This is a genomic window from Streptomyces daghestanicus, from assembly GCF_020521275.1.
Classification (GTDB): domain Bacteria; phylum Actinomycetota; class Actinomycetes; order Streptomycetales; family Streptomycetaceae; genus Streptomyces; species Streptomyces griseoviridis.
In genome coordinates, this window is the sequence record NZ_BNDX01000018.1 from 115,344 (window position 1) to 576,716 (window position 461,373).

Genomic DNA, 461,373 nt, shown 5'->3' on the forward strand with positions numbered 1-461,373 from the left:
CCTGGCGGTCGGCTGGTCGTTCGCCGTCGCGGGACTGGTGGCCTGGCGGCTGCGGCCCGCCAACCCCACCGGGCGGCTCATGCTCGCCGAGGGCATCACCTGGTTCGTCGGCAACCTCCAGGGTTCCGGGCAGCCCGTGGTGTTCGCGCTCGGCGCCTGGGGCGAGGCCCTCAACCTCGCCGTGCTGGCCCACCTGCTGCTGGTCTACCCCGAGGGAGTGCCCGGCGGCCCGGCCGAGCGAGGGGTGATCCGCACCGGGTACGGGCTGGTCGCCGTGGGCGGACTGGTCCGCACCCTCGCCTACGACCCGGCCGTGGAAGGGGCCGGCGCCAGCTATCTGGCCTGCGGCCGGTGCGGGCCCAACGCGCTGCTCCTCGTCCACGACCACCGGCTCTTCGCGGCGGTCGACCTGACGTACCGGTGGGCCGGGGTCGCGCTCACCGTCGCGGTGGTCCTGTCCCTGGTACGGCGGTGGCGGACGAGCGGGCCCGCCCGGCGCCGCGTGCTGCTGCCGGCCTGGGTGGCCGTCGCCCTGGCCGTGGCCTTCGTGGGCTGGGAGATCCTCCATGTGCTGGCCCCGGACACCCTCGCCGGCGCCGGCACCTACCTGACCGTACCCTCCGATCTCAGCCAGATCGCCGTGCCCGTCGCCTTCCTGACCGGTCTGCTGCGGATGCGGCTGCGGCGGGCCTCGGTGGGCGGGCTGGTGATCGCGGCCGGCAATGACCCCACGCCCCAGCGGCTCCAGGAGGAACTGCGCCGGGCGCTCGGTGACCCGACGCTCCGGCTGGGACTGCGCTCGGGGAGCGAGGGGCGGCACGGCCCCGTCTTCACCGACCCGGCCGGCGCCGTCCTGCGGATCGCGTCCGGCGCGGTCACCACCGGCACCGCCGCCCGGGCCGCCGGCGGAGCGGCGGACCCCCTCCCCACGACCGCCGCTGCGACCGCCCCCACGACCCCCGTCCCCGCGACGGCCGTCCCCCACGGGACGGGACGGCGGGGGCAGGCCGTGACCGTCGTGCGCGACGGGCGCGAGACCCCGGAGGCGGTACTCGTCCACGACAGCGCGCTGCACAGCGATCCGGAGCTGATGCGAGCGGTGAGCGCGGCGCTGCGGCTGTGCCTGCGCGACAGCCGCCTGCGCGGGGAGAACGACGCCCTCGCCACCCGTGCCCTGGAGAGCCGCCGGCGGCTGCTGCGCGCGGCCGACGAGGAACGGCGGCGGCTGGAACGCGACCTCCACGACGGCGCCCAGGCCAGACTCGTGTTCGCGCTGATGGGGCTGGCCCGGCTCCGCGCCCGGCTCGCCGGCGGCGACGCGGCCCTGCGCTCGGACGTGGCCGAGACGGAACGCACCCTGCGCGAGGCACTGGAGGAACTGCGCGACCTGGCCCACGGCATCCACCCGGCGGTCCTGGCCCGCTCCGGGCTGGGGCCCGCTGTCACCGCCCTGGCCGAGCGCTGTCCCGTACCGGTCGTGGTGGCGGCCGGACCCGAACGCTACCCCGCACTCGTGGAGAGCACGGCGTACTTCGTGGTGTGCGAGGCGGTGGGGAACGCGACGCGGCACGCCTCCCCCCGGGCCGTCGGGGTGACGGTCCGCCCGGACCGCGGCCGGCTGGTCGTCGAGGTGAGCGACGACGGCACCGGCGGCGCCGATCCCGGAGGCGGCGGCCTGCGCGGCCTCGCCGACCGGGTGGGCGCGCTCGGCGGCACCCTGGAGGTCTCCAGCGCGCCCGGGGCCGGAACCCGGATACGGGCGGAGCTGCCGTGCGGGTGATCGTCGCCGAGGACTCCGCGCTGCTGCGCCAGGGACTGGCCCGCCTGCTGGACGACTTCGGCGTCGAGGTGGCCGCCCAACTGCCGGACGCCGACAGCCTCCTGGAGCAGGTCGTGGCGCATCGCCCCGACGCCGTGCTGCTCGACATCCGGATGCCGCCGACCCACACCGACGAGGGGCTGCGCGCGGCGCACGCCGTCAGGGCCCGCTGCCCCGGGACCGGTGTGCTGCTGTTGTCGCAGTACGCCGAGACCGGTGACCCGGTGCGCGCGCTGGCCCGTGACCCGCGCGGCTTCGGCTACCTCCTGAAGGACCGGGTCGCGGACGCGGAGGAACTCCTGGACGCCTTGCGGCGGGTGGCCGCGGGCGGCTCGGCGGTGGACCCCCGGATCGTGGAGCGACTGATGAACCGGCCCCGGCCCGGGGACTCGCTCGACGCGCTCACCCCGCGCGAGCGGGAGGTGCTCGGGCTGATGGCCGAGGGCCGCTCCAACGAGGCCATCGCCCGCCGCCTGCGGGTCAGCGGCAAGACGCTGGAGACCCATGTGCGCAGCGTGTTCGGCAAGCTCTGCCTGGAACCCGCGCCCGACGACCACCGCCGCGTCCTGGCGGTGCTGGCCTGGCTGCGCGTCTGACCCGCCCGCCGGCAGGACGCCACGGCCTCTCAGGGCCAGCCCTGATGTGACGGCCGGAACGGCTCCGTACGTTGTGGGGCACCGGGTGACCGCGACGGGGGGCGGTCACCCGGGCCTCACCCACCGGCCCCCGCAGAGCCGCATCGAGGAAGAGGAGAACACCGTGCGCATCAGGTATCTCGCCGCCGCACTGGGCACCGCCGGGGCGATCGGCACCAGCCTGCTCGTCGGAGCACCGACCGCGTCCGCGGACGGCAGCGTGTGCAACCCGGGCTGCGAGGCCGCCGTCGACTTCCAGTCGTACGGAGAGGTCTTCGTGGTCCACGACTACGCCTCCAACGGCGTCGGCACCATCGGGCAGTTCGACATCAAGTCCGGTGGCGTGTGGTACCCGTACGACGACGTCGTCAACGCCAAGGGGTACGACGCCGCCCCGGTGACCGTCGACTACGAGATCGCCGAGGGCACCGCCGTCCGCTACCGCGCCTGCCAGCACAACAGCTCCAAGGGCGCGTTCGACTGCGGCGGATGGCACACCGACACCGCGTGACACCGCTCGCCGCCGGCGGCCGGGCGGCCCGCCTCCACGCGTCGCCCGGCCGCCGGCCCGCGTCCGGAGAAACCACTCAGGCGGTTCGTCCCGGTCCCCGGACACGCCATGGCCACCTGCCAGGATTGCTCCTACTATCAGTGCCGCCCGGCGGGAAGCCGGGCGGCTCGACGCTAGGCGGTCCTGGTGGGTCTTCGGCATCTGCGGCTGATCGCAGTGAACATCGACGGTGTGCTGCTCAACGACACCTTCAGCCCGGTCATTCACCGGTTCGTGGTGAAACGCGGCGGCACCTACACGGCCGAGCTGGAGCGAGCGGTGTTCTCGCAGCCCCGGATGCGGGCCGCGACCGTCCTGGCGGAGCCGGGGGAGCGGCCCGAGGACGTGATCGAGGCCTACTTCCGGGAGCGCGAGCAGTATCTCGCGGAAGAACCGGTACGGCTCCTCGACGGAGCCGGCGCCCTGCTGGCGCGGCTGCGCGCCACCGGGGCGTCCGTCGTCTGCTACGGAGGGCTCGCCCGCGCCCACTTCGACCGGCACCTGGCCGCCTACGGGGACTGCTTCGACGAACCCGGGTACGTGTGCACCGACTCCTTCAGGCCCGGCGTACGGGAGATCGCCGAGGACGTCTTCGGGCTCCGCTGCGACCAGGTCCTCTTCCTGGACGACGTGGCACGGGTGGCCGAGGCGGCACGGTCGCGGGGCGCGGCCTTCATCGGGCATCCCACGGCCTACCCGCACGGTTTCCAGCGCGCGTTGATGCGCGAGGCCGGCGTGCGGCACGTGGTCGGCTCGCTCGACGAGGTGGACGAGCGCCTGCTGCGCCTGGTCGACTCCGAGGCCGCCGAAGGCCGTTCCTGGCCGCCGGCGGGCTGAAGAGTGCCCGTTCCGTGACCGTATGGTCCGGCACCGAACTGGTAAGATACCTCACGGACGGTTTGTTCTTTCTCGGGGCGCCGCACTCGAGCGGATCGATGTGGTTCGGGGAAATGAGGGGCCGATGGCACAGCAGGAGCGGGCGATCAGGACCCGGCGCGCGGTACTGATGGCCGCCGCGGAGGTCTTCGCCAAGCAGGGGTACACCGCGGCGACGGTCGCGGACATCCTCAAGGCCGCCGGCGTGACGAAGGGCGCCCTGTACTTCCACTTCGACTCCAAGGAGGCGCTGGCCCAAGGCGTCCTGGAGGCCCAGGGGCTGCTGGAGCTGCCCGAACAGGACACCAAGCTCCAGGAAATGATCGACGTCGCCATGACGGTGGCCCACCGGCTGGTCTTCGACCCCGTGGTGCAGGCGGGTGCCCGGCTGTCCGCCGACCCCATCGGGCGCAGGCACTACGGCAGCGCCTGGCCGATGTGGGTCGACGTCCTCACGGAGATCGTCACCGTGGCCAGGCAGCGAGGGGAGACACTCCCGCACGTGGTGCCGCGGGAGATCGCCGAGCTGGTGGTCAGCGCCTTCAACGGGGTGCAGCTCTACGCCCAGCTCGAAACCGACTTCCAGGACATAGAGCGCCGGGTCTCCGTCCTGCTGAAACACCTGCTGCCGTCGATCGCCCTGCCCTCGGTGCTGCTGCACCTGGACATCGCGCCGGACCGGGGCAGCCGGGTGCTCGCGGGTCTCGGACCCGCGCCGGACGTGACCGGCGGCAGCCTCACGGACGACCCGGCACTCGTGGCCGGGTAGCACGGCGACCGGCGCGACCCGTGTTCACAGGGGCACCGGGGCCGCCGTGACGGTGGCCCGGAAGACCTGGCCGCCGTCCTGACGTCCGGTCACGAGCACCCGCTCCCTCCCCTCCGCCGCGCCGCCGGGCAGCGCGCATGCCTCGATCGCGCACTCGCGGTCCAGCTCCACGTAGCGGCTGAACTCGCCGGTGAGGCCCACGGGCAGGCACGGGCGGCGCAGAAAGGCCGTCGTCGCCTGACGGGCCGCCTCCAGGAGCACCATGCCCGGCACATGATCCACCGGGTGGTCGAAGAGGGCGGGATGCGTGGTGTCCGCCCGCAGCCGCCACCTGCCCGCCGCGGGCGACGGGGACAGGACGACGTCCGCGGCCGAGACGCGGCCCACCTCCCGCGGCGGCGCGGGACTGGGCAGCGGGAGCGGGACGGGAGCGCCGGCACCGGCCCTGGCCGCCGCGCGCAGGCGCCGGTAGACCGCCGGAGAGGTACAGGTGAAGGTGGCCCCGCCGCGCGCCGCCACCTCGCCGTCACGGCGTATCACCATGTCGTAGTGGGCCCCCGCGACCTGCGCGCCCCGTCGCCTGACGTCCTCGCACGCGACATCGATGTCCAGGGAGGCCGGCGCCCCGCCGACCCGCAGCGCCTCGGGCACGACGTCCGCCGAGAGGTCCCACATCAGGAACTGGTGCTCCAGTGGCACCCCCAGCTCCGCGTGGGCCAGCAGCAGGCCGGCCTGACGGACCGTCTCCGTGATCAGCAGGGGATCGTGACAGCCGCCCACGGACACGTGAAAGCCGTGCTGCCGGGGCAGTTGCGCGGTCACGGTGAACCGGGCGTCGTCCACGCGGTCCCAGCCGGTCAGCAGGACCTCGGCGACGCTGGCACGGTGCACCAACTCCCTCGGGACCGTGGTGGTCAGGGCCGGCCGGCGCGGTGCGCCGAGTCCGGCCGGCGCTGCGGAGCCGTCCTCGCTGTACGGGGCCCCCGACATCACTTTCCCGACACGGAACGCGCTCGCAGACATGTCTGATCTCCCTGAGTCGTCGTGGGTGGGACGCGCGGCGGCAGTTCTGACAAGCGAAGATACATACCACCCGGTTTAACTTCTACGGTGGTGGACCTTCCCCGCCGGAGGATCCGAGACGGCGCCGCGGTTCCCGGCCCCGGTCCTCACCTCCCGCCGTCACAGGCCGACGCCACCCGAGGCGTCCAGGCACTGACCGGTGATCCACCGCGCGTCGTCCGAGGCGAGGAAGGCCACGATGTCGGCGATGTCGGCGGCCTCGCCCATCCGCGAGAACACCGAGAGGGCGGCGTGTGCGGCCTCGCCCTCGGGGGTGGCCCAGCGCCGGGCGTTCATGTCCGTCTTGACGAAGCCCGGTGCGACCGCGTTCACGGTGATGCGACGCCGGCCGAGATCCTTGGCCAGCGCGCGGGTCATGGCCTCGGCGGCCGCCTTGGCCATGGAGTAGGCGATGGACTCGGGAAGCGCCACCCTGGTCGCGGCGGAACTGATGGTGACGATCCGTCCGCCGTCGCGCAGCCGTCCCAGTCCGTGCTGGACGAGGAAGAGCGGTGCCCTGGCGTGTACGGCGATCAGCTCGTCGAAGTCCTCCGACCGCACGTCGGCCACGGAACCCCGCCTGTTGAAGCCCGCGTTGTTGACCAGGATGTCGAGGCACGGCTCCTCGCCCCGCTCGGCCAGCGCCGCGTCGAAGCGCTCGTACAGCCGCCGCGCGTCGTCGGGCACGCCGAGCGGGGCGCGCACGAGAACGGCCCGCCCGCCGTTCCCGGTGATCGACGCGACGGTCTCGCGGGCCGCGGCCTCGTCGGCCCGGTAGTGGACGGCGACCAGCGCGCCGTCCGCCGCCAGGCGGCGGGCGATGCCCCGGCCGATGCCCCGTCCCGCGCCCGTGACCAGAGCCGTCCTGCCCGTGAGGGCACCCATGTCATCTCTCCCTCGCGCCGCCGCGCCGGGCCGCCTGGGGCCGACGTGTCGCGTTGATCGTACGCGTGCCGCACGAGGTGGCCCGGTGGGGCGGGGCACCCTCGGTACCGTCCTCTCCACCGGGTCACGAGCCGTTCTCAAGCGCCGGTACGGCGTGGGCCGCGCGGGCCGCGTACCGGCAGGCGGTGCCGACGACGACAGGGGCGGGGCCGTCGATGGAGAGGGACGATGTGTGCCTCGCTGCCACCCGTACCTTCAAACCGCATGAGCGGTTTGCTAATCTTCCCCTGCTTCTCACGCGTGAACTCGCGACGCCCGAACCGTGCGTGGGGTGTGTGCGGGCGGCGGCGTGCCCGGCCCCGCCGCGCCCCGCGGGCACGGCACCCCCGCAGTGATCCGCTCATCGATGGGGCGAGCCGGCCGGGCCCCCGGCTGCGGCCGTGGGTCCGGCCGGCCGGCTCCCGACACCAGGAGTCAGCCGATGGTCAAACAGGAACGCGCGGCACGTACCAGATGGCTGCTGATCCAGGCCGCCGCCGAGGCGTTCGTGCAGAAGGGCTTCACGCGCGCCTCGATCGCCGCCATCAGCCGGCAGGCCGGGGTGAGCAACGGCGCGCTGCACTTCCACTTCGAGACCAAGGACGCGCTCGCCGACGCCGTGGAGCAGAGTGCCGCCGCGGCCCTGCGCCGGATGCTGCCGGACGGGGAGTCGGGCGACGGCGCGCTGCAGCGGCTGGTCGACGCCTCGCACCGCTTGATGAACGGGCTCGACCGGGACGTGGTCGTACGCGCCGGGTTCGCGTTGTCCGGCTCCCCGGCGCGCAGGCGGGCCGGGCTCGGCCTGCGCGGGCAGTGGCAGGACTGGGTCGAGAGCGTCCTCCGGGACGCCGCGGCGGACGGGTCCCTGGCGGACGGGGTGTCACCCGCCGACGCGGCCACGGTCGTGGTCGCGGCGACGGTGGGTTTCGAGGTGCTGGGCACGGGAAGCCGTACCTGGATCGCGCGGGAACGACTCACCCGCTTCTGGGAGTTGGTGCTGCCCCGCCTGTCGCGGCCGGGCGTCCTGCGGGAGTTGGACATCCGCGGGGCCGACCCGCAGGGCGACCGGAGGGGAAAGCGCCTGCCGTAAACAGCCGATCCGGTCTTGTTCGTGCTCTGTTCGCATGGTGGAGTAAGCGCTTCCGTGCGGTTTTTGCCCGAGTGGGCCGACGAAATCACCGTCGAACGGGCGCGTGCAGTGGCGGATCGCACCTTTCCGCTTCAAGGAACGGGCAGGTCAAGGAAGTTCCGCCGGGAACGGGCCGGCGATCGGCGCCGTCGGAACCCCATGAAAAAACCAGTCACGCGGTTTTCCATTGACAGACCGTTCGTGCTGTCTTTTAATCGGCTGTGAGCCGACATCGCTCGGGTGACCGAACTCGTCCGGGACCAGGACCAGGACGGTCACATTTCCGTGCCGGGCGACGGGTGCCGGCGGGTGCGACGCGTTCCGACCGTGGCGTCAACAGGGGAGACAGCGTGGACATCGGTGTACTGGGCGTGCTGGCGGTGCGGGAGAACGGTCTTTCGATCACACCGACCGCCCCCAAACCTAGGCAGGTGCTCGCTCTGCTGGCACTGCACGCGGACCGGGTGGTGCCGGTGTCCGTCCTGACCGAGGAGCTGTGGGCCGGCACGCCGCCCCGCAGCGCGCGCACCACGCTCCAGACGTACGTCCTGCAGATCCGCGAACTGATCGCGAAGGCTCTGAAGCACGGCGGCAGGCCCGAGGCGGCACCGGGCGCCGAGCGGTGCAGCCCCAAGGACGTCCTGGTCACCTCGCCGGGCGGATACATGCTGAACACGGGCGGCGGCTCGCACGACGTCAGGGAGTTCGACCGGCTCGTCGGCACCGGGTACCGGGCCATGGACGCCGAGGACTACCCGCGCGCGGCGCAGCAGTTGCGGACGGCCCTGGACCTGTGGTCGGGCCCCGCGCTGACCGACGTACAGGCCGGGTCGCAGCTGGAGACGGAGATCCGCCGCCTGGAGGAGAGCCGGCTGTGCGCGCTCGACCAGCGCATCGAGGCCGACCTGCGCCTGGGCCGGCACCGCGAACTGCTCCCCGAGCTGACGGTGCTGGCCAGCCGCCACCCCACCCACGAGAACCTGCACGCCCAGTTCATGATCGCCCTGCACCGCTCCGGACGGCGGGGCGAGGCGCTGGAGACCTACCAGCGCCTGCGCGGCACTCTCGTACGGGAACTGGGCCTGGAGCCCTCCGCCCACCTGCGCAGGCTGCAGCACTCCATCCTCATGGCCGGGCCCGAGGAACCCGCCCGGCACGGCGACTCGGGCGTACGACTGGCCCACACCGGCTGACGGACCGCAGGCCCCGCAGCAGCGCGCACCACCCCTCGCACCACCCCTCGGACCACCCCTGTGCCGCCCCGCCGCCCGTGGCGGGGCGAACCATCGAGAAGGAGCGGGCGTGAGCAACTGGGACGCCGAAGTCGCCGTCGTCGGCCTGGGCGCCTGGGGCGCGTGCGCGCTGTGGCGCATGGCCGACCGGGGCCTGGACGTCCTGGGCGTCGAGCAGTTCGAGCCCGGGCACCCCCTCGGTTCCTCGCACGGCGGCTCCCGGATGTTCCGCGTCACCTGCCTGGAACACCCCGGCCTCGTCCCGCTCGCCCGGCGCTCCCTGGAGCTGTGGCACGAACTCGCCGACGCCGCCGGCCGCCCCCTCTTCGACAACCGGGGCGGTCTGCTCATCGGCCCCGAGGACGGCCGGATCGTCGGCGGGACCCTGCGCGCGGCCCGGCGGCACGGCATCACCGTGCACCGGCTCTCCCACGGTGAGCTGACCGAGCGGTACGGCCAGCACGCCGCCCTCGGCCCCCAGGACATCGCCGTGTGGGAACCGTCCGCCGGCATCCTGCGCCCCGAGGAGTCCGTACGCGCCGCGGTCCGCCTCGCCCGCTCCGCCGGCGCGCCCGTGCTCACCGGCACCCGGGTCCACGCGGTGGACCTGGTGCCCGGGGGCGTGGAACTGCGCACCGCCGCCCGCACCCTGCGCGTGCGCCAGGCCGTCGTCACCGTCGGCTCCTGGCTCGACGGCCTGGTTCCCGGCCTGCCGCTGACCACCCTGCGCATGCCCATCACCTGGTTCCGCTCCGGCACCGGGGACGACCGGTACACGCTCGACCGGTTCCCGGTGTTCATGCGCGACCTGCCAGGCGGTCAGGTCCTGTGGGGCAACGGCAGCGAAGGCCCCCACCCGGTCAAACTCGGCCTGGAGATCCACGGCCGCCCCGGCCGGCCGCTCGACCCGCGCACCGACGACCGCTCCGTCGTCGCCGAGGACTGGACCGACCTCGCGGCCGTGCTGGACACCCGCCTGCCCGGTCTCGAGCCGGCCCCCGCGAAGGTCTCGGTGTGCATGCTGACCGCCACCCCCGACGGGCAGTTCGTCCTGGGCCGCCCCGGCGGCGACCCCCGGCTGGTGCTGGCCGGCGGCTGCAACGCCCACGGCTTCAAGCACGCCACCGGCATCGGCGAGGCGCTGGGCGACCTCGTCACCGGCGGGACCCCCCGGATGCCCCTGGACTTCGCCTCACCCGACCGGGCGGCCCTGCGCTGACACCGTCGGGTGAATCCGCCGCGATCCTCACTCTCCGGAGTGAACACGGTGCGCGCGGCAGGTGGGAAGCGGACATGATCGCGGGATCAGTCCACGCCCCCGTACGGCAGCGCGGCGCGTTCCCGAGCGCCGCCCGACGGGGCCACCGCGCCACGAGGGGAACCCCGTCTTGCCCACCGAGCGATCCGGCGCCGGGGCGGATGCCCCGGCACGTCCCGGCGATCCGTCCCCCGCCTGCGTAACGACCGTGGTCCCGGTCCCGGGCGACGGCCCCTACGCCGTCGCCGTCGCCGCCGACGGGGCGCTGTGGGTGACGCTCGCCCGTTCCGGTGAGCTCGCCCGGATCAAGGACGGGGAACCGGCACGGCGCCACCCGGCCGGCGGCGTCTCGGCCCGGCCCACCGTCGTCGCACCGGGGCCCGGCGCGCGGACCATGTGGGTCACCCAGTTCCTGGGCGACGCGATCACGGGCATCGACACCGTCGACGGCCGCACCGTGCGGGTGCCGCTGGACCGCGGCGCGGGACCCTTCGGCATCGCCGCCGGACCGGACGGCGCGATGTGGTTCACCGAGCTGACCGCGGACCGGGTCGGACGGCTCCCGCACCCCGGACCCGCCCTGGACGGCCGTCCCCCGGCGGTCGAGACGTTCCCGCTGCCGGTGCGGGCCGCCGGAGCCGCCGGCATCACGGCGGGCGCCGACGGCGCCATGTGGTTCGCCCTCAGCCAGGCCGACGCCATCGGACGCGTCGGCACCGACGGCTCCGTCCGCCTCCACCGGCTGCCCACCCCCGGGGCCCGGCCGGTGGACATCACCGCGGCGCCCGACGGCACCCTGTGGTTCACCGAGAACGGCGTCGGCCGCATCGGCCGCATCGCCGGCGACGGACAGGTGGACGAGGTGGCGCTGCCCGGCGGCGCCGCCACCCGGCCGCACGGCGTCGCCGCCGCGGCCGACGGCGGCTGCTGGTTCACCGCGTGGGGAACCCGCCGGATCGGCCGCGTCACCCCGGCCGGGCGGGTACGGACGTACGAGCTGCCCCCCGGTGTCAGCGAGCCGCACGGGATCGTCACGGCCGGGACGGACACCGTCTGGACGGCGACGGAGAGCGGGGAACTGGTGCGGCTGACGCCGCGCTGAGCGGGGCGGGACCCGCGGCCCCGCCCCGGGCCGTCAGGACGACGGCGAGACGAGGGGCTCGCGCCGCGCCACGACGGCCGCCCAGCCGCAGGCCAGCAGCGCGGCGGCGGCGCACACCGCCAGGGCCGCGCCGAAGCCGTGCCCCGAGTCGCCCAGCGAGAGGCCCGTCAGGGCGAGGCCCACCGCGCCGCCGAGCTGCTGGCTGGAGTTGACCAGCGAGGCGATGACACCGGAGGTCCGCTCGTCGGCGTCCCGCGCCGCGGCCGACGCCGCGGCCGGCAGCCCGGCCCCCACCCCGATCGCGAACAGCAGGATGCCTGGCAGCAGCCCGGCGTAGCCGAACTCCCGGGAGGCGGCCCAGGACAGCAGCAGCGCGCCCGCCGCGGTGCCCGCGCACGCCACGGTCAGCACCCGGCCGGCCGTGAACCGCACCGTGGCGCGCTCACCGGCCTTGACCCCGGTCAGCGACCCCAGGGCGAACGGCACATAACCGAGCCCGGCCTCCAGCGGCGTGAACCCCAGCCCGTTCTGCAGGTACAGCGTCAGCACCAGGAACCCCTGGAACGTCGCCGCGGACAGCAGCACGGCCGCCACCAGCGCCCGCGCCCGCACGGGAGAGGCGAAGACCCCCTTGGTGACCAGCGGGTTGGCCGAACGGCGCTGGTCGACGGCGAACGCGGCGAGCAGCGCCAGCGACAGCACGGCACACGCCGCGGCCACGGCCGGCCGGCCGCCGTCGCCGCCGAACGACAGCAGCGCGTACACCAGGAGCGCGAGACCGCAGGTGAGCAGGGCGGCACCGCCCCAGTTGAGCGCCTGGTCGCCGTGCGGGCGGTGGACGCCGCGCAGCAGCCTGGGCAGGAGCACCAGGGCCAGCGCCGCGACCGGCAGGTTGATGAAGAAGACCCAGCGCCACGACCAGTACTCGGTGATGACACCCGAGAGGATCAGACCGGCCAGCGCACCGGTCACCGCCGTGGCGCCCCACACCGCGAACGCCTTGGCCCGCGCCGCCGGTTCGGTGAACACCAGCGTCAGCAGCCCCAGGACGGCCGGCGCCACCAGGGCCGCGCCCAGGCCCTGGAGCGCGCGGGCGCCGATCAGCTGCCAGGGCTCGGCGGCCAGGCCGCTCAGCAAGGAGGCCAGCGCGAACACCGCGGTGCCCGCGGCGAAGGTGCGCACCAGGCTGTAGCGGTCACCTAGCCGGCCGCCCAGGACGAGGAAACCGCCGAAGGCCAGCATGTAGGTGTTCACCACCCACACCAAGGACGGTCCGGAGAAGCCGAGTTCCCGCTGAATGGTGGGCAGGGCGATGTTGACGACGTTGTCGTCCAGGGTCAGCAGGAGCTGGGTGAGGCAGAGGATGGCCAGGACCACGCGCGGGTGCGAGGTGGTCGTCCGGGGCGCTTCCTGCGACGTGCTCGTCATGGGTTCAGCGGTCCTCTCGTGACGGACAGAAGTCGAAAGGGGGCGTTGCGGCGTACGCGCGGTCCGCAAGGGGGACGGGCGCGACGGGGCGACGGCTCACGGGAGGAGGCCGGGCTAAGTGCATCGGGGTGGAAGCTCGCTTCGCAAGGTGTGGCGGCGGCGGAGGCCCGGTGGTCCGGTCGTCCGCCGGCCCCCGCGGAACGCTGCGTTCGGCCGACGCAGAACGTTCCGTAGTGTTTCATATCGCCCTCAGCGCGGTCCAGCGCTCCCGGCACCTCCCTGATGGTCCGTCAGCTCCGGGAGGCGGGCGTGGTCGATCTTGCCGTTCGCCGTGACCGGCAGGGCGTCGGTGAGCACGATGCGCTGCGGCACCATGTAGGCCGGTACGGCGTTGCGCAGCGCGTCCCGCAGTTCGTCCCGGACCACCGCCGCGTCGCGGGCCAGCGCCTCGGGAGCCAGCGCGGCGTGGGCCACGAGCCGGGCCCGGCCGTCGGCCGCGCGGTCCACCGACGCCACCGCGCGCCGGACCGCCGGCAGCCGGTCGAGCACCGACTCGATCTCGCCCAGCTCGATCCGGTGCCCCCTGATCTTCACCTGGCGGTCCTTGCGCCCCAGGAACTCGATGGCGCCGTCGGTCCGCCACAGGCCCAGGTCGCCCGTACGGTACAGCCGTTCGCCGAGTGCGGGGTGGACCGGGAACCGGGCAGCGGTCTGCTCCTCGTCGCCGGCGTACCCGCGGGCCAGGCCCTGTCCGGCGATGTGCAGTTCCCCCGCGCAGCCGACCGGCACCGGACGGCCCTCGTCGTCGAGGATGTGGAAGGACTGCCCGCGCAGCGGACGGCCGTAGGGGATGCTCCGCCAGTGGTCCGGTACGGTCCCCACCGGTTGGCAGATCGACCAGATCGCGGCCTCCGTCGCGCCGCCGGCGCTGATCACCCGCACGCCGGGCACCAGCGCCCGCAGCCGGTCCGGCAGGGTCACCGGGATCCAGTCGCCCGACAGCAGGACGCAGCGCAGCGACGCCAGTTGCCGCGCCGCGCCGCCGGGGTCGGACTCGGCCAGGTCCAGCAGCATCTGCATCAGGGCGGGTGCCGTGTTCCACAAGGTGACCCGGTGCCGCTCCACGAGGTCGAGCCAGTGCTGCGGGTCCCGCTCGCCGTCCGGTTCGGGCAGGACCAGCGCCCCGCCCGCGCCGAGGACCCCGAAGATGTCGTACACGGACAGGTCGAAGCTGAGCGCCGAGAGACCCAGCACCCGGTCGCGGGGGCCGACGCCCAGACGGTCGGTGATGTCGTCCACGGTGACGCGGGCGGCGGCGTGGTCCACGACCACGCCCTTCGGCTCCCCCGTCGAACCGGAGGTGAAGATGACGTACGCGGGGGAGTCGGGGGCCGCACCGGTGTCCGGCGACGGCTCGCCGGGCACCCGCGCGGCCTCGGCGGGGTCCGGCTCCGGGTCCGGGCCGATCGGCACCTCGGTGACCTCCGGTGGCAGTCCGGGCCGGACACCGGGTGCCACGACGGCGTACGCGATGTCCGCCCTGCGGCAGACGGCTGCGATCCGCGGTCCCGGCCACGCCGGGTCCACCGGCACGTACACCGCGCCCTGCCGGGCGACCGCGAGCACCGCCGCGATCTGGTCGAACCCCTTGGGCAGCGTGACGGCGACCGTGCTGCCCGCCCGTACCCCCGCCCGGTGCAGGAGCCGTGCGATCCCCCCGGCCCGGTCCGCCAGCGCCCCGTGCGACAGCGAGCCGGACGCCCCCAGCAGCGCGGGCGCGTCCGGTGCACGGCGGGCGGCGGCCCGCGCCGGGGCGTCGAGCTGCGGCCCGGCCGCGGGGAACGGGCGTGCGGTGAGCGGTTCCCGGAAGGCGAAGGTGGGGTCCCAGCCGAGGTCCGTCCGCAGCCAGGCGTCCGCCGTGCCGGACAGTGCCGCCAGCAGCGTCGCGTACGCCGTGCCGAGGCCGCGGGTCAGCGGGTCGCCGCCCTGCTCCGGTACCGCGCCCCGCCGCTCCCACCGGGCGTACGGTCCGGGGCCCGACGGGTCGACGACGAGGAGGTACTCCAGCCGGTCCTCCCCGGCGCGCGGCAGCGGCGCGCCCAGCCCGAGGCGGACGACGGGGCCGGCGGCGGGCGGGGCGACGGCCCGCAGGTCCCGGGCGTAGGCGGCGAAGCCCGACCAGTGCAGCGGGTCGGGTCCCGGCAACCGGACGGTGCCCGGGGCGTCCGTCCCCCCGACGGTCAGCTCCAGGGGGGCCGTGCCGCAGGACCAGCGCGCCAGGGTGAGCGTGGCCGCCGCCGCCAGGGCCTGTGCCAGGGCCAGTCCGTGGTCGCGGGCGCGGGCGGTGAGGCGGTCCACGAGAACGGCGTCGAGCGGCACGAGGTGCACGCCGGGCGGGTCCGGGTCCGCTCCGGGGCGGTGCGCCGGCGGCGTCCGGAGCGTGCGGCGGTCCACCAGACGGGCGACCGCGCGCGCCGAACCCCCGTCGAGCAGCCGCCGCAGCGGGACGTCGACGCCGTCGGCCGCGCGCAGCCGGTCCCGCAGCAGCACCGCCGTCCACGGTTGCAGCCCGAGTGCCGTCAGGGGCAGGTCGGGATCGATCCGCCGGGTGTCCACGCCGAGCACGGCGGCCAGGTGGCCGGTCACCACGCCGGCGGGGAAGGGGGACGTCACCATGCCTCCTGAGCGATGAGTTCGCGGTGACCGGGGCGGTGCGGCTCCGGTGCCGGGGACGTGCGGGCCGCTCGCGCGGCGTGCCGGTCGCGCTCCTTGACGATCCGGTCGACCATGCCGGTCAGGGCGGTGCCCCCGCCGACCTCCACGAAGTGCGGCGGGCTGTCCTCGTCGAGGCCGATCAGGTACTCCACCGACTCCGTCCAGCGCACCGGGTGGTCGATCTGCTCGGTCAGGGCGGCGGCCAGCTCCGCCGGCCGGTGCGGGCGGGCCGTCCGGTTGGCGATGACGGGGCACCGCGGCGGACCGAAGGGCGTGGCCCGCAGCAGGGGGCCCAGCTCCCGTGCGGCGGGGCTCATGTGGGGGGAGTGGAACGGGCCGCTGACCGGCAGCCGGCGCGCCAGCTTCGCCCCCGCGTCCGTCAGGATCAGCTCCATCATCTCCAGGTCCTCGCGCGGCCCCGCCAGCACCATCTGGTCGGGGGCGTTGAGGTTGGCCAGGTGCACGGCCGCGAACCCGGAGCGGTGCAGCAGGAAACGGAGCGTGGACTCCCGCAGACCGACGACCACGCTCATGCCGCCGCCGGTCACGGCCGCCATCGCCGCGGCGCGCGCCGCCACCAGGCGCAGTCCCTCGGCGAAGCCGAGCACCCCGGCCGCGACCAGGGCGTTGTACTCGCCGAGGCTGTGGCCGAGGACCGCGTCGGGGTGTTCGCCCCGGTCCGCCAGCGCGTGGTGCGCCAGCGCGTTGACGACGTAGACGGCGGGCTGGGTGTAGCGCGTGTCGTTCAGTTGGCCGTCCCGGCCGCCGGTCAGGCAGAGGTCGCGGATCGAGTAGCCGAGCACCTCGTCGGCCTCGGCGGTGAGGTCCGGGTAGCGGTCGAACAGCCCCTCTCCCATGCCCCGTCGCTGGCTGCCCTGCCCGGCGAACATGTGGACCGTGGTCATGTCGTCTCCTCCCTTCCCGCGACCCGGGCGGCCAGCAGCTCGCCGAGGGCGGGCGCGTGGCGGTGCGAGAGCAGGCTGATGTGGTTGCCGGGGATCTCCTCCACCGTGACGAGCGGACAGTGCTCCGCCCAGCCCATCGCGGGCCGCGCGTAGTAGGTGTCCGAGGCGTCGAAGGCGCTGCCCCGGCCGAAATCCGTCTCCGCGGCCCGCAGGACGAGCAGCGGACCCGGATAGGGGCCCGGCCGGTACGACTCGACCGCGCCGAGTGTCTCGCGCAGCAGCGCGAACGGGTCGGCACCCGTGGTGCCCATCCAGTCGGCCACCGAGGCGAGTTCGTCGAGGTACTCGTCGGGTGCCAGCTCGGCCGCGTCGGGACCGCCGGAGCCGGGGGCGCGGGACGCCGCCCCGGCGCGGGTCCGCTCGTACGCCTCGACCTGCCGCAGGAAGCTCCCGTCGGCCGTGGTGTCGGTCCGCTGCCCGGTCGGCGCCGCCGCGTCCAGCATCACCACGAGGTCGGGCGCCCGCCCCTCGGCGCGCAGGGCCCGCGCCAGCTCGTAGGCGATGGCCCCGCCCCCGGAGAACCCGCCGAGGACGACCCGCTCGCCGGGTGCCGGCGGCGGCACGGCCCGCGCGTAGGCCCGGGCGAGTTCCTCGACGGTACGGGCCGGGGGCTCACCGGTCAGGACCGTACGCACGTCCTGGACGCCGACCAGGCGGGCCGGGCCGGGGAAGTGGGCGGCCAGCGCGCCGTAGCAGGCGACCTGACCGCCCGGCGGGTGCACCAGGTACACCGTCACCGGTGTGCCGTCGGCGTCCGGACCGGGTTCGCGCAGCGGAACGAGCGGGTCCACGGCGTCCGGCGCGTCCGGCGCCTCCGGTGGCCCGTCGCCCCGCACGTCGTCCGCGCGGCGTCCGGCCAGGAACGCGGCCAGTTCCCCGGCCACCGGGTGCCGTACCAGGTCGCCCAGGGTGAGGGGCGGGGCGCCGAGATCCGCCAGGGCCCGCAGCAACCGGACCGAGAGCAGCGAGTGGCCGCCCAGTTCGTAGAAGTGGTCGCCCGGGGCCACCTCCCCGACGCCGAGCACCTCGCGGAAGGCGTCCCGTACCAGGCCGGCGTCGCGCGCCGACGGCGGCCAGGCCACGGGCCGGTCCGCGGGCCGGGCGAGGACCCCGCCCGTGCCGCGCGGGGCGAGCCCGGGCAGGTCCTCGTCCCCGATGCGGCCGACCAGGTCCCGCACGGTCAGGCCGTCCGGGTCGTCGGCCAGCCGGCGCAGCGAACGGTCCCACAGCTCGGCGAGCCGGTCCGCGTCCCCCTTCTCGACGCGGCCCGGGTCCGGCACGAACACCGTCACCAGCGCTCCGGCGGCACGGTGCACGACGGCGGTCACGGCGTAGCCGGTGCGCGCCCCGGTGGCCGTGGGCACCTCCACCTCGCAGCCGGCCGCCGCGAGCCGCTCCCCGACATCGCCCAGTGAGGCCGGGTAGTTCTCCACCACCAGGAGACTGTCGAAGAGCGGTTCACGGCCCGGCAGCCCGGCCCATCCGTGGATCTGGCCGGTGCTCACCCATTCGAAGTCCTGCAGGTCGAGCGTCGCCTCCCGGGCCCGCTCGACCAGGTCGGCGACGCGGTCGTCCGGGTCCACGGCCAGGTCCAGCGGCAGGGTGGTGGCGAGCATGCCGGGGATGCCGCGTACCCCGTCGGGGCCGTTCGCGCGGCCGGACAGCGTCACTCCGAGCCGGGCCCGGCCCGTGCCGCCGCCCCCGGCGCAGCGCCACAGCAGGGCGGCCCACACGGCCTGCAGCACATTGCTCTCGGTGGCGGCGTGCCGGGCCGCCCACACCCGCAGCGCGTCGGCGGCGTCTCCGGGCAGTTCGGTACGGACCTCCGCGGCCGGGGCCGGCGCGGCCGGTGCGGTGACCGGCCGGAGCACCCCGGGCAGGACGGCCGCGCGAGGACCGGCGAGCCTCTCCGACCAGTAGGCGCGGGCCCGGTCCTCGTCCCGGCCGGCCACCCAGGCGGCGTGGTCGCGGGCATCGGGCCGCCGCGGCCGGGCCGCCGCCGGGTCGGTGCCGTCCAGGTATGCCTCGTAGAGCTGCCCGAGGAGCAGGGCGACGCTCCAGCCGTCGAGCAGCGCGTGGTGGAACGTCAGCAGGACGCGGTGGCCGTCCGCCTCCCGCCGTACCGTCACCCGCAGCAGGGGCTCGCCGGCCGTGCCGAAGCCCCGGTCGCGTTCGGCCCGCACGACCTCCTCCCACGGGGTGCTGTCCGGACCGTCCGCCGTGAGCCAGGTGAGCGGCGGCCGGTCCTCGGGCGGGGCCGTGAGGCACGGGGGCGTGCCGTCCGCCACCCGGGCGCGCAGGACGATGTGACGACGCGCCAGCACCCGCCAGGCGCGGGCGAACCGCTCCCGGTCGAAGGCCCCCCGCCACCACCAGTGGAACTGCTCCACGTGCCGTCCGGCCGCCGCCGCGAGGGCCTCCGCCACCACGCCGTACTGCTGGGGGGTGAGCGGCCAGCTCACGGCGCCGGACGTGCCGGTGCCGTCCGCCGTGCCACCGCCGGGGCAGGCCAGTTCGGTCAGGGCGACGCGCACCTGGGTGCTCAGGGAGCGCACACTGCCGGCGTCGAGGCCGTCGGCCGCCGCGGGGCTCCACACCACGCCCACCCGCAGCCGCCCGTCGCGGACCACCGCGTACACCTCCACCGGATACGGCCGCCGCGCCCGCGGCGAACGGTCCCCGGGCGGCGGCGCGGCCGGTGCGAACCGGTCCGAGACCGCCAGCCGGTCGGTCTGCCCCAGGTAGTTGAACGAGACGAGGGCCGGCGGCACCGCGGCCAGCTCCTCACGCAGGTCCGCGTCCGGGGAGAGGTGACGGTAGGCCAGGAAACCCGCGTGGCCGGCGGGGGCGGCGAGCGCACCGGCGGCCTCGCGCAGGAACTCCTCGGCCCCGGCCTGCCGCGGGCCGCTGACGACCACCGGATCGACAGAGGTCAGCCAGCCCACGGTACGGGACAGGTCGGCCCCCGCACACGCCCGCGGACCGGGCCCGGCCGCGCTGTCGAGGCGGCCGTGCGTCTCCACGTCCAGGGTGACCAGACGGCAGCCCCGCCACCGGGCGAGGGCGAGCGCCACCGCGCCGGTGAGGACCGTGTGCACCGGCAGGCCGAGCCGCCGGGGCACGTCGGTCAGCAGCAGCTTCGTCGGGTCCGCGGCCAGGACGAACTCCTCGTGCCGCCCCTCCTCCTCGCGGCCCGGCGGCAGGGACGCGAGGAGACCGTCGCACTCGTGCCGGACCTCGGCCACCGCCCGCCAGTAGGCGGCACCCTCGGGATCGGCGGCGGCGCGGGCGAGGAGGGCGGCCCAGGCGCGCTCCCCGGTCGGCTCGGGCGGCAGGCGGGGCAGTTCGCCCTCCCGCAGCGCGCCGAGCGCCGTGTCCAGGTCGGACAGGACGATCCCCCAGGAGACGGCGTCCATCACCAGGTGGTGCGCGGTCAGGCGCAGGATGTCCTCACACGCCGGTTCGTCGGACTCCGCATCGCCGGAGCCGGCTTCGCCGGAGTCGGGGGAGGCCGTGGCGCCGCGGACCAGCAGGGCGCCGAAGACCCGGCCCGCCTCCGGGTCGAGGCCGCGCTGCACGTCCCGCCAGCGCCGCTCGGCCTCGCCGTCGTCCCCGCCGGCGTCGACGACCGTGAGCAGGTCGCGTACCGCTCGGCCGGAGGGCGCCGGCGCGGGCCGTACCCGGTGGTCCGCGCCGGCGATGGCGATCCGGCAGGTGAGAGCCGGGTGGGCGGCGAGGACGCACTGAAGGGCCAGCCGTACGAGGAGCGGGTCGGCCGGCTGCCGCAGCCGTACGGCGGCCGACAGGTTCCAGTGCCGGCGTTCCGGCCCTGCGACGCGCTCGAAGAACCACGACTGGACCGGTGACGGGCCGGGGACGGCGGGCGCGGCGCCCGTCCGGGGCGGTACGGGCGCCGGGGCGTCCCCGCCGTCGTCCGGGGGTGGCGGCGCGGACGCCCGGCCGGTGAGCAGGCGGGCCAGCGCGCCCGGTGTGGGGTCGCGGAAGACGTCGCGGGCCGACAGCGAGAACCCGGCCCCGCGCAACCGGGTCACCAACTGCACGGCGAGGATGGAGTCGCCGCCCGCGGCGAAGAAGTTCGGCCCGTCCGGGCCGGCGTCCGCCCCCTCGCCCCCCTCGTCCGTGGAGAGTCCCGGCAGCAGGGCGGCCCACGCCTCCCGGCACGCCGCCAGCGCCCTCGCGTCCACGGGGGCGGGGACGCCGGATCCGGACCGGTCCTGACCGGCGCCGCCGGAGGCCCGGGCGGGGGTGGCCGTGCCCGTCACGGAAGCCGCTCCGTGCGGCCGGGCCGCACCCGGCGCCTCGCGCAGCGCCCGGCCGAGGACCTCGGCGACCGGAGCGTCGGGGGCTGCCGCCAGCGCCCCGGCCACCGCGGCCACCTCGGCGGCGCAGCGCTCCGCCGACGGCCGGTCGAACCGTTCCCGGTCGTACTTGAGCAGGCCCCGGATCTCACCGTCGCGTTCCACCAGGGTCAGGTTGACGTGCCCCACGCCCGGCTGCTGGATCTCCTCCACGATCGCGGCCGTGAGGCCGGGGGCGATGTCGCCCGCCGGGTCCGCCTGCTCGTGCAGGAAGGCGAACGGGCAGGTGAACGGGGAGCCGTCCTCCGGGTCGAAGCCGTCGTCCAGGAGTTCCGCGATGCGGGGGAAGGGCAGGTCGCAGTGGTCGAGACCGGCGGTGAGTTCGGCGCGTACGGCACGGACGTATCCGGCGGCCGTCGTCGTGCCGCCGTCGTCGCCCGCGGGGAGCGGGGAGCGGACCGGTATCAGGTTGGTGAGGTAGCCGACGGTCCGGTCGAAGCGCGCGTCGTGCCGGATGGCGACCGGGGTGCCCACGGCCAGCCGCCGCCCGGGATCGTGCCGGCCGAGGGTCAGCAGGTAGGCGGCGAGCAGCACGGCGAACACGCTGGAGCGGCTCCGCGCGGCGAACGACCGCAACGCCGCCGTCTCCCCGGTGCCGAACCGGACGGGGACGCTCGCCGACGCCCGGGTCCGCCGGGTGGTCCCGGGCCGGTCGAAGGGGAGCAGCGGTGCTCCCGTCACCCCGGACATCCGTTCGCGCCAGAAGCCGGTCAGCCGCTCCTGGTCCTGTGCGGCGCGTTCGGCGCGCAGGGCGGCGTAGTCGGCGAACGACGGCCCTGCGGGCCCCGGGGCCCCAGGATCGTCCGGCGCCCGGTACAGCGCCCACAGGTCCTGCAGCACCACCACCGACGAATGCCCGTCGAAGACCAGGTGGTGCACGACGAGGAGCAGGTGGTGGTGGTCCGGGGCGTGCGCGAACAGCACGGCGCGCAGCAGGCCCCGCTCGGGGTCCAGGGGCCGTGCCGCCTCGCGCGCCGGGGCCGCCCGGTACGACTCGGGCGGCGCGTCCGCATCGCCGGCCGCCTCCCGCACCTCCAGGCGCGGTGGGGCGGGCGCGGCCACGAGGACCGGGCCGTCCGGCCGGGCCGCGACCCGGGTGGCCAGCACGGGGTGACGGGCCGTCAGCGCGTCGAAGGCCCGTGACAGGCGGGGCACGTCGAGTGGCCCGCGCAGTTCGACCGCGACCGGGATGTCGTACAGCCCGGTGCCGGGGTCGAGCCGGTGCAGGAACAGCAGACCGCGCTGCTCCGGTGTCAGGGGGATCTCCGAGGGCTGCTCCGGCCGTTCCGGGGCGGTGGTCGCGGGGCCCGGCCCCGGGGAGGTGTCCCCGCCCCGGCGCAGCAGGGACTTCAGCCGCTCCCGCTTGGCCTCGACGGTCTCGTCCGGGGTGCCGTCCGTGCGGGTGCTCGTGGGTGCGCTCATGACTCCTCGGCAGGTCGGAGGGCGGCGGTGTGCCGGGCCAGCAGGGCGTCGAGGACGGACTCGTCGAGTGCGTCGATCTCGTCCTCGGACAGGGCGAAGGCGTCCTGCGGAACGGACCGCGGCGCGGCGGGCGGGAACGCGGCCGCGGCGAGCGCGCCGAGCACCGGCCGCTCGTACAGTTCCGTCAGGGACGGGGCACGGCCGCCGGCGGCGGAGATCGCGTGCACGATCCGCACCAGGCGCAGGCTGTCCACGCCCAGGGTGAGCAGATCGGTGCCCTCGGTGAGGCGGGCGGCGGGCAGGCCGGTCTCGCGCGCCACGATGCCGGCCAGGCGGAGCAGGGGGTCACGGGGCGCGGGTTCCGCCGGAGGCACGTCCCGGGGGGTGAGGTCCCCGGCGGTGGTGCTCCGGGCGGGGGCGTCCTGGGCGGGGGCGTCGCGGGCACCGGTTTCCCGGGAGCCGGCGTCCTGCGCGGCGGTGTCCTGGGCGTCGGCGGGCAGGACCGGTTCCGGGGCCGGTCCCGGAACCGTGGGCGTGGGGCCGCTGGCCGCGTCCGGGGGTGCGGGAGCCTCCTGTCCCCGTGGGGCGACCGGGGCGGTGTCGACGGGGGTCGGGGGCAGCGCGGCCCGGGGTACGCCCCCAGGCGCGGGCGGCCACGGGGCGTCCGCGCCGTCGAGCCACCCGGACGGCAGGTCGGGCTCCCGGTCCTCGGGGACCCCGGCACCGGTCACCACGACGCCGCCGCCCTGGCGCGACACCCGCTCCGCGAGGGCGCGCAGCGCCGGTACGGCGCCGTCCCCGGTGACCACCACCGCCGCCCGGCAGCGCCGGTCGCGGCGCCCGCCGCGCAGCGCCGCCGCGACGGTGTGCAGCGGCGGCGCCTCCCGCTCCAGGTGGTCGGCGAGGCGGCCGGCGTACGCGGCCAGAGCGGCCGGGGAGCCGGCGCTCAGCGGCAGCGTCACGGGTCCGGCGGGCACCGGGCCGCACGCCCGGACCGGCGGTGCCTCCAGCACCACACTGGCGTAGCCGCCCGTGCCCGCGAAGCTGTTGAGCAGGACCCGGCGCCGCGCGGGCCAGGGCTCCACGGCCCCGACGACCCGCACCCGGCCGTCACCACCGGGGGACGAGGCGTCGGGCGGCAGCGGGGTCGGCAGCAGCCGGTCCTGCCGGAACTGCGCCAGCACCTTCGCCAGCTGCCCGAAGGCGGAGGCCGCTTCCATGTGGCCGAGCACGCCCTTGACGGAGCCCACCGGGACCGGCTGCGGCCGGTCGCCGAGCACCCGCCCGAGCACCTCCAGCTCCAGGGCGTCCGCGACGGCGGCGCCGGTCGCCGACGACTCGACGTACCCGATGTCGTCCGCGGTGACGCCCGCGTCGTCGAGGGCCGCGCGCATGGTCTCCTCCTGGCGCCGGGGGCTCGGCATGCCGTACCCCCGGGTGGTCCCCGCGTGCCGGCAGGAGCCGCCCCGCAGGACCGCGTGCACGGGGTCGCCGTCCGCGAGCGCCCGCTCCAGCGGCTTCAGGAGCACCGCGCCGACGCCCTCCCCCAGGATCCAGCCGTCGGACCGGCCCGACAGCGGACGGGAGCCGGCCGACGCGGCGAGCAGTCCCGTCTCGGCCAGGAACTCGAGGTGCGCACCGTCCAGGACGAGGTTCACGGCCGCCGCCACGGCCGTGGTGCACTGACCGCCGCGCAGGGCCCGCAGCGCCGCGTCGACCGCCGCGAGCCCCGAGGCGCAGCCCGCGTCGACCACCAGGCTCGTCCCGTGGAAGTCGAAGGCGTGCGAGACGCGGTGCGCCAGCCCGGTCATCGTCGGCACGGCGCGCGGCGCGGTGCCGCCCCCGCGCCGTCCGTGGTCGTGCCACATGGCCCCGGTGAACACCCCGACGGGGCCCGCCGCGGACAGCGTCTCGGGGCGTGTCCCGGCGTTCTCCAGACAGCCCCGCACCACGGCGAGCAGCAGGTGTTCCTGCGGATCGACGGCGGCGGCCTCCTGCGGCGGGATGCCCCACTCGTCCGGCTCCCAGGCGGAGACATCGGGCAGATAGGCGCCCACGGTGGCACCGCCGCGCGCGGCACGCGGGGCGGGGGAGGGCGCGCGGCCGGGGGGCGGCGGGCCGATCGCGGTGCCGCCCTCGGCGAGCAGCCGCCCGAGCCCGGCGACGCTGTCGGCGGGGTCCGCGCCCGGCAGCAGCCCGGCGAACCCGATCACCGCGACCGCGCCCGGGGGCACCTCACCCGCAGCGGACGCCGCCGAGCAGGGTGACGGCGCGGTGCCCGTCGGCGAGACGTCCGACGCCGGCGGGGGGGACGGCGAGACGCCCGACGCCGGGAGGGCCGGCGGAGAGATGCCCGACGCAGGAAGGACCGCCGTCGACGTGGCCGGTGTCGCCGTGGCGGGTTCCGGCGCGGCCGGGGAGTCCGGCAGGGCGCCGCCCCACAGCGAGACCACCAGGTCCTGGCCGTCGTCCAGCGCGAAGTGCTCCCGCACCGCGGTGAAGTCCATGTCGCCGATGGGGCACAGGCCCAGCCCCAGTCCGCTCGCGCGTTCCATGGCCGCCTGGCACATGTGCCCCGCCTCCACCGCGGTGTACCGGGTGCCGAGGGCCCGGCCGTAGGCCGGTTCGATGGCGCGGGGCGTGGAGACCAGGAAGAGACCGAAGGCGGCGCCCGTGAACAGCGGCCGGTTGTACCGGACCTGGCTGCGCTCGTCGAGCACGGCGCCCTCGGTGACGGGGACCAGGGCGCGCTCCGCCGGGTCCAGGTAATAGACGCCGGGTCCGAGGCCGGTGACCCGGCCCGGCTTCACGTACACGTACACCTGGACCGGGTAGAAGCCGCCCGCCGACGGGTAGGGCCGCCGGGTCCCGTGCCCCGGGCCCGGCTGGGTGAACGAGCGGGCCAGCAGCGACAGCCCGCGGAAGGACAGCGGCGCCGGGTCGAACTCCCGGACCGAGCCCCCGCACCCGCCGGCCGGCCCGTCGTCCGCCGGCAGGTCGAGGGCGACCCTGGGCCGGTCCTCGGGGAACCGGCGCAACGAGCGCCGTTCCGCCTTGAAGGCGGCCTTCGCCTCCGGGTCGAAGGCGATCCGCACGTCCGCGGCGTCCCGGGGCCCTGCCGGGCCGCCCCGCGCGCCGGCGCCGTCGGCGGCACCGGCGCCGGCGGGCGCGGCGGCCAGCCCCTCGGCCACGCCCCGGGCGGTCGGGCGGGTCACCAGGAGGTCGACCGGCACCCGGGTGCCGTGGCGCCGCTCGATCTCCCGGGCCAGCCGGATCATGGTGAAGGAGGTGGCGCCGAGCGCGAACAGGTCGTCGTCCGGGCCGACCGCCGTCCCGTCCAGCAGCGAGGCGGCGAGCTGGGCGACGGCCTCGGCGTCCGGCGCGCAGGCCGCCGCCGGCCCCGGGCGGTCCCGCGGCGCGGGCGCGGCGGCGGTGCGCCCCGGCGCGTCGAGCAGCCGGCCGGCCGCCGCCCGGTCGAGCTTGCCGTTCGGGGTCAGGGGCAGCGCGTCGGTGAACACCGTCCGGGACGGAAGGAGCGGCGCGGGCAGCGTACGCGCCAGCTCCGCCCGCAGCCGGGCCACCGGGACGGGGCCCCCGTCCCCGGCCACGCACACCGCCGCGAGCTGCGGCTCGTCACCCGGTCCCCGCCACGGCAGGACCCGGGCCTGGGCGATCCCCGGCACCGCCAGCAGCGCCGCCTCGACCTCGCCCGCCTCCACCCGCAGCCCGCGGATCTTGAACTGGTCGTCCTGGCGTCCCAGATAGCGCAGCAGGCCGTCGGGGCCGACCCGGCCCAGGTCGCCCGTGCGGTACAGCCGGCCGCCCCCGTCCTCCGCGAACGGCGACGGCACGAAACGCAGGGCCTGCTCCTCGGGGCGCCGGTGGTAGCCGAGCCCCACCGCGGGTCCGCCGACGCAGATCTCCCCGGGCTCACCGGCGGCGACGGGGCTGAGCCGGGCGTCCAGGAGCCGGATGACGGTGTTGTCGATGGGCCGGCCCAGCGGGACGTCGGTGCCGGACCAGCCGGGGGGCACCGCCCAGTGCGTGACGTCGATGGCGGCTTCCGTGGGCCCGTACAGGTTGTGCAGCTCCGCACCGGGCAGCACCCGCCCGAAGGCGTGCGCGGTGGCGGCCGGCAGGGCCTCGCCGCTGGCCAGCACCAGGCGCAGCGAACCGGCCCGCGCGGCCTCCGGCTCGGCCAGGAACAGCGCGAGCATCGACGGGACGAAATGGGCGACCGTCACCCCGCTCTCCCGGAACCAGCGGGCCAGGTAGGCGGGCGACCGGTGCCCCTCGGGCCGCGCCACCACCACGGCGGCCCCGGCGAGCAGCGGCCAGAAGAACTCCCAGACCGACACGTCGAAGCCGTACGGCGTCTTCTGCGCGACCCGGTCGCCGGGCCGGAGCCGGAACGTCTCCTGAGCCCAGTTCAGCCGGTTGGAGACGGCCCGGTGGGCGTTGGGACAGCCCTTGGGGCGGCCCGTGGTGCCCGACGTGTAGATCATGTACGCCGGGTCCGCGGGCGTGGCCCCGGACTCCAGCGGGCCGTCGTCGAGGTGCCGGTAGGCGGCGCCGGACGGGTCGACGGCCACCACCGGAGCGGTGCTCCCCTCCAGGCCGGTCCGACATCGCTCGTCGGTGAGGACGAGGACCGGTTCGCAGTCCTCCGCCAGCAACCGGGTACGGGCCGGCGGGTGGGCGGGGTCGAGCGGGACGTACGCCGCACCGGCCCGTACCACCGCCAGCAGCGCCGTCACCAGGGCCGCGGAGCGGTCCATGCGCACCGCGACCCGGGTGCCCGGTCCGGCGCCGGACGCCCGCAGGAACCGGGCGAGCCGGGCGCTGCGGGCGCCGAGTTCGCGGTAGGTCAGCTCCTCGTCCTCGAAGCGCACCGCGAGGCGGTCGGCGTGGGCCGCCAGGGCGCGTTCGAGGCGGTCGGCGAGCGTCAGCTCCGGGCGGAAGTCCCGCGCCGGACCCCGCAGCGCGGCCTGGACGGCACCACCGGCCGGTGCGCCGGCCGGACCCGGAGCCGGACGGGTGTCCGCGCCGGCCGGGTCCGGGACCGGACGCGTCTCCGCGCCGGCCAGGTCCCGTACGACGGCCGCGTAGTCGGCGAACAGGGCGTCGAGCAGGCCGTCGGGCAGGACGCCCGCGCGGGCGTCCCACTGGCAGACCAGGGTGTCGCCGACGAACATCGGCACGTGGTCGACGGCCACCCCCGAGGTCCTCGACTGGCTGTGGCGCAGCTCCACCCCAGGGATGCCGTCGGGCTGTTCGGCCGGCAGCCGGGTGAAGACCACCGGGAACGGCGGGACGGCGCCCGGCCGGGTCCGGGCGCGCGCCGCGGCCAGGCCGTCCGCCACCGCCGAGCGCTCCAGGTCGACGCGGAGCCGCGCGTCCACCGCCCGCACCCGCGCCCCGAACTCCGCCGGCAGCGAGTCGTCCACGACGAGCCAGCTCAGCCGGGTGAAGTCCGTGACCAGTTCCCCGGCACCCGGCGGGTTCTCCGGCCGGTCCCAGGAGACCACCACGACGGTGAACGGCTCGCCCGGAGCGCAGGCCCGGCGCCAGACGTCGCAGTAGACGGTGAGCAGGACGATGTCCGGGGCCACCCCCCACTCGTCCGCCCGGGCCCGCAGCGCCCGCCACCCCGGCACGTCCAGCCGCCGGTGCTCGCTGCCCGCCGTCGCCGGCGCCACCGCGCGGCGGGCGGGCCCCGGGCCGTCCGGCACGCGGGCGAGCACCTCGTCCCACACGGCGCGCGCCGCGTCGGCGGCGGGGCCCTGCCGGGCCCGTTCGCGAGCCCGGAGGAAGGGGCCGAACGGCGGGGGCGCCGCGGGGAGCACCCGCTCGGGCGGCTCCCCGGCGTGCAGCCGGAACAGCTGGTGGAACAGCGTCGCCACCGCACGCGCGTCCGCCACCAGGGCGTCGAACAGGACGTGCAGGACGACGGAACCGTCGGGCAGCGCACTGGTCTCCAACCGCCACAGCGGGCCCTCGTCGAGCGGCAGGGAGGTCGCGGCGAGCCGGCCGCGCCGCTCGGTCTCGGCCCGCTCCGCCCCGGCCGGTGACAGGTGCGTCAGGTCGTGGTGCGGGATGCGCGGGGCCGCGGGGTCCGCGGGGGCGGGGTCCACCGACAGCGTCCCGTCCTCGCCGATGCGTGCCCGCAGCGCCGGATGCCGCCGGACGAGGAGCCGCCACGCGTCGCCGAGGCGCCGCAGGTCGGGCGAGGTGAGCCGGAACTCCTGGTGCACCCGGGTCTCCCCGGCGACGCCGGGCGTCGTCAGGCGGCCCACCAGGTACGCGGTCTGCATGGCCGTCAGGGGCAGTCTCGTCCGGGCGTCCTCCGGTTCCTCGGCGGCCCCGGCCTCCGGCGCGGGCCGGGGCTCGAACAGGGCGGCCGGGTCCGGCAGGCCGGCCGCCTCGTCCGGGGCGAGGTCCGCCAGGGTGCCGAGCGCCGTGGACCAGGCGGAGAGGAGCCGGTCGGCGAGGTCAGGGCCGATCGCCTCCTCGTCGTGGTCGAGGACGACGTGCAGTTCGCCCGCCCGTTCGTGCACGATGCACTCCAGCCACACCCCGGGGGTGCGGGTCCGGCCGGCCTCCGTGCGCGCGGCGGACGCCCAGACGTCGTCCCCGGCGCCATGTGCCGTCCCCGCGGTCCCGAGACCGTTCCCGAGGGTGCCGAGCATGCTGGTGAAGACGTACGGTGGCGCCCCCGGTCCGTCGCCGTCGCGCGCGGCCCGTTCCCGCAGCGCGCGCACCCCGCTGACCGCGCCGTGCTCCAGGTCGGCCCACAACTGGTCGCGGACCGCGCCGCTGAGCACCGCGAGGGAAGCGGTCGGCGGCGGTGCGAGGAACACCGACGTGGACACGAACGGACCGACGACGCGGGGGACGTCCGGGTGCACGGGCAGCCGGTTGTACGTGGTGATGACCAGCGGCAGCGGCCCGGCGCCGTCCGGCGGCAGCAGCCGGTGCAGCAGACTTCCGTACAGGGTCAGCAGCAGCGCCGAGGGGGTCACCCGCAGTGCCGCCGCGTGCCCGGTGACGCGCCGCCAGCGGTCGGCGGGGAGCCGCAGCGTCAGCCGGCGCCGCGCGGCGCCCGCCGCCGCGGGTCCCCGGACGCCGCGGGTGCCCGCCGCGCCGGGGTGTCCGCCGCCCGCGCGCGGGGCCGGCCGCATCCGCACCCCGGACAGCTTGTCCCGCCAGTAGGCCAGGGCGGCCTCGGTGCGCGCCGGGTTCTCGCGGGCGCGCACCGCCTCGACGTAGTCGCGGAAACCGAGAGCGGGCGGGGGCGGGACCGGTCCGCCCCGGTACAGCGCGTACCAGCGGTGCAGCAGCAGGGACACGCTCGGGCCGTCCACCACCAGTTCGTCGAGCGCGAGATGGACCCGTGCGCGGCCACCGGGCAGCAGGGCGACCGCCATGACGAACAGCGGCCCGTCGTACGGGTCGAGGGGCGTCCCGTGGCAGCGTTCGCGCAGTCGCTCCAGCGCGGCGTCGCGGTCGTCGGGACCCGCGGCGCGCAGGTCCGTGACGGGCAGCCGGTGGCGCGGTACGCGGGGCCGCACGGCCTGCCGGCCGTCGGGCAGGATGACGGCGCGCAGCATCCCGGTCTCGGCGACGACCGCGTTCCAGGCGTCCTCCAGCGCCGTCGGGTCGACGTCCGCGACGTCGAACTCCACGTAGACCCGGGCCGCCGATCCGGCCTCCCAGAAACGGCCCACGCAGTAGGCCTCCTGCATGTCCGTGAGCGGGAAGGCGTCCGGTGGCGACGCCGTGCCCGCCGGGGCGGAGGCCACGCTGTCGGTTCGGGTCGGCTGCACTGCGGCTCCTTCAGGAGTGGTTGCGGGGGTGGGCGCGGGGCAGGCCGGCGGCAGTGGCGCCGATCCGCTCGGCGAGCGCGGTGAGCGGGGCGTCGCCGCCGAGCAGGTCGAGCGGCAGCTCCACCCCGAACTCCTCCTCGGCCGCGAAACGCAGACTCATCAGGTTCAGCGAGTCCATGCCCAGCCCGGTCAGGGAGTGCCCGGGGTCGACGCCGGCCTCCGGGTCCGGGACCCGGGGCCGGACGAGCGCGACGAGACGCGCGAGCACGTCGTCGTACCCGGAGTGCGGTCGCGCGGCGGGAAGCGCGGCGCGCTCGCCGCCCCCGGTGCCGGGCGCACTGTCCGCCGCGCCGCCGACCGCCCCGTCCGACGCGCCGGCCGCCGGGCCGGCCGGGCGGGCGCCGGCGCCGGCGCCCGGTGGTGCGGCGGTGTACGGCCGTCCCCCGTCCTGGTCCGCGCGCGCCTCATGGACGGCGGGGACGCGCGGACCGCCGGTGAGCGGGCCGGTGTCCGGGGCCGGGGGACCGCCGGGCGTCGCGCCGGGGTCCGGGGCCGTGGCCTCCACCCAGATCCGCCGGCGCAGGAAGACCGGCGGCGGCAGCGGCACGATCCGGCCGCCGGGCGCCAGTTCGCTCCAGCGCACCGGCACCCCCTGGGTCCACAGCCGGCCGACCCGGCCGTACTCCCCGGCGGCCCACAACGCGGTCAGGTACGACCGCAGCGCCTCGTCGTCCACGAAGGACTCGGTGTCGGCCGGGTGGGTCCGTACGTCGTTGATGTGCACCCCCGCGGGCAGTGCGGCACCGGGGGCCGCGCCGCAGGCCGCGACGGCGGCGAGGGTACGGGCCAGCTCCGCCGTCGTGCGGGCGGTGCAGGCCAGCCGGCAGGGCTGCTCGGCACGCCCGCTGCGCAAGGTGTATGCCAGGTCGCCGAGGTCGGTGCCGGGCCCCGGGCCGCCGGCGTCGTCCAGCCAGGCCCCGAGCCGTCCGGCGGACGCGGCCAGGTGTGCCGCGCTGGGGGCCCGCAGCAGGACCAGCACCGGTGCCAGCGCCGCGCCGCCGCCCGGCCCGCCCGCCCGTTTCCCCGCGCCGTGCAGCGCCGGGTCGTACGCCTCCAGCACGGCATGCGCGTTCACCCCTCCGGCGCCGAAGGAACTGACCCCGGCCCGGCGCGGCACCGCACTCCCGCCCGGCCGGTCCGGCGCGGGCCAGGCGGCGTGCCCGGTCGTCAGGGCGAACGGCCCCGCGGAGAGGTCGAGCGCGGGATTGACCTCGTCGGCGTGCAGGGTCGGCAGCAGCTCGCCGTGGCGCAGTTGCAGCACCACCTTGGTCAGCGCGGCCAGACCGGCCACGGACTCGCCGTGCCCGATCTGCGACTTGACCGAGCCGAGCGCCACGGGGGCGACGGTGCCCGCCGCCGCGGAACGGCCGCCGAACACCCGGGTGAGCGCGGTGACTTCGATCGGGTCGCCCAGTTCGGTCCCGGTGCCGTGCGCCTCGATCAGGCCGACCGTCGCGGGATCCACCCCGGCCCGGGAGAGCGCCCGCCGGATGACCCGCTCCTGCGCCTGCGGGCTGGGCGCGGTGTAGCCGTGGCCGCGTCCGGCGTGGCCGACGGCGGTGCCGCGGACCACCGCGTACACCTGGTCACCGTCGGCGAGGGCCCGCTCCAGGGGTTTGACGACCACGGCGCCGACTCCCTCGCCCGGGCCGAAACCGGTGCCCCCGCGTCCGAACGAGCGGCACCGGCCGTCCGGCGAGAGGAACCCGAACTCCTTGAGCAGCAGCAGCCGTGACGGGTGGAGGTAGAGATTGACGCCCGCCACGAGCGCCGCGCCGCACTCGCCCCGCTCGATGGCCTGCGCCGCGAGGTGGAGGGCCGTCAGGGAGGACGAGCAGGCGGTGTCCACGGGCTGGCTGGGCCCCCGCAGGTCCAGCAGGTAGGAGATCCGGTTGGCGGTGCTCCAGTAGTGCCCGGCGGGGACGGTGCGGTTGCCCCGGGCCCAGGTCTCGATCCCCACCTTCTGGTAGTCGCTGGAGGTGACGCCGACGAACACCCCGACGCTCCGGGGTTCCCCGGTGTCGTCGCACAGGGCGTCCAGCCGTTCCCCGAGCGCCCCGGCGTCCTCCAGGGCCTCCACGGCCGTCTCCAGCAGCAGCCGTTCCTGCGGGTCCACCAGGGCCGACTCGTACGGACTCAGCCCGAAGAAATCCGCGTCGAAGTGGTCCACACCGGTCAGGAAGTGGCCCCGTACGTCATCGACGGCCGAACCCGGGCGCCAACGGTCACGGGGGACCGGGCCGGAGGTGTCGCGGCCCTCGCGCAGGTTGGCGAGGAACGCGGTGAGGTCGGGCGCGCCGGGATAGCGGCCGCTCATGCCGACGACGGCCAGAGCGTCCGCCGGCCGCCGTTCGCCGGGGGCGGTGCGGAGGCCGGGCGTCGGGTCCTCCCGGAGGGTGGGGGCCCGGTCCTCCCGGGGAATGGGGGCCCGGTCCGCCCCGGTGACGGGCACGGTGGCCCGGTGTGGTGGGGCGGTGGCCGCTGCGGGGGACGCCGGAGCGGGGTGCCCGGACGGCCGATGGTTCGGTGCTGGTGCTGGTGCTGGTGCTGGTGCTGGTGCTGGTGCTGGTGCTGGTGCCTCGCCGGTCCGGGGCGCGAGCAGCGCGGCCAGGTCGGCCAGCGAGGCCGCGGCGAAGATCTCCGGGGCGGAGACCCGCGCGACGGCCGCGGTGAGGGCGTCGGCGAGCGCCCGCAGCGTCAGCGAGTCGAAACCGAGGTCGCGCAGCGCGGCCCCCATGCGCACCGTGTGCGGGGGCATCCCGGTCACCTCCGAGACGACCCGGCGCACCCGGCCGGGCACGTCCCCGCCGTCCGGGTCCGCGGACGCGACCGGCGCGACCGGCGCGGCCGGCGCGACCGGCGCGGGTGCGGCGGGCGGGGGGACCGGGGAGACCGGGGGGACCGGGGGGAACACCTGGGCGGGGGAGCGCTCGTGCTCCCCGCGGGCGCCGTCCGGCTCCGGTCCCGTGGCGTCGAGTACGCGGAAGGCGCCGAGCGTCGCTTCCCACGGGTCCCGCCGCCCGTGGTGCACCGCCACGACCGGGGGCGCGTCCGGCAGGGTCAGGAGCGCTTCCAGCACGGCCAGTCCGGTCGCCGTGGGGAGGGGCTCGGCGCCGGTGCGCTCGCGCATGGTGGCGAGCACCGCGTCCGGTACCGACATCCCGCCGTCCCGCCACAACGGCCACCCCACGGACAGGGTGCGCCCGGAGCGTTCGCCCCGGGCCACGGCCACCCGGCGCCCCTCGGCGAAACCGTCGAGGAAGCCGTTGCCGCTCGCGTAGTCCGACTGACCGAGGTTGCCCACGGTGCCCGACACCGACGCGTACAGCACGAAGAGGTCCAGCGCGACGTCCGCGGTCGCCGCGTCCAGGGCCCGGACACCGTCGGCCTTCGGCCCGATCACCTCGTCGGCGTCCTCGGGTCGCTTGCGGACGAGATAGGCGTCGCGCAGCACACCGGCGGCGTGGAACACCCCGTGCAGGGCTCCCTCGGTGGCCAGCACGTCCGTGACCAGGGCCCGTACGGCCGCCGTGTCGGTGACGTCCACCGGTGCGTAGCGCGCCGACGCGCCGAGGCCGGCGAGGGCGGCACGGTCGCTGTCCGCGAGGGCCTCCGGCGGGCGCCGGCCGCACAGCACCACCCGGGCGCCGTACCGTTCGACGAGGTGACGGGCCGTCAGCAGGCCGAGCCCGCCGAGCCCGCCGGTGATCAGGTGGACGCCACCGGGGCGGATCGGGGCGTCCGGGCCGGCCGTCGCGCCCGGCGCGTCGATCCGGCGCAGCAGACGGCTGAGCCGGCGGCCCGCCCGCAGGTCCACGATCCGGCCCGACCCGGCGTCGGGACCCGCGCACTCCCGGGCCAGCGGGACCGCGCAGCCCACGTCGAGACGGTCCACCAGGACGACCCGGCCGGTCAGACGCGGATTCTCGTGCGCGAGGCTCTGCGCGAAACCGGCGGCGGCCAGGGCCGTCGACGGGTCCTCGGCGGCCACCACCAGGTGCAGCGACCGCTTCCACAGCCCGGTGAGCATCTCGCGGACCGGACCGAACAGCGGAGCCCAGCAGGGCTGCGGGGCGTCGGCGGGCAGCGGCACCAGGACGGTCAGCCGTTCGCCGGGCCCGTGGGCCGACAGTTCCGCCACCACCCGGGGCGGCTCGCCGCCGGGCCCCACCGGCCGCACCGCCCCGGGCCACACCGGGGCGAGGGCCGCGAGCAGCCCGCCCGGCGTCCCGGGGGAGCGGACGTCCTCCCGTGCGGTCATCGCGTCCGTGACGACCAGCAGCGGTCCCGGCGCGTCGTCGGGCTCCGGTGGCGGTTCGGGCCGCCAGCGGGGCACGTAGAGGCTGACGCCGTCCAGCGACGGAGCGGGCGTGCCCGCGGCCGGGGGAGCGGCGAGGGCCCGCGCGCCGGGGACCGGACGGACCGGATCGCCTGCCGCCGTACCGCCTGCCGTCGTGCCGCCTGCCGCCGTACCACTCCCCGTGCCGGTGCCGGCGGCGGTTCCCGTGTCCTCCTCCACCCAGTAGCGCCGCGCGGACGGCACCGAACCGGGCAGCGCGACCGTCCGGCCGAGGCCCGGCGGGAACACCCGGTGCCAGTCGACGGGGTGCTGGAGGGTGTAGAGCCGGCCGAGGGCCAGCAGGTCGTCACGGGCGGCCGGGCCGGGAGAGGCCAGGCGCGCGTAGAGCCGCTCCGGCGACGGCTCCGGAACCGGCCCGGGGTGGCCGCCGGGCCCGTCCGGTGCCGGGACCGTCCACGGTCCCGCCGTCCGCCCGTCGGCGAACGCGGCCAGCGCGGCGGCCAGTTCGCGCCGGTCCTCGGCGACCACGGCCAGCCGCCGGTCCCGGTGGACCCGGCCGTGGGCGAGCGTACGGGCCACGTCGTGCACCGTCACGTCCGAGTCGGCGGCCGGGCCGGCCAGCCAGTCGGCGAGCGCGTGGGCCTCGGCGGTGAGCAGTTCCGGGCCGCGTGCCGAGAGCACGACCAGCGCCGGTCCCGTCCCGCCGCCGGGACCGCGCGGCGGCGGCGCCTCCACCACGACGTGCGCGTTGGTCCCGCTCAGTCCGAACGAGCTGACGGCCGCCCGCCACGGCCGCCCCGTCACGGGGGGCAGGGCCACGGGCCCGCCGGCCGGCCGGAACGGCCCCTGGCCGAACGGGATGCGCGGGTTGGGTTCGGTGAAATGCGGGGTGGGCGGGACCCGCCCGGAGACGACCACCTCCATCGCCTTGAACAGCCCGGCCAGCCCCGCCGCCGCCGAACTGTGCCCCACATTGGCCTTCACCGATCCCACCGGAATGTGCCCGGCGGCCGGCGTGACACCGGCGAAGGCGTCGTTGAGCGCGGAGATCTCCAGGGGATCGCCCAGGGGGGTGCCGGTGCCGTGGCACTCGACGTAGTCGATCGTCGACGGGTCGATCCCGAACCGGCGGTAGGTGTCCCGGACGAGTGCCGTCTGGGCGCGGGGAGAGGGCGCGGTCAGCCCGTTGCTCGCGCCGTCGTGATTGATGCCGGAGGCACGGATCACCAATTGGACGGGGTCACCGTCGGCCAGCGCCCGGCGCAGCGGCTTCAGGAGGACCGCGGCACTGCCCTCACCGGGCACGAAGCCGTCCGCCGCCGCGTCGAAGGGGCGGCACCGGCCGGTCGGGGACAGCATCCCCGCCTTGCTCATGTAGATGTACGGCAACTCGGTGGTGTAGAGGGTGACTCCGCCCGCCAGCATCATGTCGGCCTCGCCCAGCCACAGGGCCTGGCACGCCTGGTGCAGGGCGACGAGGGAACTGGAACACGCGGTGTCCACGGCGGCGACGGGCCCGGCGAGGTCGAGCAGGTAGGCGACCCGGGCCGCGAGGATCGACTGGGAGTTGCCCTGCATCACCTGCGGCAGCCGGGAGTGCGGGCTGGAGCGCTCGATCCGGTGGGCGTAGTCGTTGAGCATCACGCCCGCGTACACGCCGCAGCGCGTCCCGGCCAGGTCCGGCGGCGCGTAACCCGCGTTCTCCACCGCTCGCCAGCACTCCTGGAGGAACAACCGGGCCTGCGGGTCGGTCAGTTCGGCCTCGCGCGGGGTCATCCGGAACAGTTCCGCGTCGAAGCCGGCGGCGTCCTCCAGCATGCCGCCCCAGCGGGAGAGCGACCGGGCGGGCGCGGCCGGGTCCGGGTCGTACCAGCGCTGGACGGGCCAGCGGTCCGGCGGCACCTCGCCGACGGTGTCCAGGCCCTCGCGGACCACGCGCCGGAACGCGTCGAGCCCGTCGGCGCCGGGGAACCTGGCACCGCACCCGATGACGGCGATCGGCTCCGGCGTCCCGCGCGCCTCGTCACCGGGGGCCTGGCCGGCGGGCCCGGGGGAGGAAGGGGGCCGCCGAGGTGCGGTCCCCGGTGCGGGCGGGGCCGCCCGTGCGGCGGCCAGCAGGGCCAGGACCTCGCGTTTCGACAGTTCGCCGGCGGCGAACCGGCCCAGGATCTCCCGTGTGCCCGTACCGGACGGCTCGCTCATACCGGACGGCTCCCTCTCGTCGTCGTGGGTCATCGGCTCGCCTCCAGCAGCGAGACGGCTTCCTCCAGGCCGATGCCGCCGCTCGCCAGCGCGTCGAGCACGGCGTCGGGCGACTCCGCCCCGGTGTCCGGCGCGGGCGGGGCCGAGGCGGCGAGGTGCCGGGCGAGCCGGTCGGCGGTGGTGTGCTCGTAGAGGTCCCGCACCTCAAGGGTGAGACCGAGCCGTTCGCGCAGGGCCACGGCCAGTTCCTCCGTCAGCAGCGAGTCGAGGCCCATCTCCTCGAAGGGGCGGTCGGCGCCGATCGCGGCGGGATCCTCGTAGAGCACCTCGCCGAGGATGTCCAGGAGTGTCCGCCTGATCCGGTCGACGCCGGGACCGGGGTCGGGCTCCTCGCGCGAGACCGAGACCGGAACCGGTTCCGGGGCGGGCGTGGACACCGGTGGCCGCCCGGCGGGTGGGGCGGGCGTCGGCACGGGTGGCCCGGTGGGCGGCGCGGGCGTCGGCACCGGTGGCCCGGTGGGCGGCGCGGGTGTCGGGACCGGTGGCCCGGTGGGCGGCGTCGGAGAGGCGGGCGGCGTGTCCGGGGCCGGTCGCGGGGCGCGTCCGAAGTCCCGCAGGTCGCCCCGCACCCAGGCCCCGGCGTCCGTGCCCTCCCGCGGGCCCGCCGCGTCGTCCGGCCGCTGGAGCTGGTTGTCGTACCAGCAGCGGATGCGTTCGAACGGGTAGTGCGGCAGCGTGACCCGGCGGCCCCGCCCCGCCGCGCCGCACAGCTCCGCCAGATCGGCCCGGCCACCGCCCAGCCACGCCTCGGCCGCCGGGTCCTGCTCCCCGGCACCGGCGGCACCGCCCCCCGACTCGATCCGGGCGAGCCCGGCCAGCAGCTCCTCCTCGTCGCGGTGGCGGACCGCGGCCCGCGTGCCCAGCTGCGCCCGGCCGACGGCCAGCGTGTACGTCACGTCGGCGCGGGCCGGCGCGGTGCCCTCGGCCCGCGCCCGCACCAGGTACCGGCGGAGCCGGCCGGCCAGTTCGGCGAGGGCGGCCGGGGTGCGGGCCGACAGGAACGCCACCAGCGGCCGGCCGTCGTCGGCCGGCGCGGGACCGCGCCGCGGACCCTCCTCGACGACGACATGGGCGTTGCTCCCGCCCGCGCCGAACGAGCTGATCCCCGCCCGCAGCGGCGCCGGGCCGCCCGCCCGCGCCGGTTCCCAGGCGGCGACCCGCCGCTGCACCGTGAACGGGGTCGCCGCGAAGTCGATCTCCGGGTTGGGCGGGTCCGCGTGCAGCGAGGGCACCAGCGTCCGGTGCCGGAACTGGAGCAGGACCTTGGCGAACGCGGCCATGCCCGCCGCCGACTCCAGGTGTCCGATGTTCGACTTCACCGATCCGATCGGACAGTGCGGGTCCCGGCCCCCCGGGTCCGCCCCGGCGACGCGGCCGTCCCGGCCGAACGCCGAGGCCAGGCCGCGTATCTCCAGCGGGTCACCGAGCGCGGTGCCCGTGCCGTGCGCCTCCACGTAGTCGAGGTCCCACGCGGTCAGGCCGGCGTCGGCGAGCGCCCGGCCCACCAGGTTGGCCTGGGCGCGCGGATTGGGCACGGTGTAGCCGTTGGTGCGGCCGCCGTGGTTCACGGCACTGCCGCGGATCACCGCGTGGATCTGGTCACCGTCCCGCAGGGCCGCCGCGAGCGGTTTGAGGACGACGGCCGCCACCCCCTCGCCGGGCACATAGCCGTCGCCGCCGGCACCGAAGCTGCGGCACCGGCCGTCGCTGGACAGGAACCGCCCCTGACTGAGCATCAGGTACTTGTTCGGGTGGACCGTCACGTTGACGGCCCCCGCCAGGGCGACCGCGCAGTCGCCCGCGCGCAGCGCCCGGCACGCCGTGTGCAGCGAGCTGAGCCCCGACGAACAGGCCGTGTCCAGGGCGATGCTCGGACCCTCGAAACCGAAGAAGTACGACACCCGGTTGGCGATGCACCAGAAGGCGCTGTTGGCGTGCACCGGATTGCCGCGCAACCGCTCCTCGCCCTCGTGCACCTGGTACTCGCTGTACATGGCGCCGACGTACACGCCGACGTCCCGGGGGCGGCGCGGGTCGTCGTCCGGCGCGAGGGCGGACGGGGTGTACCCGGCGTCCTCCATCGCCGCCCAGCAGCTCTCCAGGAAGAGCCGGGCCTGCGGGTCGACGGTGCCGGCCTCCCGCGCCGAGATGTTGAACAGGGGGGCGTCGAACCGGTCGATGCCGTCCAGGAAACCGCCCCACTTCGCGTACGACGTGTTCGGCCGGTCCCGCTCGGGACGGAAGAACCCTTCGAGCGGCCAGCGGTCCGCCGGTATCTCGGTGACGCAGTCACGGCCGTCCAGGAGGTTGCGCCAGAACTCCTCCAGGCCGTCGGCCTGCGGGAAGCGGCCCGCGATGCCGATGACGGCGACGGCTCCGTCGTCCCCCGCGGCCGGGTCGTGCTCCGTGCCGTCACCCCGTGCGGGGACCGGGACGGGGACCAGGATCTGGACCGGGGGGCCGGCGGGGACGTCGGCCGAGGGCGGTGCCTGCTCGTCCGGGCCGGGCGCGGCGGCGTGCTCCAGCCGGCTCTCCGGGACTTCGGCGCGCAGGTGGGCGACGATCTCCGCGGCGCTGCGGCATTCGAAGAGCAGCGTGCGCGGCAGCCGGCCGAACCGCTCGGAGAGCCGCTCCACGGCGCGGATACCGGTCAGGGAGTCGATCCCGAGGTCGTCGAAGAGCGTGTCCGCCGCCACCGCCCGCAGCGGATGGCCCGTCACCTCGGCCAGCACCCCACGGACGACGGCGAGCAGCGGGTCCTCCGGGGCGGTGCCGTCACCGGTGGCGCTCCGGACCGGCGGCGGTCCGGCGGCGGTGCCGTCTCCGCCGTCGACGCCGTCATGATCGGCGCCGGTGACGGCGCCGGTGTGGGCGTCCGGGCCGGGCAGGAGCGACGCGGGCGGGCCGGCCGGGTCGCCGTAGAACACCAGCGGGCACACCGGTCCGTCCGGGTCGGCGCGCAGCAGCGTCTCCAGGACGTCGAGGCCGGTCCGCGCCGGCAGCGGTACGGCTCCCGTCGGGGCGAGCAGCTCGGCCGGGTCGCCCGGCATCTCCATGCCTCCGTCGGCCCAGTACGGCCAGGCGACGGAGAGCGTGCGGCCGGTGCGGGTACCGGCCCGTACGGCGGCGGCCCGGTCCACGGCGATCCGGTCCATCGCCGCGTTGGCGAAGGCGTAGTCGGCCTGTCCCTCGCTGCCCAGCGCGGCGGAGACCGACGAGTACGCCACGAAGAAGTCCAGGTCGAACCCGGCCGTCGCGGCGTCGAGCGCGGCCGTGCCCCGCACCTTGGGCCCGGCCACGGCCACCGCCGCCGCAGGGTCCTTGGTCAGCAGGAAGCCGTCGCGCAGGACACCCGCGCAGTGGAACACACCGTGCGGCGGGCGGCCCTCGGCCGTCAGCCGGGCCGCGACCGCCGCGAGGGCGGCGGCGTCGGTGGTGTCCGCGACCAGGTGCTCCACCGATCCGCCGGTACGGGCGGCGAGCGCGCGCAGCCGCTCCCACGCGGGGTCGCCGGAGGTCCGGTCCCGGCGGCCGGTGAGGAGCACCTCGGCCCGGTACGAGGTGAGCAGGTGCTCGGCGAGCAGCGCCGCGAGCCGTCCGTGCCCGTTGATCCAGTACCGTCCCCGTTCGCGCAGTCCGGGGCCGCCGCCGGCGCGCGGGGCGGCGGGCCGGAGGACCGGGGTGCGGCGTCCGCCGCCGGCGTCGACGAGCACATGGCGGGTGCCGGGCGCGGGCGTGCCGGCCTCGGCGGCGAGGACGGCGGCCGTCCGGTCGTCCGGGAACCCGTCGGGCAGTCCCACCGCGCACAGGTCGAAGCGCGGGTTCTCCCGGGCGAGGGAGCGGCCGAGCGCGGCGAGGCCGGCGCCGAGGGCCCCGTGCCCCGGGTCACCGGCCGGGTAGGGGACGCGGATCACGGCCCCGGTACGGGCCAGGGGCCGCAGCAGTTCGCGGAGCAGGGCCACGGCGTCGCGCAGCCGTTCCACGGCGGTGTCCGGGCCGCCGCCGGCCGCGGCGCAGGCGCCCAGCCAGACGACGACCGGGCGGCCCGGGGAGGAAGCACCGCCGGCCACCGCCGCGATCCGGCGGCCGGCCTGCGCGGCGTCGCCCTCCGGCAGGCCGGTGGCGGGGCCGAGGTGCCGGGTCACCGCGTCCCGCAGCGAGGGACCGCCGCCGAGCACGACCAGTGGCCCCGGCGCCACCGGGGGGCCGGACCGCCGCGCGGGCGGCAGCGGTACGTCGGTCGGGGCCAGCACCCGTACGGCGGGACCGCCGGCCGGTGGCTCCCCGCCCGCCGGCACGGTGGGCCGCAGCGCGAGCCCCGTCAGCTCGGCGCGCGTCCCGCCGTCCGGGTCGTACAGGGTGAGGTCGAACTTGCGGACGCGTGCGCCGCCGCCCGCCAGCCGCCGCGGCCTGGCGTGCACGACCACCTCGGCCGGCAACGGCCCGTACACGTCGAGGCGTTCCACGGCGAACGGCAGGTAGCGCTCGCTCGCACCGCCGCCGTGCGCGAGGAAGCCCATCACGGTCTGCAGGGCGCCGTCCAGCAGGGCCGGCGGCAGCGCCGTCCCGGCCGTCCCGCCCGCCGCCTCCGACGAGACGCGCGCCACGACGTCCCGCTCGCCGTAGGAGAAGTCGGTGACGACCTGGTACAGCGGGCCGTAGTGCACCGAATGCCGGGCGAACAGCGCGTACAGGTCGGCCGGCGCCAGCGAGGACGGGCACCTCTCCCGGAGCGCGGCGAGGACGGCGGCCGGGGGCGGCGCGGGTGCCGCCGCCGGGTCCGTCGGTGCCGGCACGCGGGCGGTCACGTGGACGCGGCTCTCCGGCGTGCCGGCGCCGGCGGCCGGCGGCGCGGAGGTCACGGTGACGGTCAGCGCGGTCTCGTCGCCGCTCACCTCGGCCCGCAGCACCAGCGGCCCGCCGGCCTCGGCCGGCTGCCGGAAGGTGAGGTCCTCCAGCCGCCGCGGCGGCGCGCCGGCCGCCGCGGCGGACACGGCCCGGACGAACTCCATGAAGGCGGCGGCGGGCAGGACCGGCCGGCCGGCCACCACGTGGTCGGCCAGCAGCGGTTCGCCCGGGTCGAGATCCCGCTCGAAGGAGATCCCGCGCAGGGTGGAGGTGTTGCGGTCCACCATGCCGCGGGGGCCGTCCGCGCGGCGCCCGGCGGGACCGTCCCGGCCGTCCCGGGGCGCTCCCAGGGGCCAGCTGCGGCTGTGGTCGAAGGGGTAACCGGGCAGCCGCGCCCGCCGCGGCCGGCCGGCCCGCGGGCCGGTGACCGGTACGTCGTCGGTCTCGCCGGCCTCCCAGGCCCGCGCCGCGCGCTCCACGGCGGTGGCCGGCTCGTCCGCGGCACCGCCCGCCGCGCGCTCGCGCAGGACCCGTGCCGCATCCGCCGGGTCCCGGGCCACCACGGCCAGCCGGCAGGGCAGCCGGCTGCGGCCCTCGCGGAGCGTGCGGGCCACCGCGTCGAGGGAGTCGGTGTGGTCCGGGCTCTCCAGGTGCCCGGCGAGCCGCTCCGCGGACGCCCGCAGCGCCTGCGGGGTCCGTGCCGACAGGACCAGGGGCACCGGCCCGGCGGCGGGTTCCGGGTCCCGCGCCGGAACCGGGGGTGCCTGTTCGAGGACGACGTGCGCGTTGGTGCCGCCGATGCCGAAGGAGCTGACGGCCGCCCGCCGGGGCCCCCGCGGCACCGGCCAGGGCTGGGGCGTCCGCGGCACGAAGAAGCGGCTCGTGGCCAGGCCGAGCAGGGGGTTGGGGGTCTCGTAGCCGTGCTGGGGCGGCACGATGCCCTGTTCGAGGGCGAGGACGCACTTGAGGAGTCCGGCGAGGCCGGCGGCCGTGTTCAGGTGCCCCACCACCGACTTGGCGGACCCCAGGGCGCAGGGGGCCGGATCCGGGCCGTCGCCGTACGCCTCGCGGAGGGCGGAGAACTCCACCGGGTCACCGAGGGGGGTGCCCGTGCCGTGGGCCTCCACGAGGCCCACCGTGCCGGGTGCCACCGCTCCGACGGCGAGGGCCTCGCTGAGGGCGGCGGCCTGCCCCCTGGGGGAGGGCGCCTGGTAGTCCTGGCGGTCCGCGCCGTCGTTGTTGACGGCGGTGCCACGGACGACGGCCCGCACCGGATCGCCGTCCCGCAGCGCGTCGGCGAGCCGGCGCAGCACCACCGCACCGCCGCCGTTGCCGAAGACCGTGCCGTCGGCCCGTGCGTCGAAGGGGCGGCAGACACCGCTGGGGGACAGGATCATGCCGGGGGAGGACGGGTAGCCCGCCTGCGGGAGGTGCAGCGACACCGCGCCCACCAGGGCCGTGTCGCACTCCTCGCCCAGCAGGCTCTCCACGGCCAGGTGGACACCGACCAGCGAACTGGAGCACGCCGTCTGCACGGTGAGCGCCGGCCCGGTCAGGCCCAGGCGGTGGGCGATCCGGGTCGCGGTGAAGTCACGGTCGGCCGAGGAGAAGCGGGCCATGCCCGCCGCGTCGAGGTCCGTGATGCCCACCGGCGGCAGCGTCGGCCGGGCGGAGGAGGTGAACACCCCGGTGGTGCCCGGGGTGTCGCCGGGAGCCAGCCCGGCGTCCTCCAGGGCGGACCACGCCAGTTCGAGGAGGAGCCGCTGCTGCGGATCGAGCCATTCGGCCTGCCGCGGGTTGAAACCGAACAGCTCCGCGTCGAAGCGGTCCGCGTCGGACAGGGCGCAGCCCGCGGGGACGAACCCGGGGCGCTCCAGGTGCTCGGGTTCATGGCCGAGGGCGAGCAGTTCCTCGCGCCCGTGGCTCCGCACCGCCGTCTCCCCCCGGACCAACAGGTCCCAGTAGGCGGCGGGCGAGGACAGCGGACCGAAGCGGCACGACGCCCCCACGACCGCGACCGCGGTGGGGTCGTCCACGGCCGGTGACGTCTCCTGCTGAACGAAGGACATGGTCATCCTGCTTCCGTGACTGCGCTGCGAAAGGACCGCCTGCGGGCCCGGCGGAGTGCCTGCGGGGACGGCTGCTGAGCGGTGGACGGACGGACGGGGGTTTCCCGCGCCCCGGCCGTGTCCCCGTCCGCGCCCGGAAGCGCGCCGGGACCTGCGCCGGGGGCGGCCCCCTCCGGGACCGGCGCCGGTGCGGTGCCCGGTCCCGGCGGTGCGGTGCCCGGTCGCGGCGGTGCGGTGCCCGGTCGCGGGACGGCGGTGTGCGCCGGGGCCAGGCGTTCCGCCAGGAGGGCTGCCTGGGCGGCCGGCGTGGGGTGGGAGAACAGGTCGCCCATCTCCAGGCGGGCGGCCGGGAACCGGGCCGAGAGCCGGGCGAAGAGGGTGCCCAGGAGGACCGAGTTGCCCCCCGCCGCGAAGAACGTCAGGTCCGGGTCCACCTCGGTCACGCCGAGCAGCCGCCGCCACTCCCGCGCGATCTGCCCTCCGGTGTCCTCCGGGCCGTCCCCGGCACCGGCGGCAGACGCGTCCCCGGTGCCGTGCGCGGACGCGTGCCCGGCACCGGTGGACGGCGTCTTCCCCGGGTTCTCCCCGGAGCCGTCCCCGGCCGGGGACGGCGCGCGGCCGGCCGGTCCGGAGGCCAGTTCGGAGGCCAGTTCTGAGGCCAGGGCGGCCCGGTCCGTCTTGCCGTTGGGCGTACGGGGCAGTGCCGCCCGCACCACGTACTCCTGGGGCCGCATCCACTCGGGCAGGCGGCGCGCCACGAACCCGGCCAGGTCCGCCGGGTCCGGGTCCGCACCGCCAGCCCGGGGCACCACGACCGCCACCAGGCGCGCGGCGGCGCCGCTGCCCCGGACCAGGACCACGGCACGTCCGGTCCCCGGGTGCTCGCCGAGGACCGTCTCGACCTCGCCCAGTTCCAGGCGGTGGCCGCGGATCTTCACCTGGGTGTCCGCGCGGCCCACGAAGCACAGGACGCCGTCGGACGAACGCCTGACGAGGTCGCCGGTACGGAACCACCGTCCGCCGAGCCCCGGAGACAGCGGGTGCCCGGTGAACCGTCGCGCGGTCTGCTCCGGTCGTCCCCAGTACCCGAGGGCGACCGCGGGACCGCCGATCCACAGCTCACCGGTCTCGCCGTCCGCCGCGACCGCCGTCCGGCCGTCCGGCCCCGGCACGGTGACGACGAGGGCGGTGGCGCCCACCGGCTCGCCGAGGACCACCGGCCCCTCGGCGGACAGCCGGGCCGCGGTGGACCAGATGGTGGCCTCGGTCGGCCCGTACACGTTCCACAGCGAGCCCACCCGGGCGGCCAGTTCGCGGGCGAGCGGCGGCGGCAGCGGTTCGCCGCCGCACAGGGCGGTGAGCCCCGGCCGTCCCGGCCAGCCGCTGTCCAGGAGCAGTTGCCAGCCACTGGGTGTGGCCTGCAGCACCGTGATCTCCTCGGCCGCCAGCACCCGGTCCAGCCGGGAGGCGTCCCGCACGGTGTCCCGGTCGGCCACCACGACCCGGCCGCCGCCGCAGGCCAGGGGGAGGAAGAGTTCCAGCACCGAGATGTCGAAGCTCGCCGTGGTGACCGCCAGCAGCCGGTCCCGCGCCCCCCAGCCCAGCAGCGTCCGGAACGCGTCCAGCGTGTGCAGGACACTGCGGTGGCTGACGGCCACTCCCTTGGGCCGCCCGGTGCTGCCGGAGGTGAACATGAGGTACGCGGGGGCGCCGGGGTCGGCGGGACCGTCGCCGCCCGGACCCGCACCGGCGTCCGCCGGCTCGTCGGAGGACTCCTCGTCGGTGAGCTCGTCGAGCAGCACGGTGCGCGTCCCGGTGTCCGCCAGGTGCCCGGCTTCGGACCGCTCGGTCACCGCGACCGAACACCCCGCGTCCGCCAGCACGGTCCGGATGCGCTCGGCCGGATAGGACGCGTCGAGCGGGACGTACGGGCACCCGGCCCGCAGGACCCCCAGCAGCGCCACCGGCAGCCGGGCGCTGCGGCCCACGAGGACGGCGACCGGCTCGCCCGGCCGTGCCCCGGCCGCGCGCACCGCCCGGGCCAGCGCCGCGGTACGCCGGTCCGCCTCGGCGTAGGTCAGGGTGCCGCCCGACGTGTCGCGTACCGCCACCGCGTCCGGACATCGCCGTACCAGGGCGCGGAAGCGTCCCGGCACCGTCAGCGCGCCGGGCCGCAGCAGATCGCCGGCCGGAGCGTCGAGGTCGTCGGCGAGCGCCGCGGCCAGCACGAACCAGGTGTCCACGAACGCGTCGAGCTCCGCGGAGGTCAGCGCCGTGCGGCGGTGGTTGGCGAGGATCTCCACGCCGTCGGCCGTGTCGGTCAGCTCCAGTCCCAGGTCCCAGTGGCCGCCCTGACCCCGGATGAAGACCCGCTCCGCCAGCGGGCCGGGGCCGGCGCCGGGCGGGCGCGGCCAGTTCTGGTAGGCGAAGGTCAGGGTGGGCACCGCCGGATCGCCGCCGGCCTCCCGGCACAGCCCGGCGGCGGCCGGGTAGGGCAGGTCGGCCAGCGCCAGCGCCGAACGGACCTCGTCGTGCAGCTCCGTGAGCCAGTGGCGCAGCGAACCCCCGGGGTCGGGCCGGAGACGGACGGCCACGGAGTTCACGAAGTGCCCGACGGTCCGGTCGTACTCGGGACCCGGCCGTCCGTAGGTGGGCACCGCGACGAGGAAGGAGGCCCGGCCGGTCACGGTGGCGACGGTGAGGGCGTAGGCGGCGAGCTGGACGGTGAAGTCGCTCACCCCGGCCCCGGCGGCGGCGGCGCGCAGGCGGTCGCGCAGCGCGCCGGGCATACGGTACTCACGGTGTCCGGCCGCCCAGGGGTCCGCGGCGGGCGTACCGCCGGGGAAGCGCGGGGCGGGAGGCACCGTACTCAGCCGTTCGCGCCAGGCCCGCGCCGCCTCCGCGCGGTGCGCGGTGTCCCTCTCCTCCAGGGAGAGGAACCGGCCGAACGAGTCGGCGTCCGCGGGCGGCTCCGGTACGGCGCCGGACGCCGCCGGACGCTCCAGCAGCGCGCCCAGGTCCTGCGTGAGCAGCTCCACCGACCGGCCGTCCGCGACCAGGTGGTGCACCGTCAGCTGGAGCACGTCGCGCCCCGAGCCGTCGTCCCACAGCACGGCGCGCACGGCGGGCCCGGTCTCCAGCGGCAGCCGCCGGGCCGCCTCGTCGCGCAGCGCGTCGAAGAGGTCCTCCGGGGGGACGCCGCGGAGGTTCCACACCCCGGCGGGCACCGGCCGGCGCCCCGGTCCGCCGGTGCCCGCCGGCAGCAGCCGGAGGGACCCGTCCTCGGGGCCGATCCGCCGGGTCAGGGCCGGATGGCGGGTGAGCAGTGCGGCCACGGCCGCCGCGGCGTCGTCCCGGTCCTGGCCCGCCGGAAGGCGCCAGGCCACCGACAGGTTGTACGGGGCGTGGGGCTGTGCCGCGTACTCCGCGGTCCACAGCGGCATCTGGCGCTCCGTCACCGGCCAGTGGTCCGGGGCACCGCGGTCCGGCGCCGTACGGTCCGCCGTGCCGAGGTCCGCCCTCTCGTGGTCCGCCGTCCCCGGCCGGGTGGGCGGTCGCGCGGGGGCGGCGGCCCGTGCCAGGGCGTCGCCGTGGGAGGCCAGCAGACCCTCGGCGAGTTCGGCGATGCTGTCGTGGTCGTACAGCGTGCTGCGCGGCAGCCGGCCGAGGGAGTTCTCCAGGGTCCGGCCGAGCCGGGTCAGGGCGATGGAGTCCACGCCGAGCGCGGTCAGTCCGGCGTCCGGCGCGAGATCGTCCACGGGCAGGCCGGTCACCGCGTGGACCTGCTCGGTCAGCCACCGGATCGCGGCGGCGCGCGGGTCCTCGGCGCCCCGGGGCGCGGCACCGGCCGGGGCGGTTCCCGGTGGGTCGGTGCGGGCCGGGGCGACCTCGGCCGTGGGCGCGACCGGCGGTTCGGTGCGGGCCGGGGCGGTGTCCCGTGGCCCGGCGGCACGGCGCGGAGCGGGGACGGGGTCCGGGGCGGGGGCGGTGGTGCGGGCGCCGGTCGCCCGGGCCCAGCGGGCGAGGTCACCGTGGGCGAGGACGGCGTGCGCCGCCGTCGCGCCGGGCGCGAGCAGCCGCCACAGCTCCTCGGCGGCCTCCGTGACGGGCAGGGGCTCCAGCCCGTAGGCGTCGCGCAGGAAGTCGAGCGTCGCGGCGGGCGGGCGCATCCCGCCGCCGGTCAGCGCCGGCCAGCCCACGGCCAGGGTGCGCCCCGCCCTGGTCCCGGCCGCCACCCGCAGGGCCCTGGCCTCGGCGAAGCCGTCGAGGAAGCCGTTGGCGAAGGCGTAGTCCGACTGCCCCTGGTTGCCGACGTGGACGGCCACCGACGACGCCAGGACGAAGAAGTCCAGCGGGTGCCGGACCAGCGCGGCGTCCAGCGCCGTGGCGCCCAGCAGTTTCACCCGGCATACCTCGTCCACCGCCTCGGCCGTCTTGGTGCGCAGGAACCCGTCACGCAGCACCCCCGCCAGACACACGACGCCGTTGAGCCGCAGGCCACGGGAGTCCAGTTCGGCGGCGAGAGCGGACACCGCGCCGGGATCGGTGACGTCGCACGGCACGGGCACGATCCGGTCGTCCGGCCCCGTGCCGGGCGCGCCGGCCGGCGGCGTGACCGGGGTGCGCCGCCCGGTGACCACCACGCGGGCCCGCGGCGCACGGCGGAGGATCGACGCGGTGACGGCCCGGCCGAGGCCGCCCGTACCGCCCACGACGAGATAGCAGCCGTCGGGCCGCAGCTCCAACGGGTCCCGCGCCCGCGGTGATCGCTCCAGCGCGGCGGCCAGGCGGGCGCCGCCGGACGTCAGGCGCACCCACGGGGGAGGCGCGGACCGGGCGAGTTCGGCGCGTACCGAGGCCGCCGCGTCCCCGGGCGATTGCGCGCACCACGGACGGTCCACCGAGACCAGCCCGATGCCGAAGCGGCCCGTCTCGCCCGCGGCCGTGCGCACCAGACCGTGCAGCGCGTGCCGCGCCGCCGGCGCCGCCCCGGGTCCGGCACACGTCACCAGGCGAACCTGCGCGCCCGGCGGCCGGCGGCCGGCGACGAGCGCGCGCAGCGCCGCGAAGACGGGCAGGGCCACCCCGGCGGCGAACCGCTCGTACGCGTCGCGGGCGTCCTGCGGACTGTCCCACAGCCCGTCGCCGTCGGGCGCGAGTTCCTCCTCGTCCAGGAGCAGGACGACGTCCGCGTCGTCGTCCAGCCGGGCGAGGGCCGCGTCGAGGGCGGCGCGGGCGGCCCCGGGGTCGGCGGGAGGAAAGGCGTCCCAGGGCAGGGCCGCGCCGGCCAGGGCCGTCAGGGCATTGCCGAGGGGACCCCGGCCGCCGATGACCAGCAGCCCCCGGCCGGACGCCGCGGGCGGCTCGGCCACCGGGGACCACCCCAGGGCGTACGCGGCGGTGCGGTCGTCGTCCCCGGACCGGCCGGGCGGGCCCCCCGGGCCGTCCGGCGCGGGGACGCGGACGGGGCGCGGGGCGGCGGCCGGGGGCCGGTCCAGCGGGTCCGCCCGCAGCAGGAACCCCTCGACGTCCGCGACCGGGGCACCGGTGGGGTCGACCAGCCGCAGATCCAGGACGTGCGTGCCGCGCGGGCCGCCGGCGCGCGCCGGACGCACATGGACGTACACCGGTCCGACGGCGGGGCGGTGGACCCTGAACCGGTCGACGGACAGGGGCCGCAGCCGTTCCGCCGGCGGCTGCCCGTCCGGAGCCATCACCGCGTAGCCGGCCGCCTGGAACGCGCCGTCCAGCACGGCCGGGTGCAGCACCGGCCGCCCGGCGGGCCCGGCCGGGCCGTCGGCGTCGATCCGGGCCAGGACCTCGGCACCGCGGCGGATCACGTCGGTGACGCGGCGGTAGCCGGGACCGTAGGCGAAACCATGGGCGGCCAGGACCCGGTAGAAGGCGTCGGCGGAACCGGCGCCGGCGCCGGCCAGCGCGGCGTCCAGCCGCTCCGGGAGGTAGGCGAGCAGACCGGCGAACGGACCGGTGTCCGTGCCGTCCGGCGGTCCCTGGGCGACGGAGCCGCGCACCACGGCGGTGTCCGCGCAGCGGACGACGAAGGGGAGCCGGCCCCCGGGCGCGGGCCCGCCGGCCTCCGGCCCGTCCCCGAACACCACGTCGGCGTCCCCGTCGGCGCCCCGCCAGGGGCTGACGAAGGTGACGTCCTCGACGGCGACGGCGTACGGATCGGTCCCCCGGGCCAGCAGCGACTCGCACACGGACTCCAGGGCCAGCGCGGCGGGCACCAGCGGGGCGCCGTCGACCACGTGATCCGTCACCCACGGGTGTCCGTCGGGCAGTCCGACCCGCACCGTGTCACCGGCCGGCGCGGCGGCCACCACGGGCAGCAGCCGGCCGGTCCGCAACGGCAGCGCGGCGGTCTCCAACGCCCCGGCCGGGGGCCCCGCCACCCGGTGCCGCCGCCCCGCGAACGGGGTGGTGGGCAGGGCGACCTTCCGGTACGGGGCGGGCTCCTCGGCGTGCCAGGCGCTCGCCCCCGACGTCACCCAGGCACGGGCCAGGCGCGCCGCCGCCGGGCCCGCCCCGCCCGGTTCACCCGCGTCCCCGGACCCGTCCGCGCCCGGCGCCGGCGACGGGGCGTCACCGTCCGCGACGACCAGGGCGGGATGGCGTTCCCCGGCCGCCAGCGCCCGCAGCGCGGCGCGGGCCGTGCCGATGTCGTCGGGTCCCGCGCAGAGCACCGCGGCCCGGCACGGCCACTCGTCACGCCCCTCGCGCAGGGTGCCGGCCACGTCGGCCAGGGACACCGGGCCCGTCAGCGTCTCGCCGGTGGCGTCGAGCAGGGCGGCCAGGCGGTCCGCGACGCGGGCGAGCCGCCCGGGGTCGGGGGCGCCCAGCGGGACGACGAGCGGCCCCGGGGCCGGGGCGGGCGCGGGCCGGTGACCGGTGAACTCCTCGACCACCACGTGCGCGTTGGACCCGCCCGCGCCGAAGGAGCTGACGGCCGCGCGCCGTACGTCCGGGACGCCCTCGCCGGCGCTCCACCGCTCCGCGTCGTGCTGCACCCGCAGCGGGCCGCCGGCCAGTTCGAGACGGGGGTTCTCCGGACGGGCGTGCAGGCTCGGTACCAGCCGCCGGTGCCGCAGTTGCAGGATGGCCTTGGTCAGCCCGGCCACGCCGGCCACCGCCTCGCCGTGCCCGATGTTCGACTTCACCGAGCCGATCCGCACGGAACCGGGCCGCACCGCGGGATCGGTCCCGAACGCCCGCGCCAGGGCGCGCACTTCGATCGGGTCGCCCAGTTCCGTGCCGGTGCCGTGCGCCTCGACGTAGCCGATGTCGTGCGGGAGCAGCCCCGCGCGGTCGAGCGCCAGGCCGATCAGGTCGGCCTGCGCGACCGGGCTCGGCACGGTGTAACCGCCGCCCTGGCCGCCGTGGTTGACCGCGCTGCCGGTGATGACCGCGTACACGGTGTCCCCGTCCGCGAGCGCCCGCTCCAGCGGCTTGAGGAGCACGGCCCCGGCGCCCTCACCGGGCACGAAGCCGTCACCCCCGGCGCCGAACGCCCGGTTCAGCGGCCCGCGCGAGGTCATCCCGACCGAGGCGAGCGCGGCGAACCGGTCCGGGTGGGTGAACAGGTGCACGCCCCCGGCGAGGGCCAGGTCGGCGTCCCCGGCGGCCAGCGCCTGGCAGGCCAGGTGGACGGCGGTCAGGGAGGAGGAGCACATGGTGTCCACGGCCAGGCTCGGCCCGCTGAGGTCGAAGGCGTAGGAGACGCGGTTGGCGACGGAGGAGTAGGCGGTGATGCCGTACTCGGCGTTGTCCGCGCCCGCCAGGCGGGCGTCGCGCTGCGCCAGCAGACCGCTGTGCGAGGTGACGCCCACGTACACGCCCACGCGGTCCGCCGACACCCGCTGGGAGAGCCGGGACCGGGAGTACCCGGCCGACTCGAACGCCTCCCACGCCGTCTCCAGGAACTGCCGCTCCTGGGGGTCGAGCACGGCGGCGTCGCGGGGCGGGATGCGGAACAGTTCCGCGTCGAACCGGTCCCAGTCGTCGAGGAAGCAGCCCCATCGGGTCGTGTTCGGGTCCAGGACGTGGGCCGTCCGCCAGTCCCACCGGTCGGCGGGGACCTCGCGGACGGCCGTACGCCCCTCGGACAGCAGCCGCCACAGACCGTCCACGTCGGACGCGCCGGGGTAGCGGCCCGCGAGGCCGACGACCGCCACGGGCGGCTGCGCCGCCGCACCGCGGGGAGCGGCCGGGACCGGGCGCGGGCGGGGCGGCGGGGCGGCGGGCGGTTCGGCGCGGGGCGCGCTCCGCACGGCCGGGCGCTCGTCCGCGCCGTCCGCGCCGCCCGCGCCGCCCGCGCCGCCCGCGCCGCCCGCGCCGCCCGCGCCGTCCGCTCCGGGGGCGGACGCGAGACGGCCGGCCAGCGCGCCGATCGTGCCGTACTCGTGGAGGGTGGTGCCGGGCAGGGGCCCGAAGACGCCGCTGAGGGCCGTCGTCAGCTCCACGTGCAGCAGCGAGTCCACCCCCAGTTCCCGCCACGGCAGGTCGGCGGGCAGGGGCCGGTTGCCGGGCAGCACGTCCCGCACCACGGAACGGATGCGTTCCTCCAGCGTGGCCCGTGCCGTCCGCCCGTCCCGTCCGGTCGCCGTCTCGGCCTGCTCCGGCACGTGCGCTCCCTCCCCTTCGCCCCGCGCGCGGGGGTCCGCGCGGTCGTCGTGGTCGTCGGTGGCCGCCGGCGGCGTGCGGCGCGCGGCGGCACCGGCGGTGACGGCGCCCACCGCGTCGGGCCGGAAGGCGTCCAGTGCCCGGGGCCGCCCGCCGAGCACGAGCGCGTACGGGTGCGGCGAGCGCACGCACCGCTCCAGTGCCGCGCAGGCGTCGGCGGCGTCGAAGGTCTCCAGCCCGGGGTGGGCCGCCCGCACCGGCCCGGTGTAGCGCCGCGCGAGCCCGGTGTCCCGCCACAGGCCCCACGCCACCGCCCGGGTGGGTGTCTCCGGCCCGTCCAGGGCGGCGGCGACCCGGTCGAGGCAGGCGTTGGCGGCGGCGTACACGAGTCCGCCCTGGCTGCCGAAGGTGCCGAGGAACGACGAGAACAGCACCAGGGCCGTCCCCGGGTGACGGGCCCGCGCCCGGTGCAGCGGCCCGATGGCGGCGAGCTTCGCGTCGCGCAGCGGGTCCAGTGCCTCGTCGGTGAGCTGGGACAGCAGCGCGTCGTGCGCCGCCCCGGCCGCGTGCAGGACGGCGTCGGGCGGCCCGTACCGCTCCGCGCAGCGCGCGAACGCCGTGGCCACGTCGGCCTCGTCCCGGACGTCGCCCCGCACGTAGTGGGCGTCCCCGCCGGAGTCCCGGACGTCCCGGAGCAGCGAGCGCACGGTGGCGTCGGGCGCGGAGCGGCCCACCAGGACCAGCCGGGCGGCCCGCCGGGCGGCGAGGTCACGGGCGACCGCGCCGCCCGCGCCGCCCGCGCCGCCGAACACGATCAGCACGGGTGACCGGTCCGGCCACAGGGCGTCCCCGGCCGTGGCGGACGGGGTGTCGGGGGCCGGGACGAGGCACTCCACGCGCCGTTCCCCGTCGGTGGCGCCGAGCGACACGAGCGGCGCCCGGACACCGCACGGCTCGGCCAGGACCGCCGCGAGCGGGGGCGCTCCGGCGGCCCCCGGACCGGTCAGGTCGACGGCGGCCACCGACAGCAGCGGGGACTCCAGCGGCAGCGAACGCACCGCGCCGAGCAGCGCTCCCTGCAACGCGGCGCCCTCGGCGGCCCGGCCGCCGGGCGCGGCCAGGCCGGTGGTGACGAGCGTCAGCGCCGCGGCCGACCCGCGCGCGTCCAGCGCCGCGGCCGTCCGCACCACGGTGCGCAGCCAGCGGTGCAGCCGGGCGCTGCCCGAGGCGTCGAGGTCCCAGCGGGCCCCGCCCACGACGAACAGCACCCGCACCGGGACCGGCCCGTCCGGCAGCTCCGGAGGCTCCTCGTCGTACCCGACCAGCCGGGGGGCGGGCAGCGCACGGTCCGCCCAGGAACGGGCGAGATCCCCGGTCCCGTGGTCGTGGAACAGCAGCGTGACGGCGGCCCCGGACCGTTCCGTGTCCGGCCGCGCCCCGACCGCCGGGGCGTGCACCCAGCGCGGCACGTGGACCGAAGGGGCGGCGGCGCGGGACGCGGAGGCGGCCGGTGCGTCGTCCCGTTCCCAGGGCGGTGCGAACCGGCGGCGGTCGAAGGGATGCCCCGGCAGCGGTACGCGCCGCGGCGGACGGCCCGGACCCGGCCAGTGCGCCGCCCAGTCGACGTCCTGCCCCGCCGGCCACCGTGCGGCGGGGCCGTCCGGGTCGCCGGCGCCGTCGAGCGCGGGGTGGGGCGTCCCGGCCGCGACCGCCCGCAGCGCGGCGCGCAGCTCGCCGGGGCAGCGCGCCGTCACCGCCGTCCGCACCGGCAGCGCCGCACGGCCCGTCTGGAGGGTCCAGGCCCAGGCCCCGAGGTCGACCGGCCGGCCCCCGGCGGTGGCCCGGTCGAGGTGGTCCAGCAGGGTCCGGGCCAGGACCGGCAGGGCCCGCGGCGTGGCCACCGACAGCGGCAGGACGTACGGCACGTCCTCCGCGACCGGCGCTCCCGGCTCCGCTCCGTACGTCTTCCGGTACTCCTCTCCGCACTCCTCCAGCACGACGTGGGCGTTGGACCCGCCGATGCCGAACGAGCTGACGGCGGCCCGCCGCGGTGTCCCTCCCGAGGGCCACGGCACGGTCCGCCCGGCGACGGTGAGCGCGCTGTCCGAGAGGTCGACGGCGGGGTTGAGCCGGGTGAAGTGCGGGGTGCCCGGGATCGTCCCGTGCCGCATGGCCAGCAGGACCTTCACCACCCCGGCGAGCCCGGCGGCGGCCTCCAGGTGCCCGATGTTGGCCTTCACCGAGCCCACCGGCAGCGTCCCGCCGGGCCCGGCCGCGGTACCGGTGCCGACGGCCGCGCGCAGCGCCTCCAGCTCGATCGGGTCGCCGAGCGGGGTGCCGGTGCCGTGCGCCTCCACGTACCCGAGGTCCCGGCCGCTCAGCCCGGCCCGGTCCAGCGCGTCCCGGATCAGCCGGGTCTGCGCCCGGGGATTGGGGGCGGTGGGGCCGCTGGCCCGGCCGCCGTGGTTGGCGCCGGCCCCCCGCACGACGGCGCGCAGCGGGTCCCCGTCCGCCAGCGCCCGGTGCCGGGACCTGAGCACCAGCCAGGCCGCGCCCTCACCCCGTACGTAGCCGTCGGCGCCCGCGTCGAAGGCGCGGCTCAGGCCCTGCGGGGACAACATGCCGGCCTGCTGGAACGCGGCCTGGTTGAAGCCGTTGCCGAGCAGGTTCACCCCGCCGACCAGAGCGGTGTCGCACTCGCCGCGCTCGATCGCGCTCACCGCCAGCACCAGCGCGGTGAGCGACGCGGAGCAGGCGGTGTCCACCGTGATGCTGGGACCCGTCAGGTCGTAGTGGTACGAGATCCGGTTGGCCAGGAAGGTGGGGAGCGTGCCGAGCGTGGCGTATCCGTCGGCGGCGCCCGCGGCGACCGTGCGCTCCCGGAAGTCGTAGCTGGACGCGCCCACGAAGACGCCGGTGCGGGTGCCGGCCAGCCGGGCGGGCGGCAGGCCGGCGTCCTCCAGGGCGTGCCGGCTCAGTTCGAGCAGGACCCGCTGCTGCGGGTCCATCGACCGTGCCTGGCGCGGCGCTATGCCGAAGAACTCGGAGTCGAACGCGTCCGGTTCGGCGAGCAGCCCGGCGCGGTGCGTGCCGCGCGCGGCGTCCCCGCCCGGGACGGGGCCCAGACGCCCGGCCGGCACCTCGGTGACGGTGCACTCCTCCCGTACGAGGAGGTCCCAGAAGGCGTCGGGTCCCTCCGCGCCGGGGAAGCGGCACGCCAGGCCGACGACGACGGCCGCCCGGTCGTCCTCGGCGGGGCGCGGCGTCGTGAGGCCGCTGGCGGCGGCGGGGGAGCGGGCCGGCTCGCCGACGGCCGACGCCAGCGAACGCAGGGTCGGGTGGTGCCAGACGGCGGTCTCCGGGAGGCGGCAGCCGAAGGTCTCGTTGGCGAGCGCGACCAGGTGCACGGCGCCTTGGGAGGTCAGGCCGTGCTCGCCGAGCGGGGCGTCCGGCGCCGGGGCGTGCCCCATCACCTGTCCGGCCAGGGCGGTCAGGCGTGCGAGGACCCCGTCGTCCGGGCCCGCGGACCCGGCCGGCCCGGACGACGGGGGAGCGGGGGTGGCGGGCAGGGGCTCCGGCCGTTCCGCGCCCGTCTCCCCGACCCGGTGCCGTACGGCGTCCAGGAAGCGTGCCGCCTCCCTGCCGTTGAGGACGCCGTGGTCGTAGGCCAGGGTCAGCAGGCGCCGGCCGTCCGCCCCGGACGGCGCGCCGAGCAGCAGGGTGCCGACGGCCGGGGGCACCACGACGGGCGTGGCGTGCAGGGCGCCGTCGTCGTCGAGCGCCGACACCAGCAGCGTGGCGGTGCCGTCCACCGTGGACCGCCCGGCCCGCGCCGCGTCGATGCCCTCCACCCATCGCCGGGCGAAGGCGGCGAAGTCGTCGTCATCGGCGCGCGGCAGGCCCGCCACCAGCAGGTCGGCGTCGTCCGTGGCGACCGCCAGCCCGAGCGTCACGTCGTGGAAGACCCGCAGCGTGTCGCGGCCCACGCGGCGGGCCCGCAGCCGGGGGTGGGTCCGCGCGGTGAGCGCCGCCAGGCGGGCCAGCGCCTGGAAGTCGCTGACGAACCCGACGTCCGTCCCGGCGCGCAACCGCGCCGCAGCCCGCCGCAGGGCCGCCGCGTCCAGGGCCACCGTGACGGTTCCGGCCGTCACTTCGGCACGCGACCGGTCCAGCGCCCGGTTCAGCCGGACCTGCGGGGCCGACAGGGGCACGTCGTCGTAACCGGGGCCGTCCGCGGGCGCGGTCGTCCCCTCATGGCCGGGACCGGCCGCGGGCGCGGTCGTCCCCTCATGGCCGGGACCGGCCGCGGGCGCGGCCGTCGCCGCCAGGTGGCGGTCGATGTCGGCGGGGGTGAGCATCGAGCCCCGGCGCGGTATCCGGGACAGCTCCCGCGGGCCGAGGCCGCGCAGCCGGGCGTGCTTGCGTGCCAGCGGCGACATGCGCAGGTCCGCGGGCGGGGCCCCGGCGTCCGGCGTGTCCGGCTCGGCCGGCGTGTCCCGCTCGCCCGGTACGGCGTCCGTGGGGGCGTCAGGAGCGGGGCCGTCCGGAAGGGGGCTGCCCGGTTCGGGACCGTCCGGGGCGGGCTCGGCCGTGGCGTCCCGCTCGGGACCGGGCTCCGGCACCCGGGGAGCCGGGCCGTCGGCCTGGACCAGAGCCATCGGCGTACCGGTGGCGACCACGTCGCCCTCCGCGACCAGCCACCGCGTCAACCGCCCGCTGAACGGGGCGTCGACGTCCACGGTGACCTTGTCCGTCTCGCACTCGTACAGCGGCTCGCCCTCGGTGACGCGCTCGCCGGCCGCCCGGTAACACCTCAGCAGCCGTGCCTCGGCGACGTCCTCCGACAACCGTGGAAGACGCACGGCCGAGGCGGCGCCCGTACAGTCGCCGGCCGGGTCCTCCCGGTTGCCGTCCGTCGTGCCCGCTCCCATAAGGCCTCCTCGCCGGGTACCGCCGCTGCCCGGTCCACTATGGGCGCCGCACCTGATGCGGCCATGACGGTCACCTGACGGGTCCGCCACGGCCCCGCTCGCCGTCACCGCCGGGTGAGCAGACTCACCGGGGACGAGCCGGGACGGCTCACCGGACGGTCCGCGACGATGCACGACGATGGACAGGGAGAGACATGGCAGCCAGCGCCACGCGCCACCCGTACCCCTTCGACCGAGCGGTCCCCACCGCGATCCCACCGCTGTACGAGGAGCTCCGCGAGACCGAGCGTGTCGCCGCGATCACCATGGCGACCGGTGACCCCGGCTTCCTGGTGACCCGTTACGAGGACGTCCGGTTCGTGCTGTCCGACCCGAGGTTCAGCGTCCGCCAGGACCTCCCCGGGGCGCCGCGCCTGACCGAGATGACCTTCGAGAGCGTCATGACGACGGACCCGCCCGTCCACACCCGGCTGCGGCGGCTGCTCTCCCGTGACTTCACGGCGCGGCGGATCGAGCGGATGCGCCCGCGCCTCGAGGAGATCGCCGAGGGTCTGCTCGACGAGATGGAGAAGAAGGGAGCGCCGGCCGACATCGTGGAGTCACTCGCCGTGCCGTTCCCCATCACCGTCATCTGCGAGTTGCTCGGGGTGCCCATGGTGGACGTCGCCCGCTTCCGCGGCTGGGCCGACACCATGGTCTCGCTGACCGGCTACTCCATGGAGGACTGGACCGCCGCCCGTGACGCCCTGGAAAGCTACTTGGACGGGCTCGTCGCCGCCAAGCGCGAGAACCCCGGCGCCGACCTGCTCAGCGCCCTGGTCGCCACGGCGGCCGAGGACAACGAGCTGACCGACCACGACGTCCGCTCCCTCTCGCTGATCCTGCTGCTCGCCGGTTACGAACCGGCCTCGAACCAGCTCGGCAGCAGCGTGCTGACGCTGCTCCGCTTCCCCGACCGCCTCGCGGAACTCCGCCGTGACCCGGGTCTGCTGCCGTCGGCGGTGGAGGAACTGATGCGGTACGCCCCCGCCGGCGACGGCGCCCTGTTCCGCGTCACCCTGGAGGACGTCACCATCGGGGACACCCACATCCCCGCCAACAGCGCGGTCCTCGCCTCGACCCAGGCCGCCAACTGGGACCCGCGCCGCTTCGACGACCCCACCGGGCTCAGGCTGGACCGGCCGGACAACCAGCACACCGCGCTGGGCCACGGCATCCACTTCTGCCTCGGCGCGGCACTGGCCCGGGTGGAACTCCAGGTGGCCATCGGTGCGCTGCTGCGCCGCTTCCCGCGGCTGGCCCTCGCCACCGACGAGTCGGGGCTTCGCTGGTCGAGTCCCGGTTCGATGCTCAGCGGGTTCGCCGAGATCCCCGTCACCTGGTGAGCCGCGGCGGCGCCGCCCCGCCGTACCCCGGTGGCATCCCGCTCGTCGCCCCGGCCGGTCCACCGGCCGGCGGTGTCCACCGGTACCCCGGTGGGTCCACGGCGGCGTCGGGCCGCGGTCCGCACCGCCCACCGGCGGGTGCGGACCGCGGCCCCGTGTCAGGCGTCGGGTGCGGCGGCCGGTGACGTACCGGCCGCCTGCGCGCGGCGCAGCACCCCGTCCCGCAGGTCCACCGGCTCGCCGCGGAACCGCGAGCGCAGCCGGCGGTCGTGCGAGACGATCACCACGGCGCCCGGGAACAGCGCCAGCGCGTCCTCCAGTTCCTCCAGCAGGGTCAGCGCCAGGTGGTTGGTGGGCTCGTCGAGCAGCAGCAGGTCCGCGGGTTCCACCACGAGGCGGGCCAGGACCAGCCGGCGCTGCTGCCCCACCGACAGCTCACCCACGGGCACGTGGAACGTGTCCGGGTCGAACAGGCCGAGCGAGGCGAGCTGTTCACGGTGTTCCTCCTCCGTGCCCGCCCGGCCCTCGGCGAACGCCGCCAGCAGCGGCTGCTGCGGCTTGCCGACGCTCACCTCCTGCGGCAGGTAGCTGATGCGGCCCTGCCGGACCACCTCTCCCTCGTCGGGCTCCAGGACGCCCGCGATGACGTCGAGCAGGGTCGTCTTCCCCGCGCCGTTGGGCCCCTGGACGAGCAGCCGGCTGTCCTGGCCGATGCTGAGCGAGCCGACCCGCAGCCGGTCGCCCACCACCACGTCCGTCAGCGTCACCAGGGGCGTCTCGAACGTCCGGCCGGTGCCCGCCAGTCCGGCGGTGAACCGCAGCGGGTCGGGCGGCCGGGGGACCGGGTCCTCCTCCAGCCGGCGCAGCCGTTCCAGGGCGTTGCGGACCCGGCTGCCGACCTGGCGTTCCGCCCGCAGCCCGTGGTTGAAGTACTGGAGCTTGTTGGAGTGGAAGCGGTTGGCGTAGCCCACCCGGTGGGCGGTGGTCACGCTGCGCACCCGCTGGAACTCCATGTCGTCCAGCCAGTTCTGGTACGCCTCCTCCCACCGCCTGCGGGCCGCCGCCTTCTCCTCCAGGTACCCCGCGTAGCCGTTGCCGTAGCGGTTGACGGTGTGCCGGTCGCCGTCGACCTCCAGGATGGTCTCGGTGACCCGCTCCAGGAAGACCCGGTCGTGGGAGACCGCGACGACCGTGCCGGGGAAGTCCCGCAGCCGGTTCTCCAGCCAGGCCATGGCCCGGTCGTCGAGGTGGTTGGAGGGCTCGTCGAGCAGCAGCAGGCCGGGCTCGGTGGCCAGCATGCAGGCGAGCGCGAGACGGCTCTGCTCGCCGCCCGACAACGCGCCGAGCGGACGGTCGAACGGGATGTGGCCGATGCCGAGTTCGTCGAGCATGGCCGCCGCACGGGCGTCGGCCGTGTAACCGCCGCGGGCCTCGAAGCGGTGGAGCAGCTCGCCGTAGGCGTCGAGTTCGGCGCGGGTCGCGGTGGCCATGCCGGACTCCAGGGAGCGCAGCCGGGCCTCCGTCTCGCGCAGGTCGGCCAGGGCCCAGTCCACCGCGTCGCGCACGGTGTAGTGGGCGGGCAGGTCGAGGGTCTGCCCCAGCAGCCCGACGCCGCCCTCGGTGTCGAGGGTGACCGTCCCCTCGTCGGGCTGCTCGACGCCCGCCATCAGACGCAGCAGGGTGGTCTTGCCGGCCCCGTTCTCACCGACGACGCCGACGGTGTCGCCGGGACGGATGCTGAAGGAGACCTGGTCGAGCACGGGGTGGTCGCCGAACACCTTGGAGACGTGGGAAAGCGTGAGTTGAGAAGGCATACGTAGAGATTTCCTCCGGAGACGGGTACGCCACAGCCCGGCCCTGGCCGCCGAGCGGCTCCGGCGCGGTGGACGCGCCTGCGGGCGAGGGGCTGTGGGGGACTGGGACATCCCGCCGACCGGTCAGAAGATCATGCCTTTCAGTGTAGCGGCCGGCTCCGCCGAGCGACAGCGGTTCGCCGTCGGGCGGGTCGGCGGCCGGCCCGTCGCGGGACCGGCCGCCGGTCGTGGTGGACGTCACAGGTGCAGCGCCAGGGTGCCGGGGCGGGTCACCGCCCGGGCCACGAGATCGAGGAAGCCTGCCGCGGTGGCCCCGTCGCAGACCCGGTGGTCGAAGGTCAGCGACAGCGGGGCGGTGCTGCGGGGCACCACGGTGTCCCCGTCCACCCAGGGCCTGCGCGCGATGCGGCCCACTCCGAGCATGGCCGTCTCCGGGTGGTTGATGAGGGGGACGGCGCCGTCCGTGCCCAGGACGCCGTGGTTGTTGAGCGTGAAGCAGCCACCGGTCAGTTCGTGCGGGGCGAGGGTGCCGTCCCGGGCGCCCGCGGTCAGCCGGGCGATCTCCTCGCCGAGCTGGGCGGTGGTGAGCCGGGCGGCGTCGTGCACCACGGGGACGACCACGCCGTGGTCGGTACGGGTGGCGATGCCGAGCCCGATCGACCGCGGCGGCCGGACGCCCACGGCCGTGCCGTCCGCGTCGTGGACCACGCGGGAGCCCAGCGCGGGGTAGCGCCCGAGGGCGGCCACGCACATCCGGGCGATGAGCGTGAGGACACCGACGCGCGGACCGGACGGCGTGTCGGCGGCGTCCCGGCACAGGTCGAGCAGCCCGGTGGCGTCCGCCTCCAGCCAGCAGGTCGCGGCCGGGATCTCCCGGTGGCTGTCCGTCACCTTCCTGGCGGCCGCCCGGCCGGCACCGGGCCAGAGGAGCACGTCGTCCTCCGGCCGGACCCCGGAGAGGAAGGCGGCCGGGGCCCGAGGGGCGGGTCCGGTGGGCGGGGCGTGGGCGGCAGGGGCGGCGGGCGGGCCGCCGTCCGGGCCGGACCCGTGCGCCGCCCCGGCGAGCGCCTCGACGGCCCTGAGCACGTCCGAGCGCCCCACGAGTCCGGCGGGGCCCGTGCCGGACACCGTCCGCAGGTCGATGCCGTGGTCGCGGGCGAGGCGCCGCACCAGCGGCGACACGACCGGCACCGGCCCACCGCGAGCCCCGGCCGGGGCGGGGGTAGGAGACGGGGCCGGCCCCGCGGCGGGGGCGGCGCCCCGGCTGCCGTAGCCGACGAGCACCGGTTCCCGCTCGGCGGGGTCCTCCCAGACCGGTGCCGCCGAGGAGGCTTCCGCCGCGCCCGGCATCACCGGCTCCGGCCGGGGACCGGCACCGGAGGCGTCGTCCTCCGCGATCACCACCAGGGGCGCCCCCACCGGCAGTTCCTCGCCGGCCACGCCCCGGCACTCCAGGACCTCGCCCGCGTACGGGCTCGGGATCTCGACCCGGGTCTTGGCCGTCTCCACCTCCACCAGGGGCTGGTCCACACCGACGCGGTCGCCCCGCCGGACCAGCCAGCGGACGACCTCCGCCCCGGTGAGGCCCTCGCCGAGGTCGGGCAGCGGGAACTCCCGCCGCACGGCGCTCACCCCTGCTCCCACTGGAGCCGTGCCACCGCGTCCAGCACCCGTTCCGCGCCGGGCAGGTGATGGTGCTCCAGCAGCGGTGGCGGATAGGGCACGTCGAACCCGGTCACCCGCAGCACCGGCGCCGCCAGGTGGTGGAAGCAGCGTTCGGTCACCCGGGCGGCGATCTCCGCGCCCGGCCCGCCGAAACCGGACGACTCGTGGACGACGACCGCGCGGCCGGTGCGCCGCACCGAGGCGCACACCGTCTCGTCGTCGAACGGCACCAGCGACCGCAGGTCGACGACCTCCAGGTCCCAGCCGTCGGCCCGGACCGCCTCCTCGGCGGCGGCCATGCACACCGGCAGGGACGGCCCGTAGGTGAGGAGCGTGGCGTCGCGGCCCGGACGCCGCACCACCGCGCGGCCGATCGGCGGGACGGCGTCCGGCGCCGCGGGCGACCAGGCGTCCTTCGACCAGTACAGGCGCTTGGGTTCGAGGAAGACCACCGGGTCGTCGGAGGCGATGGCGGCGCGCAGCAGCCCGTACGCGTCGGCGACGGTCGCGGGCGTGACGACGTGGAGCCCCGGAGTCGCCATGTAGTACGCCTCGGACGAGTCGCTGTGGTGCTCGACGCCGCCGATGCCGCCGCCGTAGGGCATCCGCACGACCAAGGGCAGCGGCAGCGCGCCCCGGGTCCGGTTCCGCATCTTCGCCACATGGCTGACCACCTGCTCGAACGCCGGGTAGGCGAACGCGTCGAACTGCATCTCCACGACCGGGCGCAGCCCGTACATGGCCATGCCGACGGCGGTCCCGAGGATGCCGGCCTCGGCGAGCGGCGTGTCGGTGCAGCGGTCCTCGCCGAACTCCGCCGCCAGCCCGTCGGTGACCCGGAACACCCCGCCGAGCGCGCCCACGTCCTCGCCGAGCACATGGACCGAGGCGTCGGCGCTCATCGCGTCCCGCAGCGCCTGGTTGAGGGCCCGGGCCATCGGGGTGGCGGCCGGGCGGGGGAGCGGTGCGGAGTTCTCCGCGGTGCCCGGCGGGGCCCCGGTGTCCTTGAGCGTGGTCATGCCGGGACCTCCCGGGGTGCGGCCGCCGCCCCGGCCCGAGCGGCCGCGGCCTGCTCACGCAACTGGGCGGTCGGACGGGCGTACACGTGCGTGAACAGGTCCTCCGGGCTGCCGGGGGGCGGCGTGTCGGGGAACGCGGCACGCTGCTCGGCGGCCGTGCGCTCGGCGGCCCCGGCCGCGGCGGCGGCGGTCTCCTCGTCGAGCAGCCCGGCGGCCCGCAGATGGTCCTCGGCCAGTCCCACCGGGTCGTGCGCGCGCCAGGCCGTGCGCTCGGCGTCCGAGCGGTAGCGGCGCGGGTCGTCGGCGTTGGTGTGCGGATCGATCCGGTAGGTCACCGCCTCCACCAGGACCGGCCCGGCGCCGCCCCGCGCCCGCGCCACGGCATCGCCGACCACCTGGTGGGCCGCGAGGACGTCGTTGCCGTCGACCAGGCGGCCGGCGACCCCGTACCCCACCGCCTTGTGGGCGATGCTCGGCGCCGCGTTCTGGCGGGCCAGCGGCACGGAGATGGCGAACTGGTTGTTCTGCACCAGGAAGACGACCGGCGCGCGCAGCACCCCGGCGAAGGTGAGCGCCTCGTGGAAGTCGCCCTCGCTGGTGCCGCCGTCACCGACCAGGGCGAGCGCGACCACGTCGTCGCCCCGCAGCCGGGCCGCGTGCGCCAGGCCCACCGCGTGCGGCAGATGAGTGGCCAGCGGAGTGCACAGCGGCGCCGTCCGCCACCGCCGCGGGTCCCAGCCGCCGTGCTCGCCACCGCGCAGCAGGGCCAGGGCCTGGGCGGCGGGCACGCCCCTGAGGTGGACCGCGAGCGTGTCACGGTAGGTGGGGAACAGCCAGTCCCCGGGCCGCAGGACGGCCGCGGCCACCGCCTGGCACGCCTCCTGGCCCGTCGAGGACGGATAGACCGCCAGACGCCCCTGGCGGGCGAGCGCGGTGGCCTGCTCGTTGAAGCGCCTGCCGCGTACGAGCGACCGGTGCAGCAGCCGGGCCGTCTCCGGGTCGGCGCCGGCCGCGGCCGGGGTGCCGATCACCCGCACCGGCGCGGTGTCCGGGAGCAGCGGCGCGGGATCGCGCAGCGGTCCCGCCGCACCGGGCCGCCAGGCCGCCGGGGCCGCCGCGTCGCGCGCCGTGCCGCTCTGCTCGATGCCGGGCATCTCACAGCCCCCGGTGCGCCGTGGGCAGCGGTCGGGCGGCCGGGGCGACGCCCCCGTGCCGCGTCCTCGCCGGTGCGGTGCGCATTCCCCGCTCCGGGAATTGCGGAGCGGCCGGCCTCGTGGATTCCGCGGCAGGCGGTCCATAAAAACGTCCGAGTGGTTCGCCCAGCGCTTTCCGCGTATTCCTCAGCATGGTCCTCACCCCATTGTGTCCGGTCACTTGCGGTGGCCGACGGGACGCCCGTGGGAAGCACGGGAAGACCGCGGCGTGGGAAACCTGATCGGCCGGAACGGAGCGGCGTGCCGACCGTCGGCGGAGGTCAGAAAAGGCCGCCGCGGCTGCCGCCCCGTCATTTCGGAGACTAGCAGCCGGTTCATGCCGGGAAAGAGCCGCAAATGGTGTGCCCGGCGGCGCCCCCGGCCCCGGTGACGTTTCGTCAGCAGTCCGTCAGCGAGGGGTCAGATCCCTTTGTAAAGCTACGGGCGACCGCAATTCTGGGAACGGCGCGGAGGCTGGTGCGCACCGCCGGGGCACGCGACGTGAGGAGACGTAGTGACGCGTACGGGACTGACGGACGTGCTTCCGCTGTCGCCGCTTCAGAACGGCCTGCTGTTCCACGCCCTGTACGACGAGCGGGCCGCGGACGTGTACGTCGTCCAGTTCGTCCTCGACCTGCGCGGCCCGCTGGACGCCGGACGGCTGCGGGGCGCCGTCGAGGCCCTGCTGCGCCGCCACCCCAACCTGCGGGCCGGTTTCTGGCAGGAGGGCATGAAGCGCGCCGTCCAGGTCATCCCGCGGTCCGTGCGCCTGCCCTGGACGGAGCACGACGCCACCGGGGTGCCGGCGGACCAGCGGCCCGCCGCCCTGGAGCGGGTGCTCGCCGCGGACCGGGCCCACCGCTTCGACCCGGCACGTCCGCCGCTGACCCGGTGCACCCTGGTCGCCTTCGGACCCGAGGAGCACCGGCTCGTCCTCAGCCACCACCACCTGCTCGTCGACGGCTGGTCCATGCCCCTGCTGCTCGCCGACCTGTTCGCGCTGTACGACAACGGCGGCGACGAGACGGCGCTGCCCCCGCCGGCCCCGTTCCGCGACCAACTGGCCTGGCTCGGCGCCCGGGACACCGCCGGCGACACCCGGGCCTGGCGGGCGGAGCTGGCCGGACTGGAACAGCCGACCACGGTGACCCGGGCCCCCGCCCCGGCCACCCCGGCGCCCGGACCGGACCCCGCCGCCACCTCGGCCCAGCGGCAGGAGTACGTCGAACTCGACGAGACGGCGACCGCGGCGCTCGCTGCCCGGGGACGGCACCACCGCCTCACCCTCAACACCCTCGTCCAGGGAGCCTGGGCCCTGCTGCTCGGCGCGCTCACCGGCAGCGACGACGTCACGTTCGGCGCCGTCGTCTCCGGCCGGCCGCCCGAGGTCGAGCGGTCCGAGGCCATGGTGGGGCTGTTCATCAACACCGTCCCGGTACGCGTCCGCCTCGACCCCGGCCGGACCCTCGCCGGCAACCTCCGCCGGCTCCAGGACGCCCAGGCCAGGCTCACGGACCACCAGTACGCCGACCTCCCCGCCATCCAGCGCGCGGCCGGGCTCCCCGAACTCTTCGACACCCTCGTCGTCTTCGAGAACTACCCGCTCGAAGCCGACGCCCTCGACCTGGCCGCGGCCGGTGTCCGGCTGCACGGCCTCGACGTGCGGGACGCCACGCACTACCCGCTCAGCCTGGTCGCCATCCCCGGACCACGGCTGCGCCTGCGCGTCGAGCACGACCCCGGCCGGTGCGCCCCCGAGGTGTCCCGCGGCCTCGCCGCGCGCCTGGAACGCCTCCTGCGCACCATGGCCCGGGACCTCGACATCCCCACCGCCCGCGTGGAACTGCTCTCCGCCGGGGAACGCGCCACCGTGCTGCCCACGCCGCACACCACCGAACGGCCCTTCCCCCGCGAGCCGCTGCCCCGGCTCCTGGACCGCCAGGCCGCGCTCACCCCGGACGCCACCGCGGTCGTCGACGGTGACGTCCGGCTGACGTACCGCGAACTCGCCTCCCGCTCCAACCGCCTGGCCCGGCTGCTCGTCCGGCGCGGCGCGGGCCCCGAGGACCTCGTGACCCTCGCCCTGCCCCGCGGCGCCGACCAGGTCGTCGCCTTCGTCGCCGTACTGAAGTCCGGCGCGGCCTACACCCCCATCGACACCTCCTACCCGCCCGAGCGGGTCCGCTTCCTCCTCGCGGACGCCGCACCGGCGGCCGTCGTGACCACCACCGCCGAGGCCCGCCTGCTGCCCCCGGACACCGACCCGGTCGTCCTGGACGGCCCCGCGTGCGCCCGGGAACTGGCCGCCCTGCCGGACACCGGCCTCACCGACGCCGACCGGCTGCGTCCGCTGACCACCGGGCACCCCGTCTACGCGCTGTACACCTCCGGCTCCACCGGCCGCCCCAAGGGGGTCGTCATGCACGCGGAGCCGCTGCTCAACCTGATGGCCTGGTACACCGGCGCGATACCCGGCCCGGTCGGCTCGGTCGTCTCCCAGTTCTCCACCCTCGCCTTCGACCCCGCCCCGCTGGAGATGCTCTGCGCCCTCACCCAGGGGCAGACCGTCACCGTGGCGAGCGACCTCGCCCGCCACGACCCGCAGGAACTGCTGCACTGGCTGGAGCGGGACGGCGCCCGCCACCTCTACACCACCCACACCGTGCTGGAGGCGCTCGCCGACGCGGCCGCCACCGGGGACCGCGACCTCCCCGCGCTCCTGGAGGTCGTCCAGGCGGGAGAGGCCCTGACCCCCGGCGAGGACCTCAAGCGGCTCTTCCGCGGGCACCCCGGCCGCCGGCTGCACAACCTCTACGGGCCCACCGAGACGCACGTGGTGACCGCCGCCGTCCTGACCGGCGACCCCGACGACTGGCCCGCCGAGGTGCCCATCGGCACGCCCGTGCCCAACACCCGGCTGTACGTGCTCGACGCGTGGCTGCGCCCCTCGCCCCCCGGCGTCGCGGGTGAGCTGTACGTCGGCGGGGTGATGCCCGCCCGGGGCTATCTGCGCCGCCCCGCCCTGACTGCGGCCCGGTTCGTCGCCGACCCCTTCGGCCCGCCGGGCGCCCGGCTGTACCGCACCGGCGACCTGGTACGGCTGCGCCCCGACGGCGCCCTGGACTTCCTCGGACGCGCCGACGACCAGGTGAAGATCGGCGGCCAGCGGGTCGAACCCGGGGAGACCCGCGCCGCCCTGGAACGCCTGACGGGTGTCGCCCAGGCCGTCGTCCTCGTCCGCGAGGACACCCCCGGTGCCAAACGGCTGGTCGCCTACGCCGTTCCCGCGCCGGGCCACACCCCCGACCCGGCGGCGCTCCGGGACGAACTGGCCCGCACCCTGCCCACCGCGCTGGTCCCCGCGGTCTGCGTCGTCCTCGGCGAACTGCCGCGCAACGCCAACGGCAAGATCGACCGGCAGGCGCTGCCCGCCCCCGACGTCACCGGCCACGGCGGCGGGCCCGCGCCCCGCGACCCCCGCGAGGCCCTGCTCGTCCAGCTCTTCGAGGAGGTGGTCGGCGTCCACGGCGTGGGGGTGGACGACGACTTCTTCGCCCTCGGCGGTGACAGCATCATGTCGATGCAGCTCGCCGGGCGGGCCCGCAAGGCCGGCCTGGCGATCTCCCCGCGCGACGTCTTCGAGCGGCGCACCGCGGCCCGGCTCGCCGCCGCCGCCCCGGCCGGCGACGACACCGGCGCGCGGCCGGCCGGAGCACGCACGGAAGCCGCGGGCCCCTTCCCGGTGACACCGATCATGCACTGGTTCCGTACCCTCGACGGCCCCGCCGACGGCTTCAGCCAGTCCGTGGTCCTGCGGGTCCCGGCCGCCCTGGACGAGCCCCGGCTCGCCACGCTGCTGCAGAGCCTCGTGGACCGGCACGACGCGCTCCGGCTGCGTGTGACGACCCGCCCCGACGGCACCTGGGCCCCGGAGATCCTGCCGGCCGGCTCGGTGGACGCCGCGCGGCGCGTCCGCCGGGTCGACGTCCGGGGGCTCGACGCCCAGGCACTGCGCGAGGTGCTGGAGAAGGAGGGCGCCGCGGCCGACCGGCTGCTGCGCCCCGCCCTGGGCGACGTGCTGCGCGCGGTGTGGTGCGACGCCGGCGACCGGCCCGGCCGACTGCTGCTGACGGCCCATCACTTCGCCGTCGACGGGGTCTCCTGGCGGGTCCTCCTCGCCGACCTCGCCGCCGCCTGGCCGGCCGTCGCCGCCGGACGCCCGCCCGAGCCGGAGCCCGTCGCCACCCCCCTGCGGCAGTGGGCGCACCGGCTCCAGGAACTCGCCCGGCACCCGGACCAGCGCGCGCACGAGCCGTTCTGGCGCCGCGTGACCCGGCCCGCGGAACCACTGCCGTCCCTGGTGCCGCCGGACCCCCGGCGCGATGTCGCGGGCACCGCCCGGCTCGTCACCGCCGAACTGCCCGCCGACCTCACCCGGGCGCTGCTGACCTCGGTGCCGGCGGCGTTCCACGCGGGCATGAACGACATCCTGCTGACCGCCCTCACTGCCGCGGTCACCGACTGGCGCCGGGCCCGCGGTTCGTACGCGACCGACCTGCTCGTCGACATCGAGGGCCACGGCCGGGACACGGCCGGCGACGACCTGGACCTGTCCCGCACCGTCGGCTGGCTGACCTGCCTGTACCCGGTGCGCCTGGACATCGGCCACGTCGACCACCGGGAGCTGCGGACGGGCGGCCCCGCGCTCGGCCGCGCCGTCAAACGCGTCAAGGAGCAACTGCGCGCCGTACCGGACCAGGGCCTCGGCCACGGCCTGCTGCGCTACCTGAACGAGGACACCGCGCCCCGGCTCGCCGGCGGGGCCCGCGCGGAGCTGCTCTTCAACTACCTCGGGCGCTTCCCGGAACCGGTGGACGCCGACTGGTCGCCCGCGCCCGAGGCACCCCCGCTGGGCGGCGGCGTCGACCCCGGCCTGCCGTTCGGCCGGTCGCTCACCCTCAACGCGTTCACCCGGGACCACGCCGACGGGCCGCGGCTCACGGCCCTGTGGTCGTGGCCCGGCGCGCTGTGGACGCCGGCCGACATCGAGGAACTGGCCGAGGGCTGGTCCACGGTGCTCCGGGCGCTGGTGCGGCACACCGGCGCCCGGGGCGCGGGCGGCCGCACCCCTTCCGACCTGCCGATGGTGGAACTGAGCCAGACGGACATCGACCTGCTAGAGAGCGAACTGGGCGAGGAAGACGAGGCAACGCAGTGACCAGGTCCCGGATCGACGACGTACTGCCGCTCTCCCCCCTCCAGGAGGGGCTGCTGTTCCTCTCCCGGTACGACGACAGCGGCAGCGACGACGTCTACGTCGTGCAGTTCCGCTTCGACATCGACGGCCCCCTGGACGGCGGCCGGATGCGGACGGCCGCCGAGGCCCTGCTCGAACGCCACCCCAACCTGCGGGCCGGTTTCCGCCAGCAGCGCCGCGAGGGACGCCCCGTCCAGGTCGTGCCCCGCACGGTCCGCCTCCCATGGGACGAGGTCGACCTGTCCGGCCTGCCCGACGCCGAACGCGCCGCGGAGACGGACCGGCTGCTCACGGCCGACCGGGCACGCCGGTTCGACCTCGCGCGCCCGCCGCTCATGCGGTTCACGCTGCTCCGCCTGGGCCCGCGCACCCACCGCCTGGTCTTCACCCACCACCACCTGCTCCTCGACGGCTGGTCGATGGGCCTGCTCATCAAAGAGCTGTTCACCCTGTACGAGCGGCCCGCCGACCGGCACAGGCTGCCCGCCCCCGTCCCCTACCGCGACTACCTCGGCTGGCTGGCCCGGCAGGACGACACCGCCGCCCGGCGGGCCTGGAGCGACGCGCTCGCCGGCGTCGAGGAGCCGACGCTCGTCGCGGGCCAGGAACGAGGACGCGCCACCGGAGCCCCCGCCGAACTCGTCACCGACCTGTCCGAGGAGCTGACCGCGGCCCTCATCGCCCGCGGCCGGTCCGCCCGCCTCACCCTCAACACCCTGGTCCAGGGCGCGTGGGGGCTCCTCGTCGGCGGACTCACCGGACGGCACGACGTCACCTTCGCCGAGATCGTCTCCGGCCGCCCGGCCGACCTGTCCGGTGCCGAGACGATGATCGGCATGTTCGCCAACGCCCTGCCGGTACGGATGACCGTCGCGCCCGGGGAGTCCCTGACCACCGCGCTGCGCCGGCTCCAGGACGCGCGCGGCGCGCTCATGCCCCACCAGCACCTCGGGCTCAGCACCATCCAGAGCCTCGTCGAGCCCGCCGAACTCTTCGACACGATGGTGATCTTCGAGAACTACCCCCTCGACCCGGACACCCTCCAGGTCACCGCCGGGGACATCAGGCTCACCGAGGTCAGCGAACACGCCGCCACGCACTACCCGCTGTGCCTGATGGTGCTGCCCGGCGCCCGGCTGCGCCTGCGGCTGAGCTACCGCACCGACCTGTACGACCGGGACACCGTCGCCCGGCTCACCGAGCGGCTCACCGCGCTCCTCGAACTCCTCGCCCACGACCCGGACCGCCCGGCCGCGACGGTCGACGTGCTGTCCGCCGCCGAACGCTGGGACCTGCTGGTCACCCGCAACGACACCGCCCGCCCCGTGCCCGGCGCCGCCGTACCGCAGCTGTTCGCCGCGCAGGTCCGCGACCACCCCGGCGCCGTCGCCGTCCGGGCCGGCGGGCGGGAGCTGACCTACGCCGCGCTGGACCGCCGGTCCGCCCTGCTGGCCGGCCGGCTCGCCGCGCTGGGCGCCGGACCCGAGCAGCGGGTCGCGGTCATGGCCGAGCGCACCGCGGACCTGCCGGCCACCCTGCTCGCCGTCCTGCGGACCGGGGCGGCCTACGCCCCCCTCGACCCGCTCCACCCGGCCGAGCGCGTCGCCCAGGTCCTCGACGACGTCCGCCCGGTGTGCGTGGTGACCGACGGCACCGCCGCCGTGCCGCTGCCGGCCGGCGTGCCCGTGCTGCGGCTCGCGGACCTGCCCGCGGACGCGGAGACCGGCGACGGCGGCGCCCCGGCCGCCGTGCCCCACCCCGACCAGGCCGCGTACGTCATCCACACCTCCGGTTCGACGGGCCGTCCCAAGGGAGTCGTCGTCCCGCACGGGGCGCTGGCCAACCACCTCGCCGACATGCGGGAACGGGTGCCGCTGGGCCCCGGCGACCGGCTGCTCGCCGTCACCACCGTGTCCTTCGACATCGCGGCCCTGGAGATCTTCCTGCCGCTGACCCGCGGTGCCACCGTCGTCCTCGCCGACCAGGACACCGTCCTCGACCCGGCCGCCCTCGCCGGGACGATCACCACGTGCGGCGCCACCGTCATGCAGGCGACTCCGACGCTGTGGCGCACCCTGGCGGACGGCCACACCGACGCGCTGCGCGGCCTGCGCGTCCTCACCGGCGGCGAACCCCTCCCGGGCGACCTGGCGGCGGCCCTGACCGGCGCCGCCGCCGAGGTGATCAACCTCTACGGGCCCACCGAGACCACCATCTGGTCGACGGCCGCGTCCCTCGCCCCCGGCGACCCCGTCACCATCGGCCGGCCGATGGCGAACACGCGGGTGTATGTGCTGGACGGTGCGTTGCGGCCGGTGCCGGTGGGGGTGCGGGGGGATCTGTATGTGGCGGGTGCGGGTCTGGCTCGTGGGTACGGGGGTCGTCCGGGTCTGACGGCGGAGCGGTTCGTGGCGGACCCGTTCGGTGGTGCGGGGGAGCGGATGTACCGCACGGGTGATGTGGCGGTGTGGCGGGCGGACGGGGTGCTGGAGTTCGCGGGGCGGGTGGACGGGCAGGTGAAGATCCGTGGTTTCCGGGTGGAGACCGGCGAGATCGAAGCCGCCCTGCGCACCCACCCGCAGGTCGCCGAGGCCGCCGTCGTCGCCCGCACCGACCGGGACGGCGCCCGGCGCCTGGATGGCTACGTCGTCCCCGCCGCGGCCGGCGGCGACAGCGCGTCCGCAGCGCGCGAACAGGACCGCGAGCGCGCCTGGCGCGACGTGTACGACACGCTCTACCGGGACCGGGAGGGCGAGCCGTACGCGGCCTGGACCAGCGCCTACGACGGTGCTCCCCTTCCGGTGGCGGAGATGGACGAGTGGCGGGCGGGCGCGGTGGAGCGCGTGCGCGCGCTCGGTCCGGGCCGGGTGCTGGAGATCGGGGTGGGCAACGGGCTGCTGCTGCGGGAGCTGGCCGGGGACGCGGAGTGCTACTGGGGCACGGACCTGTCGGGTGCGGCGATCGAGGGGCTGCGGCGCGCGGTCGCCGGTGAGCCGTGGGCGGACCGGGTGGAGCTGCGGGTGGCGTCGGCGCTGGAGACGGAGTCGCTGCCGGAGGGCTTCTTCGACACGGTGGTGCTGAACTCGGTGGTGCAGTACTTCCCCGGTGCCCGGTACGCGGTGGAGGTGCTGCGCAAGGCGGTGCGGCTGCTCGCGCCCGGCGGCCGGATCTTCGTCGGCGACGTACGCGACCTGCGCCACCACCGCACCCTGCGCACCGCCGTGGAACTGGAGCGCGCCGCCCGCACCGGGGAGAACGCCGACGCCGAGACCGTACGGGCCGCGGTCGCCCGGGGCGTCGCCGCGGAACGGGAACTCCTCTTCGCCCCCGCCTTCTTCGCCGCCCTGCGCCACGCCGTGCCCGCCCTCGACGCCGTCGACGTGCGCGTCAAGAGCGGGACGCACCACAACGAACTCACCCGCCACCGCTACGACGTCGTCCTGCACACGGCCACCGACGCCACCCCCAGGTCGGCGGAGCTGCCCGCCCTGGTCTGGGGCACCGACGTCACCGGCACCGACGGGCTCGCCGCCCTGCTGGACGCCGGCACCCCGCTGCGGGTCACCGCCCTGCCCAACGCCCGACTCGCCGGCGAACTCGCCGCCGAACGCCTGCTCGGCGAGGGCGCGGACCCCCGTACCGCCCACGCCGCCCTGTCCCGGCCGGCGGAACCGGACGCGCCCGACCCCGCCGCACTGGCGGCACTGGCCGAACGGCACGGGTACCGCCTCGGCCTCGGCTGGTCGGCCACCGGCCCCGCCGCGAGCCTGGACGCCGTGTTCACGCCCGCGACCGAGGACCCGGCCCCCCTCTACGCCGACCTGTGCCCCCCGGCCCCCGCCGGCGCGGACCCGACCGGGGCCGCCCTCACCAACGACCCGCTGCGCTCCGCCGGCGACCCCGCCCTGGCCCAGGAACTGCGCCCCTACCTCCGCGAGCGCCTGCCGGAGTACATGGTGCCCGCCACCCTCACCCTCCTGGACGCCCTGCCGCGCACCGCCAACGGCAAGCTCGACCGGCGCTCCCTGCCGGACGCCGGACCCCTGGCCCGCTCCGGCCGGGCCGCCCGGACCCCGCAGGAGGAGATCATGTGCTCCCTCTTCGCGGACGTCCTCGGCCTGTCCCGGGTGAACCCGACCGACAACTTCTTCGACCTCGGCGGGCACTCCCTGCTCGGTACCCGGCTGATCAACCGCGTCCGCTCCACCCTCGGCGTGGACCTGCCGATCCGCCGCCTCTTCCAGCACCCCAGCCCGGCCGGGCTCGCCGCGCTCCTGCACGACGCGGAGGCGGCCGGCCGGCCGGCGCTGCGGCCCAGGGAGCGCGACGGGGAACCGCCCCTGTCGTTCGCGCAGAGCCGGCTGTGGTTCATCAACCAGATGGAGGGCCCGAGCCCCACGTACCACATCCCGCTCGGCCTGCGGATCACCGGCGCCCTGGACGTGGACGCGCTGCGCGCCGCCCTGGACGACGTCATGGACCGCCACGAGAGCCTGCGCACCGTCTTCCCCGCCCCCGGCGGACGCCCCGCCCAGCGCATCCTCGACCCCGCCCCGCCCTGCCCCCTGCGCATCACGCACGTACCCGCCGGGGACCTCGACGAAGCCGTCGCCGACGCCGTCCGCGCCCCCTTCGATCTGGCCACCGAACCCCCGCTCCGCGCCGACCTGTTCCCCTGCGGCGAACAGCAGGCCCTCCTCGTCCTGACGTTGCATCACATCGCGGGGGACGGGTGGTCGCTGGGTCCGCTGGGGCGGGATCTGGCGGTGGCGTACGAGGCGCGGTGCCGTGGGGAGGCGCCGGGGTGGGCGGCGTTGCCGGTGCAGTACGCGGACTACGCGGTGTGGCAGCGTGAGCTGCTGGGCGAGGAGTCGGACGGCGGCAGCGAGATGGCGCGTCAGCTGGGGTTCTGGCGGGAGCGGCTGGCCGGGTTGCCGGATCAGCTGGAGATCCCGACGGACCGGCCTCGTCCGGCGGTGTTCACGCACCGGGGCGGGAGTGTGGCGTTCCGGCTGGAGCCGGAGCTGCACGCGGGTCTGGTGTCGTTGGCGCGGGAGTCGTCGGCGACGTTGTTCATGGTGGTGCAGGCGGGTCTGGTGGCGTTGCTGTCGCGGCTGGGTGCGGGCAGTGATGTGGCGGTGGGTTCGCCGGTGGCGGGGCGTACGGACGAGGCGCTGGACGATCTGGTCGGGTTCTTCGTGAACACGCTGGTGCTGCGGACGGATGTGTCGGGTGATCCGTCGTTCCGTGAGCTGCTGGGGCGGGTGCGGGAGGGGGACCTGGCGGCGTACGCGCATCAGGACGTGCCGTTCGAGCGGCTGGTGGAGGAGCTGAACCCGCAGCGGTCCCTCTCCCGCAACCCCCTCGTCCAGGTCATGCTCGCCCTCCAGAACACCGCCGAGGCCGCGTTCCGGCTGCCGGGCCTCACCATCGAACCCGAGCGCATCCGCCCCGAGGTCTCCCGCTTCGACCTGGCCGTCTTCCTCACCGAGGCGCACACCGCGCACGGCGACCCCGACGGCGTGTGGGGCCTGGTGGAGTACAGCGGCGACCTGTTCGAGCAGGAGACCGTACAGCGGTTCACCGACCGGCTCCTCCTGCTCCTGCGCGCCTGCGTCGACGACGCCGAACAGCGCGTCGGCGCCGTCGACCTGCTGGAACCGGGCGAACGCCACCGCGTGCTGCACGAGTGGAACGCCACCGCACGACCCGACGCCCCGGCCCCCACCACCCTCACCGCCCGCTTCGCACGGCTCGCCGAGCGGACCCCCGGGGCACCCGCCGTCTCCGCCGGCGACACCACCCTCACCTACGCCGAACTCGACCGGCGCTCCACCCGCCTCGCCCGCCACCTGCGCGACCGCGGCGTCCGCGAGGAGACCCCGGTCGCCATGCTCACCGAACGCGGCGTCCACCTCGCCGTCGGTGTCCTCGGCGTCCTCAAGGCCGGCGGCGCCTACGTGCCCCTGAACGCCGACCATCCGCCGGCCCGCAAGGCCCTCGTCCTCGCCCGGACCGGCACTCCGGTCCTGCTCACCGACCGCGCCCTGAAGGACGAGGCGGCCGGGTACGGCCTCCCGGTGACCGTCCTCGACGACCCGCTGCCGGACACCGGGGAGCTGACCGGCCCGCCGCCCGTCACCGACCCCGGCCGGCTGGCCGCCATCATGTACACCTCCGGCTCCACCGGCGAACCCAAGGGCGTCGCCCTCACCCACGGCGGCATCGAGTGCCTGCGCCACGACCGCTGCTGGGAGCCCGGCAGCACCGACCGGGTGCTGCTGCACTCCGCCCACGCCTGGGACGCCTTCAACATGGAGTTCTGGCTGCCGCTGATGTCCGGCGGCCACGTGGTGATGGCTCCGCCCGGACGGCTCGACCTGCGGGTCCTGGAACGGCTCGTCACCCGCTGGGACATCACCGGGCTGCTGCTGCCCACCGGTGTCTTCAACGCCGTCGCCGACGACCGCACCGACTGGCTGAGCGGCCTGACCGCGCTGTGGACCGGCGGGGACGTGCTCTCCCCGGCGGCGGCGGCCCGGCTCGCCGCCGACTGCCCCGACACCGTCGTCCTCAACGGCTACGGCCCCACCGAGACGACCGTCTACGCCACCCGGCACACCTTCCGCGGCACGTGCGACCCCGGCCTGCCCGTCCCCATCGGCCTGCCGCTGGACGACATGCGGCTGTACGTCCTCGACGACCGCCTCTCCCCGGTCCCCACGGGCGTGCCCGGCGAGCTGTACATCGCCGGCGCCGGCATGGCCCGCGGCTACTTCCGGGCACCCGCCGAGACCGCCGCCCGGTTCGTCGCCGACCCCTTCGGCCCGCCCGGCGGGCGGCTGTACCGCACCGGCGACGTGGTCCGCAGGGACCGCGACGGCCGGCTGCACTTCGTCGGCCGCGCCGACTCCCAGGTGAAACTGCGCGGACTGCGGGTGGAACTCGGCGAGGTCGAAGCCGCCCTGCGCAGCCACCCCCAGGTCGCCCAGGCCGTCGCCCTCGTCCGCGAGGACCGGCCGGGGGAGCGGCAGCTCGTCGCCTACGTGGTGCCGGGGGACGACACCGACCGCGACCGGGACGGCGAGGCCGAACAGGTCGCGGAGTGGCACGACGTCTACCAGGAGGTCTACCAGGACGCCGCCACGGCCGAGTTCGGCGCCAACTTCACCGGTTGGACCAGCAGTTACGACTCCCGGCCCATTCCGCTGCCCCAGATGCGGGAGTGGCGCGCGGCCGCAGTGGACCGCATCCGCGAACTGAACCCCCGCCGGGTCCTGGAGATCGGCGTCGGCAGCGGGCTGATCCTGTCCCAGCTCGCCGACGACTGCGAGAGCTACTGGGCCACGGACTTCTCCGCCGCCGCGGTCGAGGCGCTGCGCGTCCAGCTCGAAGCGCGGCCCGGCACCCGGTCCCGGGTCCAGCTGCGCGTCCAGCCCGCCGACGTCACCGACGGCCTGCCCGAAGGCCACTTCGACACCGTCGTCGTCAACTCCGTCGTCCCCTACTTCCCGCACGGCGCCTACCTCGTCGACGTCATCGCCGGAGCGCTGCGCCTGCTCGCCCCCGGCGGCCACCTCTTCATCGGCGACGTCCGCAACCACCGGCTGCTGCGCTGCTTCAGCGCGGCGGTGCGCCTGCACCAGGCCGACGACACGGCCGACCCGGCCGACGTGATCCGCGGCGTCGACCAGGGCGTACTCCTGGAGACCGAACTCCTCGCCGACCCCGAGTTCTTCCCCGCGCTGCGCACCCGGCTGCCGGACATCGAGGCCGTCGACGTCCGCGTCAAGCGGGGCGCGCACCACAACGAACTGAGCCGGCACCGCTACGACGTGGTGCTCCGCAAACGCGGCGGCCCCGCCACCCCGGCCGCCCGCCCCGGCACGACCGTGTCCTGGCCCCGCGACCTCGGCGGACCCGACGCCCTGGCCCGCCTCCTGGGCGACGGCCCCGCCGCCCTGCGCGTCGAGGACGTGCCCAACGCCCGGCTGGCCGCGGAGACGACCGCCCTGCGGCTGCTCGACGGGGCCGGCGACGTCGACGCCGCCCGGCTCGCGGTGCGCGACGGCACCGGGGTACCGGACGCCGTCGACCCAGAGGAACTCCACGCCCTCGGCGAACGGTTCGGCTACCGCACCGCGGTGACCTGGTCCGCCACCTCCTCGGAAGGCGCCCTCGACGTGCTGTTCACGAAGGCGCCCCCCGTCGGCCCGGTGATCGACGACCTGTACCGCCCCACCGCGAACGAGGCCGCCGACCCCCTGGCGTTCACCAACAGCCCCCGCCGCGCCTCACTGGCCGGCACCCTCGTCGGCACCCTCCGCGACCACCTCCGCGACCGGCTGCCCGCACCCACCGTCCCGGCGGCGTTCGTGGTGCTGGAGCGGTTGCCGCTGACGGTGAACGGGAAGCTGGACCGGGCGGCGCTGCCGGTGCCGGAGTTCTCGGGCGGGGGGCGTGGCCGGGTGGCGCGTTCGCCGCGTGAGGAGATCCTGTGCGGTCTGTTCGCCGAGGTGCTGGGTGTGGCGTCGGTGGCGGCGGACGACGACTTCTTCGAGGCGGGCGGTCACTCGCTGCTGGCGACGCGGCTGGTGAGCCGGGTGCGTTCGGTGTTCGGGGTGGAGCTGGCGGTGCGGTCGCTGTTCGACGCTCCGACGCCGGCGGGGCTGGTGCGTCACCTGGACGCCGCGGGCGCCGCCCGCACCCCCCTGCGCCCCGCCGGACGCCCCGAGCGGATACCCCTGTCACCCGCCCAGTGGCGCCTGTGGTTCCTCAGCCAGGTCGAGGGCGCGGGACCCACGTACAACATCCCCTACGCCCTGCGGCTGTCCGGCCGCCTCGACGAGGACGCGCTGCGCGTGGCCCTGGACGACGTCGTGGCCCGCCACGAGAGCCTGCGCACCGTCTTCCCCGACCAGGGCGGCACGCCGTACCAGCGGATCGTTCCCGCCGACCGGGCACGCGTACCGCTCACCGTGGCGCAGACCACCGAGGACGACCTGCCGGCCGCGCTCACCGAGGCGGGACGCACCGGCTTCGACCTCGCCCGCGACCTGCCGCTCCGCGCCCACCTGCTGCGCACCTCGCCCACCGAGTGCGTCCTGCTGCTCAACCTGCACCACATCGCCGGTGACGGCTGGTCCATGGCCCCCCTCGCCCGCGACCTGATGACGGCCTACGAGGCGCGGTGCCGTGGGGAGGCGCCGGGGTGGGCGCCGCTGCCGGTGCAGTACGCCGACTACGCGCTGTGGCAGCGCGAGCTGCTGGGCGAGGAAGGGGACGGCGACAGCGAGCTGGCACGCCAGCTCGACCACTGGCGCGAGAACCTGGCCGCACTGCCCGCCGAGATCACCCTGCCCACCGACCGCCCCCGGCCCGCCGTCGCCGGGTACGATGGCGCCCTCGTCCGCTTCCGGCTGGAGCCGGAGCTGCACGCGGGTCTGGTGTCGTTGGCGCGGGAGTCGTCGGCGACGTTGTTCATGGTGGTGCAGGCGGGTCTGGTGGCGTTGCTGTCGCGGCTGGGTGCGGGCAGTGATGTGGCGGTGGGTTCGCCGGTGGCGGGGCGTACGGACGAGGCGCTGGACGATCTGGTCGGGTTCTTCGTGAACACGCTGGTGCTGCGGACGGATGTGTCGGGTGATCCGTCGTTCCGTGAGCTGCTGGGGCGGGTGCGGGAGGGGGACCTGGCGGCGTACGCGCATCAGGACGTGCCGTTCGAGCGGCTGGTGGAGGAGCTGAACCCGCAGCGGTCCCTCTCCCGCAACCCCCTCGTCCAGGTCATGCTCGCCCTCCAGAACATGCCGCGCGCCGAAGCGGCCCTGCCCGGACTGCGCGTGCGGCCCGAACCCCTCGACATGGGCATCTCCAAGTTCGACCTCTCCTTCCACCTCCGGGAGAGCCGCGGCGCCGACGGCGCGGAGGGCGGCATCGACGGCGTCCTCGAATACAGCACCGACCTGTTCGACCACGACACCGTCCGAGCCCTCGCCGACCGGCTGACCGCACTGCTGCGGCAGCTGGTCGCCCGCCCCGAACAGCCCCTGAGCGCCGCCGAACTGCTCACGCCCGCCGAACGCGCCCGGCTGGCCCGGTGGAACGACACCGCCGCGCCTCCCGTCGCCGAGACCCTGCCCCGGCTCTTCGAGGACCGGGTACGCCGCGCCCCCGACGCGCCGGCCGTGCGCCACGCGGGCACCGACACCGGCTACGCCGACCTCAACGCCCGCGCCAACCGGCTCGCCCGGCACCTGGTCCGGGCGGGCGTCGGCACCGAGGACCTCATCGGGATCGCCCTGCCGCGCACCCCCGAGCTTCTCGTCGCCGTATGGGCCGTGCTCAAGGCCGGCGCCGCCTACGTCCCGCTGGACCCGGGGTACCCGGCGCAACGTCTGACCCTCATGCTCGACGACGCGGCCCCCGCGTACGTCCTGACCACCCTCGACGGCGCGACCGCCCTGCCGGACGCGGCCCGCTGCCTCGCCCTGGACGACCCCGGCGTCCGCGCCCGCGTGGCCGCCGAGGACCCCGGCGACCTGACCGACACCGACCGGCTGCGCCCGCTGCGCCCCGGCCACGCGGCCTACGCGATCTTCACCTCGGGCTCCACCGGCCGGCCCAAGGCCGTGGTCGTCCCGCACCGGAACGTGGCCGACCTCGCGGCCTGGGCGGCGGGGGAGTTGGGCGCCGGCGCCCTGGCCTCCGTCACCGCCTCCACCTCCCTGAACTTCGACGTCTCCGTCTTCGAGCTGTTCTGCCCCCTGCTGAACGGCGGGCGCGTCGACCTCGTGGACGACGTCCTGGCCCTCGCCGGGGACCCGAGCGAGACCACGAGCGGTGACACGGACGGCGGTACGGACGGCGGCGGGCTGCTCAGCACGGTCCCCTCCGCCCTGGCCGCCCTGCTCTCCGGACCCGGCCTGCGGACCCGACCGCACACCCTGCTCTACGCGGGCGAGGCCCTGCCCGCCGCCCTCGTCCGCGACACCCACCGGGCCCTGCCCGGCTGCCGGGTCCTCAACGTCTACGGCCCGACCGAGGCCACCGTGTACGCCACCCGGGCGGAACTGTCACCCGACGAGGACCGCCCGCCCGCCATCGGCGGCCCGCTGCGCAACGTCACCGCGCACGTCCTCGACGACCGGCTGCGCCCCCTTCCCCCGGGATCGGCGGGCGAACTGTACCTGGCGGGCGAACTCCACCTGGCCCGCGGCTATCTGCGCCGCCCCGCCCTGACGGCCGAGCGCTTCGTGGCCGACCCCTACGGGCCGCCCGGCAGCCGCATGTACCGCACCGGCGACCTCGTCCGCAGGCGGGCCGACGGCAGCATCGAGTACCTCGGCCGCCAGGACGACCAGGTCAAGATCCGCGGCTTCCGCGTCGAGCCCCGCGAGATCGAGACCGTCCTCACTGCCCTGCCCGACGTCCGGGAGGCCGTCGTCACCGCCGTGCCCGACCCGGCCGGCGAACGGCGCCTCGTCGCCTACGCGGTGCTCCGCGCCGACGCCGCCGTCACCCCCGACACCCTGCGCGCCCACGCCGCACAGGCCCTGCCGGGGCACCTCGTCCCGGCGGCGTTCGTGGTGCTGGAGCGGTTGCCGCTGACGGTGAACGGGAAGCTGGACCGGGCGGCGCTGCCGGTGCCGGAGCTGTCGGGCGGGGGGCGTGGCCGGGTGGCGCGTTCGCCGCGTGAGGAGATCCTGTGCGGTCTGTTCGCCGAGGTGCTGGGTGTGGCGTCGGTGGCGGCGGACGACGACTTCTTCGAGGCGGGCGGTCACTCGCTGCTGGCGACGCGGCTGGTGAGCCGGGTGCGTTCGGTGTTCGGGGTGGAGCTGGCGGTGCGGTCGCTGTTCGACGCTCCGACGCCGGCGGGGCTGGTGCGTCACCTGGACGCCGCGGGCGCCGCCCGCACCCCCCTGCGCCCCGCCGACCGGACCGGCGCGCTGCCGCTCTCCTTCGCCCAGCACCGGCTGTGGTTCCTCGACCAGATGGAGGGCCCGAGCCCCACCTACAACATCCCGCTCGCCCTGCGCCTCGCGGGACCCGTCGACGCCGGAGCCCTGCGGGCCGCCCTGCGGGACGTCGTCGTCCGCCACGAGGTGCTGCGCACCGTCTTCCCCGAGAGCGACGGCGTCGCGGTCCAGCGGGTCCTCGCCCCGGAGACGGTGTCGCCCGAGCTGACCGTGCGGACCGTCACGGAGGCCGGCCTCGACGCCGCCCTCGCCGACGCCGCCCGGCACGCCTTCGACCTGTCCGGCGAACTGCCCCTGCGGGCCGACCTCTTCGTCCTCGGAGAGCAACGGCACGTCCTGCTGCTGACGTTGCATCACATCGCGGGGGACGGGTGGTCGCTGGGTCCGCTGGGGCGGGATCTGGCGGTGGCGTACGAGGCGCGGTGCCGTGGGGAGGCGCCGGGGTGGGCGGCGTTGCCGGTGCAGTACGCGGACTACGCGGTGTGGCAGCGTGAGCTGCTGGGCGAGGAGTCGGACGGCGGCAGCGAGATGGCGCGTCAGCTGGGGTTCTGGCGGGAGCGGCTGGCCGGGTTGCCGGATCAGCTGGAGATCCCGACGGACCGGCCTCGTCCGGCGGTGTTCACGCACCGGGGCGGGAGTGTGGCGTTCCGGCTGGAGCCGGAGCTGCACGCGGGTCTGGTGTCGTTGGCGCGGGAGTCGTCGGCGACGTTGTTCATGGTGGTGCAGGCGGGTCTGGTGGCGTTGCTGTCGCGGCTGGGTGCGGGCAGTGATGTGGCGGTGGGTTCGCCGGTGGCGGGGCGTACGGACGAGGCGCTGGACGATCTGGTCGGGTTCTTCGTGAACACGCTGGTGCTGCGGACGGATGTGTCGGGTGATCCGTCGTTCCGTGAGCTGCTGGGGCGGGTGCGGGAGGGGGACCTGGCGGCGTACGCGCATCAGGACGTGCCGTTCGAGCGGCTGGTGGAGGAGCTGAACCCGCAGCGGTCCCTCTCCCGCAACCCCCTCGTCCAGGTCGTCCTGGCGCTCCAGAACACCCCGGACGCCGACTTCCGGCTCTCCGAGGCCCGCGCCGAGTACATCCCGCTGACCGCGGGCGCCTCCCGCTTCGACCTCTCCCTGTTCTGCTTCGAACGCGGGGACGGCACCGGCGGCCTGGACATGCTGGCGGAGTTCAGCACCGACCTGTTCGACCGCGAGAGCGTCGTCGTGCTCCTCGAACGCCTGGCCAGGCTGCTGCGCTCCGCGGTCACCGACCCGGGCGTGCCCGTCTCGGCCCTCGACCTGCTCGCCGAGGAGGAACACCACCGGCTCGTCACCGGCTGGAACGCCACCGCGCTCCCGCGCGGCACCACCCCGGACAGCCTCCAGGCGGCCTTCCGCGCCCAGGCCGCGGCCACCCCCGACGCCGTCGCCGTCCGCGCGGACGGGCAGAGCCTGACGTACCGCGAACTCGACGAACGGGCCAACCGGCTGGCGCACCGGATCATCGCACTCGGCGCCCGGCCGCAGACCGCCGTCGCCGTGCTCCAGGAACGCTCCGCCGACCTGGTGGTGTCCCTGCTCGCCGTCGTCAAGGCGGGCTGCGTCTACGTGCCCCTGCACACCGGCTACCCCGTGTCCTGGATGCGGATGGCGCTGGCCCGCACCGGGGCCCGGCTCCTGCTCACCGACCGCGCCATGCGCGAACGGGACCTGCGGCACGACGGCCCGGTCGTGGTCGTCGACGAGGACGACCTCACCGGCCTGCCGACCGGTGACCCGCTCGTCGCGGGCGGGCCCGACGACCTGGCGTACACCATGTTCACCTCGGGCTCCACCGGCGAGCCGAAGGGCGTCGAGATCACCCACCGGGACGTCCTGGACCTCGCGCACGACCCGGTGTGGCACGGCCCGCGCGAGGACACCGCCCGCGCCTGCGCCAACCCGCGGTGCCCGGCCGAACGGGTCCTCATGCACTCCCCGTACGCCTTCGACCCGGCCACCTTCGAACTGTGGGCGCCCCTGCTCAACGGCCACCGCGTGGTCGTCGCCCCGGCCGGCGAACTCGACCTCGCCACCCTCGAAGGCGTCATGACCGACGAGCGGGTGACCGGAGTGCTCTACACCGCCGGCCTGTTCCGGCTGATCGCCGAGGAACGGCCGGAGAGCTTCGCCGGGGTGCGCGAGGTGTGGACCGGCGGGGACGTGGTGTCGCCGGCCGCCGTCCAGCGGGTCCTGGACACCTGCCCCGGCACCGCGGTCACCGCCATCTACGGCCCGACCGAGATCACCCTGTGCGCCACCCGGTACCCCATGCGCCACCCGCACCGCGTCGAGACCACCGTCCCGCTGGGCCGGCCGATGGCGAACACGCGGGTGTATGTGCTGGACGGTGCGTTGCGGCCGGTGCCGGTGGGGGTGCGGGGGGATCTGTATGTGGCGGGTGCGGGTCTGGCTCGTGGGTACGGGGGTCGTCCGGGTCTGACGGCGGAGCGGTTCGTGGCGGACCCGTTCGGTGGTGCGGGGGAGCGGATGTACCGCACGGGTGATGTGGCGGTGTGGCGGGCGGACGGGGTGCTGGAGTTCGCGGGGCGGGTGGACGGGCAGGTGAAGATCCGTGGTTTCCGGGTGGAGACCGGCGAGATCGAAGCCGCCCTCGTCCGCCATCCCGAACTCGCCCAGGCCACCGTCACCGTCCGGGAGGACCGCCCCGGCGACCGCGCACTGGTCGCCTACCTCGTCCCCGCCGACGGGACCGGACCCACCGCCCGCGACCTGCCCACCGAGGCCGAGGGCGTCCAGGAGTGGAAGGGCATCTACGACGACCTCTACCGGGACCGGGAGGGCGAGCCGTACGCCGGCTGGAACAGCAGCTACGACGGTGCTCCCCTTCCGGTGGCGGAGATGGACGAGTGGCGGGCGGGCGCGGTGGAGCGCGTGCGCGCGCTCGGTCCGGGCCGGGTGCTGGAGATCGGGGTGGGCAACGGGCTGCTGCTGCGGGAGCTGGCCGGGGACGCGGAGTGCTACTGGGGCACGGACCTGTCGGGTGCGGCGATCGAGGGGCTGCGGCGCGCGGTCGCCGGTGAGCCGTGGGCGGACCGGGTGGAGCTGCGGGCGGCGTCGGCGCTGGAGACGGAGTCGCTGCCGGAGGGCTTCTTCGACACGGTGGTGCTGAACTCGGTGGTGCAGTACTTCCCCGGTGCCCGGTACGCGGTGGAGGTGCTGCGCAAGGCGGTGCGGCTGCTCGCGCCCGGCGGCCGGATCTTCGTCGGCGACGTACGCGACCTGCGCCACCACCGCACCTTCGCGGCGGCCGTCGCCCTGCACGACGCCGACGCCACCGCCGACCTCGCGGCACTGCGCACGGCCGTCGAACGCGAGGTCATGCTGGAGAACGAACTCCTGCTGTCCCCCGACTTCTTCGCCGGACTCCCCGCCGAGATCCCCGCCGTCGAGGCGGCCGACATCGGCCTCAAACGCTCCGCGCACCACAACGAACTGAGCTGCTACCGCTACGACGTCGTGCTGCGCACCGCCCCGGCCGCCGACGCCGACGCGCCGCAGCCGCCCGTCCTGCGCTGGGGCCGGGACATCACCGGCCTCGACCGGCTCGCCGACGCCCTCGGCGACGGCACCGGCCTGCGCATCGTCCGGGTGCCCGACGCCCGGACCGCCGCGCACCGGGCCGCCGTCACCGCCCTCGACAACGGCAGCGACCCCGAGGTGGTCCTCGCCCGGCTGCGCGGCCCGGCCCCCGCCGGACTGCCCGGCCCCGAGGACTTCCACCGGGCCGCGGCACGCCTCGGACACCGCGCCGCCCTGATACCGGCACCGGGCGAACCGGGCGCGTACGACGTCCTGCTGCTGCCGGGCACGGCGGACCACGCCCCGCTGGGCCGGTACCGGGCCCCGGCGGAGGCCGCGGCGCTGCCGCTGTGGGCGCACGCCGGCGACCCGCGCCGGGCCGACGACCACGCCGCGCTCGTCGCCCGGGTCCGCGCCGACCTCGCCGAGCGCCTCCCCGAGTACATGGTCCCCGGCTTCTTCGCGGTCCTCGACCGGCTGCCGCTGACCCCCAACGGCAAGGTCGACCACCGGGCGCTGCCCGCGGTGGGCCGGCGCACCACGGCTCCCGGACGCCCCCCGCGCTCCCCGCAGGAAGAAGTGCTGTGCGCCCTGTTCGCCGAGGTGCTCGGCGTGCCGTCGGTCGGCGTCGACGACGACTTCTTCGCCCTGGGCGGGCACTCGCTGCTGGCCGCCCGGCTCATCAACCGGGTCCGTGCCACCCTCGGCACCGAACTGGCCGTACGCGCCCTGTTCGAGACGCCGACGGTGGCCGGACTCGCCGACCGGCTGGGCGTGTCCGACGGGTCCGACGCCTTCGACGTGATGCTGCCGCTGCGCCGCGGCGGCGACCGGGCACCGCTGTTCTGCCTGCACCCCGCCGGCGGCGTCAGCTGGGTGTACTCGGGTCTGCTGCGCTGGCTCGACCCCGGCAGGCCGGTCTACGGCATCCAGGCCCGCGGCCTGACCCGGCCGGGCACCACCCCGGCCACCATCGCCGAACTCGCCGCCGAGTACGCCGACGAGATCCGGGCCGTGCAGCCGGCCGGGCCCTACCACCTGCTCGGCTGGTCGCTCGGCGGGCTCCTCGCCCACGCGGTCGCCGCCACCCTGGAGGCGCGGGGCCAGAAGGTCGCCACCCTCGCGCTGATGGACGCCTACCCCGACATCGAACGGCCCGCCGGCGGACAGGACCCGGCGGAACTGACCCGGGGCATCCACCAGGTGCTGCTCACCGAGGCGGGCGTCGACCCGGCCCGCGCCCAGGGCCGGGACCTGGACCGCGCCGAGGTCGTCGCCCTGCTGAAGGAGGGCGGCACCGCCCTGGCCGGACTGATGGACGAGGACCGCGTCGAGGCGTTCACCGACGTCTTCGTGCACTGCAGCCGCATGATGTTCGATCCTCCCCTCGGAGCCGTCCGCAGCGACGTGCTGTTCTTCGCGGCCACCCGCGGCGCCGTCGACGGCGCCCCCGGCGCCGACCGCTGGCGCCGCTACACCACGGGCACGCTCACCGTGCACGAGGTGGCCTGCTCCCACGCCCAGATGGTCGAGCCGGAACACATCCGGACCATCGGCACCGTACTCGCCGCCCACCTCGACTCCGCCGGCTGACCGCCCGCTCACCCCGCCCGCCGACCGACCTCCCCCCGATCCCGAACCGTGCGCCCGGCCCGCCGGCGTGACCCCAGGAGAGAACCGTGACCAACCCGTTCGAAGATTCCGAAGGCCGCTTCCTCGTCCTCGTCAACGACGAGGGCCAGCACTCCCTGTGGCCGGTCTTCGCCGACGTGCCCGAGGGCTGGACCGTCGCCCACGGCGAGGACACCCGGCAGGCCGCCCTGGACTGGATCGAGAACCACTGGACCGACATGCGGCCCAAGAGCCTGGCCGCCCGCCTCGACGGCGCGGCGGCGGGGGCCGCGGCCGGCGAGGGAGCGGCGGCGTCGTGACGGCACCCCGCGCTGTGCCCCCGCCCTCCCCGCCGTCCCCGGACCACGACGCGCGCCGCCTCGGGGCCCGCCTCGACACGCTCCGCCGCCACCTGGACCGGCTGCCCCGCAAGGCCGTCCGCTCGCCGGCCGAACAGAGCACGGCACGCACGCTCCTCGCGGACGGCCGGGCCGCGCGCGAGGAGTTCCTGGCCCGCCACGCGCCCGCCGTCTACGCCCGGCTCACCGACGACCTGCGCAGCCCGCTGCGGGTGGCCGGGCTGCTCGCCGCCGCCGCCGCACACTACCCGGGCCTGGTCCCCGGCGAGGCGGAGCTGGCCGAGGAGAGCGGCCGGGCGCAGCGCGACAAGGAGGGCTGGGAGATCGACCAGGGCCTCTTCGTCGGCCGGGTCCTGGACGACCCGGTCAGCGGCCGTCACCTCCTGCACGCCATGGCCCGGCCCCGTGAGCGGGCCGAGCGGCTGCTCGACGAGTTCCGCCAGCAGGACACCGTCGACCTCGGCCCCGTGGCGGTGCACCACAAGAACGGCGTCGGCTACGTCGTCTTCCAGAACCACCGCTACCTCAACGCCGAGGACGACGCCTCCAACCAGGCGCTGGAGATCGCCGTGGACCTCGTCCTGCTGGACGACCGCGTCGACGTGGGCGTCCTGCGCGGCGGTGTCGCCACCCACCCCAAGTGGGCCGGGCGGCGCGTGTTCGGAGCCGGCATCAATCTCACCCACCTGCGCCAGGGCCGTATCTCCCTGGTCGACTTCTTCCTCGACCGGGAAATGGGCGCGGTGAACAAGATGTACCGCGGACACCCGGGCGACTTCACCGGGGAACCCGAGCCGCGCAGCCTGCGCGAGAAGCCGTGGATCGCCGCCGTGGACTCCTTCGCCATCGGCGGGGGCTGCCAGTTCCTGCTCGTGATGGACCACGTCGTCGCGGAGCACGGCTCCTACGTCAACCTGCCGGCCGGACGCGAGGGCATCATCCCCGGCTGTGGCGTGATGCGGCTGCCCCGCTTCGTCGGCGAGGCCATCGCCCGGCAGGCCGTCCTCTTCAGCCGGGACATCCCGGTCGACAGCCCCGAGGGGCGGATGGTCGTCGCCGACACCGTGCCGGCGGGGGAGATGGAGGCGGCGGTGGACCGGGCGGTGGAGGGGCTGCGCGCCACCGGCATGTCCAGCGTCCTGGCCAACCGCAGGGCCATGCGCATCGGCGGCGAACCGCTGGACACCTTCCGCACCTACATGGCCAACTACGCGCGCGAACAGGCTTACTGCGCCTACAGCCAGGCCGTCTTCGACAACCTGGACCGCAACTGGGGCCGCTGACCGGCGCCCCGGAGCGACCGAGCGCCCCCGGCCCCCCTTCCGAAGGGGGGCCGGGGGCGCTCGGCGTCCCGCCGTCCGGTGCGGTCAGGCGCCCGGCCGGCCGGCCACGCCCCAGCGGGCCGGCGGCAGCCCCTGGAGCACCACCCAGGTCTGCTCCCGGGCGTCCTCGCCCAGGACCCGGGCCACGGCGTCGGTGAGTTCCGCGATCAGCTCCGTCTCCGTGGCGGCGTCCTTGAGCCGGCTCTCGAACAGTTTGACCTCGATCAGTGGCATGGGCGGTGAGCGTCCTTCCGTGTGGTCGTCGTGCGGTGCGGCAGGGGTGCGGTTCAGGCGGCCACCACCGACGCGAGGGCGTCGTCCAGCGCCCACACGAGGTGGTCGACCTGTTCGTCGCTCAGGCCGGGGTGGCAGGGCAGGTTGACGTGCTCCTCGAACCAGAGGCGCTCGGCCACCGGGCACTCCCCGGCACGGTGGCCGCGGGCCCGCCACTCGGGCAGCAGATGCATGGGGAAGTACCGCAGGGCGATCTGCACACCGCGCTCGTCGAGCCCCCGCACCAGCTTCTCCCGCACCTCCGGCCCGGCGGAGACGAAGAACGTGTACAGGTGGTAGGCGTGTTCGACACCGGGGCCCGGACGCGGGACCCGGCACTGCGGGAAGCGGGCGAGGACCTCGTCGAGCCGGGCCGCGACGGCCCGCCGGCGGGCCACCAGGGCGTCCATGCGGTCCAGTTGCACCGTGCCGACCGCGCACGCCGCCTCCGACAGGGTGGCGTTGGTGCCGTGCCGCAGCACCGACGTGCACTCCTTGGCGTACGCCGACGAGGAGTACATCATCCAGGGCAGCAGCCCCGGCGCGCCGGCCGCCTCCGCGGACCGGTACTGCCCGTCGGCCTCGTTGGACCGCAGCCGGTCCACCCGTTCCGCCCAGTCGTCCCGGCCGACGGTGATCATGCCGCCCTCGCCGAGGGTGGTGATGTTCTTCGACGCGTGGAAACTGAAGCAGCCGATGTCGGCCAGCGAACCGGGGACCCGGTCCCGGTAGCGGCTGCCCAGCGCGTGCGCGCAGTCCTCGATCACCGTGATGCCCCGCGGCCGGGTCAGCGCCATGACCCGGTCCATGTCGGCGGGCCAGCCGCCGTAGTGCACCAGCACCACGGCCCGGGTGCGGTCGGTGATCAGCTCCTCCAGCCGGGCGGGGTCCACGTTGAGCGAGACCGGGTCGATGTCGCAGAACCGCACCGTGGCCGGTGAGGAGAGCAGGGGCTGCACGCTCGCCTGGAACGTCTGCGGGGTGGCGACGACCTCGTCGCCCTCCGCCAGATCGAGCAGGTGCACGGCCAGCTCCAGCGCCACCGTGCCGCTGGTCACCGACAGCGCGTGACGCGCACCCGTGTGCCGGGCGAACCGCCGCTCGAACTCCAGGCGCCGCTCGCCCGAGGACAGCGGTGCCGACGAGGTGACCAGTCCGGACAGGGCGGCGGCCTCGGCGTCACCCAGCACACTGCCCCGGTGGGCGGCGGGCACGGCGTAGCGCGACGCCGGCCGCGCCCGCGGCGGGCTCTGTGCCGCCGGCGGCGTGACCGAGGAAAGGGTCCGGGAGGCGGACGGGCGCTGTGACACCGCTCAGCCCTCCGACCCGCCGGTCCGGGCGCGCAACCGCTTCTTGTCCACCTTGCCCAGGCCCGTCAGGGGAAAGGAGTCCATCAGCACGAGGCGCTCGGGCAGTTTGAAGTCGGCGACGCCGCGCCCGGTGAGGAACGCCTTCAGTTCGGCCAGCGTCGGCGGCTCGCCCTCCGGGATGACACACACGCAGACCCGCTCGCCGAGCAGCGGGTCGGGCACCGGGACCACCGCGGCCTGCTGCACCCGCTCGTGGGCGCCGACATGGCGCTCCACCTCGGTGGCCGACACCTTGTCACCGCCGCGGATGATGACGTCCTTGACCCGCCCCTCGACCACGACGTCGCCCCGCTCGGTCAGCCGGACCAGGTCGCCGGTGCGGTAGAAGCCGTCCTCGTCGAAGGCCGTGGCGTTGTGCTCGTCGGCCCGGTAGTAGCCGCGCAGGGTGTACGGGCCGCGGGTGAGCAGCTCGCCCGCGGTGCCGGGCGGCACCTGACGCCCCTGCGGGTCCACCACGCGCAGCTCGTCCTCGGGCGAGATCGGGCTGCCCTGGACCGTGGTCGTCCGCTCGGTGTCGTAGTCCTCGCGGGTCAGGCACAGCAGTCCCTCCGCCATGCCGAACACCTGCTGCAGGGAGCAGCCGAAGGCCGGCTCGACGCGCCGCGCCACCTCGGGGTGGAGCTTGGCGCTGCCGATCTGCAGGGTCCGCAGCGAGGACAGGTCCCGGTCGATCCACTCCACGCCGTCCAGCCACAGATGGGCGATGGTGGGAACGACGGAGGTCAGGGTGACGCCCTCCCGCTCGATCAGCTCGAAGCACTCCTCGGGACCGGTGCCGGTGGCCAGCACGACGGTACCGCCGGCCGCCAGGACCCCGATCACACCCGGGCAGCCCCAGGTGAAGTTGAACGGCAGCGGCAGCACCGCCAGATACACGCAGTCCCGGTCCACCGCGCAGATCTCCGCGGCGGCCCGGACCTGGTACAGGTAGTCGTCGTGGGTGCGCGGGATCAGCTTCGGCAGCGCCGTGGTGCCGCCGGACAGCAGGAAGAAGGCCACGTCCCCCGCGCCGGGCCCGTCCTCCTCCAGGGCCGGCGCGACCTCGCCGTCCGGCGCGCCGAGCGCCTCGAACGAGGTGAACGGGCCGGGATCGCCGACCACGAACACCTCGCGCAGCGACGGGACCGCCGCCTTCACCTCGCCGGCCAGCGGCCGGTAGTCGAAGCCGTGGTACCGGTCGGCGACGACATAGGCGACCGCCTCCGCGTGGCCGCAGAGGTGGACGACCTCGCTGCGGCGGTGGGCGGGCAGCGCGTGCACCGGCAGCGCCCCGACGCGGTAGAGCGCGAAGCTGAGCGCCACGAACTCCACGAGGTTGGGCAGCTGGACCACGACCCGGTCGTCGCGGCCGATGCCGCGCGCCCGCAGGCCACGTGCCAGCCGGTCGACCCAGGCGTCCAGTTCACCGTAGGTCAGCCGGCGGTCCCCGCCCACCAGGGCCACCCGGTCCCGGTGGCGGCCGGCCCAGTCGCGCAGCTCACCGCCGAGCGTTCGCCCCTGCCACAGGCCGAGCTTCCGGTACCTCTCGGCCGTCTCCTGCGGCCAGTCGACGCATCCCTCAAGCACATCGGCTCCTTCGACGACGGATCAGGTGTGTTCCCGCACCGCGGCGGCACACCGACGGAATTCCGGATTCGGGCGGATGGGACGAAGACCGGTGCAGGAACGCCGGGAAAGGAATGCCGAATTCACGGGAATCGTCATCCTTTCCCCTTCTTCAATTGTTCTGCTACGGTGCCGGGCATGAACAAAACCATTCCGCAGACACCCGAGGAACTCCGAGAAGTACTGGCCGGACTCATCGGCGTGGAGCCGGCCGACATACGGGACGACAGCGTTCTGTTCGAGCTGGGTCTGGACTCGGTCACGGCGCTCATGCTCATCAACTCCTGGCGTCGCGCCGGACTGTCCTCACCGTCGCAGGAGTTCATCGACGCGCCGACGGTCGGGCACTGGTGGAACCTGATCGCCACGTCCTGAACCGCGCCGTCGGCCGGATATCCTCCCCGACGCTTCCGACACTATGGTCTGCGGAACTTCCTGGCAATTGTTCTGGCGCCCCGCTGACGAACCGCTGACGTACTGACGGCGGAATTCATCCGCAGTGGCGGGTCCGGTCGGTTCGTCATTGCGGCCGAGCATCCTGTCTCCTAGACCTGGAAACAGGTTGCATCATGCGCGTGAGCGCTCGATCGGAAGGCGGAGATGCGGCGATGGAATTCGGTGTGAACTTCTTTCCCGTGGTCGACCCGGCGGAGAGGAGCGCCACGGAGTGCTACGACCTCGTCCTCGAACTCGGGGAACTGGCCGACGAACTGGGCTACGAACACGTACAGACCGTGGAGCACTACTTCTCCCCCTACGGCGGCTACTGCCCCGACCCCGTCACCCTCCTCACCGCGCTGGCGGCCCGCACCCGCCGGGTCCGCATCGTCACGGGCGCCGTGATCCCGGCCTTCACCCACCCCGTCAAACTCGCGGGCAAACTGGCCATGCTCGACCACCTCTCCCACGGGCGTCTGGACGTCGGCTTCGGCCGCGGCTTCCTGCCCACCGAGTTCGCCGCCTTCCAGGTGCCGATGGAGGAGAGCCGGGCCCGCTTCGCCGAGGGCGTCGAGGCGTGCCGGCGGCTGTGGACCGAGGAGGACGTGGTCTTCGAGGGGCGGTTCCACCGCTTCGGGCCGGTCACGCTGCTGCCCCGCCCCTACCAGCGCCCCCACCCGCCCGTCTTCGTCGCCTCCGCCACCAGCGCCGACTCCTGCGCCGCCGCGGGCACCGCCGGCCACCACCTGCAGGTCGTGCCGTCGGTCACCAGCGCCGAACAGCTCCGGGGAATGCTCGCCGCCTACCGTGCGGCGTGGACGCGGGCGGGGCACGCCCCCGGCGGCCACCGCATCCAGATCAAGTACACCGTCTACCTGGCCGAGCGGCACGCCGAGGCGGTGGAGTGGGCGGAGCGCTGGGAGCGCGGCTACGTCGCCCACATGGCCCGCGCGGTGGCCCCGCTGGCGGGCGGCGCGGGCGCCGACTACCCCGGTTACGAGAAGTTCGCCGAGAAGGCGGCCGGCTACGACTTCGCCACCGCCCTGAAGGCGGACAAGGTGCTGGCCGGTGACCCCGACGCGGTACGCGAGCAGATCGCCCGGATACGCGACACCTTCGGCACCGACATCGACCTGAGCCTGCAGTTCAGCCCGGGCGCCCTCAGCCGCGACCGCGCCGCCACCGCCATGCGGCTGTTCGCGCGCGAGGTGATGCCGGCCTTCGGGCGGGCGGGGGACACCGCCGTCTCATGACCGCGGGCGTGCGGGCGCGCCGGCCAGGGCCGCCCGCACCTCCTGCTCGACCAGGGAGGGTATCTCCCCGCCGCGGGAGGCGAAGTAGAAGTGCCCGCCCTCGAAGACACGGCAGCCCCGGAAGCGTTCGCCGTACTCCGCCCACCCCGCCAGCTCCGCGGGCGACGCCCAGGGGTCCCGTGCCGCGCCGAACACCGTGAACGGCACCGGCACGTCCAGGTCGCGGTCCACGGCGGGCCGCCAGTTCTCCACCAGGCCGAAGTCCGCGCGGATCACCGGCTCCAGCAGCCCCCACAGCTCCGGGTCGTCCAGCACGTGCTGGGGCGTGCCGCCCATGCGGGCCAGCTCGGCACGCAACTGCCCCGACGACAGCCGGTGCAGGGCGGTGGGCCGCTCGGCCACCGCGCGCGGGCAGCCCCGCCCCGAGAGCCCCAGCCAGACCGGCACCGGCAGCCGGGCCGCCGCCAGCGCCAGGGTCAGCTCGTGCGCCACCAGGGCGCCCATGCTGTGCCCGAAGAACGCGAACGGCCGGTCGAGCCGGAGCAGCAGCTCGTCGAGGAACGTCCGCACCAGTGTCTCCGTGTCCTCCACCGGCGTCTCGTCCGCCAGCATGCCGCGCCCCGGGGCGTCCGTCAGGCAGATCTCCCAGTCCGGCGGGAAGTACCGGGCCCAGTCCCGGAAGGCGAGGTGGGACCCGCCGGCGTGGTGGAACAGGAACAGCCGGGCCCGCGGGCGCGGCACCGGCCTGGCCGGGAAGACCGCCCCGCTCCCTGTCTCCGGACGCGTCACCACTGCGCCATCGCCTCCCTCACCGGCCCTGACGGGCCCTCGACTCCGACGGTGGGACGTGCGTCCCGTCCGGCCAGTGTGCGCACCCGCCCCTGACGACCGGCTGACGACGGCCTGACCCGGCGGGCCGTCACCCGCCCCCCGGACGAACCGTCAGACACTCGTCAGCGGTCCGCCAGAGCCGGCGGCGACGATGGCCCGCGAGGCGCCCTCCCGCCCCGCACGGCGGGTCGGGCGCCCGGACCCGTTCCGGCGATCCAGGGGGCATTCCCGGTGCTCGAAGAGACAGCGCACACGACCGGTCGGACCCCGCTCGGGGCCGCGCAGCGCGGCATCTGGTACGCCCAGCGGCTCGACCCGGGCAATCCGCTGCACAGCGGCGCGGCCTGCCTCGACATCCGCGGCCCCCTCGACACCGGCATGCTCGCCGAGGCGGTCCGGCGGGCCGTCGCGGACACCGACGCGCTGCACCTGGTCTTCACCGAGGGCACCGGCCCGGACCACCCGGACGAGGGCCCGCGCCAGCACCTCGACCCGGCCGCCCGCCCCCGGGTGCGGCTGCCCGACGGCCCGGCCGACGAGGACACCGCGCTGCGCCGGATGCGCGCGGAACTCGCCGCCGCCGCCGAACCGCCGCACGGCGCGCTGTCCGCCCAGGAGATCTTCCGCCTGGGCCAGGACCGGCACCTGTGGTACTACCGGGCGCACCACCTGCTGCTGGACGGCACGGGCCTGTGGCTGTTCCAGCGGCGCGCGGACACCGTGCTGCGCGCCCTGCGGGACGGCGCCCCCGTGCCCGACGACCCGGCCGCGCCGCTGTCCCGGCTCTGGCAGGAGGAGGCCGCCTACCGGGAATCCGGGTACTACGCCGCCGACCGCGCCCACTGGCAGCGGGTCATGGGCGACCGGCCCGCCCCCGTGTCCCTGGCCGGGACACCCGCCGTCGCCTCGCACGCCTTCCTGCGCGCCACGGGCCGGGTCCCCGCCGGACCGGCCGACGCCCTGGAGGAACTCGCCGCCCGGCAGGGCAGCGGACGCCCCGCCGCGATCATCGCCGCCGTCGCCGCGCTGGTCCACCGCGTCACCGGCGCCACCGACGTCGTCCTCGGCCTCGCGGTCAACGCCCGGCTCACCCCGGCCGCCCGCCGCACCCCCGCCATGACCGCCAACGTCGTACCGCTCCGGCTCACCGTGCGCCCCGGCCTCACGGTCGCCGAACTCGTCGCGCGCAGCGCCCACGCCCTGCGCGACGCCCTGCGCCACCAGCGCTACCCGCAGGAGGAACTCCGCCGTGACCTGGGCGCCCTCGGAGCGCGCCGCCCCCTGTACGGGCCCACGGTCAACCTCCTGCGCGCCCCCGGACCGACCTTCGGCGGACTGCCCGCCCGGCTGCGCTTCCTGTCCAACGGCCCCGTCGACGACCTCAAGTTCACCTGCTACGACGCCGGCACCGGCGCCCTGCCCGTCGACCTCGACGGGAACCCGGAGCGCTACACGCGACAGGACCTCGACGGCCACCTCGAACGGTTCACCAGGCTGCTGGCCGAGTTCACCGAGGACCCCGGCCGCCCGCTGGCCCGGCTGGACGTCCGTACCCGGGCCGAACGCCGCACCCACCGGCCGGCACCGCCGGCCCCCGGGGCGGCCCCGCCCGCGGCGGCCCCCGGCCCGACCCTGCCCGCGCTGTTCGAACGGCAGGCGGCCGAGACACCCGAGCGCACCGCCGTCACCGCCGGCGACGCCCGTCTCACCTACCGGCAACTGGACCGGCGCGCCAACCGCCTCGCCCGCCTGCTGCGCGCCCACGGCGCCCGCCAGGGCCGCCTGGTGGCCCTCGCCCTGCCCCGCACGGCCGATCTCCCGGTCGCCGTCCTCGCGGTGCTGAAGACCGGCGCCGCCTACCTGCCGCTCGACCCCGGCTATCCCGCCGACCGGCTCGCCCTGATGGTCGAGGACGCCCGGCCCGCGGTCCTGCTCACCGACGCCGCCACCTGCGCCGCGGGCGGGCTGCCCGAGGGCCTGCCCCGCGTCGCGCTCGGCACACCCCCCGCCGACGCCGCCCTGCGGGCCCTGCCCGACGGCCCGCTGACCGCCACCGAACAGCCGGCGCCGCGCCCGGACGACACCGCCTACGTCATCTACACCTCGGGCTCGACGGGCCGCCCCAAAGGCGTGCCGGTCCCGCACCACAACGTCGTACGGCTGTTCCGGACCGCCCGGCCCGTCGTCGGCTTCGGCCCCGACGACGTATGGACCCTGCTGCACTCCTACGCCTTCGACTTCTCCGTCTGGGAGATCTGGGGCCCCCTGCTGCACGGCGGCCGTCTCGTCGTCGTGCCCCACGACACCGTGCGCACCCCCGCCCGGCTGCTGCGCCTGCTCGGCCGCGAGGGCGTCACCGTCCTCAGCCAGACCCCGAGCGCCTTCCAGCAGCTGGTCCTCGCCGACGCCGAGCACCACGACGACGGTCACCTCCCGGCCCTGCGCCGCGTCGTCCTCGGCGGCGAGGCGCTGGACCCGGGCATGCTGCGCGACTGGTACGCACGCCACCCCGACGACGCCCCGCTCGTGATCAACATGTACGGCATCACCGAGACGACGGTGCACGTCACGCACCGCCCCCTGGACCGCGGCACCGCCCGCACCGCCACCGGCAGCCCCATCGGCCGGCCGCTCGCCGACCTCGGCCTGTACCTGCTGGACTCCGCCCTGCGCCCCGCCGTACCCGGCACGACCGGCGAGCTGTACGTCGCCGGCGAGGGCCTCGCCCGCGGCTACCTCGGACGGCCCGCCCTGACGGCCGGCCGGTTCGTGGCCGACCCCTACGGGCCGCCCGGCACCCGCATGTACCGCACCGGCGACCTGGCCCGGTACAACGCCGACGGCGAACTGGAGCACCTGGGCCGCGCCGACGGCCAGGTGCAACTGCGGGGTTTCCGCATCGAGACGGCCGAGATCGACGCCGAGCTCACCCGGCTGCCCGAGGTGTCCGCCGCGGCCACCGTCCTGCGCGACGCCGGCGGCCGGCTGGTCAGCTACGTGGTGCCCGCCCCCGGGGCGGACCCGGAACCCGCGGCCCTGCGGGCCCGGCTCGCGGAGCGGCTGCCGCCCCAGTCGGTCCCGGGCGCGGTCGTGGTCCTGCCCGCGCTGCCGCTCACGCCCAACGGCAAACTGGACCGCGACGCGCTGCCCGAACCCGCCGTCCGGGCCGCCGGCCGCCGCCCGCAGGGGCCGGACGAGACACGGCTGTGCGGGCTGTTCGCGGAGATCCTCGGCCACGGTCCGGTCGGTGCCGACGACGACTTCTTCGACCTCGGCGGGCACTCCCTGCTGGCGACCCGCTTGGTGAGCCGCGTCCGGGCGGTCTTCGGCACCGAACTCGGCGTCGGCGCCGTCTTCGACGCGCCCACCCCGGCCCGGCTCGCCGCCCTGCTCACCCCCTCCGTCGGCACCCCGCGCACCACCGGGCCGGACGCCGCCGACGCCGGCCCCGACGCCGGCCCGCGCCCGGCGGCCGACGCCGGCGGGCCGGACCCCGACGGCACACCGGGACACCTCCCGCTCTCCGCCGCGCAGCGGCGCATGTGGGCGATGCACCGGCTGCACGGCCCCACCGCCACCTACAACCTGCCGTGCGCCGTCGACCTGAGCGGGCCGCTGGACGGCACGGCGCTGCGCGCGGCCCTGCTCGATGTCGTACGGCGCCACGACATCCTGCGCACCCGCTACCCCGACACCGGCGGCGAGCCCGTCCAGGAAGTCCTGGCACCGGAGGCGACCGGACCGGTGGACCTGCTCGTCCGCACCACCACCGACGCGGCCCTGGCCACCGCGCTGACCGAGGCCGCCCGTCAGCCGTTCGACCTCACCGCCCGGCCGCCGCTGCGCGCCCACCTGTTCGGCCTCCCCCACGCCCCGGACGGCCGGCCCCGGCACACCCTGCTCCTCGTCCTGCACCACATCGCCGGCGACGGCTGGTCCCTCGGGCCCCTGCTGCGCGACCTCGCGCACGCCTACACCGCACGGGCCGCCGGACGCGCCCCCGAGTGGCGGCGGCCCGCACCCCGCCACACCGACCACGTCCACCGCGAGTGGCACGGCGCGCCCGCCGCCGGGTCCCTGGAGTTCTGGCGCCGCGCCCTCGACGGCGCACCTGAGCAGACCCCGCTGCCCACCGACCGCCCGCGCCCCGCCGTCGCCGGCACCGACGGCGGCAGTGTCCCGCTGGAGATCGACCCCGCCCTGCACGCGCGGCTGCGCACCCTCGCCCGGCGCCACCACGCCACCGTCTTCATGGTGCTGCACGCCGCCCTCGCCGGGCTGCTCACCGCCTCCGGCGCCGGCACCGACATCGTCGTCGGCACCCCGACCTCGGGCCGCGGCGGGCCCGAACTCGACGACGCCGTCGGCTTCTTCGTCAACCCGGTACCGCTGCGCGTGGACACCGGCGGCCGTCCGCCGTTCCGGGAACTCCTCGACCGGGTCCGCCGCGCCGACCTCGCCGCCTACGACCATCAGGACGTCGCCTTCGACCGGATCGTGGACGCCGTAGCCCCGCAGCGCTCCCTCGCCCGCCACCCGCTGTTCCAGGTGGTGCTGTCCTTCCAGGACTTCGAGCCCCGGCTCGACCTGCCCGGCCTGGAGACCGCTCCGCGCCCCGTCCACCTCGCGGCGGCCAAGTTCGACCTCACCCTCAACCTCGTGGAACGGCACGCCGCCGACGGCACGGCCGCCGGCATCACCGGGGACGTCGAATACGCCACCGCCCTGTTCGACGAGGCCACCGCCCGCGCCCTGGGCGCCCGGCTGCTCACCGTCCTGCGGGCCGTCTGCGACGACCCCGCCCGCTCCGTCGCCGGCCTCGACCTGCTTTCGGCGGAGGAGAAGCGGGCCGCGCTGACCGCCTGGAACCCGGCCGGCGAACCCCCGGCCCACCCCCACCTGCCGGCACTGTTCGCCGCCCGCGCCGCCGCCCGCCCGCACGCCCCCGCCCTGGAGGCGGACGGCACGGTCCTCGACTACGCGGAACTGGAGGCCCGTACCAACCGGATCGCCCGGCTGCTGCTCCGGCACGGCGTGCGCGGCGGCACGGTGCTGCCGATCGCCCTGCCCCGCTCGGCCGCCATGGCCACCGTCTGGCTCGCCGTCCTCAAGACGGGTGCCGCCGCGCTGCCCGTCGACCCGTCCTACCCCGCCGAACGCCTCCGCCACCTCCTCGACGCGGCCGGCCCCGGGACACCCGTGGTCACCTCCGCCGAGCACGCGCCCGCCCTGCCGCCCCGCCCGCGGGACGCCATCGTCCTCGACGCGCCGCACGTGCGCGACGCGCTGGGCGCCCTGCCGGACACGCCCGTCACCGACACCGAACGGGGCCGGCCCCTCCACCCCGGCGACCCCGCCTACGTCATCCACACCTCCGGTTCCACCGGCCGCCCCAAGGGCGTCGTCGTCCCGCACGCCGGTGTCCCCGCGCTCGCCGCCGCGCAGGCCGAGCGCTTCGCCGTCACGGAGGACAGCCGGGTGCTCCAGTTCGCCTCACCCAGCTTCGACGCGTCGGTGATGGAGTACCTGATGGCCTTCGGCACCGGCGCCACCCTCGTCGTACCGCCGCCCGGCCCGCTCGTCGGCGAGGACCTCGCGCGGCTGCTCGCCGACGCGCGCGTCACCCACGCCCTGATCCCGCCGACCGCGCTCACCGGGGTCCCGCCCGAGTCACTGCCCGCCCTGCGCACCCTGGTCGTGGGCGGCGAGGCATGCCCGCCCGCCCTCGTCGCGCAGTGGGCACCGGGCCGGCGCATGGTCAACGCCTACGGCCCCACCGAGACCACCGCCTGCGCCACCACCAGCGCCCCCCTGGCCCCCGGCGGCCCCGTACCCATCGGCACCCCGGTCGCGGGGCTGCGCGTGCACGTCCTCGACGACGCGCTGCGCCTCGCCCCGGTGGGCGTGCCCGGCGAGCTGTACATCGCGGGCCCCGGAGTCGCCCACGGCTACCTGGGCCGGCCCGGCGCGACCGCCGAACGGTTCGTGCCCGACCCCTGGGGCCCGCCCGGCAGCCGGGCCTTCCGCACCGGCGACCGGGCCCGCCGCCGCGCCGACGGCACCCTGGAGTACCTCGGCCGGGCGGACGACCAGGTGAAGATCCGGGGGTTCCGCATCGAACCCGGCGAGATCGCCACGGCGCTCACCACCCACCCCGCCGTACGGCGCTGCGCCGTCGTCGTGCGCGAGGACCGGCCCGGCGACCGCCGGCTCGTCGCCTACGTCGTCCCCGCCGCGGCCGACGCGGGCCATCCGGAGCTGCGGCGCCACCTGGCGGCCCTGCTCCCCGCCCACATGGTGCCGGCGGCCTTCGTCACCCTGGACCGGCTGCCCGTCACCCCCCAGGGCAAGCTGGACCGCGCCGCGCTCCCCGCCCCCGACCCGGCCCCGGCCGTGTCCGCCAGGACCGCCCGGCCGGGTGCCGAACGGACCGTGTGCGAGGCGCTCGCGGAGATCCTCGGCCTCCAGGCCGCCGGCCCCGACGACGACTTCTTCGAACTGGGCGGCGACAGCATCATCGCCATCCGGCTCGTCAGCCGGCTGCGCGCCCACGGGCTCTCCCTCACCACGCGCGACGTGTTCGAACGGCGCACCGCCGCGGCCCTCGCGGAGCGCGCCGCCGTCCCCGCGCCCGCGCCGCGGCCCGTGCGCCGCGCGGCACACGGCGACAGCTTCCCGGCGCCACCCCTCGCGCACTGGCTCGACGGCCTGGGCGCCCCCGCCGACCGGTTCAGCCAGACCATGACCGTCACCACCCCGCCGATCCGCGACGCGGCCCTGCTGCACCGGGCGCTGCGGCACGTCCTCGACGCCCACCCGGCCCTGCGCACCACCCTGCTCAGCGGCGCGGCCGACGACCCGGCCACGGCACGTCTGCTGCTGCGCACCGCGCCCCCCGGAACGCCGGACACCACCGCGCTGCTGCGGCGGGTGCCGGTGACCGGCGCCGTACCCGACGACGTGCACGCCGCCGCCGTCGACCGGGCCAGGGGCGAACTCGCCCCCCGGCAGGGCCGGATGGTGCGCGCGGTCTGGTTCGACGCCGGGGACCGGGACGGACGGCTGGCCCTGGTCGTCCACCACCTCGCCGTCGACGCCGTCTCCTGGGGCACCCTCCTGCCCGACCTGCGCGCGGCCTACGAGGCGGCGGCCACCGGCAGCGCCCCGCCCCCGCACCCGGCCGCCCACCCCTACGCGGCCTGGGCGTCCGGCCTCGCCGAGGCGGCGGCCGACCAGCGCACGGTCCGCGAACTCCCGTACTGGTCCACGGTGCTGTCGGGCCCGCACGTCCGTCCCGGCACGGGCGATCCGGACCCGGCGCGCGACACGTACGGCTCCCTGCGCCACCTCACCACCGAACTGCCCGAGCCGGTCACCCGGGCGCTGCTCACGGAGGTGCCCGCCGCCTTCCACTGCCGCGTCCTCGAACCGCTGCTGACCGCCTTCGGCATCGCCCTGGCCCACGGCACGCCCGGACGGGACGGGAAGGCCGCCGCCGACGTCCTGCTGGACCTGGAACGGCACGGACGGGACGACCCGGCGGCGGTACCCGGCCTGGAGACGGGGGTCGGCTGGTTCACCACCGTCCACCCGCTGCGCCTGCCGCTGGCCGGGACCGACACGGAGGAGGCCCTCGCCGGCGGCCCGGCGCTCGGCCACGCCGTCAAACAGGTCAAGGAGACGCTGCGGGCGGTCCCCGGCCACGGCACCGGCTACGGTCTGCTGCGCCACCTCAACGACCGCACCGCGCCCGTCCTCGGGGACCTCGGCCACCCGCCGGCCGCCTTCAACTACCTGGGCCGGCTGCGGACCGAGGGCGCCCGGTGGAGCGCCGTCCCGGACGAACGGGACCTGGCGGGGGCGGGCGCCGACCCCGCCATGCCGGCCGGGCACGTCCTGGAGGTCGACGCGGTGACCCTGGACGGGCCCGAAGGACCCCGCCTGCGGGCCGTGTTCCGCTGGCCGCGCGCGCTCCTCGCCCCCGGCACCGCCGCCGGGATCAGCACGGCGTGGACCCGCGCCCTCACCGCCCTCGTCGACCATGTGCGGCGGCCGGACGCCGGCGGCTGGACGCCGTCCGACCTCCCGCTGGTCGACCTCGACCAGAGCGACATCGAAGCCCTGGAGGCCGCCTGGCGCGACCGCTGACGGCCACCCGGCGGGCCGGATCACGCGACCGTCAGAGAGACGTGAGCCCATCGTCATGGCCCCCGCATACAGTCCACAGCAGCACGCGGCGCCGCCGGACAGCGGCGTGGAATCCGGCAAGGGAATGGGAGACGCGCATGGCAACCCACGACATCGCGGCGCAGCACCTGGCGGACGGCATCGCGGCCAGCGGCCCGGCTCCGGACCTGGCGGCCGCCGCCGCCTTCCTGGAGATGGGCGACCGCCTCGGCGTGGTCGCCCACCTCGACCCGGACCGCACGCTGGAGACCGCCGAGGTCGCCGCCGCCCTCGACCTGCCCGAACCGGCGCTCGTGCGCTACCTCGACGCGGTGGAGTCCGCCGGCCTGGTGATCCGGGAGGGCGAGGGCCGCTACCGTGCCTGCCCGGACTTCGACACCATCCGCCACCAGGCCGGCTACATCTCCTGGACCATGAACGCCAACCGGCCGTTCATCGAGAACGCCCGCGACTTCTTCACCGACTGGGACAAGGCCGCCCGCACCCATGTCCGCGACTACCGCGAAGTGGCCGTCAGCTCCCAGTGGATGGGCTCGCACGCCTTCTACCCCACCGCCCTCGCCACCATCATCGACGCCGCGCCCCGCAAGGTCGTCGACCTCGGCGCCGGCACCTGCCGGCTGCTCATCGAGGTGCTCGGCGCGGTCCCCGGCTCCACCGGCGTCGGGCTCGACTTCGCGGCCGACGCCTGCCGCGCCGCCGAACAGGCCGTTGCCCAGGCCGGGATGACCGACCGGCTCACCGTGGTCGAGCGCACCATCCAGTCCGTCGCCACCGACCCCGGCGTCCTCGAAGGCGCCGACGTCATCCACGCCGGCTTCGTCTTCCACGACATGCTGCCCGAGGAGGAGGACGTCTGCGACCAGGTGCTCGCCAACTGCCGCGAGTCGCTGGCGCCCGGTGGCTTCCTCGCCATCACCGACGCGGTGCCGTACCTGCGCAACGACCGCGAACGCCGGTTCAGCGCCGCCGTGTCCTACTACCACGGCGAGTTCATGCGCCGCAGGCTGCAGAGCGAGGAGGAGTGGGTGGAGCGGCTGCGCGGCGCCGGTTTCTCCGACGTACGCGCCCTCACCCTGGCGTTCCCCACCGGCCGCCTCTTCCTCGCCCACCGCTGATGACCCGGCCGACCGCCGCGCGCCCGGCCGACGGACCCGCGCCCGCCCCCGGCCCCGCGGCGCCGGTCGTGGAACCGCGTCCGCACCCGGACCCCACGCCCGCCGCCCGGCGCCGTGCGCTGCTCGCCGAGCCGCCCTTCGGGGAGGTCTTCACCGACCACATGGTCACGGCCCGCTGGACCCCGGACGACGGCTGGGGCCGGGCGGTCCTGGAACCTTTCGCGCCGCTGCGGATGAGCCCGGCGGCGGTCGGCCTGCACTACGGGCAGAGCGTCTTCGAAGGGTTCAAGGCCTACCGCCGGGGCCCGGACCGGGCGGTGGTCTTCCGCCCCGCCGACCACGGACGCCGGCTCGCGGCCTCCGCCCGGCGGATGGCCGTCCCCGCGCTGCCCACCGACCTGTTCACGGCCGCCACCGAGGCGCTCGTCCGCGCGGACCTGGACTGGATACCCGAGGGCGACGACCGGAGCCTCTACCTGCGCCCGGTGGTCTTCGCCGACGAGCCGCACCTGGCCCTGCGGCCGGCCCGCTCCTACCTGTTCCTGCTCCTGGCGTTCCCCACCGGGAACTTCTTCACCGGCGGACAGCGCGCCGTGACCGTGGCGGTCAGCGAGGAGTACGTGCGGGCCGCACCGGGCGGCACCGGCGCGGCCAAGTGCGGCGGCAACTACGCCGGGAGCTACCTCGCCCAGGAGGAGGCGGCCCGGCGCGGCGCCGACCAGGTGGTGTGGCTGGACGCCGTGGAGCGCCGGTACGTCGAGGAACTCGGCGGCATGAACCTGTTCTTCGTGCACGGCGAGGGCGACCGGGCCGAACTCGTCACCCCGCCGCTCACCGGCACCATCCTGCCCGGCGTCACCCGGGACACCCTCATCACGCTCGCCCGCGACCGGGGCATGCGGGTCAGCGAGGCCCCGGTGTCGCTGGCGGACTGGCGGGAGGGCTGCGCCCGGGGCCGGATCACCGAGGTGTTCGCGTGCGGCACCGCGGCCCGCGTCACCTCCGTGGGCAAGGTCCTCACGGGCGACGGCGCGTGGACCGTGGGGGAGGGCGTGCCGGGGCCGGTCGCCGGGCGGCTGTCCGCGCTCCTCGCCGCCGTGCACCGGGGCGAGGAACCCGACCCGCACCACTGGTGCCATGTCGTGGACCGGTCCGCCCCGGGCGGGCGGGCCGGCCGGGAACGGGGTTGACGGGCGGCCCCGCCGAGTGGAAGGCTTGTCCCATGATCTACTGAGTCGCGGGCGCTGCCCCTCTCCTCGGCAGGCCCCGATCCCTGCCCCCGCCGTCAGCCGTGGGACGTGACGTTCCCGCGACGGCGCCCGGCAGTCGGGCCCTCTCCCACTCACCACCGCATACGCGGCGGTCCGTTCCGCGCGTCCGGGCACGAGCCCGCGCCGCGGGACACCGGCGCGCGCCCCGGGCGTGCCCGGCAAGGGGGAGCCGCAGGAGACGGGCGGTCAGGTTGCTGTGTGCGTTCGACACCCCGACCCCGCTCAGGAGATCACCCATGTCCCAGCAGTCGTCAGCGTCAGCCCCGCTGTCGCCGGCACCTCCCCAGCGCGACCCCCGCCGCTGGTGGATCCTCGCCGTCCTCTGTTCGTCCCTGTTCGTGATCGTGCTGGACAACACGATCCTGAACGTCGCCATCCCCTCCATCACCGAGCAGCTCGACGCGAGCACCGCCCAGATCCAGTGGACGATCAACGCCTACACACTGGTGCTGTCCGGTCTGCTCATCACCGCCGGCGGACTGTCCGACCGGCTCGGCCGCAAACGGGCGCTGCTGCTCGGCCTGCTGGTCTTCGGAGTGGGCTCCGCGATCGGCGCGTTCGCCGGCTCGCCCGAGGTGCTGATCGGTGCCCGCGCCCTCATGGGCGTCGGCGCGGCCTTCCTGATGCCCGGCACCCTGGCCGTGCTCGTGCGCACCTTCGACAACGAGGAACGCCCGAAGGCCATCGGCATCTGGGCGGCCGTCTCCTCCGTCGGCATGGCCCTCGGACCCGTGCTCGGCGGGTTCCTCCTCGACCACTTCTGGTGGGGCGTCACCTTCCTGATCAACGTGCCGGTCGCGGTGGTCGGCCTGATCGCCATGGGCGCGCTGCTGCGCGAGTCCAAGGACCCGGCCAACGCCCGGCCCGACCTGATCGGCGCCCTGCTGTGCACCGTGTCGGTGGTCGCGCTGGTGTGGGCGGTCATCTCCGTGCCCGGCCAGGGCTGGCTCGACCCCGAGACCCTCGGGGCCGGGCTGCTCGGACTGGCCGGCGCGACGGTCTTCGTCCGCTGGGAGCTGCGGGCGCCGGACCCGATGCTGGACATGACGATGTTCAAGAACCCCAAGTTCCGCGGCGCCGTCTTCGGTGGCATCCTCAGCGCCTTCGGCATGGCCGGTTCGCTGTTCCTGCTCACCCAGGATCTGCAGTTCCTGCGCGGGTACGCCCCGCTGGAGGCGGGTGCCCAGCTCACCCCGATGGCCGTGGGCGTCCTGATCAGCAGCATCCTGATCAGCCCCCGGGTGGTGAAGAAGCTGGGCATCGGCAAGGGCGTGGCGCTCGGCGTGACCTGCTCGGCGGCCGGTCTGCTCACGGTCGCGCTGGCGCCCGACGACGGGTACCTGGTCCTCGCGGCCGGGCTGCTGCTGCTCGGCGGCGGCGCGGGCATCTCCGGGCCGCTGGTCGCCAACGCGCTGATGAGTTCCATCCCGCCTGAGCGGGCCAGCACCGGGTCGGGCGTCAACAACACCCTCCAGGAACTGGGCAGCGGGCTCGGCGTCGGCGTCCTCGGCGCGGTCCTGGTCGCCGCCTTCTCGCAGAACCTGCCCGGCGGTCTCGGCGGAGCCGCCGCCGAGTCCTTCCCCGCCGCGGTGGCCGCCGCGGGTGACGACAGCGGGCTGCTCGCCCAGGTGCGGGACTCCTTCGCCGACTCCCTGACGGTCAGTCAGCTCATCGGTGCCGCGGCGGTCCTCCTCGGCGGCTGGCTCGCCGGCGCGCTGCTGCTGCGCGCCGACCGCGCCGACCGCGCGCGGGCCGCGGCGCGGGAGGCCGAAGCGGCCGTGTCCGGTTCCGGCCGGGCGGACGGCGCCGCGGACGACCGCCCGGTCTAGGCTCCGACGTCCGGATCACGCCGCGGACGCGGGGCCGGACGGGCGAGGCGAGAAGCGGTTGGGAGTGGCCTTCCGGACGGCGCGTCGCGGGAGGCCGCCGGCGCGCCACGCGCCCCGGGTCAGTCGTGCTGCAGTACGGCGGCCCGGCGCTGCGCCCCGACGGCCGCGGGCACCGGCGACGGGGGTTCCGCGGCCTTCAGGGCCTCTTCCAACTGGTCCGACAGATGGCGGACCGTCGACACCAGCGCCTGCTGCTGGGTCGTCAGCTTCTGTACCAGTGAACGCAACTGGCGCAGTTCACCACCGAGCGCCGCCGGGTCCGTCTGACCGCCCGCGCCGCCCGCGCCGCCCGGGGCGGGCACCGGCGTGCCGCCCGGCGCCCGTACGGGCCGCTGGGGCGGCACGGCGGGCTGCCGCCGCACCGGGGGAACCGGTGGCACGGCCGGAGCCGGTGACTGCGGAACGGACCGCAGGGCGACCCGCTGCGGCCCGCCGCCCTCGGTGGCGGTGGCCGCCTGCGGATCGAGCAGCTCGGGGGCGTGCGACAGGATCTGCTGCATACGCTTGCTGAGCGCCGGCACCGGATTGATGCCCAGGGCGTCCGCCAGGTGCCGGCGGGCCCGTTCGTACACCCCGAGAGCCTGCGCCTGGTGGCCGGAACGGTAGAGCGCCACCATGAGCTGGTCGTAGAAACGTTCCCGCAGCGGGTGGCTGATGGTCAGCTCCTCCAGCTCCGCGATGACGTTCTGATGCATCCGGGCGCGCAGTGACACGTCGTACAGCAGCTCCAGCGCGCTGAACCGGGACTCCTCCAGCATCGTCGCGCCGGCCGCGCAGATGGGGCCGCGGCTGCCCTGGAGCGCGGTCCCGCGCCACAGCCGCAGCGCGCTCCGCAGGGTCTTCTCGGCGAGTACCGGGTCCTTGTCGGCACATCTGCGCGCCCGGTCCACGGTCTGCATGAACAGCTCGCTGTCGATCTGCTCGGGGTCGGCGCGCAGCCCGTAGCCGGAGTCGCGGGTGATCAGCCGCTGCTGCGGCTGGCCGCCCTCCTGGTCGACCCGGTCCATGAGCCGGCGCAGGCGGTAGACCTGCGCCTGGAGCGCGTTGGCCGACCTCGGGGTGAGTTCGCCCCAGACCTCCTCCCCGAGCTTCTCGGTGGAGACGATCGATCCGTATTTCACGATCAGCGCGCCGAGGAGGGTGCGCTGCTTGTGGCTGTTGAGCGGTACACGACGCTGATGGACGTTGTCGTACAACTCGGTGGGACCCAGGACTCTGAACTTCACAGCCTTCTCCAAGAGATACGAGAACGGTTTTCCAGCGGTCTTCGTGAGGTATCTCGAACAGGCCTTCCCGAGGGATATCGAACTGCCGTCCAGTGGCTTCCCCTCCGGCCGAGTAAACGGAGTCGCCCCTGCGATGTCAACGCCACCCGGAAGGCGGACGGTCGGCCCTCGCGGCGCCGGTCAGGAACGGCTAGAGGACGGCCTGAGGAATGAGGCAGAAGGGTTTACCGGCGCCGGAGGGCCGCCTGACGGAATGCGGTGCCGTACGCCCTTGAGTCACTGTCGAGTCCTTCTCCAGCGCGAGCTGTCATGCTCGAAGGTCACGCCTGTCCGACCCCGGCCCGGTGCCGGGCCGCACTTCCCCCGGAAGGAACCGCATGACCTCTCCCGAACGCCCCTTCGGCCTCGCCGACGCGCTCGACGCCTCCGACGAGTCCCAGGACACCGGGCTGCGCCACGTGCGGGGCCTGTCCGCGCAGCCGGGGGAGGGGGCCGCCGCCGCGGAGCAGCGGACGGCGGGGCCCGAGCGCGTCGTCCTCGTGGGTGCCTGGACGTCCGGCACGCTCGCCGAGGCCGAGAGCTCCATGGCCGAGCTGGCGGCCCTCGCGGAGGCGGCGGGCGGTCTGGTGCTCGACGGTGTCATCCAGCGCCGCGACAAGCCCGACCCGGCCACCTTCATCGGTTCCGGAAAGGCGCAGGAACTGCGGGAACTCGTCGAGGAGTGGGCGGCGGACACCGTGGTCTGCGACGGTGAGCTGAGCCCGGCCCAGCTGGTCCGCCTCGAGGAGGTCGTCAAGGCGAAGATCGTCGACCGGACCGCGCTGATCCTGGACATCTTCGCCCAGCGCGCCACCTCCAAGGAGGGCAAGGCGCAGGTCGAGCTGGCCCAGCTCCAGTACATGCTGCCCCGGTTGCGCGGCTGGGGGCAGTCGCTGTCCCGGCAGATGGGCGGCGGCGGAGGAGCGGGCGGGGGCATGGCCACCCGCGGCCCCGGTGAGACGAAGATCGAGACCGACCGGCGGCGGCTGCGGGAGAAGATCTCCAAACTCCGCCGCGAACTCGACGAGATGAAGACCGGGCGCGACGTCAAGCGCATGGAGCGCAGGCGCAACAAGGTGCCCTCGGTCGCGCTGGCCGGCTACACCAACGCGGGGAAGTCCTCGCTGCTCAACCGCCTGACCGGCGCGGACGTGTACGTCAGGAACGCGCTGTTCGCCACGCTCGATCCCACCGTGCGCCGCGGCCAGACCAGCGGCGGCCGTACCTACACCCTCGCCGACACCGTGGGTTTCGTCCGGCATCTGCCGCACCAGCTCGTGGACGCCTTCCGGTCCACCCTGGAGGAGGTCGCCGAGGCGGATCTCATCCTGCACGTCGTGGACGGTACGCATCCCGACCCGGAGGCGCAGATCGAAGCGGTCCGGGCGGTGATCGGGGAGATCGGCGGTGCGGGCGTCCAGGAGATCGTGGTCGTCAACAAGGCGGACGCGGCGCCCCCCGAGGTGCTGAGCCGCCTCCTGGAGGCCGAACCGGGCGCGGTCGCGGTCTCGGCGCGCACCGGGCAGGGCTGCGACGCCCTGCTGGCCCGCGTCGAGGAAGCCCTGCCGCAGCCGGACGTCGAGGTGGAGGTACTCATCCCCTACACCCAGGGCCACCTGGTGTCCCGCGTCCACGAAGAGGGCGAGATCCTCACGGAGGACCACGACGAGAACGGCACGCGCCTCAGGGCGAACGTGGACGCGCGGCTCGCGGCGGAACTGGCCGCCTATACGACCCTGTCCTGACCCCTGCCTGTCCGGGGCCGTCCGTCCTCCGACGGGCGGCCCCTTCGGGTGCGCTCGGGAAAAGCCGTCCCGGCGTCCGGTGAATTCCCGGTGCGCCTCTTTCCGTCCGTCCTTGAGCGGCTTTCGAGCGGCCGTGCACCACGCCGGTTGTGGCGGGGACCGGGCGCCTTCTACGGTGATAGCGCAGAACCCGGTTCGGGAGATCCGCCGCGGCGATGTGCGTACACCGCTGCCGGACCCCGTCCCTTTTCCCGCACCCGGCCGCCGGAACGCGGCCGCGCCGGCCCCTGTCGCCCTGTGTCGAACAAGGGAGCGCGAGCAGTCCAGAATCCGTTCCGGTATGCGCCGATGTGCCGCCGGGCCGCTCCACCGTTTCGGCCCGGACGGCCCGGACCCCTTTCTCCCCCGAGGAAAGGCCCCACCATGTCTGTGTCCGCGCCCCTGCTCGACGCGAAGGTGCGTTACGGCCGGGACGGATGGCTGCCGTTGCCCCACACGCTCAGCGATCCGGACGTCAGGAAACTCCGGCAGCGCATCGAGGGGATCAGCCGGGAGCAGCGCCCCGAAGTGGTCCTCGAAGAAGGGTCGTCGGCCGTACGGGCCTTGCACGGCTGCCACGACTTCGACGAGGTCTGCGCCCGGCTCGTCCGCCTGCCCGCCCTCGTCGGCCTCGCCGAACAGCTCCTCGGCGGCCCGGTGTACGTCTACCAGTTCAAGGTCAACATGAAGCAGGCGCACGAGGGCGCCGCCTGGCCGTGGCATCAGGACTTCGCGTTCTGGCACCACGAGGACGGGATGGGCGCCCCCGACGCGGTCAACATCGCCATCTTCCTCGACGACGTCACCGACGAGAACGGTCCGCTCGAAGTCATACCCGGCAGCCAGCACGCCGGGATCGTCGAGGACACCGCCCGGCCGGGCCGCGAGCGCAGCCACGACTGGCGCCACCACGTCTCGGCCAAGCTGGAGTACGTCGTACCGGACGAGATCGCCGGCCGGCTGGCGGGCACCTTCGGGGTGCGGCGCCTCACCGGACCCGCCGGCACGGCCGTGGCCTTCCACCCCAGCATCATCCACTCCTCCTCCAACAACACCTCCGCACAGCGCCGTTGCGTGCTGCTCATCACCTACAACCGCGTCACCAACACCCCGGCGCACCCGGTCAGGCCGCCGTTCCTGGTCAGCAGGGACAGCACTCCGGTGGTCCCGGTGGACGCCGACCGGCTCTGAAACCGCCGCCGCCCCGGGCACCATCGTGCCGGGCCGGGGCGGCGTGACGCGCCGCGCGGCGCGGTGCGGTGCGGTGTCAGCTCCGGACGGCGGCGAGGGACGCCGGTTCCAGCGTCATCCGCGCGCCCTGCCAGCGCCGGCGCAGCCGCCGGTCGTGGCTGACGACGACGAGGGTGCCGTCGTAGCCGAGCAGCGCGGCCTCCAGTTCCTCGACGAGCGCGGGGGAGAGGTGGTTGGTGGGTTCGTCCAGGAGCAGGACGTCCCACGGCCGGCTGAGCAGCCGGGCCAGGGCGAGCCGCTGGCGCTGCCCGGTGGACAGGCGGCCCACCGGTACCGAGAGCTGGTCGCGGTCGAACAGGCCCAGGGCGAGCAGCCGGTCGGCGTGCTCGGCGGGCTCTGTGGAACTGCCGCGGGCGAAGGCGGCGAGCACCGTGTCGCCCGGCCGGCCGGGGCGGGGCTCCTGGGGGAGGTGGCCGATCCGGCCGCGGCGTACGACCCGGCCCTCGCTCGGCGCCAGGTCCCCGGCCAGCACCTGGAGCAGGGTGCTCTTGCCGCCTCCGTTCGGCCCGGTGACCAGCAGCCGTTCCCCCGCCGGCATCTGGAGGCCGACCGGGGCGAGCCGGCCGGTGACCGCGACGTCCTCGGCCTGGAGCAGGACGCCCCGCAGCGGGCCGGACCGCAGCACGGGAGCGAAGCGCAGCGGCTCCGGCGGCGGCGGGACGGGGCTCGCCAGGAGGCGGCGCAGCCGTTCCTCGGCCTGCCGCACCCGGCTGGCGAGCGACTGCTGCACGCGCCCCGCCGCACGGTCGTAAGCCATCTTGTTGCCGTCCTTGATGGCGCGTCCCGGGGCCACCCGGCGGGCCGTGGTCGCGGCGGCCTCCCGGTAGCGGTCCACGTCGGCCTGCCACCGCTGGTGCGCCTGGGCCCACCGCTGCCGGGCCGCCGCCTTCTCGGCGAGGTAGCCGGCGTAGCCGTTGCCGTACCGGACGACGCGGTGCCGGTCGGCGTCCACCTCCACCAGGGTGGTGGCGACGCGCTCCAGGAAGTCCCGGTCGTGGGAGACCGCCACCGTGGTGCCGCGACGGCCGCGGAGGTGGTCCTCCAGCCAGCCGAGGGCCTGCTCGTCGAGGTGGTTGGTCGGCTCGTCCAGCAGCAGCACTTCGGGGGAGGCCGCCAGCAGGGCGGCCAGGCGCAGCCGGACCTGCTCACCACCGGAGAGGCCGCCCACCGTGCGGTCCCGGTCCAGCCGGCCCAGGCCCAGGCCGTGCAGGGCGCGCTCGACGCGGGCATCGGCCTCGTAACCGCCACGCAGCTCGAACACGGTCGCCAGTTCGCCGTACTCGCTCATCCCCGATTCGTCGCCGGCGGCCATGGCGGCCTCCAGGGCGCGCAGCCGCCGTTCGATCGCCCGGAGGTCGCCGAGGGCCCGGTCGACGATCTCCTGGACGGTGGCACCGGGGGGCAGGTGTCCGTCCTGCGCGAGGTATCCGACACCGCCCTCCGCGTGGACGACGACCTCGCCCTGGTCGGGCCGGTCGCGCCCGGCGAGCAGGCGCAGCAGTGTGGTCTTGCCCGAGCCGTTCTCGCCGACGATGCCGGTGCGCTCGCCCACGGCGAACGTACAGGTGACGGCGTCGAGGACGAGGCGGCCGTCAAAGGACTTGGTGACGTCCGAAACGGTGATCTGCGTAGACATACATGCACTCCGAAGCATTCGAGAACGAGGCGGCCGGCATCGGCTGCGGGACCGGGTGAACGCTTCGGAAGAGCATCGGCGACCTCACTAGTGCGACAACAGTTGCATTAACATGGTGACATGGTGTCGTCCCCGAGAGCAACCGGATCTTCGGTCGTACCCCGTCCGGGCGGCCGTACCGGCCGGATCCGCAGGCAGGTGCTCGACGCCGTCCGCGCGGAACTGGTCGAGCACGGCTACGACGCCCTGACCGTCGACACCGTCGCCGCCCGTGCGGGCGTGCACCGCACCACCGTCTACCGGCGCTGGCGGGACGTCGGCGGTCTGCTCGCGGACGTGTTCGACACCGCGGGCGACGACACGTGGCGGCCTCCGGACACCGGTTCCCTCCTCGGCGATCTGCTGGCCCTGAACGACGAGGTCCTGGCGGCGCTGACCGAGCGGCCGCCCGCCACCATGGCGCTGATCGCGGCGTCCTTCCGTTCCGAGGAGGCGGCCCGCGCCCTCGGCCGTTTCTGGGAGGACCGGTACGCCCGCTGCGAGCCGGTCGTACGGCGAGCCGTGGCGCGCGGCGAGGTGCCCGCCGGCACGCGCGCGCGGCCCCTGCTGATCAGTGCCACCGCGCCGCTCTACCACCGGCTGGTCCTGATGCGCGTGCCCGCCGAACCCGGCCTGGCCGCCCTCGCGGCCAGGAGCGCCGTCCTCGCCGCGTCCGCCGGCGCGTTCACCGCCCCGGAACCCGGCGACACCTGAGCACGCCCCGAAGGGGCGGGCACCGGCGCGGGACGAGGGGACCGTCACGTCGTCCCCGCTCGACCACCGGCACCCCGGCCGGGGAACGACGGATGGCAGAGTCCTTTTCCCTTCACCCGGGGTGTGCGGGTTTTCGCTCGTGCGTACGCGGACGGGCCGGCGTGGGCAGAACACATCCGTCAGAGTCCGGAGCCGCAGGCCGGGACGGTCGGGAACCGCGCGCCCCCGCTCCGCCAGAAGCGCGCGCACCTCTCCGATCGCCCGGTGACGGTGGAACGGTCGACACCGAACAGCAGCCCCGGCACCGAGCGCGGCGGGTCGTGCCGCGTCGCCGAGGGGGTGGTCGACGACATCAGCCAACGGGGTCAGGCACCTGTTCGCCGCCCGCGACCTGGGCAAGGAAGAACCCCACGGCCACACCAAGTCGAGGAAGCACCGGACCGAGTTCCTGGAATTCCGCTGTCACCCGCGCGGTCTCCAGCCGCCCGGGATCCGCATCGCGTTCGTGCTCGACGACTTCTCCCCGGACCTGACCACGAAGAGGGACAGCCGCGTCGGCGACTGGGCCGCGGCGAACAGCGTCGGACTCGCCTGCACGCCGACCGACAGCTCCTGGCTCAACCGCGTCGAGGCCCGGTTCACCGCCCTGCGCCACTTCACCCTGGGCGGCACCGACCACACCACTCACAAAGAACAGGGCAGCATGATCCGCCGCCACATCATCCGGCGGGACCAGCACACTGCCGACGAACGCCTCCGCGCGGTCGTGGCCGAGGCCGACGTCGCCCGAATCGGAGTGTTCCCGACGACTGTGTCACCGGCCGCATCGATCCCCGCGCCGTTCGCCGCTCGTCAGGGCAGGCGGGCGTGCTCGGCTCGGCTGGCAGCGATCCGCTCACGCGCGAGCGTACGGGCCCGCTCGGTGTCGCCGCCGGTGAGCCGGGCGAGGATCGTGGCGAGCGGCCTGATCCGGCCCCAGCCGCCCCAGTGGCCCTCGGGGATCTCGGTGGGGAACACCCAGATCCGGCTGGCGTCACGCGGCCAGGCGCCGTGCTCCGCGTCGAGGATCGCCTCGGTGACCTCGGCGATGACGCTCGCGCGCTTCCGCTCGTCGAGCTGGCCTTCGGGCACCGACGGGACGACCTTGTAGCGAGGCGCGTCCGCGGGTTCTCCGCCGACGTAGATGGCGGCCGGTCTGTGCAGCCAGAGCCAGGAGACGGAACGGCTCACCGGGTCGGCGGGGTCGAATCCCTCGTTGCGGACGAGGATCTCGGTGATGCGGTTCAGCAGCGTCGCCTCGGCGTCCGGCTGGAGCGCGCCGTCGGGAATGTACACGTCGAGCATGGGCATGGCCGATCTCCTTAGTGAGTTTAATTCTTCAACTCAGGGGGGAGCCTACGAGGGCTAAGTACAGCTTGTAAACCCAGGCGGGTACACTCGTCCCATGGAGATGCGGCGAATCGACCCGGTGAACTGCTCGGTGGCGCGCGCCCTCTCGGTGGTGGGGGAGCGCTGGTCGCTGCTGATCGTCCGTGAAGCGCTGGACGGTGCGCGCCGGTTCGGAGAGTTCCACTCCCGCCTCGGGATCGCCAGGAATCTGCTGGCGACTCGGCTCGAGACCTTGGTGACCGCGGGAGTGATGCGCCGCGTGCCCTATCAGGAGCCCGGGGACCGGCAGCGCTTCGCCTACGAGCTCACCGAGCAGGGCCGGGCGTTGCGGCCCACCCTCGTGGCGCTTCTTGAATGGGGCGACACGTACCTCGCCGACCCGCAGGGCCCGTCGGTCATCGTCCGGCACCGGCCCGTCGACGAGGGGAGCTCCTGCGACGAGCCGGTCAAGGTCGTCCTCGAGTGCGCTGCGGGGCACAGCCACCTTGCCCCGGAAGACGTCTGCCGCACGCCCGGGCCGGGTGCGCGCCTCGTGGAAAGCTCCTGAGATCCCGGGATCGACAGCAGTCCTCAGACCGTGTCCTACGTGGTGAGGCGGATGAGTCGCTTGTTGCAGCACAGAGCGGCGGCGAGACCGAGAAAAGCCGGGTGGTTGCGGGGATCGCGTTCGTAGCGGGGGCTGAGTCGGCGGTAGCCGGACAGCCACGTCATGGTGCGCTCGACGACCCAGCGGCGTCCTGATCGTTCGCCGGACTCGGTGCCTTTGCGGGCGACGCGGACGCCGATGCGCTTGCCGCGGAGCCATCTGCGCAGGTCGGCTCGGTCGTAGGCTGCGTCCGCGCGCAGGCGCTGGGGCTTGAAGTACCGGCCGCGGTGGGGGCCGTGTCCCGTTTGGTGACCCTCCACCATCGGCTTCAGCCCTTCGCTGTCGTGGGTGTTGCCGGCCGAGACGCCGGCGAGGAGAGGCTGACCGGCAGGAGCCCGTCACTCCCGGACCGCACCAGCCCCACCCCCACGAGCTGCGGTGGATGAAGCAATCCCCTTGCCGGCCGTACCGGCCCACCGCCGACCGTACCGGCCGCTCTCCGGCCGTCGTTCCCGAACGGTCCTCGGCCGACGGTCCCTCACTCGCACCTGAAACAATGACGATCAGTCACAGCGGGGCGGCGCGACCGGTTGCGCACCGTTCTTGCCGCGGCTGGGGAGGACGGTGCTCGGCGACGGTGTGGCTGAGGGCGGCGATGCCGTCGGAAGACGGGCTGAGGATACGGAGTGCTGCTGTTCATGCGGTTTCGAAAGAGCGCTGTCGTCGCGGTTGTGTGTGCCTTGGTCGCTGGTGTCTCGGGGGACCGTGCCGGCACCTCCGCGCCCGCAGGGGGACCTGTGGAGGACCTCCTGAACGGCAGGGACTGGGCTCACTTCGCCGGCGGGAAGCCTACGCGCACAGGGATACGGGTCACACCCCTCGACCGGCGCATCACACGCCAGGACGGTACCGGCGGACAGCCGAACCCACCGGTGAACCTGCGCGGTCCCCACATGGCGTTCCGAGGGGATGTCCGGATCGAAGCCGGCCTGCGGCGCACGGATGACACGGATGCCTACCTGCATCTGTACGGTGAAACGCCGGTCATCTACGACGAATGGCGCTACGAACGGCGCGGTGTGCGCATCGGCGTGGTCGGCGGGAGGCTCCGGATCGACCGCTGGGACGGGGACTCCGACAGCCCTGCGATGACCCGGACCTTCGGGAGCGGCCTGGGACTCGAAGTCCGCCTCGCTGTCGAAGTCCGCGCCAACAGGCTTGTGCTGGAGGCCGACGGCGAGGTCGTGGGAACCGTTCCCGCGCGGGACGTCTTCGGCAGTGGCCGCATCTGGTTCGGCGCGGACGCGGGAGCGCGCGGAAAGGGCTGGACCCTCAGCGGTCTCCACGCGCGGTCACTGGGACGGGGCCGGATGTCCGTCGTGGACGCGCCTGGCCTGCGAGTGCCCCGGTCCAGCGACGCGATGCGTGATCTGGCGGCGGTTCTCCCACGCCCGATTCGCATGGGAACCGCCGTGGCCGCGGGCCCCTTGCTGACTGACAGCGCCTACCGCAGGACGGCGGGTGAGGAGTTCTCCATGCTTACGCCGGAGAACGACTTCAAGCCGCAGTTCGTCCAGCCTCGACGCGGCGTGTTCGCGTTCGCGGAAGGCGATACCTTGGTGGACTTCGCCGAGGCCAACAGGATGAAGGTGCACGGCCACACCCTCGTCTGGTTCGAAGCACTGCCCGCATGGATGCGTGCCGAGATGGCGGACGAGCAACGCAGACGCGTCATGGTGGAGCACATACGCGCGGTAGCGGGTCACTTCCGGGGGAAGGTGGCGGAATGGGACGTGGTGAACGAGCCCATGTCCGACGAGGATGAGGACTACGTCAACGGCAACCGGGGCGTGCGGCCACAGTTGTGGTTCGACGCGATGGGCGAGCAGTACATCGACATCGCCTTCCACGCTGCCCGCGAGGCCGACCCGCACGCGGTGCTGTACCTCAACGAGTACGGGGTGGAGGAGGACGGTCCACGCTGGGATGCCCTCTACGCGCTGCTGATCCGGTTGAAGGAGCGGGGCGTTCCGATCGATGGCGTCGGTTTCCAGGACCACGAATACGCCGCCGGCGACCGTACCGACCCCGAGGTCTTCCGACGCAAGGTCAGGGCTTTGGCCGGGCTCGGTCTGAAGGCCCGGGTCTCGGAGGCGGACGTCCTCGTCGACGAGGACGAAGAGGACATCCAGGCCCGCCAGCTGGCGGGGAAACTCGCAGTCTGCGGCGAAGAACCCAACTGCACCTCGTTCTCGACCTGGGGTTTCACCGACAAGTACGGCTCCACGGCTGACCTGCGACACTATCCCCCGAGTCCAGGAAACGCTCTTCCCTGGGACGCGGCGTACGAGGTGAAACCCGCCTACTGGGCACTGCGTGACGTTCTGGACGACGCCCGCCGCTCAGGTACTGGACAGGTACGGCGAACACCGCGAACGACCAGTGGGACCGTTTCGTCCTGATTCCGCAGATCGCGGGGCTGGGGGTGGGGCTGGTGTGCTCCGGGAGTGACGGACTCCTGCCGGTCAGCATCATGGTCACTGCGGGGTGATCGCCGGTCACCCCTGGACCGGTGTTCGCGAGGACGAGGCGGGGCCCGCAGGAGGGTGGTCGCGTGACGGGCGTTCATACGGACCTCGGTCAGGATGTGCCAGGACGTGAGGTGGGCGGACCCGTGCTCGCCGGCGGCGCGTCCGCGGCTGATCAGCCGGTTCGCTTCCTTCTCGGCATCGGTGAGTCGGTGGTTCCGGGTGGCCTCGCGGCCGGTGATGATCACGGGGTCGTCGTCGCGCTGGTCGTCCAGGCCGGCGAAGCCGAGGTCGGCCAGGGCGCCGGGGCCGGCCTCGCGGAGATGCGCGGTGATCTCGTCGTGGCGGGCGGCGGTGATCTCGCTGGACCGGCTGGGCCGGGCGGAGGAGATACCGGCCGGCTCCGCGCGCAACAGCTCCGCGCGTTCCTCCGGCTCAGGCCGCTGCCGCACCGGCCGCCATCGACCGCGACGCCGCGCTGCCAGCCGTGCACGGCCAAGGCCCGGCACCAGGATGTGTGTGTGCGGTGCGGCCGGCTGCGCCGGGTCAACAACCGCACCGCGGACGGGGAACCCCTGTGTGCGACCTGCGGCACCCCACCTTCACCGTGCGACGGTTGCGGGAAGACCTACCGGATCTCCGCGCTCCTTCTGACGGGCGACGGTCGTGCCGGACCTGCTGGACCAAACACCCCGGCGCGAAGAAGCCCTGCGTACACAGTGGAGTTGTCGCCCGCCTCTTCCATCGGAGCATGTGCCCGAACTGCGCGCGCGACCGGAGTCCGCGCGAAGTCCTCGCCGGCCTCGACGGTCAGGTGCGGCCCGAACTCCAGGGCGTCGTCGACACGCTCCGCGCGCTCGATGCCCGCACCGTCCCGCGGTGGGTGCACAAGACGCCGGCCCGCCGTGTTGGCTTCCGGGCGCTGGCGACCGCGACGGGCCCGGTGACACACCAGAGCCTGGACGCCGTGGCCGACGGACACGTGGCCGACCATCTGCGCGCACTCCTCGTCCCGCACGGCGTCCTGGTGGTCCGAGACGAACATCTCGCCCGGATCGAGCAGTGGCTGCCGAAGGTGCTGGGCCGTCTTCCCGACGCGGCGGAGCGGCGGAGCGTGGAGCGGTGGGCACGCCGGCAGCCGCTGCGCCGCCTGCACCGACAGGCTGAGCACACCAGCTCTGGGCAAGCCTGCGGGATCCGGCAGGAGATCCGCGCCGTCGTCCGTCTATTGGAATGGTTGCCCGAACAGGGCGGCAACCTCGCCGCGTGCACGCAGGACCACGTCGACGCCTATCTCGCCACGGGTACGGCCGGGCGCCCGCAGCCCCGGGCCTTTTGCACTGGACCAGCCGCAACCAGCACACCCGAGCCCTGACGGGCCCCCTGCTGCACCAGCTCGCTCGCCGCCGACATCATCGCCGCCGACACACGCTGGCGACTGGTGCACCGGCTCGTGAAGGAACCCGACGTCGCGGTCCGCGACCGCACGGCCGGACTGCTCCTGCTGCTGTTCGCACAACCCCCGTCCCGGATCTGCGCAGTCAGCCGCGACGACGTCCTCGACGACGGCACCACGCCGCGGCTGCGCCTGGGCGCACACCCGGCAGAGATCCCGCCGCCGCTGGACGGGATGCTCCGCGAATTGGTGCGCTACCCGGGCGGCAAGGCCCCTCGCCTCGAACCCGGCCCGAGCCGCTGGCTGTTCCCCGGTTCCCGGGCCGGTCGCCCGATGGAACCGGTCAGCCTGTCGCGCGGACTCAAGGCGCTCGGCATCCGGCCCCGGCCCACCCGAAACGCCTCGCTCATGGACCTGGCCGTCGAGCTTCCCGCGTTCGTCTTCAGCCGTCTGCTCGCCTTCTGCGAGCAGACCGCCGCGAACTGGATGGCCGAGAGCGGCGGCGACGAGGCCCGCTAGACCGCCCACCGGGCCCGAGGGGCGGACCGCGTCTGATACACCCCCGGTTCTGCCACTAAGGGGCGGGGCACATGGTGTGGGCGGAAGTCCCTACAACAGGGCGCCGCCGGACACCTCAAGGCGCTGGGCGGTGACCCATCGCAGGTCCTCGGAGGCGAGCGCGGCAATAGCGTCGCCGATCTCCTGCGGTTCACCGACACGGCCGAGCGCGGTCTGCGCGCCCAAGCCCTCGCGCATCTGCGCGTCGTCCCGCATGGCGCCGCCGTTGAAGTCGGTGGCGGTCGGCCCTGGCGCGATGGTGTTTACGCGGATCTTGCGCGCCCCCAGCTCCACGGCCAGGGTCCGGCCAAGGACCTCGACCGCCGCCTTGGAGGCCGAGTACACCGAGGTGCCGGCACTGGTGTGGCGGCTGAGGGAGGAGGAGACGTTGATGATCCGCCCCCCGTCGGCCAGCACGGGCGCAAGCGCCTGGATGAGGAAGAACGTGCCACGCACATTGGTGTCCATCACCCTGTCGAAGTCGTCGACCGTGACCGCTTCCAACGGTCCGAACAGCCCGATCCCGGCATTGTTGACCAGCACATCCAGCCGGGTCGCGTCCCAGCGCTCCAGTTGCGCGGTCAGGTGGGAAACGAAGGCGGGAAAGGAGGCCACGTCGCTGATGTCCAGCCGCAGCGCGGCAGCCGTGGCGCCGGCGTTCTGAGCGGCTTTGACCGTCTCCTCGGCCTCCTGCGCGTCGCCGCGGTAGGTCACGATGACGCGCAGCCCGTGCCGGGCCAGAGCCTGGGCCGTAGCTCGGCCCAGCCCGCGATTGCCGCCGGTCACCAATGCGATCTTGCCTGACTCCATGAGTGCTTCTCCCTGCGGGAACTGAACGACGCAGGCGGGGGAGTGCTCCCGCCGACCGGATGCGAGTCGATCGACTCGCCTCTCTGACCACGTAAACATCTGCACAGTGGCGAGTCAAGTGACTCGCCTCGTCACGGGTCATACTGGTTCCATGACCGCAGGGCTCTCCGCGCACCACCAACGACTCGCTCAGCGCAAGCGCGAGGCGATCACCGCAGCGGCCACGAAGCTGTTCCTGGAACGGGGCTATGACGGGACCTCGCTGGCGAAGATCGCGCAGGAAGCGGTCGTCTCGAAGTCCACGCTGTTCAAGCAGTTCCCCACCAAGGCGGCCCTCTTCGAGGCCATCGTCACCGAGTACTGGAAGGGCGGTCCGGACCCGGCGGCGCCCGCGACGCAGCCCGGTGACCTGGGCGCCGGCTTGAGCGCGATCGGCCGCCAGTACGCCGACCTGATCGGCCGGCCCGCGATGGCGGCCCTCTTCCGCATCGTCATCGCCGAACTGCCGCGCTTCCCGGAACTGGGACGGGCTCAGTTCGAGCTGGGCAAGCTGCCCTACTTCATCTCCGTCCAGCGTTACCTGGAGGCCCAGCACGCCGCGGGCACTGCGGTGGTACCTGACGCGGAGAGCGCCACCAACCAGTTCCTCGGCATGATCGCCAACTACGTCCTGTGGCCGCGGATGCTGCTCGCCGACTGGAGCCCCGCACCTGCCGACGTCGACCACGCCGTCGACGAGGCGGTCACGACGATGCTCGCCCGCTACGGCCGCAGCACCGCCGACCCGCAGCACTCCTGAGGGCTCCGGCGCCGCCGCGGGCGCGGACGGCATGCCCCCCCGGAACACCGCTGGAGCACCCAGCGCACCGACCGCATCGAGCTGGAAACCGCGGTGACCCCGCTGGGCTGGGAGAGTCCGCTGCGGCTCGCGGAGGACTGGGCGACGGTCGATCGACCTCCTGTCCGGCGGCCGGTTCAACCCTGCGTGAGCACCGGCGCGCCGATGCACTGCGAGCGGGTCGAGGACGCCCCGGAGCGCTGTGCGACCCGGTACGGGGACGAGTACGACGCCGCGCTCTCCCGCGCCGCCGACCGGCCCCTGGCAGCCGTGCGGGCGTTCTTCGACGTCACCCTGGACCGCATCGCGGACCCCGGGCTGCCCGACGGATGCCTGGTGGCCCAGACCGTCATGGCGACCCGTCATGGCGACCCCGTGCTGAGCCCGGGAGTCGCCGCGCGCACGGGAGGCGATCGGCCTGCGGCACACCCGGCTGCACACCGCACGGGAGGCCGGCCGGCTGCGCGACGGGACGGCCGAGTCCTTCGCGACCCACCTCGCGGCCGTGAACCAGTCCCTCGCCGTCATGAGCAGAGCCGGCACGAGCGCGGACCAGCTGCGCGCCGTCGTCGACGTGGCCCTCGACGCCCTCGCGCGGGCCCTCGGCGCGAGCGACACGGACGCCTGATCCGCAGCAGCCCCCCGAGCAGGACCGAGGGCCGGTCTCGGATGACCGGCTGGGCATCGGCGGCGGCTCAGTCCTTGCTCAGTTCCCAGAACCGGAAGACCGTGGACAGGTCGAGGCAGTAGAACACGCCGTCCCGGACGTCCCTCCGTACGACCGCGTACTGCTTCGCCTGCCACAGCGGCAGCACGGGCACTTCCTCGGCGACGATCCGCTGCAGCTCGCCGAAGTCCGCCTCCGCGTTCAGACGGTTGCTGTCCTCGGCCGTCCGCGGGAGCAGCCTGTCGGTGATCTCCCTGTTCCGGTAGCCGTTCCCCAGCACGTTGCCGTCGCCGAAGAAGGGCGCCGTGAAGTTGTCGGGGTCGGGGTAGTCGGGCACCCAACCCTTCACGTACACGCCGTACTTGCCGTCCTCGATGTCCTTCTCATACTGCTCGTACTCCACCGATCTCATGTCGGCGTCGAACAGGCCGCTGGCATTGAGCTGGGCGGCGATCTCCGTCAGTTCCTCGTCGGTGGCCGGGCCATAGCGGGACGGGGTCGACCAGAGGGTCAGCCGGACCTTGTCCGTGATCCCGGCTTCGCGCAGTACGGCGGCCGCCTTCTCCTTGGACGGAACGGCGCCGTAGCGGTCGAAGAAGGCGGTGGTGTGCCCGATGATGCCGGCCGGAACCATGGAGTACAGCGGGACGGTGGTGTCCTCGTAGACGCTGCTGATGAGTTCCTCGCGGTCGACGAGATGGGCGATCGCCTGCCGGACGGCGAGCTGCCCGGCCACGGGGTCGGCCAGGTTGAACACCAGGTGCTGTACTTCGGCGCTGCTGCCCTCGACGACGTCGGCGCCCGCGCTGCCGTTCTGCCGGTCGATGTCCGCGATGTCCTGTGCGGTCAGTCCCCGGTAGGCGATGTCCACCTCGCCCTTGAGCAGAGCCGCCTTGAGGGCTTCCCGGTCGCCGTGGAAGAAGCGGAGCACGACGCCCGAGTTCTTCGGCTCGGCGGTCCCCCGGTACCGGGGGTTCACCGAGAAGACCGCCTCGTCGTCGTCGAACCGCTCCAGGACGTAGGGCCCGGAGCCGACCGCTCCGCCGTCGGCGCGCAGGCGGTCATGCTCGTACGCCGCACGGCTGACGATGGACCCGGCTCCGGAAGCTATCTTGCTGGGGAACGTGGCGTCGGGGGCCTTGAGGCGGAAGACCACGGTTCTGTCGTCGGGCGTCTCGACCCGGTCGAGGGTGTTCAGCATGACAGCGGGGCCGGCTGGATCGTCGATGCCGAGGACGCGGTCGAAGGAGAACTTGACGTCCTGGGCGGTCACCTCGTCCCCGTTGCTGAAGCGGAGCCCTTCGCGCAGCACACAGCGGTACGTCCGGGCCTCGCTGTCGGTGAACACGCACCGCTCGGCCGCTTCGGGCCGCGGTTCGGTGCCGCCCTTGGGGAAACTGAGCAGGGACTGGAACACGTTGTTGAACAGCATCCAGGACCCGGGGTCGTAGCCGGAGGCGGGGTCCGTGGCCAGCACGTCGTCGGACATCCCGACCACGATGCGCGAGCCCTCGTCCGCCGATCCGGTCACGAACCCGCATCCGGCGAGGAGGCTCATGGCGAGTCCGAGGGGGGCGAGCCTGACCGGCCACGCTCTGCGTCTGATCACTGCACGTGCCTTGTCCTGTGGGTGACGGAAGTGTTCGCCGGGTCCGTCGCGGCTCGCCCATGGAGGCGCCGGGCTCGATGAGAGGCCCGCGCGGGGGCTGCCCCGCCCGAGGCACGGCGCGCGTATCGAGCTGCTCGTCGGTCGAACGGCAGCAATGTACTCCCGGGTAACGTCGGGGACGGAAGAACGGCGTTCCGCTGCCCGATGTGACGGCCGCTGTGCCCGGACCACCACGTACGGCGTGCGGCCCCGCCCCAGGTCCACCGGGTGTGGTCTGGCGCCGCGCGCTCCGGATTCACTGGTCGGTGTCGACGTCCTGGACGCGGCAGCCTGAGACCTCGCCGATCCGGGCGGCGGTGCGCGCGGCGAAGACGACGACGTCTCCCCACCCGCGGTACTGGTCGTGGGAGGCGGCCACGAGCACGAGCACGTCGGCCAGCTGGACGGGGGCGTCTGGGTCGGTCAGGGCCAGCGCCCGCGGATCACGGAGTCCGTCCTCGCCCTGCTTGTGGAGCTTCTGCCAGCCGGTCACGCGGCCGGGTTCACGCTGATGATGCCGTCCCGGACGGCCTGTTCCATGACGCGGACCAGGACGGCGATCGTGTTCTTGACCGTTGGGCGGCTGTGCTCGTCGACGATCCGGTTCTGCACGGCGCGGTCGACGACACCGTTGATGATCAACCGGACGGCGAGGTGCCCCAGAGGCGGGAACCACACGCTTCCGCCACCCCGCGAGGCAGGGGTCCAGCGTCTTCAGCCCCAGGCCGCGCGGCGCGAGATTCAGCCCGTGGACATGTCAAGTATCGCAGCGACCTCAGAGGTGTCCGTAAGTACGCGCTCAACGCTACGGCGCCTGCGCGACGAATCGATATCGGTGCGGGTCCGGTCAGGGTGCTACTGCGGTTCCACGGCCAAGATGGCTCCTTGAGGCTGGCCTGAGTCTGATCGCGGCAGCGGCTCGCGCTCTGCTCTGGCCGAATTCCGAATGTCCTTGGCACCCGCCCTGCGCCACCGTCAAGAGCCATCGGACGAGCTACAGCCATGGTCAGGAGAATCGCCGGTATGGCTAACCGGCGATCTGCCACTGTGCAGCCCCGCTGCTTCGGCCACTCAGATTCCTGGGACTGTGGGTGCCTCCTCCTTTGAGGTCTTTGAGGCAGGGGAACGAGGGGCCCGGGTCAGCTGGCCCGTGGGGGTGCGTGGCCCATCTTCCGGTCGGGCGCCTTCGCTCCTGACTACCGTCCAGACCATCCGAGTGATGGTGATCACGGACGTCCTTCGGGGGTGCTGCGTAGGCTTGGGTCGTCGTCACGATGGGGTCCGCAAGAGGGGGCGAAGCGCTCCGTGGTCTGACGACGCGCCAGAAAAGTCGGCAAGTGGTCAGCGTGAGTCCTGGAAAACTCGGGGAAAGCTACCCGAGCGTGCGACTCGTTGTAGGGTGTGGAAACAGCCCTTGACCTGCAAAAACGCAGGCAGGGAGCCTATTTGTGGGAGTGCCCCGATGATGCGTACCATGTTCAAGTCCAAGATCCACCGCGCCACCGTCACCCAGGCCGACCTGCACTACGTGGGATCGGTCACCATCGACGCCGACCTGCTGGACGCCGCCGATCTGCTGCCCGGTGAGCTGGTGCACATCGTGGACATCACCAACGGGGCCCGGCTGGAGACCTACGTCATCGAGGGCGAGCGCGGCTCCGGCGTCGTGGGGATCAACGGCGCCGCCGCTCATCTCGTCCACCCCGGCGACCTGGTGATCATCATCAGTTACGCTCAGGTCACCGACGCCGAGGCGCGGGCGCTGAAGCCGCAGGTCGTGCACGTGGACCGCGACAACCGCATCGTCGCCCTCGGCGCGGACCCCTCCGAGCCGGTACCGGGCTCGGACCAGGAGCGCAGCCCGCAGGCCGTGTCGGCCTGACGCGGCGACGACGGCGGAATCCGGCGGGCACGCCGGGCACGCCGGGAACAGGAGCAGCCGTGAGCGACATCGAGATCCGTGACGACCGGGCGGCGGGCCGCCTGGAGGCGGTGGCGGACGGCGAGGTCGTCGGCCGGATCGAGTACTTCGTGCTCGACGGCCCCGGCGACGCCCTCGTCCCGGTGCACACCATCGTCGAGCCGGCCCACGAGGGCAAGGGCATCGCGGGCTCGCTGGCCCGCGAGCTGTACGCCACCGCGCGGCGCGAGGGCGTCACCGTCGCCCCGCTGTGCCCGTACGTCGTCAAGTGGGCCGAGCGCCACCCCGACGAGGCCCCGGCCGCCGACCCGGCCCTGCTGCGCGCGGCGAAGGACTGGCTGCGGGCGCACCCCGGACGGTTCTGACCGGCGGGCGGGACCCGGGCGCGCCCTCCCCGCCGGGAGGCCGCCCGGGTCCCGCGCCTCCCCCGGGGAAGTGAGTGGCCGCGCGGCCCCCGGGTAGGCGGGGGAGTAGGCCAGAGCCCACGCAGACCCAACGGCCGGAGGACATCCGCCATGACGAACCCCTACCCGGACCCCGTCCCACCGGGCCCGACGCCGGGCCCGGACCCCGAGCCCCCGCAGCCCTACCCGGACCCGGTGCCGCCCCCCGAGCCGCCGCCCGGCCCCGCTCCCGGCCCGCAGCCGGTGCCGCCGGGCCCGGCTCCCCAGCCGCCGGGCCCGCACCCCGGCCCGCCCGAGCCCTCGCCGTCCCCGATCCCGCCGGGGCCCGAACCCGTGCCGGACCCCGAGCCGGGCCCGCCGCTGCGCTGACGCCCGTGGCGACGGCGCCCGCGCCGGGGTGGCCGGCTAGCCGGCCCGCCCGCGCCGGGGTGGCCGGCTAGCCGGCCACCTCCGACCGGTCCCCGCCCCACAGCGTGTGGAACGAGCCGTCCCGGTCGGTGCGCCGGTAGGTGTGCGCCCCGAAGAAGTCCCGCTGGCCCTGGGTGAGGGCGGCGGGCAGCCGCTCGGCACGCAGGGCGTCGTAGTAGGCGAGGGCGGCGGCGAAACCGGGCGTCGGCACACCCTGCCGGACCGCCGCGACCAGCACCTCGCGCCAGTCGTCCTGCGCGTCGGCGATCTCCCGCGCGAACGTCTCGTCCGACAGCAGGCTCGGCAGGTCCGGCCGGGCGTCGTACGCGGCGCGGATGCGGTCCAGGAAGGCCGCCCGGATGATGCAGCCGCCGCGCCAGATCGCCGACACCGCGCCCAGGTCGATGTCCCAGCCGTACTCCTCGCTGCCCGCGGCGATCTCGTGGAAGCCCTGCGTGTACGACACGATCTTCGACGCGTACAGCGCCTGCTCCACCCGGTCCGCGAAGGCGGCCGCCTCCGCCTCCGGCAGCGGCGCCGCCTTCGGGCCGGACAGCGAGCGCGAGGCGTCCCGCAGCGCCGCGTGACCGGAGAGCGAGCGGGCGAAGACCGCCTCGGCGATGCCCGAGACCGGGACGCCGAGGTCGAGGGCGATCTGGACCGTCCAGCGGCCGGTGCCCTTCTGCTCCGCCTGGTCCAGCACCACGTCCACGAACGGCTTCCCCGTCACCTCGTCCACGTGCGACAGCACCTCGGCGGTGATCTCGATCAGGTACGAGTCGAGGCGGCCGGTGTTCCAGGTGCGGAAGATCTCCGCGATCCGGTCCGGGGCGTACCCGGCGACGTCCCGCAGCAGCTGGTACGCCTCGCCGATCAGCTGCATGTCGGCGTACTCGATGCCGTTGTGCACCATCTTCACGAAGTGGCCGGCGCCGTCCGGACCGACGTGCGTCACACAGGGCGCGCCGTCCGCCGCCTTCGCCGAGATCTTCTCCAGCATCGGCCCCAGCGACTCGTACGACTCCACCGGCCCGCCCGGCATGATGCTGGGCCCGTTCAGCGCGCCCTCCTCGCCGCCCGAGACGCCCATGCCGACGAAGTGGATGCCCTGCTCGCGCAGCTCGCGCTCACGGCGCCGGGTGTCCGCGAAGTGCGCGTTGCCACCGTCGATGATCATGTCGCCCGGTTCCAGGAGCGGGGCGAACTCGCGGATCACCGCGTCCGTGGGATCACCGGCCTTGACCATGATCACCAGGCGCCGGGGGCGTTCCAGCGCCGCCACGAAATCCTCGGCGGTCTCGGTGGCGATGAAGTCGCCCTCGCCGCCGAACTCCTCCACCAGCGTGCGGGTCCTGGACGCCGTCCGGTTGTGCAGGGCGACCGTGTAGCCGTTGCGGGCGAAGTTGCGGGCGAGGTTGCGGCCCATGACCGCGAGACCCGTGACGCCGATCTGCGCTGTACTGCTCATGTGCGTTGGCTCCTAGTGACCTGGATGTCTGTGGTGCGGGTCGTGCTCGCCGGCCTGCGGCCGCCCTGCCCATCCTGACGTGCCGGAACGCCCGCCGCACGTGCACGGCGGCGCGTACACCGGTACGCGCGGCAGGCCCCCCGCGGTTCGGCGGGCGGTTGCCTCATCCGGCCAACAAGCGCCGCTTCCACGCCATTCCGGCGCGCCGGCGGACCGACGGCCGTATTGTCATGGCCGGTTCGCAGTGCTTACCTTTGCCGCTCCTGACCCAGTGTCGAGGGGGACCCCCATGGCCGTACGCGGCCGGCACCGCCGGTATCAGCCGAACAGGATCAACCGCGCCTCCCTGACCGTCACCGCGGGCGGAGCCGGCATGGCGCTCCCGCTCATCGGCGCCGGTCCCGTGCACGCGGCCGATCTGGAGACCTGGGAGAAGGTGGCCGCCTGCGAGTCCACCGGCAACTGGGACATCAACACCGGCAACGGTTTCTACGGCGGTCTGCAGTTCACCCAGTCCACCTGGGAGGCGTACGGCGGCACGCGGTACGCGCCGCGCGCGGACCTGGCGACCAGGGACCAGCAGATCGCCGTGGCGGAGAAGGTCCTGGACGGGCAGGGACCCGGCGCCTGGCCGGTCTGCTCGACGCGGGCCGGACTGACCCGGGGCGGCGGCACCCCCGACATCCATCCGTCCGGCGCCAGGGGCGGGAGCGTCCGGGAGAGCGGGTCCGGGCGGGACCGCGAGGCCGCCAGCGGCGCCGACGTCACCCCGCAGAGCACCCCGCAGTCCCGGGCAGGCCGGTCCCGGATGTACACCGTGATCTCCGGTGACACCCTGTCCGGCATCGCGGACGCCAAGCGAGTCGACGGCGGCTGGCAGCGGCTCTACGAGGCCAACCGCGACGAGGTCGGCGCCGACCCCGACCTCATCCTGCCGGGCCAGCGGCTGAGCCTGACCGGCCGGACCTCCGGTACCGAGGCCGGGAGCAGGAGCGGCAGCCCGGAGAAGACGGCGGGCCGGAGCACCGACAGAGCCGAGCGCAAGGCCGCCGCGGCCGAACCGAAGAAGCAGGAACCGAAGAAACAGCGGCCGAAGAAGCAGGAGACCAAGAAGCAGGAAGCGAAGAAGCCGCAGAAGTCCTCCTCCGACAGCGGCGGGAGCAAGGCGGCCACCGGGCACTCCCTGGTGGCCCCGGTCGACGCCGCCACGGGGACGCCCTACCACCAGACGGGCTCCTCCTGGTCGCAGGGGTACCACACAGGCGTCGACTTCCCCGTGCCCACCGGCACGTCGGTGAAGTCGGTCGCCGCGGGACGCGTGGTCAGCGCCGGCTGGGCCGGGTCGTTCGGCTACCAGGTGGTCGTCCGGCACGCCGACGGCCGGTACAGCCAGTACGCCCACCTGTCCGCGATCTCCGTCCGGGAGGGGCAGGGCGTGAGCGCCGGGCAGCGCATCGGCCGGTCCGGTTCCACCGGCAACAGCACGGGCCCGCACCTGCACTTCGAGGTGCGGACGGGGCCGGGCTTCGGCACGGACGTCGACCCGGTGGCCTATCTGCGGGCCGGCGGCGTCAGGATCTGATCCGGGCCCGGCACCGGACCGCCGGATGCGGGCGCGAAGTACCCGCAGGCGGCGGCCAGGGCGGCGGAAGCGGCGGACGGCACGGCGGAAGCGGCGGACGGCACGGCGTCCGCCGCGCGGACACCGTCTTCCGTGAGCGCGCCCGCCCCCGCGCGTATGCCCTCTTCCGCGAGGGCCTCGTCCCCGTGCGCGCCGCCGCGGTGCGGGTGAGCGCCGCCGGTGTCCTCAGGGGCGGGGTCCGACGGCGCGGGCGGGTCCAGCCGATCCGGGTCCCGGCCGCCGGCGCACCGAGTCCCCTGCGACGGCACCTGCCCGGCCCCGGCCGGCCCCCGGGAGCCGGCCGGCCCGGAGGACGGCACGTGCCTCCCCGGCCCCGTACCGGCCTCGGGAGCCGGACCGGCCGTCCGCGCCAGCCGTTCCGTGGTCAGCAGGATCAGCCCGCCCGCCGCCACGACGCCGCAGCCGAGGGCGAGCACGGTGCCGAGCGTGCCGTGGCGGAAGGTCTCGCCGAACATCGTGATGCCGACCGCCGCGGCCACTACCGGGTTCACCACCGTCAGCGTGGCCAGCGGGGCCGCGAGGCCCGCGCCCCGGTAGGACGCCTGGGACAGCAGCATGCCCGCCGTGGCGAGGACGCCGATCACGGCCAGGGACGGCAGGTCGCCGGCCAAGACGCCACCGGTCCAGTCGACCGCGACCGTCTTGGTGAACACCGAGGAGATGCCGAAGGCGATCCCGGACGCGGTCGCCAGCAGCATGCTGCGCACCGCCGGATGCCGGTGCACGGCACGGGCGGCGGCCATCAGTGTCACGACCGCCCCCGCGGTCACCACCGCGACCGCCGTGCGCTGCGCGGTGTCCAGGGACCGGGCGTCCGCCGAGCCGACCAGCGACAGCAGGCCCGCCAGTCCGACCGTCGCCATGACCGCGCCGCGCCAGGCCGTCGCCCCCGCCCGGCGCCCCACGAACAGCGCCGCCATGGGCAGGGCGAAGACGATGGTCAGGGCGCCCAGCGGCTGCACCAGGCTCAGCGGGCCGTAGGCGAGGGCGACCACGTGCAGCAGGGCGCCGAGTCCGTTCAGCGCCACCGCCGCCCACCAGCCGGCCCGGCGCAGCGGCGCGTACGGCCGGTCGGGGCAGGTCAGCGCGACCTGCTCCTGGACGATGGCCCCGGCCGCGTAGGCCACCGCCGACACCAGCGACAGCAGGACGGACAACGCGAGAGCGCTCATCGGCGGCTCCTTCGCGGGAGGCGGCGGCCCGGCCGGGGCGGTCCGGCCCGGCGCGGCGAACGGTCGGCTCTCATGTCCAACACCTTGCCGCGCCCGTGCCTTCCCGTCGTCAGCCCTGAGCACTCTTCGGGTCATACTGCCGATGGAGTACGGCCGCGCCCCGGTCCTCCCCAGGGTGGGTGCCGCGGCGCCGGCGGCACCGGCCCGGAAGGCCGCCGATCGGACCCCTCCGCACCCTTTCCTCCGCGCCCCCGCTGGGTGACCATGAGGGGAACAGCCGCCGAGACAGGAGGTTCCGGGTGCGTGTGGGACTGCTGACCCGCGAGTACCCGCCCGACGTCTACGGCGGCGCGGGCGTCCACGTCGAGTTCCTCGCCCGGGAGCTGGCCGCCCTGGTCGACCTGGACGTGCACTGCTGGGGCGAGGCGTCCGGCGCCGACGGCGCCGGGGTGTCGCGCCACCGCTCCTGGCCCGCGCTGGACGGCGCCAACGAGGCGCTGCGCACCCTCTCGGTCGACCTCGCCATGGCCGACGCCCTCACCGGCCGCGACCTGGTCCACTCCCACACCTGGTACGCCAACCTCGGCGGCCACCTCGCCAAGCTGCTGCACGGCGTCCCGCACGTGGTGACCGCGCACTCCCTGGAGCCGCTGCGCCCCTGGAAGGCCGAGCGGCTCGGCGGCGGGTACGCGGTGTCGAGCTGGACCGAGCGCACCGCGATCGAGGCGGCAGACGCGGTGATCGCCGTTTCCGGCGCGATGCGCGACGACATCCTCGCCTGCTACCCGGCGCTGCCCGCCGACCGGGTGCACGTCGTGCACAACGGCATCGACACCCGGCTGTACCGCCCCGACCCGGCCACCGACGTCCTGGACCGGATCGGCCTGGACCGCTCCCGCCCGTACGTCCTCTTCGTCGGCCGCATCACCCGGCAGAAGGGCGTCCCCCATCTGCTGCGCGCGGTACGGGACATCGACCCGTCCGCACAGGTGGTGCTCTGCGCCGGCGCGCCCGACACCCCGGAGATCGACCGGGAGTTCCGCGACCTCCACCGGGAACTGAGCCGGGCCCGGGAGGGCGTGCACTGGCTCCCGCAGATGCTGCCCCGCGCCGAGGTGGTCCAACTCCTCACCCATGCCGCCGTGTTCGTCTGCCCCTCGGTGTACGAGCCGCTCGGCATCGTCAACCTGGAGGCGATGGCCTGCGGCACCCCCGTGGTCGCCTCTCGCACCGGCGGCATCCCCGAGGTCGTGGCGGACGGCGAAACCGGGGTACTCGTCGAGGTGGACGACGACTTCGAGGCAGGACTCGCCCGCGCGCTGGACGCGGTCATCGGTGACCCGGCCGCCGGCCGGCGGATGGGCGAGGCCGGACGGGAGCGGGCGGTGGCCGAGTTCGGCTGGGACGCGGTCGCCCGCCGCACGGTCCGGCTCTACGAGGACGTCCTGGCACAGGTGTGACGGAGCACAACTGGCGTAGAGGGTGGGAGGGGTGCGGCCATGCGTCGTGGAGGACCTTCGGTGCTCGGCATCGTCCTGGCGGGTGGTGAGGGCAAGCGGCTGATGCCGCTGACCGCGGACCGCGCCAAACCGGCGGTGACGTTCGGCGGCACCTACCGCCTGGTCGACTTCGTGCTCTCCAACCTGGTCAACGGCGACATCCTGCGGATCTGCGTGCTCACCCAGTACAAGTCGCACTCGCTGGACCGGCACGTCACCACCACCTGGCGGATGTCCAGCCTGCTCGGCAACTACGTCACCCCGGTCCCCGCGCAGCAGCGCCTCGGCCCGCGCTGGTACCTGGGCAGCGCCGACGCCATCCTCCAGTCGCTGAACCTGGTGTACGACGAACAACCGGAATACGTCGCGGTGTTCGGCGCCGACCACGTGTACCGCATGGACCCGCGCCAGATGCTCGCCCAGCACATCGAGTCCGGCGCCGGCGTCACCGTGGCGGGCATCCGGGTGCCGCGCACCGAGTCGGCGTCGTTCGGCGTGATCACCCCGGCATCCGACGGGCAGCGGGTCGAGAGCTTCCTGGAGAAGCCCGCCGACCCGCCCGGTCTGGTGGACGACCCCGCCTGCGTCTTCGCCTCGATGGGCAACTACATCTTCACCACCAAGGCCCTGATCGAGGCGCTGCACCGGGACGCCGAGGACGGGGACTCGGCGCACGACATGGGCGGTTCGATCCTGCCCCAGCTCACCGACCGGGGCGAGGCCGGCCTCTACGACTTCAGCGACAACCACGTGCCCGGCGAGACCAGCCGCGACCAGGGGTACTGGCGGGACGTGGGCACACTCGACGCCTACTACGACGCCCACATGGACCTGATCGCCGAGCGCCCCGCCTTCAACCTCTACAACCGGCAGTGGCCGGTCTACACCTCCTCCGGGCAGCTCTCGCCGGCCCGGTTCAACGCCGGTGGCATCGCCAGCGAGTCGATCGTCAGCGCGGGCTGCCTGATCCGGGGACAGGTCACCCGGTCCGTGCTGTCGCCGGGAGTCGTGGTCGACCCGGGGGCGGTGGTCCAGGGCTCGGTGCTGCACGACAACGTGCACATCGGGCGGGGCGCGGTGGTGCGCGGGGCGGTGCTGGACAAGAACGTGCAGGTGCCGCCGGGCGCGACGATCGGCGTCAATCCCGAGCGGGACGCCGAGTTGTACACGGTCTCCGAGGGCGGGGTCATCGCCCTCGGCAAGGGCCAGCGTGTGCCGTAGGACCCCACGGCCCCGGCCGGGCGGTCCCGTGTACCGCCCGGCCGGTCCCCTCCTGGCACCGGCGGTGTGCCAGGAAGGACGAGTGCCACACGATGCCGTTGTCATGTCCCTGGACGCCAAACGGAATCCATGTTGTCATGCATCTGCCGTTACATCGATGTAATGACGCGTCGGTGTGACGACCGCCCCCGCCCTCCTCGAAGGAGAGGATTCGTGCGCATCAGACGACTCAGAGACCGACTGGCCCTGCTGCTGGCCGCCGCGCTCGGCATCGGCGGGCTTGCCGCCGTACCCGCGGGCGCGGCCGGCGACGACCCCGTGGAGGTCCACGGACTCAAGGGCGAGTACTACACCCAGTCCGCCCCCGGCGCCTTCGACTTCCACGAGCTGAAGGCCACCGGCTTCGACCCGCAGATCGACTTCGACAACCTGGAGTCCCGGCTGAAGTCCGCCACCGGGCAGTCGGACGACGTCAGCGTCCGCTGGACCGGCCGGCTGGTCCCCGAGGAGACCGGCCCGCACACCTTCTCGGTCATCGGCGACAACGGCTTCCGCCTCTGGATCGGCGGACAGCTCGCCATCGACCACTGGGTCGACGACTGGGACCGCGAACAGACCGCCCCGCCCGTCGACCTGACGGCCGGGCAGTCCTACGACATCAAGCTGGAGTACTTCGAGCACTACGGCGGCTCCAACCTGCACCTGCGCTGGACCGAGCCCGGCGGCGCCAAGGAGGCCGTCCCGCAGTCGGCGTTCCGCCTGCCCGCGGGGTACGGCTACGACGGCGCGACCTCCGCCACGGTGCTGGCCACCGGCCGCACCCTGAAGCTCGGCTTCCCGCAGCCGCTCGCCGCGCCCCCGGCGGGGCTCGCCGGCCACCTCTCGGCGGTCATCGGCGGCGCCACCTGGCCGCTCGGCGAGGCGAAGGCCGACCCCGCCGACCCCAACGCCCTGCTCGTCGCCCTCGGCGAACCGGTCGTCGGCAACAAGACCGGCACCGCGCCCGGCATCGCCGACGTCCGCTACGACGGCGAGGGCGGTCTGACGACGGCCGACGGCAACGTTGTCAACGCGTTCTGGACGAGCGGCTCCAACCACTCCACCTACGAGCTGCGCACCGACTGGGCCGACGAGGTCGGGCCGGACAACGCGCTCCCCGAGTACCCGCGTCCGCAGCTCACCCGCGACGACTGGCGCAGCCTCAACGGCAGCTGGCAGTTCGCCGCCGCCGAGGCCGGCGAGCAGCCGCCGGTCGGCAGGAGCCTCAAGGAGCGCATCCTCGTCCCGTACCCGGTGGAGTCCCAGCTCTCCGGCATCGAACGGCACGAGGACCGCATGTGGTACCGCCGCACCTTCACCGTCCCCGAGGACTGGAAGGTCGGCTCGCGGCAGCGCCTGAACCTCAACTTCGGCGCGGTGGACTGGCAGTCCGAGGTCTACGTCAACGGCGTCAAGGTCGCCGGCCACAAGGGCGGCTACGACAAGTTCAGCGCGGACGTCACCGACGCGCTCAGGCCCGGCCGCACCCAGGAACTGATCGTCGGCGTCTACGACCCGACCGACGCGGCCGGCGGCGAGAACCCGCCGCTGGGCAAGCAGCGCCTGGACCCGAGCGGCATCTGGTACACGCCGTCCTCCGGCATCTGGCAGTCGGTGTGGATGGAACCGGTCGCCGCCGACCACGTCGGCAACCTCAAGCTCACCCCGGACGTCGACGCCTCCACGCTCACCGTCGAGCCGCAGGGCGTCCGCGCCGGCCTGAAGGTCACGGCCACCGCCTACGCGGGCAAGCGCCAGGTCGCCACGGTCACCGGCCGCACCGGCGCACCGCTCACCCTGAAGATCAAGAACCCGCGCCTGTGGTCGCCGGACGACCCGTTCCTCTACGACCTGAAGGTCACCGTCGGCAAGGACCGCGTCGGCAGCTACTTCGGTATGCGCGCGGTCTCCGTGGAGAAGGTGGACGGAACCCCGCGCACCCTGCTCAACGGCGAGCCGGTCTTCCTGATGGCCACCCTCGACCAGGGCTTCTGGCCGGACGGCCTGCACACCGCCCCGACCGACGAGGCCCTCGCGTACGACCTGAGGATGCACAAGGAGATGGGCTTCAACTCGGTCCGCAAGCACATCAAGGTGGAGCCGGACCGCTGGTTCTACTGGGCGGACAGGCTGGGCCTGCTGGTCTGGCAGGACATGCCGGCGATGACGGCGGGCGTCAACCCCTCCACCGCGGCCCGCGCCGAGTACGAACGCGAGATGAAGGAGATCATCGACGAGCACATCAGCAGCCCGTCGGTGATCATGTGGGTCACCTTCAACGAGGGCTGGGGCCAGTACGACATCGGCCGGATCGCCGAGCAGGCCAAGTCCTGGGACCCGACCCGGCTGGTCAACAACCAGTCCGGGCTGAACCTCGGGGCCGACGGCGGTGCCGGCGACATCATGGACGAGCACGGTTACCCGTCCCCGGCCCTCCCGCCGTCGCCGGACGGTGAACGGGCCCTGGTCAGCGGCGAGTACGGCGGCCTGGGACTGGCGGTGCCCGGTCACGCCTGGTCCGTCCAGCAGAGCTACGTCGACGTGGACCCGGCGACGTACACCGACGACTACCTCACCAAGCTCGCCGAGGTGCACGCGCTGGCCTGCGAGGGCGGGAACGGGGCCGTCTACACGCAGATCACGGACGTCGAAGGCGAGCTGAACGGACTGCTGACGTACGACCGGAAGGTCGTCAAGCCGGACGTGCAGCGCCTGAAGGCGGCGCATGAGCGACTGATCGCGGACATCTCGCGGGCGACCCCCGCGGGCTGTGCCTGACGGAGTGACGAAACGCCGGGTGCGGGTCCCCGCCCAGGGGCGCGGGGAACCGCGTGACCAGCCATGGCGGACCCGCACCCGGCACCCGCGCGAAGCCCCCTGGAGGCACCCCCGCATGAGATGGACCCACCGGCTGCGCGGCGCGGCGGCCGCCGCCGTCGTCGCGCTGCTCGGCGGCGCGCTCGCCGCCCCCACGGCACAGGCGGCCACCGGGCCCGACGGCCCGCTGACCGGCCTCGTCAACCCCTTCATCGGCACCGAGAACGAAGGCAACACCTACCCGGGGGCCGCCGTGCCCTTCGGCATGGTGCAGTTCTCCCCGGACACCGGGCACAACGTCGGCTACGACTACTCGAACGACCGCGTCCGCGGCTTCTCCCTCGTCCACCTCTCCGGCGTCGGCTGCGGCCTCGGCGGTGACCTGCCGGTGCTGCCCACCACCGGTGACGTCACCGAGACGGACTACACGAAGTACGCGGCGCGGTTCAGCCACGACGACGAGGCGGCGAGCCCCGGCTACTACCGGGTCGGCCTGGACTCCGGCATCGACGCCGAGCTGACCGCGACCGCGCGCACCGGCGTGCAGCGCTACACCTTCCCGGCCACCGACAAGGCCAACGTGCTGCTCAACGCGGGCCAGTCGCTGCACCGGACGGCCGCCACCGAGGTGGAGGTCCTGGACAGCCGTACCGTGCGCACCGCCATCACCGGCAGCGGTTTCTGCCAGGACACCGAGCCGTACACCGTCTACACGGTCACCCGGTTCGACCGCCCCTTCACCGCGTACGGCACCTGGGACGGTGCCACCGTCACCGCCGGCGCGCGGACCGGCGAGGACGGCGCCTACCTGCGTTTCGACACGACGAAGGACCGCACGGTCGAGGCGACCACGGCCCTGTCCTACGTCGACGCGAGCGGCGCCGCCCGCAACCTGCGCGCCGAGGGCGGCCGTTCCTTCGACGCCGTACGGAAGGCGGCCGACCGCACCTGGGAGGACCGTCTCGACGACGTCCGCGTCCGGGGCGGCGACGACACCCTGCGCCGCACCTTCTACTCGTCCCTGTACCGGTCCTTCCTCGCGCCCAACATCGGCAGCGACGTGGACGGCCGCTACACCGGCTGGGACCAGGAGATCCACCGGGCGAAGGGTTTCACGTACTACCAGAACTGGTCGCTGTGGGACACCTACCGCACCCAGTCCCAGCTCCTCTCCCTGCTCGCGCCCCGCGAGGCCCGCGACATGGCGATCTCCGTGCTGAAGATCGACGAGGAGAGCGGCTGGCTGCCCAAGTGGGGCTACGGCACCGTCGAGACCAACATCATGACCGGCGACCCGGTCACCCCCTTCCTCACCAACGCCTACCAGCAGGGCCTGCTCACGGGGTACGAGGAACGGGCGTACCGGGCGCTGAGGAAGAACGCCGACGGGGTGCCGCCCGCCGACTCCCCGGCGGTCGGCCGGGAGGCCAACCGCGAGTACCTGGCCGAGGGCTACGCGCCCTATCTCAAGGGCCGCCCGCACGCCAAGCCCGGTGACTCCGACTACGACCACGGCGCCTCCGCCACCCTGGAGTACGCCCTGTCCGACGCGATGCTCGCCCGGATGGCCGCCGACCTCGGCCACGACGCGGACGCCGCCCGGTACGCCGAGCGCGCGCAGAACTACCGCGCCGTCTTCGACCCCGCCACCGGCTTCTTCCGTGCCCGCGACGCCGCCGGCGCCTTCACCGGCCCCGCCGACCCGGCGCGGAGCGAGGGCTTCCACGAGGGCACCAGCTGGCAGTACCAGTGGCTCGTCCCGCAGGACCTGCCCGGCATGATCGGCCTCATCGGCGGCACCGCCGCGGCGAACGAGCGCCTCGACTCCTTCTTCGCCTACGACCGGCTCCTCGCCGACCCGGCGGGCACCGCCCGCGAGGTCTGGGTCAACGGGCCGTACGACTACTACAACGCCGACAAGTACAACCCGCAGAACGAGCCGGACCTCATCGCCCCGTACACGTACCTGTCCACCGGGCAGCCCTGGAAGACCACCGACGTGGTGCACGCCGCGCTGACCCTGTTCACGGACACCCCGACCGGCATGACCGGCAACGACGACCTCGGCACGATGTCCGCCTGGAACGTCCTGTCGTCGATCGGGATCTTCCCGATCCAGCCCGGCTACGACACCTGGGGCCTGTCCACGCCCGTCTTCGACCGGGTCGACCTGACCCTCGACCGCCGCTACTACCCGCGCGGCGCCCTGACCGTCACCGCCCCCGGCACCTCGGACACCGACCGGTACGTCCAGTCCGCCCGCACGGACGGAAAGGCGTACGACCGGACCTATCTGACGACCGACGCGCTGCGCTCGGTGCGCTCGCTCGGGTTCACGGTCGGCCCGCAGCCGTCCGGGTGGGGAACGTCACCGCAGGCGGCGCCGCCCGCCCTGAAGTGACCGCAGTCGCCCCATGAGTCCCGCCCCTCTCCCAGGGGCGGGACGTCATCCTCTGTTAACTGTGCGTAGCTTGATCGTACTTGACCGTAATCGACAAAGGGCGATTGACTGCTTGTCTCTCACCGTCAGCGACACCACCCGTCAGCGACATCGCGAGGCAAGCCCTTGACTTCCGACCTGCTCGCCCCCCTCGACCTGGCGTTCTGGAACATCGAGACCGCCGAGCACCCCATGCACCTGGGGGCGCTCGGCGTCTTCGCGGCCCGCTCACCGGCCGCGGGCGCCCACGCGGCGGACCTGCTCGCCGCGCGCGCGGCGGGTGTGCCCGGACTGCGGATGCGCATCCGGGACGTGTGGCAGCCGCCGCTCGCCCTGCGCCGGCCCTTCGCCTTCGGCGGCGCCGCCCGCGAGCAGGCCCCGGACTTCGACCCCCTCGACCACGTCCGGCTGCACGCCCCGGCCGGCGACTTCCACACCGTCGCGGGCCGGCTGATGCAGCGCCCGCTGGTGCGGGCGCGGCCGCCGTGGGAGGCGCACGTGCTGCCGGGGGAGGACGGGACCTCCTTCGCCGTGCTGTTCAAGTTCCACCACGCCCTCGCCGACGGGCTGCGGGCGCTGGGACTGGCCGCGGCCGTCCTCGACCCGATGGACCTGCCCGCCCCCCGGCCGCGCCCGGTGCCGCCCCGGCGCGGCCCGCTCCCGGACGTGCGCGCCCTGCCCGGGCGGCTGCGCGGCGCCCTCTCCGACGCCGGGCGCGCCCTGGACATCGGCGCCTCCGTCGCCCTGTCCACCCTCGACGCGCGCTCCTCGGACGCGCTGACCGCCGCCTCCTCCGGTACCCGCCGCACCACCGGCGTCAGCCTCGACCTCGACGACGTGCACCGCATCCGCAAGGCCGGGGGCGGCACCGTCAACGACGTCCTCATCGCGGTCGTCGCCGGGGCGCTGCGCCGCTGGCTGGACGAGCGGGGCGACGGCACCGAGGGCGTGGCCCCCCGCGCGCTGATCCCCGTCTCCCAGCGCCGGCCGCGCACCGCGCACCCGCAGGGCAACCGGCTCTCCGGCTATCTGACCCGGCTCCCGGTCTGCGACGCCGACCCGCTCTCCCGGCTGTCCACCGTCCGCGCCGCCATGGACCGCAACAAGGACGCCGGGCCCGCCCGGGGCGCCGGAGCGGTCGCGCTGCTCGCCGACCACGTCCCGGCGCTCGGCCACCGGCTCGGCGGCCCGCTGGTCGGCCAGGCGGCCCGGCTCTGGTTCGACATCCTGGTCACCAGCGTGCCCCTGCCCAGCCTGGGTCTCCGGCTCGGCGGCCATCCGCTGACCGAGATCTGCCCCTTCGCGCCGCTGGCCCGGGGCCACGCGCTGGCGGTCGCGGTCTCCACCTACCGGGGGCGGGTGCACTACGGGCTGGTCGCGGACGCGGCGGCCGTCCCGGACCTGGACCGGCTGGCCGGCGCGGTGACGGAGGAGGTGACGGCCCTCCTCGCGGCCTGCGGCGCCTGAACGGCCGGTGACGGTGCCGCCGGCCCCCCGGCGGCTCCCCGGTCCGGGCGGTTTGGCGGCCGGGCCCGGCACTCGCGTAAAATCCGGCGTTCGACAGCGGACGCGTCCCGGAAGCGCCGCGCGGGTGATCAGGGAACGGCAGCGGCGATGACGGTGACACAGGACGGTTCGGCGGCCACGGGCGAGGCGGACGAGCCCGCGTACGGCCCCGGGATCGACCCCGAGCGGCTCGCGGTCTGCCTGAGTGTGCTGGAGGAACTCGACCGGCTCGACGTCGACCACCCCGACGCGGTCCTCGTGCGCCGCGCCACCTCGCACATCTACCGGACGGTCAAGCAGCGCCGCCGCCAGGAGCGCCGCGCCGCCAAGACCGCCCACGACCGGGCCGTCACCGAGGCCACCGCCACCGGCTCCGCCGAGCGCATCGACGACGAGACCGAGGGCATCCTGCCCTCCTCCCGCACGGAGGAGGGCAGCATCGCGGGGATACTCCAGCGCCCCCGCTCCTGCTACGTCTGCAAGCAGCGCTACGTCGAGGTCGACTACTTCTACCACCAGCTCTGCCCGTCCTGCGCCGCCGAGAACCGGATGCGCCGCGACGCCCGCGCCGACCTCACCGGCAAGCGCGCCCTGCTCACCGGCGGCCGGGCCAAGATCGGCATGTACATCGCGCTCAGGCTGCTGCGCGACGGCGCCCACACCACGATCACCACCCGGTTCCCCAAGGACGCCATCCGCCGCTTCAAGGCCATGGACGACTCCGGGGACTGGCTGCACCGCCTGGAGGTCGTCGGCATCGACCTGCGCGACCCCGCCCAGGCCGTCGCCCTCGCCGACCAGGTCGCCGAGCAGGGCCCGCTGGACATCCTGATCAACAACGCCACGCAGACCGTCCGCCGGCTGCCCTCGGCCTACGCCGCCCTGGTCGAGGGCGAGAGCGCCCCGCTGCCCGCCGGCGAACTGCCCGCCCACCACGTCATCGGCGCCTTCGGCTCCGGCTCGGTCGACGGGCTGGCCGCGCTGCCGGCCGGCATCAGCGGACTCGACGCCCAGCAGGTCGCCGATCTCGCGCTGGTCGCCGGGAACGCCAGCGTCGCCCGGCACCTCGACGGCTCCGCCATCGACGCGGGCGGCCTGCTCCCCGACGTCGTCGACAGCAACACCTGGGTGCAGAGCATCGACCAGATCTCCCCGGTGGAACTGCTGGAGACCCAGCTGTGCAACTACACGGCACCGTTCATCCTGATCAGCAAGTTGCGCCCGGCGATGGCCGACGCCGCCCGCAAGGCGCCCTCCAGGCGGTCCTACGTCGTCAACGTCTCGGCGATGGAGGGCGTGTTCGCCCGCGGCTACAAGGGCGCCGGGCACCCGAACACCAACGCCGCCAAGGCGGCCATGAACATGGTGACGCGGACCAGCGCCCAGGAGATGTTCCAGACCGACGGCATCCTGATGACCTCCGTCGACACCGGCTGGATCACCGACGAACGTCCCCACTACGACAAGCTGCGCCTCGCCGAGGAGGGCTTCCACGCCCCGCTCGACCTGGTGGACGGCGCGGCCCGGGTGTACGACCCGATCGTGCGTGGCGAGGCGGGCGAGGACCTGTACGGCGTCTTCATGAAGGACTACGCGCCCGGCAAGTGGTGACCGCGCGCCGCCCGGTCGCCCGCGCCCGGGCGGGAGTTGCGCGCCGCCACCAGCTCCAGCACCGTGCGCCAGTCCTCCAGCACCCCGGCGTCGAAGACGGCGGTGCGGCCCTCCTCCTCGGCCTCGCGCAGCCGGCGCAGACCGTCGTCGGCCGGGGCGTGGGCGGGGGCCCGGCGCGCGACGAGACAGGCGACCCGCTCCCCGAGCAGCGGGCGTACGGCGTCGGCGGTGCGCTCGGCCCGGCCCTCCGGGTCGCCGGGCCACAGCAGCCCGCCCACCGCCGTCACCAACCCGGCGACCTGCAGCTCCTTGTCGGCGGGGCGGGTGCGGCGCAGCAGCGCGGCGGTCCGCAGCGCGCGACCGTGGCCGTCGGCCGGGCCACCGCCGGGAACGGCGGCCTCCCGGCAGGCGTACAGCAGGCCCATCAGCTCCCCGACGCTGCGCAGCTCCACGCGTCCGTCCTCCCGCGATCTCCCCGCGTTCCGGCCCCTTGCGCACGGCAGCAGACCATGGCCACCTTGCGGCCGGGCCAACGCCACCTGAACTGCCACGGCGATGTGTGACCGCCGGTCCGCCGAACGGGTGAGTCCCTTTTGTGAACAACAGGTGACGAACCGGTGCATGCCGGGCTCAACTGCGCGCGGGGCGAAGCATGATGATTACCAGGAGTTTGCAGCCCCATAGAGCGGGCCCCCGCTCATCTGGTTAGTCTGGAGCGGATGAACGGCAGCACGGGCCCGCCCACACCCATGGTCCGTCCCGAGTGACCGGCGCCACCGCGACCGAACTGTTCTTGACCGAGACCCGAGCGGGCGTCAGGAGCCGGACAGCAGACTGACCGGCGAGGCCCGAGGGTGACCCGACACATAAGGAGTGCGCGGTGACACCGGAAACGACGAAGTACGAACAACGCCCCCAGGAACGCACCGGGCCGGCGGGCCGCCGGCCCGGCGAGATCGGCAGCCTCGACGTGTGGGCCCGGTCGGCCCCGATCCGGCTGGCGGGCTACGAGGACGACCTCGCCGAGCCGCACATCCTGCCCAGCGTGGACTGACCCGGGCCGCCGCCCCCGGCTGCGCCGCCCCGGCATGGGCGTGCGAGACTCGCGCCCATGCCGATCAGGGAAGCCACGGCCGCCGACTGGCCGTCCATCTGGCCGTTCTGGCACCGCGTCGTCGCCGCCGGCGAGACCTACACCTGGGACCCGGACACCTCCGAGGAGGACGCCCGGCGGCTCTGGACGGACCCCGCCAAGCGGGTCTTCGTCACCGAGGACGAGACCGGCGCCGTCGTCGCCTCCGCCTATCTCACCCCCAACTACGGCGGACCCGCCGCCGGAATCGCCAACGCCGGCTTCATGGTCGACCCGGACCGGGCCGGGCGGGGCATCGGCCGCGCCCTCGCCGAGCACGTACTGGCCGAGGCCAAGGCGGACGGTTACCGGGGGATGGTGTTCAACGCGGTCGTGGAGACCAACCCGGCCGTGAGGCTCTGGACGTCCCTCGGCTTCACCGTCCTCGGCACCGTGCCGGAGGCGTTCGCCCACCCCCGGCACGGCCTGGTCGGCCTGCACGTCATGTACCGCGCCCTGTGAGCGGCCGGACCGCGGCTCAGGCGGGCGTCCTCTGTCGCGCCGCCGCGGCGGCCGTCGCCGCATCCCGGGCCGCCTTGGTGCGTGGCCCGAACACCGCGAGGACGACCGCGCCCACCAGCCAGGAACCGGCGATGAACACGAACACGCTCTGATAGCCCTGGCTGGTGTAGAGGGCCGCGACGACCAGCGGCCCGGCCGCGTTGGAGAGCCGGCCCAGGCCGTAGGAGACGCCCGTGCCCAGCGAGCGGCTGCGGGTGTCGAACAACTCGGGCGAGTAGGCGTAGCCGAGGGCGGTGTACCCGCGCTCGAAGAGGTTCACCAGGAACCCGAAGACGATGATGAACACCGGGTCGAAGGTGAGCCCGTAGAACAGGCCGCAGACCGCGATCACCGTGCCGAAGGCGACCAGGCACCACTTGCGCTCGAACCGGTCGGTGACCAGGGCCGCCAGATACGAGCCGAGCGGGGCGCCGACCGTGGTGAGGGCGACGTAGAAGACGGAGTCCTCGACGCTGAAGCCCTCCTTGGCGAGCAGGGTCGGGGCCCAGCTGGAGTAGCCGAAGAAGCCGATGGTCTGGGTGACCCAGACGACCGTGAGCAGCAGCGTGGGCAGCAGGTACTTCTTCTGCAGCAGCAGCTTGAGCGGGGCCTTGGTGACCGGGGCCTCCTCCACCGGCGGGGCCGGCTCGGGCAGCGGGCCCTTCTCCGCGACGACGGCCGTCTCGATCTCGGTCAGCACCCGCTCGGCCTCCGCGAGCCTGCCCCGGCTCTCCAGCCAGCGCGGCGACTCCTTGAGGTGGCGGGTGAAGAGGACCAGCAGCATGCCCAGCGAGCCCCACAGGAACACCAGGCGCCAGGACCAGTCGCTGAGCGGCACCACCGCGCTGGCGATCAGGCTGGTGACGGGGGTGCCGCAGATGCCGATGACGATGGCGTACGCCTGGTACCGGCCGCGGACGGCGGAGGGGTACATCTCGGCGACGTAGATGACCGCCACGACCGTCATCGCGGACAGGCCCGCCGAGGTCAGCACGCGGAAGACGCCGAGCGAGAGCAGGTTCCAGGAGAAGACCGAGAGGAAGGAGAAGAACCCGAAGAACAGCGTCGTCTGCATCAGGGCGCGTTTGCGGCCGAGGCGGTCGGCGAGGTTCGAGGCGACGATCGAGCCGAGGAACATGCCGACGAACGACAGGGAGGTCACGTACGCGACCTGGTCGACGGTGACGCCCCAGATCTTGATGAGCTTGGGCGCGGTGACCGCGAAGCTGTTGATGTCGGCGAACTCGAAGAAGTACGCGAACGCGACCGCCAGCAGGGTCGTCTTGTGGAACCGGGAGACCGGCAGTCTGTCCAGCCGGTTGAGAGCGTTGACGCGGTGCATGCGAGGTGCCCTTGCGGTGAGTGGGGACGGGTGTGCTCAGACGGCCTCTCCGGGCCAGTACAGGCGCATCGGGTTGGCGACCAGCAGCTTGTGCCGCTGCTCGGCGGTGGGGGCGATGTGCGGGATGTGGTCGACCAGCAGCCCGTCGTCGGGCATGTGGTCCTTGAGGTTGGGGTGCGGCCAGTCGGTGCCCCACAGCACGCGGTCAGGGAACTCCTCCACGGTGCGGCGGCCGAACGGCACCACGTCGGCGTAGGCGTTCCGCTCGCCGTCCAGCGCGGCCGGGCCGGTGACGGTCAGGCGCTCCGGGCAGCTCACCTTGACCCACACGTCGCCCCGGTCCACGAACCGCAGGAAGCGGGAGAACTCCGGCCCGTCCACCGGCTCGGTCACGTCCGGGCGGCCCAGGTGGTCGATGACCAGCGGGGTGGGCAGCGAGGAGAAGAAGTCCTCCAGGTCGGGCAGGTCGGCGGCCTCGAAGTACAGCACGATGTGCCAGCCCAGCGGGGCGATCTTCGCCGCGATGGCGCGCAGGTCCTCCTCGGGGGAGGTGTCGACCAGCCGGCGCACGAAGTTGAAGCGGACGCCCCGCACCCCGGCCTCGTCCAGCTCCCGCAGCTCGGCGGCGGTGACGCCGGGGCGGACGGTGGCGATGCCGCGGGCCCGGCCCCCGGCGGCGCGGACGGCGTCCACCATGGCCGAGTTGTCCGCGCCGTGGCAGGTGGCCTGCACGATGACGTTCCGGGAGACGCCCAGGTGGTCGCGGAGCGCGAACAGGTCCTCCTTGCCGCCGTCGCAGGGCGTGTACTTCCGCTCCGGCGCGAAGGGGAACCGCGCCTGCGGTCCGAAGACGTGGCAGTGCGCGTCGACGGCACCGTCGGGCAGCCGGAACTCCGGCACGGAAGGGCCGGCGTACCAGTCGAGCCAGCCTGGGGTCTTGGGGGCGAGGTCGGACATGTCGGGCGTTCCTTTCGCGAGCGGGTCCCGGGGTGGCGGCCGGTGCGGGAGGCTCGGTGCGAAGCTCCCGGCGGGGCCGGTGGCCCGGGGATCGTTCGGGTGGGGGCGGGGCCGGCCGCGGGGGCGGGGAGCCGCGGGGCCGCGGGCCGGCCGTGCCGGGGGGAGGCGGCGGCCGGCGACGCGCGGGGAACAGGGAGGTCTCGCAGGCCGGCGGGCGGGTCCGGAGTTCAGCGGCCCTGGCGCTTGAGCAGGGCGTCGAGGCGAGGGTAGACGGTGCGCGCGTTGTGTTCCTGGATCGCCGACCGGTGCTCCGCGGGGAGTGCGGCGGCCTCGACGTAGCGCCGGGTGTCGTCGAAGTGGAAGCCGGTGCACGGGTCGATGTCGCGGACCGCGCCGATCATCTCCGAGGCGAACAGGATGTTCTTCGGCGGTACGACGTCCAGGAGCAGGTCGATGCCGGGCTGGTGGTACACACAGGTGTCGAAGAAGACGTTGTTCAGCACGTGTTCCGCCAGTTCCGGCTTGCCCAGTGCCATGGCCAGACCGCGGAACCGGCCCCAGTGGTAGGGGACCGCGCCGCCGCCGTGCGGGATGACCAGCCTCAGGGTGGGGAAGTCCGTGAAGAGGTCGCCCTGCACGAGCTGCATGAACGTGGTGGTGTCGGCGTTGAGGTAGTGCGCCCCGGTGGTGTGGAAGGCGGGGTTCACGCTGGTGCTGACGTGCACCATGGCCGGGATGTCGTACTCGGCCATCTTCTCGTAGACGGGGTACCACGAGCGGTCGGTGAGCGGCGGCGCGGTCCAGTGGCCGCCGGACGGGTCGGGGTTCAGGTTCAGCGCGACCGCGCCGTACTCCTCGACGCAGCGGGTCAGCTCGGGGAGGCAGGTGGCCGGATCGACGCCGGGGGACTGCGGCAGCATCGCCGCCATCGCGAACCGCTCCGGGTAGAGGCTGCTGACCCGGAAGCACAGCTCGTTGCAGATCGACGCCCACGCGGCGGAGGTCTTGAAGTCGCCGACGTGATGTGCCATGAAGGAGGCCCGCGGGGAGAAGACCGTCAGGTCGATGCCGCGCTCGTCCATCAGCCGGAGCTGGTTCGACTCGATGCTCTCCCGCAGCTCGTCGTCACCGATCTCCAGGTCGGCGCGGGACGGCGCGGACGCGGGGTCGTCGAGTCCGGCGATCTGCCGGTCGCGCCAGGCCGCCAGCGCCGGGGGAGCGGTGGTGTAGTGGCCGTGGCAATCGATGATCATGGCTGTTCCTGACTGCTGTGAGGGGTCGCCCCGGGTCGGTGACGGGGCGCGGACCAGGTTCAACGTAACGGCCGACGAAATTGTTGACAATATGTTCCGGGAAAGTTTCCGGGCAGCCGGTCGGGAACGGGCGGGGGAGGACGGGAAGGCGCCGCGGGCGCGCGCGGTTCGGGCGCCGCCCGGCCGGGGAGCTGATCCTCGTCCGTCGCCGCACCGTCCGGTGACCGCCCGACCCCTCCGGGAGCCTCGTATGCATGACGACCGCAGCCTGGTCGAAGCCCGCCTCCGGCGCGTCCTCGACGAACGCGTCCGCCCCGCCGTGTACCCCGAGTCCGTGCCGCTGGAGGCGGCCGTCTGGCACGCCCCCGGCGAGCCCGTGCCGGTCGCCGAGGGCCTGGCCGCCGGGTACGGGCCCGTCGCGGTGGGCGCCCGCTGGGGCGCCCCGTGGGGGACGAGCTGGTTCCGCGTCACCGGCACGGTCCCCGAGGCGTGGGCCGGCCGGACCGTCGAGGCCCTCCTCGACCTCGGCTTCGACGACGGCATGCCCGGCTTCCAGTGCGAGGGCCTGGTGTACCGGCCCGACGGCACCCCGGTGAAGGGCCTCAACCCCGCCAACCAGTGGGTCCGCGTCGGCGCCCCCGCCGAGGGCGGCGAGCCGGTGCTGCTGTACGTCGAGGCCGCCGCCAACCCCGTGATCCTGGGCCGCCGCGGCTTCGCGCCGACCCCGCTGGGCGACCGGGACACCGCGGGCGGCGACCCGCTCTACACCCTGGGCCGCATGGACCTCGCCGTCTTCGACGCGACCGTGTGGCACCTCGTGCGCGACCTGGAGGTGCTCGGCGAGCTGATGGCCGAGCTGCCCGCCGACTCCCCGCGCCGGTACGACATCCTGCGCGCGGTGGACCGCGCCCTGGACGCCGTCGACCTCCAGGACGTGGGCGGCACGGCGGCCCGCGCCCGCGAGCCGCTCGCCGGCGTCCTCGCCGCCCCCGCCGTACCCTCCGCCCACCGGATCACCGCCGTCGGCCACGCCCACATCGACTCGGCGTGGCTGTGGCCGCTGCGGGAGACCGTCCGCAAGGTCGCCCGGACCGCCGCCAACATGACCGCCCTCCTCGACGACGAACCCGACTTCGTCTTCGCCATGTCCCAGGCCCAGCAGTGGGCGTGGGTCCGCGACCACCGGCCCGAGGTGTGGGCGCGGGTGAAGAAGGCCGTGGCGGACGGCCGGTTCGTGCCGGCCGGCGGCATGTGGGTGGAGTCGGACACCAACATGCCCGGCTCGGAGGCGATGGCCCGGCAGTTCGTGCACGGCAAGCGGTTCTTCCTGGACGAGTTCGGCATCGAGAACGACGAGGCGTGGCTGCCGGACACCTTCGGCTTCGCCGCCGGGCTGCCCCAGATCATCGCGGCGGCCGGGTCGAAGTACCTGCTGACGCAGAAGATCTCCTGGTCGCAGACGAACGGCTTCCCGCACCACACCTTCCGCTGGGAGGGCATCGACGGCACCCGGATCTTCACCCACTTCCCGCCCGTCGACACCTACAACTGCGCCATGACGGGCCGCGAGATCGCCCACGCCGTCCGCAACTTCAAGGACAAGGGCCGCGCCCGGCACTCCCTCGCGCCGACCGGTTTCGGAGACGGGGGCGGCGGTACCACCCGCGAGATGGTGGCCCGCGCCGCCCGGCTCCGCGACCTCGAAGGCTCGGCCACGGTGACCTGGCAGACCCCGAAGCAGTTCTTCGAGCAGGCCGCCGCCGACTACCCGGAACCGCCCGTCTGGGTCGGCGAGCTGTACCTCGAACTGCACCGCGCCACCCTCACCAGCCAGGCCGGCACCAAGCAGGGCAACCGGCGCAGCGAACACCTGCTGCGGGAGGCCGAGCTGTGGGCGGCGACGGCCGCCGTGCGCACCGGCTTCCCCTACCCGTACGAGGAGCTGGACCGGCTCTGGAAGACCGTCCTGCTGCACCAGTTCCACGACATCCTGCCCGGTTCCTCCATCGCCTGGGTGCACCGCGAGGCACGGGCCGTCTACGCGCGCGTCGCCGAGGAGCTGACCGGCGTCATCGAGGCCGCCCAGCGCGCCCTGGCCGGCGACGGCGGCACTCCGCTCCTGTTCAACGCCGCCCCGCACGCCCGCGCCGGCGTCCCGGCGGGCGGCGCCGCCACCCCCGCCCCCGCCGGGCACGCGACAGTGCTCGGCACGCGCGAGGGCGGCGGATTCGTCCTGGACAACGGGCTGCTGCGGGCCGTGATCGACGAACGCGGGCTGATCGTCTCCCTGTACGACATCGAGGCCGGCCGCGAGACGGTCGCGCCCGGCGCCGCCGCGGGCCTCCTCCAGCTCCACCCCGACCTGCCGAACAAGTGGGACGCCTGGGACGTCGACGCGTTCTATCGCAACACCGGCACCGACCTGAGCGGGGCCGACTCGGTGACGGCCGGGGAGGACGGCGCCTCGGTGCGCGTCGTGCGCTCCTTCGGCTCCTCGCGCGCCACCCAGGTGCTCACCCTGGCCCCCGGCGAACGGCGGCTGGAGGTGGAGACCGAGGTCGACTGGCACGAGACGGAGAAGTTCCTCAAACTCGCCTTCCCGCTGGACCTGCACGCCGACCGGTACGCCGCCGAGACCCAGTTCGGACACGTCCACCGCCCCACCCACACCAACACCTCCTGGGACGCGGCCCGGTTCGAGGCGTGCAACCACCGCTTCGTCCATCTGGCGGAGCCCGGCTGGGGCGTGGCGGTCGTCAACGACTCGACGTACGGCCATGACGTCACCCGGACCGTCCGGACCGGCGCGGACGCCGGGACCACCACCACCGTCCGGGTGTCGCTGCTGCGCGCCCCGCGCTTCCCCGACCCCGGGACCGACCAGGGCACGCACCGGTTCCGGCACGCCCTGGTGCCGGGCGCCGGCATCGGCGACGCGGTGCGCGAGGGCTGGCGGATCAACCTGCCCGAGCGGCGGCTGACCGGCGCCGGGGAGGTGGCCCCGCTGGTCACCGTCGACCGGGAGTCGGTGGTGATCACCGCCGTCAAGCTCGCCGACGACGGCGGCGGCGACCTGGTCGTCCGCTTCCACGAGGCGCACGGCGGCCGGGCCCGCGCCACGCTGACGGCCGGCTTCGAGGTCGCCGGCGCCACCGTGACCGACCTGCTGGAACGCCCGCTCGACGGAGCGCCGGCCCCCGAGCGGGACGGCGGCCGGATCACCGTACGGCTGCGGCCGTTCCAGCTCATGACCCTGCGGCTGAAGCGCGCCTAGGCAGTCCCGGCCGGCCCGGCTCCTGCGCGCGAGAGCCGGGCCAGTGGTCCGATGACTCGGCGGCAATCGTCGGATGACTTTGCCGTCCGATACGGGATCTTCCCGGCATCACGCCTGCGCGAGGGGTGTTCGTCGGATCAATAGCTCTGATAAATATGCGGGAACTGGTCACTCCCACCCGAGGAGCCGCGTGCCCGCCACCGACGCCCGCATCACCGCCGTCGACACCTACGACATCCGGTTCCCCACCTCCCGCGCACTCGACGGCTCCGACGCGATGAACCCGGACCCCGACTACTCGGCCGCCTACGTCGTGCTGCGCACCGATGGCGGCGAACCGGAGGGGCACGGCTTCGCCTTCACCATCGGGCGGGGCAACGACGTCCAGGTCGCCGCGGTCCGGGCGCTGCGCGACCACGTCGTCGGACGGTCCGTCGCCGCGCTGTGCGCCGACCCCGGCACGCTCTACCGGGACCTCACCGGGGACAGCCAACTGCGCTGGCTGGGGCCGGAGAAGGGCGTGATGCACATGGCGATCGGCGCGGTCGTCAACGCCGTCTGGGACCTGGCCGCCCGCCGGGCGGGCAAACCCCTGTGGCGGCTGCTCGCCGACGCCGACCCCGAGTGGCTGACCGCGCAGATCGACTTCCGCTACCTCACCGACGCGCTCACCCCCGACGAGGCCCTCGACCTGCTGCGCCGGGGCCGCAAGGGCGCCGCCGAACGCACCGGGCACCTGCTGGCCGACGGCTACCCCGCCTACACCACCTCCCCGGGCTGGCTCGGCTACGACGACGACAAGCTCGCCCGCCTCGCCGCCCGCGCCGTCGCCGACGGCTTCACCCAGATCAAGCTCAAGGTCGGCGCCGACCTGGACGACGACATCCGGCGCTGCCGCGTCGCCCGCGCCACCGTCGGCCCGGACATCCGCCTCGCCGCCGACGCCAACCAGCGCTGGGACGTGCCCGAGGCGATCCGCTGGACCGGCGCCCTCGCCGAGTTCGGCCTGTACTGGATCGAGGAACCCACCAGCCCCGACGACGTGCTCGGCCACGCCGCCGTCCGCCGGGCCGTCGCCCCGGTGAAGGTCGCCACCGGCGAACACGCCCACAACCGCGTCCTGTTCAAACAGCTCCTCCAGGCCGGTGCCGTCGACATCGTGCAGATCGACGCGGCCCGGGTGGCCGGCGTCAACGAGAACCTCGCGATCCTGCTGCTCGCCGCCAAGTTCGGCGTCCCGGTCTGCCCGCACGCCGGCGGCGTCGGCCTGTGCGAACTCGTCCAGCATCTGGCCATGTTCGACTACGTGGCCCTGTCCGGCACCACCGAGGACCGGGTCATCGAGTACGTCGACCACCTCCACGACCACTTCACCGACCCCGTGGTGATCCGCGCGGGGCACTACACGGCACCCACCGCGCCGGGCTTCTCGGCCGCCCTGCGGCCCGCCTCCGTCGCCCGGTACACCTATCCGGGCGGCACCTTCTGGGCCGCCGACGCCGAGCGGACCGAAGGGCGGACGGCATGAACGACTTCACGGGACTGAGGGCCCTGGTCACCGGCGGCGCCTCCGGCATCGGCCGGGCCACCGCCGCACTCCTCGCCGCGCGCGGCGCGGCCGTCGCCGTCCTCGACGCCGACACCACGGCGGTCGGCGAGCCGTTCCTGCCCGTGCGGGCCGACGTCACCGACGACGCCTCCGTACGCGCCGCCGTCACCGCCGCCGTCGCCGGGCTCGGCGGTCTGGACATCCTGGTCAACAACGCCGGCATCGGCGCGCAGGGCACCGTCGAGGACAACGACGACGCCGAGTGGCACCGCGTCCTCGACGTCAACGTGGTCGGCATGGTCCGGGTGGCCCGCGCCGCGCTGCCCCACCTGCGCCGCTCACGGCACGCGGCGGTCGTCAACACCTCGTCCGTCGCGGCCACCGCCGGCCTGCCCCAGCGGGTGCTGTACAGCGCCACCAAGGGTGCCGTGCAGTCCCTGACCCTCGCCATGGCCGCCGACCACGTCCGCGAGGGCATCCGCGTCAACTGCGTCAACCCCGGCACGGTGGACACCCCGTGGATCGGCCGCCTGCTGGACCGGGCCCCCGACCCGGCCGCCGAGCGCGCCGCGCTGGAGGCCCGCCAGCCCACCGGCCGCCTGGTCACCGCCGAGGAGGTCGCCGCCGCCATCGCCCACCTCGCCGGTCCGTACTCCGGTGCCACCACCGGCACCTCGCTCGCCGTCGACGGCGGCATGCAGGGCCTCCGGCTCCGCCCGGCGGGACAACCGTGACCACCCTCGGCCGGAGCGGCGTACCCGTCAGCCCCCTCGCCCTCGGCTGCGCCGCCCTCGGCAACCTCTACACCCCGGTCACCGACGCCGAGGCGCACGCCACCGTCCGGGCCGCCTGGCGCCGGGGCGTCCGCACCTTCGACACCGCCCCGCACTACGGGCTCGGCCTGTCCGAACGGCGCCTCGGCGCGGCCCTGGGCGCGCTCCCGCGCGACGCGTACACCCTCTCCACCAAAGTGGGCCGGCTGCTGGAACCCGCCGGCACGGCGGACGGCGACGACCTGGCCGCCGGGTTCGCGGTGCCGGCCACCCACCGCCGGGTGTGGGACTTCAGCGCCGACGGCGTACGCCGGTCCCTGACGGCCAGCCTGGAGCGGCTCGGCCTGGACCGCGTGGACATCGTCTACCTGCACGACCCGGACGACCACGCCGGGCAGGCGCTCCGCGAGGCGTACCCGGCCCTGGAACGGCTGCGGGCCGAGGGCACGGTCGGCGCGATCGGCGTGGGCATGAACCGGACGGCGCTGCTCACCCGGTTCGTCCGGGACACCGACGTCGACGTGGTGCTCTGCGCCGGCCGCTACACCCTGCTCGACCAGAGCGCCCTGGCCGACCTGCTCCCGGCCGCCACCGCGCGCGGCACCTCCGTCGTCGTCGGCGGCGCCTTCAACTCCGGCCTGCTGGCCGACCCGCGGCCGGGCGCGGCGTACGACTACGCCCGGGCGCCGGACGCCCTGCTGGAGCGCGCGCTGCGCCTGAAGGCGGTCGCCGAACGGCACGGCACGACCCTGCGCGCCGCCGCCCTCGCCTTCTGCGCCGCCCACCCGGCCGTCGCGAGCGTCCTGGTGGGCGCCCGCTCCGCCGCCGAGGCCGAGGACTGCGCCGACCGCTTCGCCGAGCCGGTGCCCGCCGCGTACTGGGAGGAGCTGCGGCGGACCGGCCTGCTGCCCCCGGACGCACCCGTGCCCTGAGCCCCGTTCACGGCTGCCCCGCCAGCCGGGTCGGCGGCAGGTACTCGCGTACGTACGTCCGCTCCCAGCAGGCGCCCGTCTCCCGCAGTTCCCGCCAGGTCGTGTACCGGTAGCGGTAGAGGCGGGCCCTGATGTGGCGCGGCGGGGCGTCCGGTGGGAACGGTGCGCGGCGCAGCAGCCGCAGGGTGTCCCGGTCGCCCTCCAGCAGCCGTTCCACCAGCGCCGAGAACCACGGTCCGGCATAGCCGGGCGACAGCGCGGCGAACCACATCATCCAGTCCAGCCGCAGGTGGTACGGCGCGAACTGGCGCGGCCAGCGGCGCGGATCACCGGGCTTGCCCTTGAAGGCGTACTCCCGCCAGTCCCCGTCCTCGCGCGGCACCTCGTCGGCGGTGCCCTCGATCACCACCTCGTGCCGGACCCGGCTGACGCTGCCGAACGCGCCGTAGGTGTTGACCAGGTGCAGCGGGTCGAAGGAGCGGTTCATCACCTGGCGCCGGGAGAGCATGTTGCGCACCGGGCGGTGGCTGAGCGCCACCAGCAGCGCGGCCACCGCCAGGACCAGCACCTCGTACCAGAGCGGCGGCGGCGCCACGGCGGGCGGGTCGGCGGGGAACCGCACGGCCGGCAGGGCCAGCGCGACGGTGATCCAGTTCAGCCAGGCGAAGTTGCCCGACAGCACCAGCCACAGCTGGGTGAGGATCATCAGCGCGGCGGCGGCCGTGGCCACCGGCTGCGGGGCGAACAGCAGGAACGGCACCACGAGCTGGGTGACGTGGTTCGCGGCCACCTCCACTCGGTGCAGCGGCCGGGGCAGATGGTGGAAGAACCAGCTCAGCGGCCCCGGCATGGGCTGGGTCTCGTGATGGTGGTCCAGGCACGTAAGCCGCCGCCAGCACGCGTCGCCGCGGATCTTGATCAGCCCCGCCCCGAACTCGACGCGGAACAGCAGCCAGCGCAGCAGGAACAGCACGACGACCGGCGGGGCCACCTCGTCGTTGCCGAGGAACACGGCGAGGAAGCCGGTCTCCAGGAGCAGCGACTCCCAGCCGAAGCCGTACCAGGTCTGCCCCACGTTGACGATCGACAGGTACAGCGCCCACGGCACCAGCCACAGCAGCATCGCCGCCCACAGCGGCAGCACCGCGTCCACCCCCGCGAGGAGCGCCGCGGCCACCGCGCAGCCCGCCCAGGCGCAGCCGGCGAACAGCCGGTCGGAGTAGCGCCACTGGAACAGGCTCGGCGCGCGCCGCCAGGGCACCCGCGCCACGAACCGGGGCACCGGCAGCATCCCGCGCTCCCCGATCAGCGCCCGGAACTGGAGCGCGGCCGTCAGGAAGGCGACCAGGTAGAGGGCGGCCAGCGCCTTCTGGAAGACCAGCCGCCCGGTCCAGTAGTCGGGTGCGGTGAACCACTCCACGGGCCTGTGCTCCTTCGGTCGCTGCGCGCGGGTTCACGCTTACCCGGCCCTTGGTCGGCCGAACGGGTCGAAGAATCGGACAAAGGCTGGCAAGGTGGGGCTCATGGTTGATCGGGGAGCGAGCGCCCTGTCACTCCCGGACGACTGGCCCGCCCATCCGGACCCGATCCTGGCGCTCAACCGCATGGGCACGTTCGACTGGGACCTGGCGGGTGGCCTCTTCCACATGGACGCCCAGGCCCACGAGGTCTTCGACCTGCGCCCGGAGGAGTACGACGGACGCCCGGAATCCCTGTCGGTCCGCGTCCCGCGGGCGGAGGGCATCCGGCTGGACGCCCTGGTCGCCCGGGCCATCAAGGACGGCAGCGAGAACTACGGCACCTACTTCCGGCTGCGCTGCCGCGACGGCCATCTGCGCTGGACCCACACCCAGGGCTACATCCGGCGCGACGCGGCGGGCCGGCCGTACCGGATCGTCGGCATCGTCCGGGACGCCACCCGGGAGCTGAGCGAGATCGAGTCGCGCCGCGAGCGCGCCGTCCGCGACGAGGCACGCCGCCGCCAGACCGACGTGGTCGAGGCCGCCACCGCCGCCCTCGCCCACGCCCGCACCGTCGAGGACGTCATCGACGTCCTGCGGGACACCAACGGCCTCACCCGGCTGGGCGCCACCAGCCTGGTGATGGGCCTGGTCGAGGCGGGCCGCATCCGGCTGGTCGCCGACGGCCCCGAGAACAGCTTCGTCCCCGGCACCCGGATCACCCGGGTCGAGGAGCCCTACCCGATGAGCGAGGTGGTGCGGACCCTGGGGCCCCGGTTCATCGAGTCGCCGGAGGAGTTCGCCGAGCGCTACCCCGTGCTCTGGCCGCACATCACCCACCTGCGCATCACCTCCGCCGCCTATCTGCCGCTGATCGCGCAGGGCCGGCCGATCGGCGCGGTGGGCCTGCTCTACGGCGACCGGCGCGGCTTCTCGCCGGAGGACCGCACCGTGCTCGTCGCCCTGGGCAGCGGCATCGCCCAGAGCCTCCAGCGCGCGATGCTCTACGAACAGGAGATGGACCTCGCCGCCGGCCTCCAGCAGGCGATGCTGCCGCGCACCATCCCCTCCGTCCCCGGCTGCGACGTCGCCGTCCGCTACCGCGCCGCGACCGTCGGCGGCATGCACGCCCGTGACATCGGCGGCGACTGGTACGACCTGATCCCGCTGCCCGGAGGCACCTCGTCCGCGGGCGGCCGGGTCGGCGCCGTCATCGGCGACGTCCAGGGCCACGACACCCACGCCGCCGCCGTCATGGGCCAGCTGCGCATCGTGCTGCGCGCCTACGCCGCCGAGGGCCACACCCCGGCCGCCGTGATGGCACGGGCCTCCGGCTTCCTCCACGAACTCGACACCGACCGCTTCGCCACCTGCCTGTACGCCGAGGCCGACCTGGCCACCGGCGTCGTCCAGGTGGTCCGCGCCGGGCACACCGACCCGCTGGTGCGCGACCCGGACGGCACCTGCCGCCGGGTCCCCGTGGAGGGCGGGCTGCCGCTCGGCCTGTCCGCCGAGTTCGGGCGGCTCACCTACCCCGTCTCCACCCTCGAACTCGACCCCGGCGCCACCCTGGTGCTGTTCACCGACGGCCTGGTCGAACAGCCCGGCGCCGACCTCGGCGACGGTGTCCGGGACCTCGCCGCCGCGGTCGCCGCCGGCCCCCCGCACGTCCGTGACCTCGCCGACCTCCTCATCCGTGACGCCGAGGAGCGCGGCGGCGAGGACGACGTGGCCCTTCTCCTGCTGCGCCGCCACGCCCCGGACGCCCCGCGCTCCGGCGGCCGGCTTCAGCGGCACGTGGCCCCCGGCGACCCGGAGGCCCTCGCGGAGGCCCGCCATCTGACCCGGGCCGCCGTCCGCGCCTGGGGCGCCGAGCCGCAGGGCGACGAGATCGAACTGGTCGCCGACGAGCTGATCACCAACGCGCTGACGCACACCGAGGGCGCGGCGGTCGTCACCCTGAGGTACCTCACCGGGGCCGGCCGGCGGCTGCGGATCGAGGTCGAGGACTCCTCCAGCGCCCTGCCCCGGCGGCGCGAGGCGGGCGAGTCCGGCGTCTCCGGGCGCGGCCTGCTGCTGGTCGACCTGATGGCGGACGGCTGGGGCGTGGAGGCGCGGGGCGGCGGCAAGTGCGTGTGGGCGGAGTTCGCGGTACGGCACGGCGAGCTGTGAGGGCACCCCGGGTCCGACGCGCCCGCGGTTCCGGGCTCTACCCGGGTCTGGTGAGGTGCCCTTCGCTCCTCGGCGGCCCCCTGGGCGCACCCGACGTCCCCGCGTTCCCCGGTGCCGCCGCCCGGCGCCGGTGGCACCCTGGACACATGCCCGAACTGCCCGAGGTAGAGGCGCTCCGAGAGTTCCTGGCCGAGCACCTCGTCGGCCGCGAGATCGTGCGGGTCCTGCCCGTGGCCGTCAGCGTCCTGAAGACGTACGACCCGCCGCTCACCGCCCTTCAGGGCCGCCAGGCCACGGCCGTGCGCCGGCACGGCAAGTTCCTCGACGTGGCGACCGACGGCGGCCCGCATCTGGTGACCCACCTGGCCCGGGCCGGCTGGCTGCACTGGAAGGACCGCCTGCCCGACGGCGTGCCCCGCCCCGGCAAGGGACCCCTCGCGCTGCGGGTCGCCCTGGAGACCGGCGCCGGCTTCGACCTGACGGAGGCGGGCACGCAGAAACGGCTCGCGGTGTACGTCGTCCACGACCCGGCCGAGGTGCCGGGAGTCGCCCGGCTCGGCCCGGACCCGCTCGCCGGCGACTTCGACGAGGCCCGCCTGGCCGCCCTCCTCGCCGGCGAGCGGCGGCAGCTCAAGGGCGCCCTGCGCGACCAGAGCCTGATCGCGGGCGTGGGCAACGCCTACAGCGACGAGATCCTGCACGCCGCGAGGATGTCCCCCTTCAAGCTGGCCGCGTCGCTCACCCCCGAGGAGCTGACCCGGCTCCACACGGCGCTGCGGGACACGCTCACCGAGGCCGTCGAGCGCTCCCGGGGCGTGGCGGCCGGCCGGCTGAAGGCCGAGAAGAAGAGCGGCCTGCGCGTCCACGGCCGTACCGGCGAGCCCTGTCCGGTGTGCGGCGACACCATCCGCGAGGTCTCCTTCAGCGACTCCTCGCTCCAGTACTGCCCGACCTGCCAGACCGGCGGGAAGCCGCTGGCGGACCGGAGGCTGTCCCGGCTGCTGAAGTGACTCCCGGTGGCCTACCGGGCGGACAGGACGACCAGCCGCTCCCCGCCCGACGTCCGCACCTCGCAGCGGGCGGTCCCGGACGGCCGCGGGGCCGCGCCGCCGCGCACGGTGGTGGGCCCGCCGCCCTGCGGGGAGCGCCAGGCGGCGACGGCCGCCTCGGAGCCGTCCCGGCCGACCGCGACCAGCCGGCAGGAGCGGGGCCCCGCGCCGTCCCTGACCTCCAGTTCGACGCCGCTGCCCCAGGGCCGGTCCGTCGCGGTCACCCGCGCCCGCACCCCCGACCGGGCGTCGGCCGCGGCGACCCGTACCGTCTCCGCGCCGCGCGCGGCGACGACCGCGGCGCCCGGCACGGCCACGGCGCACACCAGCGCCGCCGCCGTGGCGCACCGCGGCCCGCGCCGGGCGGCCCGGCGCCGCGCCGCCACCTCGGCCGGAAGCCGCCCGAGGAGCCGGGGCCCCACCGAGGCGAACGGGCGCACGACCGGCGGGGCCGCCCTGCGGTACAGCCCCAACTGCCGGGTGACCGGCCCGAATGCGCTCACCGCGGCCGTGCACCGGGGGCACCCCGTGGGTGGTCCTCGAAGCGGAACGCGTCCCGCTCGTCCAGCACGCCGAGCGCGTAGGCGCCCGCGTGGCGATGCCTCTCCAGGGACCTCATGCCGCGTCCTCGTACCGTCGGACGGGCCGTGCTTCCTTGCCCCACCCGTACGGAGCGCGCCGCCGAACCACTCCACGTCACCCGCGGCGGGCACCGGGGGCGTCAGAACAGGTGAATGGCGAGATGCCCCAGCGGCAGCCCCAGCTGCCACGCCGGTGTCCACACCTTGGGCCCCTCGTCCTCGCCCGTCCCCGGGGCGCCGCCCGGGACCGAGTTCAGGTCGGGAGCGAGCAGTTCGGTGTCCTGGAGCCAGCGCCAGGCCGCCCGGGCCAGCGCGAGGTCGGGGTCCGCGTCACCGGAGCGGCCGGCGGTCTCGGCGAGCCGCTCGCGCACCCACTCCCGCCACGGCTGGTCGTACGCCGTGAGGGAGAGCCAGGTCTCCAGCCGGGAGACGACCTCGACACCGCAGAGCTGGCCGTCGGTGTCGGACAGGAAGACGGTCAGCGCCAGTGCGTAGCGCCCCGCGCGGAACTCGAAGGACGTCGGCGGCATCAGATCGCCGCCGCGCAGCAGCTCGTCGGCGACGTACTCGGCGTACAGCCAGGCCATGGGGACGCTCAGTCCGTCTCCGCCGCCGTCCGTGCTCTCGTGACCTCTGTGCAGCATCCCTTCCTGCCTTCCTCCGGTGCGTGCGTCGCCCCACCCGGACCCCGCCGGGGTCCCGTCCGGAACACGGATGAGGACAGCCGATTACCCAACCGGGGTCCACGGCAAGGCGCTTTACGGAGGCTTGACCCGGCGTCCGGTTTCATCGCAGGTCGGTGGCGTAATCCGGCAGCACCCGGCGCAGGGCGCGAAGCGCGTAGAACGCCCGGGACTTCACGGTACCCGCCGGTATGCCCAGGGCCTTCGCCGCTTCCGCCACACTCGCCCCCTGGAAGTACACCAGCACCAGGACTTCACGGTGCTCCGGAGTGAGTGTCTTCACAGCCTCGCGCACATCGAGGGCGGCGGCGGCCCGCTCGGCGTGGTCCGCGCAGACCGGCGCGTTCTCCAGGGCCGCGTCGCCGATCTCGGGCGGGCGGGCCTGCCGGGCCCGCCGCGCGTCGATCGCCAGCCGCCGGGCCACGGTCAGCAGCCAGGGCCGTACGGAGGCGAAGTCGCCGGCGCGCAGGGCCTCGGGGTGCTGCCAGGCCCGGACCAGGGTCTCCTGCAACAGGTCCTCGGCGCGCTGCCGGTCGCCGTCGCTCAGCCGCAGCAGCAGCCCGAAGAGCGGCCGGCCGTGCTCGCGCTGGAGGGCGGCGAGCTCGTGCTCGGCGGTCGTCGTCCCGTGGGTGAGGGTGGTTCCGGCCGTCATGGCCGTATGGCATCGCAGGGTGCGGCCCGGGGACAGGGCGGGCGCACAGGTCTGCGGCGGACGGTCGATCGCGTCGGTGAACGGTTCGGTGAACGGTCCGTCCCGCCCGGAGTGCCCGCCGGACGGGCTAAGGGGCGTGTCGGAGCCGCGCGAACCGCACGGGATCTCCTTACCTCTTTGTGTGTAAATCTGATTTTTATCCGTGCGTGACCACACCGGGGTGAACGGATGATCACACGCAGCCGACAGGTGGCCCTGGCCCTCACCGTCGTCCTCGCCGCGGGCGCGGCCTGCCAGGCCCACGGCCACGAGCCGCCCCCGGCCGGCCGTCCCGCCCCGGACACCGGCGCCTTCACCCTGGTCGCCTCCGGGGACGTCCTGCCGCACGGCTCGGTCGTCGAGCGGGCCCGCTTCGACGCGGGCGGCACGGGACTCGACTTCCGCCCGATGCTGGCCGGCATCGCCCCCGTCGTCTCCCGCGCGGACCTCGCCCTGTGCCACCTGGAGACCGGGGACGGCGCCGCGTTCCCGCCCGAGATGGCCGAGGGCCTCGCCGCCACCGGATACGACGGCTGCTCCACCGCATCCACCGCCTCCGCCCCCACCCTCGACGCCCTCGACCGGGCCGGCGTACGGCACGCCGGGGCCGCCCGCACCGAGGAGGAGGCCCGCACGGTCACCGTCCTGCGGGCCGGCCCCGCCGATGTCGCCCACCTCGCCTGTTCCGGCGCCCTCGACGCACGGCGCGTCCTCGCCGACGCGCGGGCCGCCCGGGAGGCCGGCGCCGACGTCGTCGTGGTCTCCCTGCGCTGGGGCACCCCCTGGCAGGAGGAACCCGACGCGGGGCAGCGGGCCCTGGCCGGCGCGCTCACCGCCGCCCGCACGGCGGGGCGCCCCGACATCGACCTGGTCCTCGGCACCCGCGCGCACGTCCCGCAGCCGTACGAGAAGGTCAACGGCACCTGGGTGCTCTACGGCCTGGGCGACCAGATCGCCGGTGAGACGACCAACGACCGAGGGGCCGCCGACCCGCGCGCCCACCAGTCCACCCTCGGCCGCTTCACCTTCGCCCCGCCCGCCCGGCCCGGCGGACGCTGGGAGGTCACCCGGGCCGAGTTCGTCCCCCAGCTCTACGACATCGACGCCGGACGGGTGGTGAACCTCAACCGGGCGCTCGCGCAGGGCGCCGAGGTGCGCGCCGTGCGCGACCGCGTCCGGGACGTGGTGCTCGCCCGGGGCGCCGCCGCGGACGGGCTCGCCATGGGGGAGTGATCCCTGGGGGACCACGCACCTCCCGGGGGGTCACGGCACCACGGTCACGGGCCAGCGCCCCGCCTTCACCAGCCGGATCGCCACCGACCCCACGAAGCGATGCCCCGCCTGCTCGGAGGCGCCCACCACCACCGCGTCCGCCTTCAGATCGTCGGCCGCCTTCCGCAGCCCGTTGAAGGGATCGCCGCGGAAGGTGTGGAACTCCCAGCGCACCTCGAATATCCCCTTCACCCGCTCGGTCGCCTCCCGGATGTGGGCGACCAGGTCCTCCGCGACCTCGTCGGTCGTCTCCGCGACCGGCGCCCCCAGCGACGCCCCCGCCACCAGCATCGGCTGCACGTACACCACGGCGAGCAGTGCGTGCTGCCGCCGGGCCAGGCCACCGGCGTAGGCCGCGGCGCGGAACGAGGAGTCCGACCCGTCGACGCCGACCAGGATGACCCTGGGCCCGTCCGTGCCCCGTTCGAACTGATGGGAATGCTGCTGTTCCGGTTCCGTCACGCGGCGAGGCTATCGGACGGGGCGCACGCCCCCGACGCGTGCCGCCGCGGCGGGGCACGCGGCGGGTGTGCTGGGCCGGGCGGGTGGATTCGTGCCGCCGCCCCGGTGCCGTACTGGTGCGTCGGCCGGTGGCCGGGCGACTGATGAGTCATGAAGACGGATCAGTTGCTCACGCGGCGCGGGGCCCTGCTCGCCGGCGCCGCCGCCGTCGCGGCGGCCGGGACCGCCGGGGTCCTCGGGGCGGTCACCGGGACCGGTCCGGCCCGCCCGGCCGCCCCCGCCCCCGCCCCCGGCCCCCGGGCGCGCGGCGCGCTCCGGCCCTCCGCCTACCGCCTGCGCCCCCTGACCGGATACGGCCCGCCCGCCGCCGCCCCGGTCCGCACCCCGGTCCGGCAGGCACCCCTGCTGGAGATGCCCGGGCGCGGCCGGACCATGGTGCTCACCTTCGACGACGGACCCGACCCCCGCTACACCCCCGACATCCTCGACACCCTCGCCGAGTACCGGGTGCGGGCGATGTTCTTCGTGTGCGGCGAGATGGCCGTCGAGAACCGGGAGCTGCTGGCCCGGATGGCCGACGACGGACATGTCGTCGGCAACCACACCTGGTCCCACCCGCTGCTCACCCGCCTCGGCCGGCGGGAGATCCGCGCCGAGATGGAGCGCACCGGCGAGGTGATCGACCGGGCCGTCGGTGAGCCGCCGCGCTGGTTCCGGGCGCCGTACGGGGCCTGGAACCGCGCCGCCTTCCAGCTCGGCGCCGAACTCGGCATGGAACCCCTCGCCTGGACCGTCGACACCCTGGACTGGACCACCCCCGGCGCCGGCACCATCGTCGAGCGGGTCGAGGACGGCGCCGCCCCCGGCGTCGTGGTGCTCTCGCACGACGCCGGGGGCGACCGTTCGCAGAGCGTGCGCGCCCTGCGCTCCTACCTGCCCTCCCTGCTGGACTCCGGTTACCACCTCACCGTCCCCGGGCGGCGGCCCGCCTGAGGAAGCGTCGCCCGCCCGGCCGGAAGCCGGGTCAGCGGACCTCGGTCAGGCGGGCGAAGGCGACCACGTTCCCCGCGTAGCCGTTCTGCTTCGTGAATCCGCCGCCACAGGTGATGACCCGCAGTTCGGGACTTCCCTTGGAGGCGTACACCCGGTCGCCGGGGAAATCGTCCTTCTCGAAGACCTCGACGGCGTAGATCTCGAACACCGCGGTCTTCCCGTCCTCCCGGGCGATCTCCACCTTGTTCCCCTGCTTCAGGGCGCCGAGCCCGTAGAACACCGCCGGGCCCTGCTTGTTGTCGACATGGCCGACGACGACCGCGGTGCCCTTCTCGCCGGGGGAGACCGCGCCGGTGAACCAGCCCGCCAGATTGGGGTCCTCGGGCGGCGGCGCGCCCACCCAGCCGTCCGCGTCCAGCCCCACCGGTGTCATCGGCGCGTCCACCTGGATCGCGGGGACGCGCACCCGGGCCGGAACCGCGTACGGCAGCGGCGCGAGGGCCTTGGGCAGGGCGCCCTCCCCCGCGGGACGGGCCTCGGAGGCCGCCGCCGACGCCGGCTGCGGCGGACCCGCGTCGAATTCCCCCGAACCATTGCGAATGAGCGCGAGGCCGGTCAGCAGAACGAGCGCTATGACACCCCACGGAGCGCGCTTCCGGTGCCGCTCCTCCTCTTCGGCCAGTTCCGACGCAGACATTCGACATCCCCTCTCGACACAGCCGTCGCCGTGTCAGTCGCGCATACCGGAAACGCTAAGTGCCGCCCGGCGGCGCGGCGACGGGGCGGAAGCGAACGGGTGGCCGCGCGGCCCGCCGGTGCGCCATCCGGGGAACGGGGTACGGGAACGTTTTGACCGGCCGTGACCTGCGGTGACGTCCGCCGCCGTGGTACCGGCGCGGTGAACGCCCTCACCAGGACGGACCATTGCCGAAATGCGGTCGCCGCCGCGCCAACTGAGGGTTTCTCCGGGAGGCGCTTTCTCGCCGATCGACCGGGGACGGGTCCCGGGGCGTCTTCCGCGGAGGATCACATGCGTAACTCCCGTGCCCTGGCGGCCGCAGGCGCCGCCGTCGCCGTCCTCGGGCTCGCCGCTCCCACGGCCGCCGCGTGGGACACGCCGAGCAACATCGTGGCCCTGCCCAGCGTCATCGCCCGCGGCGGGCAGATGACCGTCACGGTCGACGGCTGCCCGCACGGCGGCACGATGACCTCGCGCGCCTTCCCGACCACCCACCTCACCCCGGTCCGGGGCGCCAACGAGACCTCCAAGGGGGTCGCCACCATCAACAGCGACGCCCGCCCCGGCTCGTACGACATCACCGTCAACTGCTCGGGCCGGACGCTGACCAGGCCGGCCGCCTTCACCGTCATCGGCGGTGTCCGGGGCGGTCTCGGCGGCAGCAACTCCAGCGGCGCCACCCCGACCGACATCGCGATCGGCGGCGGGCTGGTCGCCGCGGCCGTGGCCGGCGGCGGCGTGTTCTGGATGCGCCGCCGGGCCGAGCGGCGCGCCTGACCGGCGCCCCGCCTTCGGGGGGCGGGCGCCGCACAAGGACGGGACAGGACGTGGCCCCGGCTCCTGACGAGGAGCCGGGGCCACGTCCTGTCCCGTCCGCGGGTGCCTCTCCGTCAGGGGCCGTCCGTGCCGGAGCGGCGGCGGGAGAAGTGGTACGCGGCACCGACCGAGCCGACGACGAGCGCGGCCCCCAGTCCGATGTTCCGCAGGCCGAAGCCGGCCGCGGTGCCGCCCTCACCGGCGTGCACGCCCTTCTGCGGATGCCCGGGGTGCTCGCCGTGGCCGGGGTGCTCCGGCGGGGGCGGTGGCGGGGCGATGGTGCTGGGCGGCGGAGTGGGCGACTGGGTCGGCACCCCGCCGGCGATGGTCAGGCTCGCCGTCCCGGTCGCCCCGTCGCAGCGGAACAGCACCTGGTGGACCGCGCCCGGCTTGGCGTCCCAGTCGACCACCGCCCGGGCCGAGGTGTGCCCGGGGTGGATGGTGACCGGGTCGAAGACCGGCGCGGAGACCGTCGCGGGGCCCTTGCAGCCGCCGCCCTCGCGGTCGACCTCCAGGGTGACCTCGCCGCCCGGCGCGATCGTGGAGGGCCGGACGGCGAAACCGAACGGGGCGGAGCCGCCGCCCTGCCCGGCCGCGCCGGCGACCGGGACACAGGACGTGAGGGCGCAGGCGCCCAGCAGTGCGGCCGAAGCGACGGGTATCGCGCGCATGGAAGTTCCTCCGGGTCCCGAGGAGCAGCCGCGGACCTGTTTCCGTTCGCGTGGGACATGCACCTCGATGTCCGAAACGCTAGGAAGGCGCGCGGAGGGACGCGATCGCTGTCGCGCGAATGGGGCAAGGCTGTGGGCCGCCCGGGGGACGGCGCCGGTGCCGTCCCCCGGCCCGGCGTCAGGACGCGATGCCCGGGAAGAGCGCCAGGTACGGGCTGGTGGACGCCCCGAAGCCCCGGCCGTAGGGATCGTCGAAGTCCCAGATGAGGAAGAGGAGGAAGGCGATCAGCGCGGAGAACAGCCCGGCCAGCACCAGTTCCCGTGCCGTGCGTCGGATCTGGAGGGCGAAGACCATGCCGATGGTGACGACCCCTCCGATGATCAGCCCGAACCAGACCACACCGGGCATGGTCGACCCGGTCGACTCCGCCCGCGCGACCCTGGCCTGGTCGGCGGCGGTCACCTGGTCCAGGAGCGGCTGGTAGGCCTGCGCCTCGAAGTCGGACTTCGGCTCGTAGTCGGTCACGTCCGCGCGGACCCGGTCCAGGAGCACCGTGCCCCGCTCGGTGATGTCACCGGTCTCGGCCATGGCCGGCCACTCCTCGGTGACGACGTGTCCGACATAGGCATTGACATCGTCCCGAATCCGGTCGCGGATCTGCGGCGGGTAGACCCGGACCCGCTCCGAGACCTCGTGCAGCGCCACCGCCTCCGCCTGCACGTGGTCCTGGGCCGCGCTGCGCGCCTCCCAGACGCCCGCGATGGCGAGACCCAGGACGATGGCGTACACCACACCGATCCACATGGTCATGTACTCGATGACGTCCGGCGTCTCGGTGATGTCCTCGTCCTCGGCCGCCCTGCGGTGCCGGACGAAGGTGATGACGACCACGACGGCGCAGGCGGCCAGCATCGCGAGGGTGAGAACAAGCCATTCCGGCAAGGGGGGCCTCCAGGGATCAGCGCGGGCGCAGCGCTACGACGGCGACCAGCGCGGGGAGCGTGATGAGCAGGACGAAGACGAGCGGCGACATGGCACCGCGCGGGGTCCGCGGCCGGGGCGCCGCGGCACGGTGGCGCGGATAGCGCACCGGGGTCAGGGACGGACTCGGCGCCGGAGCGGACGAGGAGGGGGGTGCGGAGGGGGGTGCGGAGGGGGGTGGCGGCTCGGGCGCCGGGGTGACGCTCGGCACAGCGGCCGGCGTCCGGGTCGGCCGCGGGGGCGCCGGGCGCGGCGGCGCGGGCGGTTCGGGCTCGGGCGTGGGCCGGGCCGGCGGGGGCGCCGGGGTCCGGGAGGGCGGGGGAGTGGGCGGGGCCGGGGGCTTCGACGGCGGCGGCTCGGGCGGTTCCGGGGGCGTGGGTGTCGGCGTCGGGGTCGGGCTGGGCGGCGGGCAGGGCGGGAACGTGGGCCAGGTGCCCCGTCCGGTGACCGCCGCGGCCGTGAGGCCGTCCGGGCCGTTCGACACGTACGCGCACGCGTCCGCGACCGCCGGGGCCGCCGGTGCGCCGGCGGCGGCGAACACCAGCGTCACCAGGGCCAACGCCCGTCCTGCGGTGGCGGATCGGGTCGGTTCGGGTCCATGCACGTGGCGAATCATCGAAGGCGCGGGGCCGTGACGTGCCCCGGTGCCGGGGGATTGCTCCGAAGGAGGTACGGCATTCGTACACCTGTTCGTCGGACTCGTACTTGCGTACGGCCGGGGAAGAAAACACCGGCCGTGTTGAACACCGCCGTACGCCCCGTCCGTACCCCCTGCCGTGCGGCGGAGCGATCCCCCTCCGCGACCACCCTGGAAGGAGGGGGAGTTGGTGAGGTCGACGATGAGGACCTCGTGGCGAACGCCTCACTCGTGACGGGCGCCGCGGTGGTGCTGGTGCTGACGACGGCGTGCGGTCAGGACCGCGGCGCCGTCGGCGGCAGCCAGAACGTGGGCGCCACGGCCCGGCCCGGCGAGATCGGTGACGCCGGCGCGGACCAGGGGCTCGGCACCGGCGCCGGGGACGCGCGGTCGGCGAGCCCGGCCGCCGTCGCCGGCAAGCTCTCCGTCACCGCGGACGACGAACTCGGCGCGCTGGTGACCGACGGCGCGGGCCGCACCCTGTACCGCTTCGACACGGACACCGCGAAACCGCCCGAGGCGACCTGCAAGGCGGAGTGCGCCACCGCCTGGCCGCCGGTGCCCGCGGCCGACGCCCTCGCGGGCGAGGGCGTCGACGAGGACCTGCTCGGCGAGGTCATCCGCGCCGACGGCACCAAGCAGCTCACCGTCGGCGGCTGGCCGGCGTACCGCTGCACCAGGGACAGCGCCGCCGGTGACGTCAACGGGCAGGGCGTGAACGGCAGGTGGTTCGCGCTGGCCGCCGACGGCACGGAGGCGGGCACGGACCGTCCCGGCCTGGCCACCCGCGAGGACCCCCGGCCGGGCGAGATCGTCGTGACGGCAACGGCATGACGGTCTGCCGCTTCCTGACGGACGAGGCGTGGCCCGAGCCGGTGTGCGCGTGCACCGGCGCGTGTCTCGAGAAATGGCCGGTCGTCGTCCCTGTGGAGGCGAACGACACCAGGGGTGCCGAGAAGAAGGGCCTGATGAGCTTCACCGGGCCGGACGGCGCGGCCCGGCAGACCATCGACTGCTGGCCGATCCGCACCTTCGCCGGGGACAAGGCGCCCGGCGACCCCCATGGCCAGGGCGTGGGCGGCACCTGGTACGCCGTCGGCCCCGACGGGAAGCCGGTCAGGAAGCAGCGGCGGCGCACCGGGCCGCCCCCTCCGCTCGCGCGCGGAGGGGGCGGCCCCTCGTGCGCCCGGTGCGCGTGGCACGTGCCGCCGGGACGTGACCGGGAACGGATGGTCAATTTCCGTTTCCGCTCGCTCCTTTGGCGGGCGATCAGTAGCCTCTGCTCGAACACCGGATCGCCTTCAGCCTTGGAGAGCCAGATGGAGCGTCCCGCCTGGGCGCCGCGCAGCATCGACATCACGGTGCCCAGCGTGTCCCGGATCCACGACTTCTACCTGGGCGGTTCGCACAACTTCGAGGTCGACCGGGAAGCGGCCCGCCGGGCCATGCGGTCCGTCCCGGGGCTGCCGAAGATCATGCAGGCCGGCCGGGCGTTCATGCGCCGCGCCGTGCGCCACGCGGCCGGTGCCGGCATCACCCAGTTCCTCGACATCGGCTCCGGCATCCCCGCCTTCGGCAGCGTCCACGAGGTGGTCCGCCGGGTCCGGCCCGACGCCCGCGTGGTCTACGTCGACCACGACCCGGTGGCGGTCGCACACAGCCAGGCCGTCCTGGACGGCGACGAGCACGTCGACATCGTTGCCGCCGACCTGCTCACACCGCGCGACATCCTCGCGAGCGAGCAGGTGGAGCGGCTGATCGACCTGAATCGGCCGGTGGCCCTCCTGCTCGTTGCCATACTGCACTTCGTGGAGGACCGGGACGACCCGTACACGGCGGTGGCCGAGCTGACGAGCGCGCTCGCGCCCGGCAGCATGCTCGTCCTCTCCCACGCCGCGTACGAGGGAATGCCGCTGCCCCCCGAGCGGGCCAAGGGCGCGGTCGAGGTGTACAAAGACATCCGCAAACCGCTGATCATGCGCACGCGCGAGGAGATCGCGCGGTTCTTCGAGGGGTACGACATGGTGGAACCCGGACTGGTGCCGATGGCGTGCTGGCGGCCCGAGTCGGCGCCGGAGGACGAGGACCCCTACGCCTTCTCCGGTTTCGCGGGCGTGGGGCGTACCGCGTGACCGCGCAGCCCGACGGGCCGGACGGGCCGGAGGACAGACTCCGCCGGTTCGCGACGATCTGGAGCCGGGCCGTCTTCCCGGTCACCACGACCTCGTCCACCCGCCCCGAGTTCGAGGCCGAACTGCTGCCGCTGGCCCGCCGGCTGAGCGAGGTGCTGCGTGCCCGCGCCTTCGACGCGGAGGCGGCCAAGGAGGTCGGCGCGGCCCTCGTCGACGCCCACTGCACCGACCCCGAGGCGCTCAGCCGCACCCTGGACTGCGTCGACGCCTATCTGGTGCTGTACTGCGGCGAGGGCGGCGACCAGGAGGACCTGCGGGCCCGGTCGGCGCGGATGCAGCACGCCATGGCGGCCGGCTTCGCGCAGACGCTGCGCGAGCGCACCCTGGCCGAGCAGGAGGCCATCGCCCAGGCCGCGCTGAAGGCCCAGGGCGTGGTCGCCGCCGCGCTGCACGCCAGCGAGGCCCGCTTCCGCGCGGTCTTCGAGGGCGCCGCCATAGGCATCGGCATCGCCGACCTCGACGGCAACATCCTCCAGGTCAACGAGGCGCTCACACGCATGTTCGGCCTCACCGACCAGGCCATGCGCCGGGGCAACGTCCGGGAGTGGACCCACCCCGACGACGCCCCCCAGACCTGGCGGCTCTACGACGAGCTGGTGCGCGGCGAGCGCGAGCACTACCACCTGGAGAAGGCGTTCTACCGGCCCGACGGCACCGTCCTGTGGACCAACCTGACCGTCTCCCTGCTGCGCGACGCCGACGGCGACCCGCAGTACCAGCTCGCCCTCATGGAGGACACCACCGAGCGCCGGCTGCTCAACCTGCGGCTGCGCTACGAGGCCACCCACGACGCGCTCACCGGCCTGCCCAACCGCAGCTTCTTCTTCGAACGCCTGGAGAAGGCTCTCGGCGCCGGCGAGGGCCAGCGCTTCGGCCTGTGCTACCTCGACCTGGACGGTTTCAAGACCGTCAACGACAGCCTCGGGCACGCGGCCGGCGACCGGCTCCTCGTCGAGGTCGCCGACCGGCTCCAGGGCTGCGCCACCGCGCCCGGCGAGATGGTCGCCCGGCTCGGCGGCGACGAGTTCGTGGCGCTCACCACCGGGCCGGACACCGCCCAGGAGGTGGACGAACTGGCCGAGCGCATCATGAACGCGCTGCTCGCGCCGGTCAGCGTCGACGGCCGGGAGCTGACCGTGCGCGGCTCCATCGGCATCGTCGAGGGACCGGCGGGCGAGCGCAGCGCGGCGGAGGTGCTGCGCAGCGCCGACATCACCATGTACCGGGCCAAGTCGGCCGGCGGCAACCGCTACGAGCTGGCCGACCCGGAGGCCGACGCCCGCGCCATCACCCGGCACGGGCTGACCACCGCGCTGCCGGCGGCGCTGGAGCGCGGCGAGTTCTTCATCGAGTACCAGCCGCTGGTCCACCTCGGCGACGGCAGCGTGCGCGGCGCGGAGGCGCTGGTGCGCTGGCTGCATCCGCAGCACGGCGTCCTCGGCCCGGACCGGTTCATCCCGCTCGCCGAGCACACCGGTCTGATCGTGCCGCTCGGCCGCTGGGTGCTGGAGCAGTCGGTGCGGCAGGCCCGCGCCTGGCGGGAGCGGTACGGCGACGGCGCGGACCCGCTGCGCATCAACGTCAACCTCTCGCCCTGCCAGCTCACCCATCCCGGGCTGGTCCAGGACACGGTCGACATCCTGGAACGGGCGGGCGTCACCCCGGACGCGCTCTGCCTGGAGGTGACGGAGTCCGCCCTGATCGGCGCCGACGACGATCTGCTCAAGCCGCTGCGGAGGCTGGCCGAGATGGGCGTCGACATCGCCCTGGACGACTTCGGCACGGGCTACTCCAACCTCGCCAACCTGCGCCGCCTGCCGGTGAGCGTGCTCAAGCTGGACCGTTCCTTCACCCAGAGCATGCAGCAGTTCCCGGCCGACCCGGTCGACCTCAGGATCGTCGAGGGCATCGTCTCCCTCGCCCACGGCCTGGACCTCGCGGTCACCGTGGAGGGCGTGGAGACCGGCGCGCAGGCGGAACAGCTCCGCGTCCTGGGCTGCGACACGGCGCAGGGCTGGTACTACGCCCGTCCGGGGCCGCCGGACCGCCTCCACGAGCTGGCCCTGGTGGACACGACAGGCTGATCCCCCGGACGCGGGCACGCCCTCAGGGGCGCGGGGAACCGCGCCAGCGACCACGACGCAACCCGCACCCTGCGACGGGACGCGCGGGTCTCGTCGTGGCTGGTCGCGCAGGTCCCCACGCCCCTGGGGACATACCCGCGCCCGGCGACGAGGGGGTCACCGTTCCAGCAGCATCCGCTGGAGCTCCCGCGCGGCCCGGGGAGGAGCCACATCGCTGCGGTGGGCCAGGGCGATCGTACGGTGCAGGCCCGGCCGGGCCAGCGGCGTCACCCGCAGCCCGCGCCCCGACCGGGCCGCCACCATCCGGGGCACGACCGCTACCCCGAGCCCCGCCCGGACGAAGCCGAGAACCGCGTCCATCTCACCGCCCTCCACCGCGAAACCCGGCTCGAACCCCGCGGAGCGGCACGCCGCCACCGTCAGCTCCCGCAGGTCGTAGCCGTGCCGGAACATGACCAGGCGCTCGCCCTCCAGGTCGCCGATGTCCACCGCGCGCCGCCCGCCCCCGGGCCGCGGCTCCTCCGGTGACGACACCACCACCAGGTCCTCCCGCAGCAGTTCCACCGTGGTCAGCGCCGGCGACGGGCTCGGCAGCGGCAGGACGACGAGCGCGAGATCGAGCGCCCCGCGCGCCAGCTCCCGTACCAGGTCATGGCTGCCGCCCTCCTCGATCAGCAGCCGGATGCCGGGGTAGCGGTCGTGGAACGCGCGCAGCACATCCGGCAGCAAGCCGGTGCACAGGCTCGGCGTCGCGCCCAGCCGGACCCGGCCGCCGCGCAGCTGCGCCAGCTCCTGCACCTCGTGCCGCGCCGTGTCCGCGTCGGCCAGGATGCGCCGGGCCAGCGGCAGCAGCGCCTCCCCGGCGTCGGTCAGCGTGATGTTGCCCCGCGCCCGCTGGAAGAGGTCCGCGCCCAGCTCCCGCTCCAATGCCTTGACCTGCTGCGACAGCGACGGCTGGGAGACATGGACCAGGTCGGCGGCCCGGGTGAAGTGCCGGGTCTCGGCGACCGCCACGAAGTACTGGAGCTGATGGAACTGCACCCCGCCATCATAGGCTCTCCCTATCGAAACGAGGCTCACCATGTCTTGGACCGATGGGGCCGTCCGGCCCTAGCGTCTGGTGACATGGCTCTGGCAACGCGGACGGACCGACGGCCGTCCATGGCACGCACCGTGTGGGACTCCACCGTCGGCAAGAAGGCCGTGATGGCGGTCAGCGGACTGATCATGCTGCTGTACCTGGTCGTCCACATGATCGGCAATCTGAAGATCTTCTTCGGCACGGAGGAGTTCAACCACTACGCCCACTGGCTGCGCACCGTGGGCGAGCCGTTCATGCACTACGAGTGGACCCTGTGGGTCGTCCGTGTGGTGCTGGTCGTCGCCGTCGTCGCCCACGCCACCTCCGCGTACCAGCTCAGCCGCCGCGACATCAAGGCACGGCCCACCCCGTACGCGCACCGGCGCCGGCGGGCCGGTTACGCCACCCGCACCATGCGCTGGGGCGGGGTCATCCTCGGTCTGTTCATCGTCTGGCACATCCTGGACCTGACCACCGGCACCGTGCACGCGGGCGGCTTCGAGTCGGGCAAGCCCTACCAGAACGTCGTGGACACCTTCTCCACCTGGTACGGCAACACCGTCTACATCGTCGCGATGCTCGCCCTCGGCCTGCACATCCAGCACGGCTTCTGGAGCGCCGCCCAGACCCTCGGCGCCGGCAGCCGCAGCCGCGACCGCGCCCTGAAGACCGTCGCCAACGTCCTCGCGCTGCTGCTCACGGCCGGTTTCATCGCCGTCCCCGTGGGCGTCATGACCGGAGTGGTGAGCTGAACATGACTTCCTACGCCGACTACACGACCGGTGCCCCGGTCGTCGACGCCAAGGCCCCCGAGGGCCCGATCAACGAGCGCTGGGACAAGCGCCGCTTCGAGGCCAAGCTCGTCAACCCCGCCAACCGGCGCAAGCACACGGTGATCGTCGTGGGCACCGGCCTCGCCGGCGGCTCCGCCGGTGCCACCCTCGCCGAACAGGGCTACCACGTCGTCCAGTTCTGCTACCAGGACTCCCCGCGCCGCGCCCACTCCATCGCCGCGCAGGGAGGCATCAACGCGGCGAAGAACTACCGCAACGACGGCGACTCGGTACACCGCCTCTTCTACGACACGGTCAAGGGCGGCGACTTCCGGGCCCGCGAGTCCAACGTGCACCGGCTCGCCCAGATCAGCGTCGAGATCATCGACCAGTGCGTGGCGCAGGGCGTCCCCTTCGCCCGCGAGTACGGCGGCCTGCTCGACACCCGCTCCTTCGGCGGCGTCCAGGTCTCCCGCACCTTCTACGCCCGCGGCCAGACGGGCCAGCAGCTCCTGCTCGGCGCCTACCAGGCGCTCAGCCGCCAGGTCGCGGCCGGCAACATCGAGCTGCACCCCCGTACCGAGATGCTCGACGTGATCGTCGTCGACGGGCGGGCCCGTGGCATCGTCGCCCGGGACCTGATCACCGGGCGGATCGACACGTACTACGCGGACGCGGTGGTCCTGGCCAGCGGCGGCTACGGCAACGTCTTCTACCTGTCGACCAACGCCATGAACTCCAACGCGACCGCCGTCTGGCGGGCGCACCGGCGCGGCGCGTACTTCGCCAACCCCTGCTTCACGCAGATCCACCCCACCTGCATCCCGCGCACCGGCGACCACCAGTCCAAGCTGACGCTGATGAGCGAGTCGCTGCGCAACGACGGCCGGATCTGGGTGCCCAGGGCCAAGGGCGACGACCGCCCGCCGAACCGGATCCCCGAGGACGAGCGCGACTACTACCTGGAGCGCATCTACCCGTCCTTCGGCAACCTCGTCCCCCGTGACATCGCCTCCCGCGCCGCGAAGAACGTCTGCGACGAGGGCCGGGGCGTCGGACCCGGCGGCCAGGGCGTGTACCTGGACTTCGCCGACGCCATCCAGCGGATGGGCCGCGAGGCGGTCGAGGCCAAGTACGGCAACCTCTTCGACATGTACCAGCGGATCACCGACGAGGACCCGTACGAGGTCCCGATGCGGATCTACCCCGCGGTGCACTACACGATGGGCGGCCTCTGGGTCGACTACGACCTCCAGACCACCGTCCCCGGCCTGTTCGCGATCGGCGAGGCCAACTTCTCCGACCACGGCGCCAACCGGCTCGGCGCCTCCGCGCTGATGCAGGGCCTGGCCGACGGCTACTTCGTGCTGCCGGCCACCATCAACGACTACCTCGCCCGCAACCCCCACAAGGACGAGGTCGGCGACGACCACCCGGTGGTGCAGGAGGTGCTGGCCGAGACCCAGGACCGGCTCAACCTGCTGCTGTCCGTCGACGGCGACCGCACCCCCGACTCCTTCCACCGCGAACTCGGCGAGCTGATGTGGGAGTTCTGCGGCATGGCCCGCACCGACTCCGGTCTGCGCAAGGCCCTGGAGCGCATCCCGCAGATCCGCGAGGAGTTCTGGCGCCGGATCAAGGTCCCCGGCACCGGCGAGGAGTTCAACCAGTCGCTGGAGAAGGCCAACCGCATCGTCGACTACCTGGAACTGGCCGAGCTGATGTGCCTCGACGCGCTGCACCGCTCCGAGTCCTGCGGCGGCCACTTCCGCGAGGAGTCCCAGACCCCGGACGGCGAGGCCGCCCGCAAGGACGAGGAGTTCTCCTACGCCGCCGCCTGGGAGTTCACCGGTACCGGCGAGGCTCCCGTCCTGCACAAGGAAGACCTGGTCTTCGAGTACGTCCACCCCACCCAGCGGAGCTACGCATGAGGCTCACCCTGCGCGTCTGGCGCCAGAAGAACGCCGCCGCCGAAGGCGCCATGTCCACCTACGAGGTGGACGGGATCTCGCCGGACATGTCCTTCCTCGAGATGCTCGACACCCTCAACGAGGAGCTGATCCTCAAGGGCGAGGACCCGGTCGCCTTCGACCACGACTGCCGCGAGGGCATCTGCGGCGCGTGCTCGCTCGTCATCAACGGCGACGCGCACGGGCCGGAGCGGACGACCACCTGCCAGCTGCACATGCGGTCGTTCCGGGACGGCGACACCATCGACATCGAACCGTGGCGGGCGTCGGCGTTCCCGGTCGTGAAGGACCTGGTCGTCGACCGGTCCGCCTTCGACCGGATCATCCAGGCCGGTGGCTACATCACCGCCCCCACCGGTGCGGCGCCCGAGGCCCATGCCACGCCGGTCCCGAAGGCGGACGCGGACTTCGCGTTCGAGCACGCGGAGTGCATCGGGTGCGGGGCGTGCGTGGCGGCCTGCCCCAACGGAGCGGCGATGCTGTTCACGTCCGCCAAGGTCAACCATCTGAACGTCCTGCCCCAGGGAGCGCCCGAGCGGGAGACGCGGGTGCTGGACATGGTGGGGCAGATGGACGCCGAGGGGTTCGGCGGGTGCACGCTGACGGGCGAGTGCGCGACCGCCTGCCCCAAGGGCATTCCGCTCATGTCCATCACCAGCATGAACAAGGAGTGGTTGCGGGCCACCCGGAAGGCGGGCAAGCGCTAGGGTCCGTCGTTTTGATCAGGTCGCGGGGAAGCGGCTGCGTCTTCCCCGCGTCCGCGGCGTGATCCGAACGACAGGCCCTGGCCGCGACCCACCAGGACGTTCGCCGGACAGGTGCGGACGGGCGGGACCGGGAGAGGTGCTCCTCCCGGTCCCGTTTCGCACGCGCCCCTGGCATTCAGCGACCGCACATCCGCTCTCCCGGCGTTGGTCATGCGCAGGACAGCCGGGGTCGGGAGAACAGAGGCGAGCCCGGCCCCTGACCAGGAGAGCAGCCATGAGCGGTGTACTGACCGTCGACCGACGCCCGCAGCCCCCGGCACCCGTCCGCTACACCGTCTCCCTCGCCCGTGAGGAGGAGGAGGTCCGGGCCGCGCAGCGCCTGCGGCACGAGGTCTTCGCGGGAGAGATGGGCGCCCTGCTGTCCGGGCCCCGGCCGGGACTGGACGCCGACGCCTTCGACGCCTACTGCGACCACCTGCTGGTGCGCGAGGAGACCACCGGGCAGGTCGTCGGCACCTACCGGCTGCTGCCGCCCGAGCGGGCCGCGATCGCCGGACGGCTGTACGCGGAGAGCGAGTTCGACCTCACCGCGCTGGACCCGGTCCGCCCGGACCTGGTCGAGGTGGGCCGCTCCTGCGTGCACCCCGACCACCGCGACGGCGCCGTCATCGGGCTCATCTGGGCCGGCATCGCCCGCTACATGACCGACCGCGGCCACGAGTGGCTGGCCGGCTGCTGCTCGGTCCCGCTCGCCGACGGCGGCGCCCTCGCCTCCGCCACCTGGGAGCGCGTACGGGACCGGCACCTGGCGCCCGAGGAGTACCGGGTGCGGCCCCTGCTGCCGTGGGTCCCGCGCCCCGGCACGCCGGCCGCGCGCACCGGACTGCCGGCCCTGCTGCGCGGTTACCTCCGGCTCGGCGCCTGGGTCTGCGGTGAGCCCGCGCACGACCCCGACTTCGGCGTCGCCGACCTGTACGTGCTGCTGCCCATGAACCGGGTCGACCCCCGCTACCTGCGGCACTTCCTCTCGCTCGTGCCCGCCGCCCGGTGAGCGTCTGGCTGCCCGCCGCGCCCTGCACCCCGGAGGGCTGCGTGGACCGGACGCGGACCGCGGCGGCCCTGCCCCTGGCCGTCCTGCGGCTGACGGCCGTGACGGTCCTGCTGCTGGCCGGGATCGCGCTGACGCCGCTGGGCGGGCGGATGCCGGCCGCGCTGGTGCGCCGCTGGTGCCGGTGGATCGTACGGGCCGCCGGTGTCCGGGTCCGGATCACCGGGGCCGCCCCGGCCACCGGGGGACTGCTCCTGGTCGCCGACCACGTCTCCTGGCTGGACGTCCCGCTGCTGGCCGCCGTGCGCCCGGCGCGGATGGTGGCCAAGACCGAGATCCGCGGCTGGCCGGTGGCCGGCCGGCTCGCCGCCCGCGGCGGGGTGCTGTTCATCGAACGGGACCGGCTGCGGGCGCTGCCCGGCACGGTCGCCCGCATCGCGGCCGAGCTGCGCGCCGGCGCCGCGGTCGCCGTCTTCCCCGAGGGCAGCACCTGGTGCGGGCGGGCGCGCGGGCCGTACCGCCGGGCCGTCTTCCAGGCCGCGCTGGACGCGGGCGCGCCGGTTCAGCCGGTGCGCGTCCGCTATCTGGCGGACGGGCGCGCGGTGAGCACCACGCCCGCCTTCGTCGGGCAGGACACCCTGCTCGCCTCGGTCTGGCGGGTGGTGTCGGCGCGCGGCCTGCTGGCCGAGGTGCGGGTGGTGCCGGCCGTGTCCGCCGGCGCCCACCAGGACCGCCGCCGCCTCGCCCGCGCCGCCCAGGGCGGGGACGGTCACCGGGAGAAAGCACGCTCGAAAAGTACGTGCCATTTGTGACGTATGCTCCGTTTTCCGCCTCGTGATGCGGAAAGCCGTAGAGGTGTCACTCCAGAAGGAGGGTGAGGCCAAGATGATCACCCGCGAAGAGATCACGATGCTGTTGGACCATCCCGTCTACGACGGGGAGGGCAACAAGATCGGCGACGCCAAGCACGTCTTCTTCGACGACATGACCGGGCGCCCCGAGTGGGTCAGCGTCAAGACGGGCATGATCGGCTCCAAGGAGTCGTTCATCCCCATCCACGACGCGACCCTGGTCGAGGACCACCTTGAGGTTCCCTACGCCAAGGACCAGGTCAAGAACGCGCCCAGCGTCGACATCGACGCGGGCGGGCACCTGTCGGCGAGCGAGGAACACCGGCTCTACGAGTACTACGGCGTCAACTGGGACAACGTGTTGTCCGACGCCGGGCCGTCGGGCACCGACACCGGCATGGGCACCGGCACCGCCGCGGCAGCCGGCACGGCGGGCCTGGCGGGCACCGCCGGTGAACGGGGCGGCCAGGACCGTACGGCGATGCTCGGCGAGGACGACGCCATGACGCTCTCCGAGGAGCGGCTGCGGGTCGGCGTCGAGCGGCGCGAGACCGGCCGGGCCCGGCTGCGCAAGTACGTCGTCACCGAGGAGGTGGAGCAGACCGTTCCGGTCCGGCACGAGGAGGTGCGGCTGGAGCGGGAGCCGATCACCGAGGCCAACCGGGACGCCGCGCTCACCGGGCCGGAGATCGCCGAGGCCGAGCACGAGGTCGTCCTGCACGACGAACACGCCGTGGTGGAGACCGAGACGGTGCCGGTGGAGCGCGTGCGGCTGACCACCGAGGAGTGGGTCGAGAACGAGACCGTCCACGGCCAGGTCCGCAAGGAGCGCCTGGAGACGGACGGCATCGTCACGGAGGGCAGCGCGGACGACGCCCGGCGGCCGGGCCGCGAGTGACCCGGCCGGGCCCGGCGGCGCGGCACCGCTCAGGCGGACGCCGCGCCGCCGAGCGCCCGCGCCAGATACGGCGCGGTGGCGCTGCCCTCGGCCCCCGCCACCCGCGCGGGCGGACCGGCCGCCACGATCCGGCCGCCCGCGTCACCGCCGCCCGGCCCCAGGTCGACCACCCAGTCCGCGCCGGCGGCGACGGACATGTCGTGCTCCACGACGACCACGGTGTGCCCGGCGTCCACCAGGCCGTGCAACTGCCGTACCAGGACCTCCACGTCGGCGGGGTGCAGCCCGGTCGTCGGCTCGTCCAGCAGATAGAGGGTGTGCCCGCGCCGGCCGCGCTGCAACTCGCTCGCCAGCTTGATGCGCTGGGCCTCCCCGCCGGACAGCTCGGTGGCGGGCTGTCCGAGCCGCAGATAGCCGAGGCCCACGTCCAGCAGCGTGCCGAGAGAGCGCGCCGCCGCCGGGACGTCCGCGAAGAACTCCGCCGCCGACTCCACGGTCAGGCCGAGCACCTCGGCGATGTTCCGCCCCCGGTACGTCACCTCCAGCGTCCCGGGGTTGTAGCGCGCCCCGCCGCAGTCCGGGCAGGGCGTGTAGGTACTCGGCAGGAAGAGCAGTTCGACGCTGACGAACCCCTCGCCCTGGCAGGTCTCGCAGCGGCCCCCGGAGACGTTGAAGGAGAACCGGCCCACGCCGTACCCCCGCTCCCGGGCGCCGTCGGTGGCCGCGAAGACCTTGCGCACCACGTCGAACAGGCCGGTGTAGGTGGCGAGGTTGGAGCGCGGGGTGCGGCCGATGGGCCGCTGGTCGACGGCGACCAGCCGGTCCACGCCCGGCAGTTCCTCGGTGATCTCCCCGACCAGGGTGGACTTGCCGGACCCGGAGACACCGGTGACGGCCGTGAGGACGCCCAGCGGGATGCGGGCGGTCACCCCGCGCAGGTTGTGCCGGGTGACCGGGCCGACCGTCAGCGTGCCGCGCGGGGCGCGCGGGGCACGGGCCGGGGCGGGGGAGCGGCCGAAGAGGTACCGGGCCGTCGCCGAGCCGGCGACACCGGCCAGCTCCGCGACCGGACCGCTGTGCAGCACCCGTCCGCCGTGCTCGCCCGCGCCCGGCCCGACGTCCACGATCCAGTCGGCGTCGCGCACCACGTCCAGGTGGTGCTCCACCACGAACACCGAGTTCCCGGCCGCCTTCAGCCGCTGGAGCACCGCCCGCAGCGCCTCGGTGTCCGCCGGGTGCAGTCCCGCCGACGGCTCGTCCAGGACGTAGACGACGCCGAACAGTCCCGAGCGGAGCTGGGTGGCCAGGAGCAGCCGCTGCAGTTCCCCGGCGGAGAGGGTCGGGGTCGCCCGGTCCAGGCTCAGGTACCCCAGGCCCAGTTCGACGACGGGCGCGATCCGGGCGAGGAGGTCGTCGGTGAGGACCCGGGCGGGCTCCCCGTCGCGGGGCAGCACGGCGGCCAGCCCGGTCAGCGGCAGCGCGGCCAGCTCCGCGACGGTCCGTCCGCCCACGGTCACCGCCAGCGCCTCGGGCCGCAGCCGCCCGCCGCCGCAGACCGGGCACGGGGCGCTGGTGAGGAAGGACTCCGCCTTCGCGCGCAGCGCCGGGCTCCTGGAGTCGGCGAAGGTCTTCAGCACGTACCGCCGGGCGCTCGTGTACGTGCCCTGGTACGGCCGCTGGACGCGCCCGGCCTCGCGCACCGGGTGCACGGTGACCACCGGCTGCTCGTCCGTGAAGAGGATCCACTCGCGCTGCCGGGCGGGCAGCTCCCGCCAGGGCCGGTCGACGTCGTACCCGAGCGCGTCCAGCACGTCCCGCAGGTTCTTGCCCTGCCAGGCCCCCGGCCACGCGGCGATCGCGCCCTCCCGGACGGACAGCGACGGGTCAGGGACCAGCAGTTCCTCCGTCGTACGGTGCACCCGGCCGAGCCCGTGGCACTCCGGGCACGCCCCGGCCGCCGTATGGGGCGAGAAGGCGTCGGAGTCGAGCCGTGCGGCGCCCGGGGGGTAGTCACCGGCGCGGGAGAACAGCATCCGGAGCGAGTTCGACAGGTTCGTCACCGTGCCGACCGACGAACGGGAGCCCGGCACCGCCCGGCGCTGCTGGAGCGAGACCGCGGGCGGCAGCCCGGTGATCCCGGCGACCTTCGGAGCGCCCACCTGATGGATCAGCCGGCGGGCGTACGGCGCCACCGACTCGAAGTACCGGCGCTGCGCCTCCGCGTACACCGTGCCGAACGCCAGCGACGACTTCCCCGACCCCGACACCCCGGTGAAGGCGGCCACCACGTCCCGGGGGATGTCGACGTCGACGCCCTTCAGGTTGTGCTCGCGGGCGCCGCGGACCCGGACGTACGGGTCGTGGGGGTGGTGCATGAGGAGGCTCCGTACCGCAGGGGGGCAAACCCCGCGATTCTAAGCCTCCGCTCCCGTGACGACCCGCGCGAGCCGCCGGTAGGAGTCGTACAGGGCGGTGCGGTCGTAGGTGCTGGTGGTGACCAGCACCTCCTGGGCGCCGGTCTCCTCCATCAGGGTCTCCAGCGCGTCGGCGACCTGCTCCTCGGTGCCCGCGAGATGACCGGTGAGACCGGCCTCGTGGAAGCCGCGCTCCTTCGCGGTCATCGCCCGGGACTCGACCTCCTCGGCGGACGGCAGCGGCGGGAAGGTGCCGTGCGTGCGGGAGTACGCCATGGACCATGCCTCGGGGAGCAGCAGCCGGCGCGCCGCCTCGGGGGTGGCGGCCACGGCGACCGTGCCGGAGACGACGACGTACGGCTCCGGGGCCCAGGGGGAGGGGCGGAACGCCTCCCGGTAGCGGTCGATGCCGCGCCGCATCCGGTCGCGGTCGCGCAGGTCGCCGATGACCATCGGCAGGCCCGCGCGGGCGGCGACCAGCGCGCCCTCGCCCATGGCCAGCACGAACGGCGGCACGCTCAGCCCCTCGGCGGGGCGGGCGTGCGCGCCGGTGGGGGAGGTGCCGGCGAACCAGCCGAGCAGCTCGGCCAGTTGCTCCTCGAAGCGGTCGGCGTCGTCCTTGCCCCGGCCCAGCGCCCGGCGCACCCCGTCGGTGAAGCCCACGGAGCGGCCCAGGCCCATGTCGATCCGGCCGGGGAAGAGGGACTCCAGGACGCCGAACTGCTCGGCCACCACCAGCGGCCGGTGGTTGGGCAGCATCACCCCGCCGGTGCCCACCCGGATCGTCCGGGTCGCCCCGGCCACGGCGGCGGCCAGCACGGTCGGCGCGGAACCGGCCACCCCGGGCACCCCGTGGTGCTCCGCCACCCAGAACCGGTGGTAGCCGAGCCGCTCGGCCTCCCGGGCCAGCCGCACGGTGTCGCGCAGCGCCTCGCCGGGCGGGCGTCCCGCGCGGGTGCGGGAACGGTCGAGGACGGAGAAACGGGTCCGGGCGGTCAGCGAGCTCACACCCGGTTCAACGCCCCCGGGGACGGGGCATTCCCGCCGGTCAGCCCTCGGGACGCAGCAGTCCGCGCTCGTACGCCCGGCGCAGGTGCTGCGGTACGAGGTGGCGGACGCCGTCGACGGTGACCGGGACGAGCGCCGGCGTGGCCGCCTTCCACTGCGCGCGGCGGTGACGGGTGTTGCTGCGGGACATCTTCCGCTTGGGGACGGCCATGGCGAACGGACTCCTCGGTGGTCGTGGGGCTGGACGCCGAGGACCGTATATGAAAATGGGTACCGTTTACAAAAGGGCCGGTTAAGGTGAAGGGGTGACCGAGAGCAGCAAGCGCCCGCTGGCCGTGTTCGACCTGGACAACACCCTCGCCGACACCGCCCACCGGCAGCGCTTCCTGGAGCGCCGGCCGCGGGACTGGGACGCCTTCTTCGCCGCCGCCCCGCACGATCCGCCGCTGCCGGAGGGGGTGGCGCTGGCCCGGCGCAGCGCCGAGGAGTGCGAGGTCGTCTACCTCACCGGCCGCCCCGAGCGCTGCCGCCGGGACACCCTCGACTGGCTCGCGGCGCACGGGCTGCCCGAGGGTTCCGTCCGCATGCGGGGCGACCGCGACCGCAGGCCCGCGCGCCACACCAAGCTGGAGACCCTGCGCGCCCTCGCCCGCACCCGCGAGGTCCGGGTGCTGGTGGACGACGACGAGCTGGTGTGCGCGGACGCCCGGCGGGCGGGCTTCACCGTCGTACGGGCCGACTGGGCGGGCCGGTCGGCCGAGCTGAGGGACGCGCAGGAGCGCGAAGGGCGGACCTGACCGGGGCGCCCGCTCGGGGCGGTCCGGGCTACTCGTCCAGCCGGAAGCCCACCTTCAGGCCGACCTGCCAGTGCGCCACCTGCCCGTCCTCGATCTGGCCGCGCACCTGCGTCACCTCGAACCAGTCCAGGTTGCGCAGCGTCTCCGAGGCGCGGGCGATGGCGTTGCGGACGGCCTGGTCGACGCCGTCGGGCGAGGTGCCGACGATCTCCGTGACGCGATATGTGTGGTTCGTCATGACTCCACGGTGCCCCAGACCGCACCGGGGCGCGAGATGTCGGGCGATGCGCCGGTGACCCTTGACCCCGGCATTGGTACATACCAAAATCCAGGCACCCGTACGAGCCATGGGCTCGTCCCCCCATGTCGGGTCTCCCTTCGCCGCGCGCCGGTCACCCCCGGAGAGAACAGGACCCCTCGTGAGACGTCGCAGTCTGCTCGCCCTCGTACCCGCGACCGCCCTGCTGCTGCCCGGCTGCGGGCTGGTCTCCGGCGACGGGGGCTCCGGCGGGCGCACCGTCACCGTCTGGCTGATGAAGGGCAGCGCCTCGCAGGAGTTCCTGGACCGGTTCACCGAGGACTTCGAAGGAACCCATCCCGGCATCAGCGTGGACCTCCGCATCCAGGAGTGGACCGGCGTCGTCGACAAGGTGCGGCGGGCGCTGGCGGGCGAGGGCGAGGACCGGCCGGACGTCATCGAGGTCGGCAACACCCAGGTCCCGGGCTACGCCGAGGGCGGCGGTCTGCTCGACCTCACGCTGGAGTCGATGCGGGACTGGGGCATCCGCGACTGGCTGCCGGGCCTCGCCGAACCGGGCCGGTGGCAGTCCCGGCAGTACGGCATCCCCTGGTACGCCGCCAACCGCGTCGTCCTCTACCGCAAGGACCTGTTCGACCGGGCGGGCATCACCCGGCCGCCGCGCACCCGGGACGAGTGGCTGGAGATCACCGAGCGGCTCGGCACCGGCGGCGACCAGGGCATCTACCTGGCGGGACAGGACTGGTACACGCTCGCCGGGTTCATCTGGGAGGAGGGCGGCGAGCTGGCCGCCCAGCGCGGCGGCGGCACCTGGCAGGGCGCCCTGGACAGCCCGGCCGCCCTGCGCGGCATGGACTTCTACCGCCGGCTCCAGGCGCTCGGCGACGGACCGGCCGGCGCCGACGAGGAACACCCGCCGCAGGCGGGCGTGTTCGCGGACGGCGGGGTGGCGCAGATCGTGGCGGTGCCCGGACTGGCCGGGACCGTCCTCCGGGAGAACCCCGCCCTCCAGGACAAGATCGGGTTCTTCCCCGTGCCCGGCCGGAGGGCCGGTGTGCCCGGCGCCGTCTTCACCGGCGGCTCCGACCTGGTGGTGGCCAAGAACACCGGCGCCCGGGACGCCGCCGTCGCCGTGGTCGACGCCCTGGCCGGCGCCGAGTGGAACACCGAACTGGCCCGGACCATGAACTACGTCCCGAACAGGAAGTCGCTCGCCGACGCCGTCGCGGGCGAGGAGGGCGTCGCCGCCATGGCGGCCGGCGCGGCGCGCGGGCGGGCCACCCCGACCACGCCCGGCTGGAGCGCGGTCGAGGCGGACAACCCGATCAAGGAGTACATGACGAACGTGCTCGGCGGCGCCGACCCGGCCACCGAGGCCCGCCGGGCCACCGAGCGCGTCACCGCCCTGCTGGAGCCCTACGCGTCCTGAGCCGGCCGGGCGGGCGTGCTCAGCGACAGCGCGAACCGGCCCGCCGGGTCGGTCCACCAGTGGACCGCCGTCAGGCCGGCCGCCGCCAGCTCGGCCCGCACCCCTTCCTCGCGGAACTTCGCCGACACCTCGGTGCGCAGCTCCTCACCGGCCGCGAAGTCCACCGCCAGGTCCAGCTCCTTGATCTTCACGGTCTGCGCCGTACGGGCGCGCAGCCGCATCTCGATCCACTCCCGCTCCGCGTCCCAGACCGCCACGTGCTCGAAGGCGGCGAGGTCGAAGTCGGCGCCCAGTTCGCGGTTGACGACGGACAGCACGTTCTTGTCGAACGCGGCCGTCACCCCGGCCGCGTCGTCGTACGCCCGCACCAGTTCCGCCTCGTTCTTGACCAGGTCGGTGCCGAGCAGCAGTGTGTCGCCGGGCGCCAGCGCCGAGCGGACCGAGGCGAGGAACGCCGCCCGCTCGGCGGGCAGCAGATTGCCGATGGTGCCGCCGAGGAACGCCAGCAGCCGGGGACCGGGCGTGTCCGGCAGCTCCAGCGCGCCGGTGAAGTCGGCGATCAGCGCGTGCACGTCCAGGCCGGGACGCTCGGCGGCGATCGCCCGCCCGGCGCCCACCAGGGCGCTCTCGCTGACGTCGACCGGGACGTAGGCGCGCAGCCCGGTCAGCGCGTCCAGCAGGTACCGGGTCTTCTCCGAGGACCCGGAACCCAGCTCGACCAGGGTGGCCGCGCCGGACGCCGCGGCGATCGCACCGGCCCGGGCGGCGAGGATCTTCCGTTCGGCGCGGGTCGGGTAGTACTCGGGCAGTTCCGTGATCTGGTCGAACAGCTCGCTGCCCCGGGCGTCGTAGAACCACTTCGGCGGCAGGGTGCGCGGGCTGCCCGTCAGACCGGCCCGGACGTCGGCGCGCAGGGCGGCGTCCGTGGCGTCCTCGGGCAGGATGCGGGTGATGCGGAACGGGCTCACGTGCGGGACTCCTCCGGGATCACGGGCGCGTACTCCTCGATCGGGGCGAGCCGCACCTCGCTGCGGCTCGCCGCCAGCAGGGTGCGGTCGGGCACTTCCCGCCAGCGCGGGTCGTCGTCGTAGGGCTCGGAGGCGACGACCGTGCCGCCGCCGGACCGGGACAGGTACCACAGGGTGTCGCCCCAGGCGGTGGCGGTGATCGTCCCCCCGTCGGTCAGCAGGAGGTTGAGGCGGGCCGAGGGGGCCGCCTCGGCGACCGCCCGGACCGTCTCCGCCAGCGCCCGCGACGGGGCGGCGCCGGCCCGCAGCCGGTGCAGGGCCAGTGCCCACACGAACGCCGAGTCGGTGCGGGCCTCCAGCGCCAGCACCTCCCGGGGCGGCAGCGACGGCACCAGGGCGGCGAGCGAGCCGGGCCAGCCGGGCACCGCCCCGTTGTGGCTGAACAGCCAGCGGTCCGCCGCGAACGGCGCCGCCGCGGCCTCCGCGTCCGCCCCCGACAGGGTCGCGTCACGCACCGCCCCGAGCAGCGCCGTACTGCGCACCACCCGGGCCAGGTCCGCGAAGGACCCGTCCGCCCAGACCGGTCCGGCCCGCCGGTACCGGGCCGGCACCGGGTCGCCCTCGGCGTACCAGCCGACGCCGAACCCGTCGGCGTTGACCGTCCCGTACCGCTGCCGGCGCGGCGCCCAGGACTGGCGGTACAGGCCGTGCGGCGGCGCCACCAGGAGTTCGCCGAGCGGCAGCGCCGGCCCCGCGTAGGCGAGGTGACGGCACATCAGACGGCCTCCGCGGAGCGGGCCGTGCGGAAGCCGGAGAAGATCTGCCGCCGGATCGGGAGGTCCCAGTTGCGGAACGTGCCCCGGCAGGCCACCGCGTCCACCGCGAAGGAACCGCCGCGCAGCACCTTGTGACCGGGGCCGAAGAACACCTCCGAGTACTCCTTGTACGGGAAGGCCCGGAACCCCGGGTACGGCAGGAAGTCGCTCGCCGTCCACTCCCAGACGTCGCCGATCAACTGGCGCACCCCGAGCGGCGACTCGCCCGCCGGGTAGCTCCCGGCCGGCGCCGGACGCAGATGGCGCTGGCCGAGGTTGGCGTGCTCGGGGCCGGGCTCGGCGTCGCCCCACGGGTAGCGCGTCGAGCCGCCGGTCGCCGGGTCGTACCGGGCCGCCTTCTCCCACTCGGCCTCGGTGGGCAGCCGCCGCCCGGCCCAGCGGGCGTAGGCGTCGGCCTCGTACCAGCACACGTGCAGCACCGGCTCGTGCGGCGGCACCGCCTCCGTCACCCCGAACCGGCGGCGCAGCCACCGCTCGCCGTCCCGCCGCCAGAACAGCGGCGCGCCGAGCCCGTTGCGCCGCACGTGGTCCCAGCCCTCGGCGGTCCACCAGCGCCGGTCGGTGTAGCCGCCGTCCGCGATGAACGCCTGGTAGGCCGCGTTCGTCACCGGTGCGGTGTCGATGAAGAACGGTGCCACCTCCCGGCGGTGCGCGGGCCGTTCGTTGTCCAGCGCCCACGGCTCGGTGGACGTGCCCATGGTGAACGGGCCGCCGGGCACGAGGACTTCGGCGGGGCCCGTGAACAGGGGGACGGGGTCCGGGTCGGGGGCGGTCAGGACCCGCGGTCCCCGGCGGAGCTGATGGGTGATCAGCATGGTCTCGTCGTGCTGCTGTTCATGCTGCGCGATCATGCCGAACGCGAACCCCGCCTCGGTCAGCCGGGACCCGCCGAACGCGGTGCGCTCCAGCACGTCCAGGGCCCGGCCGCGCACCTCGGCCGCGTACCGGCGGGCCTCCTCGGGCGGCAGCAGCGGCAGCCGGGGGCGCTCGGCGCGCGGATGCTCGAAGGCGTCGTAGAGGCTGTCGATCTCCGGGCGTATCGCCTCCTGCCCGGCGACCGCCCGCAGCAGCCACTGCTCCTCCTGGCTGCCGATGTGGGCGAGGTCCCACACCAGCGGCGACATCAGCGGCGAGTGCTGCGCGGTCAGGTCGGGGCCGTCGACGCAGTCGGTCAGCAGGGTGGTGCGGTCACGGGCGGTGACCAGCGTGGCCAGGGCCCGCTCGCGCAGGGCCTCGGTGTCGTGGATCTCCGTGGCGTCGGGGGCGGTCATGAGGGGATGTCCTTCCCGGACGGGGGACGGCGGGTGCCGTCCGGCCCGTCCAGCAGGTCGTCGGCGGGGCAGCGGCCCCGGGAGACATAGCGGTCCAGGTACGCGGCGACGGCGTCCGTCACCGCGGTGCGCGCGCCGAGCCGGGGCAGCGCGCCGAGCGCCGCCGCGAAGCAGACGGCGGCGGCCTCGCGCAGCTCGGGGTCGGTGAGGCCCAGCCGGGCCGCGTCCCGCCACAGCGGGTTGTGCGGGGCGGGCCGCCCACCGGTCCGCTCGGCCAGCGGCTTCACGGCCCGGTAGGCGGTCTCGGTGGCCTCCGGGTCGTCGAACAGCGCGGCGGTGACGGCGAGCGGCACGATCCAGCCGTCGTCGCCGGGCTGCGCGTCGATCATGCGCAGCTCCAGGTGGCCGCGCGGCCGTACCGGCGGGAAGAGCGTGGTCAGGTGGTAGTCGAGGTCCTCGGCGGTGGGCGCCCGCGGTGACCGGGACCGGGTCCACTCCCGGAAGGTGAGCCCGGCGGGCACCTCCCACGGGCCCGTCTCACGCCGGACGCACATCACCGGCGCGTCCAGCACGTGCCGCGCCCAGGCGCCCGCCGGGTCGGTGTCCAGCGGGGGGCCGCCCGCCCGGTCCGCGCCGATCTCCTCCCAGCGCAGCTGCCGGGTGGAGCGCCAGCCGGTGGGCCGCCCCCCGGCCAGCGGGGAGTTGGCGAACGCGGCCACCAGGACGGGACCGAGCCGGTGCGCCAGCCACCAGCGCCGTACGTGCCCGAGCGGACCGGGCTCCTCGTGCCCCGCGTCGAGACACACCTGCACCGAGGCCGTGGCCCGCATCATCGAGCGGCCGGCCGGGCCGGCGCGGTCGAGCGCGGTCTCCATCGCGTCGTAGCGGGGCTGCCGCAGATAGCGGCGCGGCAGGTCCCCGGGTTCATGGCCGAGGCCGACCAGGGCCAGGCCGTCGGCGCGCAGCACCGCGCGGACGGCGTCGAGGTCGGCGGAGACGGTGTCGACGGCTTCCGTCAGGGAGGCGGCGGGCGGCGAGCTGAGCTCCAGCTGTCCGCCGGGCTCCACGGTGAGCGCCGACTTCAGGGGAACGGACTCCAGTGCGGCGTAGGCCGCGCCGAGCCGTTCGGTGGTCACGGGGAGCCGCGGGTCGCGCAGCTCGTGGACGAGCCATTCCACTTCGACGCCCAGGCGCCGCGGCGGTCCGGTCTTGAAGGCGATGCCGCGGACGATCGCCTCGACCTCGGCCTCACTGACGGCGGTACGTGGCCTGCGACAGCCACCGACCGGTTCTGACATGTCGGATTCCTCCTGAGAAACCACCATGTCGCCGACCTCCGGCCGGGGTGGCCGGGGCGGCACACTCGTCCCACCCAAGACCTTCGGGCTCCTCGGCACAAGGGGACATAACGAGGCAATGCGGGAAGCCGGGTGCGAGGGAAACTCCGTTGCGCCGCAGGACCAGCATCGCTCACGATGCGTTCATGAGCACGACGGGGGAGACCGCACGGAGCGCGGCCACGGCGTCCACGGGGGTGGCGCCGTGAGCGCGCGCCTGCGGGACCTCGCGCGGCGGACGGAGCAGATCGTCGCCGACGGCGCCTATCGCGCCCCCGGCGGGCGCGAGGTGACGATCGCGGGAGCCGTCGAGGCGGCCCGCGCCGGCACCCGCCTGCACGGACCGGAGCCGGTCCCCGTCCCGCGTGTCCCGCCCGCGCGGACCCGCGTCGAGGTCACCGGCGAGAGCACCCTGGCGGCCGCCCGCCGCCTCGGCGGCGACGTCGCCGCCCTGAACTTCGCCTCCGCCCGCAATCCCGGCGGCGGCCACCTCAACGGCGCCCAGGCCCAGGAGGAGGCCCTGTGCCGGGCCTCCGCGCTGTACACCTGCCTGCTGCGCGTCCCCGCCTTCTACGACCACCACCGCGCCCACCGCGACCCGCTCTACAGCGACCGCGTCATCCACGCGCCGGCCGTCCCCGTCTTCCGGGACGACCACGGGCACCTGCTGGACGAGCCGTACCCCGTCTCGTTCCTCACCGCCGCCGCACCCAACGCGGGCGTGCTGCTGCGCACGGCACCGGAGCGCGCCGCCGGCCTGCCGCGGGCCCTGGCGGTGCGGGCCGAGCGGGTCCTGGAGACGGCCGTCGCCCACAGCCACCGGCGGCTGGTCCTCGGCGCCTGGGGCTGCGGCGTCTTCCGCAACGACCCGGACCAGGTGGCGGACGCCTTCCGGACCCTGCTGGGACCCGGCGGCCGGTTCGCGTCCGCGTTCACGCACGTGGTCTTCGGCATCCCGGACCGGACCGGGGGCGGCCCGGTCCGCGCCGCCTTCGACCGGGCGTTCGGGCCGGTTCAGCTCCAGCCGTAGCGTTCCCGCAGCCGGTGCCGGACCAGGTTGAAGCGCATCCGGTCCAGCGCGCACGCCTCGCGGCGCATGCCCGCCTCGTGCAGCCGCAGCACCCGGTCGGTGTCCACCCAGGAGTCCCGCCCCGAGCGGTCCCAGGGGCCGCCGCCGATGGGCACCCAGTCCCGGTCGGCGTCGTGCCGCTTGCTGGAGAGCTGCACGGCGAGGACCGTCCCGCCCGCCTCCCGGGCGACCACCAGGACCGGACGGTCCTTGCCCCGGCCGTCGTTCTCCTCGTACGGCACCCACGTCCAGACGATCTCGCCCGGGTCCGGGTCGCCGTCGTGGGCGGGGGAGTACTCGGTGCGCACCCGGCCCACCGCGCGGGCGTCGGCCTCGGTGGTGGCGGCGGGGCCGTACCGGCCGGGGGTGTTCTCGCCGGTCTCGCCGGTCTCATGGGGGAAGGCAGTCACGGCCGTACCGTACGGGACGCGTGATCACCACCGGGTCCCGGGCATCGGAGTGCCGGTGGCGGCGATCGGTCCGTCCGCCGGTGTGCCGATGGCGACGGGCCACCGTCGGGGACGCCGCCGAGTGGCAGCCCGGCGCCCGAGCGGCCAGCATGCCCAAGGAACGCCCAGGAGGAACCCCGTGGCACCCGAGACCACCCAGCACGCGATCGACCGGCCCGAGCGGTACCCGCCGGGCACCGGGGAGAACCGGACGGCGCTGAAGGAAGGCGGTCCCGGCACCCGGCGGGACGGGCCGCGCGCCTGGCCGGTGGAGGACCTGCCCGGCGGCCGGGTACGGGTCCTCACCCAGGAGTCGCGGTACGGCGGGCCCGCGGCCGGACCGGTGGGGCGGACCCCGAACCCGATGCCCGACGGCCACCAGGCCCGGCCGGACGGGCTGATCCGCGCCGCCCGCGGGCAGGTGGCAGGCTGACCGTCGTTCCCGTCACCACCCGGAGGAGGAAGCCGACCTCATGACCGATCAGCTCACCGTGAGCGTCCTGGGCACCGGCATCATGGGCGCCGCGATGGCCCGCAACCTCGCCCGCGCCGGACACGCCGTCCGCGTCTGGAACCGCACCCGCGCCAAGGCCGAGCCGCTCACCGCCGACGGCGCGCACGTCGCCGGCACCCCCGAGGAGGCGGTCCGGGACGCCGACGTCGTCCTGACCATGCTCCACGACGGCCCCGCCGCCCTCGACGTCATGCGGGAGGCAGCGCCCGGACTGCGCCCCGGCACCGCCTGGGCCCAGTCGACCACCGCGGGCGTCGAGGCCATCGGCCCCCTGGCCGGTTTCGCCCGCGAGCACGGCCTGGTCTTCTTCGACGCCCCGGTGCTCGGCACCCGGCAGCCCGCCGAGGCCGGGCGGTTGCTCGTGCTCGCGGCCGGACCGGCCGACGCCCGGCACCTCGTGACGCCCGTGTTCGACGCGGTGGGCGACCGCACGGTGTGGACCGGCGAGGACGGCGCCGAGGGCAGCGCCACCCGGCTGAAACTGGTCGCCAACAGCTGGGTCATCGCCGCCACCAACGCGGCCGGCGAGGTGCTCGCGCTGGCCGGGGCGCTGGGCGTGGACCCCGACCACTTCTTCGACGCCATCGCCGGCGGCGGGCTCGACATGGGCTATCTGCGGGCCAAGGCCGCGCTGATCCGCGAAGGGCGGCTGACCCCGCCGCAGTTCGCCGTGCGCACCGCCGCCAAGGACGCCCGGCTGATCGTCGAGGCCGGCGAACGGGCCGGGGTCCGCCTGGACGTGGCCGCCGCCGGCGCCGACCGGCTGGCGCGGGCCGCCGCGCGGGGCCACGGCGAGGAGGACATGGCCGCGGCGTACTACGCCAGCTTCCCGGAGCAGCCGGGCACCTGAGCCGGAACCGGGGTACCCGACCCCGGGACACGACACCAGAACGACGACCGAGGAGTCCACATGTCCAAGCCGCCCCTGCCCGCCGACGCCGTCGAGATGCTCCGCCGCCCCAACCCCTGCGTCATGGCGACGGTCCGCTCCGACGGCACCCCCGTCTCCACCCCGACCTGGTACGTCTGGGAGGACGACGGCCGGGTCCTGATCAGCCTCGACGCGGGCCGGGTACGGCTCAAGCACTTGCGCCGCGACCCGCGGGTCACCCTCACCGTCCTGGACGGCGACGACTGGTACACCCACGTCACCCTCATCGGCCGGGTCGCGGAGTTCCGCGACGACGAGGGCCTCGCGGACATCGACCGCATCTCCGCCCACTACACCGGCGACGCCTATCCCGACCAGGTCAGGCCCCGGGTGAGCGCCCTGATCGAGGTCGAGCGCTGGCACGGCTGGGGCGCCCACAAGGACAGCGACCAGCCGTCCGCCTGAGGGCCGGCCGCGCGCCACCGGCCCGGCGCCTCCAGGGAGTTCCGCCGCCGGGCCGGAAGGACCGCCGGGCGCCGTAAAGCGCTCGACAGGGCGGCGCGGGGCGGCCTAACATCCAGGCCGCGGTGTCGCGTGCCGGTCGCCGGCCGGGTGAGGCATGGAGGCGCCGCGGAGATGCCCCGGAGGCATTCAGCCGTGTCCGTCGAGTTCAACCACACCATCGTCCCCTCCCGCGACCGGGAGAGGTCCGCGCACTTCCTCGCCCGCGTCCTGGGCCTGGAGGTCGGCGCGCCGATGGAACCCTTCCTGCCCCTGACCACCGCCAATGGCGTCACCCTGGACTTCGCCGGCGTCGGCGCCGACGCCGACATCCCCGTGTTGCACTACGCGTTCCTCGTCTCCGAGGACGTGTTCGACGCGGCCCTGGCCCGGCTCGTCGCCGACCGCGTCCCGGTCCAGGCCGACCCGCACGGCCGGTACCCGCGCCGGATCAACCGGAACGACGGCGGGCGCGGCGTGTACTTCCGCGACCCGGACGGCCACGGCATGGAGATCCTCACCCGCCCCTACGGCAGCCACCCCGACTCGCCCCTGAACGGAGTCACCGAGGAGGTGCCGGGGGCGGTGTGACCGGCGTCCGGGGCGCGCGTCAGCGGTGCAGCAGTTCCCGGAGCGCCCCGGAGACCCGTCCGGGTGCCTCCTCCGCCATGAAGTGGCCGCAGTCGACCGTGACATGGCGCAGGTCCGGTGCCCAGGCCCGCCACAGCGCGGCGGCGTCGTAGCCGAGGGCCGCGCCCCAGTCCTGCTGGAGCACGGTCACCGGCATCCGCAGGGTGGCGCCCCGGTCGCGGTCGGCCCGGTCGTGCGCGACGTCGATGCCGGCCGAGGCGCGGTAGTCGGCCACGATGGACGGCACCGCCTCGCGGGACGCCGTCAGGTACGCGGCGCGCACGTCGGCGGGCAGGGCCTGCGGGTCACGGGCCCAGAGGTCGAGGAAGTGGCCGAAGAACGCGTCCGGGGCCCCGGAGATCAGCGTCTCCGGCAGTCCGGGCGGCTGGGCCATCAGATACAGGTGGAAGCCGACGGCGGCCGTGGTGCCGTGCAGCACGTCCCACATGTCCAGGGTCGGCAGCACGTCCAGCGCCGCCAGGTGGGTCACCGCGTCCGGGTGGTCCAGACCCGCCCGGACCGCCACCAGCGCGCCCCGGTCGTGCCCGGCCAGCGCGAACCGCTCGTGCCCGAGGGCCCGCGCCAGGGCGACGACGTCGGCGGCCATGGTCCGCTTGGCGTACGCGGTGCCGTCGGGGTCGGCCGGCTTGTCGCTGGCGCCGTAGCCGCGCAGGTCGGGGCAGATCACCGTGTGCCGGTCGGCCAGGCCGACGGCGACGTGCCGCCACATCAGATGGGTCTGCGGGAAGCCGTGCAGCAGCACGACCGGGCTGCCGGAGCCGCCGACGGCGACGTGCAGCGCGACGCCGTCGGCGACCGGGACACGGTCGTACGAGAAGCCGGGGATGGTCGGTGTCATGGGAGGTTCCTTTCGTCCTGCGACGCCTGTGAGCCTCCCGCGCCCCGATCAGCAACCGATCAGCAGCCGGTCGCCGGCCGGCCGGCGCGCGTACCGTGGACCCTCTGAGCGGCGGGCGAGCGGGACGGAACGGGTCGGAACATGGAGACGGTCACCTTCGGGGTGCTCGGGCCGGTCACGGCCGGACGCGATGGCGTACCGCTCGCCCTGAAGGGCCCCCGGCACCGCGCCGTCCTCGCCCGGCTGGTCCTGGCCCGGCGGCGGGTCGTCCCGGTGTCCCGGCTGGTCGCGGACCTGTGGGAGGTACCGCCGCCGCGGGCCCTGGGCGCGGTCCGCACCTTCGTCGGCGACCTGCGCCGCGCACTGGAACCCGACCGTCCGCCCCGCGCCCCGGCCCGGCTGCTGGTCACCGAGGGCCCGGGGTACGCGCTGCGCCCGGCGGCGGACGCGGTGGACGCCTGGCGCTTCGAGGAGGCCGTCGAAGCCGCCGGACGGCTGCCCGCCGCCCAGGCGCCCGGCCGGCTCGCGGTGGCGCTCGGGCAGTGGCGGGGACCGGCGTATGCCGAGTTCGCCGAGGAGGAGTGGACGCGCGGCGAGCGCGCCCGGCTGACCGAGCTGCGGCTGCGCGCGGTCGAGCGCCGCGCCGAGCTGCTGGTGGAGCTGGACCGGCCCGCCGAGGCCGTCCCCGACCTGGACGCGCACCTCATCGAGCACCCCTGGCGGGAGGAGGCGTGGCGGCTGCTCGCCCTCGCCCTGTACCGCACCGGACGGCAGGCGGACGCCCTCGCGGTGCTGCGCCGCGCCCGCGCCCGGCTCGCCGGGGAACTCGGCATCGACCCCGGGCCGCGGCTGCGCCGCCTGGAGGCCGCCGTCCTCGCCCAGGACCCGGCCCTGGACCCGCCCGCCGAACCGGCGCAGGCGGCGGCCCGGCTGTGGACGGCGGCGACCGAGGCGTACGACCGGACGGTCGCCGCCGGCTCCGGGGCCCGGCTGGAGACGGCCGTCGGCCTGCTGCGCCACCTCGCCGTCACCGGCGGCGGCGGACTGGAGGCGGCCCGGCAGCACCGTCCGGCCGCCGTCGCCGCCGCCGAGGAGACCGGCGACCCCGAGCTGACGGCCCGGGTCATCGGCGCGTACGACGTCCCCGCCAACTGGACCCGCAGCGACGACCCCGAGGCGGCCCGCCGGCTGGTCGAGGCGGCCGAACGCACCCTCGCCGCGCTCCCCGGCACCCCGGCGGCGGACCCCGCCCGCTGCCGCCTCCTCGCCACGATCGCCCTGGAGAGCCGGGGCGTACGCACCCCGCGCGGCCCCGAGGCGGCCCGCCGGGCCGAGGAGATCGCCCGGCGCCTCGACGACCCCGCGCTGCTGGCGTTCGCCCTGAACGGCACCTACATGCAGTCCTGCACCACCGCCGGGATGTCCGGCCGCCGCGACGCGATCGGCACCGAACTCGTCGCGCTCGCGAGCCGCCACGGCCTGGTCACCCATGAGGTGCTCGGCCGTCTCGTCCGGGTCCAGGCCCGCGCCGCCGTGGCCGACTTCACCGGCGCCGACGAGCACGCCGCCGCCGCGGACCGGCTGGCCGTCCGGCACGAACGCCCCCTGGTGGCCGTCTTCACCGCCTGGTACCGGGCCCTGCGCCGGGCCGCCCGGGGTGTCCCGTACGAGGAGGCGGAGGCCGGTTACCGGGCCGCCGCGGTCCTCCTGGAGGGCGCCGGGATGCCGGGTCTGGAGCGCGGCCTGCTCCCGCTGGCCCTGCTCGGCCTGCGCCTGTCCCGGGGCCTGCCGCCCCGTGTGGACCGGCACGCCGACTGGGGTCCGTACCGTCCCTGGGCCGAGTTGTTCGCCCTGCTCGCCGAGGGTGACCGGGCCGGGGCCGGGGAGGCCCTCGGGCGGCTGCCCGTCCCGCCGCCCGACCTCCTCCAGGAGGCCCTGTGGTGCGCCGAGGCCGCGCTCGCCCTCGCCCTCGAAGACCGGGCGGCACTGCGCCGCGCGCACGACGCGCTGCTGCCCGCGTCCGGGGAACTCGCGGGCGCGGGCAGCGGGGTGCTCACCTTCGGCCCCGTCGACGCCTGGCTGACGGCCGCCGGCCGGGTCCTGGGCGGCCCCTGACCGATCACCACGGCCGCGCCCCGCACGGGAGCGGCGGACGGGCGGCGCCGCCGGGACGCGCGACACCACCACGCGCCCCCGCCCGGGCGGTTTGCCCCGTCCGGCGCGGGTCATGCGGCCCGGGACCCCACCCCGCACGACCACCGGCGCAGCGCCGGGGAGGCCCCATGACCCACCGCGTCCGCGATGTGATGTCGCCCGCCACGGCGACCGTCCGGCCCATGACCACCGTGACCCGCGCCGCCGAGCTGATGCGCGAACGGGACGTCCGCGACGTCCTCGTCGCCTACGACCGCGACCTGTTCGGCGTGCTCACCGACCGCGACATCGTGCTGCGGGCCGTCGCCGACGGCCGCGACCCCGCCGCCACCCGGGTCGGGTCCGTGTGCGCCCCGCCGCCCGTGGTGACCCTCGCCCCGGACGACACCACCGACCGGGCCGCCGAGCTGATGCGCCACTACGCCGTGCCCCGCCTCCCGGTCGTCGGACCCGACGGCGAGGCGGTCGGCGTGGTCAGCCTCGCCGCGCTGTCCGACCTCCGCGCGGCACGCCCTCAGGTGCCCTCCGCCTGACCGAGCCGCAGCCGCGCCCCCTGCCGCAGCAGCTCCCGCTGCACCAGCCGGTACGGCAGCCCGCGCGACCCGTGCCCGTGGCGGACGGTCAGCGCGGCGCACACCCCGGCCGCCTGCCCGGTCGCCATGGCGACCGGCATGACCCGGTAGGACGAGTGCGCGCGTGCGTCCCGGAGACGCAGCGCCCCGCCACCAGCAGCCGCTCGGTCCCCCCGTGGCAGCAGGCAGCGCAGCGGGATGTCGTAGAAGCCGCCCTCCGGCACGCGCCTGAGGACCCTGCCGGTGCCGCGCGGGTTGTGGATGTCGACCGGGTACGCGCCGTGCGCGACGACGTCGGGGAAGGAACGCGCGGCCAGGATGTCGTGGCCGGTGAGCTGGTGGTCGCCGACCACCCGGCGGCTCTCCCGGACGCCGACCTGCACCCCGCTCCGCACGGCGTACGCCTCCTCGAAACCGGGGACCCGGGTGCGCGGGAAGCGGTCGATCCGGTCCAGTCGCCGGCGGGCGGTGTACTCGGCGCGGGTCAGGTACCGGACGCTGGTGCCGAGCACCCGGGTCACGCGGGTGCGGTTGACGCTCACCTCGTGCGGGTGCGGGGCGGTGAAGAACAGGACGTCCTCGCGCGGCAGCCGCAGGTCCCCGGCGGCCCGCGCCTACCAGGTCCCACAGGCCGTGCACCCCGCGCCACCGGTCCGGGTGGTCGCGCACGTACGCGGCGAAGTCCGGCCGGGAGGAGTCCGCCACCCGGAACATCAGCGTCATCGGCTGCACCAGCCCGTCCTTTGGCCGCCCGATCTCGTACGGTGCCCCGCAGGCCGCCGCGACGTCCCCGTCGCCGGTGCCGTCCACCACCGCGGCGTCGATCACCACCGGCCCCGACCTGGTCCCGAAGACCACCCGCCGTCCGCCGTCCGGCGGCAACGCCGTCGACGCGAACGCGTGGAACAGCATCAGCACGCCCGACTCGTCCGTCGTCACCAGGGCCGCCGTCGCGTTGCCGCCGAGGAACCCGCACCGCTCGACCAGCACCACCCCGCCCAGGCCGCGGCGAGGGCGGCGGCGGACCCGGCCGGACCGCCGCCGACCACCAGGACGTCGCAGCGGCCCCCGTGCCGGGCGGACCGCGGCGGCAGGGTGACGGTGTGGTGCCCGGCGGGCTCGGGCAGGACCGGCATCACACCTCCAGGGGCCGAGGCTCGGCCGCGGCGGCGTCCCCGCGCGCGCCGACCGCGTCGAGCAGCGTGCCGCAGCGCACACAGGTCTCCCGGGACGCCGCCGTCAGTTCCCGCATCCGGGCCCTGAGGTCCCCCTCGCGGCGCGGATACTCGTCCCAGAGCCGGTCCACCTCCGCGAGCAGCAGCCCGGCCTGCTCCCGCGCCACCCCCACCAGCGCCGGCGCCCCGAGCCGGCGGGCGAAGTCGAAGACCTTGCCGGAGTACGGCAGCGGCAGCACCGGTACGCCGGTCAGCGCCGCGAAGATCACGAAGTGCAGCCGCATGCCGACGGCCAGGTCCAGGTGGCGCATCAGGCCGAGGACCTGCCCGGGGCTGTAGGTGCCGTGCAGGATGCGGCCCTTGTCGGGCTGCGTCATGTGGGAGAGCACGGCGTGCGCGTGCCGTACGTCGTGCCGCTCCATCGGCAGGAAGACCACGTGCGCGTCCAGCCGCCGCACCAGGAAGTCCGCGACCGTGGCGAGCAGCGCGTGGTAGTCGCTCTCGTCGAGTTTCTCCGCCGCCCGGCCGGGCTCCCGTACCGACATCCCCACCAGCCGGCCGTCGGCGGGCACGCCCTCGTCGCGCATCATCGCGTCGGTGAACGGCTCCGGGCGCAGCAGCAGCGCCGGGTCGGCGGTGACGGTGACCTCCCGTTCCAGGCCCACCTCCTCCAGGACCAGCCGCGACTCCTCGTCGCGGACGACCACGTCGTCCATGCCGGCCAGCACCGTGCGGACCGCCTCCCGGTCCTCGGCCTCCCGCAGCGGCCCGGCGCCGATGGCGTAGGCGAAGGTCGGTACGTGCCGGTCCTGCGCGGCGCGCACCAGCCGCAGATAGCGCCGGGCCTCCCCGTCGAAGAGGATGCCGCCGCCGCCCAGCACCAGCAGGTCCAGACCGGGCAGCACGTCCAGGACGCGGTTGCGGCTGACGCCCTCCCAGTCGACCACCTCGTCGGCCTCGTGGTGGTGGGCGCGGGTGTGCTCGGCGTCGCGGCTGAACACGACCAGGCGGGCGTCCGGCCGGTGGGCGCGCAGACAGCCCAGGACGCAGGTCAGGATCGCCTCGTCGCCGGTGTTGAAACCGCCGTAGGAGCCGAGCACGCCGATGCGCGGGCCGGGCCGGGCGGAGGGCGGATGCGAAGGTGCGAGAGTCATCCGGGTGCTCCCTTCACATCGGGCCGGGCAAGCCGCCGGCCGGGGTCGTGCTCAGGCGGGCGGGGCCTGCGCAGGGACCCGGGTTGCCTGCGCGTGCCGCCCGGAAACACCACTTCTGTGGGGGAATGGGTGGCCGGGTGGGGAAGGGATGACCGGCAGTGGCACCGACCCAGCCCCGTCCCCGGTCCCAGGAGCCCCCGTGAACGTCTCCCTCACCGTCTGGCTGCTCACCGTCGCGGCCCTGTGCGTGCTGATCGCCGCCGACTTCCTCATCGGCCGCAGACCGCACGACGTGTCGATCCGGGAGGCCGGGATCTGGACGGGCGTCTGGGTGGCCCTGGCCTGCCTGTTCGGCGTGGGACTGCTGGTGCGGGGCGGGGGCGGGCCGGCGGGGGAGTTCTTCGCCGGGTACCTCACCGAGAAGTCGCTGAGCGTCGACAACCTCTTCGTCTTCGTCCTGATCATGTCGAAGTTCGCCGTGCCGTCGCCGTACCAGCAGCGGGTGCTCATGGTCGGCGTCCTGGTCGCCCTCGTGCTGCGCGCCGGGTTCATCGCGGCCGGCGCGGCGATCATCTCCGCCTTCTCCTGGGTCTTCTACCTGTTCGGCGCCTTCCTGATCTGGACCGCCTGGAAACTGATCCAGGACGCCCGCGGGAAGGGGCACGAGGAGGAGTACGAGGAGAACAAGCTGCTGAAGGCGGCCGAGCGCCGCTTCGGCGTGGCCGACCGCTACCACGGCACCAGGCTGTGGATCGAGCGGGACGGGAAGCGGGTCATGACCCCGATGCTGGTCGTGATGCTCGCGATCGGCACCACCGACGTCCTGTTCGCCCTGGACTCCATCCCCGCCATCTACGGCCTCACCCAGGACCCGTACATCGTCTTCACCGCCAACGCCTTCGCCCTCATGGGACTGCGCCAGCTCTACTTCCTCATCGGCGGCCTGCTCAGGCGGCTGGTCCACCTCTCCTACGGCCTGTCGGTCATCCTCGCTTTCATCGGCGTCAAGCTGGTGCTGCACGCCCTGCACGAGTCGGGGGTGCGCGTCCCGGAGATCGGCATCCCGTTCTCCCTGGGCTTCATCGTGCTCGTCCTCGCCGTCACGACACTGACCAGCCTGCGGGCCTCCCGGAACGCCTCCTAGCCGGTCGGTGTCTGCGTGCCCAGCACGGTGACCAGGGAGAGCTTCTCGGCGTCGGCGGTGCCCGGCTCGGCGGAGTACACCATCACCCGCAGATCACCGCCCGCCACCGTGAGCACGTCGCAGTCCAGCTCCAGCGGACCCACCCGGGGATGGCCGATCGTCTTGCGGGCGGCCTCGTGCCGGCCGACGATCCCCGACTCCCACAGCTCGGCGAAGCGTCCGCTCGCCGCGCGCAGGTCCGCCACCAGCCGCCGCAGCCCCAGGTCGGCCGGGTACCGGCTCACCGTCGTGCGCAGGTCCGCGACCAGCGCCTCCTCGAACGCCCGCCGCTCCCCGGGGCTCTGCCGAGCCCGGCCGCCGGGGCCGGCGAAGTGCCGCCACACGTGGTTGCGCTCGTGCCCGCGCCGCCCGGACGGGTCGCCCATCAGCGCCGCGTACGGCTGGTTGGCGAGCAGCAGCGTCCACGCCGCGTCGAACACGGCGACCGGGGTGCCGGCCAGCCGGTCCAGCAGCCGGCGCACGCTCGGCGGGATGTACTGGGGGACCGTGTCCGGGCCCGGCGGCACCAGTCCGGCCAGCCGGTACAGATGGGCCCGCTCGTCCGGCGGCAGCCGCAGCGCGCGGGCCAGCGCCTCCACGACCTGCGCCGAGGGGTGGGCCGCCCGGCCCTGTTCCAGCCGGGTGACGTAGTCGACGGAGATGCCGGCCAGCAGCGCCAGTTCCTCCCGGCGCAGCCCGGCCGCGCGCCGGGGACCGCCGGCCGGCAGCCCGGCCGACGCGGGGGAGACCCGGTCGCGCCAGCGGCGTACGGCCCGTCCGAACTCGGTCGTCGTCGTCATGGTCCCAGTGAACACCGCCCGGCGGCCGGGTACCTGGTACCGCTGGTCCCAGGCGGCGCGGACCGCTCAGCGCAGGCGGCGCAGCCAGTCCAGCCGGGCCGCGCGCGCCGAACGGGAGACGGCCGCGTCCGGCGCGAGGGCGTCGAAGCCGTGGTATCCGCCGGGCCACACATGCAGTTCCGCGACGCCGCCGGCCGCCCACAGCCGGGAGGCGTAGGCGACGGTCTCGTCCCGGAAGGTCTCCGCCGACCCGACGTCCAGGAAGGCCGGGGGCAGCCCCGACAGGTCACGGGCCCGGGCGGGCGCCGCGTACGGGGAGACGCCGGGGCCGCCCGCCCGCTCGCCCAGCAGCGCCCGCCACGCGGTCGCGCTCGCCGAGCGGTCCCAGGTGCCGAGGCCCGCCAGCTGACGGGCGGAGACCGAGTCGCCCCGGTCGTCGAGCATCGGGGACATCAGCAGCTGGCCGGCCGGACGGGGCCCGCCGCGGTCCCGGGCGAGCAGCGCCAGCGCGGCACAGAGCCCGCCGCCCGCGCTCGCGCCCACCGCCACGATCCGCGCCGGGTCGGCGCCCAGCTCCGCCGCGTGCCCGGCGGTCCACAGCAGCCCGGCGTAGACGTCCTCCACCGGGGCGGGGTGCGGATGCTCCGGGGCCAGCCGGTACTCCACCGACACCACGACCGCGCCCAGCTCCGCCGCCCAGGTCAGCGGCTCCTCCAGACCGGCCCGGTTGGTGCCGAGGACCAGGCCGCCGCCGTGCACGTGGTACAGGACGGGCAGCGGCCCCGGCGCGGGCGGGGCGACCGGCCGGCAGACCAGCAGGGAGAGGTCCGGGGCACCGGGCGGGCCGGGCACCCACCGGTCCGCCGCGTCGAACGCCCCGCCGCGCGTCGGGTCCAGCGCGGCGGCCAGCTCCCGGCCCGTGGCGCGGCGCGCGGGGATGTCTTCCGGCGCCAGACCCGGACCGGCGTCCGGACCGAGCTGTTCCAGGGCGGCGGCGAGTTCGGGGTCGAACGGGGGCGGGACCTCGGTCATCGTGCTCCTCCACACCGGGCCGCTGCGGCAGTGCGGCCCACCACCATCGTCCCTGCCCCGCACGGGCCGTGCCGTGCGCGGACTCGGAGTGCTGATTCCCGCGGCGACGCGCCCGGGACGCCGCGGGGCCGGAGCCCCGTAGGACTCCGGCCCCGGAACCACCCGGAGGGTCAGGCGGCGGCCTCGCCCGCGTGGGCGTGCAGGCGCGCGACGACCTCGGTCAGCTGGGCGGCGACCTCGGAGTCGTCCACCGGGTGGGTCCCGGCGAAGCGGGTCACCGAACCGGGGATGGACAGCTTCAGGTCCTCGATCACCTTGCCGCCGGCGATGCCCACGGCCTTGCGGGTCTCGTCCTGCGCCCACACGCCGCCGTACTGGCCGAAGGCGGTGCCGATCACGGCGACGGGCTTGCCGCCGAAGGCGCCGGCGCCGAACGGGCGGGACAGCCAGTCGATGGCGTTCTTCAGCACGGCCGGCATGGTGCCGTTGTACTCGGGCGACAGGATCAGGAAGGCGTCGGCGGCCTGCGCGGCCTCCCGCAGCCGGACGGCGGCGGCCGGGACACTGCCCTCGACGTCGATGTCCTCGTTGTAGAACGGGACATCGGCGAGGCCCTCGTAGAGCTGGACGTCGGCACCCTCCGGGGCGAGCTTGCCGGCCGCCTCGGCGAGCTGGCGGTTGTGCGAACCGGCGCGAAGGCTGCCGACGAGGGCGAGGATGCGAACAGACATGGTGATGACTCCAGGCGCTGAAACACTGCGGAAACGAACCGGACCGAGGTCCGTTTAAAGTTGTAGCACCTTAAGCGGACTACGGTCCAGTTCTCTTCCCGATGCTCTACGCTGACGCCATGTCCGCCACCCTTCCGCCCCCGCCCGGACCACGCCCCCAGCTGCCCGTGGAGTTGCTCGACACGCTGCCGTCGGGTTTCGATCCGGTGGCGGACGAGCCGTGCCTGCGCGCCGACGCCGCCCGCAACCGCGCCCGGCTGCTGGAGGCCGCCGCCCGGCTGGTCGCCGAGCACGGCGCCGCCGGCGTCACCATGGAGGCGGTGGCCGCGGCGGCCCAGGTGGGCAAGGGCACCGTCTTCCGCCGTTTCGGCGACCGCACCGGCCTGCTGATGGCCCTGATGGACCACTCGGAGAAGAAGTTCCAGGCCGCGCTGCTCAGCGGCCCGCCGCCGCTGGGGCCCGGCGCCCCGCCCGCCGAGCGGCTGCGCGCCTTCGGCCTCGCCATGCTGAGCCGCGCCGGTGAGGAACTGGAACTGCAACTGGCCGCCGAACCCGCTCCCGAGCGCCGCTACACCGTCCCGGCCCGCCGCTTCCACCGCGCCCACGTCGCCCTGCTGCTGCGCCAGGCGGCGCCCGACGCCGACAGCGAACTGCTCGCCCACACGCTGCTGTCCTTCCTCGACCCGGCGCTGATCCACCATCTGACCGTGCAGTGCGGGCAGCCGCTGGAGCGCCTGGAGCGGGCGTGGACGGACCTGGTGGCCCGGACGACCGGGACCGCGCCGCCGGAGTGAGCACGGCGGCGGCCCGGCGCGGACGCCGGCGGGCCCCGTCCGGCCGGTCCGCCCTCGTGCGGGCGCCGGGTCCGGTCCCGGCGGGCAGCGGTGGGGCCGGTCAGTCCAGTACCGGCGGGGTCGGCGTGGGCGTACGGCCGGCCAGAACGGTTTCGAGCCGCTGGGTGCCCTGCCGGACCGCCGCCTCGGTGGTGCTCGCCCCGGCGCCGTCCAGGCCGCCCTGGGTGACCGTGATCGCGTCGGTGCCGACCCGCACCACCGCCACCGACAGGGTGAGGGTGACCGGGTCGCCGTCGGCGGAGCCCCGTACCGTCACCGTGAGGCCCTGCCGGGCGTCGCCCACGCGCGGCAGCGACGTCTCCACCACCTCGACGGTGCGTTCCGCGCCGTCCTCGCCGGTCAGCGTGAACCGGTCACAGGTCTGGGGCAGCGACCGCAGCCGGCGCATCGAGCGGTCGAGGGCGGCCCGGTCGTAGGCGGCGACCTGGTACAGCAGCCGCGAGTCGCCCTCCTGGAAGCCGGTGAGCGCCGACGCTCCGGAGGGGCGGCCCAGCAGTGTCTCGTCGAAGAGCGAGTCGGCCAGGCGCCGGCAGTCGGCCGCGTCGGCCCTGCCCGTCAGGAACTGCGCCATGTCGACCTTGCCGACCAGCAGGCGGTCCCGCCAGGACCGGGCGGTCCGCTGCGACACCTGGTTCCAGGCGTCCTCGATGTCCGCCTCGGTGATCAGCGCGAGACGCGCGCCCGCCGCGGTGAGGCCGGGGGAGGCCGAGGGGCTCGCGGGCGAGGTGGTCGGCGCGGCCGCGGCCTGCCGGCCGGGACCGACACCGCCGCGCGACGCGGACGGGGAACCGGTGTCCCCGCCGGTGCAGGCCGCGGTGGCGCACAGGGCCCCGGTCACCAGGGCCGCGGCGAGGAGACGGGCCGGGCGGGCGGCCCGCGCCGGCCGGGGTGTGCGGGGGGTGGTCACCTGTGCCTCCTGAGGACGGGAATGACGGCCCGGCGCCTGCGCGCCCGGCGGTCCCTTCGTGCTCCCACCGCACCACCGCCCGGCCGTCACGACCAGCGCAGCGCGGTCGGACGGGTGAACGCGGCCGGCCGCGGCCCGGACCCGGTGACGCCTCACGGGACGTCGGCGGCCTCGGCGATGTCCGTCCGCAGCCGGGACATGACCTCGCTCATCTCGGCGGCTTCCGGAGAACCCGGTGCCGCGTCGCCGGCGCCCCGCAGCCATCCGGCCGTCGCCAGGGCGACCCGGGCCGCCTCGGGCGCCTCCTGGCGCCCGAGGAGTTCCTCGATCCGCTGCGCGACGTCGGCGAGCGTCTCCTCGGTGGTCTCCGGGGGCAGGACGTCCCGCAGCTCGGCCGGCGGTGCGCCGCGGTCGCGGAGGGCGCTGACCGCCTCGATCACGGGGGGACGCTCGGAGAAGTGGTCCAGATTGTCCATCAACGCGAAGAGCCGCGCGGTCAGCCGCGGCAGACCGGGGTGCCGGTCGAGCCACTCCAGCAGTTGCCGCCGCCCCCCGAGGTGCCGGCCGACCTCGCTCAGCCGCTCCTCGGCGCGCGGAGTCAGTGACCAGCTCAGCGGGAGGACCAGGGCGACCTCTTCCGCGAAGCGGGCCTCGGCCGGCCCGTCCAGCGTGCCCGCCGTGAACCCGCCGACCTTCTCCGCGTCCAGACCGAACGCGTCCGGACCGACGGGGTCCCCGGAACGCCGGCCGCCCGGCCGTCGGTGCAGCAACTCTCCGGCGATCCTGCCGAGCGGCTTGGCGTGCATGGGTCCTCCAGCGGGACGCGACGTGAGTTCTTCGCGGTCGGCGCGCCGGGCCCGGGCCCACCGGCCGGGCGCGCGCGTTCCGCGCGGTCACCGACGACGCAGCCCCACTGTGCCGCTGCCCGCACGCGGGCGCATGCCGGGCCGGGCAGGCGGGCGAACCGTCCCGCGCCGTCCCGCGGTCAGCCGCCCGGCGCGGCCGGGGAGGTCAGGGCGTCGCCCCGCAGCGCCCGCCCCAGCGCCTCCAGCCTGTCGTACAGCTCCGGGTGGCGGACGGCCAGCGCCGCGGGCGGGCGGGCGGTGACCGACCGCAGGGGCGGGGAGCCGGGCAGACCCTGCCGGGCAGCGTCCGCCAGGTGCCGCAGGTACGCGCCGGCCAGCGCGCCGCCGCCCGGGTCCGGTCGTGCCGGCCCGGTGCCGGGCGGCCGCGGCGGGAGCAGGCGGCGCACCGTCAGTAACGTCGGCCACAGCCGGTCCGCCGTACCGGTCGGCCGGATCTCCTCGGCGGGCACCGACGCGTACATGTCCCACAGAACCGCCGCGCGCTGCCACGCGAGCCCCTCCGCGCGGGCGTCGGCACCCCCGCCGCGCAGCCGCTCGCACACGGCCGCCCCGGCCGCCGCCACGGCCTCCGAGACGGCCGCTGACACCGCGCGGGCCGGCACCCCGGGCACCGACACGGCGGCGGCCAGCCCGACGGTGAGTCCCAGGGCGAGGTCCAGCATGCGGTAGAGGGCCAGTTCCTCCAGACTGCGGCCCGGCGGCAGGACGGCCCCGACCAGCAGCAGCGCCACCGGGGTGTTCAGCAGCATGCGCGTGAAGAGGGCACCGGCCGGAACGGCCCGGGAGACCGCGTGCACCACGGTGGCCGTGGCCACCGTCGCCCACAGCCCCGGTTCGTGGAGGTGGCACGCGACGGCGGTGACACCGGCACCGGCCACCGTGCCGGTCAGCCGGGCCGCGGCCCGCCGGGGCGGCCGCCGGTCGGCGCCCTGCAGCGCGGCGGCCGCGCCCACCGCCACCCAGGCCGGGTGCAGGACCGGCAGGACGGTCCCCAGCGCGGTGCCGGCCGCCACGGCGAGCCCCACCCGCAGCGCGACGGCCGGGGCGGGCGACGAGAGCGACAGCAGCCGGCGCAGCTCGGTGCCCGGACCGGTGCGCGGCGGCAGGGGCCTGGGCCACAGGTCCCGCGCGGCGCGCAGCAGCCCCGGGGAGAGCGCGCAGACGTCCTCCGGGCGGGGCGGCGGGGCGTATCCGCTCTCCCGCGCATCGGGCCGGCGCACCGGGTCCCGGCCGGACCGCACCGCGGCAGCCGCCTCGCGCAGGGCGGCGGGCCAGGCCGCGGGGACCGGCCGGTCCGGCCGCTGTGCCGCCTCCGACGCGGCGTCCAGCACGGTCTCCGACCGCAGCGCCAGGGCGTAGAGCGTGAGCAGCCGGGGCGGGGGAGGGCCCGCGGCACGCCCCCTGGCGTCCGCGACGGACGACCACGCGGCGTGCACCGCCCCGTAGGCCCGGCGCTGGGCGGCCGCCGTCCGGTCAGGCGCGCCGCCGTTCCCGGCCGTCGACCGCGCGAAGTCGGCGACGGCGCGCAGCGCGGTCGCCACCGCCCTTTCCTCGGGGGCGTGGGGCGCGACGAGCCGCCCCGACATGGCGGTGGCCCAGGAGAGGGCCGCGCCGAACAGTAGGAAACCGGTCCGCGAGGCCGTGTCCGCGAGGCCGGCCGGCGGCAGGAACGCGGTCAGCGCCGCCACCAGCACGACGAAATAACTTCCCGGACCGCTCAGGTGCAGCGTGCGGACGAACAGCGTGGCGACGGCGGCGAACACCGACAGGACTCCGGCCATCGCCCACACCGTGCCGGCGGCGAGCGAACCCGCCAGGAAAGCCGCGGCGAACCCGGCGGACAGCACCGCGAGCAGCGGGCCCCGGCGCGGGTAGGGGTCGCGGGCGCCGTAGGCGTCGATGTAGCAGCCCATGGCGGCGAAGATGCCGTTGTGGACGCCGGCCCAGGCCGTGACCAGCCCGAAGGACGTCCCGTAGGCGACCAGGGCCTTGGCCCCGCGGGCGCGGTCCAGCCGGGAGACCGCCTCGCGCCACCGGCGCCGGGCGTGGGTGACGGCGGTCGTCACCACAGGGCGGCGGCGACGGCCGAGCCCGCGAACGACAGGGCCAGGCCGGCGGCGACCGTCACCAGCAGGTACCCGGCGGCCGCGGCGGTGCGCCGGCCGCCGGCGGTGGCCAGCACCTCGTGGGAGAACGTCGACCAGGTGGACAGGGCACCGCAGAAACCCGTCGCCAGCAGCGCTTGCCCCGGGGCACCCAGCGCGTCGTCCCCACCCGCCTCGGTCAGGAACCCGAGCACGAGACACGCGGCCATGTTGGCGAGGAAGGTCCCCCAGTGGAAGGGGCGGCTCTGGTGCGGGCCCGCCGCCAGCCCGATGGAATAGCGGGCGACCGCCCCGCAGGCTCCGCCCGCCAGGACCAGCAGCACGGTGTTCACGGGGCGACGCTCCCGGCCCCGTCACCGGTGCCGCGAGGCCCGGTCAGGACGGCGCGCGCCAGGGCCGCGCCGAGGGCGACGCCGGCCAGGGCCCCGGCCACGGTCGACACCAGACAGCCCGCCGCGGCACCCGGCTGGCCGTTCTCGAACAGGCGCCGCACATCGTCCGTGTACGACGAGAACGTCGTGAAACCGCCCAGCACACCCGTGCCCAGCAAGGGGTTCAGCAGCGCGGGGGCCCTGGTGAACCGCTCCTTGAGCGCCACCGTCAGCACGCCCATGAGGAAGCAGCCGACGGTGTTGATCAGCAGGGTGGTCCAGGGGAAGGCCGCCTCGCCCGTACGCCACACCAGGCGCGCGTCGCTGCCATTGGGCCACGCGGCGGACACCCCGAGGCGCAGGGCGGCCCCCGCCGCACCGCCGACGGCCACCGCGGCGACCACCGGCCAGGTCCGGCCGTTCGCCTGATCCGGGTGCGACTGGAGATGAAAGTCACCAAAACGTCCCATATGTTCACCCTAGGTGGTCGGCGCAGAGCCGGTCGTAGGCGGCGGACGGACGGAGGGACATCAGCCCGATCGGCGCAGCGGCACCGTGTTCCGGAGGACGGTTGTGACGACAAGCAGGACGCCCGCCGGCGCACCCGCGGGAGCGGGGGGCGCATGGCGGGGAACGGCGCTCGGCGCACTGCGCGGCGTGGGCCAGGTCGACTTCCAGTCGAGTCTGCCGGCCTCCGCGGTCATCGCGGTCGCCCTGTGGGTGGAGAGCTGGGAGACGGGCCTCTTCGCCGTCATCGGGGCCGTCGTGTCGACGCTCACGGCCCGCCTGCTCGCCGTCCCGCGCGACACGCTGGACCAGGGGCTGATGACCTACTGCGGCGTGCTCGGCGGCATCGCCATGCTCGTGTACCTCGGACACCACCCCTCGACCTATGTCATGGCCGTGTGCGCCGCCGTCATGTGCACCCTGGTCACCGCCGCGCTCGGTCACCTGCTCGGCCCCTTCGGGCTCAAGGCGTTCACCGGGCCCTTCTGCCTCGTGTCGCTGGTCATGGTCCTGGGCGCCCCGTCCTTCGACCGTGTCTGGCACGGGACCCCGAGGACGGCGGTGACTCCGGCCGCCTCCTCCTCGCCCGACGTCGGCTGGACGGACCTGTGGCAGGGCTTCTTCACCAACATCGGGCAGATCTTCTTCGCCGGTACCTGGTACGTCGGCCTGATCATGCTGGCCGGACTGTTCCTGGCGGGCTGGAGGGTGGGCCTGTTCGCCGCGGTGGGCAGCGTCACCGGGCTCCTCGTCGCCTGGGCCCTGGGCGCGCCCGCCGCGCTGATCGGCGAGGGCATCTACGGCTACAACGCCGTGCTGACCGCCCTCGCCTTCGGTGTCGTCCTGCTGCGTGCCACCGCCTGGAATCACGCCTACGCCGTGCTGGCCGCCGCGGCGAGCACCGGTCTGACCGCCTCGCTCTCCGTGCTCTTCGACGCGTTCGGCAGCCACACCTTCACCTGGCCGTTCAACATCACCACCTGGGCGCTGCTGGCGGCCGTACCGCTCCTGCCGCGCATCACCCGCGCGGAGGACGGCTGAGCCGCCGGCCGCCCAGCACCGCGCGGGCAACCGCTACCGAGGAAGGCATCCCGATGAACCTGGCCCCCCGCGAGATCGACAAGCTGCTCGTGTACGTCGTGGCCGACCTGGCCCGCAAGCGGCACGACCGCGGTCTCAAGCTCAACTACAGCGAGGCGGTGGCGCTCATCACCGAGGCCATCCTCGAGGCCGCCCGCGACGGCAGGAGCGTCGCCGACTGCATGGAGCTCGGGCGACAGGTCCTCACCGAGGACGACACGATGCCGGGAGTGCGCGAGATGCTGCCGCTCCTCCAGGTGGAGGCGACCTTCGACGACGGCAACAAGCTCGTCTCCTGCCACGACCCGGTCGGGGGCTGACCCCGTGCACGGCGAAGTGGTCGTCGTCGGCGGACACGAGAGCGACGGCGGGCGGGCCCTGCGACCCCTGCTGGGCCCGCGGGCCACGGCGGTCGCCGGGGGACGCGACCTGTACCGCCGCGTCGCCGCCCTGCGCGAGCGGGGCGCGCCGGTGTGCGTCGTGCCGATGACCCTGGGACGCGACCCCGCGCTCACGGCGGACGCGGCGCGCACGCTGCGCGCGCTGCCCGCCACGGCGCGCGCCCACGTGGTCCTGGCCGAACCGTTCGGCACCGCCGAGCATCTCGTCGGCTGGCTGCGTGCGGCCGCCGGCAAGGTGCCCGCCGACCAGGCGCTGCTGATCACCGCCCCCGTCGGCGACCCCTTCACCGACGCGGACCTCTTCCGCACGGCCCGTCTCGTCCGGCAGTACGGACGGCACCGGACGGTCGAGGTGGCCCTGACGGGCGGGGACCCCGACCCGGCCGAGGGGGTCCGCCGCTGCCGGGCGCTCGGGGCGTCGCACGTCACGCTGCTCCCGGCCGCCTGGGTCACGCCGCCCGTGCCCGACCCGGAGCACTGCTCACCGGGCGGACCGCTGCTCACGGCGTCCGGTGTGGCGGGCGTGCTCGACGCGCGCGTGCGCCAGGCGTGGCAGCGCCGGGAACGCCAGGGGGACGACGGCCTGGTCCGCGGTCTCGCCGCCGACCGGGCCCACGGTCACGCCCACAGTCACGGCCCCGGCGAGGGTCACGACCACGGTCACGGCCCCGGTGAGGGCCAGGCCCACGGTCACGGCCCCGGTCACGGCCCCGCTGAGGGTCACGCCCACAGTCACCGCCCCGGCGAGGACCACGCCCGCCCGCAGCCGGCGGCCCACGGCCACGCCTCCGAGCACGACCACGCCCTCATGCGAAGCAGGAGCACACGATGACACTCCCCCCGCGATACCAGTACGGAGACGGCGACATCGAGATCAACGCCGGCCGGCGGACGGTCGAGGTGACGGTCCGCAACACCGGCGACCGGGCGATCCAGGTCGGCTCCCACTACCACTTCTTCGAGGCGAACTCCGCCCTGGACTTCGACCGCAACGTGACTCTGGGAATGCACCTCAACATCCCGGCGGGCCTCTCCGTGCGCTTCGAGCCGGGAGGCACGCACGAGGTCGAGCTGTGCGCGTACGCCGGCACCGGCCGTCTCACCGGCTTCAGCGGTCTGCTCAACGGCAGCATCAAGTCCCACCCGGCGCGCGTCGAGGCGGTCAGCCGCGCGCTGGAGCGAGGTTTCCACGGCGCCGGACCCGAGGACGGCGCGGACCCGGACGCCGGCTCCTCCTCCGGCGGCCGGCGGCGAAGCGAGGCCGACGGCAAGAAGTCCAAGAAGAGGGGATCCCACTGACATGCCGGTCCTTACCCGCAAGCAGTACGCCGACCTGTTCGGCCCCACGGTCGGCGACCGCATCCGCCTCGCCGACACCAACCTGGTCATCGAGGTCGAGAAGGACTACCGCGAGGGCTCCTACGGCGACGAGGTGGTCTACGGCGGAGGCAAGACCATGCGGGACGGCATGGCCTCGGACCCGCAGGCCACCGCCGCCCAGGGCGCCCTGGACCTGGTGATCACCAACGTCGTCGTGCTGGACCCGGTGCTCGGCGTGGTCAAGTGCGACATCGGCGTCAAGGACGGGTTCATCGCGGGCATCGGCAAGGCCGGCAACCCGCAGACCCAGAACGCCGTCGACCCCCGGCTGGTCATCGGCACCTGTACCGAGGTCATCGCGGGGGAGCACCTCATCGCGACGGCCGGTGCGATGGACTCGCACGTCCACCTGATCTCGCCGCAGCAGTGCGAGCAGGCGCTCAGCAACGGCATCACCACACTGTTCGGAGGCGGCACCGGTCCCACCGACGGCTCCAACGGCACCACCTGCACCCCCGGCCCCTACAACCTGGCCCGCATCCTGCAGGCCGCCGAGGACCTGCCGGTCAACCTCGGCATCATGGGCAAGGGCAACGCCAGCCTCCCCGGGGTGCTGGACGAGCAGATCGAGGCGGGCGCGGCCGCGCTGAAGGTGCACGAGGACTGGGGCTCCACCCCGGCCGTCATCGACGCCGCGCTGGCCGTGGCCGACCGGCACGACGTCCAGGTGGCCATCCACACCGACACCCTCAACGAGGGCGGCTTCTTCGAGGACACCCGCTCCGCCATCGACGGCCGCACCATCCACACCTTCCACAGCGAGGGGGCGGGCGGCGGTCACGCCCCCGACATCCTGCGGGTGACGGGCGAGCCGAACGTCCTGCCGTCCTCGACCAACCCCACGCTGCCGTACACCAAGAACTCCGTCGACGAACTGCTGGACATGGTGATGGTCTGCCACCACCTCAGCCACGACATCCCCGAGGACGTCGCGTTCGCGGACAGCCGGGTGCGGGCCGAGACGATCGCGGCGGAGACGGTCCTGCACGACCGCGGCGTCATCAGCATGATCTCCTCCGACTCCCAGGCCATGGGCCGCATCGGCGAGTCCGTGACCCGGGCGTTCCAGATCGCGCACGTGTGCAAGGAGATGCTGGGCACGCTGCCCGAGGACACCGAGCGCAACGACAACCAGCGCGTCCTGCGCTACCTGGCGAAGGTCACCGTCAACCCGGCCGTCGCCAGCGGCATCGCCGACTACGTCGGGACGCTGGAGGCGGGCAAACTGGCGGACATCGTGTTGTGGCCGATGCACTCCTTCGGTGCCAAGCCCAAGATGGTGATCAAGGGCGGCGTGGTGTCCTGGGCGCAGATGGGCGACCCCAACGCCTCCCTGCCGACCCCGCAGCCGGTCTACTACCGCCCCGCCTTCGGGCACTACGGGCGCGCCATGCAGGCGACGCACGTGACCTTCATGTCACAGGCGGGCATCGCGGCCGGCGTGCCGGGGAAACTGGGCCTGGAGCGGAGGGTGCTGCCGGTGCGCAAGACCCGCACGATCGGCAAGCACAACATGGTCCGCAACGACGTCGTCCCGGACATCACCGTCGATCCGGAGACGTACCAGGTCACCGTGGACGGCGAGGTGGCGACGATCGACCCGGCGCAGAAGCTGCCGCTCAACCAGCTCTTCTTCCTGGCCTGACCCGTGTACCACGACGACACGTCCGCCGCCGGGACGCCGGCCTCGCCGGGTGGCGCCCCGACGACGGAACTGCAACGCCTGCTGATCAGCCTCCAGCTGACCGACTCGGCGTTCCCCAGCGGCTTCTACACCCTCTCCCACGGGCTGGAGGGCTTCGCCCAGGCCGGCGCGGTGGACCCCGAGGGGCTCACCGCACTCCTGGCGGACCTGCTGCGGCACGGCGTGGGGCCGTCCGACGCCACCGCGCTCGCCCTGGCGCACCGCGCCGCGACGGCGCGGGACTGGTCCGCGGTGGCCGGGATCGACACCCGTCTGCACGCCACGAAGCTCAACCGCGAGCTGCGGCAGGCATCCCTGCGCACCGGCCGGCAACTGCTGGACCTGGCCGCGGAGGTCTTCGGCGGCGACGGGATCGTCCGGTACCACCGGGCTGTCACGGAACGCCGGGTGCCCGGCACCCAGGCGGTGGCCGCCGGAGTGGTCTACGCGGCTACCGGCGTCCCGGCCCGCCAGGCCGTCGCCTCCGACCTGTTCGCGTTCTGCGCGAGTTTCGCCGGCGCCGCGCTGCGGCTGCGGCTGACGGACCACCGGCGGGCCCAGTCGCTGCTGCGGGAGGCCGCCCCGGTGATCGAGGAGACCACCCACGCGGCACTCGTCCGCGAGACCGGCGACCTCGGGGCGACCACCTTCGCGGCGGACGTCATGTCCGCCCGGCACGAGCGGGCCGAGGCCCGCCTTTTCGCCACCTGACCGGCCGCCGCCGCGGCGGCCGGAACCGAAAGGAAAGACCATGCGCGACAACGTCCTCAGGGTCGGCATCGGCGGCCCCGTAGGCTCCGGCAAGACGGCCCTGATCGAGGCACTGGTACCGGTCCTGATCGACCGGGGCAGAAGGCCGGCCGTCATCACCAACGACATCTACACCCAGGAGGACGCCCAGCACGTCCGCCGGACCCTGCGGGGGGTGCTCGACGGCGACCGCGTCGTCGGCGTCGAGACCGGGGCCTGCCCGCACACCGCCGTACGGGACGACCCCACGATGAACCTGGCGGCCGGTGCCGAGATGCTCGAACGCCACCCGGACGTCGACGTCCTGCTGTACGAGAGCGGCGGCGACAACCTCACCCTCACCTTCAGCCCGGCCCTCGTCGACCTCTTCGTCTTCGTGCTGGACACCGCGGAGGGGGAGAAGATGCCGCGCAAGCGGGGACCGGGCATCACCGATTCCGACCTGCTGGTCATCAACAAGGTGGACATCGCCCCGTACGTGCGGACGGACCTCGGGGTGATGGAGGCCGACGCGCACCGGGTGCGGGGCAGCGGTCCGGTGGTGCTGACCGACTGCCTGACCGGGCAGGGCGTCGACGAGGTGGTCGCCTTCCTGGAGTCCCGGCACCAGGTCCTGGCCTGAGATGACCGCGGCCTTCGACCGGCTGGCGCCGGAACACTACGAGCCGGTCCGGCTCCCGCCGGAGATGTCGGCGTACTCCTCGGTGCCCAGGACCCTCCGGCCGGGGGCGCCCGCGAAGGTCGGCATCCTGGACCTCGCGTACGCGCGGCGCGGGGAGCGGACCGAACTCGTCCGGCGGTACCAGAAGTCCCCGTTGCAGATCATGCGCCCCCTGTACGTCGACCCGGCGCTGCCCGGCATGGCCTTCACCTATGTGATGGCCACGGGCGGCGGGATCGCCCAGGCCGACCGATACCGCCAGGACCTGCGGTGCGGCCCGGGCACCCAGGCCCTGTTCACGACCCAGGCCGCCACGAAGGTGTACCGGATGGAGGACGACTACGCCGCGCAGCGCGTCCACCTCACCGTCGAGGAGGGCGCCTACGTCGAGTACCTTCCCGACCCGGTCATCCCCTTCCGGGGGGCGCGCTTCCACCAGGGCGTCGAACTGACGGTGAGCGAGGGCGCCACGGTGGTGTACGCGGAGACGTTCACCGCCGGGCGCCTGGCCCGTGGTGAGCGGCACGCGTACACCGTGGTCACCAACGACCTGGAGATCCGGCGCCCCGACGGGACGCCGCTGGCGGTCGACACCCTGCGGCTGCGACCGCGGTCTCCCGGCGGCGTTGCCGGCCCCGGGGTGTTCGCCGGCCACGACCACGTCGCCACGCTGCACGTCATCACGTCCGCCCGTCCCGCCGCGGACGTCGCCGATGCCCTGCACGGGGCCGTGACGTCCTCCGGGGTGATCCACGGGGCGAGTGTGCTGCCCGGCGACTGCGGCGCCTGGATGCGGATCCTCGGCCGGGAACAGCCCCGGGTCGCCGACGCCGTCCGGGCCGGCTGGGACGCCGTCAGACGGCTGCTCATCGGACACCCCGCCCCCGACCTGCGCAAGCCGTGACGGCGCGCCACCGCCAGCCCTGAGGAGACCCACCGATGATCACCGCCCCCGCCCCCATGCCGCCGGCCTACGACTCGGGCGACACCGCCTGGATGCTGGCCGCGGCCGCCATGGTGCTGCTGATGACGCCCGCCCTGGCCTTCTTCTACGGCGGCATGGTGCGCACCAAGCACATCCTCGTGATGCTCAAGATGAGCTTCGCCTCGCTGTGCTTCGTGACCATCGCCTGGTACCTCGTGGGCTACAGCCTCGCCTTCGGCCCGGACGTCGGCGGCGCCGGCCTCATCGGCGACCTGGACCACGCCCTCCTGCGCGGCATCGGCCCGGACACCCTGACGGGCTCCGTCCCCACGTATATCTACGCCACCTTCCAGATGGGCTTCGCCATCGTCACGGTGGCGCTCATCAGCGGATCGATCGCGGGCCGGGCCACGATGCGCGGCTGGCTGGTGTTCTCCGTGCTCTGGCTGCTGATCGTGTACGTACCCGTCGCGCACTGGGTCTTCGACCTCGAACACGGCTGGATCACGAAACACCTGGGCGCCCTGGACTTCGCCGGCGGTCTGCCCGTGGAACTGAACTCCGGCATCGCGGGGCTCGCCGTGGCCCTGGTGATCAGGGGGCCCGCCGACTTCCGGCGCAAGGAGCCGCGCCCCAACAACATCCCGCTGGTCATGATCGGCGTGGCACTGCTGTGGTTCGGCTGGCTCGCCTTCAACGCCGGTTCGGCCGTCCGCGACACCGGCACCGCCGCCACCGCCTTCGTCAACACCCAGCTCGGGGCCGCGGGCGCGATGGTCACCTGGCCCCTGGTGGAGTACCTGCGGACCCGGAAGGTCACCATGATGGGCGTCGGTTCCGCCGCGGTGGCGGGCATGGTGGCCATCACCCCGGCCTGCGGGGAGATCGACCCCACGGGCGCCCTGGTCACCGGCCTGGTGGCCGGGGCCTTCTGCGCCTGGGCCGTCACGCTCAAGTACCGGCTGAACGTGGACGACACGCTCGACGTCGTCGGGGTGCACGGAGCGGGCGGTCTCGTCGGGCTGCTGATGGTGGGCCTCTTCGCCGCTCGTGACGTCAGCGGCAAGGAGGGGCTCTTCTACGGCGGCGGCCTTTCCCTGCTGGGGAAGCAGGCCGTCGCGGTGCTGGCCGTGGCCGCCTTCTCGTTCGTACTGACGTGGCTCATCGCCAAGGCCGTCGACAAGGTCGTCGGGTTCGCGGAGAAGGAGGAGTACTCGGCGGTGCCCGGCGAGGACGAGGAACGCGCCTACGATCTGCGCACCGCCACCCGGCTGGACGCCCTGACCACCGGCGGCCGGGGGCTGGACAAGGAGACGCTGGAGCAGATCCAGCACCTTCTGCGCGCGCACCGGGACCGCTAGCGGCCCGGCCGGGCGGCCCGTCCGGCCGGGGCCGCAGGGCGGCACTGTGATCAACTGGCCCGCCAGGCAAGGGACTTGATCCGGTCAGGGGCCCCACCCGGTCGGCGCGCCGCCCCGGGGCTCTGCCAAGATGCCGTACGTCATGGTGCAGAAACCGAAAACGCCCGTGCCCACGAGTGCCGATGTGGCCCGTCTGGCAGGCGTCTCGCGCGCGACCGTCTCCTACGTCCTGAACAACACCCGGGCCGTGCGGATCAGCGAACCGACCCGGCTCCGGGTCCGCGAGGCCGCCGAGCAGCTCGGCTACGTCCCGCACGCGGCGGCCCGCAGCCTGCGCGCCGGCCACAGCCGTACGGTGGTCATGCCCGCGCCCGCGTTCCCGGCCGGCCCGCTCTACACCCGGTTCCTCGGCGAACTCCAGTCGGCGCTGGGCCGGCTCGACTACACCGTCGTGCAGTACGGCGGCGCCGCCCCCTACGGCGACGACGCCGCCCGTGCCTGGGCCGAGCTGCGGCCGATCGCCGTCCTGGTGCCCGGCCCCGGCCTCGGGCCGGGCGGCGTGGAGGTGCTGAAACGCTCGGGCGCCCGCGCGGTGGTGACCCTCGGTCCGGAACCCGTCGAGGGCGCCCACGCCCTGGTCCTGGACCAGACGGCCGTCGGCCACGCCGCGGCCCGCCACCTGTACGAGCGCGGGCGCCGCCGCGTCGGCGTGGTCCTGCCGGAGGAACCCGGCCTGCGGATCTTCTCCTCACCCCGCCTGCGGGGCGCCCGCAGCGCCCTGCGCGGCACCGGCGCGACCCTCACCGAACTGCCCCTCGCCTGCGCGGAGGACGCCGCCGCCCGGCTCGCCGCCCGCTGGGACGCGCTCGCCCTGGACGCGGTGTTCGCCTACGACGACGCGTACGCCATGCTGCTCTCCCGCGCCCTGCAGGACCACGGCGTCACCCTTCCCGGCCGGACCGCCGTGATCGGCGCCGACGACCTGATGCTCGGCCCGCTGCTGCGCCCCCGGCTGAGCACCGTGCGCCTCGAACTCCCGGCCGGGCAGGACCTCGCCGCGCTGGTCGACCGGGCCGTCCGCGACCCCGGTGCCGCCCCCGAACGGCACACGGTCCGCGGCGTGACCGTCGTGCACCGCGAGTCGAGCTGAACCCGCGGGTCACCGCCCGCCCGGCCCGCCCTGGCCCTGCTGATCCTGTGCCTGCTGGGCCTGCTGCTCGGCGACGGCCTTGCGGACCTCGTCCATGTCCAGGTTCCGGGCCTGCCCGATGACATCGGTCAGCGCCGCCTCGGGCAGCGCGCCCGGCTGCGCGAACACCGCGACCTGGTCCCGGACGATCATCAGCGTCGGGATGGACTGGATGCCGAAGGCCGCGGCCAGCTCCGGCTGCGCCTCCGTGTCCACCTTGCCGAAGACCAGGTCGGGGTTGTCCTCGGCCGCCTTCTCGTAGACCGGGGCGAACTGCCGGCAGGGCCCGCACCAGGCCGCCCAGAAGTCGATCAGGACGAACTCGTTGTCCGTGACCATCTGGTCGAAGTTCTCCTTGGTCAGCTCCACGGTGCTCATGGCTGTTCCCTCTTCCTGGGTCGGGGGCGGATGCCACCGGCGCAAACAGCGGCGGTGGGGAGGGTATTCCGCGCGCGTACCCGCGCCACCTGCGGGCACACCACCCTCCAGTGTGGCCCTCGCGCACCCCACCCCGCAGACTGAGCCCATGACGGAAACGGAATCCAACGTGTACGACGTCGTGGTGATCGGCGCCGGCCCGGTCGGCGAGAACGTCGCCGACCGCACCCGGGCGGCCGGACTGACCACCGCGATCGTAGAGAGCGAACTGGTCGGCGGCGAGTGCTCCTACTGGGCCTGCATGCCGAGCAAGGCCCTGCTGCGCCCGGTCATCGCGCGGGCGGACGCCCGCCGCACCCCCGGCCTGAGCCAGGCCGTGCGGGGCCCGCTCGACGCCGCCGCGGTCCTGGCCCACCGCGACTACTACACCTCGGACTGGAAGGACGACGGCCAGGTCCAGTGGGTCGAGGGCATCGGCGCCGACCTGTACCGCGGCCAGGGACGCCTCGCCGGCCCCCGCACGGTGGAGGTGACCGGCCCGGACGGCGCCCGGCGCGTCCTGACCGCCCGGCACGCCGTCGCCGTCTGCACCGGCAGCCGCGCCGCCCTGCCCGGCCTGCCGGGGCTCGCCGACGTCCGCCCGTGGACCAGCCGCGAGGCGACCAGCGCCCACGAGGTGCCGGGCCGGCTGATCGTGGTCGGCGGCGGTGTCGTGGCCGTCGAGATGGCCACCGCCTGGCAGGCCCTCGGCTCCCGGGTCACCGTGCTGGTCCGCGGCGGCGGCCTGCTGGACCGCATGGAGCCGTTCGCCGGGGAACTGGTCGCCCGCGCGCTGACCGAGGCCGGCGCCGACCTGCGGACCGGCACCTCCGTGAAGTCCGTCAGCCGGGAGAACGGCACCGTCGTCGCCGTCACCGACACGGGCGAGCGGATCGAGGCCGACGAGATCCTCTTCGCCACCGGACGCGCCCCGCGCACCGACGACCTCGGCCTGGAGACGGTCGGCCTGGAACCGGGCTCCTGGCTGGAGACCGACGACAGCCTGCGCGTCACCGGCCACGACTGGCTGTACGCGGTCGGCGACGTCAACCACCGCGCCCTCCTCACCCACCAGGGCAAGTACCAGGCGCGGATCGCGGGCGCCGCCATCGCCGCCCGCGCCACGGGGGAGAGGGGCCTCGACACCGCCCCCTGGGGCGCGCACGCCGCGACCGCCGACCACGCGGCCGTCCCCCAGGTGGTCTTCACCGACCCCGAGGCGGCCTCCGTGGGCCTCACCCTGGCCGAGGCCGAACGGGCCGGGCACCGCGTCCGCGCCGTCGACGTGGACCTCGCCACGGTGGCCGGGGCCGGCCTCTACGCCGACGGCTACACCGGCCGCGCCCGGATGGTGGTCGACCTGGAGGACGAGATCCTGCGCGGGGTGACCTTCGTCGGCCCCGGCGTCGGCGAGATGATCCACTCCGCGACGATCGCCGTCGTCGGCCAGGTCCCGGTCCACCGCCTGTGGCACGCGGTGCCGTCCTACCCGACGATCAGCGAGGTCTGGCTGCGGCTGCTGGAGGCGTACCGGGACAACTGACGCTCAGGGCAGGTCGAAGCCCAGCTCCGCCGCCGCGTCGTGCGGCACGGGCCGCGTCCAGCGCTCAGCCATCGCCCGCGCGGAGGACAGCGAGCGCGGTTCGGCGCGGTCCAGGTAGAGCGTCCCGTCGAGGTGGTCCGTCTCGTGCTGCACGATGCGGGCGGGCCACCCGGTGACCACCTCGTCCAGCGGCCGGCCGTGCTCGTCCGCCCCGGTCAGCCGGACCGCCGCGGGCCGCGCCACCACCGCCTGCCAGCCCGGCACGCTCAGACACCCCTCGAAGAACGCCGCCCGCGCCTCGCCCACCGGCGCGTACGCGGGGTTGACCAGGACCCGGAACGGCAACGGCACCCGTCCGCGCGCCTCCCGCACCTCCGGCGGGACCGGCGCCGGGTCCTCGACCACCGCGATCCGCAGCGCCACCCCCACCTGGACGGCCGCCAGGCCCACCCCGGGCGCCGCCCGCATGGTCAGCCGCAGCGCCGCCACGAACCGCTCCAGCAGCGCCGGTCCCAGCTGTCCGTCGTACGGCTCGGCGCCACGCCGCAGCACCGGGTCGCCGGCCTCGATGATCGGCAACGGACCGCCGCCGGACAGGAGTTCCTCGACGTGGTCGGCGAACGGCCGGTGATCTTCCCGAGTTCCCATCGCGCCAGGATGACACGGCACCGCCCCCGTCGGACGCCCGTGCACGCGAACGGCCCGGCCGCGAGGCGCCGGGCCTCGGGGCCGGGCCGTCCGGACGGCCGGGTCAGACCTCCGCGAAGTCACCCGCGAGGGCCGCGGCGACGCGCAGGTGGGAGTCGGCCTCCTCCTGCCGGTCCTGCCGCTCCAGGGTGCGGCCCAGCATCAGCCGGGCGTAGTGCTCGACCGGGTCGCGCTCGACGATGATCCTCAGCTCGGCCTCCGCGCGCCGCAGCTGGGCCGAGTGGTAGTAGGCGCGGGCCAGCAGCAGCCGCGGTCCGGTCTGCTCCGGCACCTCGGCCACCAGCGGCTCCAGCACCCGGGCCGCCGCCGCGTAGTCCTTGGCCCCGAAGAACATCCGGGCGCGCTCCCAGCGCTCGGCCGGGCTTCCGTGGTCGTAGTACGTCGTGTTCACGGGGGCGTCAACCACCCCAGGTCGTTGAACATTCCACGACCTTCCCGGGGTGCCCGGACGATCGCCACGGCCCCCGCGGGGCCGGGGCTGATGTCAGTGCCCTGCCGCAGAATGCCGGTCAGCGAGATCAACTCCGGCCGGACCGGGTAGGCGGTCTCGGGTCCCGCCAGCAGAAAGGCGTTCGTCGATGCCGTCCACCGCCGGTCAGTCCAGCCCGGGCACCACCGAGGTCCTGCGCGTCATGTCCGATCCGCGCACGCCCGTCTTCGCCACCGAGTACATGGGCGGCCGCCGCAGATACGGCTACTGGCGGCCGATGGAGGCCGGCGGCCCCCAGGGCGGCTGCTACGTGGCCCTGCCCACCGCCGTCTGCGAGGAGCTGCACGCGGCCGGCCGCATCACCCTCGGCGACCCCATCGTCGACCCGGCCAAGACGACGTACCGGGTCGCGCCCGTCCCGCCCCGCTCGGCCGCCGCCCGCGCCCGCCGCCACTGGGCCCGCGCGGCGTGAGCGGCCCCGAGTCCGACCGAAGGGCATAACGGGGCACTTGACACCCGCTGGGGGAAGCGTTCCTACCCGGCGCACAGCCTGCTGCCATCGCGCGCCCAGGTGTTGACGAAATCGTTCAGTTCATGGTCAACGGAACGCACGGACACAAGCCCCGGACGCAGGCGGCCCACCGCTCCCGCCGATGGTTCATGAACAAGGCCCTGCTCGCGGGCGGCGTCTCCGCCGTCGCGGCCATGGGAGGCTACGCGGCCACCCGGGCCGGCGCCGAGACGACGGCCACGGCCGACGCGACGGCCTCCGCGAGCCCCTCCGGGCCGCCGGCCGGCGGCGGCTTCGGCCGGACGATCGCCTACGACGACTTCGTCGGCGTCACCACGGACGGCACCGTCGTCGAGGACCTCTACGCCGTCCACTCCACCGGCGTCTCCACCACCCCCGTGGTCCGCGCCGCCGCCGCCTTCGTCGACGCGCTCACCGCCGGCCAGAAGGCGGCCACCCTCTTCGGCGTCCAGGCCGACCAGTGGCTGGACTGGACGAACGTCGACTCCGACGACCGCGACGGCGTCGCCCTGCGCGATCTGACGGAGAAGCAGTACGCCCTCGCCATGAAGCTGCTGAAGTCGGCGCTGTCGGCCCGCGGCCTGAAGCAGGCCACCGCCATCCGCAAGCTCAACCACTTCCTCGGCGAGTACTCCGGCGACACCTCCAAGGCGCTCAACCAGGACGCCTACTGGTTCACCGTGATGGGCACCCCGTCGGCCGAGGACGCCTGGGGCTTCCAGTTCGAGGGCCACCACCTCGTCGTCAACTACTTCGTCCTGGGCGACCAGGTCGTGATGACCCCGACCTTCATGGGCTCCGAACCGACGAAGATCACCTACGACGGGGTGGACTACCACCTGTTCCGCGAGGAGACCGCCGCGGGCCTCGCCCTGTTCCGCTCGCTGGACGCCCCCCGGCGCGCCGCCGCGCTCTCCGCCGCCGAGAAGACCGGCACCGACCTGGTCGCCGGGGCCGGGCAGGACAACGCGAAGCTCCCGTACGCCGGTGTCAAGGGCTCCGACCTGAACCGCCGCCAGCGGCAGCTCCTGCTCGACCTGGCCGAGGTGTACATCGGCTACCAGGACGAGGGCCACGCCCGGGTGCGGATGCGGGAGATCGAGAAGCACCTCGATGACACGTACTTCTACTGGATCGGCCCGTACGAGGACGACTCCGCGTTCTACTACCGCGTCCACAGCCCCGTCGTGCTCATCGAGTACGACGCCGAGTCCCCGCTCGCCTACCACGAGGACGGGGACGGCGCCTCGGCGTCCCCCTCGGCCTCCGCGTCCCCCTCGGCCTCGGCGTCCCCCTCGGCCTCCGCCTCCACGGGCCCCGGCGCCGGCGGCCCCGGCCCGATGGGCGACCCCACCCAGCAGCACGTCCACACCGTCGTCCGCACCCCCAACGGCAACGACTACGGCGTGGACCTCCTCAGGCTCCACCTGGCGACCGACCACTGACGGCACGCGTCCCGCCGAAGGCCCCGGCTCCGGCCGGGGCCCTCACCCGTTCCCGGCCGGCCCGCGGTACCCCACCGTGCCCAGGCCGAGCAGGACATGGCGCCGGGCCACCTCCTCGGCGGTCAGCGGCCCCTCCGGGCGGTACCAGTTGGCCACCCCCTGGCACATGACCAGCACCGCCCGGACCGCGTCGGCGGGGAACGGGGTGGTGAAGACCCCCTGGGCGGCACCCGCCTCCACGGTGTCCAGCAGCATGTGTTCCAGGTAGTCGCGCAGTGCCACGTACCGCGCGCGGTTGCCGGGTTCCAGGCTGCGGATCTCGGTGTCCAGGAAGGCCAGCCCCTGCCGGTGGGCCATGTACAGCACGATCGACTCCACCATCGCGCGGAAGCGGGCCGCCGGATCGTCCCCGGCCTCCTCGGCGGCGGCCCGGCAGCGGTCCAGGACGTCCTTGATGGAGGTCTCCAGCAGGGTGGCGAGCAACGCCTGCTTGTTCTCGTAGTGGTAGTAGAGCGCGGGGACCGTGACCCCGACCCGGCCCGCGATGTCCCGCACCGACGTGCCGTGGTAGCCGTGCTCGTCGAAGGCCTCCATGGCGTGCAGCAGGATCGGATGCAGGCCGAGCGGCCCGTACACCCGCCAGTGCCGCGCGGCGGCGGTGGTCCCCTCGTCCGGCTGGGTGCTCGACTGGGTGCTCAAACGGTGCTCCTCCGGTGCGACGCCGACGACAGGCATCGTACGTCACTTATCGCCCGCTCAGTAGCATGCCCAAAAACGGCTCCTGTCACGGTCATTGACCGCGCCTGACGCCCCCTCTACCTTCTTAGCGAGCGCTAAGTCAGGCGAGGAGAAGGGCCGTTACGCGCGATGAGACCACGCACGGAAGAACCACCCCCGGGACCGCTGGCCGGGGTGCGGGTGGTGGAGCTGGCCGGGATCGGGCCCGGCCCCTTCGCCGCCATGCTCCTCGGCGACCTGGGCGCCGACGTCGTACGCGTCGACCGGCCCGGAACACCGGACCTCGGGCTCGACCCCGCCCACGACGTGACCAACCGCAACAAGCGCTCGGTCCTGGTCGACCTCAAGTCACCGGACGGACCGGCCGCCGTCCGGGCGCTCGCCGCCCGCGCCGACATCCTGATCGAGGGCTACCGGCCCGGGGTCGCCGAACGGCTCGGCGTCGGCCCCGGGGACTGCCACGCCCTCAACGCCGCGCTGGTGTACGGCCGGATGACCGGCTGGGGCCAGGACGGCCCCCTCGCGCCGCGCGCCGGACACGACATCGGGTACATCGCGACCGCGGGCGCCCTCGGCATGATCGGCCCGGCCGGCGGACCGCCCGCCGTCCCCGCCAACCTGCTCGGCGACTACGCGGGCGGCTCCCTCTACCTCGTCGTCGGGGTGCTCGCCGCGCTGCTCACCGCCCGCCTCACCGGCGAGGGGCAGGTGGTGGACGCCGCGATCGTCGACGGCACCGCCCACCTCACCGCCGTGATCCAGGGCATGCTCGCCGCGGGCACCTGGCGGGACGAGCGGGGCCGCAACCTCCTCGACGGCGGCTGCCCCTACTACGCCGTCTACGAGACGGGCGACGGCGGCTGGATGGCGGTCGGCGCCCTGGAGCCGCGGTTCTACGCCGAGTTCGTCACCCTGCTCGGCCTGGACGCCGGGGACCTGCCCGACCGGCACGACCCCCGCCACTGGCCGGAGCTGCGGGCCCGGTTCGCGGAGCGGTTCAAGACGGCCGGACGGGACGAGTGGACGGCCGTCTTCGAGGGCACCGACGCCTGCGTCGCCCCGGTGCTGTCGCTGCGCGAGGCCGCCCGCCACCCGCACCTCGCCCACCGCGGCACCTTCACCGACACCCACGGCATCGTCCAGCCCGCCGTCGCCCCCCGCCTCTCCGCCACCCCCGGCACACTGCGGCGACCGCCCGCCGTGCCCGGCGCCCACCAGGCCGAGGTGGCCCGGGACTGGCACGTGGACGCCCTGACCGCAGCCGGCCATCCGACCGAGAACGGACGCTGATGGAACTCTCCACCCCGCTCCAGTACGCCACCGACCCCCGCGCCGCCGCCGACGAGGCCGCCGCCCTGGAGGCCGCCGGGCTCGACGCGGTCTGGGTGGCCGAGGCGTACGGCTTCGACTCCCCGACCATCATGGGCTACATCGCCGCCCGCACCAGCCGGATGCGGGTCGGCTCCGCGATCCTCAACGTCTACTCCCGCACCCCCGCCCTCATCGCCCAGACCGCCGCCGGACTCGACGCGCTGACCGGCGGCCGGGCACTGCTCGGCATCGGCGCCTCCGGCCCCCAGGTGGTGGAGGGCTGGCACGGCCGCCGCTACGACAAGCCGCTCGGCCGCACCCGGGAGACCATCGAACTGGCCCGCCGCATCTGGCGCCGCGAGGTCATCGAGCACCACGGCATCACCGACCTGCCGCTGCCGCCGGAGAAGGGCGGCACCCTCGGCAAACCCCTGAAGCTCCTCAACCACCCCGTGCGCGACACCATCCCGGTGTACGTCGCGGCCCTCGGCCCCGCCAACGTCCGGATGACCGCCGAACTCGCCGACGGCTGGCTGCCGTTCCTCTACGCCCCCGAGCACGCCGGCAAGGTCTGGGGCGGCCCCCTCGCCGAGGGCGCCGCCCGCCGCGACCCCGCCCTCGGCCCGCTCCAGGTCGTGGCCGGCGGACTGCTCGCGGTCGGGGAGGGCGCGGAGGCCGTCCGCGACCTGGTGCGCCCGCAGGTCGCGCTGTACGTCGGCGGCATGGGCCCGCCCGGCCGCAACTTCTACCACGACCTGGTCTGCGCCTACGGCTACGAGGCCGAGGCCGCCGCGATCCAGGAGCACTACCTGGCGGGCCGCAAACGGGACGCGGAGCGCGCCGTCCCCGCCGAACTGTGCGAGCTGCTGTGCCTGGCGGGACCCGAGGGGTACGTCCGCGACCGCGTCGAGGCGTTCCGCGAGGCCGGCGTGACCATGCTCAACATCACCCCCGTCGACCCCGAACCGGCCCGGCTGGTCGAGCGGGTCAAGAACTGGCTGTGACCACCACGGAACCCCGACGCGGAGGCGACATGCAACGGGACATCTACACCGCGGAACACGAGGCGTTCCGCGACACCGTACGCACCTTCCTCGCCAAGGAGGTGCTCCCGCACCACGCGCGCTGGGAGCGGGAGGGCGTCGTCGACCGCGACGTCTGGCGCGCGGCCGGCCGCCAGGGCCTGCTGGGCCTGGCCGTGCCCGAGGAGTACGGCGGCGGGGGCACCGACGACTTCCGCTACAGCGCGGTGCTCATCGAGGAGTTCGCCCGCGCCGGGGCCTCCGGCCTGGCGCTGAGCCTGCACAACGACATCGTGGGCCCCTACCTCACCCGGCTCGCCACCGAGGAGCAGAAACGGCGCTGGCTGCCCGGCCACACCTCCGGCGAGCTCGTCACCGCCATCGCCATGACCGAGCCGGGCGCCGGCTCCGACCTCCAGGGCATCCGCGCCACCGCCACCGACGAGGGCGACCACTACCGCCTCGACGGCACCAAGACGTTCATCTCCAACGGCATCCTGGCCGACCTGGTGATCGTCGTCGCGCGCACCACCCCCGAGGGCGGCAGCGGCGGGCAGAGCCTGCTGGTCGTGGAGCGCGGCATGCCGGGGTTCGAGCGGGGCCGCAACCTCGACAAGATCGGCCAGAAGGCCCAGGACACCGCCGAGCTGTTCTTCGACGGCGTACGGGTCCCGAAGGCGAATCTGCTGGGGGAGGAGAACAAGGCGTTCTCCTATCTGATGGCCAACCTCGCGCAGGAGCGGCTGGCCATCGCCGTGGGCGCCGCGGCGGCCGCCGAACACGTCCTGGAGCTGACCGTCGAGTACGTCCGGGAGCGCGAGGCGTTCGGCAGGCCGCTCGCCCGGCTCCAGCACGTCCGCTTCGAGGCCGCCGAGATGGCCACCGAGACCGCGGTCACCCGCAGCTTCGTCGACCGCTGCGTCACCGAGCACAGCGCCGGCCGGCTGGACGCCGTACACGCCTCGATGGCCAAGTGGTGGGCGACCGAACTCCAGAAGCGCGTCGTCGACCGCTGCCTCCAACTGCACGGCGGCTACGGCTACATGACCGAGTACGCGGTCGCCAGGGCGTTCCTGGACAGCCGCATCCAGACCATCTACGGCGGCACCACCGAGATCATGAAAGAGATCATCGGCCGCTCCCTTCTCGATTCCCCGTCCGCCAGGAGGCCGTCATGACCCTGCCGCAGCTCGTGGTCCGCAACGCCGCCGAGCACCCGGAACTGCCCGCCCTGTCCTGGCGGACGCCGGACGGCGGCGGGACCACCCTGACCTGGGCCGAGGTGGGCGAGCACACCGCCCGGCTCGCGGCCGGGTACGCGGCGCACGGCGTCGGCCGCGGCGACCACGTCCTGCTGATGGCGTCCGACCGGGCCGAGCACTGGCTCTCCGACCTCGCCCTGGCCCGTCTCGGCGCCGTCCCGGTCAGCGTCTACGGCACCTCCGCGCCGGCGCAGATCGCGCACATCGCCCGCAACTGCCGGGCGGCGCTCGCCGTGGTGGAGGGCGCCGCGCAGGCGGCGGTGTGGGAGCCGCTGCTGCGCGACGCCGGCACCCCGCTCGCGCGGCTCGTCGTCATGGAGCCGGGGGAGGAGGGCGACCACCTCCCGTACACCGCGCTGACCGGCGCGGAGGTGCCCGAGGAGTTCGGCAAGGCGCTGGACGGCGCCCGGCCCGACGACCCGCTGACCGTCGTCTACACCTCCGGCACCACCGGCGAACCCAAGGGCGTGGTCCTCAGCCACCGCCAGGTACTCGCCAACGCCCGCGCCCTGGACGCCGTGGTGGACCTGCCCCCGCACGTCGAGCACATCAGCTACCTGCCCTTCGCGCACATCGCGGAGCGGATGCTCGGCATCTACCTGCCCTGCCACCGCGCCTCCCACGTCCACCTCTGCCCCGACCCGGCCGCCGTCGCCGGCGTGGTGCGCGAGATACGGCCCCGGCAGTTCTTCGGCGTGCCCCGGATCTGGGAGAAGCTGGCCGCGGCGGTCCGCGCCGGACTGTCCCTGCTCCCCGCCGAGCAGCAGAAGGCGGTCGAGGAGGCCGCCGAGGTGGCCCGCGCGCACGTCGCCTGCCGGGAGCGGGGCGAGACGCCGCCGGTCGAACTGGAGGCGAGCTACGCCGCCGTCCGTGAGGGTGTGCTGCTGCCGCTGCTGCGGGCGGGCGGCCTGGACCGGGTCACCTGGGCCGCCAGCGCGTCGGCGCCCATGCCGCTCGACGTGGTCCGGTTCTGGGCCGGTTTCGGCATCGTCGTCATGGACGCCTGGGGCCTGACCGAGACCACCGGGGTCGCCACCACCAACAGCCCGCGCACCGGGTTCCGGCTGGGCTCGGTCGGCCGGCCGGTGGCGTCGGTGGAGGTGCGCACCGCCGGGGACGGCGAACTGGAGGTGCGCGGCGAGTCCGTCTTCTCCGGCTACCTCCGGCCGGACGGCTCGGTGGAGGGCGCCGTGGACGCCGAGGGCTGGCTGCGCACGGGGGACATCGGGCGGATCGACGAGGACGGCTATGTCTGGGTCACCGACCGCAAGAAGGAGATGATCATCACCTCGACCGGCAAGAACGTCTCCCCGGCCCTGGTGGAGAACGCCCTCAAGGAACACCCGCTGATCGGCCAGGCCCTGGTCCACGGCGACGGCCGCTCCTACCTCGTCGCCCTGCTGGTCCTGGACGCCGAGGCCGCCCCGGCCTGGGCCGCCGCGCACGGCGTCGACGCCGGGCCCGACCCGGCCGCACTCGTCGCGCACCCCGTCGTGCGCCGGGAGGTGGACCGGGCGGTCGCCGCCGCCAACAGCCGCCTCAACCGCACCGAACAGGTCAAGCGCTACCGGCTGCTGGCCGAGGAGTGGGGCCCCGCCACCGGTGAGCTCACCCCGTCCCTCAAGATGCGCCGCCGCGTCATCCGCGACCGCTACGCCGACGAGATCACCGGTCTGTACGAGGACTGAGCCGGACCGTGCCCCGCGCGTTCCCGGACGCGCGGGGCACCCCCCTGCCTACAGCCCGTAGCTCTTGCCGATGATGTCCCGCTGGATCTCGCTGGTCCCGCCGTAGACGGTGGAGACGACCGCGGCCCGCAGATGCCGCTCCATGCCGTACTCGGTGGCGTAGCCGTAGCCGCCCATCATCTGCATGCACTCCAGCGTGACCCGCTTGGCGGTCTCGGTGGCCTTGAGCTTGGCCATCGACGCCTCGCGCGGGAAGAGCCGGTCCGGCGCGGCGTCGCAGTCCGAGGCCACCTCCCGCACCAGCAGCCGTACGCACTCGATCTCGGTCGCCAGGTCGGCGACCCGGTGCCGCAGCGCCTGGAAGGAGCCGACCGGCCGGCCGAACTGCTCGCGCTCGCGGACATAGGCCACCGCGTCGTCCAGGGCACGGCGGGCCAGGCCCAGCATGTTGGCGGCGAGGAACAGCCGTTCGTAGTTCAGCCCCGCCATCAGCTGCCGCCAGCCGGCGCCGACCTCCCCGACCACGGCGTCCGCGGGCAGCCGCACCCCGGTGAGGAAGACGTCGTTGACCTCCCGGCCGCCCATCGTCTCGATGCCCCGCACCTCCACGCCGGGCGTGTCCATGGGCACGTGGAACATGGTCAGTCCCTGGTGCTTGTCCTGGCCGGTACGGGCCACCAGCAGCATGGCCTCGGCCAGATGGGCGTTGGAGATCCACGTCTTCTGGCCCTCGACCAGCCAGCCTCCGTCCGGCTGCCGTGCGGCGCGGCAGCGCAGCGCGCCGACGTCCGAGCCGGCCGCCGGTTCCGACATGGCGATGGACAGCACCGCCCCGCGCACGGCCCCGCCGAGCACCCGCCGCCGCTGCTCCTCGGTGCCGAACCGCTCGTACGCCTTGGCGGTGATGACCGTCGTGACGAAGCCGCCCGCGGGGACCAGGCCGTAGGCGGTCTCCTCCAGGAAGACGCAGGCGTCGGCGAGGCCGCCGCCCGCGCCGCCGTACTCCTCCGGCAGGCAGACCCCGAGCCAGCCCAGGTCGGCGAGCCGGCCGTAGAGCCCCTTGTGGTGCGGTTCGCGCCCGCCGTCGGTCAGCGCGTCCCGCTGCTCCCGGGTCCCGCACTCGCGTTTGGCGAAGTCCCGCACGGCGGCGGCGAAATCGGCCTGGTCCTCGGTGAGACGACTTCCCATGACACTCCTTCGTGGACTGCTCCGGACCCGTCTGATACATCTTAATGATGTATGTATCAATGTAACGCCTCGGGAGCGTGCCGGTACCGTGAGGGGCACCATGAAGACTTCTGCGAACGACTCCCTGCTGGCTCGGGCCATCGCGCGGCCCGAGACGGAGGAAAAGGTGGCGCGGCGCATCCTGGACGCCGCGCTGGAACAGTTCACCACCTTCGGCCTGCGGCGCTCCTCGGTGGACGACGTCGCCAAGCGGGCCGGCGTCTCCCGGGTGACCGTCTACCGCCGGTTCCAGAGCAAGGACGGCCTGGTCGAGGCGTGCCTGCTGCGCGAGGGCAGCCGCTTCTTCCAGACCCTGGACGAGGCCGTCGCCGGGCTGCCCACCATGGAGGAGCGGGTCGTCGAGGGCTTCGTGGTCGCCCTGCGCCACACCCGGGAGCACCCCCTGTTCGGCGGACTGCTCCGGCTGGAACCCGAGCTGGTCCTGCCGTACTTCACCGTCCAGGGCGGCCCCTCGCTCACCGCCACCACCGACTATCTGACGGCGCATCTGCGCCGGGCCCAGCAGGCCGAGGGCCGCCCGGACCACGACCCGCGCCCGGTGGCCGAGCTGATGGTCCGCGTCGCCGTCTCCTTCCTGCTCAACCCGGCCGGCTGCATCGAGCTGGACGACGAGGACCAGGCCCGCGCCTTCGCCCGCCGCTACCTCGCCCCGCTGCTGGACGCCTGAGCGCCGCCGCCCGCTCAGCGCCGCCGGTGGAGCCCGCGCACCAGCCCCACCGCGCGCGCCTTCACCGCGGCCGGCGTCCGGAACGAGGTCAGGTCCACCGGAGCCGGGAACCGCCGTACGGTCACCGACTGCGGCGCGGCGAAGGCCCGCAGCCCCTCCGCCCCGTGGACGCGGCCGAAACCGGAGTCGCCCGAGCCGCCGAACGGCAGCGCCGGTACGGCGGCGAAGCCCAGCACCGAGTTGACCGACACCGCGCCCGCCCGCAGCCGCGCGGCGATCCGCGCCCCGGCCCGGCCGCTGCCGGCGAAGACCGCCGCCCCCAGGGCGTAGCGGGAGGCGTCGGCCCGGCGCACGGCCTCGGCCACGTCCGCCACCGCGTTGACCACGACCACCGGCCCGAAGGTCTCCTCGGTCATGGCGGCAGAGTCCTCCGGCACGTCGGCCAGCACCACGGGGGCCAGGAACGGCCCCGCCGGCTCCCCGGGCCCGGCGAGCACCGCCCGTGCCCCGTCCGCCAGCGCCGCCCGGACGTGCCGCCGCACCACCTCGGCCTGCGCGGGCATGGTCATCGGCCCGTAGGAGGCGTCCGGCTCCGCTCCCGGGCGCAGCGCCCGGGCCCGCTCGGCCACCTTGCGGCACAGCTCCTCGTGCACCTCGCGCACGGCGTAGACCCGCTCCACGCCCGCGCAGGTCTGTCCCGCGTTGCCCATCGCGCCCCACACGATCGCGTCGGCGGCGGCGTCCAGGTCGGCGTCGGCCGTGACGATCACCGCGTCCTTGCCGCCGCACTCGGCGAGGAACGGCGTCAACGTCTCGGCGCACACCGCCATCACCTTCCGGGCGGTGCCCGGCGACCCGGTGAAGGCGACCTTGTCGACCCCGGAGCGGGCCAGCGCCGCCCCCGTCTTGCCGGCGCCCGTGACCACCGAGAGCAGCCCCGCGAACTCGGGCACCGCCGCGTCGAACAGCGCGGCCAGCCGCACCCCCGTGCCCGGTGTGTACTCGGACGGCTTGAACACCACCGCGTTCCCCGCCGCCAGCGCGTACCCGAGGGAACCCATCGGCGTGTACACCGGGTAGTTCCACGGTCCGATGACCCCGATCACGCCCAGCGGCCGGTACTCCACGGTCGCCGCCTGGTCCGCCGCGACCAGCCCGGTGCCCACCCGCCGCCTGCGCAGCACCCGCCCGGCGTGCCGCGCCGCCCAGTCCAGGTGGCCGAGCGCCAGCAGCACCTCGAGGTCGGCGTCCTGGCGCGGCTTGCCCGTCTCCGCCGCCACCGTGCCGGCCAGCGCGTCCAGTTCCGCCGCGAGCCGCCGCTTCCAGCGCAGCAGGGCGGCCCGTCGCCCGGACGCCGGGAGCGCCGCCCAGCGGGCCTGGACCGCACGCCCCCGGTGCACCGCCCGCGCGATCTCCTCGGGCCCGTGCACCGGATGGTCGGCGAGGGCGGCGCCGGTGGCCGGGTCCCGGGAGGTGAAGGTGGCCGGGCGCGGGGTGGTGTGCGTCATCGCTGCTCCTGCTGTGGGTGGGTCGGGGGTGTCACATCACGGTTCCCGCCGGGGCGGGGGCACGGCCGGCCGCTCCTCGGCGAGCGGCTCCAGCGGCCTGCCGTGCGCCCAGTGCGGACCGAGGTCGTCCAGGGTCCAGCCGAAGGGGTAGCTGCGCGGCCTGTGCCGGTGCCGCCACCAGTCCGGCCGGGCCGGCATCCGGCGCACCGCCGCCGCGCGCAGGCGCAGGGCCCGGTCGGCGGCCGTCCGCAGCCACCGGGGCTGGACCGGCAGCCCCAGCGCGGTGAGCAGCGGCTCGTCCAGCAGGGCCAGGGTGAGACGGGCGACGAGCGGGCGCAGCGGGCGGGGGTACCAGCCGGTGATGACCCGCAGGGTGGCCGCGGCGACCCTGCGGTTGGCCGGGTCGTAGGCGAACATCTCCTTCTCGTAGGAGTCGTGGAGCCGTTCGAAACCCGCGTAGTCGCCGGGCACCCCGGTGATGCCCATGAGTTCGCCCATGCGCCGGCCCACCAGGGCGATGCTCTCCGTCTCGTGCGGGGACAGCGGCCGCCAGCCGTACCGGTCGATCCACCGTTTCGGCCCGACCACGGTGGTGGCCAGGACGTAGAGGTAGTCCTCGTTCGGTATCCGGTAGCGGCCGTGGATGCGGTTGAGGTGCCGGGCGGTCGCCCTGCCGTGCGGGGAGTCCATGCCCTCGCGGACCATCTCGTAGGCGATCAGCACGGTGTCGTCGTAGCGCTTCTGCCCCGCCCGCTCGAACTCCTGGGTGCGGTCCAGGAGCCGGGAGATGCGCGGGACGCCGTAGTCGCGCAGGAAGGCCACCGAGACGCCCTGGAGGTAGTCCCAGGGGAACTCGTACTGGGTGAGCAGCCAGAAGATCTGTTCGTGGTCCTGGCGGGGGTCGAGCTGTTCGATCCGGTGGAGCCTGCTGTGACGGCCCATGCGCTGAAGCCTCCTGGGGGACGGCCTTCCCGGTACCGAGCATGTCGATGTTACAAAAACTATCGACTTGTTTCACCGGATGCGTCAAGGCGGCGGACGGCACCGGGCCGCCTTTCGCCGGGCCCGCCTTTTGCCGTAACCGCAAAGACGTTGGCCGCCGGGCCGGTCCCCGGTGCAGGCTCGGACGGAAGCGGCACACCCCGCGCCGCCCGATCCGGAGGCATCCATGAGCAGCGCACCGCAGCCGACCCGGCCCGCCGAGTTCTGGGAGGCCCGCTACCGGGACAGCGGCCGCGTCTGGAGCGGGCGCCCGAACGACCTCCTCGTCCGGGAGGTCTCCGGCCTGACCCCCGGCACCGCCCTCGACCTCGGCTGCGGGGAGGGCGGCGACGCGGTGTGGCTGGCCGCCCGGGGCTGGCGGGTGACCGGCGTCGACATCTCCGCCACCGCCCTCGACCGGGCCGCCGGGCACGCCGCCGAGGCCGGGGTCGCGGACCGCACCGCGTGGGAGCGGCACGAGCTGGGCGAGACCTTCCCCGAGGGCTCCTTCGACCTGGTGAGCGCCCACTACCTCCAGTCCCCGGTGGCGCTCGACCGGCCGGCGGTGCTGCGCCGCGCCGCCGGGGCCGTCGCGCCCGGCGGCACCCTGCTGCTCGTCCTGCACGCCGGCTGGCCCTCCTGGCAGACCCGTCCGCCCTTCGACGCCGAGTTTCCCGCCCTCGACGGCATCCTGGCCGAACTCGCCCTGCCGGAAGGGGAGTGGACCGTCACGACCCGGGAGACCGTGCGCCGCCCGAGCCTGTCCCCCGAGGGCGTCGAAGGCCACCGCGAGGACCACGTCTGGCGGCTGGTGCGGAACCCGGCCGCCGGCTGAGCCGGGTGGCCCGCCCCGCCCGTGAGCGGCGCCCGCCCGGGTACCCGGCCCCCACCGGCGTACCAGGAGGAGCGAGGGGAGCGGGCCATGACCGACGAGGGACGGACGTCCACGGCGCAGAGGCTGCGGCGGGCCGCGGCCGAGGTGTTCGGCTGGGACCGGCTGACACCGGAGCAGGAGCAGGCCATGGCGGCGGTGCTGGACGGCCACGACACCCTCGTCGTCATGCCCACCGGCTCCGGCAAATCCGCCGTCTACCAGGTCCCCGGCGTCCTGCTGGACGGCCCCGTCGTGATCGTCTCCCCGCTGATCGCGCTCCAGCGGGACCAGATCGCCGGCCTGCCCGACGGCGCGCACGCCCCCGGCGCCGTCGCCGTGAACTCCGCCCTGACCGCCGCCGGGGCGGAGGACGCCTGGACGGCGTTCGAGCGCGGCGAGGCCCGTTTCCTGTACCTGTCGCCCGAGCAACTGGCCAAGGACGAGACCGTGGAACGGCTCGCCGCGGCCCGCCCGGCCCTGTTCGTCGTGGACGAGGCCCAGTGCGTCTCCTCCTGGGGCCACGACTTCCGGCCCGACTACCTGCGGCTCGAACAGGCCGTCCGCCGCGTCGGCCGGCCCCCGCTGCTCGCGCTGACCGCGACCGCCGCCCCGCCCGTGCGCGACGAGATCGCCGGCCGGCTCGGCATGCGCCGCCCGCGCCGGATCGTCGCGAGCTTCGACCGCCCCAACATCAGGCTGGAGGCCCGCCGCTTCCTCGACGAGGACGAACGGCGCCGCGCGGTGGTGGAACGGGCCGCCGCCGAGCCCAAACCGGGCATCGTCTACGCGGCCACCCGCAAGGACACCGAGGAGTACGCCGCCGAACTGGCCGCCCTCGGACTGACCGCCGTCGCCTACCACGCCGGACTGCGCGGCGCCGAACGCGCCCGCGTCCACGACGCCTTCCTCGCCGGGGAGACCGACGTGGTGGTGGCGACCACGGCCTTCGGCATGGGCATCGACAAGGAGGACGTCCGGTTCGTCCTGCACGCCGCGCTGCCGGGCTCGCTGGACGCCTACTACCAGGAGATCGGCCGCTGCGGCCGGGACGGCGCCCCCGCCCTGGCGGTGCTGCACCACCGTGCCGAGGACACCGGCATGCGCCGGTACTTCGTCACCCGCGCCCCGGACCACGACACCCTCACCGAGGTGGCCGGCGCCGTCCAGGACCACGCCGACGACCCCGCCGGCCTGGACCGGCTGCGCCGCGACACCGGGCTGTCGCACCGGCGCCTCACCACGGCCGTCAACCTGCTGGAGGAGGCCGGGGCGGTGTCCACCGGCTCCGGCGGCGAGGTCCGCCCGGAGCCGGGGACCCCGCCCGGCGCGGCGGCCGACCGGGCCGGGCAGGCCGCCGAGGACCACCGCCGCACCGACCGCACCCGCGTCGAGATGGCCCGCGCCTACGCCGAGACCACCGGCTGCCGCCGGCGCTTCCTGCTCGGCTACTTCGGGGAGCCGTACGAGCCGCCCTGCGGCACCTGCGACCGCTGCGAGGCGCGCGCGGACGAGGACCCCGCCCCGCGGCCGGCCCGCCCCGCCGCCTCGGCCTGCCCGGTCGGGACCCGGGTGCGGCACGCCGAGTGGGGGGAGGGCACGGTGCTGAGCGAGGACGGCGACCGCATCACGGTGCTGTTCGACCGGGCCGGCTACCGCACCCTGTCGCTCGCGGCGCTGTCCGGGCGCGAGGACCTGCTGGTGGTGGTGCCCCCTGAGGAGTGAGTCCTGGACGCACGCCGCGCATGTCCGTTTTGTTGAAAAAGTTATCTCCTGGGTTTTTTGAGACGATAGGCATGTTTTGTGAATCGCCGGACACCCGTTGATGTGAAGGTCATTGCCCAACCAAAGGGAGATGGTGACATGACTTCCACGGAGAAGGTGACCGAGGTCATCCGCACCCAGGACATCGACATCGACGCTGCTCTCGACCCGGTCGAGGCGGACGGGGTCTTCCGTGACAGCCGCGAGTGCGCCGCGCTGGCCGTGGCGGGCGGCAAGGGAGAAGTGCTGCTGTCGCCGCCGACCCCGCGTCCGAAGAAGGGCTGACCGGATCGACGGGAGCAGTCCATGGAACAGTCAGGCACTCCGTCCCTCCTGAAGGGCGCGGTGCAGGACCTGGCTACCGGCGTGGCCTCCGCTCTGAGCAGCGGGGGCCACGGCCCGGTCTCCGGGGACCTGTCACCGGCCGCCGCCGGGGCGGACGGCTTCGCGCCGGCGGCCGTGCGGGTCCTGGGCGCCGATTTCCTGCTGCCGCACGTGCTGGCCGGCACCCGGCCCGATGCCGCCGAGCTCGCCCTGTTCCGGCAAGCGGTGGAGGCGTACCCGCCGCGCGCGGACGCCGCGCCCACCGTGCTGTGGAGCCACTGGGCGATGCGCCGGACCCTGCGCGTCCTCGCGCCGGACACCGCCGACGGCACGACGGCGGAACCCCGCGCCGACTGGCTGGAACTGGCCGACTGGCGCACCCTCACCCACCAGCTGTCCGTCCTCGCCTCGCTGGCGCTGCCCGGTGCCGACTCCGCCGTGGCACGCGTGGCGGGCAAGCGGAATCTCGACCTCGCCCGCGGCTTCGTCCGGGCGGTCCGCCGCCGGGACTGGCTCCAGGCGGCCGGCGCGGGACGCTGGCTGAGCCTGCTCGACGGCGTCCCCGACACCCTCGGCCTGCCCGCCGGGCTGGACTTCGTCGAACTGATGGCGGACGGCGACCCCCAGGTCGGCCTCCAGGTACGGGCGGCCCGCCGCCTCGCCACCGGAGCACTCGTGTGAGCGCCGTGACCGTGCGGGCCGCCGGGACCCGCGGGGTACGGGACGTGGCCGAAGCCGCCCTGGGCTGGGTGGCCGCGCACCGCGCCGAGTTCACCCTCGGCGAGGACGCGCTCGCCGCGTACGGCCAGGTCGACAGCACCTGGAAACCGCTCGGCGAACTCGCCCAGGTCTGTGCCACGGTGACCCGGCGCACCCCGCCCGCCGACCCGCTGCACACCCGCGCCCGCGACCTGCTCGCCCACGCCTGGGACCAGACGGAGCGGGGCGCGCTCTTCCTCGACATGCAACGCCAGGAGCCCTTCGCCACCTACCCGCTGGAGGTCTACGCCGCCTTCGCCGCGGCCGGCCTGCGCCACCCCGGCTACGAGACGGCCGCCGCGACGGTGGCCCGCACCCGGGGCTGGCGCCTGGTCGAACAGGGCCCCACCCGCCGGCTCGGGGTCCTCGCCGCCGAACGGTACTCCGGCATCACCCGGCCCGAACCGGCCGCCGCCGTACGGGACGGCACCTGGCTCGGCGGCCTGCCCGAACCCTGGACCTTCGAGGCGCACGCCGGCTACGCCCTCACCCACGTCGTCTTCCACCTCACCGACTGGGGCCGGGCCGGCCCGGCCGGGGTGCCGCCCCGACTCGCCGCCTATCTGACGCAGTGGCTGCCGCCCTGGCTCGACACCTGCCTGGAGGCCCGGATGTGGGATCTGAGCTGCGAACTCCTCGCCGTCGCGGCGAGCGTGCCCGGCTCGCTGGACCCGCCCGCGCACCAGGAGGCGTGGTCCCGGCTGGCGGCCGCCCAGCGGCCCTCGGGCGCCCTGCCCGAGACCGGCCCCGCGGGCGACACCGACCCGGACGGCACCGACGGCTTCGGCCACTGCTACCACTCCACCCTGCTGGCCGCGTTCGCGGCGGCCCTCACCGACGCCCGGCACGGACAAGGAGCGCCCGGATGACGTCCACCCGTCTGACCCACACCGTCGGGGTCCGCGCGATGGAGTGGCTCTGGGCCCACCGCGACGGCTTCCGCCTCGACCCCGGCGTGGACCCCGAGATCGGCTTCCTGGAGCGCTTCAAACCCATCGGCGAACTGGCCCTCATCTGCGCGGTGCTGTTCCGCGAGGGCGTGGCCGGCTCCCGCCAGGCCGAACTGGCCCGCAAACTCATCGACCACGCCTGGCGCGACGCCCTCGACGGCGGCCGCATGCTGGTGCGCGGCCAGCGCACCGAGCCGATCTCGCCCATCCCCTTCGAGGTGTACCTGCCCTTCAAGGAACTCGGCTACAGCCAGCCCGAGGTGGAACGGGCCGCCGTCCTCAACCACCGACTGGACGGCTGGTGTTCCTTCGAGGTCCCGCCCACCCGCAGGCTGGGTCTCTCCGCCTTCCAGCGCCGCTTCGGCCTCACCCCCCGGCTGCCCGAGGACGAGGCCCTGACCGCCACCTGGCTGGCCCGTACCCCCGAGCCGTGGACGGTGGAGGGGCACATCGCCTACGACATCACCCACGTCGTGTTCCACGTCACCGACTGGGGCGAGAACCCGGCCGGGCTGCCGCCCCGCATCGCCGACTACCTCACCGCCTGGCTGCCGGTCTGGATCGACGACTGGCTGGACCTGGAACGCTGGGACCTGCTCGGCGAACTCCTGGTGGTCGACGCCTGTCTGCCCGAACCCACCCTCGACGAACGCGCCTGGGAGGCGTTCGCCGCCGCCCAGGCCCCCGACGGTGCCATGCCCGCGCTGCGCGGCCTGCCCGAGGGCGACCCGGACGATGTGTTCGACATCGTCTACCACCCCACGCTGGTCGCCGCCTTCGCCTCCACGCTGGCGACCTCCCGCTCCCTGGCCCGCCTCGCCACCCGGAGCGCCTGATGACCACCGCGCCCACCGCACTCTGGCCGTCCGCGCCCCACCCCGGGGGCCGGGACGAGGACGAGGACGGGCGCGGCCCCCGTGCCGCCCCGGACGTCGGCGCGCCCGACGACACCGGCCTCGCCGGACGGCTGGCCGCCGCCGTCGAGGCCGCCGACGCGCCCGACGCCGTCTTCGCCGTCTCCCGCCACGGCCGCCGCACCGTCCGCACCGGCGGCACCGCCCCGCCGCCCCCCGTCCCCCGCGAGGACCTGCGCTACGAACTGGGCTCGGCCACCAAGACGTTCACCGGTCTGCTGCTGACCCGGCTGATCCGGGGCGGCGCGCTCACCGGCGGCGAACCGGCCGCCGCCTGCCTCGACCCCGGCCGCCGCCCGGACGAGGACCCGGTGACCCTCGCCCACCTGATCACCCACACCGGGGGACTGCCCGCCCTGCCGCCCGGCTTCCGCCGCCGCGGCCGGCCCGCCTGGCACACCAACCCCTACGCGTGCTACCCGGCCCCCCTGGTCGTCGACGCCTTCCTGCGCCACCGCCCGCGCCACCGCCCCGGCACCCGCTGGCGCTACTCCAACTTCGGCGTCGCCGTGCTCGGCCACGCCGTCGCCGCGGTCACCGGCACCGCCTGGGACGACCTGGTCGGGGAGCACCTCCTGCGGCCCTTCGGCCTGGCCGCCACCGGCCTCACCCCCGAGGGCCCCGGCATCGATGCCACGGGACACACCAAGGACGGCCGCACCCGCGTTCCCCCTTTCGACGCCGGCGGCTTCCCGGCGGCGGGCGCCGTCCGCGCCACCCCCGGGGACCTGCTCACCTTCCTGGAGGCCCACCTCGACCCGGCCGGCTCCCCGGCCGCCGACGCGCTGCGCGCCGTACGGGTGCCCGTGCTGCGCCGCGGCTGGGACCACCGGCACGTGCACACGGTGGCGTGGTTCCGGCACCCCACCGACGGCGGGCCGCTGTACTTCCACAGCGGCGCGACCTTCGGCCAGCAGGCGTTCCTCGGCTTCCGCCCCGACACCGGCACCGCCCTGGCCGCGGTCTGCACCCGCCGGTTCCGCCCCCGCGACCCCTTCGTCGCCGGCGCCTACGCCCTGCTCGCGGAGGACTGACGGCGGTGCCCGGCGCGGGGTCCGCCCCGCGCCGGGCACCGCCGGCGGCACTGGCCCGTCAGGCGGTCCGCTGCCACAGCGCCGGGGTGCCCTCGGGCGACCACGCCACCTGCGCCTGGTGGTTCTGCAGGCACGTGTACCGCGTCCCGCCGTAGCGGACCGTCGACCCGGCCTCGTACACCCGCCCGGACCGCCATCCGTCGGCCGCGCCCTCGTCCGCCGGGGCGGGCAGGGTGGAGCGGTTCTCCGCCGTCTTCAGGGTCAGGCCGAACTCCTGGAGCACCGGGTTGACCGGCTGGAAGAAGGTCGTCCCGCCGTTGGTGCAGTCACCGGAGCCGCCCGACGTCATGCCCTGCGCCTGGGTGCCGGAGACGAACGGGCCGCCGGAGTCGCCGGGTTCGGCGCACACCGTGGTCTGGGTGAGGCCGTCGACGGTGCCCTCCGCGTAACTGACGCTCGCGTCGTGCTGCTCGACGGTGCCGCAGTGCCAGCCGGTGGTGGAGCCCGAGCGGCACACCGACGTCCCCACCAGCCCCTGCACCGAGCCGGCCACCTGCACCTTCTGCTCGGCCTCGCCCTTCACGTCCGGCGTGGCGGTCCAGGTGTCGTTGACGGCCACCCAGGACATGTCCTTGCCGGGGAAGACCGACGCCCTGAACTCGCCCTGCGCGCTCTTGTCCGCCCCGGCCGTCTTGGCGCCCGGCTTCCCGCAGTGCCCGGCCGACGCGAAGCCCTGCTCCTGGCCCTTGGTGACGGAGAAGCCGATCGAGCAGCGGGCCTTGTCGTCGATGTAGTACGCCTCGCCGCCGACCAGGTCGGCCAGCACCCGCGGCCGGTTCGCCGAGACCCGCACCCCCACGTCCCCGGCCTTCAACCCGGCGGCCTGGACGAACGCGGCGGCGGCCTGCCGGTCGGTGGCCTGGACGACGACCCGGTTGGCGGGCACGTCCACGTACCAGACCGGCGTGTCGGGGGTGCGCACCCGCCGCGCGGCCGCGTCCAGCCGCTCCTTGGCGGCGTTCAGGTCGGCCAGCGTCCGCTTGACGACCGTCGCCTCGGCGCCCTGCGCCCGGATGGCGGCGACCTGGGCCGCGTCGGTGGTGGCGACGGTGAGCTGCGCGGAGGTCGTGCCGCTCACCCAGGCACCGGCGAAGTGGCTGCCCAGCGTGGTGCGGAGCCGGCCGGCGCGGGTGCCCGCCTCGGCCTCGTTGACCAGCCGCGCCGACGCCTGGTCCGCCGTCAGGCCGAGGTCCCGTCCGAGCGCGCGCAGCAGTTCGGCCGGCGCGCGGTCGGCGCCGAGCGTCTGGGCGGCGGTGGGCAGCGGCCCCGGGGCGGGCGGCGGCCCGGCCGACGCGGCCGAGGGGACGGCGGCGGTCAGGGCGAGGGCGCCGAGCGCGGTGAACGCGGCGCGGCGGCGGCCCGTGGCGTGTCTGCCGACCATGCGATGTGCCTCCTGGAGGTCTGGAGAGGGGAAAGGGGAGGAGGTGCCAGCCCTAGCCGGTACCGGCGGGGTTGATGCCGGACGGGCTTCCGGTTCGCGCGATGGGGGACCCCCGCGGGTGCCAAGTGCAGTACGCCGGCCCGCGCGCCCGGCCCGGCGGCTCAGGCGGGCTTCAGCCCCGGCGCGCCCGCCTCGGTGACGAAGGAGGCGGCGGTGGTCAGGGCCGCGCCGGGTGTGGAGATGGCGGCGACGGTCTTGAAGTCGAGGCGGGCCGAGTCCCGGCCGATCTCCACCACGGCCATCCCGCGCTTGCCGTTGTAGAACTTCATGTGCGGGTTGGCGCGCATGTACGTGTCCCAGTTGTCGGGCTTCTCCGCGCCGTCCTTGCCGCTCGCCACGGACGTGCAGGTCAGTTCCGTGCCCACGGTCTTCGAATCCGGGTCGTCGAAGTTCTCCTTGATGTCGAAGGCGTAGGCGACGTGCACGTCCCCGGTGAGGACCAGCCAGTTCTCCACCCCGGCGGCCTTGGCGCCGGCCATGACCCGGTCGCGGGAGGCCCGGTAGCCGTCCCAGGCGTCCATGGACATCGTGGCGTCGGCGGTCAGACCGAACTTGCGCTGGGAGAAGGTGACCTGCTGCGGCATCACGTTCCACAGCGCCCCGGAGGACTTCCAGCCGTCGAGCAGCCACTGCTCCTGCGCGGCGCCGGTGATGGTGCGCGCCGGATCGTCGGACTCGGCGCCGGGCGCGTGCGGCCGGTCGTCGTAGGCCTGGTCGGAGCGGTACTGGCGGGTGTCGAGGATGTCGAACTGGGCGAGTGTGCCCCAGTGCAGCCGGCGGTAGAGCTGGGCGTCGGGGCCCTGCGGGAGCTGGGCGGAGCGCAGCGGCTGGTGCTCCCAGTAGGCGCGGTAGGCGGCGGCCCGGCGGGCCAGGAACTGGTCCTGGGGCACGTCGTTCTCGGGGACCGCGCCGGCGTAGTTGTTCTCGGTCTCGTGATCGTCCCAGGTGACGACGAACGGATGCGCGGCGTGCGCCGCCTGGAGGTCCGCGTCGCTCTTGTACAGGGCGTAGCGCAGCCGGTAGTCGGCGAGGGTCATCGTCTCCCGGTTGAAGACGTCGGGCAGGGTGGTGCCGGTGTAACCGCGCTCGCCGCCGGCCGCGTTCACCGCGTACTCGTAGAGGTAGTCGCCGAGGTGGAACACCACGTCGACGTCCTCCTCGGCGAGGTGCCTGTGCACGGTGTAGTAGCCGTCCTGGTAGGCCTGGCAGGCGACGGCGGCCAGCCGCAGCGAGGACGGGTCGGTGCCGGCGGCGGGCGCGGTGCGGGTGCGGCCGACGGGGCTGATGAACGATCCGGCGCGGAACCGGTAGTAGTACTCGGTGCCGGGGTCCAGGCCCTTGACGTCGACGTGCACGCTGTGGCTGTACTCCGGATAGGCCAGGGCCGTGCCCTTGCGGACGGACACCGCGAAGAACTCGCTCGCGGAGAGCTCCCACTCCACCGTCAGGCGCTGCTGGCCGAGGCCGCCGTCCTCCGCGAACGGCTCGGGCGCCAGCCGGGTCCACAGCAGCACCGAGTCGGGCAGCGGGTCGCCGGAGGCGACGCCGAGCGTGAAGGGGTCCTTGTCGAGGCGGGCGGCGTCCAGTTCGCGCGCGGCGGCGGCGCCGCGGGCCGGCAGGTTGGTGGAGAAGGCGAGCGCGGCGGCGGCCGCGGTGACGGTGAAGAAGCGCCGGCGGCCGAGGTGCCGGGCGGCGGCGCGCAGCACGGCGTCGTGCGGGGAGAAGGCATGCTCGGCCAGTGCTCGGGGACGGCCCGGGAACGCCATCTGGGGTCCTCTCGTCGGGGCGGGGCGACCATGCATGCTAAGCAGACGAAAAACGCAAATCGGGAGAAGCGCTCGGGTTCAGCGAGGCGATCACACAGGAGGCGGTACGCGCGTGTGGCCGGTTCCGGCCGGGGGCACCCGGAGGCGGGACATCCGGGGGCGCGAGTGCGGAAGGCGGTGCGGCACGGTGCCGAGGGCCAGGAGGTACGAGGTGGCGGCCTCGGGCCGCTGGTGGGACGAGGAGGACAACCGCTGGCTGCCGGCCGGTGAGGTGCACGCCTGGGAGCAGGGCACGAACCAGACGGTGTGCGGGCTCTCGCTGCACCGGTCGCGGCTGTCCCGTTTCGCGGCGGTCCCGTGGGCCGAGGCGCTGCCGGAGTCGGGCGGCGCGGCCGACGCCGTCCGCCGGGTCTGCCCGCGCTGCGCCGCGGCGGCGGCCCGGCACGCGGGAGCCCGCCCCGGCTGGCGGCGGACGAATCCGCGGCCGTAGGGGCGGGCCGGTGTCTCGCGCGGGTCAGGCGGGCCGCGGGGTCCGGCTGACGTGGATCCAGCCAGCGGTCGTGGGACCGGCTGCCGACCGCCGCCTCGGGGTCGCGGCGGGCGTCGGAGGCCATCACGGCCCGGTAGCAGCCGACGTGGTCGGGGTGTTTCAGCCGCAGCCAGGCGTCGCGCCCGGCGCGGCGGACGTACGGGCCGACCCGGCCGGGGTGGCGCAGGGCGTAGCCGACCTCGTGGGTGAGCGCGGCACGGTCGCTGCGCGGTTTCTTCGGGGACTTGGCGTCCTTGGGCACGGGAGCGGAGCCTTTCGTCGAACGGGTACGGCGCCGGGTGCGGGCGGTCAGACGCGGCGGCGCAGCAGCAGCGCCGTGACGAGCAGGAGGGCGACGGCGAGAGCGCCGAACAGGGCGGTGTCGTACCACTGGAAGGTCCAGTAGGCACCGGCCGGATCGGCCTCGTGGAAACGGGCGGCGTGGCCGTGCTGGGCCATGCACTCCTTCAGTTCGCGGCCCGAGGGGCAGGGGCGGCTCAGTACCGGGCCGCGCCGGCCGGGGGGTGATCAGGCCGTACTTCCCGGCCGACCACTTCTCGCCCATCGGCGGCTTGGGCGCGGTGCCCCTGACTGACGTAGGTCCGCGGCGGGACCAGCAGGAGGGAGTGGCGCAGCCCCTGCGCGGCGACGGAGGCCAGGGCCGGTCCCGGTCGCCGCGCGCCTCGCCGGCGACCGGCCCTGCCTCCTGGTCACCGGCTACGAACCGGAGGCCGGCTGGTACTCCGGCTGCGACGCGGTCACCTACGCGGGTACCGGCGCCTGGCCCCGCCCCCGGGCACCGCGGTCCACCTGCTCCGCTTCACGTACGGCAGGCTCCAGCCGGCCGGCCCGGCGGCCCTGGCGGCCGGGCGGCGCACCGCCCTGCGCACGTTCCCCACCGGCGGTTCCCTCGGCACCGCCACCGTCGTCACCGTGCTGCCGGAGCGGTGACGGCCGGGGGCGTCACCCGGTTGGCGCCGCCGGCTCGACAGACGGAGGATGGGAGAGGAGGGGAAGGACGCGGACGGAAGGAGGAGCGTCATGCTGGAGATCAAGACGCTCGACAAGGCCGACGAGCGGCGGGACTTCCCCCGGGGACACATCGAGGCCGTCCACCTGAGCGGACTGGACTTCGCCGTCGCCACCTTCGAGCCGGGCTGGCGCTGGTCGGAGTCGGTGGCCCCGCTCGCGGGCACCGACAGCTGCATGATCCACCACAACGGGTACGTGGTGCGGGGCCGGATGCATCTGCGCATGGACGACGGCGCCGAGAGCGAGGTGGGTCCGGGCGACGTCTTCGTCTGTTCCCCCGGGCACGACGCCTGGGTCGTCGGCGACGAGCAGGTCGTCGTGCACGACTTCGCCGGCGGCATGGCCCAGGAGTACGCGAAGGCCGACTGAGAGCGCGGGCGGGTCCCCCGCCGGAGGCCGGTGCACCGGCGCCCGCACCCCCCCGGCGCCGGGTGCCCCCGGGAGGGCTGCCGCGAGCGGCGCCCCGCCCCTACCGGGACGCCGCCGCCCCGTCCACCAGGACCACCTCCAGCGTGCGTGGCCCGTGCACGCCCTCGACCCGGTCCAGCTCGATGTCGCTGGTCGCGGAGGGCCCCGAGATCCACGTCGACGGGCGGAGGGGATCGAGGCGTTCCAGGGCCTGCGGCACGGACGCGACGACCTGCTCGGGCACCCGGACGACACAGATGTGGTGGTCCGGCACGAGCGTGATGCGCCGGCGCCCCTGGTCGGGCGAGCCGTCCAGCACGATGGTGCCGGTCTCGGCGACGGCGACCGCGCACGCCGTGACCACGCTGTCCACGCGGTCGAGCGCGGCGGCGGTGTCCTCGGCGCGGTCCGGGACCCGGGTGACGTCCGTGTCCGCGAGCCACGCCTCCTCCAGCCCCGGCGGCACGGCCACCGACGCCGCCCCCCGCTCCCGCAGCAACCCCGCGATCACCGAAGGGAGCCCGTCCTCGTCGCACCGGTGCACGACCGCCCGGTAGTCCGCCAGGTTCTCCGCGAGCAGCTCCACCGTCTCGGCGACGGTCCGTGTGCCGTGCTCGCGCAGATAGTCCCGCTCCACCGCCCGCTCGTACGGCGCCTCCTCGCGCGGTACGTCGGCCAGGGCGCGCCGCACCCGGCCCAGGATCCGTTCCCTGCTGCTCCGTTCTCTGCTGCTCATTCGGCCGCTCCGTCCTTTCCGCCGCGCGTCCGCTGCCACCAGTCCCGGAACGGTTCCGCCGGCACCCGCGGCAGATCCCGCCCGGCGCTCCACGCCCGGCCCGGTCCGGGCAGGGTGCGCGGGTGGAAGCGGCGGGTGCGCGACGCCATCCGCTGCCCGGCGCGCAGCACGCCGGGACGGGTGAACGCCCACTGCGCGGCCCGCATCGCCGCCCGCTCCGCCGCGTGCCCCTTGGCGGGCCTGAGCACCACCCGGTTGCCCGCGCGGGTCGCCGGGCCGCCCTGCACCACCCGCTCCCGCAGGTGCACCAGCACCTCGGGGATGTCGATGGCCACCGGGCACACCTCGTAGCAGGCGCCGCACAGTGAGGAGGCGTACGGCAGGGAGGCGTCGATCTCGCTGTCCGTGCCGCGCAGCTGCGGGCTCAGGATCGCCCCGATCGGGCCGGGGTACACCGACCCGTAGGCGTGGCCGCCCGCCCGCTCGTACACCGGGCAGACGTTCAGGCACGCCGAGCAGCGGATGCAGCGCAGCGCCTGGCGGCCGACCTCGTCGGCGAGGGTGTCGGTGCGGCCGTTGTCGAGCAGGACCAGGTGGAAGACGCGGGGGCCGTCACCGTCCGTGGTGCCGGTCCAGGTCGAGGTGTACGGGTTCATCCGCTCGGCGGTGGAGGAGCGGGGGAGGGTCTGCAGGAAGACCTCCAGGTCCCGCCAGGTCGGCACGATCTTCTCGATCCCGACGACCGAGATCAGCGTCTCGGGCAGGGTGAGGCACATCCGTCCGTTGCCCTCGGACTCCACGACCACCAGCGTGCCGGTCTCGGCGACCATGAAGTTGGCGCCGGAGACGCCCACCTTGGCGCGCAGGAACTTCTCCCGCAGGTGCAGCCGGGCCGCCTCCGCCAGCTCGGCGGGCGTGTCCGTGAGGCCCTCGGGCGCCGGGCGGCCCCACTCGCTCATCTCCCGGGTGAAGATCTCCCGGATCTCGCCGCGGTTGCGGTGGATCGCCGGGACCAGGATGTGCGAGGGCCGGTCCTTGCCCAACTGCACGATCAGCTCGGCCAGATCGGTCTCGTAGGCCCGGACGCCCGCCGCCTCCAGGGCCTCGTTCAGGCCGATCTCCTGGGTGGCCATCGACTTGACCTTGACGACCTCCGACTCACCGGTCGCCTTGACCAGATCGGTGACGATCCGGTTGGCCTCCTCGGCGTCGGCGGCCCAGTGGACGACGCCGCCCGCCGCCGTCACCGCCGCCTCCACCTGTTCCAGGTAACGGTCCAGGTGACGCAGCGTGTGGTCCTTGATCCGCTTCCCTGCCTCGCGCAGCTCGGCCCAGTCCTCGACCTCCGCGACGGCCTTGGCCCGCTTGGCCCGGATGGTGTGCGTGGCGTGCCGCAGATTGCCGCGCAGGGTCGTGTCCCGCACCGCCTCGCGCGCGGCTTCCGGAAACGCGGGCATTCCTACGAACGTGCCGCTCATGCCGCCGGTTCCTCCTCCGTGCTCGCCAGGATCTCGGCGATGTGCACCGGCCGCATGCCGGTGCGCAGCCGGGTCATCGTCCCGCCGATGTGCATCAGGCAGGAGTTGTCGGCCGCGCACAGCACCTCCGCGCCGGTCGACTCCGCGTTGCGCACCTTGTCGGTGCCCATCGCCAGCGACACGTCGGAGTTCTTCACGGCGAACGTGCCGCCGAACCCGCAGCACTCTTCCGCGCCCGGCAGTTCCACCAGTTCGAGTCCCTTCACGGCCCGCAGCAGCGTGAGCGGGCGCTCGCCGAGCCCGAGGGAGCGCAGCCCGTGACAGGTGGGGTGGTACGTCACCGTGTGCGGGTAGTACGCCCCTACGTCCGTCACCCCGAGCACGTCCACCAGGAACTCCGTCAGCTCGTACGTCTTCGGCACCACCGGCGCCAGGGTGGCCGCGAGGGTGTCCCCGCGGCCCTCCGCGCGGGCCCGCTCGCCCATCCGCGGGTACAGCTCCCGGACCATCGCCCCGCACGAACCGGACGGCGTCACGATCGCGTCGTACTCCCCGAAGACATCGGAGAAGTGCCGGGCCAGCGGCTCCGCCTCGTGCCGGTAACCGGTGTTGTAGTGCGCCTGCCCGCAGCAGGTCTGGCCGGCCGGGAAGTCCACGTCGACGCCCAGCCTGGTCAGCAGTTTCACCACCGCGCGCCCGGTATCGGGATAGAGCGTGTCGTTGACGCAGGTCAGGAACAAAGCGACACGCATCGCGGCTCCTTGCTGTTGATCATCGGATGAAAAAAGGGTAGTGCGGCGGCCGGGCCCGGGACAGACCCCGTTCACCGCTCGGCGAGCCGGGCCGCGGCGGCCCGCCACCGGGCGGCGCCCCCGCGCGGCTCGTAGCGGACCGGCCGCTGGGTGCGCGCCAGCAGGCCGCGCATCCCTGCCAGGTCACCGACGAGCCCGCCCGCGCGGGCCTGGACGAGGACGTTGCCCAGCGCGGCGGCCTCCGCCGGACCGGCCACCACCGGCAGCCCGCAGGCGTCCGCGGTCAGCTGGCACAGCAGCGCGTTGCGCGCCCCGCCGCCGACCACGTGCACCACGTCCACCGGATGCCCGGCCAGCCGCTGCGCGTCCTCGACGGCCCGTCGGTGGGCCAGCGCGAGCGAGTCCAGGATGCACCGGGTGATCTCGGCGGGCGTGGCCGGCACCGGCTGTCCCGACGCCCGGCACGCCTCGGCGATCCGCTCCGGCATCCGGCCCGGCGCGAGGAACGCCGCGTCCCCCGCGTCCACCACCGACCGCAGCTCCGGCACCTCGCCCGCCGCCCGCAGCAGCGCGCCGAGGTCCGTCTCGCCCCAGGCCCGCAGGCACTCCTGGAGCAGCCAGAGCCCCATGATGTTGCGCAGATAGCGGACCGTGCCGTCGAGCCCCAGCTCATTGGTGAAGTTGGCGGCCCGGCTCTCCTCCGTCAGCACCGGCGCGGTCAGCTCCAGCCCGGCCAGCGACCAGGTGCCGGTGCAGATGTACGCGAACCGCTCGCCGGACGCCGGTACGGCGGCCACCGCGGAGGCGGTGTCGTGCGAGCCGACCGCCGTCACCGGCACCGGCCCGGTCAGTCCGGTCTCCTCCAGCACCTCAGGGCGCAGCACCCCCGCCGGATCGCCGGGCAGCCGCAGCGGCGGGAACAGCTTCAGGTCGATGCCGAGCCGCTCGGCCACCCCGTACGCCCAGTCGCGGGTGCGCGGGTCGACGAGCTGTGTGGTGGAGGCGTTGGTCAGCTCCGTGCCCTGCTCGCCGGTCAGCCAGTACGTGAGCAGGTCCGGGACGAGCAACGCCCGCGCGGCCTGCCCCAGCTGGGCTGCCGACCGGGCGGCGATGAGCTGGTACAGGGTGTTGAACGGCGCGTACTGCAACCCGGTCGCCGCGTACAGCTCGGCGGCCGGCACGGTCGCCCACACCTTCTGGGCGACGCCCTCGGTGCGGGCGTCGCGGTAGTGCACCGGGTTGCCCAGCAGCGCCCCGTCCGCGTCCAGCAGGCCGTAGTCCACCGCCCAGCTGTCCACGCCGACGGACGCGACCTGCCCGGCCGCCCGCAGCCCGTCCAGCACCCCGGCGTACAGCCCGAGGATGTCCCAGCGCAGCCCCTCCGGTACCCGGACCGGCCGGTTGGGGAAGCGGTGCGCCTCGGTCAGCTCCAGGGTGTCGGGGCCGACGCGGCCGACCATGACGCGCCCGCTGGACGCGCCGAGGTCGACCGCGGCGTACGAGGTCACGGACGTGCTCATCGCAGGAAGGCGGCGGCGACGCCGGCGTCGACCGGGACGTGCAGACCGGTGGTGTGGGTCAGGTCACCGCCGGTCAGCGCGAACACGGCGTTCGCCACGTGCTCCGGGAGCACCTCGCGCTTCAGCAGCGTCCGCTGGGCGTAGAACTCGCCCAGCTTCTCCTCCGGCACCCCGTAGACGGCGGCCCGCTTGGCGCCCCAGCCGCCCGCGAAGATGCCCGAACCGCGCACCACGCCGTCGGGGTTGACCCCGTTGACCCGGATGCCGTGCTCGCCCAGCTCGGCGGCGAGCAGGCGCACCTGGTGGGCCTGGTCGGCCTTGGTGGCGGAGTAGGCGATGTTGTTCGGACCGGCGAAGACGGCGTTCTTCGAGGCGATGTAGACGATGTCACCGCCCAGTTCCTGCGCGATCATCACCCGGGCCGCCTCCCGCGACACCAGGAACGACCCGCGGGCCATGATGTCGTGCTGGAGGTCCCAGTCCCTGGCCGAGGTCTCCAGGAGCGGCTTGGAGATGGAGATACCGGCGTTGTTCACCACCAGGTCGACCCCGCCGAACGCCAGCACCGCCTCCCGGAACGAGGCGGCGATCTGCTCCTCGTCGGTCACGTCGACGGTCACCGCGACGGCCTGGTCCGGCCCGCCCAGTTCCCTGGCCACCTGGGCGGCGTTGTCCCCGTTCAGGTCGGCCACGACGACACAGGCGCCCTCGGCCACCAGCCGCTGTGCGATCGCCCTGCCGATGCCGCTGCCCGCGCCGGTCACCAGCGCCACCCGGGTCGCCAGCGGCTTGGGCTTCGGCATCCGCTGGAGCTTGGCCTCCTCCAGCGCCCAGTACTCGATGCGGAACTTCTCCGACTCCTCGATCGGCGCGTACGCCGAGACCGCCTCCGCGCCCCGCATCACATTGATCGCGTTGACGTAGAACTCGCCCGCCACGCGCGCGGTCTGCTTGTCCTTGCCGAAGGAGAACATGCCCACGCCCGGCACCAGCACGATCGCCGGGTCGGCGCCGCGCATCGCGGGGGAGTCCGGCGAGGCGTGCCGCCGGTAGTAGGCGGCGTACTCCTCGCGGTACCGGCCGTGCAGCTCCTTCAGCCGCGCGATCGCCTCCTCCAGCGGCGCGTCCGGCGCCACGTCGAGGACGAGCGGGCGGACCTTGGTGCGCAGGAAGTGGTCCGGGCAGGAGGTGCCCAGCGCCGCCAGCCGCGGGTGCTCGGCGCGGGAGAGGAAGTCCAGCACCACGTCGGCGTCGGTGAAGTGCCCGACCTGCGGCCGGTCCTGGGAGGCGACGGCCCGGACGTACGGCGCGAGGGCCGCGGCCCGCCGGCGCCGCTCGGCCTCGGGCAGCGGCGCGTACTCCTCGACCACCGGCCCGAACGGCTCCGCCTTGCCCCGCTCCGCCAGGAACGTCTCGGCGGTGCGGATGATGTGCAGCGAGTTGCGCTCGCACTCCTCGCTGGTGTCGCCCCAGGCGGTGATGCCATGCCCGCCCAGCACACAGCCGATGGCCTGCGGGTTGGCCTCCTTCACCGCCGCGATGTCCAGCCCGAGCTGGAAGCCGGGCCGGCGCCACGGCACCCACACCACGGTGTCGCCGAAGCACTCGGCGGTCAGCTTCTCGCCGTCCGCCGCACAGGCCAGCGCGATACCGGAGTCGGGGTGCAGGTGGTCCACGTGCGCGGCCTCGACCAGCCCGTGCATGGCGGTGTCGATGGACGGGGCGGCCCCGCCCTTGCCGTGCAGGCAGTAGTCGAACGCGGCGACCATCTCGTCCTCGCGCTCGACCCCCGGGTAGACGTCCTTGAGCGCCCGCATCCGGTCCAGCCGCAGCACCGCGAGCCCCGCCTCGGTCAGCGTCCCGAGGTCGCCCCCCGACCCCTTGACCCACATCAGCTCCACGTCACCCCCGGTGACGGGATCGGTCTCGGTGCCTTTGGCGGAGGCGTTGCCTCCCGCGTAGTTGGTGTTGCGGGGATCGGAACCGAGCCGGTGGGAACGAGCGATCAGTGCGGCGGCTTCGGGGTGGGATGCCATGCTGTCCAGTCCTTTTCGAAACGAGGGATGAGTGAATCAGGGGCGCGGGGACCTGCGCGGCCAGCCACGACCGGCCCGCAGCCCGCGGAACGACAGAATCCGGCGATCGCCTACGCGCCCCACCCCGCCTGCTCCCCGCCGACCCGCTCGGCGACGACCTTCTCGGCCCATCCGGAGGCCCGGTACGCCTTCAACGGCTCGGGGTCCAGCCCCATCTCCTCACGCACCTCACGCAGCAACGGCCGCACATCCGTGTTGTACGCGTCCATCACCACCGCGTTGGCCTCCAGCACATCCCCCGAGGCCTGCGCCGCGGCGAGCGCGTCCCGGTCCACCAGCAGCGCCTTCGCCGTCGCCTCCTGGACGTTCATCACCGACCGGATGATCGCCGGGATCTTCGCCTCGATGTTGTGGCACTGGTCCAGCATGAACGCCACATCCGCCGAGAACCCCCCGCCCCGCACCACCTCGTACATGATCCGGAACAGCTGGAACGGGTCGGCCGCCCCGACCATCAGGTCGTCGTCCGCGTAGAACCGCGAGTTGAAGTCGAACCCGCCGAGCTTCCCCTCCCGCAGCAGCGTCGCGACGATGAACTCGATGTTGGTGCCCGGCGCGTGGTGCCCGGTGTCGACCACGACCTGCGCCTTGTCGCCGAGCTTGAGGCAGTGCGCGTACGCCGTGCCCCAGTCCGGGACGTCCGTTGCGTAGAACGCCGGCTCGAAGAACTTGTACTCCAGCAGCATCCGCTGGTCGTCGCCGAGCCGCTCGTACACCTGCGCCAGCGCCTCGGCCAGCCGGTCCTGCCGCCCCCGCAGATCATCCTGGCCGGGATAGTTGGTGCCGTCGGCGAACCACAGCTTCAGGTCCTTGGAACCCGTCGCGTCCATGATGTCCACGCACTCCAGCAGATGGCCCACCGCCTTGCGGCGCACCGCCGGGTCCGGGTGGCAGACACTGCCCAGCTTGTAGTCGTCGTCCTGGAAGGTGTTGGAGTTGATCGCCCCGACCCGCACGCCCCGCTTCTCGGCGTACTCGGCCAGCGCGGCGTAGTCGTCGACCCGGTCCCACGGGATGTGCAGCGCGACGGTCGGCGCCACCCCGGTGAACTCGTGCACCTTCGCGGCGTCGTCGAGCTTCTCGAACGGGGAGCGGGGCACACCGGCCTGCGCGAACACCTTGAACCGGGTGCCCGAGTTCCCGTACGCCCACGACGGCGTCTCGACTGCCTGCGTCTTCAGCGCGGCCTTCACCGCGGCGAGCTCGGTCACGTCGGCTCCTGATGTCGGGTCGCACCGTCCCTGCGTACGACCATGGGTGAAACGATTCAGAACGCGAAGCTATGAGGCCGCCGAAGGGGTGTCAAGCCTTCTGGGCGACCGGACTCGCCGTGATCCTGTCGTGACCTTTGAGTATCGAAAGTTTTTCGACCCGGACCCATTGACGTGACATGCCCCACCTGCCTAACGTCCCGGCAACCCAGTTGAAACCTTTCACGACGCCGTGAGGGCCGTCCCGCCGGCGTCGTCGAGGAGCCCCCATGACCCACCCGTCCGATACGGGTCCGGCCCCGGTTCTCGCCCTGAGGGACGTGTCCAAGTCCTTCGGCGCGGTCCGCGCCCTGCGGGACGTCTCCCTGGAGCTGTTCCCCGGGGAGGTGCATGCCCTCGCCGGTGAGAACGGCGCGGGCAAGTCGACCCTCATCAAGACGCTCGCCGGAGTGCACCGTCCCGACGCCGGCCAGGTGCTGCTCGACGGTGAACCCGTCGTCTTCCACGGCCCCGGCGACGCCCGCGATGCCGGCATCGCCGTCATCTACCAGGAGCCGACCCTTTTCCCCGACCTGTCGATCGCCGAGAACATCTTCATGGGCCGCCAGCCGCGGCGCGCCCTCGGCCGGATCGACCACAAGGCCACCCACTCCGTCACGGCCGACCTGATGCGCCGCCTCGGCGTCGACCTCGACCCCGACCGTCCGGCGCGCGGCCTGTCCATCGCCGACCAGCAGATCGTGGAGATCGCCAAGGCGCTCTCCTTCGACGCCCGGGTCCTGATCATGGACGAGCCGACCGCCGCCCTCACCGGCAGCGAGGTGGCCCGCCTCTTCGGCGTCGTCCGCGCCCTGCGCGAAGAGGGCGCCGCGGTGCTGTTCATCTCCCACCGCCTGGAGGAGATCTTCCAGATCTGCCGGCGGGTGACCACCCTGCGCGACGGCGCCTGGATCTCCAGCGAACTCCTCGACGGCATGACCGAGGACGACCTGGTCCGCCGGATGGTCGGCCGCGATCTGGACGAGCTGTACCCCAAGCAGGAGGTCACCCCCGGCGAGGTGGCGCTCAGCGTCCGCCGGCTGACCCGCGAGGGCGTCTTCACCGACGTCTCCTTCGAGGTGCGGCGCGGCGAGATCGTGGGCCTGGCCGGACTGGTCGGCGCCGGCCGCACCGAGGTCGCCCGCGCGGTGTTCGGCGTGGACCGCTGGGACGCCGGGGAGGTCGAGGTCGACGGCCAAGCGCTGGTCAACGGCGCCCCGTCCACCGCGATGGCCGCGGGGCTCGCCCTGGTTCCCGAGGACCGGCGCGCCCAGGGCCTGGTGATGGACATGTCCATCGAGCGGAACATCGGCCTCACCGGACTCCGCACCACCGTGAAGGCCGGTCTGGTGGACCGCGGCGCCGAACGCAGCCGCAGCCTCGACTGGGCGGTCAGGCTCCAGGTCAAGTACGCCAGGATCGCGGACGCCGTGGGCACCCTGTCCGGCGGCAACCAGCAGAAGGTCGTCCTCGCCAAGTGGCTCGCCACCGGCCCCAAGGTGCTGATCGTCGACGAGCCCACCCGCGGCATCGACGTCGGTACCAAGGCCGAGGTGCACCGGCTGCTCAGCCAGTTGGCCGCCGACGGCGTCGCCGTCCTGATGATCTCCTCCGACCTGCCGGAGGTGCTCGGCATGGCCGACCGGGTGCTCGTGATGCACGAGGGCCGGCTGACCGCCGAGATCCCCCGCGCCGAAGCCACCGAGGAGACCGTGATGGCCGCAGCCACCGGGAGGGCCGCAGCATGACCACCACCGCAAGGGCCGCCGCCCCGGTGACCCCGCGTACGGGCGGCAGGGCCGCGCCGCCGTCCCCGCGCGGCGCCGGGCGGGCCGCCGCCCCCCGGTCCGCGCGCACCGCGGGCCGCGCCCGCCGTACGACCCCGATCGGAAGGGCCGCCGCCCCCGTGTCCCCGCGCTCCACCGGGAGGGCCGCCGCATGACGGTCACCGCTCCCGACAAGGCCCCCGTCGCCGCGCCGCCCAAGGCCGGCGCCACCCGGCTGGTCGACCGCGTCTTCAAGATGCGCGAACTGGCCATCCTGGTCGTCTTCCTGGTGATGATCGCCGTCACCCAGGCGGGCAACAGCGAGTTCCTGTCCGAACAGGGCATCAAGGACCTGCTGCTCAACGCGACCATCCTGGTGCTGGTCGCCACCGGCCAGTCCCTGGTGGTCATCACCCGCAACGTCGACCTGTCGGTCGGCTCCACCCTCGGCATCAGCGCCTTCGCCGCCGGCACCTACCTCCAGGGCGGCGGCAACCCGGTCGTCGCCGTCGCCCTCGCCGTCCTCATGGGCATCGGCTTCGGCCTGCTCAACGGCCTGCTGGTCAGCCTCGGCCAGGTGCCGGCCCTGGTGGTCACCCTCGGCACGCTGTACATCATCCGCGGCATCGACTCCATCTGGGTCGGCTCCCGCCAGATCACCGCGGCCGACCTGCCCGGCGGCTTCGTCGACTTCGGCTCCGGCGGCGTCTCCGCGGTGCCCTGGCTCGCGCTGATCGCGCTGGCGGTCGTGGTGGCGACGGCGTACTACCTCAAGCAGTTCGGCGGCGGGCGCGAGCTGTACGCGCTCGGCTCCAACCCCGAGGCCGCCCGGCTCGCCGGCATCCCGGTCCGCAAGCGCATCCTGGCCGCCTACACCTTCTGCGGCGCGCTGGCCGGCCTCGCGGGCGCCCTGTACCTGGCCCGGTTCGGCAACGTCGACTCCAGCACCGGCAACGGTTACGAACTCACCGTCGTCAGCGCGGTCGTGGTCGGCGGTGTCGTCTTCACCGGCGGCTCCGGCAGCGTCTACGGCGCGGCCCTCGGCGCCATGCTGCTGACCAGCATCAACAGCGTGCTGCCCGCCCTCGGCGTCAGCTCGGTCTGGGTCATGGCGATCAACGGCATCCTGCTCATCCTCGCCATCGCGGTCGACCGGATCGTCGCCCTGCGCCTGGCGACCGCCCTGAAGAAGAGGAACGCCCGCCATGGCTGACTCGTCCCTCTCCCGCGCCGTCCGGTGGGACACCGTCGTCGGCGCCCTCCTCGTCGTGGTCCTGCTGCTGTCCTTCGGCTTCGTCGACGGCTTCGGCAACTCCCTGAACCTGTCCTTCCTGATCGGCAACACCCTGCCGATCGCGCTCATCGCGCTGCCCATGACGCTGCTCGTGGTCGCCGGGGAGATCGACCTCTCCGTCGCCTCCACGGCCGGCCTGTCCGGCGCGGTGATGGGCGCCCTGTGGAACCAGGGCATGACCATCGAGACGATCATCCCGATCTGCCTCGTCCTCGGCGTGCTCTGCGGCCTGGTCAACGGCCTGCTGGTGACCAGGCTCGGGCTGCCCTCGCTCGCCGTCACCATCGGCACCATGGCCGCCTACCGGGGCATCGCGCAGATCGTGCTCGGCTCCGACGCGGTCACCGACTTCCCCTCGCAGTACCTGGACTTCGCGGCCGGCCGGATCGGCGACACCTTCGTCCCGTACGCCCTGCTGCCCTTCCTGGTGCTGCTGGCCATCGCCGTGGTCGCGCTGCACGCCACCCCGTTCGGCCGGGCGCTGTTCGCGATCGGCGCCAGCGAGGAGGCCGCCCGCTTCGCCGGCATCCGGGTCAAGCGGCAGAAGCTGCTGCTGTTCGTCCTCACCGGCCTGCTCTCCTCCCTCACCGGCATCTTCTGGGCCCTGCACTACGCCAGCGCCCGCTACGACAACGCCACCGGCCTGGAGCTCTCCGTCGTCGCCGCCGTGCTGCTCGGCGGCATCGACTTCGACGGCGGCAAGGGCACCCTCGGCGGCGCCGTCGCCGGTGTGTTCCTGCTCGGCGCGCTCCAGAACGTGATGAGCCTCCAGGACGTCTCCGCCCAGTCGCAGATCGTCGTCACCGGCGTCCTGCTCGTCCTCTCCGTGCTCGGCCCCCGGGTCGCACGCCAGATCGCCGTCGCGCGGGCGGGGCGCCGGGCCGCGGCGCCACCACCCCTGCCGAAGACGCCAGCCCCCACGTCGTGAACACCTCCTCCAAGTACTAAGGACCCCGCCATGCGCAAGTCGTCGATCCGCCGTACCTGTGCGGCCCTCGCCGCCGTCACCTCCCTCGCCCTCGCGGTCACCGCCTGCGGCGGCACCACCAAGAAGGACGTCGAGAAGGAAGGCGGTTCCGCCGCCGCGGCGGGGAAGGCCGACCCGAACGCCGCCACCAAGAAGGGCCTGACCGTCGGCTTCCTGCCGAAGCAGGTCAACAACCCGTACTTCACCGTCGCCGACAAGGGCGGCGAGAAGGCCCTGAAGGAACTGGGCTCCACCTACAAGGAGGTCGGCACCTCCAGCGGCACCGACACCGCCGGCCAGGTCTCCTACGTCAACACGCTCACCCAGCAGCAGGTGGACGCGATGGCCGTCTCCGCGCAGGACCCCGGCGCGCTGTGCACGGCCCTGAAGCAGGCCATGCAGAACGACATCAAGGTCGTCACCTACGACTCGGACGCCAACCCCGAGTGCCGCAACGCCTTCATCTCCCAGGCCTCCGCCGACGACCTCGGCCGCACCCAGGTCCAGCTCCTCGCCGAGCAGATCGGCAACAAGGGCGAGATCGCGATCCTGTCCGCCGCGCAGACCGCGACGAACCAGAACGCCTGGATCGAGATCATGAAGGACGAGCTGAAGGACCCCAAGTACAAGGACATCAAGCTGGTCAAGGTCGCCTACGGCGACGACGACGCCCAGAAGTCGTTCCAGCAGACCCAGGGCCTGCTCCAGGAGCACCCCGGCATCAAGGGGATCATCTCCCCGACCACCGTCGGCATCAAGGCCGCCGCCCAGTACCTGTCGGGTTCCAAGTACAAGGGCAAGGTCAAGCTGACCGGCCTCGGCACCCCCAACGACATGCGCAAGTACGTCAAGAACGGCACCGTCGACGAGTTCGAGCTGTGGGACCCGGCGAAGCTCGGCGAGCTGGCCGCCCGCACCGCCGTCGCCCTGGCGTCCGGCCAGATCACCGGCAAGGAAGGCGAGACCTTCAAGGCCGGTGACATGGGCGAGTACACCATCGGCGCGGACGGCGTCATCAGCCTCGGCAAGCCCACCGTGTTCAACGCCGGGAACATCGACCAGTACAACTTCTGACGGCTCGTCAGTAACCGATGGAGGAGCGGTACTTCATGCAGCGCGTCTGTTTCCTGCTCAAGGTCCGCGAGGACCGGATCGCCGAGTACCGCGAACGCCACGCCGCCGTGTGGCCGGAGATGCGGCAGGCTCTCTCGGCCACCGGCTGGCACAACTACTCCCTCTTCCTGAGAGACGACGGCCTGCTCGTCGGCTATCTGGAGACCGACGATTTCGAGGCCGCCCAGGCCGGCATGGCGGCGACCGACGTCAACGCCCGGTGGCAGGCGGAGATGGCGCCCTTCTTCGAGTCCCTCGACGGGGAACGCCCCGACGAGGCGATGAAGCCGCTCACCGAGGTGTTCCACCTCGCCTGACGCGCCCCGCACGCGGCCCCGCGCCGCCGGGGCGGTGACGGTAGTGTGAAGGTCTTCCGGCCACCGCCCCGCGTCCCCAAGCGTTCCCTAGCTCGACCCTGGAGGTCCCTCCCCGATGGCCCAGTCGGTGGGTATCAAGGACGTCGCCCGTGCCGCCGGAGTCTCCGTGGGCACGGTGTCGAACGTCATCAACCGCCCGGACACCGTCGCCACCGAGACCCGGGCGCGCGTGCTGTCCGCGATCGACCGGCTCGGCTACGTCCGCAGCGAGTCCGCGCGCCAGCTGCGCGCCGGACGCAGCCGCATCATGGGCCTGCTCGTCCTCGACATGGGCAACCCCTTCTTCGTCGACCTCGCCCGCGGCGCCGAGCGCGCCGCCCGCGACGCCGGACTCGGCGTGATGGTCTGCAACAGCGCCCAGAATCCCGGCGAGGAGGCCGAGTACCTCTCCCTCTTCGCCGAGCAGCGGGTCCGCGGCGTCCTGCTCACCCCCGCCGAGGCCACCGGCCGCAACATCGAGGCCTTCCGGCGGCACAACATCCCCTTCGTCCTGGTCGACCGGGTCGCCGAGGGCACCACCGAGTGCTCCGTCTCCGTCGACGACATCGCGGGCGGCGCGCTGGCCGTGCGCCACCTCGTCGACGCCGGACACCGCTCCCTCGCGTACGTCAGCGGGCCGCCCGGCCTCAACCAGGTCCGCGACCGCCGCACCGGCGCCCTGCGCGCCCTCACCGAGGCCGGCCTCGGCCCCGACGCGCTGCGCGAACTGCCCACCGAGCGGCTCGACGTCGCCGCCGGCCGGGACGCGGGCGCCCGCCTGCTCGGCCTCGCCGACCGGCCCACCGCCGTCTTCTGCGCCAACGACCTGCTCGCCCTCGGCGTCCTCCAGGCGATGTACGCGGCCGGCGTCCAGGTCCCCGACGACCTCGCCATCGTCGGCTACGACGACATCGAGTTCGCCGCCGCCGCGGCCGTCCCCCTCACCTCCGTACGGCAGCCCGCCCAGACCATGGGCGCCCTCGCCGCCGACCTCCTCCTGGAGGAGACCGAGGCCGAGGCGACGGGCGCCGCGCACGAGCACCGCAAGGTCGTCCTCCAGCCCGAACTGGTGGTGCGGCGCTCCAGCCTCGCCGCCCGCTGACCGTCCGCCCCGCAGGACCTCCCGGTCCCGGGCGCGGCGGCCGGACGACCCTGTGCTGAACTGGGGCACGGCCGGAAAGCCGTCCGTCCGCCCAGGAGACCGGGAGTCCTCGTTGAGCGTCCGCTACCGCCAGCCCGGCGTCGTCCTCACCGACCGCCGCTTCACCGTCCCCCTCGACCACGCCGACCCCGGCGGCGAGACGATCGAGCTGTACGCCCGCGAGGTCGTCGCGAGCGACAAGGCGGACCGCGACCTGCCGTGGCTGCTCTACCTCCAGGGCGGCCCCGGTTTCGGGGCGAACCGTTTCATCGGCAAGCCGGCCTGGCTCGGCCGCGCCCTGAAGGAGTTCCGCGTCCTCCTGCTCGACCAGCGCGGCACCGGCGCCTCCACCCCCGCCAACCGGCAGACCCTCCCGCTGCGCGGCGGCCCCGCCGAGCAGGCCGACTACCTCACCCGGTTCCGCGCCGACTCCATCGTCCGGGACTGCGAGGCGATCCGCCCCCAGGTCACCGGCGGCGCCCCCTGGACCGTCCTCGGCCAGAGCTTCGGCGGCTTCTGCACCGTCGCCTATCTCTCCCTCGCCCCCGAGGGCCTCGCCACCGCCCTGATCACCGGCGGCCTGCCCTCCCTGGACGCCCACGCCGACGACGTCTACCGGGCCGCCTACCCCCGCGTCGAACGCAAGGTCCTCGCCCACTACGCCCGCTACCCGCAGGACGTCGAACGCGCCCGCCGCATCGCCGACCACCTCCTCACCCACGACGTGGTCCTGCCGGGCGGCTACCGGTTCACCGTCGAGGCGTTCCAGTCCCTCGGCATCCTGCTCGGCGGCGGCGAGGGCAGCCACCGCCTGCACTTCCTGCTGGAGGACGCCTTCGTCCGCACCCCCGGCGGCCCCGCACTGTCCGACGCCTTCCAGGAAGAGGTCCAGGGCCTCCTCTCGTTCGCGGCCGCCCCGCTGTACGCGGTGATCCACGAGGCGATCTACGGTCAGGACGCCCGCCCCACCGACTGGTCCGCCGAACGCGTCCGCGCCGAGTTCCCGCGTTTCGACGCCGCCGAGACCCTCGCGGGCGACGGACCGCTGCTGTTCACCGGCGAGACCATCCACCCCTGGATGTTCGACTGCGACCCGGCCCTGCGCCCGCTGCGCGAGACCGCCGCCCTGCTCGCCGCCCGCACCGACTGGACCCCCCTGTACGACCCCGCCCGCCTCGCCGCCAACGAGGTCCCGGCCGCCGCCGCCGTCTACCACGACGACATGTACGTCGACACCGGCCACGCCCTGACCACCGCCCGCGCCATCCGCGGCCTGCGCACCTGGGTCACCGACGAGTTCGAGCACGACGGCGTCCGGGCCGGCGGCCCCCGCGTCCTCGACCGCCTCCTCGCCCTCGCCCGCGACGAGGTCTGATCCCGGGGCGCGCGGCCGGTGCGCCGGACAGGGTGCCGCCGCCGAACTCCCGTCGTCCGCCCGGCGGGCGGCAGCGCGACGACAGGGCCTAAGGTGCGGTGCATGACCGAGCCGATCACCACCCCGCTGAAGCCGGTGCCCGGCGGCCGGTGGCGCGCCCTCGCCGCCGCGGCCCGCCCGGACGACCTGGAGTACGGCTGCTCGGCGGCGATCGCCGTCCGGACCGGTGAGGGCCGCGAGGTCGCCCGCGGGATCTTCCCGGAGCGGGCCGACCGGGGACGGGAACCGTGGAACGGCGGGCGCCGGGGCACCGCCGCCGGTTCCGGCCGTCCCGCCCACGCCGCGGACACCAGGGACCGGCTGGAACACGCGGCCCGCTCCCTGCTCCAACACCGCGTCTGCCCGGAGACCCTGACCGACCAGGACCCCGAGGAGTACGCGCGCGGCTCCCTGCTGCCGGCCACCGCCGCCGAGGTGTTCGACCGGTGAGCGCCGCGGACGGCCCGGAGCGCCTGGCCGACCGGTTCGAGGAGCACCGCGGCCGGCTCCGGGCGGTCGCCTACCGCATGCTCGGCTCGCTGCCCGAGGCGGAGGACGCGGTCCAGGAGGCGTGGCTGCGCCTGCACCGCACCGGCGCCGACGGCATCGACAACCTCGGCGGCTGGCTGACCACCGTCACCGGCCGGATCTGCCTCGACCTGCTGCGCTCCCGCGCCGCCCGCCGCGAGGAGCCGATGAGCGAGGACCCGGGCGCCTTCGTCCCGGACCCGCTGCTCGCCCCGCTGCCGTCCGGTGACCCGGAGCGGGAGGCGCTGCACGCCGACTCGGTGGGCCTGGCCCTGCTGGTGGTCCTGCGGACCCTTGAGCCCGCCGAGCGGCTGGCGTTCGTCCTGCACGACATGTTCGCCGTGCCGTTCGACGCCATCGCCCCGGTCGTGGAGCGCACCCCCGCCGCCACCCGGCAGCTCGCCAGCCGCGCCCGGCGCCGGGTCCGGGCGGCGACCCCCGTCGCCGACCCCGACCTCGGCCGGCAGCGCGCGGCGCTCGACGCCTTCCTGGCCGCGAGCCGCGCCGGTGACTTCGAGGCCCTGGTGGCGGTCCTCCACCCGGACGTGGTGCTGCGGGCGGACGCCGGCGGCCCGCTGTCCCGGCTGGTGCGCGGCGCCCGGACGGTGGGCGAGCAGGCCATGCTGTTCCGTCAGGACGCCGTGCGGGTGCAGCCGGTGCTGGTCAACGGCACGGCCGGGGTGGTGGCCCGGCGCGGCGGACGCCCGTTGTCGGTGCTGACCGCCACCGTCGCCGACGGCCGGATCACCGAGCTGTACATCCTGGCCGACCCCGACCGCCTCTCCCGCCTGGCACTGCCCGCCGCCTGACCGGGGTCGAACGGGCGTTCCGTATGCTGGTCGCATGCGGAACGACCCGGCCGGCGTGCCGTCCCTCGGCGAACTGCGCGGCGACTGCGCCCGGTGCTTCGGCCTGTGCTGCGTCGCCCTGCCGTTCGCCGCCTCGGCGGACTTCGCCCTCGACAAGGAGGCGGGCCGGCCCTGCCCCCACCTCGGCGGTGACGACCGCTGCACCATCCACGCCCGGCTCCGGCCGAGCGGCTTCACCGGCTGCACGGTCTACGACTGCTTCGGCGCCGGGCAGCGGGTCTCCCGGGTCACCTTCGGCGCCGCGGACCGGCGCACGGACGCCATGACCGAGGTCTTCCCGCTCGTCCGGCACCTGCACGAACTGCTCTGGTACCTGACCGAGGCCCTCACCCTGCCGGCCGCCCGCCCGGTCCACGCCGGCCTGCGCCGGATGCGCGAGCGGACGGAGGAACTGGCGGCCGGCACCCCCGGGGAGCTGGCGGCGCTCGACCTGGCGGCACACCGCCGGGAGGCCGACGGCCTGCTGACCCGGGCCAGCAGGCTGGCCCGGGCCGCGGTGCGCGGCCCGCGGCAGGACCGCCGCCGCGCCGACCTGCTCGGCGCCCGGCTGCGCGGCGCCGACCTGCGGGGCGCTGACCTGCGCGGTGCCTGCCTCATCGCCGCCGACCTCACCGGCGCCGATCTGCGCGGCGCGGACCTGATCGGCGCGGACCTCAGGGACACCGACCTGACCGACGCGGACCTCACCGGCGCGTTCTTCCTGACCCAGCCTCAGGTGACGGCGGCACGGGGGAGCGCCGGCACCCGGCTGCCGGGGTCAGTCAGCCGCCCGGCGCACTGGACAGCGGGCCTCTGACACCTCGGGCTCCCGGGCCGGCGCGGGCACCGCCGGCCCCCGGTCCGCGCCGGTCCGCCGCCGCTCCGGGAGCAGCCGCAGCCCCTCCGGCATCAGCGTCAGCCGCTCGGTCACCCGCAGCCGGTAACGGGGGTCCGGCCGCAGGTCGTAGCGGCGCAGCAGCAGCCCGAGGACCAGCGTCGCCTCGTGCAGCGCGAACTGCCGCCCGATGCAGGCCCGCGCGCCCGTCCCGAACGGTTTGAAGGTGTGCGGTGCCCGGGACCGTACCGCCGCCGCCTCGAAGCGGTCCGGGTCGAACCGCCCGGCGTCCGGACCCCAGACCTCCGGATCGCGGTGCAGCATCGGCGTGAGGACCAGTGCCCAGGCACCCCGCCGCATCGGATGGACCCCGCCGAGGACCGTGTCGGCGCGGGCCTCCCGGGCGAAGGCGGGTGCGGTCGGCCACAGCCGCAGCGACTCGTCCAGGACCCGGCGGACGTACCGCAGCCTGGCCACCTGCTCGTAGCCCGGCGTCGCCGCGTCGCCCCAGACCCGGTCCACCTCGGCGCGGGCGCGGGCGGCGGCCTCGGGGTGCCGGGAGAGGTAGTGCAGGGCGAACGAGAGCGCCCCCGAGGTCGTCTCGTGCCCGGCGACCAGGAAGGTGATGACCTGGCGGCGCACGTTCTCCGCCGAGAGCCGTTCCCCGGTGACGGGGTGCGCGGTCTCCAGCATCCGGTCGAGCAGGTCCCCCTCGCCCGGTCCGGACCGGCGGCGGGCGCTCACCAGGTCGTCGACGGTGCGGTCGAGGTAGGCGATGTCCGCGGTGTTGCGTCGGTTCGCGCGGCGCAGCAGCCACGGGGTGAGCGCGGCGGGCACGGTGTTGCGGCGCTGTGCGAAGGTGAGGGTGCCGACCATCGCGGTCACGAAGGGATGCGGCCGGGCCCGTTCGAAGGACCCGAAGTCATGGCCGAAGCCGGTGCGCGCGATCGTCTCCAGCGTCAGCTTGGTCATGTCGCCGGGCACGTCGACCGTCCGCCCCGCCGCCTCCGCCCGGTCCCAGTGGGCGATCAGCCGCTCCGCCACGTCCAGCATCATCGGGTGGTAGCCCGCCATGGCCTCGCGGCTGAACCCGGGGGCGAGCACGTCGTGCGCGAGCTGCCAGTTCGGTTCGTGGTTGTACGCCGTGAACAGCCCGTCCCCGGCGACCGGGCGCAGATTGGCGATCCCCAGGCCGACGTGCTTGGCGAACCGCTCCTCGTCCGCCAGGTCCGCGGCGAAGGCCCCGCCCCACACGAAGACGAACTCCTTGCCGAAGGCCCGCCGCCGGAAGACCGGCCCCAGCCGCTCAGCCTGCCGCATGGTGTCCTGGAGGGGGGTGCGCGGGCTGCTGCCGAGCACGTCCCCGAGGAGCGGGAGCCGGCCCGGCGGACGCGGTATTCGCCTCAGCTCGGGCCAGCCCGTCTCGGCACTGCGGAACCCTTTCGGCAGTCCGTTCCTGCTCTCCGCCATGACGCGATCTCCGTTGTACGTGGGCGTGTTGTGCGGGCCTGTCGCGCGGGATGTGCCGTACGCGGCCCCTGGGGCGCGCGAGCGTGTTGTACGTGGGTTCAATAGCGCGCCTCAGTGTCGTCCCGTTGCCGAATCGGCGTCAAGTAAAGTGCCGCCATGGCCGCCAACCAGGGGGAGCGCACCCGCCGCCGGCTCAGCACCGGCGAGCGCCGGGAGCAACTGCTCTCGGTGGGGGCGCGGTTGTTCTCGGAGAGCCCCTACGACGACGTGTGGATCGAACGCGTCGCCGAGATCGCGGGTGTCTCCCGGGGGCTGCTCTACCACTATTTCCCGACCAAGCGGGACTTCTTCGCGGCGGTCGTGGAGCGCGAGGGCGAGCGCATGCTGCGGATGACCGCGGCCGTGCCCGGCGCCCCGGTGCGCGAGCAGCTCGCCGCCGGTCTCGACGCCTACCTCGGCCATGCCCACGCCCACGCCCACGGCTACCGGGCCTTCCACCGGGCCGAGGCCGCCGGGGACCCCGTGGTGCGCCGCGTGCACGGGCAGGTGATGGCCGCCGAGGAGCGGCAGATCCTGGCCGCGCTCGCCGCCGACCCGGGGTTCGGCCCGGCGGTCGCCGAGCGGCCCGACGTACGGCTCGCGGTACGGGGCTGGCTGGCGTTCACCACCGCCATCTGCCTGGAGTGGCTGCGCGAGGGGGAGCCGTCCCGCGCGGAGGTGCGCGACCTGTGCGCCCGCGCGCTGTTCGGCGCCCTGGCGCCCTGAAGGTCCGGTGAAGATGAGGTCCGATGGTTTGCGCGCGCCCCGATCTTCGGTAGGTTAGGCAAGGCTTACCTAAGGAGGATGGGATGGCAGAGAGCCAGACCTGGACGGCCGCGCCCGCCGCGCCCGAGCGTGCCCGGTCGATGCTCGCCACCGCGTGGTCCTGCGCGGTGACCGCGGAGGGCGGGCGCGAGGAGTTCGTCGGCGCGCACACCGTGGCCGACGACGGCCGGGTGCTGCTCCAGGTGCCCGAGGACAGCGCCCTGCTCGGAGCGGCGATCTGCGCGCCCCGGGGTGAGCCGTCGGCGGTCCTGGAGTTCGCCGACGTGGCACCCGTCCCGGTCCGCGGCCGTATCCGGGCCCGGCTGTGGATGGCCGGCCGGCTCGCCGTCGAGGACGGGTACCTCGCGTTCCACCCCACGCGGCTGGTGCTGCGGGGTCCGTCCGGCTCCGTGGTGATCGACCCGGCGGAGTTCGCCGCCGCCGCGCCCGACCCGCTGGCCACGGCCGAGGCCCGGCTGCTGACCCACCTCGCCGACTGCCACGGCGACGCGGTGGAGCGGCTCACCCGGCTCGTCGACGCCGGCAGCCTGCACGGGGTCGTCCGGGTCCGGCCGCTCGCCGTCGACCGGCACGGACTGACCCTGCGCATCGAGCGGACCGGCGGCCACGGCGACGTACGCCTGCCGTTCCACGCCCCCGCCGACGACGTCTCGCAGCTCACCGAGCGGATGCACGTCCTGCTCGCCCGGGCGAGCGCCGCCGCCTGCCCCCGGGCGCTGCACCGGCACCGCACGGACGGCGAGGGCTGAGCCGGACGGCCCGCCCCCGGCCCGCCCGGTCAGCCGGAACGCCGGCCGCCGCGCCGGCCCCGGCGGGCCGGCCGCAGGGCGCGCAGGGGACCGCGCAGCCGGTCCCGCAGCCGGGTCAGCCGGGGCAGCCGCTCGCGCTGCTCCCGGGTGTGGCGGTCCAGTTCCTCCAGCAGCCGGCGCGACCGGTGCTCGGTGTCCATCTCGTCGATGATGCGGTTGACCTCGGTCAGCACCGCCCCGTGCAACTGCCAGTGCCGGGTGTCGCGCCGGACCTCCGCGAGCAGCAGCTCGGCCAGCCGGTCCCGGGTCACCGCGGCCTGCCGCAGCTCGGTGGTCAGCCGCTCCTCCGCCGACTCGGCGTTCTCGCTGACGCTGGTGGTGACCAGGACCGCGAAGCTGACCACGGCGTCCCCGATCTCGGACAGCAACTGCTCCAGGGCGGCGCCCGTCTCGCCCGGGAACAGCGGCTCGGGCTCGCGCTCCTTGGCCAGGTCGGTCAGGGTGCGCGCCAGCACCCGCAGGACGACGGTGCAGATCTCCAGCGTGTCCAGGCCGGTGCGGAGCACCACCCGGTGCAGCAGGCCCTCCCGCACCCGCGGGTTGAAGCGCAGGCTGTCCTCGGCCTGCCGCAGGTCCTCGTCCACCTCGGCGATCTCGTGGTCGAGCCGCCGGGCCTCGTGCAGCCGCGCCGCGGCCTCCAGGAACGGCGTCTCGCCGGCCGCCTCCTCGCCCACCCGCAGCATGAGCTGCCGCAGCCGCCGCGACAGCTCCGCGATCGACGCGCCGGCCTGGTCCACCCAGACCGGGGGAGCGAGGACCAGGTTGAAGGCCAGCCCGACGATCGCGCCGATCAGGGTCTCCACCACCCGGGCCCAGGCCAGCGCCCCGTGCGCGGTGACGCCGAGCACCAGCATCGCGCTGATCGCCACCTCGGCGGTGAACTCGTGGGCGCGCACCAGGTGTCCGACGCCCAGCGCCGCCACGATGATCAGCGCCAGGCTCCACCAGCTCAGCCCCACCACCGAGCTGAAGACGATCGCGACCAGGACCCCCGCCACCACGGCGTTGACCCGTCGGATGCTCATCTTCAGCGTGGCGTACAGGGTGACCTGCACGACCAGCAGCGCGGTGAGGGGCGCGGTCAGCGGCGCGGGCTCGGGACTCAGCCGTACGGCGATCACATAGGCGATCGACGCCGCGGCCGCCGAGCGGAACGCCTGCACCACCACCGGGTCACGGTGCGCCGTCTTCAGCGACCGTGCCAGGGCCACCGACCTCTCACGTAGATCCAGCATCCTCGGGCGTGCTCCCCTTCCCCGGGCGCGACACATGGTTCCGGACAGAACGGACCGTAACCGGCGGGTGAGGGCCCGACCCGTTCCCACGCGCCGCGCGGGGCCGGACGTGTGGCGCACGCCCGGCACGGGGACCGTCAGGCCGTCACCTTGCCGAGGAACGCCTCCAGACGGGCCAGCGTCCGGGCGATCTGCTCCGCCGGGCCGAGGCTCTCCTGGAAACGCGTTCCGTTCTCGGGGATCTTCCTGCCCCGGATGTACAGGGAACAGGCCAGGTCGGTGCACATGTACAGCCCGACCGAGTCGCCCTCGCGGCCGGCCGGGCCCGCCTTGCGCGCCGTCATCAGCGAGACCCCGCCGCGCGGATGGGTGGTCAGGCACAGGGAACACAGGCTGCGCTGGAGCAGGGCGGCCCGGCCCGGCTGGAACCGCAGCGCCACGCCCACCGGACGCTCCGCGCCCTCGGTGACCAGATAGGCGCGGTCGGGCGCGCCGGGGTCCCGCCACCCCAGGAAGTCCAGGTCGTCCCAGGAGCGCTCGGCCAGGTCGCGGGGGAGGGGCAGCCGCTTCGCCTCGCCCTTCGAGCAGTTGACGAAGGAGGCGCGGATGTCCCGCTCGTCGAGTGGTCTCATGGTGGTCTCCGGAACTCGCACGGACTGGAACCTAGGGGCCCTAGGAACCTGCCTAAGGTAGACAGGCGGGCTGATCCGGGGCCACCGGTTTTCGACGGGGCGGGACCTCCGGTGCCGGCCACCGGCGCTCCTCTTAGTTCAGCTCGTGAATTAAGTGAGGGGGAAAGTCGCGGCGCGTCGCTTCCCGGAGGTATCGTGCAGGCCGGGCACGGGGGGCGGAGGGAGCCACATGGCGGGGCGGAACGGGCGGACGGTACGCGACCTGAGAAGGGCCAACCGCACGGCCGTGCTCCAGCGGCTCTACTTCGACGGCCCCCTCAGCCGCTTCGAACTGGGCCCCGCCACCGGTCTCAGCTCCGGCTCGGTCAGCAACGTCGTCGCGGACCTGGCCGCCGACGGCCTGGTCGAGGAGGCCGGCAGCGTCGACTCCGACGGCGGCCGGCCCCGCACCCTGCTGCGCGTCGCCCCCGGCAGCGGCCACCTGATCGGCGTGGACGTCGGCGAGACCCGCATCCGCGTCGAGCTGTTCGACCTGACCCTCACCGAACTCGCCCGCGCCGAACGCCCCCTCACCCCCCAGCGCCACGACGTCGACGTCGTCGTCGGCCACATCCGCGACGGCATCGCCGAGGTGCTCGCCGCCACCGGCCTGCCGCCCGGGCGGCTGCTGGGCGCCGGGATCGGCGTCCCCGGCATCGTCGAGCACACCCCCGACCGCGGCGCCGTCGTGCACGGGCAGACCATCGGCTGGGACGCCGTCCCGCTGGAGGCGCTGCTGCGCGCCGGCTCCCCGCTGCCCGACGCCGTGCCCTACCTCATCGACAACGGAGCCAAGACGCTCGGCCAGGCCGAGATGTGGTTCGGCGCCGGACGCGGCGCCCGCACCGCCGTCGTCGTCCTCTTCGGCTCCGGCGTCGGCGCCAGCCTGGTCACCCCCGACGTGGACCAGGGCAGGGCGGTCGAATGGGGTCACCTGACCGTACGGGTCCGGGGGCGCCGCTGCCGCTGCGGCGCCCTCGGCTGCCTGGAGGCGTACGCGGGCGCCGAATCGCTGCTCGCCCGCTGGCGCGAGGAGGGCGGCCGGGTCCCGGGGACCGCCGCCGACGACGAGGAGACGGCGCTCACCGCGATGCTCGCCGCCGCCCGCCCCGAGGGCGACCGGGCCGCCGACCCGGTGGCGCTCGCCGTCCTGGAGGAGACCGCCGAGTACCTGGGCGCCGGTCTTTCCGACCTGATCAACCTCTTCCAGCCGGAGCGCATCATCGTCGGCGGCTGGGCCGGCCTCCAGCTCGGCACCCGCTTCCTGCCCGCCGTACGCCGCCACGCCCGGTCCTACGCGCTGCGCCACCCGGCGGAGAAGGTCACCATCGACCTCGGCAGCCTCGGACCCGACGCGGTGACCGTCGGAGCCGCGATCCTGCCGCTCGCCGGGTTCTTCGCCCGCGGCGGCCGGCGCCCCGAACCGGAACCCGCCGACCCCGTCCCGGCCTGGCACACGGCGCTCAGGGAGCGCGCGCCGCGCTGAGGTTTCGCCGGCCCCGCGGGACGGTACCCGGCAGCGCTCGCACCACGACCGGAGGGAGACAGCGCCGTGACCGACCACCGCGCCGAGGGACCCGGAGAGAACGGCACCCCCGTGCCCCGCGACATGCCGGACCAGCAGGCCGACGCCGGGGAGGACCCCTGGGAGGTCGCCCCCGGCCTCGCGGCCCGCGAGAGCGGCACGGACGCCGATTCCGACGCCGCCGACGACGGGGCCACCGGCCCGGACGGCGCCGCCGACGTCCCCGACACCGACGAGGCGGGCACGGGCCGGCAGGGCGCGCCGCACTCGGGCACCGTCCACCCGGAACACCCCGTGCCGGACGAGTCCTCCGGCTGAGGCACTCCCGCGCGGGGGCCGGGCGCCCCCGCGCGGGCATCCGGAGCTGCCCCGCGGGTCCGGGCCGGCGGGGCAGGCGTGCCGTTCGGCGGGGATGAGTGCCCGGGTGACGCCTGGGCACGGGCGCCGCTCGGGGGACCGGGCGACGCCGGTGCCGGCGGACGGGGCCGGCGCCCGGAGGCGGCACGGGCCTCGACGGCCGCCGTGGACGCCCTGCCGCCCGGCGCTGCGCCGACCGGACGAGGCGCCGCCGTGGCGGCGGCCCGGGCGGAACCCGGGAACCCCATGCCGGCCGACCGCGGTTCGCCTCAGCCGGCCTTGCGCCCCCGCAGCGGCTCCGTCGCGGCGCCCGCGCCCTGCCGGACCCCCTGGAGGAACTCCGCCAGCACCTCGGTCGCCGTGTGCTCCGGCCGCCAGCCCAGCACGGCCCGCGCCCGCGTGCAGTCCAGCAGCGGCAGCCGCAGCACCGCGTCGAACAGGTGCGGCGAGGCGGGCAGCAGCCGCAGCCCCCACGCGGCGGCGATCGCCGAGCGCGCCGCCGACCGGGGCAGCCGCACCCGCCGCGGCGTACCGACCAGCTCGCCCAGCAACTCGGCGTCGACCGGCGGGTCGGCCGCCAGGTTGAACGCTCCCCGGGCGTCCTCGGAGCGCACCGCGAGCCGGTAGGCGTTCGCCGCGTCGTCGGTGTGCAGCGCCTGCACCTTCAGACCGGGGATGTCCGGCAGGAACGGCAGCAGGTCGGGGCGGGCCAGCGGACCGGGGAGGTACTTCCCGCCGAAGATCCGCCGCTGCTCGCTCGCCGACTCCCGCTTGAAGAGGAACGCGGGCCGCATCCGCACCACCCGGATGCCGGGGTGGTCCCGTTCGAACACGTCCAGGGCCCGCTCCAGATACGCCTTCTCCCGGCAGTACGCCGCGTCCGGCCAGCCGTGGGTGGGCCAGGACTCGTCCACCGCCCGGTCCTTGGGACCCGGCGAGTACGCGCCGACCGACGAGGCGTGCACCAGCGCCGGCACCCCGGCCGCCGCCACCGCCTCGAACACCCGCAGCGAACCGAGCACGTTCGTCGCCCAGGTCGTCGCCGGATCGTGCGTCGGCTGGAACGCCCAGGCCAGATGCACCACCGCGTCGGCCCCGGCGAACAGACCGGTCAGATCCGTCCGCTCGGCGGCGAGGTCGACGGCGGCCCACTCCGTCCTCGCCGGGGACCAGTCGGGGACGCGCCGGGCCAGGCCCAGCACCGATTCCGTCCCCGGGTCCTCGGCAAGGAGCCGCACCACACTGGTGCCCACGTTGCCGGTGGCCCCCGTGACCACGATCCTGCTGCCCGCCGCGCCGCTCACCTCGTACTCCTCTCGGCCGCCTGACCCGGGCGGGGCCCTCGACCGGCCGCTCGCCCGTACGGAGGCCACCGGGTACCCGCGCGCTCCGGAAGCACGCGGCCGGGGCGGTACCGGCCCGGCCGGCGGCTCAGGCGGCGAACGCGTCCACGCCGGTCAGCTCCGCCGAGAGCCGCCACAGCCGGGCGGCCTGCTCCGGGTCGACGGCCCAGTCCTTGACGCCGACGCGCGCGTCGCCGTCCGTGGCCGGCTCGGCGATGTCGCAGTCCTCCAGGTAGACGCCGCCGAGCCCGTCGAGCCGCGGGGACGTCGCCGCCCACACCTGCGTCGCGGCGCCCTGCTCCGGCGTCTTGAAGGCGTCCGGGTCGCGCAGCCGGCCGTCCTCGTCGATCCAGCCGCGCTCCACCATCTCCGCCGTGGACAGATGGCGCTGGAGCGGGGTGAGGATGCCGCCGGGGTGGAGCGCGAAGGCGCGCACGCCCCGGTCCCGGGCGAGCCGGTCCAGGTGCACGGCGAACAGCACGTTGGCGGTCTTCGCCTGCCCGTAGGCCCGCCACTTGTCATAGCCGGCGCGCCAGTGCACGTCGTCCCAGCGGATGCCCGAGGCGTGGTGGCCCCGGGAGGAGACCGAGACGACCCGGGCGCCGCCCGGCTCGATGGCCGGCCACAACCGGTTGACCAGCGCGTAGTGACCGAGGTGGTTGGTGGCGAACTGCGCCTCCCAGCCGGGTCCGACCCGGGTCTCGGGGCAGGCCATGATCCCGGCGCCGCCGATGACGATGTCCAGGGTCCGCCCGGAGGCGAGGAACCGCTCGGCGAAGGCGCGCACGCTTCGAAGGTCCCCGAGGTCCAGCTCGTCCACCTCGACCCCGGCCAGCCCGGCCAGGGCCTCGCGCGCCGCGTCGGGACGCCGGGCGGGGACGACGACCCGCGCCCCGGCCCCGGCGAGGGCCCGGGTGGTCTCCAGGCCGAGGCCCGAGTAGCCGCCGGTGACGAGCGCGAGCCGTCCGGTCAGGTCGAGGCCGGCGAGGACGTCGGCGGCGGTGCTGCGGGCTCCGAAGCCCGAGCCGATCTTGGCTTGAGGAGTGCTCATGCCCGGAACGGTACGAATTCGAGTGCTCTCGAAGTCAAGCGGCGCCGGGACGAACCGGCGGCGGCAGCGGAAAGCCCCGACCGGACGGGGGAATCGCGGTCGGGGCCGATCAGGTGCGGGCACGGATGGCGGTCGCCTCTCGGCGAGGGGCTCCACAGGGCTTCAGCCGAACGATCGTCCCTGTGGGCAATAGGTGAGGCCCGGGGACACTGTCCCATCCGTACCCACGCCCTCCTCAACGGCCTCAGGCCCGCCGGTGTTCCGCACTCCGCGCCGCTTCGGGGTGATCCGCGTCACCCTCGCCCACGGGGGAACCGTCGCCCGCGGGGGAGCCGTCCTCCGCCGGGGAGTCCTCGTCCGGCATCGTCTCCGCCCACAGGTTCTCCGCCTGGAGCAGCAGCGTGCCGAGGACCGCCGCCGTCTCCGAACCCCGCTGGGCGTGCTCGCGCAGCCCCTCCTGGAGCCGCCGGTGCAGGTCCTCCAACGCCTCCCGGGTCGGACGCCCCCGCCCGGTCTCCCCGTTCCCGCCGCCGAGCCGGCCGGCCTCCACCCGGCAGGCGTCGCCGATCAGCTCCAGCAGCCGCGCGTACCGCCGCAGCACCGGCCGCTCGGGCGGGGCGGGTGTGCGGCGCTCGTCGGCCGTCACCGCGAGGGTCCGGGTCAGCGCCGTGACGTTGTCGGCGATGTGGCCCCACCGCCGGTCCTCCTCCTCGGGCGGCACCGCCGACGCCGGCGGCACCCGGTGCAGGGCGCGCAGCGGCGCGTACGTCAGCCGCAGGCTCTCCCGGCTCCAGGCACGGGCCGAGCGCAGCGCCTCGACGCGGTACCGCAGCCGCGCGGCGGCACCCGTCCAGTCGGCGGCGCTCTGCTCGTCCCACTCCTCCCGCAGCCCCTCGGCGACGGTGTGCAGCACGTCACCGGTCTCCTCGGCGAGCGCGGCGAGGTTCTCGCGCACGTCCCGCAGGTGGACCGGGGGGAAGACCAGCGCGTTGACGGCGACGCCGATGACCGCGCCGAGCGCCGCCTGACCCAGCCGGTGCGCGACCGCGTACTCCGAGACGGTCCCCGAGGCCAGGATGAACACGGCCGTGGTGGCCGTGTAGATGCCCTGCGCCCCGAACCGCGGCCAGTTGGCGAGCAGCATCAGCGGCGGCAGCGACACCGCGAGCGCCACCGTGGTGTTGTCGGTCAGCTCCTGCGCCCCGGACGCCAGCAGCGTGCCGACGCAGATCGCCGCGAACTGCTGGGCGGCCTGCCGTACCGAGCTGTACACGGTGGCCTGCACCAGCACCACCGCCACCCAGGGCGCCATCAGCGCCATCGGGTCGTCCATCCAGACGCCCGCCACCAGCCAGGCCAGCAGCCCCGCGCCGGCCGCCTTCAGCGACTGCTTGACCAGGTCGCGTTCGCGTCCCGGTCCGCGCACCGCGCCGCGGACGGCCTCGCCGGCCGCGGACGCCTCACGCCGCACCACGTCCCGCAGCCGTACGGCCGCATCGCTCACACCGGTCATGATCCACCGGGTATCCGCAAGATCGCCGCTCACCCCAGCGGGCTGCCGGCCAGCCCCTCCAGCAGGGCGGCCGGGTCGTCGTAGACCGCGTCCGCGCCGGCCTCTACCAGGTCGGCGCGCGGGATGCCGCCGGACAGCACGCCCACGCAGCGCACCCCGGCCCGGCGGGCCGCGGTCATGTCCCAGACGGTGTCACCGACGAAGACGGCCCGCTCGGCGGGGACCCCGGCCAGCTCCAGCGCCCGCTGGACCGGTTCGGGCGCGGGCTTGCCCGACTCCACGTCGTCGGCGCCGGCGGTCGCGGTGATCGCGTCGTCGGCGTCGATGGCCCGGCGCAGCGCGCCCAGTTCCGCGTCGCCCGCCGAGGTGGCCAGCACCACCTTCCAGCCGTCCCCGGCCAGCCGCCGCAGCAGGTCCCCGGCGCCGGGCAGCGCGGGCAGCCGGTCGAAGTACTGCCCGTACAGCGCCTTGTGCGCGGCGCTCAGCGCGTCGTCCTGCTCCGGGTCGCGGTCCTCGCCCAGCAGATGAGCGATCAGATCGGTGGAGGGCAGGCCCACGGCCCGGTGCACGGCGTGCATGGGCACCCGGTGGCCCGCCTGCCGGAAGGCCTCCCACCAGGTGACGACATGCAGATGATTGGTGTCGGCGAGAGTGCCGTCCACGTCGAACACGGCCGCGCGTTCCATGCACCGGTCCCTTCCTCGGATCTGGGTTCGGCCGGCCGGGTACCACGTCAGCCGCCGGCCACGCCGGACGGTGTACGGCCCTGGCGGGTCCAGGCCAGCAGTTCCTCGCGGGACCAGGTGGTCACCACCCGCTCCGGCGGCACCCCGCACTCCTCGGCCCGCGCGCACCCGTGGCCCTGCCAGTCGAGCTGGCCGGGCGCGTGCGCGTCGGTGTCGACGGAGAACAGCGCCCCGGCCGCCATCGCCCGGCGCAGCAGCCGCCGGGGCGGGTCGAGCCGCTCGGGCCGGCTGTTGATCTCCACCGCGGTCCCGTGCTCGGCGCAGGCCGCGAACACCTCGTCCGCGTCGAACTCCGACTCCGGCCGCCCCCGCCCGCTCACCAGCCGCCCGGTGCAGTGGCCGAGGATGTCGGCGTGCGGGTTCGTCACGGCGGCGACCATGCGGCGGGTCATCGACCGGGCGTCCATCCGCAGCTTGGAGTGGACCGAGACGACCACCACGTCGAGCCGCTCCAGCAGCTCCGGTTCCTGGTCGAGGGAGCCGTCGTCGAGGATGTCGCACTCGATGCCGGTCAGCAGCCGGAACGGCGCCCAGGTCTCGTTCAGCCGGGCCACCACGTCCAGTTGCTCCCGCAGCCGGTCCGGGGACAGACCGCGGGCCACCGTCAGCCGGGGGGAGTGGTCGGTGAGCACCGCCCACTCGTGCCCGAGGGCCGCCGCGGTCCGCCCCATCTCCTCGATCGGGCTGCCGCCGTCCGACCAGTCCGAGTGCAGGTGGCAGTCGCCGCGCAGGCGCGCCCGCAGCGCCGCGCCGCCCCCGGCGAGCGGGGACGCCGCCTCGCCCTCCAGCTTCTCCAGGTATCCCGGCACCTGCCCGGCCAGCGCCTCCCGCGCCACCTGCGCCGTCTTCGGCCCGACGCCCTTGAGCGACTCCAGCGAACCGGCGTCCGCCCGCCGCCGCACCTCGTCCCCGGGCAGCGCGGACAGCACCCGGGCCGCCGTGCGGAAGGCGCGGACCCGGTACGCCGGTGCCTGGGACCGCTCCAGCAGGAACGCGATCCGCTCCAGCGCCGCCACGGGGTCCATCCGCCGCACCACCTCCTCGTCCACCCCAGGGTTCCCCAGCGGCGCGCGGGCCGCACGGCGGAGCGGGCGGTTTGTCCCGCCCCCGCCCGGGTACTGCGACGGCCCGATCCGTCCCGCCGCCGAGGAGGCCGCCATGTCCCGTCCCGACCGCGTCGCCGTGATCACCGGTGCCGACTCCGGCATCGGCCGGGCCACCGCCGTACGCCTCGCCGAGGCGGGTCTGGACATCGGCGTCACCTGGCACACCGACGCCGAGGGCGCCGAGCGCACCGCCGAGGAGGTACGGGCCCTGGGCCGCCGGGCCGAGACCGCGCGGGTGGACCTGACCCGGCTGCCCGAGGCCGCGGACACGGTGGACGAGCTGTGCGCACGCCTCGGCCGGGTGGACGTGCTGGTCAACAACGCCGGTACGGGCACGGCCACGCCCTTCCTCGACCTGGGCCTGGACGATCTGCGCCACGTCCTCGACGTCGACCTCGCCGGCCCCTTCCTGTGCGGACAGCGGGCGGCGCGGCGCATGATCCGGCAGGGCGACGGCGGCCGGATCGTCAACGTGACGTCCGTGCACGAGCACCAGCCGCGGGTGGGCGCGGCGCCGTACTGCGCCGCCAAGGGCGGCCTCGGACTGCTCACGCAGGTCATGGCGCTGGAACTGGCCGAGCACGGCATCACCGTCAACGCCGTCGCCCCGGGCGAGATCGCCACGCCCATGACCGGGCAGGAGGACACCGACCCGCACACCGAGCGGCGGCCCGGTGTCCCGCTCGGCCGGCCGGGCGACGCCCGCGAGGTCGCCGCCGTGATCGCCTTCCTCGCCGGGCCGGACGCCTCGTACGTCACCGGCGCCTCCTGGAGCGTGGACGGCGGCATGCTCCGGATGGGCCCGATGGCCGGGTCGCATCTGACGGGCGACGACTGGCGGCGCCCCTGACCGGGCGGGAAACCGGCGACGGACGGTCATGAGCAGGCCGTGAGCAGGCAGCGAGCGGGAACGGGCGGCCGGGGAGAGCCCCGGCCGCCCGTTCGTTCTACGCTCGATACATGACCGAAATCGTGAGCCCGCACATCGCCCGGCCGCGCATCCTGGTCCTGGGGGTCCAGCCGGCCGCTCCGCCGTTCCGGATCGTGGAGATCGACGGCCAGGTCGTCGGCGAGGCGCGGACCGTCGTCGACGTCCTGGAGGCCGCGGCCGCGTACGGCATCACGGTCCACGACCTGGACGACCCGGACGTGGTCCGCTGGGTCGGCGGGGACAAGTTCACCTGGACGCTCCACTAGACCGGGTCCGCCGGGCGTGCACCGCGCGGCTCATCCGCCGCCCCAGCAGCAGGTACCCCAGCAGGGCCCCCGTGGTGTTCAGGATGACGTCGTCGATGTCGAAGGCCCGGCCGGTGACCATGGAGCCCTGCGCGAGTTCGACCAGCAGCATCACCACGGCCGTCAGCAGCAGTACCCGCAGCACGCCGCGGGTGCGCGGCGCGACCACCGGCACCAGCATCCCGAACGGCACGCCGAGCAGGACGTTCCCGCCGACCTGCTTCACCGCGTCGCGCAGTCCGGGCTGGCCCAGGTACTGCCGCAGGGAACTGCCGGGGTGCAGATTGGTGTGGGTCAGCGCCTCCGAGGCGGGGGAGGGATTCAGGGTGAGCTTGGCCAGGACGACGGCGAAGGCCACCATGAAGACGAAGGCGCACGCCGTCGCCAGCAGGCGCAACGGCCAGGGGAGCACATGCCGTTCGCGCGGTGCGGGGTCGTCCTCGGTCCGGCCGGCGCGGGAGCGCAGCGGGGAACGCGTCCGTGGGGCGGCGGCGCGAGCCATTCGGTCCTCCGGTTCTGTGCGGGAGCGGTTCTCTTACGGGGGAGGGGAGGGGCGGTCGCTCACTCCGGGAAGGTGACCCGGACCTCTTTGAAACCGAGCGAGCGCAGCAGGTTCTGCAGCATCTCCTTGGTGTTGCTCTCGGCGCGTTCGGTCAGCCCGCTCTCCTTCGCGGCCTCGGCGATGTGCCGCACCGCGAGCTTCTGGACGGCCTGCTCCCCGTTCGGGTTGTCGGAGAACAGGTCGCCGAGCCGGTCGAGCAGGCCGCGCTGCTTGGACACGGCGTAGGAGCGCTCGGGGTCGAGCGCCGGTGCGCCGAGCGCGGCGTGCGGCAGCCGCAGCGTGGCCGAGGTGCGGTCCTCGTCGACCGTCACGTCGTCCCGGCCGACCTTGCCGAGGTCGACGTAGGCGTCGACGGTGCCCGCGCCGACGTACAGGGTGCGCGAGCCGCGCACCGCGTCCGGCAGGAACCTGGTGTCCTTCTCCAGGTCCACGACGACCTGGAAGTTGCCGCTCGCGGCCTCGTACCGGCTGAGGTCCTGCACGGATTCCAGCAGCGCCGGGCCGGAGCGGTCGTGGGTCTCGGAGCCGAACAGGCCCTTCAGTCCCGGGATCACGCTCAGCCTGAGGCCGGCGAACAGCACGACGAGCACCAGCGCGACGGCCGCGACCGCCTTGGCCCAGCCGGGGACGCGCCGTGGGCGCCTGATCGGAGTCGTCATGGCGACGGCCCTCCTTCCTGCTGACCTGATGCCCCCCACTTCTCGCGCTAGACAGGCGAGTTGAGGAGGCTTCGCGAGCAGGACGCCAGGCGTCGGGCCGCCGGCGCGTCACGCTGAGGGAGGCGGGCGCAATGCCCTGACTGTGCGTCAATCCCCCGGTAGAGCAGGGGGGTTGCTCGATCCGGCGTCCGCTCGCGCCGGAGCGCGCGACGGACGCCGTCGCGTGCCGGCCGCGACCGGAGCTACGCCGGCCCCGGCCCGCCCATCACCTCGTCCAGCGTCGCCCGCGGCGGCAGCAGCCGGGCCAGGCCGGTGATGCGCAGGACGCGCAGGGTCAGGGGGTGGGAACAGACCAGGTGCAGTTCGCCGCCCTCGTCGAGCACCCGGTTCCTGGCCCGGGTCAGCAGCCGCAGCCCCGAGGCGTCGAGGAACGTGATCCCGCTGAGGTCGAGCACGACCCGGGCGCCGGGGCGGGCGGTGGCCCGGTCCAGGAGCGGGGCGATCTCGTCGGCCGCGGCGAGATCGATCTCGCCGTGGAACCGGAGCACCGTACGGCCCCGGTCGTCGCGCACGCGCAGATGCCGGGTGAGCGGTGCTGGGTCCTGCCGCACGGTCACCTCGCCTCCAGCCCCTCGTCCGCTCCCACGCCCCCACCAGCTTCCCTCATTCGGAGGAATGTGAGCATGTTCGATTGACATATGTCATCGGTTTCTCATGCCGCAGACATGAGTGGCCGGGAGCGGTCCGGGGCGGCCGGGGCCGGGTTCAGTCCACGAGCAGGACCAGCTTGCCGGTGGTGCGGCCCGTCTCGCCCAGCGCGTGCGCCCCGGCCGCGTCCGCCAGCGGGAAGGTCCGCTCCACGGAGGCCCGCAGGGCGCCCGACTCCGCCAGTGCGGCGATCTCCCGCATCCCGCCCCGGTCGGCGTCGACGAGCATCCGCGCCGCCCGCACCCCGAGCCGCTCCGCCTCGCGGTACAGCCCGTCCGGGCCGACCGGCAGGATCGAGACCACGATCCCGCCCGGCCGCAGCACCCGCAGCGAACGGGTCAGCGTGTCCCCGCCGATGGTGTCCAGGACGACGTCGACGTCCTGGACGGCCTCGGCGAAGTCCGTCTCCCGGTAGTCCAGCGGCTCGTCCACGCCGATGGACCGCAGGAACTCGTGCTTGCCCGCGCTCGCGGTGCCGATGACATGGGCGCCCCGCGCCTTGGCGATCTGCACCGCCACATGGCCCACCCCGCCGGCCGCCGCGTGCACCAGCACCCGCTGCCCGGGGCGGACGTCCGCCCGTTCCACCAGCGCCTGCCAGGCGGTCAGCGACACCAGGGGCAGCGCGCCGGCCCGCACATGGTCGATCCCGGCCGGCTTGTGCCAGAAGCCCCGCGCCGGGGCGGCGACGTACTCGGCGTGGGAGCCGTGGCCGAACGGGTACGACAGCATGCCGAAGACCTCGTCGCCCGGCCGGAACTCCGCGACGCCGATCCCGGCCTCCTCGACGGTGCCGGAGACGTCCCAGCCCAGCACGAAGGGCGGTGCGCCGAGGAAACCGCCGTTCGCGCGGTGCTTCCAGTCGGTGGGGTTGACGCCGGCGGCGCGCACCCGCACCAGCACCTCGTTGGGGCGGGGCGCGGGACGCTCCACCCGTACTTCCTTCAGGACCTCGGGGCCGCCGAGGGTGTCCTGGCGGATGGCTCGCATCGTGTTCACATCGCTCATGGTCACCCAGCCTGCCGCCGTCCGCCCGTCCGGGAAATGGCATGATGGTCACTCTCCGATAGGATCGTGCCATGCCTCGCCCCCAGCGCCCCGAACGGGTCGTGGTCCTCGCCCTCGACGGCGTCTACCCCTTCGAGCTGGGCATGCCCAGCCGCATCCTCGGCGCCGCCGACGGCCGGTACGAGGTGCTGACCTGCACCGCCGACGGCCGCCCGGTGCGCACCGAGGCGGACTTCACCGTCGCCGTCGACCACGGCCCGGAGATCCTCGCCACCGCCGGCACCGTCGTCGTCGCCGCCGTCACCCCCTCCCGGATCACCGCCGGCCTGCCCGCCGAGGTCACCGCCGCCCTCGCCCTGGTCCCGCCCACCGCGCGCCTGCTCTCCATCTGCACCGGCGCCTTCGTGCTGGCGGCGGCCGGACTGCTCGACGGCCGCCGCGCGACCACCCACTGGCAGCTCACCGACGTCTTCCGCCAGATGTTCCCGCGCGTCACCCTCGACCCGGACGTCCTCTTCGTCCACGACGGCCGCATCCTCACCTCGGCCGGCGCGGCCTCCGGCGTCGACGTCTGCCTCCACCTGATCCGCGAGGACCACGGCAGCGAACTGGCCAACGCCGTCGCCCGGCGCTGCGTCGTCCCGCCGTTCCGCGACGGCGGACAGGCGCAGTACATCGAACAGCCGGTGCCCCGGACCGGCGCCGCGAGCACGGCCGCCACCCGCGCCTGGGCCCTGGAGCGCCTCGACGAACAGCTCACCCTGGCCGACCTCGCGGCCCACGCCGGGATGAGCCTGCGCACCTTCGCCCGCCGCTTCGACGACGAGGTCGGCCTCAGCCCCGGCCGCTGGCTCATCCAGCAGCGCGTGACCCGGGCCCGGCACCTGCTGGAGTCCAGCGACCTGCCGGTCGACCAGATCGCCGGCCGGGTCGGCTTCGCCACGGGCGCCTCCCTGCGCCGGCACCTGCACGCGGCGATCGGCGTCTCGCCCCAGGCCTACCGGCGCACGTTCCGCGCGGCGGCCCGCTGACCCCCGCCGGCCGGCCGCCCCGTGCCCCCGGCCCGCCGACTGAATCGGGCGGGCGCGGATATCAGCTAGGTACAGGGCGGCGGGGCACGACGGTCCCGTGCCCCGGACCCTTCGGAGGAGAAGATGGCACTGGTGAATGCGGGCGTCGTGGTGCTCGACTGTGCCGAGCCCGAGATGCTCGCGGAGTTCTACAAGGAACTGCTGGGCGGCGAGGAGACCGACGTGTCCGCCAACCGGATAGAGATCAGGGGAGCCGACGGCTTCCGCATGGCGTTCCGCCGGGACGTCAACGCCACCCCGCCGAGCTGGCCCCGGCCCGAGAACTCCCTCCAGGTCCATCTCGACTTCGTGGTGGACGACCTCGACGCGGCCGAACGGGGCATCGTCGGACTCGGCGGGCGCCCGGTGGAGGCGAAGGACGCGCCCGGCCCCTACGAGGAGCGCGGCTTCTCCGACCCGGCCGGACACTCCTTCACCCTGCGCCGCAACCCGTCGACCGCGCCCAAGCAAGGCTGACCCGCGCCCGGACAGGGCCCCGGCCCGCCGACAGCACCGAGCCCCGCCGCGGACGGACCGCCGGCGGGGCTCGGCAGGGGTGCGGGTCAGTCCCGGCCGCCCGTCCCTGCGGTCGGCCAGACCCCGGTGGAGCGCTCGACGGCCTTGGCGCCGGAGCGGTCCACCGCGCTGCGCACCACCGCGAAGATCGCCCCCTGGATCGCGGCGGCCAGCAGGATCTCGCCCCAGCCGCGGTCCCGGTCCAGGGCGTCGGGCGCGTCGTCCTCGTGCCGGATCAGCTTCCACGTCTTCTGGAACGCCATCCCCGCCAGCGCACCACCGGCCCAGCCCATGACGAAGCCGACCGGCTTGTAGGCGAGGGGCATCTTCTGCTTCTTCTTCTTTCCCACGGTTCCTCCTGAGTCGTCGTCAGTACGTCAGTACGTCAGTGCGCCGGTGCGGGGGATCGGGGCCGGCCCCGCGCCGGCACCTCCTCACCGGCGCGGACCGGGCCGGGCGGGGTGCCGTCGCCGAACGGCCGGCCGCCCAGCTCCTCGCGGTGGTGCGGGGTGAGCCAGCCGGACAGATCGGGCCCCAGCGGCACGACGCCGGTCGGATTGACGCCCGTGTGCACCTGGTAGTAGTGCCGCTTGATGTGGTCGAAGTCGACGGTGTCGCCGAACCCCGGCGTCCGGAACAGGTCGCGGGCGTACGCCCACAGCACCGGACTCTCCGTCAGCTTCCAGCGGTTGCACTTGAAGTGACCGTGGTAGACGGCGTCGAAACGCACCAGCGTGGTGAACAGCCGGATGTCCGCCTCCGTGATCGTGTCCCCGACCAGGTACCGCTGCCGCTCCAGCCGGGGCACCAGCAGCTCCAGCCGCCGGAACACCCCCGCGCAGGCGGCCTCGTACTCCTCCTGCCCGGTCGCGAACCCGGCCCGGTACACCCCGTTGTTGACGTCGTGGTAGACGCCCGCCATCACCTCGTCGATCTCGTCCCGCAGCGCCTCCGGGTACAGGTCGGGCGCGCCCGGCCGGTGCAGCGCGGTCCACTCCGTGGCGAGGTCGAGGGTGATCTGCTGGAAGTCGTTGGTGACCAGCCGTCCGCTGGGCACGTCCACGATCGCCGGCACGCTCACCCCGCCCGGATACCCCGTCTCCCGCCGGTCGTACGCCTCGCTGAGGAAGCGAATGCCGAGCACCGGGTCGCGGCCGTCCGGATCGAGGGTGAACCGCCAGCTGCGGTCGTCCTGGATCGGATCGGCGACCGCCAGCGACAGGGCCTCCTCCAGGCCGAGCAGCCGCCGGGAGACCAGCGCCCGGCTCGCCCACGGGCAGGCCCGGCTGACCACCAGCCGGTACCGGCCGCTCTCCACCGGCCAGCCGTCCCGTCCGTCGGCCGTGATCCGGTCCGCGAAATGGCTCCGGGACCGTTTGAACGCCTTCCGGCCGTACGCGCTGTTGCCGGACCCGCCGGCACCCTCGCTCATGGCCCACTCCTCCCGGTCACAGGGGTCCGGTCGCGGACACCCTGGGGGACGCGTTCCCCGTTTCGGCCGCTCGGCACGGGTGGTCCACCCACAAGGGGGTGTGATCCGCGCCGGCCGGGGGCAGTCGCCGAAAGGTGAGCGGGACACCTACGCAGCAGACGACAGACAGTACGGCAGCCCCTGCGACGGACAGCGCGGCGGACCCGGCAGCGGGCCGGGCGGGCGGGCCCGACGAGAGCAAGGCGGACCGGCGCACCCGCGTCACCGTGCTGGTGGCGCTGGCCGCCAACCTGGTGATCGCGGCCGCCAAAGCGGTCGGCGGCGTCATCGCGGCCTCCCCGGCGCTGCTGTCGGAGGCGGCGCACTCCGTGGCCGACAGCCTCAACGAGGTCTTCCTCCTCGCCGCGCTGCGCCGCAGCCGCCGCCCCGCCGACCGCAAGCACCCCTTCGGCTACGGCAAGGAGCGGTACTTCTGGTCCCTGCTCGCGGCCGTCGGCATCTTCGTCATGGGCGGCTGCTTCTCCTTCTACCAGGGCGTCCAGGCCCTCCGTGAGGGCGCGGAGGAGGAGCTGAGCGGCTACATCGCCGGCCTGATCGTGCTCGGCGTCGCCCTCCTCGCCGAGGGCGGCTCGCTGCTGCGGGCCCTGCACCAGGTGCGCGGGCAGGGCGGCGGGCTGCGCGACCCCGCCCTGCGCACGGTCGTCGCCGAGGACGGCACCGCGGTGCTCGGCGTCACCCTCGCGATGATCGGCATGGCCCTGCACATGGTCACCGGACAGGTGGTGTGGGAGGCGTCCGCGTCGCTCGCCATCGGGGCCCTGCTCGTCTACGTCGCCTACCGGCTCGGCCGGGACGCCCGCGACCAGCTGATCGGCGAGGCCGCCGACCCGGAGGCCGCGGGCCGTATCCGAGCCCTGCTGGACGCCCAGCCCGAGATCGACAGCGTCGAGGCCCTGTTCACCATGAAGACCGGCCTCGACTCCACCCTGGTGGCCGCCCGCGTCGACCTGGTGCCCGGCCTGGACAGCGAACGGGTCGAGGAGGTCGCCGTACGCATCAAGCGGTCCCTCGCCAACACCGTCCCCGAAGCGGGGCAGATCTTCCTGGACATCACCGACCGGCCCGCACGGGAGGCACACGAAAGCCCCGCCGCGACGGGGGAACGCGGCGGGGCCTGACCCTCGATTGCCCGGCATCGGCCGGCTCATGCGCGGGCGGGGAGGAAAACTTCCGGGAGATCCCCCGGGCCCTCCCGGAAGTCCCCCCCGCGGGGTCCTCAGGACCCGTCGGCCGGCTCCAGCACGAACACCGGGATCTCCCGGTCCGTCTTCTCCTGGTACTCGGCGTAGTTGGGGAAGGCCGCGACGGCACGCTCCCACCACTGCGCCTTCTCGTCTCCCGTGATCTCACGGGCCGTGTAGTCCCGCTTCACCGGCCCGTCCTGGAGCTCCACGTGCGGGTCGGCCTTGATATTGAAGTACCACACCGGGTGCTTGGGCGCCCCGCCGAGCGAGGCGACCACCGCGTACCGCCCCTCGTGCTCGACCCGCATCAGCGGCGTCTTGCGCAGCTTGCCGCTCTTCGCGCCCCGGGTCGTCAGCAGGATCACCGGCAGACCGGTGTCCATCAGGGTCGTGCCCTCGGTCCCGCCGGACTTCTCGTACAGCTCCACCTGCTCCCGCACCCACCGCTCCGGGCTGGGTTCGTACTCGCCCTCAAGAGGCATGGCATCCGTCCCATCGTCGAGTTGATACCGCGTCGTACAAAGTCCAACAGGACTCCGTACCGGAATCATCCCCGCCACGCGGTGCGCGCCGGGCGACACGACGCGGACGATGCTGGAACTCCCCCCGGCGCGGGAGCAGGCTGACGGACCATGCGCATCGACATCGACAAGGACGTCTGCATCGGCGCGGGCCAGTGCGCCCTGACCGCCCCGGACGTGTTCACCCAGGACGACGACGGCTACGGCACCGTCCTGCCCGGCCGCGAGGACGGCGCGGGCAGCCCCCTGGTCCGTGAGGCGGCCCGGGCCTGCCCGGTCTCCGCCGTCACCGTGACGGAGCCCACCGCCTGACCCCACCCCTTCAGTAGGCTTCCCGGGTGACCGAACAAGACGGCAAACCCTTCCTCTACGTGGTCGTCTGCGCCGCCGGCGTCGCGGTCGACGCCGACCGGCTGATCACCGCGGCGCTGCGGCGCGGCTGGGCCGTCGGGGTGATCGCCACCCCGACCGCCGCGGCCGACGGCTTCCTCGACGTCGCCGCCGCCGAGGCGCTGACCGGGCGCCCGGTGCGCGCCCGCTCCCGGCGCCCCGGTGAGCCCCGCCCGTTCCCCGCGCCGGACGCCGTGCTCGTCGCGCCCGCCACCTTCAACACCCTCAACAAATGGGTTGCCGGCATCGCCGACACCCTGGCCCTCGGCACCCTGTGCGAGGCGTACGGCCTCGGCGTGCCCATCGGCGTCCTGCCCTGCGTCGGCGAGGCGCTCGCCGCCCACCCGGCCTACCGGGAGACCCTCACCCGGCTGCGCGGGATGGGCGTCCGCCTCGGCCCGCCGCACACCGGGGAGTTCCCCTGGGAGCGGGCCCTGGACCTGGTCGGGCAGCCGGGTCAGGGCCGGTCGCAGCCCACCGTGGGCCCCACCAGCATGCCGCCGGTGAACACCTCCTGACCGCGCGGCAGCCAGTACCCCAGCTTCGACACCACCGTCGAACAGGCAGGCCCCAGGGTGACGCGCACCCGCACGGTGGCCGGCCGCCCCGGCCGGAGGCCGGTGAGCGCGCAGTCCAGCGTGTACCGCCGCCGCTCGGCCGGCCCGGGGCCGCCGGTCACCGGGTGGACGCAGCGGTCGTCGTCCGTCGCCAGCTCCGCCCCCGAGCCCTCCGCCCCGATGAGCCCGAAACGGGCGCTGCCGTCGCCCGCCGCGCTGTCCTGGTGGACGGTGTACGTCAGCGTGGTCGTGGTGCCGGGCCGCAGAGCTGTCCGGTCGACCTCGACGCGGTGCGTGGCGGCGGGCTTCGGCGCGGTGAGGGTGAGCGCGGCCCGCACCGTGCCGCGCAGCTCCACCCCGTCGGGCACCGACCGGGCGCGCACCCGCGCCGTGAACTCGTACGTCCCCGGACCGGGGTAGGCGGCGTCGGCACCGGGCAGCACCCCGGAGGCGACGGCGGCGCCGTGCCGCCGCGCGGTCCAGGTCCCCGACGTCAGACAGGCGTCCCGCGCCTTCGCGCGGGAGGCCGTACAGGTGGCGGGCGCCGACACGGACAGGCCGCGAGGGCCGCCGGCCGCGCACAGGCTGACCGCGGCCCGTTGACCGTGCCCGCCGCGCAGGACACCGGCCGGGGCGCACAGCGTCCCCGCGGACTCGGCGGCGGGGCGGGGCGCGGGGGCGGGCCCGCCCCGGGCGGACGGGACGAGGGACAGGCTCAGCACGGCGGCACCGGCCAGGACGGAGAGACTTCGGGAACGGGTCGGCACATCTTCCTCCGGGGTGGGGGGCCGACCGGCCGGACGCCGGTCGCCTGCGCCGAGGATGCGCGCCCCCACCCGCCCCCGGACCGCTCCCACGCCGTGCCGTCACCTCAAGGCCGTAGGCTCGTCGCGGAAGATCACTCGTCCTGAAGGCGGGAGCAGCAACGATGCAGTACGTGAAGCTCGGTTCGACGGGCCTGGACGTCTCACGGATCTGTCTGGGGTGCATGACCTACGGCGTGCCCGGCCGGGGCCCGCACCAGTGGACCCTCGACGAGGACGCCTCCCGCCCCCTGATCCGGCAGGCCCTCGAAGCGGGCATCACCTTCTTCGACACGGCCAACGTCTACTCCGACGGCACCAGCGAGGAGATCGTCGGCCGGGCCCTGGCCGACTACGCCCGCCGCGACGAGATCGTCCTCGCCACCAAGGTGCAGGGCCGGATGCGGCCCGGCCCCAACGGCGGCGGCCTGTCCCGCAAGGCGATCATGACCGAGATCGACCACAGCCTGCGGCGGCTGGGCACCGACCACGTGGACCTCTACCAGATCCACCGCTGGGACCCGCACACGCCGATCGAGGAGACCATGGAGGCCCTGCACGACCTGGTCAAGGCGGGCAAGGTGCGCTATATCGGGGCGAGTTCCATGTACGCCTGGCAGTTCGCCAAGGCGCAGTACACCGCCGAGCGGCACGGCTGGACCCGGTTCGTCTCCATGCAGAACCACTACAACCTCATCTACCGCGAGGAGGAGCGGGAGATGCTGCCGCTCTGCGCGGACCAGGGCGTCGGCGTCCTCCCCTGGAGCCCGCTGGCCCGTGGCCGGCTCACCCGGGACTGGGGGACCAGCACCGCCCGCAGCGAGACCGACCGGTTCGGCGGCACCCTCTACCAGGAGGGCGACCGCGCCGTCGTCGAGGCCGTCACCCGGATCGCCGCCGAACGCGGCGTGCCCCGCGCCCAGGTGGCGCTGGCCTGGCTCCTCGGCCGCTCCACGGTGACCGCGCCGATCGTCGGGGCGGGCCGGCCCGGGCACATCGAGGACGCGGTGGCGGCGGTCGCCCTGGAGCTGACCGACAAGGAGACCGAGGAACTGGAGCGGCCCTACACCCCGCACCCGGTCTCCGGTCACTGAACCCGCGGCTCAGGGGCCGGTGCCGGGGGAGAGGACGGTCAGCGAGACCGCCGACTCGTTGCCGCCCACCGGCACCTCGCCGCCCTGCCACGGCACCTCCAGGGCGGCCCGCTCGTCCGGCGGGGTGACCAGCAGCGCCGCCGGCTCGGCCGCGCGCGCCCCGCTGACCTGCGGAGCGGCGAAGGACAGCGCCGCCCAGGCGCTGCGGCCCGGGGCCAGCGACACGGTCCGCGGCGAGGCGGTCTCGCGCACCGGGTCCGGGCCGAGCTGCCGGCCGGCGCCGTCCACGAAGGCGGCGCCCGGATAGCCGTACAGGGTGCAGGTGCGGGCGGAGGTGTTGGTCAGCACCACCGGCACGTTCCGCTGGCCGGCCCCCGCGTCGACGCGGCCCACGGACGCCCGCAGGTCGGCGGTCCGGCAGCGGCCGTCGGTGCGCCCGGACGCCGACGCGGACCCGGCCGTGTCACCGGGCACGGCGCCGGAGGGCGACCGGCTCGGCTGCCGGTCGCCCGGTGCGGCGCCGGTCGCCGAGGCGGTGGCGGAGCCGGGCGGAGCCGTCTCCCGCGCCGTCGCCGTCGCCGTCGGGGAGGAGACCGGGGCCGCCGTACCGCCGCCGCCTGCGCCGCAGGCGGTCAGGGCGCCGAGCAGCGCGACCGCGCAGCCGAGCAGTGCCGTCCGGTGGGTGTTCGCCATGGCCGCCTCATCTCCTGGGGGTTCGTCACGACCGGACCCGGGTTCGTGGGGTACGTCCCCTCTGTCCGGATGTCCCGTCGCGAGGCCGCGGAAACCAGGCGGTCACTCCCCGTCCAGCAGCGCCAGCTCCGCCCAGATCGTCTTGCCCTCGGCGGTGTGCCGGCTGCCCCAGCGCTGGGTGAGCTGGGCGACCAGCAGCAGTCCGCGCCCGCCCTCGTCCCAGGTCTTGGCCCGGCGCAGGTGCGGCGCGGTGTGGCTGGTGTCGGAGACCTCGCAGATCAGCGTGGTCGCGTCATGGATCAGCCGCAGCCGGATCGGCGGGGCGCCGTAGCGGATGGCGTTGGTGACCAGCTCGCTCACCACGAGCTCGGCCGTGAACGACGCCTCCGTCAGGGACCAGGCGGCGAGCTGCTCCAGGACCTGCTTGCGGACCCGGGCGACCAGCGCCGGGTCGGGGGGGACGTCCCAGGTCGCCACCCGGGACGGCGGCAGCCCCCGGGCGCGGGCCAGCAGCAGCGCCACGTCGTCGGCGGCGCCGCCCGCCGGGAGCAGGCTGCGCAGCACCCGGTCGCAGGTCTTGTCCAGCGAGGCGGAAGCGGAGCGGCCGGCCGGGTGCGCGAGGGTCTCGCAGAGCAGGGCGCGGCCCGCGTCGCCGTCGCGCTCCCGGCTCTCGATGAGCCCGTCGGTGTAGAAGGCCAGCACCGTGCCCTCGCGCAGCTCCAGCTCGGCCGACTCGAACGGCAGCCCGCCCACGCCCAGCGGCGGTCCCGAGGGCAGCGACACCTGGTAGGGCCGTCCCTCCGGCGGGACCAGGACGGGCGGCGGATGTCCGGCGCGGGCCAGCGTGCAGCGCCGGGAGACCGGGTCGTACACCGCGTACAGACAGGTGGCGCCGACCTCGCCGGTGCCGTCGCCGCCGGCTTCGTCGGACAGCCTGACGACCAGGTCGTCCAGGTGGGTCAGGAGTTCGTCGGGGGCCAGGTCGATGTCGGCCAGGGTGCGTACGGCGGTGCGCAGCCGGCCCATGGTGGCGGACGCCTGGATGCCGTGGCCGACCACGTCGCCGACGACCATGGCGACCCGCATCCCGGACAGCGGGATGACGTCGAACCAGTCGCCGCCGACCCCGGCGCGGGCCGCCGGCAGATACCGGGAGGCGGCCTCCACCGCGGCGGTGGGCGGCAGATGGCGGGGGAGCAGGCTGCGCTGGAGGGTCAGCGTGGTCTCCCGCTCCCGGGAGTAGCGGCGGGCGTTGTCGATGCAGACGGCGGCCCGCGCGGTGACCTCCTCGGCCAGCAGCACGTCGTCGTGGGTGAACGGCTCGGGGCGCCGGTAGCGGGCGAAGACCGCCACCCCGAGGGTGGTGCCCCGGGCCTGGAGGGGGACGGACAGCGTGGAGTGGATGCCGTACTCCTTCAGCCGCTGGACGCGGTCGGCGTCCCAGTACTGCCACGCCTCGGTGTGCCCGGAGGGCACCGCGGTCACGATCGCCCGTCCGGTGAGCAGGGACTCGGCCTGCGGGGAACCGGCCGGGTAGTCCTCCAGCCGGCCCGGTTCGCCCACCGCCTCCGGACAGCCCGGGGTGATCGACACATGGGCGGCCCGGCGCAGGGTGACCGGCGGGCCGGGCGGGCCGGGCTGCTCGGTCCCGTGGTCCCACGGGTCGCGCAGGTCGACGCTGACGAAGTCGGCGAGGGCCGGGACGCAGACCCGGGCCAGTTCCTGGGCGGTGCGCGTGACGTCGAGGGTGGTGCCGATGCGCACGCTGGCCTCGTTGACGAGTTGCAGCCGTTCCCGGGCGAGGTGCTGCTCGGTGAAGTCGTGGACGCTCACGCAGGCTCCGCGGACCCGGCCGTCGGGGCCGGTCAGCCGGGCGACGCGGGCCAGCCAGGCGTGGTCGTGGTTCTCACCGGCGACCCGCTGGAAGGTCTCCACCTCCTGCTGCTCCCCGGTGACCAGCACCCGCCGCAGGTTCCTCTCGTACTTGGCGTACTCCGGGTGGCTGTCGATGTCGGTGAGCCGCAGGCCGAGCAGGTCCTCGGGCGGCAGCAGCATCAGCCGGGCCATGGCGTCGTTGACGCCGTAGAGCCGCAGCTGGTCGTCGAAGATCAGCATCGCGCAGGGTGACTGGAGCAGCGCCATGTTGACCAGCGGGTCGTCCGCCGCGTCCGGGCGGTCCGCCAGCGCCGCGGCGGCCAGCCACTCGCCCGGTCCGCCGTCCGTCCGGCGGCGGTGGGCGAGCACCCGGGCGGTCACGGTGTGACCGTCGCGGTGCCGCAGGTCGAGGGTGCCGAGCCAACGGCTCCGGCCGGGCCCCGGGGGCGGCGGGCCGTGGCCGCCGGCGGCCAGCAGCCCGGCCGCGGGCCGGCCCACCACCTGGGCCGCCGGGTGGCCGAGCAGTCGGCGCGCCCCCTCGTTCCAGTGCAGAACCACGCCGGTGTCGTCGATGACTGCCCGCGCCGTGGCGGCATCGTCGTACGGGTTGACCGGGCTCATCGTCGCCACTCCATCGCGCACACTCACAGTGAACGGTGTGTCACTTGGGGCACAGCGTAGTGCGTCCGGGGGGTTCAGCGGACCGGAACTCCGTCGCCACCGGAGCCGGTGGGCGCACGAGGCGTTCGACGGGCGCACCGGGTGCGGCGCGTGCGGCAGAAGTGCGCCTCCGCCCCCTTGACGGGCCGGTGTGACGCGTTAACAGAATCTGTTTGTTCACGATCACTTGTGAGTAGTTCTGGGCCCTGATGAGGGAGAGCCATGACAGTCACACGCAGAGCGGTCCTGATCGCCTCCGCGGCCACGCCGGCGGCCGGGACCCTGCTGGGCGCCCCGGCGGCATGGGCGGCGGAAGAGAAGGAAGGTTTCTCCGGCCGCCGGACCGTCGCCCTGCGGGACGGCTGGCGCTTCACCCTGGCCGACCCCGTGGGCGCCGCCGAGCCGGACGAGGTCCCCGCGGCCCCGGGCTACGACGACTCCGCCTGGCGCGAGGTCGCGGTGCCGCACGACTGGAGCATCGAACAGGCGCCCACCACCGAGCACGGCACCACCAGCGGTACCGGCTTCCTGCCGGGCGGCCTCGGCTGGTACCGCCTCGCCTTCACGCTGCCGGCCGCGCTCGCGGGCAAGCGGATCTCGGTGGAGTTCGACGGCGTCTACATGGACGCCCACCTCTGGTGCAACGGCACGCGGATCGGCCGCCACCCGTACGGGTACACGGGCTTCGCCCTCGACCTGACCGGCCTGGTGCACACCGACGGCCGGACGGAGAACGTCCTCGCGGTCCGGGTCCGCAACCGGCTGCCCAGCAGCCGCTGGTACTCCGGCAGCGGCATCTACCGCGAGGCCCGCCTGGTCGTCACCGAGCCGGTGCACGTCCGGCGCTGGGGCACGTACGTCACCACCCCGGAGGTCTCCGACGAGCGGGCCGTCGTCCGGGCGGCGACCACGGTCGTCAACGCCTCCGGCGCCCCGGCCGAGGTCGAGATCCGCACGGCCGTCCGGGACCCCGACGGCCGCACCGTGGCCCGCGCCTCGACGACGGTCACCGTGGGCGCCGACGACCGCACCGAGACCCAGGAACTGACCGTCGCCCGCCCCCGCCGCTGGGACTTCGCCACCCCCGACCGCCACACGCTCCGCACCGAACTGCGCGTCGGCGGCCGGACGGTGGACACCTACGACACCGTCTTCGGCATCCGCACCGTACGGATCGACCCGGCGGAGGGCTTCCACCTCAACGGCGTCCACGCCAAGCTCAAGGGCGTCGACCTCCACCACGACCTCGGCGCGCTCGGCGCCGCCGTCAGCGCCGACGCGGTCCGCCGCCAGCTGGAGATCATGAAGTCGATGGGCGTCAACGCCCTGCGCACCTCGCACAATCCGCCCGACCCCGCGGTGCTCGCCGTCTGCGAGGAACTAGGCATCGTCACGCTGGTCGAGGCGTTCGACTGCTGGCGGACCGGCAAGAACCGGTACGACTACGGCCGGTTCTTCGACGAGTGGTGCGAGCGGGACGCCACCGAGATGGTGCTCGCCGCCCGCAACTCGCCCGCCGTGGTGATGTGGTCGATCGGCAACGAGGTCCCCGACTCCACCTCCACCGCCGGCCTCGCCATGGCCGACCGGATCATCGGCGCCGTCAAGGCCGCCGACGCCACCCGCCCGCTGGTGATCGGCTCCGACAAGTACCGCTCCCTGCCCGCGAAGGGCTCGGCCGCCGACCTGATGCTGGCCAGGCTCGACGGGCTCGGGCTCAACTACAACACCGCGAAGTCGGTGGACGCGCTGCACGCCGCCTACCCCCACCTCTTCCTCTTCGAGTCGGAGTCGTCCTCGGAGACCTCCACCCGCGGCACGTACCAGGAGCCCGAGCACCTCAACACCGGCGAGAACCACACCCCCGGCCGGCGGGCGACCTCCTCCTACGACAACAACCTCGCCTCCTGGACCATGAGCGGCGAGTACGGCCACAAGAAGGACCGGGACCGCAAGTGGTTCGCGGGGCAGTTCCTGTGGTCGGGCATCGACTACATCGGCGAGCCGACGCCGTACGACGTCTTCCCGGTGAAGGCGTCCTTCTTCGGCGCCGTCGACACCGCGGGCTTCCCCAAGGACATGTACCACCTGTTCCGCAGCCAGTGGACGGACGAGCCGATGGTCCACCTGCTGCCGATGACCTGGAACCACGCGGCGGGCGACACGGTCGAGGTGTGGGCGTACGCGAACGTCGACACCGTCGAACTGTTCCTCAACGGCACCTCGCTGGGCACCCGGCGGTTCGACACCAAGACCACCGTCGACGGCCGGACCTACCTGGAGACCACCGAGGCCACCGGCGACGACAAGACCGTCGCCGGCGGCCCGTACCCCGGCAGTTACACCAGCCCCAACGGCAGCGCGGGCAAGCTCCACCTGACCTGGCGGGTGCCGTACGCGCCGGGCGAGCTGAGGGCCGTGGCCCGGCGGGACGGCAAGACGGTCGCCACCGACGTGCTGCGCACCGCCGGGGAGCCGTACGCGATCCGGCTGACGCCCGACCGGAAGTCCGTCGCCGCGGACGGCCGTGCCCTGGTCTTCGTCACCGCCGACGTCGTCGACGCGCGCGGCACGGTGGTGCCCGGCGCCGAGCACCTGATCACCTTCGACGTGCGCGGCGGCTCCATAGCCGGCCTGGACAACGGCCGCCAGGAGAGCGCCGAGCCCTACCGGGCGAGCACCCGTACCGCCTTCCACGGCAAGGCCCTCGCCATCGTCCGGGCCGGCACCCGCGCCGGGACGCTGGAGGTGACCGCGCGGGCGCGGGGACTGCGCGCCGGTACCGCCGTGGTGCGCGCCGATCGGGCCGCCGACCGGGCCACCACGCCCGCGCCCGGGTTCGGCCCCGAGCAGCCGGCGCCGGTGCCCGCCCCGCACGCGGACGCCAGCTACTCCGGCCGTCCGGACACCCTGCCGGCCGCCGTCCTCGACGACGATCCCGCGACCGGCTGGTCCAACGGCTTCGAAAAGGCGGCCACCGCGCTGCTGCCCGCCTTCGGCGGCGCCCGCGCCGAGGACTGGATCTCGGTCGACTACGGGCGCACCCGCCGCTTCGACCGCGTCGAGGTCTCCTTCACCACCGACGCCGCCCACACCCTGCCCGCCGCCGTCCGCGCCGAGGTGTGGAACGGCCGGGCCTGGCGGCCGGTGGAGGGCGCCCGCACCGACTGGGCCACCGCCTCCGACCGGCCCACCGTCCTCACCTTCGACGCGGTGCGCGGCTCCCGCCTCCGCCTCACCCTGACCAGCGCCCACCCGGGCGAGGCCAGGGGCGCGGTCCGGATCAGCCGGCTGGAGGCACCGGCCGCCTGACCCGGCGCGTGCCGGACGGGACGGCCAACACGTCCCGTCCGGACCGTTGACGGACTGTCATGTCTGCAACAAGCATGGCCTGCGTCCGTACTTGGGAGCGCTCCCACGCCCTGCGTGCCGGAAGCGCCGCCCGCATCTCCGCCGAGGAGCCCAGACGTGAAACGACGCAGAACCGCGCTGGCCGCCCTGACCGCGCTGCTGGCCGCGGGCCTCACCGCGCTGCCCGCGGCCCCGGCCGGCGCCGAGGAGACCGAGCAGGTCAGGAACGGCACCTTCGACGACGGCACCGCACCCTGGTGGACGACCGGCAACCTCACCGCCGCCGTGGACGACGGCAGGCTCTGCGCCGACGTCCCCGGCGGCACCGCGAACCGCTGGGACGCGATCATCGGCCAGAACGACATCCCGCTGGTGGCGGGGGAGACGTACCGGTTCTCCTTCAGCGCGAGCGGCACGCCCGCCGGGCACCCGGTCCGGGCCCTGGTCGGGCTGGCGGTGGAGCCGTACGACGCCTACTACGAGGTCAGTCCGCAGCCGAGCGTCTCCGGCGACCGCTACTCCTACACCTTCACCGCGCCCACCGGCACCGCCCAGGGCCAGGTCGCCTTCCAGGTCGGCGGGAGCGCCGAGCCCTGGCGGATCTGCCTGGACGACGTCTCCCTGCTGGGCGGGGCGCAGCCGGAGCCGTACGAGCCCGACACCGGGCCGCGGGTCCGCGTCAACCAGGTCGCCTACCTGCCGTCCGGGCCGAAGAACGCCACCCTCGTCACCGACGCGACCACCGCGCTGCCCTGGCAGCTCAAGGACGCCGGCGGCACCGTGGTCGCCCGCGGGACCAGCGTGCCGCGTGGCGTGGACGCCTCCTCCGGGCAGAACGTCCACTCCATCGACTTCGGGCGGTACGACAGGCGCGCCACCGGACTCACCCTGGTCGCCGACGGCGAGACCAGCCGCCCCTTCGACATCGGCACGGACGCCTACCGGCGGCTGCGCACCGACGCCGTGAAGTACTACTACACCCAGCGCAGCGGCATCGCGATCCGCGACGACCTGCGCCCCGGCTACGCCCGCCCCGCCGGGCACGTGGGCGTGGCGCCCAACCAGGGTGACACCGACGTGCCCTGCCGGCCGGGCGTCTGCGACTACCGGCTCGACGTCTCCGGCGGCTGGTACGACGCCGGCGACCACGGCAAGTACGTCGTCAACGGCGGCATCTCGGTCTGGGAGCTGCTGAGCACCTACGAGCGGTCCCTGCGGGCGCGGGGCGGCACGCCCGCCGCCTTCGGGGACGGCACACTGGAGATACCCGAGAGCGGGAACAAGGTGCCCGACCTGCTCGACGAGGTCCGCTGGGAGCTGGAGTTCCTGCTGCGGATGCAGGTGCCGGCCGGGCAGCCGCTGGCCGGGATGGCCCACCACAAGATCCACGACGAGAACTGGACGGGGCTGCCGCTGCTGCCCAGCGCCGACCCGCAGAAGCGCGAACTGCACCCGCCGACCACCGCCGCCACCCTCAACCTCGCCGCGGCCGCCGCCCAGGCCGCCCGCCTCTACGCCCCCTACGACCGGGCCTTCGCCGCACGGGCGCTGACGGCCGCCCGCGCCGCCTGGGCGGCGGCGCTCGCCCACCCCGACGTGTACGCCGACGAGAACGACGGCATCGGCGGCGGCGCCTACCCCGACCGCGAGATCCAGGACGAGTTCTACTGGGCGGCGGCCGAGCTGTACCTCACCACCGGTGAGAAGACCTACCGCGACCACGTGCTCGCCTCCCCGGTGCACACCGCCGACCTCTTCGGCCCGCTCGGCTTCGACTGGGCGCGCACCGGCGCCGCGGCCCGCCTCGACCTCGCCACCGTGCCCAGTCGGCTGCCCGGCCGGGACGCCGTCCGCCGCTCCGTCGTCCGGGGCGCCGACCGCTACCTGGCCACGCTGACCGCCCACCCGTACGGCCTGCCGTACGCCCCGGAGAACAACGTCTACGACTGGGGCTCCAGCCACCAGGTCCTCAACAACGCGGTCGTGCTGGCCACCGCGTACGACCTCACCGGCGCCCGGAAGTACCGCGACGGGGCGGTGCAGAGCATGGACTACATCCTCGGCCGCAACGCCCTGAACATCTCGTACGTCACCGGCTACGGCGAGGTCAACGCCCACCGCCAGCACAGCCGCTGGTACGCCCGCCAGCTCGACCCGGCGCTGCCCGACCCGCCGGCCGGCACGCTCTCCGGCGGACCCAACTCCAGCATCCAGGACCCCGTGGCGCAGGCGAAGCTCCAGGGCTGCGTCGGACAGTTCTGCTACCTCGACGACATCCAGTCCTGGTCGACCAACGAGACCACCGTCAACTGGAACGCCGCGCTCGCCCGCATGGCCGCCTTCGTGGCCGACCAGCGCTGACGCGGCACCCCCACGGTACCGCCCGGAACTGTCCTGACCAGCCGCTATTTACGGGTCAGTACCGGAGCGGTACCGTGGAGGCATGCCAGCCTTGAACGTGGAGTTCAGCGACCGCGAACTCGAGGACCTGCGTCAGATCGCCAAGGAGCGCGGTACGTCGATGAAGGCCCTGGTCCGGGAGGCCGCCGCCGCCGACATCGCGCGCCACCGGGCGCTCCAGGAAGGCGCGGAGGCGTTCCGCCGGTTCTTCCAGGGGCACGCCGAGGAGTTCGCCGCCGCCTTCCCGGACGACGAGCGGTCCACCGCCGGCGAGGGGCGGGCCGCCTGACCCATGGCACCCGTACCGGTCATCCACATCGATGTGCCCTGGCTGCTCCAGCGCCACGAGGAAGTGCTGCCGGACCAGCCCACCGTCAACGACTTCTCGGCGCTGGTCGCCGCCGTGGCCCGGCACCGGGTCGACCCGCCCCGCCTCGGCGTGGACTCCGACCCGGCCTGGCGGGCCGCCGCCCTGCTGCACACCCTCGCCGTGCTCAGGCCGCTGCCCTCGGCCAACGCCCGGTTCGCCTGCGCGACCGCCGTGGCGTACATGTTCGTCAGCGGCGCCGGGATCGACCCGCCCTACGGCGCCCTGGTCGACCTCGCGCGCGACCTGATGTCCGGCAAGGCGGACGTCTACGCCGCCGCCGACCGGCTGCGCTCCTGGCAGATCTGACGGTCACTCGGCCGGGCCCGTCCGGCCGCCTGACCTGACTTTCCTTCAAGGGCCGCGCGTTTCCCAAGTCCTTGTGGGCAACGGGGTTCGTGCCAGAGTGAGGCTCCCGTGGGGGAAGGAACCTCCTATCCGACGACGACCTCGGAGCACTGCTGCGGGAGCGTCCGGAGACCACGGCGGCCTGCGCCGCCGCCGCGCGGCACCGGCGGCCCGCCCACGACTACGCCGCCATCTGCCTGGCCACCCCGGCGGGGGGCCGCCGGCATGGTCACCGGCGCCGCCTTCCGCCGGGTCCTGAACGGGCTCGCGCAGGGCGACCCGGCCGGCCGCCCTGCGCCCCCGGCTGCTGGTGGCCGTGCGCGACACGGTCCGCCAGTGGGCCGCCGACGAGCGGCTCTGCGCGGCCCTGCCGGAGCTGCGCAGAGCCGGCGGGTGGCCGCGGCATGCGCGCGGCGGCCTCGCTCACCCCGGAGAACCGGACGCCGGCCGGGCGGGCCTTCGTGTCCCTCCTACGACGGCAAGGACACCGGCCCGGCCTCCTCCGCCGGCCGCGCCACCGCCGCCCCGGCGCCGGTCTCGGCCGCGGGGCCGGCCGGGCAGCCCGCCGGCACCCGGCTGCGCAACGAGGCCGCCGGGCTCTGCCTGGACGTCCCCGACGGCCCCCGGGCCGGCGCGGGCGCCCGGCCGGCCCCCTGTTCCTCCCGGTGGACCCAGCGCTGGACCCACGAGGACGACGGCCTGCTGCGCCCGGTGGCCGGCGCGGGACTCTGCCTGGACTCCCGCGCCGACGCCGGGGTCGTCGTCCTCGGCACCTGTGCCGACGAGGGCGGCGCCCGGGGCGGCGACGTGCGCTGCGCCCGTACCGGACGGGACGAGCTGGTGCCGCGCCGGGATCCGCAGCTCGCCCTCGCCCCGCTCGGCGCCGACCCCGGCGCCGACCTCGTGGTCGTCCTGCGGGACAGTTCCACCGTCCAGCGCCGGCGCACCGACCCGCCGGACGCCGGGACCCCGGGACCCCGGGAACCGGCGCCGACGACCCGGCGGCCCGGGCGGCCGGGCCGGCCGGACGCTGATCGGTACGCTGATCAGTCCCGCTGCTCGACCAGGTCGGCGGGACCGGGGGTGGCCGGGCCGGCGTGCCCGGACAGGGCGAGGGTGAGATCGAGCTCGGCGAGCAGGCAGCGGATGACGTGCTCGACCCCCGCCTGCCCGTCCAGGCCCAGCCCGTAGACGTACGGCCGGCCCAGCAGCACCGCCCGCGCGCCCAGCGCCAGCGCCTTGAACACGTCGTCGCCGCTGCGCACCCCGCTGTCGAACAGGACGGTCAGCCGGTCGCCGGCCGCCGCCGCCACGCCCGGCAGCGCGTCGGCCGCCGCGACCGACCCGGCCACCTGCCGGCCCCCGTGGTTCGACACCACCACGCCGTCCATCCCGGCGTCCGCGGCACGCCGGGCGTCGTCCGGGTGCAGGACGCCCTTCAGCACGATCGGACCGTCCCAGTTCTCCCGCAGGAACGCCAGGTCCGGCCAGGTCTTCGCGGGGTCGGAGAACATGCCGACGAAGTGCAGCACGGCGGCCTGCGGGTCCTCGTGCACCGGCTTGGCCAGGCCCGCGGTGAACGCCGGGTCGGAGAAGTAGTTGGCGGTGCCCACACCGTGCAGGAACGGCAGGTACGCCTGGTCCAGGTCGCGCGGGCGCCAGGACAGCAGCGGGGTGTCCAGGGTGACGAACAGCGCCGTGAACCCGGCCGCCCGCGCCCGGCCCAGGAAGCTGCGGGCCACCTCGCGGTCCTTGGGCCAGTACAGCTGGAACCAGCGCTCGGCGTCGCCCATCGCCTCGGCCACCTGTTCCATCGGCGTGCTCGACGCCGAGGACAGCACGAACGGCACGCCCTGCGCGGCGGCGGCGCGCGCGGCGGCCGGCTCGGCGTCCGGATGCATGATCGACAGCACCCCGACCGGGGCGAGGGCCAGCGGCGCGGGCAGGGTCCGGCCCAGCACCTCCACCGACAGGTCCCGTTCGCGCACGTCCCGCAGCATCCGCGGCACGATCCGGCGCCGGCGCAGCGCCGCCCGGTTGGCGCGGGCGGTGCTGCCGTCACCCGCGTTGCCCGCCACGTACCCGACCGGGCCGGGGCCCAGGCGCTGCTCGGTGAGCGCCTCCAGCCGGGTCAGGTCGGTGGGCAGCCGGGGCACGGCACCCGTCATGCCGTTCAGGTAGATCTCGTACTGGAAGTCGGCCCAGTGCTTCGCCATCCGCGCGTCCGCCTCTCGTGGTCACCGCCGGGGAGCTGCGGCGCCCGACGATACCCGCCGGTAAAGGAGGCGGCGGGAGGGGAGCGGTGGGAGAGAGCCTGCGGGGAAGGGGGCCGCTACCGGCGGGCGCGGTGGCTGGTGTCGCACCAGGGGAAGCGGCGGCTGCGGCGGCAGGTGCACAGGGCGACCCGGAACCGGTCGGAGGCAACCGTGGAGCCGTCCTCCAGCTCGATCTCCACCGGGCCTTCGACGAGCAGCGGCCCCTGGCGCTGGACGGTGATCCGGCGGGGGGTGTCAGACGGGGAGTTCGGCACGGACGACCACCAGTTCTTCCTCGTTGTCGGTCGCGGACAGCAGGCCCCGGCGGCGCAGCCAGGCCTCCCGGCCGCGCAGGACGGGACCGAAGGCGATCCGGCGGCGCCGGGTCACCGCGGCCTTCAGGCCGGCCGCGCGCAGGGTCCCGACGGTGCGGTCGGGATCGCTGAGCGCCGACTGCACCAGCAGCAGCACCCCGCCGGGCCGCAGCCGGGGCGGGGTCTGCCGGCAGATCCGGTCCAGCAGCAGGCGGCCGTCGTGACCGGCGTCCCAGGCCCGCGCCGCGCCCCGGGGCAGGTGGGGCCCGCCGGGCGCCGGGACGTACGGCGGGTTGGCGAGGACCAGGTCGAAGGTCTCGCCGAGCACCGGGGTGAACAGGTTCCCGTGCCGTACGCGCAGCGGCAGCCCGGCCCGCGCGGCGTTCAGCCGGGTCGTGGCCACCGCCCGCCACGACACGTCCACCGCGGTCACCCGGGCGCCGCGGCGCGCGGCGGCCAGGGCCAGTGCCCCGCTGCCGGTGCACACGTCCAGGACCGCCGCGGCGGGCGCCAGCGGTTCGTCGTCGAGGGCGTCGGCGAGCAGCGCCGTGTCTTCTTGCGGGGCGTACACACCCGGCAGCACCAGAGGACTCACGCGCCCCTAGTACCCCTCTGGTCAGGAAGTATGAGCCGCGCTCTCCCGGACCGCGTCCTCCTCCAGCGGGGCGCGCAGCGAGGAGCGGCCCGCCCGCCACTCGGTGAGCAGCCGCGCGGCCAGCAGGTCCTCCACGTGTCCCGTGGCGTCGATACCGAAGACCACGTCCGGGGCGAGGTGCGGCTCCTCCTCCAGCAGGCCGCCGATCACCTCGTGCCGGACGACCTGCTCGTGGACGGCGTCGGCCTCGACGTGCTCGTCGTAGAAGTGCTCGGCGGCCGGTCCGGCGCCGGTGCGGCGCATCGCCTCGGCGAGCCGCCGGGAACCGGGGGAGGAAGTGATCTCGACGGCCGCGAAGTGGCCCACCAGGGCGCCGCGCAGGGACCGGTGCAGTCCGAAGAGGGACATCATGTTCACCGTGGCGAGCGTCTCCGCGGACGCCGCGTCCAGGTAGCGGCCGTACGTGGTGTCCAGGCCCAGGTCGGTCATGAGGTCGGCGAACAGCCGGGCGTGCACCCGGTCGGCGCGTCCGCCGCCGTACTCGTCGAACTCCACCGCCGCCATGCCCGCCTTGGCCCGCCCCCACAGCCGGGGCAGCACCCAGGCGTGCGGGTCGGCCTCCTTCAGGTGGTACAGGGAGCGCTGGGCGGCGTACTCGCGCAGGTGCCACAGCTCGCCCTTGTCGCGCAGGAAGTGACTGACGCCGGTGCCGTCGACGGGCTCCACCAGCAGGTCGGCGACGGCGTCCTCGACCGTGTCGTGGACGCGGGTGCCGGCCCGCAGGGCGGCCAGGAAGCGCTCCTCCAGGGCCGCGCGGAAGCGCAGCAGGCCCGGGTCCCACTCCAGCTCCGGGTCGACCCCGGCGAAGCCCCGGTAGTGCAGTTCGTAGCACTGGTACAGGGCGAGCTGGAGGTCGTCGCCCCAGGCCGGGACGGACGCGGTGGCCTCGGGGCGGGGGAGCGGGCCGGTGCCCCGCAGGTGGTCCCGGACGGCCGCGGAGAGGGGGCCCCGGGGGGACGGCAGTGATGGTTCTTCGCGGTCGGTGTGCATGGGGTGCCGGGTACCCCGGAAGGTTTCGCGCATCCCCCAGGGGGCGGGGCCGAGGTGGGCGGCTGGTGCGCGACCAGCCCCCACGGCGCCCGTCGCCGTCCCGCGGCGCTCGGGCCCCTCACTCGTGTCCGGACTGCTCCTGCGCCCCCGTGTTGGGGGAGGTCGCGTCGCCCGCCTCGCCCCGGTGCCGCCGCTCCCGGTCCGACTCCGGATCGCGCGTCTCCGCCTCCTCGATCTCGCGCATGACCTCCTCCAGGGCCGTCTCGGGCTGCTTGCCGCCGTTCTCGCCGCTCTGGGACATGAAGGGTTCCTTCCTCGTTCGGTGCTCGGTGATCAGTGGGTGGCCGCGGCGAGACGCAGGGGCACCGGACCCGGTGGCGCCGGCTCCTCGTTCTGCCGGACGACCTCCGCCCACCAGCCGGGGCCGTCCTCGATGTGCCGCAGCAGCACCCCCTCGCGGATCGCCCACGGGCAGACGGTCACCGCGTTCAGGCCGGTCAGCTTCATCGCCGTGTGGGCGATGACCGCGCCGGCCAGGCTCTGCCCGGCGCGCGGCGCGGAGATACCGGGCAGGCGGGCCCGTTCGGCGGCGGGCAGCGCCGCCAGCCGGCCGATCGCCCCGCGCAGGTCCGCGCAGCGCAGCTCCCGCTCCACGAACGGGCCCTGACGCCCGGGCGCGGCACCGCACAACCGGCCCAGCTGCTGAAACGTCCGCGAGGTGGCCACCGCGGTGCGCGGGCCCTCCCAGCGGATGCGGGCCGCCGCGTCCCGCAACTGGTGCCGCACCCGGCGGCGCAGCGCCCGTATCGCCTCCGGGGCCGGCGGGTCCTGGTCGGCGAGGAACTCGTGGGTCAGCCGGTTCGCGCCCAGCGGCAGCGAGGCCACGAAGTCCGGCAGCCGGCCGCGGCCGAACGCCACCTCCAGGGAGCCGCCGCCGATGTCGAGCAGGGCCAGCGGACCGGACCGCCAGCCCATCCAGCGCCGCGCGCCGAGGAAGGTCAGCTCGCCCTCCACCTCGCCCGGCAGCGTGCACAGGGCGACGCCCGTACGCTCCCGGACGGCGCGCAGCACCTCCTGCCGGTTGGGCGCGGCCCGGACCACGGCGGTCGCGAACGCCAGGGGTTCGGCGGCGCCCCAGCGGGCCGCGGTCCGGCCCGCCGCGGCGACCGCCTCCACCAGCCGCTCCACCGCATCCTGGGGGACCGGGCCGCCCGGTCTGACGTCCTGGGAGAGTCTCAGCCGCCATTTGGCGGTGTGCACCGGCAGCGGCACCCCGCCGTCGGCGTCCGCCACCACCAGTCGGACCGTGTTCGACCCCACGTCCACCACGCTGATACGCATGCTGCCGCAGGTACCCAGTTACGGCCGCGATCAACGTCCGTCACCCAGGGTTGGCCTGCCGGCAACCTTCCCGTGACCGGTCAGGCGAGCTGGCGCCGGACCAGTTCGCGCAGCCGGCCGCCGGTGTCGGCGAGCAGCGCGGCGGGCGGACCCTGCTCGACGACGCGGCCGTTCTCCATGACGACCACCCGGTCGGCGTCCAGCACGGTGGAGAGCCGGTGCGCGATGACGATCCGGGTGGCGTCGAGCGCCTTGGTGGACTCGATCACCGTGCGCTGGGCGGCGTTGTCCAGGGCGCTGGTCGCCTCGTCGAGGAAGAGGAGCCGCGGCCGGCGGATCAGCGCCTGCGCGATCATCAGCCGCTGGCGCTGCCCGCCGGAGACCGATCCGCCGCCGGAGACGACGGTGTGCAGGCCCATCGGCATCCGCCGGATGTCGTCACCGAGCCCGGCCAGCTCCGCCGCCGCCATCACCTCCTCGGGCGAGTACGGTTCGCTGCCCCGGATGACGTCCATGAGCGAGCCGGTGAACGGCTGGGCGTGCTGGAGCACCACCCCGCACTGCCGCCGCACCGCCGACGGGTCGAGCGCCGCGAGGTCCTGGCCGTCGTAGAGGACGCTGCCGGAGAGCGGGCGGTCGAAACCGATCAGGAGCCGCAGCAGGGTCGACTTGCCGCAACCGCTGGGGCCGACGATCGCGACGAACTCGCCCGGGCGCACGTCGAGGGAGACGTCGTCCAGGACCAGCGGGCCGTCGTCGGCGTACCGGAACGACAGCCGCCGTGCCTCCACCGCCCCCGACAGCGGCCCCGGCCGGGTGCTGCCCGCGCGTACCTCCGGTGCCGCCTCCAGCACCGGCTCGATCTCCTCGAACAGCGGCAGCGCGGCCACCGCCGAGACGAACGCGCCGGTCAGCTGGGTGACCGAGGTCAGCAGCAGGGTCACCGAGGTGTTGAAGGTCAGGAACTGGGCCGCCGACATCGCACCGCGCGCCGGGCCCGCCAGCAGCATGAACATCAGCAGCGTGCACAGCGGCAGGTGGACCGCGCCGAGCACCGCGGTGAGGTTCTTGACCCGCCCGGCCTCGCGCTGGAGTTCCCGGCTGCGCGCGAACTCCCCGGCCCAGGCGGCGTACGCGTGGTTCTCGGCCGCCGCCACCCGCAGCTTGGGCAGGCCGCGCAGGGTCTGGTACGCCATGTCGTTCAGCTTGTTGGTCAGCGCCACCAGCCGCCGCTGCCGGCGCACCTGCCACAGCCCGAGGACGAGGAAGACCGCGGCGACCACCCCCAGCATGCCGAGCGCCGCCAGGGCCATCGGCACGCTGTACCACAGCAGCAGCGCCAGGTTCACCGCGCCGACGGTCACCGACTGCGCGACCGTCGGGCCGACCCCGGCGAGCAGCCGGCGGATCTGGCTGATGCCCATGGCGGCACTGGCCAGCTCACCGGTGGACCGCCCGGTGAAGAACGCCGTCGGCAGCCGCAGCAGCCGGTCCCACACGGCCGGCTGCAAGGCGGCCTCGATCCGGCCCTCCAGGCGCAGCACGGTCAGGTTCTGGAGCAGCGTGAAGGCCGCCGCCACGACACCGCCGAGCAGCACCGCCAGACACACCTGCCCGATCAGCCCGGTCTGCGCCCTGGGCACGTACTCGCCGAGCACCTTGCCGGTGGCGACCGGCACCAGCGCCCCGACCGCCACCGTGACCAGCCCGGCGAGCAGCAGCCGGCCCAGGTCGGCACGGGTGCCGCGCAGACAGAAGCGCAGCAGCCCCAGCGGGCCGGGCCGCCGGTCCGGCAGCGGCCGGTAGAACATCACCGCGCGCGGCTCGAACTCCCCGGCGTTCGCCTTGCCCACCGGCGTCCGGCGGCCGGTCGCCGGATGCACCGCGACATAGCCGCCGCGCTGCCACAGCAGGGCCACCGGCGCGCCGGACAGCGCCCGGTGACCGACCAGCGGCCCGGTGTCCTCCCGCCACCAGCGGCCCTCCAGCCGCACCGTCCGGGTCCGTACCCGTGAGGCCAGCGCGACGCGTTCCACCTCGTCGAGGCGGTCGCCCTCCGCGCCGCCGCGGGCGGGCTCGGCGAGGGTGATCCCGGCGGCGCGGGCGACCAGGTCGCAGGCCGCGTACGTGGCGTCCACGTCGGCGGCCGTCGGGCGCCGCCCGGCCCGCCCGCCGAGGGAGGCGAGCAGCGTCCGGTCGGCCCGCGCGCCGGCCGCCTCACCGGCCTGGACACCGGCCGCGGTCCGGGACTCGTGGGTGCGCTCCAGCTCCTCGATCCAGCGGTCCAGCGTGGTCAGCAGCCGGTACTGCTGGTCGACCAGGGACTGCCACAGCGCCGGGTCCATCAGCAGGCCGTCCGCCGCCGGGCCGCCGTACTCCGTGCCGTACCGGACACTGCCCGGCGGCACCCGCATCCAGAACACGTCGTCGTCGGCGGGGGCCGCCGCGCCCCCGGCCGCCGTCGGCGCCTGGAAAAGCACGGCCAGACCCCGGCCGACACCGAGCGCCAGGGCGTACTCCAGCGGGCCGGCCGCAGGCGGCACGTGGTGCGGGGTGCCCCACTCGTCGTAGGACCAGGTCCCGGTGGCCGCCGGCTCGTACAGCTCGCGCAGTTCGACGCGGCGCACCACGCAGTCGCGCAGCGGGCGGGCGAGCAGGGTGTGCCGGGGTCCGGCGACCGGGCCGAGCAGCAGCGTGCCCGCCGCCAGCCGGCCGAGGTGGTGCCAGGTGCCCCGCTCGGCGGCGTCCACCGCGAACAGGTCCACGGCACCCGCCGCGACCACCCACAGCACCTGCGGCCCCTCCAGGTCCAGCCGGGTCAGGCCCGCGCAGTCCACCGGCGTGCCGAGCGCGCCGAGCGCGCCGAGGACGACGTCGCCCTCGTGTACGTCGGTCATCTCACCGCTCCCTGACCAGCGCCGCGTACGCGCCGCCGCGCGCCACCAGCTCCTCGTGCCGGCCGCGTTCGACGACCGTGCCCCCGGTGAGGACGACGATCTCGTCGCTGTCCCGGACGGTGCTCAGCCGGTGTGCGATCACCACGCAGGCGCAGCCCCGGCGGCGCAGGTTGTCCATCACGGTCTGCTCGGTCTCCGCGTCGAGCGCGCTGGTCACCTCGTCCAACACCAGGACGCTGGGGCGGCGCACCAGGGCACGGGCGATCTCCAGGCGCTGGCGCTGCCCGCCGGAGAAGTTCCGGCCGTCCTGCTCGACCCGGCCGCGGATGCCGCCCGGCCGGCGCATCACCACGTCGTACAGCGCCGCGTCCCGCAGCGCCTCCACCACCGCCTCGTCGGGCACGGACGGGTCCCACAGCGCCACGTTGTCCCGCACGGTTCCCTCGAAGAGGAAGACGTCCTGGTCGACGAAGGAGACGGAGGCCGCCAGCGCCCCGCGCGGAATGTCCGCGAGGCGCTGCCCGTCGATCCGGATCACCCCGTCCCACGGGGCGTACAGGCCCGAGATCAGCCGGGACACCGTGGACTTCCCGCTGCCGGAGCCGCCGACCAGCGCCACCTGCTGTCCCGGTCCGACGGTGAGGTCGAAGCCGGTCAGCAGCGGCTTGTCGAGGGGGTTGTAGCCGAAGGAAACGTTCTCCAGCTCGATGTGGCCGCGCAGCCGGCGGGTCGAACCGCCCGCGCCGGGACGGCCGTGCAGCGAGTCGGCGCCGAAGTCCTCCACGTCCTTCAGCCGGGTCACGTCGGCGGCGAAGTCCTGGATGCGGCCCGCGACGCCGTTGAGCCGGGTCAGCGGCGCGGTGAACCGGGTGACCAGCGCCTGGAAGGCGACCAGCAGCCCGACCGAGAGATGGCCCTCGACCGCGCGCAGACCGCCGATCCACAGGATCAGCGCGCTGTTGACGGTGGCCAGGGCCGGCGCCACCACCCCCAGCCAGGCACCGGGCACCCCGAGTCGCTGCTGCTCCTCCAGGGTGGTGGCGTGCTGCCCGGCCCACTTGCGGAAGTAGCCGTCCTCGCCGCCGGTGGCCTTCACCGTCTCGATCAGCTGGAGCCCGGTGTACGCGGTGGTGGTCAGCCGGGCGGTGTCCGCGCGCAGCTTCGCCGTACGCGTCGCCCGCAGCCTGATCACGACCCGCATGGCCACGATGTTCAGCAGCGCCACCCCGATGCCGACGAAGGTGAGCTGCGGGTCGTAGGTGTACAGCAGCAGCGCGTAGAGGACGACGACCACCGCGTCCACGCCCGCCGCGGCCAGGTCCCGGGCGAGGGTCTCGGCGACGGCGTCGTTGGACTGGAGGCGCTGCACCAGGTCGGCCGGGCTGCGCTGGGCGAAGAACGTCACCGGCAGGCGCAGCAGGTGCCGCAGGAAGCGGGCGCTGGAGAGCGTGGAGGAGATCAGGCGCCCGCGCAGCAGATTGCCCTGTTGCAGCCAGGTCAGCACCAGGGTGAGCAGCACGCACGCCGCCATGGCCGCGAACAGCACGCCGAGCAGCGAGGTCTGCCCGCCGATCAGGAACATGTCGACATAGGTACGGGACAGCGCGGGCACCGCCGCGCCGACCAGCACCAGCAGCAGACTGGCCAGCACCGCGGCGGACAGGGTGCCGGCGGTGCCGCGCAACCGGGCCGGCAGGGCGCCCAGCACGCCGGACCGGCGGCCACCGGGGCGGAAGTCCGGGCCGGGTTCCATGGTCAGGACCACGCCCGTGAACGAGCCGTCGAACTCCTCCAGCGGGACGAACCGGCGCCCCTCGGCGGGGTCGTTGACGAAGACGCCCCGGCGGCCGAGGCGGCGGCCCATGCCGTCGTAGACGACATAGTGGTTGAACTCCCAGAACAGCACGGCCGGGGCCGTGACCCCGGCGAGGGCGGCCAGGTCCATCTGCATGCCCTTGGCGGTCAGGCCGTGACTCCGGGCCGCCTTCAGCACGTTGCTGGCGCGCGAGCCGTCGCGGGAGACCCCGCAGGCGATGCGCAGTTCCTCCAGCGGGACGTGCCGGCCGTGGTGCCCGAGCACCATCGCGAGGCAGGCGGCGCCGCACTCGACGGCCTCCATCTGGAGGACGGTGGGGGTGCGGACCGTCCGCGTCCGGGCCCTCGGCACGGCGCGGCGCGGCGGGGCGGCGCGGCGGCGGCCCCGGCTCCCGGTCGCGGCGCTCACGGCAGCAGCCAGTCGACGGGGTGCTGGTCGGCCAGCCGGATCGACGCGGTGGCCGTGGTCATCGAGGTGAGGGCGAACGGCGGCCCGGACGCGGACGACCAGGCGTACCCGCTCCTCGTGCCGGCGGACCGGTCGAGGCGCACGGTCACGGCGACCGGTCTGCCGTCCTTCGTGAACTGCTCGCCGAGCCGGCCGTCACCGAGGAAGGCGGCGATCTGCTGCGCGGACTGCGCGGTGCGGTCCACGGCGGTCACATGGCCGCGCAGTACGCCGTACTCCTGGGCCGGCACCGACGGGAGCGTCAGGTCGACGGCCGCGCGGTCGGGGATCGCGGCGGCGTTCTCGGCGGGGACGTACACGGTGGCGCAGAGCGGGTCGCCGGCGTGGGCGACCTTCTCCACGGCGGCGACGTCCGCGCCGGTCGTCAGGATCTGCCCGACGCTCGCGGCGAGCGCGCTGACCCGGCCCGCGGCGAGGGCGCGGACCACGCTCTCGCCCTCGGCGGTACGGACCTTCAGTACGGGGGCGTCGGCGGCGAGCCGCTCGCCCTGCCGGGCGACGACGGCGGTGACCTGCCCGGCGACGGGGCTCTGGAGCAGGTAACTGCCCTGGCCGTGGGTGAGGACGGCCGGCGCGTCGACGGTGGCCGTCACCGACCCGGTCACCGCCCACACGGAGGCGGCCGCCATCACGAGCACGGTGACGGACAGTGCCAGCCGGCCCTGGGGACGGGCGAAACGCACGGGGAGGTCCAGCTCCTCGGGCGACTGGAGCTTGGCGAGGGCCTGTCGGCGGAACTGCACGGGGAGGTGTCCAGGGGAGGGAAAGAGGCTGAGGGAGAGCCGGGGGAGCGGAACCGGGAAGTCCCGGGGCCGCCGGGGAAAGCGGCCCCGGGACTCAGGGGTACCGGGGCGCGGTCAGAGACCGGCGACCAGGCCGGTGACCGGCGCGGTGTTCAGGCCGGTGACACCCTCGACCGTGTTGACGGCGGTGTTGACCAGACCGGACACCGGGGCGATGCCGTCCACGAGGCCGGTGACGGCGCCCACGGCGTGCACGCTGAGGCCGCCGGAGACGTTGTCCAGCTCGGCGTCGGAGATCTCGGTGGTCTCGACCTGGGGGGTGGAGTTCATGGGGGAACTTCCCTTCGTATAGCCATTTCACAAGGGGGGAGCGGCCCCCTCTGGGGACAGACGACGGCCGCGACCGCGGGTGCCGGGCGCCCCGGTCCGGAGCGTGCGCGGCCCCCGCGGTGTGAGGGATCAAAGCACGCCGCCCGACCGGGGTTCCACTCAACCACCCCCTACGACCAGGCAACTTGCCCCGAAGGCCGGTCCAACCGTGCAGGCCCGCGCACGGCTTCGCGCACACTTCTTCACACCTCGCGCAGCATCCCCCGGGCCTCTCCCTTGCCCCCGCCCCGGAGAATCCGGCACACCTCGCCAAAGACGTGCGCGGGGGCGCGCGTTTGTGCAGAACCTCCAACGGGGGTGACCGTGATGGGCATTCGATGTGCAGATTCCCTGAAGCGCTGGTTCCGCTTCAGGGCCGGAACGGAACGTCACCGGTCGATCGCTTTCCGTGTCGGCGATGCCGGTGGTGCCGGTGGTGCCGGTGGTGCCGGTGGTGCCGGTGGTGCCGGTGGGTGGCGATGAACGCCATGCGCGCTTCCCCGTACCTCGCTGCCGGCCCGGCGCCCCCCGGGCCCAGGAAGGCCCGGCGGCCCCGTACGGCCCCGGCGGCCACGCCACCGCGTCGATGCCCTGACCCTCACCCTGGACCTGAGCTTGAGACCCGGCCGTTGCGCTCCCGCGCCCGCAGCAGCAGTACGGCGATGTCGTCCGCGCGTTCCTCCCCGTCCGCCGCGTGCCCGACCAGCCGGTCGGCCAGCTCGTCCAGCGGCAGGTCGCCGGCCGTGGCCAGCCGCCGTCCCAGGGCGGCCAGGGCGTCGTCCGGATCGACGCCAGGGGTCTCCACCAGACCGTCGGTGTAGAGGACGAGCAGCGAGCCGGGGGCGAGGTCGATCTCCGTGGCCGGGTACCCCGCCGAGGGGTCGATGCCCAGCAGCGGGCCCCCGGCGGACCGCAGCACCCGCACCTCCCCGTCGGGCCGGCGCAGCAGCGGCGGCGGGTGCCCTGCGCGGGCCAGCACGGCCCGCCCGCTGCCCGGCGTGAGACGCAGGTACAGACAGCTGGCGAACAGCTCGGTGCCCAGGTCGATCAGGAGCCGGTTGGTGCGGCGCATGACCTCCTCGGGGGCCTGCCCGGCCGCCGTGTAGGCGCGGACGGCGGTGCGGACCTGCCCCATCAGCCCGGCCGCCGTCACGTTGTGGCCCTGCACGTCCCCGATGACCGCCGCCGCGCCGCCGCCGGTCGGCACCAGGTCGTAGAAGTCGCCGCCGATGTCCATGCCGCGCGTCGCCGGCAGATAGCGGGCCGCCGCCTCCAGGCCGGGCAGCGACGGCAGGGTGTGCGGCAGCAGCGCCGCCTGGAGCCCGTGCGCGAGCCGGTGCTTGGCGTCGTACAGCAGGGCGCGGTCCAGGGCCTGCGCGACCAGCCCCGCCAGGCTGGTGAGCACCGCCCGCTCGTCGGTGGTGAAGGAGTGCGGCGCGTCGTAGGCGAGGACGCACGTGCCCACCGGCCGCCCCGACGCGATCAGCGGGAGGAACGCCCAGGCCGCGAAGCCGTCCGGGGTCTCCTCCCGCAGCGGGTACCGCCGCCGCAGCTCCTCGAACGACTCCAGGAACACCGGCATCCCCGTCCGCAGGACCTCCGTGCCCGGCGTCGGCTCGGTGAGCGGCATGCCGTCGAACCGCTCGACGGCCCGCGGTTCGGCGTAACCCCGGTGCCCCAGGACGCGCATCCGTCCCGCCCCCGAGCCGAGGACGGCGAGGGCCTGGGCCCCCACGGTCGGCGCTATCTCGTCGGCGACCAGCTGCACCACGTCCCGCACCCCCACCGCCTCGGCGAGCGCCCCGGTCAGGCTCACCACCTGGGAGAGGGAGACGAGCCGGGAGGGCGTGTCGACGGCCGGCGGCACGGTCCGGGCGGCGGCCTCGCCGTCCTCGTCCCGGGACGGCGGGCGGGTCCGGTCGACGCGGACACTGAGCCCGGTCCGGCTCGGATACAGCCGGAAGGACAGCCGGTCGCCGGACGGCCGGGCCGCCACGAACGACGTGGGGTGCTGGCCGAGCAGCGCGGCCCGGTAGCGGTCCTCGTACGCCGGGTCCGCCAGCCACGGCACCGCGGACCACAGCCGGTCACCGGTCAGCCGGCTCACGGGGACGCCGAGCAGCCCGGCGGCCGCCGCGTTGGCGAAGCCGACCCGCCCGTCCAGGTCCAGCGAGCACAGCCCGTACGGCAGCCGCGCCACCATCCGCACGGCCTCCAGCGCGCCCAGGGTGCCGGGCAGACCGCCCACGGCCGGGGCGGCGAGCAGGTCGGGTTCGGGGTGGACCGGCAGGTTCGACCGGGCGGCCCGCTCCAGCCGGACGGCGAGCCCGTCGCAGGCCGCCGCCAACCGCCGCCGCTCGTCCTCGGACAGCTCCGAGGAGCGGGAGGGCCAGGTCAGGAAGACCGCGCCGTACGCGGCGGTGGCCGTCGCGACCGGCAGCGCCGCCATCGCGAAGGGGTAGGGGAGCACCACCGCGACCCGGGGGTAGCGGCGGGCCATCTCCTCCTCACCGCCGATCCACACCAGCCGCCGCTCGCGCAGCGCGTCCGCCACCGGGACCCGGGCGTGCAGGGTCACCCGCTCCCAGGGCGCCGCGAACGCCCGGGGCAGCCCGGCCATCACCGCCATCTCCAGCACCGGCGGGTCGGCGGCCAGCAGGTACAGCGCGCCGGACTGCGCCTGGGTCGCCTCCATCATCGAGGTCAGCGCGAGGGAGAGCACCGGCCCGCCCGCCGACACCGGTACGGACGCGGGCCCGTCGACCACGCCCACCACCTCCTCACCGACCGCGCGCGGGGCGCCGGGAGCACCGACCGCTTCCCCCCGGACCCGGCCTCCCCGCTACCCAATCTCCTCCTCGACGGCGGGTCGCGCACGGTGAGGGAGCGCCCGGCGGCCGGGGCCGTCGCGGCCGTACGCGCACAGGGGCTGCGCGGGGTCCGTACAAGCGCTGTAATGGCGGCGTGACCAGTGAGGGTGCCGTGGACCCCGGAGCGGGAGCCGTGGGCCGCGCGGCGGGGACGGAACGGGCCGCGAGCGCCCTCGAGGCGGTCCTGTCCGGCACCGATCCGGGCGACCGGCTGCGCCGCACCCTGGAACAGGCCCTCGTCTTCGCCGGCGCCTCCTTCGCCGCCCTCTACACCCCCGGTGAGGACCCCGGCCTGCTGTGTCTGGCGGAGTCGGCCGGCGTACCCCGCACCCTGTACGGGCTGCGCGACACCTATCCGGCCGACGGCGACACCCCCGTCGCCGGTGCCCACCGCGACGGGCGCCCGGTCTGGCTCAGTCCGGCCGAACTGGCCGGGTACGCCGCCGCCCGGCGGGTGCCGGCCGGCGGCTTCTCGCTCGCGGCACTGCCGCTGCCGGAGGACGGCGGCAGCCTGCTGGCGGTCACCGAACGGCCGGACGGTTTCGGCACCGGCGGACGCGCCGTCCTGGAGCTGGTCGCCGAGGCCGTCGTCCGTCCCGCGCCGGCCACCGCGGCCGAGGGCGGCGAACTGCCGCCCGACCTGTTCGCCCTCGCCATGGACACCGGCCGGGTCGAGGCCGGCGACGACATCCTCGGCCTGTTCGGCCTGGCGCCCCGGGAGTTCGACGGCCGGATCGAGACGCTGCTGCGGCTGACCGTGCCGGAGGACCTGCCCGCGCTGATGTCGGTGGTCGAGGCCGACCACATGTCCCTGGGCGAACGGGAGCTGGAGTTCCGGGTCCAGCGCCCCGGCCGGGCGCCCCGCTGGCTGCGGCTGCGCGGCCGGATGCTGCCCGGCGGCGAGGGCCGGCCCGCCCGGCTCGTCGGCACCGTCGCGGACGCCGCCTCCGTCCGCTCCGACGTCACCGACGTCGCCCGGGTCCAGCGGCTGGCCGCCGCGCTGGCCACCGCGGGCACCGTCCGCGAGGCCGGCCAGGCGGTGGTCACCGCCCTGCGCGGCCCGCTGCGCGCCGACCGCATCGCCCTGGCCGGCCTGGAGAACGACCGGCTCGTGGTCACCGTCCTCGACCCGCCCGACCCCGAGGCGTGGCCCGAGGTGTGGCGGACCGAATGGCGCACCGAGTGGCCCGACGCCCCGGTCCGGCACATGCCGACCCTCGCCGCGGCGCTGCGTGACGGCCGCCCCCGGATCTGGCCGGCCGGCGCCGACGCCCTGGAACCCGCCCTCGCCGATGTCGGCCCCGGCGGCCTCGCCGTGCTGCCGCTGCCCGCCGGCGACCGCGCCTGGGGCATCTGCCTGATCGGCTGGGACGGCCCGCACGACTTCGGCGCGGACGAACGCGCCCTGCTCACCGCCTCCGCCGGGCTCGCCGGACAGGCCCTGACCCGCGCCCACGCCTTCGACGCCGAGCACGAACTCGTCGGCATGCTCCAGCGCCAGCTGCTGCCGCGCCGCCTGCCCGACCTGCCCGGCGCGAGCGCCGTCGCCCGCTACCTGCCGAGCACCGCCGGACTCGAACTGGGCGGCGACTGGTACGACGTCGTCCCGCTGCCCGACCACCACGTCGCCCTCGTCATCGGGGACGTCCAGGGTCACAGCGCCGGCGCCGCCACCCTCATGGGCCAGATGCGCACCGCCCTGCGCGCCTACGCCGTCGAGGGACACCCGCCGGACGTGGTCGTCGCCCGCGCCAACCGGCTGCTGGTCGACATGGAGACCGACCTCTTCGCCACCTGCGGATACGTCGACCTCGACATGGAGGAGGGCACCGCCTGGTGCGTCCGGGCCGGGCACCCACCGTGGGTACTGCGCCATCCGGACGGCCGGACGGAGCGGGTGGAGGTGGAGGGCGGTCCGCCGCTCGGCGTGGTCGCCCAGGCAGAGTTCCCGATGAGCCCCCTCGGGCTCGGCCCCGGCGCGCTGCTCGCCCTGACCACCGACGGCCTCGTCGAATCGGCCGGCACCGACCTCGACGCGGGCCTGGACCGGCTGGCCCGCGCGCTCTCCGCCGCCGACCCCGCCCACCTCGACCTGGTCGCCGACGCCCTGCTCGACGGCGCCGGCCGCAGCGACGACGTCGCCCTGCTGCTGGTGCGCTACGACGGGATGGCGCTGCGCCCGCTGCGCGAGAGCTGGACGGTGTGGCGTGTCCCCGAGGCGGTCCGGCACGCCCGTCGCTTCACCCGGCGCGCCCTGCGCGCCTGGCGGGTGCAGGACGGCGGCGTCGACACGGTGCTGCTGGTCGTCTCCGAGCTGGTCACCAACGCCCTGGTACACACCGACGGCCCGGTCCGTCTCGACCTCACCCTCCTCGGGGGACGGCTGCGGGTCGCGGTCGCCGACTCCTCGCCGCGCACCCCCGCCCGGCCCACCAGCATCGGCTGGGAGGCCACGGGCGGGCGGGGCATCCTGCTCGTCGAGGCGACGTCCGCCGCCTGGGGGACGCTGCCGGTCAGCGGCGGCAAGCAGGTGTGGAGCGAGATCCAGGTCGGGCCGGTGCCTCCCGGGGATGTTTGACCGGTGGCGTGGGGGGCACCCGGCCCCGGTTCGACGAGCAGAAGGAAGTGGATCCTCAAGTGACCACGGACACCAGCGAGAAGACCGTCGACCGGCGTCCCGAGACCGGCTGGGCCGAGGCCCGCCGCCGGCGCGGCACGGTCCCGGTGCGCACCTGGGTGCCCGCCGTCGAGGAGACCGGCGCCCCGCGCACGGCGCGGACGGGCCCGGAGGCGAACATCGTCCGGGGCGAGGACTGACCCGACGGCGACGACGGCGAGCGCACCGGCGCGGCGACTTCCTCGCCGCGCCTTCTTCATGCCCGCGTCGATGAACTAACGTTCCGTTCACCCGGATCGACAGCAGGGTGAACCGGCTGCCGACTCCGGTGCCGTCCGGCCGTCCCGGCGGGGGGAGTTGGGGATCTCGGCGCCCGCTCCCGCCGCGTCCGCCACGGCACGAGGCTCTTCCTCTCGTCCGCAAGGAGTCCAGTTGAAACGCCACGAGTTCCTGCGGGAACTGCACAAGGTCAGCGCCAACCGCAACTACCTGGAGATCGGTGTCAACGACGGCCGCAGCCTGCACCTGTCCCGGGTCCCCAGCATCGCGATCGACCCCGCCTTCAAGGTCGTCTCGGAGCTGAAGTGCGACGTCCACCTGGTCAAGGCCACCAGTGACGACTTCTTCGCCCGGAAGAACCCCCTCGCGCACCTCAGGAGCGGACGCCACCCGCTGCGCAACATGCGCCGGGGCCGTTCCCTGACCGGCTACTGGCGCCGGACCACGCTCGACCTGTCGTTCATCGACGGCATGCACCTCTTCGAGTACGCGCTGCGCGACTTCATCAACGTGGAGAAGCACTCGGACTGGTCCAGCGTGATCGTCCTGGACGACATGCTGCCCCGCAACGTGGACGAGGCCGCCCGCGACCGGCACACCGACGCCTGGACCGGCGACGTCTACAAGATCACCGAGGTGCTCACCCGGTACCGGCCCGACCTGGTGACCGTCCTGGTGGACACCCAGCCGACCGGCCAGCTCCTGGTGTTCGGCGCGGACCCGGACAACACCGTGCTCACCGACAAGTACGACGAGATCATGGCCGAGTACCTGGTGGACGACCCGCAGAAGGTGCCCGAGGCGATCCTCGAACGGTCCGCGGCGGTGCCGCCCGAGGCCCTGCTGCGGGCGGGTTTCTGGAACCGGATGGTCAAGGCCCGCAACCTCGGCCTCGGCCGCTCCCGCGGCTGGGAGCCGCTGCGCCGCGCGGTGGAGCAGGTCGGCGTCAGCCGCTGACTGCCGCGCGCCCGCCGGGGGGCGGACCGGTCACCGCTCTGCCCCCCCTCGGGCTTTCCCGCCCGGCGCTCAGCCGTGCGTCCTGCCGAGCAGTTCCAGGACCTCGTCCGTCGTGCCGGTCTCGCCGAGCTGCGGGAAGACCCGCTCCACGCTGCCCCGGTGGCGCCGCTCGTCCAGGTCGCTCATCGCGTCGGTGACGAGGGTGACGTGGTAGCCGTGCTCGTGGGCGGCGCGGGCGGTGGACTCCACGCCGACGCCGGTGGCGATGCCGGTCAGCACGATCTGGGTGACGCCGCGGCGGCGCAGCTGCACATCGAGGTCGGTGCCGTGGAAGGCGCCCCAGTTGTGCTTGGTGACGGTGATGTCGCCGGGGTGCCCGGCCAGTTCGTCCACGATGACGTCCCAGCCCTCGGGGCGGGGAGCACCGGAGCCGGCGGTCTCGGTGCGGCCGGGGGGCACGTCCGCGCCGTCCGCGCCGAAGGAGACCCGGACCAGCACGACGGGCAGCTTCCGGGCTCGGAAGGCGTCGGCCAGTTCGGCGCTGCGGGCGACGACCTCGGCGCCGGTGTGCGGGGCGACGGGCGCGGCCACGATCCCGGCCTGGAGGTCGATCACGACCAGGGCGGTGCGGGGGTCGAGGGTGGTGAGGGTCATGGGGGCGGGCCTTTCGGTGGTGCGGGGTGCGTGTGTCCGTGGTCCGGGGAGGGGCTCAGGGCCGGGTCAGCCGCTCCAGGAGGGCGAGCGCGTCGAGGACGGTCCGCCGCTCCTCCTCGCTGTACCGCTCCTGGAAGGCGCGGGCCAGCCATTCGCCCCGCGCCTCCCGGTCGCCGGCCACGCGGGCGCGGCCCGCGTCGGTGAGGGCGACCAGGTGCCGCCGGCCGTCGTCCGGGTCGGGCGTACGGCGGATCAGCCCGTGCTGGGCGAGGGCGGCCAGGGTCGCCGCCATGGACTGCGGCCGGACCCCCTCGGCGGAGGCGAGCGCGCTGGCCGTGGCGGCGCCGTGCTTGCCGACCAGGGTGAGGGCCGACACCTGCGACGGCGTGAGGTCCTCGTCGCGGGCCACCTCCCTGATCCGGCGGCGCAGCCGGCTGAACACCACGGACAGGTCCCGCGCGGCGCGGCTGGCGGAGTCGGGGATGCCCTCGGGGGGATCGGCGGCTTCGGTGCTCATGGACCGACCCTAGGAACGACAGTCGGAACTGTCCAGCCGAGGCTGCACAGTTTTACCTGTCCATGCCCCGGCCCGTGCCCCTTCCCCTGCCGGGGCCGGAGGGCCGGTGCGGCGTCGGGCGCCTAGGCTGGCCGGGTGCGCCTGCTGATGATGTCCGACACCCATCTGCCCAAGCGGGCGCGGGAACTGCCCGCGCCGCTGCTGGCCGAGGTGCCGGAGGCCGACGTCGTGATCCACGCGGGGGACTGGGTCGACACGGCCACCCTCGACCTCCTCCAGGGCCGCGCGCGCCGGCTCCTCGCCGTGTACGGCAACAACGACGGGCCCGCGCTGCGCGCCCGGCTGCCGGAGGTGGCCCGCGCCGACCTCGGCGGCCTGCGCTTCGGCGTCGTCCACGAGACCGGCCCGGCCAAGGGCCGCGAAGCGCGCTGCGCGGCCCGTTTCCCCGACCTGGACGTCCTGGTGTTCGGGCACAGCCACATCCCGTGGGACACCACCGCCGGCACGGGGCTGCGGCTGCTCAACCCCGGGTCGCCCACCGACCGCCGGCGCCAGCCGTACTGCACGTACCTCACCGCGACCGTCACCGACGGCCGGCTCGACGCGGTCGAACTGCACCGGCTGCCCCCACGCGGCCGTCCGCCTGGACCGTCGGCACCGACCAGCTCCTGACAGGCCGTGCCGGGCTCCGGGCGGGACGGGCGTCACCGCGCGGGGAAGCGGCCCGGCACTGCGCCTGACGGGTGAGGCGGGCGGAGCGGCCGTGTCCGCCCGGCGCCCGGCCGCGTTGCGCACGGCATGACCTCCACACGACGATTCGTCGCCGCCGCCGGACTCGCCGCCACCGTCACCGGCCTCGCCGCCGTACCGGCGAGCGCGGCCGACACGGGCGCCCGGGAGACCGGTGGTCTCAGCGTGCTGCGCACCCTCGACTCCCTGGCCACCGGCGACCTCCCCGCCGAGCACCGGGACGAGATGCTGCGCCCCTCCGACCAGATCCGCAGGCTCAGCGACCTCAACCAGCTCCAGCAGGTCGTCGGCCTGGTCTCACCGGTCTTCGGCGTGGTGCCGGCCTTCGGCTGACCCCGCTTCCCGCCCGCACCCCAGGAGGGCCGCCCGGACGTCCGGGCGGCCCTCCCGCGCGCTGCTCAGCCGCCGGCCGCCAGGAACTGGGTCGCCGCCAGCTCCGCGTACAGCGGGTCCCCGGCCACCAGCTCCCGGTGGGTGCCGACCGCCCGGACCCGGCCCGCGTCCATCACCACGATCCGGTCCGCCGTCGTCACCGTGGAGAGCCGGTGCGCGACCACCAGCACCGTCGTCGTACGGGCCACGTCCGCGACGGTGTCCCGCAGCGCCGCCTCGTTCACCGCGTCCAGCTGCGAGGTCGCCTCGTCGAGCAGCAGCAGCCGGGGGCGGCGCAGCAGCGCACGGGCGATCGCGACGCGCTGGCGTTCGCCGCCGGACAGCTTGGTGCCGCGGTGCCCGACCAGGGTCTCCAGGCCGTCGGGCAGCCGGGCCACCAGCCCGTCCAGCCGGGTCGTCCGCACCACCCGGGCCACCTCGTCCGCGTCCGCCTCCGGGCTGCCCAGCAGCAGGTTGTCCCGCAGCGAACCCGACAGCACCGGGGCGTCCTGCTCCACGTACCCGATCGCCGCCCGCAGCTCCGGCAGCTCCCAGTCGGCCACGTCCCGGCCGTCCACCGCGATCACGCCCGACTCGGGGTCGTAGAACCGCTCGATGAGGGAGAAGACGGTCGTCTTGCCCGCGCCGGACGGACCGACGAACGCCGTCATGCCGCGGGCGGGCACGGTGAACGTCACGCCGTGGTGGACGTACGGCAGGTCGTCGGCGTAGCGGAAGCGGACGTCGCGGAAGGAGACGGCGGCCGGCCGTGCGCCCGGCGCGGGCAGCGGCACGGCACGCACCGGCGGCTCGGCCGGCAGCCGCAGCGCCTCCTGGACGCGGACCAGGGCCGCCGCGCCGGTCTGGTACTGCGTGACCGCGCCGATGACCTGCTGGAGCGGCGATATCAGGAAGAAGACGTACAGCAGGAACGCCACCAGCGTGCCGACGTCGACCGCGCCCGTGGCCACCCGCGCCCCGCCCACCGCGAGCACCGTCAGGAAGGCGACCTGGATGGCCAGCCCGGCCGTGTTGCCCGCCGCCGCCGACCACTTGGCGGCGCGCACGCTCTGCCGCCAGGACTCCTCGGCCGCGCCGTGCAGCGCCCGCTCCTCACGGGCCTCCGCGCCCGACGCCTTCACCGTGCGCAGCGCGCCCAGCACCCGTTCCAGCGCCGCGCCCATCAGACCCACGGCGCGCTGGGCCTCCTTGGTGGCCCGGTTGATCCGCGGCGCGATCAGCCCGATCACCACGCCCGCGCCCGCGATCACCGCCACCGTGACACCGAGCAGCACCGCGTCGACCAGCCCCATCATCACGACGGTCGCCGCCAGTGTGAGCCCGCCCGTGGCGAGCCCGACCAGCGACTCGGAGGTGACCGTGCGCAGCAGCGTGGTGTCCGAGGTGATCCGGGCCATCAGATCGCCCGGCTCGCTGCGGTCCACGGCCGCTATCCGCAGCCGCAGCAGATACGAGGAGAGGGCGCGCCGCGCGCCGAGCACCACCGACTCGGCGGTCCGCCGCAGCACGTAGGCGCCGAGCGCGCCCACCACCGCGTTGACGACCACCAGCGCCGACATCGCCAGCAGCGCGCCGGTGACGGCCCGTTCGTGCGCCAGGTCGTCGATCAGGCCGCGGGCCACCAGCGGCAGCAGCAGCCCCGTCGCCCCGGTGAGCAGCGACAGCACGGCGCCGCCCAGCAGGGTCCAGCGGTGCGGCCGTACATAACCCAGGAGCAGCCGCCAGGCGGGCGGCGGGGCGGTCTCGGTCATCGGCGGGTGCTCCTTCGGCGGGTCGGCGCGACGACTCAGGCTACGTCGGTGTCCGACGGCGATCGGTTGCGCGTAGGGTCGGCGGAGAGACACCCACAGTGGCCGAACAAGGAGTTCCGCACCATGGCGCAGGAAGTACGCGGCGTGATCGCACCGGGCAAGGACGAGCCGGTGCGCATCGAGACGATCGTCGTGCCCGACCCCGGTCCCGGCGAGGCCGTGGTCCAGATCCAGGCCTGCGGCGTGTGCCACACCGACCTGCACTACAAGCAGGGCGGCATCAGCGACGACTACCCGTTCCTGCTCGGCCACGAGGCGGCCGGCGTGGTGGAGTCGGTGGGCGCCGGCGTCACCGACGTCGCCCCCGGTGACTTCGTCGTCCTCAACTGGCGCGCGGTGTGCGGGACGTGCCGGGCGTGTCTGCGCGGGCGGCCCTGGTACTGCTTCGACACCCACAACGCCGAGCAGAAGATGACCCTCGCCTCGACCGGGCAGGAACTCTCCCCGGCGCTCGGCATCGGCGCGTTCGCCGAGAAGACGCTGGTCGCCGCCGGGCAGTGCACCAAGGTCGACCCGGCCGTCGCCCCGGAGGTCGCCGGGCTGCTCGGCTGCGGTGTGATGGCGGGCATCGGCGCCGCGATCAACACCGGCAACGTCGGCCGCGGTGACACGGTCGCCGTCATCGGCTGCGGCGGCGTCGGGGACGCGGCCGTCGCCGGGTCGTACCTGGCGGGCGCGGCCAAGGTGATCGCCGTCGACATCGACGACCGCAAGCTGGAGACCGCCCGCACCATGGGCGCCACCCACACCGTCAACTCCCGCGACACCGACCCGGTCGAGGCGATCCGCGAGCTGACCGGCGGCTTCGGCGCCGACGTCGTCATCGAGGCGGTCGGCCGCCCGGAGACGTACCGGCAGGCGTTCTACGCGCGTGACCTGGCCGGCACGGTCGTCCTCGTCGGCGTCCCCACCCCCGAGATGAAGCTCGAACTGCCGCTGCTGGACGTCTTCGGCCGCGGCGGCGCCCTGAAGTCGTCCTGGTACGGCGACTGCCTGCCCTCCCGGGACTTCCCGATGCTGATCGACCTGCACCTCCAGGGCCGCCTGCCGCTGGACAAGTTCGTCACCGAGACCATCCGCCTGGACGAGGTGGAGCAGGCCTTCGAGCGGATGCACTCCGGTGACGTCCTGCGCTCGGTGGTGGTCCTCTGATGGCCGCCCGCATCGAACGCATCGTCACCTCCGGGCAGTTCAGCCTGGACGGCTGCACCTGGGACGTCGACAACAACGTCTGGCTCGTCGGCGACGACCACGAGGTGATCGTCATCGACGCCGCGCACGACGCCGACGCCATCGCCGAGGCCGTGGGGGACCGCCGGCTCGCCGGCATCGTCTGCACCCACGCCCACAACGACCACATCGGCGCCGCCCCCGCCCTCGCCGAGCGCACCGGGGCCGTGATCTGGCTGCACCGCGACGACCTCCCGCTGTGGCGGCAGACCCACCCCGACCGGGACCCCGACGCCTGGCTGGCCGACGGCCAGGTGATCGAGGCGGCCGGCGCCGACCTCACGGTCCTGCACACCCCGGGGCACGCGCCCGGCGCGGTCTGCCTGTACGACCCCGGGCTCGGCGCGGTCTTCACCGGCGACACCCTCTTCCAGGGCGGGCCCGGCGCCACCGGCCGTTCCTTCTCGCACTTCCCGACGATCATCGACTCCATCCGGGACCGGCTGCTGACCCTGCCGGCCGGCACGAAGGTGCTCACCGGGCACGGCGACACCACCACCGTCGGCGCGGAGGCCCCGCACCTGGACGAGTGGATCGCCCGCGGCCACTGAGCGGCCACGCTCGCAACGGCGACAGCTCCCGGAGGAGACAGCTTCCGAAGGGACTGCTCCCGAAGACGACTGCTCCCGAAGACGACTGCTCCCGAAGACGACTGCTCCAAAAGGCGACTGCTCCAAAAGGCGACAGAAGATGTCCGGCTTCCCGGGAATCCTGGTCGGTGTCAGCGCGCGGCGCACCAGCGGCGCACATCAGGACAGGAGAAGCCGGACATGACACCCTCACTCACGGGCAAGGTCGCCCTGGTCGCCGGGGCCACCAGGGGAGCGGGCCGGGGGATCGCGGTCGAGCTCGGCGCCGCCGGCGCCACCGTCTACGTCACCGGGCGCAGCACCCGCGCCCGGCGCTCCGAGTACGACCGCCCCGAGACCATCGAGGACACCGCCGACCTGGTCACCGAGGCCGGCGGCACCGGCATCGCCGTACCCGTCGACCACCTCGACCGGGCCCAGGTCGCCGCGCTCGTCGACCGGATCGACCGGGAACAGGGCCGCCTGGACGTCCTGGTCAACGACATCTGGGGCGCCGAGCACCTCTTCCAGTGGGACGTGCCGGTCTGGGAGCACGACCTCGACCGGGGCCTGCGCCTGCTCCGCCTCGCCGTCGACACCCACGCCATCACCAGCCACCACGCCCTGCCGCTGCTGCTGCGCCACCCCGGCGGCCTGGTCGTCGAGGTCACCGACGGCACCGCCGACTACAACCGCGACCACTACCGGGTCTCCTTCTTCTACGACCTGGCCAAGACGTCCGTACTGCGCATGGCCTTCGCCCTCGGCCGTGAGCTAGGGCCGCGCGGCGCCACCGCCGTCGCCCTCACCCCGGGCTGGCTCCGGTCGGAGATCATGCTCGACCACTTCGGCGTACGGGAGGAGAACTGGCGCGACGCCCTGGCCGACACCCCGCACTTCGCCATCTCCGAGACCCCCCGCTATCCCGGCCGGGCCGTCGCCGCGCTCGCCGCCGACCCCGGCGTGGCCCGGCACAACGGCCGCTCCCTCTCCAGCGGCGGCCTCGCCCGGGAGTACGGCTTCACCGACCTCGACGGCAGCCGCCCCGACGCCTGGCGCTACCTGGTGGAGGTCCAGGACCCGGGCAAGCCGGCGGACGTCACCGGGTACCGCTGAGGGCTGGGCGAGGGGCGGGCGAGGAGCGGTCGCGCACCGCTCTGACCAGGCACGTCGGGCCGGAATGTGAACTCCCGCACAGGTCACGGTAGATGACGTGACCAGAGACACGGTCCGGTATGTCCCTTTAGCTCGCGATTACTCACGGTGCCTTCACGTCGCGAGCCGTATGCTTCACACCATGTCCACCACTGTTGATCCTTCTTCCGAGCGATCGGCTGCCGAGGTCAACGAGGAGATCCGGGCCCTGTGGCACCGGTCGGGCGGAACGCTGAGCGGCGAGCAGCGCGAGGAGTACCAGCGCCTCGTCCTGGAGTGGGCCGCCGCGGCCCCGCATCCGGTGAAGGCGGCCTGACCGCCCCGGCCTCCCCTCGGCAGCGCATCGCGGCTTTCGTCCGGGTCGCTCCCGTCGTCGGACGGGAGCCCTCCTCCCACCGGCCCCGGCCGTCTCCGTACGGCCTCGTCGATCCGGCGGGCGGCACGCGGCTGCCCGCCCACGCCGAGGCGGCCTCGGCCCCAGGTCGCCGAGCAGCCCCGGCGGCACGCCTCGCGGTCGTGCTCGCCGCGTGTCCAAGACGGGTCCGGGCAGACCTCGTCCGGCGCACCCGCGACGCCGGGCCGGACGCGGAGACGTCGTTCCCGCCGGCCCGGGTCGCCGGCCGGCAGCACCTCGGTCCCGGCAGCCTGCTGGGCGTCGCCGGCAGCCAGCTGATGCTGGCCGCCGCCCGAAGCCGCCGGCCGCCGTCGCCCCGACCGGGCGGCCGCCGGCGAGCCACTCCGGGCCGGCCGGCCCGCAGTGCCCGACCGTCAGCACGTGGTCGGCGGCCCCGTCCGTCACGTCGAACCCGGCCGAACAGCGCCCCGCCGGCGAAAGGAGGGGCCGCGCCCCGCCCGACCGCGGGGCGAAGCACCCTCGGTGCGTTCGGCGCGGACGAGGCCGCCCAGTTCCCGTGCCGCGTCCGTCAGCACCGCCCGGTCGCCCGGCGGGACGGTGCGGTCGCCCCGGACCACCACCTCGTTCGACCGATGGTCCACCGTCCACGCGGTCCCGGCCACCCGGGGCGGCGACCGCGGGGCCGCCGTCGCCGCCGGCAGCTCGCGCCGACCGTGCGGCACGAGCCTGGCCGTGGCGTCCGCGCGGCGGACCTCGGCGGCCGTCGCCGCGTCGGTGACCGCGACCACCGGCCGCCCGCCGGCGCCGATCCAGTGCCCGCCGTACGGGAGGTGCCCCTCCGGCCCGGGGGTCGCGGCCCCCGGGCCGGCCGGTTCGCCGGCGACGGCCGTGTCACCGTCGCGGACCCGAGCAGCAGCCCGCCGGCGGCGGCCTGCCGCACCGCGCGCCGGACGACGCGCCGGCGTACGTGCCTCGTACGCGCTCTGCCCAGACCGCAACGGTGCCGAAGTCCTTCGTACACCCCTGGAACAAGTCCGCGGGCGCGGCCGTGTTCAGCTCTTATGGTGTGGCCATGACCGGTGACACCGACAACCCCCTGCGCGCGCTGACCCTCGCTCAGCTGCGGCGGCGCACCAGCATGAAGTGGCGCACCTACCCCGAGGACGTCCTGCCGCTGTGGGTGGCCGAGATGGACGTGCCGCTCGCCGGGCCGGTGGTGCGCGCCGTCACCGAGGCGATGGAACGCGGTGACACCGGTTACCCGTCCGGCACCGCCTACGCCGAGGCGCTGGCCGGGTTCGCGGGCGAGCGGTGGCGGTGGGACGGGCTCGCCGTGGAGCGGACCGCGATCGTGCCCGACGTGATGCTCGGCGTCGTCGAGATGCTGAAGCTGGTCACCGGCCCCGGCGACCCGGTGATCGTCAACCCGCCCGTGTACCCGCCGTTCTACGCGTTCGTGACCCATCTGGACCGCCGGGTGACCGAGGCCCCGCTCGGCCCGGACCTGCGGCTGGACCTCGCCGCGCTGGAGGACGTCTTCCGGCGGTGCGCCAGGGGCGGCGGGCGGGCCGCGTACCTGCTGTGCAGCCCGCACAACCCGACCGGCACCGTGCACACCGCCGGCGAGCTGACCGCCGTGGCGGCCCTCGCCGAGCGGTACGGCGTCCGGGTCGTCGCCGACGAGATCCACGCCCCGCTGGTCACGCCCGGGGTCCGGTTCGTGCCGTACCTGAGCGTCCCCGGCGCCGAGCGCGGCCTGTCCCTGATGTCGGCGTCGAAGGGCTGGAACCTCGCCGGGCTCAAGGCCGCCCTGGCCGTCGCCGGGCCGGGAGCCGCCGCCGACCTGGCGCGGATGCCGGAGGAGGTCGGGCACGGCCCGAGCCATGTCGGGGTCCTCGCCCACACCGCCGCTCTGCGCGACGGCACCGCGTGGCTGGACGCGCTGCTCGCCGGGCTCGACGACAACCGGCGGCTGCTGACCGCCCTGCTGGCCGAGCGTCTGCCCGGCGTCGTCCACCGCGCCGGGGAGGCCACCTTCCTCGCCTGGCTGGACTGCCGCGCCCTCGGCCTCGGCGACGACCCGGCGGAGACCTTCCTGGGACGCGGCCGGGTGGCGGTCAACTCCGGGCTCCCGTTCGGCACCGGCGGCGCCGGGCACGTACGGCTCAACTTCGGCACGGCACCCGAGGTGATCGAGGAGGCCGTGCGCCGGATGGCGGCCGTTCTGTCCTGACCCGGTGGGCCGTGTCCCGAAGCGCACTCTCGTGGCCGGCGCGACCGGCGCCTAGACTCGCGGACATGGACGAGGCACTGGCCCGGCTCGGCGCGGGAAAATACCTGCTGTTCACCAGCTTCCGGAAGAACGGCACCCCGGTCGCCACCCCGGTGTGGGTGGTGCGCGACGGGGACGCGCTCGGCGTCTGGACGGTCGCCGCCTCCTGGAAGGTGAAGCGGGTGCGCCACCGCGCCGACGTTCTCGTGGGCCCCTGCGACGTTCGCGGCAACCCGACCGGCGACCTGACCCCCGCGACCGCGGAGATCTGCGACGCGGCCACCACCGCCCGCTACCGGAAGCTGATCGCCCGCAAGTACGGCGTCGCGGGCCGGCTCGTCCTGCTCGGCAGCCGGCTGCGGCGCGGCACGGACGGCACGGTGGGCATCCGCGTCACCCTCACTCCGGCCACCGGTACCTGACGGCCCGCCGGCCGGCGCCCGCTCAGGTCCAGGCCCGGTACGGCTCGTCGACGAGCTGGAAGACCGGCTCGCCGCGCACCGGGTCCTTGGCCGTGGACAGCCGCACCCGGTCGCCGCTGTGGATGCCCAGCGGCGGACCCATGACCCGGCCGCGCAGCACGAACCCCTCCGCCATCTCGATCAGCGACACATTGCGCGTCGCCGGGGTGTTGCGGTGCACCACCGTGGAGTGGCGCACCGTCCCGGTGCCCTCGCTGCGCTCGGTGCGCAGGTCACTGCCCCGGCACACCGGGCAGAGCACCCGGTGGTACATGGCGGTCCCGCACCAGGTGCAGCGCTGGAAGACGAGGGCGTCCGTGACCGGGGCCGTCGGTTCCAGCACCCCGGTCGTGGAGCCGGCTGCCTGCTGGGCGACGCTTCCTGAGTGGTGGTACACGCTGGTCAACTCCCTGCGCTCGGCCGGAATACGGCGTGCGCGGTCCCCCGGGCACGCGGATGCGCGGCGCGTTGTGCCACCGTGCACGACAGCAGAGTATGGCACTGAGTGTCAGGCGTAAAGGCACTGCGTACCGTTTTCAGGGGGGTGACAGGGGAGGGCAGAGGGGGCCGCGGGGGTCAGGCCCGGCCGAGCGCCGACTCCAGTTCCTGGACGACCCGCCACAGGGGGGCGTCCCGCCGGGTGACGACGACCACCACGTCCTCTGCGTCCGGCACGGCGGGCGCCGGCGGCGGGGCGGGCAGGCCGGCGCCGAAGGCCGACTGCACGTAGCCCAGGGCGTGGTCGACTGCGGCGCCCGCGTCGTCCACCCCGTCCGAACGCAGCCAGGCGCGCAGGGCGTTGTTGTGCGCCGCGACCACCGCGGCGGCGACCACGTCGGCCCGCAGCGTCCCGTCCGGGCGGCCGGCGAACCGGTCGCGCAGATAGGCGGCGAGGGCCCGCTCGTACCGCCACACCACCGACAGCTCGTACGCCCGCAGGCCCGGCACCCGCTTGGTCAGCCGGTAGCGCTGCACCGAGAAGGAGGGGTTCTCCGCGTACATGCGCAGCACCAGCCGGGCCGCGTCGCAGACCCGGCGCACCGGTTCCACGTCCGCGGGGGAGGCCGCCAGGAAGGCGGTCATGTCGGCCAGGCACCGCTCGTGGTCGGGGAAGACCACGTCCTCCTTGGACGGGAAGTAGCGGAAGAACGACCGCCGTCCGACCCCGGCCAGCGCCACGATGTCGTCCACGGTGGTCTCTTCGTAGCCCCGCTCCAGGAACAGCCGGAAGGCCGCCGCGACCAGGGCCTCGCGCATCGGCGGCCGGCCGTCGCGGCGCGGCGGCGCACTGCTGGGGTTCATGGACGCCGAACGTAGCACCTGACCGGCCCTGATGGCACGCGGTGCAGCCCCGGAAGGAACTGAGTGCAGTCAGGTCGCGGTGGTCCCTTACGATCGGCCCAGCCGTTCCCGAGGAGTTCCCCGTGCCGACCGCCCGCCCCCGTCTGCTGTACGTCACCGACCTGGCCTACCCCGCCCGCGGGCGCCGCTACGGCGACGAGGACGTCTTCCTCACCTCGCGGCTGCGCGCGGAGTTCGACCTGGCCCTGTGCCACCCCGGGGACGCCGTGTCGCTGATGGACGCCTTCGACGCCGTCGTGGTCCGCAACAGCGGACCCGTGCTGACGTACCCCGAGGCGTACGCCGCCTTCCGTGAGCGCGGGGCCGAACGCGGAACCCCCGTCTTCAACCCGCTCACCGGCCGCGGTGACATGGCCGGCAAGGGGTATCTGACGGACCTGACCGCGGCCGGGTACCCGGTCATCCCGACCGTGGACCGGGCCGCCGACCTGCACCGCCTCCCCGAGACCGGCCGCTACGTCGTCAAACCCCGCCTCGGCGCCGACTCCGCTGGCCTGCGGACCGTCACGCCGGACGCGCTGGGCGCGGTGCTGGCGGAGGGCGCGGCCACCGGGGCGGACCTGCTCGCCCAGCCGCACGTCGACTTCGTCCACGAGATCTCCTTCTGCTTCGTCGACGACGCCTTCCAGTACGCCCTGTACGCGCCCCGCCCCGACCGGCGCTGGGAACTGGCGCCGTACCGGCCCACCCCGGCCGACCTGGCCTTCGCCCGGCGGTTCATCGACTGGAACGCCCTCCCGTACGGCGTCCAGCGCGTCGACGCCTGCCGGACGCCCGACGGCGGACTCCTCCTGGTCGAGCTGGAGGACCTCAACCCCTACCTGTCCCTCGACGCCCTCGACGACGGCACCCGGGAGGCCTTCGTCACGGCGTTCACGGCGTCCCTGCGACGTTTCCTCGCCGTCTGACGAGGCAGACGTACCGCCACGGACGGCTTCAGGGAGAGGCAGGACAGCGTGGACGGCGCGGACAGCGTGGGCATCGACGGATTCGCCGGGCGGCTCGACCCCGAGGTGTGCGTGGTGACGGCCGCGTCCGGCGGGGAGCGGGCCGGCTGCCTGGTCGGCTTCGCCGCACAGTGCTCGCTGCGGCCCGTGCGGTTCGCGGTGTGGCTGTCCGAGCTGAACCGGACCCACGAGGTGGCCGGCTCGGCGGAGTTCCTCGCGGTCCATCTGCTCGCCCGGGACCAGCGCGCCCTGGCGGAGCGCTTCGGCGGCCGGACCGGACACCGGGAGGACAAGTTCCGCGACGTGCGGTGGCGCGAGGGGTACGGCGGTGCCGTGGTCCTCGCGGACGTGGAGGAGTGGTTCGTCGGACGGGTCGTGGCCCGCGTCGACGGCGGCGACCACACCGGCTTCGTCCTCGACCCGGTCGACAGCGGTCGCCGCGGGGCGCCGGAGCGGCCCCTGATGCGGCAGAGCGACGCCATCACGATCCGTCCCGGCCACCCGGTGGACTGACCCGGCCTCAGGCAGCGGCAGCCCCCCCGCGTCCGCGCGGCCCGGCCGGTCAGGCGGCCTCGTCCGGGACCCGGACGTCCAGGACGCAGACGTCGTCCCGCCGGTCCTCCCCCTCCAGCAGGGCGTCGAGCAGGGGCCGCAGGGAGTCCGCGTCCGGCCGGTCCGTGCCGGGAGCGGCGGCGGCCCGCGCCAGCCGCTCCAGGCCCCGGTCGATGTTCTCCGGGGGCCGCTCGATCAGGCCGTCCGTGTACAGCAGCAGCCGGTCGCCCGGCCGCAGGACGCACGCGGCCTCCCCGTACCGGGTGGCCGCGGTCGCCCCCAGCAGCATGCCGCGCGGCCGGTCGAGGAAGCGGGCCGCGCCGTCGCGCACCAGCAGCGGCGGCAGATGACCCGCCTGCGCCCACACCAGCCGGTGCCGCGCCCGCTCGTACCGGGCCAGGACCATGCTCGCCGTGGCGTGCGCGTCCCGGGAGTGCAGCAGCAGCGCGTTGAGCCGGGTGAGGGCGCCGGTCAGCGACGACCCGGTGATGACCATGCCCTTGGCGGTGAACCGGAGCTGGGCCATCGTGGCGACCGCGTCCAGCCCGTGCCCGGCGACGTCGCCGACCACCAGCAGGGCGTCGCCGTCGGGTAGCTCGATCGCGCTGAACCAGTCGCCGCCGACGTGCACCCCCGACTGGGCGGGCGCGTAGGAGACCTCGACGCGCAGCCCGGCCAGTCGCAGCCGGCCCTCGGGCAGCGGCAGCAGCGCGTGCTGGAGCTGCGCGGCCAGGGTGCGCTCGGCCCGCAGGACGTCGTGCTGGGTCAGCATCGCCCGCTCGCTCGCCACCAGGGCCAGCTCCGCCTGCCGCCGGGCGGTCATGTCCTGCACGAACCCGTGCACCTCGACGGGGGTGCCGTCGGCGTCCGTGGCCGCCTCGGCGACCAGCCGCAGATGCCGCACGCCGGCCGGCGCCCGCACCCGGGACCGGAACGGGACGTCGCACGGCCGCCCGTCGTCCCGCAGGCCGCGCAGGGCGCGGTGCAGCGCGGGCCGGTCCTCCGGCAGGGCCAGCGCGGGCACATCGGCGAGGCGGACCGGCCCGAGCACGTGGTCCCGGCCGAAGATGGCGAACACCTGGGCGGACCAGCCGGCCTCACCGGTGACCAGGTTCCAGTTGACCCAGCCGAGGTCACCCAGCCGCTGGAGGTCCGCCAGCCGCTGCTCCTGCCGGTCGGAGGCGCTGTGCCGCAGCCAGGTCAGCACCAGCCCGCCGTCCAGCGGCGTCACCCGCACCGAGTAGGTGGACAGCTCGGCGGTGCCGCCCACCACGTCCTGGTGGGCGAACGGCTCGCCCTCGTACGGCGTGCCCGTGGCCAGCGTCGTCAGGCAGGCCGGCCACAGCGGCTCGCCCGCCAGGGCGGGGAAGCACTCCAGGAACCGGCGGCCGACCAGTTCCGCGCCGGTGCGGCCGGTGACCCGCCCGGCCCGGTCGGTCGCGGCGTCGATGCGGCAGTCCCGTACCTCGCCCGAGGGCGACCGCAGCGGCGTCAGCAGCAGCGCCTCGACCGGCAGCGCGTCGAAGACCCGCTGGACGGCGGCGGCGTCCGCGGCGGGCTCCTGCCGGGTGCCGAACGCCCGCAGCCGCCCGGCGCACAGCTCGGCGACCGCGCGCAGCCGCTCCCGGTCGGCGGGCGAGAAGGCCCCGCCGTCGCGGCGCAGCACACCGAGGCAGTACCGGGCCCCCTTCCCGGCGGGCACCGGCAGCCAGGCCCGCGACCGCCGGCGCTCGGGCGGGTCGCCGATCAGCAGGTACCGCTCCCGGTCCCGGTCGAATTCCTCCAGCCAGCGCGCCTCCCCGGTCGCCAGCGCGTCCGGGGCGGCCAGCCCGCCGAGCGGGGGCACCTGCCGCCACTGGGCGGCCAGCGCGTCGTCGATCCCGCAGTGCCCCGCCAGTTCCAGCGCGCCGGACGGCAGCCGGACGTAGAGCAGCACGGCGTCGGCGCCGTACTCCGGGGCGAGGTGCTCCAGCAGACACCGCGCCAGTTCCCGCGGGGAGCCGACCCGGAGGAGCGCGCGGGCGAGGCGGGCGGGGGCCGCCGGCACGTCGTCCGGCGCCGGCGAGGCCGAGGGGACCCCGGGGGCCGGGGAGCAGGGCACCGGGCCGCCGCCGGCGGCCACGGCGGGTTCCGGGGAACGGCCGGGGCCGCGGGGGGCGGGCGCGCCCAGCGTCCCGAGGGTGACCCAGCACTCCTCCAGCAGCGTCCGCCGCCGCTCCCTGGCACGCTGCACCAGTGCCTCGCGGGCCTCCTCCGCGGAGCACCCGCGCAGCGCCATCTCCGCGCCCTTGGCCCGCTCCACGACGGCCGTCGTCGCGGCCAGGTCGCGCAGCCGGTCCAGCTCGACGCGCTGCCGGGCGACGACCTCGGCGAGGGTGGTCAGATCGTCGGGTGCGGTGTCGGCACCCGCGGGCGTGGCGTGCTCGCTCGTCACGTCATGAGCATCGCACATCGGCCCGTCCTCGCAGACCCGCTCGTCGCCGCCGTCCACCGGTCCCGCGACGCGCCCCCGCGCCCCGGCGCGAGCGGCCCGTCCGCGTGGGCGGTCGCACGCGCGGGCACAAGATTCCTCAGCGCGCGCCGACCCGGTCGGTGAGGGCCGCGGTGACCGCGCGGACGCTGCGGGCGATGTGCTGCAACTGCCGGATCTCCGCCGCGTACAGCTTGATGGAGTGCTCGATGACCGACTCGGGCAGGCCGAGCCGCGGCAGATCGGCGCGGGCGCTGCGCAGGGCGGTGCGGGCGACCCGGATCTCCTGCTGGACCTGGAGGTCCGCGTGACGGGCGAGCAGCACGGGGTGCCGGATCAGCGCCGGGTAGCCGGCGTAGCGGGCCGGCACCAGCTCGCGCAGCCATCTGACGGCCGAGCGCTCCCAGTCGTAGCTGCCGGGGGGCTTGACCTGGCACGGCCAGTCGGGGCCGGGGCGCGTGGACGTCAGGGGCATGATCATCGCTTCCGGGTGTGCGGGGTCGCGGATGCCGTCCGGTACGGCCAGGTCGCGTTCCGTGAGCAGTATTTATATATGCGGTTGGGTTTTCAAGGCGCATGAAAACATTCATGCGCGCTTTGTTGTGCGCCCGGGACGGGAGGCTCAGTCCCGCAGGAAGAACCGGTGCTCCTCGGCGAGCTGCTCGTACGCCTCCAGGCGGACCTGGGTCCGCTCCGGGTCGGCGTCGGTCATGGCCTGCAGCAGCGCCGCGCACAGCACGCCGGTGGCCGCGTAGGAGTCGAAGACCAGCCGGGAGCCGGTGCCGGTGGCGAAGGTGACGTCCGCCTCGGCCGCCACCGGGCCGAGCGCGAGGTCGGTGACGAGGGCGACCCGCAGTCCGGCACGCCGCGCCACCCGCACCGCCACCAGCGTCTCCGTCGCGTGCCGCGGCATGGAGAACGCCAGCACCCAGGTGCCGCCGGCCTCCCGGGACTGCAGCAGGGCGTCGTGGGCGACGCTGCCGCCCCGCGTCACCAGCCGGACGTCGGGGTGGATGCGGCGGGCGGCGTAGGCGAAGTACTCGGCGTGCGAGACGGAGATGCGCAGCCCGAGCACGGTCAGCGGCATCGACCGGGACAGGGCGCGGCCGGTGTCGATCACCGCCTTCGGGTCGGCGAAGTCGCGCCGCAGGTTCTCCAGGTTCTCGATCTCGGCGTCCACCGCCGCCTGGAGTTCGTTGCCGCGGTGCTCCTCGGCGCCGCCGCGCGTGCCCAGCGTCATCGACTGGAGCCGCTCGCGCAGCGCCGGGTAACCGCTGAAGCCGACCGCCGCGGCGAACCGGGTGACCGAGGGCTGGCTCACCCCGACCCGGTCGGCGAGGTCCGTGATCGACAGGAACGCCGCCTCGGTGAGGTTCTCGATCAGGTACTGGGCGATGCGCCGCTGGCCGGGGGAGAGGCGGGGGCGGTCGAACAACGCCCTGAGCTGGGAGGCGGGGGAGGGCTCCGGTTCCGGGGCGGCCGGGGCCGAGGTGATCGCCGACGCCTGCGCGCGGGCCTGCTGCGGCGATGGCACCGGTGCTCTCCTTTGTCTCCCGAGGAGTCTCTCCCGAGGAGGTTCAACATAGCCCAGCGGCCGTCGGGGATAGCCCCGCGCGGTCCGGGAACCCGCCGCACGACCAAGACCCGTACGACGCCACGAGGAGCCGTGCCATGACCGTCCCGGAAGAGAACCGGCCGAAGACCGACACCACCGACGAGGTCCTCGAGCACCGGGAGGACCGCGAGGGCGACGCCTCCCGCCAGGCCGGTGCGACCGGCCGCACGATGCGCGAGGCGCTGGAGGAGGCCCAGGTCCGTCCGGACGACTACGACGAGTAGGCCACCGGGCCCGCCACCCCGGCCCCGCGCTCCCGCCCGGCCGGGCGGCGGGCGCGCACGACACCGGCGTCGGCGAGAGCCGGGGCGTCGCCGTCGTGCGGCGCCCCGAACGCGGCCTGCCGGCCCTGACCCTCGTACTGGATGTGCTCGTGTCAGGGGCCGGCTCGGCACGCCCCTGAGGCCGCCGCCCCCGGCAGGACCGCCGCCCCGCGAGCCCCGTCCGCCCGGCCGGGGTTTGACTCCGCCGCAGCGGTGTACACGACAACCGCGTACCGGCGGTGGCCCCGGCCCCGCCGCGTACGACGAGCAGTGACCGATCTCCGACCTACGCACCACTCCGGCAGGTGAGACCGTATGGGCGCACTGAGCGCTCTGGAAGAAGCCCTCGCGAGCCGCTGGGAGGCCATCTGGGCACGGGTCCTCGGCAGGGACCCCGTGGAACTCCTGGACGCGCTGCGCACCGAGTGCGACAGCAACGCCGTGGTCTGCGCCGAGGGCCGCGTCCTCGTGCCCAACGCCTACGACGTCGCCCTCGCCGACGAGATCCACGACGAACTGACGCGCCGCGGCGGCCGGGTGGGCCAGGTCATCACCGACAGCCTGGTCCGGCACGCCGAACGGCACGGCTACGAGTGGGCGGGCCCGCTGGCGGTGCACATCGCCCGGGTCAGTGACGTGCCCAACGGCCGCTACCACGTGGCGAGCCGGGTCATGCCGCACGTGAACGCGGCGGAGTTCCCGCACGCGGGGTGACCCGACCGCCCCGGGGCCCGGCACGCGCCCGGCACCGGCCGTCCGGTCAGCCGGCCCCGCCCGCCGCCCGCGACAGCGCCGCCCCCGGCACCACCAGGTCGGCCCGCTCCCGGGTCGCCTCGACCAGACGGGCGTTGGGCTCGTCGGTCCGGCGGACCCAGGCCGCCGCCTCCGCGGGCGACTTGCCGAACTCCACATGCCGGGCGACCAGCCGCCGCACCCGCTCCGCCGCGTCGTCCGGCGCGCAGAACCAGACCTCGTCCAGCCGCGCCCGCACCCGCTCCCAGGCGGCGTCCGCCAGCAGCAGGTAGTTGCCCTCCGTCACCACCAGCCGGGCGGCCGGCCCCACCGGGACGGCCCCGGCGAGCGGCTGCTCCAGCACCCGTTCGAAGCCGGGCGCGTAGACGACCTCGCCGGGGTCGTCCGCCCGCAGCCGCGCCAGCAGCGCCGCGTACCCGGCCGCGTCGAAGGTGTCCGGCGCGCCCTTGCGGTCCCGGCGGCCCAGCCGCTCCAGTTCGGCGTCGGCGAGGTGGAAGCCGTCCATCGGCACGTGCGCCGCCCAGCCGGGCCCCGCGCCCGCGTTCAGCTCCCGCACCAGCCGCTCGGCGAGGGTCGTCTTGCCCGCGCCGGGGCTGCCGGTGATGCCGAGGAGGGCCCGGCCGCCGCCGCGGGGCAGCGCACGGGCACGGGCCAGGAGGTCGTCGAAGGTCAGCGGCACATCCCGAGTGTGCCACCCGCCCGGCCCGGCCCTTGTGGCAGGGACCACCCGATGGGACGCGCGCCGACGGGGAACTGTGACCGTATGACGACGCAGCTCGGCCTTCCCGCGGACATCCAGGCGTGCCTCTTCGACCTCGACGGGGTCGTGACGAAGACGGCGGTGGTGCACGCGGCCGCCTGGAAGGAGACGTTCGACTCGTTCCTGCGGGAGCGGGACGGCGCCGGCTTCCGGCCCTTCACCGACTCCGACTACGACGAGTACGTCGACGGCCGGCCCCGCGCCGACGGCGTGCGCACCTTCCTCGCCTCCCGCTCCATCGAGCTGCCCGAGGGCGACCCCGACGACCCGCCGGACCGGCGGACCGTCAACGGCGTCGGCAACCGCAAGAACGAGCTGCTGCTGGAGAAGATCCGCACCGACGGCGTCGAGGCCTACGACGGCACCCTGCGGTACATCGAGGCGGTGCGCGCGGCCGGACTGAGGACTGCGATCGTCTCCTCCAGCGCCAACACCCTCGACGTGCTCCGCTCCCTCGACGCCGAGCGCCTGTTCGACGCCCGGATCGACGGAGTGGTCGCCCGCGAACGCGGCCTGCCGGGCAAGCCGCGCCCCGACACCTTCCTCGCCGCCGCCCGCGACCTCGGCGTCGAACCCTCCCGGGCCGCCGTCTTCGAGGACGCCCTGGCCGGCATGGACGCGGGCCGCGCCGGGCACTTCGGCCACGTCGTCGGCGTCGACCGGGTCGGACAGACCGACGCCCTGTACGCGCACGGCGCCGACCGCGTGGTGAAGGACCTCGCCGAGCTCCTCGGAGGCGGCGAGTGATCACCAACCGGACGTACGCCGTCGAGCCCTGGTCGGTACGGGAGACGGAACTGAACCTCGACCTGCTGGCCCAGAGCGAGTCCGTCTTCGCCCTCTCCAACGGCCACGTCGGCTGGCGCGGCAACCTGGACGAGGGCGAACCGCACGGCCTGCCCGGCACCTACCTCAACGGCGTCCACGAACTGCACCCGCTGCCCTACGCCGAGGCCGGCTACGGCTACCCCGAGTCCGGCCAGACCGTCATCGACGTCACCAACGGCAAACTGCTCCGGCTCCTCGTCGACGACGAGCCCTTCGACCTGCGCTACGGACGCCTCGTCACCCACGAACGCTGCCTGGACCTGCGCCGCGGCGTCCTGGAACGGGTCTGCGAATGGACCTCCCCGGCCGGCTCCACCGTACGGGTGCGCTCCACCCGGCTGGTCTCCCTCACCCAGCGGGCCATCGCCGCCGTCGACTACCAGGTCGAGGCCGTCGACAGCCGCATCCGGGTGGTGATCCAGTCCGAGCTGGTCGCCAACGAGAGCCTGCCCGACCCCAACGGCGACCCGCGCGCCAGCAAGGCCCTCAAGTCCCCGCTGGAACCGGAGGAGCACCGCGCCGCCGGCGCCCGGCTGCGCCTGGTCCACCGCACCCGGCGCAGCGGCCTCCGGGTCGCCGTCGCCGCCGACCACGTCGTGGACGGCCCCGAGGGCACCACCACCGGCAGCGAGTCCGGCGACGACGTCGCCCGGCTGACCGTCACTTCCGTGCTCGACCCCGGACAGCGGCTGCGGGTCTGCAAGACCGTCGCCCACGGCTGGTCCGGCGCCCGGTCCCGGCCCGCGATGAGCGACCAGGTCGAGGCCGCGCTCGCCGCCGCCGGACACGGCGGCTGGGACGGCCTGGTCGCGGAGCAGAAGTCCTACCTGGACGACTTCTGGGCCCGCGCCGACGTCGAGGTGCACGGCGACGAGGAGATCCAGCAGGCCGTCCGCTTCGGCCTCTTCCACGTGCTCCAGGCCGGCGCCCGCGCCGAGCGGCGGGCCATCCCCTCCAAGGGCCTGACCGGCTCCGGCTACGACGGCCACGCCTTCTGGGACACGGAGATGTTCGTGCTCCCGGTGCTGACCTTCACCGAGCCGAGGGCCGTCGCCGAGGCGCTGCGCTGGCGCCAGGACACCCTGCCCGCCGCCCGCGACCGCGCCGCCCAGCTCGGCCTGCGCGGCGCCGCCTTCCCCTGGCGGACCATCGACGGCTCGGAAGGGTCGGCGTACTGGCCGGCCGGCACCGCCGCCTTCCACGTCGGCGCCGACATCGCGCACGCCGCCGTACGCTACGCCGCCGCCACCGGCGACACCGGCTTCGAACGGGACACCGGCCTGGAACTGCTGGTGGAGACGGCCCGGCTGTGGCGCTCCCTCGGCCACCACGACCACCACGGCGTCTTCCACATCGACGGCGTCACCGGCCCCGACGAGTACAGCGCCGTCGCGGACGACAACACGTACACCAACCTCATGGCCCGCTCCAACCTGCTGGCCGCCGCCGAGGTCTGCGAGCGCTACCCCGACGAGGCGGCGCGGCACGGCGTCGACGACGAGGAGAGCGCCGCCTGGCGGGACGCCGCCGAGTCCGTGCACATCCCGTACAACGAGGAACTCGGCGTCCACGAGCAGCACGCCGGCTTCACCCGCCACCAGCGCTGGGACTTCACCCGCACCGGCGCCGGCCAGTATCCGCTGATGCTGCACTTCCCGTACTTCGACCTCTACCGCAAGCAGGTGGTCAAACAGGCCGACCTGGTGCTGGCCATGTACACGTGCGGCAGCTGGTTCGACGCCCACTGCGACGAGGAGCAGATCGCCCGCAACTTCGCCTACTACGAGCCGCTCACCGTCCGCGACTCCTCCCTGTCCGCCTGCTGCCAGGCCGTCGTCGCCGCCCAGACCGGCCATCTGCGCCTCGCCTACGACTACGCGGCGGAGGCCGCGCTGATGGACCTGGCCGACCTGGAGCACAACACCCGCGACGGACTGCACATCGCCTCCCTCGCCGGGACCTGGATGGCCCTGGTCGCCGGGTTCGGCGGCACCCGCCGGGACCGCGACATGCTCCGCTTCGCCCCGCGCCTGCCCGAGAAGTTCAGCCGGCTGGCCTTCCGCCTCCAGTTCCGCGGCCGGTGCCTGCGCGTGGAGATCGACGGCGGCGAGGCGACGTACACCCTGCTGTCCGGGGAGCCCATGCGGGTCGGTCACCACGGGACGGTGTTCACCGTGAACGGGGACGGCCCCGTGGTCCGCGCCATCCCGGCGCTCACTCCCCGCCAAGAACCCGAACAGCCGCCGCACCGCCGCCCGAACGCCCACTGAGCCGTGGGGCGAACGGCCGCGATCCCGACTGCGCGGCGCCGGCTCCTGGGTTAGTTTCGGCTTGTTCCCCGGGAGTTCGCCCGGGGTTCTCCCCAGGTCCGGTGGAGGGTGGACATGGCCGACGGCACGCGCACCGTCCCGGCCGGCCGGCGGCGCGGCGGCACGGTCACGGCGGCGGGCGGGCGCGCCCTCGACGCGCGCCCGGCCGCCGCCGTGGCCGCCGCTTTCACCGCGCTCCAGCTCCTGCTGGTCCGCCCCGGAATGGGCCTCGGCTGGGACGAGATCGTCTACGTCAGCCAGGTCACCGCCCACACCCCGGCCGCGTTCTTCAGCGCCCCGCGCTCCCGCGGCCCCTCCCTGCTGGCCGCGCCCGTCGCCTCCTGGTCGTCCTCCACGGAGCTGCTCCGCGTCTACCTCGCCCTCCTCTCCGGCCTCGGCCTGTACCTCGCCCTGCGCGCCTGGCGCGGCCTGTTCCCGGCCGGCGTCCTCGCCACCGCCGGCGCCCTGTTCGCCACCCTGTGGGTGACCCTCTTCTACGGCCCCCAGGCCATGCCCAACTACTGGGTCGCCGTCGGCGCGCTGATCTGCGCGGGTTCCTTCCTGCGGGCCCGCGCAGAGCCGTCCGCCCGCTCCGCGCTCTGGGGCGTGGTGGCGGGCGCCGCGCTGATGGCGTGGATGCGGCCCGCCGACGCCGTCTACGCCACCCTGCCGCTGTTCGCCGTGGCCCTGTGGCGGCGCCACGGCCGGCTGCTGCTCGCCCTCGTGGGCGGGCTCGCCGCCGGGGGAGCGGAGTGGGTGGTCGAGGCGTACGCCTGGTACGGCGGCCTGGGGGAGCGGCTGCACGAGGCGTCCCGCATCCAGGGCGGCCTCGGGTGGCAGATCGCCGTCGACGACCAGCTGCGCAGCCTCGGCGGACGCGCCCTGTGCCGGCCGTGCACCGGGGCGTTCCCGCACCCCGCCGTGACCCTGTGGTGGTTCGCGCTGCCGCCGCTCGCCGCCCTGGGCCTCGCCGTCGCCGTACGCGCCGGGCGCACCGCGCGCACCCTGGTGCCGCTGGCCTGCGCCGCGACCGCCGCGCTGCCCTACCTGTTCATGATCGGCTACGCCGCGCCCCGCTTCCTCCAGCCCGCCTACGCCCTGCTGGCGATCCCGGTCGCGGACGCCCTGCGGCACCTGGTGCGCACCCCCGCCGGGCGGTGGCGGCCGGTGGCGGCCACGCTGATCGCGCTGGGACTCACCGGCCATCTGGCGGTCCAGTACGCGGTACTGGACCGCACCGTCGACCGCACCACCCGCGACCGCCGGGACTGGGCGCGGACGGCGGACGCGCTGCACCGCCTCGGCGTGCGCCCGCCCTGCCTGCTCACCGGCCATGAGGCCATCCCGCTCGGTTACTACACGGGCTGCTCCTCCGGCAACACGACCGGCCACAACGAGAACACCACCCCAGCCGAGGTCGGGCGCACCGCCCGCCGCGTCCCCGTCGCCGCCGTCACGCTCCCCGGCGCCGCCACGCCCGGTTACGCCCGTGACTGGACCCCGCACCGCATCGGTGACCTGCGCGTCCTCGTCGCGCCACGGCCGCCGGCGGCCGGCCCGGACCGGGCCGGGGGCTTCCCCGGCGACGGCGCCAGGTAGGAACCCGGTGGCCGGTACCGGGCGAAGGGGGGGGCGGCCTGCGAGGCGACGAGAGGGGCGGGCGGGGACGCCGTCCTTCACCGAGTTCCTGGCGGGCCGCCGCCCCGGCATGCTGATCCCCCCTGGCGCCTCCTGCCGGACGGCGTACGGGCCTCCGGCGCCGTGCCCCACGGCACCACCGTGCTCGCCCTCGTCTACCGGGACGGCGTCCTGATGGCCGGCGGTCGCCGCGCCGCCACGGGCCACCTCATCGCCCGGCGCGACCTTGGAGAAGGTGCACCCCGCCGACGGCCGCACCGCCGTCGCCTTCGCCGGCACCGTCGGACTCGCCCTGGACATGACCAAGCTGTACCAGGGCGAACTCGCGCACTCCGAGAAGATGGAGGGCATCCCGATGACCCTCAGCGCCAGGGCCGCCCGGCTGGCCGCCATGATCCGGCAGCACCTGGGCCAGGCCGTGCGGGGCCTCGCCGTCGCCCCGCTGCCGGCCGGCCACGACCCCACCGCGCCGACGGCGGACGCGGCCGGATCTTCCCCTACGACGCCGCCGGCGGCCTGTACGAGAAGACCGGCTTCCACACCGAGGGCCCCGGCTCCTCCTACGCCCGGGGCGCGCTGAAGGAACTCCACCGTCCCGGCCTGTCCCGGCGGGGGGCCGTCCTCGCCGCGCTGCGAGCCCTGTGGGACGCCGCCGCCGACGACTCCGCGACCGGCGGACCCGGCCCCGGCCGGGGCATCCAGCCCGTGGTGACCGTCGTCACCGAGGCGGGTTTCGAGCGGCACACCGAGGCCGATACCGCAGAGCTGAGCCGGACGATGGCGGAGCGGCGCCGGAACCGCCCGGACGGGCCGGTCGCCCCCGCCTGAGCCGCGCGCCTTCGGGGAGGGGTGCGGCCGGCGGGACCGGCGAGGTTAAAGATCGCGGGACGGGAAACGCGAAAGCAGACCGAGACCGGATCACCGAGGCGACCGAGCGCGAGAAGGAGGCGGCGATGGGGACCGACCCGATGGCCGACGACGTCTACCAGCCCACCGGCAGCAACGAGGAGCAGGAGGACGCCGCCCCGCTGGACATGGAGGACGCCCTCGACGAGCGCACCTACGACGACACCCTCGACGAGGGCTACTCCCCGCCGGAGAAGCCCCTCGGGGTCGACAGGACCGGCACCACGGCCGCCGAACAGCACGAGGGCGAGACCCTGGACGAACGGCTCGCCCAGGAGGTCCCCGACGTCACCCCGCCCGCCGGGGACGGCGTCGGCGACCGCGTCGACGGCGAGGGCGAGCCGGTGGACCCGGAGGCCGGCACCGACCGGGCGGGCCGCCTGGTCGCCCCCGACGAGGGCGTCCGCGCCGACACCACCAAGGAGACCGTCGCCGAGGACGTCGGCATCGACGGCGGCGCGGCCGGCGCCGAGGAGGCCGCCGTCCACGTCGTCGAGGACGACACGGACCTCCCCTAGCCAGGGCCTGTCGTTCGGATCAGGTCGCGGGGAATCGGCTGCGTCTTCCTCGCCCCGCGTCCGCGGCGTGATCCGAACGACAGGCCCCTAGGCCGTGTCCGGTCAGGGCAGCAGCTTGTCGAGGGCAGCGGGGCCCTCGTCGGCCAGCTTGCGCCGGGCCCATTCCAGGTTGGCCTCGGTGACGTCCCGGCCGGCCGCCAGGACCAGGTCCTCGGGCGACACGTCGGTGCCGGTTCGGGCGTGGAGCAGACCGTCCGGGGTGACGCGGTTCTCGTCCGCGCCGGCCCCGGACGGCCGGGAGGCGTCGGGCTGTGGTGTCGACATGATCTGCACGCTCCTCGGGTCGGGATCACTGGTCCGGTCCCGACGGCGCCGGTCCCGGATCTCCCGATATCACCGTAACGTCCCCGGGGATCGGCCGCCCCGCCCCGGCGCCGTCCGTGGGCCGCTCAGAAGGCGGTGAGGGTGAGCCGTACGCCGGTGGGCGCCGTGTCCTGGATGTACGAGGCGAAGTCGGCGACGTCGTCGAAGGCGAAGCCGTACGCCTTGCCGTCCTCGGTGGCCGCGTGCATGGCCGCGGCGTAGTGGTTGGTGAGCGCGGCCCGGTAGAAGGCGGCGGGGTCGGCCGTCGGCTGGACGGCCGAGGACAGCAGCGTGGACCGGTTGAAACCGGCGCCGAGGATCGCCGCGACCGGGCCGGTGGTGCCGTCGTTCGGCGCGGCCAGGGCGCCGTCGCAGAACAGCACGTCCCGGGTGGACGGCTTGGCGAAGGAGACCTCGGCCGGTCCGCCGAACGTGAACCGGTCGCCGCGCACCCGGCCGGTGAAGGTGCCCGCGTCGGTGGTGACGGTGAGGTCCCTGCCGGTGTAGGTGCTCCACACCTCGTCGATGTACGGGGCGAAGTAGTCCTTGGGGAACAGCCCCGCGTCCAGCCCGTGCCCGGGGGCGATGATCCGGGTGTCGTCGACGACCAGCGGCGCGAACTCCGCCACGCGCCGGACCGCCTCGAACGCCGCGGCCCGGCCGCCGGGCCTGACCGTGCCCGCCGTCTGGTCCTTGGCCCCGGTCAGCCGGATGGCCATCGGCACGCTGAACATGTCCACCATCGTGGTGTTGCAGAACATCCCGGAGGCGTTGTACGTGAACTCCGCGCAGTCGTGCAGCACTCCGTAGTTGGGGTCGGAGGCCACCCAGCCCGCCGGGTACTGGAGCGCGGCGTTGCCGGCGCCGTCCGTGACCGCCTTGAACTTCAGCTTCTCCCCGAGCGCCACGTAGATCCGGCCCGACATGTACGGCAGGGTGAGCCGGGTCTCGCCGCCGCCGGACAGGCTGATCGCGTAGTCGGTGCAGCCGTCGGCCCCGTTGTCGGACAGCGCGATGGGCGCGAGGGTCCCGTCCGGGGTGAGCCGCACCTGCCTGCCGTCCGCGTTGCCCACGACGTAGAGGTGCACGTCGCCGTCGCCGAAGGAGCCGGTCTCGTTGACGACCGTCAACGGCAGCGCGCCCGCCGCCGCCCCGGCCCCGGTCAGGGCCCCGTCCGTGGCGTTGCCGGCGAGGGCGTGCGGGGCGAGGGCGGCGACGGCGGGCGCGGCCACCGCCGCTCCGCCGAGGGCGACGAGCAGCTTGCGGCGGCCGAGCGGGCGCTGGTGACGAGGAGTCATGTGGGGGGCCTCCAGAGAACGTGCGGTGCGTGCTTCGTGCGTGTCACGTCGTCCCGGAACGCCGGAGAGCGCTCTCAGAACGGGCCCGATGGTATGCGGCGCGTCCGGTGCGGCCAATGGCCCGGCGGAGCGCCAAATCGGGTGTTCCTGCCCGGAGCCGGGGATACCGGCAGCGGCGCGGGAGCGCCTTAACCGGCGTTTAAGGGCCGCTTAACCCCCTGCCGCGTCCGGCCTCCCCGAACAGGTGCCTTCCCCCGAACCGCCGGACGCCGGTCCGGTCGGATGTCTACTGTACGGATGCGCACTGTCACGGATCGCGGTCGCCCGAGGAGGAACCCTGTGCCATCGCCCTGCGACCCCCAGCACGCTCCCGCCGGTGACGTGGGCGCGGCGCTCATGATGATCGACTCCCGGCTCAAGAGCATCCAGGACGGCAGGTCCCGCACCGACCCCGAACAGCAGGAGCTGGTCGACCAGTTCGCCGCGTCGCTGGGGCCCGGCGGGGTCGACGACGTGCTGGACGGTGCCTGCACCCTCATCTTCATGTTCATGAAGTGGCTGCGGATGGCCCACGAGGACCACGGCAAGGACGTCATCGAGTACGTGGTGCCCAACCTGGTGGCCACGATGCGCATGATGCCCAGGAGTGTCCCGCCGGAGACCATCCCCACCATGGCGGGTCTGGTCATCGCCGCCGGCACCGACCTCAGCCCCAGCCTGTGGCGCAAGCAGTACGGGTACTGGACCGAGGCGGAGATGACCCCCCTGGAGGCCACCGCCTTCCTGCTCGCCGAGCACATCAACCGCATCACCGAGGACCCCGACTTCGCCACCCGGCTGATCACCGAGGCGCTGACCCGCTCGGACGAGAACTGACGGGACGGACACCGGCCGGGCGGCCTCCCGGCGTCAGCGGCCGGCCGGTGACCCTCCCGGAGCCGCGCCGCCCAGCAGGGCCTCCGCCTCGGCCAGCACCTCCGTCACCCGCAGGGCGAACGCGGCGTCGCACGGGTGCGGCCGGCCGGTGCGGGCGGCGGCGAGCAGGGCGTCCCCGGCCCGCAGCAGCGCGGGCACGGCCCCCTCGTCCGCGCTCTCCGGGAGCACCGACACCCCGGCGGCACCGCGCAGTTCCACCGCCGCGCCGGCCGCGGCGGGCGGCGCGGTCAGACTGAGCGTCAGCACGCTCGACGCGCCCCCGGCGTGGTCCAGTACGGCGTGCACCGTGTCACCGGGGCCGCGGGTGGCCGCCGCCACCCGGCGGACGTCGCCGAGGACCGGCAGCAGCACGGACAGGGCGTGCGGACCCACGTCCCACAGCGCCCCCTTCTCCCGTCGCCACGGCGACGCGGCGTACGGGCTGTCGCCGGTGAACACCGCGCCGAGCCACTGCGCCCGCGCGGTGAACCAGCCGCCACGGGCCGCCTGTTCGCCGATCCACGCCCGCGTCTCCGGACGGAACCGGACGGTGAAGAAGACCACCGAGGCCACCCCCGCCGCGCGCACCGCCTCGGCCACGGCCCGGCCCTCCGCCACGTCCGTCGCCAGCGGCTTGTCCAGGAGCAGATGCCGTCCGGCGCGGGCCGCGCGCACCGCCAGCCGGGCCTGGACGGCCGGCGGCACCGCGAGGGCCACCGCGTCCACATCGGCCAGCAGGGCGTCGACGTCCTCGTAGGCGCGGGTGCCGTGCCGCTCGGCGAGGTCCCGCGCCGCGTCCGGGCGGCGCCCCCACACGCCCACGAAGTCCAGCTCCTCGTGGCGCCGCAGGGCGGGCGCGTGGGTCCGCTCCGCCCAGGGGCCGGTGCCGAGCAGTCCGATCCGCATACCGCCGCCTCTCTCGTCGTCCACCGCCGGCGCGGGGTCCGTCGGCCATCCTGCCCGGACCGCCGGGAGTCCGCCCCGCCGGGGCTCCGCGTACCCCTCCTGCCCGATCTTCGCACCCCTCCCGGACCTCCCCGGGGCCGCGCGTGCCGGGTCCGGCGGCCCGGCGCGCCGCGCGCCGCCGGTGATATTGCCGATCCCGGGGAGAACGCCGCCGGCCGACAGTGGCACGGCCAGTCCACCGGCGATGCCCGGCCGACGGCACCGGTGCCCTGCCGCGGGCGCGGTCCGGTGCCCGAACGTCCCCCCGGGCCGGGCCCGTCGCCACGACAGAGAGGACGACTCGTCGTGTACTCACACCCCCACCCCCACACCGCTCCCCGCACGCCCCGCGCCACCCGGCGGCGGCTGGCCGGAGCGGCGGCGGCGGTCACCGCGGTCGTCGGGCTCACCACCCTCACCGGCCCCGGCGCGCACGCCGCCGACAACCCCTACGAGCGCGGCCCGGCCCCCACCACCAGCAGCATCGAGGCGCTGCGCGGCCCGTACGCCGTGTCGGAGACCTCCGTCTCCTCGCTCGGCGTCACCGGCTTCGGCGGCGGCACCGTCTACTACCCGACCAGCACCGCCGACGGCACGTTCGGCGCCGTGGCCGTGGCCCCCGGCTTCACCGCCTACCAGTCCTCCATGGCCTGGCTCGGACCGCGGCTCGCCTCGCAGGGCTTCGTCGTCTTCACCATCGACACCAACACCACCCTGGACCAGCCCGACTCCCGGGGCGAGCAGCTCCTCGCGGCCCTGGACTACCTGACCCAGCGCAGCTCGGTGCGCAGCCGCATCGACAGCAGCCGGCTCGGCGTCATGGGCCACTCCATGGGCGGCGGCGGCACGCTGGAGGCCGCCAAGTCCCGTCCGTCCCTCCAGGCCGCGATCCCGCTCACCCCCTGGAACCTCGACAAGTCCTGGCCGGAGGTCACCACCCCCACCCTGATCGTCGGCGCGGACGGCGACACCGTCGCGCCCGTCGCCTCGCACGCCGAACCGTTCTACTCCACCCTGCCGTCCAGCACCGACCGCGCCTACCTGGAGCTGAACAGCGCCACCCACTTCTCGCCCAACTCGTCCAACACGACGATCGCGAAGTACAGCGTCTCCTGGCTCAAGCGGTTCATCGACAACGACACCCGCTACGAGCAGTTCCTCTGCCCGCTGCCGCGGGCGAGCCTGACCATCGAGGAGTACCGGGGCAACTGCCCGCACAACGGCTGACGTTCCGCACCCGACCCGGCGGCGGTCGCCCACCCGGCGGCCGCCGCCGGTGTTGTGCCGGCGCACGGACGGGGCGCCGGCGCGCTGGGCAGCCGCACACGGTCAGTCATGTACATGACGTTCGGAAGCGCAGGTCGGGCGGCCCGGGGGCCCGCCGGACCGTGCGGACCACTCCCTTCCGCCTCTGGTTACGCGCGCGTAACCTCCCGGGAATGACCGGAGACACGATCGTACGTCCGGCGGTGCGACTGCACGGGCGGAGCCCACAACGACGGGCGGTGGCCGCCCTGCTCGACCGGCTGCGGACGCACGGCGCCGGGCTCGTGGTGACCGGAGAGCCCGGTCTCGGCCGTACCGCCCTCCTGCACCGGGCCGCCCACGCCTTCACCGCCGGCCCCGTCCTGCACCTGCGGGCAGGCTCGGACGCCGCCCCCGCGCAGCCGCCCGGCCCCGTCACCCCGGCCTGGCTCCCCGGCCCCGAGGACGACCGCCAGCACCGCGCGGCGCCGCCCTGCGGCAGCCGCGTCCTGGCCCCCGGGCCGGGGGTGTCCGCGCGGACGCTGCTCGCCGCCTTCCGCGCCGCCGCGCCCGACGGCCCCCTGCTGGTCTGCGCGGACGACGCCCACCTGTGGGACGCCGCCGGCCGCGCCGCCCTGGCCGAGGCGGCCGCGGCGGCGGCCGGCGCGGGCCGCGTGGGGCTGCTGCTCTCCGTCGCCGGGCACCGCCCCGTCGACCCGGAGTTCGCCGCGCTGCCCGTCGTCCCCCTGGACCCGCTGACCGCGCCGCAGGCCGCCGCCCTCCTCGACGAGGTGACCGACGGCACCGTCGACCCCGCCGTCCGCGCCGAGCTGCTCGCCGAGGCCGAGGGCAACCCGGGACTGCTGCTCGCCCTGGTCCGCCGCCTGACCGCCGCCGAACTGCGCGGCCACCGGCCGCTGCCCCGGCCGCTGGCCGACGCCGGCACCCTCGCCGGCGTGGCCGGACGGGCCCTGACCGGCCTCGCACCGGACGCCCGGGACCTGCTGCTGACGGTCGCCGTGGCCGCCGGTGTGCCGGGCGCACCGGACGCCGGGACCGACGTGCTCCTGGAAGCCGTACGACGGCTGCGGTCCGGCGCGGCGGCCCCGCGCCCGGAACTCCCCGGGGAACTCGAACCCGCCGCGGGCGGACCCCGGTTCCGCAGCCCGCTGCTGCGCCGCGCCGTGCACGCCACCGCGGACCCCGCCCGGCGACGGGCCGCGCACCGGGCGCTCGCCGGCGTCCTCCGGGCGGACGGCGGGCGGCTGCCCGCGCTGCTGCACCGCTCCTGGTCCGCCGCCGCGCCCCCGCCCGGCCTGGGCGACCGGCTCGCGGCCCACGCCGGCGACGGCACGGAACCCGCCTCCCACCGGCTGCGCGCCACGGCGTACGTCCGCGCCGCCGAACTGGCCGCGGACGGCCCCGTCCGCGCCGAGCGGTACACCGCCGCGGCCGAACAGGAACTGCTCGCCGGACGCCCCGACCGGGCCCGCACCCTGCTCGCCGCCGCCCGCGAGTGCGCCGCGCCGCCCCTGGTCCGGGGGCGGGCCGAACTGGTCGGCGGGCTGACCGAACTGCGCGACGGCCCGGTCGAGGACGCCCACCAGTCCCTGCTGCTGGCCGCCTCCCTGCTCGCCGCCGACGCCCCCGGCCAGGCCGCCGCCGCTGCCCTCGCCGCCGCCGACGCCGCCTGGGCCGCGGGAGACCTGGCCGCGTGCCTGGCCACACTCGGCACCGGCGAAGGACCACGGGACGCGGTGGGCGACCACCGCTCGGGCATGCGCGCCCTGCTCGAAGGACGCTTCGACCGGGCGGCCGGGCCGCTCGGCCACGTGCTGCGCCGCGCCGGCACCGAGGACCGGCCCGAGTCCCTGCTGCGCTCGGCCGCCGCCGCCCTGCTGCTCGGCGAGGTGGACGCCGCCCGCCGCGCCGGGGCCCGCGCCCTGGCCGCAGCCCGGCACCTCGGCTCCGACGCGCTCGTGCCGCAGGCCCTGGAGTACCTCGCCTACGCCGAACTCCGCGCCGGCCGGCACGCCCAGGCCCGCGCCCACGCCGAGGAGGGGCTGCGCACCGCGCTGCGGGCCGGGCAGCGCAACACGGCGGCCCTGCACCACGCCGTGCTGGCCCTGGCCGCCTCCATCGAGGAGGCCCCCGAGGTCGTCGCCCGGCACGTGACGGCCGCGCAGACCACCGCCCGGCGGCACGGCCTCGCCCAGGCCGCCACCCTCGCCGAATGGGCGGCGGCCCGCGCGGACCTGGGCCGCGGCCGGCCGCTCGACGCCGCCGACCGGCTCGGCCTCCTGGTCCTGCCCGGCCCCCGGCGCGGGCACTTCGCGGTGTGGCGGCTCGCCGTGCCCTGCTTCGTGGAGGCCGCGGTGCCCGCCGGACGGCACGAGGAGGCCCGGACCGTCCTCGCGGACTTCGCCGACTGGGCGGAGTTCGGCGCCGACCGGCAGTCCGCCGGCCAACTCGCACGCTGCCGCGCCCTGCTGGCCGCGCCGGAGGACGCCGACGACCTCTACCGCCGGGCACTGGCCCGGCACGACGAGACCGGCGGCAGCGACTTCGAACGCGCCCGTACGGCCCTGCTCCACGGCAAGTGGCTGCGGCGCCGGCGCCGTCCGAAGGAGGCCCGCGACCGGCTCGGCGCCGCCCTGGCGGGCTTCGAACGCTGCGGCGCCGGGGTGTGGGCCGAGCAGACCCGCGGCGAACTGCGCGCCATCGGCGGCGCCTCCCGCACCGGGGGCGCGGGTGCGCTCACCCGGCTGACCCCGCAGCAGCTGCGGATCGCCCGGCACGTCGCCGAGGGCGCCACCAACCGCGAGGTCGCGCTGACCCTCGCGGTCAGCACCCGCACCGTCGACTACCACCTGCGCAAGGTCTTCGCGGCGCTCGGCGTGCGGTCCCGGGTGGAACTGGCCCGCATGATCGAGCAGTCGGAGCGGGCGACGGCACATCCCTGAGCGGGGCGGCCCGTCCCGGCCGGAGCCATCGCTCTGGCCGGGCTCAGCCGACCGTCGTCTCCAGGCCCACGGCGTCGCGGCAGGACGCGGCGCCCGGGTCGCCCTCGACCGCGAGGCCGGTGTCCACCAGGACATGGCCGCCGTCGACGCCGAGGCCCCGCTCGCCGGGCACCCGGGACGCGGCGACGGCGGCGAGGCCCGCGCTCACCGCGCAGCCCTCCGCGGCGTCCCGCGCGTCCTGCCAGGCGCCGAGCCGCGAACAGCAGGTCTCCGCCAGTTCCCGGCCTGTTCGTGACCGGGGTCCGAGCAGCCGTTCCGCATCCCCGCGGCCACGACCGCCACCGCCGCCGCCCGCACGCCTCCGCTCCCGCGCCCCGTGGGCGTCCCCTCCCCGCCGACGATCTCCGACGGTCGCCACAGAGTACGGCCGACGTGCGACCGGAGCCGGATTGTTGCCGCCCGGGCCCTAGGGACCGACCGGACGGTATGCCATCCTTCGGGCAAGGACGAGTCAGGGGACGGTGAGCGCGCGGGCGTACGGCCCGGCGCGGGCCGCCGCTGCCAGCCCGAGCCTTGGGGAGGGCCGCCATGCAACACGCCGTACGGTCACGCGCAGCGATCCGCAGCGCACCCACGCCCGTTCCGCGCCCGCGGACCCCGCGCGTGACGTCACTGATCGACGCGGACGCGCTGCGCGTCCTGCACCGGGCCGCCCGGGTCCTCCTCGACGACCTGCCCGGCCTCACCGACCAGCTCGTCGCCGTCCTCCAGGAGCAGGAGCCCGCCTACCGCACGGCGATGGCCGGCGATCCCACCGGGACCTGGCAGGAGGCGCACCGCTCGCTGCGGCACAGCGTCACCTCACTGATCGACCCGCGCAGCAACCGGGAGGCGGCCCGCCGCTGTTCCTGGCGGATCGGCGCCGCCCGCGCCGAGCAGGGGCTGCCGCTGGACGCCCTGCTGCACGCGTTCCGGCTGGGCGGTTCCCTGGTGTGGCAGCGCCTCGTCGAGGAGACCTCGCGCGCGGCCCCCGAGGACGTGCGGCTGCTGGTGCACGTGGCCGCCGACGTGTGGAACTTCGTCGACGACCACTGCACCCTCGTCGCGGACGCCTACCGGCAGGTCGAGTGGCAGCTCAACCGGCGCCGGGAGAACCGCGCCCGGCTGCTGGCCGCCGCCCTGCTGGACGGCAGCAGCCGCATCGCCGACCTGCCCGAGACCGCCCAGGCCCTCGACCTGCCGGAACACGGCCGTTACGTGGTCGTCGCGGTCGCCGGCGGGCACCCCGCGCGCTGCGACGCGGTCCGCGCCGCGGCCGTACCGGAGGGGCTGCGCGTCCACTGGCACCCCGGCGTCGACGTCGACCACGCCATCGTCCTCGTCGGCGACGCGGACCTGCCGGCGTCCGCCCCCGGCCTGTCCGAACCGCCCCCCGGGGTGCGGATCGGCGTCGGCAGCCCCGTGGCCGGTCTGGCCGCCGTCGGTGACGCCCGCCGCCTGGCCGACACCGCGCTGCGCATCTGCCCGGCCGCCGGCGGCACGGTACGGCTGGCCGAGCACCTGCCCGCCGCGCTGGTCGTCTCCGGACCGGAACTCGGCCGCGCCCTCGCCGAACGGGTGCTCGGCCCGCTGCTGCGGCTGGAGCCCGCCGACCGGGACGTCCTGCTGGACACCCTGACGACCTGGCTGGCCTGCGACGGTTCCGCGCAACGGGCCGGGGAGCGGCTCTACTGCCACCGCAACACCGTCCTGAACCGGCTGCGCCGCTGCGAGCAGCTCACCGGCCGCTCGCTGACCCGGCCGGCCGACGTGGTCGAGGTCAGCCTGGCCCTGACCGCGCACCGGCTGCTGCCGGGACAACACACCTAGGCCGGCACCGGCCTCAGGGGTCGGCCCACATCGTGACCCGTACCGGCCCGGAGTCGCCCGCCGCCAGGTCCTGTTCGCGCAGCGCCCAGTACAAGGTGGCGGTCTCCAGGCCGCGCGGCGCCGGGTGCCGCGCGGTCAGCAGCACCCACTCCCCGGGGCGCGGCTCCTCACCGGACGGGGGCCGCACCCCGCACGTCTCCTCCCACCGGGGTCCGTACGCGCAGCGCGTGACCGGGTCGCCCCAGCCCTCGCCGTCCCAGGCGTACCCGCCGAGCCACAGGTGGGTCCCCTCGGAGCCGCGGTCCCGGCGCACGTGCGCCCACGCCTCGCGCGGTTCCCCGGCGTACGGGTGCGCCGCGCCCATGGGGTCGTCCTCGAACTCGCGGGCGGCAGCGACAGGTCGTACGCCATCCGCAGCGTGCCGCGGAGTCCGCCGAAGCCGACGCCCCCAGGAAGTCGTCCGGCTCGTGGGCGCGGATCACCTCGCGCTTCCCGGCCGGGAAGCCCGCCGGGACGTGGACCGCGCTGCCGCCCGAGCAGGTGTCGCCCGTCGACAGGTCCGGGCGGGGCCGGGCGAACAGCAGCAGACGGCCGTCGGACGGCAGCGGCAGGTCCGTCGCGTCCCGGGGGACGGCCGCGAGGTCGAGCGCGGCGATCAGGTGTTCGCGGCAGGTCGTCCGCCCGGTCTCGGAGTCCCCCGGAACGGGCACGCCGGGGCGGGAGCCTCACCGGGGCGCCCAGCCGCCCCACGACCGGCCCGTCGATCGCCGTGACAGCACCAGCACCGCCGGGCCGGCGCCGGCCACCGCTCCACCTCCCCGGCGGGGACGCCGCGCCCGAGCGCCTCCGCGCGGAAGCGGATCACGTCCTCCCGCATCCGGGGAGTCCACGCGTCCGGCAGGCCCGCTGCTCCCCCTCGGGCGGACCGGGATGCGCGGGGACGGCGGCCGCGGGCCGCCCCCACTGCTCCTTCGCGGCCGTCCCCTCCGCTGCCCCCGTCCCGTCGGTCCCCTCCGTCGCCTCCGCCGCGTCCGGCACCACCGGCGGCGTCCGCCGGCCGGCCGGGTCGAGGCCCGTGCCCCGGTACGCCACGGCCGGCCCCGTCCCGTGCCGCACGAGGCCCGAGAACTCCGCGCGCTCGGGCCGCGGCCCGGCGGCGCCCGCCGCGAGCAGCTGCACCCGGTTGAGCTGGACCTCGCCGACACCCTCCGCGTTGGCGGTGATGTGCAGCCGGTAGCGGGAGTACGGCACGGAGGCACCGGCCGCGAACTCGCGCACCTGGAACCGCTCGGGGAACAGCTCCCCGGCCCGCCGGTCCAGAACCGTCCACGCCTCGCCGTCCTCTGAGCCGAGCAGCACCCAGTCCCTCGGGTCGCGCGAGCAGTGGTCGTCGGCGGAGGCCAGGGTGTAGCCCGTGACGAGGGCCGGCGCGTCCAGGGTGAAGTCCAGCCGGGCCGTACGGCCGAAGGACAGCCACTTGCCCGCGCCGGAGGCGCGCACGTTGGCCGCGACCTCGCCGGCCGCCCGGTACTCGCTGCCGGCCTCCAGCCGGGGGAGCGGCAGGGGCGTGCCCAGGAGCCCGTCCTCCTCCGTGGTGAACAGCTCCACCCGGCCCAGCTGCGTCTCGGCCTGCCGCCCCCAGTTCCGGTCGATGTCCAGGCGGTAGCGGGGGTACGCCGTGGAGTTGGCCACCGCGTACACGCGGCTCTGGTGCCGCTCGGGGAAGGTCTGCCCGTCGCGCAGGTCGAGGGTGTACCAGGTGGTGCCGTCGACCGATCCGCGCAGCCGCCAGTCCCGGGGGTCGCGGTCCCGGCAGTCGTCGGCGGAGGTCAGCCGGTAGCCGGTGACGACGGCCGGCGCGGGCAGGACGAAGTCCAGGGTGGCGGCGCTGTCTAACGCCAGCCACTTGCCCCGCCCCGGGCGGAGCAGGTTCCGGGCCACCTCACCGGCCGCCGCGTGCTCCGCGCTCGCCACCACCCGTGCGACCGGCACCGGCACCGTGCCGGGGGCCCGCTGCCCGGTGCGCAGTGCCAGGGAGACGAATGTGCCGTGCGCGTCCCGCCAGGTGACCCGCTCGACGGGTCCGTGCCCGTCGTCCAGGACCAGCCGCAGCCGGCCCGCGTCCGTCCCCCTGCCGTCCGGGCGCTCCTCCTCGGTGGCGAAGACCTGGGACCGCCACTCCGCGCCGTCCTCCCCGGGGGAGCCGGCGGGCCCGCGCCGCACGCCCCGGTACTCCTCGCGTACGCCGTCCGCGGAGCGCCGGTGGCCGCGGAAGGCCCGCATGCCGTCGTCCAGGACCAGCACCGCCTCGGCGCCGCTCCCGGACCGCCAGGCCAGTTCCACCACCTCGGCCGGCCCGCCCCGGTCCAGCCCCAGCACCAGGCGCGGCGCCGGGCGCCACCCGCCCTCGTCCGCGCGCACCTCGGTGTCGTAGACGAGGGGCGGGGCTCCACCGGACCCGTCGTCCGGCGGCGGCACGCTCTGGTCATGCATGAGGACTCCAGTGAGTCGTGTGACGGTCGCTGTCCACTCGCCCGGCCGCGGTGTTCGCCCGGCCCGGCGGGTGCGCAGCACTCTCGCACACGCCTACGACAGTCCGACGGCCCGTCATCTCCCGTGCCCGGCGGACCGGAAGCCCGCTCGGGCCCCGGTGACCGGGCACCGCCCGCCCCGCTGGGCGTCCGCACAGCGTCACCGCCCCGGGACTGGGACGCCGCAGCGACCCCGGCCCGGGCGCTGTACCGGCCACGGCCCGGCGTGCTGTCGTGAGCGCCGCGTGTTCCTCCCCGGACGCCCGAGCACCCGACGCCCGCCCCCGGGCACCGCACGCCGCACCACCCGAGCACCGCACGCCGGAACCCCTTGCGCTGAACCCCCGAACGGCCAGGCAGCGAACACCCGAGCACCCGCACACCCGAGAGCCCGAGAACCCGAGAACCCGGACGCCCCGCGTCCGAAGACCTGAGGACGCGCCCGCCCGTGCACCCGCACCGAGCGCGTCGGAACGCCCCCGAGACCGTGCCGGTCGCCACCGGCACGGCGCCAAGGAGCCGTGATGCCCGAAGCACCACCGGACGAGGCGCCCGCGCTGCACGTCGAGGAGATCGACGTGACCTACGGCCGCGCCCTGTCCGCCCTCCGTTCCGTGTCGCTGACCGTCCCGCACGGCGGCGTCGTCGCCCTGCTCGGTGCCAACGGCGCCGGCAAGACGACGCTGCTGCGGGCCGTCTCCGGCACGCTGCGCCTGCACCGCGGCGCCGTCACAGCGGGCCGTATCCGCTACGGCGACACCGTCCTCGACGGCCGGGACCCGGTCGCGGCCGTCCGCGCCGGGGTCGTCCAGGTGCCCGAGGGCCGCCGGGTGTTCGCCGGGCTCAGCGTCGACGAGAACCTGCGGGCCGGCGGACTCGGCCTCACCCGCCGCGCCCCCGCCCAGACCCGCCGGGCCCGCGACCGCGTCCTCACCCTCTTCCCACGGCTCGCCGAACGCCCCCACCAGGCCGCCGGCCTGCTCAGCGGCGGCGAACAGCAGATGCTCGCCATCGGCCGCGCCCTGATGGCCTCCCCCCGGCTGCTCCTCCTGGACGAACCCTCCCTCGGGCTCGCGCCGCTGATGGTGGACCGCATCGCCCAGGTGGTCCGCGAGATCAACGCCCAGGGCACCGCCGTACTCCTCGTCGAGCAGAACGCCGGCATGGCTCTGTCCCTCGCCGACCACGCCCACGTCCTGGAGGTCGGCGAGGTCCGCCTCTCCGGCCCGGCCGCCGAACTCGCCCGCACGGACGCGGTCCGCCGCCTCTACCTCGGCGAGACCACCGACGGTCAGGGGGCCGCGTGACGCCCCGCACCGACGCGCCGCCCCCCCTCCAGGTCCGCGACGTGACCGTCCGCTTCGCCGGCCTCACCGCGCTCGACCAGGTCTCCTTCACCGTCGCCCCGGGCTCCGCGCACGCCGTGATCGGACCCAACGGCGCGGGCAAGTCCACCTGCTTCAACGTCCTGTCCGGCCTGTACCGCCCCGCGTCCGGCTCGGTCCGGCTCGGCGGCACCGAGCTGACCCGGCTCGCCCCGCACCGGATCGCCGCGCTCGGCGTCGCCCGCACCTTCCAGAACATCGTCACCACCCAGGGCACGGTCGCCGACAACCTGATGCTCGGCCGGCACGCCCTCACCCGCGCCGGATTCGCGGCCAGCGCCCTGCGCCTGCCCCGGGCCGTGCGCGAACAGCGCGACCACCTCGCCCGCGCCCGCGAGATCGCCGAACTCACCGGCCTCGGCGCCCTCTTCGACACCCCCGTCGCCCTGCTCTCCTACGGCGACCGCAAACGCGTGGAACTCGCCCGCGCCCTCTGCCTGGAGCCCCGCGTGCTGCTGCTCGACGAACCCGTGGCCGGCATGAACGCCGGCGAACGGGTCCGCATGGCCGAGGTGGTGCGGGAGATCCGCGCCGAACTCGGTCTCTCCGTCGTCCTCGTGGAACACGACATGGGCCTGGTCATGCGGCTCGCCGACGAGGTCACCGTCCTCGACTTCGGCCGCCGCATCGCCCACGGCACCCCCGACGAGGTCCGCCGCGACCCCGAGGTGCTCCGCGCCTACCTCGGCACGGAACGCGCGGACGGGGAGGACGCGGCATGACCACCCTCGTCGACAACCTCTTCAACGGCCTCGCCCTCGGCGCCGTCTACGCCCTCATCGCCCTCGGCTTCGTCACCATCTTCAAGGCGTCCGGCGTCCTCAGCTTCACCCACGGCTCGCTGCTGCTGCTCGGCGGCTACCTCACCGCGATCCTCCACGACGACCTCGGCTTCGCCGGGGCGCTCGCCCTCGCCGTCCTCGCCACGGCCGCCGTCGCCGGGCTCCTCGACCGGTACGTCCTCCAGCGCATCGGCACCGACCCGCACGCCGCGCACGTGGCCACCATCGCCACCATCGGCGTCGACATCGTCCTCGTCACCGACCTGTCCCGCCGGATCGGCGGCGACCTGCTCGGCCTCGGCGACCCGTGGGGCGACGCGGTCACCGACATGGGACCGGCGACCGTGGCCGACAGCCGGATCGCCGCGATCATCGTCTCCGCCGTGGCCATCGCCGGCGCCTTCGCCCTCTTCCGCTTCACCCCCTGGGGCCTGTCGCTGCGCGCCGCCGCGGAGGACTCCGAGGCCGCCGCGCTGATGGGCGTACGGCTGACCAGGGTGCGCATGCTCGCCTGGTGCCTGGCGGGCGCGCTCGCCGCGCTGGCCGCGGTCTTCCTCGCCGCGTTCCCGGCGCCCGGCCTCGAACGCACCACCGGGCAGATCGCCTTGAAGGCGTTCCCCGCCGCGATCCTCGGCGGCATGGCCTCGCCCGTCGGCGCCCTGGTCGGCTCCCTGCTGATCGGCCTCACCGAGGCGTTCGTCGCCGGCTACCAGTCCGATCTGCACGTCCTCGGCGAGGGCTTCGGCGACGTCGCGCCGTACGCGGTGATGGTCCTCGTCCTCCTGGTCCGCCCCGCCGGACTGTTCGCGGCGAGGGGAGCGGCCCGTGTCTGACCTGCTCGAGCGCGGCCGGTTCCTGCTGCCCGCCGTGCTGCTCGCCGCCCTCCCCTTCTACCTGGACGCGTTCTGGCTGCGCATCGGCCTGTTCTCGATGGCCGCCGCCATCGGCGCGGTCGGCCTCGGCCTGCTCAGCGGCACCGCCGGACAGCTCTCCCTCGGCCACGCCTTCTTCCTCGCCGTCGGCGCCTACGGCTACGTCTGGCTGGCCGGCGACAGCGGCCCGGGCCTGCCCCCGGCCGTCGCCCTGGTCCTCGCCGTCCTCCTGGCCGGCGCCGCAGGGGGCCTGTTCAGCCCCGTCGCCGGCCGGGTCAAGGGCGTCTACCTGGGCGTGGCCACCCTCGCCCTGGTCTTCCTCGGGCACCACGTCCTGCTCACCGCCGACTCCGTCACCGGCGGCTTCAACGGCAGCTCCGTACCCCCGCTGGAGATCGGCTCCTTCGCCTTCGACCAGGGCGACGACCTCACCGTCCTGGGCGTGCCGTTCGGCGCCGAGGAACGCCTCTGGTACCTGGGCCTCGCCCTGTTCGCGCTGACCTGGTTCACCGCCCGCGGCCTGCTCCGCGGGCGCCCCGGCCGCGCCCTGGTCGCCCTGCGCGACAGCGAGACCGCCGCCGCCGTGATGGGCGTGCACGTCGCCCGCTACCGCTCGGCCGCGTTCGTCGTCTCCTCGATGTACGCCGGACTCGCGGGCGTCCTGCTCGCCCTGTCCTTCCGCCGGGTGGTCCCCGACTACTTCTCCCTCGCCCTCTCCGTCGACTACCTCGCCATGATCGTCATCGGCGGGCTCGGCTCCGTCGCCGGAGCCACCGCGGGCGCCGTCTTCGTCACCGCGCTGCCCCTGCTGATGACCCGCTACGCCGACCAGTTGCCGCTGGTCGCCGCGCCCGGCTCGGGCGACGGCTCGATCGGCCCGACCGAGGCCGCCCGCTACCTCTACGGCGCCGCGATCGTGGTCATCCTGGTCTTCGCGCCCGACGGCCTGACCGGCCTGGCCCGCCGCGCCCGCGCCCGCATCGCCCGCCCGAGGCCGCCCGGCCCCGCCCCTTCCGACCCCGGGGCCGCGCCCCGGCCGCCCGCCACCGCCGTACGAGCCAAGGAGCACACCCCGTGAACGTCACGCACCACAGGACCCGCACCACCCGCGTCGCCCTGGCCGCGGCCGTCGCCGCCGTGCTGCTCACGGGCACGGCGTGCAGTTCCAAGGCCGAGGAGGACAAGGGCGGCGGCGGCGCCGACGGCGTCGAGGCCGGCCCCGGCGTCAGCGCGGAGACCATCAGGCTGGGCGCCCTCACCGACCTGACCGGCCCCTATGCCACCCTCGGCAAGTCCATCGTGCAGGCCCAGCAGATGTGGGCGGACGAGACCAACGCCGCCGGCGGCATCTGCGACCGCGAGGTCGAGATCGTCGTCAAGGACCACGGTTACGACGTCCAGAAGGCGGTCACCGCCTACGCCGACATCTCCTCCGACGTCGTCGCCCTGCCGCAGGTCATCGGCTCCCCGGTGGTCTCCGCCCTGCTCGACGACATCCAGCGCGACGACCTGCTGACCTTCCCGCAGGCCTGGGCCGCCTCCCTGCTCGGCAAGGACGCCGTCCAGGTCCTCGGCACCACCTACGACCTGGACATGATCGCCGCCGTCGACTTCCTCACCCGCACCGAGAAGGTGGCGAAGGGCGACACCATCGGCCACGTCTACTTCGAGGGCGACTACGGCGCCAACGCGCTGGAGGGCTCCGAGTGGGCCGCGCAGAAGGCCGGCCTGAAGGTCGCCGGACAGAAGATCAAGGCCACCGACACCGACCTGTCCGCGCAGGTCTCGGCACTGCGCAAGGCCGGCGTGAAAGCCGTCCTGATCAGCGCCGGGCCCGCCCAGACGGCCTCCCTCGCCGGCGTCGCCGCCTCCCGCGGCCTGACGGTGCCGATCGTCTCCAGCGCCCCCGGCTACGCCCCGCAGCTGATGAAGACCCCGGCGGCGAAGGCGCTGGAGGCCATGGTGCACGTGGTCAGCGCCGCCCCCGCGGTCAGTTCCGACCTGCCGGGGGTGCGGAAGATGGTCGCCGCCTACGGCAAGAAGTACCCCGGCTCCCCGGTCGACTCCGGTGTGCTCTCCGGGTACAACGCGGCCCAACTGCTCGGCGCCGACCTGAAGAAGGCGTGCGAGGGCGGCAGCCTCACCCGTGAGGCCGTCGTCAAGGCCCACCGCTCGCAGGAGAACGCCGACACCGGACTCGGCACCCCGCAGAACTTCACCGACGTCTCCCAGCCCGCCAGCCGCTCCACCTACGTCCTCAAGCCCGACGCGAAGGCCGTCGGCGGCGTCATCACCCTGGAGGAGGCCCACGAGGCGCCCGGAATCGAGGAGTACCTGGCCGCCAGGGGCTGATCCGGCCCCGGCCGTACCGGTCCCGCGGCGGACCGGTACGGCCATCGCCCTGGTTTCGGCGGACACCGATTCCCTAGGATGTACTGTCAGTCAGGTCAACGCAGTTGGCGCCGTACGAGCTGGGGGAAAGATGCAGGCCGAGAAGCGACTGTCCAAGGAGATCAACGCAACCGTCCCGACAGCCGCCCGGATGTACGACTACTACCTCGGCGGCAAGGACAACTACGCGGCGGACCGCGCGGCGGTCGAGGAACTGGACAAGGTCGTCCCCAGCACCCGCCGGCTCGCGCTGAACAACCGGCGTTTCCTCCAGCGCGTGGTCCGGGTCCTCGCCGAGGAGTACGGCGTCCACCAGTTCCTGGACCACGGCTCCGGCCTGCCCACCCAGGACAACGTCCACCAGGTCGCCCAGCGCATCAACCCCGAGGCCCGGGTGGTCTACGTCGACAACGACCCGATGGTGCTGGTGCACGGCCGGGCGCTGCTGGACCAGAACGAGCGGACGGCCGTCATCCACGCCGACATGCGCGCCACCGACGAGATCTTCGACCACCCCGACACCCGGCGTCTGATCGACTTCTCGAAGCCGGTGGCGGTGCTCTTCAACTCGGTCTTCCACTGCATCCCGGACAGCGACACCGACGGCCCCGCCGCCGTCGCCCGGCGGGTCGCCGACCGCCTCGCGCCCGGCAGTTACGCGGTGATGTGCCAGCTCGTCAGCGAGCACGCGGACGTCCGCGAGTCCGTCACCGCCTTCATGGACCAGGCCACCCAGGGACACTGGGGCCGCGTCCGTGAGGAGAAGGACGTGGCCGAGTGGTTCGAGGGCATGGAGGTCCTGGAGCCCGGCCTGGTGGAGGTGTCCACCTGGCGCCCGGACACCGAGGTGGTGCCCCGCCAGCTCACCCGGGAATGGATCGAGTTCGGCGGCGTCGGCCGCATAGTCCGCTAGCGGTCGCCGGCGGTACTCCGCTCACCGGGCGGAGTACCGCTGCTCGATCGTCATGCGCAGCAGCTCCACCGACTCGCGCGGGGTGAGCGCCTCGTCGGCCAGCCGGTCCAGGGCGACCCGGTACTCCTCGGTCTCGTCCCGGTCCTCCAGGAAGTTGGCGCTCTTGATGTGCTCCAGGTACACCACGTCGGGCAGATCGGCGCCGCTGAACCGCAGATAGGTGACGGGTATCGCGGGCGCGGAGGCGTTGGTCACGTTCAACGGCACGATCTGAAGCGTCACGTTGGGGCGCTCGGAGATCCTGACCAGGTGCTCCAGCTGCTCGCGCATCACCTCGGAGCTGCCGAGGACGCGCAGCAGCACGGACTCGTCGATGATCGCCCACACCTGCGGCGCCGCCGAGCGGTAGACCAGCCGGGTCCGCCGCTCCCGCAGCTCGACCCGGCGCTGCACCTCGCTCGCCGACGCGTTGGGCAGTCCGCGCTCCACGACGGCGCGGGCGTAGGCCCCCGTCTGGAGCAGGCCGGGGACGTACTGGATCTCGAAGGTCCGGATGGTCTCGGCGGCCTCCTGGAGCCCGACCAGCCGGTCGAACCACTCCGGCATCAGCCGCTTGTCGTACCGCTGCCACCAGCCCGGCTCACCGGCGCGGTGCAGCAGCTTCAGCAGCGTGGCCGCCTCGTAGGCGTCGGTGCCGTAGAGGGTGAGAAGGGTCCGGACGTCCTTCTCCGTAGGGGGCCTGCGGCTCTTGCCGGACTCGATGCGCGACAGCTTCGCCGCGCTGAACCCCGCCTCGCGCGCCGCCTGGTCCTGGGAGTAGCCGGCGTCCTCACGGAAGCCCGCCAACTGGACACCGACGAGCATCTTCAGCAGCGTCGGAGCCGGCTCCGGACGGTCCAGATAGGGTTCGAGACGGGAGAGGCGATGCGACGATACGGCGGACATACCTGACTCCCAGCGGACCGGCAGACTTGGGGAACAGACTATCCCATCCTGCCGGTCCACGCCCGTACGAGCCCCTGGACAAGGGGCAGTTGGCCCGGGCCGGCCCGCCTGCGGACGGGGTCTCACACCAGGTGGTCGAACTCGCCGTCCTTCGCGCCGGCCAGGAAGGCAGCCACCTCGGCGGGGGTGTAGACGAGCGCCGGCCCGTCGGGGTCACGGGAGTTGCGCAGCGCGATGCCGCCGTCCACCCGGGCGACCTCGACGCAGTTGCCCTCGGCGTTGCTGTGCCGGCTCTTGGTCCAGCTGGCGTCCAACGAACTCGCCTGTACTCCGTTGTGTATCGGTGGCACCGCGGTCTCCTTGCCGTTCGGGGGAGCGGACAGCGGCTCCTCGGCCTCGCACGCTCCCAGCCGATTTTTCGCGCAATTTCTCGTGCAATTGCACGCGAGCGCTGTCAGGATGGATAATAGCCGGGACGCAACTCCCGCGTCGACGCCCGGAGCTGACTCCGTATCAGGGAGGTGCCGTGCCCTTACCCGCGTACCCCGTGCTCCGCCCGCTGAGCGCTCTCGCGACGGCGGCGGCAGCACCCGTCCGGGCCGGCCGGCCGCCCGCCGGGGCGCCGGAGGCCGGCCCCGTGCCGGGGCGGGCGGTGCCCGCGGGCCGGGAGCGGTCCGCCGGGCCGGAGCCGGTCACCCTGCCCCCGGTGGGCGACCGGGCGGGCTTCGCGCGGGCCCGGCGCTTCACCCGTGACACCCCGCGCGACTGGTCGCTGGAGCACCGTGCCGACGACGCCGTCCTCGTCGTCGCCGAACCGGCCGCCAGCGCCGCCGCGCACGCCGCCCCCTCGGGGGACGGCACGGTCCAGGCCGTACCGGGCCTCGCGCTGGAACCCGGCGCGCCGCTGGTGACCGTCTCCGGCCCGGGCGAGGACGCGCCCGTGACGACCCCGCCCGCGGACCGCTCCCCGCGGGAGGACGGGTGCGGCCTGCGCATCGCCGCCACCCTCGCCGGCACCTGGGGACGGCAGTCCCGGCCCCCCACGGGCAAGACCGTCCGGGCCGCGTCGCCGGCCCGCCCCCTGACCTGATCCGATCCGACCGCCGCGGAAAGGCCCCCACGCCATGCGCACCGCTCCGACACCGCAGCCGAGCAGCCGGCGCACCGACCGCCGGACCTCACCGGCCGGCCCCGTCCGGTCCGCGTCCCTGCCGGGACTCGACGAGGTGGACTGGGGCCGCATCCAGGACTCCAGCGGCTCCGCCGCCGCCGTCCCCGGACTGCTCGACCGGGTGGCCACCGGGGACGCCGAGACCGCCCGCGCCGCCCTCGCCGAACTGCGCGCCCGGATCTGCCAGTACGGCTTCGTCGTGGAGCAGGCGACCGCCGCCACCGTTCCCTTCCTCTGGGAGCTGGCCCAGCGCCCCGAGGTGGCCTGCCGGGCGCAGATCATCCGGCTGCTGAAGAACATCGCGGACGCCCGGCAGTGGGAGAGCACCGCCGCCGTCTACCCCAAGCTGCTCAACCACCGGGAGAACCACGTGGTGTGGGAGCGGGCGGCCCGCAAGGCCGTCCGCGCGCGCCGGGCGGCCATCGAGCGTCTGATGGCCGAGGACGACACCGAGATCACGCGCGTGACGTCCGAACTGGCCCGCACCCTCGCAGACTAGGCCCGCGCCCTCCACGGGGGTGGGGGCGCGGGTCTACCCGGTACAGAGGACGGTGTGGCGCACTCCGGTGCCGAACGGGTAAGAAAGCGCTTGCCCCACTCGGCCGCACGGGAGGACCACGCCGATGGCGTCGTCGCAGGAGAAACCGCTCGACCACCGCTACCGCGGCGAGCACCCGATACGCACCCTCGTCTATCTGTTCCGCGCCGACCGTCACCGGCTGTCCGGCGCGGTCGCCGTCTTCACGGTCAAGCACAGCCCGGTCTGGCTGCTGCCGCTGATCACCGCGTCCATCATCGACACGGTCGTCCAGCACCGGCCGATCGCCGAACTGTGGACCAGCACCGGGATCATCATGTTCATCCTGGTCGTCAACTACCCCCTGCACCTGCTCTACGTCCGCCTCCTGTACGGCAGCATCCGCAGGATGGGCACCGCGCTGCGCTCCGCGCTCTGCACCCGCATGCAGCAGCTCTCCATCGGCTACCACTCCCGGGTCAGCGCGGGCGTGCTCCAGGCCAAGGTGGTCCGGGACGTGGAGACCGTGGAGACGGCCGTGCAGCAGACCGCGGAGAACGGGCTCGGCGCGCTCACCGTGCTCGTCGGCGGTCTCGTCATCATCGCCGTGCGCACCCCCGAGTTCCTGCCCGTCTTCCTGGTCGTCGTGCCCGCCGCCTCGCTCCTGATCACCCGGCTGCGGTCCCGCCTGCGCCGCCACAACGAGCACTACCGCCACGAGGTGGAGACCCTCTCCTCCCGCGTCACGGAGATGACCCGGCTGATACCGGTCACCCGCGCCCACGGCCTGGAGCGCAAGGCGCTGCGCCGCATGGACGGCACCCTGGACCGCCTGCTGACCTCCGCCCTCCGCCTCGACCTCGTCAACGGCCGCTTCGCCTCGGCCGCGTGGGTCCTCCTCAACGTGATCGGCGTCCTCGTCCTGGCCGGCGCCGCGCTGATCTCGTACTACGACGTGTGGGGCGTCACCGCCGGCGACGTCGTCATGCTCAGTGCCTTCCTGACCACCCTCACCAACTCCACCACCACCCTGGCGAGCCTCGCCCCGGTCATCACCAAGGGCCTGGAGTCCGTCCGTTCGGTCGGCGAAGTGCTCCAGGCGCCCGAGCTGGAGGACAACGAGGGCAAGGCCGAGGTGACCGCCCTGCGCGGCGCCGTCACCTTCGAGCGCGTCGGTCACGTCTACGAGGGCGACGGCCGGGCCGCCGTACGGGACTTCAGCCTCGACGTCGCGCCCGGCGAGACCGTCGCGCTGGTCGGCGCCTCCGGCGCGGGCAAGTCCACCGTGCTCAACCTCGTCATCGGCTTCCTGCGTCCCACCTCCGGCCGGCTGCTCCTGGACGGCACCGACATGAACACCCTGGACCTGCGCACCTACCGGCGGTTCGTGTCGGTGGTGCCGCAGGAGTCCATCCTCTTCGACGGCACCGTCCGGGAGAACGTCGCCTACGGCATGGACGACGCCGACGAGGAGACGGTGCGCGCGGCGCTGCGCGACGCCAACGCGCTGGAGTTCGTCGACCGGCTGCCCCAGGGCCTGGACACCCTGGTCGGGGAACACGGCGCCCGGCTCTCCGGCGGGCAGCGCCAGCGCCTGGCCATCGCCCGCGCCCTGATCCGCGACCCGCGGGTGCTCATCCTGGACGAGGCGACCTCGGCGCTGGACACCCGGTCGGAGGCGCTGGTCCAGCAGGCCCTGGCCCGGCTGCTGCGCGGGCGCACCACGTTCGTCGTGGCGCACCGGCTCTCCACCGTGCGGGGCGCCGACCGGATCGTGGTGATGGGGGAGGGGCGCATCCAGGAGATCGGCACCCACGAGGAACTCCTCGACCGGGGCGGGGCCTACACCGCGCTGCACAGCGGCCAGGCGGCCTGAGCGCCGGCCGGGCGGCGCTCAGGCGGCGCTGCTCCGCGGCACCCGCCGGCCGCACCCCGCGTCGTGGTCGGTGCCCAGGCTCGTCCACCAGCGTTCGCAGCAGGCGCCGTCCAGCTCGGCGCGGACCAGGGCGTCGGCCGCCCCCGAGGCCGCGTCCGGCGCGCGGGGCGGCCGTACCGGCGCGCGGCGCGGCTCGGCGAGGTCCGCCTCCCGTACCACCGCGATCAGCGGCACCACACTGGCGCCGGCGAACACGGCGGCGGCCCACGGGGGGCCGTAGCGCCATTCCGACACCGCCGTCCAGGCGAGTCCGGTGCTGGTGGCGAGGTAGAGGGCACAGAGCAGGCGGCTGGAGCGCGTCATCGGGGGAACACCGTTCGTCGGGGGATGCCGTACGGGCTGCTCAACGCCCGGCGGCGGCGCGGGGAAGCGGGGACGTTCCGCGCCTTTTCGGCCATGTCGCCGCCCGCTCTGACGAGGCAGGAGACCGGTAAGCGTAGGAAATCGGTCAATTGGAGAGCCATGGCGTGCATGATGCGAATGATTCGACCGGGTCCGGGCAGGCGCAGTGAAAATCGAGAGAGGGGCGCCACGTGCTGGTACCGGACCCGAAGGTCGTCAGGGAGTTGCTGACGCGCTACGCGTCACTGCGGATCGCGCAGGCGGAACGGGAGAGCCTGACGACGGCGCGCGAGCTGGCGGACGTCAGCTACACCTTGTGCGTGATGATGGGAAAGACCGGCATCCACGACGCGGTGGCGGCGGCCGACGCCCTGCTGCTCGCCGGGACCGGCACCCGGGACACCGACGGGACGCCCGACCCGGACGAGGAGAGCGGGCTGTCGCTGGCCGTGTGACCCCGGCGCGGCCCGCCGGGGGCGTCAGGTCCGGCGGGCCGGCCCCGGCTGGCGAAAATCCGTCGCAAGCTGTCATTACCGCCCCTGTGCGGCCGGCCGGCGGCTTTCTAGCGTGGTTCCGGACCATCCCGCCCGTCCCGCACCGGAGCCCCGCCGATGACCAAGCTGCTGCTGTCCCTGCACGTCCTCGCCGCGATCGTGGCCGTCGGCCCCGTCACGGTGGCCGCCAGCATGTTCCCGCCGGCGGTGCGCCGGGCGGCGCTCCCCGAGGGGGACGGCGGTGCGGCGGCGGAGCTGGGCACCGTCCGGCTCCTGCACCGCATCTGCCGGGTCTACGCGGGCGTCGGCATCGCCGTGCCCCTCCTCGGTCTCGTCACCGCGCAGGTGATGGGCGTGCTCGGCGACACCTGGCTCATCGTCTCCATCGTGCTGACCGCGGCCGCGGCCGGTGTCCTCCTCGTCCTCGTCCTGCCCGGCCAGGAGGGCCTCGTGGAACGGCTGGAGGGGCGGGGCGCCGTGGAGCGCTCCGGCACCGTCCGCCTCGCCGTGCTCACCGGCCTGTTCAACCTGCTGTGGGCCACCGTCACCGTCCTGATGATCGTCCGGCCGGGCTCCACGACCGGAGCCTGACCTCCGGGCCGGGTACCCGGGGTAATGCGCACGCCGGGGAAGAGGGACGCCTAGACTGCTCAGTCGCGCCTGACCCGCAGGGGCGGACGACAGGAAAGGCACGTTGACGGGTGTTCCAGGATTCCCCCATCTACGACCGACTGGTCGCCGAATGCGGCGACGTCCCCACGCTGGTGCGCCGGGAGGCGGAGCGGGTGAACAGGGAGCTGGAGGCCGTCATGCGTCCGATGCGCCTGCCCGGCCGGGAGCGCCCGCCGGCCCCCGGCAACGGCTGGCAGCGCACCGCCCTCCTGCCCGGCCCGCGCCCCAGCTGACCGACCGGCGGCGGTGACGGCACGGCCGACACCCGCCGCGCCCCCGCCGGACCGTGCGACGCCCCGGGCGGCTCCTCGGCACGCCGCCGCTTCCGGCGACCGTCCCCGGACCTCCTCGGCACGCCGCCGCGTCCGCACGACGCCCCCGGACGGTCCCTCAGCGCGTCGCCGCGTCCGTGCCGTCCGGGTCCGCGGCCGGCTCCGGGCCCCCGGCGTCCGGCCGGGCCAGCCACTCGGCGATGGTCCGGGCGATGGGCTGGCCCGTGTCCACCTCGATGAACCCGAACTGCCCGGACTGGTTGCACTCCAGGAACCACCACGTGCCGTCGCCGTCCTCGGCGAAGTCGAACGCCCCGTACGCCAGCCCCGCTGCCCGGACGTAGGCGCGCACCCCCGCCGCGACCACGGGCGGCACCCCGGCCGGGCGCCACGGCTCGGCGGACGCGGCGAAGCGGACGTCCACCTCGTCCGGGTCCGCCCCGGCCACGACCGCCTTGCGGGCGGCCAGCAGCCGGTCGCCGACCACCGTCAGCCGCAGGTCGGCCCGCTTGGCCACCCGCTGCTGCAGCAGCGTCGGACCGAAGGCGACGGCCGCGAAGTCGGTCTCCGGCGAGACCCGGCTGGTCGGCACCGCCCGCGGCGGGTCCTGGGGATGCGCGCCCGAGACGGGCTTGACCACCAGGTCCGGGTGGCGCCCGGCGAACTCCCGGGCCGCGCGCGGGAACGTCGTGATCAGCGTGGCCGGTACCGGCAGCCCGCACCGCTGGGCCAGCCGCAGCTGCCAGGGCTTGTACCGGGCCCGGCGGGCCGCGTCCGGATGGTTCATCCAGCGGGCGCCGCTGCCCAGCAGCATGCCGTAGAGCGCCTGCGCGGACTCCTCCGTCAGCCAGGCCGACGGCGTGGCGGCCCGGGCGGCGGGGGCGCCCGGTCTGCGCACCCAGACGGAACGCAGCCCGTCGATGCCCACCAGCCGTCCCCCCGAGGACAGGTGCCCCCGGAACGAGCCGTGCGCGAACTCGCCCGACAGGGCCACGGAACCGGTCAGGTCGGCCGGATCGAGGCGCACCACCGGCACTTCCGACTCGTTCAGGCACACCACCACCATGTCCGCGGTGACGTCCTCTTCGGTGGTCAGGATCAGCACCGTCATGAACGCGTTCCGTGGTCAGTCGTCGAAGTGGGTCTTCGAACCCGCGGTGGACGTCGTCGTCCCCAGCTCCCGCAGCAGCGCGTGGTCGCCGGCCGCCACCCGCCCGTCGAGGAGCACGTTCACCTGCCGTCCGGAGTCGTACACGTACGGAGTGGCGACTTCCAAATCCCCTACGGGACGTGCGTATTCGAGCGCGAACGGTTGCATCGTCTCTCCCTGGTCGGTGCTGTGCCGATCAAGCGATGGGCCGCCTGTGCCGTCGCCTGGTCCGCCGACTTCCATCGGCTTCCAGAGACTTATACGACTCGAACGGGTGAATGGTTTCCTTACCCTGTGTGATCACCGCGCGGTCCCCGGAGAGAGCCGCGCGCGGACCGCAGAGCGAGGAGGAGCACGCCGATGTCGTCCAGGTACACCGGGTCGGGTACGAGGTCGGCGGGCAGCACGAGATAGAGGACGGCACCCCAGAAGACCCAGCGGGGTCCGGTCGGCAGCCCGGCCCGGCGCAGTTCCCGCCGGGTCCGCACCAGCCGTACCAGGACGGTCACGGCGAGGGCCAGGACGGCCACCGCGAGCACCGCCGCCACGACGAGCAGCACCGTGGTCGTATCCATCCCGCCCCTCTTCCTCCCGGTGCGCCGTGACGCACGCGTCCTGGACCGGATTCCCCCGCCGGGCGCGGATATGACACCCGGACGGGTGTCCGCGGGCACCGGCTCATCCCGGTGGCTCACCCGGGTGGCGGCGCGGGGCGGGGGAGCTTAGTAATGGTCACCACACAAGTCGCGCGTCGCAGTCGGGGACGCAGGAAGCGGCCGCATTCCTTCAGACGGAGAAGACCATGACCACCGGCTCTTCAACACCCCGCCCGAACGAGTACGCCATAGCCACCTCCGTGGACCTGCCGTCCGCGGAGACCACCAGCACCACCGGCACCCACCCGGTGCGCCCGCCGGACGCCGCGCCCGATCCCCAGCCGCCCGCCGCCCCGCACACCGACGGCCCCTACGGGGACGACCCGTACGGGGACGACCCGCTCGCCGGCGACCCCTACGCCGACGAGGAGCCGCCGTTCGAGGAGCCGGAGCCGCCCGCCGGCCCCCACCACCCGGGGCAGGGCGCGCGGGCCGCGCGGCGGCCGGACCGGGACCCGGCGGCCTACGGAGACCCGGTCGGCGACCTGGTGCGGGCGGCCGTGGCCGACCGGCCGCTGGAGGAGGTCGTCTCGCTCATCACGATGCTGGAGCAGTCGCCGCAGTACGCGCAGGCCACCCTGGACGCCCTGCGCGCGGTCGGCGTCAACCGGTCGGTGGAGGACGTGACCCGGCTGGTCGGCCTGCTGACCCGGCCGCCGCGCCACGCCGACAGCGCCGACGAGGCGATCCGCGCCGCCGCCGAGAACCGCCCGGTGGAGGACGTCACCCGGCTGATGGCCCTGCTGCACCGCACCCCGCTGGAGCCGCACTGCGGCAAGGAAGCGGTCCGGGCCGCGGCCACCGGCCGGCCCGTCGAGGAACTGGTGCACCTGATCGGCCGGCTCGCCGAGGAGCGCCCGGACCCCCTCGGCGGACCCGAGGACCGCGCCCCGCACACCCCCGCCGCCGGGAACACGGCGCCGGCCCCCGCCCCCGGGGAGACCGCCCGGACCGGCGGCCTGGGCGCCGCGCTCGCCGGGGCCGGGCGCAAGGGCCGCGAGCACGCGCGGACCCGGCGCCACCTCCCCGCCGCCGGCGCCCGGCGGGAGAGCCCGCAGGACCCGCCGCGCCGCACGGCCGGGCAGGCGCCGCGCCCACCGGTCTCCCGGACCGCGGCCCTGACCCGCTGGCTCGCCGTCGCGGTGCTCGCCGGCTGCGGGGTGGCGTACTTCCCGCTGCACGCCGACGGCGCCTCCGGACGGGTCTACGGCGCCGCGCTCGGCCTGTCCGCGCTCTGCCTGCTGCTGGCCCTGGTGCTGAGCGTGCGGCCCTTCGTGGCGGTGCTCGCGGCGGCGGTGGTGGCACCGGCGGCGCTGGCCGCCGCCCGGCTGTACGCCCTGACGGCGGCGGAGTCCCGGCTGCACCGGCTGATGGACCTCTCCCTCGCTCCGGGCTGGGCGGCCGTGGTGGTCGCCGTGCTCGCCTCGCTGGCGGCGCTGGCCGCCCTGTGCGTCCGGGTCGCCGCCCTCGTGCCCGGCAGCCGCTGGGCCGCCCGCCCGGCGGCCGGGCCGGGCGGCAGCGCGGACTGACCACCCGGTGACGGACGGGACCCGGGCCGCCGACGCGGCCCGGGTCCCGTCCGTCGCGGTCCGCCTCAGCCGCCGAACGTGCCCGCCGGGGTCTCGTGCGCGAGCAGTCCGGTCAGCACCCGGTCCGGGGTCAGCGGAAGCTCCCGGAAGCGGACGCCCGTGGCGTGGTGGACGGCGTTGCCGATCGCCGCCGCCGTGCCGACGATGCCGATCTCACCGATCCCCTTGCTGCCCATGGGGTTCAGGTGGGCGTCCTCCTCCGCCACCCAGTGCGCCTCGATGCCGACGGCGTCGGCGTGCGCGGGTACGTGGTACGAGGCCAGGTCGGACTCGGCGAAGTCACCGAAGGCCGGGTCGACATGGCTGTCCTCGGTGAGCGCCATGCCCAGGCCCATCGTCATCCCGCCGACGAACTGGGAGCGCGCCGTACGGGCGTTGAGGATCCGCCCGGCCGCGTAGACGCCCAGCAGCCGCCGAGCCCGCACCTCGCCGGTGACCGTGTCGACGGTGACCTCGGCGAAGTGCGCCCCGAAGGCGTGCCGGGCGTACGCGCTCCCGGCGTCCGCCTCTCCGGTGGTGTCGGCGTGCGCGCCGATCCCGTCCTCCGGCACCGGGCCCGGCAGCGTGGCCAGCCGCTCCGCGAGCCGGCCGCACGCCTCGTGCACGGCCCAGCCCCAGGACGCCGTACCGGAGGACCCGCCGGCCAGCGAGGCCGCCGGCAGCGCGCTGCTGCCCACCTCGGTGCGGACCCGTTCCGTCGGCACCCCGAGGGCGTCGGCGGCGACCTGCGCGAGCACCGTCCGCGCGCCGGTGCCGATGTCGGTGGCGTTGATCCGCACCACGAAGCCGCCGTCGGGCAGCGCCCACGCCGACGCGGTGGACGGCGCCACCAGGACCGGGTAGGTGGCGGCGGCGACCCCGGTGCCGACCAGCAGCGGCCCCTCGGCCCGGGAGCGGGGCCGGGGGTCGCGGTCCGCCCAGCCGAACCGGCGGGCGCCCTCGCGCAGGCACTCCACCAGGTGCCGGCTGCTGAACGGCCTGCCGCTGTCGGGTTCCTCCGCCGGCTCGTTGCGGACCCGCAGCTCCACCGGGTCCAGGCCCAGCTCGGTGGCGAGTTCGTCCATCGCCGACTCCAGGGCGTACATGCCGGGCGCCTCACCCGGTGCCCGCATCCAGGACGGCGTGGGCACGTCGAGGCGGACCACCCGGTGCGCGGTGCGGCTGTGCGGCGCGGCGTACATGACGCGGGCGGGCACCGCGGCCTGCTCCACGAACTCCTTGATCCGGGAGGTGTGCGTGGCCACCTCGTGCCCGAGACAGGTGAGCCGGCCGTCCCGCCCGGCGCCGAGACGCAGCCGGTGCAGGGTGGGCGCGCGGTGCCCGACCAGGGACGGCAGCAGCCGGCGCGGGAACGCCACCGTGACCGTCCGGCCGGTGTGCCGGGCCGCGAGCGCGGCGAGCACCACGTCCGGCCGGGGCGTGCCCTTGGAGCCGAAGCCGCCCCCGACGTGCTCGGCGGTGACCGAGATCCCCTCCTCCGGGACCTCGAACAGCTGGGCCAGGGTGGCGCGTACCGCGTTGGTGCCCTGGCTGGAGGTGCGCACGGTGAGCCGGTCGCCCTCCCAGCGGGCGGTGCTCGCGTGGGGTTCCATCGGGTGGTTGTGCAGCGGCGGCACCCGGTACTCGGTGTCGATCCGCACCTCGGAGGCGGCGAAGGCGGCGTCCTGGTCGCCTCGCTCGCGGACCGCCGGATGGCCGCCGTTGGCCTCCTCGGGGACGTACGACCCGGGGTGTCCGGCGGTGAGCGTGACGTCGTGCGGCTCGGCGGCGCACGTGACGCGGACCGCGGCGGCGCCCGCCCGGGCGGCCTCCGGGGTCTCGGCGACCACCAGGGCGACGGGCCAGCCCCGGTGCGGCACCTCCGGCCCCTGGAGCACCGCCAGCACGGGGTCGTCCGGCTGCGCGAGGCGGGGCGCGTTCTCGTGGGTGAGCACCGCCAGCACCCCCGGCAGGGCGAGGGCGGGCGCGGCGTCGACGCCGGTCACCCGGCCGCGCGCGACGGCGGCCGGGACGGGCCGGGCGTGGGCGCGGCCGGGTCCGGTGTACTCGGCGGCGTACCGGGCGGTGCCGGTGACCTTCTCCCGTCCCTCCCGGCGCTCGGTGGCGGCGCCCAGGACGGTCTCGGTGCCGGTCATGGAAGTCCTCCTCGTGGACGCCGGTTCAGAGCTGGGCGGCCGGCGCCAGCCGGCCGAGGACGTCGAGGGCGAGCCGCCGGGCCAGCGGCACCTTGTAGGCGTTGTCCCGCAGCGGTTCGGCGGCGGCCAGCTCCAGGTCGACGGCGTGCTCGAAGGCGGCGGCCGTGGGCGCCGCGCCGATCAGCGCGTCCTCGGCCCGGCGCGCCCGCCACGGCCGGTGCGCGAGGCCGCCGAAGGCGAGGCCCACCCGCTCGACCACGCCGTTCCCGCAGTGCAGCACGGCGGCGACGGAGGCCAGCGCGAAGGCGTACGACGCCCGGTCCCGGGCCTTGCGGTACCGCGAGGGCAGCCCGCCGGTCGCGGCCGGCAGCAGCACCGAGGTGATCAGCTCGCCGGGATGGATCTCGGTGTCCTTCTCCGGACGCGTGCCGGGCAGCCGGTGGAAGTCGGCGGCGGGCACGCTCCGGGCGCCCTCCGGCCCGCGCAGCTCCACCCGGGCGTCCAGCGCGGCGAGCGCCACCGCCATGTCGGAGGGGTGGGTGGCGATGCACCGCTCGGAGTGGCCGAGCACGGCGTGGTCCCGGTGCACCCCTTCCAGGGCGCCGCAGCCGGTGCCGGGCTCCCGCTTGTTGCAGGGCTTGGTCACGTCCTGGAAGTAGGGGCAGCGGGTGCGCTGGAGGAGGTTGCCGCCGGTGGTGGCCGCGTTGCGCAACTGCCCGGAGGCGCCCGCGAGCAGCGCCTGCGACAGCGCGGGGTACCGGTCGCGGACCACCGGGTGCGCGGCGAGGTCGCTGTTGCGGACCGTGGCGCCGACGCGCAGGCCGCCGTCGGGCAGTTCCTCCACGCCGTCCAACGGGAGCCGGGTGACGTCGATGAGGGCGGCGGGCGTCTCCACGCCGAGCTTCATCAGATCGACGAGATTGGTGCCGCCGCCGAGGTAGCGGGCTCCGGGCCGGGCGGCGAAGGCGTCGGTGGCCTCCTCGACGCTGCCGGCCCGGACGTAGGCGAAGGGCTTCACTCACATCACGTCCTCTACGGCGTCGGCGATGCGCGGATACGCGCCGCACCGGCACAGGTTGCCGCTCAGTCGCTCGCGGATCTCCTCCCGGGTCAGCGGCACGGGCGCCCCGGAGGGCGTCGCCGGGTCGGTGACGTGCGAGGGGTGGCCGGCGGCGGCCTCGGCGAGCACGCCGAGCGCCGAGCAGAGCTGGCCGGGGGTGCAGTACCCGCACTGGAAGGCGTCCCGGTCCAGGAAGGCCCGCTGCAAGGGGTGGAGGTCCTCCCCGTCACCGGCGAGCCCCTCGACGGTGGTGACCTCCGCGCCGTCCAGGGTCACGGCGAGCAGCAGGCAGCTGTTGACGCGCCGGCCGTCCACCAGGACCGTGCAGGCCCCGCACTGGCCGTGGTCGCAGCCCTTCTTGGCGCCGGTGAGCCCGAGATCCTCGCGCAGCAGGTCGAGCAGGACCCGGCGGTGGTCCACGGCGAGGGTGTGGGGTTTGCCGTTGACGCGGAGCGTGGTGTCCGTGGTGTCCGGCTGTGCGTGACCGGTGGTCGCGGTCCTGTCATGGCTGTCCATCGTGTCGGTGACCTCCCGGGACGGGCCGTACGGCTGTCCCGTCCGCGTATCCAGGCCGGCCGCGCTGACACGTGGCGGAACGGGGCCGTCCCGTGGCGGACGCCCGCCGTTCCCGTGCCGGACCCGGGTCACCCCGGCCCGGTCACTCCTCGGGCGGCCGGGCCGGGGCGGTGTCCCGGTCCGCCGGGCGGGCCGCGGACGCGCCCCTGAAGCGCTCCAGGCCGCGGGTGAGGGCGCGCAGCGGGGACACCGGGCGGGTCGCGGACGGCTCGGTGCGGGCCGCGGGCGTCCCGGTGGCCTCGCGCAGGGCGGCCAGCGCCTCGTTGGCCTGCTCGGCGGCCTCCCGGTACAGGTCACGGGAGCGGGTCATCGCCTCCAGCGCCTCGGCGTACATCGCCACCAGCCGCCGCTCCCGCTCCAGCTCCTCGCGGAGCGTCAGCAGCCGCCAGTCCTCCCGCAGCGCGGTCAGCGCCGCCTCGGCGCCGTCCGGCAGCGGACGCTCCCGCGCGGCGAACCGCCGGACCACCGCGATCAGCCCGGCCGGCTCGGAGCCGTCGAGGAAGACCGTCCGCACCGACAGGTCCCCCGCGTCGGGCGCGGCCGGGGTGCCGGGCAGCACGACCGCGCCGCCGCGCGGCACCTGCACGCCGAACTCCTCCAGCGCCCAGTTCACCACCCGCAGCTGCTGCGGCGCCGCGCGGTGCTCGACCACCCGGTGCGCCAGGCCCGGCGGCAGCCACCGCACCAGCGGCACCCGGCCGCGGTGGTCCGGCGTCATCGCCTCGTGCACCACGACATGGATCAGCCAGCCGTCCCGCCCGGCGTCCCGCAGCAGCCGCCGTACGGCCTTGTCGTCGTCCGGCAGCGTGTTCAGGCCACGCAGCCGCAGGCCGGTGGCGGCGTCCCGGTCCCAGGGGACGTCCGGGTCGTCCGGCCAGAACATCCCGGCGGGGGAGGGCCACTCCTGGTCCCAGTGCTCCTCGGCCTCCGCGAGCAGCGTCCACTCCTGGGAGCCGGCCGAAGCGGGCGCCAGGGTCAGCCGGGCGCGGACCGTGACGTCCCCGGCCACCCGCCAGCGCGCCTCGTGGACCCGGTCGGCGTCGGCGCCCTCCGGGGGCAGCTCGTGGAAGTCGTCGAGGACGCCGTCGTCCCGGTGCCGGCGCAGGGTGCGCAGCAGGACGTCCCGCGCGTCGGTTCCGACGTGACGGCCGCGGGCGAACCACACGGTCGGCGGGGTCGTGGGGCGTTCGGTGGAAGAGGTCGGCATGAGTCCATCTGCAGGGCGGGGGCACGGGCGCAGGGCCAGTATCGTCGCCGCGGGCCGTCACGGATCACCCGGGGTGGGCCGACGCGCCGGGCGGGGCAGAGGGACGGCGTACCGCCGTACGGCACGACAGCACGGCGAGGAGCGACCCGGTGAGACTCGACCTCGGCGGACGGACGGCGCCGGCGACCGGCTCGTCCCAGGGAATCGGCGCGGCGATCGCCGTCGACGCCCACCCGGGCCGGCGCCCCGGGCGGGCGTCGACGGCCGCGACGCCGGACGCCTGGAGCGGAGCGTCGCCGCGCTGCGCGAGCAGGTGCCGGACGGGGAGTTCGCCCCGGTGGCGGCCGGCCTCGGCACCGAGGAGGGCGCCGGACGGGCAGGTCGGCGACCGCCCGTCCGGCGCCCTCCTCGTCAACAAGCCCGGGGGCTTCGGCGCCGCGCCCGCCCCGGAGATCAGCGACGACGAAGGGCGCCGCCGACCGCGAGATCGACGTCCCCGCCGGCGTCCGGCTCACCCGCGCCCATCCCCCCCGGATGGGGGAACGGGGCCGGGGCCGCGTGCGGTACGTCGCCAGTGACTCGGCGGCCGTCACCCCGGCCGAGACGATCCACTACGGCATGTCCGGGACGGTGCTCCTCGCGGTCTCCCGGGGCTTCGCCGAGGAGGCCGCGGGCAGCGGGGTCACGGTGAACTCGGTGATCGCCGGGCCCACCCGCGCGAGGGGGGGGCGAGGAGTTCGTCTACCAGCTGGTCGGCCGCGACCTGCCCAGCGCGTCCTCGATGCGCGTCGCCGACCCGGTGGTCCGCCTGAGCCGGCCCGGGTGTCCGCCACCACCGGCGCGGCGGTCCGCGTCGACGGCGGCTGCGTCGGTTCCGTCCTCCCGTGACCGGTCGGCCGGGCCGGCTCACTCCCGGCCGGTGCCACCGCCGCGGCGCGGCCGGTCCGGGTGCGGTTCGCGCCCGCCGGCGAGGTCGGTGACGCCGGATTCGTCGGCGGTGTCGGCGTGCTGCCGGGGCGTGCTGCGGCCCCCGCCGGGCTGGCCGCCGCCGGTGGTGCCGTAGCCGCCGGTCACCCCGGGGACGCTGTCCGCGTCGGCCTCCTCACGGCTGATGTGCCGGGTGGCCCGCACGCCCGCGCGCCGCTCCGGGTACGGATAGCTGAACGGCCGGGACGCGGCGCGCTCCTCCTCCGACGCGGGGGAAGGGGCCTCGTCCCGGTGGTCGTGCTTCTCGTGCTCGTTCATGGCGTCCGCGTACCCGTACCGCCCGGGGCCATGTGGACTCAGTCCTCCCGTTCCGCTCGCCGTCGGTCGGCGTCGTCCCAGGCCCGCGTGTCACGGGGCTCGACGTACGGCTCGCTGTCGGCCGGATGGCCGCCGTCGATGACCCGCTGCCGGGCCAGCTCGGCGTCGAACTCCAGGCCCAGCAGGATGGCCAGATTGGTCACCCACAGCCAGATCAGGAAGATGATCACACCGGCCAGGGTCCCGTAGGTCTTGTTGTACGAGCCGAAGTTCGCCACGTAGAACGCGAACCCGGCGGAGGCGACCAGCCAGATCAGCAGGGCGACCACGCTGCCCGGGGTGATCCAGCGGAAGCCGCGCACCCGGGCGTTGGGGGTGGCCCAGTACAGGATCGCGATCATCACGGTGACCAGCAGGACGAGGACCGGCCACTTGGCGATGGACCACACCGTCACCGCGGTGTCGCCGACCCCGAGCGCGGTGCCGGCCTGCCGGGCGAGGGAACCGGTGAACACCACGATCAGCGCGCTGGCCACGGCCAGCACCAGCAGCGCCACGGTCAGCGCCACCCGCAGCGGCAGCACCTTCCACACCGGGCGGCCCTCGGGCACGTCGTACACGGCGTTCGCCGAGCGGATGAAGGCGGCCACGTACCCGGACGCCGACCACACGGCGCCGACCAGGCCGACCACCGCGAGGACCGAGCCCAGCCCGGCCTTGGCCTGCAACTGCTCGATCGCGTTGGTCAGGACGTCCCGCGCCGGGCCCGGCGCGAGCTTCTGCACGTTGTCCAGGACCCCCTGGGTGGCGGACTCCCCGGCGATGCCGAGCAGGGAGACCAGCACCAGCAGGGCCGGGAACAGCGACAGCACCCCGTAGTAGGTGAGGGCGGCGGCGCGGTCGGTCAGCTCGTCGTCCTTGAACTCCTTCAGCACCCGCCGCAGCAGCGCCGACCAGGAGCGCTTCGGCAGCTCGGTGGGGGAGTCGGGGGCGGCGCGCTCGGTCGCGGCGTCGGGGCCGAAATCCTCGTCGGCGCCGTGCGCGGCGCGCGGGTCCTGCGGACCGGATGCGTGCTTCCCGAGGTGGGGCATGTGAAGTCGGGCCATGCCGCACGAGTAGCCCGTCCCGCGCCTCCCACGCACGCCGTGGGAGGAAGACCGACCGTGCGGACCTGTCCGTACTCCCGCCACGGGCAGGGGCAGCCGGGCGTGGGCGCGGAGGGCCGCGGGCCCTCGCAGTATGACGGATCGAGCGCACGTTCCTCTGGAAAATGCCAAACCCTTCACCCGGCGCGCGCACTTTCCGTAGTGTCCCCGTCACGTTGACGAAGCGGCCGTGCGCAGGGTGCCGACGTGCGGGGAGGGGTTTCGGCGTGCCCGGAATAGACGAGAGCCTGCTGGAAGCGATGCGCCTGCCCGGCGCTCGGGGGGCGTGGCTGGTCGACTGGATCAGCGGACTGGCCCTGGGCGCGGTGGGCGAGGCGCCCGGCGGCGACGCGGAGACGACGGCCGCGGAGACCGCCGAACTGGCCCGGCACGCCGCCGAGAGCGGCGCGCTGGCGCCGGGCGGGGGTGACGGCGCGGTCGGCTCGGAGCCGCCGGTCGAGGACCTGATCGTCACCACCGGGGACTCGTACCACCTGATCCGGTTCGTCAGCACGCCGTTCGACAGCACCGTCTTCCTCCACCTGTGGCTGGACCGCGGCGAGGGCAACCTCGCCCTGGCCCGCATCCGGCTGGGCGAGACGGCGGCCCGGCTGGTGCTCGGATGACGGCGGTGCGCGACACGACCTCGGCCTCGCTGGACGCGCTGGCCGCCGAGGCGGCGACCGGCGCCCTCACCGGCGAGCGGGGCGTCTTCTACCTCGCGGCCGGCCGTGTCGTGCACGTCGAGTCCGCCCACACCCCCGGCCTCGGTGTCCTGCTCACCCGGGGCGGGGCCCTCGCCGAGGACGGCTGGTGGGAGGCGGTGGACCGGGACGGCGCCCGGCACCGGGTGGGCCGCCGGCTGGTCGACAGCGGGCGGGTCGCGGCCGGCGCGCTGGAGGTCTGCCACCTCGGCGCCCTCTTCGACGCCGCCTACTTCGCCCTCGCCCACGACCCCCGCGCCCACCGCTTCCGGCCGGGCGCGGCGCACTGGCTCGGCGCGCTCCGCCCGGTCCCGGTGGCGACCGTGCTCCGCGAGTCCCGGCGCCGCCGCGACCTGCTGCACGAGATCTGGCCCGACCCCCTCGTCGACGTCGCCCCGCTCGCCCGCGTCCCCGGCGCCCGCGCCACCGCCCTGCCGGCCCGGCGGGCCCGGGTCCTCGACCGGGTCGACGGCGTGCGCACCGCCGCCGACATCGCCGAGGACCTCGCCTTCCGGACCTACCACACCCTCGTCGAGCTGCGCCGGCTCGCCGCCGACGGACTCGTCACCACCGCCCCGCGCGTCCCCGCGCGGCCCGGCCCGGCCGCCCCCGACCCGTGCGGGACCGCCTGGGACGACCCCGACGCCGCCCTGCTGCGCCGGCTCCGAGACGCCTTGGAGGCCCTGTGATCCGCGCGCGCCGCCGGCGTGCCGAAAGGAGACTGCTCATGGCCGTCGAGAGCGACGTCCTGGCCGAACTGCACCGCCTGCGCGCCCGTGTCCCCCGGCTCACCGGCTCCCTCGCGGCCACCGTCGACGGGCTCGTCCTCGCCCACGACGCGCCCGGCACCGAACCGGAGGGCCTCGCCGCGCTCACCGCCGCCGCGCTCGGCGTGGCCCACCGCACGGCCGACGCCACCGCCCGCGGCGACTTCCGCGAACTGCTGCTGCGCGGCGCCGACGGCTACGTCGCCACCTACGCCGCCGGACCGGCCGCCGTGCTCACCCTCCTCGCCGAGGGCCGGGTCAACGTGGGCCGGCTGCACCTGGAGGGCCGCCGCAGCGGCGCCCGGATCGGGGAACTGGTCGCCGGCCCGGCCCGTACCGCCGGCGAGCGCACCGCCCCCGCGGACCCCGCCCGCCCCGTCGGCACGCTGCCGGTGCGCGCCCCGCAGCGGCCCGCCCGGCCACCCCGCCCACAGGCCGACGGTCAGCGTCGGCCCACCTGAACACCACCGATCCCGAGCACGCCCGATCACGCACGGAAGGAAGCCCACCCATGGCCAACCTGGAAACAGCGCTCAAGGAATGCCTCAGCTCCATCGACGGGGCCTCGGCCGCCGCGCTCGTCGACTACACCAGCGGCATGGCCCTCGGCACCCTCGGAGGGAGCAAGGACTTCAACCTGGAGGTCGCCGCCGCCGGCAACACCGACGTCGTACGGGCCAAACTGCGCACCATGGAACTCCTCGGCCTCAAGGAGGAGATCGAGGACATCCTCATCACCCTGAGCAGCCAGTACCACCTGATCCGCCTCCTGAAGGGGCGCGGCGGCAACGGGCTGTTCCTCTACCTGGTGCTCGACGCCAGCCGCGCCAACCTGGCGATGGCCCGCCACCAGCTCCGCCGGATCGAGACCGAGCTGGAGGTCTGACCGGCTCCCGTCCGGACCGGGCCCGGCGACGCGGCCCCGGTCCGGACGGGTGTCATGTCCGCCTCCTTTCGCGGGAAGGCGGTCCGGCATGAAGGCGACGACAGCGGCCCGCACCGCACCCGTTCTCGCGCTCGTGACCCTCACCGCGGCCTGCGCGGGCGGCCCCGCCGGAACGGACCGGGCCGGAGCGCTCCGCGCCCCTTCGGGCACCCACTTGGTGATCACCACGGAGAACGGCGTGACCCTGCGCCCCGCCGCCGGCGACGGGATCACCGTGGACGACACGGTCCGCCCGCGCTGGAGCCACCGCGACGGCACCCGGGTGCTCGACCTGGACTGCGCCGGGCGGGACGGCCGCTGCCCCCGGATGCCCCGCGTCGGGGTGCCCGGCGGCGTCACCGTCACGGTCGCCGCGCTCGACGCCGGCATCGACGCCGCCGGGCTCACCGGCGCCCTCGACCTCACGACCGTCAACGGGGACGTCACCGTCACCCGCTCCGGCGCCGACGACGCCACCGTCCGCCTCACCACCCGCAACGGCTCGGTACGCGCCACCGCGCTGCGCGCCGGGACGCTGCGCGCCGGGACGGTCAACGGTGACGTCGCCCTCGCCTGCGCCACGGCACCGGCCGGCGTCGGCGGCAGCACCACCAACGGCTCGGTCCGCCTCGTCCTGCCCGCCGATCCCCCCGCCTACCGCGTCACCGCGGCCACCGACAACGGCGCCGCCTCCGTCGCCGTGCCCACCACGGACGCCGGCGACGGGCGCACCCTGCGGCTCACCACCGTCAACGGGGACGTCACCGCCACGCACGACTGAGCCCCGGGGACGGCTCCCCGGGGCCCAGCGGCAGGTCAGGGCGGACGCGCGGGCTCAGGCCCCGCTGTGGCGGAGCATGTCCTCCCGCTCGACGTACTTGATCCGCTCCCGGCCGTGCGGCTCGCCCTGTGCCTTCTCCGCCGCGTCCAGCCGGTACCAGCCGTCCCAGGTGGTGAAGCGGACGTCGCGCTCGGCCAGGAAGGCGTCGACGGCCTCCGGGGCGGGCGAGGCGGGGGTGTGCAGCCGCTCGTTCGCGAAGTCGTCCAGCAGGCTGGCCACCGTCTCGTTGGCGTCGCCCTTGGTGTGGCCGATCAGACCGATCGGGCCGCGCCGGATCCAGCCGGTGACGTACGTCGACTTCAGGTGCTCGCCGGACTCCTCGATGACCCGCCCGGCCGCGTCCGGGACCGTGCCGGAGTCGATGTCCCAGGGCAGCTTGGGCAACTTGTCGGAGAGGTAGCCCACCGCGCGGTAGACCGCCTGCACGTCCCAGTCGGTGAACGTGCCGGTGCCCTTGACGTTGCCCGTGCCGTCCAGTTCGGTGCGCTCGGTGCGCAGGCCGACGACCTTGCCGTCCTCGCCGAGGATCTCCGCCGGGGACTCGAAGAAGTGCAGGAACAGCTTGTGCGGGCGGTCGCCGACGTCGCGGATCGCCCAGTTCTCCAGGGTCTTGGCGACCATGTCGGCCTGCTTGTTGCCGCGCCGGGTGGCGATCGAGCCCTCGTCGTAGTCGATGTCCTCGGGGTCGACGATGACCTCGATGTTGGGGGAGTGGTCCAGCTCCCGCAGCTCCATCGGGCTGAACTTGGCCTGCGCCGGGCCGCGGCGGCCGAAGACGTGGACCTCCAGCGCCTTGTTGGCCTTCAGGCCCTCGTAGACGTTCGGCGGGATCTCGGTGGGCAGCAGCTCGTCGGCCGTCTTGGCGAGGACACGGGCGATGTCCAGGGCCACGTTGCCGACACCCAGGACGGCGACCTTCTCGGCCTCCAGCGGCCAGGTGCGCGGGAAATCCGGGTTGCCGTCGTACCAGGCGACGAACTCCGCGGCGCCGTAGGAGCCGTCGAGGTCGACGCCGGGGATCGCCAGATCGCGGTCGGCCGTGGCGCCGGTGGCGAATATCACCCCGTCGTAGAAGGTCCGCAGATCGTCGAGGCTGATGTCGGTGGGGTATTCCACGTTGCCGAAGAGACGGATCTGCGGCTTGTCCAGCACCTGGTGCAGGGCCGTGATGATGCCCTTGATCCGCGGGTGGTCGGGCGCGACGCCGTAGCGGATGAGCCCGAACGGGGCGGGCATGCGCTCGAAGATGTCGATGGACACGCCGGGGTCGGCGGCCACTTCGGACTTGAGCAGGGCGTCGGCGGCGTAGATCCCGGCGGGACCGGATCCGACGATGGCTACCCGCAGAGGGCGGGGCATGTGCGGTTTCCCTTCGAGCGGTGACAGATCGACTCGACGGGAAGCCTAAGCTAAGGGCACCCTAAGTGGGTACGCGGGTCCGGTCTATGGGCCCATAAGGCCCACTTATGAGTCCCTTACGGGATTGTTTGGACCGCCGCCGCGCGGTGACCGGTGACGCAGACAGACAGGCGGTACACCGGACCGGTGGAGGCAGATTCCGTGGACGACCCCAACCGCTGGCGGGCCCTGTGGGCCACCCTGGTCGCCGGGTTCATGACCCTGCTCGACGTCACGATCGTGGCCGTGGCCCTGCCGTCGATGCAGCGGGAACTGCACGCGTCGGCGGCGTCCGTGCAGTGGGTCGTCTCCGGCTACGCCCTGGCCTTCGCCCTCACCCTGGTGACCGCGGGCCGGATCGGCGACGCCTTCGGCCGGCGCCGGGTCTTCCTGATCGCGCTGGCCGCGTTCGTGCTGTGCAGCGCGGCGGCCGGCGCCGCACCCAGCATCACCTGGCTCGTCGTCGCCCGGCTCGCCCAGGGCATCGCGGCGGGCAGCCTCGCCCCGCAGAACACCGCGCTGATCCAGCAGATGTTCCGGGGCGCCGAGCGGGGCCGCGCCTTCGGCCTCTTCGGCGCGACCGTCGGCGTCTCCAGCGCCGTCGGCCCGGTCACCGGCGGCCTGATCCTGGCCCTCGCCTCCGGCGAGGACGGCTGGCGCTGGATCTTCTACGTCAACGTGCCCGTCGGGCTGGTCGCCCTGCTCCTCGGCGCCCGGCTGCTGCCCCGCGTGGCGCCCGGCCCCCGGGGCCGCCTCGACCCCGTGGGGGTGCTGCTGCTGGGCGCGGGGATCCTCGCGCTGATGCTGCCCCTGGTGCTGGCCGAGGCCGGCGGACTGAGCCGCCTGTGGTGGCTGTTCCTGGTGGGGCTGGTGATCCTCGTGGGCTTCGTCGGCTGGGAGCGGTGGGTCGCCGCCCACGACGGTGACCCGCTGCTCGACACCGGGCTGTTCACGGCGACCCGCGGCTACGCCACCGGCGCGAGCCTGGCCGCCCTGTACTTCGTCGGCTTCAGCGGGGTCTGGCTGGTGTTCGCGCTGTTCTTCCAGAACGGGCTCGGATACTCACCGCTGGCCTCCGGGCTGGCGGTGACGCCGTTCGCGGTCGGCTCCGCCGGTGCCGCCGCCGTCGCGGGCCGTCTGGTGGGCCGGTTCGGGCGGCTGCTGACCGTGTGCGGGCTCGTCGCCGTCATGGCGGGACTGGGCGGCACGGCGCTGGTGCTGTGGCTGGCGCCCGCGGACTCGGCCGCCTACCTGGCGGCGCCGGCGCTGCTGGTCGGCGGGCTGGGCAGCGGCTGCGTCATCTCCCCGAACGTCACGATGACCCTGCGCGAGGTACCGGTCCGGATGGCCGGCGCGGCCGGCGGCGCCCTCCAGACGGGCCAGCGGGTCGGCGGGGCCGTGGGCACGGCCGCGCTGCCCGGCCTCTTCTACCTGGTGCTCACCGTCACCCACGACGACTACCGCGACGCGGTGGCGCTGTCGGTCGGGACGGGCGTCGCCTTCATGGTGTGCGCGCTGGCCGTCGCCGTCGCGGACTGGCGGCGGGACCGCTCCGGCGCCGGCGGCCGGCCGCCGGAGACGTCTCCCAGCCACGCCCACGTCGTCCAGGACTGAGCCCGGCCGGCGGTCAGCGCCGCTTGCCGAACCGGCGCAGCAACTGCTGGGCCTGCGCCCGGCGGCGCGGGTCCGCGGCCGCCCGGCGCACCTGCTCCGCCGTCCGGCGGCCCTGGGGACTGCGCGCGTACCGCATGATCCTGTCCAGCACTCCGGCCATCACGTTCCTCCTGCGATCGGACCCGGTGCGCGGGCGACGGCCGCCCGCGCACCGACCGCCTACCCGCCCCCGTCCCGCTCACCCGGCGGTCCGGGGACGTTTCCGCCGCGCGGACCGGGAAACCCGCAGGGTCAGCGAACGATCCGTGACCGACGTGACAGCAGAGGTGAGACGAACCGTGGCAGGCACCGAGAAGTCCAAGGCCAAGACCGAGCAGACCAAGGGCAAGGCCAAGGAGGCCGTGGGCCGCGCCGTCGGCAACGAGCGGCTGACGGCCGAGGGCCGCGCCGAGCAGTCGAAGGGCGACGCCCGCCAGGCCAAGGAGAAGACGAAGGACGCGTTCCGCCACTGACGGCGACGACGGATCAGGGCCCCGGCAGCCACGAAGGCGCCGGGGCCCTTTCCTGTGCCGTACGGCGCTCTTGCCGTACGGTCCCCCCCCCGCAGTACGGCCCTCCTGTCCTACGGCCCGCAGCCGCGGACGCGCAGTCCGCCCCGCCGCCCGCCCCCGTCCCGCCCCCTCCGGTCATGGCACCGGCTGCTCCGCCCAGATGACCTTCCCCGCGGGCGTGTAGCGGGTGCCCCAGCGCTCGGCGAGCTGCGCGACCAGGAAGAGGCCGCGTCCGCCCTCGTCCGTCATAGCCGCGTACCGCAGGTGCGGGGAGGTGCTGGTGCTGTCCGACACCTCGCAGATCAGGCTGCGGTCGTAGAGCACCCGGACGCCGATGGGCTCGGCGCCGTGCCGGATGGCGTTGGTGACCAGCTCACTGAGGATCAGCTCGGTGGTGAACACCAGCTCGTCCAGCCCCCACTCCGCCAGCCGTCGGGTCACCTGGGCCCGCACCTCGCCGACCGCCGCCGGATCGGCGGGCACCGGCCACTCGGCGACCCGGTCGGGGCCCAGCGCCCGGGTCCGCGCCACCAGCAGGGCGATGTCGTCGCCGGGCCGGGCCGGCAGCCGCGCGTCGAGCACGGCCCGGCAGGTCTCCTCCGGCGACGGGCCGGCCACCGCCAGCGCGCCGCGCAGCTCGTCCAGCCCGGCGTCGATGTCCCGCTCCCGGTCCTCGACCAGCCCGTCGGTGTACAGCACCAGCCGGCTGCCCTCCGCGAGCCGCAGCGTGGTCGACTCGAACGGCAGCCCGCCGAGGCCCAGCGGCACGCCCGCCGGGACGTCGGCGATCTCCACCCGGCCGTCGGGGTGGACCAGGGCCGGCGGCGGATGGCCGGCCCGGGCGAGGACGCAGTCCCGCGTGACCGGGTCGTAGATCGCGTACAGGCAGGTCGCGCCGGTGACCGGGGCGCTGTCGGGGTCCGTCGTCTCGTCCTGGTCGATGCGGCCGACCAGCTCGTCGAGGAGGGTGAGCAGCTCGTCGGGCGGCAGGTCGAGTGCGGAGAAGTTGTGCACGGCCGTGCGCAGCCGCCCCATCGTCGCCGCCGCGTGCAGCCCGTGGCCCACGACGTCCCCGACCACCAGGGCGACCCGGGCCCCGGACAGCGGCAGGACGTCGAACCAGTCGCCGCCCACCCCGGCCCGGGCCGGCAGATAGCGGTACGCGAGGTCCAGGGCGTTCTGCTCGGGCAGCGTGCGCGGCAGCAGACTGCGCTGCAGGGTGACCGCCATGCTGTGCTCGCGGGTGTAGCGGCGGGCGTTGTCGATGGAGACCGCGGCCCGCGCCACCAGCTCCTCGGCGAGCGCCAGGTCGTCCCCGTCGAACGGCTCGGGCTTCCCCGCCCGCCAGAAGGTGACCACCCCGAGCCGGGTGCTGCCCGCCCGCAGCGGCACGGCGATCAGGGAGTGCACGCCGTACTCCAGCACCCGCCGGGCACGCTCGGGGTCCTGGGCCCGCCAGCCGTCCGCCCGGGTGAGGTCGGGTTCGAGGACGGCGTGGCCGGTGCGTACGGCCTCCGCCTGCGGGGTGGCGTCGGCGAAGCGGATCGGCCGGTCCCGCGGGAAGAGCGGGCCGCCCTCGGCGACGCCGCTGACCGCGACGCGCAGCAGCGGGCGTCCCGGTTCCGGCCGGCCCCCGCCGGGCACCGTGTCGGACAGGTCCACGGTGGCGAAGTCCGCGAACCGGGGCACGGCCAGCCGGGCCAGTTCCTCGGCGGTGCGGGTGACGTCCAGGCTGGTGCCGACGCCCAGGCCGGCGTCGTAGAGCAGGTCCAGGCGTTCCCGGGTGGTCTCGGCGCGGCCGGACAGGGCGCGCAGTTCGGTGGAGTCGCGCAGGGTGGCGACGCTGCCGGGCGGGCCGCCGCGGATGTCCGTGGGCCGCTGGTTGACCGCGAGCAGCAGGTCCCCGACCCGGTGCACCTCGTCGGTCGCCACCCGTCCCGAGGCCAGCAGCTCCGCGGTGCCGGGGTCGAGCCCGAGGCCGCGCACCGGTCGTCCCTCGGCGTCGGCGGGCAGACCGAGGAGACGGTGCGCCTCGTCGTTGGCGAGCAGCAGGGTGCCGTCGCCGCCGACGATGAGGACGCCCTCCCGCACGGAGTGGAGGACCGCGTCGTGGTGTTCGTACATCCGGGTCATCTCGCCCGGTCCGAGGCCGTGGGTCTGGCGCAGCAGCCGCCTGCTGACGAGTGCGGTGCCCGCCGTGGCCAGGACCAGTGCCGTCGCGGCGGTGCCCAGCAGCAGCGGGAGCTGGCGGTCGACGGCGCCGCCCACCCGGTCCAGGGTGAGGCCAGCCGACACCAGGCCCACCACGGTGCCGTCGGCCGCCTTGACGGGGACCACGGCCTGCACCAGCGGTCCCAGGGTGCCGTCGATCTCCTCGGTCACCGTCCGCCCGGCCAGGGCGGGGCCGATGGTGCCGACGAACGTGCGGCCGATGCGGTCGGGTTCGGGGTGGGTGTAGCGGACGCCGTCGGTGTTCATCACGACGACGAAGTCCACGTCCGCCGCCTCGCGGGCGGCCTCGGCCCTCGGTTGCAGCACCGCCGTGGGGTCGGGGGAGCGCAGCGCCTCCTGGATGCCGGGGGAGGCGGCGAAGGCCCCGGCCGCGGCGACCGAGCGGTTGCGGGCCTCGGTGCCGCTGTCGCCCCGGGCCTGGAGCACCAGCGCCGCCACCGCCGCCAGCACCAGCAGCAGGACGACGACGACCTGGAGGACGAACACCTGTCCGGCGAGGCTGCCCCGGGACAGCGCGGACCGCAGCCCCGGGGCCGGTGCGCGCCGCGGACCGCCGGGACGGCGGATGGGCCGGGCTTCCGATCCGCCCGGGAGTCGGACCATATGCCCATGTCTACACTGCCGGGCCGGATGAGGCGACAGACGATGCCCGGGACGCGGTCGTCGAATGTTTCGAGGACCGGGCCGGACGTGACGGGTTCACGCGAAGACCGGTGGCGTCGGAGGACGGTGCGGTGGCAGGCGTCGAACCGGTCGGGGGAGTCCGTGGCCTTGGGCGCGACATTAGGGGAACTCGGCGGGACACGTGAAGGCGCCCCCTCCGGCCCCCTCGCCCCCGGAGCCGAATGTCATGTGTCCGACACGCTTATGGGGAGCCGCGACGGCCGTAGCCGGCCGCTTGGGCGGTGCCGGAGCCCCGAAACGGCGGCCTGGCGGCCGGCGCGTCGACCGGCTTCGGCTTCACCGTCGCGAGGGACGGCAGCGCCGCGGTGCCGGCGGTGGGCGCCCGCACGGCCTCCCGGCCGCGTCCTCCGGGGGCGCGCCGGCCTGCGCCGCGCCCCCGGAGCCCGGTCAGCTGAACGGGTCGAGCGTCAGGTACGCCCGGACCGGGCTGCCGTCGTGCACCAGCGACTCGTGGTGGCCCACGTCGTCGAAGGCGAAGGCGTACGCCTTGCCGTCCGCCATCTGCGCGTGTGCCGCGCGGGCGTAGTGGTTGGTCACCGCGTCCTGGTAGAAGGCGGCGGAGGAGGTGTCCGGCTGACTGGGGTTGGTCAGCAGGGTGGAGCGGTTGAAGCCCGCGCACAGGGTGCGGGAGATCGGGCCGCGCACCTGGTCGTTGGGGGCGTCCAGCAGTCGGTGGCAGCCGAAGACACTGTTCGCGTCCGGTTTCTGGAAGCTGGTGACGACCGCGCCCGAACTGTTCGTGAAGTTCATGACGCCGCCCGAGACCCGCCCGTAGTACTTCACGGCCGGCTGGTCGGCGAACGGCGTGACCGTCAGCGTCGACGTGGCGTACTTCTGCCAGACCCGGTTGATGTAGTCGTCCAGCACCGAGGCGGGCAGGGCCCCGGTCTCCACGCCGTACAGCGGGGAGAGCGCCCGCAGGACGGTGCCGTCGGACCGGGTCTGGATCAGGCCGGACCAGCCGCCGGGCTGGGCGCGCAGCGCGTTGAAGAAGCCGTTGTAGCCACCGGGCCTGAGGTGTCCCGTGGTCGCCGTGGTGCCGTCGGCGCGCTGTACGCCGACCGCGTACGGCGCCGAGAACATGTCGACCTGCGTGCTGTTGATCCACAGGCCGGAGTCGTTGAGCGTGTACTCCGACCAGTTGAACAGGATGTTCCGGTTGGGGTCGGACGGATTCTGGACGGCGGGCTGCACCAGGCCGCCGGTGGCGAGCTGGAAGACCAGTTTCTGGCCGTAGGAGAAGTAGATCCGGCCGGAGAGCTTGGGGATCCGGATCGTCGCGGTCTGTCCGGGGCCCGGCCCGGCGATCGAGGCGTCGGGGGCCGGGACGGGCGGGGCGCCGCCCGCGGGCCAGGCGTGGAAGGCGCCGCTCGCGTCGGCCCAGCCCTGCCGGCCCGACGAGAGCTCGGTGCCGAGGGTGTAGACGTAGACCGGTCCGGAGCGGCCGGAGTTGTTGGTGATCTGAAGGGGGATCGTCGCGGGGACCGCGGCCTCGGCGGGGGCGGCGGCGCCGGTCGCGAGCAGCGCGCCCGCCGCGGTGGTGGCCAGGGCGGTCGCCGTCGCGGCGATCCGGTGCCGGAGCCGGGCGGGGAGTCGCCGGGTGAGTCGTCTGAACATGCGCAACCTCCTACGGGCCCGGGGGGAGGGCCGCGGAGACGTGGGGGTGGGGGACGGGCCGAAGACGGCACGTGGGGGTTGGTCCGAACCTTCTGAGAGCGCTCTCAGAGTGCCGGTGGGGTGTGCGCATGTCAACAGTGGTGCGTGCGGGCGCCGGATGTCACCGGCCCGTCCCGGTGGTGTCCGGAAAGCCGCACACCCCGGGCGAGTTGACGGCAAGCGAAGGGCGGGGTGCCGATCGCTGCGTATCGTGAGGGGCCGCGGGCTCCTGCTTCCGCTACTCGGCCCCGGACCGGACGGTGAGGCTCTGTATGACTCCGGCGCGCAGACCCGATGCCACGGGTTCGTCCGTCCTGTCCACCGCGGTGGACTTCAGGGGCGGCTCGGCGATGATCCCCGCCTCCCGCGACATCGTGCACGGATTCGTGCGGCGGCTCGGCGAGGCGGGGGTGGCGATGTCCCCCGCCTTCCCCGACGCGGCCCGGCTGGTCGCCAGCGAACTGGTCACCAACGCCCTGCGGCACGCGCCCGGCCCCTGCCGGCTGGTGCTGACCCTGGTGGAGGACGAGGGCCAGGTGGAGATCGCGGTGTCGGACACCGGGGACGGCTTCCCCACCTTCCTGCCCCGCGACCCGCAGCGGGTCGGCCGGCACGGACTGGAGATCGTCACCCGGCTGTGCGATGAGCTGATCACCAAGCCGCACGCCCCGGGGAAGACCGTGTACGCGCGGCTTCCCCTGACGTGAGCGCCCGGCGGGCCCCCGCGCGCCTCAGTCCGCGAGGGCCTGCTCGAGCGTCGGGTAACAGGGGATCAGCACGTCCACCCCGACGAGCTGGATGACCCGGCGCACCGCCTGCCGGGGCGCGGCCAGCCGCAGCCAGCCGCCGTCCGCCGTGGCCGCCTGGTGCGCCGCGATGAACACGTTGATGCCGCTGGAGTCCATGAAGGCCACGTCCGCCAGGTCGACCACCGCGCCCCGGGAACCCTCGAGCCCCGACAGCAGCACATCGCGGAGCTGGGCGCTGCCGTCGAGATCCACTTCCCCCGCGAGGGTGACGACACAGACGTCGTCGTCCGTGGTGGTACGGGTGATCAGCAGCCGCTCAGGCACCGCCGCTCCCTCGGTGTCCGACACGCTTCCTCACTTCTCGTGCAGGTCCGGCCATGGTTGGTGACCATGATGTTAAGGGTCCGGGGGGCCTTGGTGGGCAACTTGTGGAGGACCGGCTCGACGCGCGCGGGAGCCGTGCGCTGACTAGGGTCTTCTTCCGTGGCCTACACATTTGACGAGCTCGTGCACAAACGCCGCGCGGCGGACCAGGCGCAGGGCCGGGTCGAACAGCTGCGCGACGCGTACGGGCCGCCCACCCAGCAGCAGTGGACCCCGCGCCAGTCGAGCACCTACGAGACCGCGGTGCGCGCCTGGCGCGACCTCGACCGCGACTGGCGCACCGCCCTGGCCGACTACGTCAGGGAGCACGGGCAGACGCCCCGCGAGGTGGAGGAGGAGGTCGGCAGGGCGCTCCACCCGCACCGCGGCGAGGGACCGGACACCGCCCCCTGACCCGCCCCGCCTGTCGTCCGGCACGGACCCCGTGAGAGAACTGTGCGGCACCGTCCGTCAGTTTCCCCCGCCCCGCTCACCGGGGCCGGGTCCGTCCGGAAGGCACCGTCGATGCGACAGTTCACCGCCGTCGTCAATCCCACCGCGGGCGGCGCCGCGATCCTGCACCGGGTGGCGCCGCTGCTGCGCGCGGCGGGGGCCGGGCTGGAGACGGAGGCCGGCCGCGGTCTCGCCCACGCCGGGGAGCTGGCCCGGCGGGCGGGGGAGCGCGGCCGGGTGGTGCTCGCCGTCGGCGGGGACGGGATCGCCGGGGCGGTCGGCGGCGCACTCAGCGGCACCGGCACGGTGCTCGGCCTCGTCCCCGCCGGACGCGGCAACGACTTCGCCCGTGCCCTGGGCCTGCCCGCAGCGCCGGCGGAGCTGGCCCGGCTCCTCCTGGACGGCGTACCGCGCCCGGTCGACACCGTCGAGCTGGTCTCCGCCGCCCACGACCGCGCGGTGGTGCTGGGCGGCGTCTACGCGGGCGTCGACGCGCTCGCCAACCGGTACGCCAACCGGGCCCGGCTGCTGCGCGGCACCGCCTCCTACTACGCCGGCGCGCTGCGCGCGGTCGCCGGCTGGCGGCCGGCCGGGTACCGCGTCACCGTCGACGGCGAGGAGCACCTGTGCCGCGGTTACACGGTGGTGGCCGCCAACTCCGGCTACTACGGCTCGGGCCGCCGCATCGCCCCCGGTGCCCGGGTGGACGACGGCCTGCTGGACGTCGTGCTGATCCGGCACGCCCCGCGCCGGCTGTTCTTCGCCCTGATGCGGGAACTGGACGCCGGCACCCACGTCCACCGCCCCGAGGTCCGCGTCCTGCGCGGCCGGGAGATACGCATAGAGGCCGACCGGCCGCTGCCCTACGGCGCCGACGGCGAGGTCGGGGCGGCCCTGCCGGTCACGGCGAAGGTGCTGCCCGGCGCGCTGCGCGTCCTGTACTGAGACCTCGTACGGACGCGCCGGCCGGACAGCACCCCGGTGCCGTCGCTCAGACCCGCGTGGTGAAGCGTTCCCACACCCGGTGGCTGCCCAGCAGCGTGGTGACCTGCTCCAGGGCCGAGGTGCCGGAGGTGGCGAGGACCACGCCGGGCGCGTCGGTGGGCACCCCGGCGGCCTCCAGCGCCGCCTCGCCGCCCGCCCACGCGCCGATCGCCTTGCCGTGCCGGAACGCCTCCGACAGCAGCAGCGCCACCCGCGGGTCGGTGGTCGCCGGACCGGCGGGCGCGGGGTCGGACTTGGCGTCGCGGGCGGTGTACGCGTCGCTGCCCGGTCCGGGCGCCCCGGCCAGCAGGACGGCGTCGAACTCCACGGACCGCGCGGTGACGAAGGTCCGCTGGACGGTCAGCGCGCCCTCGCCGAGGGTGCCGCCGGTGGGCGCGACGATCAGCGGGACCATGCCCGCGTTGAGGACCGCCTCGCGCACCGCAGCGACCCCTTCCAGGTCGTCCCCGGCGGTCACGATGCCGATCATCCGGCCCTCGGTGGGCCACACCTGGCCGACCTGCGACAGCGCCGGGCTGGGCTCGACGTCGGCCAGCGGCACGGTCGGCTCCGGCGCCGGCAGGCCGAGGCCCTCGGCCACCTGGCGGCACAGTTCGGGGTCGATGTTGGCGAGGACCTGGAGGGTGCGCTCCTTGACGGCCTGCTCGTAGCACTTGCCCAGTTCGAAGGTGTACGCGCCGACGATGTGCTCGCGCTCGATGGGGCTCATGCTCAGCCAGAACCGGCGCGGCTGGCTGAAGTGGTCCGCGAACGACTCGGGCGCCTCGCGCACCTTGCGGCCCTCCGGGACCGTCACCGGCGCCTCGACGAACGCCCCGTTGTCCGCGCCCGCCGTGAACGGGCAGCCGCCGTCCAGGGAGTTGGGCCGGTAGGGAGCCACCCCGCGGTGCACTGCCGTCTGGTGGAAGCCGTCCCGCTGCATGTCGTTGACCGGCGCGTGCGGCCGGTTGATGGGCAGCTGCGGGAAGTTGGGACCGCCCAGCCGGGTGATCTGCGTGTCCAGGTACGAGAACAGCCGGCCCGCCAGCAGCGGGTCGTCGGTGACGTCGATGCCGGGGACGAGATGGCCGACGTGGAAGGCGACCTGCTCGGTCTCGGCGAAGAAGTTGGACGGGTTGCGGTCCAGGGTCAGCAGCCCGATCGGCTGCACCGGCGCCAGCTCCTCGGGGACCAGGTTGGTCGGGTCCAGCAGGTCGATGCCCTCGAAGGTCTGCTCCGGGGTGTCGGGGAAGGTCTGGATGCCCAGTTCCCACTGCGGGTACGCGCCCGCCTCGATGGCGTCGGCCAGGTCCCGGCGGTGGAAGTCCGGGTCGACGCCGTTGATGAGCTGGGCCTCGTCCCACACCAGGGAGTGCACGCCCAGCTTCGGCTTCCAGTGGAACTTCACCAGCGTCGTCTCACCGGCCGCGTTGACCAGCCGGAAGGTGTGGACGCCGAAGCCCTCCATCATCCGGTAGGAGCGCGGGATGCCCCGGTCGCCCATGAAGAACAGGGTGTGGTGGGTGGCCTCGGTGTGCAGCGAGACGAAGTCCCAGAAGGTGTCGTGCGCGCTCTGCGCCTGCGGGATCTCCCGGTCCGGGTGCGGCTTCGCGGCGTGCACGACGTCCGGGAACTTGATGGCGTCCTGGATGAAGAAGACCGGGATGTTGTTGCCGACCAGGTCGAAGACGCCCTCGCTGGTGTAGAACTTCGTCGCGAAACCGCGGGTGTCGCGCACGGTGTCGGAGGAGCCCCGGGAGCCCACCACGGTGGAGAACCGCACGAACACCGGTGTCTCCACGTCCTGCGCGAGGAAGGCGGCCTTGGTGACGTTCGCCGCCGTGCCGTAGCTCTGGAAGGTGCCGTGCGCCCCGGCGCCCCGGGCGTGGACCACGCGCTCCGGGATGCGCTCGTGGTCGAAGTGCATGATCTTCTCGCGCAGGTGGTGGTCCTGGAGCAGCACCGGCCCGCGCGGCCCGGCCTTGAGCGAGTGGTCGGTGTCGTGGACCCGGGTGCCCTGCGCGGTCGTCAGGTACGCCCCGGACTGGGCCATGCGCGCGCGGTCGGCGCCGGTCGGCTGGCCGGTGGGCGACACCGTGGCCGGGCCGCTCTGGTCGGGCTTGGGCGGCAGCGGCTCGCGGGGCTCGGTGGGCTCGGCGAGCGCCGGGGACTCGGGGCCCGGCTTGCCGGGGACGCCGTCCTCCGGTCCGTCGCTCCGCAGGACGTCGCTGACCTTGTCGGCGACCCGCTTGAGAGGGTTGGCCTCGCTCATATGTCTCTTTCCTCCGATGTCGGCCGGCCGGTCGATGTCGTCACGGCCGGAGCCGCGGGACCCGGCCGCGGGCAGCGGGTACCCACTTGGCGCCGGGACAGCGCACCGATGTGGCGACGACTGTGCTGACGGTCCGTCAGGAGAGGGGGGGCGCTCTCCGGAAGCGGGTCAGACGACGGTCTCGCCGTCGTGGAGGCCGCCGTGGCAGTACTGGCTGAACGCCTCGCCCTCGCCCTCCCACGACACGATGATCATCCCGCCGCCGGCGACGCACTCGCTCGCTCCGACGCCGGCGGGCGCGTGGACCGGGCGGTCCGCGGCGGCCGCGCGCGGGGTGGCGTCCGCCGTCCCGGCGGGCCAGACCAGCGCCACGGCCAGGGCCGCGGCGAACGCGCACGACGACTTGTACATGACTGCTCCCGGCTTCGGTGACCCGTGCCGTACCAGCCTCGCCGCCCCCCGCCCGCCCCGCGACCGGACACGGGCGCCCGGGGGACGGACCCCGCCGCGCCCACCGCCCTCGCGGGGGCACCGGCGCGGCCCGGCGCCCGGCCCGCCCACCCGCACCCCCCTGGCCGGCGCGCGTCCAGCGCGGGCGTCCCTGCTCCCCGGCCGCGCGCCTCGGCGCGGAACCCGGCGCCCGCGACCGGGCCACCGCCCCCGGGCGCGCGGCCAGGACCGGCGCCGCCCCCTGCCCCGGCCGCTCAGCCCGCCCGGTGCGTCACCTCCGCGGGTGAGAAGGAGACGCGGGTCCGGGCGCCGTCGGCCCACAGCACCTCCACACCCCGCGTGCCGTCCGGCACCACCTCCGTGACCGCCTCCCGCAGCGGACGCGGGTCCGGCTCCCCGGTGAGGGCGGCCAGGCAGACGTGGAGGGACGTGCCGCCCGCCGGGCCGGTGACCCGCGGGACCCGCGCCCAGCGGGTGTACGCCGTGCCCTGCGGGGCGCGCAGCCACTCGGGGTCCGCGCCGAGACCCAGCAGGCCGTGCAGCCCCGACACCAGGTCCTCGCCGGGCCCGGTGGCCCATCCGGTCTGGATGACCCGCGCCCCGGCCGGCGCCCCGGACACCCGGTGCGCCCGCAGCTCGTACGCCCCCACCGCCACCGTCACGCTCTCCACCCGCAACCCCGGCACCATCGGCGCCCCGCCGGGCAGCACGGGCCGGTGCCAGGACGCCGCCCAGCCCCAGCCGTCGCCGTGCCCGGCACCGAGCGGGTGGAGCCGGCGCCGCACGCTCGGCCGGCCTGCCACCTCCACCGACAGGTGGTTGTCGGCGGGGTTGTGGGGCGCCGTCGGCCCGGTCCGGGTCGAGTACGCCTGCCGCCCGTAGTACGGGTCGTCCTCGGCGGCCGACTCCCCCTCGTGCGGCCGGACGTGGTCACTGCCGTGGTTGTGCAGCCGTACGATCCCGTCGCCGCGCGTCGCCTGTGCCAGCAGCCCGGGCGCGGGCAGGGCCAGCACCCGGTCGGACACCTCCGCCGGCGCCGGTTCCTCCACAGCCGTCCACAGCGGGTGGTCCGGCGGGGCCAGCAGTGCCACGAACGCCTTCGACGCCCAGTAGGGGGAGGCGGGACCGGAGTACGACTGCAGGACGGCGTCGTGCGGACCGTGCCAGCCCAGGCTCAGCAGACCGCCGTCCGTGAGCGCGCCCCGGTCCAGGAAGTACCGCAGGCTGCCGCTGGCCAGCCGCCGGGAGACCCCGGGCGCCAGCGGGGTGTGCCCGGTCAGCGCGCCCAGACCCACGGCCGCCGACGCCGCGAACCGGTACGTCAGCGACCGGCCGAAGTGCAGCGGCGCCCCGTCCCCGCCGAACAGCAGGGAGAAGCCGTCGAGATGGGCGCGCAGCCGCTCCCCGTACCGCGCGCCGGCCTCCGCGTCGCCGGCGAGGTGGGCGTCGAGCACCGGGTACAGGTGCAGCGCCCAGCCGTTGTAGTGGTCGAAGGCCCGGCCGTCGCCGTCGGCGTACCAGCCGCCGCCCCGGTACCAGCCCTCCAGCAGTTCCAGCGCCCGGTGCCGGGCCGCCGCCGTCTCGGCGTCCCCGCGGCCCACCGACTCCAGGAAACCGGCGACCGTGTACGGGAAGAGGTACCAGTTGTTCGGCGCCGGGGTGTGCCGCAGGGCGCCGCGCAGCCACTCCTCCGCCCGGTCCTGGACACCGGCGTCCAGGTGCTTCCACAGCCAGGGCGCGGTCAGCCGGAGGCCGAGCGCGACCGACGCCGACTCGACCATGGGCTGGCCCTGTACATGGTGGTCGAGGACCAGCGGCCAGGACTCGGTGTCCTCGCGGCCGGGGGTGCGGGTGCCCGACGCGAGTCCCTCGGCGTAGCGGTCCAGCCAGCCGTGCGGGTCGGCGCCGTCCGCGCCCGCCACCCGGAACGCGGCGGCGAGGAACGTCCGGGCGTAGCCCTCCAGGCCGTCCGAGCGGACCCCGGAGCGGGACGGCCGTCCGGGCAGGTCGAGCAGGGCCGAGCCGGGTGTGCTCCAGCGCCACGCGGCGGCCAGCAGCCCGTCGGCCACCGCCTCCCAGTGGGCGCGGCCGTACCCGGTGTACGGGCTGGTCACGCGGTCCTCGGCGGGCAGTGCGAAGGGAATGCTCATGCCAGGAAGGCCAGCCTCTCGCGTCGTACGGGATGGGCGAAACCGGCGCCGGAGGCCCAGCGGCCGATCTCGGCGACGGCCAGGTCGGCCAGCCGTCGCCACTCGTTGCCGAGGGAACCGGCGAGGTGCGGGGTGATCAGCGCGCCCTCGCAGTCCCACAGGGGGTGGTCCGGCGGCAGCGGTTCGGGATCGGTGACGTCCAGCACGGCCCGGACCCGGCCCGCGCGGACGGCGTCGGTCAGCGCGTCCTGGTCGACGACCGGCCCCCGGGAGGTGTTGATGAGCACGGCACCGGCCGGCAGCGCGTCGATCAGTTCCCGGCTCACCAGCCCCCGGGTCTCCGGCAGCAGCGGGGTGTGCACGCTGACGGTGTCGCAGCGCGCGAACAGTTCCGCCAGTCCCACCCGCTCCACGCCCAGTTCGGCGGCGTCGGCGTCCGACACGTACGGGTCGTGCAGCAGGACGCGCAGGTCGTGCGGGCGCAGCAGCTCGATGACGCGGCGGCCGATCAGGGACGCCGAGAGGATGCCGACGGTGCGCCGGTGGTTGCCGACCGTGCGCGGGGTGCGCAGCCAGGCGGCCCGGCGGCGGGTGGCGCGGTACTCCCGGGCCTGCTCCAGCACCTGCTTGCCGGTCAGCAGGATCATGCCGAGGGTGTACTCGGCCACCGGCACGGCGTTGGCCGCGGCGGCGGACGACACCTCGATGCCGCGCTCCCAGCAGGCGTCGGTGACGTGGCCGCGGACACTGCCCGCGGTGTGCGCGACCGCCCGCAGTCGTGGCGCCGCCCGCAGCACCTCCGCGTCGAGCGGCGGACAGCCCCAGCCGGTGACGAGCAGGTCGGCGTCGGCCAGCGCCGCCCGCGCGCGGGGGGTGGACAGGTCGTCCAGGACGGGGAGGGGGGCGAGGTCGCAGACCCGGCGGAGGGCCGCGAGGGACTCCGGGTCGAGGACGGCCCCGGCGGCCTCGGGGGACATGGCCACGGCCGCGCGCGGCCGGAAGCCGGGACCGGGGACTTGCTGGATCACTTGACGGCTCCGGCGGTCAGTCCGCTGCGCCAGAAACGCTGGAGCAGCACGAAGGCGAGGATGAGCGGGACGACGGCGAGCAGCGACCCCATGATGACCACGGGGTAGTACTCCGGCGAGACCGAGGCGGAACTGTTCCACTGGTACAGGCCGAGGCTGACGGGATACAGGTCCTGGTCGGACAGCATCACCATGGGCAGGAAGAAGTTGTTCCAGATCGCCGTGAGCTGGAACAGGAAGACGGTGACCAGACCGGGGCCGAGCATCCGCAGCGCCACCCGCACATACGTGGTCAGCTCGCCCGCGCCGTCCACCCGGGCCGCCTCCAGCACCTCGTCGGGGACGTACCCCCGGCTGAAGATCCGGCCGAGGTACACCCCGAACGGGTTGAACAGCACCGGCACGAACACCGCCCAGAAGGTGTTGACCAGGCCGGCCTCCGACGCCATCAGGTACAGCGGCAGGGCGAGCACCGTCTGCGGCACCATCACCGCCGCCAGCACCAGGCCGAACAGCTTCTCCTTGTGCCGGAAGCGGTACTTGTCGAAGGCGTACCCGCAGGCGACGCTCACCAGCGCGCCGACGGCGGCGCCCAGCACGGCGTACAGCAGGCTGTTGAGGTACCAGCGGCCGTACAGTCCGCCGTCCATCGCGAAGAGGTCTCCCAGGTTCTGTCCGAAGGAGAAGTCGCTGAAGGAGAGCAGGTCGCTGCTGAAGAGGGCGTCGCGGTCCTTGGTGGCGGCGAGCAGCAGCCACAGCACCGGCAGCAGCGTGTAGAGGACGGAGACCGCGACGACCGTGTTGACCGTGAGGCGGCCCAGCAGGCGGGTTCTCATCGGGCCTCCTCGGCGGCGTCGGCACGGCCGGTGAACCGCGTGACGCCGTAGGACAGGGCGACGGTGCAGGCCAGCAGGACCACCGAAGCGGCCGCCGCCAGGCTGTAGTTGGTGCGGTTGAAGGCCGCGTCGTAGATGTACATGCTCGGCGAGAAGCGCGAGCTGATCATCGGGGAGGACTGGCTGAGCAGCATCGGCTCGGTGAACAGCTGGAGCGCCCAGATCAGGGTGAAGATGGCCACCATCACGATGGAGGCGCGCACCAGCGGGGTCTTGACCTGGAGCGCGGTGCGCACCGGTCCGGCGCCGTCCACGACGGACGCCTCGATGACCTCGCGGGGGACGGCCTGGAGGGCGGCGTAGAAGACGACCATGTTGTAGCCGAGGTTGCTCCACAGGGCGATGTTCACGATGGACGGGAGCACCGTGTGCACGCCGAGGAAGTCGACGGTGATGTCGGCGCGGGCGAACAGGTCGATGACCGGGCTGATGCCCGGCGTGTACAGGTACAGCCAGATCAGGGCCGCGATGATGCCGGGGACGGCGTGCGGCAGGAACAGGCCGAGCTGGGCGAAGGCGCGCAGCCGGGCCGCTCCCGAGTCCAGCAGCAGCGCGAGGGCGAGCGCGCCGGCGACCATCAGCGGGATGTAGATGAGGCAGTACAGCGCGACCGTGCCGAGTCCGCCGAGGAAGGTCGGGTCGGTGAGGACGGCGGCGTAGGAGCGCAGGCCGACGAAGACGGTCCGTTCGGGGCCGAAGCCGAGGCCGGGCTGGTCGTCGCTGTAGAAGCTGAGGTAGACGGCGGTGCCGACGGGGATCAGGAAGACGGTCAGCAGCAGGACGAAGAACGGCGTCATCAGGACGCCGCAGGCGGTCAGCCGCCGGCGCCGGGCCGCCCTGCGGGCGCGGTGGGCGGCGGGGGCGGTGGCCGGCGGCGCGAGGGCCGGCACCGCGGGCCGGGTGGTCGCGGTCATGGGGTGTCACCTGCCTTTCGGCGGCTCAGGTGCTGTGCTGGGTGGTGGACAGGCCCAGGGCCTTGAGGTCGGGCATGGTGCCCTCCTGCGCGGTGCGCAGCGACTGCACGAGGCTGCCCTGACCGCCGCCGACGCGGGCGAAGGAGTCCTGCATGACCTTCTGCGTGGCGGTCATCCGCGGCCCCCACGTCCACTGTCCGCCGATCTTCTCGGCCTCCCGCTCGAACAGGGCGTAGATGTCCTGCCCGCCGTAGTACGAGCGGTCGAACGCCTCCCGTCCGACGGGGACCAGGTCGGGAGCGGCCGGGTACTGGCTGCTGGTGCCGCTGGAGAGCCGGGCGCGCAGCGCGTCCGGGTGGGAGACCTGCCAGGCGATGAACTCCATGGCGGCCTCCGGGTGCCGGCTGTCCTTGGTGACGGCGAAGGTGGAGCCGCCGTGCGTGCCCACCGAGGGGCGGGCGGGGTCCCACTGGGGGAGCGGCGCGATCCGCCACTGCCCCTTCTGGCCGGGGCGGGCGTTCATCTGCGCGCCCGCGTCCCAGGCACCGGTGAGCCGGGTCAGCACCAGGCCGTTGCCGAGCTGCGCGTCCGACTGCCGGCTCTCCACGGCGTTCATGAACACCTCGCCGGCGTCGATCAGCCGCTGCCAGTACGCGGCGACCCGGCGCGAGGGGGCGTCGGCGAGGGAGACGTTCCACGCGCCCTTCGAGGTGTCGAACCACCGGGCGCCGGCCTGCCAGGCGTACGCGGCGAACTGGGTCATCCCGTCGGTCGGGAACAGCACCAGCCGCCGGCCGGCCGCCTCGCGCCGCACGGTGCGCGCCTGCTCGGCGAACTCGTCCCAGGTGCGGGCGGGGCGGAGGCCGTACCGCTCGAACAGGTCGGCGCGGTAGTGCAGCACCATCGGCTCTATGTCCAGCGGCACGCTGAACACCCGGCCCTCGAAGGTGGTCAGGCCGAGCGCCTGCGGCAGCAGCTTGCGCCGCAGCCGGTCGTCGACCAGGTCGGTGATGTCCCGGGCGACGCCGTCGATGGCGAACCCCGGGACCTGCGGGTACTCGATGGTGGCGATGTCCGGTGCGTTGCCGGCCCGCGCGGCGTTGCTGAGCTTGGCGTAGCCGCCCTGCCCGCCGGAGGGGATCTGCTGGAAGTCGACCTGGACACGGTCGTGGGTGCGGTTGAACGCGTCGACCACCTCCTGGCTGCCGCGCAGCGCGGACCAGAAGGTGATGCGCGTGATACTGCTCGTGCCGCTCGACCGGCTGCCGGCGCCCGTGCCGCTGCAGGCGCCCAGGGCTCCTGTCAGCGGCACGGCGGCCAGCGCGGCGAGCACGGATCGACGACTGTGTCGACCGGGCATGGCGCCTCCCGCGGCTCTGGGTGTGTCGTCGTCCACGACACGACTCTTCGGGACACGGGAATCCTGATCGCTCGAACGGAAACGGTCAATAGATCGATCAGAGGAAACTAAAGCGATCAAACGATCGTGCAAGGAAGGTCATCACCCACGACCGGCAGGAGCCGGGCACCGGGTCACCCGGCGTCGGCCGGCCGCCCCGTCGAGCCGCGCACCGTCAGCCGCGGCAACAGCTCCACCCGCCGCACCGACCGCTCCGGCGCGCCCCGCAACCGGTCGAGGAGCAGCCGCGCGGCCACCCGCCCGACCTCCGCCTTCGGCGGCGACACGGCCGTCAGCGGCGGTGTCCCGAGGCCGGCCACCACATCGTCGTACGCCACCACCGAACAGTCCTCGGGCACCCGCACGCCCTCCTGCGCCAGCCGCTGGACGATCATCAGGGCGTCCTCGTCGCCGTGCCCCACCAGCGCCGTCGCCCCGGTCCGGCGCAGCAGCGCCGGCACCTCGGCCGTCCCGTCCGCCGCGTACGGCCCCTCCTGCCCGGCCCCCGGCGCGCTCAGCGCCCACGCCCACGCCACCACCAGCGGATGGGCCCGGGCCGTCTCGGTCAACGCGGCCCGCAGGGTGCGCGCGGTCGGGCTGTCCTCCCGCGTCGCGAACACGATCCGCCGGTGCCCGAGCCCCACCAGGTGCTCCACCGCCAGATGCGCGCCGTACCAGTGGTCGGAACAGACCGAGTCCAGCGCGTGCGAGGGGCTGCCCGGCCGCGGCCGGCGCTCCATCAGCACCGTCGGCACGTCCAGCGCGGCGAGCCAGTCCTGGTCGGCCTCCTCGTGGGACCGGGCGAGCCAGCGCGGCGCCAGCAGCAGCCCGGCGGCGCCGTCCGCGAGCGCCCGCTCCACCAGCGGACGCTCCGCCCCCGGCCCCCGGGGCGCGATGTGCAGGGCGAACGGCACCCCGGCCTCCTCCAGGACCGTCCGCGCGCCGTGCAGGACCTCCGTCAGATACGCGTGCCGTTCCGGCACCACCAGCGCCACCCGGCCCCCGCCGCGCGGGTCCGCCGCGGCGGGCGCCTCCGCGGCGGGCACGGTCGAGCGCACCACACCGTGACCGCGCCGCAACCGGCCCGCCCGGGTCAGCTCCTCCACGTCCCGGCGCACCGTCACCACGGAGACCTGCAACTCCTCGGCGAGATCGCGCACCCGCGCGGCGCCCCGCGCCCGGACCGCCGCGAGGATCCGCTGCCGCCTGAGATCGACCGGCTCCCGCACCTGGGCCTCCCCACCCACCCGAGCCTCACCCGAGAATGTTCGTTTGAGCGTTTCGGCTCATCATAGCGATCGCCGGGTGCGGGTGATCAGGGTTCCGGATCGGCGAGCAGCGGACCCAGCGGGCCGAGGTCGAGGTTGAGGTCGGAGCGGCTCAGCCCGTGCCGCTCGCACAGCTCGTCCATGCGCTGGTCGAGCAGCATCAGCGCGGTGCCGAGCCGGTCCTCCTGCTCCTCGCTCAGCGTGCCCGCGTCGAAGCGCCGCACCGCTTGACGCTCCATCAGTTGCCGGAGCAGTTCGACCACGGTCAGCACCAGGGCGGCCAGGTCGTTGCCGACCCGGTCCGGGTCCAGGTCCAGGGTGCGGTCGCGGGGCGCGCTCACAGCGGCCCGCTGTCCGGCCAGGGGCTGGGCACCCGCTCGTTCACCGACGACAGCAGGGCGTGCAGCGACACCCGTACCAGCGGTACGTCGGCGATGGCCAGCACCAGGTCGCCGCTGACCACCACGCCGGTCGCCAGCACCCGGTCCAGCAGGTCGACCAGCGGGACCCCGACCGGCGCGTACCGCTCGGGGCCGTTCCACGGCACGTGGGTGAGGCCGGGCTCACGGACGTCCGGGGCGGTCACGGCCGGACCACCTCGCGCTCCGGCTCCGGGTCGCCCTCCTCGTCCCACCGTGCGAAGGAGTACGGCACCCAGGGTCCCGACGCGCCGACCTCGACGCCCGCCGGGCCGCCGGCGCCACCGAGCCGGGCGAGCGCCGCGGCGAAGTCCTCCCGGCGGGCGTCGTCCACCAGATAGGCGGCGTTGAGCAGCTGGGGCGCGCGGCGGCCGGTGAGCCGCTCGCTCTGCGGGCGGTGCCGGGTGGCGGCGACGGCGTACCGCCGCAGCTCCGCGTCGACGGCCTCGGCGGCGGCCACCGCCCGGCCGTGGCCGTCCTGCCGGACCCGGCGGCGCGCGGACGCCCGGCTGAGGTAGGACCGCCCGCCGGAACCGCCGGCGTCCTCCGCCCCCGCCTCCTCGGCCTCTCCGGCGCCCTCGGCCGGGACCTGGGCGGCGTGCACCTTCACCGCCCACTCGGTACGGCCGCGCAGCCGGTCGAGCAGCGCGCGCAGCGCGGCGGCGCGGGAGGTGACGGCGTCGACGGCACCCTCGTCGGAGCGGTAGAGCGTGGCCATGGGCAGCGGGACGACCGGCCCCGTCCGGGCCGCGGCCTCGACGGTCCGGTGGTGGGCGCGGGCGCAGCGTTCGAGGTCGGCGGGCCGGTTCAGGCGTTCACCGAGGGCCGCCTCGCCGAACGCCGCGACCGGCACGTCCTGCACGACCAGCCACAGGTCCCCGGCGGGCAGCTGCCGCAGCGGGCCGCCCTCCTCGTGACCGGCGGCGGCCGGCAGACCGGCGGGCGGCGGCGTACGGGTGACGGCGAAGGCACAGACGAGGCTTGAGGACGGGGACGGAGTGCTCACCGGGTCTCCTCCACGTACTCCTGCCGCTCGTGCCGCTCGTGCCGCTCACGGCGCTCGGCCTCGTCCGCGTCCGTGGCCGCCTCCAGGGCGTCGAGCCGGGCCCGCAGCCGCGCGTTCTCCTCGGCGAGGGCGTCCCGCCCGGCCCGCGAGGACAGCGCCGGGTCGGTCTCCCACCAGTCGATTCCGGCCTTCTTCGCGGTGTCGACGGAGGCGATGAACAGCCGCAGCCGGATGGTGAGCAGCTCGATGTCCAGCAGGTCGATCTTGATGTCGCCCGCGATGACGATGCCCTTGTCCAGGACGCGTTCCAGCAGGTCGGCGAGGCTGCCGGAGGCGGCCGGGTACTCCGGCTCCAGCGTGGCGTACCGGCGGTCGAGGTCGGTCACGGTGTGCTCCCCGGGGACTCAGCGGCGCGGACGGGCGGGGCCACGGCCGTCGTCCTCGTCGTCGCCGTTCCCCTCGTCGTCCTCGTCGTCCTCGTCGTACTCATCGTCCTCGTCGTAGGTGTGACCGCCGCCGTCCTCTTCGGCCTCGTCCTCGTAACCGTCGGCCTCGGCGTCCTCGTCGTCGTCCTGCTCGTCCTCGTCATACGCCTCGTCGTAGTCCCCGTCGTCGTAGCCGTCCTCGTTCTCGGCGTTCTCGGCGTTCTCCGCCTCCAGCGCCTCCTCGTGCGACCGGACGACCTCACCCTCGCGGATCTCGCCGCGCCAGCCCTCCACCTCCTCGTCGCCCCGGAGGGTGACGTGCCGGGCGAAGTGCTTGAGGTCCAGCCGGAGCCGGCGCCCCTGAGCACGCCAGAGGTTGCCGGTCTTCTCGAAGAAGCCGGCCGGGTAGTACTCGACGACCACGACGATCCGGGTCAGGGAGGGGGCGATCTCGTGGAAGGTGACGACACCGGTCGTACTGCCCTTGGCGCCCTCTGAGGTCCACACGATGCGCTCGTCGGGGATCTGCTCCTGGACGGTCGCCTTCCAACTGCGCGCGGACGGGCCCACCTTGACGTTCCAGTCGGAGGTGGTGTCGTCGCTCTTGTTGACCCCCCGGACGCCCTTGGTGAAGTCGCTGAACTCCTCGAAGCGCGTCCACCGGTCGTAGGCCGTGCGCAGCGGCACGCCCACGTCGACGGTCTCCATGATGTGGGTCGCCTTGACGCTGCCGCGCGGTCGGCCGTCCTGGGAGCCGCCGCCCCCGCTTCCGCCCCCGCCGCCGCTCTTGCCCTCGGCGAGGTCGGTCAGCCGGCCGGTGAGTCCCTTGACCCGTTCGCCGGCCTTGCCGGTCAGGTCGGTGCCCTTGGCGGAGAGGTAGCCGCCGAGCGCGTCCTTGAGGCTGTCGAGTGCCCGGTTCCCGGTCATCCGCGGCCACCCCCCGGGACCCGCCGACGCGCCGGTGCCGCCGTCTTCCTGGCGGTGGTCCGCACCGGTGGCGGCCGGTGGCCGGGGGCCTTCTTCGCCGCCCTCCGGGGCGGAGGGCCGTCCTCGTCCTCGTCCTCGAACTCGTCGTCGTCGAACTCGTCCACGTTCTGGTCCACGTTCTCGTCCGGGTTCTCGTCCGCGTCCGTGTCCGTGTCCGTGTCCGCGTCCTCGGGCTGCGCCCCGTCCCGGCTGTCCGTCGCCCCGAGCGCGTCCGTGCGGTCGCGGAGGGCGTCGGCGAAGCGGGACAGACTCCGGTCGGTGGCGGCGGTGACGGCCGCGCGCCCGGCGGTGAACAGCTCACCGCGCACCTGGTCCGTCAGCTCGCGGAACTGCGGCGCCTCCTGGAGCCGGACCAGTGACCGGGACAGCACCTGAGCCGGTGACACCCCGAGCCGCCGGCCCGTGAGATAGGAGCCGACCACGAGGGCCAGCTTCGCCTTCTTCGTCCGTCCCAGCAGATAGCCGCCGGCCATGGCCGCCGCCAGTGCCGCCTTGTTGTCACTCATACGTGCCTTCCCTGCGATGGTCCGTGGGTGGTCGTGCGCGGCCGGGTCCGGCGTTCGAGGAGCGTGAGCAGCCGCTCCTCCTCCCGCTCGAAGGCCGCCTCGTCGATGGCGCCCATGTCCAGGGCGCGGTTCAGCGCGGCCAGCCGCGCCCGTACGGCCCGTGGGTCGCGCGTCTGCCGCCGGGCCTCCTCCAGCAGGTGGTCGGCGACCCAGAGCGTGCCGCGCACCGGCGCCAGGGGCAGCAGCAACAGACCGCTCACCAGTCCCATGGCCGTCACCGCCCGGCCGACCGCGACGCGGGACGCGCCTCGACGAAGCTGTAACAGGGCAGCGGGCCGGTGACACCGAGCGCCAGCCGGTCCCGGTGGGCCCGCGCCCGGGCGGCCACCTCCCGCCGGAACCCCGGCTCGTCGTCGGCCCGCACCAGGAACGACGTACTGAGCACCCGTCCGTCGTCCAGCGGGCCGTCGGCGGTCCGTACCGCCAGCGGCGTCAACCGGGCGAGGACCTCGCGCGCCGCGCGCCATGCCTCCCGTCGGACGGCCTTGGCCAGCGCCTCGCCGAGCCGTACGTCGGCGTCGTAACCGGGCCGGCGCCGGGCCCGCAGGGCGAGCGTCCGGAGCTGTTCGTCCCGGCGCACCAGCTCGGCGAGGCAGTCGGCGACGACCGTGCCCTTGACGTTCAGCTCCACGCAGCCCGCGATGTCGTCCAGCTGCCGCTTCAAGTGGGCCGCGTCGGAGCGTAGCTGGGCGCGGAGGGCGTCCGGCCGCGGAGTCAGGACCGCGAACCGCATGGGCAGGACCGGGCCCTGCGCGACCAGTTCCTCCAGGACCGCCTGGTGGGCCAGCAGGTCGCGGCGGCGTGCCCGGGGCCGCTCCGGCGCCGGGGAGACGGCCGCGCACAGCCCGGACTCGGTGAGCAGCCCCACCGGGGAGCCGGCCACGCCCGTGGCGCGCGGGGCGCGGACCCCGGCGGCGGCGATGCCGTAGACGTACAGGGTGCCCAGGCCGGTGACGGCGGGGGGTGCGAGCGTCGGCACGGTCACTCCTCGGCCGCCGGGCGGCGGCGGGCTCGGGGGCGGGCCTCGCCGCCGGGGCGGGCCGCCGGGGACCGGCGCTGATGGCGCGCGGCGCGCCGCTCCCGCTCCCGGCCGGCCGGGGTCCGTACCCCGTCGCGGACGTCCTCGGCGGGGAGGTCCTCGGCGGGGAGGTCCTCCTCGGGCAGGTCCTGCTCGGGCGGGGCGAGGACGTCGCGGACCTTGTCGGTGAGCGACCGCGCCGTCCGTCTCGCGCCGGTCCGGCCGACGGCCTTGGCCACCGGCCCGCCGAACAGCTCCGGCACCGTCTTGGAACGCACGTCGCGCTCCAGGTCCAGGCGGTTGCAGGCCTCGGCGAACCGCAGGTAGGTGTCGACGCTCGCGACGACGATCCGGGCGTCCACCTTGAGGATCTCGATGCCGACGAGCGAGACCCGCACGAAGACGTCGATCACCATGCCGCGGTCGAGGATGAGTTCCAGTACGTCGTAGAGGGTGCCGGCGCGCGGCGCGCAGACGACCTCGTCTTCGTAGGTGGTGATCATGCGACGGTCCTTTTCGGGAGCGGGCCTCGGGAGCGGCCCGTCAGCGGTCCGGCCACCGGCCCGGCGCCGGACGGGGCGCCCGGCCGGTCATCGGCCGGGTCTCCGGTGCGGTCGCGTACGCAGGCTGTGCCTCCGGTGGGGCCGGAGGCCGGTCCTCCGGTGCGGTCGGGGGCCGGGTCACCGGTCGGGGCTGCGGTCCGGTCATCGGTCGGGTCATCGGTCCTGGGCGCCGCGCCGGTAGCGGGCGATCCGCCGGTAGGACAGCAGGTCGCCCGCCGGGTCCAGTTCGACCTCGTAGGTGGCGAGGAGGCTGGTGGTGTCGGGGATGCGTGCCAGTTCCAGGACGTCCACGTGGACGGTCCAGCCGTCGTCCTCGCTCCGGCCCACCGCGGAGACGCCCTCCAGACGGTGGTGGACGAGCGCCGCCAGGCTGTCCGCGGCGCGCCGGGCGGCGTCCTGGGCGCCGCGCACGGGGCGCCGTCGCTCGGTGGTGGACGTCGTACCGCGTCCGCGGTCGCCGTTGTCTGTCATGCGCACCACTCTGGCCGCGCCGCGCGGCGGGCGCGTGTGCTGTTACCCCGTTCGGGGTCGCGCCCCGGAGGCTCAGGCCGGCCGCGCGGCGTCCCGGCGCCGGCAGTGCAGGAAGAGGTGCGGCTCGGGCACGGCCCGCGGATGCGCGGGCGTGAACAGGTCCTCCGTCCGCTCCAGGACCTCCAGACCGGCCCCCTCGGCCACCGCCGCCAGCGCGTCGGCGGGGAAGCTCGTCACCCGGACCGGCTGCCCCAGGAAGACGCCCTCGGCGGCCTCCACGTCCAGCGGCACCGTGGCCAGCACCAGGTGCCCGCCGGGCCGCAGCGCCCGTGTCAGCCGCCGCAGCACGGCGGTCTGCCCGGCCCGGTCCAGCTGGAGCAGCGCGAAGTACACGCAGACGGCGTCGAAGGACCCTTCGTCGAGCGGGAACTCCCGGATGTCGGCGCACCGGAAGGAGGCGGCGGGCACCTGCCGCGCCGCCAGCTCCACCATCACGGGCGAGACGTCCACGCCCAGCACCTGGTGCCCCGCCCGGGCCAGGGTCTCCGCCGTAGGCCGGCCCGTGCCGCTGCCCACGTCCAGCACCCGGCTGCCGGGCGCCAGCCGGCCGAGCAGCCACGCCAGGGACCTGCCGTGCGCGGCGGACCCGGCGAACGCCCGCTCGTAGGCGGCACCGAGCGCGTCGAACACCACGGCGGCCGGCGCCCGCCGCTGCTCTCCCTCGGGCACGTCCGGTGTCCCTCCGTCGGCGGTGACGACGCGGGCATCGTCACACCCCGGCCGGAACGCCACAAGGGCGCCGGGCACGCCGACCTCGCCGGCCCGTCACACCGGCCCGGCGCACGGACCCCGCCGACGGGGTACGCCGCCGCTCTCGCCGGCCGGCGCGTCCGGGCCCGCCTCCGGCGGGCCTACGTACCGGCCGGTCTCCCCGGCCGCGCGCCGTCCAGAGCGAGGTCGACCAGACCCGTCACCAGCGCCTCGTCCAGCGGAGCCCGGCTGAGCAGCGCCCGGACGAACAGCGGCCCGCTCACCGCCTCGACCAGCAGCCCGGGATCGGTGCCGGGAGCCAGCTCGCCGCGCTGCACACCGCGCCGGACCATCACCACGGCGCGGTCCAGCCGGTCCCGCCAGTAGGGGCCGCGCCGGTCGTCCAGAGTGTCGTCCCGCTCGACGCTGAGCCGCAGCAGGGCGTGCCCCTGCGGGGTGCCGAGCAGCCGCGCCAGCCGGTCGAAGAAGGCCAGCAGGTCCTCCCGTACCCGCCCGGTGTCGGGGATCGGCAGCGCCGAGTCCAGCTCGCTGGTGAGCGCGTCGAGGATCAGGTTCTCCCGGGTCCGCCAGCGGCGGTAGACCGACGTCTCGTGCACCCCCGCCGCCCGGGCGACCGCCGCGACGGTCGCCCCCGCCAGGCCCTCGCGCGACAGCAGCTCCACCGCGGCGGAGAGCACCGCCCGCCGCATCGGCTCACCACGGCGGCGCAGCGGCGGCACGACGGACGCGGGGGAGTCCTCAGGGGCGGTCATCACCCCAGCTTAAAGCAACCCGACTTGCGTTGGGTGTACGGTCAACGCAAGACGACCTGCGATACGAGTGAGGTCGCCACCGCACCGAGGAGGTCCCGTCATGGAGCGGATGCTCGCCGCCCGTCTGCACGTGCCCAGCCGCACCCTGCGCGTGGAGGAGGTGCCCCGGCCGCAGCCCGGCCCCGGCGAGGTGCTGGTCAGGGTCGAGGCGGCCGGGGTCTGCCTCTCCGACGTCCACCTCATCGACGGCACCCTCACCCCGCTGTTCCTCCGGGGTGACACCGTCACCCTCGGCCACGAGGTCTCCGGCACCGTCGCCGGGACGGGCGAGGGCGTCACCGCCTGGACGCCGGGGCAGCGTGTGGTCCTGTACGCCGGCGAGGTGCGCGACGGCGTCACCTACACCCGGGGCGTCGACTACGACGGCGGCTGGGCCGAGTACGCCCTGTCCTCGGCGGACGCCCTGACCCTGCTCCCCGACGCCATCCCCTTCGAGCAGGGCGCGATCATCCCCGACGCGGTGTCCACGCCCTGGGGCGCCATCACCGGGACCGGCGAGGTCCGCCCCGCCGAGGCGGTCGGCGTCTGGGGCGTCGGCGGACTCGGTGTGCACGCCGTGCAGTTGCTGCGCGCCGTCGGGGCCTGCCCGGTGATCGCCGTCGACCCCGACCCGGTGGCCCGCGAGCGTGCCCTCGCCGCCGGCGCCGACCTCGTCCTGGACTCCGCCGACCCCGGTCTGCGCGAGGCCGTCGGCAAGGCGACCGGCGGTGCCGGGATCGCCGCGGCCTTCGACTTCGCGGGCGTGCCCGCGGTGCGCGAGCAGGCCCTGACGGTGCTCGCCCCCAAGGGCCGCCTGGTCCTGGCCGGCCTGACGGACAAGCCGCTCACCGTCACCGACGGCACCCGCTTCAGCTACCTCCAGCAGCGCATTCTCGGCCACTACGGCTCCGACATGCCGGTGGCGCTGCCCCAGCTGCTGCGGCTGATCGAGGGCGGCCGGCTGGACTTCTCCGGTTCCATCAGCGGCGTACTGCCGCTGGCCGAGGCCGCCGCGGCGGTCGCCCGGCTGGAGGACAAGGTGGGCCACCCGATCCGGCTCGTGCTCCGCCCCTGAGCCGCCGGACCCGGCAGCCCCGCGCCGCGCCCTGTCGAACACCCGCGTCGAACGCGCCACCGCCCCGGCGGATCTGGCGAGAACGAAGGTTGCGGCCGTGTTTCGCAGGGCGCAGCCTGTGCATTGGGAGCGCTCCCACATCGCTCCCGCGTCCCATCCTTCATCGGTCCCCCACCTGGAAGAAGGAGACCATGTTCGGTCCCGCACGAGATTGTCATGACCCCAACACATTAGGGGCCGGGCGCCGCGTCCTGACGCTCGTCCTCAGCGCGTTCGCCGCCGCCCTGCTCGCCCTGGTCCCGTGGAGCGGCACCGCCGTCGCGCACGGCTCCGTCGTCGACCCCGCCTCCCGCAACTACGGCTGCTGGCTGCGCTGGGGCAGCGACTTCCAGAACCCCGCCATGGCCCAGCAGGACCCCATGTGCTGGCAGGCGTGGCAGGCCGACCCCAACGCCATGTGGAACTGGAACGGCCTGTACCGCAACGGCTCCGCCGGGAACTTCCAGGCGGTCGTCCCCGACGGGCAGCTGTGCAGCGGCGGCCGGACCGAGGGCGGCCGGTACAACGCGCTGGACGCGGTGGGCGCCTGGAAGACCACGGACATCGCCACCGACGACTTCACCGTCCACCTGTACGACCAGGCCAGCCACGGCGCGGACTACTTCCGGGTCTACGTCACCAAGCAGGGCTTCGACCCGGCCACCCGGCCGCTGACCTGGAGCAGCCTCCAGCTTGTCGCCCAGACCGGCAGGTACGCCCCCGCCAACACCTACGACATCCCGGTCAGCACCTCGGGTCTGAGCGGCCGGCACGTCGTGTACACGATCTGGCAGGCGTCCCACATGGACCAGACGTACTTCCTGTGCAGTGACGTGAACTTCACCTGATCCCGGCCCTCGCGCCGCCCGGCGGCGGGGCCGCACCCGATCCGGCGCACTTGTGCCGGAAGGCCGCGGCCCCGCCGTGCCGTGCGCTATACGTCCGGCATGGACGACTACTACGACCTCGGCACGCACCACCGCCCCGTGACGACCACGTCACCCGAGGCGCAGACCTGGTTCGACCGCGGCCTGGTGTGGACGTACGCCTTCCACCACGAGGAGGCCGTCGCCTGCTTCGAGGCCGCCGCGGCGGCCGACCCGGACTGTGCCATGGCGTACTGGGGCCTCGCCTACGCGCTCGGGCCCAACTACAACAAGCCCTGGGCGGCGTTCGACCCGGCCGAACTCGCGCTGACCGTCCACCGCACCCACGCCGCCGTGGAGCGCGCCCACGCCAGGGCCGCCGCGGCCACCCCGGTCGAACGGGCCCTGATCGGCGCCCTGCGCGCCCGCTACCCGCGTCCCGACGCCGTCGCCGACTGCTCGGTGTGGAACGAGCCGTACGCCGACGCCCTGCGTGCCGTCCACGACCTCGCCCCCGGCGACCCGGACGTCGCCGCCCTCTACGCCGACGCGCTGATGAACCTGACGCCCTGGCAGCTCTGGGACCTGCGCACCGGCCGCCCCGCCGAGGGCGCCCGCACCCTGGAGGCCAAGACGGTCCTGGACCGAGCCCTCGCCACCGGGGCGGGCCGCGACCACCCGGGCCTCGTGCACCTCTACGTCCACCTGATGGAGATGTCCGCCACCCCCGAGGCGGCCCTGACCGTCGCCGACCGGCTGCGCCACCTGGTCCCCGACGCCGGGCACCTCCTGCACATGCCCTCCCACCTGGAGGTGCTGTGCGGCGACTACCGCAGGGTGCTGTCGGACAACACCGCCGCGACCGCCGCCGACGAGAAGTACCTGGCCCGCGCCGGGGCGATGAACTTCTACACCCTGTACCGCTCGCACAACCACCACTTCAAGATCTACGGCGCGATGTTCCTGGGCCGCTTCCGGGACGCCCTGGAGACGGCGGACCGGCTGGCGGAGTCCATCCCCGAGGAACTGCTGCGGGTGGAGAGCCCGCCGATGGCCGACTGGCTGGAGGGCTTCCTCGCCATGCGGGCCCATGTGCTGATCCGGTTCGGCCGCTGGGCGGACATCCTCGCCGAGCCGCTCCCCGCCGACCCGGACCTGTACCGCGTGACCACCGCGATGCTGCGCTACGCGCGCGGCGTCGCGCTCTCGGCCACCGGCCGGGTCGCCGAGGCCGAACGCGAACGCGAACTGTTCCGGCGGGCCGTCACCCGCGTGCCCGCCTCACGCACCCTGTTCAACAACACCTGCGCCGATCTCCTCGCCATCGCCTCCGCGATGCTCGACGGCGAACTGGCCTACCGAAAAGGGGACTTCGAGGCCGCCTTCACCGCGCTGCGCCGCTCCGTCGAGCTGGACGACGGCCTCCCCTACGACGAGCCGTGGGGCTGGATGCAGCCCACCCGGCACGCCTTGGGCGCCCTGCTGCTGGAACAGGGGCGGGTGGCGGAGGCCGAGGCGGTCTACCGGGCCGACCTCGGCCTGGACGACACCCTGCCGCGCGCCCTCCAGCACCCCGGCAACGTCTGGGCGCTGCACGGCCTGCACGAGTGCCTGGTCCGGCTCGGCAAGGACGGCGAGGCGCGGATCGTCGAACGGCAGCTGCGCACCGCGAAGGCGCTGGCGGACGTGCCGGTCGAGGCGTCCTGCTTCTGCCGCCTCGACCGGCGCTCCTGCTGCGCCTGAGCGCGGCCGTCAGCCGTCCAGCGCGTCCCGTACGTCCCCGAGGTCGACGAACTTGAAGTCGGTGACGGCCGTCTCGCCGTCCCCGGGGGTGTCGTGCCCGTCCTGCACGACCAGCAGCCCGTTCGGGTAGCGCGACCCGAGCGGCCGGTTCAGCACGGCCGCGCCGTCGCACTCCTCGGAACCGTCCAGCGTCGCCGAGGCGGCGGTGACCCGGAAGCCGCCCTCGTACTCGTTGCCCTCGCCGGTCTCGCGGTCGTACGCGGCGAAGGTGTCGTCGCCCTGGCTCGAGGCGAGCAGATAGCCGTCGCCGTCGTCCTCCTGGAGCAGCGTCAGCCCCTCGACGTCGGCGGTCAGCCGGGTGCCGCCGTAGCCGGGGCCGGCGCCCGCGACGCACTCCTCGGTGCTCTCGTCGTAGGTGCCGGGCACCCCGTACTCGCGGACCTTGTCCAGCAGGCGGGGCGTGCCGGTGAGGTCGGCGCGCAGCCGCCAGATGCCGACGTCCTCCTGGCCGGCGTACAGGACGCCGTTGTCCGGGTCGACGACCATGCCCTCGACCTGGGGGAGTTCGCCCGGCTCGGCACACGGCGACCAGGAGGTGCCGTCGGGCAGACGGAAGGCGGAGGGCAGGTCGAGGGTGCGGACCTCGCGGTAGCCGACCCGGCCGGCGGCGGTCGCGGTCAGCTCCAGCAGGGCGAGGGTGGAGCGCTCGCGGCGGCTGACCAGGGCGTAGGAACGGCCGGTGGCGCGGTCGGTCCAGGTGGCCAGGCCGTACGCCGTGCGCTGCTCGTCGATCTCGGCCTGGCCGGCGGAGAACACCGGCGCGGCGGCCGGGTCGGTGACGTCGGTCAGCGGGCCGCCGGGGGCGGCGGGGTCGATGCGGTAGACGCGCAGGCGGTCGTTGCCGCGGTCGGTGGTGACCGCGAGGTCGGCCCGGTGGCCGCCCAGCTTCATGCCCTGCACGAGGTCGACGTTGTTGAACCGGCCGGGCGCGGCGTCGGGCGTCGGGCCGGCCGGCGCCGCGATCGACTGCACCAGCCGCGCGTCGAGGTCGTAGACCCGCAGGCCGCCCTCCTTGGCCGTGGCGACGACCAGGCTGCGGTCCGGCTGGGCGGCGTTCCGCCAGATCGCGGGATCGTCCGCGTCGGCGTTGCCGCCGGCCTCGTCGTCGGTCAGCGGGGCCGTCTCGGCGCGGGGGTGCACGGCCGGCAGGGCCGCCGCGCCGTGGCCGGGCCGGGCCAGCGCCGGGCCGGCCGGGAGGGCGGCGACCGCCAGGGTCAGGGCGGAGACGGCCAGCCGCCGGAAGGGGTGCCTCACCGGTACTCCTCGGAGGTCGGAGACATGACAACACGGTACGGGTGTGATCTTGGGTGCGGAGGGGGTCGGTGGAACGTTTTTCCGGTGACGGGAGGGTGACCGGCGGGGGAACGCGGGCGGCGGGAACGGCGGTGGTGCCCCGGGGGAGGGCCGCCGGTCCGCGAGGAAGCCGTCCGGATGCTTCCGGGACCGGCCGCCTCTATACGATGGCGCCCCGGGAAACGGACGGCGGCGGAGAGGAGACGGACCGTGGCGGATCACCCGCGTCCCCGCAGGGGGCAGGGCGAGCTGGAGGCACTGGTGCTGTCGGCGCTGGGCGAGGCCGACGGACCGGCGACGGCCGGCTGGGTGCAGGAACGCCTCGGCGGCGGCCTCGCCTACACGACCGTGATCACGATCCTCACCCGGCTCCTGGACAAGGGCGCGGTCACCCGGGAGCGGGCCGGCCGGTCCTTCGCCTGGACGCCCGCCGCCGACCAGGCGGGCCTCGCCGCCCGCAAGATGCGCAAGGTCCTGGACGCCGAGAGCGACCGCGAGGCCGTCCTCGCCAGCTTCGTCACCGGCCTCGACGCCGACGACGAGCGGCTCCTGCGCGACCTGCTGGGGCATGCCGGCGCCCCCGGTGACGGCTCCCGTCCCGGCTCCGGCGGCGGTTCCCGGGGCGAAGGGGAAGACTGACACCGCATGGGGGTCTTCGTCTTCCTCCCGCTGGTCCTGCCGCTGACGGCATGGCCGGTCGCGCGCCTGGCCGAGCAGCACCTGCACCCCCGCGGAGCGACCCGGCTGCTCACCGCCGTCGCCGCGGTGATGGCCCTGTGCAGCACCGTCTGCCTGGCGCTGGTGATGGTCGTCGGCACCGCCCAGCTCCCCGGCAACCCGCTGCCCGACGGCTGGTCCGACCCCGAGGTGCGGGCCGCCGTCCCCTACGACGAGGTGGCCGGCAAGGCGGCGATCCCCGCCCTGTGCGCGGTCCTCATGGCCTGTGGCCGGGCCCTGTGGCGGCACGGCCGGGTACGCCGCCGGGCCCACGGCGCGCTGGCCGGGCTGCCGGGCACCTCGGTGGCCGTCCTGCCGGACGACATCCCCTACGCGTACGCGCTTCCCGGCGGGCGGCGGGACCGGGTGGTGGTCACCACCGCCCTGCTGGACCGCCTCGAACCCGCCGAACGCCGTGCGCTCTTCGCCCACGAGCGCGCCCATCTGGCCGGCCGGCACCACCGCTTCCTGCTCGCCGTCCGGCTCGCCGCGCTCGCCAACCCCTTCCTGCGGCCCCTGCGGACGGCGGTCGCCTACACCGCCGAGCGGTGGGCCGACGAGGAGGCCGCGCGGGTCACCGGGAACCGCCGGGCGGTGGCGACCGCCATCGGCAAGGCGGCCCTCGTCTCCCGGGGCACCCCGCTCGCCACCCTCGCCGGGCTCGCCGCCGTGCCCGGCCCGGTGCCGCGCCGGGTGGCCGCCCTGCTCGGGCCCGCCCCGGCGGCCCGCCGCCGCCCCTCGCTCTTCACGTCGGTCGGCCTGGCCGCGTGGGCGGCCGCCGCCGGGACCGCCGCGTCCGTGATGTCCTCGGCGAACGCGACGGTGACCATGTTCCTGATCTTCCGGGCGGCCTTCTAGTCTTCCGGTCTTCTGAGCCAGGAACTCCCTGCCGGACGACGAGCGGGCCGCGCTGGAGGGGTGGGTGCGGCGCCGCTCGGCGGGCGCGGGCTTCGCGTTGCCGGATCGTCCCGGCCTGTGCGACCGGTGCTTGGAACAAGGACGTGGCCGCCCGGCTCGGTCCGGCACCGCATGCGGTGGGCCGGTGGCGGAAGCGGTTCGTCGAGCACCGGATCGCCGGACTGGGTGACATGCCGCGGTCCGGCGGCCCCCGGACGGTCGCCGACGGGCAGGTCGCCGCCGTGGTCAAGCGGACGCCGGAGCCGACGCCGAGGAACGTCACGCACTGGTCGGCGCGGGTGACGGCCCAGGAGATGGGTCTGTCGCAGTCGGCCGTGTCGCGGATCTGGCGGTCCGTCGGCCCGCACCCGCACCGCTCGGAGACGTTCAAGCCGCCGGCCCACCCGCGTTTCCGCCTGCACTCCACGCCCACCGGCTCGTCCTGGTTCACCCTGGTCGAGCGGTGGTTCGCAGAACCGGCCAGCAAGCAGACACGGCGAGGCGGCCGCGGAAGCGTCCACGCCCGGGAGAATCCTCGAACCCTCGCCGGTTGTCTGAACAGAGTTCCTGACTCGAAAGACTGGACCGCGCCCGCGAAGTCCTCCCGCCCGTCCGGAGGGCGGGCCACGCGGCGTACGGACACGGCCCCGGCCGCCGTCCCCGGCCCGCCCGGCGGTGGTGCGGTGGATCACGCGCCGCGCAGGACGCCCCGGGCCGGCCAGGCGACCACCAGGGCGGCCAGCACCAGCAGCGCACTCGCCCACAGCGGACCGAGGCCCGTGCCGTCGGCGCCCAGGGTGGCCGCGGCGACGACCGGACCGCCGGCGGCGCCGGCGTTGAGCGCGGCCGTGGCACAGGAGCCGGCCAGGGTGGGGGCGCCCGCCGCCTCGTACAGGACCCGGGTGATCAGGGTGCTGCCGAGCGCGAACGACAGGGCGCCCTGCGCGAAGACCAGGACGAGCAGGGCGGCCGGCCGCTCGGCCAGCAGGGCCAGGGCCGGCCAGCCGGCCAGCAGCAGGGGACCGCCGTACGCGACGACCAGGCCGGGCCGCCGGTCGGACAGCCGGCCGGCGACGGTGACCCCCGCGAAGGAGCCGGCGCCGAAGAGGACCAGCGCGACCGGCACCCACAGTTCGCCCAGCCCGGCGGGGCCGGTGACGACCGGGGCGAGGAAGGTGAGGCCGGCGAAGGTCGCCGCGTTCACCAGCGCGCCGAGCAGCATGACGAGGAGCAGCCGGGGACGCGCCGACCGGGCCAGTTCCGCGCGGAGCGCCGGCCGGGCGGGCGCGTCCCGCCGCGCGGGGCCGGCCGGGACCGAGGTGAGGAGGCCGGCGGCCGCGGGCAGGCAGAGCAGGGCGACCGCCCAGAAGGCGGCCCGCCAGCCGAACAGCGCGCCCAGCAGGGCACCGCCGGGGACGCCGGCGACCATCGCCACGGTGGTGCCCGACAGCAGCACCGCCAGGGCGCGTCCCTTCCGGTCGGCGGGGACCAGCCCGGCCGCCGTCGTCAGGGCGAGGGCGAGGAACCCGGCGTTCGCGAGCGCCGCGACCACCCGGGTCGCCAACAGGACCGGGAAGCCGGACGTGACCGCGCCCAGGACGTGGGCCGCCGCGAACGCGAGCACGAACGTGAGCAGACCGGCGCGGCCGGACCGGCCGCGGACGAGGACCGCCATGAGCGGGGCGCCGACGGCCATGCCGACCGCGAACGCCGGGGTGAGCAGGGCGGCCGTCCCGACCGGGACGCCGAGGTCACCGGCGAGGTCCGGCAGCAGGCCGGCGAGCATGAACTCCGAGGTGCCCATGGCGAACACGGCCAGGGCGAGCAGGTACAGCGGGAAAGGCATCGAGTGGCTCCGAGGTGGGAGGAGGCGCGGACAGGCCGGCTCGTCACCGCGGTCAGCACCCGACCGGGAGTGCGGTGGTGCGTGTACTCAGGGGGTCAGGGGGCTGACGGCGTGACCGTGAGCCCCCACCTCGTCCGACTCGGGACTCGACATGGGCCGCACGGTACCCGACCGGTCGCGGACGGGGCACCTCGGTTTCCCGTTCCGTCCCCGGGCCGTTCCGTGGCGCCTCAGACGCGCGGCGCGGGACAGACGGCGAGGACGGCGATGTCGTCGGCGCTGTCGGCACCCAGGCCGATCAGCAGCTCGTCGCAGAACGTCTCCAGCGGCTCGCGCGCCAGCTCCGCCGCGTGCCGCCGCAGCCGGGCCAGGCCCCGGTCGAGGGATTCGTCGCGGCGCTCGATCAGCCCGTCGGTGTACAGCAGCAGGGTCGAGCCGGCCGGCAGCACGGTGTGCGCCGAGCGGCGGGGCACCGTCGGGTCCATGCCGAGCAGCAGGCCGGAGCCCTCCTCCAGGTAGCGGGCGTCGCCCCGCCGGGTGACCAGCAGGGGCGGCGGATGACCGGCGGAGGAGTGCACCAGCTCCCACGGCCCGTCCGGGGAGCCCTTCTCCAGGCCGTAGAGACAGGTGGCGGTCGCCTCCCGGTACAGGCTGTGGTTGGCCAGGTCCAGGCGGCGCAGCACGATCCCCGGCGGCTCCTGGCGGTCCACGGCGATGCCCCGGAGCATGCTGCGCAACTGGCTCATCGCGATGGCCGCGTCGAGGTTGTGCCCGGTGACGTCACCGATGACCACGGCGGTGCCGCCGCCGGGGAGGATGAAGCTGTCGTACCAGTCGCCGCCGACCTGGGCGGTGGCGGACGACGCGGCGTAGCGGGCGGCGACCTGGAGGTTCTCGACCTCGGGGAGGACCGGGAGGAGGGAGTGCTGGAGGCGTTCGGCGATGTCGCGGGTCTGCTGGTACAGGCGGTCGTTGTCCACCTTCAGGGCCAGGCCGCGCGCCAGGTCGCCGACGAGGGACAGGTCCGCATCCCCGTACGGCCGCCGCCCGGCACCACGGCCCAGGGTCAGGGTGCCGAAGATCTCCCGGCGGGCCCGCAGGGGCGCGACGACGGCACTGCCCGCGCCGAGCCCCCGGAACAGGTCCCGGTAGCCGGCGTCCAGCGCGCTGCCGACCTGACCGCCCGGCGGGACTCCGGTGAGCAGCAGCGGTCCCGCGCCGCGCAGCGCCCGCGCCAGCGGCCCGCGGGACGCCTCCGAGAGCGGCGGCAGCCTGCCCTCGTACCGCTCCGGACGCACCCCGCCGGGATCGCGGTGGACGACGCGGACCCGTTCCACGCGGGCGTCCTCGGTGAACAGGTCCACCGCGTACCAGTCGGCCAGCCGCCGGGTCAGCAGCCGGCCGACGGCGTTCAGCCCCTCGCCGAGGTCGAGGGAGTCGTTCAGCGCGGCGCCCGCGTCGGCCAGCAGCGCGAGCCGCTCCAGCGCGTCCAGGTCCGACGGGCCGCCGGCCCCGGGCCTGGGCGGGCGCGCGGCGGGCGTCCCCTCGTCCTCGGGGAGCGACGGCGCCCGGCGGCCGGGCGGGGCCGGCGGTCCGGCGGACGTGGTGGCCCGGGGCGCGAGCCGGGCGACGAAGACGGTCTCGCCGTCGGCCGTCTCCTGCGTCTCGATGTACAGCTGTACGGGAACCACCCGGCCGTCGTGGTGCAGCGCCGGGAGCGGTACGGAGCGGCCCACGATCCGGGACCGCCCGGTGAGCAGCAGGGAGGTGAACGCCTCGCTGTGCCGGCGGCGCAGGTGCTCGGGGATCAGGGTGGTGAGCCGCCGCCCCACGAGGTCCTCCGGCCGCCAGCCGAGCAGGTCCCCGGCGGGGCCGTTCGCCGCGATGATCCGGTTGTCGGTGTCGGCGGCGATGACCGGGGATCGGCCGGCCCGCACCTGACCGGGCTCCCAGGGCACCGGCGCCGACGCGGCGACGTCCGGCTCGCGGGGCGTCACGGTCCAGGCCGTGGGCCGGTCCCCGGCGAGCTGGCCCAGGATCTGGCCGAACATCCAGTCCTGGAAGGCACGGGCGCGCGGCAGGGCGGGCAGCGCGAGCAGGAGTTCCTCCCGCGCCGCCTCCTCCGCCCGCGCGAGCACCCGGCGCAGGACGCGCACCGCCCGCGCGGCGCCGGCGGGCATCGCCAGCCGCAGGGAACGCAGCTGGGTCCCGGGGAGCGGACCGTCCGGCGTGTCCGGGACACCGGAGCTGATCACCCGGTCGATGCCGGCGGCGACCGCGAGGTCCCCGGCACGTACCCCGGGACCGCCGCCGGCGGCCACGGCGAGGACGAGTTCGCGCAGCAGCGCGTGCCGGTGCTGCTGGACCGCCGAGCAGAGGGCGCTCGGCACGTCGACGAGGGTCACGGTGGTGGCGGGACGGGAGGGGACCCCGGGGCGGGTGCCGGTGCCCGCGCCGGTGTACGTGTCCGTGCCGATGCCCGGGCCGGTCTCGCTGTCCCTGCCGATGCCCGGGCCGGTCTCGCTGTCCCTGCCGATGCCCGGGCCGGTCTCGCTGTCCCTGCCGATGCCCGGGTCGGTCTCGGTGCCCGTGCCGATGCCCGGGTCCGTGTCGGCGGTGTCCGCGCCGGGGGCGTGAGCCGGGTCCAGCTCGAACCACACCGTCTTGTGCCGGTCCCCGGTCTCCACCCCGTGGCGCGACGCCAGCCCCGCCACCAGGGCGAGCCCGTGCCCGGTCCCCGCGTACGGCGGGTAGTGCCGCGGCACGGGGGAGCGGTCCGGCCGGCCGTCGGCGACCCGCACGCGCAGCCGGCCCTCCCGGACCCGGACCGTCACCTCGACGTCGGTGCGGGCGTGCAGCACGGCGTTGGTCACCAGCTCGCCGGCCAGGAGCGCGGCGGTGCCGGCGCTCTCCCGGGCGCTCCCGTCCAGCGCGTCCCGTACGAAACGCCGGGCCGCCGCCGCGCTCTCGGGCACCGGGCGGAACCGCCGTGACACGTCCTCCGGCCGGTCGACGTCGCGCATGACACCAGTGTGCGCGAGGCGTCCGCACCGCGCCTCGGCTCCCGGTGTCGCCCCTGCTCACGGCGGTGCGATCGGGTGCCGGGGCCGGCACCGCGCGGCCCGGCGCCGGGAGACGGGGCCGGCCGGCTCACTCCGTCAGGCCGGCGGCGAGGGCCGCCCCCAGTTCCCAGCAGGCCGCCAGGTCGGCCTTGCCGGGCTCGCCGGTCGCGGTCACCGGCGGGACCGCGCGCCGCCAGCCGAGCCCGGTCGTGATGGTGTCCAGGGCGCGCACCGCGCCCGTGGTGTCGCTGCCGCCGTGCACATAGGCGCCGAACGGCCGCCCGCGCGTCTCGTCCAGGCAGGGGTAGTAGATCTGGTCGAAGAAGTGCTTGAGGGCGCCCGACAGGTAGCCCAGGTTGGCCGGGGTTCCCAGGACGAACGCGTCGGCCGCCAGCACGTCGGAGGCGGTGGCCGCCAGCGCCGCGCGCCGCACCACGCGGACCCCCTCGATCTCCGGCGCGGACGCCCCGGACACCACGGCTTCGAGCAGCGCCTGGCAGTTCGGGGACGGCGTGTGATGCACGATCAGCAAGGTGGCCATCCCCGCAGCGTGCCGCCCCGCGCCGCCCCCGGCAAGCGGCGGCCCCCGGCGCGGCGACCCGAAGGGATGAACGCGCCCCGAACCGGGCCGGCCGCGGTGACGCGCCCAGCACACTACGACGTGCGTGATCACACCCGTGCTCGCCGGCCGGTCCGCGCGGCGCCTCCCGTGGGCGCCGGCGCCGGTCTCGCGGACGTACGGGACGACGGAGGGGGAAGGGTGGCGCAGCGGCGCGCTCCGCTCGGGGACAGGGCCCGTTACTGGTTCGACCGCACGCTGGCCCGCGGTGCCGCCGCCCTCGTCGGCTGGATGGCGCTGCTGTGCCTGGCCGTCGTGGTCCCGGCCAACGCGGTCCTGGTGTGGACGGACTCCGACGCGCCGGCGTCCCTGACGGACCGGCTGGCGCAGGTGTGGCGCCTCACCGGCCAGACCCTGCGGCTGGGCGGCGCGACCGGCACGCCGCTGCGGGTCATGACGTCGGTGCTGCTCGCGCTCGTCGCCCTGCTGTACGTCTCGACGCTCGTCGGCCTGATCACGACGGCGCTCACGGACCGGCTCACCGCGTTGCGGCGGGGCCGCTCCACCGTCCTGGAGGAAGGGCACGCCGTCGTCCTGGGCTGGTCGGAGCAGGTCTTCACCGTGGTGGGCGAGCTGGTGGCCGCCAACGCCAACCAGCGGCGCGCGGCGGTGGTGGTGCTGGCGGACCGCGACAAGACCCTCATGGAGGAAGCCCTGGGACCGCGGACCGGCCCGTTCGGACGCACCCGGCTGATCTGCCGCAGCGGCCCCACCACCGACCCGGCCGTGCTCCCGCTCACCGGCCCGGCCACGGCCGGTGCCGTGCTGGTCCTGCCCCACGACGAGCCCGACGCCGACGCCGAGGTGGTCAGGACCCTGCTGGCGCTCAGGGCGGCGCTGGCCGGCGAGCGGACCCGCCCGCCCGTCGTCGCCGCCGTCCGGGACGACCGGTACCGGCTGGCCGCCGAGCTCGCCGCCGGGCCGAGCGGCGTCGTCCTGGAGAGCGACACCGTCACCGCCCGGCTGATCGTCCAGGCCGCCCGCCGCCCCGGCCTCTCCCTCGTCCACCAGGAACTCCTCGACTTCGCCGGCGACGAGTTCTACCTGGTCAGGGGAGTGGGCCTGACGGGCCGCCCGTTCGGCGACGCGCTGCTGGCCTACCCGACATCGAGCGTCGTCGGGCTGATGCGAGGAGACACCGCCCTGCTCGCCCCGCCGCCGCGGACGCCCATCGCCCCGGACGACCTGCTCGTGGCCGTCTCCCGGGACGACGACACGGCCCGCCCGGGCGACTGCGCGCCGCTGGTGGAGGAGGCGGTCATGGCGTCCGCCCCCGCCGCGCCCGCGCGGGCGGAACGGGTCCTCCTGCTGGGCTGGAACCGCCGGGCGCCGCTCCTGGTCGACCAGCTGCGCCGCCGCGCCCGGCCCGGATCGGTCGTCGACGTGGTGGCGGAGCCCCGGGACGCGACGGCCCGGCAGGTGGGGGAGGCCGACGCGGGCCGCGGGACGGGCCTGAGCGTGACCCTGCACCACGGCGACACCACCCGCCCCGAGACCCTGCGGCGCCTGGACGTCCACTCCTACGACAGCGTGATCGTGCTCGGCCGGGACCCCGTCCCCGGAGACCCGCCGGGCGACCCGGACACCCGGACCCTCGTCACCCTCCTGCTCCTGCGTCAGATGGAGGAAGCCACCGGGCGTGAACTGCCGGTCGTCACCGAACTGATCGACGACCGCAACCGCGCGCTGGCGCCTCTCGGCCCCGGCGCCGACGTGATCGTCAGCGGCAGGCTCATCGGCCTGCTCATGGCCCAGATCTCCCAGAACCGGCTCCTGGCCGCAGTGTTCGAGGAGCTGTTCTCCGCCGACGGCGCCGGGGTCCGCCTGCGGCCCGCCGCCGACTACGTCCTGCCGGGGCGGGAGGCGTCCTTCGCCACGGTCGTGGCCGCCGCCCGGCACCGCGGCGAGTGCGCCATCGGCTACCGGAGCCACGCCGACGTGTCGACCGGGCCCGCCTACGGCGTGCGGATCAATCCGCCCAAGGACGAACGGCGCCGGTGGACGGCGCGGGACGAGGTGGTCGTCGTCGGCCGGGACTGAGGGACGGCTCCGGCGTGCGAGGGCGTTCGTACGCCCCCCCCCCGCACGTGCGGCTCATCCCACCGGCCCGGCGCTCCGTCCGCTCCGCCGCCGCGCCGGCGGCACCGCCGTCGGCGTGTCCGTCGGCCATGCCGTCCCCCTCCCCGGTGGCCCGTGCCACCCCTGCGGCCAGTGTTCGCGGGCCCGGCGCCCGCGAGCGGCCGGCGCCGGTCGGAACCACCCCGCCGGGGGGCCGGTGCGGCGGCTCCTTGACACCCGCTCGGGCCCGGGTCCCCCCGGAGGAGACGGGGCGCTGCCGCCGCCCGGTGGTGACGCTGACAGGATGGGGGTATGGATGTACGCCGCAGGAACAATGTCGTGGTGACCGGTCGTCCGGACGGTCCGGTGGTGGTGCTGGCGCACGGCTTCGGCTGCGACCAGAACATGTGGCGTCTGACCGTGCCCGCGCTGGCCGACCGCTACCGCGTCGTGCTGTTCGACTACGTCGGCTCCGGCCGTTCGGACCTGTCGGCGTGGAGCGAGGAGCGCTACGCCGCGCTGGACGGCTACGCACAGGACGTCGTCGACGTCCTGGAGGAGCTGGACCTGCGGCAGGCGGCGTTCGTGGGCCACTCGGTCAGCGCGATGATCGGCGTCCTGGCCGCCCGTGCGGCACCGGAGCGGATCGGTTCGCTGGTGATGGTGGCGCCCTCGCCCTGCTACATCGACGACGACGCCTACCGCGGTGGGTTCAGCGCCGAGGACATCGACGAACTGCTCGCCTCGCTGGAGTCGAACTACCTGGGCTGGTCGGCCACGATGGCCCCGGTGATCATGGGGAATCCCGAGCGGCCGGAGCTGGGGGAGGAGCTGACGAACAGTTTCTGCGCCACCGACCCCGAGGTCGCCCGTGTCTTCGCCCGTGCCACCTTCCTCACCGACTGCCGCGACGACCTGGGGACGGTGGCGGTGCCGACGCTGATCCTCGAATGCGCCGACGACGTCATCGCCCCCCGGGAGGTCGGTGCCTATGTGCACGCCCGGATACCCGACTCCACCCTGGTGACCCTCCCCGCCACCGGTCACTGCCCGCACCTGTCCGCGCCCCAGCCCACCAACACCGCCATCCTCCAGTTCCTGGAGACCCGGCGATGATGTGCCGCACGGGGGAGAACCCCGGGCCCCGCGAGAGCGGGGAAGGGGAATCGACGGACGTGGCGTTCACCGCGCTGCTGGAGGACAGCGCCGAGGAACTGTACGAGTCCGCCCCGTGCGGCTACCTCTCGACGCTGATGGACGGCACCATCGCCAAGATCAACGCCACGCTCCTGGGCTGGCTCGGTCTGGACGCTGAGGCGGTGGTGGGCCGCAGACGGTTCACCGACCTGCTGACGGTCGGCGGCAAGCTCTACCACGAGACGCACTTCGCGCCGCTGCTCCGGATGCAGGGCGAGATCAGCGGCATCGCCCTCGAGATGAAGATCGCCGGCGGCGGCCGGCTGCCGGTCCTGGTCTCGTCCACCGTCAAACACAGCGGCGACGGCGAGCCGCTGCTGATCCGCACCACCGTCTTCGACGCCTCCGACCGCCGTGCCTACGAACAGGAACTGCTGCGGCGCAAGAAGGACGCCGAAGAAGCCCGCCGTCAGGCGGAGGAGGCACGCAGACAGGCCGAGGCCGACCGGACCCGGCTGCAGGAAGCCCTCGCCGTGCTCCAGCAGTCCCTGCTGCCCGCCTCACTGCCCGCCGTGCCGGGGCTGGAGACGGCCGTGTACTACCACACCGCCTCCCCCGACCAGCTCGGCGGCGACTTCTACGACCTCTTCGCCCTCGGCGGCCGGAGCTGGGCGTTCTTTCTCGGTGACGTGTGCGGCAAAGGCCCCCAGGCCGCCGCCGTCACCTCGCTGACCCGCCACACCCTGCGCACCGCCGCCCTGCACGACCCCGACCCCGTCGCCGCGCTCACCACTCTGAACACCGTGCTGAACGAGCGCTACACCAGGGGTGACCCCCGCTACTGCACGGCGATATTCGGCGTCCTCGAACCCGACCAGGACACCGGCACCGTGACGGTCCGCCTGGCCTCCGGCGGGCACCCGCCCGCCCTCGTCGCCCGCGCCGACGGGAGCGCCGACTTCCTCCCCACCCCCGGCGGATTCCTCGTCGGCGCCCTCGCCCAGGCCCGCTTCAGCTCGACCAGCACCACCCTGTGCTCCGGAGACACCCTGCTCCTGTACACCGACGGCCTCACCGAGGCCCGCACCGGCCCCGACCGCACCAGCCTGTACGGGGACCAGGCCCTGCACGCCTTCGTGACCGCCCGTGCGGGTCTCCCGGCCCAGGAGATGGTCCGGGACCTGGCCGCCCTGCTGGACGGCCTCGGCGACGGTGTCGACGACGACACCGCGCTCCTCGCCCTCGGTGTCCCGGGCAGCCCGTTCCCCCACCGCCCGGCAACGGGGCGCTGAGGATGGGTCCGTTCGAGATCGCCGTCCGCGACGCGCCCACCGGTCCGGTTCTCCACCTCTCCGGCGACCTCGACCACTCCACCGCCCCCCGCCTGCGCGAACGCCTGCCCACCCTCGTCCTCCGGTCCGGTCAGCGCCTGGTGCTGGACCTCGGGCAGCTGAGCTTCTGCGACTCCAGCGGCATCGCCGCGCTGATCGCCGCCCACCACCACGCCGCCGCCGGCGGGGCCACCGTCGCCCTGGCCGCCGTACCCGCCAACACCCTGCGTGTCCTGCACACCGTCGGCCTCGACCAGGTCTTCCCCGTCCACGCCGACGCCGACGCCGCGACCGCTCCCCGACCCGCCCGTCTCAGCCGGACCGCCCCGAGAAACGGACCGCCACCCGCCATGCCGCAGCACTGGACCGCACGAGCCGAGACCGCCGCCGACCGTCCCGCCGTCCGCGAGATCCTCCTCGCCGCCTTCCCGACCCCCGCGGAGGCCGGCCTCGTGGACGCGCTCCGGGCCGATCCGGACGCCTGGATCGACGGGCTGTCCCTCGTCGCCGTGGACGAGGACGACCGCCCCGCCGGCCACGCCCTGCTGACCCGCTGCCACATCGGCGAACACCCCGCGCTCTGCCTGGCACCGGTCGCCGTCCGCCCCGAACGGCAGCGCGCGGGCGCCGGAGCGGCGGTCGTCCGGGCGGCCCTCGACGCCGCCCGGCGCGCGGACGAGCCGCACGTCGTCGTCCTCGGGCACCCCGGGTACTACCCACGGTTCGGCTTCGGCCGCGCCTCGGCGCACGGCATCCGCCTGACGATCGACGTCCCCGACGAGGCCCTCATGGCCCTCACCCTCGACCCCGGCCGGCCCCTGCCCGCCGGCACCGTGCGGTACGCCGCGCCGTTCGGCATCTGACCCAGCGCCCCGGACAGGCGCGCGGGGCCGCACACCCCGGATCGGGCGTGCGGCCCCGCGCGCGGAACCGGCGGTGGCTCAGGCGACCGGCGCCGCCGGGCCCTTGCCGGCCCCGGCCGCCTCCTCCGCGAGCCGCTCCATGCCGCTGGTGGTCTTCAGCGGCTTCTCCTTGATGAAGACCACCGCCACCAGCGCCAGCAGCGCGAACGGCGTGGCGATGAGGAACAGGTCGGCGGTGCCGACCCCGTAGGCGTGTTCCACGATCTCGCGCATCGGCGCGGGCAGCGAGGACATGTCGGGGACGGCGCCCTCACCGCCGCCCGAGTCACCGCCGGCCGCGCCGGCGACGCCCGCGTCCCGCAGGCCCTTGGCCATCTCGTCGGCGACCCGGTTGGCGAGGATCGCGCCGAGGACCGAGGTGCCGATGGTGCCGCCCATGCTGCGGAAGAAGGACAGCACGGAGGTCGCGGCGCCCAGCTCGGCGGCGGGGACGTCGTTCTGCGCGGCCAGCACCAGGTTCTGCATCAGCATGCCGACGCCGACGCCGAGGACCACCATGTAGACGCTGAGCAGCCCGAAGTGGGTGTCGGCGCTGATCAGGGAGAGCAGCGCGAGGCCGGCGGCCATGATGACGGAGCCCGCCACCAGGTACCGCTTCCACTTGCCGGTCCGGCTGACCAGCTGGCCGGCGACGGTGGACGACACCAGCAGACCGAGGATCATCGGCAGGCTCATCAGACCGGCGACGGTCGGCGACTTGCCCAGGGACACCTGGAAGTACTGGGAGAGGAAGACGGTCCCGCCGAACATGGCGACACCGACCAGGAGGCTGGCGACCGTGGTGAGGGTGACCGTGCGGTTCCGGAAGATGTCCAGCGGGATGACCGGCTCGTCGGCGCGGGACTCCACCAGGACCGCCAGGACCAGCAGCACCACGCCGCCGGCGACGAGCGCCGCGGTCTGCCAGGACGCCCAGTCGAACTGGTTGCCCGCCAGGGACACCCAGATCAGCAGCGCGCAGACACCGGCGACGATCAGGAAGGCGCCGAGCCAGTCGATCTTCACCTGGCGCTTGACGGTGGGCAGATTCAGGGTGCGCTGCAGCAGCAGGATGGCGAGCAGCGCGAACGGCACACCGATGAAGAAGCACCAGCGCCAGCCCAGCCACGAGGTGTCGACGAGGACACCGCCGACCAGCGGGCCGGCCACGGTGCCGACGGCGAAGACGGCACCGAAGATGCCGGAGTACTTGCCCAGTTCACGGGGCGGGATGACGGCGGCCATGACGACCTGCGCGAGGGCGGTCAGACCGCCGGCGCCGATGCCCTGCACGACCCGGCTGAAGATCAGCAGGGTGACACCGTGGGAGAACCCCGCGAGCAGCGAGCCGACGACGAACATGCACAGCGAGAGCTGGAGCAGCAGCTTCTTGTTGAACAGGTCGGACAGCTTGCCCCACAGCGGCACGGTCGCCGTCATCGCCAGCAGCTCGGCGGTGACGACCCAGGTGTAGGAGGACTGGCTGGCGCCCAGGTCGGCGATGATCGTCGGCAGCGCGTTGGACACCACGGTGCCCGCGAGGATGGCGACGAACATGCCGGCCATCAGGCCGGACATGGCCTGGAGTATCTGTTTCTGCGTCATGGAACTGGGCGGCGCGGCGACAGGCGCCTGCGATGTGGTCACGACATCTCTTTCGACGGTGGTGATCAGGTTCTACGGCGACGATCAGGCGGCGCTGACCGGATTCTGCGGCGACGATCAGGCGGCGCTGACCGGGTCCTGTGGTGGTCAGGCGGCGCTGACCGGGTTCTGCGGTGTGACGGCGCGGTGCCGATCGGGCGCCGCGCGCTGATCGGACGGTGTGATCAGGCGGTGGCGCCGGTCCTCCGGTGAGGGTCGGGCGGCGCCGGCCGGGACGGGCCGGCCGGCGCGCGCGGCGGTGGTCCGGCGCGGGGCCGGTCCGCCGGGCGGGGCGGGGTCACGCGGGCGGCGGCGCGGGCAGCCCGGCGGCCAGCAGCGCGAAGACCTCCTGGAAGACCTCCCGGAAGGAGCGCTCCTCCTGCCGGGCGCACCAGTGGTCGACGCTGACCCGGACGGCGGTGACCGCCACCGCGGCCAGCACCCGCGGGTACAGGTCCAGCGCCTTGCGCCGTTCCTCGTGGGAGGTGCCCGGCGGGGCGGCGCCCCGGCCCGGGCCGATCCGTTCGGCGACCGCCTCCGCCAGTTCGGTCTCGTCGGCCAGATGGGCCGCGAGCACGCGCACCAGCAGATGCGGGGCGGCGCGCAGCACCTCGCCGTGCAGCCGCCACAGTTCGTGGCGCTGCTCGGCCTCGGCCAGTTCGGCCGTCAGTGCCTCGCGCAGGGCCTCCAGGGGGGACAGCCGGGCCGACGCCGCGAGCAGCGCCTTGCGGACGTTGGCCCCGGTCTCGGCCCCGGTCAGGACGAAGACGTCGTCGCGGGTGTCGAAGTAGTTGAAGAACGTCCGCACCGACACACCGGCCGCGGCGCTGATCGCCTCGACGGTGACCCTCTCCGCCCCGTGCTCCGCGGCCAGACGCACGGCTGCCTCGGTGAGAGCGGCGCGCGTGGCCCGCTTCTTCCGTTCCCGTAGGCCGCCCCCCGCGGCGCTCCCCTCCGTCATAAGTTGCATGGTATGCAAACATGCACGTCATGCAAAATTCGGCCACCCGGTCACCGTTCGGGCCCGTGAGTGACCCGAACGGCCCTGCCGGGTACCCGGCTGGTCCGCGCAGGGTGGTGGGATGTGCACCGGGCACCACGGTCCGTCCCCGGCCCGGCTGCCGTCCCGACACGGAAAGGACCCCCGATGTCCGCCGACCCGCACGAGGCGCCCGACCCGCTGACCGACGACGAACTCGCCGCCCTGGACGCCCATTGGCGCGCCGCGAACTACCTTTCCGTCGGCCAGATCTACCTGATGGCCAACCCGCTGCTCACCGAGCCGCTGCGCCCGGAGCACGTGAAGCCGCGGCTGCTCGGCCACTGGGGCACCTCGCCCGGCCTCAACTTGGTCCACACCCATCTCAACCGGGTGATCAAGGCCCGTGACCTCGACGCCCTGTGCGTCTGGGGCCCCGGCCACGGCGGCCCGGCCGTGCTGGCCAACTCCTGGCTGGAGGGCACGTACACCGAGACCTACCCGGACGTCACGCGTGACGCCTCCGGGATGGCCCGCCTGTTCAAGCAGTTCTCCTTCCCCGGCGGCGTCCCGAGCCACGTCGCCCCCGAGACGCCCGGCTCCATCCACGAGGGAGGCGAACTCGGCTACTCCCTCTCCCACGCCTACGGCGCGGCCTTCGACCACCCGGACCTGGTGGTCGCCTGTGTCATCGGCGACGGCGAGGCGGAGACCGGCCCGCTGGCCGCGTCCTGGCACTCCAACAAGTTCCTCGACCCGGTGCACGACGGCGCCGTCCTGCCCGTCCTCCACCTCAACGGCTACAAGATCGCCAACCCGACCGTCCTGGCCCGGCTCCCCGAGAGCGAGCTGGACGCGCTGCTGCGCGGCTACGGCCACGACCCGATCCACGTCACCGGCGACGACCCGGCCGCCGTCCACCGCGCCATGGCCCGTGCCATGGACACCGCCCTGGACCGCATCGCCGCCTTCCAGCGCGCCGCCCGCGAGGAGGGCGCCACCGAGCGGCCGGCCTGGCCGATGATCGTGCTGCGCACCCCGAAGGGCTGGACCGGACCCGTTGAGGTCGACGGCCTCCCCGTCGAGGGCACCTGGCGCGCCCACCAGGTGCCGATGGCCGCCGTCCGGGACAACCCCGACCACCTGCGCGAGCTGGAGCGCTGGCTGCGCTCCTACCGCCCGGAGGAACTTTTCGACGACAGGGGTGCCCCGCGCCCCGCCGTCATGGCCGCCGTCCCCGAGGGTTCCCGCCGCCTCGGCGCCACCCCGTACGCCAACGGCGGTCTGCTGCTGCGCGAACTGCCCCTGCCGCCGCTGGAGACGTACGCCGTCCCCGTCGGCAAACCCGGCGCCACCCGCCACGAACCCACCCGCGTCCTCGGCGACGTGCTGCGCGACGTCATGGCGGCCACCGCGGAACGGCGCGACTTCCGCCTCGTCGGCCCCGACGAGACCGCGTCCAACCGCCTCCAGGCCGTCTACGCCGCCAGCGGCAAGGCATGGCAGGAGCGGACCCTCCCCGTCGACGAGGACCTCGACCCGCACGGCCGGGTCATGGAGATCCTCTCCGAACACACCTGCCAGGGCTGGCTGGAGGGCTACCTCCTCACCGGCCGGCACGGACTGTTCTCCTGCTACGAGGCGTTCGTGCACATCGTCGACTCCATGGTCAACCAGCACATCAAGTGGCTGCGCGTGACCCGCCGCCTGCCCTGGCGCGCCCCGATCGCCTCCCTCAACTACCTGCTCACCTCGCACGTGTGGCGCCAGGACCACAACGGCTTCTCCCACCAGGACCCCGGCTTCGTCGACCACATCCTCAACAAGAGCCCCGAGGCCGTACGGGTCTATCTGCCGCCGGACGCCAACACCCTGCTCTCCGTCGCCGACCACGCCCTGCGCAGCCGCGACTACGTCAACGTCGTCGTCGCCGGGAAGCAGCCCTGCTTCGACTGGCTGTCGATGGAGGACGCCAAGGCCCACTGCGCGCGCGGCGCCGGCATCTGGGACTGGGCCGGCACCGAGGACGGCAGCCGCGAACCCGACGTCGTCCTCGCCTGCGCCGGAGACGTCCCCACCCAGGAGGTGCTGGCCGCCGCCCAGCTGCTCCGGCAGCACCTGCCCGACCTCACCGTCCGCGTCGTCAACGTGGTGGACATCGCCCGGCTGCTGCCCAGCGGCGAACACCCGCACGGCATGAGCGACTTCGAGTACGACGGCCTGTTCACCCCCGACAAGCCGGTGATCTTCGCCTACCACGGCTACCCCTGGCTGATCCACCGGCTGGCCTACCGGCGCAACGGCCACCAGCACCTCCACGTACGCGGCTACAAGGAGATCGGCACCACCACCACCCCGTTCGACATGGTCGTCGGCAACGACATGGACCGCTACCGCCTGGTCATGGACGTCATCGACCGCGTCCCCGGCCTGGTCGTACGGGCCGCCGCCGTCCGCCAGCACATGGAGGACGTCCGGCTGCGCCACCACGCCCACATCCGGGAGCACGGCGTCGACCTGCCCGAGGTCGCCGACTGGTCCTGGGAGGGCTGAGCCCGCCGCAGCACCCGACGAGAAGGAGCCCCGCCGTGACCGCGACCGCCGCCTCGACCTGGGAGTACGACGGCTACGACCCCGCCGAGGAGCGGTTGCGGGAATCGCTGTGCACGCTCGGCAACGGCTACTTCGCCACCCGCGGCGCCCTGCCCGAGTGCGCCGCGGACGACGTGCACTACCCCGGTACCTACGTCGCCGGCTGTTACGACCGCCTCACCTCCACCGTCGCCGGGCGCGAGGTCGAGAACGAGGACATGGTCAACCTGCCCGACTGGCTGCCGCTGCGGTTCCGGGCCACCGGCGGCGGGTGGCTCACCCCGGACACCGCTCAGGTGCTCGGCCACCGGCAGGTGGTGCACCTGGACTCCGGGACGCTGGAGCGGCACACCCGGTTCCGGCTCGGCGAGCGGGGCGTGCTCGCCGTGCGGCAGACCCGGCTGGTGCACATGGCCGATCCCCATCTGGCCTGCCTGCGCACCGAGTTCACCGCCGAGACCGACGCCGTGGACCTCGACGTGGAGGCGGCGCTCGACGGCCGGGTCACCAACTCCGGGGTGCCGCGCTACCGCGACCTGGCGGGCGGGCACCTCACCCACGTGCGCGCCGGTGCGGCGGCCACCGGCACGGTGTGGCTGCGCTGCCGCACCCGCACCTCGGACATCGGCGTCGGCCTGGCCTGCCGGCTCACCGCCGACGGGCCGGTCGCGGCCGGGGCGGAGGAGCGACGGGCCGTCCAGCGGCTCCGGCTGCGCCTGGAACCCGGCCGCGCCGCCGTCGTCGACAAGACGGTCGCCCTGCACACCTCACGCGACGCGGCGATCAGCGACCCGCTCCGGGCCGCCGTCGACCGGGTCGAGTGCGCCCCCGGCTTCGACGGCCTGCTGCGCACCCACCGCACCGCCTGGGCCCAGCTCTGGCGCCGCGCCGGACTCGACGTGCCCGGCGAGGCCGGCGCCATCCTGCGCCTGCACCTGTTCCACGTCCTGCAGACCCTCTCCCCGCACACCGCGGACCTCGACGTCGGCGTCCCGGCGCGGGGCCTGCACGGGGAGGCGTACCGGGGCCATGTCTTCTGGGACGAGCTGTTCGTCCTGCCCTACCTCAACCTGCACTTCCCCGAGGTCTCCCGGGCCCTGCTGCGCTACCGGCACCGCCGTCTGGAACGGGCGAGGTCGGCGGCCCGCGCGCTCGGCCGGCGCGGCGCGCTCTATCCCTGGCAGAGCGGCAGCGACGGACGCGAGGAGACCCAGCAGCTCCACCTCAACCCCCGCTCGGGCCGCTGGCTGCCGGACCACTCCCACCTCCAGCACCACGTCGGCTCGGCGATCGCCTACAACGTGTGGCAGTACTGCGAGGCGTCCGGCGACGCGGAGTTCCTGCACACCAAGGGCGCCGAGATGCTCCTGCAGATCGCCCGTTTCTGGGCCGACTCGGCCGTCTGGGACGACCGCCTGGGCCGGCACCGCATCCGCGGTGTGGTCGGCCCCGACGAGTACCACGAGGCGTACCCCGGCGCCGGCCGGCCCGGCCTCGACGACAACGCGTACACCAACGTCACCGCCGCCTGGGTGCTCACCCGCACCCTGGAGGTGCTGGCGGCGCTGCCCGAGCCGCGCCGCCGAGAACTGGTCGAACGCACCGAGCTGGACTACGCCGAACTCCACCGGTGGGAGGAGGTCTCCCGTACCCTGCACATCCCCTTCCACGACGGTGTGATCAGCCAGTTCGAGGGCTACGGCGACCTCGCCGAACTCGACTGGCGGGGCCTGCGCGCCCGGCACGGCGACATCCGCCGCCTCGACCGCGTCCTGGAGGCCGAGGGCGACACCGTCAACCGCTACCAGGCGTCCAAACAGGCCGACGTCCTCATGCTCGGTTACCTCTTCTCCCCGTCCGAACTGCGCTCCCTCTTCGCCCGGCTGGGCCACCGCCTCGACGACGTGACCTGGCACCGCACGGTCGACTACTACCTCGCCCGCACCAGCCACGGCTCCACCCTCAGCGGACTGGTCCACGGCTGGGTCCTGGCCCGCGCCCGGCGCGCCGAGGCGTGGACCTACGTCCAGGAGGCCCTCAAGGGTGATGTCGCCGACCTCCAGGGCGGCACCACCGGCGAGGGCATCCACCTCGGCGCCATGGCCGGCACCCTCGACCTCGTCCAGCGGGGACTGACCGGACTGGAGACCCGTTCCGGCGCGCTCTGGCTGGACCCGGTACCGCTGCCGGAGCTGTCCTCGTACGGGTTCGCGCTGCGCTACCGGGGCCACTGGGGCGTCCGGCTGCGGCTGGAGCACGGCCTGCTGGAGATCGCCGTGCCCGAGTCGGGCCGGCTGCCCATCGACGTGCGGCTGCCCGGCCGGACGGTCCGGGTGCAGCCCGGCGACACCTGCCGCCTGGCCCTCCCGGACCGTCCCCGGGCCGCCGCGCCGCTCAGCCGGGCAGTGGGTAGCTGACCGTCCGCGGGGCGCCGGCCGGCCGGCCGTCGGTGTACGTCACGCTGATCCGGGTGAAACGCGGCTCACCCGCGCCCCGGTCGCCCGCGGGCGCCTCCAGGCGCACCGTCACCGGGTAGGAGCGGAAGGTGCCCGCCGCGCAGTAGGGCACGCAGTCGTTGACCACGTTGACCCCCTGGGCCACCGCCGCCCGCGCGTCCCAGCGCGACCACCGCAGGGAGTCCAGCCGGCTGTTGCCGTCGCCGCAGGCGAGCAGGTAGGCGCCGGGCCGCACCTCGGGGCGGCCCTGGCAGTCGGGGAGCACGGGGCCGCCCGTCCGGTGCCGCTGCGGTTCCGGCTCCGTGGCCGGGGCCGCCGAGGCCGCGCCCAGGGGCGCCGCGAGCGCCGCGGCGGCACAGAGTGTGACCACTGCCCTCATCGCATGTCCGCGCATGTCCGCTCCTGCCGTTCAGGAACCGCCGTCACCGCGCGCGGTTCACCGTCCGAGTACGACGCTAAGGCCGGGTCAGCCGGCGCACCACTCGGACGGAGTACCGCCCGGCCGGGCCGGTCAGGTCCCGGTGCGCAGGTCCACCCCGCGCCGCGCCAGGGTCAGCACCCCCAGCACGACCAGGGCGACGCCGAGCAGCTGGGGCAGCAGCCACCAGCCGGTCCGCAGGTGTTCCAGGTACAGGAACACCCCCAGCAGCAGGCTGACCGTGGCGTCCCCCAGGGTGAGCGCCGGCTGTGACGCGACCAGCGGCCCGCCCTGCATGGAGTGCTCCAGCAGGAGGACGGCCGCCACCCCGGCCGCGGCGAACGCGTACGTCTGCCACGCGGTGAAGAAACCGGTCACCCCGTGGGTGTCCAGCACCCCCATGGAGTCCTTCATCAGCGCCGCCGTCAGCGCGTAGCACACCGCGGTGGCCGCGCCCAGGCAGCCGGCCCGCGCCTTGCCCACCGGCCGCCGCAGCCCGGCCCCGGCCAGCAGCACGGCCGCCGCCGCGCAGGCCACCAGCCCGGACAGCCAGCGCGTCCCGGACACCTGGTCATGACCGCCGTACGGCGCCGCCGCGGCGAGGGCGACGCCGAGGCCGACCACCACCCCGGCCACCGCCGTCCACATCGCGAGCGGCAGCCGGCGGCCGGCCGACAGCGAGGCCAGCAGCAGCGCCAGTGGCAGTTCCAGCACGAACAGGGGCTGGACGAGGGAGAGGGGCCCGGTGGCCAGCGCCGCCGCCTGCCCGGCCCCGGCGACGACCACGGCGAGCATCCCGCCCAGCCACACCGGCCGCCGCAGCAGGTCGGCGATCAGCGAGAAGCGGAACCCCTGCGACTGCGGCACGGTCAGCGCGGCCCGCCGCTGGAGCACGGTGGCCGTGGCGTTGCTGAGCGCGGCGAGGAGCGCGAAGAGGACCGGCAGTACGACACCCATCCACCGATCCTCGCCCGGCGCCCGGCGGGGCGCGCGCCGGACCCGGCCCGCCGGACCGCAACCGAACCAGGAAGAGCGGCCGGCGGAGCAGCCGACCGGCCGCTCACCGTTTTGAACAAGTCGTTCACCATGAAGAGTTGAGATCGCTCTGTTCATCGTGCAGGCTGTGCCCATGTCCTCGAACCCGCCGAACGGCGCCGAGCCGTCCACCGGCCCCGCCGACCCGTTCACGCCTCCGCGACCGGAGGAGGCCCGCGCCCAGCGGGTGTACGCCTCGCTGCTGCGGATCGCCGAACGGCACGCGGCCACCGACGCCCAGCGCCGCCGCCAGACCCATCCCGCGATGCTCGGCCCGCACGAGGCCGTCCGGCTCGTGTCGTTCCTGCTCAGCGGGGCGGCGCTGCCGGACGACGGTGAACCCGAGGTGGACCGCGCAGACATCACCGCCGCGCTGAGCCTGGTCCCGCTGGTCCGGGGCGAACTGGACGAACTGGAGGCCGGGCTGCTGCGGATGGCCCGGGGCCGCGGCATGACCTGGCACGAGATCGCCTTCGGCCTGGGCCTCGGCACCCCGCAGGCCGCCCGCCAGCGCTACGAACGGCTCTCCGGCCGCGTCGACACCGACCCCGTGGGAACCGGCTGAGGCGGCTCAGAAGCGCCTCAAGTCCCTTGCCCCGCACTCCGCACGGCGCCGATCATGGGCGCATGTTCGGACGGAGCAAGCCCCTGGAACTCAACGTCCTCGTCCTGCGCGACGCCGACGTCATCGCCACCGCCCTGCGGACCGCCCTGGCCGCCGCCGCGCCCGAGGAGCGGCCCGGTCTGGAACGCGCCGCGGCCCTGGTGGAACAGGCGGCGGCCGTGCCGGACGCCGCGCTGCGCGCCCGCTGGGTCCACGAACGGCTCACCGCGGCGGGCCACGAAGGCCCCGTCGACTCCGTACGGGCCGTGAAGACCCTGCGGGAGTCGGTGCCCGGCCTCGGTCTCCTCTCGGCCGTCCAGCTGACGAAGGACGCGGCGGCGCACCGGCCGTAGCGAAGCCGGCGGTGACGCGGACCGCCCGCCCTCCACGGCGTACGGTCCGACCGGTCATCAAGGCGTGCGCCCGGCGCAGAAGGAGCGCATGGTGCTCCGGCGTGAGCCCTGTACGCGCCCCCGCGTGCGTGGGCACAATGCGCCATGCCAGCGATCATGTGGCTGAGGTGCCGAGCTCCCCGCCACCGAATTGTCAGGAAGGCAGGTCGGCCGCCGTGCTGTTGCGTCTGCCCACGTCCGTGTCCGAAGCACAGGAGTACCTCGCCCAGGGGGCGGTGCCCATAGGCGGCGCGACGCTCGTCTGGGCGGGCTGGCAGCGGGACGGCTTCCCCGAACTGGCCATGTCCCTGCGGAACCTGCCGGAGGCGAACGGCATCGGCCGCGAGACGCTGGGAGCGGCCGTGCTGCTGCACCGGATCGACGAGCGGGTGCCCGAGGTGCTGCGGCGGGCCGCCGGCACCGTCGGCACCGGCGCCGTGCGGCGCACCGCCACGGTCGGCGGCAACATCGTCGGCAGTACCCTGCGCTGCCTGCTGCCCGCCGCGCTCGTCCTGGACGCCCGCGCCACGGTCCTCTCCCAGGACCGCGTCTTCGAGACCGACCTCGCCGAACTCGTCGCCAAACGGCCCGTGCTGCTCTCCCTGAGCTGGGACGCGCCACTGGTGAGCGGCTACCGCAAGCTGCCCGCCGAAGCGGGCGGTCCACCCCCCTTGGTCGTCGCCACCGCCGTGCACGCCGACGCCTCCGGGCACCGGCGGCTGCGCGTCGCCGTCCGCGACGGCTACGAGGTGTTCAGCGAGAGCGCCGACCTGAGCGCGGACGCCGGCCGGACCGCCGACGCCGTGGAGGCCTCCGCCCTCGGCGCCCTGCCCGCCGGGGCCCGCGCCGTGCTGCGCGAACAGGTCACCGAGATCCTCACCCGCGCCGCCGAGCACTGAGCACCCTTTCCGGTCGGGCCGGCCCCGGCTCCCGTACCGGGCGCGCCGATTGCGCGCGGGGGGCTTGACGGGCCGCGACACGGTCGGCCTACTGGTAGGCGCGGCCGGGCGTGACGGGGGGAGCCGTCCGGTCCGTACCCGCAGGGCGCCCCCGCCGAGACGCAGGGGCAGGAGGCCGATGGTGCCGCGCCGACGCTCAGTGGCCCTGGTGCTGCTGCTGGCCTCGGTGCTGCTCGGCCTCCTCGTGCCCGCGCCCGTGGTCACCGCCCCCGCGGTCACCGCCCCCGCCGCCACGGCGCTCATCGACACCCCGGGCGGCGGCGAACCCCGGAGCACCGGGGACGAGACCCTCACCGAACCGGCCCCGGGCGAGGACGGCCCCGCCGTCCACCGCGCCCTGCCACGCCCCGCCCGGACCACCGGCGCGGCCGGCGCCGGCGGGCCGCTCCCCGGTGCCCCGGTCCGCGCGGGCGCGGCGGACCGCCCCGGCCCCGGCGACCCCGGCGCCGTCCGGTCCCCCCGCCCGTCGCCCGCCCGGCCCGCCCCGGACGCCGGCCGGCTCCGGACGTTCCGCTGCTGAGCGGCACGAGCGGTGACAGGGCCTGCGTCACGCGGCCCGCCGGCCGCCCGGCCGGTACGCGGTGACGGAACAGGCCCGCGTGTGTCCTCGAATCGACCACACGGGAGGCGGCAGCCATGCCGGGACAGCGCGTTCTCGTTCTGCGGCCGGACGAACTCGGGCCGGAGGACGTCAGGATGTGGAGAGAGATCCGCGCCGGGACGACGGCCCCGGCCAACCCCTTCCTCGACCCGGTGTTCACCGCCGCCGTCGGCCGGGTGCGGGCCGGGGCCCGGGTCGCCGTCCTCCAGCAGGACGGCACACCGGTCGGCTACCTCCCGTACGAGAAGGGCACCCTGGGCCGGGGGCGGGCGATCGGGCTCGGTGTGTCGGACAGCCAGGGGGCCGTCCTGCAGCCCGGGACCGTGGTGGACCCGCGCCGGCTGCTGCGCGCCTGCGGCCTGGCCTCCTGGGAGTTCGACACCCTCGAGGACGGCCAGGACGCCTTCGCCGCGCACGCCGTCGAGGAACACGCCTCCCCGGTCGTCGACCTCGGGTCGGGATATGACGGGTACCTGGAGTCGCTGCGCGCGCGGGCGCCGGGGTTCGTCAGACAAACCCGGGCCAAGGAGCGCAGACTCGCCCGGCGGGTGGGCGAGGTGCGGTTCGTGCCGGACTCCCGGGACCCGGCGGCCCTGCGGCAGCTCATGCGGTGGAAGTCGGCGCAGTACCGCCGCACCGGCCGCCGGGACCGGTTCGCCCAGGAATGGATCACCGGGCTGGTGGACCTGCTCGCGCGGGGCGGCGAACCGGAGTGCCGGGGCCAGCTCTCCGTGCTCTACGCCGGTGACCGGCCGGTCGCCGCCCACTTCGGGCTGCGGTCGGCCACGGTGCTCTCCTGGTGGTTCCCGGCCTACGACCGCGCTTTCGGCGCCTACTCGCCGGGCATCCTGCTGCACCTGAGGATGCTTGAGGCGGCCGCGGCGGACGGTATCCGTACGGTCGACCTCGGCAGCGGTCCGGCCCGCTACAAGGAGTCGCTGAAGACACGGGACCTGCGGGTGTACGAGGGTGCCGTGGTGCGCCCGGTGCCGGGCGGGGCCGCTCATCTGCTGGCCAGGGAACCGGCCCGCGCCGCCCGCCGGTTCGTGCGCGACCGGCCCCGGCTGGCGGCCACCGCCGCGCGGGCCCTCCAGGGGGCCGGCACGCTGCGCGAGCGGCTGCGGCGGCGGCCGGACGGCGCCGGCGGCGGGGAACGAGGCGCCGGTCAGGCGGCGGGGGGTGAGGCGAAGGTACGGCGGTAGGCGTGCGGGCTGACGCCCGTGGTGCGTTTGAACCGCTCGCGGAAGGCGGTGGGGGAACCGAAGCCGACCTGGGCGGCGATGCGCTCCACCGGGTGGCGGGTGGTCTCCAGCAGGTGCTGGGCCTGGCGGACGCGGGCGCGGTGCAGCCACTGCAGCGGGGTGGTGCCGGTCTGTTCCCGGAAGCGGCGGATCAGGGTGCGGGTACTGGTCCCGGCCTGCGCGGCGATGTCGCCCAGGGTGAGGTCGCGGCCCAGGTTCTCCTGGAGCCAGGCGAGCAGCGGTTCCAGGACGGAACCCTGGGGGCGCGGCGCGTAGTCGTGCACGATGAACTGCGCCTGTCCGCCCTCCCGTTCCAGCGGCATCACCGACAGCCGGGCGGCGTCCGCGGCGACGGCCGAGCCGTAGTCCCGGCGGATCAGGTGCAGGCACAGGTCCAGCCCGGCGGCGGCGCCGGCCGAGGTGAGGATCTGCCCGTTGTCCACGTACAGCACGTCCGGGTCGACCTCGACCTCGGGGTACCGGGCGGCCAGGAGACCGGCGGCGACCCAGTGCGTGGTGGCCCGGAGCCCGTCGAGCAGCCCGGCGGCGGCCAGCACGAAGGTGCCCGAGCAGATGGAGGCGATCCGGGTGCCGTCCTCCGCCGCCGCCCGCAGCGCGTCCCGCACGGGCCCCGGCAGCGGGTCCGCGGGGGCGGAGGTGCCGGGCACGATGACCGTGTCGGCGCCGGTCAGGCCGTCCAGCCCCCAGGGGGCGCGCAGGGCGAAGGAACCGGCGTCCACCTCCGGGCGCTCGGCGCACACACGGATCTGGTAGCCGGGGCGTCCGTCCGGCAGCCGGGTGCGGGTGAAGACCTCGATCGGCGTGGACAGGTCGAACGGGATCACCCGGTCGAGAGCGAGGACGGCGATGGTGTGCATGACCAGAACGTACCGCGCCGCCGGACGACGCCCACGGCCACCCCGGCCCGGAACCACCTGGTGGGAAAGGGAGTTCAGGTCCGATGGGCCGCTGGCACTTTTCCGTCGCAAGCTGGCACTCGCGCCACTGGGAGAACCGGTCGGGCGGCGCCTAGCGTCAGGGGCGTCCCACCCGGACCCCCTGTCCGCCGTCGGAAATCCGAGGAAGCCCATGCACGTCCAGATCGTCCTGTTCGACGGCTTCGACCCGCTCGACGTCGTCGCCCCCTTCGAGGTCCTGCACGCCGGCCGCACCGCCACCGCGGGCGCGGTGAGTGTGGAACTGGTTTCCGCCGAGGGGCCCCGCGAGGTGACCGGCGGCACCGGCGGCCTCACCCTGCGCGCCACCGCCGCCCTGGACCCCGGGCGCCCCGGCTGGGTCCTGGTGCCCGGCGCCTCGGGCCGCATCGGCGAACCGGGCGAGGAGGCCGGCGAGGACACCGTCCCGGTGCTGCTCGGCCGGGCCCTGACCACCCCGCTGCCCGAGCTGATGAGGGCGGCGATGGCCCACCCGGAGGTCATGGTCGCCACCGTCTGCGGCGGCTCCGCGCTGCTCGCCATGGCCGGACTCCTGGAAGGGCGGCCCGCCACCACCCACCACCTGGGCATGGACCTGCTGGACGCCACCGGCGCCCGCGCGGTCGACGCCCGGGTGGTGGACGACGGCGACCTGGTCTCCGGCGCCGGCGTCACCTCGGGACTCGACCTGGGCCTGCACCTCCTCGACCGGGAGATCGGCCCCCGCGTCGCGCACGCCGTCGAGGAGCTGTTCGCCCACGAGCGGCGCGGCATCGTCTGGCGCGCGCGGGGCCCCGAGCCCGTCGCCTTCTGAACCCGCCCGCCCCCGCACCCACCGTTCACACCGTGAGGACGTACCCCGCCATGCACTCGGCCGAAGGCACCTGGGACCTGATCATGTCGACCCCCGTCGGCCGGATCGGGGCCACCGTGGAACTGATCCGCCGCGACGGCGTCCTGACCGGGACCGCCCGCGGCCAGGGTGAGGAGGTCCCGCTGACCGACCTCGTCGCCGACGGCGACCGGCTCACCTGGAAGCAGGCCGTCACCAAGCCGCTCCGGCTCAACCTGGCCTTCGCCGTCACGATCGACGGCGACACCCTGACCGGCACCTCGCGGGCCGGCCGCCTCCCCGCCTCCAGGGTCACCGGAGAGCGCCGCGCCCCCACCGCCGAAGAGTGATCGACCGCTCACGCCGTGAGGGCCGGGCAGATCAGTAGCGCGTGATGCCCTTCGCCAGGGTGCGGGTCCACGGCGCGTCGACGGCCTCCGCGTCGATCGACACCAGCAGGTGGCAGAGCATGCCGACGGCGAAGAACCGCTGCACGTCCTCCTCGCCCGCGCCCGAGGCGCCCCGGACGTACTCCACCGTCCGCGCGTACCCCGTGCGCACCGCCTCCCGGACCGCCGGCTCCGACACGGCGGCGGCCTGGGCGTGCAACTGGACGAGCAGCAGGTCGTTGTCGCTGATCAGCCGCGCGTACGCGTCACCCATGGAGTCGAGGACCGCCTCCGGCGTGCTGCCCGTCGCCCGTGCCGCGCCTTCCTCCAGGGCCGCGCGGACCCGGTGGAAGCAGTACTCGACGACCGCGGTGAACAGCGCCTCCTTGGTGGGGAAGAGGCGGTAGACGTACGCCTGTGAGATCCCGGCGGCCCGCGCCACCTCGGTCGTCGTGGTGCCGAAGTACCCCTTGCCGGCGAAGGCGCCGATGGCGGTCCGCAGCACGCTCTCCCGGCGTTCCTCGGCGGTGGACAGCTGGCGTCGGCGTTCCGTCTTCATGGGGTGTAGTCGACCACTCACTCTTTCTCCGTGTCAAACCCGGCTGGACCGGGCCGGGCGGGGTCAGCCGGAGGGGGCCAGCCAGGGCTGGGGATCGGTGTAGTAGCCGTCGTAGATGACTTCGAAGTGCAGATGCGGGCCGGTGGACAGACCGGTGGACCCGGCCAGCCCGACCGGCGCGCCGGTCGCCACCGTCTGCCCCACGGCGACGTCGATCCGCGACAGATGGCTGTACGTCGTCTGGAGGCGCTTGCCCTCGACGGTGCCGTGGTCGACCACGACGCGGTTGCCGTACGCGCTGGTCAGCGCGGCGAACACGACCTGGCCGCCGCGCGCGGCGTAGACCTGCGCACCCTGCGCGGCGGCGAAGTCCACGCCGGTGTGCAGCTTGGTCACCCCCGTCAGCGGGTGCTGCCGGGAGCCGTAGGGCGAGGTGACGGTGAGGGCCGGCACGGGCGCGGCGAGGATCGCGCCGGCCGCCGCGGGCGCCGCGCCGGAGTCCGCCTCGTCCAGCGACGCGTACCGGGACAGCAGGCCCTTGACCTCGGCGACATACGCCGCCGCCGCGTCGGGCACTCCGCCGGCCCCCGCCACCTCGTCCGCGCCGGTGGCGAACGCGGCGAGGGTGAGGTCCACGAGGTCGCCGTTGACGCGTCCCTCGGTGCGCAGGCCGGTGACCTCCCCGGCCAGGGAGCAGTCCTGCCGGCCGAGGGCCATGACGGCGTCCGCCGGGTCGCGCGGCGAGGAACGCCCGTTGCCGTCGGCGTCCTCCCCCCACTTCTCCCACTGGTCGCCGGTGAAGGCGGCGATGCCCTTCTGGCCCGAGAGTTCGCCGGTGTCGTTGCTCCAGCCGGAGAGCTGGTCGATCTGCGCGGCGAGCAGGGACGGGGTGACGGCCGCGCAGCCGTCGGCGGCCTTGCGCAGCCACGGCACGTAGGAGGCGTCGACCCCGGCCGCCGCCGCGCTCCGCTCCGGTCCGGCGTCCTGCTCCGACTCGACGGGGAAACCCCCGTTCAGCGCGAAGAAGCCCGCCACGCCGGACAGGGTGACCAGGCCCGGCAGCACCAGCAGGACGACCGGGCCGGGCCCGCGCCGCTTGCGCCGCTGCTTCGGCTGCTCCCGCCGCTCCTCCGCGTCCGGCTGTGCCGGGGCCGCGGCGCCGGACGGCGCCGGGTCCTGGGCCGTGCGCCCGGCGTTCACCGGCCGTCCGCCACGGGGCCGGGGACGTGTACGCGGGAAGGGGGGTCCGTCAGCACCGCGACGGACGTGCGTCGGCAGGCCGGGGCCGGCCGCCGGAGGGACGTGATGCTCACGCACGGAAGGTAACGCGCCGGGCCGCCTGCGTCAGGAGACGCCGAGGCAGCGCGGGATGCCCGCAAGGGCACGGTCGTCGGCCGTCCGTACGGCCCCGTCGGCCGGCCGGCCTGCGGTACACCGGCACCTGCCCCGTGCTCTCCGCGGTGAACGGCACCCGTGACCACCCGTCCCGGCGGTGTCGCGGCCGCATCCCGGCCGACCGCGCCATGAGGTCCGGCTCACCCGGCGGGACGTACCGCAGCGGGAACGACCGGCACCCGGCACGCCCGTCCTCCTCGACGGACCTCTCGTGGCCGTCCGCCGCCTCCGGCTTCCCGTGGGCCGGCGGGCGCCGGCCCAGGTGTCCAGCGCCGGCCCAGGTGTCCAGCGCCGCCCGCGGGAACGGCTGCGACCGGTCGCCGTGGGCGCGGACCATGTCGTCGCACAGCTGCCGGATCCGCTTCACCGGCAGCGCCGCCGCCGTCGCCGGGTCGGTCATCGCCGCGTGCCGGATGCGCAGCGGTTCGTCCTCCGTGGCCGCCCGTACGACGAGGCCGGTGGTGCCGAGGCGGGCGCGGTGGAGCGCCGCCGACTGCGGGGGCAGGGAGCCGATCCGGGTGGGCCGCACACAGAGGCGTCGACCAGGCACTGGCGCCGGGGGAAGCGGGCGGCAGGGCGTGCGACCCCGGCCGTCGGCGGTCACGGCGTCCCGCGGGCTCCGTTCTCGTGGGCACGGCCCCGCCTCGGCACCGCGAGCGGCCCTGGCGACTCGGTCCGGACTCCTGGCGCGGGGCCGGTCACCGGCTGGGCGTACCTCTGGCGCCGGTCCTGCGGGGCGGTGCTGACCGGGAGTGAACCGACCCGGTCCCGACCGCGTCCTGGGTCCGCAACGCCTGGATCGGTGACCGAAGCTGGCTGACCAGGCGTTCGTACGAGCGGTTTCGAGCATCTCGGCCCGGGGTGCCGGGCATGCGGAAACACCCCCGGAGGCGGGTGGCCTCCGGGGGTGCGGGGGTCTCGGACGGGGTTACGTCACGGGACGGGGGTGCGTCCGGGGGATCAAGGGACGATCTTCAGCAGCCGGTTCGGGGAGCCGGTGCCCGCGCTCGTGACCTTGCCGGTGGTCGCGCCGCCCGTCAGCGCCGAGGCCACCTGCGCCGGGGTGGCGGAGGTGTGGCCCGCCAGGTAGACCGCCGCCGCGCCCGCGACGTGCGGTGTCGCCATCGACGTACCGGAGATGGTGTTGGTCGCCGTGTCGCTGGTGTACCAGCCGGCCGTGATCGAGGAGCCCGGCGCGAAGATGTCCAGCACGGAGCCGTAGTTGGAGTAGCTGGCCCGCGCGTCCGTGTTCGTGGTGGCGCCGACCGTGATGGCCTCGGTGACCCGGGCGGGGGAGTACGAGGAGGCGTTGGCGGAGCTGTTGCCCGCCGCGATCGCGTAGGTCACGCCGCTGGCGATGGAGTTGCGGACGGCCGTGTCCAGGGTGGAGGAGGCGCCGCCGCCGAGCGACATGTTGGCGACCGAGGGGCCGGAGTGGTTGTTCGTCACCCAGTCGATGCCCGCGATGACGCCGGCCGTGGTGCCCGAGCCGTTGTTGTCGAGCACGCGGACCGCGACGACCTTCGCCTTCTTGGCGACGCCGTACTTGGTGCCCGCGATGGTGGTGGCGACGTGGGTGCCGTGGCCGTTGCCGTCGGCGGCGTTGGTGTCGCCGTCCACCGCGTCGTAGCCGTAGGAGGCCCGGCCGCTGATGTCGCCGTGGGTGATGCGGACGCCGGTGTCGATGACGTACGCCGTCACGCCGCTGCCCGCGCTGTCCGGGTAGGTGTACGTGCCGGAGAGCGGGAGCGAGGTCTGGTCGACGCGGTCGAGGCCCCACGGGGCGCTGGACTGCGTGGTGTCGGCGAGCGTGACGCGCTGGTTCTGCTCGACGGAGGCGACGGCCGGGTCGGCGGCCAGGCGCTTGGCCTCGGCGGCGGAGAGGGTCGCGGTGTAGCCGTTCAGCGCGCTGGTGAACGTCTTCTTCACCGTGCCGCCGTACTCCTCGACGACGTCCTTGCCGGCGGCGGAGGACGCCTTCAGGCCGGCGTCCTTCTTGAGGGTGACGATGTAGCTGTCCTTGACCGCGGTGGGGGAACCCGCGGCGAGGACGGTGCCCTCGGCCGGGGCGGCCTGGGCGGGTATCGCGGTGAGCCCGCCGGTCAGGGCGGCGGCGGCCAGGCCGGCTATCGCGGTGAAGCGGAGTCTCTTGCTGCGCTGAGGTGCCATGACGAGGGGGTCCTCCTCTGGGCAGCGCGGGCCCGGGTGGGGGCGCGCGACTGTGGGGGGTGTGCGCGGGATCGCGCACACGGCCCGGGGAGCGTCGCGTTCCGCTCCGGGCCGGGGTACAGCCTTGACCAACTCCGGGTGGCGGACAAGGGAGTTGAACAGCTGTCAACAAATCTGTCATGCACACGAAATATGTCAAGACCGCGTGAGAGGAGGGACGTGCGGGGCGAGTGCGCGGCGGGTGGTGCGGTGGCCGCCCGCCGCGCACGCGGGTCAGTTGCGCAGGCTGCGGGCCGGCAGCACCACGTGCGCCGCCGACTTCAGCGTGGCCTCGTCGGAGGCGAAGGCCGTCAGTGTCCCGGCGTCTCCCGGCTTCGCGTCCGGCCAGGGGCGCGTGGTGAAGATGAGGTAGGCGCACCCGTGCGCGCCGACCGCCTCCAGCCAGTCCGCGGGCGGTACGAACTGGGCGGTCACCTGCGGCAGGGTCAGCACCGCCGCACCCGGCAGCACGAGCAGGCTGACCGGCAGGCTGGGCATCAGCGTCGCGTCGACCAGTTCGTGCTTCGGCGGGATGCCGGCGCCGGCCAGCAGCCGCGCGGCGGCGGCCGACTCGGCCTCCGGGCCGTTCGAGCCGTCGCCGCGGGGGCAGACCAGGATGTAGGGGACGGTGCCCTGGGGGGCCTCCCGGCTCCAGGACATGACGAGGAGCCTGCCCAGGTCGTCGGTGCGCACGGGCTGGGTTTCAACTGGCGTGGAAGTCACCGCGGAACCGTACCGGCGGCCCCCCGGCGCCCCGGCCCGCGCTCACTCGTCCGGCCCAACGTCCGGCCGGACGCCACACGATCGAGGGACCGGCCGCCGCGGCCCGCCACCGGGGGAAACGACGGGTGAACGGACGGACCACGAAGTGATAACGGCGGGCAACCGTTCGCACGCGCGTGCTGTCTAGTCCCTCATGAAGATCTCTTTCCTCCTGCACAACGCCTACGGGATCGGAGGCACGATCACCACCACGTTCAACCTGGCCCAGGCACTGGCCGAACGCCACACCGTGGAGATCGTCTCGGTGCTGCGGCACCGGGAGCGGCCGAACTTCACCCTGGACCCCAGGGTGTCGCTGAGACCGCTGGTGGACCTCCGGCAGGAGAAGGAACACCCGGCCCATCTGCGGCCGGCCAGGGTCTTCCCGGCCGCCGAGTACCGCTACCACCAGTACAGCGAGCTGACCGACGAGCGGATCGGCGCGTGCCTGGCGGACCTCGACGCCGACGTGGTCATCGGCACTCGCCCCGGCCTCAACGTGCACCTCGCGCTCCAGGCGCCGCAGCGGGTCGCCCGCGTCGGGCAGGAGCACCTCACCCTGGACAACCACCCGCCCCGGCTGCGCACCGCGCTGCGCCGCGCCTACCGGCGGCTCGACGTGCTCACCACGGTCACCGAGGCGGACGCCGCCGCCTACCGGCGCAAGATGCGCCTGCCCGGCGTCCGGGTGGAGGCCCTGCCCAACAGCGTCCCCGACCCCGTGCTGCCCCCCGCCGACGGCGACGCCAAACTGGTGATCGCGGCCGGCCGGCTGGTCCCGGTCAAACGCTACGACCTGCTGATCGAGGCATTCGCGCGGGTCGCCGCCGAACACCCCGACTGGCAGCTGCGGGTCTACGGCAAGGGCGAGGAGCACGACCGGCTGCGCGCGCTGATCGAACGGCTCGGCCTGTCGGACAACGTCTTCCTGATGGGCCCCGCCGCCCCCATGGAGGCGGAGTGGGTGAAGGGCTCGATCGGCGCCGCCGCGTCCAACTTCGAACCCTTCGGCATGACCCTCGTGGAGGCCATGCGCTGCGGGCTGCCGGTGGTCAGCACCGACTGCCCCCACGGCCCCGGGGAGATCATCAAGGACGGCGTCGACGGCCGGCTCGTCCCGGTCGGCGACGCCGCGGCCTTCGGCGAGGCGCTCCTCGAACTGGTCCGCGACGACGAACGCCGCCGCCGGATGGGCCGGGCCGCGCTGGAGAACGCCCGCCGCTTCGCCCCCGGCCCCGTGGTGCGCCAGGCCGAACGGCTCCTGGAGGAGGCGTGTGAGGCACGGCGGACGGGACGGCCCGTCACCCGGGACCGCGACCCGGTCGGCCGTGTCCTGACCGGCCGGGGCCACGCGGCCCGGGACGCGGTGTACGCCACCGGAAGCAGCGCGCTGCGCACGATACGAAAGGCACGCCGATGACCACCGACCACGCCACGGACCCCAGGACCGCCTGCACCGTCGAGCGGGACGGCCGGATCACCTTCGCCCTGCGCCTGCCGCCGGCCGACCCCGGCGGCCGGCTGCTGCTCCGGCTCCGCCCCAAGAAGGGAGGGACCGAACACCTCCGGCACCTGCTCGCCCTCGACACCGCCGTCGACGGCCACCGCACCGCCGTCCTGCCGGCCGGCACGGTCCTGGCGGAGGGCCGGTGGGACGTCCATCTCGTCGACGGACCGGACGGCGGGCACCGGCGCGTGCGCCCCGGACCGCGCGACCTGCGCGCCCTCGTGGACGGACACACCCGCGACCGCGCCGCGCCCGTCGCCGTCCGCATTCCCTACGTCACCAAGGACGGGTTCCTGGCGGTCCGGGCCTGGCTGCGCGACGCCCACGCCGAGACCCGCCGGGTCAGGGCGGCGGAGGGTGCGCTGACGGCCGCCGCCCGGCTGCACGGCACCGAGTTCGGCCCGGGGGCCGCCGTACGGCTGCGGCTGCGCGGCACCCGCACCGAGCGGCTGGTCACGCCCCGGGTCGCCGACGACCGCCGCGACTTCTCCTTCGCCGTCGCCCTGGCGGACCTGGTCGCGGACGCCGATCCCGGCGCCGGGCAGCGCTTCTGGGACGTGTCGGTCCGGCCCGCCGAGGCCGCGCCGTGGGTCCGCCTCGCCCGCCTCCTCGACGACGTGGCCGACCGCAAGCACATCCACGTCCAGCCCGCCGCCCTGGTGGGGGACACGGCCGTACGCCCCTACTACACGGTCGACAACGACCTCTCCGTGACGGTCACACCGGCCGGCTGACGGCCCCGCCCGCGTCCTGCGCGCGCAGGCGCTCCGCCTCCTGCGCGGTGAGCTTGCGTTCGGCGCCGCAGAAGGTGCACTGGGTCGCGTACTTCGTCGACACCGGGAACAGCGGAACGAAGAACAGGGTGAACTTGGTGACCCGCTTGCGCAGGACGTGGGCGGCGGGGTTGCCGCACCGGCCGCAGACCAAGGTCAGTACGGCGAGCTGGTAGAGGTACCCCTTGGTGCCGAAGATGATCATGGTGGTCCTTCCCCGTGCGGCTCCTGCCGCCAGGGTGCCAGACGAACCCGGCGCGCGCGTCACGGGGCGGCGGGGGAGGCCGGCCGCGACGGCGCCCGGCCCGTTGTCAGTGCCACGATCTACCGTTCGGGCAGTGGGGTTCGCGGACACGCCGCCGACCCTGACCTGGGGAGAGGTCTGCCATGACGACGACGTACCTGGAGCTGTCGCAGGACGACGGGGGAGCGCACAAGTTCTACGAGGTGACGGTCGACGGCACGGTCGTCACCGTTCGGTACGGGCGGATCGGCGCTGCCGGGCAGACCCAGACGTCGACGTTCCCCACGGCGCAGAAGGCCCAGGCGGCGGCGGCGAAGAAGATAGGCGAGAAGGTGCGCAAGGGGTACGCCCCCGCGGTGCAAGGGCAGCGCGCCCCGCGGTCCGTCACCCGCCGGCAGGTCGCCTCCGCGCCGTCCACGGTCCGTTCCGTCGCGCCGGTGCTCTGGCGGTTCCGGACCGGCTCCGCGGCCTTCGGCATCCACATCGACGACGAGCACTGCTGGGTGGGCAACCAGGCCGGTGACGTCTACACCCTGGCCCACGGCGGCGAGGTCCTCGCCCGCTACCAGCTGCCCGACGGGGTGAAGTGCCTGGTGGCCGACGACTTCTGGATGTACGCGGGCTGCGACGACGGCCGGGTCTACGACCTGTCGTCGAAACTCCCCTTCGCCGCCTACGACATAGCCGCCGACGTCGACATCTTCTGGCTCGACATCCACGAGGGCGTGCTGCACGTGGCGGACCGGGCCGGCCGGCTCACCGTCATCGACCACGAGGACGAACACCAGTGGGCGCGCGGCGGCCGGGGCGAGCACGCCTGGATGGTGCGCGCCGACGACCGCGCCGTGTACCACGGGGACACCCGCGGGGTGACGGCCCACGCGCCCGACGGCGGCACCGAGGTGTGGCACACCGCCACCCAGGGCGCGGTGCTCTTCGGCTGGCAGGAGGACGACGCGGTGTACGCGGGGACGGCCCACCGGGTGGTGCACCGCCTCTCGAAGCGGACCGGCGCCGTCGAGGCGACCTACCGGTGCGACAGCTCGGTGTACTCGTGCGCGACCTCGCCCGGCGGCCGGTACGTCTTCGCCGGCGACGCGGCCTCCTCGGTGTACTGCTTCGACCGGGACGGCACCCGGCTGTGGAAGCTCGGCACGGGCGGCGGCTCCGCGCTGTCGATGCAGTACCGCGACGAGCGGCTCTACCTGGTGACCACCGACGGCTCCCTGGTGTGCGTGGACGCGAGCGAGGCCGCGGTGACCGCAGCCCAGCAGGGTTCCGTGCCGGTCGCCCGGGACGTCAAGCTGGCCGCCGCGCTGCCGACCTACCGCGCGGCCACGGCCGCAGAGTCCGTGACCACGGTCACCGCCGCTCCGGCGGGCTCGGTGGTCGTGGAGTGCGTGCGCGACGGCGGACGGACCCGTATCCACGTCGTGTCCGACGGGTACGACCCGTCGTGGAACGTGCAGTTCCCGAGGGCGATACGGGAGCCGGGCGCCCGGTACGTCGTCGACGCGGTGCACGCCGCGGCGGGCGGCTTCTACCGCGTCCGCGGTGACATCAGGCGGCTCGGCTGATCACCCGGCCCGCGCGGAAGGAACCGGCCGGCGGGGCGGGGCACACGGCTCCGGCGGTCTCGGCGAGGCGGGTCAGGCGATGGAGGCCGAGATGACGGCCGCCACCGCGAGGTTGCAGGAGGCCGTCACCCAGACCGCGGGGTGCGGCTCCGGCTCGACCAGCGTCGCCCCCAGCCGGCCGGGCGTGATCAGGTCCACCACCAGGAACGCCAGGGCCATCATCACCAGCCCCAGCAGCCCGAACACGGCGGTGGACACCAGCCCCTTGCCGAAGTCCTCGTACGTCGTCCAGATGGAGGTGAAGACGATCGCGCCGATGCCGAGCAGGGCGGAGCTGAGCACCGTGGCGGCGTTGCGGTTGCGCTGCTCCCAGATCTGCCGGCCGAGCTTTCCGGGCGTCAGCACGTCGACCAGGACGATGCCGAGGACCAGCAGGACCAGACCGAGCGCGCCGTAGGCGGTGGCCCGGCCGAGACCGTTGACGATGTCGCTCATGGAAGTGCCGGCTCCGTAAGTGGTAGGGAAGGGCGTCGGGTTGTTGGCTGTCCGAAGAACCGCTGTTCAAGGAGACGCAAAATGTAGCGCACCCGTTCGGGCGGGCCCGGGGCAGGTGAGCGGTGGGCGGGGAAACCGTCCGGTCACCGGCAACCTCCGTACACGACACCGAACTTGAACCGTTCGTTCTCTTTAACTGTTCCGGTTCAAGGCGTAGGTTCACCGCCATGACCGCGTCCCGGCCTCCGGCCGCCGCCGAGGAACTGCGCCGTGCCGGCCTGCGTGTGACGGCCGCCCGCGTCGCGCTGCTGGAGACGGTCCGTCACGGTGACCACCTCGCGGCCGAGGCCATCGCCTCGGGCGTGCGGGACCGCGTCGGCCATGTCTCCGTGCAGGCCGTCTACGACGGGCTGCACGCGCTGACCAGGGCAGGACTGATCCGCCGCATCGAACCGGCGGGCGGGCCGGCCCGCTTCGAGGGGCGCGTGGGCGACAACCACCACCACGTCGTCTGCCGCGCCTGCGGCGCGGTGGCCGACGTCGACTGCGCGGTCGGCCACGCACCCTGCCTCACCGCCTCCGACGACCACGGCTTCACGGTCGAGGAGGCCGAGGTCACCTACTGGGGCCTGTGCCACGCCTGTTCCCCCGCCCCCGCTCCCTGAGCACCGTTTCCTGAGCACCCGTTTCCTGAGCACCGAGAACATGCCCGGAAGGACTCCCATGACCGAGAACCACGACGCGATCGTCACCGACCCGAAGGCCGAGGGCGAAGGCGGCTGCCCGGTCGCGCACGACCGCGCCGCCCACCCGACGCAGGGCGGCGGGAACCGCCAGTGGTGGCCGGAGCGGCTCAATGTGAAGATCCTCGCGAAGAACCCCCGGGTGTCCAACCCGCTCGACGAGGACTTCGACTACGCCCAGGCGTTCAAGAGCCTCGACCTGCCGGCCGTCAAGCGGGACATCGCGGAGGTGCTGACCACCTCGCAGGACTGGTGGCCGGCCGACTTCGGCCACTACGGTCCCTTCATCATCCGGATGGCGTGGCACAGCGCGGGCACCTACCGGATCAGCGACGGCCGCGGCGGCGCCGGTGCCGGGCAGCAGCGCTTCGCCCCCCTCAACAGCTGGCCGGACAACGCCAACCTCGACAAGGCCCGCCGTCTGCTGTGGCCGGTGAAGAAGAAGTACGGCCAGAGTCTGTCCTGGGCCGACCTGCTGGTCCTCGCGGGCAACGTGGCGCTGGAGTCGATGGGCGTGGAGACCTTCGGCTTCGGCGGCGGACGCGAGGACGTGTGGGAGCCCGAGGAGGACGTGTACTGGGGCCCCGAGACCACCTGGCTCGACGACAAGCGCTACACCGGCGACCGCGAGCTGGAGAACCCGCTCGGCGCCGTCCAGATGGGTCTCATCTACGTCAACCCCGAGGGCCCCAACGGCACGCCGGACCCGCTCGCCGCGGCCCGCGACATCCGTGAGACCTTCGGCCGGATGGCGATGAACGACGAGGAGACCGTCGCCCTGATCGCCGGCGGCCACACCTTCGGCAAGACCCACGGCGCCGGCCCGGCCGACCACGTCGGCGCCGACCCCGAGGCCGCCTCCCTGGAGGAGCAGGGCCTCGGCTGGCGCAACACCTACGGCACCGGCAAGGGCGCGGACACCATCACCTCCGGCCTGGAGGTGACCTGGACCTCCACGCCCACGCGGTGGAGCAACGGCTTCTTCGACAACCTCTTCGGCTACGAGTGGGAGCTGACCCGGAGCCCGGCCGGCGCCCACCAGTGGAAGCCGAAGGACGGCGCGGGCGAGGGCACGGTCCCGCACGCCCACGACGCCACGAAGAAGATCGCGCCGAACATGCTCACCACCGACCTGGCGCTCCGCTTCGACCCGGTCTACGAGCCCATCTCCCGCCGGTTCCACGAGAACCCGGAGGAGTTCCAGGCGGCCTTCGCCCGCGCCTGGTACAAGCTGACCCACCGTGACATGGGCCCGAAGTCCCTGTTCCTCGGCCCCGAGGTCCCTGAGGAGACGCTGCTGTGGCAGGACCCGCTGCCCGAGGCCGGCGGCGAGCCGCTCGGCGCCGGTGACATCAGTGCCCTCAAGGCCAAGCTCCTCGACTCCGGCCTGAGCGTCTCCGACCTGGTCTTCACCGCCTGGGCGTCGGCGTCCACCTTCCGCGGCAGCGACAAGCGCGGCGGCGCCAACGGCGCCCGCATCCGCCTGGAGCCGCAGCGCAGCTGGGAGGCGAACGACCCCGGCCGCCTCGCCACCGTCCTGTCCGCCCTGGAGGGCATCCAGCGGGACTTCAACGAGGGCGCCGCGCGCAAGGTGTCCCTGGCCGACCTGATCGTCCTCGGCGGCTCGGTCGCCGTCGAGCGGGCCGCCAAGGAGGCCGGTTTCGAGATCGAGGTTCCCTTCACCCCCGGCCGGGTGGACGCCGGACCGGAGCACACGGACGTCGAGTCGTTCGCCGCGCTGGAGCCGGCCGCCGACGGGTTCCGCAACTACCTCGGCAAGGGCAACCGGCTGCCCGCCGAGTACCTGCTGCTGGACCGGGCCAACCTGCTGACCCTCAGCGCCCCGGAGATGACCGTCCTGGTCGGCGGCCTGCGCGTGCTGGGCGCCAACCACCAGCAGAGCCAGCTCGGCGTCCTCACCACGACCCCCGGGTCCCTGACCAACGACTTCTTCGTCAACCTGCTCGACCTGGGCACGACGTGGAAGGCGACCAGCGAGGACCAGACCCTCTTCGAGGGCCGGGACGCCGCCACCGGCGAGGTGAAGTGGGCGGGCAGCCGCGCCGACCTCGTCTTCGGCTCCAACTCCGAGCTGCGCGCCCTCGCCGAGGTGTACGCGAGCGACGACGCCAAGGAGAAGTTCGTCCGTGACTTCGTCGCCGCGTGGGTCAAGGTCATGAACCTGGACCGGTTCGACCTGGTCTGACCGGCTCCGCCCGCCCCTGGCCGCCCCCGGCCGGGGCCGGTCAGGGGGGGCACGGGGGCGTCCCGCGCGGCACCGGCGCGGGACGCCCCTCACGCGGTCAGGTGCCCGAGCACCGCGCGCATCGCGGCCCGCACCGCCTCGCGTGACTCCTCGCCCGGGTCGAGGCACTCGAAGCCGTGCCGCCCGTGCGGTACGTCGATCACCTCCACGGCGGCCTCGTGCCGCCGGGCGGCGGTGAGGAACTCCGCCACGGTGGCGGCGATCTCCGGCATCTCCCGCCCGACCCGTGTGAGGACGACGGGCGGCGCGTCCGTCCCGCCCGCCAGCGCCTCGGCCGGACGGAAACGGCCGGCGGGCACAGCCCAGTTGGGCAGCGGGGCGAGGATCGGGTACGTGGCCGCCAGACAGCGCAGCCAGGGCTGGGGAGCGGACAGCCACTCCGCCGTGAGCGGCCCGCCGCCGGAGAAGAACCACAGCGCCACCCGGTCCGCGTCCACCCGGGGATCGGCCCGTACGGCCGCCACCGCGGCGGCCACGTCGTCGGCGGCGACCGGGTAGTCGGCGACACCGTGCAGCCGGTGGGCGACCGTGGCACCCACCACCCCCCGGGCGGCGGCGTACCGGGCATAGCCCCGGTACAGCGGCCAGTCGCGCGGGCCCGGCCGCGCCCCGGCGGGCAGCGGACCGCCGTGCACGAACAGCACCGCGGGGCGCGGGCCGTCGGCGTCCGGCGGGTACAGGTCGACGCGCCCCGTCCGCTCCGGTTCCCGCGGCGGCACCCCGAGCGGGAACGGCCGCAGATGGGCCGGCGGGCGCGCGGGATCGAGCGGGGCCAGCCGGCGTCCCCCGCCTTCCGCGGCCCGCAGCAGGACTCCGGCCAGGTCGTCCGGGCAGGACAGCATCGGCCAGTGTCCGGTGGGCAGTTCGAAGAACGGCACCTCGGCCTCGGCCAGCGCGCCCAGGGCGGGGTCGCCGTAATCGACCTGGAGCTGGAGCAGGTCGACGCCCGCCCCGCTGCCGGTGCACAGCACGCCGGTGGCGGGCACCCGGGCCACCGCGCCGGTCAGCCGCAGCGGCTGGAGCAGGGTGCCCAGCGGCTGCGGCGCGGCACGCGCGGTGAGCCGGTCCAGCGCGGGGCCGGGGACGCCCGCGGTGCTTCCCCAGCGGGTCCACGCGTCGCGCCCCGGCGGGGGCAGCACGCCCTCGGGCCCGCCCGCCGCCAGCCTCTCCCGCAGCGCCGCGTCGGGCAGCGCGGCCAGCGCGGGCACCCCGTCCCGGGGCATCCCGGCGTCCAGGTACACGACCCGCGCGATCCGCCCGGCCCGGCGGTCGGCGGCCCCCAGCGCCGGGTGGATGCCGTAGCCGTGACCGACGAGCACGATCCGGCGCCGCCGGGGGGCACCGTCTCCCGTACCGCTCCCTCCGCGGGTCTGCGGGCCGGCCTCCTCGCGGGTCTGTGAGCCGGCCTCCTCACGGAGGCGCGTGCGGGTGTCCGTTCCGGCCTCCTCGCCGGTCTGCGAGCCGGCCCCCGCGCCGATCTGCGTGCCGGCCCCCGTACCGGTCTCCTCGCCGGTCACCGGGGTGGCCCCCGCGCCGGTCGCCGTAGCGGTCTCCTCTCCTGCCACCGGGTCGGTCATCGAGTCAGTCACCGAATCGATCACCGAATCGATCACCGAGTCGATCACCGCGACGACGTCCGAGATGTGTGTCTCCAGGTCGATGCCGGCGCGGCCCGCGCCCGGTGGGCCGTCGAGCCCGGTCAGGGTGACCGGGCGGGCCTCGGCGCCCGCCGCGGTCAGCCGCGCGGCCGTCCCCTCCCAGACGTGTGCGCCCGTGAACAAGTCCGGCACCAGGACGAATACGGTCATGACGCTCTCCTCGACGGTGGTGTCCCCGCGGTCCGGCCGGTGACCGGGCCGCGCTCACCGGTACCGTAGGAACTCCCCCAGAGGGAGGTTCAAGTGCCCGCAGCGCACGACGGTCCGCTCGGCATCGGCGAACTGGCCGAGCGGGCGGGGGTCACCGTCAAGACCGTCCGCTTCTACTCCGACGGCGGCCTGCTGCCGGAGACCGCCCGCACCACCGGGGGCCACCGCCGCTACGGCCCCGAGGCGCTGGACCGGCTGCGGCTGATCCGCTCCCTGCGCTCCCTCGGCCTGGGCGTGCCCGAGATCCGCCGGGTCCTTGACGCCGGGGACGACGCGGACCGCGCCCTGGAGGACGCCGTCGCCGGGCAGCTGCGCGCCCTCGGCGGCCAACTCGCCGCGCTGCGCTGGCGGGAGGCGGCGCTGCGCCTGGTGCGGGAGTGCCCGCCGGAGCAGCGGGCCGGGCGGCTGTGCCTGATCGGCACGGTGGGCGCCCCGCCGAGCACCGCCCCGCTGGCCCGCTTCTGGCGCGCCTGGCTGCCACCGCGCATGCCGTCCCGCGCCGTCACCGCCTTCCTGGACGCGGCGGTCCCGCAGCCGCCCGCCGACCCCGCCCCGGCCCAGGTCCTGGCCTTCGCCCGGCTCAACGCCCTGACCGCCGGCCCCTGTCCGGGACACACCCGGCCGCAGCCCGCGGCGCACCGTACGGCGGACAGCCGTGCCGCCGCCGTCCTCTACGCGGCGCTGGCCGAGGCGTACGAACTGGCCGGCGTCCCGCTGCGCCGGGGCCGCGCGCCCGCCGCCGGGGAGGCACTGGACAGCTTCGTGGGCGCGTACAGCACCGCGTACGGCACCCGGGACACCCCCGGCTTCCGCCGCGCGCTGGCCCGGGAGCTCGCGGCGGATCCACGGCTCGACCAGTACTGGGACCTGGTCGCCGAGGTCGTCACCCCGCCGGGCGCGCGTCCCGAACCGACCCCGGGGACCGCGCACGACTGGCTGCTCACCGCCCTCACCGCGCAGACGGCGGCCTGAGCACTCCGCCGCGCCGGGCCCGGCCGGGTCAGCGGGCGCCGCCGAAGTCCCTGGGCCCCCAGGGGTCGCCGTCCCCGGCGTGGACACCGATGCCGATCTCCTCGAAGGCGCGGTCCAGTATGTTCGCCCGGTGGCCGGGACTGTTCATCCAGGCGTCCATGACCGCATCGGCGTCGGCCTGCCCGCGCGCTGCGTTCTCGCCCGGCACGGACCACAGGCACCCCGCGGCCTCGACCCGCTCGGCCATCGTGGAGCGGCTCGGCGGGAACCATGCCAGGGACAACTCGGCTGATCGGTCCGGCGAATACCGAACGGACCCGGTGGACACGACCCGCCCACCGGGGGTGCGGGGGCGTGCCGCGGGCACGCCGACGGGTCCCGGAGCGCCGCCATGAAGGAGCCTCAGAAAACCGCCGGGCCGCCCCCGATGGAACCGGTACCGCCGTCCGCTCAGACGGCGAACTCGGTGGGCGGCAGACCGAGGGCGGTGCACGCCTCCCGGATCACCTGCTGCTCGGCCGGCTCGAAGACCCCGTCCGCGCCCGCGACCACGATCCCGGTCTGGACGACCGCGCGCGCCTCGGCGGGCTTCTTCGCGGCCTTCGCGATCACCTGGAGGGCCTCCGCCTTGCCGGCGTGGAAGTCGGCGAGCAGCCGGTCCACATGCTGGTTGAACCGCTGGCGCAGCTGGTCCGCCGGGAAGTTCTGCAGCACGTCGTTGGTGACGATCAGCTCCTCCACGCGCTGCCGCTCCGCCTGCTCCACCCTTCCGTCGGCCGCGGCAACCAGCGCGCACATCGCCATGCTCGCGTCCCGGTAGGCGCCGCTCTTCAGCTCCGTCTTGACCGACGCGAGCTGGGACTTGAACAGGCCGACCAGCTGGGCCTTGGTCCCGCCGGACGACGAACCCGCCGCCCCGTGCCCCTGCCCCTGGCCGTACGGATGGCCCTGGCCCGGAGCCTGGCCCGGAGCCTGGCCCTGACCGCCGTACGCCCCCTGCCCGCCGCTCGTCCCGCGGGAGCTCTGGGACTGCTGGAGGTTCTTGGCCTGGTCCTTGATCCGGTCCCACATCGCCACTGGTGCCACCTTCTGCCGCTGATCGTCCAAGTCGTCGGTCACGCCACCGCGCGCCCACCGGATCAAACGCCTCCCGCGGCCGCACGGTTCCCCAGGGGCAAAGGAAAAGCAAAAGCGGCTCATGGGACGGGGTGTCCCCCGGTCCAACTCGCGCCCCGCGCGGCGGCCTTCGGGCACACTGAGCCACTACTCTTCTACATGCACGTAGAACCACGCGTGCGCGGAGAACCACCTGGCATACGAAGGAGTGGACGCCACGATGGTGTTCAAACGACTGCTCGGCTCGCTCGGCGTGGGCGGGCCCACGGTCGACACGGTCCTCGCCCCGGGCGCCGCCCGCCCCGGCGCGGCGCTCACCGGCGAGGTCCGCCTCAAGGGCGGCACCGCCGACTTCGACATCGAGCACATCGCGCTGGAACTGGTGGCGCGGGTCGAGGCCGAGCACGAGGGGGGCGAGGACGAGGGCGTCGCCGCGTTCGACCGGTTCGTCGTCGCCGGCGGGTTCCGGCTCGGCGAGGGCGAGGAGCGGACCGTGCCGTTCAGCGTGCCGTTGCCCTGGGAGACCCCGGTCACCGAGCTGTACGGACAGGGCCTCGGCATCGTCCTCGGCGTGCGCACCGAACTGTCGGTGGCCGGCGCCCGGGACAAGGGCGACCTCGACCGGCTCGCCGTGGCCCCGCTGCCCGCGCAGGAGGCGATCCTGGAGGCCCTCGGACAGCTCGGCTTCGGCTTCCGCTCCGCGGACCTGGAGTACGGCCGCATCGGCGGCACCGGGCAGCGACTGCCCTTCTACCAGGAGATCGAACTCACCCCCGCTCCCCAGTACGCCCACCAGGTTAACGAGATCGAGCTGACCTTCCTCGCCCACCCCGGCGGACTCGAGGTCGTCCTGGAGGCGGACAAGCGCGGCGGGCTGTTCTCCGAGGGACACGACGCGCTCACCCGCTTCACCGTCGGCCACCACGACGTCCGCGACTGGAACACCGAGGTCGACGGCTGGATCCGGGAGCTGATCGGCCACCGTGCCGCCTACGGTGCGCACGCCTCCTACGGTCACCAGGGCTCCGAGGACCACCACCACGGCGGCCACCGCTCCGGCCCGGGGGTCGGCACCGCCGTCGCCGCGGGAGCGGCGGGCCTGGCCGTCGGCGTCGTCGGCGGCATGGTCGCGGCCGAAGCGGTCGACGAGATCGGTGACTTCTTCGAGGGCGACGACGAGGAGGGCGAGGAGGAGTAGGCGCGGCGGGAGCGGACGCCGGGGGAGCGGCACGGCACCGGCTGCCCCCTTTACGCACGGACCCCCGCCCACCCTGAGTGCGCCATGGGGCGCCCGAACGCACAGCGTGGCAGCGGGAGTTGAGGGGGCGCCCCCGGCGTGCTCCGGTTGCCCCGGTGTTCCTCCCCGACCGGCGCTTACCGTTCCGGTCGGTCGGAAAGGCTGTCGGCGTGCAACCGGCAGATGCCGGGCCCGGGGCCCGGCACCCGGGACGGACGGTCTCCACCGGCCGTCCCGGGTGCGCCCCGTGCGAACGACCGAGGAGGAACCACCGATGCCCACAGCCGACGACCGCGAGCTCTTCGACGAAGTGCGTGAACTGCTGGCCGCCACCGTCGAGGACGTGTCCGTCGAGGAGGTCGCTCTCGACTGCGACCTCAAGGACGACCTCGGCGTCGACTCGCTGGCCCTGCTGGAACTCGTCGCCGCGATCGAGGACCGCTGGCAGGTCCAGGTGCCGATGGACGAGGCGGCCCGGCTGAGCACGGTCCGTGAGATCGTCGACCACCTCTCCTCCGTGGTGCCCGCCCCGGCCGGCGGCGCCGCGTGAGCCGAGGCAACCGGGCCGCCCCGCCCCGCGACGGGCGGGCCGCCGTCGTCACGGGGCTCGGCATGACCACGGCGCTGGGCGGTGACGCCCCGTCCACCTGGTCGGCGCTGCTGGACGGCGCCTGCGGGGTGAGGAGCCGCGACTACGGACCGCCCGACGGGCCACCCCAGGTCTACCTCGCGGCGCCCGCCGCCGTGGACCCGGCGTCCGGGCTGTCGCCGGTGAAGGCCGGGCACTGCGACCGTTCCGCGCAGTTCGCCCTGGTCGCCGCGCGGGAGGCGCTGCGCGACGCCGGTCTGCCGGACGACCGGTCCCTGGCGGGCGGCGCCTCCCGGGTCGTCGTCATCGTCGGCGCGGGGCTGGGCGGGCTCCTCAGCATCCTCGACCAGAACCGGCGGCTGGAGACCGGCGGCCCCGGCCGGGTCAGCCCCCGGGCCGTCCCGGTCATGCTGCCCAACCACGCCGCCGCCGAGGTCGGCCTGATGGTCGGCGCGACGGCCGGGGTGCACACCCCGGTCAGCGCCTGCGCCTCCGGCGCCGAGGCCGTCGCCCAGGCCCTCGCCCTGATCCGGGAGGACCGTGCCGACGTGGTGGTCGCGGGCGGCACGGAGGCCGGTCTGCACCCGCTGGTCTTCGCCGGCTTCGCCCGGCTGCGCGCCCTGTCGCAGCGGTGCGGCGAACCGGAACGGGCGTCCCGGCCGTTCGACCCCGGCCGCGACGGCTTCGTGATGGGTGAGGGCGCCGGAATGCTCGTACTGGAGAGCACCGGGCACGCCGCGGCCCGCGGCGCCCGCGTGCACGCCCGGCTGAGCGGCGCGGGCATCAGCAACGACAGCCACCACGTGGCCCAGCCGGCCCCCGAAGGGGCGGGCTGCGCCGCCGCCGTCACCGCCGCCCTCGACGACGCCGGCCTCCTCCCGGAGGACGTCCGGCACGTCAACGCGCACGCCACGTCCACGCCCGTCGGCGACCTCTGCGAGGCACAGGCGCTGCGCACGGCCTTCGGCGGAGCGCTGGACGACGTGGCGGTCAGCGCCACCAAGGCGGCCTTCGGGCACACCCTGGGCGCGGCCGGCGCCATCGAGGCGGTCACCACCGTCCTGGCCCTGCGGGAGAGAACCGCACCGCCCACCCGCAGTCTCGACCGCGTCGACCCGGCGATCGAGCTGAACGTGGTCGGCCGCGTCCCCGAACCCCTGCCCGCCGGGCCCCTGGCGGCGGTCAGCACGAGCATGGGGTTCGGCGGGCACAACGTGGCGCTGGCCTTCACCGCCGCCCCGTGAGCGCGGGCGTCCCCTCGGCGCCGGCGCGGACCGTGCTGATGTGCCCGGGACAGGGCGCCTACCTCCCCGGCGCCCTGCGCCACCTGCGGGAGGTGCCCGCCGTCGCCGGCGTACTGGCGGCGGTGGACGCGCACGCCCCGGACCGCGCCGGCACCGTCCTGCCGGTGGCCCGGCTCCTCACCGAGGCGGACGCCCCCGGCCCCGAGGAACTGGTGCGCGCGGACCCGCTCGGCTTCGACCTGGCCACGTACGCCGCGGTGGTCGCCGCCGGGACGGTGCTGCTCGACCTCGCCCGCGCCCGCGTCGACGCGGTCCTCGGCCACAGCGTCGGGGACCTCGCCGCGCTCACCGTGGCCGGCGCCCTCACCGTGGGCCAAGGGGTGCGGCTGCTGCGCGTACGGGACCGGCTGCTGCGCGGCGCGGCCCTGCCGGCGGCCGGCATGGTGGCCACCGACGCCGGCCCCGGCCGGGCGGAACACCTGATCCGCGCCCAGGGCACGGCACAGGTGCGGATCGCCGCCCACAACGCCCCCGCCCAGGTGGTGCTCTCCGGCCCCGACAGCCAGCTCGCGCGCCTGGCGGACGCCCTGCGGGACGACGGGCACCGGGTCACCCGGCTGGCCAGCCGCACCGCCTACCACCATCCCCTGCTCCAGGAGGTGCACCGTCACTTCCGCGGCCTGCTGCGGGCCCAGCCGGTCGCCCGGCCCGCCCTCCCGGTGCACACCACCGCCGGGCGCTGGGCGTCGACCCCCGCCCAGTTGCGCAGTACGGCCGCCGCCCATCTCACCGAACCCATGGCCCTGCCCCGCGCCCTGCGCGTCCTGCGCCGGGCGGGCTTCACCACCTACATCGACAGCGGCCCCCGGGCCCTGCTGAGCGCCCTGGTCAAGGCCGGCCTGCCCGGCTGCGCCACCGCCGCGCCGCTGCGCACCCCCGTCGGCGCCGACCGGATACGGCAGCGGCTGGCCGCGGTGGTCCCGCCCTGAGCGGACCGCCGCACCGGCCCCGGACCGGGGCTTGGTACCCTGCCGGGGCCAGTCACGCCACCTCGGTGGTCAGGGAATCCGGTGCGAATCCGGAACTGACGCGCAGCGGTGAGGGGGACGGGCGGGGCACTGATGCCACTGGGACACACCGCGCGGGCCACAGCGCCGGCGGTGCACCGTCCTGGGAAGGCGCCTCGTCCGGACGAACCCGAGTCCGAAGACCTGCTGGCACCTCCGCGCTCCCGCGCGGAGGTCGACCGTAGGCCAGGCTCCGCGTCCAGAGCCCCGACACCCGAGGCATGCCCGTGCTCCGCTCCACCCCCCGTCCCGCCGCGCTCCTGTGCGTGTCCCTGCTCCTGCTCACCGCGTGCGGCACGTCCGGCGCGGCCGGCCCGTCCGGTGCCAAGGGAACCGCCGCGTCCGCCGGTTACCCCGTCACGATCGAGAACTGCGGCCACCGCGTCACCCTGGAAGCGCCGCCCGAGCACGCCGTCTCCCTCAACCAGGGCAGCACCGAGATCCTGC

373 protein-coding genes, 17 pseudogenes and 1 riboswitch (2 of these 391 running past the window's edge) are annotated in these 461,373 nt (G+C 74.9%); of the genes and pseudogenes, 206 read left to right on the top strand and 184 right to left on the bottom strand.

Annotation, left to right across the window (positions count from 1 at the left end):
* The 5 genes from Sdagh_RS33170 to Sdagh_RS33190 form a co-directional block, all read left to right on the top strand.
* Nucleotides 1–1,780 carry the 3' portion of a histidine kinase gene (locus Sdagh_RS33170; protein WP_226536100.1) on the top strand. Its footprint begins 140 nt before the window's first position, so 1,780 of the gene's 1,920 nt are visible here — the last part of the coding sequence; the start codon falls outside the window, past its left edge; its stop codon occupies nt 1,778–1,780.
* The gene (locus Sdagh_RS33175; RefSeq protein WP_189416309.1) at nt 1,777–2,415 is read left to right on the top strand and encodes a response regulator; all 639 of its coding nucleotides are present in this window, start codon (nt 1,777–1,779) and stop codon (nt 2,413–2,415) included. The genes Sdagh_RS33170 and Sdagh_RS33175 overlap by 4 nt, the downstream gene beginning before the upstream one ends.
* Nucleotides 2,416–2,500: 85 nt before the next feature.
* Complete coding sequence (locus tag Sdagh_RS33180; RefSeq protein WP_189416147.1) at nt 2,501–2,965, top strand: hypothetical protein; 465 nt, start codon at nt 2,501–2,503, stop codon at nt 2,963–2,965.
* Nucleotides 2,966–3,151: 186 nt separating this feature from the next.
* On the top strand, nt 3,152–3,841 hold the full coding sequence (locus Sdagh_RS33185; protein ID WP_226536102.1) for an HAD family hydrolase: 690 nt from the start codon (nt 3,152–3,154) through the stop codon (nt 3,839–3,841).
* A gap of 124 nt (nt 3,842–3,965) precedes the next feature.
* The gene (locus tag Sdagh_RS33190) at nt 3,966–4,649 is read left to right on the top strand and encodes a ScbR family autoregulator-binding transcription factor (protein WP_190078078.1); all 684 of its coding nucleotides are present in this window, start codon (nt 3,966–3,968) and stop codon (nt 4,647–4,649) included.
* Between the two features lie 24 nt (nt 4,650–4,673).
* Here Sdagh_RS33190 and Sdagh_RS33195 read toward each other — a convergent pair whose 3' ends face one another.
* From Sdagh_RS33195 to Sdagh_RS36580, 3 genes are all read right to left on the bottom strand, one after another.
* Entirely contained in the window at nt 4,674–5,672 is a 999-nt protein-coding gene (locus Sdagh_RS33195; RefSeq protein ID WP_190078079.1) for a ScbA/BarX family gamma-butyrolactone biosynthesis protein, read from the bottom strand.
* Between the two features lie 159 nt (nt 5,673–5,831).
* Nucleotides 5,832–6,596 carry an SDR family oxidoreductase gene (locus Sdagh_RS33200; RefSeq protein WP_189416155.1) on the bottom strand — a complete coding sequence of 255 codons (765 nt, stop codon included), beginning with the start codon at nt 6,594–6,596 and terminating at the stop codon, nt 5,832–5,834.
* A gap of 124 nt (nt 6,597–6,720) precedes the next feature.
* Complete coding sequence (locus tag Sdagh_RS36580; RefSeq protein ID WP_264201206.1) at nt 6,721–6,843, bottom strand: hypothetical protein; 123 nt, start codon at nt 6,841–6,843, stop codon at nt 6,721–6,723.
* Nucleotides 6,844–7,077: 234 nt separating this feature from the next.
* On the opposite strand from Sdagh_RS36580, the gene Sdagh_RS33205 reads away from it, so the two are divergent.
* The 4 genes from Sdagh_RS33205 to Sdagh_RS33220 all read left to right on the top strand — a co-directional run bounded on the left by Sdagh_RS33205 (nt 7,078) and on the right by Sdagh_RS33220 (nt 11,356).
* On the top strand, nt 7,078–7,725 hold the full coding sequence (locus Sdagh_RS33205; protein ID WP_189416158.1) for a ScbR family autoregulator-binding transcription factor: 648 nt from the start codon (nt 7,078–7,080) through the stop codon (nt 7,723–7,725).
* 389 nt (nt 7,726–8,114) lie between these two features.
* Nucleotides 8,115–8,957 carry an AfsR/SARP family transcriptional regulator gene (locus Sdagh_RS33210; protein WP_190078080.1) on the top strand — a complete coding sequence of 281 codons (843 nt, stop codon included), beginning with the start codon at nt 8,115–8,117 and terminating at the stop codon, nt 8,955–8,957.
* Nucleotides 8,958–9,066: 109 nt separating this feature from the next.
* Nucleotides 9,067–10,215: an N-methyl-L-tryptophan oxidase gene (solA, locus tag Sdagh_RS33215; RefSeq protein ID WP_190009322.1), complete on the top strand. Its 1,149-nt coding sequence runs from the start codon at nt 9,067–9,069 to the stop codon at nt 10,213–10,215.
* Between the two features lie 247 nt (nt 10,216–10,462).
* On the top strand, nt 10,463–11,356 hold the full coding sequence (locus Sdagh_RS33220) for a Vgb family protein (protein ID WP_190078081.1): 894 nt from the start codon (nt 10,463–10,465) through the stop codon (nt 11,354–11,356).
* Nucleotides 11,357–11,389: 33 nt separating this feature from the next.
* Here Sdagh_RS33220 and Sdagh_RS33225 read toward each other — a convergent pair whose 3' ends face one another.
* The 8 genes from Sdagh_RS33225 to Sdagh_RS33280 form a co-directional block, all read right to left on the bottom strand.
* Entirely contained in the window at nt 11,390–12,784 is a 1,395-nt protein-coding gene (locus tag Sdagh_RS33225) for an MFS transporter (RefSeq protein ID WP_190078082.1), read from the bottom strand.
* A gap of 249 nt (nt 12,785–13,033) precedes the next feature.
* Nucleotides 13,034–15,460, bottom strand: coding sequence for an amino acid adenylation domain-containing protein (locus tag Sdagh_RS33230; RefSeq protein WP_190078083.1), 2,427 nt, complete (start codon nt 15,458–15,460; stop codon nt 13,034–13,036).
* Nucleotides 15,454–16,404: an ACP S-malonyltransferase gene (gene fabD / locus Sdagh_RS33235; protein ID WP_190078084.1), complete on the bottom strand. Its 951-nt coding sequence runs from the start codon at nt 16,402–16,404 to the stop codon at nt 15,454–15,456. The genes Sdagh_RS33230 and fabD overlap by 7 nt, the downstream gene beginning before the upstream one ends.
* A complete protein-coding gene (locus Sdagh_RS33240) occupies nt 16,401–22,265 on the bottom strand; it encodes a condensation domain-containing protein (protein ID WP_190078085.1) in 5,865 nt (1,954 codons plus the stop codon). The genes fabD and Sdagh_RS33240 overlap by 4 nt, the downstream gene beginning before the upstream one ends.
* Complete coding sequence (locus Sdagh_RS36585; protein WP_190078086.1) at nt 22,262–30,091, bottom strand: non-ribosomal peptide synthetase; 7,830 nt, start codon at nt 30,089–30,091, stop codon at nt 22,262–22,264. Before Sdagh_RS36585 ends, Sdagh_RS33240 begins: the two co-directional genes overlap by 4 nt.
* Before the next feature lie 10 nt (nt 30,092–30,101).
* The gene (locus tag Sdagh_RS33265) at nt 30,102–36,653 is read right to left on the bottom strand and encodes an SDR family NAD(P)-dependent oxidoreductase (protein WP_190078087.1); all 6,552 of its coding nucleotides are present in this window, start codon (nt 36,651–36,653) and stop codon (nt 30,102–30,104) included.
* A 29-nt stretch (nt 36,654–36,682) separates the two neighbouring features.
* On the bottom strand, nt 36,683–43,630 hold the full coding sequence (locus Sdagh_RS33270) for a beta-ketoacyl synthase N-terminal-like domain-containing protein (RefSeq protein WP_190078088.1): 6,948 nt from the start codon (nt 43,628–43,630) through the stop codon (nt 36,683–36,685).
* 2 nt (nt 43,631–43,632) lie between these two features.
* On the bottom strand, nt 43,633–57,201 hold the full coding sequence (locus Sdagh_RS33280) for a non-ribosomal peptide synthetase (protein ID WP_190078089.1): 13,569 nt from the start codon (nt 57,199–57,201) through the stop codon (nt 43,633–43,635).
* 194 nt (nt 57,202–57,395) lie between these two features.
* On the opposite strand from Sdagh_RS33280, the gene Sdagh_RS33285 reads away from it, so the two are divergent.
* The gene (locus Sdagh_RS33285) at nt 57,396–58,586 is read left to right on the top strand and encodes a cytochrome P450 (RefSeq protein WP_190078090.1); all 1,191 of its coding nucleotides are present in this window, start codon (nt 57,396–57,398) and stop codon (nt 58,584–58,586) included.
* Nucleotides 58,587–58,744: 158 nt separating this feature from the next.
* On the opposite strand, the gene abc-f (Sdagh_RS33290) is transcribed toward Sdagh_RS33285, so the two are convergent.
* From abc-f (Sdagh_RS33290) to Sdagh_RS33305, 4 genes are all read right to left on the bottom strand, one after another.
* Nucleotides 58,745–60,400 carry a ribosomal protection-like ABC-F family protein gene (gene abc-f / locus Sdagh_RS33290; RefSeq protein ID WP_190078091.1) on the bottom strand — a complete coding sequence of 552 codons (1,656 nt, stop codon included), beginning with the start codon at nt 60,398–60,400 and terminating at the stop codon, nt 58,745–58,747.
* Nucleotides 60,401–60,637: 237 nt separating this feature from the next.
* Complete coding sequence (locus Sdagh_RS33295; protein ID WP_226536104.1) at nt 60,638–62,032, bottom strand: dihydrolipoamide acetyltransferase family protein; 1,395 nt, start codon at nt 62,030–62,032, stop codon at nt 60,638–60,640.
* Nucleotides 62,029–63,003 carry an alpha-ketoacid dehydrogenase subunit beta gene (locus tag Sdagh_RS33300; RefSeq protein WP_226536278.1) on the bottom strand — a complete coding sequence of 325 codons (975 nt, stop codon included), beginning with the start codon at nt 63,001–63,003 and terminating at the stop codon, nt 62,029–62,031. The genes Sdagh_RS33295 and Sdagh_RS33300 overlap by 4 nt, the downstream gene beginning before the upstream one ends.
* Nucleotides 63,004–63,080: 77 nt before the next feature.
* Nucleotides 63,081–64,238: a thiamine pyrophosphate-dependent enzyme gene (locus Sdagh_RS33305; RefSeq protein WP_189416207.1), complete on the bottom strand. Its 1,158-nt coding sequence runs from the start codon at nt 64,236–64,238 to the stop codon at nt 63,081–63,083.
* Between the two features lie 553 nt (nt 64,239–64,791).
* Here Sdagh_RS33305 and Sdagh_RS33310 point away from each other — a divergent pair.
* The 4 genes from Sdagh_RS33310 to Sdagh_RS33325 all read left to right on the top strand — a co-directional run bounded on the left by Sdagh_RS33310 (nt 64,792) and on the right by Sdagh_RS33325 (nt 88,323).
* Entirely contained in the window at nt 64,792–69,495 is a 4,704-nt protein-coding gene (locus Sdagh_RS33310; RefSeq protein ID WP_190078757.1) for a non-ribosomal peptide synthetase, read from the top strand.
* A complete protein-coding gene (locus Sdagh_RS33315; protein WP_226536115.1) occupies nt 69,492–86,663 on the top strand; it encodes a non-ribosomal peptide synthetase in 17,172 nt (5,723 codons plus the stop codon). The genes Sdagh_RS33310 and Sdagh_RS33315 overlap by 4 nt, the downstream gene beginning before the upstream one ends.
* An 86-nt stretch (nt 86,664–86,749) precedes the next feature.
* Complete coding sequence (locus Sdagh_RS33320; RefSeq protein ID WP_189413833.1) at nt 86,750–87,001, top strand: MbtH family protein; 252 nt, start codon at nt 86,750–86,752, stop codon at nt 86,999–87,001.
* Nucleotides 86,998–88,323, top strand: coding sequence for an enoyl-CoA hydratase/isomerase family protein (locus Sdagh_RS33325; RefSeq protein WP_190010690.1), 1,326 nt, complete (start codon nt 86,998–87,000; stop codon nt 88,321–88,323). The genes Sdagh_RS33320 and Sdagh_RS33325 overlap by 4 nt, the downstream gene beginning before the upstream one ends.
* A gap of 84 nt (nt 88,324–88,407) precedes the next feature.
* Here the strand turns inward: Sdagh_RS33325 and Sdagh_RS33330 are convergent, their stop codons facing one another.
* From Sdagh_RS33330 to Sdagh_RS33340, 3 genes are all read right to left on the bottom strand, one after another.
* Nucleotides 88,408–88,596, bottom strand: coding sequence for a tautomerase family protein (locus tag Sdagh_RS33330; RefSeq protein WP_189413837.1), 189 nt, complete (start codon nt 88,594–88,596; stop codon nt 88,408–88,410).
* A gap of 53 nt (nt 88,597–88,649) precedes the next feature.
* On the bottom strand, nt 88,650–89,849 hold the full coding sequence (locus tag Sdagh_RS33335) for a DegT/DnrJ/EryC1/StrS family aminotransferase (RefSeq protein WP_226536117.1): 1,200 nt from the start codon (nt 89,847–89,849) through the stop codon (nt 88,650–88,652).
* 99 nt (nt 89,850–89,948) lie between these two features.
* On the bottom strand, nt 89,949–91,571 hold the full coding sequence (locus Sdagh_RS33340; protein WP_190076419.1) for a (2,3-dihydroxybenzoyl)adenylate synthase: 1,623 nt from the start codon (nt 91,569–91,571) through the stop codon (nt 89,949–89,951).
* Nucleotides 91,572–91,748: 177 nt separating this feature from the next.
* Here Sdagh_RS33340 and Sdagh_RS33345 point away from each other — a divergent pair, with 177 nt between their 5' ends.
* Both Sdagh_RS33345 and Sdagh_RS33350 read left to right on the top strand, forming a co-directional pair.
* Entirely contained in the window at nt 91,749–91,985 is a 237-nt protein-coding gene (locus tag Sdagh_RS33345) for a phosphopantetheine-binding protein (protein WP_189413840.1), read from the top strand.
* Between the two features lie 245 nt (nt 91,986–92,230).
* Complete coding sequence (locus Sdagh_RS33350; RefSeq protein WP_229879715.1) at nt 92,231–93,301, top strand: LLM class flavin-dependent oxidoreductase; 1,071 nt, start codon at nt 92,231–92,233, stop codon at nt 93,299–93,301.
* Here Sdagh_RS33350 and Sdagh_RS33355 read toward each other — a convergent pair.
* Nucleotides 93,296–94,093 (bottom strand): thioesterase II family protein, encoded by a 798-nt coding sequence (locus Sdagh_RS33355; protein WP_226536119.1) that lies wholly within the window; start codon nt 94,091–94,093, stop codon nt 93,296–93,298. The genes Sdagh_RS33350 and Sdagh_RS33355 overlap by 6 nt on opposite strands.
* Before the next feature lie 270 nt (nt 94,094–94,363).
* Between Sdagh_RS33355 and Sdagh_RS33360 the strand changes: the two genes are divergently transcribed.
* The 4 genes from Sdagh_RS33360 to Sdagh_RS33375 all read left to right on the top strand — a co-directional run bounded on the left by Sdagh_RS33360 (nt 94,364) and on the right by Sdagh_RS33375 (nt 106,537).
* The gene (locus Sdagh_RS33360; protein ID WP_190076421.1) at nt 94,364–102,280 is read left to right on the top strand and encodes a non-ribosomal peptide synthetase; all 7,917 of its coding nucleotides are present in this window, start codon (nt 94,364–94,366) and stop codon (nt 102,278–102,280) included.
* 137 nt (nt 102,281–102,417) lie between these two features.
* Entirely contained in the window at nt 102,418–103,437 is a 1,020-nt protein-coding gene (locus Sdagh_RS33365) for a methyltransferase (protein WP_189413844.1), read from the top strand.
* Complete coding sequence (locus tag Sdagh_RS33370; protein WP_190010687.1) at nt 103,437–104,627, top strand: branched-chain amino acid aminotransferase; 1,191 nt, start codon at nt 103,437–103,439, stop codon at nt 104,625–104,627. Before Sdagh_RS33365 ends, Sdagh_RS33370 begins: the two co-directional genes overlap by 1 nt.
* Nucleotides 104,628–104,944: 317 nt before the next feature.
* Complete coding sequence (locus Sdagh_RS33375; RefSeq protein ID WP_189413848.1) at nt 104,945–106,537, top strand: MFS transporter; 1,593 nt, start codon at nt 104,945–104,947, stop codon at nt 106,535–106,537.
* A gap of 119 nt (nt 106,538–106,656) precedes the next feature.
* On the opposite strand, the gene Sdagh_RS33380 is transcribed toward Sdagh_RS33375, so the two are convergent.
* Nucleotides 106,657–107,823, bottom strand: coding sequence for an AfsR/SARP family transcriptional regulator (locus Sdagh_RS33380; protein WP_189413850.1), 1,167 nt, complete (start codon nt 107,821–107,823; stop codon nt 106,657–106,659).
* Between the two features lie 377 nt (nt 107,824–108,200).
* On the opposite strand from Sdagh_RS33380, the gene hflX reads away from it, so the two are divergent.
* On the top strand, nt 108,201–109,607 hold the full coding sequence (hflX, locus tag Sdagh_RS33385) for a GTPase HflX (protein ID WP_189413852.1): 1,407 nt from the start codon (nt 108,201–108,203) through the stop codon (nt 109,605–109,607).
* Nucleotides 109,608–110,030: 423 nt separating this feature from the next.
* Entirely contained in the window at nt 110,031–110,837 is an 807-nt protein-coding gene (locus Sdagh_RS33390; protein WP_189413854.1) for an L-proline trans-4-hydroxylase, read from the top strand.
* A 76-nt stretch (nt 110,838–110,913) separates the two neighbouring features.
* Here Sdagh_RS33390 and abc-f (Sdagh_RS33395) read toward each other — a convergent pair whose 3' ends face one another.
* Nucleotides 110,914–112,533, bottom strand: a complete 1,620-nt coding sequence (abc-f, locus tag Sdagh_RS33395) for a ribosomal protection-like ABC-F family protein (RefSeq protein ID WP_189413856.1) — start codon at nt 112,531–112,533, stop codon at nt 110,914–110,916.
* A gap of 120 nt (nt 112,534–112,653) precedes the next feature.
* Here abc-f (Sdagh_RS33395) and Sdagh_RS33400 point away from each other — a divergent pair, with 120 nt between their 5' ends.
* Nucleotides 112,654–113,286 carry a TetR/AcrR family transcriptional regulator gene (locus tag Sdagh_RS33400; protein WP_190076422.1) on the top strand — a complete coding sequence of 211 codons (633 nt, stop codon included), beginning with the start codon at nt 112,654–112,656 and terminating at the stop codon, nt 113,284–113,286.
* A 168-nt stretch (nt 113,287–113,454) separates the two neighbouring features.
* On the opposite strand, the pseudogene Sdagh_RS33405 reads toward Sdagh_RS33400, so the two are convergent.
* Nucleotides 113,455–113,612, bottom strand: a pseudogene (locus Sdagh_RS33405) (helix-turn-helix domain-containing protein); the annotation flags it as partial.
* Between the two features lie 526 nt (nt 113,613–114,138).
* Nucleotides 114,139–114,636, bottom strand: a complete 498-nt coding sequence (locus Sdagh_RS33410; RefSeq protein WP_190076423.1) for a tautomerase family protein — start codon at nt 114,634–114,636, stop codon at nt 114,139–114,141.
* Between the two features lie 94 nt (nt 114,637–114,730).
* On the opposite strand from Sdagh_RS33410, the gene Sdagh_RS33415 reads away from it, so the two are divergent.
* Nucleotides 114,731–115,222 (top strand): winged helix-turn-helix transcriptional regulator, encoded by a 492-nt coding sequence (locus Sdagh_RS33415; RefSeq protein WP_189413861.1) that lies wholly within the window; start codon nt 114,731–114,733, stop codon nt 115,220–115,222.
* Nucleotides 115,223–115,257: 35 nt separating this feature from the next.
* Here Sdagh_RS33415 and Sdagh_RS33420 read toward each other — a convergent pair.
* Nucleotides 115,258–115,647, bottom strand: a pseudogene (locus Sdagh_RS33420) (transposase); the annotation flags it as partial.
* Between the two features lie 300 nt (nt 115,648–115,947).
* Between Sdagh_RS33420 and Sdagh_RS33425 the strand changes: the two are divergent.
* The 3 genes from Sdagh_RS33425 (at nt 115,948) to Sdagh_RS33435 (ending at nt 119,704) form a co-directional block, all read left to right on the top strand.
* Nucleotides 115,948–117,723 (top strand): endo-1,4-beta-xylanase, encoded by a 1,776-nt coding sequence (locus Sdagh_RS33425; protein WP_190076424.1) that lies wholly within the window; start codon nt 115,948–115,950, stop codon nt 117,721–117,723.
* A gap of 817 nt (nt 117,724–118,540) precedes the next feature.
* Entirely contained in the window at nt 118,541–119,164 is a 624-nt protein-coding gene (locus tag Sdagh_RS33430) for a hypothetical protein (RefSeq protein WP_189413867.1), read from the top strand.
* Nucleotides 119,165–119,230: 66 nt separating this feature from the next.
* Nucleotides 119,231–119,704 (top strand): hypothetical protein, encoded by a 474-nt coding sequence (locus Sdagh_RS33435; protein WP_226536120.1) that lies wholly within the window; start codon nt 119,231–119,233, stop codon nt 119,702–119,704.
* Nucleotides 119,705–119,794: 90 nt separating this feature from the next.
* On the opposite strand, the gene Sdagh_RS33440 is transcribed toward Sdagh_RS33435, so the two are convergent.
* Complete coding sequence (locus tag Sdagh_RS33440) at nt 119,795–120,553, bottom strand: SDR family NAD(P)-dependent oxidoreductase (RefSeq protein WP_190010682.1); 759 nt, start codon at nt 120,551–120,553, stop codon at nt 119,795–119,797.
* 151 nt (nt 120,554–120,704) lie between these two features.
* Between Sdagh_RS33440 and Sdagh_RS33445 the strand changes: the two genes are divergently transcribed.
* The 3 genes and pseudogenes from Sdagh_RS33445 to Sdagh_RS33455 form a co-directional block, all read left to right on the top strand.
* Entirely contained in the window at nt 120,705–121,352 is a 648-nt protein-coding gene (locus Sdagh_RS33445) for a TetR/AcrR family transcriptional regulator (protein ID WP_190076425.1), read from the top strand.
* A gap of 54 nt (nt 121,353–121,406) precedes the next feature.
* Nucleotides 121,407–121,583, top strand: a pseudogene (locus tag Sdagh_RS33450) (LLM class flavin-dependent oxidoreductase); the annotation flags it as partial.
* Between the two features lie 3 nt (nt 121,584–121,586).
* Nucleotides 121,587–122,019 (top strand): annotated as a pseudogene (locus Sdagh_RS33455) (TetR family transcriptional regulator C-terminal domain-containing protein); the annotation flags it as partial.
* A gap of 67 nt (nt 122,020–122,086) precedes the next feature.
* On the opposite strand, the gene Sdagh_RS33460 reads toward Sdagh_RS33455, so the two are convergent.
* The 3 genes from Sdagh_RS33460 to Sdagh_RS33470 form a co-directional block, all read right to left on the bottom strand.
* Nucleotides 122,087–123,616, bottom strand: a complete 1,530-nt coding sequence (locus Sdagh_RS33460) for an ABC transporter substrate-binding protein (protein WP_190076558.1) — start codon at nt 123,614–123,616, stop codon at nt 122,087–122,089.
* A gap of 346 nt (nt 123,617–123,962) precedes the next feature.
* Nucleotides 123,963–124,199, bottom strand: coding sequence for a site-specific integrase (locus tag Sdagh_RS33465; RefSeq protein WP_226536122.1), 237 nt, complete (start codon nt 124,197–124,199; stop codon nt 123,963–123,965).
* Nucleotides 124,196–124,384 (bottom strand): site-specific integrase, encoded by a 189-nt coding sequence (locus tag Sdagh_RS33470; protein ID WP_226536124.1) that lies wholly within the window; start codon nt 124,382–124,384, stop codon nt 124,196–124,198. Before Sdagh_RS33470 ends, Sdagh_RS33465 begins: the two co-directional genes overlap by 4 nt.
* 784 nt (nt 124,385–125,168) lie before the next feature.
* On the opposite strand from Sdagh_RS33470, the gene panD reads away from it, so the two are divergent.
* The 3 genes from panD (at nt 125,169) to Sdagh_RS33485 (ending at nt 126,400) form a co-directional block, all read left to right on the top strand.
* Complete coding sequence (panD, locus tag Sdagh_RS33475; protein ID WP_190010680.1) at nt 125,169–125,588, top strand: aspartate 1-decarboxylase; 420 nt, start codon at nt 125,169–125,171, stop codon at nt 125,586–125,588.
* Between the two features lie 59 nt (nt 125,589–125,647).
* Nucleotides 125,648–125,992: a GNAT family N-acetyltransferase gene (locus tag Sdagh_RS33480; RefSeq protein WP_189413875.1), complete on the top strand. Its 345-nt coding sequence runs from the start codon at nt 125,648–125,650 to the stop codon at nt 125,990–125,992.
* Between the two features lie 150 nt (nt 125,993–126,142).
* Complete coding sequence (locus Sdagh_RS33485; RefSeq protein WP_189413877.1) at nt 126,143–126,400, top strand: hypothetical protein; 258 nt, start codon at nt 126,143–126,145, stop codon at nt 126,398–126,400.
* 67 nt (nt 126,401–126,467) lie between these two features.
* Here the strand turns inward: Sdagh_RS33485 and gnd are convergent, their stop codons facing one another.
* On the bottom strand, nt 126,468–127,907 hold the full coding sequence (gnd, locus tag Sdagh_RS33490; RefSeq protein WP_189413879.1) for an NADP-dependent phosphogluconate dehydrogenase: 1,440 nt from the start codon (nt 127,905–127,907) through the stop codon (nt 126,468–126,470).
* Nucleotides 127,908–128,196: 289 nt separating this feature from the next.
* On the opposite strand from gnd, the pseudogene Sdagh_RS37095 reads away from it, so the two are divergent.
* Both Sdagh_RS37095 and Sdagh_RS37100 read left to right on the top strand, forming a co-directional pair.
* A pseudogene (locus Sdagh_RS37095) lies at nt 128,197–128,869 on the top strand (transglycosylase family protein); the annotation flags it as partial.
* A 302-nt stretch (nt 128,870–129,171) separates the two neighbouring features.
* Nucleotides 129,172–129,489, top strand: a pseudogene (locus tag Sdagh_RS37100) (M23 family metallopeptidase); the annotation flags it as partial.
* Here the strand turns inward: Sdagh_RS37100 and Sdagh_RS33500 are convergent.
* The gene (locus tag Sdagh_RS33500; protein ID WP_226536126.1) at nt 129,459–130,721 is read right to left on the bottom strand and encodes a DMT family transporter; all 1,263 of its coding nucleotides are present in this window, start codon (nt 130,719–130,721) and stop codon (nt 129,459–129,461) included. The pseudogene Sdagh_RS37100 and the gene Sdagh_RS33500 sit on opposite strands and share 31 nt — an antisense overlap.
* A 299-nt stretch (nt 130,722–131,020) precedes the next feature.
* On the opposite strand from Sdagh_RS33500, the gene glgA reads away from it, so the two are divergent.
* From glgA to Sdagh_RS33530, 6 genes are all read left to right on the top strand, one after another.
* Entirely contained in the window at nt 131,021–132,181 is a 1,161-nt protein-coding gene (gene glgA / locus Sdagh_RS33505) for a glycogen synthase (RefSeq protein ID WP_189413885.1), read from the top strand.
* 39 nt (nt 132,182–132,220) lie between these two features.
* A complete protein-coding gene (gene glgC, locus Sdagh_RS33510; RefSeq protein ID WP_189413887.1) occupies nt 132,221–133,441 on the top strand; it encodes a glucose-1-phosphate adenylyltransferase in 1,221 nt (406 codons plus the stop codon).
* 213 nt (nt 133,442–133,654) lie between these two features.
* On the top strand, nt 133,655–136,258 hold the full coding sequence (locus Sdagh_RS33515; RefSeq protein WP_190010676.1) for a PA14 domain-containing protein: 2,604 nt from the start codon (nt 133,655–133,657) through the stop codon (nt 136,256–136,258).
* A gap of 115 nt (nt 136,259–136,373) precedes the next feature.
* Nucleotides 136,374–138,698, top strand: a complete 2,325-nt coding sequence (locus Sdagh_RS33520) for a GH92 family glycosyl hydrolase (RefSeq protein ID WP_190010675.1) — start codon at nt 136,374–136,376, stop codon at nt 138,696–138,698.
* A 165-nt stretch (nt 138,699–138,863) separates the two neighbouring features.
* Nucleotides 138,864–140,204, top strand: coding sequence for a wax ester/triacylglycerol synthase family O-acyltransferase (locus tag Sdagh_RS33525; RefSeq protein ID WP_189413893.1), 1,341 nt, complete (start codon nt 138,864–138,866; stop codon nt 140,202–140,204).
* A gap of 147 nt (nt 140,205–140,351) precedes the next feature.
* On the top strand, nt 140,352–141,854 hold the full coding sequence (locus Sdagh_RS33530; protein ID WP_189413895.1) for an SDR family NAD(P)-dependent oxidoreductase: 1,503 nt from the start codon (nt 140,352–140,354) through the stop codon (nt 141,852–141,854).
* Here the strand turns inward: Sdagh_RS33530 and Sdagh_RS33535 are convergent.
* Complete coding sequence (locus Sdagh_RS33535) at nt 141,833–142,306, bottom strand: hypothetical protein (protein WP_190076426.1); 474 nt, start codon at nt 142,304–142,306, stop codon at nt 141,833–141,835. The genes Sdagh_RS33530 and Sdagh_RS33535 overlap by 22 nt on opposite strands.
* Nucleotides 142,307–142,734: 428 nt before the next feature.
* On the opposite strand from Sdagh_RS33535, the gene Sdagh_RS33540 reads away from it, so the two are divergent.
* Both Sdagh_RS33540 and Sdagh_RS33545 read left to right on the top strand, forming a co-directional pair.
* The gene (locus Sdagh_RS33540) at nt 142,735–142,908 is read left to right on the top strand and encodes a hypothetical protein (RefSeq protein ID WP_189413899.1); all 174 of its coding nucleotides are present in this window, start codon (nt 142,735–142,737) and stop codon (nt 142,906–142,908) included.
* Nucleotides 142,909–142,965: 57 nt separating this feature from the next.
* Nucleotides 142,966–143,448, top strand: coding sequence for a GNAT family N-acetyltransferase (locus Sdagh_RS33545; protein ID WP_189413901.1), 483 nt, complete (start codon nt 142,966–142,968; stop codon nt 143,446–143,448).
* A gap of 16 nt (nt 143,449–143,464) precedes the next feature.
* Here Sdagh_RS33545 and Sdagh_RS33550 read toward each other — a convergent pair whose 3' ends face one another.
* The 3 genes from Sdagh_RS33550 to Sdagh_RS33560 form a co-directional block, all read right to left on the bottom strand.
* On the bottom strand, nt 143,465–144,829 hold the full coding sequence (locus tag Sdagh_RS33550; RefSeq protein WP_190010671.1) for an MFS transporter: 1,365 nt from the start codon (nt 144,827–144,829) through the stop codon (nt 143,465–143,467).
* 36 nt (nt 144,830–144,865) lie between these two features.
* Nucleotides 144,866–145,786, bottom strand: coding sequence for an amidohydrolase family protein (locus Sdagh_RS33555; protein ID WP_190076427.1), 921 nt, complete (start codon nt 145,784–145,786; stop codon nt 144,866–144,868).
* 227 nt (nt 145,787–146,013) lie between these two features.
* Complete coding sequence (locus Sdagh_RS33560) at nt 146,014–147,039, bottom strand: amidohydrolase family protein (RefSeq protein ID WP_190076428.1); 1,026 nt, start codon at nt 147,037–147,039, stop codon at nt 146,014–146,016.
* Nucleotides 147,040–147,289: 250 nt separating this feature from the next.
* Between Sdagh_RS33560 and Sdagh_RS33565 the strand changes: the two genes are divergently transcribed.
* The 4 genes from Sdagh_RS33565 (at nt 147,290) to Sdagh_RS33580 (ending at nt 153,567) form a co-directional block, all read left to right on the top strand.
* Entirely contained in the window at nt 147,290–150,313 is a 3,024-nt protein-coding gene (locus Sdagh_RS33565; RefSeq protein WP_190076429.1) for an alpha-mannosidase, read from the top strand.
* A 190-nt stretch (nt 150,314–150,503) separates the two neighbouring features.
* Entirely contained in the window at nt 150,504–151,841 is a 1,338-nt protein-coding gene (locus Sdagh_RS33570; RefSeq protein ID WP_226536128.1) for an enolase C-terminal domain-like protein, read from the top strand.
* Nucleotides 151,838–152,596: an SDR family NAD(P)-dependent oxidoreductase gene (locus Sdagh_RS33575; protein WP_189413912.1), complete on the top strand. Its 759-nt coding sequence runs from the start codon at nt 151,838–151,840 to the stop codon at nt 152,594–152,596. Before Sdagh_RS33570 ends, Sdagh_RS33575 begins: the two co-directional genes overlap by 4 nt.
* Entirely contained in the window at nt 152,593–153,567 is a 975-nt protein-coding gene (locus Sdagh_RS33580; RefSeq protein ID WP_189413914.1) for an aldo/keto reductase, read from the top strand. Before Sdagh_RS33575 ends, Sdagh_RS33580 begins: the two co-directional genes overlap by 4 nt.
* Before the next feature lie 7 nt (nt 153,568–153,574).
* Here the strand turns inward: Sdagh_RS33580 and Sdagh_RS33585 are convergent, their stop codons facing one another.
* A complete protein-coding gene (locus tag Sdagh_RS33585) occupies nt 153,575–154,987 on the bottom strand; it encodes a lipase maturation factor family protein (RefSeq protein WP_189413916.1) in 1,413 nt (470 codons plus the stop codon).
* A 103-nt stretch (nt 154,988–155,090) separates the two neighbouring features.
* Here Sdagh_RS33585 and Sdagh_RS33590 point away from each other — a divergent pair, with 103 nt between their 5' ends.
* Together Sdagh_RS33590 and Sdagh_RS33595 are read left to right on the top strand one after the other, a co-directional pair.
* A complete protein-coding gene (locus Sdagh_RS33590; RefSeq protein ID WP_189413917.1) occupies nt 155,091–157,199 on the top strand; it encodes a SpoIIE family protein phosphatase in 2,109 nt (702 codons plus the stop codon).
* 146 nt (nt 157,200–157,345) lie between these two features.
* On the top strand, nt 157,346–158,209 hold the full coding sequence (locus tag Sdagh_RS33595; RefSeq protein WP_189413919.1) for an Fpg/Nei family DNA glycosylase: 864 nt from the start codon (nt 157,346–157,348) through the stop codon (nt 158,207–158,209).
* Nucleotides 158,210–158,220: 11 nt separating this feature from the next.
* Here the strand turns inward: Sdagh_RS33595 and Sdagh_RS33600 are convergent.
* The 3 genes and pseudogenes from Sdagh_RS33600 to Sdagh_RS33610 form a co-directional block, all read right to left on the bottom strand.
* Nucleotides 158,221–158,867 (bottom strand): annotated as a pseudogene (locus Sdagh_RS33600) (zf-HC2 domain-containing protein).
* Between the two features lie 102 nt (nt 158,868–158,969).
* Nucleotides 158,970–159,473, bottom strand: a complete 504-nt coding sequence (locus Sdagh_RS33605) for a hypothetical protein (RefSeq protein ID WP_189413920.1) — start codon at nt 159,471–159,473, stop codon at nt 158,970–158,972.
* Nucleotides 159,474–159,615: 142 nt separating this feature from the next.
* On the bottom strand, nt 159,616–160,164 hold the full coding sequence (locus Sdagh_RS33610) for a sigma-70 family RNA polymerase sigma factor (RefSeq protein ID WP_190010664.1): 549 nt from the start codon (nt 160,162–160,164) through the stop codon (nt 159,616–159,618).
* Nucleotides 160,165–160,392: 228 nt separating this feature from the next.
* Between Sdagh_RS33610 and Sdagh_RS33615 the strand changes: the two genes are divergently transcribed.
* Complete coding sequence (locus Sdagh_RS33615; protein WP_189413924.1) at nt 160,393–161,436, top strand: CapA family protein; 1,044 nt, start codon at nt 160,393–160,395, stop codon at nt 161,434–161,436.
* 30 nt (nt 161,437–161,466) lie between these two features.
* Here the strand turns inward: Sdagh_RS33615 and Sdagh_RS33620 are convergent, their stop codons facing one another.
* Nucleotides 161,467–161,937 (bottom strand): universal stress protein, encoded by a 471-nt coding sequence (locus Sdagh_RS33620; RefSeq protein WP_189413926.1) that lies wholly within the window; start codon nt 161,935–161,937, stop codon nt 161,467–161,469.
* A gap of 150 nt (nt 161,938–162,087) precedes the next feature.
* Between Sdagh_RS33620 and Sdagh_RS33625 the strand changes: the two genes are divergently transcribed.
* The gene (locus Sdagh_RS33625) at nt 162,088–162,930 is read left to right on the top strand and encodes a polysaccharide deacetylase family protein (protein WP_189413927.1); all 843 of its coding nucleotides are present in this window, start codon (nt 162,088–162,090) and stop codon (nt 162,928–162,930) included.
* Nucleotides 162,931–162,961: 31 nt separating this feature from the next.
* Here the strand turns inward: Sdagh_RS33625 and Sdagh_RS33630 are convergent, their stop codons facing one another.
* Entirely contained in the window at nt 162,962–163,627 is a 666-nt protein-coding gene (locus Sdagh_RS33630; RefSeq protein ID WP_189413929.1) for a class F sortase, read from the bottom strand.
* A 333-nt stretch (nt 163,628–163,960) separates the two neighbouring features.
* On the opposite strand from Sdagh_RS33630, the gene Sdagh_RS33635 reads away from it, so the two are divergent.
* A complete protein-coding gene (locus Sdagh_RS33635) occupies nt 163,961–164,446 on the top strand; it encodes a hypothetical protein (RefSeq protein WP_189413931.1) in 486 nt (161 codons plus the stop codon).
* A 113-nt stretch (nt 164,447–164,559) separates the two neighbouring features.
* On the opposite strand, the gene Sdagh_RS33640 is transcribed toward Sdagh_RS33635, so the two are convergent.
* The 3 genes from Sdagh_RS33640 to Sdagh_RS36590 all read right to left on the bottom strand — a co-directional run bounded on the left by Sdagh_RS33640 (nt 164,560) and on the right by Sdagh_RS36590 (nt 166,247).
* A complete protein-coding gene (locus Sdagh_RS33640; RefSeq protein WP_189413933.1) occupies nt 164,560–165,156 on the bottom strand; it encodes a hypothetical protein in 597 nt (198 codons plus the stop codon).
* 178 nt (nt 165,157–165,334) lie between these two features.
* Nucleotides 165,335–166,099, bottom strand: a complete 765-nt coding sequence (locus Sdagh_RS33645) for a bestrophin-like domain (protein WP_189413935.1) — start codon at nt 166,097–166,099, stop codon at nt 165,335–165,337.
* A gap of 16 nt (nt 166,100–166,115) precedes the next feature.
* Nucleotides 166,116–166,247, bottom strand: coding sequence for a hypothetical protein (locus Sdagh_RS36590; protein WP_264201207.1), 132 nt, complete (start codon nt 166,245–166,247; stop codon nt 166,116–166,118).
* Nucleotides 166,248–166,977: 730 nt separating this feature from the next.
* Between Sdagh_RS36590 and Sdagh_RS33650 the strand changes: the two are divergent.
* The 3 genes and pseudogenes from Sdagh_RS33650 to Sdagh_RS33660 form a co-directional block, all read left to right on the top strand.
* Nucleotides 166,978–167,893 (top strand): annotated as a pseudogene (locus Sdagh_RS33650) (SCO0930 family lipoprotein); the annotation flags it as partial.
* Between the two features lie 201 nt (nt 167,894–168,094).
* Nucleotides 168,095–168,907: an SAM-dependent methyltransferase gene (locus Sdagh_RS33655; RefSeq protein WP_189414371.1), complete on the top strand. Its 813-nt coding sequence runs from the start codon at nt 168,095–168,097 to the stop codon at nt 168,905–168,907.
* Nucleotides 168,904–171,051, top strand: coding sequence for a putative bifunctional diguanylate cyclase/phosphodiesterase (locus Sdagh_RS33660; RefSeq protein WP_190076430.1), 2,148 nt, complete (start codon nt 168,904–168,906; stop codon nt 171,049–171,051). Before Sdagh_RS33655 ends, Sdagh_RS33660 begins: the two co-directional genes overlap by 4 nt.
* A 156-nt stretch (nt 171,052–171,207) precedes the next feature.
* On the opposite strand, the gene Sdagh_RS33665 is transcribed toward Sdagh_RS33660, so the two are convergent.
* Nucleotides 171,208–172,092: a LysR family transcriptional regulator gene (locus tag Sdagh_RS33665; RefSeq protein ID WP_189413938.1), complete on the bottom strand. Its 885-nt coding sequence runs from the start codon at nt 172,090–172,092 to the stop codon at nt 171,208–171,210.
* Nucleotides 172,093–172,212: 120 nt separating this feature from the next.
* On the opposite strand from Sdagh_RS33665, the gene Sdagh_RS33670 reads away from it, so the two are divergent.
* The 6 genes from Sdagh_RS33670 to Sdagh_RS33695 all read left to right on the top strand — a co-directional run bounded on the left by Sdagh_RS33670 (nt 172,213) and on the right by Sdagh_RS33695 (nt 178,379).
* Nucleotides 172,213–172,884: a succinate dehydrogenase gene (locus tag Sdagh_RS33670; protein WP_189413940.1), complete on the top strand. Its 672-nt coding sequence runs from the start codon at nt 172,213–172,215 to the stop codon at nt 172,882–172,884.
* 2 nt (nt 172,885–172,886) lie between these two features.
* Nucleotides 172,887–174,836 carry a fumarate reductase/succinate dehydrogenase flavoprotein subunit gene (locus Sdagh_RS33675; protein WP_189413942.1) on the top strand — a complete coding sequence of 650 codons (1,950 nt, stop codon included), beginning with the start codon at nt 172,887–172,889 and terminating at the stop codon, nt 174,834–174,836.
* Nucleotides 174,833–175,582, top strand: coding sequence for a succinate dehydrogenase/fumarate reductase iron-sulfur subunit (locus tag Sdagh_RS33680; protein WP_190010657.1), 750 nt, complete (start codon nt 174,833–174,835; stop codon nt 175,580–175,582). Before Sdagh_RS33675 ends, Sdagh_RS33680 begins: the two co-directional genes overlap by 4 nt.
* A gap of 274 nt (nt 175,583–175,856) precedes the next feature.
* Complete coding sequence (locus Sdagh_RS33685) at nt 175,857–176,633, top strand: GNAT family N-acetyltransferase (protein WP_189413945.1); 777 nt, start codon at nt 175,857–175,859, stop codon at nt 176,631–176,633.
* On the top strand, nt 176,630–177,442 hold the full coding sequence (locus Sdagh_RS33690) for a lysophospholipid acyltransferase family protein (protein WP_189413947.1): 813 nt from the start codon (nt 176,630–176,632) through the stop codon (nt 177,440–177,442). The genes Sdagh_RS33685 and Sdagh_RS33690 overlap by 4 nt, the downstream gene beginning before the upstream one ends.
* A gap of 73 nt (nt 177,443–177,515) precedes the next feature.
* Entirely contained in the window at nt 177,516–178,379 is an 864-nt protein-coding gene (locus tag Sdagh_RS33695; protein WP_190076431.1) for a DUF2382 domain-containing protein, read from the top strand.
* Nucleotides 178,380–178,408: 29 nt separating this feature from the next.
* On the opposite strand, the gene Sdagh_RS33700 is transcribed toward Sdagh_RS33695, so the two are convergent.
* The 3 genes from Sdagh_RS33700 to rpmF are packed head-to-tail and all read right to left on the bottom strand — an operon-like array spanning nt 178,409 to nt 182,012.
* Nucleotides 178,409–180,754 (bottom strand): ATP-binding cassette domain-containing protein, encoded by a 2,346-nt coding sequence (locus Sdagh_RS33700; RefSeq protein WP_190010654.1) that lies wholly within the window; start codon nt 180,752–180,754, stop codon nt 178,409–178,411.
* 39 nt (nt 180,755–180,793) lie between these two features.
* Nucleotides 180,794–181,801 carry an LLM class flavin-dependent oxidoreductase gene (locus Sdagh_RS33705; RefSeq protein WP_189413952.1) on the bottom strand — a complete coding sequence of 336 codons (1,008 nt, stop codon included), beginning with the start codon at nt 181,799–181,801 and terminating at the stop codon, nt 180,794–180,796.
* 40 nt (nt 181,802–181,841) lie between these two features.
* Nucleotides 181,842–182,012, bottom strand: coding sequence for a 50S ribosomal protein L32 (gene rpmF, locus Sdagh_RS33710; RefSeq protein WP_189413954.1), 171 nt, complete (start codon nt 182,010–182,012; stop codon nt 181,842–181,844).
* A 94-nt stretch (nt 182,013–182,106) separates the two neighbouring features.
* Between rpmF and Sdagh_RS33715 the strand changes: the two genes are divergently transcribed.
* Nucleotides 182,107–182,598: a phosphatase domain-containing protein gene (locus tag Sdagh_RS33715; protein ID WP_189413955.1), complete on the top strand. Its 492-nt coding sequence runs from the start codon at nt 182,107–182,109 to the stop codon at nt 182,596–182,598.
* A gap of 28 nt (nt 182,599–182,626) precedes the next feature.
* Here Sdagh_RS33715 and Sdagh_RS33720 read toward each other — a convergent pair whose 3' ends face one another.
* Nucleotides 182,627–182,836, bottom strand: coding sequence for a dodecin (locus tag Sdagh_RS33720; RefSeq protein WP_189413957.1), 210 nt, complete (start codon nt 182,834–182,836; stop codon nt 182,627–182,629).
* Nucleotides 182,837–183,017: 181 nt separating this feature from the next.
* Between Sdagh_RS33720 and Sdagh_RS33725 the strand changes: the two genes are divergently transcribed.
* Nucleotides 183,018–184,286 (top strand): extracellular solute-binding protein, encoded by a 1,269-nt coding sequence (locus Sdagh_RS33725; RefSeq protein WP_226536130.1) that lies wholly within the window; start codon nt 183,018–183,020, stop codon nt 184,284–184,286.
* Here Sdagh_RS33725 and egtD read toward each other — a convergent pair.
* The 4 genes from egtD to egtA are packed head-to-tail and all read right to left on the bottom strand — an operon-like array spanning nt 184,274 to nt 188,659.
* Nucleotides 184,274–185,254 (bottom strand): L-histidine N(alpha)-methyltransferase, encoded by a 981-nt coding sequence (gene egtD, locus Sdagh_RS33730; RefSeq protein WP_189413965.1) that lies wholly within the window; start codon nt 185,252–185,254, stop codon nt 184,274–184,276. The genes Sdagh_RS33725 and egtD overlap by 13 nt on opposite strands.
* Complete coding sequence (gene egtC, locus Sdagh_RS33735) at nt 185,251–186,030, bottom strand: ergothioneine biosynthesis protein EgtC (RefSeq protein ID WP_190076432.1); 780 nt, start codon at nt 186,028–186,030, stop codon at nt 185,251–185,253. The genes egtD and egtC overlap by 4 nt, the downstream gene beginning before the upstream one ends.
* Nucleotides 186,030–187,361, bottom strand: a complete 1,332-nt coding sequence (egtB, locus tag Sdagh_RS33740) for an ergothioneine biosynthesis protein EgtB (protein ID WP_190076433.1) — start codon at nt 187,359–187,361, stop codon at nt 186,030–186,032. Before egtB ends, egtC begins: the two co-directional genes overlap by 1 nt.
* Complete coding sequence (gene egtA, locus Sdagh_RS33745) at nt 187,358–188,659, bottom strand: ergothioneine biosynthesis glutamate--cysteine ligase EgtA (protein ID WP_189413971.1); 1,302 nt, start codon at nt 188,657–188,659, stop codon at nt 187,358–187,360. The genes egtB and egtA overlap by 4 nt, the downstream gene beginning before the upstream one ends.
* A 244-nt stretch (nt 188,660–188,903) precedes the next feature.
* On the opposite strand from egtA, the gene Sdagh_RS33750 reads away from it, so the two are divergent.
* Nucleotides 188,904–189,728: a TIGR02452 family protein gene (locus tag Sdagh_RS33750; protein WP_190010649.1), complete on the top strand. Its 825-nt coding sequence runs from the start codon at nt 188,904–188,906 to the stop codon at nt 189,726–189,728.
* On the opposite strand, the gene Sdagh_RS33755 is transcribed toward Sdagh_RS33750, so the two are convergent.
* Nucleotides 189,713–190,177, bottom strand: a complete 465-nt coding sequence (locus tag Sdagh_RS33755; protein ID WP_190010648.1) for a type II toxin-antitoxin system PemK/MazF family toxin — start codon at nt 190,175–190,177, stop codon at nt 189,713–189,715. The two genes, Sdagh_RS33750 and Sdagh_RS33755, sit on opposite strands and share 16 nt — an antisense overlap.
* A 178-nt stretch (nt 190,178–190,355) precedes the next feature.
* Between Sdagh_RS33755 and Sdagh_RS33760 the strand changes: the two genes are divergently transcribed.
* From Sdagh_RS33760 to Sdagh_RS33775, 4 genes and pseudogenes are all read left to right on the top strand, one after another.
* A complete protein-coding gene (locus tag Sdagh_RS33760; RefSeq protein ID WP_226536132.1) occupies nt 190,356–190,649 on the top strand; it encodes a hypothetical protein in 294 nt (97 codons plus the stop codon).
* Nucleotides 190,650–190,671: 22 nt separating this feature from the next.
* Nucleotides 190,672–191,580 (top strand): annotated as a pseudogene (locus tag Sdagh_RS33765) (NAD(P)-dependent oxidoreductase); the annotation flags it as partial.
* Between the two features lie 60 nt (nt 191,581–191,640).
* Nucleotides 191,641–192,066: a PPOX class F420-dependent oxidoreductase gene (locus tag Sdagh_RS33770; RefSeq protein ID WP_189413978.1), complete on the top strand. Its 426-nt coding sequence runs from the start codon at nt 191,641–191,643 to the stop codon at nt 192,064–192,066.
* Nucleotides 192,067–192,258: 192 nt separating this feature from the next.
* Entirely contained in the window at nt 192,259–192,693 is a 435-nt protein-coding gene (locus Sdagh_RS33775) for a VOC family protein (RefSeq protein WP_189413980.1), read from the top strand.
* Between the two features lie 19 nt (nt 192,694–192,712).
* Here the strand turns inward: Sdagh_RS33775 and Sdagh_RS33780 are convergent, their stop codons facing one another.
* Nucleotides 192,713–193,591: an alpha/beta fold hydrolase gene (locus Sdagh_RS33780; protein ID WP_189413981.1), complete on the bottom strand. Its 879-nt coding sequence runs from the start codon at nt 193,589–193,591 to the stop codon at nt 192,713–192,715.
* A 141-nt stretch (nt 193,592–193,732) separates the two neighbouring features.
* Here Sdagh_RS33780 and Sdagh_RS33785 point away from each other — a divergent pair, with 141 nt between their 5' ends.
* Nucleotides 193,733–195,706: an AfsR/SARP family transcriptional regulator gene (locus Sdagh_RS33785; RefSeq protein ID WP_190076434.1), complete on the top strand. Its 1,974-nt coding sequence runs from the start codon at nt 193,733–193,735 to the stop codon at nt 195,704–195,706.
* A gap of 167 nt (nt 195,707–195,873) precedes the next feature.
* Nucleotides 195,874–196,278: a CBS domain-containing protein gene (locus Sdagh_RS33790; RefSeq protein WP_190076435.1), complete on the top strand. Its 405-nt coding sequence runs from the start codon at nt 195,874–195,876 to the stop codon at nt 196,276–196,278.
* Here the strand turns inward: Sdagh_RS33790 and Sdagh_RS36595 are convergent.
* From Sdagh_RS36595 to Sdagh_RS33805, 4 genes and pseudogenes are all read right to left on the bottom strand, one after another.
* Nucleotides 196,260–196,913, bottom strand: coding sequence for an FAD-dependent oxidoreductase (locus Sdagh_RS36595; RefSeq protein ID WP_308288779.1), 654 nt, complete (start codon nt 196,911–196,913; stop codon nt 196,260–196,262). The genes Sdagh_RS33790 and Sdagh_RS36595 overlap by 19 nt on opposite strands.
* Before the next feature lie 79 nt (nt 196,914–196,992).
* Nucleotides 196,993–197,229, bottom strand: a pseudogene (locus tag Sdagh_RS36600) (FAD-dependent oxidoreductase); the annotation flags it as partial.
* Nucleotides 197,230–197,252: 23 nt separating this feature from the next.
* Nucleotides 197,253–197,453 carry a hypothetical protein gene (locus tag Sdagh_RS33800; protein WP_226536134.1) on the bottom strand — a complete coding sequence of 67 codons (201 nt, stop codon included), beginning with the start codon at nt 197,451–197,453 and terminating at the stop codon, nt 197,253–197,255.
* Nucleotides 197,453–198,646 carry a polysaccharide pyruvyl transferase family protein gene (locus Sdagh_RS33805; RefSeq protein WP_189413991.1) on the bottom strand — a complete coding sequence of 398 codons (1,194 nt, stop codon included), beginning with the start codon at nt 198,644–198,646 and terminating at the stop codon, nt 197,453–197,455. The genes Sdagh_RS33800 and Sdagh_RS33805 overlap by 1 nt, the downstream gene beginning before the upstream one ends.
* Nucleotides 198,647–198,845: 199 nt before the next feature.
* Between Sdagh_RS33805 and Sdagh_RS33810 the strand changes: the two genes are divergently transcribed.
* On the top strand, nt 198,846–199,790 hold the full coding sequence (locus tag Sdagh_RS33810) for a TerC family protein (RefSeq protein ID WP_190076436.1): 945 nt from the start codon (nt 198,846–198,848) through the stop codon (nt 199,788–199,790).
* Here Sdagh_RS33810 and Sdagh_RS33815 read toward each other — a convergent pair.
* From Sdagh_RS33815 to Sdagh_RS33825, 3 genes are all read right to left on the bottom strand, one after another.
* Nucleotides 199,787–200,629 carry a helix-turn-helix transcriptional regulator gene (locus Sdagh_RS33815; protein ID WP_189413995.1) on the bottom strand — a complete coding sequence of 281 codons (843 nt, stop codon included), beginning with the start codon at nt 200,627–200,629 and terminating at the stop codon, nt 199,787–199,789. The genes Sdagh_RS33810 and Sdagh_RS33815 overlap by 4 nt on opposite strands.
* 66 nt (nt 200,630–200,695) lie before the next feature.
* Nucleotides 200,696–201,661, bottom strand: a complete 966-nt coding sequence (locus Sdagh_RS33820) for an alpha/beta hydrolase (RefSeq protein WP_189413997.1) — start codon at nt 201,659–201,661, stop codon at nt 200,696–200,698.
* Nucleotides 201,662–201,831: 170 nt separating this feature from the next.
* Nucleotides 201,832–202,392, bottom strand: coding sequence for an NADPH-dependent FMN reductase (locus Sdagh_RS33825; RefSeq protein WP_190076437.1), 561 nt, complete (start codon nt 202,390–202,392; stop codon nt 201,832–201,834).
* Nucleotides 202,393–202,511: 119 nt separating this feature from the next.
* Here Sdagh_RS33825 and Sdagh_RS33830 point away from each other — a divergent pair, with 119 nt between their 5' ends.
* On the top strand, nt 202,512–203,186 hold the full coding sequence (locus Sdagh_RS33830) for a TetR/AcrR family transcriptional regulator (protein ID WP_226536136.1): 675 nt from the start codon (nt 202,512–202,514) through the stop codon (nt 203,184–203,186).
* A gap of 100 nt (nt 203,187–203,286) precedes the next feature.
* Here the strand turns inward: Sdagh_RS33830 and Sdagh_RS33835 are convergent, their stop codons facing one another.
* The 5 genes from Sdagh_RS33835 to Sdagh_RS33855 form a co-directional block, all read right to left on the bottom strand.
* Nucleotides 203,287–204,153, bottom strand: coding sequence for a hypothetical protein (locus tag Sdagh_RS33835; protein WP_189414003.1), 867 nt, complete (start codon nt 204,151–204,153; stop codon nt 203,287–203,289).
* 152 nt (nt 204,154–204,305) lie between these two features.
* Nucleotides 204,306–204,959 carry a hypothetical protein gene (locus tag Sdagh_RS33840; RefSeq protein ID WP_189414004.1) on the bottom strand — a complete coding sequence of 218 codons (654 nt, stop codon included), beginning with the start codon at nt 204,957–204,959 and terminating at the stop codon, nt 204,306–204,308.
* A 179-nt stretch (nt 204,960–205,138) separates the two neighbouring features.
* Nucleotides 205,139–207,088 carry an FUSC family protein gene (locus tag Sdagh_RS33845; protein ID WP_190076438.1) on the bottom strand — a complete coding sequence of 650 codons (1,950 nt, stop codon included), beginning with the start codon at nt 207,086–207,088 and terminating at the stop codon, nt 205,139–205,141.
* Entirely contained in the window at nt 207,082–207,456 is a 375-nt protein-coding gene (locus Sdagh_RS33850; RefSeq protein ID WP_190076439.1) for a fluoride efflux transporter FluC, read from the bottom strand. The genes Sdagh_RS33845 and Sdagh_RS33850 overlap by 7 nt, the downstream gene beginning before the upstream one ends.
* Nucleotides 207,453–207,965 (bottom strand): fluoride efflux transporter FluC, encoded by a 513-nt coding sequence (locus tag Sdagh_RS33855; protein ID WP_190076440.1) that lies wholly within the window; start codon nt 207,963–207,965, stop codon nt 207,453–207,455. Before Sdagh_RS33855 ends, Sdagh_RS33850 begins: the two co-directional genes overlap by 4 nt.
* A gap of 187 nt (nt 207,966–208,152) precedes the next feature.
* Here Sdagh_RS33855 and Sdagh_RS33860 point away from each other — a divergent pair, with 187 nt between their 5' ends.
* From Sdagh_RS33860 to Sdagh_RS33905, 10 genes are all read left to right on the top strand, one after another.
* A complete protein-coding gene (locus tag Sdagh_RS33860) occupies nt 208,153–209,043 on the top strand; it encodes an urea transporter (protein ID WP_190076441.1) in 891 nt (296 codons plus the stop codon).
* Between the two features lie 53 nt (nt 209,044–209,096).
* Nucleotides 209,097–209,402: an urease subunit gamma gene (locus Sdagh_RS33865; protein WP_189414014.1), complete on the top strand. Its 306-nt coding sequence runs from the start codon at nt 209,097–209,099 to the stop codon at nt 209,400–209,402.
* A 4-nt stretch (nt 209,403–209,406) separates the two neighbouring features.
* On the top strand, nt 209,407–210,315 hold the full coding sequence (locus tag Sdagh_RS33870; protein ID WP_190076442.1) for a sirohydrochlorin chelatase: 909 nt from the start codon (nt 209,407–209,409) through the stop codon (nt 210,313–210,315).
* Nucleotides 210,312–210,782: an urease subunit beta gene (locus Sdagh_RS33875; protein ID WP_189414021.1), complete on the top strand. Its 471-nt coding sequence runs from the start codon at nt 210,312–210,314 to the stop codon at nt 210,780–210,782. The genes Sdagh_RS33870 and Sdagh_RS33875 overlap by 4 nt, the downstream gene beginning before the upstream one ends.
* A 1-nt stretch (nt 210,783) precedes the next feature.
* A complete protein-coding gene (gene ureC, locus Sdagh_RS33880) occupies nt 210,784–212,508 on the top strand; it encodes an urease subunit alpha (protein ID WP_190076443.1) in 1,725 nt (574 codons plus the stop codon).
* A 69-nt stretch (nt 212,509–212,577) separates the two neighbouring features.
* Entirely contained in the window at nt 212,578–213,258 is a 681-nt protein-coding gene (locus Sdagh_RS33885) for an urease accessory protein UreF (RefSeq protein WP_226536281.1), read from the top strand.
* 40 nt (nt 213,259–213,298) lie between these two features.
* On the top strand, nt 213,299–213,919 hold the full coding sequence (gene ureG, locus Sdagh_RS33890; RefSeq protein WP_189414027.1) for an urease accessory protein UreG: 621 nt from the start codon (nt 213,299–213,301) through the stop codon (nt 213,917–213,919).
* A gap of 1 nt (nt 213,920) precedes the next feature.
* Nucleotides 213,921–214,862: an urease accessory protein UreD gene (locus Sdagh_RS33895; protein WP_190076444.1), complete on the top strand. Its 942-nt coding sequence runs from the start codon at nt 213,921–213,923 to the stop codon at nt 214,860–214,862.
* A gap of 35 nt (nt 214,863–214,897) precedes the next feature.
* Nucleotides 214,898–216,244 carry an ammonium transporter gene (locus Sdagh_RS33900; protein ID WP_190010633.1) on the top strand — a complete coding sequence of 449 codons (1,347 nt, stop codon included), beginning with the start codon at nt 214,898–214,900 and terminating at the stop codon, nt 216,242–216,244.
* A 130-nt stretch (nt 216,245–216,374) separates the two neighbouring features.
* Entirely contained in the window at nt 216,375–217,394 is a 1,020-nt protein-coding gene (locus Sdagh_RS33905; protein WP_370594939.1) for a LacI family DNA-binding transcriptional regulator, read from the top strand.
* A 9-nt stretch (nt 217,395–217,403) separates the two neighbouring features.
* Here Sdagh_RS33905 and trxA read toward each other — a convergent pair whose 3' ends face one another.
* Complete coding sequence (trxA, locus tag Sdagh_RS33910; protein WP_190010632.1) at nt 217,404–217,811, bottom strand: thioredoxin; 408 nt, start codon at nt 217,809–217,811, stop codon at nt 217,404–217,406.
* A 148-nt stretch (nt 217,812–217,959) separates the two neighbouring features.
* Here trxA and Sdagh_RS33915 point away from each other — a divergent pair, with 148 nt between their 5' ends.
* Nucleotides 217,960–219,393 (top strand): dihydrolipoyl dehydrogenase family protein, encoded by a 1,434-nt coding sequence (locus Sdagh_RS33915; RefSeq protein WP_190076445.1) that lies wholly within the window; start codon nt 217,960–217,962, stop codon nt 219,391–219,393.
* A 3-nt stretch (nt 219,394–219,396) separates the two neighbouring features.
* Here the strand turns inward: Sdagh_RS33915 and Sdagh_RS33920 are convergent, their stop codons facing one another.
* Together Sdagh_RS33920 and Sdagh_RS33925 are read right to left on the bottom strand one after the other, a co-directional pair.
* Nucleotides 219,397–220,041 carry a peptide deformylase gene (locus Sdagh_RS33920; RefSeq protein WP_190076446.1) on the bottom strand — a complete coding sequence of 215 codons (645 nt, stop codon included), beginning with the start codon at nt 220,039–220,041 and terminating at the stop codon, nt 219,397–219,399.
* Nucleotides 220,042–220,144: 103 nt separating this feature from the next.
* The gene (locus Sdagh_RS33925) at nt 220,145–220,492 is read right to left on the bottom strand and encodes a tetratricopeptide repeat protein (RefSeq protein WP_189414041.1); all 348 of its coding nucleotides are present in this window, start codon (nt 220,490–220,492) and stop codon (nt 220,145–220,147) included.
* A gap of 187 nt (nt 220,493–220,679) precedes the next feature.
* On the opposite strand from Sdagh_RS33925, the gene Sdagh_RS33930 reads away from it, so the two are divergent.
* Nucleotides 220,680–221,003 carry a hypothetical protein gene (locus Sdagh_RS33930; RefSeq protein ID WP_190076447.1) on the top strand — a complete coding sequence of 108 codons (324 nt, stop codon included), beginning with the start codon at nt 220,680–220,682 and terminating at the stop codon, nt 221,001–221,003.
* Nucleotides 221,004–221,125: 122 nt separating this feature from the next.
* The gene (locus Sdagh_RS33935) at nt 221,126–222,508 is read left to right on the top strand and encodes a DUF3500 domain-containing protein (protein WP_226536137.1); all 1,383 of its coding nucleotides are present in this window, start codon (nt 221,126–221,128) and stop codon (nt 222,506–222,508) included.
* A gap of 42 nt (nt 222,509–222,550) precedes the next feature.
* Here Sdagh_RS33935 and Sdagh_RS33940 read toward each other — a convergent pair whose 3' ends face one another.
* On the bottom strand, nt 222,551–223,207 hold the full coding sequence (locus Sdagh_RS33940) for a TetR/AcrR family transcriptional regulator (RefSeq protein WP_226536139.1): 657 nt from the start codon (nt 223,205–223,207) through the stop codon (nt 222,551–222,553).
* 168 nt (nt 223,208–223,375) lie between these two features.
* On the opposite strand from Sdagh_RS33940, the gene Sdagh_RS33945 reads away from it, so the two are divergent.
* From Sdagh_RS33945 to Sdagh_RS33960, 4 genes are read left to right on the top strand one after another with little or no spacing between them, the layout of a single operon-like run.
* Nucleotides 223,376–224,536, top strand: coding sequence for a CaiB/BaiF CoA transferase family protein (locus Sdagh_RS33945; RefSeq protein ID WP_189414046.1), 1,161 nt, complete (start codon nt 223,376–223,378; stop codon nt 224,534–224,536).
* A complete protein-coding gene (locus Sdagh_RS33950; RefSeq protein WP_190076449.1) occupies nt 224,536–225,561 on the top strand; it encodes an LLM class F420-dependent oxidoreductase in 1,026 nt (341 codons plus the stop codon). Before Sdagh_RS33945 ends, Sdagh_RS33950 begins: the two co-directional genes overlap by 1 nt.
* 29 nt (nt 225,562–225,590) lie before the next feature.
* Nucleotides 225,591–226,757, top strand: a complete 1,167-nt coding sequence (locus tag Sdagh_RS33955; RefSeq protein WP_190076450.1) for an acyl-CoA dehydrogenase family protein — start codon at nt 225,591–225,593, stop codon at nt 226,755–226,757.
* The gene (locus tag Sdagh_RS33960) at nt 226,754–228,529 is read left to right on the top strand and encodes an AMP-dependent synthetase/ligase (RefSeq protein ID WP_190076451.1); all 1,776 of its coding nucleotides are present in this window, start codon (nt 226,754–226,756) and stop codon (nt 228,527–228,529) included. The genes Sdagh_RS33955 and Sdagh_RS33960 overlap by 4 nt, the downstream gene beginning before the upstream one ends.
* Before the next feature lie 48 nt (nt 228,530–228,577).
* Here Sdagh_RS33960 and Sdagh_RS33965 read toward each other — a convergent pair whose 3' ends face one another.
* Nucleotides 228,578–229,717, bottom strand: a complete 1,140-nt coding sequence (locus Sdagh_RS33965; protein ID WP_190010624.1) for an acyl-CoA dehydrogenase family protein — start codon at nt 229,715–229,717, stop codon at nt 228,578–228,580.
* Between the two features lie 100 nt (nt 229,718–229,817).
* Here Sdagh_RS33965 and Sdagh_RS33970 point away from each other — a divergent pair, with 100 nt between their 5' ends.
* Nucleotides 229,818–230,444, top strand: a complete 627-nt coding sequence (locus tag Sdagh_RS33970; protein WP_189414056.1) for a TetR/AcrR family transcriptional regulator — start codon at nt 229,818–229,820, stop codon at nt 230,442–230,444.
* 14 nt (nt 230,445–230,458) lie between these two features.
* Here the strand turns inward: Sdagh_RS33970 and Sdagh_RS33975 are convergent, their stop codons facing one another.
* The gene (locus tag Sdagh_RS33975; RefSeq protein ID WP_189414057.1) at nt 230,459–231,952 is read right to left on the bottom strand and encodes an aldehyde dehydrogenase family protein; all 1,494 of its coding nucleotides are present in this window, start codon (nt 231,950–231,952) and stop codon (nt 230,459–230,461) included.
* A gap of 36 nt (nt 231,953–231,988) precedes the next feature.
* Entirely contained in the window at nt 231,989–232,894 is a 906-nt protein-coding gene (locus Sdagh_RS33980; RefSeq protein ID WP_189414059.1) for an oxygenase MpaB family protein, read from the bottom strand.
* 226 nt (nt 232,895–233,120) lie between these two features.
* Between Sdagh_RS33980 and Sdagh_RS33985 the strand changes: the two genes are divergently transcribed.
* From Sdagh_RS33985 to Sdagh_RS34015, 7 genes are all read left to right on the top strand, one after another.
* Nucleotides 233,121–233,768, top strand: a complete 648-nt coding sequence (locus tag Sdagh_RS33985) for a class I SAM-dependent methyltransferase (RefSeq protein ID WP_190076452.1) — start codon at nt 233,121–233,123, stop codon at nt 233,766–233,768.
* Between the two features lie 87 nt (nt 233,769–233,855).
* A complete protein-coding gene (locus Sdagh_RS33990; protein WP_190076453.1) occupies nt 233,856–235,529 on the top strand; it encodes a RecQ family ATP-dependent DNA helicase in 1,674 nt (557 codons plus the stop codon).
* A gap of 138 nt (nt 235,530–235,667) precedes the next feature.
* The gene (locus Sdagh_RS33995; RefSeq protein WP_189414065.1) at nt 235,668–235,853 is read left to right on the top strand and encodes a hypothetical protein; all 186 of its coding nucleotides are present in this window, start codon (nt 235,668–235,670) and stop codon (nt 235,851–235,853) included.
* A gap of 21 nt (nt 235,854–235,874) precedes the next feature.
* Nucleotides 235,875–236,573 (top strand): hypothetical protein, encoded by a 699-nt coding sequence (locus Sdagh_RS34000; RefSeq protein WP_189414066.1) that lies wholly within the window; start codon nt 235,875–235,877, stop codon nt 236,571–236,573.
* The gene (locus Sdagh_RS34005; protein ID WP_372478491.1) at nt 236,570–237,520 is read left to right on the top strand and encodes a DUF6895 family protein; all 951 of its coding nucleotides are present in this window, start codon (nt 236,570–236,572) and stop codon (nt 237,518–237,520) included. Before Sdagh_RS34000 ends, Sdagh_RS34005 begins: the two co-directional genes overlap by 4 nt.
* Nucleotides 237,517–238,437 (top strand): DUF6895 family protein, encoded by a 921-nt coding sequence (locus Sdagh_RS34010; protein WP_189414067.1) that lies wholly within the window; start codon nt 237,517–237,519, stop codon nt 238,435–238,437. The genes Sdagh_RS34005 and Sdagh_RS34010 overlap by 4 nt, the downstream gene beginning before the upstream one ends.
* Nucleotides 238,437–239,549: a serine hydrolase domain-containing protein gene (locus tag Sdagh_RS34015; RefSeq protein WP_190076454.1), complete on the top strand. Its 1,113-nt coding sequence runs from the start codon at nt 238,437–238,439 to the stop codon at nt 239,547–239,549. The genes Sdagh_RS34010 and Sdagh_RS34015 overlap by 1 nt, the downstream gene beginning before the upstream one ends.
* Nucleotides 239,550–239,607: 58 nt before the next feature.
* On the opposite strand, the gene Sdagh_RS34020 is transcribed toward Sdagh_RS34015, so the two are convergent.
* On the bottom strand, nt 239,608–240,990 hold the full coding sequence (locus Sdagh_RS34020; protein WP_190076455.1) for an alpha-lytic protease prodomain-containing protein: 1,383 nt from the start codon (nt 240,988–240,990) through the stop codon (nt 239,608–239,610).
* 161 nt (nt 240,991–241,151) lie between these two features.
* On the bottom strand, nt 241,152–242,816 hold the full coding sequence (locus Sdagh_RS34025; protein WP_189414070.1) for an alkaline phosphatase D family protein: 1,665 nt from the start codon (nt 242,814–242,816) through the stop codon (nt 241,152–241,154).
* A gap of 211 nt (nt 242,817–243,027) precedes the next feature.
* Here Sdagh_RS34025 and Sdagh_RS34030 point away from each other — a divergent pair, with 211 nt between their 5' ends.
* Entirely contained in the window at nt 243,028–243,306 is a 279-nt protein-coding gene (locus tag Sdagh_RS34030) for a hypothetical protein (protein WP_370594941.1), read from the top strand.
* Between the two features lie 58 nt (nt 243,307–243,364).
* On the opposite strand, the pseudogene Sdagh_RS34035 reads toward Sdagh_RS34030, so the two are convergent.
* Together Sdagh_RS34035 and Sdagh_RS34040 are read right to left on the bottom strand one after the other, a co-directional pair.
* Nucleotides 243,365–243,607, bottom strand: a pseudogene (locus Sdagh_RS34035) (methyltransferase); the annotation flags it as partial.
* Nucleotides 243,608–243,654: 47 nt separating this feature from the next.
* The gene (locus tag Sdagh_RS34040) at nt 243,655–243,804 is read right to left on the bottom strand and encodes a hypothetical protein (RefSeq protein ID WP_189414072.1); all 150 of its coding nucleotides are present in this window, start codon (nt 243,802–243,804) and stop codon (nt 243,655–243,657) included.
* A gap of 582 nt (nt 243,805–244,386) precedes the next feature.
* Between Sdagh_RS34040 and Sdagh_RS34045 the strand changes: the two genes are divergently transcribed.
* Entirely contained in the window at nt 244,387–244,746 is a 360-nt protein-coding gene (locus Sdagh_RS34045; protein WP_189414073.1) for a cupin domain-containing protein, read from the top strand.
* A gap of 100 nt (nt 244,747–244,846) precedes the next feature.
* Here Sdagh_RS34045 and Sdagh_RS34050 read toward each other — a convergent pair whose 3' ends face one another.
* From Sdagh_RS34050 to rhaI, 6 genes are all read right to left on the bottom strand, one after another.
* Nucleotides 244,847–245,521 (bottom strand): LutC/YkgG family protein, encoded by a 675-nt coding sequence (locus Sdagh_RS34050; RefSeq protein WP_189414074.1) that lies wholly within the window; start codon nt 245,519–245,521, stop codon nt 244,847–244,849.
* Entirely contained in the window at nt 245,518–246,999 is a 1,482-nt protein-coding gene (locus Sdagh_RS34055; RefSeq protein ID WP_190076456.1) for a LutB/LldF family L-lactate oxidation iron-sulfur protein, read from the bottom strand. The genes Sdagh_RS34050 and Sdagh_RS34055 overlap by 4 nt, the downstream gene beginning before the upstream one ends.
* Complete coding sequence (locus tag Sdagh_RS34060; protein ID WP_189414076.1) at nt 246,996–247,751, bottom strand: (Fe-S)-binding protein; 756 nt, start codon at nt 247,749–247,751, stop codon at nt 246,996–246,998. The genes Sdagh_RS34055 and Sdagh_RS34060 overlap by 4 nt, the downstream gene beginning before the upstream one ends.
* A gap of 71 nt (nt 247,752–247,822) precedes the next feature.
* Complete coding sequence (locus Sdagh_RS34065; protein WP_190076457.1) at nt 247,823–249,271, bottom strand: rhamnulokinase; 1,449 nt, start codon at nt 249,269–249,271, stop codon at nt 247,823–247,825.
* Nucleotides 249,268–251,307 (bottom strand): bifunctional aldolase/short-chain dehydrogenase, encoded by a 2,040-nt coding sequence (locus Sdagh_RS34070; RefSeq protein WP_190076458.1) that lies wholly within the window; start codon nt 251,305–251,307, stop codon nt 249,268–249,270. Before Sdagh_RS34070 ends, Sdagh_RS34065 begins: the two co-directional genes overlap by 4 nt.
* Nucleotides 251,308–251,417: 110 nt before the next feature.
* Nucleotides 251,418–252,578: an L-rhamnose isomerase gene (gene rhaI / locus Sdagh_RS34075; RefSeq protein WP_190076459.1), complete on the bottom strand. Its 1,161-nt coding sequence runs from the start codon at nt 252,576–252,578 to the stop codon at nt 251,418–251,420.
* Between the two features lie 269 nt (nt 252,579–252,847).
* On the opposite strand from rhaI, the gene Sdagh_RS34080 reads away from it, so the two are divergent.
* The 10 genes from Sdagh_RS34080 (at nt 252,848) to Sdagh_RS34125 (ending at nt 262,861) form a co-directional block, all read left to right on the top strand.
* Nucleotides 252,848–254,365: a sugar ABC transporter ATP-binding protein gene (locus tag Sdagh_RS34080; RefSeq protein WP_189414080.1), complete on the top strand. Its 1,518-nt coding sequence runs from the start codon at nt 252,848–252,850 to the stop codon at nt 254,363–254,365.
* Between the two features lie 190 nt (nt 254,366–254,555).
* Nucleotides 254,556–255,596, top strand: coding sequence for an ABC transporter permease (locus Sdagh_RS34085; protein WP_189414081.1), 1,041 nt, complete (start codon nt 254,556–254,558; stop codon nt 255,594–255,596).
* Nucleotides 255,589–256,605 (top strand): ABC transporter permease, encoded by a 1,017-nt coding sequence (locus Sdagh_RS34090; protein WP_189414082.1) that lies wholly within the window; start codon nt 255,589–255,591, stop codon nt 256,603–256,605. Before Sdagh_RS34085 ends, Sdagh_RS34090 begins: the two co-directional genes overlap by 8 nt.
* A gap of 30 nt (nt 256,606–256,635) precedes the next feature.
* Entirely contained in the window at nt 256,636–257,718 is a 1,083-nt protein-coding gene (gene rhaS, locus Sdagh_RS34095; RefSeq protein WP_189414083.1) for a rhamnose ABC transporter substrate-binding protein, read from the top strand.
* A gap of 35 nt (nt 257,719–257,753) precedes the next feature.
* Nucleotides 257,754–258,074 (top strand): L-rhamnose mutarotase, encoded by a 321-nt coding sequence (locus Sdagh_RS34100; protein ID WP_189414084.1) that lies wholly within the window; start codon nt 257,754–257,756, stop codon nt 258,072–258,074.
* Between the two features lie 115 nt (nt 258,075–258,189).
* Nucleotides 258,190–259,215 carry a LacI family DNA-binding transcriptional regulator gene (locus Sdagh_RS34105; protein ID WP_189414085.1) on the top strand — a complete coding sequence of 342 codons (1,026 nt, stop codon included), beginning with the start codon at nt 258,190–258,192 and terminating at the stop codon, nt 259,213–259,215.
* Between the two features lie 112 nt (nt 259,216–259,327).
* A complete protein-coding gene (locus Sdagh_RS34110) occupies nt 259,328–260,629 on the top strand; it encodes an alpha/beta fold hydrolase (protein ID WP_189414086.1) in 1,302 nt (433 codons plus the stop codon).
* Nucleotides 260,630–260,731: 102 nt separating this feature from the next.
* A complete protein-coding gene (locus Sdagh_RS34115) occupies nt 260,732–261,118 on the top strand; it encodes a hypothetical protein (RefSeq protein ID WP_190076460.1) in 387 nt (128 codons plus the stop codon).
* Nucleotides 261,115–262,005, top strand: a complete 891-nt coding sequence (locus Sdagh_RS34120; RefSeq protein ID WP_189414088.1) for a sigma-70 family RNA polymerase sigma factor — start codon at nt 261,115–261,117, stop codon at nt 262,003–262,005. The genes Sdagh_RS34115 and Sdagh_RS34120 overlap by 4 nt, the downstream gene beginning before the upstream one ends.
* A 34-nt stretch (nt 262,006–262,039) precedes the next feature.
* Nucleotides 262,040–262,861, top strand: a complete 822-nt coding sequence (locus tag Sdagh_RS34125) for a pentapeptide repeat-containing protein (protein WP_189414089.1) — start codon at nt 262,040–262,042, stop codon at nt 262,859–262,861.
* Here the strand turns inward: Sdagh_RS34125 and Sdagh_RS34130 are convergent.
* A complete protein-coding gene (locus Sdagh_RS34130) occupies nt 262,823–264,349 on the bottom strand; it encodes a cytochrome P450 (RefSeq protein WP_189414090.1) in 1,527 nt (508 codons plus the stop codon). The genes Sdagh_RS34125 and Sdagh_RS34130 overlap by 39 nt on opposite strands.
* 156 nt (nt 264,350–264,505) lie before the next feature.
* Between Sdagh_RS34130 and Sdagh_RS34135 the strand changes: the two genes are divergently transcribed.
* Together Sdagh_RS34135 and Sdagh_RS34140 are read left to right on the top strand one after the other, a co-directional pair.
* Nucleotides 264,506–265,114, top strand: a complete 609-nt coding sequence (locus tag Sdagh_RS34135) for a TetR/AcrR family transcriptional regulator (protein WP_189414091.1) — start codon at nt 264,506–264,508, stop codon at nt 265,112–265,114.
* Between the two features lie 83 nt (nt 265,115–265,197).
* A complete protein-coding gene (locus Sdagh_RS34140) occupies nt 265,198–265,923 on the top strand; it encodes a DUF2470 domain-containing protein (protein WP_189414092.1) in 726 nt (241 codons plus the stop codon).
* Between the two features lie 29 nt (nt 265,924–265,952).
* Here Sdagh_RS34140 and Sdagh_RS34145 read toward each other — a convergent pair whose 3' ends face one another.
* Together Sdagh_RS34145 and Sdagh_RS34150 are read right to left on the bottom strand one after the other, a co-directional pair.
* On the bottom strand, nt 265,953–267,218 hold the full coding sequence (locus tag Sdagh_RS34145; RefSeq protein ID WP_189414093.1) for an FUSC family protein: 1,266 nt from the start codon (nt 267,216–267,218) through the stop codon (nt 265,953–265,955).
* A 137-nt stretch (nt 267,219–267,355) separates the two neighbouring features.
* Nucleotides 267,356–267,850 (bottom strand): FBP domain-containing protein, encoded by a 495-nt coding sequence (locus Sdagh_RS34150; protein WP_189414094.1) that lies wholly within the window; start codon nt 267,848–267,850, stop codon nt 267,356–267,358.
* Nucleotides 267,851–268,079: 229 nt separating this feature from the next.
* Between Sdagh_RS34150 and Sdagh_RS34155 the strand changes: the two genes are divergently transcribed.
* Together Sdagh_RS34155 and Sdagh_RS34160 are read left to right on the top strand one after the other, a co-directional pair.
* Nucleotides 268,080–269,375 carry an ROK family transcriptional regulator gene (locus Sdagh_RS34155; protein WP_189414095.1) on the top strand — a complete coding sequence of 432 codons (1,296 nt, stop codon included), beginning with the start codon at nt 268,080–268,082 and terminating at the stop codon, nt 269,373–269,375.
* Between the two features lie 66 nt (nt 269,376–269,441).
* Nucleotides 269,442–269,732 carry a hypothetical protein gene (locus Sdagh_RS34160; RefSeq protein ID WP_189414096.1) on the top strand — a complete coding sequence of 97 codons (291 nt, stop codon included), beginning with the start codon at nt 269,442–269,444 and terminating at the stop codon, nt 269,730–269,732.
* Nucleotides 269,733–270,040: 308 nt separating this feature from the next.
* Here Sdagh_RS34160 and Sdagh_RS34165 read toward each other — a convergent pair whose 3' ends face one another.
* The 5 genes from Sdagh_RS34165 to Sdagh_RS34185 form a co-directional block, all read right to left on the bottom strand.
* Entirely contained in the window at nt 270,041–271,075 is a 1,035-nt protein-coding gene (locus tag Sdagh_RS34165) for an SDR family oxidoreductase (RefSeq protein WP_190076461.1), read from the bottom strand.
* 127 nt (nt 271,076–271,202) lie between these two features.
* Nucleotides 271,203–272,165, bottom strand: coding sequence for an SDR family NAD(P)-dependent oxidoreductase (locus tag Sdagh_RS34170; RefSeq protein ID WP_189414098.1), 963 nt, complete (start codon nt 272,163–272,165; stop codon nt 271,203–271,205).
* A gap of 244 nt (nt 272,166–272,409) precedes the next feature.
* Entirely contained in the window at nt 272,410–273,678 is a 1,269-nt protein-coding gene (locus tag Sdagh_RS34175; protein WP_189414099.1) for an FUSC family protein, read from the bottom strand.
* 29 nt (nt 273,679–273,707) lie between these two features.
* Nucleotides 273,708–274,364 (bottom strand): HAD family hydrolase, encoded by a 657-nt coding sequence (locus Sdagh_RS34180; RefSeq protein ID WP_189414100.1) that lies wholly within the window; start codon nt 274,362–274,364, stop codon nt 273,708–273,710.
* Between the two features lie 47 nt (nt 274,365–274,411).
* Complete coding sequence (locus Sdagh_RS34185) at nt 274,412–275,449, bottom strand: PHP domain-containing protein (protein WP_189414375.1); 1,038 nt, start codon at nt 275,447–275,449, stop codon at nt 274,412–274,414.
* A gap of 133 nt (nt 275,450–275,582) precedes the next feature.
* Here Sdagh_RS34185 and Sdagh_RS34190 point away from each other — a divergent pair, with 133 nt between their 5' ends.
* Nucleotides 275,583–276,380: an SDR family oxidoreductase gene (locus Sdagh_RS34190; RefSeq protein ID WP_189414101.1), complete on the top strand. Its 798-nt coding sequence runs from the start codon at nt 275,583–275,585 to the stop codon at nt 276,378–276,380.
* Nucleotides 276,381–276,490: 110 nt separating this feature from the next.
* Nucleotides 276,491–276,727 (top strand): hypothetical protein, encoded by a 237-nt coding sequence (locus Sdagh_RS34195; RefSeq protein WP_189414102.1) that lies wholly within the window; start codon nt 276,491–276,493, stop codon nt 276,725–276,727.
* Here Sdagh_RS34195 and Sdagh_RS34200 read toward each other — a convergent pair.
* The 4 genes from Sdagh_RS34200 to Sdagh_RS34215 form a co-directional block, all read right to left on the bottom strand.
* Nucleotides 276,708–277,268 carry a VanZ family protein gene (locus Sdagh_RS34200; RefSeq protein ID WP_189414103.1) on the bottom strand — a complete coding sequence of 187 codons (561 nt, stop codon included), beginning with the start codon at nt 277,266–277,268 and terminating at the stop codon, nt 276,708–276,710. The genes Sdagh_RS34195 and Sdagh_RS34200 overlap by 20 nt on opposite strands.
* Nucleotides 277,269–277,327: 59 nt before the next feature.
* The gene (locus tag Sdagh_RS34205; protein ID WP_189414104.1) at nt 277,328–277,987 is read right to left on the bottom strand and encodes a DUF4230 domain-containing protein; all 660 of its coding nucleotides are present in this window, start codon (nt 277,985–277,987) and stop codon (nt 277,328–277,330) included.
* A gap of 242 nt (nt 277,988–278,229) precedes the next feature.
* The gene (locus Sdagh_RS34210; protein ID WP_189414376.1) at nt 278,230–278,598 is read right to left on the bottom strand and encodes an anti-sigma factor antagonist; all 369 of its coding nucleotides are present in this window, start codon (nt 278,596–278,598) and stop codon (nt 278,230–278,232) included.
* Nucleotides 278,599–278,752: 154 nt separating this feature from the next.
* Nucleotides 278,753–279,703: an NADP-dependent oxidoreductase gene (locus Sdagh_RS34215; protein WP_189414105.1), complete on the bottom strand. Its 951-nt coding sequence runs from the start codon at nt 279,701–279,703 to the stop codon at nt 278,753–278,755.
* A 71-nt stretch (nt 279,704–279,774) separates the two neighbouring features.
* On the opposite strand from Sdagh_RS34215, the gene Sdagh_RS34220 reads away from it, so the two are divergent.
* Nucleotides 279,775–280,734 carry a GlxA family transcriptional regulator gene (locus tag Sdagh_RS34220; protein WP_190076462.1) on the top strand — a complete coding sequence of 320 codons (960 nt, stop codon included), beginning with the start codon at nt 279,775–279,777 and terminating at the stop codon, nt 280,732–280,734.
* Nucleotides 280,735–280,857: 123 nt separating this feature from the next.
* Nucleotides 280,858–281,250, top strand: coding sequence for a VOC family protein (locus tag Sdagh_RS34225; RefSeq protein ID WP_190010603.1), 393 nt, complete (start codon nt 280,858–280,860; stop codon nt 281,248–281,250).
* 86 nt (nt 281,251–281,336) lie between these two features.
* Here the strand turns inward: Sdagh_RS34225 and Sdagh_RS34230 are convergent, their stop codons facing one another.
* Both Sdagh_RS34230 and Sdagh_RS34235 read right to left on the bottom strand, forming a co-directional pair.
* Nucleotides 281,337–281,615 carry a DUF4235 domain-containing protein gene (locus Sdagh_RS34230; RefSeq protein ID WP_189414377.1) on the bottom strand — a complete coding sequence of 93 codons (279 nt, stop codon included), beginning with the start codon at nt 281,613–281,615 and terminating at the stop codon, nt 281,337–281,339.
* Nucleotides 281,616–281,674: 59 nt separating this feature from the next.
* Entirely contained in the window at nt 281,675–282,721 is a 1,047-nt protein-coding gene (locus Sdagh_RS34235) for a glutathione S-transferase family protein (RefSeq protein WP_190010602.1), read from the bottom strand.
* Nucleotides 282,722–282,855: 134 nt separating this feature from the next.
* On the opposite strand from Sdagh_RS34235, the gene Sdagh_RS34240 reads away from it, so the two are divergent.
* Nucleotides 282,856–283,899, top strand: coding sequence for a cation diffusion facilitator family transporter (locus tag Sdagh_RS34240; RefSeq protein ID WP_190076463.1), 1,044 nt, complete (start codon nt 282,856–282,858; stop codon nt 283,897–283,899).
* Between the two features lie 98 nt (nt 283,900–283,997).
* On the opposite strand, the gene Sdagh_RS34245 is transcribed toward Sdagh_RS34240, so the two are convergent.
* Nucleotides 283,998–284,447, bottom strand: coding sequence for a nitroreductase family deazaflavin-dependent oxidoreductase (locus Sdagh_RS34245; RefSeq protein ID WP_189414110.1), 450 nt, complete (start codon nt 284,445–284,447; stop codon nt 283,998–284,000).
* Nucleotides 284,448–284,597: 150 nt separating this feature from the next.
* Here Sdagh_RS34245 and Sdagh_RS34250 point away from each other — a divergent pair, with 150 nt between their 5' ends.
* Entirely contained in the window at nt 284,598–284,798 is a 201-nt protein-coding gene (locus tag Sdagh_RS34250; RefSeq protein WP_189414111.1) for a ferredoxin, read from the top strand.
* Between the two features lie 26 nt (nt 284,799–284,824).
* Nucleotides 284,825–285,394, top strand: coding sequence for a flavoprotein (locus Sdagh_RS34255; RefSeq protein ID WP_189414112.1), 570 nt, complete (start codon nt 284,825–284,827; stop codon nt 285,392–285,394).
* On the opposite strand, the gene Sdagh_RS34260 is transcribed toward Sdagh_RS34255, so the two are convergent.
* On the bottom strand, nt 285,334–286,200 hold the full coding sequence (locus Sdagh_RS34260) for a hypothetical protein (RefSeq protein ID WP_226536141.1): 867 nt from the start codon (nt 286,198–286,200) through the stop codon (nt 285,334–285,336). The genes Sdagh_RS34255 and Sdagh_RS34260 overlap by 61 nt on opposite strands.
* Before the next feature lie 161 nt (nt 286,201–286,361).
* Here Sdagh_RS34260 and Sdagh_RS34265 point away from each other — a divergent pair, with 161 nt between their 5' ends.
* Entirely contained in the window at nt 286,362–287,330 is a 969-nt protein-coding gene (locus Sdagh_RS34265; protein WP_190076464.1) for an aldo/keto reductase, read from the top strand.
* Nucleotides 287,331–287,339: 9 nt separating this feature from the next.
* Here the strand turns inward: Sdagh_RS34265 and Sdagh_RS34270 are convergent, their stop codons facing one another.
* Together Sdagh_RS34270 and Sdagh_RS34275 are read right to left on the bottom strand one after the other, a co-directional pair.
* Complete coding sequence (locus Sdagh_RS34270) at nt 287,340–288,023, bottom strand: DUF4232 domain-containing protein (protein WP_190076465.1); 684 nt, start codon at nt 288,021–288,023, stop codon at nt 287,340–287,342.
* A gap of 102 nt (nt 288,024–288,125) precedes the next feature.
* The gene (locus Sdagh_RS34275; RefSeq protein ID WP_189414115.1) at nt 288,126–290,519 is read right to left on the bottom strand and encodes a SpoIIE family protein phosphatase; all 2,394 of its coding nucleotides are present in this window, start codon (nt 290,517–290,519) and stop codon (nt 288,126–288,128) included.
* A gap of 261 nt (nt 290,520–290,780) precedes the next feature.
* On the opposite strand from Sdagh_RS34275, the gene Sdagh_RS34280 reads away from it, so the two are divergent.
* From Sdagh_RS34280 to Sdagh_RS34300, 5 genes and pseudogenes are all read left to right on the top strand, one after another.
* Nucleotides 290,781–293,870, top strand: coding sequence for a glycoside hydrolase family 2 TIM barrel-domain containing protein (locus Sdagh_RS34280; RefSeq protein WP_190076466.1), 3,090 nt, complete (start codon nt 290,781–290,783; stop codon nt 293,868–293,870).
* 156 nt (nt 293,871–294,026) lie between these two features.
* Nucleotides 294,027–296,270: a glycoside hydrolase family 9 protein gene (locus Sdagh_RS34285; protein ID WP_189414117.1), complete on the top strand. Its 2,244-nt coding sequence runs from the start codon at nt 294,027–294,029 to the stop codon at nt 296,268–296,270.
* Between the two features lie 82 nt (nt 296,271–296,352).
* Complete coding sequence (locus Sdagh_RS34290; protein WP_189414118.1) at nt 296,353–296,598, top strand: hypothetical protein; 246 nt, start codon at nt 296,353–296,355, stop codon at nt 296,596–296,598.
* Nucleotides 296,599–296,601: 3 nt separating this feature from the next.
* Entirely contained in the window at nt 296,602–296,985 is a 384-nt protein-coding gene (locus tag Sdagh_RS34295; RefSeq protein WP_189414119.1) for a toxin Doc, read from the top strand.
* Nucleotides 296,986–297,249: 264 nt separating this feature from the next.
* A pseudogene (locus Sdagh_RS34300) lies at nt 297,250–297,753 on the top strand (ricin-type beta-trefoil lectin domain protein); the annotation flags it as partial.
* A gap of 317 nt (nt 297,754–298,070) precedes the next feature.
* On the opposite strand, the gene Sdagh_RS34305 reads toward Sdagh_RS34300, so the two are convergent.
* From Sdagh_RS34305 to Sdagh_RS34355, 11 genes are all read right to left on the bottom strand, one after another.
* Nucleotides 298,071–299,240, bottom strand: coding sequence for a lactate 2-monooxygenase (locus Sdagh_RS34305; RefSeq protein ID WP_189414120.1), 1,170 nt, complete (start codon nt 299,238–299,240; stop codon nt 298,071–298,073).
* Between the two features lie 116 nt (nt 299,241–299,356).
* Nucleotides 299,357–299,554 (bottom strand): CDGSH iron-sulfur domain-containing protein, encoded by a 198-nt coding sequence (locus Sdagh_RS34310; RefSeq protein WP_189414121.1) that lies wholly within the window; start codon nt 299,552–299,554, stop codon nt 299,357–299,359.
* Nucleotides 299,535–300,188 carry a HemK2/MTQ2 family protein methyltransferase gene (locus Sdagh_RS34315; RefSeq protein WP_226536143.1) on the bottom strand — a complete coding sequence of 218 codons (654 nt, stop codon included), beginning with the start codon at nt 300,186–300,188 and terminating at the stop codon, nt 299,535–299,537. The genes Sdagh_RS34310 and Sdagh_RS34315 overlap by 20 nt, the downstream gene beginning before the upstream one ends.
* Before the next feature lie 21 nt (nt 300,189–300,209).
* A complete protein-coding gene (locus tag Sdagh_RS34320) occupies nt 300,210–301,238 on the bottom strand; it encodes an iron-containing redox enzyme family protein (RefSeq protein WP_189414122.1) in 1,029 nt (342 codons plus the stop codon).
* A gap of 118 nt (nt 301,239–301,356) precedes the next feature.
* The gene (locus tag Sdagh_RS34325) at nt 301,357–301,539 is read right to left on the bottom strand and encodes a hypothetical protein (RefSeq protein ID WP_189414123.1); all 183 of its coding nucleotides are present in this window, start codon (nt 301,537–301,539) and stop codon (nt 301,357–301,359) included.
* A gap of 32 nt (nt 301,540–301,571) precedes the next feature.
* The gene (locus Sdagh_RS34330; protein WP_189414124.1) at nt 301,572–302,579 is read right to left on the bottom strand and encodes a Ppx/GppA family phosphatase; all 1,008 of its coding nucleotides are present in this window, start codon (nt 302,577–302,579) and stop codon (nt 301,572–301,574) included.
* An 80-nt stretch (nt 302,580–302,659) separates the two neighbouring features.
* Entirely contained in the window at nt 302,660–305,476 is a 2,817-nt protein-coding gene (locus tag Sdagh_RS34335) for an NHLP bacteriocin export ABC transporter permease/ATPase subunit (RefSeq protein WP_189414125.1), read from the bottom strand.
* Between the two features lies 1 nt (nt 305,477).
* Entirely contained in the window at nt 305,478–307,700 is a 2,223-nt protein-coding gene (locus tag Sdagh_RS34340) for an NHLP family bacteriocin export ABC transporter peptidase/permease/ATPase subunit (RefSeq protein ID WP_190076467.1), read from the bottom strand.
* Nucleotides 307,697–308,503, bottom strand: a complete 807-nt coding sequence (locus Sdagh_RS34345; RefSeq protein WP_189414127.1) for an HlyD family efflux transporter periplasmic adaptor subunit — start codon at nt 308,501–308,503, stop codon at nt 307,697–307,699. The genes Sdagh_RS34340 and Sdagh_RS34345 overlap by 4 nt, the downstream gene beginning before the upstream one ends.
* 114 nt (nt 308,504–308,617) lie before the next feature.
* The gene (locus tag Sdagh_RS34350; protein ID WP_189414128.1) at nt 308,618–308,833 is read right to left on the bottom strand and encodes a type A2 lantipeptide; all 216 of its coding nucleotides are present in this window, start codon (nt 308,831–308,833) and stop codon (nt 308,618–308,620) included.
* A gap of 637 nt (nt 308,834–309,470) precedes the next feature.
* The gene (locus Sdagh_RS34355) at nt 309,471–311,648 is read right to left on the bottom strand and encodes a PP2C family protein-serine/threonine phosphatase (RefSeq protein WP_372478493.1); all 2,178 of its coding nucleotides are present in this window, start codon (nt 311,646–311,648) and stop codon (nt 309,471–309,473) included.
* A 188-nt stretch (nt 311,649–311,836) separates the two neighbouring features.
* On the opposite strand from Sdagh_RS34355, the gene Sdagh_RS34360 reads away from it, so the two are divergent.
* The 3 genes from Sdagh_RS34360 (at nt 311,837) to Sdagh_RS34370 (ending at nt 315,595) form a co-directional block, all read left to right on the top strand.
* Nucleotides 311,837–314,320 carry a SpoIIE family protein phosphatase gene (locus Sdagh_RS34360; RefSeq protein ID WP_190076468.1) on the top strand — a complete coding sequence of 828 codons (2,484 nt, stop codon included), beginning with the start codon at nt 311,837–311,839 and terminating at the stop codon, nt 314,318–314,320.
* Between the two features lie 59 nt (nt 314,321–314,379).
* A complete protein-coding gene (locus Sdagh_RS34365) occupies nt 314,380–314,559 on the top strand; it encodes a hypothetical protein (RefSeq protein WP_189414130.1) in 180 nt (59 codons plus the stop codon).
* Between the two features lie 232 nt (nt 314,560–314,791).
* Nucleotides 314,792–315,595 (top strand): class I SAM-dependent methyltransferase, encoded by an 804-nt coding sequence (locus Sdagh_RS34370; RefSeq protein ID WP_189414131.1) that lies wholly within the window; start codon nt 314,792–314,794, stop codon nt 315,593–315,595.
* A gap of 69 nt (nt 315,596–315,664) precedes the next feature.
* On the opposite strand, the gene Sdagh_RS34375 is transcribed toward Sdagh_RS34370, so the two are convergent.
* Together Sdagh_RS34375 and Sdagh_RS34380 are read right to left on the bottom strand one after the other, a co-directional pair.
* Entirely contained in the window at nt 315,665–316,249 is a 585-nt protein-coding gene (locus Sdagh_RS34375) for an isochorismatase family protein (protein WP_189414132.1), read from the bottom strand.
* Nucleotides 316,250–316,304: 55 nt separating this feature from the next.
* A complete protein-coding gene (locus Sdagh_RS34380) occupies nt 316,305–316,766 on the bottom strand; it encodes a MarR family winged helix-turn-helix transcriptional regulator (protein WP_190076469.1) in 462 nt (153 codons plus the stop codon).
* Between the two features lie 135 nt (nt 316,767–316,901).
* Between Sdagh_RS34380 and Sdagh_RS34385 the strand changes: the two genes are divergently transcribed.
* Both Sdagh_RS34385 and Sdagh_RS34390 read left to right on the top strand, forming a co-directional pair.
* Nucleotides 316,902–317,438, top strand: a complete 537-nt coding sequence (locus Sdagh_RS34385; protein WP_189414134.1) for a metallophosphoesterase family protein — start codon at nt 316,902–316,904, stop codon at nt 317,436–317,438.
* A 126-nt stretch (nt 317,439–317,564) separates the two neighbouring features.
* Nucleotides 317,565–317,849: a hypothetical protein gene (locus tag Sdagh_RS34390; RefSeq protein WP_189414135.1), complete on the top strand. Its 285-nt coding sequence runs from the start codon at nt 317,565–317,567 to the stop codon at nt 317,847–317,849.
* 65 nt (nt 317,850–317,914) lie between these two features.
* Here the strand turns inward: Sdagh_RS34390 and Sdagh_RS34395 are convergent, their stop codons facing one another.
* Nucleotides 317,915–319,660, bottom strand: coding sequence for an ABC transporter ATP-binding protein (locus Sdagh_RS34395; protein ID WP_190010591.1), 1,746 nt, complete (start codon nt 319,658–319,660; stop codon nt 317,915–317,917).
* A 123-nt stretch (nt 319,661–319,783) separates the two neighbouring features.
* Here Sdagh_RS34395 and Sdagh_RS34400 point away from each other — a divergent pair, with 123 nt between their 5' ends.
* The 4 genes from Sdagh_RS34400 (at nt 319,784) to Sdagh_RS34415 (ending at nt 322,990) form a co-directional block, all read left to right on the top strand.
* Nucleotides 319,784–320,872 (top strand): S-(hydroxymethyl)mycothiol dehydrogenase, encoded by a 1,089-nt coding sequence (locus tag Sdagh_RS34400; protein WP_189414137.1) that lies wholly within the window; start codon nt 319,784–319,786, stop codon nt 320,870–320,872.
* Complete coding sequence (locus Sdagh_RS34405; RefSeq protein WP_190076470.1) at nt 320,872–321,501, top strand: MBL fold metallo-hydrolase; 630 nt, start codon at nt 320,872–320,874, stop codon at nt 321,499–321,501. The genes Sdagh_RS34400 and Sdagh_RS34405 overlap by 1 nt, the downstream gene beginning before the upstream one ends.
* A gap of 219 nt (nt 321,502–321,720) precedes the next feature.
* Nucleotides 321,721–322,635, top strand: coding sequence for an SDR family oxidoreductase (locus tag Sdagh_RS34410; protein ID WP_189414139.1), 915 nt, complete (start codon nt 321,721–321,723; stop codon nt 322,633–322,635).
* 169 nt (nt 322,636–322,804) lie between these two features.
* Nucleotides 322,805–322,990 (top strand): hypothetical protein, encoded by a 186-nt coding sequence (locus Sdagh_RS34415; RefSeq protein ID WP_189414140.1) that lies wholly within the window; start codon nt 322,805–322,807, stop codon nt 322,988–322,990.
* Between the two features lie 479 nt (nt 322,991–323,469).
* Here Sdagh_RS34415 and Sdagh_RS34420 read toward each other — a convergent pair whose 3' ends face one another.
* A complete protein-coding gene (locus Sdagh_RS34420) occupies nt 323,470–324,027 on the bottom strand; it encodes an alpha-lytic protease prodomain-containing protein (RefSeq protein WP_308288775.1) in 558 nt (185 codons plus the stop codon).
* A gap of 74 nt (nt 324,028–324,101) precedes the next feature.
* Here Sdagh_RS34420 and Sdagh_RS34425 point away from each other — a divergent pair, with 74 nt between their 5' ends.
* Both Sdagh_RS34425 and Sdagh_RS34430 read left to right on the top strand, forming a co-directional pair.
* Nucleotides 324,102–325,262, top strand: a complete 1,161-nt coding sequence (locus tag Sdagh_RS34425) for a MalY/PatB family protein (protein ID WP_190076471.1) — start codon at nt 324,102–324,104, stop codon at nt 325,260–325,262.
* A gap of 65 nt (nt 325,263–325,327) precedes the next feature.
* On the top strand, nt 325,328–325,723 hold the full coding sequence (locus Sdagh_RS34430) for a PPOX class F420-dependent oxidoreductase (protein WP_189414142.1): 396 nt from the start codon (nt 325,328–325,330) through the stop codon (nt 325,721–325,723).
* A 22-nt stretch (nt 325,724–325,745) separates the two neighbouring features.
* Here Sdagh_RS34430 and Sdagh_RS34435 read toward each other — a convergent pair whose 3' ends face one another.
* Together Sdagh_RS34435 and Sdagh_RS34440 are read right to left on the bottom strand one after the other, a co-directional pair.
* Complete coding sequence (locus Sdagh_RS34435; RefSeq protein WP_189414143.1) at nt 325,746–326,159, bottom strand: Zn-ribbon domain-containing OB-fold protein; 414 nt, start codon at nt 326,157–326,159, stop codon at nt 325,746–325,748.
* Nucleotides 326,160–326,338: 179 nt separating this feature from the next.
* A complete protein-coding gene (locus Sdagh_RS34440) occupies nt 326,339–327,064 on the bottom strand; it encodes a TetR family transcriptional regulator (protein WP_189414144.1) in 726 nt (241 codons plus the stop codon).
* 122 nt (nt 327,065–327,186) lie between these two features.
* On the opposite strand from Sdagh_RS34440, the gene Sdagh_RS34445 reads away from it, so the two are divergent.
* Nucleotides 327,187–328,032, top strand: a complete 846-nt coding sequence (locus Sdagh_RS34445; RefSeq protein ID WP_190076472.1) for an ATP-grasp domain-containing protein — start codon at nt 327,187–327,189, stop codon at nt 328,030–328,032.
* 48 nt (nt 328,033–328,080) lie between these two features.
* Nucleotides 328,081–328,584 (top strand): flavin reductase family protein, encoded by a 504-nt coding sequence (locus tag Sdagh_RS34450; RefSeq protein ID WP_226536147.1) that lies wholly within the window; start codon nt 328,081–328,083, stop codon nt 328,582–328,584.
* 49 nt (nt 328,585–328,633) lie between these two features.
* Here Sdagh_RS34450 and Sdagh_RS34455 read toward each other — a convergent pair whose 3' ends face one another.
* The 3 genes from Sdagh_RS34455 to Sdagh_RS34465 all read right to left on the bottom strand — a co-directional run bounded on the left by Sdagh_RS34455 (nt 328,634) and on the right by Sdagh_RS34465 (nt 332,627).
* Nucleotides 328,634–331,075, bottom strand: a complete 2,442-nt coding sequence (locus Sdagh_RS34455) for a SpoIIE family protein phosphatase (RefSeq protein WP_190076473.1) — start codon at nt 331,073–331,075, stop codon at nt 328,634–328,636.
* 118 nt (nt 331,076–331,193) lie between these two features.
* A complete protein-coding gene (locus Sdagh_RS34460) occupies nt 331,194–331,574 on the bottom strand; it encodes a hypothetical protein (RefSeq protein WP_189414147.1) in 381 nt (126 codons plus the stop codon).
* 141 nt (nt 331,575–331,715) lie between these two features.
* Nucleotides 331,716–332,627: a MurR/RpiR family transcriptional regulator gene (locus Sdagh_RS34465; protein WP_189414148.1), complete on the bottom strand. Its 912-nt coding sequence runs from the start codon at nt 332,625–332,627 to the stop codon at nt 331,716–331,718.
* A 137-nt stretch (nt 332,628–332,764) separates the two neighbouring features.
* Between Sdagh_RS34465 and Sdagh_RS34470 the strand changes: the two genes are divergently transcribed.
* Entirely contained in the window at nt 332,765–332,932 is a 168-nt protein-coding gene (locus Sdagh_RS34470) for a hypothetical protein (protein ID WP_189414149.1), read from the top strand.
* Nucleotides 332,933–333,286: 354 nt separating this feature from the next.
* Nucleotides 333,287–333,685 carry a DUF3662 domain-containing protein gene (locus Sdagh_RS34475; protein WP_189414150.1) on the top strand — a complete coding sequence of 133 codons (399 nt, stop codon included), beginning with the start codon at nt 333,287–333,289 and terminating at the stop codon, nt 333,683–333,685.
* Nucleotides 333,686–333,731: 46 nt separating this feature from the next.
* Here Sdagh_RS34475 and Sdagh_RS34480 read toward each other — a convergent pair whose 3' ends face one another.
* Nucleotides 333,732–334,403: a nucleoside/nucleotide kinase family protein gene (locus tag Sdagh_RS34480; RefSeq protein ID WP_189414151.1), complete on the bottom strand. Its 672-nt coding sequence runs from the start codon at nt 334,401–334,403 to the stop codon at nt 333,732–333,734.
* A gap of 84 nt (nt 334,404–334,487) precedes the next feature.
* On the opposite strand from Sdagh_RS34480, the gene Sdagh_RS34485 reads away from it, so the two are divergent.
* The 5 genes and pseudogenes from Sdagh_RS34485 to Sdagh_RS34505 all read left to right on the top strand — a co-directional run bounded on the left by Sdagh_RS34485 (nt 334,488) and on the right by Sdagh_RS34505 (nt 340,683).
* Nucleotides 334,488–335,231, top strand: a complete 744-nt coding sequence (locus Sdagh_RS34485; protein WP_189414152.1) for an HAD family hydrolase — start codon at nt 334,488–334,490, stop codon at nt 335,229–335,231.
* Entirely contained in the window at nt 335,228–337,582 is a 2,355-nt protein-coding gene (locus Sdagh_RS34490; RefSeq protein WP_189414153.1) for a glycoside hydrolase family 65 protein, read from the top strand. The genes Sdagh_RS34485 and Sdagh_RS34490 overlap by 4 nt, the downstream gene beginning before the upstream one ends.
* A gap of 114 nt (nt 337,583–337,696) precedes the next feature.
* Nucleotides 337,697–339,220: a hypothetical protein gene (locus Sdagh_RS34495; protein WP_190076474.1), complete on the top strand. Its 1,524-nt coding sequence runs from the start codon at nt 337,697–337,699 to the stop codon at nt 339,218–339,220.
* A 7-nt stretch (nt 339,221–339,227) separates the two neighbouring features.
* Nucleotides 339,228–340,087 (top strand): annotated as a pseudogene (prcB, locus tag Sdagh_RS34500) (proteasome subunit beta).
* Between the two features lie 125 nt (nt 340,088–340,212).
* A complete protein-coding gene (locus tag Sdagh_RS34505) occupies nt 340,213–340,683 on the top strand; it encodes a DUF5709 domain-containing protein (protein ID WP_189414156.1) in 471 nt (156 codons plus the stop codon).
* 102 nt (nt 340,684–340,785) lie between these two features.
* Here Sdagh_RS34505 and Sdagh_RS34510 read toward each other — a convergent pair whose 3' ends face one another.
* On the bottom strand, nt 340,786–341,007 hold the full coding sequence (locus Sdagh_RS34510; RefSeq protein WP_190076475.1) for a hypothetical protein: 222 nt from the start codon (nt 341,005–341,007) through the stop codon (nt 340,786–340,788).
* A gap of 125 nt (nt 341,008–341,132) precedes the next feature.
* Complete coding sequence (locus tag Sdagh_RS34515) at nt 341,133–342,344, bottom strand: beta-1,3-glucanase family protein (RefSeq protein WP_190076476.1); 1,212 nt, start codon at nt 342,342–342,344, stop codon at nt 341,133–341,135.
* Nucleotides 342,345–342,683: 339 nt separating this feature from the next.
* On the opposite strand from Sdagh_RS34515, the gene Sdagh_RS34520 reads away from it, so the two are divergent.
* Entirely contained in the window at nt 342,684–343,220 is a 537-nt protein-coding gene (locus Sdagh_RS34520; protein WP_189414159.1) for a hypothetical protein, read from the top strand.
* Between the two features lie 33 nt (nt 343,221–343,253).
* Here the strand turns inward: Sdagh_RS34520 and Sdagh_RS34525 are convergent, their stop codons facing one another.
* The gene (locus Sdagh_RS34525; protein WP_189414382.1) at nt 343,254–344,165 is read right to left on the bottom strand and encodes a Gfo/Idh/MocA family protein; all 912 of its coding nucleotides are present in this window, start codon (nt 344,163–344,165) and stop codon (nt 343,254–343,256) included.
* A 345-nt stretch (nt 344,166–344,510) separates the two neighbouring features.
* Here Sdagh_RS34525 and bdeA point away from each other — a divergent pair, with 345 nt between their 5' ends.
* Nucleotides 344,511–345,431 carry a bis(hydroxyethyl) terephthalate hydrolase gene (gene bdeA, locus Sdagh_RS34530; RefSeq protein WP_190076477.1) on the top strand — a complete coding sequence of 307 codons (921 nt, stop codon included), beginning with the start codon at nt 344,511–344,513 and terminating at the stop codon, nt 345,429–345,431.
* Nucleotides 345,432–345,643: 212 nt separating this feature from the next.
* On the top strand, nt 345,644–348,412 hold the full coding sequence (locus tag Sdagh_RS34535; RefSeq protein WP_189414161.1) for a helix-turn-helix transcriptional regulator: 2,769 nt from the start codon (nt 345,644–345,646) through the stop codon (nt 348,410–348,412).
* 43 nt (nt 348,413–348,455) lie between these two features.
* Here the strand turns inward: Sdagh_RS34535 and Sdagh_RS34540 are convergent, their stop codons facing one another.
* A complete protein-coding gene (locus Sdagh_RS34540; RefSeq protein ID WP_190076478.1) occupies nt 348,456–348,620 on the bottom strand; it encodes a hypothetical protein in 165 nt (54 codons plus the stop codon).
* A 380-nt stretch (nt 348,621–349,000) separates the two neighbouring features.
* On the opposite strand from Sdagh_RS34540, the gene Sdagh_RS34545 reads away from it, so the two are divergent.
* Entirely contained in the window at nt 349,001–350,281 is a 1,281-nt protein-coding gene (locus Sdagh_RS34545) for a PucR family transcriptional regulator (RefSeq protein ID WP_189414163.1), read from the top strand.
* Nucleotides 350,282–350,294: 13 nt separating this feature from the next.
* On the opposite strand, the gene Sdagh_RS34550 is transcribed toward Sdagh_RS34545, so the two are convergent.
* Both Sdagh_RS34550 and Sdagh_RS34555 read right to left on the bottom strand, forming a co-directional pair.
* Nucleotides 350,295–350,645 carry a hypothetical protein gene (locus Sdagh_RS34550; protein ID WP_190076479.1) on the bottom strand — a complete coding sequence of 117 codons (351 nt, stop codon included), beginning with the start codon at nt 350,643–350,645 and terminating at the stop codon, nt 350,295–350,297.
* Nucleotides 350,646–351,142: 497 nt separating this feature from the next.
* Nucleotides 351,143–352,774, bottom strand: a complete 1,632-nt coding sequence (locus Sdagh_RS34555) for a coagulation factor 5/8 type domain-containing protein (RefSeq protein WP_190076480.1) — start codon at nt 352,772–352,774, stop codon at nt 351,143–351,145.
* A 562-nt stretch (nt 352,775–353,336) separates the two neighbouring features.
* Between Sdagh_RS34555 and Sdagh_RS34560 the strand changes: the two genes are divergently transcribed.
* From Sdagh_RS34560 to Sdagh_RS34585, 6 genes are all read left to right on the top strand, one after another.
* Nucleotides 353,337–354,119: an ABC transporter ATP-binding protein gene (locus tag Sdagh_RS34560; protein WP_189414166.1), complete on the top strand. Its 783-nt coding sequence runs from the start codon at nt 353,337–353,339 to the stop codon at nt 354,117–354,119.
* Nucleotides 354,116–354,919, top strand: coding sequence for an ABC transporter ATP-binding protein (locus tag Sdagh_RS34565; RefSeq protein WP_190011987.1), 804 nt, complete (start codon nt 354,116–354,118; stop codon nt 354,917–354,919). Before Sdagh_RS34560 ends, Sdagh_RS34565 begins: the two co-directional genes overlap by 4 nt.
* Nucleotides 354,916–355,812 carry a branched-chain amino acid ABC transporter permease gene (locus Sdagh_RS34570; protein ID WP_189414168.1) on the top strand — a complete coding sequence of 299 codons (897 nt, stop codon included), beginning with the start codon at nt 354,916–354,918 and terminating at the stop codon, nt 355,810–355,812. The genes Sdagh_RS34565 and Sdagh_RS34570 overlap by 4 nt, the downstream gene beginning before the upstream one ends.
* Nucleotides 355,805–356,929 carry a branched-chain amino acid ABC transporter permease gene (locus tag Sdagh_RS34575; protein ID WP_190011986.1) on the top strand — a complete coding sequence of 375 codons (1,125 nt, stop codon included), beginning with the start codon at nt 355,805–355,807 and terminating at the stop codon, nt 356,927–356,929. The genes Sdagh_RS34570 and Sdagh_RS34575 overlap by 8 nt, the downstream gene beginning before the upstream one ends.
* Nucleotides 356,926–358,203 (top strand): ABC transporter substrate-binding protein, encoded by a 1,278-nt coding sequence (locus Sdagh_RS34580; protein ID WP_190076481.1) that lies wholly within the window; start codon nt 356,926–356,928, stop codon nt 358,201–358,203. Before Sdagh_RS34575 ends, Sdagh_RS34580 begins: the two co-directional genes overlap by 4 nt.
* A gap of 130 nt (nt 358,204–358,333) precedes the next feature.
* Complete coding sequence (locus Sdagh_RS34585; RefSeq protein WP_189414171.1) at nt 358,334–359,155, top strand: SAM-dependent methyltransferase; 822 nt, start codon at nt 358,334–358,336, stop codon at nt 359,153–359,155.
* 21 nt (nt 359,156–359,176) lie between these two features.
* Here Sdagh_RS34585 and Sdagh_RS34590 read toward each other — a convergent pair whose 3' ends face one another.
* Entirely contained in the window at nt 359,177–360,100 is a 924-nt protein-coding gene (locus tag Sdagh_RS34590) for a helix-turn-helix domain-containing protein (RefSeq protein ID WP_190076482.1), read from the bottom strand.
* Nucleotides 360,101–360,222: 122 nt separating this feature from the next.
* The gene (locus Sdagh_RS34595; protein ID WP_189414173.1) at nt 360,223–360,450 is read right to left on the bottom strand and encodes a DUF397 domain-containing protein; all 228 of its coding nucleotides are present in this window, start codon (nt 360,448–360,450) and stop codon (nt 360,223–360,225) included.
* Between the two features lie 176 nt (nt 360,451–360,626).
* Between Sdagh_RS34595 and Sdagh_RS34600 the strand changes: the two genes are divergently transcribed.
* The 3 genes from Sdagh_RS34600 to Sdagh_RS34610 all read left to right on the top strand — a co-directional run bounded on the left by Sdagh_RS34600 (nt 360,627) and on the right by Sdagh_RS34610 (nt 363,664).
* Nucleotides 360,627–361,190 carry an ATP-binding protein gene (locus tag Sdagh_RS34600; protein WP_226536149.1) on the top strand — a complete coding sequence of 188 codons (564 nt, stop codon included), beginning with the start codon at nt 360,627–360,629 and terminating at the stop codon, nt 361,188–361,190.
* 34 nt (nt 361,191–361,224) lie between these two features.
* Nucleotides 361,225–361,770 (top strand): hypothetical protein, encoded by a 546-nt coding sequence (locus Sdagh_RS34605; RefSeq protein WP_189414175.1) that lies wholly within the window; start codon nt 361,225–361,227, stop codon nt 361,768–361,770.
* A 124-nt stretch (nt 361,771–361,894) separates the two neighbouring features.
* Nucleotides 361,895–363,664, top strand: a complete 1,770-nt coding sequence (locus Sdagh_RS34610; protein WP_189414176.1) for an ABC transporter ATP-binding protein — start codon at nt 361,895–361,897, stop codon at nt 363,662–363,664.
* An 18-nt stretch (nt 363,665–363,682) separates the two neighbouring features.
* Here the strand turns inward: Sdagh_RS34610 and Sdagh_RS34615 are convergent, their stop codons facing one another.
* A complete protein-coding gene (locus Sdagh_RS34615; RefSeq protein WP_189414177.1) occupies nt 363,683–364,027 on the bottom strand; it encodes a hypothetical protein in 345 nt (114 codons plus the stop codon).
* A 230-nt stretch (nt 364,028–364,257) separates the two neighbouring features.
* Here Sdagh_RS34615 and Sdagh_RS34620 point away from each other — a divergent pair, with 230 nt between their 5' ends.
* The 3 genes from Sdagh_RS34620 to Sdagh_RS34630 all read left to right on the top strand — a co-directional run bounded on the left by Sdagh_RS34620 (nt 364,258) and on the right by Sdagh_RS34630 (nt 365,465).
* Nucleotides 364,258–364,521 carry a DUF5133 domain-containing protein gene (locus Sdagh_RS34620; RefSeq protein ID WP_189414178.1) on the top strand — a complete coding sequence of 88 codons (264 nt, stop codon included), beginning with the start codon at nt 364,258–364,260 and terminating at the stop codon, nt 364,519–364,521.
* A 156-nt stretch (nt 364,522–364,677) separates the two neighbouring features.
* The gene (locus Sdagh_RS34625; protein ID WP_189414179.1) at nt 364,678–365,151 is read left to right on the top strand and encodes a hypothetical protein; all 474 of its coding nucleotides are present in this window, start codon (nt 364,678–364,680) and stop codon (nt 365,149–365,151) included.
* A 110-nt stretch (nt 365,152–365,261) separates the two neighbouring features.
* A complete protein-coding gene (locus Sdagh_RS34630) occupies nt 365,262–365,465 on the top strand; it encodes a hypothetical protein (protein ID WP_189414180.1) in 204 nt (67 codons plus the stop codon).
* 157 nt (nt 365,466–365,622) lie between these two features.
* Here Sdagh_RS34630 and tgmB read toward each other — a convergent pair whose 3' ends face one another.
* The 3 genes from tgmB to Sdagh_RS34645 all read right to left on the bottom strand — a co-directional run bounded on the left by tgmB (nt 365,623) and on the right by Sdagh_RS34645 (nt 367,229).
* Nucleotides 365,623–366,615 carry an ATP-grasp ribosomal peptide maturase gene (gene tgmB / locus Sdagh_RS34635; protein ID WP_190076483.1) on the bottom strand — a complete coding sequence of 331 codons (993 nt, stop codon included), beginning with the start codon at nt 366,613–366,615 and terminating at the stop codon, nt 365,623–365,625.
* 15 nt (nt 366,616–366,630) lie between these two features.
* Entirely contained in the window at nt 366,631–366,822 is a 192-nt protein-coding gene (tgmA, locus tag Sdagh_RS34640; protein ID WP_189414182.1) for a putative ATP-grasp-modified RiPP, read from the bottom strand.
* Between the two features lie 119 nt (nt 366,823–366,941).
* Nucleotides 366,942–367,229, bottom strand: coding sequence for a YkvA family protein (locus Sdagh_RS34645; RefSeq protein WP_189414183.1), 288 nt, complete (start codon nt 367,227–367,229; stop codon nt 366,942–366,944).
* A 227-nt stretch (nt 367,230–367,456) separates the two neighbouring features.
* Between Sdagh_RS34645 and Sdagh_RS34650 the strand changes: the two genes are divergently transcribed.
* The gene (locus Sdagh_RS34650) at nt 367,457–368,839 is read left to right on the top strand and encodes a hypothetical protein (RefSeq protein ID WP_190076484.1); all 1,383 of its coding nucleotides are present in this window, start codon (nt 367,457–367,459) and stop codon (nt 368,837–368,839) included.
* A 65-nt stretch (nt 368,840–368,904) separates the two neighbouring features.
* Here Sdagh_RS34650 and Sdagh_RS34655 read toward each other — a convergent pair whose 3' ends face one another.
* From Sdagh_RS34655 to Sdagh_RS34670, 4 genes are all read right to left on the bottom strand, one after another.
* Nucleotides 368,905–371,034 carry a xanthine dehydrogenase family protein molybdopterin-binding subunit gene (locus Sdagh_RS34655; protein ID WP_190076485.1) on the bottom strand — a complete coding sequence of 710 codons (2,130 nt, stop codon included), beginning with the start codon at nt 371,032–371,034 and terminating at the stop codon, nt 368,905–368,907.
* 25 nt (nt 371,035–371,059) lie between these two features.
* A complete protein-coding gene (locus Sdagh_RS34660; protein WP_189414186.1) occupies nt 371,060–372,052 on the bottom strand; it encodes an FAD binding domain-containing protein in 993 nt (330 codons plus the stop codon).
* A complete protein-coding gene (locus tag Sdagh_RS34665) occupies nt 372,053–372,610 on the bottom strand; it encodes a (2Fe-2S)-binding protein (RefSeq protein ID WP_189414187.1) in 558 nt (185 codons plus the stop codon). It lies immediately after the preceding gene.
* Nucleotides 372,611–372,752: 142 nt separating this feature from the next.
* The gene (locus Sdagh_RS34670; protein WP_190011982.1) at nt 372,753–373,877 is read right to left on the bottom strand and encodes a hypothetical protein; all 1,125 of its coding nucleotides are present in this window, start codon (nt 373,875–373,877) and stop codon (nt 372,753–372,755) included.
* Nucleotides 373,878–374,026: 149 nt separating this feature from the next.
* Between Sdagh_RS34670 and Sdagh_RS34675 the strand changes: the two are divergent.
* Nucleotides 374,027–374,765, top strand: a pseudogene (locus Sdagh_RS34675) (SDR family NAD(P)-dependent oxidoreductase).
* A gap of 18 nt (nt 374,766–374,783) precedes the next feature.
* Here Sdagh_RS34675 and Sdagh_RS34680 read toward each other — a convergent pair.
* Both Sdagh_RS34680 and Sdagh_RS34685 read right to left on the bottom strand, forming a co-directional pair.
* The gene (locus Sdagh_RS34680; protein WP_189414408.1) at nt 374,784–375,122 is read right to left on the bottom strand and encodes a hypothetical protein; all 339 of its coding nucleotides are present in this window, start codon (nt 375,120–375,122) and stop codon (nt 374,784–374,786) included.
* A gap of 38 nt (nt 375,123–375,160) precedes the next feature.
* The gene (locus Sdagh_RS34685) at nt 375,161–376,228 is read right to left on the bottom strand and encodes a YihY/virulence factor BrkB family protein (RefSeq protein ID WP_190011981.1); all 1,068 of its coding nucleotides are present in this window, start codon (nt 376,226–376,228) and stop codon (nt 375,161–375,163) included.
* A 266-nt stretch (nt 376,229–376,494) separates the two neighbouring features.
* Here Sdagh_RS34685 and Sdagh_RS34690 point away from each other — a divergent pair, with 266 nt between their 5' ends.
* The 5 genes from Sdagh_RS34690 to Sdagh_RS34710 all read left to right on the top strand — a co-directional run bounded on the left by Sdagh_RS34690 (nt 376,495) and on the right by Sdagh_RS34710 (nt 379,444).
* The gene (locus Sdagh_RS34690; protein ID WP_189414190.1) at nt 376,495–376,893 is read left to right on the top strand and encodes a hypothetical protein; all 399 of its coding nucleotides are present in this window, start codon (nt 376,495–376,497) and stop codon (nt 376,891–376,893) included.
* Nucleotides 376,890–377,660 (top strand): hypothetical protein, encoded by a 771-nt coding sequence (locus Sdagh_RS34695; protein WP_189414191.1) that lies wholly within the window; start codon nt 376,890–376,892, stop codon nt 377,658–377,660. Before Sdagh_RS34690 ends, Sdagh_RS34695 begins: the two co-directional genes overlap by 4 nt.
* Before the next feature lie 38 nt (nt 377,661–377,698).
* On the top strand, nt 377,699–378,199 hold the full coding sequence (locus tag Sdagh_RS34700; RefSeq protein WP_190076487.1) for a roadblock/LC7 domain-containing protein: 501 nt from the start codon (nt 377,699–377,701) through the stop codon (nt 378,197–378,199).
* Between the two features lie 50 nt (nt 378,200–378,249).
* A complete protein-coding gene (locus tag Sdagh_RS34705; protein ID WP_190011979.1) occupies nt 378,250–378,624 on the top strand; it encodes a roadblock/LC7 domain-containing protein in 375 nt (124 codons plus the stop codon).
* An 88-nt stretch (nt 378,625–378,712) separates the two neighbouring features.
* Nucleotides 378,713–379,444, top strand: coding sequence for a DUF4097 family beta strand repeat-containing protein (locus tag Sdagh_RS34710; RefSeq protein WP_190076488.1), 732 nt, complete (start codon nt 378,713–378,715; stop codon nt 379,442–379,444).
* A 54-nt stretch (nt 379,445–379,498) separates the two neighbouring features.
* Here Sdagh_RS34710 and Sdagh_RS34715 read toward each other — a convergent pair whose 3' ends face one another.
* Nucleotides 379,499–380,863: an FAD-dependent oxidoreductase gene (locus tag Sdagh_RS34715; RefSeq protein ID WP_189414195.1), complete on the bottom strand. Its 1,365-nt coding sequence runs from the start codon at nt 380,861–380,863 to the stop codon at nt 379,499–379,501.
* A 186-nt stretch (nt 380,864–381,049) separates the two neighbouring features.
* Between Sdagh_RS34715 and Sdagh_RS34720 the strand changes: the two genes are divergently transcribed.
* Nucleotides 381,050–382,516: an MFS transporter gene (locus Sdagh_RS34720; protein ID WP_226536151.1), complete on the top strand. Its 1,467-nt coding sequence runs from the start codon at nt 381,050–381,052 to the stop codon at nt 382,514–382,516.
* A gap of 13 nt (nt 382,517–382,529) precedes the next feature.
* Here Sdagh_RS34720 and Sdagh_RS34725 read toward each other — a convergent pair whose 3' ends face one another.
* On the bottom strand, nt 382,530–382,676 hold the full coding sequence (locus Sdagh_RS34725) for a hypothetical protein (protein WP_189414196.1): 147 nt from the start codon (nt 382,674–382,676) through the stop codon (nt 382,530–382,532).
* A 178-nt stretch (nt 382,677–382,854) separates the two neighbouring features.
* On the opposite strand from Sdagh_RS34725, the gene Sdagh_RS34730 reads away from it, so the two are divergent.
* Complete coding sequence (locus Sdagh_RS34730) at nt 382,855–383,028, top strand: CsbD family protein (RefSeq protein ID WP_189414197.1); 174 nt, start codon at nt 382,855–382,857, stop codon at nt 383,026–383,028.
* Nucleotides 383,029–383,202: 174 nt separating this feature from the next.
* Here the strand turns inward: Sdagh_RS34730 and Sdagh_RS34735 are convergent, their stop codons facing one another.
* Both Sdagh_RS34735 and Sdagh_RS34740 read right to left on the bottom strand, forming a co-directional pair.
* Nucleotides 383,203–385,902 (bottom strand): SpoIIE family protein phosphatase, encoded by a 2,700-nt coding sequence (locus Sdagh_RS34735; protein ID WP_189414198.1) that lies wholly within the window; start codon nt 385,900–385,902, stop codon nt 383,203–383,205.
* A 468-nt stretch (nt 385,903–386,370) separates the two neighbouring features.
* A complete protein-coding gene (locus Sdagh_RS34740; protein WP_189414199.1) occupies nt 386,371–387,600 on the bottom strand; it encodes a glycoside hydrolase family 64 protein in 1,230 nt (409 codons plus the stop codon).
* Between the two features lie 365 nt (nt 387,601–387,965).
* Here Sdagh_RS34740 and Sdagh_RS34745 point away from each other — a divergent pair, with 365 nt between their 5' ends.
* Nucleotides 387,966–388,346 carry an ATP-binding protein gene (locus tag Sdagh_RS34745; RefSeq protein ID WP_226536154.1) on the top strand — a complete coding sequence of 127 codons (381 nt, stop codon included), beginning with the start codon at nt 387,966–387,968 and terminating at the stop codon, nt 388,344–388,346.
* Nucleotides 388,347–388,370: 24 nt separating this feature from the next.
* On the opposite strand, the gene Sdagh_RS34750 is transcribed toward Sdagh_RS34745, so the two are convergent.
* Nucleotides 388,371–388,736, bottom strand: a complete 366-nt coding sequence (locus Sdagh_RS34750; RefSeq protein WP_189414201.1) for an STAS domain-containing protein — start codon at nt 388,734–388,736, stop codon at nt 388,371–388,373.
* A gap of 135 nt (nt 388,737–388,871) precedes the next feature.
* Between Sdagh_RS34750 and Sdagh_RS34755 the strand changes: the two genes are divergently transcribed.
* Both Sdagh_RS34755 and Sdagh_RS34760 read left to right on the top strand, forming a co-directional pair.
* Nucleotides 388,872–389,165 carry a hypothetical protein gene (locus Sdagh_RS34755; RefSeq protein WP_189414202.1) on the top strand — a complete coding sequence of 98 codons (294 nt, stop codon included), beginning with the start codon at nt 388,872–388,874 and terminating at the stop codon, nt 389,163–389,165.
* Nucleotides 389,166–389,276: 111 nt separating this feature from the next.
* Nucleotides 389,277–390,149 (top strand): diacylglycerol/lipid kinase family protein, encoded by an 873-nt coding sequence (locus Sdagh_RS34760; protein ID WP_189414203.1) that lies wholly within the window; start codon nt 389,277–389,279, stop codon nt 390,147–390,149.
* Between the two features lie 46 nt (nt 390,150–390,195).
* Here the strand turns inward: Sdagh_RS34760 and Sdagh_RS34765 are convergent, their stop codons facing one another.
* The 20 genes from Sdagh_RS34765 to Sdagh_RS34860 form a co-directional block, all read right to left on the bottom strand.
* A complete protein-coding gene (locus tag Sdagh_RS34765) occupies nt 390,196–392,460 on the bottom strand; it encodes a catalase (protein WP_190076489.1) in 2,265 nt (754 codons plus the stop codon).
* A 168-nt stretch (nt 392,461–392,628) separates the two neighbouring features.
* Nucleotides 392,629–392,871 carry a hypothetical protein gene (locus Sdagh_RS34770; RefSeq protein WP_189414205.1) on the bottom strand — a complete coding sequence of 81 codons (243 nt, stop codon included), beginning with the start codon at nt 392,869–392,871 and terminating at the stop codon, nt 392,629–392,631.
* Between the two features lie 293 nt (nt 392,872–393,164).
* A complete protein-coding gene (locus tag Sdagh_RS34775; RefSeq protein ID WP_189414206.1) occupies nt 393,165–395,060 on the bottom strand; it encodes a DUF2264 domain-containing protein in 1,896 nt (631 codons plus the stop codon).
* Nucleotides 395,057–396,037, bottom strand: a complete 981-nt coding sequence (locus Sdagh_RS34780) for a hydroxyacid dehydrogenase (RefSeq protein ID WP_189414384.1) — start codon at nt 396,035–396,037, stop codon at nt 395,057–395,059. The genes Sdagh_RS34775 and Sdagh_RS34780 overlap by 4 nt, the downstream gene beginning before the upstream one ends.
* A gap of 47 nt (nt 396,038–396,084) precedes the next feature.
* Nucleotides 396,085–396,924: a carbohydrate ABC transporter permease gene (locus Sdagh_RS34785; protein WP_189414207.1), complete on the bottom strand. Its 840-nt coding sequence runs from the start codon at nt 396,922–396,924 to the stop codon at nt 396,085–396,087.
* The gene (locus tag Sdagh_RS34790) at nt 396,921–397,898 is read right to left on the bottom strand and encodes a carbohydrate ABC transporter permease (RefSeq protein ID WP_190076490.1); all 978 of its coding nucleotides are present in this window, start codon (nt 397,896–397,898) and stop codon (nt 396,921–396,923) included. The genes Sdagh_RS34785 and Sdagh_RS34790 overlap by 4 nt, the downstream gene beginning before the upstream one ends.
* Nucleotides 397,899–397,923: 25 nt before the next feature.
* Nucleotides 397,924–399,258 carry an ABC transporter substrate-binding protein gene (locus tag Sdagh_RS34795; protein WP_189414209.1) on the bottom strand — a complete coding sequence of 445 codons (1,335 nt, stop codon included), beginning with the start codon at nt 399,256–399,258 and terminating at the stop codon, nt 397,924–397,926.
* 173 nt (nt 399,259–399,431) lie between these two features.
* Complete coding sequence (locus Sdagh_RS34800; protein WP_190076491.1) at nt 399,432–400,526, bottom strand: substrate-binding domain-containing protein; 1,095 nt, start codon at nt 400,524–400,526, stop codon at nt 399,432–399,434.
* An 86-nt stretch (nt 400,527–400,612) separates the two neighbouring features.
* The gene (locus Sdagh_RS34805; protein WP_189414211.1) at nt 400,613–400,906 is read right to left on the bottom strand and encodes a gas vesicle protein K; all 294 of its coding nucleotides are present in this window, start codon (nt 400,904–400,906) and stop codon (nt 400,613–400,615) included.
* A complete protein-coding gene (locus tag Sdagh_RS34810; RefSeq protein WP_189414385.1) occupies nt 400,903–401,112 on the bottom strand; it encodes a gas vesicle protein in 210 nt (69 codons plus the stop codon). Before Sdagh_RS34810 ends, Sdagh_RS34805 begins: the two co-directional genes overlap by 4 nt.
* Nucleotides 401,113–401,147: 35 nt before the next feature.
* Nucleotides 401,148–401,990: a GvpL/GvpF family gas vesicle protein gene (locus Sdagh_RS34815; RefSeq protein WP_189414212.1), complete on the bottom strand. Its 843-nt coding sequence runs from the start codon at nt 401,988–401,990 to the stop codon at nt 401,148–401,150.
* Nucleotides 401,987–402,376: a gas vesicle protein gene (locus Sdagh_RS34820; RefSeq protein ID WP_190076492.1), complete on the bottom strand. Its 390-nt coding sequence runs from the start codon at nt 402,374–402,376 to the stop codon at nt 401,987–401,989. The genes Sdagh_RS34815 and Sdagh_RS34820 overlap by 4 nt, the downstream gene beginning before the upstream one ends.
* Before the next feature lie 18 nt (nt 402,377–402,394).
* On the bottom strand, nt 402,395–403,342 hold the full coding sequence (locus Sdagh_RS34825; protein ID WP_190076493.1) for an SRPBCC family protein: 948 nt from the start codon (nt 403,340–403,342) through the stop codon (nt 402,395–402,397).
* On the bottom strand, nt 403,339–403,908 hold the full coding sequence (locus tag Sdagh_RS34830; RefSeq protein WP_190076494.1) for a hypothetical protein: 570 nt from the start codon (nt 403,906–403,908) through the stop codon (nt 403,339–403,341). The genes Sdagh_RS34825 and Sdagh_RS34830 overlap by 4 nt, the downstream gene beginning before the upstream one ends.
* Nucleotides 403,905–404,177 (bottom strand): gas vesicle protein GvpG, encoded by a 273-nt coding sequence (locus tag Sdagh_RS34835; RefSeq protein WP_190076495.1) that lies wholly within the window; start codon nt 404,175–404,177, stop codon nt 403,905–403,907. Before Sdagh_RS34835 ends, Sdagh_RS34830 begins: the two co-directional genes overlap by 4 nt.
* A 5-nt stretch (nt 404,178–404,182) precedes the next feature.
* Entirely contained in the window at nt 404,183–404,947 is a 765-nt protein-coding gene (locus tag Sdagh_RS34840) for a GvpL/GvpF family gas vesicle protein (protein WP_190076496.1), read from the bottom strand.
* A 2-nt stretch (nt 404,948–404,949) separates the two neighbouring features.
* On the bottom strand, nt 404,950–405,486 hold the full coding sequence (locus Sdagh_RS34845) for a gas vesicle structural protein GvpA (RefSeq protein ID WP_189414386.1): 537 nt from the start codon (nt 405,484–405,486) through the stop codon (nt 404,950–404,952).
* 216 nt (nt 405,487–405,702) lie between these two features.
* Nucleotides 405,703–406,020, bottom strand: a complete 318-nt coding sequence (locus Sdagh_RS34850) for a gas vesicle protein GvpO (protein ID WP_189414218.1) — start codon at nt 406,018–406,020, stop codon at nt 405,703–405,705.
* 72 nt (nt 406,021–406,092) lie between these two features.
* Complete coding sequence (locus Sdagh_RS34855; RefSeq protein WP_226536163.1) at nt 406,093–406,749, bottom strand: class I SAM-dependent methyltransferase; 657 nt, start codon at nt 406,747–406,749, stop codon at nt 406,093–406,095.
* A gap of 182 nt (nt 406,750–406,931) precedes the next feature.
* The gene (locus Sdagh_RS34860) at nt 406,932–407,480 is read right to left on the bottom strand and encodes a TetR-like C-terminal domain-containing protein (protein ID WP_372478503.1); all 549 of its coding nucleotides are present in this window, start codon (nt 407,478–407,480) and stop codon (nt 406,932–406,934) included.
* Nucleotides 407,481–407,643: 163 nt separating this feature from the next.
* Here Sdagh_RS34860 and Sdagh_RS34865 point away from each other — a divergent pair, with 163 nt between their 5' ends.
* The 3 genes from Sdagh_RS34865 (at nt 407,644) to Sdagh_RS34875 (ending at nt 411,305) form a co-directional block, all read left to right on the top strand.
* Nucleotides 407,644–408,657, top strand: a complete 1,014-nt coding sequence (locus Sdagh_RS34865) for a zinc-binding dehydrogenase (RefSeq protein ID WP_189414220.1) — start codon at nt 407,644–407,646, stop codon at nt 408,655–408,657.
* Nucleotides 408,658–408,848: 191 nt separating this feature from the next.
* Complete coding sequence (locus Sdagh_RS34870; protein ID WP_189414221.1) at nt 408,849–409,544, top strand: lytic polysaccharide monooxygenase auxiliary activity family 9 protein; 696 nt, start codon at nt 408,849–408,851, stop codon at nt 409,542–409,544.
* Between the two features lie 99 nt (nt 409,545–409,643).
* Entirely contained in the window at nt 409,644–411,305 is a 1,662-nt protein-coding gene (locus Sdagh_RS34875) for a tetratricopeptide repeat protein (RefSeq protein ID WP_189414222.1), read from the top strand.
* 9 nt (nt 411,306–411,314) lie between these two features.
* On the opposite strand, the gene Sdagh_RS34880 is transcribed toward Sdagh_RS34875, so the two are convergent.
* Complete coding sequence (locus Sdagh_RS34880; protein ID WP_372478494.1) at nt 411,315–412,619, bottom strand: phytase; 1,305 nt, start codon at nt 412,617–412,619, stop codon at nt 411,315–411,317.
* 249 nt (nt 412,620–412,868) lie between these two features.
* Between Sdagh_RS34880 and Sdagh_RS34885 the strand changes: the two genes are divergently transcribed.
* The 3 genes and pseudogenes from Sdagh_RS34885 to Sdagh_RS36605 form a co-directional block, all read left to right on the top strand.
* A complete protein-coding gene (locus Sdagh_RS34885; protein WP_189414223.1) occupies nt 412,869–413,297 on the top strand; it encodes a BlaI/MecI/CopY family transcriptional regulator in 429 nt (142 codons plus the stop codon).
* Between the two features lie 6 nt (nt 413,298–413,303).
* Complete coding sequence (locus Sdagh_RS34890; protein WP_190076498.1) at nt 413,304–414,233, top strand: M56 family metallopeptidase; 930 nt, start codon at nt 413,304–413,306, stop codon at nt 414,231–414,233.
* A 143-nt stretch (nt 414,234–414,376) separates the two neighbouring features.
* Nucleotides 414,377–414,562: pseudogene (locus tag Sdagh_RS36605) on the top strand (helix-turn-helix domain-containing protein); the annotation flags it as partial.
* A gap of 398 nt (nt 414,563–414,960) precedes the next feature.
* Here the strand turns inward: Sdagh_RS36605 and Sdagh_RS34900 are convergent.
* The 3 genes from Sdagh_RS34900 to Sdagh_RS34910 form a co-directional block, all read right to left on the bottom strand.
* On the bottom strand, nt 414,961–416,118 hold the full coding sequence (locus Sdagh_RS34900) for a Cmx/CmrA family chloramphenicol efflux MFS transporter (RefSeq protein WP_190011964.1): 1,158 nt from the start codon (nt 416,116–416,118) through the stop codon (nt 414,961–414,963).
* 230 nt (nt 416,119–416,348) lie between these two features.
* A complete protein-coding gene (locus Sdagh_RS34905; protein ID WP_226536174.1) occupies nt 416,349–419,141 on the bottom strand; it encodes a SpoIIE family protein phosphatase in 2,793 nt (930 codons plus the stop codon).
* Between the two features lie 127 nt (nt 419,142–419,268).
* The gene (locus Sdagh_RS34910) at nt 419,269–419,721 is read right to left on the bottom strand and encodes a flavodoxin family protein (RefSeq protein ID WP_189414227.1); all 453 of its coding nucleotides are present in this window, start codon (nt 419,719–419,721) and stop codon (nt 419,269–419,271) included.
* A gap of 219 nt (nt 419,722–419,940) precedes the next feature.
* Between Sdagh_RS34910 and Sdagh_RS34915 the strand changes: the two genes are divergently transcribed.
* The 5 genes and pseudogenes from Sdagh_RS34915 (at nt 419,941) to Sdagh_RS34935 (ending at nt 425,188) form a co-directional block, all read left to right on the top strand.
* The gene (locus tag Sdagh_RS34915; protein ID WP_190076499.1) at nt 419,941–421,839 is read left to right on the top strand and encodes a CASTOR/POLLUX-related putative ion channel; all 1,899 of its coding nucleotides are present in this window, start codon (nt 419,941–419,943) and stop codon (nt 421,837–421,839) included.
* Nucleotides 421,840–422,169: 330 nt separating this feature from the next.
* Nucleotides 422,170–422,973, top strand: coding sequence for an alpha/beta fold hydrolase (locus tag Sdagh_RS34920; RefSeq protein ID WP_189414229.1), 804 nt, complete (start codon nt 422,170–422,172; stop codon nt 422,971–422,973).
* The gene (locus Sdagh_RS34925; protein WP_372478496.1) at nt 422,970–424,286 is read left to right on the top strand and encodes a PP2C family protein-serine/threonine phosphatase; all 1,317 of its coding nucleotides are present in this window, start codon (nt 422,970–422,972) and stop codon (nt 424,284–424,286) included. The genes Sdagh_RS34920 and Sdagh_RS34925 overlap by 4 nt, the downstream gene beginning before the upstream one ends.
* A 2-nt stretch (nt 424,287–424,288) precedes the next feature.
* Nucleotides 424,289–424,600, top strand: a pseudogene (locus tag Sdagh_RS34930) (STAS domain-containing protein); the annotation flags it as partial.
* Nucleotides 424,601–424,675: 75 nt separating this feature from the next.
* Nucleotides 424,676–425,188, top strand: coding sequence for a GNAT family N-acetyltransferase (locus tag Sdagh_RS34935; RefSeq protein ID WP_226536295.1), 513 nt, complete (start codon nt 424,676–424,678; stop codon nt 425,186–425,188).
* Between the two features lie 78 nt (nt 425,189–425,266).
* On the opposite strand, the gene Sdagh_RS34940 is transcribed toward Sdagh_RS34935, so the two are convergent.
* On the bottom strand, nt 425,267–426,832 hold the full coding sequence (locus Sdagh_RS34940; protein ID WP_190011960.1) for an MDR family MFS transporter: 1,566 nt from the start codon (nt 426,830–426,832) through the stop codon (nt 425,267–425,269).
* On the opposite strand from Sdagh_RS34940, the gene Sdagh_RS34945 reads away from it, so the two are divergent.
* On the top strand, nt 426,804–427,043 hold the full coding sequence (locus Sdagh_RS34945) for a hypothetical protein (protein WP_190011997.1): 240 nt from the start codon (nt 426,804–426,806) through the stop codon (nt 427,041–427,043). The genes Sdagh_RS34940 and Sdagh_RS34945 overlap by 29 nt on opposite strands.
* A 126-nt stretch (nt 427,044–427,169) precedes the next feature.
* On the opposite strand, the gene Sdagh_RS34950 is transcribed toward Sdagh_RS34945, so the two are convergent.
* Entirely contained in the window at nt 427,170–427,841 is a 672-nt protein-coding gene (locus Sdagh_RS34950) for a TetR/AcrR family transcriptional regulator (RefSeq protein ID WP_190076500.1), read from the bottom strand.
* Between the two features lie 177 nt (nt 427,842–428,018).
* Here Sdagh_RS34950 and Sdagh_RS34955 point away from each other — a divergent pair, with 177 nt between their 5' ends.
* Both Sdagh_RS34955 and Sdagh_RS34960 read left to right on the top strand, forming a co-directional pair.
* Nucleotides 428,019–430,403, top strand: a complete 2,385-nt coding sequence (locus tag Sdagh_RS34955; protein WP_190011959.1) for a phosphoketolase family protein — start codon at nt 428,019–428,021, stop codon at nt 430,401–430,403.
* A gap of 35 nt (nt 430,404–430,438) precedes the next feature.
* Entirely contained in the window at nt 430,439–432,859 is a 2,421-nt protein-coding gene (locus Sdagh_RS34960; RefSeq protein ID WP_190076501.1) for a glycoside hydrolase family 65 protein, read from the top strand.
* Here the strand turns inward: Sdagh_RS34960 and Sdagh_RS34965 are convergent.
* Both Sdagh_RS34965 and Sdagh_RS34970 read right to left on the bottom strand, forming a co-directional pair.
* On the bottom strand, nt 432,837–433,292 hold the full coding sequence (locus Sdagh_RS34965; protein WP_189414235.1) for a hypothetical protein: 456 nt from the start codon (nt 433,290–433,292) through the stop codon (nt 432,837–432,839). The two genes, Sdagh_RS34960 and Sdagh_RS34965, sit on opposite strands and share 23 nt — an antisense overlap.
* A gap of 117 nt (nt 433,293–433,409) precedes the next feature.
* On the bottom strand, nt 433,410–434,273 hold the full coding sequence (locus Sdagh_RS34970; RefSeq protein WP_189414236.1) for a DMT family transporter: 864 nt from the start codon (nt 434,271–434,273) through the stop codon (nt 433,410–433,412).
* 172 nt (nt 434,274–434,445) lie between these two features.
* On the opposite strand from Sdagh_RS34970, the gene Sdagh_RS34975 reads away from it, so the two are divergent.
* The 5 genes from Sdagh_RS34975 (at nt 434,446) to Sdagh_RS34995 (ending at nt 438,109) form a co-directional block, all read left to right on the top strand.
* Nucleotides 434,446–434,916 carry a DNA-binding protein gene (locus tag Sdagh_RS34975; RefSeq protein ID WP_190010863.1) on the top strand — a complete coding sequence of 157 codons (471 nt, stop codon included), beginning with the start codon at nt 434,446–434,448 and terminating at the stop codon, nt 434,914–434,916.
* A 62-nt stretch (nt 434,917–434,978) separates the two neighbouring features.
* The gene (locus Sdagh_RS34980) at nt 434,979–435,308 is read left to right on the top strand and encodes a hypothetical protein (RefSeq protein ID WP_189414238.1); all 330 of its coding nucleotides are present in this window, start codon (nt 434,979–434,981) and stop codon (nt 435,306–435,308) included.
* A gap of 215 nt (nt 435,309–435,523) precedes the next feature.
* Nucleotides 435,524–436,246, top strand: a complete 723-nt coding sequence (locus tag Sdagh_RS34985) for an FAD binding domain-containing protein (protein WP_190076502.1) — start codon at nt 435,524–435,526, stop codon at nt 436,244–436,246.
* 178 nt (nt 436,247–436,424) lie between these two features.
* Nucleotides 436,425–436,826, top strand: coding sequence for a hypothetical protein (locus Sdagh_RS34990; protein WP_190076503.1), 402 nt, complete (start codon nt 436,425–436,427; stop codon nt 436,824–436,826).
* Between the two features lie 116 nt (nt 436,827–436,942).
* Nucleotides 436,943–438,109, top strand: coding sequence for a GNAT family N-acetyltransferase (locus Sdagh_RS34995; protein WP_189414241.1), 1,167 nt, complete (start codon nt 436,943–436,945; stop codon nt 438,107–438,109).
* Here Sdagh_RS34995 and Sdagh_RS35000 read toward each other — a convergent pair.
* Nucleotides 438,073–439,026 carry a GlxA family transcriptional regulator gene (locus Sdagh_RS35000; RefSeq protein WP_189414242.1) on the bottom strand — a complete coding sequence of 318 codons (954 nt, stop codon included), beginning with the start codon at nt 439,024–439,026 and terminating at the stop codon, nt 438,073–438,075. The two genes, Sdagh_RS34995 and Sdagh_RS35000, sit on opposite strands and share 37 nt — an antisense overlap.
* A gap of 211 nt (nt 439,027–439,237) precedes the next feature.
* On the opposite strand from Sdagh_RS35000, the gene Sdagh_RS35005 reads away from it, so the two are divergent.
* Nucleotides 439,238–439,897 carry a DJ-1/PfpI family protein gene (locus tag Sdagh_RS35005; protein WP_190076504.1) on the top strand — a complete coding sequence of 220 codons (660 nt, stop codon included), beginning with the start codon at nt 439,238–439,240 and terminating at the stop codon, nt 439,895–439,897.
* Between the two features lie 50 nt (nt 439,898–439,947).
* The gene (locus Sdagh_RS35010; RefSeq protein ID WP_189414390.1) at nt 439,948–440,265 is read left to right on the top strand and encodes a hypothetical protein; all 318 of its coding nucleotides are present in this window, start codon (nt 439,948–439,950) and stop codon (nt 440,263–440,265) included.
* Nucleotides 440,266–440,296: 31 nt separating this feature from the next.
* On the opposite strand, the gene Sdagh_RS35015 is transcribed toward Sdagh_RS35010, so the two are convergent.
* From Sdagh_RS35015 to Sdagh_RS35035, 5 genes and pseudogenes are all read right to left on the bottom strand, one after another.
* Complete coding sequence (locus Sdagh_RS35015; RefSeq protein WP_189414244.1) at nt 440,297–440,863, bottom strand: TetR/AcrR family transcriptional regulator; 567 nt, start codon at nt 440,861–440,863, stop codon at nt 440,297–440,299.
* Nucleotides 440,864–440,926: 63 nt separating this feature from the next.
* A complete protein-coding gene (locus Sdagh_RS35020) occupies nt 440,927–442,063 on the bottom strand; it encodes a M23 family metallopeptidase (RefSeq protein WP_190076505.1) in 1,137 nt (378 codons plus the stop codon).
* Between the two features lie 481 nt (nt 442,064–442,544).
* A pseudogene (locus Sdagh_RS37200) lies at nt 442,545–442,807 on the bottom strand (family 4 glycosyl hydrolase); the annotation flags it as partial.
* A 411-nt stretch (nt 442,808–443,218) separates the two neighbouring features.
* The gene (locus tag Sdagh_RS35030) at nt 443,219–444,427 is read right to left on the bottom strand and encodes a S8 family peptidase (RefSeq protein ID WP_189414246.1); all 1,209 of its coding nucleotides are present in this window, start codon (nt 444,425–444,427) and stop codon (nt 443,219–443,221) included.
* Nucleotides 444,428–444,700: 273 nt separating this feature from the next.
* Nucleotides 444,701–445,189 (bottom strand): DUF5949 family protein, encoded by a 489-nt coding sequence (locus Sdagh_RS35035; protein WP_189414247.1) that lies wholly within the window; start codon nt 445,187–445,189, stop codon nt 444,701–444,703.
* A gap of 193 nt (nt 445,190–445,382) precedes the next feature.
* Between Sdagh_RS35035 and Sdagh_RS35040 the strand changes: the two genes are divergently transcribed.
* Both Sdagh_RS35040 and Sdagh_RS35045 read left to right on the top strand, forming a co-directional pair.
* Nucleotides 445,383–446,648, top strand: coding sequence for a glycosyltransferase family 4 protein (locus Sdagh_RS35040; RefSeq protein WP_189414248.1), 1,266 nt, complete (start codon nt 445,383–445,385; stop codon nt 446,646–446,648).
* Nucleotides 446,645–447,469, top strand: coding sequence for a hypothetical protein (locus tag Sdagh_RS35045; protein WP_190076506.1), 825 nt, complete (start codon nt 446,645–446,647; stop codon nt 447,467–447,469). The genes Sdagh_RS35040 and Sdagh_RS35045 overlap by 4 nt, the downstream gene beginning before the upstream one ends.
* Here Sdagh_RS35045 and Sdagh_RS35050 read toward each other — a convergent pair.
* Nucleotides 447,453–447,713: a zinc-ribbon domain-containing protein gene (locus tag Sdagh_RS35050; protein WP_189414250.1), complete on the bottom strand. Its 261-nt coding sequence runs from the start codon at nt 447,711–447,713 to the stop codon at nt 447,453–447,455. The genes Sdagh_RS35045 and Sdagh_RS35050 overlap by 17 nt on opposite strands.
* Before the next feature lie 182 nt (nt 447,714–447,895).
* On the opposite strand from Sdagh_RS35050, the gene Sdagh_RS35055 reads away from it, so the two are divergent.
* Nucleotides 447,896–449,329 (top strand): WGR domain-containing protein, encoded by a 1,434-nt coding sequence (locus Sdagh_RS35055; protein ID WP_190076507.1) that lies wholly within the window; start codon nt 447,896–447,898, stop codon nt 449,327–449,329.
* 72 nt (nt 449,330–449,401) lie between these two features.
* Here Sdagh_RS35055 and Sdagh_RS35060 read toward each other — a convergent pair whose 3' ends face one another.
* Nucleotides 449,402–449,824 (bottom strand): DUF350 domain-containing protein, encoded by a 423-nt coding sequence (locus Sdagh_RS35060; protein WP_189414252.1) that lies wholly within the window; start codon nt 449,822–449,824, stop codon nt 449,402–449,404.
* A 227-nt stretch (nt 449,825–450,051) separates the two neighbouring features.
* Here Sdagh_RS35060 and Sdagh_RS35065 point away from each other — a divergent pair, with 227 nt between their 5' ends.
* Nucleotides 450,052–450,489 (top strand): Fur family transcriptional regulator, encoded by a 438-nt coding sequence (locus Sdagh_RS35065; protein WP_189414253.1) that lies wholly within the window; start codon nt 450,052–450,054, stop codon nt 450,487–450,489.
* Between the two features lie 58 nt (nt 450,490–450,547).
* Entirely contained in the window at nt 450,548–452,773 is a 2,226-nt protein-coding gene (katG, locus tag Sdagh_RS35070; RefSeq protein WP_189414254.1) for a catalase/peroxidase HPI, read from the top strand.
* Nucleotides 452,774–452,862: 89 nt separating this feature from the next.
* On the opposite strand, the gene Sdagh_RS35075 is transcribed toward katG, so the two are convergent.
* Entirely contained in the window at nt 452,863–454,641 is a 1,779-nt protein-coding gene (locus tag Sdagh_RS35075; protein ID WP_226536183.1) for an alpha/beta hydrolase, read from the bottom strand.
* Nucleotides 454,642–454,734: 93 nt separating this feature from the next.
* On the opposite strand from Sdagh_RS35075, the gene Sdagh_RS35080 reads away from it, so the two are divergent.
* Nucleotides 454,735–455,673 carry a helix-turn-helix domain-containing protein gene (locus Sdagh_RS35080; RefSeq protein ID WP_190076508.1) on the top strand — a complete coding sequence of 313 codons (939 nt, stop codon included), beginning with the start codon at nt 454,735–454,737 and terminating at the stop codon, nt 455,671–455,673.
* 28 nt (nt 455,674–455,701) lie between these two features.
* Here Sdagh_RS35080 and Sdagh_RS37105 read toward each other — a convergent pair whose 3' ends face one another.
* Both Sdagh_RS37105 and Sdagh_RS35090 read right to left on the bottom strand, forming a co-directional pair.
* Complete coding sequence (locus Sdagh_RS37105) at nt 455,702–455,920, bottom strand: CAP domain-containing protein (RefSeq protein WP_190076509.1); 219 nt, start codon at nt 455,918–455,920, stop codon at nt 455,702–455,704.
* A 203-nt stretch (nt 455,921–456,123) separates the two neighbouring features.
* Entirely contained in the window at nt 456,124–456,750 is a 627-nt protein-coding gene (locus tag Sdagh_RS35090) for a tellurite resistance TerB family protein (RefSeq protein WP_190076567.1), read from the bottom strand.
* Between the two features lie 259 nt (nt 456,751–457,009).
* Here Sdagh_RS35090 and Sdagh_RS35095 point away from each other — a divergent pair, with 259 nt between their 5' ends.
* The 5 genes from Sdagh_RS35095 to Sdagh_RS35115 form a co-directional block, all read left to right on the top strand.
* Nucleotides 457,010–457,987, top strand: a complete 978-nt coding sequence (locus Sdagh_RS35095) for a sporulation protein (protein ID WP_190076510.1) — start codon at nt 457,010–457,012, stop codon at nt 457,985–457,987.
* 313 nt (nt 457,988–458,300) lie between these two features.
* On the top strand, nt 458,301–458,576 hold the full coding sequence (locus tag Sdagh_RS35100; protein WP_189414257.1) for an acyl carrier protein: 276 nt from the start codon (nt 458,301–458,303) through the stop codon (nt 458,574–458,576).
* On the top strand, nt 458,573–459,859 hold the full coding sequence (locus tag Sdagh_RS35105; RefSeq protein ID WP_190076511.1) for a beta-ketoacyl-[acyl-carrier-protein] synthase family protein: 1,287 nt from the start codon (nt 458,573–458,575) through the stop codon (nt 459,857–459,859). Before Sdagh_RS35100 ends, Sdagh_RS35105 begins: the two co-directional genes overlap by 4 nt.
* Nucleotides 459,856–460,848, top strand: a complete 993-nt coding sequence (locus tag Sdagh_RS35110) for an ACP S-malonyltransferase (protein ID WP_226536185.1) — start codon at nt 459,856–459,858, stop codon at nt 460,846–460,848. Before Sdagh_RS35105 ends, Sdagh_RS35110 begins: the two co-directional genes overlap by 4 nt.
* Nucleotides 460,849–460,880: 32 nt before the next feature.
* Nucleotides 460,881–461,092, top strand: a riboswitch (cobalamin riboswitch).
* Nucleotides 461,093–461,153: 61 nt separating this feature from the next.
* On the top strand, nt 461,154–461,373 hold the beginning of the coding sequence (locus Sdagh_RS35115; protein WP_494485922.1) for an ABC transporter substrate-binding protein. 827 nt of this gene lie beyond the right edge of the window; 220 of the gene's 1,047 nt are visible here — the first part of the coding sequence; the start codon lies at nt 461,154–461,156; its stop codon lies off the right edge, out of view.

Excerpts from the sequence above, each read along its gene's own strand:
- Sdagh_RS33190 (WP_190078078.1), top strand. The coding sequence starts at position 3,966 with ATGGCACAGCAGGAGCGGGCGATCAGGACCCGGCGCGCGGTACTGATG.
- Sdagh_RS33195 (WP_190078079.1), bottom strand. The coding sequence starts at position 5,672 with ATGTCTGCGAGCGCGTTCCGTGTCGGGAAAGTGATGTCGGGGGCCCCG.
- Sdagh_RS33200 (WP_189416155.1), bottom strand. The coding sequence starts at position 6,596 with ATGGGTGCCCTCACGGGCAGGACGGCTCTGGTCACGGGCGCGGGACGG.
- Sdagh_RS33205 (WP_189416158.1), top strand. The coding sequence starts at position 7,078 with ATGGTCAAACAGGAACGCGCGGCACGTACCAGATGGCTGCTGATCCAG.
- Sdagh_RS33225 (WP_190078082.1), bottom strand. The coding sequence starts at position 12,784 with ATGACGAGCACGTCGCAGGAAGCGCCCCGGACGACCACCTCGCACCCG.
- Sdagh_RS33230 (WP_190078083.1), bottom strand. The coding sequence starts at position 15,460 with ATGGTGACGTCCCCCTTCCCCGCCGGCGTGGTGACCGGCCACCTGGCC.
- fabD (WP_190078084.1), bottom strand. The coding sequence starts at position 16,404 with ATGACCACGGTCCACATGTTCGCCGGGCAGGGCAGCCAGCGACGGGGC.
- Sdagh_RS33240 (WP_190078085.1), bottom strand. The coding sequence starts at position 22,265 with ATGAGCGCACCCACGAGCACCCGCACGGACGGCACCCCGGACGAGACC.
- Sdagh_RS33265 (WP_190078087.1), bottom strand. The coding sequence starts at position 36,653 with ATGAGCGAGCCGTCCGGTACGGGCACACGGGAGATCCTGGGCCGGTTC.
- Sdagh_RS33270 (WP_190078088.1), bottom strand. The coding sequence starts at position 43,630 with ATGTCCTTCGTTCAGCAGGAGACGTCACCGGCCGTGGACGACCCCACC.
- Sdagh_RS33280 (WP_190078089.1), bottom strand. The coding sequence starts at position 57,201 with ATGGGAGCGGGCACGACGGACGGCAACCGGGAGGACCCGGCCGGCGAC.
- Sdagh_RS33285 (WP_190078090.1), top strand. The coding sequence starts at position 57,396 with ATGGCAGCCAGCGCCACGCGCCACCCGTACCCCTTCGACCGAGCGGTC.
- abc-f (WP_190078091.1), bottom strand. The coding sequence starts at position 60,400 with ATGCCTTCTCAACTCACGCTTTCCCACGTCTCCAAGGTGTTCGGCGAC.
- Sdagh_RS33300 (WP_226536278.1), bottom strand. The coding sequence starts at position 63,003 with ATGGCCCGGGCCCTCAACCAGGCGCTGCGGGACGCGATGAGCGCCGAC.
- Sdagh_RS33305 (WP_189416207.1), bottom strand. The coding sequence starts at position 64,238 with ATGCCCGGCATCGAGCAGAGCGGCACGGCGCGCGACGCGGCGGCCCCG.
- Sdagh_RS33330 (WP_189413837.1), bottom strand. The coding sequence starts at position 88,596 with ATGCCACTGATCGAGGTCAAACTGTTCGAGAGCCGGCTCAAGGACGCC.
- Sdagh_RS33345 (WP_189413840.1), top strand. The coding sequence starts at position 91,749 with ATGAACAAAACCATTCCGCAGACACCCGAGGAACTCCGAGAAGTACTG.
- Sdagh_RS33365 (WP_189413844.1), top strand. The coding sequence starts at position 102,418 with ATGGCAACCCACGACATCGCGGCGCAGCACCTGGCGGACGGCATCGCG.
- Sdagh_RS33370 (WP_190010687.1), top strand. The coding sequence starts at position 103,437 with ATGACCCGGCCGACCGCCGCGCGCCCGGCCGACGGACCCGCGCCCGCC.
- Sdagh_RS33375 (WP_189413848.1), top strand. The coding sequence starts at position 104,945 with ATGTCCCAGCAGTCGTCAGCGTCAGCCCCGCTGTCGCCGGCACCTCCC.
- hflX (WP_189413852.1), top strand. The coding sequence starts at position 108,201 with ATGACCTCTCCCGAACGCCCCTTCGGCCTCGCCGACGCGCTCGACGCC.
- Sdagh_RS33390 (WP_189413854.1), top strand. The coding sequence starts at position 110,031 with ATGTCTGTGTCCGCGCCCCTGCTCGACGCGAAGGTGCGTTACGGCCGG.
- abc-f (WP_189413856.1), bottom strand. The coding sequence starts at position 112,533 with ATGTCTACGCAGATCACCGTTTCGGACGTCACCAAGTCCTTTGACGGC.
- Sdagh_RS33400 (WP_190076422.1), top strand. The coding sequence starts at position 112,654 with ATGGTGTCGTCCCCGAGAGCAACCGGATCTTCGGTCGTACCCCGTCCG.
- Sdagh_RS33410 (WP_190076423.1), bottom strand. The coding sequence starts at position 114,636 with ATGCCCATGCTCGACGTGTACATTCCCGACGGCGCGCTCCAGCCGGAC.
- Sdagh_RS33415 (WP_189413861.1), top strand. The coding sequence starts at position 114,731 with ATGGAGATGCGGCGAATCGACCCGGTGAACTGCTCGGTGGCGCGCGCC.
- Sdagh_RS33430 (WP_189413867.1), top strand. The coding sequence starts at position 118,541 with ATGTGCCCGAACTGCGCGCGCGACCGGAGTCCGCGCGAAGTCCTCGCC.
- Sdagh_RS33440 (WP_190010682.1), bottom strand. The coding sequence starts at position 120,553 with ATGGAGTCAGGCAAGATCGCATTGGTGACCGGCGGCAATCGCGGGCTG.
- Sdagh_RS33445 (WP_190076425.1), top strand. The coding sequence starts at position 120,705 with ATGACCGCAGGGCTCTCCGCGCACCACCAACGACTCGCTCAGCGCAAG.
- Sdagh_RS33460 (WP_190076558.1), bottom strand. The coding sequence starts at position 123,616 with ATGAGCCTCCTCGCCGGATGCGGGTTCGTGACCGGATCGGCGGACGAG.
- panD (WP_190010680.1), top strand. The coding sequence starts at position 125,169 with ATGATGCGTACCATGTTCAAGTCCAAGATCCACCGCGCCACCGTCACC.
- Sdagh_RS33485 (WP_189413877.1), top strand. The coding sequence starts at position 126,143 with ATGACGAACCCCTACCCGGACCCCGTCCCACCGGGCCCGACGCCGGGC.
- gnd (WP_189413879.1), bottom strand. The coding sequence starts at position 127,907 with ATGAGCAGTACAGCGCAGATCGGCGTCACGGGTCTCGCGGTCATGGGC.
- Sdagh_RS33500 (WP_226536126.1), bottom strand. The coding sequence starts at position 130,721 with ATGAGCGCTCTCGCGTTGTCCGTCCTGCTGTCGCTGGTGTCGGCGGTG.
- glgC (WP_189413887.1), top strand. The coding sequence starts at position 132,221 with ATGCGTCGTGGAGGACCTTCGGTGCTCGGCATCGTCCTGGCGGGTGGT.
- Sdagh_RS33520 (WP_190010675.1), top strand. The coding sequence starts at position 136,374 with ATGAGATGGACCCACCGGCTGCGCGGCGCGGCGGCCGCCGCCGTCGTC.
- Sdagh_RS33530 (WP_189413895.1), top strand. The coding sequence starts at position 140,352 with ATGACGGTGACACAGGACGGTTCGGCGGCCACGGGCGAGGCGGACGAG.
- Sdagh_RS33545 (WP_189413901.1), top strand. The coding sequence starts at position 142,966 with ATGCCGATCAGGGAAGCCACGGCCGCCGACTGGCCGTCCATCTGGCCG.
- Sdagh_RS33550 (WP_190010671.1), bottom strand. The coding sequence starts at position 144,829 with ATGCACCGCGTCAACGCTCTCAACCGGCTGGACAGACTGCCGGTCTCC.
- Sdagh_RS33555 (WP_190076427.1), bottom strand. The coding sequence starts at position 145,786 with ATGTCCGACCTCGCCCCCAAGACCCCAGGCTGGCTCGACTGGTACGCC.
- Sdagh_RS33560 (WP_190076428.1), bottom strand. The coding sequence starts at position 147,039 with ATGATCATCGATTGCCACGGCCACTACACCACCGCTCCCCCGGCGCTG.
- Sdagh_RS33565 (WP_190076429.1), top strand. The coding sequence starts at position 147,290 with ATGCATGACGACCGCAGCCTGGTCGAAGCCCGCCTCCGGCGCGTCCTC.
- Sdagh_RS33575 (WP_189413912.1), top strand. The coding sequence starts at position 151,838 with ATGAACGACTTCACGGGACTGAGGGCCCTGGTCACCGGCGGCGCCTCC.
- Sdagh_RS33590 (WP_189413917.1), top strand. The coding sequence starts at position 155,091 with ATGGTTGATCGGGGAGCGAGCGCCCTGTCACTCCCGGACGACTGGCCC.
- Sdagh_RS33595 (WP_189413919.1), top strand. The coding sequence starts at position 157,346 with ATGCCCGAACTGCCCGAGGTAGAGGCGCTCCGAGAGTTCCTGGCCGAG.
- Sdagh_RS33605 (WP_189413920.1), bottom strand. The coding sequence starts at position 159,473 with ATGCTGCACAGAGGTCACGAGAGCACGGACGGCGGCGGAGACGGACTG.
- Sdagh_RS33610 (WP_190010664.1), bottom strand. The coding sequence starts at position 160,164 with ATGACGGCCGGAACCACCCTCACCCACGGGACGACGACCGCCGAGCAC.
- Sdagh_RS33615 (WP_189413924.1), top strand. The coding sequence starts at position 160,393 with ATGATCACACGCAGCCGACAGGTGGCCCTGGCCCTCACCGTCGTCCTC.
- Sdagh_RS33625 (WP_189413927.1), top strand. The coding sequence starts at position 162,088 with ATGAAGACGGATCAGTTGCTCACGCGGCGCGGGGCCCTGCTCGCCGGC.
- Sdagh_RS33630 (WP_189413929.1), bottom strand. The coding sequence starts at position 163,627 with ATGTCTGCGTCGGAACTGGCCGAAGAGGAGGAGCGGCACCGGAAGCGC.
- Sdagh_RS33635 (WP_189413931.1), top strand. The coding sequence starts at position 163,961 with ATGCGTAACTCCCGTGCCCTGGCGGCCGCAGGCGCCGCCGTCGCCGTC.
- Sdagh_RS33640 (WP_189413933.1), bottom strand. The coding sequence starts at position 165,156 with ATGCGCGCGATACCCGTCGCTTCGGCCGCACTGCTGGGCGCCTGCGCC.
- Sdagh_RS33655 (WP_189414371.1), top strand. The coding sequence starts at position 168,095 with ATGGAGCGTCCCGCCTGGGCGCCGCGCAGCATCGACATCACGGTGCCC.
- Sdagh_RS33670 (WP_189413940.1), top strand. The coding sequence starts at position 172,213 with ATGGCACGCACCGTGTGGGACTCCACCGTCGGCAAGAAGGCCGTGATG.
- Sdagh_RS33675 (WP_189413942.1), top strand. The coding sequence starts at position 172,887 with ATGACTTCCTACGCCGACTACACGACCGGTGCCCCGGTCGTCGACGCC.
- Sdagh_RS33680 (WP_190010657.1), top strand. The coding sequence starts at position 174,833 with ATGAGGCTCACCCTGCGCGTCTGGCGCCAGAAGAACGCCGCCGCCGAA.
- Sdagh_RS33685 (WP_189413945.1), top strand. The coding sequence starts at position 175,857 with ATGAGCGGTGTACTGACCGTCGACCGACGCCCGCAGCCCCCGGCACCC.
- Sdagh_RS33695 (WP_190076431.1), top strand. The coding sequence starts at position 177,516 with ATGATCACCCGCGAAGAGATCACGATGCTGTTGGACCATCCCGTCTAC.
- Sdagh_RS33700 (WP_190010654.1), bottom strand. The coding sequence starts at position 180,754 with ATGCACCACCCCCACGACCCGTACGTCCGGGTCCGCGGCGCCCGCGAG.
- rpmF (WP_189413954.1), bottom strand. The coding sequence starts at position 182,012 with ATGGCCGTCCCCAAGCGGAAGATGTCCCGCAGCAACACCCGTCACCGC.
- Sdagh_RS33720 (WP_189413957.1), bottom strand. The coding sequence starts at position 182,836 with ATGACGAACCACACATATCGCGTCACGGAGATCGTCGGCACCTCGCCC.
- egtC (WP_190076432.1), bottom strand. The coding sequence starts at position 186,030 with ATGTGCCGTCACCTCGCCTACGCGGGGCCGGCGCTGCCGCTCGGCGAA.
- egtB (WP_190076433.1), bottom strand. The coding sequence starts at position 187,361 with ATGACCGCCCCCGACGCCACGGAGATCCACGACACCGAGGCCCTGCGC.
- egtA (WP_189413971.1), bottom strand. The coding sequence starts at position 188,659 with ATGTCAGAACCGGTCGGTGGCTGTCGCAGGCCACGTACCGCCGTCAGT.
- Sdagh_RS33770 (WP_189413978.1), top strand. The coding sequence starts at position 191,641 with ATGTCCAAGCCGCCCCTGCCCGCCGACGCCGTCGAGATGCTCCGCCGC.
- Sdagh_RS33780 (WP_189413981.1), bottom strand. The coding sequence starts at position 193,591 with ATGACACCGACCATCCCCGGCTTCTCGTACGACCGTGTCCCGGTCGCC.
- Sdagh_RS33785 (WP_190076434.1), top strand. The coding sequence starts at position 193,733 with ATGGAGACGGTCACCTTCGGGGTGCTCGGGCCGGTCACGGCCGGACGC.
- Sdagh_RS33790 (WP_190076435.1), top strand. The coding sequence starts at position 195,874 with ATGACCCACCGCGTCCGCGATGTGATGTCGCCCGCCACGGCGACCGTC.
- Sdagh_RS33800 (WP_226536134.1), bottom strand. The coding sequence starts at position 197,453 with ATGCCGGTCCTGCCCGAGCCCGCCGGGCACCACACCGTCACCCTGCCG.
- Sdagh_RS33805 (WP_189413991.1), bottom strand. The coding sequence starts at position 198,646 with ATGACTCTCGCACCTTCGCATCCGCCCTCCGCCCGGCCCGGCCCGCGC.
- Sdagh_RS33815 (WP_189413995.1), bottom strand. The coding sequence starts at position 200,629 with ATGACGACGACGACCGAGTTCGGACGGGCCGTACGCCGCTGGCGCGAC.
- Sdagh_RS33820 (WP_189413997.1), bottom strand. The coding sequence starts at position 201,661 with ATGACCGAGGTCCCGCCCCCGTTCGACCCCGAACTCGCCGCCGCCCTG.
- Sdagh_RS33825 (WP_190076437.1), bottom strand. The coding sequence starts at position 202,392 with ATGTCTGTTCGCATCCTCGCCCTCGTCGGCAGCCTTCGCGCCGGTTCG.
- Sdagh_RS33830 (WP_226536136.1), top strand. The coding sequence starts at position 202,512 with ATGTCCGCCACCCTTCCGCCCCCGCCCGGACCACGCCCCCAGCTGCCC.
- Sdagh_RS33840 (WP_189414004.1), bottom strand. The coding sequence starts at position 204,959 with ATGCACGCCAAGCCGCTCGGCAGGATCGCCGGAGAGTTGCTGCACCGA.
- Sdagh_RS33855 (WP_190076440.1), bottom strand. The coding sequence starts at position 207,965 with ATGGGACGTTTTGGTGACTTTCATCTCCAGTCGCACCCGGATCAGGCG.
- Sdagh_RS33865 (WP_189414014.1), top strand. The coding sequence starts at position 209,097 with ATGAACCTGGCCCCCCGCGAGATCGACAAGCTGCTCGTGTACGTCGTG.
- Sdagh_RS33875 (WP_189414021.1), top strand. The coding sequence starts at position 210,312 with ATGACACTCCCCCCGCGATACCAGTACGGAGACGGCGACATCGAGATC.
- ureC (WP_190076443.1), top strand. The coding sequence starts at position 210,784 with ATGCCGGTCCTTACCCGCAAGCAGTACGCCGACCTGTTCGGCCCCACG.
- ureG (WP_189414027.1), top strand. The coding sequence starts at position 213,299 with ATGCGCGACAACGTCCTCAGGGTCGGCATCGGCGGCCCCGTAGGCTCC.
- Sdagh_RS33895 (WP_190076444.1), top strand. The coding sequence starts at position 213,921 with ATGACCGCGGCCTTCGACCGGCTGGCGCCGGAACACTACGAGCCGGTC.
- Sdagh_RS33900 (WP_190010633.1), top strand. The coding sequence starts at position 214,898 with ATGATCACCGCCCCCGCCCCCATGCCGCCGGCCTACGACTCGGGCGAC.
- Sdagh_RS33905 (WP_370594939.1), top strand. The coding sequence starts at position 216,375 with ATGCCGTACGTCATGGTGCAGAAACCGAAAACGCCCGTGCCCACGAGT.
- trxA (WP_190010632.1), bottom strand. The coding sequence starts at position 217,811 with ATGAGCACCGTGGAGCTGACCAAGGAGAACTTCGACCAGATGGTCACG.
- Sdagh_RS33915 (WP_190076445.1), top strand. The coding sequence starts at position 217,960 with ATGACGGAAACGGAATCCAACGTGTACGACGTCGTGGTGATCGGCGCC.
- Sdagh_RS33920 (WP_190076446.1), bottom strand. The coding sequence starts at position 220,041 with ATGGGAACTCGGGAAGATCACCGGCCGTTCGCCGACCACGTCGAGGAA.
- Sdagh_RS33930 (WP_190076447.1), top strand. The coding sequence starts at position 220,680 with ATGCCGTCCACCGCCGGTCAGTCCAGCCCGGGCACCACCGAGGTCCTG.
- Sdagh_RS33935 (WP_226536137.1), top strand. The coding sequence starts at position 221,126 with ATGGTCAACGGAACGCACGGACACAAGCCCCGGACGCAGGCGGCCCAC.
- Sdagh_RS33945 (WP_189414046.1), top strand. The coding sequence starts at position 223,376 with ATGAGACCACGCACGGAAGAACCACCCCCGGGACCGCTGGCCGGGGTG.
- Sdagh_RS33950 (WP_190076449.1), top strand. The coding sequence starts at position 224,536 with ATGGAACTCTCCACCCCGCTCCAGTACGCCACCGACCCCCGCGCCGCC.
- Sdagh_RS33955 (WP_190076450.1), top strand. The coding sequence starts at position 225,591 with ATGCAACGGGACATCTACACCGCGGAACACGAGGCGTTCCGCGACACC.
- Sdagh_RS33960 (WP_190076451.1), top strand. The coding sequence starts at position 226,754 with ATGACCCTGCCGCAGCTCGTGGTCCGCAACGCCGCCGAGCACCCGGAA.
- Sdagh_RS33965 (WP_190010624.1), bottom strand. The coding sequence starts at position 229,717 with ATGGGAAGTCGTCTCACCGAGGACCAGGCCGATTTCGCCGCCGCCGTG.
- Sdagh_RS33970 (WP_189414056.1), top strand. The coding sequence starts at position 229,818 with ATGAAGACTTCTGCGAACGACTCCCTGCTGGCTCGGGCCATCGCGCGG.
- Sdagh_RS33975 (WP_189414057.1), bottom strand. The coding sequence starts at position 231,952 with ATGACGCACACCACCCCGCGCCCGGCCACCTTCACCTCCCGGGACCCG.
- Sdagh_RS33980 (WP_189414059.1), bottom strand. The coding sequence starts at position 232,894 with ATGGGCCGTCACAGCAGGCTCCACCGGATCGAACAGCTCGACCCCCGC.
- Sdagh_RS33985 (WP_190076452.1), top strand. The coding sequence starts at position 233,121 with ATGAGCAGCGCACCGCAGCCGACCCGGCCCGCCGAGTTCTGGGAGGCC.
- Sdagh_RS33990 (WP_190076453.1), top strand. The coding sequence starts at position 233,856 with ATGACCGACGAGGGACGGACGTCCACGGCGCAGAGGCTGCGGCGGGCC.
- Sdagh_RS33995 (WP_189414065.1), top strand. The coding sequence starts at position 235,668 with ATGACTTCCACGGAGAAGGTGACCGAGGTCATCCGCACCCAGGACATC.
- Sdagh_RS34000 (WP_189414066.1), top strand. The coding sequence starts at position 235,875 with ATGGAACAGTCAGGCACTCCGTCCCTCCTGAAGGGCGCGGTGCAGGAC.
- Sdagh_RS34010 (WP_189414067.1), top strand. The coding sequence starts at position 237,517 with ATGACGTCCACCCGTCTGACCCACACCGTCGGGGTCCGCGCGATGGAG.
- Sdagh_RS34015 (WP_190076454.1), top strand. The coding sequence starts at position 238,437 with ATGACCACCGCGCCCACCGCACTCTGGCCGTCCGCGCCCCACCCCGGG.
- Sdagh_RS34020 (WP_190076455.1), bottom strand. The coding sequence starts at position 240,990 with ATGGTCGGCAGACACGCCACGGGCCGCCGCCGCGCCGCGTTCACCGCG.
- Sdagh_RS34025 (WP_189414070.1), bottom strand. The coding sequence starts at position 242,816 with ATGGCGTTCCCGGGCCGTCCCCGAGCACTGGCCGAGCATGCCTTCTCC.
- Sdagh_RS34040 (WP_189414072.1), bottom strand. The coding sequence starts at position 243,804 with ATGGCCCAGCACGGCCACGCCGCCCGTTTCCACGAGGCCGATCCGGCC.
- Sdagh_RS34045 (WP_189414073.1), top strand. The coding sequence starts at position 244,387 with ATGCTGGAGATCAAGACGCTCGACAAGGCCGACGAGCGGCGGGACTTC.
- Sdagh_RS34050 (WP_189414074.1), bottom strand. The coding sequence starts at position 245,521 with ATGAGCAGCAGAGAACGGAGCAGCAGGGAACGGATCCTGGGCCGGGTG.
- Sdagh_RS34055 (WP_190076456.1), bottom strand. The coding sequence starts at position 246,999 with ATGAGCGGCACGTTCGTAGGAATGCCCGCGTTTCCGGAAGCCGCGCGC.
- Sdagh_RS34060 (WP_189414076.1), bottom strand. The coding sequence starts at position 247,751 with ATGCGTGTCGCTTTGTTCCTGACCTGCGTCAACGACACGCTCTATCCC.
- Sdagh_RS34065 (WP_190076457.1), bottom strand. The coding sequence starts at position 249,271 with ATGAGCACGTCCGTGACCTCGTACGCCGCGGTCGACCTCGGCGCGTCC.
- Sdagh_RS34070 (WP_190076458.1), bottom strand. The coding sequence starts at position 251,307 with ATGGCATCCCACCCCGAAGCCGCCGCACTGATCGCTCGTTCCCACCGG.
- Sdagh_RS34080 (WP_189414080.1), top strand. The coding sequence starts at position 252,848 with ATGACCCACCCGTCCGATACGGGTCCGGCCCCGGTTCTCGCCCTGAGG.
- Sdagh_RS34085 (WP_189414081.1), top strand. The coding sequence starts at position 254,556 with ATGACGGTCACCGCTCCCGACAAGGCCCCCGTCGCCGCGCCGCCCAAG.
- Sdagh_RS34090 (WP_189414082.1), top strand. The coding sequence starts at position 255,589 with ATGGCTGACTCGTCCCTCTCCCGCGCCGTCCGGTGGGACACCGTCGTC.
- rhaS (WP_189414083.1), top strand. The coding sequence starts at position 256,636 with ATGCGCAAGTCGTCGATCCGCCGTACCTGTGCGGCCCTCGCCGCCGTC.
- Sdagh_RS34100 (WP_189414084.1), top strand. The coding sequence starts at position 257,754 with ATGCAGCGCGTCTGTTTCCTGCTCAAGGTCCGCGAGGACCGGATCGCC.
- Sdagh_RS34105 (WP_189414085.1), top strand. The coding sequence starts at position 258,190 with ATGGCCCAGTCGGTGGGTATCAAGGACGTCGCCCGTGCCGCCGGAGTC.
- Sdagh_RS34115 (WP_190076460.1), top strand. The coding sequence starts at position 260,732 with ATGACCGAGCCGATCACCACCCCGCTGAAGCCGGTGCCCGGCGGCCGG.
- Sdagh_RS34125 (WP_189414089.1), top strand. The coding sequence starts at position 262,040 with ATGCGGAACGACCCGGCCGGCGTGCCGTCCCTCGGCGAACTGCGCGGC.
- Sdagh_RS34130 (WP_189414090.1), bottom strand. The coding sequence starts at position 264,349 with ATGGCGGAGAGCAGGAACGGACTGCCGAAAGGGTTCCGCAGTGCCGAG.
- Sdagh_RS34135 (WP_189414091.1), top strand. The coding sequence starts at position 264,506 with ATGGCCGCCAACCAGGGGGAGCGCACCCGCCGCCGGCTCAGCACCGGC.
- Sdagh_RS34140 (WP_189414092.1), top strand. The coding sequence starts at position 265,198 with ATGGCAGAGAGCCAGACCTGGACGGCCGCGCCCGCCGCGCCCGAGCGT.
- Sdagh_RS34145 (WP_189414093.1), bottom strand. The coding sequence starts at position 267,218 with ATGCTGGATCTACGTGAGAGGTCGGTGGCCCTGGCACGGTCGCTGAAG.
- Sdagh_RS34150 (WP_189414094.1), bottom strand. The coding sequence starts at position 267,850 with ATGAGACCACTCGACGAGCGGGACATCCGCGCCTCCTTCGTCAACTGC.
- Sdagh_RS34155 (WP_189414095.1), top strand. The coding sequence starts at position 268,080 with ATGGCGGGGCGGAACGGGCGGACGGTACGCGACCTGAGAAGGGCCAAC.
- Sdagh_RS34170 (WP_189414098.1), bottom strand. The coding sequence starts at position 272,165 with ATGAGCACTCCTCAAGCCAAGATCGGCTCGGGCTTCGGAGCCCGCAGC.
- Sdagh_RS34175 (WP_189414099.1), bottom strand. The coding sequence starts at position 273,678 with ATGACCGGTGTGAGCGATGCGGCCGTACGGCTGCGGGACGTGGTGCGG.
- Sdagh_RS34180 (WP_189414100.1), bottom strand. The coding sequence starts at position 274,364 with ATGGAACGCGCGGCCGTGTTCGACGTGGACGGCACTCTCGCCGACACC.
- Sdagh_RS34185 (WP_189414375.1), bottom strand. The coding sequence starts at position 275,449 with ATGGACCCCGTGGCGGCGCTGGAGCGGATCGCGTTCCTGCTGGAGCGG.
- Sdagh_RS34190 (WP_189414101.1), top strand. The coding sequence starts at position 275,583 with ATGTCCCGTCCCGACCGCGTCGCCGTGATCACCGGTGCCGACTCCGGC.
- Sdagh_RS34195 (WP_189414102.1), top strand. The coding sequence starts at position 276,491 with ATGACCGAAATCGTGAGCCCGCACATCGCCCGGCCGCGCATCCTGGTC.
- Sdagh_RS34200 (WP_189414103.1), bottom strand. The coding sequence starts at position 277,268 with ATGGCTCGCGCCGCCGCCCCACGGACGCGTTCCCCGCTGCGCTCCCGC.
- Sdagh_RS34205 (WP_189414104.1), bottom strand. The coding sequence starts at position 277,987 with ATGACGACTCCGATCAGGCGCCCACGGCGCGTCCCCGGCTGGGCCAAG.
- Sdagh_RS34215 (WP_189414105.1), bottom strand. The coding sequence starts at position 279,703 with ATGAGCGATGTGAACACGATGCGAGCCATCCGCCAGGACACCCTCGGC.
- Sdagh_RS34220 (WP_190076462.1), top strand. The coding sequence starts at position 279,775 with ATGCCTCGCCCCCAGCGCCCCGAACGGGTCGTGGTCCTCGCCCTCGAC.
- Sdagh_RS34225 (WP_190010603.1), top strand. The coding sequence starts at position 280,858 with ATGGCACTGGTGAATGCGGGCGTCGTGGTGCTCGACTGTGCCGAGCCC.
- Sdagh_RS34230 (WP_189414377.1), bottom strand. The coding sequence starts at position 281,615 with ATGCCCCTCGCCTACAAGCCGGTCGGCTTCGTCATGGGCTGGGCCGGT.
- Sdagh_RS34235 (WP_190010602.1), bottom strand. The coding sequence starts at position 282,721 with ATGAGCGAGGGTGCCGGCGGGTCCGGCAACAGCGCGTACGGCCGGAAG.
- Sdagh_RS34245 (WP_189414110.1), bottom strand. The coding sequence starts at position 284,447 with ATGCCTCTTGAGGGCGAGTACGAACCCAGCCCGGAGCGGTGGGTGCGG.
- Sdagh_RS34250 (WP_189414111.1), top strand. The coding sequence starts at position 284,598 with ATGCGCATCGACATCGACAAGGACGTCTGCATCGGCGCGGGCCAGTGC.
- Sdagh_RS34265 (WP_190076464.1), top strand. The coding sequence starts at position 286,362 with ATGCAGTACGTGAAGCTCGGTTCGACGGGCCTGGACGTCTCACGGATC.
- Sdagh_RS34270 (WP_190076465.1), bottom strand. The coding sequence starts at position 288,023 with ATGGCGAACACCCACCGGACGGCACTGCTCGGCTGCGCGGTCGCGCTG.
- Sdagh_RS34275 (WP_189414115.1), bottom strand. The coding sequence starts at position 290,519 with ATGAGCCCGGTCAACCCGTACGACGATGCCGCCACGGCGCGGGCAGTC.
- Sdagh_RS34280 (WP_190076466.1), top strand. The coding sequence starts at position 290,781 with ATGACAGTCACACGCAGAGCGGTCCTGATCGCCTCCGCGGCCACGCCG.
- Sdagh_RS34290 (WP_189414118.1), top strand. The coding sequence starts at position 296,353 with ATGCCAGCCTTGAACGTGGAGTTCAGCGACCGCGAACTCGAGGACCTG.
- Sdagh_RS34295 (WP_189414119.1), top strand. The coding sequence starts at position 296,602 with ATGGCACCCGTACCGGTCATCCACATCGATGTGCCCTGGCTGCTCCAG.
- Sdagh_RS34305 (WP_189414120.1), bottom strand. The coding sequence starts at position 299,240 with ATGGCGAAGCACTGGGCCGACTTCCAGTACGAGATCTACCTGAACGGC.
- Sdagh_RS34320 (WP_189414122.1), bottom strand. The coding sequence starts at position 301,238 with ATGCACACCGACCGCGAAGAACCATCACTGCCGTCCCCCCGGGGCCCC.
- Sdagh_RS34325 (WP_189414123.1), bottom strand. The coding sequence starts at position 301,539 with ATGTCCCAGAGCGGCGAGAACGGCGGCAAGCAGCCCGAGACGGCCCTG.
- Sdagh_RS34330 (WP_189414124.1), bottom strand. The coding sequence starts at position 302,579 with ATGCGTATCAGCGTGGTGGACGTGGGGTCGAACACGGTCCGACTGGTG.
- Sdagh_RS34335 (WP_189414125.1), bottom strand. The coding sequence starts at position 305,476 with ATGACCGACGTACACGAGGGCGACGTCGTCCTCGGCGCGCTCGGCGCG.
- Sdagh_RS34350 (WP_189414128.1), bottom strand. The coding sequence starts at position 308,833 with ATGAACTCCACCCCCCAGGTCGAGACCACCGAGATCTCCGACGCCGAG.
- Sdagh_RS34375 (WP_189414132.1), bottom strand. The coding sequence starts at position 316,249 with ATGACCCTCACCACCCTCGACCCCCGCACCGCCCTGGTCGTGATCGAC.
- Sdagh_RS34380 (WP_190076469.1), bottom strand. The coding sequence starts at position 316,766 with ATGAGCACCGAAGCCGCCGATCCCCCCGAGGGCATCCCCGACTCCGCC.
- Sdagh_RS34390 (WP_189414135.1), top strand. The coding sequence starts at position 317,565 with ATGACCTCCACACGACGATTCGTCGCCGCCGCCGGACTCGCCGCCACC.
- Sdagh_RS34395 (WP_190010591.1), bottom strand. The coding sequence starts at position 319,660 with ATGACCGAGACCGCCCCGCCGCCCGCCTGGCGGCTGCTCCTGGGTTAT.
- Sdagh_RS34400 (WP_189414137.1), top strand. The coding sequence starts at position 319,784 with ATGGCGCAGGAAGTACGCGGCGTGATCGCACCGGGCAAGGACGAGCCG.
- Sdagh_RS34405 (WP_190076470.1), top strand. The coding sequence starts at position 320,872 with ATGGCCGCCCGCATCGAACGCATCGTCACCTCCGGGCAGTTCAGCCTG.
- Sdagh_RS34410 (WP_189414139.1), top strand. The coding sequence starts at position 321,721 with ATGACACCCTCACTCACGGGCAAGGTCGCCCTGGTCGCCGGGGCCACC.
- Sdagh_RS34415 (WP_189414140.1), top strand. The coding sequence starts at position 322,805 with ATGCTTCACACCATGTCCACCACTGTTGATCCTTCTTCCGAGCGATCG.
- Sdagh_RS34425 (WP_190076471.1), top strand. The coding sequence starts at position 324,102 with ATGACCGGTGACACCGACAACCCCCTGCGCGCGCTGACCCTCGCTCAG.
- Sdagh_RS34430 (WP_189414142.1), top strand. The coding sequence starts at position 325,328 with ATGGACGAGGCACTGGCCCGGCTCGGCGCGGGAAAATACCTGCTGTTC.
- Sdagh_RS34440 (WP_189414144.1), bottom strand. The coding sequence starts at position 327,064 with ATGAACCCCAGCAGTGCGCCGCCGCGCCGCGACGGCCGGCCGCCGATG.
- Sdagh_RS34455 (WP_190076473.1), bottom strand. The coding sequence starts at position 331,075 with ATGTGCGATGCTCATGACGTGACGAGCGAGCACGCCACGCCCGCGGGT.
- Sdagh_RS34460 (WP_189414147.1), bottom strand. The coding sequence starts at position 331,574 with ATGATCATGCCCCTGACGTCCACGCGCCCCGGCCCCGACTGGCCGTGC.
- Sdagh_RS34470 (WP_189414149.1), top strand. The coding sequence starts at position 332,765 with ATGACCGTCCCGGAAGAGAACCGGCCGAAGACCGACACCACCGACGAG.
- Sdagh_RS34475 (WP_189414150.1), top strand. The coding sequence starts at position 333,287 with ATGGGCGCACTGAGCGCTCTGGAAGAAGCCCTCGCGAGCCGCTGGGAG.
- Sdagh_RS34485 (WP_189414152.1), top strand. The coding sequence starts at position 334,488 with ATGACGACGCAGCTCGGCCTTCCCGCGGACATCCAGGCGTGCCTCTTC.
- Sdagh_RS34495 (WP_190076474.1), top strand. The coding sequence starts at position 337,697 with ATGGCCGACGGCACGCGCACCGTCCCGGCCGGCCGGCGGCGCGGCGGC.
- Sdagh_RS34505 (WP_189414156.1), top strand. The coding sequence starts at position 340,213 with ATGGGGACCGACCCGATGGCCGACGACGTCTACCAGCCCACCGGCAGC.
- Sdagh_RS34510 (WP_190076475.1), bottom strand. The coding sequence starts at position 341,007 with ATGTCGACACCACAGCCCGACGCCTCCCGGCCGTCCGGGGCCGGCGCG.
- Sdagh_RS34515 (WP_190076476.1), bottom strand. The coding sequence starts at position 342,344 with ATGACTCCTCGTCACCAGCGCCCGCTCGGCCGCCGCAAGCTGCTCGTC.
- Sdagh_RS34525 (WP_189414382.1), bottom strand. The coding sequence starts at position 344,165 with ATGCGGATCGGACTGCTCGGCACCGGCCCCTGGGCGGAGCGGACCCAC.
- Sdagh_RS34535 (WP_189414161.1), top strand. The coding sequence starts at position 345,644 with ATGACCGGAGACACGATCGTACGTCCGGCGGTGCGACTGCACGGGCGG.
- Sdagh_RS34545 (WP_189414163.1), top strand. The coding sequence starts at position 349,001 with ATGCAACACGCCGTACGGTCACGCGCAGCGATCCGCAGCGCACCCACG.
- Sdagh_RS34550 (WP_190076479.1), bottom strand. The coding sequence starts at position 350,645 with ATGGGCGCGGCGCACCCGTACGCCGGGGAACCGCGCGAGGCGTGGGCG.
- Sdagh_RS34555 (WP_190076480.1), bottom strand. The coding sequence starts at position 352,774 with ATGCATGACCAGAGCGTGCCGCCGCCGGACGACGGGTCCGGTGGAGCC.
- Sdagh_RS34560 (WP_189414166.1), top strand. The coding sequence starts at position 353,337 with ATGCCCGAAGCACCACCGGACGAGGCGCCCGCGCTGCACGTCGAGGAG.
- Sdagh_RS34570 (WP_189414168.1), top strand. The coding sequence starts at position 354,916 with ATGACCACCCTCGTCGACAACCTCTTCAACGGCCTCGCCCTCGGCGCC.
- Sdagh_RS34585 (WP_189414171.1), top strand. The coding sequence starts at position 358,334 with ATGCAGGCCGAGAAGCGACTGTCCAAGGAGATCAACGCAACCGTCCCG.
- Sdagh_RS34590 (WP_190076482.1), bottom strand. The coding sequence starts at position 360,100 with ATGTCCGCCGTATCGTCGCATCGCCTCTCCCGTCTCGAACCCTATCTG.
- Sdagh_RS34605 (WP_189414175.1), top strand. The coding sequence starts at position 361,225 with ATGCGCACCGCTCCGACACCGCAGCCGAGCAGCCGGCGCACCGACCGC.
- Sdagh_RS34610 (WP_189414176.1), top strand. The coding sequence starts at position 361,895 with ATGGCGTCGTCGCAGGAGAAACCGCTCGACCACCGCTACCGCGGCGAG.
- Sdagh_RS34615 (WP_189414177.1), bottom strand. The coding sequence starts at position 364,027 with ATGACGCGCTCCAGCCGCCTGCTCTGTGCCCTCTACCTCGCCACCAGC.
- Sdagh_RS34625 (WP_189414179.1), top strand. The coding sequence starts at position 364,678 with ATGACCAAGCTGCTGCTGTCCCTGCACGTCCTCGCCGCGATCGTGGCC.
- tgmB (WP_190076483.1), bottom strand. The coding sequence starts at position 366,615 with ATGACGGTGCTGATCCTGACCACCGAAGAGGACGTCACCGCGGACATG.
- tgmA (WP_189414182.1), bottom strand. The coding sequence starts at position 366,822 with ATGCAACCGTTCGCGCTCGAATACGCACGTCCCGTAGGGGATTTGGAA.
- Sdagh_RS34645 (WP_189414183.1), bottom strand. The coding sequence starts at position 367,229 with ATGGATACGACCACGGTGCTGCTCGTCGTGGCGGCGGTGCTCGCGGTG.
- Sdagh_RS34650 (WP_190076484.1), top strand. The coding sequence starts at position 367,457 with ATGACCACCGGCTCTTCAACACCCCGCCCGAACGAGTACGCCATAGCC.
- Sdagh_RS34655 (WP_190076485.1), bottom strand. The coding sequence starts at position 371,034 with ATGACCGGCACCGAGACCGTCCTGGGCGCCGCCACCGAGCGCCGGGAG.
- Sdagh_RS34665 (WP_189414187.1), bottom strand. The coding sequence starts at position 372,610 with ATGGACAGCCATGACAGGACCGCGACCACCGGTCACGCACAGCCGGAC.
- Sdagh_RS34670 (WP_190011982.1), bottom strand. The coding sequence starts at position 373,877 with ATGCCGACCTCTTCCACCGAACGCCCCACGACCCCGCCGACCGTGTGG.
- Sdagh_RS34680 (WP_189414408.1), bottom strand. The coding sequence starts at position 375,122 with ATGAACGAGCACGAGAAGCACGACCACCGGGACGAGGCCCCTTCCCCC.
- Sdagh_RS34685 (WP_190011981.1), bottom strand. The coding sequence starts at position 376,228 with ATGGCCCGACTTCACATGCCCCACCTCGGGAAGCACGCATCCGGTCCG.
- Sdagh_RS34695 (WP_189414191.1), top strand. The coding sequence starts at position 376,890 with ATGACGGCGGTGCGCGACACGACCTCGGCCTCGCTGGACGCGCTGGCC.
- Sdagh_RS34700 (WP_190076487.1), top strand. The coding sequence starts at position 377,699 with ATGGCCGTCGAGAGCGACGTCCTGGCCGAACTGCACCGCCTGCGCGCC.
- Sdagh_RS34705 (WP_190011979.1), top strand. The coding sequence starts at position 378,250 with ATGGCCAACCTGGAAACAGCGCTCAAGGAATGCCTCAGCTCCATCGAC.
- Sdagh_RS34710 (WP_190076488.1), top strand. The coding sequence starts at position 378,713 with ATGAAGGCGACGACAGCGGCCCGCACCGCACCCGTTCTCGCGCTCGTG.
- Sdagh_RS34715 (WP_189414195.1), bottom strand. The coding sequence starts at position 380,863 with ATGCCCCGCCCTCTGCGGGTAGCCATCGTCGGATCCGGTCCCGCCGGG.
- Sdagh_RS34725 (WP_189414196.1), bottom strand. The coding sequence starts at position 382,676 with ATGGCCGGAGTGCTGGACAGGATCATGCGGTACGCGCGCAGTCCCCAG.
- Sdagh_RS34735 (WP_189414198.1), bottom strand. The coding sequence starts at position 385,902 with ATGGTCCGACTCCCGGGCGGATCGGAAGCCCGGCCCATCCGCCGTCCC.
- Sdagh_RS34740 (WP_189414199.1), bottom strand. The coding sequence starts at position 387,600 with ATGTTCAGACGACTCACCCGGCGACTCCCCGCCCGGCTCCGGCACCGG.
- Sdagh_RS34760 (WP_189414203.1), top strand. The coding sequence starts at position 389,277 with ATGCGACAGTTCACCGCCGTCGTCAATCCCACCGCGGGCGGCGCCGCG.
- Sdagh_RS34765 (WP_190076489.1), bottom strand. The coding sequence starts at position 392,460 with ATGAGCGAGGCCAACCCTCTCAAGCGGGTCGCCGACAAGGTCAGCGAC.
- Sdagh_RS34770 (WP_189414205.1), bottom strand. The coding sequence starts at position 392,871 with ATGTACAAGTCGTCGTGCGCGTTCGCCGCGGCCCTGGCCGTGGCGCTG.
- Sdagh_RS34775 (WP_189414206.1), bottom strand. The coding sequence starts at position 395,060 with ATGAGCATTCCCTTCGCACTGCCCGCCGAGGACCGCGTGACCAGCCCG.
- Sdagh_RS34780 (WP_189414384.1), bottom strand. The coding sequence starts at position 396,037 with ATGTCCCCCGAGGCCGCCGGGGCCGTCCTCGACCCGGAGTCCCTCGCG.
- Sdagh_RS34785 (WP_189414207.1), bottom strand. The coding sequence starts at position 396,924 with ATGAGAACCCGCCTGCTGGGCCGCCTCACGGTCAACACGGTCGTCGCG.
- Sdagh_RS34790 (WP_190076490.1), bottom strand. The coding sequence starts at position 397,898 with ATGACCGCGACCACCCGGCCCGCGGTGCCGGCCCTCGCGCCGCCGGCC.
- Sdagh_RS34795 (WP_189414209.1), bottom strand. The coding sequence starts at position 399,258 with ATGCCCGGTCGACACAGTCGTCGATCCGTGCTCGCCGCGCTGGCCGCC.
- Sdagh_RS34825 (WP_190076493.1), bottom strand. The coding sequence starts at position 403,342 with ATGACCGGGAACCGGGCACTCGACAGCCTCAAGGACGCGCTCGGCGGC.
- Sdagh_RS34830 (WP_190076494.1), bottom strand. The coding sequence starts at position 403,908 with ATGAGTGACAACAAGGCGGCACTGGCGGCGGCCATGGCCGGCGGCTAT.
- Sdagh_RS34835 (WP_190076495.1), bottom strand. The coding sequence starts at position 404,177 with ATGGGACTGGTGAGCGGTCTGTTGCTGCTGCCCCTGGCGCCGGTGCGC.
- Sdagh_RS34850 (WP_189414218.1), bottom strand. The coding sequence starts at position 406,020 with ATGACAGACAACGGCGACCGCGGACGCGGTACGACGTCCACCACCGAG.
- Sdagh_RS34860 (WP_372478503.1), bottom strand. The coding sequence starts at position 407,480 with ATGCGGCGGGCGGTGCTCTCCGCCGCGGTGGAGCTGCTGTCGCGCGAG.
- Sdagh_RS34865 (WP_189414220.1), top strand. The coding sequence starts at position 407,644 with ATGGAGCGGATGCTCGCCGCCCGTCTGCACGTGCCCAGCCGCACCCTG.
- Sdagh_RS34870 (WP_189414221.1), top strand. The coding sequence starts at position 408,849 with ATGTTCGGTCCCGCACGAGATTGTCATGACCCCAACACATTAGGGGCC.
- Sdagh_RS34875 (WP_189414222.1), top strand. The coding sequence starts at position 409,644 with ATGGACGACTACTACGACCTCGGCACGCACCACCGCCCCGTGACGACC.
- Sdagh_RS34890 (WP_190076498.1), top strand. The coding sequence starts at position 413,304 with ATGGGGGTCTTCGTCTTCCTCCCGCTGGTCCTGCCGCTGACGGCATGG.
- Sdagh_RS34900 (WP_190011964.1), bottom strand. The coding sequence starts at position 416,118 with ATGCCTTTCCCGCTGTACCTGCTCGCCCTGGCCGTGTTCGCCATGGGC.
- Sdagh_RS34905 (WP_226536174.1), bottom strand. The coding sequence starts at position 419,141 with ATGCGCGACGTCGACCGGCCGGAGGACGTGTCACGGCGGTTCCGCCCG.
- Sdagh_RS34910 (WP_189414227.1), bottom strand. The coding sequence starts at position 419,721 with ATGGCCACCTTGCTGATCGTGCATCACACGCCGTCCCCGAACTGCCAG.
- Sdagh_RS34920 (WP_189414229.1), top strand. The coding sequence starts at position 422,170 with ATGGATGTACGCCGCAGGAACAATGTCGTGGTGACCGGTCGTCCGGAC.
- Sdagh_RS34925 (WP_372478496.1), top strand. The coding sequence starts at position 422,970 with ATGATGTGCCGCACGGGGGAGAACCCCGGGCCCCGCGAGAGCGGGGAA.
- Sdagh_RS34935 (WP_226536295.1), top strand. The coding sequence starts at position 424,676 with ATGCCGCAGCACTGGACCGCACGAGCCGAGACCGCCGCCGACCGTCCC.
- Sdagh_RS34945 (WP_190011997.1), top strand. The coding sequence starts at position 426,804 with ATGGCCTGGAGTATCTGTTTCTGCGTCATGGAACTGGGCGGCGCGGCG.
- Sdagh_RS34940 (WP_190011960.1), bottom strand. The coding sequence starts at position 426,832 with ATGACGCAGAAACAGATACTCCAGGCCATGTCCGGCCTGATGGCCGGC.
- Sdagh_RS34950 (WP_190076500.1), bottom strand. The coding sequence starts at position 427,841 with ATGCAACTTATGACGGAGGGGAGCGCCGCGGGGGGCGGCCTACGGGAA.
- Sdagh_RS34955 (WP_190011959.1), top strand. The coding sequence starts at position 428,019 with ATGTCCGCCGACCCGCACGAGGCGCCCGACCCGCTGACCGACGACGAA.
- Sdagh_RS34965 (WP_189414235.1), bottom strand. The coding sequence starts at position 433,292 with ATGCGCGGACATGCGATGAGGGCAGTGGTCACACTCTGTGCCGCCGCG.
- Sdagh_RS34970 (WP_189414236.1), bottom strand. The coding sequence starts at position 434,273 with ATGGGTGTCGTACTGCCGGTCCTCTTCGCGCTCCTCGCCGCGCTCAGC.
- Sdagh_RS34975 (WP_190010863.1), top strand. The coding sequence starts at position 434,446 with ATGTCCTCGAACCCGCCGAACGGCGCCGAGCCGTCCACCGGCCCCGCC.
- Sdagh_RS34980 (WP_189414238.1), top strand. The coding sequence starts at position 434,979 with ATGTTCGGACGGAGCAAGCCCCTGGAACTCAACGTCCTCGTCCTGCGC.
- Sdagh_RS34990 (WP_190076503.1), top strand. The coding sequence starts at position 436,425 with ATGGTGCCGCGCCGACGCTCAGTGGCCCTGGTGCTGCTGCTGGCCTCG.
- Sdagh_RS34995 (WP_189414241.1), top strand. The coding sequence starts at position 436,943 with ATGCCGGGACAGCGCGTTCTCGTTCTGCGGCCGGACGAACTCGGGCCG.
- Sdagh_RS35000 (WP_189414242.1), bottom strand. The coding sequence starts at position 439,026 with ATGCACACCATCGCCGTCCTCGCTCTCGACCGGGTGATCCCGTTCGAC.
- Sdagh_RS35005 (WP_190076504.1), top strand. The coding sequence starts at position 439,238 with ATGCACGTCCAGATCGTCCTGTTCGACGGCTTCGACCCGCTCGACGTC.
- Sdagh_RS35010 (WP_189414390.1), top strand. The coding sequence starts at position 439,948 with ATGCACTCGGCCGAAGGCACCTGGGACCTGATCATGTCGACCCCCGTC.
- Sdagh_RS35015 (WP_189414244.1), bottom strand. The coding sequence starts at position 440,863 with ATGAAGACGGAACGCCGACGCCAGCTGTCCACCGCCGAGGAACGCCGG.
- Sdagh_RS35030 (WP_189414246.1), bottom strand. The coding sequence starts at position 444,427 with ATGGCACCTCAGCGCAGCAAGAGACTCCGCTTCACCGCGATAGCCGGC.
- Sdagh_RS35040 (WP_189414248.1), top strand. The coding sequence starts at position 445,383 with ATGAAGATCTCTTTCCTCCTGCACAACGCCTACGGGATCGGAGGCACG.
- Sdagh_RS35045 (WP_190076506.1), top strand. The coding sequence starts at position 446,645 with ATGACCACCGACCACGCCACGGACCCCAGGACCGCCTGCACCGTCGAG.
- Sdagh_RS35050 (WP_189414250.1), bottom strand. The coding sequence starts at position 447,713 with ATGATCATCTTCGGCACCAAGGGGTACCTCTACCAGCTCGCCGTACTG.
- Sdagh_RS35055 (WP_190076507.1), top strand. The coding sequence starts at position 447,896 with ATGACGACGACGTACCTGGAGCTGTCGCAGGACGACGGGGGAGCGCAC.
- Sdagh_RS35060 (WP_189414252.1), bottom strand. The coding sequence starts at position 449,824 with ATGAGCGACATCGTCAACGGTCTCGGCCGGGCCACCGCCTACGGCGCG.
- Sdagh_RS35065 (WP_189414253.1), top strand. The coding sequence starts at position 450,052 with ATGACCGCGTCCCGGCCTCCGGCCGCCGCCGAGGAACTGCGCCGTGCC.
- katG (WP_189414254.1), top strand. The coding sequence starts at position 450,548 with ATGACCGAGAACCACGACGCGATCGTCACCGACCCGAAGGCCGAGGGC.
- Sdagh_RS35075 (WP_226536183.1), bottom strand. The coding sequence starts at position 454,641 with ATGACCGTATTCGTCCTGGTGCCGGACTTGTTCACGGGCGCACACGTC.
- Sdagh_RS37105 (WP_190076509.1), bottom strand. The coding sequence starts at position 455,920 with ATGGCCGAGCGGGTCGAGGCCGCGGGGTGCCTGTGGTCCGTGCCGGGC.
- Sdagh_RS35095 (WP_190076510.1), top strand. The coding sequence starts at position 457,010 with ATGGTGTTCAAACGACTGCTCGGCTCGCTCGGCGTGGGCGGGCCCACG.
- Sdagh_RS35100 (WP_189414257.1), top strand. The coding sequence starts at position 458,301 with ATGCCCACAGCCGACGACCGCGAGCTCTTCGACGAAGTGCGTGAACTG.